This window comes from Bradyrhizobium sp. SEMIA (assembly GCF_014844175.1).
Lineage (GTDB): Bacteria > Pseudomonadota > Alphaproteobacteria > Rhizobiales > Xanthobacteraceae > Bradyrhizobium > Bradyrhizobium arachidis.
Genome location: NZ_CP046601.1, coordinates 3,752,709 through 4,203,375, shown reverse-complemented (window position 1 = coordinate 4,203,375; position 450,667 = coordinate 3,752,709). Strand labels below are relative to the sequence as shown.

General features: G+C 62.1%; 427 protein-coding genes, 3 tRNA genes and 29 pseudogenes (1 of these 459 running past the window's edge). 216 read left to right on the top strand and 243 right to left on the bottom strand.

Annotated features, from left to right (window positions below; genetic code table 11):
- The 8 genes and pseudogenes from FOM02_RS20625 to FOM02_RS20590 all read right to left on the bottom strand — a co-directional run.
- Positions 1 to 333, bottom strand: a pseudogene (locus tag FOM02_RS20625) (acetyl-CoA acetyltransferase) (it extends 836 nt beyond the left edge of the window).
- A gap of 61 nt (positions 334 to 394) precedes the next feature.
- Positions 395 to 1,045, bottom strand: a complete 651-nt coding sequence (eda, locus tag FOM02_RS20620) for a bifunctional 4-hydroxy-2-oxoglutarate aldolase/2-dehydro-3-deoxy-phosphogluconate aldolase (RefSeq protein WP_027557403.1) — start codon at positions 1,043 to 1,045, stop codon at positions 395 to 397.
- An 18-nt stretch (positions 1,046 to 1,063) separates the two neighbouring features.
- Positions 1,064 to 2,029 (bottom strand): sugar kinase, encoded by a 966-nt coding sequence (locus FOM02_RS20615; protein WP_027557402.1) that lies wholly within the window; start codon positions 2,027 to 2,029, stop codon positions 1,064 to 1,066.
- A gap of 29 nt (positions 2,030 to 2,058) precedes the next feature.
- Positions 2,059 to 3,045: a D-erythronate dehydrogenase gene (denD, locus tag FOM02_RS20610; RefSeq protein WP_027557401.1), complete on the bottom strand. Its 987-nt coding sequence runs from the start codon at positions 3,043 to 3,045 to the stop codon at positions 2,059 to 2,061.
- 66 nt (positions 3,046 to 3,111) lie between these two features.
- Entirely contained in the window at positions 3,112 to 4,038 is a 927-nt protein-coding gene (locus FOM02_RS20605) for a carbohydrate ABC transporter permease (protein ID WP_027557400.1), read from the bottom strand.
- Positions 4,031 to 4,948: a carbohydrate ABC transporter permease gene (locus FOM02_RS20600; protein ID WP_181411695.1), complete on the bottom strand. Its 918-nt coding sequence runs from the start codon at positions 4,946 to 4,948 to the stop codon at positions 4,031 to 4,033. The genes FOM02_RS20605 and FOM02_RS20600 overlap by 8 nt, the downstream gene beginning before the upstream one ends.
- A 101-nt stretch (positions 4,949 to 5,049) precedes the next feature.
- Positions 5,050 to 6,369 carry an ABC transporter substrate-binding protein gene (locus tag FOM02_RS20595; protein ID WP_027557398.1) on the bottom strand — a complete coding sequence of 440 codons (1,320 nt, stop codon included), beginning with the start codon at positions 6,367 to 6,369 and terminating at the stop codon, positions 5,050 to 5,052.
- Between the two features lie 54 nt (positions 6,370 to 6,423).
- A complete protein-coding gene (locus tag FOM02_RS20590; protein ID WP_027557397.1) occupies positions 6,424 to 7,491 on the bottom strand; it encodes an ABC transporter ATP-binding protein in 1,068 nt (355 codons plus the stop codon).
- Positions 7,492 to 7,693: 202 nt separating this feature from the next.
- Between FOM02_RS20590 and FOM02_RS20585 the strand changes: the two genes are divergently transcribed.
- The 6 genes from FOM02_RS20585 (at position 7,694) to FOM02_RS20560 (ending at position 13,997) form a co-directional block, all read left to right on the top strand.
- Positions 7,694 to 8,794, top strand: a complete 1,101-nt coding sequence (locus FOM02_RS20585; protein ID WP_027557396.1) for a LacI family DNA-binding transcriptional regulator — start codon at positions 7,694 to 7,696, stop codon at positions 8,792 to 8,794.
- Positions 8,795 to 8,916: 122 nt separating this feature from the next.
- Entirely contained in the window at positions 8,917 to 10,746 is a 1,830-nt protein-coding gene (locus FOM02_RS20580; RefSeq protein WP_027557395.1) for an IlvD/Edd family dehydratase, read from the top strand.
- 157 nt (positions 10,747 to 10,903) lie between these two features.
- Positions 10,904 to 11,635: an SDR family oxidoreductase gene (locus FOM02_RS20575; protein ID WP_027557394.1), complete on the top strand. Its 732-nt coding sequence runs from the start codon at positions 10,904 to 10,906 to the stop codon at positions 11,633 to 11,635.
- A 17-nt stretch (positions 11,636 to 11,652) separates the two neighbouring features.
- Positions 11,653 to 12,399 (top strand): SDR family NAD(P)-dependent oxidoreductase, encoded by a 747-nt coding sequence (locus FOM02_RS20570; protein WP_027557393.1) that lies wholly within the window; start codon positions 11,653 to 11,655, stop codon positions 12,397 to 12,399.
- Between the two features lie 182 nt (positions 12,400 to 12,581).
- The gene (locus FOM02_RS20565) at positions 12,582 to 13,601 is read left to right on the top strand and encodes a serine hydrolase domain-containing protein (RefSeq protein WP_265442104.1); all 1,020 of its coding nucleotides are present in this window, start codon (positions 12,582 to 12,584) and stop codon (positions 13,599 to 13,601) included.
- A 3-nt stretch (positions 13,602 to 13,604) separates the two neighbouring features.
- Positions 13,605 to 13,997, top strand: coding sequence for a GFA family protein (locus tag FOM02_RS20560; protein ID WP_027557391.1), 393 nt, complete (start codon positions 13,605 to 13,607; stop codon positions 13,995 to 13,997).
- 2 nt (positions 13,998 to 13,999) lie between these two features.
- Here the strand turns inward: FOM02_RS20560 and FOM02_RS20555 are convergent, their stop codons facing one another.
- Positions 14,000 to 14,911 carry a DMT family transporter gene (locus FOM02_RS20555; RefSeq protein ID WP_035729861.1) on the bottom strand — a complete coding sequence of 304 codons (912 nt, stop codon included), beginning with the start codon at positions 14,909 to 14,911 and terminating at the stop codon, positions 14,000 to 14,002.
- 90 nt (positions 14,912 to 15,001) lie between these two features.
- Here FOM02_RS20555 and FOM02_RS20550 point away from each other — a divergent pair, with 90 nt between their 5' ends.
- The 3 genes from FOM02_RS20550 to FOM02_RS20540 all read left to right on the top strand — a co-directional run bounded on the left by FOM02_RS20550 (position 15,002) and on the right by FOM02_RS20540 (position 17,101).
- A complete protein-coding gene (locus tag FOM02_RS20550; RefSeq protein WP_265442103.1) occupies positions 15,002 to 15,865 on the top strand; it encodes a LysR substrate-binding domain-containing protein in 864 nt (287 codons plus the stop codon).
- A gap of 71 nt (positions 15,866 to 15,936) precedes the next feature.
- Positions 15,937 to 16,617 (top strand): site-2 protease family protein, encoded by a 681-nt coding sequence (locus tag FOM02_RS20545; protein WP_027557388.1) that lies wholly within the window; start codon positions 15,937 to 15,939, stop codon positions 16,615 to 16,617.
- A 61-nt stretch (positions 16,618 to 16,678) separates the two neighbouring features.
- The gene (locus FOM02_RS20540; protein WP_027557387.1) at positions 16,679 to 17,101 is read left to right on the top strand and encodes a hypothetical protein; all 423 of its coding nucleotides are present in this window, start codon (positions 16,679 to 16,681) and stop codon (positions 17,099 to 17,101) included.
- Between the two features lie 21 nt (positions 17,102 to 17,122).
- Here the strand turns inward: FOM02_RS20540 and FOM02_RS20535 are convergent, their stop codons facing one another.
- The 6 genes and pseudogenes from FOM02_RS20535 to FOM02_RS20510 all read right to left on the bottom strand — a co-directional run bounded on the left by FOM02_RS20535 (position 17,123) and on the right by FOM02_RS20510 (position 22,869).
- Positions 17,123 to 17,911, bottom strand: a complete 789-nt coding sequence (locus FOM02_RS20535) for a cell envelope integrity protein TolA (protein WP_027557386.1) — start codon at positions 17,909 to 17,911, stop codon at positions 17,123 to 17,125.
- A 10-nt stretch (positions 17,912 to 17,921) separates the two neighbouring features.
- Entirely contained in the window at positions 17,922 to 18,383 is a 462-nt protein-coding gene (exbD, locus tag FOM02_RS20530) for a TonB system transport protein ExbD (protein WP_027557385.1), read from the bottom strand.
- 3 nt (positions 18,384 to 18,386) lie between these two features.
- Positions 18,387 to 19,281, bottom strand: a pseudogene (exbB, locus tag FOM02_RS20525) (tonB-system energizer ExbB).
- Positions 19,278 to 19,967, bottom strand: coding sequence for a Fe2+-dependent dioxygenase (locus FOM02_RS20520; protein ID WP_027557383.1), 690 nt, complete (start codon positions 19,965 to 19,967; stop codon positions 19,278 to 19,280). The pseudogene exbB and the gene FOM02_RS20520 overlap by 4 nt, the downstream one beginning before the upstream one ends.
- 2 nt (positions 19,968 to 19,969) lie before the next feature.
- Positions 19,970 to 22,404, bottom strand: a pseudogene (locus FOM02_RS20515) (TonB-dependent receptor).
- A 225-nt stretch (positions 22,405 to 22,629) separates the two neighbouring features.
- Entirely contained in the window at positions 22,630 to 22,869 is a 240-nt protein-coding gene (locus tag FOM02_RS20510) for a hypothetical protein (RefSeq protein ID WP_027557381.1), read from the bottom strand.
- Between the two features lie 376 nt (positions 22,870 to 23,245).
- Between FOM02_RS20510 and FOM02_RS20505 the strand changes: the two genes are divergently transcribed.
- From FOM02_RS20505 to FOM02_RS20495, 3 genes are all read left to right on the top strand, one after another.
- Positions 23,246 to 24,418, top strand: a complete 1,173-nt coding sequence (locus FOM02_RS20505) for an efflux RND transporter periplasmic adaptor subunit (RefSeq protein WP_027557380.1) — start codon at positions 23,246 to 23,248, stop codon at positions 24,416 to 24,418.
- Positions 24,415 to 27,561: an efflux RND transporter permease subunit gene (locus FOM02_RS20500; RefSeq protein ID WP_027557379.1), complete on the top strand. Its 3,147-nt coding sequence runs from the start codon at positions 24,415 to 24,417 to the stop codon at positions 27,559 to 27,561. The genes FOM02_RS20505 and FOM02_RS20500 overlap by 4 nt, the downstream gene beginning before the upstream one ends.
- A 76-nt stretch (positions 27,562 to 27,637) precedes the next feature.
- Positions 27,638 to 28,210: an invasion associated locus B family protein gene (locus FOM02_RS20495; protein WP_027557378.1), complete on the top strand. Its 573-nt coding sequence runs from the start codon at positions 27,638 to 27,640 to the stop codon at positions 28,208 to 28,210.
- 126 nt (positions 28,211 to 28,336) lie between these two features.
- Here FOM02_RS20495 and FOM02_RS20490 read toward each other — a convergent pair whose 3' ends face one another.
- The 6 genes from FOM02_RS20490 to FOM02_RS20465 all read right to left on the bottom strand — a co-directional run bounded on the left by FOM02_RS20490 (position 28,337) and on the right by FOM02_RS20465 (position 32,961).
- Entirely contained in the window at positions 28,337 to 29,056 is a 720-nt protein-coding gene (locus tag FOM02_RS20490) for an ABC transporter ATP-binding protein (RefSeq protein ID WP_027557377.1), read from the bottom strand.
- Positions 29,053 to 29,820 carry an ABC transporter ATP-binding protein gene (locus FOM02_RS20485; RefSeq protein ID WP_027557376.1) on the bottom strand — a complete coding sequence of 256 codons (768 nt, stop codon included), beginning with the start codon at positions 29,818 to 29,820 and terminating at the stop codon, positions 29,053 to 29,055. Before FOM02_RS20485 ends, FOM02_RS20490 begins: the two co-directional genes overlap by 4 nt.
- Positions 29,810 to 30,781, bottom strand: a complete 972-nt coding sequence (locus FOM02_RS20480; RefSeq protein ID WP_231164344.1) for a branched-chain amino acid ABC transporter permease — start codon at positions 30,779 to 30,781, stop codon at positions 29,810 to 29,812. The genes FOM02_RS20485 and FOM02_RS20480 overlap by 11 nt, the downstream gene beginning before the upstream one ends.
- Complete coding sequence (locus FOM02_RS20475) at positions 30,778 to 31,098, bottom strand: ABC transporter permease subunit (protein ID WP_265442102.1); 321 nt, start codon at positions 31,096 to 31,098, stop codon at positions 30,778 to 30,780. The genes FOM02_RS20480 and FOM02_RS20475 overlap by 4 nt, the downstream gene beginning before the upstream one ends.
- Entirely contained in the window at positions 31,020 to 31,640 is a 621-nt protein-coding gene (locus FOM02_RS20470) for a branched-chain amino acid ABC transporter permease (protein WP_265442101.1), read from the bottom strand. The genes FOM02_RS20475 and FOM02_RS20470 overlap by 79 nt, the downstream gene beginning before the upstream one ends.
- 67 nt (positions 31,641 to 31,707) lie before the next feature.
- Entirely contained in the window at positions 31,708 to 32,961 is a 1,254-nt protein-coding gene (locus FOM02_RS20465; RefSeq protein ID WP_027557373.1) for an ABC transporter substrate-binding protein, read from the bottom strand.
- A 430-nt stretch (positions 32,962 to 33,391) separates the two neighbouring features.
- On the opposite strand from FOM02_RS20465, the gene FOM02_RS20460 reads away from it, so the two are divergent.
- The gene (locus FOM02_RS20460) at positions 33,392 to 35,215 is read left to right on the top strand and encodes a caspase family protein (protein WP_051377946.1); all 1,824 of its coding nucleotides are present in this window, start codon (positions 33,392 to 33,394) and stop codon (positions 35,213 to 35,215) included.
- A 98-nt stretch (positions 35,216 to 35,313) separates the two neighbouring features.
- Here the strand turns inward: FOM02_RS20460 and FOM02_RS20455 are convergent, their stop codons facing one another.
- The 10 genes from FOM02_RS20455 to FOM02_RS20410 all read right to left on the bottom strand — a co-directional run bounded on the left by FOM02_RS20455 (position 35,314) and on the right by FOM02_RS20410 (position 43,653).
- Positions 35,314 to 35,670: a DUF1428 domain-containing protein gene (locus tag FOM02_RS20455; RefSeq protein WP_027557372.1), complete on the bottom strand. Its 357-nt coding sequence runs from the start codon at positions 35,668 to 35,670 to the stop codon at positions 35,314 to 35,316.
- Between the two features lie 137 nt (positions 35,671 to 35,807).
- A tRNA-Gln gene (locus tag FOM02_RS20450) sits at positions 35,808 to 35,881 on the bottom strand.
- A 157-nt stretch (positions 35,882 to 36,038) separates the two neighbouring features.
- Positions 36,039 to 36,242 (bottom strand): hypothetical protein, encoded by a 204-nt coding sequence (locus FOM02_RS20445; RefSeq protein WP_027557371.1) that lies wholly within the window; start codon positions 36,240 to 36,242, stop codon positions 36,039 to 36,041.
- A 141-nt stretch (positions 36,243 to 36,383) separates the two neighbouring features.
- A complete protein-coding gene (locus tag FOM02_RS20440; protein WP_027557370.1) occupies positions 36,384 to 36,704 on the bottom strand; it encodes a hypothetical protein in 321 nt (106 codons plus the stop codon).
- Positions 36,705 to 36,957: 253 nt separating this feature from the next.
- On the bottom strand, positions 36,958 to 37,929 hold the full coding sequence (locus FOM02_RS20435) for a Bug family tripartite tricarboxylate transporter substrate binding protein (protein ID WP_027557369.1): 972 nt from the start codon (positions 37,927 to 37,929) through the stop codon (positions 36,958 to 36,960).
- Between the two features lie 57 nt (positions 37,930 to 37,986).
- Positions 37,987 to 39,117: an iron-containing alcohol dehydrogenase gene (locus FOM02_RS20430; RefSeq protein ID WP_027557368.1), complete on the bottom strand. Its 1,131-nt coding sequence runs from the start codon at positions 39,115 to 39,117 to the stop codon at positions 37,987 to 37,989.
- A gap of 16 nt (positions 39,118 to 39,133) precedes the next feature.
- Positions 39,134 to 40,162: a 4-hydroxythreonine-4-phosphate dehydrogenase PdxA gene (gene pdxA, locus FOM02_RS20425; protein WP_027557367.1), complete on the bottom strand. Its 1,029-nt coding sequence runs from the start codon at positions 40,160 to 40,162 to the stop codon at positions 39,134 to 39,136.
- Positions 40,159 to 41,265 (bottom strand): four-carbon acid sugar kinase family protein, encoded by a 1,107-nt coding sequence (locus FOM02_RS20420; RefSeq protein WP_027557366.1) that lies wholly within the window; start codon positions 41,263 to 41,265, stop codon positions 40,159 to 40,161. Before FOM02_RS20420 ends, pdxA begins: the two co-directional genes overlap by 4 nt.
- Complete coding sequence (locus FOM02_RS20415; RefSeq protein ID WP_027557365.1) at positions 41,262 to 42,707, bottom strand: FAD-binding oxidoreductase; 1,446 nt, start codon at positions 42,705 to 42,707, stop codon at positions 41,262 to 41,264. Before FOM02_RS20415 ends, FOM02_RS20420 begins: the two co-directional genes overlap by 4 nt.
- Positions 42,700 to 43,653, bottom strand: a complete 954-nt coding sequence (locus FOM02_RS20410; RefSeq protein ID WP_265442100.1) for a dihydrodipicolinate synthase family protein — start codon at positions 43,651 to 43,653, stop codon at positions 42,700 to 42,702. The genes FOM02_RS20415 and FOM02_RS20410 overlap by 8 nt, the downstream gene beginning before the upstream one ends.
- 106 nt (positions 43,654 to 43,759) lie before the next feature.
- Between FOM02_RS20410 and FOM02_RS20405 the strand changes: the two genes are divergently transcribed.
- Positions 43,760 to 44,326, top strand: a complete 567-nt coding sequence (locus FOM02_RS20405) for an IclR family transcriptional regulator (protein WP_265442099.1) — start codon at positions 43,760 to 43,762, stop codon at positions 44,324 to 44,326.
- Positions 44,209 to 44,610 carry an IclR family transcriptional regulator C-terminal domain-containing protein gene (locus FOM02_RS20400; protein ID WP_322596978.1) on the top strand — a complete coding sequence of 134 codons (402 nt, stop codon included), beginning with the start codon at positions 44,209 to 44,211 and terminating at the stop codon, positions 44,608 to 44,610. The genes FOM02_RS20405 and FOM02_RS20400 overlap by 118 nt, the downstream gene beginning before the upstream one ends.
- Positions 44,611 to 44,619: 9 nt before the next feature.
- Here the strand turns inward: FOM02_RS20400 and rnz are convergent, their stop codons facing one another.
- The 5 genes from rnz to FOM02_RS20375 form a co-directional block, all read right to left on the bottom strand.
- Positions 44,620 to 45,522 carry a ribonuclease Z gene (gene rnz, locus FOM02_RS20395; protein WP_027557362.1) on the bottom strand — a complete coding sequence of 301 codons (903 nt, stop codon included), beginning with the start codon at positions 45,520 to 45,522 and terminating at the stop codon, positions 44,620 to 44,622.
- A 50-nt stretch (positions 45,523 to 45,572) separates the two neighbouring features.
- Complete coding sequence (locus FOM02_RS20390) at positions 45,573 to 46,556, bottom strand: antibiotic biosynthesis monooxygenase (RefSeq protein ID WP_265442097.1); 984 nt, start codon at positions 46,554 to 46,556, stop codon at positions 45,573 to 45,575.
- A gap of 11 nt (positions 46,557 to 46,567) precedes the next feature.
- Positions 46,568 to 47,965, bottom strand: a complete 1,398-nt coding sequence (gene guaD / locus FOM02_RS20385; RefSeq protein WP_027557361.1) for a guanine deaminase — start codon at positions 47,963 to 47,965, stop codon at positions 46,568 to 46,570.
- Between the two features lie 15 nt (positions 47,966 to 47,980).
- Positions 47,981 to 49,198 (bottom strand): multidrug effflux MFS transporter, encoded by a 1,218-nt coding sequence (locus tag FOM02_RS20380; protein ID WP_027557360.1) that lies wholly within the window; start codon positions 49,196 to 49,198, stop codon positions 47,981 to 47,983.
- Between the two features lie 374 nt (positions 49,199 to 49,572).
- Positions 49,573 to 50,346 (bottom strand): alpha/beta fold hydrolase, encoded by a 774-nt coding sequence (locus FOM02_RS20375; protein WP_027557359.1) that lies wholly within the window; start codon positions 50,344 to 50,346, stop codon positions 49,573 to 49,575.
- A 156-nt stretch (positions 50,347 to 50,502) separates the two neighbouring features.
- On the opposite strand from FOM02_RS20375, the gene FOM02_RS20370 reads away from it, so the two are divergent.
- The 4 genes and pseudogenes from FOM02_RS20370 (at position 50,503) to FOM02_RS20355 (ending at position 55,859) form a co-directional block, all read left to right on the top strand.
- Positions 50,503 to 51,153: a GntR family transcriptional regulator gene (locus FOM02_RS20370; RefSeq protein WP_027557358.1), complete on the top strand. Its 651-nt coding sequence runs from the start codon at positions 50,503 to 50,505 to the stop codon at positions 51,151 to 51,153.
- Positions 51,150 to 52,679, top strand: coding sequence for an aldehyde dehydrogenase (locus FOM02_RS20365; RefSeq protein WP_027557357.1), 1,530 nt, complete (start codon positions 51,150 to 51,152; stop codon positions 52,677 to 52,679). Before FOM02_RS20370 ends, FOM02_RS20365 begins: the two co-directional genes overlap by 4 nt.
- Before the next feature lie 75 nt (positions 52,680 to 52,754).
- Positions 52,755 to 54,121, top strand: a pseudogene (locus FOM02_RS20360) (MFS transporter).
- A gap of 261 nt (positions 54,122 to 54,382) precedes the next feature.
- A pseudogene (locus FOM02_RS20355) lies at positions 54,383 to 55,859 on the top strand (amidase).
- 1 nt (position 55,860) lies between these two features.
- Here FOM02_RS20355 and FOM02_RS20350 read toward each other — a convergent pair.
- A complete protein-coding gene (locus FOM02_RS20350) occupies positions 55,861 to 56,466 on the bottom strand; it encodes a TetR/AcrR family transcriptional regulator (RefSeq protein WP_027557354.1) in 606 nt (201 codons plus the stop codon).
- A 200-nt stretch (positions 56,467 to 56,666) separates the two neighbouring features.
- Here FOM02_RS20350 and FOM02_RS20345 point away from each other — a divergent pair, with 200 nt between their 5' ends.
- Together FOM02_RS20345 and FOM02_RS20340 are read left to right on the top strand one after the other, a co-directional pair.
- Positions 56,667 to 57,908: an efflux RND transporter periplasmic adaptor subunit gene (locus tag FOM02_RS20345; protein ID WP_027557353.1), complete on the top strand. Its 1,242-nt coding sequence runs from the start codon at positions 56,667 to 56,669 to the stop codon at positions 57,906 to 57,908.
- 157 nt (positions 57,909 to 58,065) lie between these two features.
- Positions 58,066 to 61,266 carry an efflux RND transporter permease subunit gene (locus FOM02_RS20340; RefSeq protein ID WP_027557352.1) on the top strand — a complete coding sequence of 1,067 codons (3,201 nt, stop codon included), beginning with the start codon at positions 58,066 to 58,068 and terminating at the stop codon, positions 61,264 to 61,266.
- A gap of 52 nt (positions 61,267 to 61,318) precedes the next feature.
- Here the strand turns inward: FOM02_RS20340 and FOM02_RS20335 are convergent, their stop codons facing one another.
- The 15 genes and pseudogenes from FOM02_RS20335 to FOM02_RS20265 form a co-directional block, all read right to left on the bottom strand.
- On the bottom strand, positions 61,319 to 62,047 hold the full coding sequence (locus FOM02_RS20335) for a sulfite exporter TauE/SafE family protein (RefSeq protein ID WP_027557351.1): 729 nt from the start codon (positions 62,045 to 62,047) through the stop codon (positions 61,319 to 61,321).
- A 186-nt stretch (positions 62,048 to 62,233) separates the two neighbouring features.
- Positions 62,234 to 62,530, bottom strand: a complete 297-nt coding sequence (locus FOM02_RS20330) for a hypothetical protein (protein ID WP_231164340.1) — start codon at positions 62,528 to 62,530, stop codon at positions 62,234 to 62,236.
- Between the two features lie 169 nt (positions 62,531 to 62,699).
- Complete coding sequence (locus tag FOM02_RS20325) at positions 62,700 to 63,818, bottom strand: helix-turn-helix transcriptional regulator (RefSeq protein ID WP_092216479.1); 1,119 nt, start codon at positions 63,816 to 63,818, stop codon at positions 62,700 to 62,702.
- 104 nt (positions 63,819 to 63,922) lie between these two features.
- On the bottom strand, positions 63,923 to 65,041 hold the full coding sequence (locus FOM02_RS20320; protein WP_027557348.1) for a helix-turn-helix transcriptional regulator: 1,119 nt from the start codon (positions 65,039 to 65,041) through the stop codon (positions 63,923 to 63,925).
- A 145-nt stretch (positions 65,042 to 65,186) separates the two neighbouring features.
- Complete coding sequence (locus FOM02_RS20315; RefSeq protein ID WP_084334109.1) at positions 65,187 to 68,198, bottom strand: autotransporter outer membrane beta-barrel domain-containing protein; 3,012 nt, start codon at positions 68,196 to 68,198, stop codon at positions 65,187 to 65,189.
- A gap of 206 nt (positions 68,199 to 68,404) precedes the next feature.
- On the bottom strand, positions 68,405 to 68,653 hold the full coding sequence (locus FOM02_RS20310; protein ID WP_027557346.1) for a DUF6894 family protein: 249 nt from the start codon (positions 68,651 to 68,653) through the stop codon (positions 68,405 to 68,407).
- 159 nt (positions 68,654 to 68,812) lie between these two features.
- The gene (locus FOM02_RS20305) at positions 68,813 to 69,787 is read right to left on the bottom strand and encodes a helix-turn-helix transcriptional regulator (RefSeq protein WP_027557345.1); all 975 of its coding nucleotides are present in this window, start codon (positions 69,785 to 69,787) and stop codon (positions 68,813 to 68,815) included.
- A gap of 206 nt (positions 69,788 to 69,993) precedes the next feature.
- Positions 69,994 to 71,142, bottom strand: coding sequence for a LuxR C-terminal-related transcriptional regulator (locus FOM02_RS20300; protein ID WP_027557344.1), 1,149 nt, complete (start codon positions 71,140 to 71,142; stop codon positions 69,994 to 69,996).
- 416 nt (positions 71,143 to 71,558) lie between these two features.
- Positions 71,559 to 72,071 carry a hypothetical protein gene (locus FOM02_RS20295; protein ID WP_027557343.1) on the bottom strand — a complete coding sequence of 171 codons (513 nt, stop codon included), beginning with the start codon at positions 72,069 to 72,071 and terminating at the stop codon, positions 71,559 to 71,561.
- Positions 72,072 to 72,173: 102 nt separating this feature from the next.
- Positions 72,174 to 72,620: a MaoC family dehydratase gene (locus FOM02_RS20290; protein ID WP_027557342.1), complete on the bottom strand. Its 447-nt coding sequence runs from the start codon at positions 72,618 to 72,620 to the stop codon at positions 72,174 to 72,176.
- 468 nt (positions 72,621 to 73,088) lie between these two features.
- Complete coding sequence (locus tag FOM02_RS20285) at positions 73,089 to 73,511, bottom strand: hypothetical protein (RefSeq protein WP_027557341.1); 423 nt, start codon at positions 73,509 to 73,511, stop codon at positions 73,089 to 73,091.
- Positions 73,512 to 73,523: 12 nt separating this feature from the next.
- The gene (locus FOM02_RS20280) at positions 73,524 to 73,745 is read right to left on the bottom strand and encodes a hypothetical protein (RefSeq protein WP_007592399.1); all 222 of its coding nucleotides are present in this window, start codon (positions 73,743 to 73,745) and stop codon (positions 73,524 to 73,526) included.
- Between the two features lie 200 nt (positions 73,746 to 73,945).
- Positions 73,946 to 74,761, bottom strand: a complete 816-nt coding sequence (locus tag FOM02_RS20275) for a lytic murein transglycosylase (RefSeq protein WP_027557340.1) — start codon at positions 74,759 to 74,761, stop codon at positions 73,946 to 73,948.
- A 125-nt stretch (positions 74,762 to 74,886) separates the two neighbouring features.
- On the bottom strand, positions 74,887 to 75,708 hold the full coding sequence (locus tag FOM02_RS20270; RefSeq protein ID WP_265442196.1) for a shikimate dehydrogenase family protein: 822 nt from the start codon (positions 75,706 to 75,708) through the stop codon (positions 74,887 to 74,889).
- A gap of 5 nt (positions 75,709 to 75,713) precedes the next feature.
- A pseudogene (locus FOM02_RS20265) lies at positions 75,714 to 77,545 on the bottom strand (flavin-containing monooxygenase).
- 179 nt (positions 77,546 to 77,724) lie between these two features.
- Between FOM02_RS20265 and FOM02_RS20260 the strand changes: the two are divergent.
- Positions 77,725 to 79,350: a long-chain fatty acid--CoA ligase gene (locus tag FOM02_RS20260; RefSeq protein ID WP_027557337.1), complete on the top strand. Its 1,626-nt coding sequence runs from the start codon at positions 77,725 to 77,727 to the stop codon at positions 79,348 to 79,350.
- Positions 79,351 to 79,405: 55 nt separating this feature from the next.
- Positions 79,406 to 80,617: an acyl-CoA dehydrogenase family protein gene (locus FOM02_RS20255; protein WP_027557336.1), complete on the top strand. Its 1,212-nt coding sequence runs from the start codon at positions 79,406 to 79,408 to the stop codon at positions 80,615 to 80,617.
- Positions 80,618 to 81,280: 663 nt separating this feature from the next.
- Here FOM02_RS20255 and FOM02_RS20250 read toward each other — a convergent pair.
- From FOM02_RS20250 to FOM02_RS20235, 4 genes are read right to left on the bottom strand one after another with little or no spacing between them, the layout of a single operon-like run.
- On the bottom strand, positions 81,281 to 82,147 hold the full coding sequence (locus FOM02_RS20250) for an HlyD family secretion protein (RefSeq protein WP_027557335.1): 867 nt from the start codon (positions 82,145 to 82,147) through the stop codon (positions 81,281 to 81,283).
- Entirely contained in the window at positions 82,144 to 82,350 is a 207-nt protein-coding gene (locus tag FOM02_RS20245; protein ID WP_027557334.1) for a DUF1656 domain-containing protein, read from the bottom strand. Before FOM02_RS20245 ends, FOM02_RS20250 begins: the two co-directional genes overlap by 4 nt.
- Complete coding sequence (locus FOM02_RS20240; protein ID WP_027557333.1) at positions 82,347 to 84,398, bottom strand: FUSC family protein; 2,052 nt, start codon at positions 84,396 to 84,398, stop codon at positions 82,347 to 82,349. The genes FOM02_RS20245 and FOM02_RS20240 overlap by 4 nt, the downstream gene beginning before the upstream one ends.
- A 2-nt stretch (positions 84,399 to 84,400) precedes the next feature.
- The gene (locus FOM02_RS20235; protein ID WP_027557332.1) at positions 84,401 to 84,874 is read right to left on the bottom strand and encodes a MarR family winged helix-turn-helix transcriptional regulator; all 474 of its coding nucleotides are present in this window, start codon (positions 84,872 to 84,874) and stop codon (positions 84,401 to 84,403) included.
- A 90-nt stretch (positions 84,875 to 84,964) separates the two neighbouring features.
- Between FOM02_RS20235 and FOM02_RS20230 the strand changes: the two genes are divergently transcribed.
- The gene (locus FOM02_RS20230; RefSeq protein WP_265442096.1) at positions 84,965 to 86,191 is read left to right on the top strand and encodes an MFS transporter; all 1,227 of its coding nucleotides are present in this window, start codon (positions 84,965 to 84,967) and stop codon (positions 86,189 to 86,191) included.
- Between the two features lie 277 nt (positions 86,192 to 86,468).
- Here the strand turns inward: FOM02_RS20230 and FOM02_RS20225 are convergent, their stop codons facing one another.
- The 5 genes from FOM02_RS20225 to FOM02_RS20205 form a co-directional block, all read right to left on the bottom strand.
- Positions 86,469 to 87,377, bottom strand: a complete 909-nt coding sequence (locus FOM02_RS20225; protein ID WP_027557330.1) for an amino acid ABC transporter substrate-binding protein — start codon at positions 87,375 to 87,377, stop codon at positions 86,469 to 86,471.
- A 143-nt stretch (positions 87,378 to 87,520) separates the two neighbouring features.
- Positions 87,521 to 88,960 carry an amidohydrolase family protein gene (locus FOM02_RS20220; RefSeq protein WP_027557329.1) on the bottom strand — a complete coding sequence of 480 codons (1,440 nt, stop codon included), beginning with the start codon at positions 88,958 to 88,960 and terminating at the stop codon, positions 87,521 to 87,523.
- A gap of 19 nt (positions 88,961 to 88,979) precedes the next feature.
- The gene (locus FOM02_RS20215) at positions 88,980 to 90,005 is read right to left on the bottom strand and encodes an ABC transporter substrate-binding protein (RefSeq protein WP_027557328.1); all 1,026 of its coding nucleotides are present in this window, start codon (positions 90,003 to 90,005) and stop codon (positions 88,980 to 88,982) included.
- 39 nt (positions 90,006 to 90,044) lie between these two features.
- On the bottom strand, positions 90,045 to 90,821 hold the full coding sequence (locus FOM02_RS20210; RefSeq protein WP_027557327.1) for an ABC transporter permease: 777 nt from the start codon (positions 90,819 to 90,821) through the stop codon (positions 90,045 to 90,047).
- Positions 90,821 to 91,678 carry an ABC transporter ATP-binding protein gene (locus tag FOM02_RS20205; protein WP_027557326.1) on the bottom strand — a complete coding sequence of 286 codons (858 nt, stop codon included), beginning with the start codon at positions 91,676 to 91,678 and terminating at the stop codon, positions 90,821 to 90,823. Before FOM02_RS20205 ends, FOM02_RS20210 begins: the two co-directional genes overlap by 1 nt.
- A 200-nt stretch (positions 91,679 to 91,878) precedes the next feature.
- Between FOM02_RS20205 and FOM02_RS20200 the strand changes: the two genes are divergently transcribed.
- Positions 91,879 to 92,637: a GntR family transcriptional regulator gene (locus tag FOM02_RS20200; RefSeq protein WP_027557325.1), complete on the top strand. Its 759-nt coding sequence runs from the start codon at positions 91,879 to 91,881 to the stop codon at positions 92,635 to 92,637.
- Here FOM02_RS20200 and FOM02_RS20195 read toward each other — a convergent pair.
- The gene (locus FOM02_RS20195) at positions 92,634 to 93,050 is read right to left on the bottom strand and encodes a hypothetical protein (RefSeq protein WP_027557324.1); all 417 of its coding nucleotides are present in this window, start codon (positions 93,048 to 93,050) and stop codon (positions 92,634 to 92,636) included. The genes FOM02_RS20200 and FOM02_RS20195 overlap by 4 nt on opposite strands.
- Positions 93,051 to 93,199: 149 nt before the next feature.
- Here FOM02_RS20195 and FOM02_RS20190 point away from each other — a divergent pair, with 149 nt between their 5' ends.
- The 3 genes from FOM02_RS20190 (at position 93,200) to FOM02_RS20180 (ending at position 96,224) form a co-directional block, all read left to right on the top strand.
- A complete protein-coding gene (locus tag FOM02_RS20190; RefSeq protein ID WP_027557323.1) occupies positions 93,200 to 94,441 on the top strand; it encodes an amidohydrolase family protein in 1,242 nt (413 codons plus the stop codon).
- Between the two features lie 81 nt (positions 94,442 to 94,522).
- Complete coding sequence (locus tag FOM02_RS20185) at positions 94,523 to 95,728, top strand: amidohydrolase family protein (protein WP_027557322.1); 1,206 nt, start codon at positions 94,523 to 94,525, stop codon at positions 95,726 to 95,728.
- 157 nt (positions 95,729 to 95,885) lie between these two features.
- The gene (locus FOM02_RS20180; protein WP_035731322.1) at positions 95,886 to 96,224 is read left to right on the top strand and encodes a hypothetical protein; all 339 of its coding nucleotides are present in this window, start codon (positions 95,886 to 95,888) and stop codon (positions 96,222 to 96,224) included.
- Here FOM02_RS20180 and FOM02_RS20175 read toward each other — a convergent pair.
- The 8 genes from FOM02_RS20175 to FOM02_RS20140 all read right to left on the bottom strand — a co-directional run bounded on the left by FOM02_RS20175 (position 96,214) and on the right by FOM02_RS20140 (position 103,408).
- The gene (locus FOM02_RS20175; RefSeq protein ID WP_027557320.1) at positions 96,214 to 97,131 is read right to left on the bottom strand and encodes a DUF1932 domain-containing protein; all 918 of its coding nucleotides are present in this window, start codon (positions 97,129 to 97,131) and stop codon (positions 96,214 to 96,216) included. The two genes, FOM02_RS20180 and FOM02_RS20175, sit on opposite strands and share 11 nt — an antisense overlap.
- Entirely contained in the window at positions 97,128 to 97,997 is an 870-nt protein-coding gene (locus FOM02_RS20170; RefSeq protein ID WP_027557319.1) for an ABC transporter substrate-binding protein, read from the bottom strand. The genes FOM02_RS20175 and FOM02_RS20170 overlap by 4 nt, the downstream gene beginning before the upstream one ends.
- A 26-nt stretch (positions 97,998 to 98,023) precedes the next feature.
- Positions 98,024 to 98,707, bottom strand: coding sequence for a 4-carboxy-4-hydroxy-2-oxoadipate aldolase/oxaloacetate decarboxylase (locus FOM02_RS20165; protein WP_027557318.1), 684 nt, complete (start codon positions 98,705 to 98,707; stop codon positions 98,024 to 98,026).
- Positions 98,704 to 99,417, bottom strand: coding sequence for a PIG-L deacetylase family protein (locus FOM02_RS20160; RefSeq protein ID WP_027557317.1), 714 nt, complete (start codon positions 99,415 to 99,417; stop codon positions 98,704 to 98,706). Before FOM02_RS20160 ends, FOM02_RS20165 begins: the two co-directional genes overlap by 4 nt.
- Positions 99,418 to 99,483: 66 nt before the next feature.
- Positions 99,484 to 100,785, bottom strand: a complete 1,302-nt coding sequence (gene dctA, locus FOM02_RS20155; RefSeq protein ID WP_027557316.1) for a C4-dicarboxylate transporter DctA — start codon at positions 100,783 to 100,785, stop codon at positions 99,484 to 99,486.
- Positions 100,782 to 101,660 (bottom strand): amidohydrolase family protein, encoded by an 879-nt coding sequence (locus FOM02_RS20150; RefSeq protein WP_035729874.1) that lies wholly within the window; start codon positions 101,658 to 101,660, stop codon positions 100,782 to 100,784. The genes dctA and FOM02_RS20150 overlap by 4 nt, the downstream gene beginning before the upstream one ends.
- Before the next feature lie 5 nt (positions 101,661 to 101,665).
- Positions 101,666 to 102,625, bottom strand: coding sequence for an amidohydrolase family protein (locus tag FOM02_RS20145; RefSeq protein WP_027557314.1), 960 nt, complete (start codon positions 102,623 to 102,625; stop codon positions 101,666 to 101,668).
- Positions 102,626 to 102,697: 72 nt separating this feature from the next.
- Positions 102,698 to 103,408, bottom strand: a complete 711-nt coding sequence (locus FOM02_RS20140) for a TetR/AcrR family transcriptional regulator (RefSeq protein WP_027557313.1) — start codon at positions 103,406 to 103,408, stop codon at positions 102,698 to 102,700.
- 114 nt (positions 103,409 to 103,522) lie between these two features.
- Here FOM02_RS20140 and FOM02_RS20135 point away from each other — a divergent pair, with 114 nt between their 5' ends.
- Entirely contained in the window at positions 103,523 to 104,503 is a 981-nt protein-coding gene (locus FOM02_RS20135; RefSeq protein WP_027557312.1) for a tripartite tricarboxylate transporter substrate binding protein, read from the top strand.
- Positions 104,504 to 104,513: 10 nt separating this feature from the next.
- Positions 104,514 to 105,308: an ABC transporter substrate-binding protein gene (locus FOM02_RS20130; RefSeq protein ID WP_027557311.1), complete on the top strand. Its 795-nt coding sequence runs from the start codon at positions 104,514 to 104,516 to the stop codon at positions 105,306 to 105,308.
- A gap of 11 nt (positions 105,309 to 105,319) precedes the next feature.
- On the opposite strand, the gene FOM02_RS20125 is transcribed toward FOM02_RS20130, so the two are convergent.
- Positions 105,320 to 106,465: a mechanosensitive ion channel family protein gene (locus tag FOM02_RS20125; protein ID WP_027557310.1), complete on the bottom strand. Its 1,146-nt coding sequence runs from the start codon at positions 106,463 to 106,465 to the stop codon at positions 105,320 to 105,322.
- Between the two features lie 123 nt (positions 106,466 to 106,588).
- On the opposite strand from FOM02_RS20125, the pseudogene FOM02_RS20120 reads away from it, so the two are divergent.
- A pseudogene (locus FOM02_RS20120) lies at positions 106,589 to 107,838 on the top strand (DUF763 domain-containing protein).
- Positions 107,839 to 107,898: 60 nt separating this feature from the next.
- On the opposite strand, the gene FOM02_RS20115 reads toward FOM02_RS20120, so the two are convergent.
- The 8 genes from FOM02_RS20115 to FOM02_RS20080 all read right to left on the bottom strand — a co-directional run bounded on the left by FOM02_RS20115 (position 107,899) and on the right by FOM02_RS20080 (position 111,705).
- Positions 107,899 to 108,132: a hypothetical protein gene (locus tag FOM02_RS20115; RefSeq protein ID WP_027557308.1), complete on the bottom strand. Its 234-nt coding sequence runs from the start codon at positions 108,130 to 108,132 to the stop codon at positions 107,899 to 107,901.
- Positions 108,133 to 108,173: 41 nt separating this feature from the next.
- Entirely contained in the window at positions 108,174 to 108,329 is a 156-nt protein-coding gene (locus tag FOM02_RS20110; RefSeq protein ID WP_156950868.1) for a hypothetical protein, read from the bottom strand.
- Positions 108,330 to 108,563 (bottom strand): hypothetical protein, encoded by a 234-nt coding sequence (locus FOM02_RS20105; RefSeq protein WP_027557307.1) that lies wholly within the window; start codon positions 108,561 to 108,563, stop codon positions 108,330 to 108,332.
- A gap of 6 nt (positions 108,564 to 108,569) precedes the next feature.
- Positions 108,570 to 108,767: a hypothetical protein gene (locus tag FOM02_RS20100; protein WP_027557306.1), complete on the bottom strand. Its 198-nt coding sequence runs from the start codon at positions 108,765 to 108,767 to the stop codon at positions 108,570 to 108,572.
- A gap of 14 nt (positions 108,768 to 108,781) precedes the next feature.
- Positions 108,782 to 108,967 carry a hypothetical protein gene (locus FOM02_RS20095; RefSeq protein ID WP_027557305.1) on the bottom strand — a complete coding sequence of 62 codons (186 nt, stop codon included), beginning with the start codon at positions 108,965 to 108,967 and terminating at the stop codon, positions 108,782 to 108,784.
- A gap of 162 nt (positions 108,968 to 109,129) precedes the next feature.
- Positions 109,130 to 110,401: a cytochrome P450 gene (locus FOM02_RS20090; protein WP_027557304.1), complete on the bottom strand. Its 1,272-nt coding sequence runs from the start codon at positions 110,399 to 110,401 to the stop codon at positions 109,130 to 109,132.
- A 96-nt stretch (positions 110,402 to 110,497) separates the two neighbouring features.
- Positions 110,498 to 110,824 carry a hypothetical protein gene (locus FOM02_RS20085; protein ID WP_027557303.1) on the bottom strand — a complete coding sequence of 109 codons (327 nt, stop codon included), beginning with the start codon at positions 110,822 to 110,824 and terminating at the stop codon, positions 110,498 to 110,500.
- A gap of 107 nt (positions 110,825 to 110,931) precedes the next feature.
- Positions 110,932 to 111,705: a ferredoxin--NADP reductase gene (locus tag FOM02_RS20080; protein ID WP_027557302.1), complete on the bottom strand. Its 774-nt coding sequence runs from the start codon at positions 111,703 to 111,705 to the stop codon at positions 110,932 to 110,934.
- 256 nt (positions 111,706 to 111,961) lie between these two features.
- Between FOM02_RS20080 and FOM02_RS20075 the strand changes: the two genes are divergently transcribed.
- The 3 genes from FOM02_RS20075 (at position 111,962) to FOM02_RS20065 (ending at position 113,838) form a co-directional block, all read left to right on the top strand.
- Positions 111,962 to 112,225: a helix-turn-helix domain-containing protein gene (locus tag FOM02_RS20075; RefSeq protein ID WP_265442095.1), complete on the top strand. Its 264-nt coding sequence runs from the start codon at positions 111,962 to 111,964 to the stop codon at positions 112,223 to 112,225.
- A 184-nt stretch (positions 112,226 to 112,409) separates the two neighbouring features.
- On the top strand, positions 112,410 to 112,721 hold the full coding sequence (locus FOM02_RS20070; protein ID WP_265442094.1) for a hypothetical protein: 312 nt from the start codon (positions 112,410 to 112,412) through the stop codon (positions 112,719 to 112,721).
- A gap of 7 nt (positions 112,722 to 112,728) precedes the next feature.
- Positions 112,729 to 113,838, top strand: coding sequence for an ImmA/IrrE family metallo-endopeptidase (locus FOM02_RS20065; RefSeq protein WP_265442093.1), 1,110 nt, complete (start codon positions 112,729 to 112,731; stop codon positions 113,836 to 113,838).
- Here FOM02_RS20065 and FOM02_RS20060 read toward each other — a convergent pair.
- Together FOM02_RS20060 and FOM02_RS20055 are read right to left on the bottom strand one after the other, a co-directional pair.
- A complete protein-coding gene (locus tag FOM02_RS20060; protein ID WP_265442092.1) occupies positions 113,835 to 114,770 on the bottom strand; it encodes a hypothetical protein in 936 nt (311 codons plus the stop codon). The two genes, FOM02_RS20065 and FOM02_RS20060, sit on opposite strands and share 4 nt — an antisense overlap.
- Positions 114,751 to 115,806 carry a thymidylate synthase gene (locus FOM02_RS20055; protein WP_265442091.1) on the bottom strand — a complete coding sequence of 352 codons (1,056 nt, stop codon included), beginning with the start codon at positions 115,804 to 115,806 and terminating at the stop codon, positions 114,751 to 114,753. The genes FOM02_RS20060 and FOM02_RS20055 overlap by 20 nt, the downstream gene beginning before the upstream one ends.
- Before the next feature lie 683 nt (positions 115,807 to 116,489).
- Here FOM02_RS20055 and FOM02_RS20050 point away from each other — a divergent pair.
- Complete coding sequence (locus FOM02_RS20050; RefSeq protein ID WP_265442090.1) at positions 116,490 to 117,767, top strand: hypothetical protein; 1,278 nt, start codon at positions 116,490 to 116,492, stop codon at positions 117,765 to 117,767.
- A gap of 75 nt (positions 117,768 to 117,842) precedes the next feature.
- Here FOM02_RS20050 and FOM02_RS20045 read toward each other — a convergent pair whose 3' ends face one another.
- From FOM02_RS20045 to FOM02_RS20030, 4 genes are read right to left on the bottom strand one after another with little or no spacing between them, the layout of a single operon-like run.
- Entirely contained in the window at positions 117,843 to 118,664 is an 822-nt protein-coding gene (locus FOM02_RS20045) for a HesA/MoeB/ThiF family protein (protein WP_265442089.1), read from the bottom strand.
- Positions 118,664 to 119,167 (bottom strand): hypothetical protein, encoded by a 504-nt coding sequence (locus FOM02_RS20040; RefSeq protein WP_265442088.1) that lies wholly within the window; start codon positions 119,165 to 119,167, stop codon positions 118,664 to 118,666. The genes FOM02_RS20045 and FOM02_RS20040 overlap by 1 nt, the downstream gene beginning before the upstream one ends.
- The gene (locus tag FOM02_RS20035; protein WP_265442087.1) at positions 119,164 to 119,493 is read right to left on the bottom strand and encodes a hypothetical protein; all 330 of its coding nucleotides are present in this window, start codon (positions 119,491 to 119,493) and stop codon (positions 119,164 to 119,166) included. The genes FOM02_RS20040 and FOM02_RS20035 overlap by 4 nt, the downstream gene beginning before the upstream one ends.
- Positions 119,490 to 120,164 carry a multiubiquitin domain-containing protein gene (locus FOM02_RS20030; RefSeq protein WP_265442086.1) on the bottom strand — a complete coding sequence of 225 codons (675 nt, stop codon included), beginning with the start codon at positions 120,162 to 120,164 and terminating at the stop codon, positions 119,490 to 119,492. Before FOM02_RS20030 ends, FOM02_RS20035 begins: the two co-directional genes overlap by 4 nt.
- A gap of 125 nt (positions 120,165 to 120,289) precedes the next feature.
- Here FOM02_RS20030 and FOM02_RS20025 point away from each other — a divergent pair, with 125 nt between their 5' ends.
- Both FOM02_RS20025 and FOM02_RS20020 read left to right on the top strand, forming a co-directional pair.
- Complete coding sequence (locus FOM02_RS20025; protein WP_265442085.1) at positions 120,290 to 120,607, top strand: helix-turn-helix domain-containing protein; 318 nt, start codon at positions 120,290 to 120,292, stop codon at positions 120,605 to 120,607.
- On the top strand, positions 120,604 to 121,509 hold the full coding sequence (locus FOM02_RS20020; RefSeq protein ID WP_265442084.1) for an ImmA/IrrE family metallo-endopeptidase: 906 nt from the start codon (positions 120,604 to 120,606) through the stop codon (positions 121,507 to 121,509). The genes FOM02_RS20025 and FOM02_RS20020 overlap by 4 nt, the downstream gene beginning before the upstream one ends.
- Here the strand turns inward: FOM02_RS20020 and FOM02_RS20015 are convergent.
- From FOM02_RS20015 to FOM02_RS19990, 6 genes and pseudogenes are all read right to left on the bottom strand, one after another.
- Positions 121,506 to 121,754 (bottom strand): Wadjet anti-phage system protein JetD domain-containing protein, encoded by a 249-nt coding sequence (locus tag FOM02_RS20015; RefSeq protein ID WP_265442083.1) that lies wholly within the window; start codon positions 121,752 to 121,754, stop codon positions 121,506 to 121,508. The two genes, FOM02_RS20020 and FOM02_RS20015, sit on opposite strands and share 4 nt — an antisense overlap.
- A complete protein-coding gene (locus FOM02_RS20010) occupies positions 121,639 to 122,139 on the bottom strand; it encodes a Wadjet anti-phage system protein JetD domain-containing protein (RefSeq protein WP_265442082.1) in 501 nt (166 codons plus the stop codon). The genes FOM02_RS20015 and FOM02_RS20010 overlap by 116 nt, the downstream gene beginning before the upstream one ends.
- Positions 122,140 to 122,193: 54 nt before the next feature.
- Positions 122,194 to 122,241: pseudogene (locus FOM02_RS20005) on the bottom strand (hypothetical protein); the annotation flags it as partial.
- A 604-nt stretch (positions 122,242 to 122,845) separates the two neighbouring features.
- A complete protein-coding gene (locus tag FOM02_RS20000) occupies positions 122,846 to 125,026 on the bottom strand; it encodes a xanthine dehydrogenase family protein molybdopterin-binding subunit (protein ID WP_265442081.1) in 2,181 nt (726 codons plus the stop codon).
- 2 nt (positions 125,027 to 125,028) lie between these two features.
- Entirely contained in the window at positions 125,029 to 125,490 is a 462-nt protein-coding gene (locus FOM02_RS19995) for a (2Fe-2S)-binding protein (protein ID WP_265442080.1), read from the bottom strand.
- A gap of 348 nt (positions 125,491 to 125,838) precedes the next feature.
- Positions 125,839 to 126,216: an SDR family NAD(P)-dependent oxidoreductase gene (locus FOM02_RS19990; RefSeq protein WP_265442079.1), complete on the bottom strand. Its 378-nt coding sequence runs from the start codon at positions 126,214 to 126,216 to the stop codon at positions 125,839 to 125,841.
- On the opposite strand from FOM02_RS19990, the gene FOM02_RS19985 reads away from it, so the two are divergent.
- Positions 126,161 to 126,529, top strand: a complete 369-nt coding sequence (locus tag FOM02_RS19985) for a 3'-5' exonuclease (RefSeq protein ID WP_265442078.1) — start codon at positions 126,161 to 126,163, stop codon at positions 126,527 to 126,529. The genes FOM02_RS19990 and FOM02_RS19985 overlap by 56 nt on opposite strands.
- A 623-nt stretch (positions 126,530 to 127,152) precedes the next feature.
- On the opposite strand, the gene FOM02_RS19980 is transcribed toward FOM02_RS19985, so the two are convergent.
- Positions 127,153 to 127,305: a hypothetical protein gene (locus tag FOM02_RS19980; RefSeq protein ID WP_265442077.1), complete on the bottom strand. Its 153-nt coding sequence runs from the start codon at positions 127,303 to 127,305 to the stop codon at positions 127,153 to 127,155.
- Between the two features lie 141 nt (positions 127,306 to 127,446).
- Here FOM02_RS19980 and FOM02_RS19975 point away from each other — a divergent pair, with 141 nt between their 5' ends.
- On the top strand, positions 127,447 to 127,905 hold the full coding sequence (locus tag FOM02_RS19975; RefSeq protein WP_265442076.1) for a hypothetical protein: 459 nt from the start codon (positions 127,447 to 127,449) through the stop codon (positions 127,903 to 127,905).
- A 217-nt stretch (positions 127,906 to 128,122) separates the two neighbouring features.
- Here FOM02_RS19975 and FOM02_RS19970 read toward each other — a convergent pair whose 3' ends face one another.
- Positions 128,123 to 128,410, bottom strand: coding sequence for a hypothetical protein (locus FOM02_RS19970; protein ID WP_265442075.1), 288 nt, complete (start codon positions 128,408 to 128,410; stop codon positions 128,123 to 128,125).
- A 631-nt stretch (positions 128,411 to 129,041) separates the two neighbouring features.
- On the opposite strand from FOM02_RS19970, the gene FOM02_RS19965 reads away from it, so the two are divergent.
- The 3 genes from FOM02_RS19965 (at position 129,042) to FOM02_RS19955 (ending at position 131,474) form a co-directional block, all read left to right on the top strand.
- The gene (locus tag FOM02_RS19965) at positions 129,042 to 129,833 is read left to right on the top strand and encodes a hypothetical protein (RefSeq protein WP_265442074.1); all 792 of its coding nucleotides are present in this window, start codon (positions 129,042 to 129,044) and stop codon (positions 129,831 to 129,833) included.
- Between the two features lie 451 nt (positions 129,834 to 130,284).
- Positions 130,285 to 131,016: a DUF3750 domain-containing protein gene (locus FOM02_RS19960; RefSeq protein WP_265442073.1), complete on the top strand. Its 732-nt coding sequence runs from the start codon at positions 130,285 to 130,287 to the stop codon at positions 131,014 to 131,016.
- Between the two features lie 281 nt (positions 131,017 to 131,297).
- The gene (locus FOM02_RS19955; protein WP_265442072.1) at positions 131,298 to 131,474 is read left to right on the top strand and encodes a hypothetical protein; all 177 of its coding nucleotides are present in this window, start codon (positions 131,298 to 131,300) and stop codon (positions 131,472 to 131,474) included.
- A gap of 40 nt (positions 131,475 to 131,514) precedes the next feature.
- Here FOM02_RS19955 and FOM02_RS19950 read toward each other — a convergent pair whose 3' ends face one another.
- Entirely contained in the window at positions 131,515 to 132,441 is a 927-nt protein-coding gene (locus tag FOM02_RS19950; protein WP_265442071.1) for a Ku protein, read from the bottom strand.
- Between the two features lie 41 nt (positions 132,442 to 132,482).
- Here FOM02_RS19950 and FOM02_RS19945 point away from each other — a divergent pair, with 41 nt between their 5' ends.
- The 4 genes from FOM02_RS19945 to FOM02_RS19930 all read left to right on the top strand — a co-directional run bounded on the left by FOM02_RS19945 (position 132,483) and on the right by FOM02_RS19930 (position 134,570).
- Positions 132,483 to 132,986 carry a hypothetical protein gene (locus FOM02_RS19945; RefSeq protein WP_416207776.1) on the top strand — a complete coding sequence of 168 codons (504 nt, stop codon included), beginning with the start codon at positions 132,483 to 132,485 and terminating at the stop codon, positions 132,984 to 132,986.
- 15 nt (positions 132,987 to 133,001) lie between these two features.
- On the top strand, positions 133,002 to 133,451 hold the full coding sequence (locus FOM02_RS19940) for a hypothetical protein (RefSeq protein WP_265442070.1): 450 nt from the start codon (positions 133,002 to 133,004) through the stop codon (positions 133,449 to 133,451).
- 2 nt (positions 133,452 to 133,453) lie between these two features.
- Positions 133,454 to 134,176 (top strand): SOS response-associated peptidase, encoded by a 723-nt coding sequence (locus FOM02_RS19935; protein ID WP_265442069.1) that lies wholly within the window; start codon positions 133,454 to 133,456, stop codon positions 134,174 to 134,176.
- A 124-nt stretch (positions 134,177 to 134,300) separates the two neighbouring features.
- A complete protein-coding gene (locus FOM02_RS19930) occupies positions 134,301 to 134,570 on the top strand; it encodes a hypothetical protein (RefSeq protein ID WP_265442068.1) in 270 nt (89 codons plus the stop codon).
- 201 nt (positions 134,571 to 134,771) lie between these two features.
- Here the strand turns inward: FOM02_RS19930 and FOM02_RS19925 are convergent, their stop codons facing one another.
- The 7 genes from FOM02_RS19925 to FOM02_RS19895 all read right to left on the bottom strand — a co-directional run bounded on the left by FOM02_RS19925 (position 134,772) and on the right by FOM02_RS19895 (position 139,747).
- Positions 134,772 to 135,230, bottom strand: a complete 459-nt coding sequence (locus FOM02_RS19925; protein ID WP_265442067.1) for a DUF3788 domain-containing protein — start codon at positions 135,228 to 135,230, stop codon at positions 134,772 to 134,774.
- A 154-nt stretch (positions 135,231 to 135,384) separates the two neighbouring features.
- Positions 135,385 to 136,014, bottom strand: a complete 630-nt coding sequence (locus FOM02_RS19920) for an FMN-dependent NADH-azoreductase (protein ID WP_265442066.1) — start codon at positions 136,012 to 136,014, stop codon at positions 135,385 to 135,387.
- Between the two features lie 81 nt (positions 136,015 to 136,095).
- Positions 136,096 to 136,641 (bottom strand): carboxymuconolactone decarboxylase family protein, encoded by a 546-nt coding sequence (locus FOM02_RS19915; RefSeq protein ID WP_265442065.1) that lies wholly within the window; start codon positions 136,639 to 136,641, stop codon positions 136,096 to 136,098.
- A 35-nt stretch (positions 136,642 to 136,676) separates the two neighbouring features.
- Positions 136,677 to 137,363 (bottom strand): nitroreductase family protein, encoded by a 687-nt coding sequence (locus FOM02_RS19910; RefSeq protein ID WP_265442064.1) that lies wholly within the window; start codon positions 137,361 to 137,363, stop codon positions 136,677 to 136,679.
- A 92-nt stretch (positions 137,364 to 137,455) separates the two neighbouring features.
- Complete coding sequence (locus tag FOM02_RS19905; protein WP_265442063.1) at positions 137,456 to 138,433, bottom strand: AraC family transcriptional regulator; 978 nt, start codon at positions 138,431 to 138,433, stop codon at positions 137,456 to 137,458.
- 443 nt (positions 138,434 to 138,876) lie between these two features.
- A complete protein-coding gene (gene bfr / locus FOM02_RS19900) occupies positions 138,877 to 139,365 on the bottom strand; it encodes a bacterioferritin (RefSeq protein ID WP_265442062.1) in 489 nt (162 codons plus the stop codon).
- Positions 139,366 to 139,492: 127 nt separating this feature from the next.
- Positions 139,493 to 139,747, bottom strand: a complete 255-nt coding sequence (locus tag FOM02_RS19895) for a (2Fe-2S)-binding protein (RefSeq protein WP_265442061.1) — start codon at positions 139,745 to 139,747, stop codon at positions 139,493 to 139,495.
- A 447-nt stretch (positions 139,748 to 140,194) separates the two neighbouring features.
- Between FOM02_RS19895 and FOM02_RS19890 the strand changes: the two genes are divergently transcribed.
- The 5 genes from FOM02_RS19890 to FOM02_RS19870 all read left to right on the top strand — a co-directional run bounded on the left by FOM02_RS19890 (position 140,195) and on the right by FOM02_RS19870 (position 144,457).
- Positions 140,195 to 140,626 (top strand): hypothetical protein, encoded by a 432-nt coding sequence (locus tag FOM02_RS19890; protein WP_265442060.1) that lies wholly within the window; start codon positions 140,195 to 140,197, stop codon positions 140,624 to 140,626.
- A 116-nt stretch (positions 140,627 to 140,742) separates the two neighbouring features.
- The gene (locus FOM02_RS19885) at positions 140,743 to 141,975 is read left to right on the top strand and encodes an MFS transporter (protein WP_265442059.1); all 1,233 of its coding nucleotides are present in this window, start codon (positions 140,743 to 140,745) and stop codon (positions 141,973 to 141,975) included.
- A gap of 100 nt (positions 141,976 to 142,075) precedes the next feature.
- Complete coding sequence (locus FOM02_RS19880) at positions 142,076 to 142,993, top strand: NADP-dependent oxidoreductase (RefSeq protein WP_265442058.1); 918 nt, start codon at positions 142,076 to 142,078, stop codon at positions 142,991 to 142,993.
- 265 nt (positions 142,994 to 143,258) lie between these two features.
- Positions 143,259 to 143,954, top strand: coding sequence for a glutathione S-transferase N-terminal domain-containing protein (locus tag FOM02_RS19875; protein ID WP_265442057.1), 696 nt, complete (start codon positions 143,259 to 143,261; stop codon positions 143,952 to 143,954).
- Between the two features lie 32 nt (positions 143,955 to 143,986).
- Positions 143,987 to 144,457, top strand: a complete 471-nt coding sequence (locus FOM02_RS19870; protein WP_265442056.1) for a pyridoxamine 5'-phosphate oxidase family protein — start codon at positions 143,987 to 143,989, stop codon at positions 144,455 to 144,457.
- Positions 144,458 to 145,136: 679 nt separating this feature from the next.
- On the opposite strand, the gene FOM02_RS19865 is transcribed toward FOM02_RS19870, so the two are convergent.
- Positions 145,137 to 145,346, bottom strand: a complete 210-nt coding sequence (locus tag FOM02_RS19865) for a hypothetical protein (protein ID WP_128935376.1) — start codon at positions 145,344 to 145,346, stop codon at positions 145,137 to 145,139.
- A 331-nt stretch (positions 145,347 to 145,677) separates the two neighbouring features.
- Complete coding sequence (locus tag FOM02_RS19855; RefSeq protein WP_265442054.1) at positions 145,678 to 146,658, bottom strand: ATP-dependent Clp protease ATP-binding subunit ClpX; 981 nt, start codon at positions 146,656 to 146,658, stop codon at positions 145,678 to 145,680.
- Positions 146,659 to 147,861: 1,203 nt separating this feature from the next.
- On the opposite strand from FOM02_RS19855, the gene FOM02_RS19850 reads away from it, so the two are divergent.
- A complete protein-coding gene (locus FOM02_RS19850) occupies positions 147,862 to 153,759 on the top strand; it encodes an AAA family ATPase (protein ID WP_265442194.1) in 5,898 nt (1,965 codons plus the stop codon).
- Here the strand turns inward: FOM02_RS19850 and FOM02_RS19845 are convergent.
- Positions 153,754 to 154,146 carry a response regulator transcription factor gene (locus FOM02_RS19845; RefSeq protein WP_265442053.1) on the bottom strand — a complete coding sequence of 131 codons (393 nt, stop codon included), beginning with the start codon at positions 154,144 to 154,146 and terminating at the stop codon, positions 153,754 to 153,756. The genes FOM02_RS19850 and FOM02_RS19845 overlap by 6 nt on opposite strands.
- A gap of 220 nt (positions 154,147 to 154,366) precedes the next feature.
- Between FOM02_RS19845 and FOM02_RS19840 the strand changes: the two genes are divergently transcribed.
- The 3 genes from FOM02_RS19840 (at position 154,367) to FOM02_RS19830 (ending at position 157,612) form a co-directional block, all read left to right on the top strand.
- On the top strand, positions 154,367 to 154,993 hold the full coding sequence (locus FOM02_RS19840; protein ID WP_265442052.1) for a response regulator transcription factor: 627 nt from the start codon (positions 154,367 to 154,369) through the stop codon (positions 154,991 to 154,993).
- 591 nt (positions 154,994 to 155,584) lie between these two features.
- Positions 155,585 to 156,583, top strand: coding sequence for a LysR family transcriptional regulator (locus FOM02_RS19835; RefSeq protein WP_265442051.1), 999 nt, complete (start codon positions 155,585 to 155,587; stop codon positions 156,581 to 156,583).
- A 42-nt stretch (positions 156,584 to 156,625) separates the two neighbouring features.
- Positions 156,626 to 157,612 carry a LysR family transcriptional regulator gene (locus tag FOM02_RS19830; RefSeq protein WP_265442050.1) on the top strand — a complete coding sequence of 329 codons (987 nt, stop codon included), beginning with the start codon at positions 156,626 to 156,628 and terminating at the stop codon, positions 157,610 to 157,612.
- Positions 157,613 to 158,034: 422 nt separating this feature from the next.
- On the opposite strand, the gene FOM02_RS19825 is transcribed toward FOM02_RS19830, so the two are convergent.
- The 4 genes from FOM02_RS19825 to FOM02_RS19810 all read right to left on the bottom strand — a co-directional run bounded on the left by FOM02_RS19825 (position 158,035) and on the right by FOM02_RS19810 (position 161,786).
- Positions 158,035 to 158,865, bottom strand: coding sequence for an FTR1 family iron permease (locus tag FOM02_RS19825; protein ID WP_265442049.1), 831 nt, complete (start codon positions 158,863 to 158,865; stop codon positions 158,035 to 158,037).
- Between the two features lie 12 nt (positions 158,866 to 158,877).
- Entirely contained in the window at positions 158,878 to 159,225 is a 348-nt protein-coding gene (locus FOM02_RS19820; protein WP_265442048.1) for a cupredoxin domain-containing protein, read from the bottom strand.
- A gap of 13 nt (positions 159,226 to 159,238) precedes the next feature.
- Complete coding sequence (locus tag FOM02_RS19815) at positions 159,239 to 160,135, bottom strand: hypothetical protein (RefSeq protein WP_265442047.1); 897 nt, start codon at positions 160,133 to 160,135, stop codon at positions 159,239 to 159,241.
- A 616-nt stretch (positions 160,136 to 160,751) separates the two neighbouring features.
- The gene (locus tag FOM02_RS19810) at positions 160,752 to 161,786 is read right to left on the bottom strand and encodes an AraC family transcriptional regulator (RefSeq protein WP_265442046.1); all 1,035 of its coding nucleotides are present in this window, start codon (positions 161,784 to 161,786) and stop codon (positions 160,752 to 160,754) included.
- Positions 161,787 to 162,590: 804 nt separating this feature from the next.
- Between FOM02_RS19810 and FOM02_RS19805 the strand changes: the two genes are divergently transcribed.
- On the top strand, positions 162,591 to 162,968 hold the full coding sequence (locus FOM02_RS19805; protein ID WP_265442045.1) for a c-type cytochrome: 378 nt from the start codon (positions 162,591 to 162,593) through the stop codon (positions 162,966 to 162,968).
- Between the two features lie 152 nt (positions 162,969 to 163,120).
- Positions 163,121 to 163,537, top strand: a pseudogene (locus FOM02_RS19800) (DUF1993 family protein); the annotation flags it as partial.
- A gap of 419 nt (positions 163,538 to 163,956) precedes the next feature.
- Here the strand turns inward: FOM02_RS19800 and FOM02_RS19795 are convergent.
- The 4 genes from FOM02_RS19795 to FOM02_RS19780 form a co-directional block, all read right to left on the bottom strand.
- A complete protein-coding gene (locus FOM02_RS19795; protein ID WP_265442044.1) occupies positions 163,957 to 164,874 on the bottom strand; it encodes an NADP-dependent oxidoreductase in 918 nt (305 codons plus the stop codon).
- A 62-nt stretch (positions 164,875 to 164,936) separates the two neighbouring features.
- The gene (locus FOM02_RS19790) at positions 164,937 to 168,110 is read right to left on the bottom strand and encodes an efflux RND transporter permease subunit (protein ID WP_265442043.1); all 3,174 of its coding nucleotides are present in this window, start codon (positions 168,108 to 168,110) and stop codon (positions 164,937 to 164,939) included.
- A complete protein-coding gene (locus FOM02_RS19785) occupies positions 168,107 to 169,300 on the bottom strand; it encodes an efflux RND transporter periplasmic adaptor subunit (RefSeq protein ID WP_265442042.1) in 1,194 nt (397 codons plus the stop codon). The genes FOM02_RS19790 and FOM02_RS19785 overlap by 4 nt, the downstream gene beginning before the upstream one ends.
- A 74-nt stretch (positions 169,301 to 169,374) precedes the next feature.
- Positions 169,375 to 169,524 (bottom strand): hypothetical protein, encoded by a 150-nt coding sequence (locus FOM02_RS19780; protein WP_265442041.1) that lies wholly within the window; start codon positions 169,522 to 169,524, stop codon positions 169,375 to 169,377.
- Positions 169,525 to 170,058: 534 nt separating this feature from the next.
- Between FOM02_RS19780 and FOM02_RS19775 the strand changes: the two genes are divergently transcribed.
- The 3 genes and pseudogenes from FOM02_RS19775 to FOM02_RS19765 all read left to right on the top strand — a co-directional run.
- On the top strand, positions 170,059 to 171,096 hold the full coding sequence (locus FOM02_RS19775; RefSeq protein ID WP_265442040.1) for a hypothetical protein: 1,038 nt from the start codon (positions 170,059 to 170,061) through the stop codon (positions 171,094 to 171,096).
- A 293-nt stretch (positions 171,097 to 171,389) separates the two neighbouring features.
- The gene (locus FOM02_RS19770) at positions 171,390 to 171,872 is read left to right on the top strand and encodes an antitoxin Xre/MbcA/ParS toxin-binding domain-containing protein (protein WP_265442039.1); all 483 of its coding nucleotides are present in this window, start codon (positions 171,390 to 171,392) and stop codon (positions 171,870 to 171,872) included.
- Positions 171,869 to 172,003, top strand: a pseudogene (locus FOM02_RS19765) (RES domain-containing protein); the annotation flags it as partial. The gene FOM02_RS19770 and the pseudogene FOM02_RS19765, both read left to right, overlap by 4 nt.
- 390 nt (positions 172,004 to 172,393) lie before the next feature.
- Here the strand turns inward: FOM02_RS19765 and FOM02_RS19760 are convergent.
- The gene (locus tag FOM02_RS19760) at positions 172,394 to 172,870 is read right to left on the bottom strand and encodes a redoxin domain-containing protein (RefSeq protein WP_265442192.1); all 477 of its coding nucleotides are present in this window, start codon (positions 172,868 to 172,870) and stop codon (positions 172,394 to 172,396) included.
- Positions 172,871 to 173,640: 770 nt separating this feature from the next.
- Here FOM02_RS19760 and FOM02_RS19755 point away from each other — a divergent pair.
- Positions 173,641 to 174,057 (top strand): cupin domain-containing protein, encoded by a 417-nt coding sequence (locus tag FOM02_RS19755; protein WP_265442038.1) that lies wholly within the window; start codon positions 173,641 to 173,643, stop codon positions 174,055 to 174,057.
- Between the two features lie 500 nt (positions 174,058 to 174,557).
- Here the strand turns inward: FOM02_RS19755 and FOM02_RS19750 are convergent, their stop codons facing one another.
- Complete coding sequence (locus tag FOM02_RS19750) at positions 174,558 to 175,091, bottom strand: cytochrome b (RefSeq protein WP_265442037.1); 534 nt, start codon at positions 175,089 to 175,091, stop codon at positions 174,558 to 174,560.
- Between the two features lie 1,060 nt (positions 175,092 to 176,151).
- On the opposite strand from FOM02_RS19750, the gene FOM02_RS19745 reads away from it, so the two are divergent.
- From FOM02_RS19745 to hemE, 6 genes are all read left to right on the top strand, one after another.
- Positions 176,152 to 177,549 (top strand): cbb3-type cytochrome c oxidase subunit I, encoded by a 1,398-nt coding sequence (locus FOM02_RS19745; protein ID WP_265442036.1) that lies wholly within the window; start codon positions 176,152 to 176,154, stop codon positions 177,547 to 177,549.
- Positions 177,546 to 178,874 carry a c-type cytochrome gene (locus tag FOM02_RS19740; protein ID WP_265442035.1) on the top strand — a complete coding sequence of 443 codons (1,329 nt, stop codon included), beginning with the start codon at positions 177,546 to 177,548 and terminating at the stop codon, positions 178,872 to 178,874. Before FOM02_RS19745 ends, FOM02_RS19740 begins: the two co-directional genes overlap by 4 nt.
- 9 nt (positions 178,875 to 178,883) lie before the next feature.
- On the top strand, positions 178,884 to 179,126 hold the full coding sequence (locus tag FOM02_RS19735; protein WP_265442034.1) for a hypothetical protein: 243 nt from the start codon (positions 178,884 to 178,886) through the stop codon (positions 179,124 to 179,126).
- Positions 179,113 to 179,586 carry a cytochrome C gene (locus FOM02_RS19730; RefSeq protein WP_265442033.1) on the top strand — a complete coding sequence of 158 codons (474 nt, stop codon included), beginning with the start codon at positions 179,113 to 179,115 and terminating at the stop codon, positions 179,584 to 179,586. The genes FOM02_RS19735 and FOM02_RS19730 overlap by 14 nt, the downstream gene beginning before the upstream one ends.
- A gap of 273 nt (positions 179,587 to 179,859) precedes the next feature.
- Complete coding sequence (gene hemC, locus FOM02_RS19725) at positions 179,860 to 180,798, top strand: hydroxymethylbilane synthase (protein WP_265442032.1); 939 nt, start codon at positions 179,860 to 179,862, stop codon at positions 180,796 to 180,798.
- Positions 180,798 to 181,850, top strand: a complete 1,053-nt coding sequence (hemE, locus tag FOM02_RS19720; protein WP_322596977.1) for a uroporphyrinogen decarboxylase — start codon at positions 180,798 to 180,800, stop codon at positions 181,848 to 181,850. The genes hemC and hemE overlap by 1 nt, the downstream gene beginning before the upstream one ends.
- A 441-nt stretch (positions 181,851 to 182,291) precedes the next feature.
- On the opposite strand, the gene FOM02_RS19715 is transcribed toward hemE, so the two are convergent.
- From FOM02_RS19715 to FOM02_RS19705, 3 genes are all read right to left on the bottom strand, one after another.
- Entirely contained in the window at positions 182,292 to 182,525 is a 234-nt protein-coding gene (locus FOM02_RS19715) for a DUF6894 family protein (protein ID WP_265442191.1), read from the bottom strand.
- Positions 182,526 to 182,710: 185 nt separating this feature from the next.
- On the bottom strand, positions 182,711 to 184,576 hold the full coding sequence (gene nhaA, locus FOM02_RS19710) for a Na+/H+ antiporter NhaA (RefSeq protein WP_265442030.1): 1,866 nt from the start codon (positions 184,574 to 184,576) through the stop codon (positions 182,711 to 182,713).
- 30 nt (positions 184,577 to 184,606) lie between these two features.
- Complete coding sequence (locus FOM02_RS19705) at positions 184,607 to 185,638, bottom strand: sensor histidine kinase (RefSeq protein ID WP_265442029.1); 1,032 nt, start codon at positions 185,636 to 185,638, stop codon at positions 184,607 to 184,609.
- Positions 185,639 to 186,949: 1,311 nt separating this feature from the next.
- Between FOM02_RS19705 and FOM02_RS19700 the strand changes: the two genes are divergently transcribed.
- From FOM02_RS19700 to msrA, 3 genes and pseudogenes are all read left to right on the top strand, one after another.
- Positions 186,950 to 187,720: a caspase family protein gene (locus FOM02_RS19700; RefSeq protein ID WP_265442028.1), complete on the top strand. Its 771-nt coding sequence runs from the start codon at positions 186,950 to 186,952 to the stop codon at positions 187,718 to 187,720.
- Positions 187,721 to 187,843 (top strand): annotated as a pseudogene (locus FOM02_RS19695) (bacterioferritin); the annotation flags it as partial.
- Positions 187,844 to 188,305: 462 nt separating this feature from the next.
- Complete coding sequence (msrA, locus tag FOM02_RS19690; protein ID WP_265442027.1) at positions 188,306 to 188,818, top strand: peptide-methionine (S)-S-oxide reductase MsrA; 513 nt, start codon at positions 188,306 to 188,308, stop codon at positions 188,816 to 188,818.
- Between the two features lie 751 nt (positions 188,819 to 189,569).
- Here msrA and FOM02_RS19685 read toward each other — a convergent pair.
- The 3 genes from FOM02_RS19685 to FOM02_RS19675 all read right to left on the bottom strand — a co-directional run bounded on the left by FOM02_RS19685 (position 189,570) and on the right by FOM02_RS19675 (position 191,994).
- The gene (locus FOM02_RS19685) at positions 189,570 to 190,454 is read right to left on the bottom strand and encodes a hypothetical protein (RefSeq protein WP_265442026.1); all 885 of its coding nucleotides are present in this window, start codon (positions 190,452 to 190,454) and stop codon (positions 189,570 to 189,572) included.
- A gap of 284 nt (positions 190,455 to 190,738) precedes the next feature.
- The gene (locus tag FOM02_RS19680; RefSeq protein ID WP_265442025.1) at positions 190,739 to 191,308 is read right to left on the bottom strand and encodes a cytochrome P460 family protein; all 570 of its coding nucleotides are present in this window, start codon (positions 191,306 to 191,308) and stop codon (positions 190,739 to 190,741) included.
- 11 nt (positions 191,309 to 191,319) lie between these two features.
- Positions 191,320 to 191,994 (bottom strand): cytochrome P460 family protein, encoded by a 675-nt coding sequence (locus tag FOM02_RS19675; RefSeq protein WP_265442024.1) that lies wholly within the window; start codon positions 191,992 to 191,994, stop codon positions 191,320 to 191,322.
- Between the two features lie 1,061 nt (positions 191,995 to 193,055).
- Between FOM02_RS19675 and hemA the strand changes: the two genes are divergently transcribed.
- From hemA to ccmB, 3 genes and pseudogenes are all read left to right on the top strand, one after another.
- Positions 193,056 to 194,330: a 5-aminolevulinate synthase gene (gene hemA, locus FOM02_RS19670; RefSeq protein ID WP_416207787.1), complete on the top strand. Its 1,275-nt coding sequence runs from the start codon at positions 193,056 to 193,058 to the stop codon at positions 194,328 to 194,330.
- A gap of 430 nt (positions 194,331 to 194,760) precedes the next feature.
- Positions 194,761 to 195,363 (top strand): annotated as a pseudogene (gene ccmA / locus FOM02_RS19665) (heme ABC exporter ATP-binding protein CcmA); the annotation flags it as partial.
- A 130-nt stretch (positions 195,364 to 195,493) separates the two neighbouring features.
- A complete protein-coding gene (ccmB, locus tag FOM02_RS19660; RefSeq protein WP_212505273.1) occupies positions 195,494 to 196,156 on the top strand; it encodes a heme exporter protein CcmB in 663 nt (220 codons plus the stop codon).
- Between the two features lie 84 nt (positions 196,157 to 196,240).
- Here the strand turns inward: ccmB and FOM02_RS19655 are convergent, their stop codons facing one another.
- The 7 genes from FOM02_RS19655 to FOM02_RS19625 form a co-directional block, all read right to left on the bottom strand.
- The gene (locus FOM02_RS19655) at positions 196,241 to 196,717 is read right to left on the bottom strand and encodes a cytochrome c-type biogenesis protein CcmH (protein ID WP_265442022.1); all 477 of its coding nucleotides are present in this window, start codon (positions 196,715 to 196,717) and stop codon (positions 196,241 to 196,243) included.
- Positions 196,714 to 198,711 carry a heme lyase CcmF/NrfE family subunit gene (locus FOM02_RS19650; RefSeq protein ID WP_265442021.1) on the bottom strand — a complete coding sequence of 666 codons (1,998 nt, stop codon included), beginning with the start codon at positions 198,709 to 198,711 and terminating at the stop codon, positions 196,714 to 196,716. Before FOM02_RS19650 ends, FOM02_RS19655 begins: the two co-directional genes overlap by 4 nt.
- A 41-nt stretch (positions 198,712 to 198,752) precedes the next feature.
- Positions 198,753 to 199,205 carry a cytochrome c maturation protein CcmE gene (gene ccmE / locus FOM02_RS19645; RefSeq protein WP_265442020.1) on the bottom strand — a complete coding sequence of 151 codons (453 nt, stop codon included), beginning with the start codon at positions 199,203 to 199,205 and terminating at the stop codon, positions 198,753 to 198,755.
- 3 nt (positions 199,206 to 199,208) lie between these two features.
- Positions 199,209 to 199,907, bottom strand: a complete 699-nt coding sequence (gene ccmI / locus FOM02_RS19640) for a c-type cytochrome biogenesis protein CcmI (RefSeq protein ID WP_265442019.1) — start codon at positions 199,905 to 199,907, stop codon at positions 199,209 to 199,211.
- A 213-nt stretch (positions 199,908 to 200,120) separates the two neighbouring features.
- A complete protein-coding gene (locus tag FOM02_RS19635) occupies positions 200,121 to 200,744 on the bottom strand; it encodes a DsbE family thiol:disulfide interchange protein (RefSeq protein ID WP_265442018.1) in 624 nt (207 codons plus the stop codon).
- Positions 200,741 to 200,869, bottom strand: coding sequence for a hypothetical protein (locus tag FOM02_RS19630; RefSeq protein ID WP_265442017.1), 129 nt, complete (start codon positions 200,867 to 200,869; stop codon positions 200,741 to 200,743). Before FOM02_RS19630 ends, FOM02_RS19635 begins: the two co-directional genes overlap by 4 nt.
- 28 nt (positions 200,870 to 200,897) lie before the next feature.
- Positions 200,898 to 201,671: a heme ABC transporter permease gene (locus FOM02_RS19625; RefSeq protein WP_265442016.1), complete on the bottom strand. Its 774-nt coding sequence runs from the start codon at positions 201,669 to 201,671 to the stop codon at positions 200,898 to 200,900.
- Between the two features lie 2,250 nt (positions 201,672 to 203,921).
- On the opposite strand from FOM02_RS19625, the gene FOM02_RS19620 reads away from it, so the two are divergent.
- The 3 genes from FOM02_RS19620 to FOM02_RS19610 all read left to right on the top strand — a co-directional run bounded on the left by FOM02_RS19620 (position 203,922) and on the right by FOM02_RS19610 (position 206,708).
- A complete protein-coding gene (locus FOM02_RS19620) occupies positions 203,922 to 204,821 on the top strand; it encodes an AraC family transcriptional regulator (RefSeq protein ID WP_265442015.1) in 900 nt (299 codons plus the stop codon).
- 513 nt (positions 204,822 to 205,334) lie between these two features.
- A complete protein-coding gene (locus FOM02_RS19615) occupies positions 205,335 to 205,991 on the top strand; it encodes a response regulator transcription factor (RefSeq protein WP_265442014.1) in 657 nt (218 codons plus the stop codon).
- Between the two features lie 330 nt (positions 205,992 to 206,321).
- Complete coding sequence (locus FOM02_RS19610; RefSeq protein ID WP_265442013.1) at positions 206,322 to 206,708, top strand: response regulator transcription factor; 387 nt, start codon at positions 206,322 to 206,324, stop codon at positions 206,706 to 206,708.
- A gap of 568 nt (positions 206,709 to 207,276) precedes the next feature.
- Here the strand turns inward: FOM02_RS19610 and FOM02_RS19605 are convergent.
- Positions 207,277 to 207,843, bottom strand: coding sequence for a sulfite oxidase-like oxidoreductase (locus tag FOM02_RS19605; RefSeq protein ID WP_265442012.1), 567 nt, complete (start codon positions 207,841 to 207,843; stop codon positions 207,277 to 207,279).
- A gap of 185 nt (positions 207,844 to 208,028) precedes the next feature.
- On the bottom strand, positions 208,029 to 208,562 hold the full coding sequence (locus FOM02_RS19600) for a PAS domain-containing protein (RefSeq protein ID WP_265442011.1): 534 nt from the start codon (positions 208,560 to 208,562) through the stop codon (positions 208,029 to 208,031).
- A 331-nt stretch (positions 208,563 to 208,893) separates the two neighbouring features.
- Here FOM02_RS19600 and FOM02_RS19595 point away from each other — a divergent pair, with 331 nt between their 5' ends.
- Entirely contained in the window at positions 208,894 to 209,898 is a 1,005-nt protein-coding gene (locus FOM02_RS19595; protein ID WP_265442010.1) for a helix-turn-helix domain-containing protein, read from the top strand.
- A gap of 231 nt (positions 209,899 to 210,129) precedes the next feature.
- Positions 210,130 to 210,537, top strand: a complete 408-nt coding sequence (locus FOM02_RS19590; RefSeq protein WP_265442009.1) for a globin domain-containing protein — start codon at positions 210,130 to 210,132, stop codon at positions 210,535 to 210,537.
- Between the two features lie 111 nt (positions 210,538 to 210,648).
- Here FOM02_RS19590 and FOM02_RS19585 read toward each other — a convergent pair.
- Positions 210,649 to 210,804, bottom strand: a pseudogene (locus FOM02_RS19585) (IS5/IS1182 family transposase); the annotation flags it as partial.
- A 67-nt stretch (positions 210,805 to 210,871) separates the two neighbouring features.
- Positions 210,872 to 211,201 carry a hypothetical protein gene (locus tag FOM02_RS19580; protein WP_265442305.1) on the bottom strand — a complete coding sequence of 110 codons (330 nt, stop codon included), beginning with the start codon at positions 211,199 to 211,201 and terminating at the stop codon, positions 210,872 to 210,874.
- 747 nt (positions 211,202 to 211,948) lie between these two features.
- Between FOM02_RS19580 and FOM02_RS19575 the strand changes: the two genes are divergently transcribed.
- The gene (locus tag FOM02_RS19575) at positions 211,949 to 216,637 is read left to right on the top strand and encodes an AAA family ATPase (protein ID WP_265442008.1); all 4,689 of its coding nucleotides are present in this window, start codon (positions 211,949 to 211,951) and stop codon (positions 216,635 to 216,637) included.
- A gap of 1,052 nt (positions 216,638 to 217,689) precedes the next feature.
- A complete protein-coding gene (locus FOM02_RS19570) occupies positions 217,690 to 218,763 on the top strand; it encodes a LysR family transcriptional regulator (RefSeq protein ID WP_265442007.1) in 1,074 nt (357 codons plus the stop codon).
- 648 nt (positions 218,764 to 219,411) lie between these two features.
- Here the strand turns inward: FOM02_RS19570 and FOM02_RS19565 are convergent.
- Positions 219,412 to 219,681 (bottom strand): hypothetical protein, encoded by a 270-nt coding sequence (locus tag FOM02_RS19565; protein ID WP_265442006.1) that lies wholly within the window; start codon positions 219,679 to 219,681, stop codon positions 219,412 to 219,414.
- Here FOM02_RS19565 and FOM02_RS19560 point away from each other — a divergent pair.
- The 7 genes from FOM02_RS19560 (at position 219,680) to FOM02_RS19535 (ending at position 225,270) form a co-directional block, all read left to right on the top strand.
- A complete protein-coding gene (locus tag FOM02_RS19560; RefSeq protein WP_265442005.1) occupies positions 219,680 to 219,889 on the top strand; it encodes a hypothetical protein in 210 nt (69 codons plus the stop codon). The genes FOM02_RS19565 and FOM02_RS19560 overlap by 2 nt on opposite strands.
- Positions 219,890 to 221,355: 1,466 nt before the next feature.
- A complete protein-coding gene (locus FOM02_RS19555) occupies positions 221,356 to 221,769 on the top strand; it encodes a cupin domain-containing protein (RefSeq protein WP_265442004.1) in 414 nt (137 codons plus the stop codon).
- Positions 221,770 to 221,991: 222 nt separating this feature from the next.
- Positions 221,992 to 222,471: a Rid family hydrolase gene (locus tag FOM02_RS19550; protein WP_265442003.1), complete on the top strand. Its 480-nt coding sequence runs from the start codon at positions 221,992 to 221,994 to the stop codon at positions 222,469 to 222,471.
- Entirely contained in the window at positions 222,471 to 222,845 is a 375-nt protein-coding gene (locus FOM02_RS19545) for a hypothetical protein (protein ID WP_265442002.1), read from the top strand. Before FOM02_RS19550 ends, FOM02_RS19545 begins: the two co-directional genes overlap by 1 nt.
- A gap of 29 nt (positions 222,846 to 222,874) precedes the next feature.
- Positions 222,875 to 223,153, top strand: a complete 279-nt coding sequence (locus FOM02_RS19540; RefSeq protein ID WP_265442001.1) for an isochorismatase family protein — start codon at positions 222,875 to 222,877, stop codon at positions 223,151 to 223,153.
- A 115-nt stretch (positions 223,154 to 223,268) separates the two neighbouring features.
- Positions 223,269 to 223,757 carry a DoxX family protein gene (locus tag FOM02_RS47165; protein ID WP_416207775.1) on the top strand — a complete coding sequence of 163 codons (489 nt, stop codon included), beginning with the start codon at positions 223,269 to 223,271 and terminating at the stop codon, positions 223,755 to 223,757.
- Between the two features lie 1,093 nt (positions 223,758 to 224,850).
- Entirely contained in the window at positions 224,851 to 225,270 is a 420-nt protein-coding gene (locus FOM02_RS19535; protein ID WP_265442000.1) for a hypothetical protein, read from the top strand.
- A 658-nt stretch (positions 225,271 to 225,928) separates the two neighbouring features.
- Here the strand turns inward: FOM02_RS19535 and FOM02_RS19530 are convergent.
- Positions 225,929 to 226,846 carry an NADP-dependent oxidoreductase gene (locus FOM02_RS19530; RefSeq protein ID WP_265441999.1) on the bottom strand — a complete coding sequence of 306 codons (918 nt, stop codon included), beginning with the start codon at positions 226,844 to 226,846 and terminating at the stop codon, positions 225,929 to 225,931.
- A gap of 603 nt (positions 226,847 to 227,449) precedes the next feature.
- Here FOM02_RS19530 and FOM02_RS19525 point away from each other — a divergent pair.
- Positions 227,450 to 228,136, top strand: a complete 687-nt coding sequence (locus FOM02_RS19525; RefSeq protein WP_265441998.1) for an antibiotic biosynthesis monooxygenase family protein — start codon at positions 227,450 to 227,452, stop codon at positions 228,134 to 228,136.
- Between the two features lie 235 nt (positions 228,137 to 228,371).
- Here the strand turns inward: FOM02_RS19525 and FOM02_RS19520 are convergent.
- The 4 genes and pseudogenes from FOM02_RS19520 to FOM02_RS19505 form a co-directional block, all read right to left on the bottom strand.
- Positions 228,372 to 228,910: pseudogene (locus FOM02_RS19520) on the bottom strand (carboxymuconolactone decarboxylase family protein).
- Between the two features lie 20 nt (positions 228,911 to 228,930).
- Positions 228,931 to 229,566, bottom strand: coding sequence for a nitroreductase family protein (locus tag FOM02_RS19515; protein ID WP_265441997.1), 636 nt, complete (start codon positions 229,564 to 229,566; stop codon positions 228,931 to 228,933).
- A 663-nt stretch (positions 229,567 to 230,229) separates the two neighbouring features.
- Positions 230,230 to 230,922, bottom strand: coding sequence for a peroxiredoxin-like family protein (locus FOM02_RS19510; protein WP_265441996.1), 693 nt, complete (start codon positions 230,920 to 230,922; stop codon positions 230,230 to 230,232).
- A gap of 580 nt (positions 230,923 to 231,502) precedes the next feature.
- Positions 231,503 to 231,931: a DUF1003 domain-containing protein gene (locus FOM02_RS19505; protein ID WP_265441995.1), complete on the bottom strand. Its 429-nt coding sequence runs from the start codon at positions 231,929 to 231,931 to the stop codon at positions 231,503 to 231,505.
- Positions 231,932 to 232,190: 259 nt separating this feature from the next.
- Here FOM02_RS19505 and FOM02_RS19500 point away from each other — a divergent pair, with 259 nt between their 5' ends.
- Together FOM02_RS19500 and FOM02_RS19495 are read left to right on the top strand one after the other, a co-directional pair.
- On the top strand, positions 232,191 to 233,816 hold the full coding sequence (locus tag FOM02_RS19500) for a GMC family oxidoreductase (RefSeq protein WP_265441994.1): 1,626 nt from the start codon (positions 232,191 to 232,193) through the stop codon (positions 233,814 to 233,816).
- Between the two features lie 602 nt (positions 233,817 to 234,418).
- Positions 234,419 to 234,820, top strand: coding sequence for a hypothetical protein (locus tag FOM02_RS19495; protein WP_265441993.1), 402 nt, complete (start codon positions 234,419 to 234,421; stop codon positions 234,818 to 234,820).
- 1,114 nt (positions 234,821 to 235,934) lie between these two features.
- On the opposite strand, the gene FOM02_RS19490 is transcribed toward FOM02_RS19495, so the two are convergent.
- Positions 235,935 to 236,675: a Crp/Fnr family transcriptional regulator gene (locus FOM02_RS19490; protein ID WP_265441992.1), complete on the bottom strand. Its 741-nt coding sequence runs from the start codon at positions 236,673 to 236,675 to the stop codon at positions 235,935 to 235,937.
- A 1,237-nt stretch (positions 236,676 to 237,912) separates the two neighbouring features.
- Between FOM02_RS19490 and FOM02_RS19485 the strand changes: the two genes are divergently transcribed.
- The 3 genes from FOM02_RS19485 (at position 237,913) to FOM02_RS19475 (ending at position 241,299) form a co-directional block, all read left to right on the top strand.
- Complete coding sequence (locus tag FOM02_RS19485; protein WP_322596976.1) at positions 237,913 to 238,716, top strand: YiiX/YebB-like N1pC/P60 family cysteine hydrolase; 804 nt, start codon at positions 237,913 to 237,915, stop codon at positions 238,714 to 238,716.
- A 395-nt stretch (positions 238,717 to 239,111) separates the two neighbouring features.
- A complete protein-coding gene (locus FOM02_RS19480) occupies positions 239,112 to 239,567 on the top strand; it encodes a DUF3788 domain-containing protein (RefSeq protein WP_265441991.1) in 456 nt (151 codons plus the stop codon).
- Between the two features lie 844 nt (positions 239,568 to 240,411).
- A complete protein-coding gene (locus FOM02_RS19475) occupies positions 240,412 to 241,299 on the top strand; it encodes a LysR family transcriptional regulator (RefSeq protein ID WP_265441990.1) in 888 nt (295 codons plus the stop codon).
- A gap of 317 nt (positions 241,300 to 241,616) precedes the next feature.
- On the opposite strand, the gene FOM02_RS19470 is transcribed toward FOM02_RS19475, so the two are convergent.
- Positions 241,617 to 241,907: a hypothetical protein gene (locus FOM02_RS19470; RefSeq protein ID WP_265442189.1), complete on the bottom strand. Its 291-nt coding sequence runs from the start codon at positions 241,905 to 241,907 to the stop codon at positions 241,617 to 241,619.
- A 1,596-nt stretch (positions 241,908 to 243,503) separates the two neighbouring features.
- Here FOM02_RS19470 and FOM02_RS19465 point away from each other — a divergent pair.
- Together FOM02_RS19465 and FOM02_RS19460 are read left to right on the top strand one after the other, a co-directional pair.
- Positions 243,504 to 243,808, top strand: a pseudogene (locus tag FOM02_RS19465) (DNA polymerase/3'-5' exonuclease PolX); the annotation flags it as partial.
- Positions 243,809 to 243,988: 180 nt separating this feature from the next.
- Positions 243,989 to 244,411: an MOSC domain-containing protein gene (locus FOM02_RS19460; RefSeq protein WP_322596991.1), complete on the top strand. Its 423-nt coding sequence runs from the start codon at positions 243,989 to 243,991 to the stop codon at positions 244,409 to 244,411.
- Positions 244,412 to 244,530: 119 nt separating this feature from the next.
- Here the strand turns inward: FOM02_RS19460 and FOM02_RS19455 are convergent, their stop codons facing one another.
- Together FOM02_RS19455 and FOM02_RS19450 are read right to left on the bottom strand one after the other, a co-directional pair.
- The gene (locus FOM02_RS19455) at positions 244,531 to 244,947 is read right to left on the bottom strand and encodes a hypothetical protein (protein ID WP_265441989.1); all 417 of its coding nucleotides are present in this window, start codon (positions 244,945 to 244,947) and stop codon (positions 244,531 to 244,533) included.
- A gap of 16 nt (positions 244,948 to 244,963) precedes the next feature.
- Complete coding sequence (locus tag FOM02_RS19450) at positions 244,964 to 245,164, bottom strand: hypothetical protein (RefSeq protein WP_265441988.1); 201 nt, start codon at positions 245,162 to 245,164, stop codon at positions 244,964 to 244,966.
- A gap of 316 nt (positions 245,165 to 245,480) precedes the next feature.
- Here FOM02_RS19450 and ligD point away from each other — a divergent pair, with 316 nt between their 5' ends.
- Entirely contained in the window at positions 245,481 to 246,428 is a 948-nt protein-coding gene (ligD, locus tag FOM02_RS19445) for a non-homologous end-joining DNA ligase (protein WP_265441987.1), read from the top strand.
- A gap of 31 nt (positions 246,429 to 246,459) precedes the next feature.
- Here ligD and FOM02_RS19440 read toward each other — a convergent pair.
- A pseudogene (locus FOM02_RS19440) lies at positions 246,460 to 246,822 on the bottom strand (ribonuclease HII); the annotation flags it as partial.
- A 12-nt stretch (positions 246,823 to 246,834) separates the two neighbouring features.
- On the opposite strand from FOM02_RS19440, the gene FOM02_RS19435 reads away from it, so the two are divergent.
- On the top strand, positions 246,835 to 247,089 hold the full coding sequence (locus FOM02_RS19435) for a helix-turn-helix domain-containing protein (protein ID WP_265441986.1): 255 nt from the start codon (positions 246,835 to 246,837) through the stop codon (positions 247,087 to 247,089).
- Positions 247,090 to 248,058: 969 nt separating this feature from the next.
- Entirely contained in the window at positions 248,059 to 249,588 is a 1,530-nt protein-coding gene (locus tag FOM02_RS19430; protein WP_265441985.1) for an MFS transporter, read from the top strand.
- 248 nt (positions 249,589 to 249,836) lie between these two features.
- Here the strand turns inward: FOM02_RS19430 and metG are convergent, their stop codons facing one another.
- Entirely contained in the window at positions 249,837 to 251,525 is a 1,689-nt protein-coding gene (metG, locus tag FOM02_RS19425) for a methionine--tRNA ligase (RefSeq protein ID WP_265441984.1), read from the bottom strand.
- Between the two features lie 312 nt (positions 251,526 to 251,837).
- Complete coding sequence (locus FOM02_RS19420; protein WP_265441983.1) at positions 251,838 to 252,071, bottom strand: hypothetical protein; 234 nt, start codon at positions 252,069 to 252,071, stop codon at positions 251,838 to 251,840.
- 185 nt (positions 252,072 to 252,256) lie between these two features.
- Here FOM02_RS19420 and FOM02_RS19415 point away from each other — a divergent pair, with 185 nt between their 5' ends.
- The 12 genes from FOM02_RS19415 (at position 252,257) to FOM02_RS19360 (ending at position 259,969) form a co-directional block, all read left to right on the top strand.
- On the top strand, positions 252,257 to 252,511 hold the full coding sequence (locus FOM02_RS19415; RefSeq protein ID WP_265441982.1) for a FitA-like ribbon-helix-helix domain-containing protein: 255 nt from the start codon (positions 252,257 to 252,259) through the stop codon (positions 252,509 to 252,511).
- 502 nt (positions 252,512 to 253,013) lie between these two features.
- A complete protein-coding gene (locus tag FOM02_RS19410) occupies positions 253,014 to 253,190 on the top strand; it encodes a (2Fe-2S)-binding protein (RefSeq protein ID WP_265441981.1) in 177 nt (58 codons plus the stop codon).
- Between the two features lie 189 nt (positions 253,191 to 253,379).
- Positions 253,380 to 253,946: a hypothetical protein gene (locus FOM02_RS19405; protein WP_265441980.1), complete on the top strand. Its 567-nt coding sequence runs from the start codon at positions 253,380 to 253,382 to the stop codon at positions 253,944 to 253,946.
- 1 nt (position 253,947) lies between these two features.
- Positions 253,948 to 254,481 carry a hypothetical protein gene (locus tag FOM02_RS19400; protein ID WP_265441979.1) on the top strand — a complete coding sequence of 178 codons (534 nt, stop codon included), beginning with the start codon at positions 253,948 to 253,950 and terminating at the stop codon, positions 254,479 to 254,481.
- A 1-nt stretch (position 254,482) separates the two neighbouring features.
- Positions 254,483 to 255,016 (top strand): hypothetical protein, encoded by a 534-nt coding sequence (locus FOM02_RS19395; protein ID WP_265441978.1) that lies wholly within the window; start codon positions 254,483 to 254,485, stop codon positions 255,014 to 255,016.
- Positions 255,009 to 255,692 (top strand): hypothetical protein, encoded by a 684-nt coding sequence (locus tag FOM02_RS19390; RefSeq protein WP_265441977.1) that lies wholly within the window; start codon positions 255,009 to 255,011, stop codon positions 255,690 to 255,692. The genes FOM02_RS19395 and FOM02_RS19390 overlap by 8 nt, the downstream gene beginning before the upstream one ends.
- 2 nt (positions 255,693 to 255,694) lie before the next feature.
- Entirely contained in the window at positions 255,695 to 255,889 is a 195-nt protein-coding gene (locus FOM02_RS19385) for a hypothetical protein (protein WP_265441976.1), read from the top strand.
- Positions 255,834 to 256,727, top strand: coding sequence for a metallophosphoesterase (locus FOM02_RS19380; RefSeq protein ID WP_322596975.1), 894 nt, complete (start codon positions 255,834 to 255,836; stop codon positions 256,725 to 256,727). The genes FOM02_RS19385 and FOM02_RS19380 overlap by 56 nt, the downstream gene beginning before the upstream one ends.
- A gap of 139 nt (positions 256,728 to 256,866) precedes the next feature.
- Positions 256,867 to 257,730, top strand: a complete 864-nt coding sequence (locus tag FOM02_RS19375; protein ID WP_265441974.1) for a hypothetical protein — start codon at positions 256,867 to 256,869, stop codon at positions 257,728 to 257,730.
- 15 nt (positions 257,731 to 257,745) lie between these two features.
- Positions 257,746 to 257,994 carry a hypothetical protein gene (locus FOM02_RS19370; RefSeq protein ID WP_194473533.1) on the top strand — a complete coding sequence of 83 codons (249 nt, stop codon included), beginning with the start codon at positions 257,746 to 257,748 and terminating at the stop codon, positions 257,992 to 257,994.
- A gap of 85 nt (positions 257,995 to 258,079) precedes the next feature.
- Positions 258,080 to 259,459, top strand: a complete 1,380-nt coding sequence (locus FOM02_RS19365) for an AAA family ATPase (RefSeq protein ID WP_265441973.1) — start codon at positions 258,080 to 258,082, stop codon at positions 259,457 to 259,459.
- A gap of 180 nt (positions 259,460 to 259,639) precedes the next feature.
- Positions 259,640 to 259,969 carry a DUF6634 family protein gene (locus tag FOM02_RS19360; RefSeq protein WP_265441972.1) on the top strand — a complete coding sequence of 110 codons (330 nt, stop codon included), beginning with the start codon at positions 259,640 to 259,642 and terminating at the stop codon, positions 259,967 to 259,969.
- Between the two features lie 227 nt (positions 259,970 to 260,196).
- Here FOM02_RS19360 and FOM02_RS19355 read toward each other — a convergent pair whose 3' ends face one another.
- On the bottom strand, positions 260,197 to 260,388 hold the full coding sequence (locus FOM02_RS19355) for a hypothetical protein (RefSeq protein ID WP_265441971.1): 192 nt from the start codon (positions 260,386 to 260,388) through the stop codon (positions 260,197 to 260,199).
- A gap of 531 nt (positions 260,389 to 260,919) precedes the next feature.
- On the bottom strand, positions 260,920 to 261,213 hold the full coding sequence (locus FOM02_RS19350; protein WP_265441970.1) for a hypothetical protein: 294 nt from the start codon (positions 261,211 to 261,213) through the stop codon (positions 260,920 to 260,922).
- Positions 261,214 to 261,497: 284 nt separating this feature from the next.
- On the opposite strand from FOM02_RS19350, the gene FOM02_RS19345 reads away from it, so the two are divergent.
- From FOM02_RS19345 to FOM02_RS19310, 9 genes and pseudogenes are all read left to right on the top strand, one after another.
- The gene (locus tag FOM02_RS19345; protein ID WP_265441969.1) at positions 261,498 to 262,070 is read left to right on the top strand and encodes a hypothetical protein; all 573 of its coding nucleotides are present in this window, start codon (positions 261,498 to 261,500) and stop codon (positions 262,068 to 262,070) included.
- An 869-nt stretch (positions 262,071 to 262,939) separates the two neighbouring features.
- Positions 262,940 to 263,272, top strand: a complete 333-nt coding sequence (locus FOM02_RS19340) for a hypothetical protein (RefSeq protein WP_265441968.1) — start codon at positions 262,940 to 262,942, stop codon at positions 263,270 to 263,272.
- Positions 263,273 to 263,416: 144 nt separating this feature from the next.
- Positions 263,417 to 263,791 (top strand): hypothetical protein, encoded by a 375-nt coding sequence (locus FOM02_RS19335; RefSeq protein ID WP_265441967.1) that lies wholly within the window; start codon positions 263,417 to 263,419, stop codon positions 263,789 to 263,791.
- 839 nt (positions 263,792 to 264,630) lie between these two features.
- Positions 264,631 to 265,341 carry a hypothetical protein gene (locus tag FOM02_RS19330; protein ID WP_265441966.1) on the top strand — a complete coding sequence of 237 codons (711 nt, stop codon included), beginning with the start codon at positions 264,631 to 264,633 and terminating at the stop codon, positions 265,339 to 265,341.
- Complete coding sequence (locus tag FOM02_RS19325) at positions 265,338 to 267,557, top strand: integrase catalytic domain-containing protein (protein ID WP_265441965.1); 2,220 nt, start codon at positions 265,338 to 265,340, stop codon at positions 267,555 to 267,557. The genes FOM02_RS19330 and FOM02_RS19325 overlap by 4 nt, the downstream gene beginning before the upstream one ends.
- Positions 267,558 to 267,594: 37 nt before the next feature.
- Entirely contained in the window at positions 267,595 to 268,653 is a 1,059-nt protein-coding gene (locus FOM02_RS19320) for a TniB family NTP-binding protein (RefSeq protein ID WP_265441964.1), read from the top strand.
- Positions 268,643 to 269,023, top strand: a pseudogene (locus FOM02_RS47160) (TniQ family protein); the annotation flags it as partial. The gene FOM02_RS19320 and the pseudogene FOM02_RS47160, both read left to right, overlap by 11 nt.
- A 186-nt stretch (positions 269,024 to 269,209) precedes the next feature.
- Complete coding sequence (locus FOM02_RS19315; RefSeq protein WP_265441963.1) at positions 269,210 to 270,901, top strand: hypothetical protein; 1,692 nt, start codon at positions 269,210 to 269,212, stop codon at positions 270,899 to 270,901.
- 293 nt (positions 270,902 to 271,194) lie between these two features.
- Positions 271,195 to 272,390, top strand: a pseudogene (locus tag FOM02_RS19310) (amidohydrolase family protein).
- A 224-nt stretch (positions 272,391 to 272,614) separates the two neighbouring features.
- Here FOM02_RS19310 and FOM02_RS19305 read toward each other — a convergent pair.
- The 8 genes from FOM02_RS19305 to FOM02_RS19270 all read right to left on the bottom strand — a co-directional run bounded on the left by FOM02_RS19305 (position 272,615) and on the right by FOM02_RS19270 (position 280,882).
- On the bottom strand, positions 272,615 to 273,082 hold the full coding sequence (locus tag FOM02_RS19305; protein WP_027557300.1) for a MarR family winged helix-turn-helix transcriptional regulator: 468 nt from the start codon (positions 273,080 to 273,082) through the stop codon (positions 272,615 to 272,617).
- Between the two features lie 14 nt (positions 273,083 to 273,096).
- On the bottom strand, positions 273,097 to 273,801 hold the full coding sequence (locus tag FOM02_RS19300; protein ID WP_027557299.1) for an ABC transporter ATP-binding protein: 705 nt from the start codon (positions 273,799 to 273,801) through the stop codon (positions 273,097 to 273,099).
- Positions 273,798 to 274,589: an ABC transporter ATP-binding protein gene (locus FOM02_RS19295; protein WP_027557298.1), complete on the bottom strand. Its 792-nt coding sequence runs from the start codon at positions 274,587 to 274,589 to the stop codon at positions 273,798 to 273,800. The genes FOM02_RS19300 and FOM02_RS19295 overlap by 4 nt, the downstream gene beginning before the upstream one ends.
- Entirely contained in the window at positions 274,586 to 276,475 is a 1,890-nt protein-coding gene (locus FOM02_RS19290; protein WP_027557297.1) for an ABC transporter permease, read from the bottom strand. The genes FOM02_RS19295 and FOM02_RS19290 overlap by 4 nt, the downstream gene beginning before the upstream one ends.
- Positions 276,476 to 276,655: 180 nt before the next feature.
- Complete coding sequence (locus FOM02_RS19285; protein ID WP_027557296.1) at positions 276,656 to 277,858, bottom strand: ABC transporter substrate-binding protein; 1,203 nt, start codon at positions 277,856 to 277,858, stop codon at positions 276,656 to 276,658.
- A 72-nt stretch (positions 277,859 to 277,930) separates the two neighbouring features.
- Positions 277,931 to 278,494 (bottom strand): amino acid synthesis family protein, encoded by a 564-nt coding sequence (locus FOM02_RS19280; protein WP_265442187.1) that lies wholly within the window; start codon positions 278,492 to 278,494, stop codon positions 277,931 to 277,933.
- A gap of 37 nt (positions 278,495 to 278,531) precedes the next feature.
- Positions 278,532 to 279,428: a UPF0280 family protein gene (locus FOM02_RS19275; protein WP_027557294.1), complete on the bottom strand. Its 897-nt coding sequence runs from the start codon at positions 279,426 to 279,428 to the stop codon at positions 278,532 to 278,534.
- Positions 279,425 to 280,882 carry a hypothetical protein gene (locus tag FOM02_RS19270; protein ID WP_027557293.1) on the bottom strand — a complete coding sequence of 486 codons (1,458 nt, stop codon included), beginning with the start codon at positions 280,880 to 280,882 and terminating at the stop codon, positions 279,425 to 279,427. The genes FOM02_RS19275 and FOM02_RS19270 overlap by 4 nt, the downstream gene beginning before the upstream one ends.
- Before the next feature lie 239 nt (positions 280,883 to 281,121).
- On the opposite strand from FOM02_RS19270, the gene FOM02_RS19265 reads away from it, so the two are divergent.
- Together FOM02_RS19265 and FOM02_RS19260 are read left to right on the top strand one after the other, a co-directional pair.
- Positions 281,122 to 281,604: a (2Fe-2S)-binding protein gene (locus tag FOM02_RS19265; protein ID WP_027557292.1), complete on the top strand. Its 483-nt coding sequence runs from the start codon at positions 281,122 to 281,124 to the stop codon at positions 281,602 to 281,604.
- The gene (locus FOM02_RS19260; protein WP_027557291.1) at positions 281,604 to 285,122 is read left to right on the top strand and encodes a molybdopterin cofactor-binding domain-containing protein; all 3,519 of its coding nucleotides are present in this window, start codon (positions 281,604 to 281,606) and stop codon (positions 285,120 to 285,122) included. Before FOM02_RS19265 ends, FOM02_RS19260 begins: the two co-directional genes overlap by 1 nt.
- A 253-nt stretch (positions 285,123 to 285,375) precedes the next feature.
- On the opposite strand, the gene FOM02_RS19255 is transcribed toward FOM02_RS19260, so the two are convergent.
- On the bottom strand, positions 285,376 to 286,344 hold the full coding sequence (locus tag FOM02_RS19255; protein ID WP_027557290.1) for a catechol 2,3-dioxygenase: 969 nt from the start codon (positions 286,342 to 286,344) through the stop codon (positions 285,376 to 285,378).
- A 136-nt stretch (positions 286,345 to 286,480) separates the two neighbouring features.
- On the bottom strand, positions 286,481 to 286,969 hold the full coding sequence (locus FOM02_RS19250; protein WP_265441962.1) for a hypothetical protein: 489 nt from the start codon (positions 286,967 to 286,969) through the stop codon (positions 286,481 to 286,483).
- Here FOM02_RS19250 and FOM02_RS19245 point away from each other — a divergent pair.
- The 5 genes and pseudogenes from FOM02_RS19245 to FOM02_RS47155 all read left to right on the top strand — a co-directional run bounded on the left by FOM02_RS19245 (position 286,926) and on the right by FOM02_RS47155 (position 292,280).
- Entirely contained in the window at positions 286,926 to 288,518 is a 1,593-nt protein-coding gene (locus FOM02_RS19245; RefSeq protein ID WP_231164338.1) for an ATP-binding protein, read from the top strand. The two genes, FOM02_RS19250 and FOM02_RS19245, sit on opposite strands and share 44 nt — an antisense overlap.
- Before the next feature lie 188 nt (positions 288,519 to 288,706).
- The gene (locus FOM02_RS19240; protein ID WP_027557288.1) at positions 288,707 to 289,282 is read left to right on the top strand and encodes a peroxidase-related enzyme; all 576 of its coding nucleotides are present in this window, start codon (positions 288,707 to 288,709) and stop codon (positions 289,280 to 289,282) included.
- Positions 289,283 to 289,292: 10 nt separating this feature from the next.
- Positions 289,293 to 289,752, top strand: a pseudogene (locus FOM02_RS19235) (MgtC/SapB family protein).
- A gap of 322 nt (positions 289,753 to 290,074) precedes the next feature.
- Positions 290,075 to 290,743, top strand: a complete 669-nt coding sequence (locus tag FOM02_RS19230; protein ID WP_265441961.1) for an alkaline phosphatase family protein — start codon at positions 290,075 to 290,077, stop codon at positions 290,741 to 290,743.
- Positions 290,744 to 291,404: 661 nt separating this feature from the next.
- Complete coding sequence (locus FOM02_RS47155) at positions 291,405 to 292,280, top strand: alkaline phosphatase family protein (protein ID WP_416207774.1); 876 nt, start codon at positions 291,405 to 291,407, stop codon at positions 292,278 to 292,280.
- Between the two features lie 78 nt (positions 292,281 to 292,358).
- On the opposite strand, the gene FOM02_RS19220 is transcribed toward FOM02_RS47155, so the two are convergent.
- Both FOM02_RS19220 and FOM02_RS19215 read right to left on the bottom strand, forming a co-directional pair.
- Positions 292,359 to 292,526, bottom strand: coding sequence for a hypothetical protein (locus FOM02_RS19220; protein WP_167336516.1), 168 nt, complete (start codon positions 292,524 to 292,526; stop codon positions 292,359 to 292,361).
- 147 nt (positions 292,527 to 292,673) lie between these two features.
- On the bottom strand, positions 292,674 to 292,817 hold the full coding sequence (locus FOM02_RS19215) for a hypothetical protein (protein WP_167336517.1): 144 nt from the start codon (positions 292,815 to 292,817) through the stop codon (positions 292,674 to 292,676).
- A 276-nt stretch (positions 292,818 to 293,093) separates the two neighbouring features.
- Here FOM02_RS19215 and FOM02_RS19210 point away from each other — a divergent pair, with 276 nt between their 5' ends.
- Positions 293,094 to 293,249 (top strand): hypothetical protein, encoded by a 156-nt coding sequence (locus tag FOM02_RS19210; RefSeq protein WP_167336518.1) that lies wholly within the window; start codon positions 293,094 to 293,096, stop codon positions 293,247 to 293,249.
- Between the two features lie 15 nt (positions 293,250 to 293,264).
- Here the strand turns inward: FOM02_RS19210 and FOM02_RS19205 are convergent, their stop codons facing one another.
- Positions 293,265 to 293,894, bottom strand: coding sequence for a ParB-like protein (locus FOM02_RS19205; protein ID WP_027557285.1), 630 nt, complete (start codon positions 293,892 to 293,894; stop codon positions 293,265 to 293,267).
- 319 nt (positions 293,895 to 294,213) lie between these two features.
- Here FOM02_RS19205 and FOM02_RS19200 point away from each other — a divergent pair, with 319 nt between their 5' ends.
- From FOM02_RS19200 to FOM02_RS19175, 6 genes are all read left to right on the top strand, one after another.
- Entirely contained in the window at positions 294,214 to 294,555 is a 342-nt protein-coding gene (locus FOM02_RS19200; RefSeq protein ID WP_027557284.1) for a hypothetical protein, read from the top strand.
- Between the two features lie 220 nt (positions 294,556 to 294,775).
- Complete coding sequence (locus FOM02_RS19195; protein ID WP_007592476.1) at positions 294,776 to 295,063, top strand: acyl carrier protein; 288 nt, start codon at positions 294,776 to 294,778, stop codon at positions 295,061 to 295,063.
- Between the two features lie 10 nt (positions 295,064 to 295,073).
- Entirely contained in the window at positions 295,074 to 295,544 is a 471-nt protein-coding gene (locus tag FOM02_RS19190; protein ID WP_027557283.1) for a 3-hydroxyacyl-ACP dehydratase FabZ family protein, read from the top strand.
- The gene (locus FOM02_RS19185; RefSeq protein WP_027557282.1) at positions 295,541 to 296,746 is read left to right on the top strand and encodes a beta-ketoacyl-ACP synthase; all 1,206 of its coding nucleotides are present in this window, start codon (positions 295,541 to 295,543) and stop codon (positions 296,744 to 296,746) included. The genes FOM02_RS19190 and FOM02_RS19185 overlap by 4 nt, the downstream gene beginning before the upstream one ends.
- Before the next feature lie 52 nt (positions 296,747 to 296,798).
- The gene (locus tag FOM02_RS19180; protein WP_027557281.1) at positions 296,799 to 298,076 is read left to right on the top strand and encodes a beta-ketoacyl-ACP synthase; all 1,278 of its coding nucleotides are present in this window, start codon (positions 296,799 to 296,801) and stop codon (positions 298,074 to 298,076) included.
- Between the two features lie 9 nt (positions 298,077 to 298,085).
- Positions 298,086 to 299,018: a lipid A biosynthesis lauroyl acyltransferase gene (locus FOM02_RS19175; protein WP_027557280.1), complete on the top strand. Its 933-nt coding sequence runs from the start codon at positions 298,086 to 298,088 to the stop codon at positions 299,016 to 299,018.
- A 124-nt stretch (positions 299,019 to 299,142) separates the two neighbouring features.
- Here the strand turns inward: FOM02_RS19175 and FOM02_RS19170 are convergent, their stop codons facing one another.
- On the bottom strand, positions 299,143 to 300,429 hold the full coding sequence (locus tag FOM02_RS19170; protein WP_265441959.1) for a tetratricopeptide repeat protein: 1,287 nt from the start codon (positions 300,427 to 300,429) through the stop codon (positions 299,143 to 299,145).
- Positions 300,317 to 300,739 carry a winged helix-turn-helix domain-containing protein gene (locus FOM02_RS19165; protein WP_265442186.1) on the bottom strand — a complete coding sequence of 141 codons (423 nt, stop codon included), beginning with the start codon at positions 300,737 to 300,739 and terminating at the stop codon, positions 300,317 to 300,319. The genes FOM02_RS19170 and FOM02_RS19165 overlap by 113 nt, the downstream gene beginning before the upstream one ends.
- A gap of 282 nt (positions 300,740 to 301,021) precedes the next feature.
- Between FOM02_RS19165 and FOM02_RS19160 the strand changes: the two genes are divergently transcribed.
- Entirely contained in the window at positions 301,022 to 305,713 is a 4,692-nt protein-coding gene (locus tag FOM02_RS19160; protein WP_159073912.1) for a beta strand repeat-containing protein, read from the top strand.
- A 153-nt stretch (positions 305,714 to 305,866) separates the two neighbouring features.
- On the opposite strand, the gene FOM02_RS19155 is transcribed toward FOM02_RS19160, so the two are convergent.
- The 7 genes from FOM02_RS19155 to FOM02_RS19125 all read right to left on the bottom strand — a co-directional run bounded on the left by FOM02_RS19155 (position 305,867) and on the right by FOM02_RS19125 (position 314,436).
- Positions 305,867 to 306,979: a polyamine ABC transporter substrate-binding protein gene (locus FOM02_RS19155; protein WP_027557278.1), complete on the bottom strand. Its 1,113-nt coding sequence runs from the start codon at positions 306,977 to 306,979 to the stop codon at positions 305,867 to 305,869.
- Positions 306,980 to 306,986: 7 nt separating this feature from the next.
- A complete protein-coding gene (locus tag FOM02_RS19150; RefSeq protein WP_027557277.1) occupies positions 306,987 to 308,165 on the bottom strand; it encodes an aminotransferase in 1,179 nt (392 codons plus the stop codon).
- An 8-nt stretch (positions 308,166 to 308,173) separates the two neighbouring features.
- Positions 308,174 to 308,500 (bottom strand): rhodanese-like domain-containing protein, encoded by a 327-nt coding sequence (locus FOM02_RS19145; protein ID WP_027532212.1) that lies wholly within the window; start codon positions 308,498 to 308,500, stop codon positions 308,174 to 308,176.
- A gap of 171 nt (positions 308,501 to 308,671) precedes the next feature.
- On the bottom strand, positions 308,672 to 310,600 hold the full coding sequence (locus tag FOM02_RS19140; protein WP_027557276.1) for a potassium transporter Kup: 1,929 nt from the start codon (positions 310,598 to 310,600) through the stop codon (positions 308,672 to 308,674).
- A gap of 143 nt (positions 310,601 to 310,743) precedes the next feature.
- Positions 310,744 to 312,642: a potassium transporter Kup gene (locus tag FOM02_RS19135; RefSeq protein ID WP_027557275.1), complete on the bottom strand. Its 1,899-nt coding sequence runs from the start codon at positions 312,640 to 312,642 to the stop codon at positions 310,744 to 310,746.
- Positions 312,643 to 312,810: 168 nt separating this feature from the next.
- Positions 312,811 to 313,641: an OmpA/MotB family protein gene (locus tag FOM02_RS19130; protein ID WP_027557274.1), complete on the bottom strand. Its 831-nt coding sequence runs from the start codon at positions 313,639 to 313,641 to the stop codon at positions 312,811 to 312,813.
- 21 nt (positions 313,642 to 313,662) lie between these two features.
- A complete protein-coding gene (locus tag FOM02_RS19125) occupies positions 313,663 to 314,436 on the bottom strand; it encodes a motility protein A (RefSeq protein ID WP_018645542.1) in 774 nt (257 codons plus the stop codon).
- Positions 314,437 to 314,736: 300 nt separating this feature from the next.
- On the opposite strand from FOM02_RS19125, the pseudogene plsY reads away from it, so the two are divergent.
- Both plsY and FOM02_RS19115 read left to right on the top strand, forming a co-directional pair.
- Positions 314,737 to 315,414: pseudogene (plsY, locus tag FOM02_RS19120) on the top strand (glycerol-3-phosphate 1-O-acyltransferase PlsY).
- A gap of 117 nt (positions 315,415 to 315,531) precedes the next feature.
- Positions 315,532 to 315,825 carry a hypothetical protein gene (locus FOM02_RS19115; protein ID WP_027557273.1) on the top strand — a complete coding sequence of 98 codons (294 nt, stop codon included), beginning with the start codon at positions 315,532 to 315,534 and terminating at the stop codon, positions 315,823 to 315,825.
- Positions 315,826 to 315,842: 17 nt separating this feature from the next.
- Here the strand turns inward: FOM02_RS19115 and FOM02_RS19110 are convergent, their stop codons facing one another.
- The 4 genes and pseudogenes from FOM02_RS19110 to FOM02_RS19095 all read right to left on the bottom strand — a co-directional run.
- Positions 315,843 to 316,562: an RraA family protein gene (locus FOM02_RS19110; protein ID WP_027557272.1), complete on the bottom strand. Its 720-nt coding sequence runs from the start codon at positions 316,560 to 316,562 to the stop codon at positions 315,843 to 315,845.
- A 122-nt stretch (positions 316,563 to 316,684) separates the two neighbouring features.
- Positions 316,685 to 317,566 carry a CDP-alcohol phosphatidyltransferase family protein gene (locus FOM02_RS19105; RefSeq protein ID WP_027557271.1) on the bottom strand — a complete coding sequence of 294 codons (882 nt, stop codon included), beginning with the start codon at positions 317,564 to 317,566 and terminating at the stop codon, positions 316,685 to 316,687.
- A gap of 85 nt (positions 317,567 to 317,651) precedes the next feature.
- Positions 317,652 to 318,350 carry a phosphatidylserine decarboxylase gene (locus tag FOM02_RS19100; protein WP_027557270.1) on the bottom strand — a complete coding sequence of 233 codons (699 nt, stop codon included), beginning with the start codon at positions 318,348 to 318,350 and terminating at the stop codon, positions 317,652 to 317,654.
- 146 nt (positions 318,351 to 318,496) lie between these two features.
- A pseudogene (locus tag FOM02_RS19095) lies at positions 318,497 to 320,416 on the bottom strand (ABCB family ABC transporter ATP-binding protein/permease); the annotation flags it as partial.
- 201 nt (positions 320,417 to 320,617) lie between these two features.
- Between FOM02_RS19095 and FOM02_RS19090 the strand changes: the two are divergent.
- Entirely contained in the window at positions 320,618 to 321,223 is a 606-nt protein-coding gene (locus FOM02_RS19090) for a TIGR00730 family Rossman fold protein (protein WP_027557268.1), read from the top strand.
- A 61-nt stretch (positions 321,224 to 321,284) separates the two neighbouring features.
- Here FOM02_RS19090 and FOM02_RS19085 read toward each other — a convergent pair whose 3' ends face one another.
- The 4 genes from FOM02_RS19085 to cysS all read right to left on the bottom strand — a co-directional run bounded on the left by FOM02_RS19085 (position 321,285) and on the right by cysS (position 325,357).
- A complete protein-coding gene (locus FOM02_RS19085; protein WP_027557267.1) occupies positions 321,285 to 321,662 on the bottom strand; it encodes a VOC family protein in 378 nt (125 codons plus the stop codon).
- Positions 321,663 to 321,775: 113 nt separating this feature from the next.
- On the bottom strand, positions 321,776 to 323,374 hold the full coding sequence (cimA, locus tag FOM02_RS19080; RefSeq protein WP_027557266.1) for a citramalate synthase: 1,599 nt from the start codon (positions 323,372 to 323,374) through the stop codon (positions 321,776 to 321,778).
- Positions 323,371 to 323,862, bottom strand: coding sequence for a GNAT family N-acetyltransferase (locus FOM02_RS19075; protein WP_027557265.1), 492 nt, complete (start codon positions 323,860 to 323,862; stop codon positions 323,371 to 323,373). Before FOM02_RS19075 ends, cimA begins: the two co-directional genes overlap by 4 nt.
- Before the next feature lie 115 nt (positions 323,863 to 323,977).
- Complete coding sequence (gene cysS / locus FOM02_RS19070; protein WP_027557264.1) at positions 323,978 to 325,357, bottom strand: cysteine--tRNA ligase; 1,380 nt, start codon at positions 325,355 to 325,357, stop codon at positions 323,978 to 323,980.
- Between the two features lie 286 nt (positions 325,358 to 325,643).
- Here cysS and FOM02_RS19065 point away from each other — a divergent pair, with 286 nt between their 5' ends.
- Both FOM02_RS19065 and FOM02_RS19060 read left to right on the top strand, forming a co-directional pair.
- Positions 325,644 to 325,949 carry a hypothetical protein gene (locus FOM02_RS19065; protein ID WP_027557263.1) on the top strand — a complete coding sequence of 102 codons (306 nt, stop codon included), beginning with the start codon at positions 325,644 to 325,646 and terminating at the stop codon, positions 325,947 to 325,949.
- Between the two features lie 143 nt (positions 325,950 to 326,092).
- The gene (locus tag FOM02_RS19060; protein WP_027557262.1) at positions 326,093 to 327,298 is read left to right on the top strand and encodes a DUF2865 domain-containing protein; all 1,206 of its coding nucleotides are present in this window, start codon (positions 326,093 to 326,095) and stop codon (positions 327,296 to 327,298) included.
- Positions 327,299 to 327,352: 54 nt separating this feature from the next.
- Here FOM02_RS19060 and FOM02_RS19055 read toward each other — a convergent pair whose 3' ends face one another.
- Positions 327,353 to 328,261 (bottom strand): DUF2189 domain-containing protein, encoded by a 909-nt coding sequence (locus tag FOM02_RS19055; RefSeq protein ID WP_027557261.1) that lies wholly within the window; start codon positions 328,259 to 328,261, stop codon positions 327,353 to 327,355.
- Between the two features lie 530 nt (positions 328,262 to 328,791).
- Between FOM02_RS19055 and FOM02_RS19050 the strand changes: the two genes are divergently transcribed.
- The 5 genes from FOM02_RS19050 to FOM02_RS19030 all read left to right on the top strand — a co-directional run bounded on the left by FOM02_RS19050 (position 328,792) and on the right by FOM02_RS19030 (position 333,316).
- Positions 328,792 to 329,625: a cytochrome c oxidase subunit II gene (locus FOM02_RS19050; RefSeq protein WP_027557260.1), complete on the top strand. Its 834-nt coding sequence runs from the start codon at positions 328,792 to 328,794 to the stop codon at positions 329,623 to 329,625.
- Positions 329,626 to 329,703: 78 nt separating this feature from the next.
- On the top strand, positions 329,704 to 331,482 hold the full coding sequence (locus FOM02_RS19045) for a cbb3-type cytochrome c oxidase subunit I (RefSeq protein WP_027557259.1): 1,779 nt from the start codon (positions 329,704 to 329,706) through the stop codon (positions 331,480 to 331,482).
- Positions 331,479 to 332,177 (top strand): cytochrome c oxidase subunit 3, encoded by a 699-nt coding sequence (locus tag FOM02_RS19040; protein WP_027557258.1) that lies wholly within the window; start codon positions 331,479 to 331,481, stop codon positions 332,175 to 332,177. Before FOM02_RS19045 ends, FOM02_RS19040 begins: the two co-directional genes overlap by 4 nt.
- A gap of 14 nt (positions 332,178 to 332,191) precedes the next feature.
- Entirely contained in the window at positions 332,192 to 332,914 is a 723-nt protein-coding gene (locus FOM02_RS19035; RefSeq protein WP_027557257.1) for a heme-copper oxidase subunit III family protein, read from the top strand.
- Positions 332,915 to 332,923: 9 nt separating this feature from the next.
- Positions 332,924 to 333,316 carry a cytochrome C oxidase subunit IV family protein gene (locus FOM02_RS19030; protein WP_027557256.1) on the top strand — a complete coding sequence of 131 codons (393 nt, stop codon included), beginning with the start codon at positions 332,924 to 332,926 and terminating at the stop codon, positions 333,314 to 333,316.
- Between the two features lie 13 nt (positions 333,317 to 333,329).
- Here the strand turns inward: FOM02_RS19030 and FOM02_RS19025 are convergent.
- The 3 genes and pseudogenes from FOM02_RS19025 to FOM02_RS19015 all read right to left on the bottom strand — a co-directional run bounded on the left by FOM02_RS19025 (position 333,330) and on the right by FOM02_RS19015 (position 336,938).
- Positions 333,330 to 335,086 (bottom strand): annotated as a pseudogene (locus FOM02_RS19025) (NAD+ synthase).
- A gap of 105 nt (positions 335,087 to 335,191) precedes the next feature.
- Entirely contained in the window at positions 335,192 to 335,545 is a 354-nt protein-coding gene (locus FOM02_RS19020) for a diacylglycerol kinase (protein WP_027557254.1), read from the bottom strand.
- A 4-nt stretch (positions 335,546 to 335,549) separates the two neighbouring features.
- Entirely contained in the window at positions 335,550 to 336,938 is a 1,389-nt protein-coding gene (locus FOM02_RS19015) for a class II 3-deoxy-7-phosphoheptulonate synthase (protein ID WP_027557253.1), read from the bottom strand.
- A gap of 181 nt (positions 336,939 to 337,119) precedes the next feature.
- Between FOM02_RS19015 and FOM02_RS19010 the strand changes: the two genes are divergently transcribed.
- Positions 337,120 to 338,016, top strand: coding sequence for an alpha/beta fold hydrolase (locus FOM02_RS19010; RefSeq protein WP_027557252.1), 897 nt, complete (start codon positions 337,120 to 337,122; stop codon positions 338,014 to 338,016).
- Between the two features lie 4 nt (positions 338,017 to 338,020).
- Here FOM02_RS19010 and FOM02_RS19005 read toward each other — a convergent pair whose 3' ends face one another.
- Both FOM02_RS19005 and FOM02_RS19000 read right to left on the bottom strand, forming a co-directional pair.
- Complete coding sequence (locus tag FOM02_RS19005) at positions 338,021 to 339,331, bottom strand: ATP-binding protein (protein WP_035729882.1); 1,311 nt, start codon at positions 339,329 to 339,331, stop codon at positions 338,021 to 338,023.
- The gene (locus FOM02_RS19000) at positions 339,328 to 339,987 is read right to left on the bottom strand and encodes a response regulator transcription factor (protein WP_027557250.1); all 660 of its coding nucleotides are present in this window, start codon (positions 339,985 to 339,987) and stop codon (positions 339,328 to 339,330) included. The genes FOM02_RS19005 and FOM02_RS19000 overlap by 4 nt, the downstream gene beginning before the upstream one ends.
- Before the next feature lie 226 nt (positions 339,988 to 340,213).
- Between FOM02_RS19000 and FOM02_RS18995 the strand changes: the two genes are divergently transcribed.
- The 3 genes from FOM02_RS18995 to FOM02_RS18985 all read left to right on the top strand — a co-directional run bounded on the left by FOM02_RS18995 (position 340,214) and on the right by FOM02_RS18985 (position 342,285).
- Complete coding sequence (locus FOM02_RS18995; RefSeq protein WP_027557249.1) at positions 340,214 to 340,963, top strand: membrane protein; 750 nt, start codon at positions 340,214 to 340,216, stop codon at positions 340,961 to 340,963.
- 120 nt (positions 340,964 to 341,083) lie between these two features.
- The gene (locus FOM02_RS18990) at positions 341,084 to 341,422 is read left to right on the top strand and encodes a hypothetical protein (RefSeq protein ID WP_051378478.1); all 339 of its coding nucleotides are present in this window, start codon (positions 341,084 to 341,086) and stop codon (positions 341,420 to 341,422) included.
- Between the two features lie 74 nt (positions 341,423 to 341,496).
- Positions 341,497 to 342,285 (top strand): membrane protein, encoded by a 789-nt coding sequence (locus FOM02_RS18985; protein WP_027557248.1) that lies wholly within the window; start codon positions 341,497 to 341,499, stop codon positions 342,283 to 342,285.
- On the opposite strand, the gene FOM02_RS18980 is transcribed toward FOM02_RS18985, so the two are convergent.
- The gene (locus FOM02_RS18980) at positions 342,282 to 342,545 is read right to left on the bottom strand and encodes a hypothetical protein (RefSeq protein ID WP_027557247.1); all 264 of its coding nucleotides are present in this window, start codon (positions 342,543 to 342,545) and stop codon (positions 342,282 to 342,284) included. The genes FOM02_RS18985 and FOM02_RS18980 overlap by 4 nt on opposite strands.
- Before the next feature lie 183 nt (positions 342,546 to 342,728).
- Positions 342,729 to 344,213: an aldehyde dehydrogenase family protein gene (locus FOM02_RS18975; protein ID WP_027557246.1), complete on the bottom strand. Its 1,485-nt coding sequence runs from the start codon at positions 344,211 to 344,213 to the stop codon at positions 342,729 to 342,731.
- Between the two features lie 113 nt (positions 344,214 to 344,326).
- Between FOM02_RS18975 and FOM02_RS18970 the strand changes: the two genes are divergently transcribed.
- The 4 genes from FOM02_RS18970 (at position 344,327) to FOM02_RS18955 (ending at position 347,504) form a co-directional block, all read left to right on the top strand.
- Positions 344,327 to 345,409, top strand: a complete 1,083-nt coding sequence (locus tag FOM02_RS18970; RefSeq protein WP_027557245.1) for a substrate-binding domain-containing protein — start codon at positions 344,327 to 344,329, stop codon at positions 345,407 to 345,409.
- A gap of 75 nt (positions 345,410 to 345,484) precedes the next feature.
- Entirely contained in the window at positions 345,485 to 345,859 is a 375-nt protein-coding gene (locus FOM02_RS18965) for a winged helix-turn-helix domain-containing protein (RefSeq protein ID WP_027557244.1), read from the top strand.
- 138 nt (positions 345,860 to 345,997) lie between these two features.
- Positions 345,998 to 346,552: a TetR/AcrR family transcriptional regulator gene (locus FOM02_RS18960; RefSeq protein WP_108914278.1), complete on the top strand. Its 555-nt coding sequence runs from the start codon at positions 345,998 to 346,000 to the stop codon at positions 346,550 to 346,552.
- Positions 346,553 to 346,622: 70 nt separating this feature from the next.
- Positions 346,623 to 347,504 carry a DMT family transporter gene (locus FOM02_RS18955; protein ID WP_027557242.1) on the top strand — a complete coding sequence of 294 codons (882 nt, stop codon included), beginning with the start codon at positions 346,623 to 346,625 and terminating at the stop codon, positions 347,502 to 347,504.
- Here FOM02_RS18955 and FOM02_RS18950 read toward each other — a convergent pair.
- Entirely contained in the window at positions 347,501 to 347,878 is a 378-nt protein-coding gene (locus FOM02_RS18950; protein WP_092216418.1) for a hypothetical protein, read from the bottom strand. The genes FOM02_RS18955 and FOM02_RS18950 overlap by 4 nt on opposite strands.
- A gap of 185 nt (positions 347,879 to 348,063) precedes the next feature.
- Between FOM02_RS18950 and FOM02_RS18945 the strand changes: the two genes are divergently transcribed.
- Together FOM02_RS18945 and FOM02_RS18940 are read left to right on the top strand one after the other, a co-directional pair.
- Positions 348,064 to 349,473, top strand: a complete 1,410-nt coding sequence (locus FOM02_RS18945; protein ID WP_027557240.1) for an aldehyde dehydrogenase family protein — start codon at positions 348,064 to 348,066, stop codon at positions 349,471 to 349,473.
- A gap of 68 nt (positions 349,474 to 349,541) precedes the next feature.
- The gene (locus FOM02_RS18940) at positions 349,542 to 350,102 is read left to right on the top strand and encodes a DUF2478 domain-containing protein (protein WP_027557239.1); all 561 of its coding nucleotides are present in this window, start codon (positions 349,542 to 349,544) and stop codon (positions 350,100 to 350,102) included.
- A gap of 34 nt (positions 350,103 to 350,136) precedes the next feature.
- Here FOM02_RS18940 and FOM02_RS18935 read toward each other — a convergent pair whose 3' ends face one another.
- The 5 genes from FOM02_RS18935 to FOM02_RS18915 all read right to left on the bottom strand — a co-directional run bounded on the left by FOM02_RS18935 (position 350,137) and on the right by FOM02_RS18915 (position 352,981).
- Positions 350,137 to 350,721, bottom strand: a complete 585-nt coding sequence (locus FOM02_RS18935; RefSeq protein WP_027557238.1) for a TIGR00645 family protein — start codon at positions 350,719 to 350,721, stop codon at positions 350,137 to 350,139.
- 34 nt (positions 350,722 to 350,755) lie between these two features.
- Positions 350,756 to 351,394, bottom strand: coding sequence for a YjbE family putative metal transport protein (locus tag FOM02_RS18930; protein WP_027557237.1), 639 nt, complete (start codon positions 351,392 to 351,394; stop codon positions 350,756 to 350,758).
- Positions 351,391 to 351,753, bottom strand: a complete 363-nt coding sequence (locus FOM02_RS18925) for a hypothetical protein (protein WP_027557236.1) — start codon at positions 351,751 to 351,753, stop codon at positions 351,391 to 351,393. The genes FOM02_RS18930 and FOM02_RS18925 overlap by 4 nt, the downstream gene beginning before the upstream one ends.
- Before the next feature lie 2 nt (positions 351,754 to 351,755).
- The gene (locus FOM02_RS18920; RefSeq protein WP_027557235.1) at positions 351,756 to 352,208 is read right to left on the bottom strand and encodes a TerB family tellurite resistance protein; all 453 of its coding nucleotides are present in this window, start codon (positions 352,206 to 352,208) and stop codon (positions 351,756 to 351,758) included.
- 392 nt (positions 352,209 to 352,600) lie between these two features.
- Positions 352,601 to 352,981: a nuclear transport factor 2 family protein gene (locus tag FOM02_RS18915; RefSeq protein WP_027557234.1), complete on the bottom strand. Its 381-nt coding sequence runs from the start codon at positions 352,979 to 352,981 to the stop codon at positions 352,601 to 352,603.
- Positions 352,982 to 353,153: 172 nt separating this feature from the next.
- Here FOM02_RS18915 and FOM02_RS18910 point away from each other — a divergent pair.
- From FOM02_RS18910 to FOM02_RS18870, 9 genes and pseudogenes are all read left to right on the top strand, one after another.
- Positions 353,154 to 354,913, top strand: a pseudogene (locus FOM02_RS18910) (MOSC domain-containing protein).
- 15 nt (positions 354,914 to 354,928) lie between these two features.
- A complete protein-coding gene (locus tag FOM02_RS18905; protein WP_027557232.1) occupies positions 354,929 to 355,525 on the top strand; it encodes a redoxin domain-containing protein in 597 nt (198 codons plus the stop codon).
- Positions 355,526 to 355,564: 39 nt separating this feature from the next.
- Positions 355,565 to 356,974, top strand: a complete 1,410-nt coding sequence (locus FOM02_RS18900; protein WP_265441957.1) for a PLP-dependent aminotransferase family protein — start codon at positions 355,565 to 355,567, stop codon at positions 356,972 to 356,974.
- A 74-nt stretch (positions 356,975 to 357,048) separates the two neighbouring features.
- Positions 357,049 to 357,678, top strand: a complete 630-nt coding sequence (locus tag FOM02_RS18895; RefSeq protein ID WP_027557230.1) for an FMN-binding negative transcriptional regulator — start codon at positions 357,049 to 357,051, stop codon at positions 357,676 to 357,678.
- Positions 357,679 to 357,715: 37 nt separating this feature from the next.
- Positions 357,716 to 358,162 (top strand): DMT family transporter, encoded by a 447-nt coding sequence (locus FOM02_RS18890; RefSeq protein WP_027557229.1) that lies wholly within the window; start codon positions 357,716 to 357,718, stop codon positions 358,160 to 358,162.
- 64 nt (positions 358,163 to 358,226) lie between these two features.
- The gene (locus FOM02_RS18885; RefSeq protein ID WP_027557228.1) at positions 358,227 to 359,051 is read left to right on the top strand and encodes a class II glutamine amidotransferase; all 825 of its coding nucleotides are present in this window, start codon (positions 358,227 to 358,229) and stop codon (positions 359,049 to 359,051) included.
- A 19-nt stretch (positions 359,052 to 359,070) separates the two neighbouring features.
- A complete protein-coding gene (locus FOM02_RS18880) occupies positions 359,071 to 360,297 on the top strand; it encodes a carboxylate-amine ligase (RefSeq protein ID WP_027557227.1) in 1,227 nt (408 codons plus the stop codon).
- Between the two features lie 62 nt (positions 360,298 to 360,359).
- Positions 360,360 to 360,545, top strand: a complete 186-nt coding sequence (locus FOM02_RS18875) for a hypothetical protein (protein WP_027557226.1) — start codon at positions 360,360 to 360,362, stop codon at positions 360,543 to 360,545.
- A gap of 350 nt (positions 360,546 to 360,895) precedes the next feature.
- Positions 360,896 to 362,035: a hypothetical protein gene (locus FOM02_RS18870; RefSeq protein WP_027557225.1), complete on the top strand. Its 1,140-nt coding sequence runs from the start codon at positions 360,896 to 360,898 to the stop codon at positions 362,033 to 362,035.
- Positions 362,036 to 362,082: 47 nt separating this feature from the next.
- Here the strand turns inward: FOM02_RS18870 and gor are convergent, their stop codons facing one another.
- The 3 genes from gor to rpiA are packed head-to-tail and all read right to left on the bottom strand — an operon-like array spanning position 362,083 to position 364,761.
- Positions 362,083 to 363,471: a glutathione-disulfide reductase gene (gene gor, locus FOM02_RS18865; protein WP_027557224.1), complete on the bottom strand. Its 1,389-nt coding sequence runs from the start codon at positions 363,469 to 363,471 to the stop codon at positions 362,083 to 362,085.
- Positions 363,472 to 363,526: 55 nt separating this feature from the next.
- Positions 363,527 to 364,045, bottom strand: a complete 519-nt coding sequence (locus FOM02_RS18860; protein WP_027557223.1) for a DUF2059 domain-containing protein — start codon at positions 364,043 to 364,045, stop codon at positions 363,527 to 363,529.
- A 2-nt stretch (positions 364,046 to 364,047) separates the two neighbouring features.
- Positions 364,048 to 364,761, bottom strand: coding sequence for a ribose-5-phosphate isomerase RpiA (rpiA, locus tag FOM02_RS18855; protein WP_027557222.1), 714 nt, complete (start codon positions 364,759 to 364,761; stop codon positions 364,048 to 364,050).
- 147 nt (positions 364,762 to 364,908) lie between these two features.
- Here rpiA and FOM02_RS18850 point away from each other — a divergent pair, with 147 nt between their 5' ends.
- From FOM02_RS18850 to FOM02_RS18825, 6 genes are all read left to right on the top strand, one after another.
- Positions 364,909 to 365,583, top strand: a complete 675-nt coding sequence (locus FOM02_RS18850) for an HAD-IA family hydrolase (protein ID WP_035729892.1) — start codon at positions 364,909 to 364,911, stop codon at positions 365,581 to 365,583.
- A 155-nt stretch (positions 365,584 to 365,738) separates the two neighbouring features.
- Complete coding sequence (locus FOM02_RS18845; protein WP_265441956.1) at positions 365,739 to 366,212, top strand: hypothetical protein; 474 nt, start codon at positions 365,739 to 365,741, stop codon at positions 366,210 to 366,212.
- A gap of 132 nt (positions 366,213 to 366,344) precedes the next feature.
- Positions 366,345 to 367,379, top strand: coding sequence for a GTP 3',8-cyclase MoaA (moaA, locus tag FOM02_RS18840; RefSeq protein ID WP_027557219.1), 1,035 nt, complete (start codon positions 366,345 to 366,347; stop codon positions 367,377 to 367,379).
- Positions 367,380 to 367,670: 291 nt separating this feature from the next.
- Complete coding sequence (locus FOM02_RS18835; RefSeq protein ID WP_027557218.1) at positions 367,671 to 368,210, top strand: TRAP transporter small permease subunit; 540 nt, start codon at positions 367,671 to 367,673, stop codon at positions 368,208 to 368,210.
- A complete protein-coding gene (locus tag FOM02_RS18830; RefSeq protein ID WP_027557217.1) occupies positions 368,207 to 369,808 on the top strand; it encodes a TRAP transporter large permease in 1,602 nt (533 codons plus the stop codon). The genes FOM02_RS18835 and FOM02_RS18830 overlap by 4 nt, the downstream gene beginning before the upstream one ends.
- A gap of 110 nt (positions 369,809 to 369,918) precedes the next feature.
- A complete protein-coding gene (locus FOM02_RS18825) occupies positions 369,919 to 371,208 on the top strand; it encodes a M20/M25/M40 family metallo-hydrolase (protein WP_035729893.1) in 1,290 nt (429 codons plus the stop codon).
- 3 nt (positions 371,209 to 371,211) lie between these two features.
- On the opposite strand, the gene FOM02_RS18820 is transcribed toward FOM02_RS18825, so the two are convergent.
- From FOM02_RS18820 to FOM02_RS18805, 4 genes and pseudogenes are all read right to left on the bottom strand, one after another.
- The gene (locus FOM02_RS18820) at positions 371,212 to 372,519 is read right to left on the bottom strand and encodes a sensor histidine kinase (RefSeq protein WP_416207786.1); all 1,308 of its coding nucleotides are present in this window, start codon (positions 372,517 to 372,519) and stop codon (positions 371,212 to 371,214) included.
- A gap of 67 nt (positions 372,520 to 372,586) precedes the next feature.
- Positions 372,587 to 373,193 (bottom strand): annotated as a pseudogene (locus FOM02_RS18815) (response regulator transcription factor).
- A gap of 199 nt (positions 373,194 to 373,392) precedes the next feature.
- Entirely contained in the window at positions 373,393 to 374,346 is a 954-nt protein-coding gene (locus tag FOM02_RS18810) for an ABC transporter substrate-binding protein (RefSeq protein WP_027557213.1), read from the bottom strand.
- 170 nt (positions 374,347 to 374,516) lie between these two features.
- Positions 374,517 to 376,244 (bottom strand): adenylate/guanylate cyclase domain-containing protein, encoded by a 1,728-nt coding sequence (locus FOM02_RS18805; protein WP_027557212.1) that lies wholly within the window; start codon positions 376,242 to 376,244, stop codon positions 374,517 to 374,519.
- 297 nt (positions 376,245 to 376,541) lie between these two features.
- Here FOM02_RS18805 and FOM02_RS18800 point away from each other — a divergent pair, with 297 nt between their 5' ends.
- On the top strand, positions 376,542 to 377,399 hold the full coding sequence (locus FOM02_RS18800; RefSeq protein WP_027557211.1) for a hypothetical protein: 858 nt from the start codon (positions 376,542 to 376,544) through the stop codon (positions 377,397 to 377,399).
- Between the two features lie 65 nt (positions 377,400 to 377,464).
- Here the strand turns inward: FOM02_RS18800 and FOM02_RS18795 are convergent, their stop codons facing one another.
- From FOM02_RS18795 to FOM02_RS18765, 7 genes and pseudogenes are all read right to left on the bottom strand, one after another.
- Entirely contained in the window at positions 377,465 to 378,553 is a 1,089-nt protein-coding gene (locus FOM02_RS18795; protein WP_027557210.1) for a TRAP transporter substrate-binding protein, read from the bottom strand.
- Positions 378,554 to 378,873: 320 nt separating this feature from the next.
- Positions 378,874 to 379,212 (bottom strand): hypothetical protein, encoded by a 339-nt coding sequence (locus FOM02_RS18790; protein WP_028146325.1) that lies wholly within the window; start codon positions 379,210 to 379,212, stop codon positions 378,874 to 378,876.
- Positions 379,213 to 379,580: 368 nt separating this feature from the next.
- Positions 379,581 to 380,672, bottom strand: coding sequence for a TRAP transporter substrate-binding protein (locus FOM02_RS18785; protein ID WP_027557209.1), 1,092 nt, complete (start codon positions 380,670 to 380,672; stop codon positions 379,581 to 379,583).
- 204 nt (positions 380,673 to 380,876) lie between these two features.
- Positions 380,877 to 381,470, bottom strand: a pseudogene (locus tag FOM02_RS18780) (Mrp/NBP35 family ATP-binding protein); the annotation flags it as partial.
- Positions 381,471 to 381,962 (bottom strand): class I SAM-dependent methyltransferase, encoded by a 492-nt coding sequence (locus FOM02_RS18775; RefSeq protein ID WP_265441955.1) that lies wholly within the window; start codon positions 381,960 to 381,962, stop codon positions 381,471 to 381,473. It lies immediately after the preceding pseudogene.
- Positions 381,963 to 382,042: 80 nt separating this feature from the next.
- Entirely contained in the window at positions 382,043 to 383,263 is a 1,221-nt protein-coding gene (locus FOM02_RS18770) for a glycosyltransferase family 4 protein (protein ID WP_159073981.1), read from the bottom strand.
- 97 nt (positions 383,264 to 383,360) lie between these two features.
- Positions 383,361 to 384,197, bottom strand: coding sequence for an FkbM family methyltransferase (locus FOM02_RS18765; RefSeq protein ID WP_027564653.1), 837 nt, complete (start codon positions 384,195 to 384,197; stop codon positions 383,361 to 383,363).
- 237 nt (positions 384,198 to 384,434) lie between these two features.
- Here FOM02_RS18765 and FOM02_RS18760 point away from each other — a divergent pair, with 237 nt between their 5' ends.
- The 8 genes from FOM02_RS18760 to FOM02_RS18725 all read left to right on the top strand — a co-directional run bounded on the left by FOM02_RS18760 (position 384,435) and on the right by FOM02_RS18725 (position 397,006).
- A complete protein-coding gene (locus FOM02_RS18760) occupies positions 384,435 to 386,399 on the top strand; it encodes a hypothetical protein (protein WP_035732120.1) in 1,965 nt (654 codons plus the stop codon).
- Between the two features lie 120 nt (positions 386,400 to 386,519).
- Positions 386,520 to 387,926: a hypothetical protein gene (locus FOM02_RS18755; protein ID WP_027564655.1), complete on the top strand. Its 1,407-nt coding sequence runs from the start codon at positions 386,520 to 386,522 to the stop codon at positions 387,924 to 387,926.
- Entirely contained in the window at positions 387,923 to 389,980 is a 2,058-nt protein-coding gene (locus tag FOM02_RS18750) for a glycosyltransferase (protein WP_063617241.1), read from the top strand. Before FOM02_RS18755 ends, FOM02_RS18750 begins: the two co-directional genes overlap by 4 nt.
- A 115-nt stretch (positions 389,981 to 390,095) precedes the next feature.
- Positions 390,096 to 391,499, top strand: coding sequence for a lipopolysaccharide biosynthesis protein (locus FOM02_RS18745; protein WP_231164415.1), 1,404 nt, complete (start codon positions 390,096 to 390,098; stop codon positions 391,497 to 391,499).
- 170 nt (positions 391,500 to 391,669) lie between these two features.
- A complete protein-coding gene (locus tag FOM02_RS18740) occupies positions 391,670 to 392,416 on the top strand; it encodes a glycoside hydrolase family 16 protein (RefSeq protein ID WP_231164133.1) in 747 nt (248 codons plus the stop codon).
- Between the two features lie 61 nt (positions 392,417 to 392,477).
- The gene (locus FOM02_RS18735) at positions 392,478 to 393,620 is read left to right on the top strand and encodes a glycosyltransferase (protein ID WP_028146522.1); all 1,143 of its coding nucleotides are present in this window, start codon (positions 392,478 to 392,480) and stop codon (positions 393,618 to 393,620) included.
- A 295-nt stretch (positions 393,621 to 393,915) separates the two neighbouring features.
- Positions 393,916 to 396,135, top strand: coding sequence for an AAA family ATPase (locus FOM02_RS18730; RefSeq protein ID WP_027564658.1), 2,220 nt, complete (start codon positions 393,916 to 393,918; stop codon positions 396,133 to 396,135).
- A 181-nt stretch (positions 396,136 to 396,316) separates the two neighbouring features.
- Positions 396,317 to 397,006 carry a sugar transferase gene (locus FOM02_RS18725; protein ID WP_084335048.1) on the top strand — a complete coding sequence of 230 codons (690 nt, stop codon included), beginning with the start codon at positions 396,317 to 396,319 and terminating at the stop codon, positions 397,004 to 397,006.
- A gap of 275 nt (positions 397,007 to 397,281) precedes the next feature.
- Here FOM02_RS18725 and FOM02_RS18720 read toward each other — a convergent pair whose 3' ends face one another.
- A complete protein-coding gene (locus FOM02_RS18720; RefSeq protein WP_265441954.1) occupies positions 397,282 to 398,601 on the bottom strand; it encodes an NAD(P)-binding protein in 1,320 nt (439 codons plus the stop codon).
- A gap of 601 nt (positions 398,602 to 399,202) precedes the next feature.
- Here FOM02_RS18720 and FOM02_RS18715 point away from each other — a divergent pair.
- On the top strand, positions 399,203 to 400,249 hold the full coding sequence (locus FOM02_RS18715; protein ID WP_028146521.1) for an acyltransferase family protein: 1,047 nt from the start codon (positions 399,203 to 399,205) through the stop codon (positions 400,247 to 400,249).
- A 509-nt stretch (positions 400,250 to 400,758) separates the two neighbouring features.
- Here FOM02_RS18715 and FOM02_RS18710 read toward each other — a convergent pair.
- The 4 genes and pseudogenes from FOM02_RS18710 to FOM02_RS18695 all read right to left on the bottom strand — a co-directional run.
- Positions 400,759 to 401,579: pseudogene (locus FOM02_RS18710) on the bottom strand (IS3 family transposase); the annotation flags it as partial.
- Between the two features lie 3 nt (positions 401,580 to 401,582).
- Positions 401,583 to 401,774 (bottom strand): annotated as a pseudogene (locus FOM02_RS18705) (hypothetical protein); the annotation flags it as partial.
- A gap of 174 nt (positions 401,775 to 401,948) precedes the next feature.
- A complete protein-coding gene (locus tag FOM02_RS18700; protein WP_027557984.1) occupies positions 401,949 to 402,167 on the bottom strand; it encodes a hypothetical protein in 219 nt (72 codons plus the stop codon).
- A gap of 76 nt (positions 402,168 to 402,243) precedes the next feature.
- Entirely contained in the window at positions 402,244 to 402,480 is a 237-nt protein-coding gene (locus FOM02_RS18695) for a hypothetical protein (RefSeq protein WP_027557983.1), read from the bottom strand.
- Positions 402,481 to 402,746: 266 nt separating this feature from the next.
- Here FOM02_RS18695 and FOM02_RS18690 point away from each other — a divergent pair, with 266 nt between their 5' ends.
- Positions 402,747 to 403,094, top strand: coding sequence for a DUF6481 family protein (locus FOM02_RS18690; protein WP_027557982.1), 348 nt, complete (start codon positions 402,747 to 402,749; stop codon positions 403,092 to 403,094).
- A 126-nt stretch (positions 403,095 to 403,220) separates the two neighbouring features.
- On the opposite strand, the gene FOM02_RS18685 is transcribed toward FOM02_RS18690, so the two are convergent.
- Positions 403,221 to 403,463, bottom strand: coding sequence for a pentapeptide MXKDX repeat protein (locus FOM02_RS18685; RefSeq protein WP_027557981.1), 243 nt, complete (start codon positions 403,461 to 403,463; stop codon positions 403,221 to 403,223).
- A gap of 347 nt (positions 403,464 to 403,810) precedes the next feature.
- On the opposite strand from FOM02_RS18685, the gene dctP reads away from it, so the two are divergent.
- Genes dctP through FOM02_RS18670 form a run of 3 tightly spaced genes read left to right on the top strand, consistent with a single transcriptional unit; the run spans position 403,811 to position 406,739 of the window.
- On the top strand, positions 403,811 to 404,833 hold the full coding sequence (gene dctP, locus FOM02_RS18680; RefSeq protein ID WP_027557980.1) for a TRAP transporter substrate-binding protein DctP: 1,023 nt from the start codon (positions 403,811 to 403,813) through the stop codon (positions 404,831 to 404,833).
- Entirely contained in the window at positions 404,830 to 405,384 is a 555-nt protein-coding gene (locus FOM02_RS18675) for a TRAP transporter small permease (RefSeq protein ID WP_027557979.1), read from the top strand. The genes dctP and FOM02_RS18675 overlap by 4 nt, the downstream gene beginning before the upstream one ends.
- Positions 405,381 to 406,739 (top strand): TRAP transporter large permease, encoded by a 1,359-nt coding sequence (locus FOM02_RS18670; RefSeq protein WP_027557978.1) that lies wholly within the window; start codon positions 405,381 to 405,383, stop codon positions 406,737 to 406,739. Before FOM02_RS18675 ends, FOM02_RS18670 begins: the two co-directional genes overlap by 4 nt.
- Before the next feature lie 131 nt (positions 406,740 to 406,870).
- Here FOM02_RS18670 and FOM02_RS18665 read toward each other — a convergent pair whose 3' ends face one another.
- Positions 406,871 to 407,554 (bottom strand): GntR family transcriptional regulator, encoded by a 684-nt coding sequence (locus FOM02_RS18665; protein WP_028146295.1) that lies wholly within the window; start codon positions 407,552 to 407,554, stop codon positions 406,871 to 406,873.
- Between the two features lie 214 nt (positions 407,555 to 407,768).
- Between FOM02_RS18665 and FOM02_RS18660 the strand changes: the two genes are divergently transcribed.
- The 4 genes from FOM02_RS18660 (at position 407,769) to FOM02_RS18645 (ending at position 411,651) form a co-directional block, all read left to right on the top strand.
- Positions 407,769 to 408,377: a TRAP transporter small permease gene (locus FOM02_RS18660; RefSeq protein ID WP_035731262.1), complete on the top strand. Its 609-nt coding sequence runs from the start codon at positions 407,769 to 407,771 to the stop codon at positions 408,375 to 408,377.
- Complete coding sequence (locus FOM02_RS18655) at positions 408,377 to 409,642, top strand: TRAP transporter large permease (RefSeq protein ID WP_027557976.1); 1,266 nt, start codon at positions 408,377 to 408,379, stop codon at positions 409,640 to 409,642. Before FOM02_RS18660 ends, FOM02_RS18655 begins: the two co-directional genes overlap by 1 nt.
- A gap of 24 nt (positions 409,643 to 409,666) precedes the next feature.
- Positions 409,667 to 410,650, top strand: coding sequence for a TRAP transporter substrate-binding protein (locus tag FOM02_RS18650; RefSeq protein ID WP_027557975.1), 984 nt, complete (start codon positions 409,667 to 409,669; stop codon positions 410,648 to 410,650).
- 74 nt (positions 410,651 to 410,724) lie between these two features.
- The gene (locus FOM02_RS18645) at positions 410,725 to 411,651 is read left to right on the top strand and encodes a dihydrodipicolinate synthase family protein (RefSeq protein WP_027557974.1); all 927 of its coding nucleotides are present in this window, start codon (positions 410,725 to 410,727) and stop codon (positions 411,649 to 411,651) included.
- Positions 411,652 to 411,779: 128 nt separating this feature from the next.
- On the opposite strand, the gene FOM02_RS18640 is transcribed toward FOM02_RS18645, so the two are convergent.
- From FOM02_RS18640 to FOM02_RS18625, 4 genes and pseudogenes are all read right to left on the bottom strand, one after another.
- Positions 411,780 to 412,691 (bottom strand): hydroxymethylglutaryl-CoA lyase, encoded by a 912-nt coding sequence (locus FOM02_RS18640; RefSeq protein ID WP_027557973.1) that lies wholly within the window; start codon positions 412,689 to 412,691, stop codon positions 411,780 to 411,782.
- Position 412,692: 1 nt separating this feature from the next.
- Positions 412,693 to 414,696 (bottom strand): acetyl/propionyl/methylcrotonyl-CoA carboxylase subunit alpha, encoded by a 2,004-nt coding sequence (locus FOM02_RS18635; RefSeq protein WP_027557972.1) that lies wholly within the window; start codon positions 414,694 to 414,696, stop codon positions 412,693 to 412,695.
- Positions 414,697 to 414,700: 4 nt separating this feature from the next.
- Positions 414,701 to 416,306, bottom strand: a pseudogene (locus tag FOM02_RS18630) (carboxyl transferase domain-containing protein).
- Between the two features lie 72 nt (positions 416,307 to 416,378).
- Positions 416,379 to 417,550, bottom strand: a pseudogene (locus tag FOM02_RS18625) (isovaleryl-CoA dehydrogenase).
- A gap of 114 nt (positions 417,551 to 417,664) precedes the next feature.
- Here FOM02_RS18625 and FOM02_RS18620 point away from each other — a divergent pair.
- Positions 417,665 to 418,693 (top strand): AraC family transcriptional regulator, encoded by a 1,029-nt coding sequence (locus FOM02_RS18620; protein ID WP_027557969.1) that lies wholly within the window; start codon positions 417,665 to 417,667, stop codon positions 418,691 to 418,693.
- Positions 418,694 to 418,784: 91 nt separating this feature from the next.
- Here the strand turns inward: FOM02_RS18620 and FOM02_RS18615 are convergent, their stop codons facing one another.
- The 3 genes from FOM02_RS18615 to FOM02_RS18605 all read right to left on the bottom strand — a co-directional run bounded on the left by FOM02_RS18615 (position 418,785) and on the right by FOM02_RS18605 (position 420,473).
- Positions 418,785 to 419,075, bottom strand: coding sequence for a DUF3551 domain-containing protein (locus tag FOM02_RS18615; protein WP_027557968.1), 291 nt, complete (start codon positions 419,073 to 419,075; stop codon positions 418,785 to 418,787).
- A gap of 226 nt (positions 419,076 to 419,301) precedes the next feature.
- Positions 419,302 to 419,793 (bottom strand): Lrp/AsnC family transcriptional regulator, encoded by a 492-nt coding sequence (locus FOM02_RS18610; protein ID WP_027557967.1) that lies wholly within the window; start codon positions 419,791 to 419,793, stop codon positions 419,302 to 419,304.
- Positions 419,794 to 420,167: 374 nt separating this feature from the next.
- Positions 420,168 to 420,473: an ETC complex I subunit gene (locus FOM02_RS18605; protein WP_027557966.1), complete on the bottom strand. Its 306-nt coding sequence runs from the start codon at positions 420,471 to 420,473 to the stop codon at positions 420,168 to 420,170.
- Between the two features lie 259 nt (positions 420,474 to 420,732).
- Between FOM02_RS18605 and FOM02_RS18600 the strand changes: the two genes are divergently transcribed.
- Entirely contained in the window at positions 420,733 to 421,914 is a 1,182-nt protein-coding gene (locus FOM02_RS18600; protein ID WP_027557965.1) for an OpgC domain-containing protein, read from the top strand.
- Positions 421,915 to 421,956: 42 nt separating this feature from the next.
- On the opposite strand, the gene FOM02_RS18595 is transcribed toward FOM02_RS18600, so the two are convergent.
- Positions 421,957 to 422,151, bottom strand: a complete 195-nt coding sequence (locus FOM02_RS18595; RefSeq protein ID WP_027557964.1) for a hypothetical protein — start codon at positions 422,149 to 422,151, stop codon at positions 421,957 to 421,959.
- Between the two features lie 326 nt (positions 422,152 to 422,477).
- On the opposite strand from FOM02_RS18595, the gene FOM02_RS18590 reads away from it, so the two are divergent.
- From FOM02_RS18590 to FOM02_RS18580, 3 genes are all read left to right on the top strand, one after another.
- A complete protein-coding gene (locus FOM02_RS18590) occupies positions 422,478 to 422,636 on the top strand; it encodes a hypothetical protein (RefSeq protein ID WP_167336506.1) in 159 nt (52 codons plus the stop codon).
- Positions 422,637 to 422,714: 78 nt separating this feature from the next.
- The gene (locus FOM02_RS18585; protein WP_265441953.1) at positions 422,715 to 422,840 is read left to right on the top strand and encodes a hypothetical protein; all 126 of its coding nucleotides are present in this window, start codon (positions 422,715 to 422,717) and stop codon (positions 422,838 to 422,840) included.
- Between the two features lie 962 nt (positions 422,841 to 423,802).
- On the top strand, positions 423,803 to 424,150 hold the full coding sequence (locus FOM02_RS18580) for a hypothetical protein (RefSeq protein ID WP_156950862.1): 348 nt from the start codon (positions 423,803 to 423,805) through the stop codon (positions 424,148 to 424,150).
- Positions 424,151 to 424,279: 129 nt separating this feature from the next.
- Here the strand turns inward: FOM02_RS18580 and FOM02_RS18575 are convergent, their stop codons facing one another.
- The 5 genes from FOM02_RS18575 to FOM02_RS18555 form a co-directional block, all read right to left on the bottom strand.
- A complete protein-coding gene (locus tag FOM02_RS18575) occupies positions 424,280 to 425,008 on the bottom strand; it encodes an outer membrane protein (RefSeq protein ID WP_027557963.1) in 729 nt (242 codons plus the stop codon).
- A gap of 175 nt (positions 425,009 to 425,183) precedes the next feature.
- Positions 425,184 to 425,260 (bottom strand) — tRNA-Pro (locus FOM02_RS18570).
- 118 nt (positions 425,261 to 425,378) lie between these two features.
- Positions 425,379 to 425,861, bottom strand: coding sequence for a DUF192 domain-containing protein (locus FOM02_RS18565; protein ID WP_231164020.1), 483 nt, complete (start codon positions 425,859 to 425,861; stop codon positions 425,379 to 425,381).
- Between the two features lie 247 nt (positions 425,862 to 426,108).
- Positions 426,109 to 426,744: a cold-shock protein gene (locus tag FOM02_RS18560; RefSeq protein WP_027557961.1), complete on the bottom strand. Its 636-nt coding sequence runs from the start codon at positions 426,742 to 426,744 to the stop codon at positions 426,109 to 426,111.
- Positions 426,745 to 426,942: 198 nt separating this feature from the next.
- Positions 426,943 to 427,704, bottom strand: a complete 762-nt coding sequence (locus FOM02_RS18555; RefSeq protein ID WP_027557960.1) for an SIR2 family NAD-dependent protein deacylase — start codon at positions 427,702 to 427,704, stop codon at positions 426,943 to 426,945.
- Positions 427,705 to 427,961: 257 nt separating this feature from the next.
- Between FOM02_RS18555 and FOM02_RS18550 the strand changes: the two genes are divergently transcribed.
- Entirely contained in the window at positions 427,962 to 428,126 is a 165-nt protein-coding gene (locus tag FOM02_RS18550) for a hypothetical protein (RefSeq protein ID WP_018457755.1), read from the top strand.
- 67 nt (positions 428,127 to 428,193) lie between these two features.
- On the opposite strand, the gene FOM02_RS18545 is transcribed toward FOM02_RS18550, so the two are convergent.
- Positions 428,194 to 428,517, bottom strand: coding sequence for a hypothetical protein (locus FOM02_RS18545; RefSeq protein WP_265441952.1), 324 nt, complete (start codon positions 428,515 to 428,517; stop codon positions 428,194 to 428,196).
- 283 nt (positions 428,518 to 428,800) lie between these two features.
- Between FOM02_RS18545 and FOM02_RS18540 the strand changes: the two genes are divergently transcribed.
- Positions 428,801 to 429,031, top strand: coding sequence for a hypothetical protein (locus FOM02_RS18540; protein WP_027557958.1), 231 nt, complete (start codon positions 428,801 to 428,803; stop codon positions 429,029 to 429,031).
- A 69-nt stretch (positions 429,032 to 429,100) separates the two neighbouring features.
- The gene (locus FOM02_RS18535) at positions 429,101 to 429,226 is read left to right on the top strand and encodes a hypothetical protein (protein ID WP_035729763.1); all 126 of its coding nucleotides are present in this window, start codon (positions 429,101 to 429,103) and stop codon (positions 429,224 to 429,226) included.
- On the opposite strand, the gene FOM02_RS18530 is transcribed toward FOM02_RS18535, so the two are convergent.
- From FOM02_RS18530 to FOM02_RS18505, 6 genes are all read right to left on the bottom strand, one after another.
- Entirely contained in the window at positions 429,223 to 429,420 is a 198-nt protein-coding gene (locus FOM02_RS18530; protein WP_027557957.1) for a hypothetical protein, read from the bottom strand. The genes FOM02_RS18535 and FOM02_RS18530 overlap by 4 nt on opposite strands.
- Positions 429,421 to 429,571: 151 nt before the next feature.
- Positions 429,572 to 429,937 carry a hypothetical protein gene (locus FOM02_RS18525; protein ID WP_027557956.1) on the bottom strand — a complete coding sequence of 122 codons (366 nt, stop codon included), beginning with the start codon at positions 429,935 to 429,937 and terminating at the stop codon, positions 429,572 to 429,574.
- Positions 429,938 to 430,146: 209 nt separating this feature from the next.
- Positions 430,147 to 430,284, bottom strand: coding sequence for a hypothetical protein (locus tag FOM02_RS18520; protein ID WP_167336507.1), 138 nt, complete (start codon positions 430,282 to 430,284; stop codon positions 430,147 to 430,149).
- Positions 430,285 to 430,631: 347 nt separating this feature from the next.
- Positions 430,632 to 430,769 carry a hypothetical protein gene (locus tag FOM02_RS18515; protein ID WP_167336508.1) on the bottom strand — a complete coding sequence of 46 codons (138 nt, stop codon included), beginning with the start codon at positions 430,767 to 430,769 and terminating at the stop codon, positions 430,632 to 430,634.
- A 329-nt stretch (positions 430,770 to 431,098) separates the two neighbouring features.
- A complete protein-coding gene (locus FOM02_RS18510) occupies positions 431,099 to 431,395 on the bottom strand; it encodes an HU family DNA-binding protein (protein WP_027557955.1) in 297 nt (98 codons plus the stop codon).
- 292 nt (positions 431,396 to 431,687) lie between these two features.
- Positions 431,688 to 431,981, bottom strand: coding sequence for a hypothetical protein (locus tag FOM02_RS18505; RefSeq protein WP_027557954.1), 294 nt, complete (start codon positions 431,979 to 431,981; stop codon positions 431,688 to 431,690).
- 190 nt (positions 431,982 to 432,171) lie between these two features.
- Between FOM02_RS18505 and FOM02_RS18500 the strand changes: the two genes are divergently transcribed.
- Positions 432,172 to 432,474: a hypothetical protein gene (locus FOM02_RS18500; protein WP_027557953.1), complete on the top strand. Its 303-nt coding sequence runs from the start codon at positions 432,172 to 432,174 to the stop codon at positions 432,472 to 432,474.
- Positions 432,475 to 432,542: 68 nt separating this feature from the next.
- On the opposite strand, the gene FOM02_RS18495 is transcribed toward FOM02_RS18500, so the two are convergent.
- Positions 432,543 to 432,878 carry a GYD domain-containing protein gene (locus FOM02_RS18495; RefSeq protein ID WP_027557952.1) on the bottom strand — a complete coding sequence of 112 codons (336 nt, stop codon included), beginning with the start codon at positions 432,876 to 432,878 and terminating at the stop codon, positions 432,543 to 432,545.
- A 392-nt stretch (positions 432,879 to 433,270) separates the two neighbouring features.
- On the opposite strand from FOM02_RS18495, the gene FOM02_RS18490 reads away from it, so the two are divergent.
- Both FOM02_RS18490 and FOM02_RS18485 read left to right on the top strand, forming a co-directional pair.
- Entirely contained in the window at positions 433,271 to 433,543 is a 273-nt protein-coding gene (locus FOM02_RS18490; RefSeq protein ID WP_027557951.1) for a hypothetical protein, read from the top strand.
- Between the two features lie 174 nt (positions 433,544 to 433,717).
- The gene (locus tag FOM02_RS18485; RefSeq protein ID WP_167336509.1) at positions 433,718 to 433,894 is read left to right on the top strand and encodes a hypothetical protein; all 177 of its coding nucleotides are present in this window, start codon (positions 433,718 to 433,720) and stop codon (positions 433,892 to 433,894) included.
- A 133-nt stretch (positions 433,895 to 434,027) separates the two neighbouring features.
- Here FOM02_RS18485 and FOM02_RS18480 read toward each other — a convergent pair whose 3' ends face one another.
- From FOM02_RS18480 to FOM02_RS18460, 5 genes are read right to left on the bottom strand one after another with little or no spacing between them, the layout of a single operon-like run.
- Positions 434,028 to 434,432: a hypothetical protein gene (locus tag FOM02_RS18480; protein ID WP_265441951.1), complete on the bottom strand. Its 405-nt coding sequence runs from the start codon at positions 434,430 to 434,432 to the stop codon at positions 434,028 to 434,030.
- Positions 434,433 to 434,477: 45 nt separating this feature from the next.
- Positions 434,478 to 434,642 carry a hypothetical protein gene (locus tag FOM02_RS18475; protein WP_156950863.1) on the bottom strand — a complete coding sequence of 55 codons (165 nt, stop codon included), beginning with the start codon at positions 434,640 to 434,642 and terminating at the stop codon, positions 434,478 to 434,480.
- 11 nt (positions 434,643 to 434,653) lie between these two features.
- Entirely contained in the window at positions 434,654 to 434,917 is a 264-nt protein-coding gene (locus FOM02_RS18470) for a hypothetical protein (protein WP_027557949.1), read from the bottom strand.
- A gap of 28 nt (positions 434,918 to 434,945) precedes the next feature.
- Complete coding sequence (locus tag FOM02_RS18465; RefSeq protein ID WP_027557948.1) at positions 434,946 to 435,215, bottom strand: hypothetical protein; 270 nt, start codon at positions 435,213 to 435,215, stop codon at positions 434,946 to 434,948.
- Positions 435,215 to 435,415 (bottom strand): hypothetical protein, encoded by a 201-nt coding sequence (locus FOM02_RS18460; RefSeq protein ID WP_027557947.1) that lies wholly within the window; start codon positions 435,413 to 435,415, stop codon positions 435,215 to 435,217. Before FOM02_RS18460 ends, FOM02_RS18465 begins: the two co-directional genes overlap by 1 nt.
- Before the next feature lie 193 nt (positions 435,416 to 435,608).
- On the opposite strand from FOM02_RS18460, the gene FOM02_RS18455 reads away from it, so the two are divergent.
- A complete protein-coding gene (locus tag FOM02_RS18455) occupies positions 435,609 to 436,076 on the top strand; it encodes a cupin domain-containing protein (protein ID WP_028146298.1) in 468 nt (155 codons plus the stop codon).
- Between the two features lie 87 nt (positions 436,077 to 436,163).
- Here FOM02_RS18455 and FOM02_RS18450 read toward each other — a convergent pair whose 3' ends face one another.
- Positions 436,164 to 436,661, bottom strand: coding sequence for a hypothetical protein (locus FOM02_RS18450; RefSeq protein WP_265441950.1), 498 nt, complete (start codon positions 436,659 to 436,661; stop codon positions 436,164 to 436,166).
- Positions 436,662 to 436,920: 259 nt separating this feature from the next.
- Between FOM02_RS18450 and pyrF the strand changes: the two genes are divergently transcribed.
- Positions 436,921 to 437,826 carry an orotidine-5'-phosphate decarboxylase gene (pyrF, locus tag FOM02_RS18445; RefSeq protein ID WP_027557944.1) on the top strand — a complete coding sequence of 302 codons (906 nt, stop codon included), beginning with the start codon at positions 436,921 to 436,923 and terminating at the stop codon, positions 437,824 to 437,826.
- Positions 437,827 to 438,042: 216 nt separating this feature from the next.
- Here the strand turns inward: pyrF and FOM02_RS18440 are convergent, their stop codons facing one another.
- Complete coding sequence (locus FOM02_RS18440) at positions 438,043 to 438,183, bottom strand: hypothetical protein (protein ID WP_156950864.1); 141 nt, start codon at positions 438,181 to 438,183, stop codon at positions 438,043 to 438,045.
- Between the two features lie 546 nt (positions 438,184 to 438,729).
- Between FOM02_RS18440 and FOM02_RS18435 the strand changes: the two genes are divergently transcribed.
- The 7 genes from FOM02_RS18435 (at position 438,730) to FOM02_RS18405 (ending at position 442,844) form a co-directional block, all read left to right on the top strand.
- Positions 438,730 to 438,948, top strand: a complete 219-nt coding sequence (locus FOM02_RS18435; protein WP_027557943.1) for a hypothetical protein — start codon at positions 438,730 to 438,732, stop codon at positions 438,946 to 438,948.
- Between the two features lie 802 nt (positions 438,949 to 439,750).
- On the top strand, positions 439,751 to 440,053 hold the full coding sequence (locus FOM02_RS18430; RefSeq protein WP_027565104.1) for a ribbon-helix-helix domain-containing protein: 303 nt from the start codon (positions 439,751 to 439,753) through the stop codon (positions 440,051 to 440,053).
- Between the two features lie 448 nt (positions 440,054 to 440,501).
- Positions 440,502 to 440,717 (top strand): hypothetical protein, encoded by a 216-nt coding sequence (locus FOM02_RS18425; protein WP_084334564.1) that lies wholly within the window; start codon positions 440,502 to 440,504, stop codon positions 440,715 to 440,717.
- A complete protein-coding gene (locus FOM02_RS18420; RefSeq protein WP_027561322.1) occupies positions 440,714 to 440,953 on the top strand; it encodes a hypothetical protein in 240 nt (79 codons plus the stop codon). The genes FOM02_RS18425 and FOM02_RS18420 overlap by 4 nt, the downstream gene beginning before the upstream one ends.
- A gap of 180 nt (positions 440,954 to 441,133) precedes the next feature.
- Entirely contained in the window at positions 441,134 to 441,364 is a 231-nt protein-coding gene (locus FOM02_RS18415; protein ID WP_036055544.1) for a hypothetical protein, read from the top strand.
- A gap of 96 nt (positions 441,365 to 441,460) precedes the next feature.
- Entirely contained in the window at positions 441,461 to 441,913 is a 453-nt protein-coding gene (locus tag FOM02_RS18410) for a VOC family protein (protein ID WP_027557941.1), read from the top strand.
- A gap of 292 nt (positions 441,914 to 442,205) precedes the next feature.
- Positions 442,206 to 442,844, top strand: coding sequence for a glutathione S-transferase family protein (locus FOM02_RS18405; RefSeq protein WP_027557940.1), 639 nt, complete (start codon positions 442,206 to 442,208; stop codon positions 442,842 to 442,844).
- A gap of 128 nt (positions 442,845 to 442,972) precedes the next feature.
- Here FOM02_RS18405 and FOM02_RS18400 read toward each other — a convergent pair whose 3' ends face one another.
- Genes FOM02_RS18400 through FOM02_RS18390 form a run of 3 tightly spaced genes read right to left on the bottom strand, consistent with a single transcriptional unit; the run spans position 442,973 to position 443,693 of the window.
- Positions 442,973 to 443,140 (bottom strand): hypothetical protein, encoded by a 168-nt coding sequence (locus tag FOM02_RS18400; protein ID WP_035729766.1) that lies wholly within the window; start codon positions 443,138 to 443,140, stop codon positions 442,973 to 442,975.
- 5 nt (positions 443,141 to 443,145) lie between these two features.
- On the bottom strand, positions 443,146 to 443,391 hold the full coding sequence (locus FOM02_RS18395) for a hypothetical protein (protein ID WP_027557939.1): 246 nt from the start codon (positions 443,389 to 443,391) through the stop codon (positions 443,146 to 443,148).
- Between the two features lie 47 nt (positions 443,392 to 443,438).
- On the bottom strand, positions 443,439 to 443,693 hold the full coding sequence (locus FOM02_RS18390; protein WP_027557938.1) for a PilZ domain-containing protein: 255 nt from the start codon (positions 443,691 to 443,693) through the stop codon (positions 443,439 to 443,441).
- Positions 443,694 to 443,916: 223 nt separating this feature from the next.
- Here FOM02_RS18390 and FOM02_RS18385 point away from each other — a divergent pair.
- From FOM02_RS18385 to FOM02_RS18345, 9 genes are all read left to right on the top strand, one after another.
- Positions 443,917 to 443,991, top strand: a tRNA-Glu gene (locus tag FOM02_RS18385).
- A 108-nt stretch (positions 443,992 to 444,099) separates the two neighbouring features.
- A complete protein-coding gene (locus tag FOM02_RS18380; protein ID WP_063617162.1) occupies positions 444,100 to 444,903 on the top strand; it encodes an FkbM family methyltransferase in 804 nt (267 codons plus the stop codon).
- Between the two features lie 141 nt (positions 444,904 to 445,044).
- Positions 445,045 to 445,707 carry a hypothetical protein gene (locus FOM02_RS18375; RefSeq protein ID WP_027557937.1) on the top strand — a complete coding sequence of 221 codons (663 nt, stop codon included), beginning with the start codon at positions 445,045 to 445,047 and terminating at the stop codon, positions 445,705 to 445,707.
- 152 nt (positions 445,708 to 445,859) lie between these two features.
- The gene (locus FOM02_RS18370) at positions 445,860 to 446,486 is read left to right on the top strand and encodes a pilus assembly protein PilZ (RefSeq protein WP_027557936.1); all 627 of its coding nucleotides are present in this window, start codon (positions 445,860 to 445,862) and stop codon (positions 446,484 to 446,486) included.
- A 111-nt stretch (positions 446,487 to 446,597) separates the two neighbouring features.
- The gene (locus FOM02_RS18365) at positions 446,598 to 446,837 is read left to right on the top strand and encodes a hypothetical protein (protein ID WP_265441949.1); all 240 of its coding nucleotides are present in this window, start codon (positions 446,598 to 446,600) and stop codon (positions 446,835 to 446,837) included.
- An 89-nt stretch (positions 446,838 to 446,926) separates the two neighbouring features.
- The gene (locus tag FOM02_RS18360; RefSeq protein ID WP_156950866.1) at positions 446,927 to 447,082 is read left to right on the top strand and encodes a hypothetical protein; all 156 of its coding nucleotides are present in this window, start codon (positions 446,927 to 446,929) and stop codon (positions 447,080 to 447,082) included.
- A 231-nt stretch (positions 447,083 to 447,313) separates the two neighbouring features.
- Complete coding sequence (locus FOM02_RS18355; protein WP_027557934.1) at positions 447,314 to 448,354, top strand: PrsW family glutamic-type intramembrane protease; 1,041 nt, start codon at positions 447,314 to 447,316, stop codon at positions 448,352 to 448,354.
- Positions 448,355 to 448,423: 69 nt separating this feature from the next.
- A complete protein-coding gene (locus FOM02_RS18350) occupies positions 448,424 to 449,002 on the top strand; it encodes an HdeD family acid-resistance protein (RefSeq protein WP_027557933.1) in 579 nt (192 codons plus the stop codon).
- 234 nt (positions 449,003 to 449,236) lie between these two features.
- Positions 449,237 to 450,322 carry a 3-deoxy-7-phosphoheptulonate synthase gene (locus FOM02_RS18345; protein WP_092216284.1) on the top strand — a complete coding sequence of 362 codons (1,086 nt, stop codon included), beginning with the start codon at positions 449,237 to 449,239 and terminating at the stop codon, positions 450,320 to 450,322.
- Positions 450,323 to 450,374: 52 nt separating this feature from the next.
- Here FOM02_RS18345 and FOM02_RS18340 read toward each other — a convergent pair whose 3' ends face one another.
- The gene (locus tag FOM02_RS18340) at positions 450,375 to 450,629 is read right to left on the bottom strand and encodes a hypothetical protein (RefSeq protein ID WP_027557931.1); all 255 of its coding nucleotides are present in this window, start codon (positions 450,627 to 450,629) and stop codon (positions 450,375 to 450,377) included.
- Between the last annotated feature and the right edge of the window lie 38 nt (positions 450,630 to 450,667).

Genomic DNA, 450,667 nt, shown 5'->3' with positions numbered 1-450,667 from the left:
GACGCCGACAACCAGTACGATCTTGGCGGCCCCTGCGGCGATCGCGCGCAGGCCCTGGTGCACGGCGGCGGAGCCGGTGGCGCAGGCGTTCTCGACGCGGGTCGCGGGCTTGAAGCGCAGCTTCGGGTCGGCCTGGAGCACCAGCGAGGCGGTAAAATCCTGCGGCGAGAAGCCGGCGTTGAAATGGCCGAGCACGATCTCGTCGACGTCGGAGGCCGAAATGCCGGCATCGGCCAGCGCCTCATTGGCGACGCGGGTGACGAGGCTTTCGACGGTTTCGGTGTCGAACTTGCCGAACGGCGTATGCGCCCATCCGACGATGCTGGCGGTCATGGTCTCTTCTCCCTGGGGTCTCTTAGCCTGAGCTAAGTCTTAGCCCAGGGATGGCAAGACTTCACGCGGCTTTCAGGGCCTGGAGGGTGCGCTGGCAGATGGCAGTTATGCCGGCCCAGTTCCCCGCCCTGATCTCGGCCGTCGGACACAGCCAGGAACCGCCGACCGCGACCACATTGGGCTCGGCGAGCCAGGTCGCCGCATTGGCCTCGCCGACCCCGCCGGTCGGGCAGAACCGCACGTTCGGGAACGGCCCGCCAAGGGCGCGCAGGCCCTTGATGCCGCCGGCCTGCTCGGCCGGGAAGAATTTTGCCACGTCGAAACCGTGCGACAGCGCCAGCATCAGCTCGGAGGCGGTGGCGATGCCCGGCGCGAACGGCAAGGAGCTATGGGCGGCGGCCGCGAGGAGATCGGGGGTCAGGCCCGGGCTGATGCCGAAGGCGACGCCGAGCTTCTCGACACGGGTGAAGTCGGCTGGATTGAGGATCGTGCCGATGCCGACGACCGCCTCGGGGACCTCGGCCATCATCGCCCGCGCCGCCTCGATCGCAACGGGGGTACGCAGCGTCACCTCCAGCGTGCGGACGCCGCCGGCCACCAGCGCACGCGCCAGCGGCACGGCGTCCTGGATCCGCTCGATGGTGAGGACGGGAATGACGGTCGCGGCCTTGAACAGCGCGACGAGGTGGTTCTGTTGGGCAGCAGTGGGCATCTTGAGGATCTTTTCGTTTCACTTGGTCGCTTGACGCGTGGTCGCCGGCCGGTGCCGCTTCTTCGGCGGCATGGCATAGCCCGGAATGATGGCGCCGGGATAGCAGATCACGAGGCTGGCGAGGCGATGCCCGGCCTGGGCGGCCTCGACCGGCTCGGCGCCGGCCAGCCGGGCGGCGATATAGGCCGCGGCGAAGCTGTCGCCGGCGGCGGTGGTGTCGACGACCGGCTTGGTCATGGGTTCGGCACGGACCTCGTGGGTTCCGCCGGGGAAACGCAGGATGCTCACCGGCTCGGCGAGGCGGAACACCAGCTCGGGCGTCGGGATGCGCGCCATCAGCTGCTCGTGGCTCTCGCCGGGATAGAGCGCGAGCAGATCCTCGGTCGAGGTCAGCACGATGTCGGCGGCCGCAAACGCCGTGGCAAACACCTCGCGCGCGACGTCGCGATCGGGCCAGCCGCGTGCGCGGAAGTTGGTGTCGAACACGAAGCGGGTGCCGAGCAGGCGCGCGCGCTTGATCGCCGCGAACAGGCGCTCGCGACCAGGGGCGTCGTAGATCGAGAGCGTGATCGCGGAGAGATAGACGATATCGTAGCTCATCAGCGAGTTGAGCAGCTCGTCGGTCTCCGGCAGGCTCATCAGCTGGCGCGCGGCCGCACTGTCACGCCAGTGGAAGAACTGGCGCTCGCCCTTGGCATCCGTCTGGATCATGTAGAGGCCGGGCAGCTTGCCCGGCAGCCGCACGACGCGGCGGGTGCCGACGCCCTCCGCATTCCAGGCCGCGATCATCTCGTCGCTGAGCGCATCGTCGCCAAGCGCGGTGAGATAGTCGACCTTGATCTCGAGCCGCGCCAGATACACCGCCGTATTGAGGGTATCGCCGCCGAAGCCGCGCGAATACAGGCCGCCGCCCTGCCCGGCCTGCCCACCTTGAGCCTGCCGGAGCTCGACCATGCATTCACCGATGCAAGCAACGCTCGCCATCGTCATATCCACGCTGTTCATCGGTTAGATCAGGCGACGAAATTACCGCCGAGCTCGTCTTCGATGTGAATGCGGATGATGTCGTCGAAGGACTTTTCTTCGGTGGTGAAGCCGAGCTCGCGCGCACGCTTGGCCTCGAAGTTGCGCGGCCAGCCGCCGACGATGCCGACGATGAACGGATCAAGCTCGTGCTTGATGCGCGCGGCGACCTTGTCGCCGGCGACGCGCCTCAGCGCTGCGATCTGCTCGCCGACCGTGGCCGAGAAGCCGGGCATGGTCAGGTTGCGGCGCGGGCCGACCTTGGCGAGATCCATGGTGCCGGCATGGAGCAGGAAGCCGACGGCGGAGCGCGGCGTGGCGTGCCAGTGGCGGACGTCCTCGGACACCGGAAGGATCGCCTCCTTGCCAGCGAGCGGCTCGCGCAGGATGTTGGAGAAGAAGCCCGATGCCGCCTTGTTGGGCAGGCCGGGCCGGATGCAGATGGTCGGCAGGCGGATGCCGATGCCGTCGAGGAAGCCGCGGCGCGAATAATCGGCAAGGAGCAGCTCGCCGATCGCCTTCTGGGTGCCGTAGCTGAGCAGCGGGGTGTGGAAGAACTCGTCGCCGATGGCGTCCGGGAACGGGGCGCCGAACACCGCGATGGAGGACGTGAACACCACGCGCGGCTTGTAGCCGCCGCCGGCGAGGCGGATGGCGTCGAGCAGCATCCGCGTGCCGTCGAGATTGATGCGATAGCCCTTGTCGAAATCGAGCTCGGCCTCGCCCGAGACGATCGCGGCGAGATGGAAGATCACGTCCGGCCGGCCGGCGATCAGCTCCTCGGCCGCGCCGGGGACGGCGAAATCGCCCGAGACGGTCTCGACGGGGAAGCCGGCCTTCTCCGGCTTCTTCGGCTCAACCACGTCATGCATGGTCATTTTGGTGATGTCGCTCTTGCCGAGCCGGCCGTCGCGCAGCAGCCGTTCACACAATTTACGGCCGACCATGCCGGCGGCGCCCAGAACCAGAATGTGCAAGAGCCTACTCCTTCTTATTGGCCGGAACGCGTCAGGCTAGACGCGCTCTCATGACGGCCCCGCTGGTCATTCCTTCACGGCGCCGGTCATCGCCGAGACATAATGCTCCACGAAGAAGGCGTAAAGGATGACGAGCGGCAGCGAGCCGGCCAGCGCTCCCGCCATCAGCGACCCCCAGCGATAGATGTCGCCGTCCACGAACTCGTTGACGATCGCGACCGGCACCGTCTTGTTGCTGGTCGATTGCAGGAAGGTCAACGCGTAGATGAACTCGTTCCAGCACAGCGTGAAGCAGAAGATGAAGGCCGAGATCAGGCCGGGGATCGCGAGCGGCAGCACGATCTTGATCAGGATCTGCCAGCGGCTCGCCCCGTCGATCAGCGCGCATTCCTCGAGCTCGAACGGGATGGTCTTGAAATAGCCCATCAACAGCCAGGTCGAGAACGGGATCAGGATGGTCGGATAGGTCAGGATCAGCGCCAGCGGCGAATCGAACAGGCCGTACTGGAACACGACGGTGGCGAGCGGAATGAACAGGATCGACGGCGGCACCAGATAGGCGAGGAAGATCAGCCCGCCGACGAGATTGGCACCCTTGTAGCGCAAGCGCACAATGGCGTAGGCCGCGAGTACAGATGCGATGATCGAAAGCACCGTCGCACAGACGGCAACGTACATCGTGTTCCAGAGCCAGTGCGGGTAGTAGCTCTCGAACAGCAACTTGTGGAAGTGCTTGAACGTCGGATTCCAGGTCCAGAACGGATTGTACCTGTCGAGATCAAGCAGTTGATCGTCGGGTTTCACCGACGTCAGCGCCATCCAGTAGAACGGGAACAGCAGGACGATGACGATGATCGCGAGCGGCAGATAGAGCGTCACGATCCGGCGGGGCACCGACTGCAGGTAGCTCATGCCCTCGCTGTGGTCGGCCGTAGGCGCCGAGCCCGACAGCACATTCTTGAGATCGATGGATCTGGTAGGCAGGTCAGTCATTGCTCTCTCCCTGCTGCCATTTCCGGCGCTGCAACCCGAACCAGGACACCATGATCGCGGCAAGCAGGAACGGGATCATCGCACTGGAGATCGCGGCGCCCTCGCCCAGCTGCCCGGCGATGATCGCGCGCTGGTACGACAGGGTCGCCATCAGATGGGTGGCGTTGACCGGGCCGCCGCGGGTCATGGCCCAGATCAGCTGGAAGTCGGTGAAGGTGAACAACACCGAGAAGGTCATCACGACAGCGATGATCGGCGTCAGCAGCGGATAGGTGATGTACCGGAAATTCTGCCAGCGCGTGGCGCCGTCGAGCGTTGCTGCTTCATAGAGCGACGGCGACACCGTCTGCAGGCCTGCAAGCAGCGTGATCGCCACGAAGGGCACGCCGCGCCAGATATTGGCGAAGATCACGCAAATGCGCGCCCAGGTCGTGTCACCAAGGAAGTTGATGTTCTGGTTGATCAAGCCGAGGTGCTTCAACGACCAGGAGATGATCGAGAATTGCGAGTCGAAGATCCACCAGAAGGCGAGCGCCGACAGCACCGTCGGCACGATGAAGGGGATCAGGACCATCGCGCGCAACATCGCCTTGAACGGCATGTTCTCGTTCAGCAGCAGCGCGAGATAAAGCCCGATCGCGAATTTGAGGGCGCTGGCGACGAAGGTGTAGAGCAGCGTGTTGAACACCGACAGCCAGAAGATGGAATCATCCCACAGCCACTCATAGTTCTCCGTCGCGATGAAGTGCCCCACCCTGCCGATGCGGGTGTCCGTGAAGGACAGCCAGATGCCGAGCCCCAGCGGATAGGCCAGGAAGAAGATCAGGAACGCCATGGCCGGCACCATGAACCAGAAGCCGAGCCAGTTGCGATTGTGTTTGAGCTGGGTCCAGGCGCTGTCCTCGCTCATCTGAGGCTTGGCCCGGGGAATTGCGACATCAGCCATGCCCGATATCCCTGATCGAAATGTTGACGAGCGGGCGGCCGGGATGGCCGCCCGCCCCGTGACCGTCAGCGATAGATGCGCTTCAGCTGGCGCTCGGCTTCCGCCATCGCACCCTTGGTATCCTTGGCGCCGGTGCAGTAGTTGGCGAACATGTCGACGACGATGAAGTCGGCGATCGCGGTCGCCGCCTTCTCACCGACCGTGCCGATGCCGGACGCCGGCAGCGTGCGCTTGGAGGCCTGCGAGAACACGTAGTTCTTCGGATCCGCGGTCCAGATCGGCGCCGACTCGTAGGCGTTCAGGGTCTGCGTGAGATAGCCCTGTGCGCCGTCCAGCCACTTCTCGTAGTTCTCCTTCTCCAGCATGAAGGCAACGAAGGCCTTCGCCGCGTTCGGATATTTGGTGAAGTTGAAGGCGAGGATCGGCAGCGCAAGCTGCAGCTCGGTGGGCTTGCCGACCGGGCCGACGGGCCAGAGCGCGTGATAGGTGTCCTCGGCAAGCTCCTTCTTGGACGCATCGGTCTTGGCGGCCACGTAGATCGAGATGCCGTTCGCCGTGCAATAGAGCTCGCCGGCGAGGTACGCCTTATTGTTGGAGGAGTCGTTCCAGGACGGGGTGCCCGGGATGAAGCTGTCGTAGAGCGCCTTGCAATATTCCAGCGCCTTCGCCGTTTCCGGCGAATTGATGATGATCTTGTCGTTCTGGTCGACCGTGTAGGCCCCGTGGCCCCACAGCACCCAGTGCAGCCAGGAATTGCCGTCGCCCGAGGCGTGACCGAGCGCGAAGCCGGCAGGCGTGTTGTTGGCCTTGAGGGCCTTGCACATCTCGAGGAAGCCCGGGAAGTCCTTCGGGAATTCCTTGAAGCCGGCCTTGTCGAGCGCCGACTTGCGGTAGGTCATGTAACCGCCGTTGGTCGCGACGGGAATGCCGAGCCAGTCGTCGCCGAGCTTGCAGGTCTTGGCGGCCGCATCGGTCCAGCCGCCATATTTCTTGCCGAGATAATCGGCGACGTCGTTCATCTTCAGCACTTTGGTGGGGAAGAGCTGCGGCAGCGTGTGCAGACCCCAGGCGAGATCGAGGCCCGAGCCGGTATTGGCCGCAACCGAGGCCTTCGGCTGCACGTCCTCGAAGGACTCGCTGAACACGTTCATCTCGGTGCCGGTCGCGGTCTTGAACGCCGCCACCATCGCGTTGAACGCATCGTCTTCCGCCGGCACGAAGCGCTTCCACCGCATCACGGTCAGCTTGGCGCCCGGCTCCGCCTTCCAGGGCGCGCTCTGCGCCCAGGCCTTGGCGAAGTCGAACAGTGCCGGACCGGTCAGCATGCCGGTCGCGGCCAGAGCCGTTCCGCCTTGAAGCAGAGTCCGGCGGGTAAAGTCTTGCATGTCGTCCTCCCTGTGATTCTTTTTTGTTGTCTTAGTCTTTGTTGTCTTAGTCTTCTACGCGTTGAGGCGTTTGCCTGTCGCGTCGTCGAACAGATGAACCAGCGACGGATCTGGCTTCAGCCGGACCTTGTCGCCCGGGTTGAACTGGTGGCGCTCGCGGAACACCGCGACGACCTGCTCGCCGCCGACCTTGGCGAACACCTGCGTCTCCGAGCCGGTCGGCTCGACGACGATGATCTCGGCCTCGGCGCCGTCATCGGCGATGGTGAAGTGCTCGGGCCGCACGCCGTAGACCGCGGGACGGCCATCGGACGCAGCGGGTGCGTTCTTGAGCGGCAGCTTGACGCCGTTCGGCCCCTCGAAGGTCGCAACGCCGTTGACGCGCACATGGCCCTTCAGGAAGTTCATGGCGGGCGAGCCGATGAAGCCGGCGACGAACTGATTGTCCGGTTTGTCGTAGAGCTCGAGCGGCGTGCCCATCTGCTCGACGATGCCATCGTGCATGACGACGATCTTGTCGGCCATGGTCATGGCCTCGATCTGGTCGTGGGTGACGTAGACGGTGGTCGTCTTCAACCGCTGGTGCAGCTCCTTGATCTCGGTGCGCATGGCGACGCGCAGCTTGGCATCGAGGTTCGACAACGGCTCGTCGAACAGGAACACTTGCGGGTCGCGCACGATGGCGCGGCCCATGGCGACGCGCTGGCGCTGGCCGCCGGAGAGCTGGCGCGGATAGCGGTCGAGCAGCGGCGACAGCGCGAGGATCTCCGCGGCGCGCTTGACGCGCTTGTTGATCTCGTCGGAGCTGGCGTTCCGCAGCTTCAGCGAGAAGCCCATGTTGTCGGCGACCGTCATGTGCGGATAGAGCGCGTAGTTCTGGAACACCATCGCAATGTCCCGCTCCTTGGGCTGGACATTGTTGACGACGCGGTCGCCGATCGAGATCGTGCCGGAGGTGATGTTCTCGAGACCGGCGAGCATGCGAAGCAGCGTCGACTTGCCGCAGCCGGAGGGGCCAACCAGGACAACGAACTGTCCGTCCTCGATCGGGATCGTCACGCCGTGCAGGACTTCAAAATTGCCGAACGATTTCCGCACGTCGCGGATTTGCACAGACGACATCTAGCTCCCTCCTCGAAAGTCCACGACGCCTCTAGCGCCGCGACCGTCTTGTTTTTCAGACTTCGCCAACCCGAAGCCCGAACTTAGCAGGCTATATTGTCGGCAGTTTGTGCGGTTTTGGCAATTTGTCTTTGGTTAGTCGTTGCTGGTAGCGCTGTCAACGATCCTTTGGTTTCGACATTGGCTATGCTAAGAGCAGCAAATGGGTCGAAAACGCACCAAGTCAGGCAAAATCCGGCTGGCCGAAGTCGCCGAGCTTGCCGGCGTCAGCCCGATCACCGCGTCCCGCTTCTTCCGTAATCCGGAGGCGCTGTCGATCGCCAAGCGGACGCGGGTCGAGAGCGCGGCCAAGGAGCTCGGCTACGTGCCGAACCTGGCGGCACGGGCGCTCGCCTCGCAGCGCACCGAAGTGATCGGCGTCCTGATCCCATCGCTCACCAACAACGTGTTCTCGGACGTGCTGCGCGGCATCTATGACGCCTCCGAGGGCAGCCGCTACTCGATCCAGTTGTCCAACACGCGCTACAGCATCCTCCAGGAGGAGAAGCTGCTGCGCCTGTTTCTGGCGCAGAAGCCGGCCGGGCTGATCGTGACCGGCATCGACCAGACTGCGGAATCGCGCGCGATGCTGGAGGCGGCCGACTGCCCGATCGTGCAGATCATGGAGATCGGGCCCAATCCGGTCGACATGATGATCGGCTTTTCGCACTACGATGCAGCCCGCGCGGCGATCGCGCACCTGTTCGCGCAAGGCCACCGCAAGATCGGCTTCGTCGGCGCGCGCATGGATCCCAGGGTGCAGCGGCGGCTGGACGGATATGTCTCGGCCATGAAGGATGCCGGCCTGTTCGAGCAGCGCCTCGTCGTCACCACGGCGACACCGACCTCCGTGACGCTCGGCGGCGCCCTGTTCACCGATCTCCTGGCGCGAGAGCCCGGCCTCGACGCGGTGTTCTGCGCCAATGACGACCTCGCACTCGGCGTGCTGTTCGAATGCCGGCGAAGGGAGATCGCGGTGCCCGAGCAGATCGCGATCGTCGGCTTCAACGACCTCGAATTCATGGCCTCCGCCGTCCCTACGCTCACCAGCGTGCGCACCAACCGCTACGAGATGGGCAGGACCGCCGCCACCATGCTGATCGACGCGATCGACGGGCGGCGGCCGGAGCAGCCGGTGCTCGATCTCGGCTTCAGGGTGATCGAGCGGCAAAGCTCGTCGGCGCGGCGTTCGGACAATCGGCCAGCCACATCTGGCGGGGGCGCGGCGAACAAAATGGTAGCGTTACCAAGCAGCCATGACTAGTATCGGACTTGTGAGGAAACGACCCGCCAACGGGCAGGCCCACCATCGCTCACACCGTTGGGCATCGCACAAGCCGACACCACAAAACGGACGCCAGTGCGTTTGCATTGCAGGAGAAACCAATGACAAAAAAGCCAACCAATGGGCATGCAGGCGCCGGTAACGGCACCCGCCGCCACCTCCGCTCGCAGGAATGGTTCAACAACCCGCATAATCCAGGCATGACCGCGCTCTACATGGAGCGCTACCTGAACTACGGCCTCACCCGCGCCGAGCTGCAGTCCGGCAAGCCGATCATCGGCATCGCCCAGACCGGCAACGACCTCTCCCCCTGCAACCGCCACCACATCGAGCTGGCGCATCGCGTCCGTGAAGGCATCCGCGAGGCCGGCGGCATCGCGATGGAATTCCCGACCCACCCCATTCAGGAGACCGGCAAGCGCCCGACCGCGGCGCTCGACCGCAACCTCGCCTATCTTGGCCTCGTCGAGATCCTCTACGGCTATCCGCTCGATGGCGTGGTGCTGACCACCGGCTGCGACAAGACCACGCCGGCCTGCATGATGGCCGCGGCGACCGTGAACCTGCCCGCCATCGTGTTGTCGGGCGGCCCGATGCTGAACGGCTGGCACGCCGGCGAGCGCACCGGTTCCGGCACCATCGTCTGGAAATCGCGCGAGCGGCTTGCCGCCGGCGAGATCGACTATGAAGAGTTCATGGAGATCGTGGCGTCCTCGGCGCCGTCGGTCGGCCATTGCAACACCATGGGCACCGCCTCGACCATGAACGGCCTCGCCGAAGCACTCGGCTTCTCGCTACCGGGCTGCGCGGCGATCCCCGCCCCCTATCGCGAGCGCGGCCAGATCGCCTACGAAACCGGAAAACGCATCGTCGAGATGGTCTGGGAAGACCTGAAGCCCTCGGACATCCTGACCCGCAAGGCGTTCGAGAACTGCATCGTGATCAATTCGGCGATCGGCGGCTCGACCAATGCGCCGATCCACATCAATGCCCTGGCCCGCCACATCGGCGTCGAGCTGTCGATCGACGACTGGCAGAAGCACGGTCACGACGTGCCGCTGCTGGTCAACATGCAGCCGGCCGGCTTCTATCTCGGCGAGGAATTCCACCGCGCCGGCGGCGTGCCGGCCGTGGTGCGCGAATTGATGAAGCACAAGCGCATCCACGAGGACGCCATCACCGTCAACGGCCGCGGCATCGGCGAGAACTGCAAGGATGCGCCCAAGCCCGACAACGACGTGATCTGGGCCTACGACAAGCCGCTGGTGAAGGACGCCGGCTTCCTGGTGCTGAAGGGCAATCTGTTCGATTCCGCGATCATGAAGACCTCAGTGATCTCCAAGGAATTCCGGGATCGCTATCTCAGCAACCCGAAGGACCCTAGCGCATTCGAGGGCCGCGCCATCGTGTTCGAGGGTCCCGAAGATTATCACGAGCGGATCGACGATGCCTCGCTCGACATCGACGAGCACTGCGTACTGTTCATCCGCGGCACCGGGCCGATCGGCTACCCCGGCGGCGCCGAGGTCGTGAACATGCAGCCGCCGGCGGCACTGATCAAGCGCGGCATCCTGTCCCTGCCCTGCATCGGCGACGGCCGGCAGTCCGGCACCTCGGGCTCGCCCTCGATCCTGAACGCCTCGCCGGAAGCGGCCGCCAATGGCGGCCTCGCGATCCTCAAGACCGGCGACAAGGTGCGCATCGACCTCAACAAGGGCAGCGCCAACATTCTGATCTCGGATGAGGAGCTGAAGAAGCGCCACGCCGAGCTCAAGGCCAATGGCGGCTTCAAGCATCCGCCGAACCAGACGCCGTGGCAGGAGATCTACCGCAACACCGTCGGCCAGCAATCGACCGGCGCCTGCATGGAGCTCGCCACGCGCTATCAGAACGTCGCCGGCACGTTTGGCGTGGCGCGGGATAATCACTGACACTGTCATTCCGAGGCGCGACGAAGTCGCGAACCCGGAATCCATTGACCCACCGACGCTGCGGCCCGATGGATTCTCAGATGCGCAAGTGCGCATCGTAGTTCGCGCCAAGAGGCGCGCCCCGGAATGACGACAGAAAATTCAGAGGAGAGAAAAAATGGCAGACCGCCTCAAGGGAAAGCGCGCCGTCGTCACGGCTGCGGCAGCAGGCATCGGGCGCGCATGCGCGATCGCCTTCGCGCGTGAAGGCGCAACCGTCATCGCCACCGACATCAACGAGGCCGGCATCGCTGGCTTGACCAAGGAAGGCATCGCGGAGGTCGCCAAGCTCGACGTCCGCAACACCGCCGACGTCAACGCCTTTGCAAAACGCATCGGCAAGATCGACATCCTGCTCAACGCGGCCGGCTTCGTGCACCACGGCACCATCCTGGAGTGCTCGGAGGAGGATTTCGACTTCTCGTTCGATCTCAACGTTAAGTCGATGCACCGGACCATCAAGGCCTTCCTGCCCGACATGATCGCGGGCGGCGGCGGCAGCATCGTCAACATCTCGTCCTGCGCGGCCTTGCGGCCGCCGGCGAACCGCTACGTCTACAGCTCGTCGAAGGCGGCGGTGTCGCTGCTGTCGCGCGCGGTCGCACTCGACTTCATCACCAAGGGCATCCGCTGCAACTCGATCTGCCCCGGCACCGTCGAGACCCCCTCGATGCTCGACCGCGCCGCCGCGCAGGGACCGCAGGGCAAGGAGATGTTCATCTCGCGCCAGAAGATGGGCCGGCTCGGCACCGCCGAGGAGATCGCCTCGATGGCGGTCTATCTCGGCAGCGACGAGAGCGCCTTCACCACCGGCGTCGACCTCGTCGTCGACGGCGGCTACATGCTCTGACACCTGGGGCACCCGGCATGAACAAGATCGATCTCAATGGCCGCGTTGCCGCCGTCACCGGCGGCGCGCAGGGCTTTGGCCGCGCCATCACCGAGCGCTTCGTCGCCTCCGGTGCCAAGGTCGCGATCTGGGATTTTGACGCGGCGCTGGCCGAGAAGACCGCGAAGGAGATCGGCGACAACGTCCGCGTCTTCAAGGTCGACGTCACCGATACCGCCGCCGTCGAGCAGGCCCGCGATGCGACGCTGGCCGCCTTCGGCAAGATCGACATCCTCGTCAACAATGCCGGCATCGCCGGCGTCAACAAGCCGGTGTGGGAGACCGATCTCGAGGAATGGCGCAAAGTCCTGCGCATCAACCTCGACGGCCCCTTCATCTGCTGTAAGGCCATCGTGCCCGAAATGCTCAAGCAGAAATACGGGCGGATCGTGAACATCGCCTCGATCGCCGGCAAGGAAGGTAATCCGAACGCCTCGCATTATTCGGCATCCAAGGCCGGCCTGATCGCGCTGACGAAATCGCTCGGCAAGGAGCTCGCCGCGCATGACATTCTGGTGAATGCTGTGACGCCGGCCGCGGCGAAGACCGCGATCTTCGACCAGATGACGCAGCAGCATATCGACTTCATGCTGTCGAAGATCCCGAAAGCGCGCTTCGTGCAGGTGGAAGAGCTCGCCGCGATGGTGAGCTGGCTCGCATCCGAAGATTGTGCCTTCTCCACCGGCGCGGTGTTTGATATTTCGGGTGGACGGGCGACCTACTGAGGCATGGACCTGAGACATGGGCCGCCCGAGGGGGCGGACCATGCAATTTCGGCGACGAGACTTCGTGAAGCTCGCAGCGGGCGCGCTGCCGCTGCTGTCGCACCCAGCGCTCGCGCAGCTCGCGCCCAACCCGCCGAGCATTCGCGAGCATTCGCCCGCCCTCGCCGGCCGAGCGCGGCGCCATGGCGCGGCTCGCGCGCAGCTTCATGGACAAATACGACGTGCCGGCGCTGTCCTTTGCGATCGGCTATGCCGGCACTGTCGTCCACGAGGATGCGTTCGGTCTTGCGGATCGCGAGCGCAACGAGACCGTGACGCCGCGGCATCTGTTCCGGATCGCCAGCGTCAGCAAGATGATCACCTCGGTCACGATCTTCCGCCTGATCGAGGAGAACCGCCTCAAGCTGACCGATCGCGTGTTCGGCCCGGGCGCGCTGCTCGGCACCGATTACGGGCAGCCGCCCTACTCTGCCGGCATCGACCAGATCACGCTCGAGCATCTGTTGACCCACACCGGCGGCGGCTGGAGCAACGACAATCGCGATCCCATGTTCACCCATCCGCGGATGGATCATGCCGAGCTGATCGCCTGGACACTCGCCAACCGGCCGCTAGACCGGCCGCCGGGCCAGCATTACGCCTACTCCAATTTCAGCTATTGCGTGCTGGGGCGCGTCATCGAGAAGCTCACCGGCCAGCTCTATGCCGAGCATGTCCGCGGCGAGGTGCTGGCGCGCTGCGGCGTCACCGACATGACGATAGCGGGCAACACGCGCGACCAGCGCCAGGCCGGCGAAGTCGCCTATTACGGCCAGGGCGAAAGCCCCTACGACATGAAAGTGAGGCGGATGGATTCCCATGGCGGCTGGATCGCGACACCGTCGGATCTCGTCCAGTTCCTGATGCATGTCGACGGCTACACGAGGCCCGCGAACATCCTGCGGCCGCGCACCATCCAGGTCATGACCAGCGCGCCCAGCTACAGCCCGGACTATGCCAAGGGCTTCTGTGTCAACAAATTCGGCAATTGGTGGCACAATGGCAGTCTGCCGGGCACGAGCACGATCGCCGTGCGCACCCATGGCGGCTTCTGCTGGGCCGCCTTCACCAACACCAGACGCGGGAATTCCAACATGGATGGCGATCTTGACGATCTCAACTGGAGCATGGCGCGCCAGGTCGGCGAATGGCGGGTGGCCTGAGCCATGATCCGGGAAGGCGGATGCCTGTGCGGCGCGGTGCGGTTCAAGGCGGAGGGCGAGCCGCTCAACGTCCGCATCTGCCATTGCCGCTTGTGCCAGAAGGCGATGGGCTCGCCGTTCTTCGCCCGCGCGCAGTTCGACCAGCGCGCACTGACGGTCGAGGGCGAGACCGAGCGCTATGCGTCGTCCGAGAACATCGACCGCGTCTTCTGCAAGCGTTGCGGCACGCGCCTGTTCGCCTGGCGGCGCAACGGCACGCTGGCCGGTGTCTCGCTTGCGACCTTCGATGATCGCAACGCCTTCACGCCGACCGAGCACATCTGGGTGAGCGAGAAGCTCGCCTGGCTGAAGCTCGACGACGGTCTGGTGCAATATCAGGGGACCATCCCGACCTGATGTCAGGGCTGGCTTGAAGCAGACGCGTTCGCCGACGGAGCACGTTCGCCCGTCGTGGTCGCGATCCAGATTCCGGCAAACACCGCGACGATACCGGCCGCGAGATTCCACCGCAGCGGTTCGTGCAGCAACCAGGCGCCGACCAGCGAGGCCGTGATCGGGTTGACCGTCACCGAGATGGCGACGCGCGTCGGCGTCGTCCGCTCCAGCGCGAAGGCCCAGAGATAGAAGGTCAGCGCCGCGCCGAACGCTCCGAGATATGAGGCCGCCAACCATTGCGGCGCGCCGAAGCTTGCGACCGGCGCAAAGCTGCCGCGGACATACGAGAGCAGGATGAGGCAGGCCGCGCCCGCCGCCATGCTCATCGTGGTGAAGGCGATCGGGCTGGAGCGGCGGATCAGCGGCTTCGACCAGATGCCGTAGAGCGCCATGCATAGCGCAGCTGACATCATCAGGAGATCGCCGCGCCAGGCGGCCGGCGGGGCCGAGGTCAGGTCGGTGAGCAGCGCAACCGCAACGCCCAGCGTCGCGATCACGACACCGATCGATTTGCGCCAGGTCAGGGCTTCGGCACCGAGTGCGGCCCCGATTACAAGCGACAGCAGCGGAAGCGTCGACAGTGCGAGCGCGCCGCGCGCGGCGGTCGTGAAGATCAGCGAGGCGTTGAACAGGATCGGGAACACGGCGAAGAACAGAATGCCGAGGGCGAAGGCGGCCGCCCAGTCGCCACGCCCCGGCCAGCGATCACCGCGCAGCAGCGTCAGCGGCAGCAGCAGGAGAAAGCCGATGCCGAACCGGAACGAGCCGATCGCGAGCGGGTCGATGCTGCCCACGAGGTAGCGCGTGGCCCCGATCGAGGTGCCCCCAAGGCCGCTCGACAGCACCGCGGCCAGAACGCCAAAAGTCTCGCCCACGCTCCCTCCCCCAACTGCTTTGCGGGCCAGCATATGAGGCGCGCCGAAACAGGGAATGGAATTTCCTTCATGCCAGGATAAGTTTTCATCATGACTGCACCTATTCTCGATCCCGACCTGCTGAAGGCGTTTGTCGCCATTGCCGAGCATCGCTCGTTCACACGCGCTGCCGCGACGCTCCACCGCACGCAATCGGCGGTGAGCGTCCAGATCAAGCGCCTGGAGCTGCGGCTTGGTGCAAGGCTGTTTCAACGCACCAGGGCGGGCGTCTTGCTGACCACAGCAGGCGACGAACTCCTCGTCTATGCGCGGCGGCTTCTCGACCTCAATGCGGAAGCAATCGATGCGCTCCACGCACGCAAGCGCGAAGCCGTGGTCCGCCTCGGCGTGATGGAGGATTACGGCACGATCATCATTCCACCCTTGCTCGCGCGCTTTGCCAAAAACCATCCGGACGTCAGGGTCGAGATCGAGACCGGGCTGACCGCGACCATGCCGGCAAGGCTCGGCGAGGCCTATGACCTCGTCATTGCCATGCACCCGGAAGGACAAGGCGCCGGCGAGCTGCTGCGGCGCGAGCAGGCGGTGTGGGCGGCAGCCGCGTCCTATCCAGTCAGAGCGCGCGATACGCTGCCGGTCGCGCTCTATCCACCAGGCTGCCTGTTTCGGCAATGGGCCGCGGAGGCCCTCGATGCCGCCGGCCGGTCCTGGCGGCTCGCCTTTGTCAGCCGGACGCTGGCGGCGGTGGAAGCGATCGCGGCGCAGGGCCTTGCGATCACGGTCGTGAAAGCCGGCACCATCGCCCTCCTCGCCTGCGCGCTGTCGACGCTGCCGCGCTCGCCGGGAGCGGACATCCGCCTCCACCGCGCGCGCAACCTGTCGCGTGCGGGCGGCCTGCTGGCGGATCATCTACAGCTTGGGATTTCGCAACTGGCGTCCCATATCCTGACCTGACGCGTTGCCTCACCACCGGATTGGCCGGGTTGGCTGCAAGGCCATGAGGTACAAACCGGGACGGACGAGCCGTGAACGTTTCCTTCTATGACATTTCGGTGTGGGTGCTGCCGCTGGTGCTCGCCATCACCTTCCACGAGGCCGCGCACGCCTTCGTCGCGCACCGTCTCGGCGACAACACGGCCGCGCAGCTCGGCCGCGTCAGCTTCAACCCGATCAGGCACATCGACCCGTTCGGCACGCTGATCCTGCCGGCGATGCTGCTGTTTGCGCATTCGCCGTTCCTGTTCGGCTATGCCAAGCCGGTGCCGGTCAATTTCCGCAAGCTCAACCATCCGAGGCTCGACATGGTCTGGGTGGCGCTGGCTGGCCCTGCCACCAACATCCTGCTGGCGCTGGCGGCGGCGCTTGCCCTGCACGCCCTGCCCTTCGCGCCGGCCGGCGCGGCGCAATGGATCTTCGACAACCTCAAGAATGCGCTCCTGATCAACGCGATCCTGGCGGTGTTCAACATGATGCCGATCCCGCCGCTCGACGGCGGCCGCGTCGCGGTCGGGCTGCTGCCGCGACCGCTCGCTTTGCCCCTGGCCCGGCTCGAGCCGTTCGGTATGTTGATCCTGATCGGCCTCTTGATTCTGCTGCCGCTGGCGGGCTCGCAGTTCGGTCTAAATCTTGATGTTATCTCAGCAATACTGCGGACGTTGACCGGTTATGTGATTCAGGCTGTTCTCTTCCTGACCGGCAATGCGTAGTTGACTGGACACCCGAACACCGGCCGAAGGGCCAGAGGCCGACTTGGTCAAAGCTGCCGATATGTTGATCGCGCGTCGCGCGGACACCCGTGCCCGCGCCGATTTTGCCACCTGGAAGATGATGGCCAAGCTCAACGGGGCGTCCGCGCTGCCTCCAGACGCCCAGGAGTTCCTCGCCAGCTACAAGAACCTGCTGGCGCAGATGAGCGAGGGCGAGGCCACCGAGGCCACCATCGGCGCGATCTACAAGGCCTACTATGCCGAGATGGGCGGTGCGGGAACCGCGCCCGACGTCCGCCCCCGCCAAGCCGAGCCGGCCGCGGACAATGTTACCGCTTTCCGGCGCCCGCCGCCGAAACCGAAAAAGGCCAACTTCTTCGGTTCGACTGCGGCCAGCGGAACCCAGAAGCGGCCGTTGCCGGTGGCGCTGATCTTCGTCTGCCTGGTCGTGGTCTATGTCGGGATCCGGCTCTACTGGCGCTGACGGGCCAAGATCCGAGCCAGGCTATTTCGGCTTCTTGAAGTTCACGGGCAGGCTGAAGGCGAACTGATCGTCCGTGAGCTCGGCCGGCGGAACCGGCACCGGATCGGAGCGGCGGACCATCGAGACGGCCTCGTTGTCGAAAGCCGGATCGCCCGAGGACTCCGTGACATCGACCGAGACCACATTGCCGCGCCGGTTCAACACCAGGCTGAGCTTGACCGTCGTCGTCTTGCTCTTGTCCTTGGGATAGCGCTTGTGAAGCTCGAAATAGGCGCTGATCCGCTTGCCCCACTCCGCGGTCAACCTCCGGATGTCCTTGCCGATGCCCTGATGGGGGGCGGCAGCCTTTTCATCCTCGCGCGCGGTCTCGTTCAACGCCTGCTTGGCCGACTCGACCGAGTTCGGCGCCTCCTCGACGGCCTGGGTTTCGACCTTGGCGACCTTCGTGGTGTCCTCGACCGGCTTCTTGGAGTCGTTCTCGGTCACGAGCCTGTCAGGGTCCTCGGCCTCCTGAGGCATCTCCTTCGGGAGATCGGTCTCCTTGACCTCGGCCTTCTGTTCCATCTGCTGCGGCTGAAACTGCGAGGCCTCGCTGTCCGGACCCGGCGGCAGATCCGTCTCCGGCAGCTTCGGCGAGGTCATTTCGACGGCAAATTCCGCGCCGTTGGCCCCGAGGCCATCGTCGCCGTCGTCCGCCCGCAAGTTCGCCAGCGCCAGCGCGGCGCCGCCAAGATGAAGGGCAAGTGCCGCCACCGCGGCCAGAACCCAGAGCCGCCGCGGCGTTTTCACCTCGGTCACAGGATCGGACATCGCGCCGTACTCAAGGTTGGGGCGCCGCTTGCGACGGCCCAGCCGCCGCAGCAGGCGCTTCGAGTGCCACCAGCTTGACACGAGAATAGCCGCCGGCACGCAGGATCTCCATGACGGCCATCAACTCGCCGTAGGGCACGGCGCGGTCGGCCCGCAAGAACACGTATTTGTCCTTGCTCATCTCGGACATCCCGTCGAGGGAGCCGATCAGCTCGGTCCGCTTGACCGGGTTCTCCCCGATCGCCAGCGTCAGATCGGGCTTGATGCTGACATAGGTCGGCTTGTCCGGCTTCTTCTGCGGCATCGCGCTCGAGGTCGGCAAGTCGATCGGCAGATCGACGGTCGAGAGCGGCGCTGCGACCATGAAGATGATCAGCAGCACCAGGATGACGTCGATGAACGGCGTGACGTTGATGTCATGCGTTTCCGCGAAATCGTCGTCGTCATCGTTGTCTGCGAGCGAAACGCCCATGGTTCACTCCGCTGCGCGTGAATGCGCGCTGCCGTGGCTGCGATCGAGGTCGCGCGACAGCAGCCGCGCCGCCGCGCCCGAGGCACGGCTGACGAGCTCGAGATAGCCCTTCGTCATGCGCGAGAAGTGATTGTAGATGATGACGGCGGGAATGGCGGCGACGAGACCGATCGCGGTGGCGAGCAGCGCTTCGGCGATGCCGGGCGCGACGACGGCGAGGTTCGTGGTCTGCGACTTCGAGATGCCGATGAAGCTGTTCATGATGCCCCAGACCGTGCCGAACAGGCCGACGAAGGGCGACGTCGAGCCGATGGTCGCGAGCACGCCCATGCCGACGCGGATCCGCCGTGCCTCCGCGCGCACGATCTCCTGGAAGCTCGAGGCCGCGCGCTCCTTGATGCCGGCATCGCTGGACAGGCCGGCAGACATCCGCGCCTCGCGCAACGCCGCCGCCAGGAAGGACGGCAGGATGCCCCCCTTGGCGCCAAGCGCCATCTGGGCTTCCGCGAGCGAGCGGGCCTCCGCGACCTTCTTCAGCGCCGAACGAAGCTTGCTTGATGCGACCGACAGCTCGATCGACTTGGCGATCAGGACGGTCCAGGTCATCAGCGAGGCGAAGGCGAGCCCGATCATCACCGCCTTCACGATGACGTCCGCCGACATGAACATGACCCAGGGCGACAATTCCTTCATGGCCGGCGCGATGCCCGCTGCCGTCTCAGACTTTACGGCCGCCGGCGCGGTGGCTGCGGGAGCCGCAGGCGCCGGTCGCAGCCGGCTGCGCCGTCGCTTGGGCCGGGGCCGCCGGCGGGGTCTGGGCGGAAACAGGAGATGCGAGCCAGGCGGCCGTCAGGACGACAGCTGCGGCAAGGCTTGCTTGGAAGGACATGGTCTTCATACTTCGGCCCAGTAGCGAATGAGGTTGTGATAGATACCCGTCAATTTGACCGTTTCGGGATCGTCACGCCCGAGCCGATCCACCAGCGCCTGAATCGCGGTGTCGAGGTCATAGATCATGGTACGGGCTTGATCGTCCCGTATCATGCTCTGAAGCCAGAAGAAAGACGCAACCCGCGTTCCCCTCGTCACGGGCGTCACGAGATGAAGGCTGGTCGAGGGATAGAGCACGCAGTCGCCGGCTGGCAACTTGACTTCGTGCGAACCGTAGGTGTCCTCGATCACAAGTTCGCCACCGTCATATTCTTCCGGCTCGGCGAGAAACAGCGTGACCGACAGGTCGGTGCGGATGCGAAGGCCGGTCATCCGGTCGCCGCGGATCGCATTGTCGACATGCAGCCCGAAATGATGGCCGCTGTCCGCCGCATAGCGGTTGAACAGCGGCGGGAAGATCTGGAGCGGGATCGCCGCCGCGATGAAGCGCGGGTTCGAGGTCAGCGCCGAGATGATGCGGTGGCCGAGCTTGCGCGCGACCTCGCTATCGGGGGGCAATTGCTCGTTGCGCTTCACCATGGCCGATTGTGCGCCCGCGGTCGAGCGGCCGTCCTCCCACGCGCTGGCGTCCATGATGCGGCGGAAATCCGCCACATCATCCTTGCTGAGAACGCCAGGCAGGCAGGTCAACATGATCAGAACTTCGCCGTTGTCACGAGGTAGAATGCCCTGCCCGGCGCGACCGCCACGAACGGCACGGCGCTACGATAGAGCGTGTCGTAGTACAGCTTGTTGGTGAGGTTCTGGGCGTAGAACTTCATGGTCCAGTTCTTGTCGATCTTCTTCTCGACGAACGCGTCGAAGCGCCAATAGCTCGGCAGCTCGTTGCCGGTGTTGGCCGCGAACGTGCCGCCATAGACCTTCGAGCGGTACACCGCCTGCCCGCCGAGCTCCCAGCCGCCGTCGAACTTGTACTTGGTCAGCATGCTGAACGACTGGTGGGCGATGTTGGCAAGCTGCAGGCCGATGTTGGAGGCGATGCCGCTCTGCGTGACCTTCGACTGCATCAGCACCAGGCCGCCGAAGATGCTCCAGCGATCCGTGATCTTGCCTTCCGCCTCGATGTCGATGCCCTGGATCCGGTAGGCCGCGCCCGAAGTCAGCAGGTTGTTGACGGTCTCGCGGGCGTTGTCCTTCGTGGTCTGGAACAATGCACCGCTGACCAGCAGGTGGCGATCCACCAGCTCCCACTTGGTGCCGACCTCGACCGCCTTGTTGCGCTCGGGGCCCAGCAAAATGGCCGTGTTCGCCGGAACGCCACCGTAATCGGTGGCGGTCGCGTCGAGCTCCGACCCGAACGGATTGGCCGAGGTCGCGTAGGCCGCGTAGACGCTGCCGATCGACATCGGCTTGTAGACCACGCCGACGTTGTAATTGACGAGATCGTTGTTCTGCTTGAGGTAGGCCGTGTTCGTCGACGAGCTCTGGCTGTAACCGTCATAGCGCACGCCGCCATTGACGATGATCGTGTCCTGCCAGTTCGCGGTGTCCATGACGTAGACGCTGCTGGTGTTGACGCCATAGCGCGTCGGATTGCCCGTCAGCGACGGCGAGCTGAAGCCGGAGAGATAAGTGTACTGGGGAGAATAGACGTTGACGCCCGAGATCGCCCCGCTGCTCGTGAAGGGCGAGCCGGCGAGTTCCGACGAGAGACCCGCGTAACGGTCGATCGAAATGTTCTCATTGGTATATTCGACGCCGAACACCGCCGTGTGCTTGACCCCGCCGGTGTCGAGCTTGAACGTCGCCTCGTTCTGGTTGGCCCACACATCCACCCCCTGGTAGCGGCTCTGTGCGCTCGCCGTCGTGGTCCAGAGCAGCGGATTGAGGCTGGTCGTGATCGGATTCTGCGGCAGCGTGCCGATATAGTTCAGCAGCGAGTGCTCGCCGCGCACCTTGCTGCTCAGCGTGATGGCCTCGTTGACCTTGTACTCGACCGTGCCGGTGCCGAAATCCTGGCGCGCGGTCTGGAAGTCGCGGTTGAGGAAGCCGTACCAGACCCCGCGCGGAATGCCCGCCGAGGTCACCGGCACGTTGCCCTGCTTGTAATAGGGCACGCCGAAATCCGGCAGGCCGCTGAGATCGGTGTGGACGTAGTTCGTCGTGATCTTGATGTCGTTGGTCGGGGTATACTTCGTGGAGAGGAACGTACCCCAGCGATTATCGGTCACGTAGTCGCGTCCGGCAATGTTGGCGTCCTGGAACAGGCCGCCGGTGCGCACCGAGAACGTCGGGTCGACGACCTGGTTGACGTCGATCGTGACGCGCTTGGTCCTGTCGGTACCGAACTCGGTATCCATGCGCTGGAAATTGACGTCGCCCGCCTGCTTGGTGACGATGTTGATGGCGCCGCCGGCGGTGCCGCGGCCGGCATAGGATGATGCAGGACCGCGCAGAATCTCGATCTGCTCGGTGAAGAAGTTCTCGCGGATGGAAACCGCGGGATCGCGGATGCCGTCGATGAAGACGTCGTTGCGCGCGTCGAAGCCGCGGATGAAGAAGCGATCGCCGAACGCGTTGCCGCCCTCTCCCGAGCCCAGTGTCACGCCGGCGGTCGAGCGCCCGATCTCCTTCAGTGTCGTGGCGTTCTTGTCTTCGAGCACTTCCTTGCTGAGCACCGTGATGGTCTTCGGCGTGTTCAGCATCGGTTCGGGAAATTTTCCCGAAGCCTGGACATGGTCGACCTTGTAGGGCGCCGCCGGATCGGCATAGGGATTCCGGTCGACTTCACCGGCCGGGCCCGAGGGCGCGGCAGCCTGCTGCGCCTGCTGGCGCTGCGCGGCACGGCGAAGCGCGTTTGGCGCTGCGCGGCACGGCGAAGCGCGTTGCGCGCGCGGACCTGCTCCGGCGTGGGCTTCGAAGCCGCTGGACGCGGACGCTGAACCGGAGCATCGACGGTGACCGGCGGCAGGTTCGACTGCTGCGCTTCCGCGCCGGTCGACACCGTCGCCGCCGCGATCAGGCTCGCGACCGCCGAGACCTTCTTGCCGGAAATGCCCGCGGACTTCTCATCCGCCGCGTCGAACGCTACGACCGAACGCAGCGATTTCGGTGCGACCACCTGCCCCATTACAACACGCCCCATCTTCTTGTTCGCTCACTCACTTCGACGAGCGATGGGCTGTTGGTATCGGCGGCAAAATAGCGGGTCAATGCGGGCAAGCCGCGAGAACCCTTGAATACGTCAAGATCAAAACGATTCTAAACTGTAGTTTGAAACGGTTCTAAACAGAGATTGGACTCGTTCTAAAACAAGCGCGAAAAGCACGTCGCGATCGGCATCGCGCACACGGCTTCAGTCGCTGCTCGGCGGCTTCATCAGCGAGAACAATTCGTCGACGTTTTTCTGCGCGATCGCGCGGACACGATCGGTGTTGTCCAGCCCGGCGATGTTGACGCCATTGACGACGGCTTTGATCTCGTCGCGGAAGTCGGTGAGGAAGCGCAAGGGATCGCGCTGTTCGTTGGCGACTCGCGCGATCAACCCCGTGATCAAGATCTGACACGCGATCAGCTTGCCGTTCAATTCGTCCATCCTGCGCTCCCTTGTGGCGGCGCCGATATGGACGATGCCGATTTTCCTGACAACCGAAACGGTCTGGACAGAATTTAGAACCGTTCTTGGGTTCGGCTGCGCCGGACTTCCACCCGTCCCATGCTGCTCTCGTCCACACCATGTCCGAGCATTGCACAAAGTTTGCACGCTGATCGTTCGCTCAGGGAAAATGCAGCACTGCACACCGTAGTGCCACGGTGCTGCCTAAGCCGTGCAAAGCTTTCCAATTGTTTAGGATTCTGCACCGATAGTGCTGTTTACACTGGAACTTGGCGTGTATTATACAAGCGCGCTGGAACCCTACGATTGCCCCATAATTCGTTTAAATAGGGCACAAGAGCCGACACGAGACGATATGCAAAAGTCCCGGCCGATCCTCTGGATTCTGATCATCGCGGCCGTGGCCTCCGCGGGTTACTATGGTTGGCAGAAATACGGCTCGCCCGACGCCGGAAAAGCCCAGACAGCGCAGAAAGGTCCGCCGCGCGCGCCCGCCGTTCCCGTCAGCGTCGCGCCGGTCCAGAAGGCCGATTTCCCGGTCTATCTGACCGGTCTCGGCACGGTCCAGGGTTTCAACACCGTCCAGGTCCGCACCCGGGTCGACGGCCAGATCGACAAGCTCGAGTTCAAAGAGGGCCAGATCGTCAAGGAAGGCGACCTTCTGATCTCGATCGATCCCCGTCCCTATCAAGCCGCGCTCGACCAGGCTAAGGCCAAGAAAGCGCAGGACGAGGCTAATCTCGCCAACGCCAATCTCGAGCTCCAGCGCGCCATGAAGCTCGGCGAATTCGCGACCGCGCAGCGCGTCGACACCCAGCGTTCCACCGTCGCCCAACTCACCGCGCAGATCGCCGCCGACGAGGCCGCGATCGCCAACGCCCAGACCCAGCTCGACTACACGCAGGTCAAGTCACCGTTCACCGGCGTCGCGGGCCTGCGCCAGGTCGACATCGGCAACATCGTCAACGCCTCCTCGCAGACCGGCATCGTCATGATCTCGCAGGTCGAGCCGATCTCGGTGATCTTCACCGCGCCGGAGGACCAGCTGCCCTATATCAGCGAGGGCCAGAAGGCCGGCGCGCTCAAGGTGATCGCCTTCACCACCGACGGCAAGAAGACGCTGGCCGAGGGCAAGCTCGCGGTCATCAACAACCAGGTCGACACGAGCAGCGGGACTATTCGGCTCAAGGCGGTGTTCGACAACAAGGACCACGCGCTGTGGCCGGGCCAGTCGGTGTCGACACGCCTTTTGGTCCGCACCCTGAAGGATGCGACCGTGGTCCCGGATGACGCGGTTCAGCACTCCACCAACGGCCTCTACGCCTATACCGTCAACCAGGACAGCAAGGCCGAAGTGCACAAGATCAAGGTCAGCTACGGCATCGACGGACGTTCGGTCGTTGACGAAGGCTTGAGCCCCGGCCAGCAGGTCATCACCGGCGGTCAATTCAAGGTGCAGCCCGGAAGCCTCGTCTCGACGACGGTGGCGAGCTCGGATCCGGCCCAGAACAAGGTACGACAGGAATGACCGAGGGCGGGATTTCGGCACCTTTCATCCGTTATCCCATCGGCACCTCGCTGCTGATGGCCGGCATTCTGTTTGTCGGTCTTGTCGCCTACCCCCTGCTGCCGGTCGCGCCGCTGCCGCAGGTGGACTTCCCGACCATCCAGATCACCGCCAATTTGCCGGGCGGCAGCCCCGAGACCATGGCCTCGTCGGTGGCCCAGCCGCTGGAGCGCCAGTTCGCGCAGATTCCAGGCATCGCCCAGATGACCTCGACGAGTTATCTCGGCACCGCCTCGATCACCATCCAGTTCGACCTCAACCGCAGCATCGACGGCGCCGCCAACGACGTGCAGGGCGCGATCAACGCCGCCAGCGGCCAGCTGCCGAAGAACCTGCCCTCGCCGCCGACCTACCGCAAGGTCAACCCGGCCGACGCGCCGATCCTGCTGCTGTCGGCAACGTCCGAGACGCTGCCCCTGACCAGCGTCAGCGACGCCGTTGACGCCCAGCTCGCCCAGCAGATCAGCCAGCTCTCGGGCGTCGCCCAGGTCTTCATCGGCGGCCAGCAGAAACCCTCGATCCGCATCCAGGTCGATCCGGCAAAGCTGGTGGCCAAGGGCCTGTCGATGGAGGACGTGCGCAGCCAGATCGCGATCACCACGGTCGACAGCCCCAAGGGCAATATCGACGGCGAGAAGCGCGCCTACACGATCTACGCCAACGACCAGCTCACCCAGTCCAAGGACTGGAACGACGTCATCATCGCCTATCGCAACGGCGGTCCATTGCGCATACGCGACATCGGCCAGGCGGTCAGCGGCGCCGAGGACGCCAAGCAGGCGGCCTGGGCCAACGGTAAGCGCGGCGTGTTCCTGGTGATCTTCAAGCAGCCGGGTGCCAACGTCATCGAGACCGTCGACCGGATCAAGGCAACCCTGCCCCGGCTCGTGGCGGCGATCCCGCCCGCGATCAAGATCGAGCTCATCAGCGACCGCACCACCACCATCCGCGCCGCGGTCGAGGACGTGCAATTCACGCTGCTCTTGACCATTGCCCTCGTGGTCATGGTCATCTTCATCTTCCTGCGCAGCTTCTGGGCGACCGTCATTCCCACCATCACGGTTCCACTGGCGCTACTCGGCGCCTGCGCGCTGATGTGGGTGGCCGGCTATTCGCTCGACAATCTGTCGCTGATGGCGCTCACCATCGCGGTCGGATTCGTCGTCGACGACGCCATCGTGATGCTGGAAAACATCACGCGCTACATCGAGGAAGGCGAATCGCCGATGGCGGCGGCCTTCCGCGGTTCCAAGGAAATCGGCTTCACCATCGTGTCGATCAGCATCTCGCTGGTCGCGGTGCTGATCCCGCTGCTCCTGATGGGCGGCATCATCGGCCGCCTGTTCCGTGAATTCGCCGTCGTGCTGGCGATGACGATCTTCGTCTCGATGTTCGTGTCGCTGACGCTGACGCCGATGATGGCCTCGCGCTTCCTGCGCGCCCATGGCGAGGTGACCCACGGCAAGTTCTACCAGTGGAGCGAGCGCGCCTTCGACGCCATGCTGCGCGGCTACGAATATGGGCTCGACCATGCGCTGGCCTGGCGGCGCACCACGCTTCTGATCTTCTTCGCCACGCTCGGTCTCTCGGTCTACCTCTTTGTGCTGATCCCGAAGGGCTTCTTCCCGCAGCAGGACGTCGGCCTGATCACCGCGACCTCGGAAGCCTCGCAGGACATTTCGTTCAAGGAGATGCAGCGGCGCCAGGTCGAGCTCGGCAAGATCGTAATGGAAGACCCCGACGTCGCCACGATCGCGATGAACATCGGCGGTAGCGGCCGCGCCGGCAACAACGGCAACATGTTCATCACCCTGAAGCCGCGCAACGACCGCAAGGCATCGGCTCAGGAGATCATCGCCCGGCTGCGTCCCAAGCTTGAGAAAGTGTCGGGCGCCCGCCTCTATATGCAGGCGGCGCAGGACGTCCGTCTCGGCGGCCGGCCGACGCGTACGCAGTTCGAGTTCACCCTGCAGGACGCCGATCTTGCCGAGCTCAACGACTGGGCGCCGAAGATCCTCGCCAAGATGCAGACGCTGCCGCAGCTGCGCGACGTCGCGACCGACCAGCAGACGCAGGGCACCACGGTCCAGCTCAAGATCAACCGCGACACCGCCTCGCGCTACGGCATCCAGCCGCAGCTGATCGACGACACGCTGTATGACGCGTTCGGGCAGCGGCAGGTGACGCAGTATTTCACCCAGCTCAACACCTACAAGGTGATCCTCGAGATCCTGCCGGAGATGCAGGGCAGCCTCGACAGCCTGAACAAGCTCTATCTGAAATCGCCGCTGACCGGCGACCAGGTGCCGCTGTCGACCTTTGCGACCTGGACCACCGATCCGGTCCGCCCGCTCTCGATCAGCCACCAGGGCCAGTTCCCGGCGATCACGATCAGCTTCAACCTCGCCCAGGGCGTTGCGCTCGGCCAGGCCACCGAGGCCGTGCAGAAGGCGATGGCCGATCTCGGCGCGCCGCCAACACTGAACTCGAGCTTCCAGGGCACCGCGCAGGCGTTCCAGCAATCGCTCGGCACCGTGCCGCTGTTGATCCTCGCCGCGCTCGTCGTGGTCTATCTGATCCTCGGCATCCTCTACGAGAGCTACATCCATCCGATCACGATTCTGTCGACCCTGCCCTCAGCCGGCGTCGGCGCGCTCGCGATCCTGATGGCGGCAGGCTTCGACTTCAGCCTCATCGCCTTGATCGGCATCATCCTCCTGATCGGCATCGTGAAGAAGAACGGCATCATGATGGTCGACTTCGCCATTGCTGCCGAACGCGACGAGCACAAGACGCCGGAGGAATCGATCCGGCAGGCCGCGCTGCTCCGCTTCCGCCCGATCATGATGACGACGATGGCAGCATTGCTCGGCGGCGTGCCCCTGATGCTCGGCCACGGCACCGGCGCCGAGATCCGCCAGCCGCTCGGCTACGCCATGGTCGGCGGCCTGATCGTCAGCCAGGCGCTGACACTGTTCACGACGCCTGTCGTCTATCTCTATCTCGACGAGCTCAACAACTGGTTCTCCCGCTGGGGCCGTTCGGGTGACGGCGAAGGCCACGAGGCGCACGAGCACGGCACCGTCAAGGAAGCCGCCGAGTAGGCTTGCGAGCAGCCTTGCGCCGCGGCTCCCGCGACGCTACAGCGAGGCCCTCGGTTCACGCCAACGCGGTTTCGCCATGCTCATGCAATCCAGACTTGTCGCCCTCGCTGCTGCTGTCCTGTTGTCGACCAGCGCCGCGTACGCCCAGCAAGGCGCCAAGAAGAACGCAGCTCCCGCGCCGGCCGCCGCCGCACAGCCCGCTCCTGCCCCGACGCAGCAACCGGCAGAAAGCTCCCCCGGACAGCCGGGCTGGATCGTCCGCTGCACCAGCGCCAGCCGCGATGCACCGCTCGAATGCGCGATGGAGCAGAACGCGGTGCTAACCAAGACCGGCCAGACCGTCGTCCTCGTCAACATCCGCATCGCACCCGACACCCGCACGCCGATCGCGCTGCTGCAATTGCCGCTCGGCCTCAACCTGCCTGTCGGGGCCAAGCTCCAGGTCGACGAGGGCAAGTCGTTCGACCTCCAGATCCAGACCTGCGAGAACCGCGGCTGCTACGCCTCGACGCCGATCGCGGCCGACCTGCTCGCCGCCCTGCGCTCCGGCAAGCAGCTCAAGGTCTCCTTCCAGAACATGGCCAAGGAGACCATCGCGATCCCGATGCCGCTGAACGATTTCGCGGCGGCCTACGACAAGATCAAATAACGGGATTCGCTAAAGCGCGATGAGATCAGGATGGAGCGTCATCGCGCTTTTGCTTGTTGTTTGCGCATGTTCTTTTCGGAAAACCGCTGCGCACTTTTCCGGATCATGCTTCAGGGCTGAGATCGCTCAATCCACGCCGAGATAGGCCTTCTGCACCTGCGGGTCTTCCGCGAGCGCAGCGGCCGTGCCCGACAGCACGCTCTTGCCGACCTGAAGCACTGTCGCAAAGTCCGAGACCTCCAGCGCGAGCTCGATCGACTGCTCGGCGAGCAGGATGGTGAGGCCCTCGCGATGCAGGCGGCCGAAGGTTTCGTACATGGATTCGACCACCGCCGGCGCGAGGCCGAGCGAGGGCTCGTCCAGCATCAACAGCTTCGGATCACTCATCAGCGCGCGGCCGACCGCAAGCATCTGCCGCTCGCCGCCGGACATGGTGCCGGCGCGCTGGTTGCGGCGCTCTTTCAGGCGCGGGAAGATCTCGTAGACGCGTTCGAGCAGCGCGGCCTGGCGCGACTTGTCGTGCAGCGGCGTTGCGCCGAGCACGAGGTTGTTTTCGACGCTCTGCTGCACGAACAGGCGCCAGCCTTCCGGCGAGAGCGCGAGGCCCTTGCGCACGATCGCAAAAGCCTTCTGGCCGGCGATCTCCTCGCCGCGAAAGCTGATCTTGCCGGAATGCACGGGAATGAGGCCCGCGATCGCGTTCAGCGTCGTGGTCTTGCCACCGCCGTTGGAGCCGAGCAGCGCGACGACGCTCCCCTCCGGCACCTCCAGCGACACGTCGGAGACGCCGATGAGGTCGCCGTAGCGCACTTCGAGGTGCTCGATCTTGAGAAGTGCTCCGCTCATAGGTCCGGCCCGCCCATCAGCTCGACCGGCGTATGGCCTGCGGCGGCCTTGGCCGCGCGGGTGCCGAGATAGGCCGCGATCACCGCCGGGTTCGACGTGACCTCGCGTGGCGAGCCGCGGGCGATCTCCTTGCCCTGATGAAACACCATCACGCGGCTCGCCAGCGACATGATCACTTCCATGATGTGCTCGACGATGACGAGCGTGATGCCGGAGCGGTGGATGTCGCGGACGAGATCGATCGCGAGCTTCACCTCGTTGGCGTTGAGGCCGGCCATGGCCTCGTCGAGCAGCAGCACTTTCGGCTCGGTCGCGAGCGCGCGGGCGATCTCCAGCCGCTTGCGGCCGGGGGTGCCGAGCGAGCGTGCCGGCGCATCCGCAAGACGGCTCATGCCGACGCGCTCCAGCACGGCGCGCGCCTTGGACTCGGCTTCCTTGCGATGCGAGGTGCGGAGGAACGCGCCGATCATGACGTTCTCGAGCACCGTCATGCCCTCGAACGTCTGCGGCACCTGGAAGGTGCGGGCAAGACCGAGGCCGGCGCGCTGCTCCGGCGTGAAGTCGGTGATGTCGCTCCCCGCGAACAGGACGCGGCCGGAGGTGGCCGCGAGGTCGCCGGTGAGGCAGTTGAAGAAGGTGGATTTTCCGGCACCGTTCGGGCCGATCAGGCCGAGAATGTCGCCCTGCTCCAGCGTGACGGAGGCATCGTCCACCGCCTTGAAGCTGCCGAATGCCTTGGTGATTCCGCGCGCCTCAAGGAGCATGGCTCGCTCCCTTCTCAGTCTTCTTGCTCCGTCCCGTGAACAGGCTGAGCAGGCCACCGGGCTGGAAGCGCGCAATCAGCACGATGATCGCGCCATAGACCACGAAGGTGAGGCCGGCACCCTTGCCGCCGAGCCAGCTATTGGAGATCTCCTCCAGCGGCACCAGGATCGCAGCTCCCACCAGCGGACCGAACAACAGCCCTGCCCCGCCCAGCGCCGCCATGATCAGGATCTTCACCGAGATCAGGATGCCGAGCCCGGACTCCGGATCGACGAAGCCGAACATCATCGCATAGAGCGCGCCGGCGACGCTCGTCAGTGCCGCGCTCAGCATGTAGGCGTAAAGCTTGGTGCGGCTGGCAGGCGCGCCGAGTGAGCGCGCGGCGCGTTCGGAATCCTTGATCGCGCGCAGGTAAAATCCCATCCGGCTGTTGGTCATCCACCAGGTGATCAGCAGCGTGATCACGAGGACGGCGAGGAAGAGATAATAATACGGCAGCGACGACAGGAAGGAGAGATCGAAGATGTTGCGCGGCACGGCTGGCCCCGAGAGACCGACGGCCGCGCCCAGCCATTCGGTGTTGGTGACGATCAGCCGCATCGTCTCGGCCACCGCGATCGTCGCCATGCTGAAATAATGGCCTGAGAGCCGCAGCGTCGGCACGCCGACGATCGCGGCGAGCCCGACCGCCAGCACGATGCCGCCGGGAATGCCGAACAGCGGCGACAGGCCGAATTTGGCGTAAGACCCCATCGCGGCATAGGCGCCGCAGCCGAAGAACACGACATGGCCGACCGAGACCTGCCCGGCATAGCCGCCGACGATGTTCCAGGCCGACGCCGCGATGGCATAGAGCAGCACCAGCGCGCCGAGGCGCTGCTGGAACGGCGAGGACAGCAGCAGCGGATAGGCGATCGCGAATGCCGCGACGGCCGAGAGCGAGATCCAGCGCCGGATCACATCTTCCCCATCAGGCCCTGCGGCCGGAACCAGAGGAAGAACAGGAACAGGACATAGACGACGATGTCCTTGTAGACCGCGCCGATCAGATAGCCTGAAAGCGACTCGATGACGCCGATCAGAAGGCCTGCGACGAGCGCTCCAGGCACGCTGCCGAAGCCGCCGAGCGACACCGTGACAAACGCGACGATGCCGAGCGTCTCGCCGACCGTCGGCACGATGTAGAAGAAGTTCGCGATCAGCGCGCCGGCGAGCCCCGTGGCGCCCGCAGCGATCGCCCAGGCGATCGCCTGCATGCTGTCGGGCCGGATGCCCATGAGCTGGGCCGCGGTCTGGTCCTCCGCCACCGCCAGCATCTTCGAACCGAGCGAGTGCGCGTCAGCAAGAGATGCAGGCCGAGCGTCACCAGCAGCGCGACGACACCGGCCAGCAGCCGCGAGGCCTCGATGCGCAGGCCAGCGAATGCATAGGTGCCGCCGACGATGTTCGGCGGCATCGACAGGAAATTGGCGCCGAACCACCAGAACACGGAATAGCGCAGCAGCAGCGCGAGCCCGAAGGTGCCGAGGATCTGGGCCAGCATCGGCCCCTTCATGATGTCGCGGATCAGGCCGAAATAGACCACGACGCCGAGCGTCGCCAGCACCAGCATCGCCAGCGGCGCGCCGACGATGGGCCCTCCCCCCATCAGCGTGTAGACGACATAAGCGACGTACATGCCGAGCATGACGAAGTCGCCATGCGCGAAATTGACGATGTTCATCATGCCCCACACCAGCGTGAGGCCGGAAGAAAACAGGGCGTAGACGGCGCCAAGCAGAAGCCCGCCGACGATCACCTGCACGAGGACGAAGGACATGAGCCGCGTTGCTCTGATCAAATCATTTGGGAAACGGCGGGGCGCGCGGCCCCGCCTTCAAGAACGTTCACCAGCCCTTGTAGGGTAGCATCGGCGGCTTCTCGGCATTGGCCTTCGGCCACACCGCGACATAGTTCTCGCCGTCCTGGAGCTGGATGATGGCGCCGGAGGCGAGTATGTTCTGGCCCTTGTCGTCGAACTTGACGCCCTTGTAGCCGATCATGAGCTGCTCGGGCTTCAGGTCCGTCGCCTTCAGCGCGGCCTGAATCTTGGCAGGCTCGGTCGAGCCGGCGCGGTCGATGGCGTCGGCCAGCACGAAGAAGCCCTGCATCTGCCGCGCCACCGTGTCGTCCATGTCCTCGCCGCTCTTCTTCTTGTACATGTCGGCGATGATGGCCGACGGCGAACCCGAGGGACCAACGACCCAGGACGAGCGGTTGAAGACGCCTTGCGAGATCTTGCCGACCGCCTTGGTGAAGGACGGATCGGAATAGCCGGCATCGTCGGCGAGTAGCACGGCCGGCTTGTAGTCAAGCGACTGCATGGTCTTGGCGAACAGGATCGCGTCCGACGTGTAGCTGATCATAATGACGACGTCGGGCTTCTTGTCCTTGAGCTGGAGCACCTGCCCTTGCAGGTCGGTCGCGTTGACGGGATAGGCGACGTCCAGCGCGATCGGCTGGCCCTTGTCCTTGAAGGCCCCGGTGATCGTGTTCGCGACCGAGGTGCCATACTCGGTGTTGTCGTGAACGATCGCGACGCTCTCGGTCTTGGCCCCCTGCGCCTTGAGGTCGGCGAGGAAGTCGACATAGATCTTGGCGAAGTCGGTCGCGATCGGCGTGGTCCGGAAGAACCATTTGAAGCCGCGCTCGGTGAGATTGGCGGCAACCGACTCCGAATTCAGGAAGGGAACGCCGTATTTCTCGGCGATCGCGCTCGAGGTCAGCGTCACGCCGGACTGATAGGAGCCGAACACGGCCGCGACCTTCTCTTCCGTGATCAGACGCAGCGCCTGGTTCTGGCCGGTTGCCGGGTTGCCCTGGTTGTCGGCGATGATCACCTCGACCTTGGCGCCGCCGAGGCCGGCAAGGCCTGCGTTCTTCGCCAGCGGGAAATTGCCGAGCTCGGGATGGGCGTTGTTGATGATGTCGGTTGCGACATCGAGCGCCGCCTTGGCATGCGCGCCGATCGAGGCAGTGCCGCCGGACATCGGCATGATCACGCCGATCTTGACGACCTTGTCCTGCGCTTGCGCGACGGACGTCAGCGCAAGCGACATCGCGGCTACGCAAAGCAGCCCGGTGACATGCTTCAAATTCATGAAATCAGACCTCCCAAAGGGTTTCCCCGACCAAGGCTTTTTGCAAGCTGTGGCAAAGCGCCCGCTTCCGTTTGTTTATGCCTGGCCGTGGGAGGATGGCATGACGGCCGGGTACCGGCAAGGTGCAACGGGGTGCTACGGTGTTGCCTGCGGAGCAATCCGCATTCTATCTGGCGTCGCTCGATCTGAACTCGACAACCGCCACGTGACGGCGGCAGCCGCCGCGGCAGTTTCGGCGCCGTCGCTGCAGCACAACAAGCACCAGGCACCGTGACGCCGCGTTCGCTGCGGCCCGTTCCGCGACTCGCGGGACGACCTGCGCCTCACCGCGACAAGCTTTCCGGGACAAGTCGTCGCGCCTGTCCATCCGGCGACAGCTTGAGTCCGCCCCTCCGGCAATGTAAAGTTGCATTTTTTTCGGGAGGTTCATTTGAGCACAAGACTTTCATTGCTTTGCGTTCACGGCGTCGGCCATTCCGAGATCGACGCCGAGTTTCGAAAATCATGGTCCGAGGCGATCATACGCGCGGTCCAGTCCGTCGATCAGAGCCTCAACCCGGCCATCGACTTCCTCTCCTATGACGAGCTGTTCGACAAGAACCCGCCGAACCTTGTTACCTACGGCGTCGCGCTGGCAAAGCTGCTGGCGAGCGCGACTGTCCACGGAATCGGAGATCTCGTTGCGGGCACGCGCAGCCTCGAAGATGTCCCGACCCTGATCAGGTGGACCGCGGGCATGGTCGCCCAGTGGTCGGTGGATGAGCAGTTGCAGACCACGCTGCGCAACACCGTTCTCGACAAGCTGAAGAGCGGCAACTACGACGTCGTCCTCGCTCACAGCCTCGGCTCGCTGATCTGCTACGACACGTTCGTGCGCAATCCGAATGCGATCAAGGACAAGGTGTTCGTCACGTTCGGCTCGCAGATCGGCAATCCCGCCGTGCGCGACATCTTCGCCGGCCGCATTAAGGACCTTCCCTGCCAGAAGTGGTACCACCTGTTCAACCAGGAGGATCGCGTCCTCACCTACCCGCTCGAGATCGCCGCGGACAATTTCCAGCAGGTGCTGACGCCGTTCGACGTCCCCAACGACGTCTTGAACCACAACGCGACCTGGTACCTCTCGCGTCCCGAGACCGTCGCCACCGTCTGGCACGACGTGGTCCCGGTGCCGACATCGCGCTCGATCGTCGGCGCCGCGCGCGAGGTCGCGCGCATCGACGCAAGGCCGACCCGCCGCGCCCTCTTGATCGGCATCAACGACTATCCCGATCCCGCCAACCGGCTCGAAGGCTGCGTCAACGACGTGTTCCTGATGAGCTCGGTGCTCCAGGAAAGCGGCTTCAAGGCCGACGAGATCCGCGTCGTGCTCAACGAGCGTGCGACGACGCAAGGCATCTTGGAGCGGCTGCACTGGCTGCTCGACGGCGTGCGCAAGGACGACGAGCGCATGCTGTTCTACTCGGGCCACGGCGCCCAGATGCCCAGATACAGTCCGGCCGGCACGCCGGATCGCGTCGACGAGTGCCTGGTGCCCTACGATTTCGACTGGACGCCCGAGCACGCCATCCTGGACCGCCAGTTCGCCCAGCTCTACTCGCAGCTGCCGTATGACAGCTATTTCGTCGCCATGCTCGATTGCTGCCATTCCGGCGGCATGACGCGCGACGGCGGTCCGCGCATCCGTGGCCTCACGCCGCCCGACGATATCCGTCACCGGGCGCTGCGATGGGAGGCGAGCGAAGGCATGTGGGTGCCGCGCGACTTCAAGCCGCTGAACGAGAGCCTGAGCAAGCGCAGGAACGGCGCCGACTACGTCGGCCGCAACGGCGCGACGCAGCGGCTCGGGCGCGGCATGGCGCTCCGCACCAAACCGGACAAGGACTACAACAAGATAAGAGCCGAGCTCGGACATCACGGCCCTTATCTGCCGATCCTGCTCGAGGCCTGCCAGGAGGAGCAGCTCTCCTACGAATATCGCGACGGCGTGACGTCGTACGGCGCCTATACGTTCTGCATGGCGAAGGTGTTGCGGGAGCAGCGCGGTCGCGGCACGAATCCGTCGTTCCAGGAATTGAGCGAGCTGGTCACGGCAAAGCTCCGCCGCCTCAAATACAGCCAGACCCCCAACCTCGTCGGCGCCAGGGAGCAGCTCAAGGCGAAAATTCCATGGAGCTTGACGGAGCCAGCTCGGAGCGAAAGACGCGCGCCGAGAAAGCGCGCCGTCAAGCGCGGCCGGAAGCGGCGCGGCTGATCTTCCCGCGCCGGCTGGGCGAGGCACTGTCCCAATAGGGACCGCGACGTTTGCCGGGCAACGCCTGCCCGGCGGTCGCCTCAACCGGTCGCCATGCGCTACGGCGAGTGCGCCTGAAGCAGCGTCGTGAAGCCGCCATAGATCATGCGCTTGCCGTCGAACGGCATGTCGCCGCCCTTCAGCCGCGCATCCGCCATCACCTTCTTATTGACGTCATCGCGGGTCTCGCGGTCGCGGTAGATGATCCAGGAGAACACGACCACCTCGTCCTCCTTCGCCATCACCGCGCGCGGAAACGAGGTCAGCTCGCCATAGGGCACGTCGTCGCCGATGCACTCGATATAATCGAGCGCGCCGTGCTCCATCCAGACCGCACAGGCCGTTCGCGCCAGCGCCTTGTAGGCCTCGATCTTGTCCTTGGGCACGGCCAGCACGAAACCATCGACATAGGGCATTTGGGATCTCCTTGGGTTGTGTGTCCCAAGGACGACGGAGCGGGTGACAATCCGACCGGGCCGAGATGAGGCAAACCGTCGCGAGCGTCTCGCGATTGGCAGCGGGGTCAAACAAAAGCTGGGAGCGCGCCCGGAACTGGCTGGGGAACCTGGATTCGAACCAAGACAAACAGAGTCAGAGTCTGTTGTGCTACCGTTACACCATTCCCCAACGGAATAGCCGAACAAATTCAATGGCTTACTGATTTGTCCGACTGCGGCCGGAAGCGCGTTTGGCGCAAATCACGGCTCAGGCGTGGCAGCGTTCTAACCGCTCGCTTCTGGACTGGCAAGCGCTACGGTGCACGGGTCTGTTGACCGGAAACGCCCTAGTCTGGCGCGAGGGTGGCGAGGCCAGCCTCGATGATCGTGATCTCCTCGCTGACCTGCGCGATGGCCTGCTTCGGATCGACGCCGGTGACCGAGACCAGCTGCCGCAGGAGATCCTGCCGGTGCGCCAGGATATCGTGAAGCGCATCGCGGTCGTTCAGCCGCACATAGCCTTCGACGATCAATTCAAGGGAACGGGACATCGTACTCTCAAGACGCGGTTACTGTTTAAGCCCTGAAAATATAGCGATCGCCGCCGTCGATGTGAGCGCCATGTCGCGTCAACCTTGACCGGTAAGGCTAACGGCCCGGGCGCGAAACCGCAGCGCGCCCGGATCGAGGCCCTAATTCGGGCGTCCGATGTTGACGACGATCTCGCCCCTGCCGTGCGCGATCATCACCTGGCCGTACTCGTCCTGCGGCGGACTTTCCTCGTAGCGCAGCGGGATCGTGGTGATCCCCTCCAGCGCTTCGCCGCTCGACTGCTGCGCGCTCACGTCGAGGATCAGGATCTTCGGATTGATGCCCTGCGGCGAGCGCTTGGTCAGCCGGGCCTGCCAACCGTTGGTCGGTACCCGGACGTCGCCGACCATGACCAGCTTGGGCGGCGCACCCGGCGCACGGTCGATCCAGGCCTTGAAGGTGTTTCTCAGCAGGACAGTCATGACGCGTCCCTCCTATGCCAAGTTGCGCGATCCTTCCGTCATGGGCGCAACTTAGCGGGCGAGGCGAAGCGGAACGTGAACCGCCCGTGAATTGGATATGACCTTCTGACACCGCGACGGCCGACCGTGCTCGCGTCTCCCACGGCACATCCGACCGACGGGTCGCGGATCGTCGCTCCCGAACAGGATCAATTCACGCTGACATCACGTTGGAGAGATTGGGATTTTCGCCCCGCCCGATCTCCCTCGTCCCCTACTCCATCTTGATGTTCGCGACCTCGATCACCTTCTTCCACCGTTCGGTCTCGGAGGCGATGTAGGCCTTGAAGGGCTCGGAATCGACCGCGACCGCGGTCGCACCGAGCTCGGCCATCTTCTGCACCGTCTCCGGCTGCTGCATGAAGGCGCGGATCTCGGCCGAGAGCTTTTCGACGATCGGCTTCGGCGTCCCGGCGGGAACGAAGAAGCCATGCCAAGCGACAGCCTCGAAGCCCGGCAGGAATTCGGCGACGGCCGGCACTTGCGGATCGAAATCGGCGCGCTTGGGCGTTGCGGTCGCGAGCATCGCGAGCTGGCCGGTCTTCACCTGCGGCAGCAGCAGCGGCACGTTGTCGAAGGCGAGATCGATCTGGCCGCTGAGCAGGTCCGTCAGCATCTGGCTCGAGCCCTTGTAGGGCACGTGCACCATCTTGGTGCCGGTCATCTGCTGGAACAGCTCGGCGGCGAGATGCTGCGAGGTACCGACGCCGGCCGAGCCGAACGAGACCTTGTCCGGGTTCGCCTTGAGGTAGGCAATCAGCTCCGGCACGGTGCGCGCCTTGATCTTGTTGGGATTGACCACGAGGACGTTGGGCACAACGCTGATCTGCGCGACTGCCACCAGATCCTTGTCCGGCTGGTAGCTGAGCTTGGGTCCGTACAGCGACGGATTGATCGCCAGCGCGGAGGTGCTGGCAAGGCCGAGCGTGATGCCGTCGGGCGCCGATTTCGCCAGCCGCGTCACGCCGAGGATCGAGCCGGCGCCGCCGACATTCTCGACCACGAACGGCTTGCCAAGCTTCACCTGCAAATGGTTGGACACCATGCGCGCAAAGATGTCGGCGGTGCCCCCGGCGGCGAACGGGACGATCACCGTCACCTGCTTGGACGGATAGCCGTCCTGCGCCTTTACCGGTGACGTCGCCAGCAGCACTGCCGACACAAGACCAAGCCACATCGATCGCATCGAAGTTTCCTCTGTTTTCACTGTGTTGTTGATTGGGTGTTGCGCGCCGCGAGCCTGTTAGAACGCGGTCTCATACATGTTCAGGATCGCGTCCCGGCTGAGATCACGCGGGTTGTTGTCGAGCAGGCGGCGGATGGCGTGCGCCTCGTCGGCCATCACACCGAGATCGCTCTTGGGCACGCCGAGCGCGGACAGCCGCATCTCGATGCCGAGATTCTTGCAGAACGCGTAGGTCGCATCGAACGCGAGCTTCGCATCGCGCTGCTGCGGCAGGCCAAGCGCGGCCAGCACGGCGGCTGTCTTCTCCTCCATCGCGGGCATGTTGAAAGCCAGCGTGTGCGGGAAGATCACCGCGCAGGCGAGGCCATGCGCCACGTGATGCCGCGTGCCGAGCGGATAGGCCACGGCATGGCCCGCGGTCGTGTTCACCGGCCCGAGGCAATAGCCGCCATAGAGCGAGGCCAGGGACAGGCCCGCGCGTGCCTCGCGATCGCCGCCATCGGCTACCGCGCGCTCGAGGTAGCGTCCGACCAGCCGCGCGCCTTCGAGCGCGTAAAGGTCGATCGTGGGATGCGCCTTGCGGCTGGTATAGGCCTCGACGCAATGCGCCAGCGCATCGACGCCGGTCGCCGCGGTCACCTCCTTCGGCACGGTCATCGTCAAATCGGGATCGACGATCGCGATATCGGCCAGCATGAAGCGGCTCTGCACCGCCTGCTTGTTCTGGCTGACGGGATCGGTGACGAGCGCGCGGGTGCCGGCTTCACTGCCGGTGCCGGAGGTGGTCGGGATCTGCATCAGCGCGACACTGCGGCCGGCGACCTTCTCCGGCCCGACGATGTCGGCGAAGGCCACATCAGACGTGCACATCACCGCGACGAGCTTGGCGAGATCCATCGCGCTGCCGCCGCCGAAGCCGACGACGAGATCGGGCTTCGCCTCCTTCGCCATCGCCACCGCCTTCTCGAGATTGGGCAGGTCCGGCTCGGGCTTGACGTCGCCGAACACTTTGACGGCGCCGGGCAGCGCCAGCGTATCGACGCGGCGCGCATTGAACGGATCGGAGATCACCAGCGGGCGCTTGGCGCCGATCCGTTCGGCAAAGCGCGCCGCTGCGGTGATCGTGCCGTTGCCGAACTCCAGGATGGTGGGACGGAGGATTTCGATGGGCGTGAAGGCGTTGGTCATCGTGGGCTCGATCTCGTTACTTGGAGGCGCCGGCGGCCAGCCGCTCGGCATAGTCGATGGCCTCGATCAGGCTGTGCTCGTTGGCGATGCCCTTGCCGGCGATGTCGAAGGCGGTGCCGTGATCGACAGAGGTCCGGATGATCGGCAGGCCGAGCGTGATGTTGACGCCGGACAGCTCCTGCCAGCGGCCGGTGGCGGGATCGACCTGGAAGCCGAGCAGCTTGACCGGGATGTGCCCCTGATCGTGATACATCGCGACCGCCGCGTCGAACTGGCCGGCGCGCAGCTTGACGAAGATGGTATCGCCCGGCACCGGGCCGACGACGTCGAGACCATCCGCAACCGCCTTCGCGATCGTCGGTGTCGACACGTCGATATCCTGCCGGCCGAACAGACCACCCTCGCCGGCATGCGGATTGAGCGCGGCAATCGCGATCTTCGGCTTCGCGATGCCGAGCCGGCGCAGCGCGTCATTGGTGAGGTCGATCACCATGCGCAGCCGTTCCGGCGTCAGACGCTTCGGCACGTCTTCCAATGCCACATGGGTCGAGACATGGCTGACGCGCATGTTGCCGTGGGCGAGCAGCATCACCGAGCCGCGCACGCCGGTAAGATGCGCCAGCATCTCGGTATGGCCGGGGAAGTGATAGCCGGCCTTGTTGAGCGCTTCCTTGTTCAGCGGCGCCGTGACGATCGCCGTGGTGCGGCCCGCCTGGGTCAGGCGCACGCCCTGTTCGATCGCCTTGTAGGCGAAGCGGCCACCATCGGCGCTGAGCACGCCCGGCTTGATCGGGTCGCCCTCGGCATCGGCCTGCAGGTAGCAGAGGTTGGGCCAGTCGCGATCGTCCGCGGTGACCTGCGGGATTGCAACATCAGCACCGAGCGCGGCCTTGGCGCCATCGAGCGCCGCACCGCTGCCGATGATCAGGATGCGCAGATCGCCCTTGGCGATGCGATCCTTCAGCCCGACGCAGGCCTTGACGATGATCTCCGGTCCGATCCCGGCCGGATCGCCCATGGTGATGGCAAGATGGCGAGAGGTCATGTCGGACTCCCCATGTTCAGCAGATGATTATCCCGGAGCAGATCGCGCCACAGCTCGCTGGGGCCGAACGCGCCGGATTTCGAGATGATGTCGACGCCGGCCCAGCGCCCGCCTTGCAGCACCGAGCGCGGCAATCCCGGCACGATGCGCCCGGTCACCTCAAGCGCATGCGCGCCAAGGGCAAGGCATACGGCCTTCAAGGTCTCTCCGCCGGCAACGATCAGCGTGCCTGGCGGTTCGAGCGCAGCGATCAGCGTCGTCATTTCGCGCGCGATCCGCTGCGCCGCCTCGGTACGCGTCAAGCCTTCGGCGAGCGCGAACTTGACCAGCGCCACGCCGTCTTCAGTCAGCTTGCGCTGAACCGGCGCCGCGCCCTCACCTTCGGCAAGCGCGATCGTCGCTTCGCCGCACGCGGCGAGCTGCGATCCGGTGGTCGGTTGGTCGGAGCCGAACAGCCCCAGCACCGGCCGCTTCAACTGTCTCGGCGCATTGGCGCGATGGCTGCGGGCGAGCGCGCCGGCCAATCCGCCGCTTCCGCACCACAGCAACGGCCCCGGCATGTTCCGCACCATCTCGACGACGCGGTCGAGATCAAGATCGCTCTCGGCATCGAACACCTGAACGCCACCCAGCGCTAGCGTATCGGGACCACCCTGCCGCGCCTCGATCCCCTCAAGCTTGAGTTGGGTCAGGAGATTGTCGCCGACGCGATGCCACTCGCCCTGCACCGTGCGTGCAAATTGCTGGCCCTCGACGGTGCGGCGCCCCTGATAATCGAAGGCGGGCGCGACGACGCACGAGGCCCAATGGCCGCTGCGCAGGCAGGCGCCAAGCTCGGCGGCCCACACCCCGCGCAGGAGGCTGTCGACCTTCTTGTAGGCAATGGTCGCGCCCTGAAGCAACGGCGCCAGCCGGGCGACGATCTCGACGCTCTCCACCTTCGAGCGCTCACGGGTGCCGCTGTCGATCGCGAGGCTCCCGCCGCCGTGTGCCGCAAGTGCTTCTGGCCACGTGACGTCGAACGGTCCGCACAGGCCGACGAACTCCGCCGCGGTGTCGAGCGCGCCGGTGAGATCGTCGGCAAGCAGGCGGACGCTGGTCATGCTCGCGCGCCTCCCGCAGCAAAAATCTTGCCCGGATTCATCAGGCCATTCGGATCGAGCAGATTCTTGATGTCGCGCATCAGCGCGATGTCGAGGGGATCGGTGACGCGGGCGAGCCGGCCACGATTGGAGATGCCGATGCCATGTTCGGCGCTAATCGCCCCGCCTTGCGCCGCGGTCTCGTCGTCGACGATCTCGTTGATCTCAGCCACCAGCGCCGCCGTGGCGGCCGGATCCTGACAACGCGCCCGGTCGATCAGAGCGATCACATGGATATTGCCGTCACCGATATGGCCGTGCATCACGACGTTTGCATGCGGTACGGCGGCCTTGATCCGGGCTTCGACATTGTTGACGAAAGCCGCCTGGCGCTCCAGTGGCACCACACTGTCATGCGAGACCACATAGCCGCTGCGCTTGTTGCCTTCGGACACGCTGTGCCTGACCGCCCAGATCGCCTTCGCCTGCGCGAGGTTCGAGGCCAGGATGACATCCTCGGCGAGCCCGGCTTCCATCGCCTCCGCGAGCACCGTGGCCAGCGGCTCGTCGAGATCGATACCCGCGAGCGTGTCGGTGAGCTCGACGATCAGATACCACGGCGTCGTCAGCGCGAACGGGATCGTGACATGCGGCACGGTCTCGGCGATCGCCTCGATCTGCGCGCGCGACATGATCTCGAGGCTGCCGAGCCGGTCGCCGATTGCGCCGCGCAGGCGCTGCATGATCTCGAGCGCCTGCTCGACGCCTTGCAATTTCAACAGCGCCAAGGCCGAGCTGCGCTGCGGCGCGAATAGTTTCAGCACCGCCGCCGTGACGATGCCGAGCGTGCCCTCCGCGCCGATGAAGAGCTGTTTGAGCGCGTAGCCCGTGTTGTCCTTGCGCAGCGCGCGCAGCCCGTTGAAGATACGACCATCGGGCAGCACCACCTCCAGCCCGAGCACGAGATCGCGCGTCGGTCCGTAGCGCAGCACGGCCGTACCGCCGGCATTGGTCGAGATATTGCCGCCGATCTGGCAGGAGCCCTCCGCGCCGAGGCTCAGGGGGAAATAGCGATCGACGGCCTTCGCCGCGTTCTGCACTTCGGCGAGGATGCAGCCGGCCTCGACCGTGATCGTATTGGCGAGCGGACTGACGTCCCGCACGGCCCGCATGCGGTCGAGCCGGATCACTACATTGCCGGCGCGATCATCGGGCGTTGCCGCCCCGCACATGCCGGTGTTGCCGCCCTGGGGCACGATCGCGAACTGCCTATCGGCGCAGAACTTGACGACGGAGGCGACCTCGGCGGTCGAGCCAGGCCTCGCCACTGCAACGGCGCGGCCGTGATAGCGTCCGCGCCAGTCCACCACGTAAGGCTCCTGGTCGGCTCCGGACGCGATGACGTGCTTGTCGCCGACGAGTGCGGCAAGCCCCGAAAGCGCATCCTGGAAGGAGTCAGACATCGGATCGCCTCGTCGCCGTGCCCAGGTTAGCCGCCGGCGCGAATGCCGCGGCATTCGCAAGCAGCTCTTTCTCCTGCTCCGCCGGCAGGGACTCCAGCGGCGGCCTCAGGCGCTTCCATCCGGCATGGCCGGTCCGGTCGGCAGCCAACGCCTTCAGCGAGGCCATCTGCGGGAAGCGCGAAACCAGCTCGCGCGCCTTCACGATGCGCACCTGCGCCGCCTTGAGCGCCGGATCGTCATCGCTATCGCCGAAGTGCTTGAAGACATAGGCGAGACTGCGCGCGACGATGTTGGAGGTCGCCGTGATGCAGCCTCCACCGCCTTTGCGCAGCAGCGGGAGCATCAGCGGATCGGCGCCGCCGAGGACCGAGAACCCGGGGAAGCGCTCGACCATCGCAGTCATGTTGGCGAAGTCGCCGGACGAATCCTTGATGCCGGTGAACGTCGCCGGATAGGCCTTGCGCAACCGCTCGATCAGCGCATGCGAGATCGGCTGCGCCGACATCTGCGGATAGTGATAGAGCACGATCTTGAGCCTGGCATCGCCAATGCGTTGCACGATCTCGCTATAGGCGGCATAGACGCCGTCATCGCTGACGTTCTTGTAGTAGAACGGCGGCAGCATCACCACGGTGTCGACGCCGACCGAAAGCGCGTGGCGCGTCAGTACGACGGTGTCGGTGAACGCGGCGACGCCGGTGCCCGGCAGCAGCTGGTTCGGCCTGATGCCGCCCGCGATCGCGGCCTCCAGCAGCGCTGTGCGCTCGGCGATGGAGAAGGAGTTCGCCTCCCCCGTGGTGCCGAGCAGCGCGATGCCGTCGCAGCCTTCATCAAGGAGATAGCGGCAATGTGCGACGAAGCGTGCATGATCGGGCGCAAGCTCGGCGTCGAGCGGCGTCAGCGCGGCAGAGAACACACCATGGGGGTGCAGCGATGATGTCGACAAAACTTCCTCCGATCGCCAAATCGATGTTGTTCGGAATGCGAACATTTGTTATTGGATTGGCCTGTCGTAAAATCAGCCGATGCCCGCGTCAAGGGCGATGGCTGTCATGGCGGGGCATTCAGGCATGGCCAAGGTCGACAAGAAGACCACCGAGCACGCATCGGAAGCGAGCGCAAAAAATCCCAAGAACTACGTCGCCTCCGTCGGCAAGGCGTTTGCCGTGCTCAAGAGTTTCACTAGCGAGGCCTTCGAACTCACCCTGAGTGAGATTGCCGCACGCGCCGATCTCGATCGCGGAACCGCGTTCCGGCTGATCCAGACCCTGGTCGAGCTCGGCTATCTCCAGGCCGTGCCCCAGAGCCGACGGTTCCGCCTCGGCGTCGCCTGTCTCGACCTCGGCTACACTGTGCTGTCGCACGGATCCTTGCGCACCATCGTCGAGCCGCTGCTGCGCGACCTCGTGCCTGAGGTCGGCGATGCCGCCTCGCTCGGCATCCTCGACGCGGCGACGTGGTCTATCTCGCCCGCGTCGGCGCCGGCCTCGACCGCCACAAGATGGACCGGCGGCCGGGCACGCGCATTCCCGCCTACAGCGCCGCGCTCGGCCATGTCATGCTGGCGCACCTGGCCCGCGACGAGCAGATCGCGCGGCTGGAGGCACGGCCCCGCGTAAAACTGTCGGAGCGAACGTTGACCGATCTCGATGCCCTACTCGCCCGGCTCGATCAGGTGAAGAAGAAGGGCCATGCCGTCTCCGACGGCGAGAACGCGTATGGCCTGCGTACGCTGGCAACGCCGATCTTCGACGCGCAAGGTCTCGTGATCGGCGGATTGAGCGTCACCGTCGATGCCATGCGCATGGACATGCCGTCGTTTCGCGACCAGGCCCTGCCGCGACTGATGCAGGCGACGACCAAGGTGCAGGATATCGCGATCAAGTCGGGGCTGTCGAGCTGACCGCGGTCGTTAGATCACGATGTGGTCGAAATCGGCGGCGATCCGGCTGTTCGGGAAGATCCTCGCCGCTTCGGTCAGGATCTCGTCGTCCTCGTAGCGCCCCGACATATGGGTCAGCACGAGCTGGCCGACGTTGTTCGCGGCCGCAAAGGACGCCGCCACCGCCGCGGTGAGATGGCCGTAATCGCGTGCGGTCGACGCGTCGCGATCGAGGAACGTCGCCTCGATCACCAACAAGTCGGCATCTGCAACGTATTGCGACAGTCCCTCGGTAGTCTCGGTGTCGCCGATGACGACAAGCTTCTTGCCGCCGCTCGGAGGCCCCAGCACGTCCTCCGGATCGACGGTTCGGTCATCGATCACAACCGGCCGTCCCGCGGCGAGCCCTCCGCGCATGGGACCGTCGGGAACACCAAGCGCCGCGAGGCGATCGGACAGAAGATGACGGCGTGCGGGGCTTTGGAACGCGAAGCCAAAGCTGTCGGTGTCGCGATGGCGAACCGGAAAACAGTCGATGGTGAAGTCGCCGGCGTCGAGGACCTGTCCTTCGGCCAGCGGCGCGAACTCAACCGGGATCGGTGCCCTGCCCGCGCCCCACAGGCCTGCCAGCATGCGGATGACGAGGTCGAGCGTGCCCGGTCCGGCATGAACCGTCATCACCTCGGCGCTCTGGCGCAAGCCCAATGTCGAGAACAAGCCGGGGATGCCGAGCACGTGGTCGAGATGGCCGTGCGTCAGCAGGATGCGATCGAGCCGCCGGAAGCCTGCACCACTGCGCAGCAGCTGGCGCTGCGTGCCCTCGCCGCAATCGACCAGGATACGTCTGCCAGCGGCTTCCACGAGCAGCGCCGGATGGTTGCGTTCCGCGGAGGGAACGCTGGCGGAGGTGCCGAGAAATGTCAGGGCGAACATGGGCGTCAATTATCCAGCGGTTTGAAGCCGCCTTCAATCGACGGACGGCCTCACCGTCCCCAATGCCACGCAAGCAGCAGCGCGTACAGGCCCATCGAGGCGGCATAGAGCGCGGCGAGCAGCGCATAGCCCGCGATCTGGCGACTGATCGTCGCCTTCGGCGTGATCCACCAGTCCAATGCCTTGAAGGCGGCGGGCACCAGCCACCAGCCGAGCAGCTGGGTGCTGACGAGATTGCCGATGAAGAGCGACAGCCAGACCGGCACGCCATGACTGTCGATCAGAGGTCTGCTGATGAAGTAGCCCCAGAGATACACGACGGGATAGAGCACCAGCAGCACGATGAGATTGCTCTTCCAGATGAAGCCAGGCCCCTGCTCCGGTGCCTCAACCTTGCCGGCCGGAAACCAGAAATTGAAGCCGTAGCTCGCCCGCTTCACGTTCATGCCGGCGTTGAAGCGCTCGCCGTCCTTCAGCAGCGTCTGGCGCAACGGCGAGTCGAGCCAGGTGTTGAGATTGGCATCGCTGTCGAACGACAGGATGATGATCCACTCGTCGTGCAGGCCCGGAATCGGCCGCTCGATCTTGTGGCGCAGGAATCCCCTGAATTCGGCTTCCGCGGCCTGGATGCGCTGCTGCCACTTAAGGAACGCATCCTCGAGCCCGTCGGGCACCTTGAAGGAGATCACGGCGGAGACCGCATTGTCGCGCTGAACGCCGGTGTCGGGCAGGATATGGACATCCTCCGAACCGACGAAGAAGCGCTGCACCTCTCCGATCAGCTTCGCCCGCACCTCGCTCTGGAGCCAGGCGCGTGCCGCGGCCGGGTTTGCGAAACGCAGGATGGTCACCCAATCGACATGCGCCGGCGGCTGCGGCGGCACCACCTCCTGGCTGAGGAAGCCGGGCCAGGTCTTGAGCGCCTCGCCGACCTCGCCGTTCCAGCGCGCGAACGCGGCGAAGCCATCGTCCGCGATACGGCGCTGGATGACGAGAGCGACCGGCTGGCTGGCCGTATCGGGAGATGCGCTCATGGGCAGCGGCTTCAGCTCTTCTTGTAGAGGCGCTTGCCCATCACCCAGGTCTCGTCGACGCAGCGGTCGTCGCCGACCATCATGACGGCGAACAGCATGTTCGCGGCCTCGTCGACCGTGCGCGGACCGGCACCGTCCGCAACCAGCGACTGGTGCCAGGGCTGCGCCAGCTGGCCAGCATTCGGATCGAGCGCGACGAAATCAGCCTCCTTGCCGGGCTCGAAGTTGCCGAGCTTGTCGTCGATATAGAGGCCTTCGGCACCGCCGAGCGTGACCGACCAGAAGCCGCGATAGGGCGAGAGCTTGTTGCGCTCGGCCTCGGCAAGATCCTTGCGCGCCGGATCGATGCTGCCGTCAAGCAGCGTGTTGTTGCACATGCCGACCTTATAGGCGTCGTCGAGCACGGCGATCATCGAGAAGCGATTGCCGCCGCCGACGTCGGTGCCGAACGACATCTTGACGCGATGCTCGGGATCGGTGGCGCGGCCGAGGCGGAACAGGCCGCTGCCGAGGAACAGGTTCGAGCATGGGCAGAACACCACCGCCGCGCCCTTCTTCGACATGCGGCGGAACTCGTTGTTCGAGAGATAGACGCCGTGACCGCCGGAAAATTTCGGACCGACCAGGTCGAATTTCTCGTAGACGCCGAGATAGTCCTGGCAGTCCGGATGCTCAACCAGCACGCCGGTGCATTCGGCCGGGTTCTCGGAGATGTGGGTGTTGACCCAGCAATCCGGATGCTCGTGCTTGAGGCGCTGGCACGCTTTCAGTAGCTCCGGCGAAGCGCCGAAGGCGAAACGGGGCGTGATGGCGTAGAGATTGCGGCCCTTGTTGTGATACTCTGCGATCAGCCGCTTGCTGTCGCGATAGAAGTTCTCGGGCGTGTCGATGAACTCGGCCGGCGCGTTGCGGTCGATGCCGGTGAGGCCCGCGATCACGCGCATGTTGCGTCTGCTGGCTTCCTCGAACAGCTCTTCGGTCGAGACCGGCGATGAGCTGGTGAAGGCCTGGCAGGTGGTGGTGCCGGCGGCTAGCAGTGCGTCGAGAAAACGCTTCACGCCCTCGCGCGCGTAGTTGCGATCCTTGTACTTGATCTCCTCGGGGTAGATCGACTTCTGCAGCCACGGCAGCAGCTGCTCGCCATAGGCGCCTAACACGCGGGTCTGCGGCAGATGGATGTGGCCGTCGATGAAGCCCGGCAGGATGATGCGGTCTTTGATATGGGTGACCTCGACGCCGGGATGCGCGGCGGCGACCTTGTCATAGGGACCGAACGCCTTGATCACGCCGTCCGTGACGATCATGAGGCCGTCCTGATGGAAGCGCGCGGCGGCCTGCTCGTTGCCGATGTGCTTCCAGGGATCGTCGACGAAGTCGAAAAACGTGCCGCGAATACCGACGGTGGTCATGAGGAGGTTCCTTCCTTAAGTCTGTGTGGCGTTGCGCGCCGAGGGCAGCGAGATCGCAAGCAGCGCGCCCGCGATGGCGCAGAGGCCGAGATAGAGCCAGCCGATCGGCGCCTGCGTCGATTCAGGCAGCACCGCCGCGATCGCCATGGCGCCGCTGACGGCGAGATAGCAGAGCGCGCTGATGAGGCCGCCGATCAGGCCGTGGTCGCGCTCGAACAGCCCGAGCGCCATGCCGTACATCATCGGGCACAGCACGCCGCAGCCGCCGAGCACCAGCGCGCCGCCGATCGTGATCGACGTAAAATTAAGGCCCACGGTCATGCCGGTCGCAGCGAGGACTGCGGCGCCGGCAAGGAACAGCGCGAAGGCGCCAAACCCCATGACGCGGGCCGGCATGAAGCGCGCGAAATGCGCGCAGCCGAGCTCGCCGGCCAGATTGACGCCGCCAAGGCCAAGCGCGACGAGGCCGTAGATGGCCGCCGAATAGCCGAGGCCGGTCTGGTAGAAGAACGGCGCAACGACGCCGAACGCGAGCTGCGCGCTTGCAGCGGCCGCAAACACCAGCACGAAAGCGAGGAAGCCCGGACGGACCAGAGCATCGCGAAGAATGCCGGCGGTGCGGCGTGGATCGAACGGCGCGCGGCGATCTGTGGGCAGCGTTTCGGGCAGAAGAAATACGACGATAGTGGCGACGATGGCCGCGGCGACCGCGATGACGACGAAGACGCCGCGCCACGAGGTCAGCTCGACGATGAAGCCGCCGGCGGCTGGCGCAAGCACTGGCGCAAGGCCCCAGGCAGCGCCGAGCAGACCAGAGATCGCGGTGAGCTCACGGCCGCGAAAGCAGTCAGCCGCCACCGCATAGGCGACGACGAGGCAGGTGCAGCCGCCGATGCCTTGCAGGAAGCGCAAGCTCAGCAGCAGCGAGGCGCTGGTGGCGAGCGCGCAGGCGATGCTCATCGCGATCAGTACCGACAGCCCTGCGAGCAGGACGTTACGGCGGCCGAGCGTATCGGAGGCGATACCGACGGGCACCAGCGCCAGGCTCATGCCGAGCATGTAGGCGGTGACGGTGTTCTGCATCGAGGCGGAATCGGTCGCGAGATCGACCACCATCTGCGGCAGGCCGGGCGTGTAGGCATCGAGCGGAATCTGGCTGAACGGCACGACGCACAGCAGGATCGGCACGATCCCACTTCTCGCGCGACCGGCGTCCGAAGCAAGTGCAGTCATGGCTTACGCCCCCTCGATGCCCGCGGGTCCCGTCTTTTCGTGCGCACAATGAGAGGCGACGATGCAGGTTGCGGATATTGACGCGCAGGAAGCTGCCAGAACTGTGTGTAAAAACTCTTAGGAGGTCCGCTTCAATGCGGACAGCAGCGAGGGCTCAAACCAGAAACGCGAAAACAACCCCATGCACAGTACAAATCATTGACGAATTTCGCCCCGAACGGCGCAAGCCGAGCCGGCGCCGACCTTTGACCCGTCGGGCAAAACAGGAGCATCATGCAACGCTCCCGATTTCGAAGTCGCCGCCGGGCCGAACCATTAACCGTTCGGAAGGCATGGGCGTTTCGAGCACCAGCCGGCTTTCTGCAAGGCCCCGGTCAGAGCAGGAAACCCTCGAGATCTGCGAGGAACTGCCGCGGCGCTTGAAGCTGCGGCACGTGGGCGCAGCCTGGAATGACCTTGAGCTCGGCGCGCGGCAATCCGGCGGCGAGCTCACGCGACATTGGTGGCGGCGTCGCCTCGTCGTGCTCACCGACCAGAACGAGCACCGGGACCTTCACCGCGGCAAGCTCGCCGCGGAGATCGAGGCTTGCCAATGCATCGCATGCAGCGCGAAACACATCGGGATCCGTCCGCAGAAACGCTGCGCGACGATCCTGCATCAGCTCAGGATGCTGCTCCTGAAATTCGGGCGCGAACAGGCGCCGCATCGCGACGTCGGTGATGGCTTCCAATCCTTTCTCGCGCGACGCTTTCGCCATATTGCGAAACGCCTCGCGGCCGGGCTCCGAGAACGCCGCGCCGCTGTCGGCGAGAACAAGCTTGCTGGCGATTGCCGGATGCCGGATCGCCATCTGCAGCGCGACGAACCCGCCATAGCCATTGCCGAGCGCGATCGCCGGCGCGCCGCCGGCGGCATCGCGCACGGCCTCCGCCATCCGGTCGGCGACCGCCGCAAGGCCGCCTTCGACTGCCTGTGAGCGGCCAAAGCCCGGCAGCTCCGGCACGATGGTGCGGAAGCGCGTACGAAGCTCCGGCACGATCGCATCAAAGCTCGCGCGGTCCGACAACAGCGAGTGGAAGAGGAACAACGGCGGCCCCTCGCCCGATTGCGCGGCGTTGACGGTCCCGTTGGCAAGAAGCCTGTCCATATCCGGTCTTTCCTTCACTTGGTCGGCAGTTCACGTGCCTTTTCGCGCGCCCTGGAGGCCCTGATTGATAAATCAACTATCAGGGAATTCAAGCAATTAGCCCTTGACGTGAAATATCACGATTGAGATATTAACGCCAACGAGAGAGATCAAATCATGCTTTTGCGCGAAAATATCTACGATCGACTCAGGTCTGATATTTTAGCTTGTCGCCTTGCGCCGGGCGATGAAATGCGCGAGCAGGACCTCGCCGAGCGCTATGACGTGAGCCGGCAACCGGTCCGGGACGCGCTATTGCGGCTGCAGCGCGAGCACCTCGTGACGGTGCAGCCGCGCCAGGGCTACCGGGTCACGCCGATCTCGCTGTCCGATGCCCGCGACCTCCTGCGCTTCCGTCTTGCGCTGGAGCCGGCCTGCGTCGCCGAGGCGATCGAAAGCGCGCCCGACAGCGTCTTGAAGTCGCTCGACGAATTCCGCCGCTTCTCCGGCAATCACGAGGACTTCATCGCCTACAATCGCGGCTTCCACACCGCGCTGGCTCATGCCTCCGGCAATCGCCGCATGGCCACCGCGCTGTGCGACCTGATCGGCCAGGCCGACCGGCTGGTCCGTGTCAGCATCTCCAATCTGAAAGGCCATGACCCGGCGAAGCTCGTTGCCGAGCATGTCGCCCTGATCAACGCCATGCAGCGGCGCGAGACGCGAACCGCCGCGCGCATCATCAAGGCCCATATCGGGGCCACCGAAAAACGCGTTCTGCCGGCGCTCAAGCGTAACGCCGTCATCGTCGAAGAGAGGTCGTCATGAACATCCCGTCAAAACCCGCGTCGATCGACGTCGAAATCCACGGCAATTTCATCGATGGGCGTGAAGTCGAGGCCGGAGCCGGCGCGATGCTGGACGTCCGCAATCCCGCGACCGGCGACGTGATCGCGCGCATTCCCAATTCCACCGCCGAAGACATCGACCGTGCCATGAAAAGCGCGCGCGCCGCATTCGAAGGCAATGCCTGGGGCGGAATGGACACGCGTGCGCGGGCGAGGCTCGTCAACAAGCTCGCCGACGCGTTCGAGGCCAATCTCGACAGCCTGTACCGGCTGGAGACCCTCAACAATGGCCGCCCGGTCAACGAGACCCGCGCCCAGCTCTCCCGCCTGCCGGATTTCTTCCGCTACTTCGCCGGCCTCGCTTTGTCGCGCCGCGACTCCGTGATCCCCGTTGAGGGCGCCTATCTGAACTACACGCTTCGCACGCCGATCGGCATTGTCGCCAATTGCACGCCGTTCAATCATCCGCTGATGATCCTGTGCAAGTCGCTCGCCGTGGTGCTGGCGACCGGCTGCGTCACCGTGGTCAAGCCCTCCGAATACACGCCGCTGACGACCCTGAAGCTCGCGCAGATCTTCACCGAAGCAGGCCTGCCGCCCGGCGTCTTCAACATCGTTCTCGGCCTCGGCCAGAGCGCCGGCAAGATGCTGGCCGAACACGGCGACATCAACAAGCTGGTGCTGACCGGCGGCACCGAGGCCGGCCGCATCGCCGGCAGCGCGGCCGCAAAGGTGTTTGCGCATCAGACCATGGAGCTCGGCGGCAAGACGCCGGTGATGGTGTTCGACGATTTCGACGTCGATCGCGCCGTCAACTACGCCGCGTTTGGCGCCTTCATCGGTGCCGGACAGACCTGCGTCTGCGCCTCGCGCCATATCGTCCAGGCCTCGATCTACGACGAATTCGTCGAGAAGCTGCAGGCCAAGACCCGCACGATCCGCGTCGGCGATCCCTTCGATCCCAGCACCCAGATGGGTCCCGTGATCTCGGCCCGGCAGCGCGACCGCGTGCTCAGCTATGTGGGCTATGGTCACGCCGACGGTGCGCGTCTCGTCACCGGCGGCGTTGCGGCGAAGGTGCCGGGCCACGACAACGGCTATTTCGTCGAGCCGACGGTGTTCGCCGACGTCAAATCCGACATGCGGATCTTCCAGGAGGAAGTGTTCGGCCCGTTCACCTCGGTGACGCCGTTCAAGGACGAGGCCGATGCGCTGCGGCTTGCCAACGACTCGCCGTTTGGCCTGGCCGCTGCGATCCGCACCCGCGACGTCGCCCGCGCCCACCGCGTCGCGGCGTCGGTCAAGGCCGGCATCGTCTGGATCAACGATCATCACCGGCTCGACCCGGCCTCGCCCTGGGGCGGCGTCGACGATTCCGGCATCGGCCGCGAATGCGGCACCGAGAGCTTCAACGACCATTTCAACACCAAGAGCGTGATGGTCGCGACCCACGAGCAGCCGTTCGACTGGTACCGCGACACGGCCAACCAGAAGCGATTGAACTAGCAGAGACCAGGAGCGGCTGACCGCCCAGAGAAGGCGGGCCGCATCAACCAGAACAACAGTCAAGGGAGAGCGTATATGTCGACATCGGTGAACGCAGGCAGCCGTCTGGACCGGCTGCCGATCGGGCCATTCCATCGCCGCATCATGCTGCTGATCGGCATCGGCATGTTTTTCGACGGTTTTGACATCTACATCGCCGGGACCGTGCTCAGCGTGACGCTGAAGACGGGCTTTTCGACCCTCGCCCAGAACGCGGCGTTCATCTCGGCGACCTTCGTCGGCATGATGCTCGGATCGTTCGGCACCGGCTTCCTCGGCGATCGCTACGGCCGCCGCTTCACCTATCAGTTCAATTTGCTCCTCTTCGGCCTGGCCTCCCTCGCCGCCGCGTTCTCGCCGAACATGGCCTTCCTGATCGCCTGCCGCTTCGTGATGGGCGTTGGCTTAGGTGCGGAGAACGTCGTCGGCTATTCGACGATGACGGAATTCGTGCCCGCGCGCACCCGCGGCAAATGGCTCGGCTTCACCACCGTGTGCGTCGTCACCGGACTGCCCGTGGCGTTGCTCGTCGCATCCGTGTTGGTGCCGCAATTCGGCTGGCGTTCGATGTTCGTGCTCGGCGGCGTCGGCGCGCTCGTCGTCTGGTACATGCGCAAGTCGCTGCCGGAATCGCCGCGCTGGCTGGAAGCCGTCGGGCGCACCACTGAGGCGGAAGCGCTGATGCAGGCCATCGAGAAGGAGGCAGCGCAAGGCCAGCCCCTGCCTGCTCCCGCGCCTGTCACGTCAGTCCCCGTCGCCGCCGATCTCGGCACGCTGTTCACCGCACCCCTGCTGTCGCGGATGATCGTCGGCTCGGTCTGCCTGATCACGATCAACACCCTGCTGTACGGCTTCGTGACATGGCTGCCCGTGTTCTTCGTCAAGCAGGGCCTCTCGATCGCGACCTCGTTCGGCTATTCGCTGCTGATGGCGCTCGGCGCGCCGATCGGCTCGGCCATCGGCGCGCTGACCGCGACCGCTGGGGCCGCAAGCCGACCATCATCGGCGCCTCGCTGATCACGGTGGCCTTGGGCATCCTCTACCCCATGATCTCGGACCCGATCCTGCTGCCGGCCGTGGGCTTCGCACTGACCGTGCCGATCTACGTCCTGGTCGCCCTGCTGTTCGGCATCTACATCCCCGAACTGTTTCCGACCGAGGTCCGCCTGCGCGCCTCCGGCATCGTCAACACGCTGGGGCGCGGCGCTACCATCGTCACGCCGTTCCTCGTGGTCTCGCTGTTCGAGACGCGGGGCGTCGCCGGCGTGATGGCGCTGATGATCGGCCTCCTGGTGGTGCAGATCATCACGGTCTGGTCGCTCGGCATCGAGCCCAGGCATCGCAGTCTCGAGGAGCTGAAGGCGGAGGAAACAGCTTCGCCGGTGCTGAAGGAAGCGTCCTGACTTCATCTCTCGGCGTCCTGGTGGCGCTGCACCTCCGCACACGAGGTCGTCATGCCCGGGCTTGTCCCGGGCATCCACGTTCTCCGTGCGCGCATAGCAAGACGTGGATGGCCGGGACAAGCCCGGCCATGACGCTGTGGAGCCGCCGGTGCCCCTTCGCAGCCCCGACCGGCGGGCAGGTCTGGCTCCCGTTGCACCCCTCCTCATTCTGCTCTTAACATTGGATGCTCGATACGCGATGCGATGCAATGGGAGCGCGTGATGACCGCAGATGCCGCTGACCTGAGCTACGGCTCAATCGGTACACTCGTCGGCGCCCTGCACGCCCGCAAGATTTCTGCGTCGGAGCTGCTCGAACACACGATCGCCCGCATCGAGGCGCTGGACGGGCCGATCAACGCGATCATCGTCCGCGATTTCGATCGGGCCAGAGACGCTGCGCGGGCCGCCGATGACGCGCTTGGACGCGGCGAGCGGCTGCCGCTGCTCGGCATCCCCGTAACCCTCAAAGAGCCATTCAACGTCGCCGGCTTGCCGACGACATGGGGCTTTCCGCATTTCAGGGATTTCAAGCCGGCCGAGGACGCCCTCCTCGTCTCGCGGCTGAAGGCGGCGGGCGCCGTCATCATCGGCAAGACCAACATCCCGATCGGCCTCAGGGATTTCCAGAGCTACAACGAGATCTACAGGGCGACCAACAATCCGTGGGACCTCGGCCGCTCGCCGGGGCGGCTCCTCGGGCGGATGCGGGGCGGCGCTGGCCGCAGGGTTCGGTCCGCTCTCGATCGGCTCGGATATCGGCGGTTCGATCCGGGTGCCCTCGCATTTCTGCGGCGTGTTCGGACACAAGCCGAGCCTCGGCCTCGTCCCGTTGCGCGGATACAGCCTGCCACCGGCACCGCCTGTCCCCGGCCAGGGCGATCTCGCCGTCGTCGGGCCGATGGCGCGCGACCGCTTCGGACCTTGCGTTATCGCTCGACGTGATTGCCGGCCCCGACGAGACGCGCGACGGGGTCGGCTACCGCCTCGCGCTGCCCGCCCCGCGGCACACCCAGCTCATGGATTTCAGGATCCTCGTGATCGACACCCATCCGCTGATGCCGACGGGCAACGCCGTGCGCTCAGCCATTGGACGATTGGCCGAGCGGCTCGAACGTTCGGGCGCACGCGTCGCGCGCGCGAGCGCCTCGCTGCCCGATCTCGCCGACTCCGCGCGGCTCTACATGAAGTTGCTCAACGGCGCGCGAAGCCCGCGCCTGACACCATCGCCGAGGCGCAAGAAGCTGCCGCGGCACTCGCGCCCGACGATCGCAGCCTGCAAGCCGAGCGCGCTCGCGGCTGGGGCATGACCCATCGCGATTGGCTGGCGGCGGACGCGGCGCGCCTGCAACTGCAGCAAAAGTGGCATCAGCTCTTCCGCGAGTTCGACGCGGTGATCTATCCGGCCGCCGCCGTACCGGCCTTTCCGCACGATCATTCCGAGCCGTTCGACGCGCGGAAGCTCGACATTGATGGCAAGCTCTACAACTATTCCGATGCGTGCTTCATCTGGGCCGATCCCGCCTCAACCTGCGGACTGCCGGCGACCGCCGTTCCGATCGAGCGCACGCCTTCGGGCCTGCCAATCGGCGTTCAGATCATCGGACCTTACCTGGAGGACCGCACGACGATTGCGCTGGCCGGACTGATCGAGCGCGAGTTCGGCGGCTTCGTGCCGCCGCCGGCGTTGCCGAGATAAATCAGGTTCGGTCGGCCGACTGCGCCTCGACCGCCTGCACCGCGACGCTCGCGACCTGCCGCAGCGCCTCGCGGTCCGCGCCTGAGGACGCCATCACGCCCATGCCGACGGAGACGGCCGAAACGTAGCGCGCGAGCGCGGCCGGATCTGACGTATCCTTGAGATCGCCCTCCGCCTTGGCGCGGACAAAGCGCTCGCGGAGCTGGTCCTCGTTCTGGGCGCGGCGCGCAGCGAGCTCGAAGGGGACGTTCTCGGAGCCGGTGCCGCAGGCAATCCCGCCCTGCACGAGCAGGCAGCCGGGCGGATTGGCGGGATCGGTCTGCTTGTCGGCAATGCCCATCAGCATCCGCTCGGCGACCGCGCGGGCGGTGGGTGCCGCAACCACCTCGTCCATCCAGACGCCGCGCAGTTTTGTGTAGCGGTCGAGCGCGGCCTTAAGCAGGCCTTCCTTGTTGCCGAAGCAGGCATAGAGGCTGGGGGGATTGATGCCCATGGCTTCGGTGAGCTGGGCAATGGTCGCGCCCTCATAGCCATGGCGCCAAAACACTTCCATCGCCTGGTCCAACGCCGTTTCGGCGTCGAATTCGCGGGGGCGTCCCATGCCCATGTGCCTGTCTCCTCGGATTTCACGTTCTGCCGGAGGCTTAACGCCAAATCCTATCTATTTGTTCTAGCTTTCTTTTCTCGGCGTCTTCCAATTGTCGCGGTATACGGCTACAATTTTCTTAGTGAATGGTACATAAGTATCTTGCACTGCGACATCCAGCTCCACATCTGTAGTGAACACTACATATCTGGAGCGCGCAAATGCATCCCTCGCAAAACTCCCCCCGCGCCGGCCGTTTCCGCCGCCTTCTTGGCGGCGTTGCGGTCGTGGGCGCCCTCGCCGTGGCCGGCTCGATCGCGACCGGCCACTACTTTCGCGCCGCGCAGGCGACCGCAACCGCGGCCGCGGCTGAGCAGGCCGTTTCCGTCACCGTCGCCATGATCGAACCAAAGCAGACCGTGCTTTGGGACGATTTCTCCGGCCGGCTCGAGGCCATCCAACGCGTCGAGCTTCGCCCGCGCGTCGCCGGCGCGATCCTGTCGACCAACTTCACCGAAGGCGCGCTGGTGAAGGCCGGCGATGTGCTGTTCAAGATCGATCCGGCGCCCTACGCCGCCGAGGTCGACAAGGCCGCCGCGCAGCTCGAGGCGGCCAAGGCCCGCGTGGTCTTCACCCAGAGCGAGCTCGAGCGCGGCGCGCAGCTGGTTGGCAACGCCGTGGTCACGCGGCGCGATTACGACCAGCGCGACAACGCCAATCGCGAAGCCATCGCCAATGTGAAGGCGGCCGAGGCCACGCTCCAGACTGCAAAGCTCAATCTCGACTACACCGAGGTGCGCGCGCCGGTGGACGGCCGCGTCGGCAAGTTCGAGATCACCGTCGGCAATCTCGTCGCCGCCGGCACCGCTTCGCCGGTGCTGACTTCGCTGGTCTCGGTCAATCCGATCTACGCCTCGTTCGATGCGGACGAAGAGGTGGTGCTGCGGGCGTTGAACTCGATCGCAGACAGCACGGGCCAGCGCGGCAAGCTCGACCAGATCCCGGTGGAGATGGCGACATCAGGCGGTCTTTCGGCGAAAGGTCACATCCAGCTCATCGACAACCAGGTCAACGGCCAGAGCGGCACCATCCGCGTCCGCGCGGTGTTCCCCAACGACGACGGGCGTCTGATCCCCGGCCAGTTCGCGCGCGTGCGCATGGGCCAGCCGAAGCAGCAGACGCTGGTGATGATCGACGAGCGTGCGATCGGCACCGACCAGGACAAGAAGTTCGTGATGGCGGTTGGTAACGACAGCCGCGCGGTCTACCAGCCGGTCACGCTTGGCGGGGCCGTCGATGGACTTCGTATCGTGACGTCGGGCCTGAAGCCCGGTGACCGCATCGTCGTCAACGGCTTGCAGCGCGTGCGTCCCGGCGCCCTACTCAAGACGGAGATCGCGGCGATGGGGGCGCGGGGGCAGCAGGCTTCCAACCACAGCAACCAGGACGTGGTGCAACGCTAGTTACGTCGTTTCGGGGCGCACGCAGCGCGAGCCCGGAATGACGACGTCACGAAACTCCGAGCACATCACCTCTGGATTCCGGGTTCGCGCGTCGCGCGCCCCGGAATGACGGCGGAGCTGTGCGGAGACGACCAAGATATTGCCCAGGGGCAAAGCCATGAATCTCTCAAAGTTCTTCATCGATCGTCCGATTTTCGCCGGCGTGCTGTCGGTGCTGATCTTCCTCGCCGGCCTGATCTCGCTGTTCGCGATGCCGATCTCGGAATACCCCGACGTCGTGCCGCCCTCCGTCGTGGTGCGCGCGACCTATCCGGGCGCCAATCCCAAGGTGATCGCGGAGACTGTCGCGACGCCGATCGAGGAGCAGATCAACGGCGTCGAGAACATGCTGTACATGTCGAGCCAGGCGACCACCGACGGCGCGATGACGCTGACGGTGACGTTCCGCCTTGGCACCGACCCCGACAAGGCGACGCAGCTGGTGCAGAACCGCGTGCAGCAGGCCGAGCCGCGCCTGCCCGCCGTGGTGCGCCAGCTCGGCATCATCACCAAGAAGTCGTCGCCCGACCTCACCATGGTGGTGCATCTGCTGTCGCCGAACGGCCGCTACGACATGACGTATTTGCGCAATTACGCGGTGCTCAACGTCAAGGATCGTCTCGCCCGGATCGACGGCGTCGGCGACGTCCAGCTCTATGGAGCCGGCGACTATTCGATGCGGGTCTGGGTCGATCCGCAGAAGGCGGCCGAGCATGGCCTCACCGCCAGCGATATCGTGAAAGCGATCCAGGCGCAGAACGTCGAGGCCGCCGCCGGCGTCGTCGGCTCCTCCCCCAACGTCAAAGGTATCGACCTGCAACTGTCGGTCAACGCCGAGGGACGTCTCGCCAACGAGGAGCAGTTCGGCGACATCGTGGTCAAGACCGGCTCGCGCGGCGAAGTGGTTCGTCTTCGCGACGTCGCGCGCATCGAGCTTGGCGCCTCCGAATACGGCCTGCGCTCGCTGCTCGACAACAAGCAGGCGGTGGCGATCCCGATCTTCCAGGCGCCTGGCTCCAACGCGCTGCAGATCTCCGACCATGTCCGCGCCACCATGGCCGAGATCAAGAAGAACATGCCGGAGGGCGTGTCCTACCAGATCGTCTACGATCCCACCCAGTTCGTGCGCTCCTCGATCGAGGCCGTGATCCACACGCTGCTGGAAGCGATCGCGCTGGTGGTGCTGGTGGTAATCCTGTTCCTGCAGACCTGGCGCGCCTCGATCATCCCCCTGCTCGCCGTGCCGGTCTCGATCGTCGGCACGTTTGCGGTGATGCACGTGTTCGGCTTCTCGATCAACGCCCTCAGCCTGTTCGGCCTCGTGCTCGCGATCGGCATCGTCGTCGACGACGCCATCGTCGTGGTCGAGAACGTCGAGCGCAACATCGAAGCCGGACTGTCGCCGCGCGATGCCACCTACCAGGCGATGCGCGAGGTCTCCGGCCCGATCATCGCCATCGCGATGGTGCTGATCGCAGTGTTCGTGCCGCTCGCCTTCATCTCCGGCCTGACCGGGCAGTTCTACAAGCAGTTTGCGCTGACGATTGCGATCTCGACCGTGATCTCCGCGGTCAACTCGCTGACCTTGTCGCCGGCGCTGTCGGCGCTGCTGCTCAAGGGCCACAACGAGCCGAAGGACAAGCTCACGATCATCATGGAGAAGAGCCTTGGCTGGTTCTTCCGCGGCTTCAACAAGGCGTTCACGCGCTCGTCGGAGAATTACAGCGGCACCGTCACCAAGGTGATCTCGGGCAAGGCCGCGGTGATGGGCCTCTATGTGCTGCTGGTCGGCCTCACCGCCTTCCTGTTCCAGCAGGTGCCGAGCGGCTTCGTGCCCGGTCAGGACAAGCAATATCTGGTCGGCTTCGCCCGCCTGCCCGACGGCGCCACGCTCGACCGAACCGAAGAGGTGATCCGCAAGATGAGCGACATCGCGCTGACCCAGCCCGGTGTCGAGAGCTCGGTGGCCTTCCCCGGCCTGTCGATCTCCGGCTTCACCAACTCCTCCAACGCCGGCATCGTGTTCTCGACGCTGAAACCGTTCGACGAGCGCAAGGATCCCTCGCTCAGCGGGCCCGCGATCGCGGCCGAGCTGAACAAGAAGTATGCAGGGATCCAGGAAGCCTTCATCGCCATGTTCCCGCCGCCGCCGGTCAACGGCCTCGGCACCATCGGCGGCTTCAAGCTGCAGATCGAGGACCGTGCTGGTCTCGGCTATGAGGCGCTGAACGAGGCGACCAACGCGTTCATGGCGGCGATGCAGAAGGCGCCGGAGATCGCCGGCGTGTTCTCGAGCTTCCAGGTCAACGTGCCCCAGCTGTTCGCCGACATCGACCGCACCAAGGCGCTGCAGCTCGGGGTACCCGTGACGGAAGTGTTCAACACGCTGCAGATTTACCTCGGCTCCTACTACGTCAACGACTTCAACAAGTTTGGCCGCACCTACTCCGTCTATGTCCAGGCCGATGCGCCGTTCCGCGCCCGTGCCGACGACATCAGGCAGCTCAAGGTGCGCTCGTCGTCCGGCGACATGGTGCCGCTGTCCGCACTGCTGAAAGTCCGCCAGAGCGCGGGGCCCGAACGTGCGATCCGCTACAACGGCTTCCTGTCCTCCGACATCAACGCGGCGGCCGCGCCCGGCTTCTCATCGGGCCAGGCCCAGGAGGCGGCGACGCGGATCGCGGCGGAGACGCTGCCGCCCGGCTTTGCCTTCGAATGGACCGACCTGACCTATCAGGAGTTCATCGCCGGCAATTCCGGCATCTGGGTATTCCCGCTGGCGATCCTGCTGGTGTTCCTGGTGCTGGCCGCGCTCTATGAGAGCCTGACCCTGCCGCTCTCGATCATCATGATCGTGCCGATGGGCCTCTTGGCTGCGATGTTCGGCGTCTGGATCTCCAAGGGCGACAACAACGTCTTCACCCAGATCGGGTTGATCGTGCTGGTCGGCCTGTCCGCCAAGAACGCGATCCTGATCGTCGAATTCGCGCGCGAGCTCGAATTCGCCGGCCGCACGCCGATCCGGGCCGCGATCGAGGCGAGCCGCCTGCGGCTTCGTCCGATCCTGATGACGTCGATGGCCTTCATCATGGGCGTCTTGCCGCTGGTGCTCTCGACCGGCGCGGGCTCGGAGATGCGGCGCGCCATGGGCGTTGCGGTGTTCTCCGGCATGATCGGCGTCACCGTGTTCGGCCTGTTCCTGACGCCGGTGTTTTATGTGCTGCTCAGAACCATCACCGGCAACAAGCCGCTGGTGCATCACGGCAGCGACATCAGCGCGGCACCGGTCCAGGGCATGAGCCACGAGGCCGGGCACTAGAGTGGAGCATGATCTTGTCGGAGAACCGCTCCACACTTCTCCGGATCATGCTCTAGATCAGGGAAATCCCTGACACGAGCAACAGAACGAGCACGGTCTTGCGAAAGACCGTCTCGTTGACCCGGTGGAAGGCGATCACGCCGAGCGCGGATCCCGCGAACAGCGCCGGCAGGCTGATCGCGAGATCGACGAAGACCTTCGACGACAGATCCTGGTGCCCGACCAGCAGCGCGATCGCGAACAGCTGCATCGCCGCGATGAAGGGCTGCACCAGGCCGCGCTGCTCACTCTTGGGCATGCCGCGCATGTCGCACCAGATCGTCGGGATCGCACCGGGCATCGCGGTGAGCCCGCCGACCAGCCCTCCCCCGAATCCGATCAGCGCGACCCAGTGGCGGCCGACCGCCTCGCCGGCCGTGACCAGCGTCGGCCGCAGCAGCATGTAGGCGGCATAGAGCGCGACGACGATGCCGAAACCGCGCCGGAGCAGATGCGTGTCCGCGGTCTGCAGCAGCGACACCGCAATGGGAACGCCGATCAATCCCCCGACGATCAGCAGCAGACTGCCCTCCCAGCGGATGCTGCGCCGGAGCGCCCACAGATTGGTCGCCTGCACGCCGATGCTGCACGCCATCATCAGCGGTACGGCTTCGAGCGGCTGAAACACCCGGAGCAGGATCGCGCCGGCGACCGCCGAGAACGCGAAGCCGGAGAGACCCGAGACGAAGGCACCGGCGAAGACGGCAACGCTGAGCAAGATCAGGGTCGTGAGGTCAGGCACAAGCCGTCCTCCGGTCAATCGTAGGGAATCTGCGAGACGGGAACGTCGGCGCTCTCGGAACAAACGGCCTGTTCACGGGGCAACGACACCTGCATGGCGCGGGCGTGAGAGCGTTCCAGCATCGCGAGCCCGATCAACTGGAGCGTGACGAGGGCCGCGGTCAGGGCGATCGCGACGATATTGGCGTTACGCGCGCTCGAACGTGGGGACGCCGGCGGCGTGCTCGCACGCATCAGATCCGTGGGCATCTTCTGAAATTTCCTTTTGATTGTTGACCGGAATGAATTGGTTCAAAGGCAATGTTTCGCGCGCCGGCTCCAGCAGGTGGCGATAGCGCCGCAGCGCACGCCGCGCCTCGATCTCGCGCTGCTCGCGGAATGCCGCGCCGATGCGGGCGACGATGTCGCGGAACCTGCCAACCCAAACCGCTGACGCCGTTCGCATGACAATCCCCCTCGACCAGCGCGACGTGAGCTGCTTCACACCGAGATCGAAGTGTCGAACAACAGCTCGCGTGACATCTCGTAGAAAAGAACGCAGCAAAGCGCGTCACCCGAACGAGTGAGGCGCGATAACTTTCTAATGATGGTCTGGCTTTGAACCTGATGCGAACTGCAGCGACACGCGCTACGCACGGATCATGCTTTGCGCGTCAGCGCACGAGCGGATTGGCGAATCCAGCCGCGAGCTTGACGAGATCGGCCTGACGCGAGACGCCGGTCTTGGCGAAGACGCGATGCAGATGCGTCTTCACGGTCGTCTCGGCGATCCCGAGCGCGGCCGCCGTCTCCGGCACGCCGCCGACCTCGACGATAGACTGCAGCACCTTGAGTTCCGCCGGCGTCAGATCGAAGGTGCGGTCAATCAGGTCGGCAGACGAGCGGCCGTCGAGTTCCGCCTTCCAGACGAACAAGGCACCGATCGCCGTCGTGCGCCCCACAACGCCCTCGCGCAGCAGCGACGGCAGCGCGATCACGTGCGCGACGTAGTATGATCCGTTGTCCGACGTCAGGGGAATCTTCCGATCGGCCGCCGCCGCGACGGCAACCTCCCCGGCGTCGCGGAAGATGTTGCGCAGGGCCAGATTGGCCTCGGACGATCTCGTCACGAGCCGGCCCGAAACGGTGCGCAGGACATCGTCGGCGGCCAGGATCGTCTCGGCAGCCGGATTGCAGTGGACGATATTGCAGGCCGCATCGAGCAGGATCACGCCGGCATTGAGGCGGTCGACGACGTCGGCGAGCGCGGTCGCATGCCGCTGCTTGCGCTCGATCGCGCGGTTGATCAGCAGCGCCCGGCTGGTGTGCGGGACCAGGAACTGCATGCGTGCGCGCTGGGCGGCATCGAGCATGTCCCTGCCCGGGATCACGGTCAGCAGCATCGGACACGGAGACTTCGACTGCTCCAGCACCACGTTGGCGACATCGACGCAGCCCTGCGGGCGCAGCCATTCCTGATAAAACCGCCCGCGGCGGTATTCGTCGAAATTCACGAGGTCGGGGATGTTGCGCACTTCGCCGTATTGTGGAAGCCGCGCAAGCGGATCGTATTGGGCGTAGGTCTCGGCATAGAGCTGGATGTAGTGCGGATCGACCCCGCAGTAATAATGCGTCGCGCCGGATTTGCTGACCGGGTCCTTGGAGATCAGACCGCAGGCCTGGCTGCCGATATATCCATTGAGCATGACCACGACATCGCTCCACAACTCCGGGTTGAGGCCGGCATCATAGATGCTCTCGATCAGCTCGGATTGTTTCGGAAGTCGGGACATCGGAACAGCTAGTGATCACAGATGAAGAAATGTTCGTCATGCCCGGCGGCTCCTGTGAGTCTGCCGCGGCAGCAAAAGGTTCAATTCCGGCAGTGATTTATTGATCAGTTGAGAAGCGGATTGGAAAATCCCGCGGCAAGCTTGACAAGGTCGGCCTGACGCGAAACGCCGGTCTTGGCGAAGACGCGATGCAGATGCGTCTTCGCAGTCGTCTCGGCGATACCGAGCGCGGCCGCCGTCTCCGGGATGCCGCCGACCTCGACGATGGACAGGAACACGCGCAGCTCGGCCGGCGTCAGGCCGAAGGTCCGCGCGATCAGCTCGCCACTGGATTGCGCGCCGAGCGACACCTTGCGCAACATCAGCGCACCGGCAGCGTCGCGGGCCCGGTCGCCGCCGTTGCGCAGCACGGAGGCGAGGGGCAGGATATGCGCGACATAGCGATCCCCGCTTGGCGAAAGCAAAGGGATCGCGTGGCCGCGTGCGATAGCGATCGCGACATCGCTGCGGCTCGCGAAGGCATTGCGCAGCGTCTGATTGGCCTCGGCACTGCCGGTCACGAGCTGGCCGGCAACGGATCGGACGACGTCGTCGGCCGCAAGCAGGGCATGGCCCGCAGAATTCGCATGCACCACGCGGCAGCAGCTATCGAGCAGGAAGATACCGGAGGCCAGATTGTCGAGGACGTCGGCCAGCGCCGTCGCCAATGTCAGCTTCGAATCGATGGCGCGGTTGACCAGCAGCGCGCGGCTGGCGTGCGGCACGATCAGCGCGAGGCGATGTTTCATCGCGGGATCCACCATGCGCCGGCCCGACAGCACCGTCATCATCACCGGGCAGCTCGCACTGGAACTATCGAGCACGACATTGGCCGCGTCGCTGCATCCCTGCGGCTGCATCCATTCCTGGTAAAAGCGCCCGCGCCGGTACTCCTCGAAATTGACGAGATCGGGGATGCTGACGATCCGGCCGTGCGGCGGCAGGACCGTCAGCGGATCGAACTTCGAATGCGTCTCCGAATAGAGGCGGATGTAGTGCGGGTCCGCCCCACAATAATAGTGCGTCACGCCGAACTTGCTCATCGAATCCTTGGAAAACAGCCCGCAGGCCTGGCCGCCGACGAAGTCGCGGATGCCGGCGACGACGTTGGTCCACATCGCGGGATCGAGCCCCGCGTCATAGATGGCCTCGACCAGTTCGGGCAGTTTCCGTGGTCCGTGCATGGCTCAAATTGGCATTGAATGGTCAATGCCCGGGAGCCTAGCACGACCACAGCATGCGGCGTCCTCCGATCGTAGGAGGTGCCGGCCGGGCGGATGGAGCCCGGCCGGCAGGGCGCCGCGTTCAAGCGCCAGGGCTGATGCCGGCTCAGAACGCGACGCGAACGCCCCCTTTCGCCGTGCCGCTGCGGCTCTGGTCGGACATCATCATGCCCTCGACCGCGCCGAACACGGAGACGTTGCGCGTGGTGCGGTAGTCGAAGCCGAAGCCCGCGACGGCGCCGACCGTAGAGCGGCTGCCGGGCGTGACGAAGGATAGGTTCTGCCCGAGCAGCACGGTGTTGATATTGGTGTCGCCGACGCGCTGGAGCGCGATCACCCCGCCATGAACATTGGCCTTGAGCTCGCCGCCGGCAAGGCTCGTCACGCGCGACAGATCCACCTCGCCACGCTCCTCAAAATCCTGAAGCGTGCGGCCACCGACCGACAGCCCTTGTGCCGAGCCGGTCTCGCTATAGCCGTCGAAGCGGCCTGCGACATAGCGCAGCCGCGCCGTCGGCGTCAGCAGATAGCCGTTGCCGATCTCGAGCTTATAGCCATAGGCAACTTCCGGGCTGACGTACCAGCCGCTGTAGCTTGCAGTGGCCGTCTCCATGCCGCCGACCGCGGCATTGTTCAGCACCATGCGGCGCGATTTGTTGTCGGCGTTGCCGCCCTGGATGGTGAAGTCGAAGAACTGCGCGGCCCATTCGAACCGGCTATAGGCGCCGGCGAACACGTAGTTGGTATCGACCGATTGCGAGTTGAGGTCGACCGAGAGGCCGCCCTGCCCGCCGCCGAGGAAGCCGCCGACGAGCCAGTTCGGCTGCACCTTGCGGTCGATGCCGATCGCGCCACCCCACGCCGTCGAAGTCGCGCGCAAGGTCGAGACCGTCTCGTCCTGGATGCGCTGGCCACCGAACGAGGTCGCCCAGACCGTGATCGGCGCCGGATCGGTCCAGAGGCTGTGCGGCGCCTTGGTGAACGGCCCGGCCTGCGCGCTCTCAGGCGCATAGGCCATCGCCATCATGTTGCTCCCGGCCGGCCCGGTGCCACCGTTCAACCTGCCCTGCACTAGCGAGGACACGCCGCCGGTGAAATCCATCAGCGCGCGGTCGGTCTGCGCCAGCGCGGTGGGATCGAGGGTTGCGAGGGCGCCGCCGGCAAAGACCTGCGGGCCATTGAAGCCTCCGCTCCCGACGTTGGTGTTGATGGTACCATTGAAGTTGACGAAGGTCGGGAGCTGGATACTCGTCAGCGACGAGACCCGGCTGCTCAGCGGAATGAAGTTGAGGTTGACGACGTCATGGCCGAAGCCGAAATCGACCACGCCGTTGATCTTCGAGCCCGGCAGCAGCGTCAGCGTGTCGGCCCGGTCGGAGAGCAGAATCGCCTTGCCGGCGGTGCCGGTGATCGTGCCGGAGTTCGTGATGTTCGATCCATCGCTCGACTGAATGCCGATCCCGGCGATGATCGTGCCGGAGTTGTTGACAGTCGCCTGGGTCGTCAGAATCCCGATGCCGTTGGTGGCGGAGGCCTGAAGCAGACCGGTGTTGGTCACGTTGGCGATGTTGGCGTTGACGGCTGTCTCCCTCCCGGTAATCGTGCCGGAATTGTTGACGTTGCCGACGATCGCATTGATACCGCGGTCACCTCCTGTGATGGTTCCCGCGTTGTCGAGATTGATCCTGATACCGGACAAGCCGAAACCATTCGCCGAGATCTGTCCCGTGTTCGTCGCGTTGATGGTCTCGGCAAAGACACCCGACGATCCGCCGGAGATGGCGCCGCTGTTGACCACATTTGCCGTCTTGGCTGCGTGGATGGCGAACTCGGTCCCGGTGATCGTTCCACTGTTGCGAACGGTCGCGTCCGCGGTATGCGCGACGATGGCATCGCCATTGCTGCCGTCGCCAGTGATGGTACCGGCATTGTCGACGACAACGGACGTGTTTCCGAACACCGCCACGTTATGCGCGATCACGGTGCCGCCGGCGAGGTTCGCCAGCTTTACGTTCTCGCCGTCGATGCCGGCCGAACCGCCGGCAATGGTCCCTGAATTGGTGACGGTCGCAAGGTTCGTGGCCGAGATCACGCCCGCCAGCGACGTCGTCGTGCGGATCAGGCCGGCATTGTTGATCGTGACGTTGCCCTTGCCGGTGGCTGGGTCGGCGTTCGCCGTAATGGTGTTAGCGGCCGCGGAAATCGTGCCGGAGGCTGTGTTGGTGAGATTGATATCGCCGGTCCGCGACACGATGGCATTGCCGCTCGACTGGATCAGCCCCGCATTGGCGACCGTCACGGACTGGTCCGCGATCACCGCGTTGGCGCCGTCGATGGTACCAGAGGCGAGATTCGACAGGCTGACGTTCTGGCCGGATATGCCGAACGCGTGACCGGCGATGCTGCCTGCGTTCACCACTGTCGCCAGACCGGAGGCCTGGATGGCGCCTCCGGTCGCCGCGATCTGGGTGATGACGCCGGAGCTGTCGTTGGCCAGGTTCAGGGTAATGCCGGTGACCCCGGCCGCATCTCCAAAGATCGTTCCTGTGTTCGAGATCAGGTTCACTGTGTCGCCGTTGATACCGACCGTGTCGGGCCCGACGCCGGAAATCGTGCCGGAATTCCTCACATTGGCGACAAACGCTTCGACGCCACTGCCGCGTCCGCCCGCCTCGCTCGCGATGGTGCCTGCGTTGGTGAGGTTGAGGGTTGAAGCGGTGATTGCGTGGAAACCGATGATCGTGGCTCCGCTGAGGTTCGAGATGGTCATATCGCCACCTGTAATACCAGCCGAGAACGTTCCCTCGATCTTGCCGGCGTTGACAATGACACCACCGTCGCCGGTCTGGAGGCCAAAGAACTTTCCGTGGACGGTCACCCCCGACCTGATGTCATAGGTATTGTTGTTGTCGCCGCGCGCGCCATAGCCCGTGCCGCCGCCCTGTTGGGTGTCGGTGTCAGTTGCGCACACCACCGTTGCATTGCTGACCGGCGCGGTCGGCATGCAGGCCGCCATGGCGGGCTCGCTGATGAACACGGGCGCGGCCGGCAGCAAAAGCAGCAGCGATCGCCGCGCCAAATGCCATCGCGCAAGACCGTCCCCACCCGTCTCAATCATTTTCAGTCCCTCAGGTCACAGGCACGTTGTCAGCGACCTCCTCTGATCGGATGAGGCCGCTCTTGCGAATTTGGATTCGCTGATCGCCAACGTAGAAAGGGACGCCGGTTTCGACTTGGACGGTGACGACCGGGTTTCGGGCCAGGACGAACTGAAGGCGTTTCGCGCCGCACTGGTGCAGCGTTGCTACACCGTCGCCCGCGTGCTCATGCCTGGTCCCATCCCGCCTTCTCCGCACTCTCCGCCCAGACCGCGGCGCGGTAGATCTCGCGGCCGCCCTTGTCTCTCACGCGGATCCAGGCGTCGCGGTCGCGCAAATCATCGCGCCAGACGAAGAGATGGCTTGCCATCTCGTCGGCCACCACGAAGGTTGCCTCGGCGCATTCGAACACCATGCCGCCCGGGTCGATCTTCACGATATTGCCGACCAGAAGGTCGAAGAAAAAACGATGCATTCATTTACTCCAGCGAGCAGCGCGCGCGTTGCCAGGTCATGCGGCAATTGCCGCACCGGAGCCGCTGCAAAATGGTCATGACGTCGCGATCAAGGATCATGTCGAATCCCTTCTCCTGATTTGAAATCGGCAGGTGGCTGAATATTCAGTTGAGCGCGGTCACGGCACTTCGCCGCTCCTGACGTCGCTCGGCGTCGCGCCATAGGTCCGCCGGAAGCAGCGGTTGAAATAGGAGAGATCGCCGAAGCCGACATCGTAGGCGATCGAGCTCACGGTACGCTCGGCGTATTCGGGCTCGCGCAACATGCGATGGGCGCGCTTGACGCGCTGCTCGGTCAGGAAGGAGGAGAACGTCTTGCCGTCGGCCTCGAACAGGCGCTGGAGATAGCGCGGCGTCACGCCGAGCTCCTGGGCCACCGCCGTCACCGACAGGTCCTGCCGCCAGCAATTGTTGGCGATCGAGACCTTCGCCTTCTGGAGCCTGGCGGCCTTGACGCCGCGCCGTCCGGCGAGCTCCCGCGTCTCACCGCTGGCGCCGAGAACGAGCGCCAGAAGATCGTGCAGATGCCCGACCGCGAGCTGGCGCAGTGCGGGCGTGTCGAACGCCTTCTCCCGCACCAGCGTCATCGCGTAGTCGACCAGCAATCGAAGTCCGGTGGAGCTCTCCGGCATGATGCGCATCACGGCGTCATCGACGTCGACGATCATCGGCGCCAGCACGCGTCGCGGCACACGCAACGAGAAGCAGCTCCCCAGCGACAGCCGCTCGAACGTCGTGACGTCCTCCGCGCTGGTCAGGACGGCCTGTCCGGCGCGAAGCGCCAGATCGTGTCCCCGCTCGGATATTCCGAGAACGCCCGACCTGTTCACGATCAAAGCGAGGCTGTCGTCGCCATCGGCAACCAGCTGCCTGGTGCGGATGACCCGTGCTCCGCACAATCCGCCCATCAGCAACTGGGCCTCCGGCAGGATGTGCGAGGTGAAGCTCGCCGCGGCCGGCTTGCCGTTCCTTGCCTCGACCTCCGCCTTCAACACCCCGCGACAGTAGAAATCGCGAAGCAGCGGGATGCGCTCGTTTTCAGGAATTTCGATTGTTGAAACATTGAGAACCGAAAAATCAATATGGCTGTTCACTGCAATCTCTCCAACGACGAAGCAGGCCCGGCCGCATGCTGTCGCCGTCGCGGCACGTCCTCGCGGCGCTCGCTGCCCTTCGCATTCGCGAGCGCGATATACGAAAGGCCTAGATGATGCGCGTCCTGCAATCGGAGGACCCGAGGGCTTTGCTCATCACAATGGATTGAGATGGCGCCATGTGAGGACCGACGATGTGAAATGGCTCACACGTCGCCGCTCGTGCGACGTCCGAACGGCACGGCAAAGCCCGCGGCGATCTTCACCAGATCAGCCTGCCTGCCGGCGCCGGTCTTCTCGAACAGGCGGCCGAGATGCGTCTTCACCGTCGTCTCGGCGATTCCGAGCCTTGCTGCGATGTCGGGAACGCCTCCGATCTCGATGATAGCCATCAGCACGCGCAATTCGGACGGCGTCAGCCTGAAGGCCGCCGCGATCGCCTCGGTTGCGAGCAAAGGCACCATCGAGGCCGTTTGCACGAAGAGCGCTGTCGCCGCGATATCCCGCGGCTGGTTGCGTTCGCGCTTCAGCGAAAAAGCATGGATCAAGTGATGCTGGCCATCGACCGACGTCACGAGGTCGACCCGGCGACGTCCGCTCGGTTCAGTTCCGCCATTGCTTGCGACGTCGAACAGGCCGCGGAATATTTTGTCGGTCTGGGTGTTGCGCGCGACGATCCGGTCGCCGACCATTGCGAGCAGATTGCCATCGGCGAACAGCTGCCGGCACGCCGCGTTGGCGTGGACGACGCGCCCGTCGGCGTCGAGCAGGCAGATGGCGCTGCTGAGACCGTCGAGGACATCGGCGAGGTCGTCCACGGTGTGCGAGCGCGCCCCTATCCGCCGGCCCATGAGCCTGGAACGCTGGAGATGCGGCGCAAGCAGCCGCATGCGCTCGCGCATGGTGTCGTCGACGGGGCCACGGGACCGATGGCGCAGCACCTGCAAGATCGTGGTGCGCGCGCCCGACGCGTCGAGCGTGACGGCGGCGAGATCGATCGCATCCTGGGGCTCGAGCCATTCCCGGTAGAAGCTGGTCGCCACGAAATCCGAATGAGGCATGATGTCGGTCACGCCGGCGGTCTGCCCGACGGCAAGACCGGGATGGCGATCGAGTAACGGATCGAGTTCCACGTAGCGGTCGCGATAGAGCTGACGGAAGCGAGACTCCGTGCCGAAATGCTGATGGATCTCGATCGAGAGCCCGGCCGCATCCCGCGACAGGATCGTCGCTGCGAACCCTCCGACGAATTCTGCAACCTGCTCCAGCGCGGCGCTGCGCAGCGCAGGATCAATCGCCGCATCGTAGATGTCGCCGACCAGCGACGAGAACCGGCTCGCATGGACGATGGTCATCTGCCGGACGATGCGATCAGCGCACAGCCCCGGCGACGAAGGGGGCTCGCAATTCGGGAACCGGCGGAGCGAACGGGACGGTCAGGCGCCGCCCTCGAGGAGGGAAACAGACTGCAGCGAAATGCTGGAATATCGAACATCGTCCTTGCGTAACGTCAACCGCAGGATGCGGCTTGGACGTTTTCACCAAAGACTAGGATTAATGCGAACAGCGATCGGGCTGTGTGCGATGAGTCACGCGACGCCGCGCGCAGGGTCTCGGGGCAACGATCAGGCCCCGGCGCCGTCTACATCAGCATCAACTCTGTAGGATGGGCAAAGGCGCATAGCGCCGTTCCCACGATCTCGGGCCGAATGCAAAATTGGTGGGCACGCTTGCGCTTTGCCCACCCTACGAGAGCGGCGCCTGACGCAACCTACTTCCGGTTCTCCTCGCAGAATTTCAGCGCGGCGAGCGCCTCGCCGGCCCGCGGGACCTGCATCTCGATGCTGTCGTCGTCATCGTCCTCGAAATCGAGCGTGAGGCGCTTGGCCTTCGAGAGCCGGTCCATGATCGACTGATCGTATTCGAAGATGCCGCGCACGGTGGTCTTGTCCATGACCTCCCACTTCGCCTTCTTCATGATGTCGGCATCGTCGGTGCCGACATCGGCCCGCAGGACCTCGCCGACCTTGTCCCATTCCCAGCCGTCGTAGATCATCACGATCACGATGGCCTTGTCGGAATAGGTGATGACGATGACGTAGTCGCGGTTCTCGTCGTCCTTGTCCTTGTAGCCGCGGCTCGCATTGCAATGCGTATCCTGCGTGCGCTTCTCGATGGTCCAGTCGCCGACCTTGGATTGTTGGCCAAGCACCGGGCTTGTGTTCAAGGCGGCCGCGCTCAGGACCCCTGCGAGCATTCCGGCCGCGAAAAGCAATCGTTTCATGTCAGCCTCCCAGCGTGTTCCCCGCAAGGAGATGACCATCTCTCCCGGCGGCCCGCAAGGGTCTGACGTGGCCGACCAAGGCCGATGGCGAAAGGGGTGGCCTTACGCCCGCCGCGGCACGATCGCGATCGGGGTGAAGGTGTAAACCTCCTCGCCGTTCTGGTTGAACATGGTCCATTTCACCAGCGCAATGCCTTGCGGCTTCGACTTCGAGGGCGTCAGGCTCATGACCTCGCCGACCAGATGCAGGCGGTCGTTTGGCCGCACCGGCATGGTCCAGCGCAGGCCGTCGACCCCTGCGCCGATCAGCGGATGCGGGCCGAAGGGGCGGGTCTGGATGGCAAGGTTCATGGCGATCGCGGCGGTATGCCACCCTGATGCAGCGAGGCCCTTGAACAGGGTCGCCTTGGCGGCCTCGTGGTCGAGGTGCATCGGCTGCGGATCGAACTCGGCCGCAAAGCGCTTGATGTCGGCTTCGGTGACGTGAACTTCCGGCGATTTGAACCGCATTCCGATGGTGAGATCGTCGAACCACTCGACCTGCGCCATGATTTTGCCTCGCAATATGATGTGCCGCCCGCGACAGGCGCGCGGCTGAAGGATTGACCGGAAACGGGACATAGCGGCTCCGCGCCGCACAAGCCAGCCCGGGGGTTCCCCGCGAAACCCCTTTCCAAATGCGACGAAACACGCCTGAAACAGATGGCCGCTTAAGTGGTTGTCAAAATAAATACAGGGACGGCCACCATGCAATTCCTCATCGACCTGATCTATGACTATGCCTGCTGTCAGCACCTCGTCGCCCAGCCGCTGCGGGAGGACGAGCTATGATCGAGCTGATCTCCGCCATCCTCGCCCTTTGCAGCATCGGGGTCTTTGCAGCGCATGCGCTGGATGCCTACCGCACCACGCATTACTGACCGCCGCGCCCTCGCGGCGCTGGAGCTGACGTCGCCAAGACAACAAAACCGCAACAACCTAAAGCGCGATGACGATCTATCCTGATCTCATCGCGCTTTAGAATGGCCGCCGGTAGAAATGCTCCGAATGTGTCGCCGGCGGAAACCGGTTTGCGAGTGCGATCGCGCCCCTCTCGTCCGTCTCGAGCGCGATCTTCTGTGCCAGCATCACGTCGCCCGGCACCAGGAAGCCTGACGGGACGAAGCACCATCCCATCGTCGCGTGCCCGTCGCCGTCGATCTCGTGGACATTGGCGGCGGTGCCGTAATGGATGCGATAGGTCTTGCCGGTATCGCAGCCGGTCACATCGAAGTACCGGTGCTCCTCGAACTGCGCGCGCTGCTCCGGTGACAGCCATTCGGCCAGCAGCCGGCGACCGCGCGCGTCCGGCGTGTTCTCGCCGAAGAAGCGCCGATAGAGTTCGCGCAGCGCATGCAGACGCGCACGCGCCGGCGCGCGAAGCCAAACTGCCGCGATCATGAGCAGCTCAGATCAGCCGCCGACCAGGCGGGGATAGAACAGCGTTTCCTGCGCGGTCGGGTCGAATGATCGGATCCGGGTGACTTCGCCCGGCCCGGTCCGGAGGGCGGCGGTGAAGCCGGCTCCGGTCAGCTCCCGAAAGCGCCGTTCGGCTCGCGCCAGCGCTTCGGCATTGCCAGGATCAAACTCGTGGCGCGTATCGCCAGTCTGGTCCATCACGATCTGGGTTGCCATCGTTGAGTCTCCTCATGCCCAGCCCCGAACCTGATCAAAGCAAACGTCGTGCCGTCAGTTCCTGATGGCAACAACTTTCTCGCGTCGGCGCATCACGCCTTGCTGAGCAAGAGCCCTTTCGCGCGAGGTGGACGCCGGTTCGCGCGCCAAGAAAACGCATCAAAACAGAAATCTAAAGCTCTGTTCGCACGTGGTTTTGCTCAGCGCGAGGCCGCCGCCCCGCCCTCATCGATCTGCCGGCCCATCAGCGCGATCGCCTTCTGATAGACGCCGGCGGCATTCCAGGCCTCGATGGCCGCGAAATTCGGCTCGCCCGGCTGGTAACCGGCTCCCGCCCGCCAGCCATGGGCCCGAAGGAAATTCGCCGTCGAGTTCAGCGCGTTGGCGGCAACGTCGAGATTGCCGGTGCCATAGGCCAGGATGTTCTTGGGCATGAACTGGGTCTGGCCGACCTCGCCATGCATGGAGCCGCGGGTTGCCCCCGACAGCGTGCCGCGGTCGATCAGCTTCAGCGCGGCATAGAGCTGGTCGGTGAAGAATTCGGGACGGCGGCAGTCATAGGCCAGGGTCGCGATCGACGAGAGCATGTTCTGGTTGCCGCGCTGGCTGCCGAAGCCGGTCTCCATGCCCCAGATCGCGATCAAGGGCCCCGGCGGGACGCCATAGCGCTGCTGGATCGAGGCGAACAAGCCGGCCTGCGACTGCTTCAGCTGTCGCCCCCTGGCGACGATGGTGGTGGCGCCGCGCTTGGCGAGGAACTGGTCGAGCGACAGCGAGAAGCTGCGCTGGCCGCGGTCGGCCGCAATGGTGGCGCTGGCGTAATTGGTCTGCATCAGCGCCGAGATTGCGGTCTGGCCGATGCCCTTGCCTTGCGCCTCCGCGCTGAACTCGCGCTTCCAGGCTTCGAACCCCGCCGGCGAGCTGCCGCATTGCGCGGCTTCGGCGGCCGGTGCCAGAGAAAGAAGCAGCGCAGCAGCGCCGATCATGGCCGTCGCAACGGTCCTGGCCTTGGTCATTCTCGTTCCTCTCTCTCATGCGTGCGCGACCGGCTCGCGCGAGGGGCATGATCCTACGTCGGCCCTGATCGCTCAAGCCCCACGGGGCGCGACGGATGGCTTGACACCGAAGTGAACGCCTGGCCCTAGCCGCCCTTGTGAAGCAGGAAATCCACCATGATGCCCTGGTGCTGCTGGTACATGTCGGTGCCGGTCCCGGTCACGCAGCCGATCCGGCGGGCCGCCGCGATGAAGGGCGAGACCTCGGGCTTGGTGATGACGCAGCCACAATAGGAAGCCGGCGCGAGCCGCGCGACATCGGCCGGCAGGGGATCGCCCTCTTTCATCCCCGCCGGTGTCGCATTGGCGACAAAATCGAAGCCCGCGGGATTGCTGGTGCCGACCCGCACCGGCGCCTTGCCGAGGGCATTGAGCCGGCCGATCAGCGCATCGCGGCGTTCGGCCGCGCTGTCGTGAATGGCAAGCTCGCGCACGCCGGCCTCGACCAGCTCGAGTGCGATCGCCGAACCCGCGCCGCCGGCTGGTTTCGTCCGTTCGGTGCTGGAGCAGGAATCGAGCATGCCGCCGCGCTGGACGATCCCCTTCGCCCGTGCCGAGCCGACGAAGCCGAGGCCGTCCACCATGTCGCCATGCCACGCACCGTCGGCGCGGCGACGCATCAGGTTCACGGTGCGCAGGAAATGTGCCCGCTCGGTCGCGCTGGCGCAGGCCTCATAGCAGCCGAATTTGTGCGGGATGGTCACGACGATGCCGTCGAGATTCTTCAGCCGCGTTGCGACCGAGAGGAAGTCGGGCAAATCGCCTGGGGTGACCTGAACCGGCATCAGGATGCCGTCATGCCCGCGTGCGGCGAAGGCGGCGCTCACGCCTTCGGGCGAGCGCACCTGCGCGATGGGATCGCCGACGATGACGTAGAGCCGCGTGGCGCCTGTCGGAGCCGGGATCATGCTGCTCAAGCCGCGACCTCGGATGTCAATTCCAGCCCGTCCAGATTGCCCTCCTTGCGCCATTTCTCGAGCAGCCGCAGGAACGCCACCGGCCCGCGCCAATATTGACTGTTTCGCGCCGCGATCGGATCGAACACGCCCTCGTTGTTGTAATAGCCGGGCGTGCATTCGGCGAGATAAGTCTGGCGCCCGAGCGCGGCCTTGACGACCTCCCCGACCCAGGCGTTCTCGGCCGCCAGCGTCGGCTCCAGCGTGCGCGCTTGCGCTTGCGCGCTTCGGCGATGACATAGGCGATGTGCTGCGACTGCTCGTCGATGATGTGCGGGAAGTTGGCGCTCTGGCCGGCCTGCACCGTGACGATCAGGAAGCAGTTCGGAAAGCCGCGGCTGTAGAAGCCGTGCAAGGTCTTGACGCCGTCGCGCCAGCGCTCGGACAGGCTGATGCCGTCGCGGCCGTAGACCTCGAAGCCCATGCGGCGCGCGTAATCGGTGCCGACCTCGAAACCGCTGGCATAGATCAGGCAATCGAGCTCATAGGCCTTGCCATCGACAACGACGGCATTCTCGGTGATCCGCTCGACGCCCTGCCCTTTGGTGTCGATCAGATGCACATTGGGACGATTAAAAGTGTCGAGATATTCGTCGTGGAAGCACGGCCGCTTGCAGAACGCCTTGTACCAGGGCTTTAGCGCCGCGGCGGCCGCCTCGTCCTTCACGATGGCATCGACGCGCGCGCGGATCTCCTCCATCTTGCGATAGTCGGCCTGCTCGATCACCTTCAGGGCCTCCTCCAGCGAGGTCACCGGCTGCGGCTGGCGGCGCGGCGCCAGCAGGATCTCGCCAAGGAGACCCGTCCAGCCGTCCTGCACCAGGTCTCGCTCGAACGGCTCGCCCGAGATCACGGCGGTGAAATTGTCCATGCGCTCGCGTTGCCAGCCGGGCTTGAGGCTTTGCGCCCAGCTCTGATCCGTCGGCCGGTCGTCGCGCACGCCGATCGCCGATGGCGTGCGCTGGAAGACGTAGAGCTCCTTTGCCGAGCGGCCGAGATGCGGCACGCATTGCACGGCGGTGGCGCCGGTGCCGATGATGCCGACGCGCTTGTCGGCCAGACCGCTCAGGTCTCCCTCGGCGGTGCCGCCGGTATATCCATAATCCCAGCGGCTGGTGTGGAAGCTGTGGCCCCTGAAGGTCTCGATGCCCGGAATGCCCGGCAGCTTCGGGCGGCTCAGCGGGCCGCCGGCCAGAATGACGAAGCGCGCGCGGATGCGGTCGCCGCGATCGGTCTCGACCAGCCAGCGCGCCTCCTGCTCCTGCCATTCCATCCGCGAGATCACGGTCTGAAACAGCGCGCGCTCATAAAGCCCGAAGTGTCGGCCGATGCGGCGGGAGTGCTCGTAGATCTCCGGCGCCCGCGCATATTTGCGCACCGGCATGTAGCCGGTCTCTTCCAATAGCGGCAGATAGATGTAGCTCTCGGTGTCGCAGGCCGCACCGGGATAGCGATTCCAGTACCAAGTGCCGCCGAAATCGGCGGCCTTTTCCACGACGCGAAAATCATCGATGCCGGCCGCACGCAGACGCGCGCCGCACAAGAGACCACCGAAGCCACCGCCGACGATCAGAACTTCGGTTTGTTCGCTGACAGGCGCGCGCGCAAAACCGGGATCGGCCCAGGGATCGTCGAGATAGCGGCCGAACTCGCGTGTCACCTCGACGTACTGCGCCTTGCCTTCGCTGCGCAGACGGCGGTCGCGCTCGTCGCGATAGCGCGCACGAAGTGCGGAAATGTCGACCGTAGACTCGCCGGCTGTACCGGTCTTGTGTCTTTCCGCTGACATTGATCTCCTCCACGGCGGCTGCTGCTTCGCCGGCAGCGCGCATCACTTAGCCCTGAAAAAGTGACGCACGCAATCACGTCCCTCGTTTTTTGCGTGAACGCCGCGTGACGTTCCGCTAACTTTGCAGCACAAATCACAAGCCTATGCCATGCAACGACATGGCACTCCGGAGGGAAACGATGCAGGGATTGATGATGGACATGCCGCTGCTGATCAGCGGCCTGATCCAGTACGCCGCCGACTATCACGGCGAAGCCGAGATCGTCGCGCGCGAGATCGAGGGCGACATCCATCGCTATACCTATGCGGACGCGCATCCGCGCATCAAGCGCATGGCACTGGCGCTCGAGCGGCTCGGCATGAAGCAAGGCGACCGCGTCGGCACGCTGGCCTGGAATACCCACCGGCATTTCGAGATGTTCTATGCCGCGCCGGGGATGGGCTATGTGCTGCACACCGTCAACCCGCGGCTATTTCCCGAGCAGCTCGTCTACATCATCAACCACGCCGAGGACCGGCTGCTGTTCATCGACCGCGCCACGCTGCCGATCGTCGAGGCGATCGCGCCGCAGCTGACGACCATCGAGGCCTATGTGGTGATGTCGTCGCGCGAGCGCATGCCGGAGACGAAGCTCGCCAACGTGCATTGCTACGAGGAGCTGCTGGGACAAGAGAACGAGGCCGGCTTCGCCTGGCCGGAGTTCGACGAAAAATCCGCCTCCACCATCTGTTACACATCAGGGACGACGGGCAATCCGAAGGGCGTGATCTATTCGCACCGCGCCGCGATCCTGCAGACCATGACCTGCTGCAGTCTCGACTTTTTGCCGGGCCATGTCGAAGGCGTGCGCGAAGTCATGATGCCGATGGCGCCGCTGTTCCACGGCAATGGCTGGAACATGCCGTTCACTGCGCCTTACACGGGCTCCAAGCTGGTGCTGCCCGGCCGCAACTACGAGCCCGACAAGCTCTATGAATTGCTCGAAGGCGAGAAGGTCACGCTGTCCGCAGGCGTGCCGAGCTTCTGGCTGATCCTGCTCGACTGGCTCGGCCGCACCGGCAGCAAATTCTCCACCTTGCGCGCGACGCTGTCGTCGGGCTCGGCGCCGCCGCGCGCGATGGTCGAGAAGCTCAAGCGCGAGTACAACGTCGACTACATCCAGGCCTGGGGCATGACCGAGGCGCTGGGTTGCTCGATGCCGGGCTTGCGCCCAGGCTCGGAGCATCTCGGCGACAAGGAGAAGTTCGACCGCCGCCAGGTCTCGGGCCGCGCCTGCTTCGGCACGTCCTTGCGCATCGTTGACGATGCCGGCAATGAGCTGCCCCGCGACGGCAAGACCGTCGGCCATTTGCGCGCACGCGGTCCCTGGGTCGCCTCCGGCTACATGAAGCTCGACGAAGGGCTCGACCGCGACGGTTGGCTGATCACGGGCGACATGGCCGTGATCGACCCACAGGGCCACGTCACGCTGACGGACCGCTCCAAGGACGTGATCAAGTCCGGCGGCGAGTGGATCTCCTCGATCCAGCTCGAGGACATCGCCCTGTCGCATCCCGACGTGCTGCAAGCGGCCGTGGTCGCGATCGCACATGAGAAATGGCAGGAGCGCCCCCTGCTCCTCGTCGTCCGCAAGAAGGGCGCGACCGTCGACGGCAAGATGCTGCTCGACCACATGCGCCCGAAGATCGCGAGCTGGTGGCTGCCCGACGCCGTCGAATTCCTGGACGAATTCCCGATGACGGGCACCGGCAAGGTGCTGAAATCGGCGCTGCGCGAGAAGTTCAAAGAGTATCAGGTCGCCTGACGCGACCTACAATTGCGCAGCACGCTGCGCCGTCCGTCGATCAAGGAGACCTAAAATGCTCTACCCGATGTCGCCCAAAGTCGTCGAGCTCAAGCGCAAGCTCGAAAGCTTCATGGACCGCCACATCTACCCGAATGAGGAGCGGTTCTATCGCGAGGCCGAAGAGCTTGGGCCGTGGAAGGTCTATCCCGTCGTCGAGGAGCTGAAGCCGCTGGCGCGTGCGGAAGGCCTCTGGAATCTGTTCCTGCCGGAATCGCGCCACGGCGCGGGTCTGACCAATCTCGAATATGCCCCGCTCTGCGAAGTCATGGGCCGCTCGCATCTCGCGCCCGAAGTGTTCAACTGCTCGGCGCCCGACACCGGCAACATGGAGGTGCTGGAGCGCTACGGCAGCGAGAAGGACAAGGAGCGCTGGCTGAAGCCATTGCTATCAGGCGAAATCCGCTCCTGCTTCGCCATGACCGAGCCAGCGGTCGCCTCGTCCGATGCGACCAACATCGAGAGCTCGATCGTGCGCGACGGCGACCATTACGTCATCAACGGCCGCAAATGGTACACCACCAATGCGACCGACCCGCGCTGCAAGATCTGCATCTTCATGGGCAAGACCGATCCTGACAATCCGGATCGCCACAAGCAGCAATCCATGATCCTGGTGCCGATGGACACGCCTGGCATCGAGGTGAAACGGCCCCTGCCCGTGTTCGGCTTCTACGGCGTGCCCGATCGGGCCTCCGAGGTCGTCTTCACCAATGTCCGCGTGCCGAAGGAGAACATGCTGCTCGGCGAAGGCCGCGGCTTCGAGATCGCGCAGGGTCGGCTCGGCCCCGGCCGCATCCATCACTGCATGCGCCTGATCGGCCTTGCCGAACGCACGCTGGAGAAGATGTGCCGCCGCGTGCGCAGTCGTGTGGCCTTCGGCAAGCCGGTCTCCGAGCAGACCGTGACGCAGGAGCGTATCGCCGAAGCCCGCATCATGATCGAGCAGGCCCGGCTGCTGACGCTCAACGCCGCCTACGCCATGGACACCGTCGGCAACAAGGTGGCCAAGAGCGAGATCGCGATGATCAAGGTCGCGGTGCCTAACATGGCCTGTCAGATCATCGACTGGGCGATCCAGGCCCATGGCGGCGGCGGCACGTCGAACGATTTCGGCCTGACGCAAGCCTATGCGACCGCGCGCCTGCTGCGGCTTGCGGATGGGCCGGACGAGGTGCACCGGAACCAGATCGCAAGGTTCGAGCTGAAGAAATATTCGAACGCGTAAGCCGACGCTGGCGCGTCGATACCAGAGAATGCGCTAGAGGATCGTCGTCTAGTCGAATCTTGGCGGCTCCTGGATGGGCGAAGATACGTTCTGATTCGAAATCGCTTCGAGCATCGCTCCGAAAATGATGATCGGCAGATAGAACGCGAGCATGATTGTATTCCTCCTGCTGTGACAACTTGGGCCCGTAAGGCCAGGTTCCTCAAATTTGACGCTCGCCCGCCTCGGAACATTGTCGGTGCTTACCAAGCTACCGACGAACCCGAGTCGCAGGCCGGATCAAGAGCGCATCGCGTCAATCGCATGGGCGATCAGAACGACTGCGCTTGCGGCAATGAGAAACACAAACAACCAGCTCACGTCCGCCTCCGATCCCGGAAGTGAACGCGTTCATCCGTGCACAGTCAAAAACCATCGGTCTGGAACCGCTATTCTGCAGCTCGCTGATGCTTCGCCGCAACAATTGCATCTGCTATCGGCGCTATCGGCAGAACGCCAAAAGGAGCAACGTGCCGACGACACAGGCTGCTAGGATTAAAAACCAAACGCCCATGCAGTCTCCCCGACTCAACACACGCGAGTCAGGATTAGCCTTACGATTTGGGATTGAAATGCTTGTTGCCGGTTTTCCCCAGGGCCAAGCGCGATCATCTGCGCGCGCCGTTAGTCCAATACCTCCACCGTCGCCGAGCGGCCAGCTACCAGCGACAAGGCCTCAGGCACCGGATCGAGCGCAATCCGCACCGGGACGCGCTGGGCCAGCCGCACCCAGCTGAAGGTGGGATTGACGTTTGCGAGCAGGCTCGCGCCCTCCGCGCGGTCGCGGTCTTCGATACCGGCTGCGATGCTCTCGACGTGGCCGGTCAGCGTGGCCTTCTCGCCCATCAGGCGGACCTGCACCTTGTCGCCGACGCGGATGCGCGCGAGTTTTGTCTCTTCGAAATAACCTTCGACATGCAGCGTGTCGGTGTCGACCAGGGCCATCACACCCTTCCCGGCCGTGACGTAGGCGCCGGGGCGCAGGTCCATGTTGGTGATGACGCCGTTCACGGAGGCGTGGACCTCGCTGCGGTCGAGGTTGAGCTGCGCCACCGCACGGTCGGCGACAGCCTGATCGAACGCCGCCTTGGCCTGGAGCTGGGTGGCGAGCACCTGCTCCTGCTTCTGCTGCGAAACGGCGTCGGTCGTCAGGGTGCTGTAGCGCTTCAAATCGGCGTTGGCCTGGTCGAGCGTGGCCTGATGACCGGCGACCGACGCATCGGCCTGCCGCAGCGCCAGCGCGAAGCGCTCGCGGTCGATCCGGAACAGCACGTCGCCGCGACGCACCTTCTGGTTGTCCTTGACCAGCACCTCGGTCACGAAGCCGGAGACGTCAGGGGCAACCTGCACTACGTCGGCGCGGACGCGGCCGTCGCGGGTCCAGGGCGACTCCATATAGTAGACCCAGAGCTCGCGGCCGACGGCGAGCGCGGCGACGAGGACGATGACGGTGAGCGCGAGGCGACCAAGCCCGGCAAGATTTCCTTTCATGACAGATACTCCGAGAGATAGACGACGCCGCCGAGAAGGCAGACGAAAATCGCGAAATCGAACAGCGCGCGGTGCCACACCAGCCGGTACAGGTCGAAGCGCTGCATGAGGCGGCGCTGCACGGCACTCAGCACATAGGCGACGATGATCCACAGCAGCAACGCCGGCACCAGCACGCCGTAGATGTCGATCACATATCTCATGCCGCAACACTCTCGCCTGCGCGCGGCCGATAGGCCGGCGCGTCCGGAAACAGCCCGCGGCGGATGCCGACGAGGCCGATCAAGGCGTCCTCGCGGGCGCTGTCGTTGGGATCCTTGACGGCCTGGGCCAGTGCCAGATCGACATGCCGCAGCAACTTTGCAGGCATCCCCCCGCCGGCATAGCTGCGGCAGGCGGCAGCAAGCTGGTCGAGCATGTCGTCGATGACCGAGACGGTCGATATCGCGAGACCATAGCGGGCGCGACGAAGATCGATGATGTTCAGCCCGATGCGGAGCTGAACCAGGCTGTCGGTGTCGCGGCGATCGCTCTCGGAGAGGAAGGCGATGCGCTGCACCAGCAAGCCAAGACGGTGCAGCATCAGACCGGCGAATTCGGCGCGGTCGCGCTTGCCGCGGCGCTCGGCGGCAATTGCAATCGTCTTCCAGCTCGACAGCACCAGGCGGTTGGCGATCCACTCCGCGCCGACCCCGCGCGCAATCCGCGTCACGATCTCGGCGATGACGACGCCAATGAAGAAGGCGACGGCCGAGTTGGCGTAGGAGGCGAAATCCGCGCTGTAGGTAGACTGGATCGCAAGCAGGGTCGCGGTGTTGGCCGCGAGCGCCATGCCAGTTCCCGCGGTGGCGGGACGTCCGATCAGGAAGCCGTAGAGCAGGAACGTCGGCGCCAACGCGACGATCAGGACCTCGAGATGGGAGATCGCCGACACCAGTGCGAACAGATAGATCGCGACGACGACGATGGCGACCAGCGACCACAGGCCAAAGCTGCGGATGAAGCGAGCGGGCTCGTCCTGCGCGGCAAAGAACGAGCAGGCGACCGCCGCCATCATCGGCGCCGATGCGCCGTCGGGCCAGCCGGTGCCGATCCAGAACGCGCAGCAGATCAGGATCGCCGTGGCAGCACCTGCCGCCGACCACAGCGCGAGGCCGCGGTCCCTGTGGCGCACGGGCGCAGCGCCCGCCTCCGAATGAAAGGCGAGATCGAGCGTCGAAACATTGCGGCCATCGGCAATCGCCCCGGTCAGCGCGCGGCAATCGAGCGAGAGGTCGACCAGCTCGCGCAGCCGCAACAACAGGCTGGTGGTGATGATCCGCTCCCAGGAGGCGCTGTCATCAAGCACCGCCTGCCGCTCCGCGATCATGGCGCGGATGCGTTCCGCCGGCTGGCGCGCGCCGACGTCGCTCATGATCCATTGCGCGAGATCCTCCAGCAGGCGCTTCAGCTCGGGCTGCCGGCGCAACGCCTCCTCGCCCAGCGCCGCCAGCCGATCCTCCAGCGAGGCGATCACCGGCAGCAGCATCAGCATGCGCAGCCGGATTTCACCAAGGCCGGTCACGGCATTGCGATCGGTCAGCCGGTCATAGGCGAGATGCGTGGAGAGCGTGTCGATCTCGACGATGTCGGTCGCGAGCTTGAGACGCTTGCCCCGGCGCGTTTCGCTCGTTCCCTGCCGCAGCAGCACCGCCTGGCTCAGGCGTTGCGCATCCGACAGCCAGGTGTCGACCCGATGGGCGACGGCCGGCGCGACGCTGCGCGGGAAGACGATGGTGGAGACGAGGCTGGCGCAGATGATGCCGAGCGAAATCTCCTCGACCCGCGCCACGGCGATGTCGAAGATGGCGCCGGGCTCGGAGACCGAGGGAAAGCCGATCAAGGCGACCGTGTATCCGGCCAGCATGAAGACGTAGCTGCGCGGCGTGCCGTCGAGCAGAGACAAATAGAGGCAGAGCCCAACCCAGAGCGCGATCGCGAGGCACAGCAGTTCCGGCGCATCGATCAGGTTCGGCACCAGCGCCACCGTCATGGTCGCGCCGACCAGCGTGCCGATCACGCGGAAGAAGGCCTTCGAGCTGGTCGCACCCGCGAGCGGCTGCGAGGTGATGTAGACCGTCGCCATCGCCCAATAGGGCCGCGGCAGATCCATGGCCAGCGCAATGACGAGCGCCAGCATCGACGCCGCAAACGTCTTCAAAGCAAAAATCAGGTCCGCGTGGCGGACCAGGAACGGCTCATCTGCGCGCATGACTACTTCGCCTCTGGGCCTGTCTTGACGTCTTGCAGACGGCTGGCCCGCTGTTCGATGCGCTGAAGAGTTTCGAAGGTTATCGCAAGTTCCTCGAGCTCGATATCCCTCAGCAGGCTCGCCCGCACCCGGCGCAGCACGCGGTTGGTCTCCTCGACCTTGGCCGCGCCCGCTTTCGTCAGGTGGAGCGTTTTGGCACGGCGGTCGGTCGGATCCTCCCGGCGCTCGACCAGCCCTTCGGCCTGAAGCAGATCGATCAGGCGCACCAGCGACGGCCCCTCGATGCCGAGTTCGTCGGCGAGCACGCCCTGGCGAACATTCTCGCCCTGGCGCGACAGCACCAGCAGCGGGATCGCAGTCGCATAGGACAAGCCGTGCTCGGACAGCGCCAGGTCCGACTCGCGCCGCCACATCCGGCCGAGACGGGTGATGAGCCGGCCGATCTCGGCATGGATGAAGCCTTGCGAGGGTGCCATGCAAATTGGATAGGACACGAACTATTAGTTTGCAACTATATACCCCGCATTGCGGCGGCGATCACGCAGAAGCGAACGAGGACAGGCGCCATGGGACCGGGTTCCCCGGCACATGCAGCGGAGACGATGGCCGGACATAGCGCGCTGACGCTGGTCCCGACCTTCGTCGTCGTAGCGGTGGATGCCACCGGCATGGGCATCATCCTGCCGCTGCTGCCGTTCTATTCGCAGCGGCTCGGCGCCACGCCCTTCGTGCTCGGCGCGCTGATCTCGGTCTATGCGGTGTGCCAGCTCATTGCAGGGCCCGCAGTCGGCATGCTCTCGGACCGCTACGGCCGGCGGAAGGTGCTGGTGGTGAGCCAGATCGGGACACTGATCGGATTTGTCCTGCTCGCGCTCGCCGGCAATTTGACGCTGGTGTTTTTGGCCCGCATCATCGACGGCCTGACATCAGGCAACATCTCGGTCGCGCACGCCTATGCCGCCGAGCACAGCGCGCCGGCGACGCGCAAGCAGGCGCTCGGCATGACCAGCGGCGCGATTGGGACCGGGCTGCTGCTCGGCCCTGCGCTGTCGAGCTTCCTAGTGCATTACGGCCAGACCGCGCCGGTGTGGGCCGCGGCCGCGCTCTCGCTGGTCAGCATTTTTGCGACCATCGCCCTGCTCCCGCCGGATCATCCGGCGTCCGAGCCGCTCTACCAACACCGTGTGCCCGAGCCGACACTGACCCGCAGCCTGCTCGGCATGCGCTACGCCTGGCGGCTGCTTGGCCTTCTCATCGTGTTCTTCTTCGTCAACTCGATGTTCCTGTCGCAGATCGGCCTGTTCCTGTCGGCGCGGTTCTCCTGGGACGGACATGCCTTCGGCGCGCGCGAGCTTGGATGGATCTTTGCCTATGCCGGCTTCATCAACATGGTGGTCCAGGGCCTCTTGATCACCCGCGCCAACATCATCGCCTCCGATCGCTCGATCGTTATGGCGGCGTTCGCCTGCATGGGCCTCGGCTTTGCAGGCCTTGGGGCCGAGAACAATGTCGGCCTGCTCGCGGTCAACCTGACGCTGATCATCGTCGGCACCATGTTCGCGCGCAGCACGCTGACGGCGGAATTGTCGCGGTCGACCGCGATCAACCGCCAGGGCATGATCATGGGTCTCAACCAGTCGCTGATGTCAGGCGCAAACATCAGCGCCCCGCTGGTCAGCGGCGCGCTGATCGGTCACCGCCTGTTCGTGCCGTGGGCGCTGACGATGGCGGCCATTCTCCAGCAGCTCGCGAGACGCGATGACAAACGCTACTCCCGGCGGCCCCTCCGCTGACGATGGCGGCGATCGCGGCGATCGGCGCGGCGCTGGCCGGCCAGCTGCTCGACACGCCGCGGACGCGGTAGGAACGTGGCAAAAGTCTTTCCCGCTGCGCATCCTTCGAGACGCCCGCCTTCGGCGGGCCCTCAGGATGAGGGCGGAGTGCGCGGCAGCAATCTCGACAAACCTAGCTGCCGCTCAGCCTCATCCCGAGGAGACCGCTGAAAGCGGTCGTCTCGAAGGACGAGGCGCTTGCTCGGACAGCGCCAGATCGGACCCGATAGCCCTCGCCTCACTTCACCACATACACGTCCGGATCGGCGCTTGAGCTCGGCGTCTTGAAAGCCTGGCGCAGGGCCGGCGACATCGGGACGTTGTAGTTGATGCCGTTCGGCGGCGTCGGCGATTCCAACCAGCGCTTGTAGAGCACTTCGATCTCCGGGCTGGCGTAGAGCTCGGCCGTGGCGCGATCGGCCAGCGCCTTGAACGGCGCATCCTCTCGCCGCAACATGATGCCGAAGGGCTCGGCCTTCGCAAACGTCTCCTCGCTGATCATGAACAGGGCCGGCTCCTTCGAGCGCGCAATGGCGACCGCGAGCTGGACGTCGTCGAGCGCGTAGGCCTGGGCACGGTCGGTTTCCAGCAGCAGGAACGCCTCAGCCTGGTCCACGGCCGGCATGATCTTGATGCCAAGATTGCGCTCGGTGTTGACCTTGGCAAGCTGGTTCAGGTTGACCGAGCCGGCCACGGCCGTGACCGCCTTGCCCTTGAGGTCGTCGATGGTGTTGATCTTGGCGGCCTTCTTGGCGGCGAACCGCGTTGCGCTCAGAAAATGCGTGTTGGTGAAGGCGACCTGCTTCTGGCGGTCGGCATTGTTGGTGGTTGCCGAGCAATGCAGGTCAAGCGTCCCGTTGACCATCAGCGGAATGCGGTTCGACGACGTCACGGCGACATAGTCGACGGCAATGTCGGGCATGGCGAGCTGCTTCTTCACCGCATCGACGATCTTGAGGCAGATGTCCATGGCAAACCCGACCGGCTTCTGGTTGCCGTCGAGATAGCTGAACGGAACCGAAGCCTCCTGATAGCCCAGCGTGATCTTCTTGGTCTCCTTGATCTTCTGGAGCGTGCCGGTGAGGTCCTCGGCTGAGGCTGCGCCTGCAAGGCATGTCAGGGCGAGGACAAGGGTGGGAAGACGCATCGGGGGCTCCTCAAGGGGGTCATCGGGCGCGTCAGTGCGCAGCCGCGCGTGTGATAACCCAGAGCCGGACCGATCACCAGACAAGGATCCGCCTATCAGCTATCGCGGTTTTATATCGGCCCGGCCGCGCGGAACGCCCTGCCCTAGTCGCAGGTGAGCTGCTGCTCGAACCAGCCGGATAGTCGCTCCGAAAGCGGCGGCCATATCCGCTGGAAATTCGTGTAGCGGCCGACATTGGCGCGGTACATCGCCCGCAACTCGTGCTCGATCGCGGGCAAGTCTACACCCGTGCAGACGCCGTCCCTCACGATCGTCTGGCCGCCGACGACGACCTCGTTGACCAGCGATGCATTGCCGCGTGCAAACAGCAGCGCCATGGGATCGACGGGCATGATCTGGTCGCGATCGAGCCGGTCGAGATCGATCACGACATAGTCGGCGGGGTTACCGGCGACGAGCTCTCCGCTCCCGGGTGCGCCGGTGGCGCGGCGACCATTGCGGATGGCGAGCGCAAACATCTCGGCCGGCGTCCAGGTCGGCTTGAAGCCGAGGCCGCCATGGACCAGCTGCACCAGCCGCATCTCGCGCAGGACGTCGTCGTCCTCGTCCAGCGCCAGCCCGTCGACGCCGACCGCGATGGAGCAGCCGCATCCGTGCGCGGCGGCGATCGGAGCGAGCCCCGAGCGCAAATGCATGTTCGAGCTGAAATTGGTGACGATGCGCGCGCCTGACGCCGCGATCATCTCTAGTTCGTCTGGCCGCGCGTGGATGCAATGCGCCAGCGTCAACCGCTCGGAGAGGAAGCCGATGTCACGCAGCCAGCGCACCATATCGGGAAAATTCTGATCGGCCCAGGCGCGCTGATAGACGGTCTCCAGCAGATGCATATGGATGCGGCGGCCGGTCAGTGCCGAACTCTGCGCCACCGCCTCCAGCAGCGGCTTCGAGCACCATTGCACGCCGGCGGGACCGAGCTGCACGTCCACCATCGGGCCGGCGATGGCGGCGGCAATCGCATCAGTCAGCTCGATATAGGCCTTCGGCGACATCGGCGCGCGGACGAAGAGGTCTTCGATGGTCTTGCGATCGTCGCCGGGAAGAGACGAGAGCACCGGCCCGGCATCACCGTACACGATCGGATTTTGGTCGCGCACTGCGATCGCAAAGGCCATGCGGATGCCGACGTCCGATGCCGCTCTCGCAACGGCGCTGGCTTCATCGAGCAAAGGCATTGTCCCGCTCGGGCGCGTATAATGCACCATCATGGCGGCGCAGCCGGCCTTGGCCGAGCGCGCCAGCGCAGACGCCGCGGTCAGATAGGGATCGACCGGCGTGCCGAGCACAGTCCGCAGGATCCAGCTTTCCAGGGGCATGCCGACCGCGCCGAAGGACGATGCGGTCGCCCGGGCATGGTCATGGGCGTTGACGAAGGCCGGAATGACGAAGGAGCGAGGGCCGCTGGCAGGCTCCGCTCCTTCCGAGATGCCGGTGATGAGGCCGCCGTCGTGCCGCAGCACGACATTGTCGCTGATAGCCTGGCCGGAGCCACGGAACAGGCTGGTTGCCGAGATCTCCGTGGCCATGACCGTCTCTCCGAAATATTCAGTTGGCAGTATACACCAACTCCCGCTCCGCGCGCGGCGGCAGGAATTCGCGGGAGAACACTTCCGCCGGCGTCGGCGCGCGGGCGAGCTGATAGCCCTCGACCACGATGCCGATGGCGCGCGTCATGCGGTCGTCCTTGATGTCGCCGATGCCGATCTCCTTCATCTCCGGCGAGACGATCAGCTTGTCGAAGGAATATTGCAGCCGGCGCTTCTCGACGGCGACGTCGATCAGATTGTCGTAATTGAGCGCCGCCTTCATGCCGGCATTCTGGTCCTTGGCCACCGCGATCGCGCCCTTGTTGATGGCGCGCACAAGGCCGGCCACCGCCTTCGGGTTGGACGCGATCAGCTTCTTGGAGACCATGACGCCGTTGGAATAGAGATCGAGGCCGTACTCACCGAACGAGAACCATTTGAAGTCCTTGTCGGGGTCCTGGCGGTTGAGCACGAGGTTGAAGTAGCTGGTGATGTTGAACACCAGCGCCGCGTCGATGTCGCCCTTGATCAGCATCGGCTCTTGCAGGTTGGGAGCCATGTTGGAGATCTTGATCTTCTCGCCGTCGAGCCCGTTCTTGCGCGTGAACACCGGCAGCAGCCGCGTCGTCGGCGTACCCTGCGCGCCGCCGAGCGTGTGGCCCTCGAAGTCCTTGATAGTGTTGATGCCGCTGGTCTTCTTGGCGACGATCGCGAATGGCGGCTGGTTCCACATCATGTAGACCATGACCGGCGCTTCCTGCGGCTTGGTCGAGGCGTTCTGGATGATGGCGTTGACGTCGCCGAACCCGGCGTCATAGGCGCCGGACATCACGCGCGTGACGGTCGCGCCGGAGCCCTCGCCCTGGTCGATGACGACGTTGAGGCCTTCCTCTTTGAAGAAGCCGTTGTCCTTGGCGTAGAAGAACGCGGCGTCGCTGCCTTGCGTCTTCCAGCCCAGCGTGAACTTGATCGTGGTGTCCTCAGCGGCGGCGACGCCTGTAGACAGGACCAACCCCAACAGCGCGACAGTTGCTTTTCTCAACATCGAGACCTCCTCAGCTTCGTTGCGTGACGGTTCAGGATTTCAGGTGGCGATGACGTCGTTCTTGCGCGTGGCCCAGCCGGTGACCTGCCCTTCGATCAGCGAGAACACCACGTAGAGCGCGACGCCGAGGCCGGCGAGCACGAACAGGCCGGCAAACACCAGCGGCACGTTGAAATTCGAGGACGCGGTCATCATGACGTTGCCGATGCCGCGGTTGGAGGCGACGGTCTCCGACAGCACCGCACCGACGAAGGCGTAGGAGATCGCGACCTTCAATGAGGCGAAGAAGAACGGCATGGTCCTGGGGAGGCCGACATTCCAGAGGATGTCGAGCTTGCTGGCGCCGAGCGCTTTCAAGACGTCCTCGAGCTCGGGCTCGGTGGTCGCCAGGCCCGTGGCGATATTGACGACGATGGGGAAGAAGCAGATCGACAGCGCGGTCAGCACCGCCGGCACGGTGCCGGAGCCGAACCACAGCACGAAGATCGGCACCACCGCGACCTTGGGGATCGAGGAGAAGCCGATCAGCAACGGATAGCAGGTGTCATAGGCCGTCTTGGACACGCCGATGATGGCGCCAAGGGCGACACCGAGCGCGACGCCAAGGACGAAGCCGAACATCGTGGTGGCAAGCGTCTGCACGATGTGCGGCCAGAGCACCGGAAAGCGCTGCACCAGCGTCACCAACACCTGCGAGGGCCGTGGCAGCACCAGATCCGACATGCCCGTCATCAGGCAGAACAATTCCCAGGCGACGAAGAACAGCACGATCAGCCCCGCCGACCACGCCTTCTGCCTGACATCGATCCCGAACATCAGCCTGCCCCCTGCGCAGCCGCGCTGCGCGCATCCTCGATGAAGGCGCGCAGCTTCTGGTTCAGCGCGACGAAATCCGGCTCGAACGTCATGGCGACGGTCCGCGGCCGCGCGAATTCGACGCGGCTGTCGTCGAGGATGCGGCCGGGGCGCGCGCTCATCACGCAGATGCGGCTGGCAAGGAAGCCGGCCTCGCGCAGATCGTGCGTCACCAGCAGCACGGTCGGCTTGTGCGTCATCCAGAGGTTCTGCAGGATCGCCCATAGCTCCTCGCGCGTGAACTGGTCCAGCGCACCGAAGGGCTCGTCGAGCAGCAGCATGCGCGGCTCGTGGATCAGCGCGCGGCAAAGATTGGCGCGCTGGAGCATGCCGCCGGAGAGCTGCCAGGGATAACGGTTGCCGAAGCCCTTGAGGCCGACCTGCTCCAATAGCGCGTTGGCCTTGTCGCGAAACTCGGTCTTGCGCAGCCTGCGGAAGTTGGAGCGAAACGGCTCGACGATCTTGAGCGGCAGCATGATGTTCCGCTCGATCGTCATCCACGGCAGCATGGTCGGGTTCTGGAAGGCCATGCCGACGCGCATCGCGCGCGCCGCGACCTCGCGGCCGCCAACAATGACGACGCCGCTGGTCGGCTGCACCAGGCCGCTGACCAGGCGCAAAATGGTCGATTTGCCGCATCCGGACGGACCGACCAGTGCGACAAACTCGCCGTCGGCGATCCGCAGGCTGGTCTTTGACAGAGCGGGCACGGCGCGGTCGCCGCGCCCGAAGGTCACGGTGGCCTCGGACAGCTCGATGGCGGTGGCGGCTGCAGCTTCGGGAACGGGCTGGCCGTCAAACTGGGCGTTGGGTTGCATGCGCATCACAGCCAAAGTGCATGCAAGCTGGGTGCCAATCGGCCGCCTCCGTAAAATCAATGATTTGACCAATCGAACCGCCGATCGGCCGGATTCGATTTGGGCAATCCGGGCGCCAAACTGCATGCAATTGGTGCGCTGGATTGGCGCAGGCCTGTGCTAAAGAGGAGCTTTCGACCCTTCCCCTCAAGGATTCGCCGATGGCGGCGCGCCCCACCAGCAAGACTTCCGAATCGTCCGACAAGGTCAGCGTGATCTGCCGCGCACTCAGGCGCGCAATCATCGAGCAGGCGCTCGAGCCCGGCGCCAAGCTGCCGGAGGATTCGCTCGGCGAGCGTTTCGGCGTCAGCCGCACCATTGCCCGCCATGCACTGGGGCAGCTCGCCGCCGAAGGTCTGGTCGAGCTGCGCCGCAACCGCATCGCGGTGGTGGCAACGCCAAGCTGGCAGGAGGCGCGCGATGCCTTCGATATCCGCATCGAGCTCGAGCGCCTTGTCGTGCGCCAGCTCGCGGGCAAGCTGACCAAGGCCCAGATCGCCGAGCTGAACGCCCATGTCGATGCCGAGGACCGCGCGCGCGGCGGCACGGATGCGGTCTCGATCCGGCTCGCCACTGAATTCCACATCCTGCTCGCGCAGATGACGAACAGCCCGATCCTGGTGCGCTATGTCAGCGAGGTCGCCTATCGCTGCTGCCTGACGCTGTCGCTCTACAGCCGGCCGCATTCGACCGAATGCGCCATCAACGAGCACCGCGCCATCATCTCGGCGCTCGCCAAGGGCGACGAGGCCAAGGTGATGGACTTGATGCATCATCACCTGGATTCCGTGGCCAATCGCGCGCTGGTCGCCCCCACCCCGCAACGCGGCCGCGATCTCCTCGACATCCTCGCGCCTTATGCCGACGAGGTGACGAGCGACCGCGTCGTCAAGCTGCAGAAGATTGCGAGAAGAAGCTAGGCCTCGATCCCGCGCTGAACCAGGATGCGCTCGGCGCTGTCGTTCCAGACGTCCATCTTGACGATCTGCCCGCCCCTCACGACGAAGCGATCGACATAGCGGTTGCCCTCGAACGGCGTGCCGTCCATCCACTCGCCATAGAGCGTGCCGACGCTGTAGACGACAGTCTCATCAGCGCCCGGGCAGACGTCGAACCGGTCCATCTTCTTCTTGACCCAGCGATAGCGCTTTGCGTTGAAGCCGGTCGGCCCGCGCGGATGATCGAACTCGCGCCCGCCGGTGAACGTGATCACCGTGCCCGGCTTCATATAGGCCGCAGCGGCATCGGGATCGGGTATCATCGAGGCCGTCAGATACGCCTCCACGATCTCGGCGTCAGTCATCGGGCGTTCGGCTTTGACGGGGGCGGACATGGCGGGTTTCTCCGGAGTGCCGGCATTCTACAATTCAGGCCTCAAAGTGCATGCACATTTTTTGGACAATTTGATGCCTCGATTGCACACAATCTGGAGCTGCCCGCTCCTCCAGCTTCCGCTAGGCTATCACAGCTGAATCCGCCGCCATGACCACCCAAGCCGCCTTCGACCTGATCTTCCGCAACGCGCTGTTGCGATCATCCGCCGCACCCGTCGATATCGGCGTGAAGGACGGCCGCATTGCCGCGATCGAGCCCCGGCTCGCCTGCGACGCCGTCGCAATCGACCTCGGCGGGCACCTGGCCCTGCCCGGCTTCGTCGACACCCACATCCATCTCGACAAGGCCTGCCTGCTTGGCCGCTGCGGGCACGATCACGGCAGCGTCTCGGAAGCCATCCGCGCCGTGGCCGGCATGAAGAAGGATTTTACCGTCGAGGACGTCTATGCGCGTGGCGCCCGCGTGCTCGAACGCGCCATCGTGCACGGCACGACCCGCATGCGCACGCATGTCGAGATCGACCCGCGCATCGGCCTCCGCGGCTTCGAGGCGGTCAAGGCGCTGAAGCGCGACTATGCCTGGGCGATCGACCTGGAGCTCTGCGTCTTCCCGCAGGAAGGCCTGACCAACGATCCCGGGGCCGAAGAGCTGCTGGTCCAGGCGCTGCGCGATGGCGGCGAAGCGATCGGCGGCTGCCCCTATATGGACACCGACCCGAACGCCCATCTCGCGCGCATCTTCGATCTTGCGCAGGATTTCGACGTCGACGTCGACCTCCATCTCGACTTCGACCTCGATCCCTCGTGGTGGCATCTCGACGAGGTCTGCCGGCAGACCGAGCGGCGCAACTATGGGGGACGCGTCGCGATCGGGCACGCCACAAAACTGTCGGCCTTGCCGCCGGAGCGGCTGAAGGCCGCCACCGCGCAACTGGCGAAAGCGGGCGTCGCCGTCACCGTACTGCCGGCGACCGACCTCTACCTCATGGGCCGCGAAGCCACCCACAACGCGCCGCGCGGGCTGACGCTGGCCCACAAGCTCGCCGGCGACGGCGTGCTGTGCTCGGTCGCGACCAACAACGTGCTCAATCCCTTCACGCCGTTCGGCGATGCCTCGCTGCTGCGGATGGCGAATTTCTACGCCAATGTCGCGCACGCCGCGGTCAGCGATTTCGACACCTGCCTCGATCTCGTGACCGACCTGCCGGCGCGGCTAATGAATCTCGGCGATTACGGCATCAAGGTCGGCAATCCCGCCGATCTCGTCGTGCTCGACACGCAAGACAGCCGCTTCGCCATCGCCGAGCTGCCGGATGTCGTGATGGGGTTCAAGCGCGGCCGGCAGACGTTTGAACGGCAACGGCCGACGCTGTTCCGCCCCGGACGCTGAACGGCCATCGCCTTCCCGCATCTTGCGCCGTCCGCGGCGCTTGCGCGACTATCGCTACAATCAATCAACGGAGGAACCAAAATGGCCTTCGAAAAGATCTTCCTGAACGCGCGCTTCGACGGCGGATCTCGCCATCACATCGCGGTCAAGGACGGCCGTATCGCTGCGATAACGCCCGTCGATGAGAGTCCCGCCGCGAACGAGGCCATCGACCTCAACAACGCCCTCGTCGTTCCCGGCTTCGTCGAAGGCCACATCCATCTCGATACCAGCTTCTACGGCGATGCCTGGCGGCCCCACAAGCCGTGCACCAACGGTTTCGACGTGCATGAGCGCGTCGCCTTCCAGGCCGAGAACATGGCTGAGGCTGCGCCGATGGATGTGCGGGCGCGCAACCAGCTCGATCTCTGCATCGGACACGGCACCACGCAGATGCGCAGCCATGTCATGGTGGACGGTTCCGTCGGCCTCAAATCGCTCGAGACCATCTTGCGCGTGCGCGAGGAGTACCGCGACTTGATCGATATCCAGCTCGTCGCCTTTCCCCAGAGCGGCATTTTGGCGAGCCCGGGCACGCCGCAATTGCTGGACGAGGCCATCGGTCTCGGTGCTGATCTCGTCGGCGGGCTCGATCCCGCGAGTTTCGACCGCGACGTCGAGAAGCATCTCGACGTGGTGTTCGGCGTCGCGGGCAAGCATGGCGTAGATGTCGACATTCACCTGCACGACATGGGCACGCTCGGTGCCTTCGAGATCGAGCAGATCGCGGCGCGCACGCGCGCGCTCGGAATGGAAGGCCATGTTGCGGTCAGCCATGCCTATGGGCTCGGCGACATCTCAGCCGACCACCTCAAGAAGATGGCCGAGTTGCTCGCGCGCTCGGGCGTCGCGATCATGACGAACGCGCCGGGCGCGCGGCCGTTTCCACCGATCCTTGCCTTGCGCAATGCCGGCGTCACCGTCTTCAGCGGCAACGACAACATCCGGGATTCCTGGTGGCCCTATGGCGACGGCGACATGCTGCGCCGGGCGACCACGCTCGGCTATCGCTCCGGCTTCAATATCGACGAGGAGCTGCGCACCGCGTTCGATGTCATCACCGAAGCTGGTGCAAAGGCTCTCCGGCTTGCAGGCTATGGCCTGCGCGTCGGCGCCAAGGCCGATTTCGTCACGCTCAACGCCGGACACGTTCCCGAGGCCGTCGTCGCGGTGCCGCAAGGCCGCGCTGTTTACAAGGCAGGTATGCTCGTCGCGTCGAACGGTAAGATGGTCGGGAGACATCGATGATCGCTGGACCATTCGGGCCCGATTCACCGCCAATTCGCCCCGAAATCCCGGTCCCGCAAAATCCCGGACCGTAGCTGCCCGCGTTGCGAGGTCGGCCGCAGTGATCATACTGGGAGATGCGCACTGACCAACTGCGCTCTCCGGGGAAGTCATGGATTTGTTCAGCGCATTCGGCGGCATCGATTATCAGTCGATCCGGGCCAGCACGCCCGCCGAAGCGGCCATCAAGCGATTGAACGGCATCGGCGAAGTGCTGTCGGGCCTCGATATCTCGGCGATCCAGACCGAGAGCGACATGGCTCACGCGCTCTGGGCGCTCGATACGGCCGACAAATGCATTCGCATGATCCTGACCGAGTTCCGCGCCGAGCGCAGCACTGACGTCGTCCGCAAGGCCAAGAGCCTGATCGGCTTGATCGAGCAAGCGCGCGACGAAATTTCCGGCTATGGCGACGGCGGCAAGCCCCCGAGCCGAACGCGCGCGGTCAGCGCTTGATCTTGGCGAGGATGCGGTCTGCCTCGGTGCGCCAATCGGCGCTGCGGGCGAACTCCTTCGTTCCCTTCTTGCCGAACAGACCTTCATCGGCGAGATCGGCAATCCAGGCCTGACGCTCAGCCGTGCCCTGCGCCGACCACGGCGTCAGCCCCGCCTCGCGCACGGTTTCGGCGACCTCGCGCGCTTCCTCGGCCCGGCGGCGGCCGTGCTCGATCACGCGCTGGAAGAAATAGGCGCCCTGCTTCTCCCAATCGATGGCGGGAAAGGTTTCCCTAAGCGAGGCCAGCACCGCGTCCTCGACGCCATAGGCCCGCGCGGTGGTGAAGCTTTCGATGACCATGGCCTCGAGGCCCTTGATCATGATGCTGCGGCACATCTTGACGGCCGAGGACACGCCAAGCTTGTCGCTCGCGACCTTCGCGGCAAAGCCGATCGCGTTCAGGAGCGGCTCCAGCTCCTTCGCGCCGGGACCACCGAGCAACAGCGGCACCTTGATCCGGTACGGCGGCACCGAGGTCATCACGGCGCCCTCGACATAGCGTCCCGCGGCAGCGTCGATCAGCGCAGCGGCGCGCTGCGTGGCGCCGGGCGAGGCCGAATTGAAATCGAGAAACCACGTGCCCTGGTTGATCGCGGCCGCGCAGGCCTTTGCGACCGGAACGGCCTGGCTCGCGGTGACGGCGGAGATGATGAAATCGGATTTTGCAGTCAGCTCGGCGTGAGACGCCGCGAGCGTCACCCCGTGCTTCGCCGCATGCTCCGTCAGCGGCGCGCCGTGCTCGGTCCCGAGCTTGATGTCATAGGCTGCGACCTTGATGTCCTGCTGGCGCAAATCCTCGGCAAGGATGCGGCCGACCTCGCCATAGCCGACCAGCCCGATCTGCCACCGTTTCGGATCCGCCATCAGTTCAATCCTCGTGTCGTCTCGTCGAACAGTTCCTCGACCGCATAGCGGCGCGGGATCAGCGCCTGCTGGAATGCGTAGTCGACGATCAGCTCCAACGGTTTTCGGTTCGCCTCGATCCCGAACGGAACGAGGTCCGGTGTCGCCGCAGTGCCCATCTGCTGCTTGTTGCGCTTGAGCAGATCATAGACGCCCGCGACCACGTCGGGACGCGATTTCGCGAGCGGCTCGGTCACGACCACGAGATGATTGACCGGCACGACGCCGCGCCGCGCGTACCATTTGGCCGCTTCCGCGGAAGGATCGGGGAAGAGCGGCTTCAGCTTGGGATCGTTGGAGGTCTCGCCGAGGACGGCATCGAGCTCGCCGTCGATGAGCATCTGAAGGACCTTCTTGTCCTTCGGCGCACGCTCGGTGGTGTCGATATATTCGGCGACGTGCGGGTTCTCGAAGGTGACCCATTTGATCTTGTCGAGATTGACGCCGTAGTCGTTGGCGAGGATGCCCCTGATCCAGGCGCCGGTCGTGGTCGTAAACGAGCGGATGCCGACCCGCTTGCCTTCGAGATCGGACGGTCCGAGTGTTCCCTTCGCCGGATTGTAGAGCGCATAGGAATGCTGGAAGCGCCCCATCATGGTCGCCGGCAGCAGCACCAGCGGCTTGCCGTGCGCCTTCGCCATCAGAAAAGTGACGATCGCCATCTCGCAGACGTCGAACGCCTGCTCGCGCACCATCGGCTTGAACGCCGTATTGGTGGGTGTGTATTCAACGAAATCGAGGTCGAAGAGGTCGGAGCGGAGCTCGCCGCTCTTCACCGCTTTGACATGGGGATGACTGCCGAGCACGGCCTTCAGCTTGAGACGATCCATCCGCCCGCTCCGCTTCTCTTATCCGCTCAGACGTCCTCGGGATGGTCCACATAGACAAGGCCCGCCTTCGCCAAGGCCTCGCGCATGCTGTACATGTCGAGCCCCAGCTCACCCGAGGCGAGCCGCTTGCGCTTGCCGCCCTCGTCGGCGTTGCGCTTCTTCGCCTTCTCCGCGACCTCGGCGGCGTAACGCTTCGGCACCACGACGACACCGTCGTCATCGGCGACGATAATGTCGCCGGGATCGACGTTGACGCCGGCGCAGACCACGGGAACGTTGACCGAGCCGAGCGTCGCCTTGACCGTGCCCTTGGCCGAAACCGCACGCGACCACACCGGAAAGTTCATCTCGTGCAGCGCTTTGACGTCACGACAGCCAGCATCGATGACCAGCCCCTGCACGCCGCGCGCCTGGAGCGAGGTCGCCAGCAGCTCGCCGAACATGCCGTCGGTATTGTCGGTGGTGCAGCCGACGACGAGGATGTCGCCCTTCTTGCACTGCTCGACCGCGACATGGATCATCCAATTGTCGCCGGGCTGCGCCAGCACGGTGACAGCTGGACCGGCAATCGAGGCGCCCGCCCAGACGGGGCGCAGATACGGCTTCATCAGGCCGATGCGACCATAGGCCTCGTGCACAGTCGAGACGCCGTATTCCGCCATGCCGGCGGGATCGGCCCGCTCAATGTTGCGAACGACGACGGGCTTCATGCCAGCTCCTCCGCAACGGTCGGGAACAGGCGCTGATAGGCCTCGCCATAGGTCATGGGCACGCCGGTGTTGCGGCTGCCCTGGATGCCGCGGTTGAGCGCGACGCGCTCGTAATAGCCCCAGAGGTGCTTCTGCGCGGCCAGGATCTGGAACGCTTCGTACTTCTGCGTCCAGACCTCGTCGATCTTGAGTAGCAAGTCCGGCTTGTAGTTGCACTGCTCGGGCTGGTGCGGCTCGAACAGGAACACCGGCGGCGCGGAATATTTGTACTGCGCGCCGGGCTTGTGACCCATGGCCTGCGCGACCACGCGCGTCTCCTGGGCGAAATGCGCCGCGTTCGGATGGTCGAAATTATAGGGGTCTTCCAGTGCATGGGTCAGCACGAAGCTCGGATTGAGCTCGCGGTAGATGTCGACCATGCGGTCGAAATGCGCTTCCGTCAGCTTGAGCGGATAGTCGCCGCAATCGAAGAACTCGATCTCGGCCCCTAACAGCTTAGCGGCCCGCTCTGCCTCGTCCTTGCGGCCGGCCTTGACCGATTCCAGCGTCGCGCCCTTCTCCTTCCAGGCGAACTGACTCTCGCCGCGCTCGCCGAAGGACATGCAGACGATCTTCATGCGATAGCCCTTCTTCGCATGCAGCGCGATGGCGCCGCCGGCACGCCAAACGAAATCGCCGGGATGGGCGGTAACGACAAGACCTGTTTTCATGGGACAAACTCCCCTCTTCGTTCGTAAGCAGCATAGGCCGCCTGCCGCATGCAGGAAGCCAATTCATCAGGCCGCGACGGCCGCCGGTTCCTCGCCGTCGAGCACGCGCTTCAACCGCTCGCCGTCGAGCGCGCCTTCCCATTTGGCAATCGCGATGGTCGCAACCGCGTTCCCGATCAGATTGGTCGGCGTCAGTCCCTGCGACATCAGGCGGTGGATGCCGAGCACCAGCGCCACGCTCGTCACCGGGATGGAGCCTGTGGCCGAGAGCGTCGCCGCCAGCACGACGAAGGCGGCGCCTGCGATCCCCGCCGCGCCCTTGGAGGTCACGAGCAGGATCAGCAAGAGCTCGATCTGCTCGGCGAGTCCGAACGGCGTGTTGGTCGCCTGCGCGAGGAACACCGAGGCGGCGGCAAGATAGAGACAGGTGCCATCGAGATTGAAGGAATAGCCGGTCGGGATCACGAGCCCCACCACGCTCTTCTCGCAGCCGGCCTTCTCCAGCTTGGTCAGCATTCGCGGCAGCACCGTCTCGGACGACGTCGTGGCGATGCAGATCAGCAGCTCCTCCCAGATGTAGCGGATCAGCTTGAGCAGCGAGAAGCCGCACAAACGCGCGACGGGGCCGAGCGCCACGAAGATGAAGACCACGCAGGTCAGATAAAAACCGCCGAGCAGCTTGCCGAGCGAGGCCAGCGAGCCCACGCCGAACTTGCCGACGGTAAAGGCAATCGCGCCGAACGCGCCGATTGGCGCCGCCCACATCACGAAGCCGACCACCGCGAACACCATCTTGGCGGCGATGTCGATCAGGCTCACCAGCGGCGCGGCACGCTCGCCAAGCTGCACCAGCGCGAAGCCGCACAGCACGGAGATAAATAGCACCTGGAGGATGTTGCCTTCCGCGAAGGCACCGATGAACGTCGCGGGCACGATGTTGAGGAGAAACGGCACGAAGCCGATGGCGCCGGTCTGCTTGACGTAAGGCTCGATCGCGCTGGCATTGATGCTGGCGGGATCGATGTTCATGCCGACGCCGGGCCGGAGCAGGTTAACCGCGACGAGACCGATGATCAGCGCGATCGTCGTCATGATCTCGAAATAGATGATCGCCTTCACCGCGACGCGCCCGACGCGCGCCATGTCGGCCATATGGGCAATGCCGTGCACGACGGTGCAGAAGATGATCGGCGCGATCAGCATCCGGATCGCTTTGATGAAGGCATCCCCCAGCGGTTGCATCTTGGCGCCCGCCTCGGGGCTAACGATCCCAAGCGCGATGCCGGCCGCCATGGCGATGAGCACCTGGATCCAGAGCTCCTTCCACCAGGCGCGGCCGCGCGGCTTGTCGATCGCCATAGCGGTCATCGGTCGAACTCGAACAGGCGCGCGGGATTGTCGACGAGAATCTTCTGCTGGAACTCCGGCTCCGGCGCGAACAACGGAATCAGGTCGACGAGATCGCCGTCGTTCGGCATCACCTTGACGTTGGGATGCGGCCAGTCGGTGCCCCAGATGACGCGGTCGGGCGCGGTCTCGACGATCTTGCGCGCGAACGGCACCGCGTCGGTGAAGGGCGGGCCGGCCGAGGAGACACGTTCAGAGCCGCAGATCTTGACCCAGCACTTCTCGTCGCGCTGCATCAGCTCGATCAATATCTTGAAGGGAAGCTGATCAAGCCCCTCGGAGGCCTTCACCCGGCCCATATGGTCGATGGTGTAGCTCAGCGGCAGCCTCGTCAGCATGTCGGCATATTCAGGCAGGTCGATCGCATCGAAATGCAGATCGATGTGCCAGCCAAGCGGCGCGACCATCGCGATGATACGGTTGAACACGCGCTTGTCGGGGACGCCGCCGAGATGGCGGACGAAATTGAAGCGGCAGCCGCGGAAGCCGCCCTCGTGCAGCACCTGGAGCCCGCGCTCGGTGATCGTGTCGTCGATATTGGCGACCGCGCGATACGCGCCATTGCTTTGTGCGATCGCATCCAGCGCCACCGTGTTGTCGGTGCCGTGCACGCTGGCATTGACGATGACGGCGCGCTCGACGCCGAGCTTGGCGTGCAGCGCGCGAAAATCCTCAAGCGGCGCGTCCGGCGGCGTGTAGGAGCGATCTGGCGCGTAAGGATATTTCGAGCCCGGCCCGAAGATGTGGCAATGCGCATCGCACGACAGCTTCGGCAGCTTGAATTTTGGCGTGCGCGTGTTCGGATCGGGTGGCGGAATGGTGGGTGTGTACATCATCGTCGTCAGGTGAACTTGAATAGCCGAGCGGGGTTGTCGACCAGCAGCTTTTGCCGGACTTTCTCATCAAGCGCGTAGAGGGGAATGAGGTCGACGAGATCGCCGTCATTCGGCATGACCTTGACGTTCGGATGCGGCCAGTCGGTGCCCCAGATGACGCGATCGGGCGCATTTTCGATCAGCGCCTTCGCGAACGGCACAGCGTCGTGGAACGGCTTGCCGGCCGCGGATGCGCGCTCCAGGCCCGTGATCTTGACCCAGCACTTCTCGTCCTTCTTCTGGAGGTCGAGCAGCGCGGTGAAGCCGGGATCATCCAACCCCTTCCCCGCCTGCACCGTGCCCATGTGATCGATCACGTAAGGCGTCGGCAGCGCGGTGAGGATCGGCGCGAACTCGGGAATCGTGCCCGGCTCGAAATACACGTCGATATGCCAGCCGAGCTCCGCGACGCGATGCACGATGCGCTGGAACTTGTTCATGTCGCCGACGCCGCCGAGGCGCTTGAGGAAGGCGAAGCGGCAGCCGCAGATGCCGCCCTTGTCGAGCGCCGCCAGCTCCTTCTCGGTCATCTCGTCATTGACGTTGGCGATGCCCTTGTAGGCGCCCTCGCTCTGGGCGATGGCATCGGTGACGACGCGATTGTCGGTGCCATGCACGGTGGCATTGACGATGACACAGCGCTCGACGCCGATCTTCTCATGGAGGCTGCGGAACATCTCCAGCGGCGCATCGGCCGTGTTGTAGGGCCGCTTTTCCGCGAACGGATAACGCGAGGCCGGCCCGAAGATGTGGGTATGGCTGTCGCAGGACTTTGGCGGCAGCTTGAAGGAGGGCGTTTTGGGATTTGGGTCCGGCGGCGCGATGGTCGGCATCGCCTTCGGCTCGGTGCCTTGCGCGTTCACCTCCCCCGCAAGCGCCGCGCCGGCCAATCCGGTCAAGAGATGCAAGCACTCCCGCCTGTTCATATCCTAAAGCACCCAGTCACATGGACCGCTTGCGAGCGGAAACGCTGGATGCGCTCCCCTCAGCGGTCTCTTTCAAGTCTTGCTGCTTGCGACACTCCGCCGCCGTGCCGGCGCAGCCTGATCAAGCGCCGGTGCCTGGAACGCAGCGACGGTGGCTTGCACCAGTTGCTCGATCGCGCCCGCGGCATCGCTGCCGTCGGCCTCGCCGCGCGACAGGCGCGAGACGCGATCCGGCGTCACCAGCGAATAATAGAGTGCACCGAGCAGGAAGTGGCTGCGCCAGACGATGTCGGTGCGCGGAATGTGCGGCAGGCTCTCGTGGATCGCATCGATGAAGGCGTGGCTGGTGTCGTCGAAGGTCTGCGCGATGATCTTTCGCGCGACCTCGTTGCCTTCCGCCGACATCACGGCGCGCAGCCGCGTGAAGCGCGCGCCCCCGCCGGCGAGATCGCTGCCGGAGGTAAAGGCCGGCACCACATAGGCCCGCACGATCGCCTCGAGCCGATCCTGGAGATCGCGCACGCGTTTTGCGGCGGCGAGCAGCTCGGAACGGCGCAAATTCATCGCCCCGCAATGGCGCCGGTAGATTTCCAGCAGCAGGCCGTCCTTGGTCTTGAAATGATAGGTGACGCTGCCGGGATTGGCCCCGGCGGCCTGTGCGATGTCGCGCACCGAGACGGCGTTGAAGCCGTTGGTGGCGAACAGCTCCTCGGCCGCGGCGAGAATCGCCTCGCGCATGTTCGGCTTGCGGGCCGTTTCCTTGCTGGTGGGCTTGCGTACCATGTGATTTGTACTATCGTACAAAAGATCAGGTCTCGTCAACAAAAACCATGGGCAGGGTCCGGACGGCTCGGAGACCGCCGCCAGGCGCGCAAACGCCCTTAAGGAGTGCTGGGAATGCTGGGTTTGAACAAGACAATCGGCCGACTCGCGGTCGGTGCAGGCTTGCTGCTGGCTGCGAACGCCGCGCAGGCCGCCGACACTTATCCGAGCAAGCCGGTCCACATTCTCGTGCCCTATGCGGCCGGCGGTGCGGTCGACGTGCTCGCGCGCACGCTGGCCCAGGCGCTGGCGAAGACTTGGGGCCAGCAGCCTGTGATCGACAACCGTCCCGGCGCCGGCGGCATCGTCGCCTCGCAGGCGCTGACGCAGGCCGCGCCGGACGGCTACACGCTGATCCTGGTCGCCAGCGGCCATCCGCTCAACCAGTTTATCTATCCAAGCGTGCCCTACGACACGTTCAAGGATTTCACCGCGATCACCGAGGTCGCCTCCTCGCCGCTCGCGATCGTGGTGGCGAAGGACAGCCCCTACAAGACGCTCGGCGATCTCCTTGCCGCCGCCAAGAAGGAGCCGGACAAGCTCTCCTACGGCATGTCCGGCAACGGCACCTCCGCGCATCTCGCCGGCGAGCTGCTCAAACACATGTCCGGCACCAAGATCGTCGCGATCCCCTACAAGGGCGGCGCGCCGGCGCTGACCGCCGTGATCGCCGGCGAGATCCCCCTCAGCATCAACCCGCTTGCGGAAGCGATCGGCCAGCTCGAAGGCGGCCCGGTGCGCGCGCTCGCGGTGACCTCGGCCGAGCGCTCCAAGGCGCTGCCGAACGTCCCGACCGTCGCCGAGTCCGGTGTCCCCGGCTACGACGTCTCGGTCTGGTGGGGCGTGCTTGGACCGGCAAAGATGCCGCCGGAAATCGTGGCAAAGCTCGAGACCGATCTGAAGGCGGCGCTGCAGGATCCGAATGTGCTGTCGACGCTCGGCAAGATCGGTGCGGCCCCGGTCGGCTCCTCCGCCAAGGACTTTGACGCCTACATGCATGCGGAGGCGACCAAGTGGGAGCCGGTGCTGAAGGCCGCCGACATCCGCGCGCAGTGAGGTCTTCCGCATGAGGACCTCTTCTGTGCTATTTACGCGCACCGTCCTGCTCGCGGCGGCGATCATCGGTTTCATCGGCGCGCCCGCGCGCGCCGATGGCGAAGCAAAGCTGCTGGCGCCGAGCGGCACCTTGCGCGTCGGCATCTATCCGGGCAGCCCGACCTCGATGATCACAGATGCGAGCGGCAAGCCGCACGGCCTCGCCTATGATCTCGGCGGCGAGCTGGCCAAACGGCTCGGCGTCGGCGTCGACTATGTTCGGTTTCAGCGCGTCGCCGACATCGTGACCGCGATCCATGACGGCCAGGTTGATTTCACCGTGACCAACGCCACGCCGGCTCGCGCCAATGAGGTCAGCTTCAGCCAGCCGGTACTCTCGATCGAGCTCGGCTATCTCGTTCCCGCGAACTCGCCGATCAGAGAGATCAAGGATATCGACAAGCCAGGCGTGAAGATCGGCGTGACCAAGGGCTCGACCTCCGAGCGCACCCTGCCCGCCAGGTTCAAGAACGCGACCATCGTTCCCGCCGAGAGCGTCAAGGTCGCCATCGGCATGTTTGGCCGAGCCGAGATCGATCTCTACGCCACCAACAAGCCGACGCTGTTCGAAATGTCCGACCAGATGCCGGGCGCAAAGATCCTCGACGGCAATTGGGGCGCCGAGCATATGGCGATCGCGATCCCCAAAGGACGCGAGGCCGCGCTTCCCCTGCTCAATAGCTTCGTCGCGGAAGAGCAGTCATCCGGCGCGCTGGATACGATCCAGCAGCAGGCGGGCCTGCGCGGCACGATCAAGGTTCAATAACGGCCGCGCTTTCAATTGTGGGCGCTCGCCCGCATCTTCTCCGGCGCGGCGGGGCGCTGGAGCAATTCGATATCGTCGCCACCGCCCTGTGGGATCAGGATCGCGCGCTCGCGCGGCAGGGCTTCCGGCATCTCGTCGCGGATGAAGGCGATCAGCTTCTCCCGCATCTCGCAGCGCAGGTCCCAGGATTGCGGTGCGTTCCGTGCGCTGACCAGCGCGCGAAGCTCGATGGTGCGCGAATCTGCGTCGATCACCTGGAGATTGACCACCGCGCCGTCCCACAGCTTGGATTCCTTTACCGCACCCTCCAGCCAGCGCCGGATCCGCGGCACGTCGGCGCGATAATCGACATGGAGCGCGATCACGCCGATCAGGGACGCCGTGTCGCGGGTCCAGTTCTGGAACGGCTTTTCGATGAAATAGGACAACGGCACCACCATGCGCCGCCAGTCCCACAGCCGGATCACCACATAAGTGGCGGCGATATCCTCGACCCAGCCCCACTCGTTCTCGATGATCACCGCATCCTCGATGCGGATCGGCTGCGTGATCGCGATCTGCAAGCCTGCGATCAGGTTGCTGAGCAGCGGCCGCGCGGCGAGACCGACGATGATACCGGCGGCGCCGGCGGAGGCGAACAGGCTGACGCCGTACTGCCTGACCGAATCGAACGTCATCAGCGCGGTCGACACCGTGATGATGACGATGATGATGTCGGTGACGCGCTTGAACACCCGCACCTGAGTGACGTGCTTGCGTGCGACGAAATTCTCGGTGACGTCACGAAAGTTCTGCAGATAGCGCGCCGCGCTCATGTCGACGATCCGGATCGAGATCCAGCCGATCAGCGCGATGAAGGCGACCACGAACAGGCTGGTCAGCGGCATGCGGAACGCGTCGCTGAGTGGCGCGAGCGGCAGAACCAATGCGACGGCGGCGAGGCAAAGGGCCAGTTGGGCGGGCCCCGACGTGCGCTCGATGAACACGCTGATGAGAGGCAGGCGAGTTCCGAAGGCGCGGTTGAGCAGCCAGGCCGCGAATCGGTGGAACGACAGCGCAAGCAGGATGGCCCCGGCAACCAGGCCGAGACCGATGATCCATGAGGGAATCCACCCGAACATCTTATCGATGTCGGCCATGAGAGCCTGCCAATTCATTCACGTCCCCGGATTTGCATTCGCTGCTCGCCAACGCGTTCCGCCCGGCTTCGCTCCCCTGCCTCACGCAACGCAGCATTCTCCTGGTGCAACCGTGCCGAATTGCGCTAATTTGAGGCATACATGACCAGACGCACCGGCAGCGCCAATCTTCCTCTTCACACCGGGCGGGTTCCGCCGTGGCTGGCGAGCCGCATGGCCTCGCTCGGGGCGATCGTCACGCAGGCGATCGTGCTCCATTACGGGCGCGATGCATTCCTGCAGCGTCTATCGCATCCGTTCTGGTTCCAGTCTTTCGGCGCCGTGATGGGGATGGATTGGCACTCCTCGGGCATCACGACCTCGGTGATCGGCGCGCTGAAGCGCGGCCTCGGACCGCTCCAGGACGAGCTTGGCATCTATGTCTGCGGCGCCGCGGCCAGCATTCGCGCAAGACACCGGACGAGCTGTTGCAGCTCGGCGATCGCGTCGGCTTCGACGGCGTGAGCCTCACCCGCGCCAGCCGCCTCGTGGCGAAAGTCGACAGCGCCGCGGTGCAGGACGGGTTTGACCTTTATCTGCACGGCTTCTTCGTCACGACCGACGGCAAATGGACGGTGGTGCAGCAGGGCATGAACGGCGACAAGCGCCAGGCCCGCCGCTATCACTGGCATTCCGAGGCGCTGAAGAGTTTTGTCGACGCGCCGCACAGCGCGATCGACGGGCCGCAGCAGGGCGAGATCGTCAACCTCACCGACCATCGCGCCGATATCTCGCGCACCGCGCAGCTCGAGCTGCTGAACGATCTCGGTCCGGATCGCATCCTCACCGAATTCGAGCGGCTCACTGGAACGGCGCCGGAGCCGGCACAGGCCATGCTGCCGCACCTGATCATGACTGATCATCACGATGTCAGGCCCAAGGACGTGTTCGCGCGGCGCCTGCATGGAACCCTCGCCGCCGCGGCCGAGCGCGGCCCGGTCGATTTCCCGGAGCTATTGCTAACACCCGGCGTCGGCGCGCGCACGGTGCGCTCGCTGGCGATGGTCGCCGAGGTCGTGCATGGCGCGCCCTATCGTTTCAGGGATCCCGCGCGCTTCTCGCTCGCCCATGGCGGCAAGGACCGGCATCCCTACCCCGTCCCGATCAAGGTCTATGACGAGACCATCCGTGTGCTGAAGGGCGCGATCCAGAACGCAAAGCTCGGGCGCGAGGAAGAGATGCAGGCGATCAAGCGCCTCGACGAGCAGGCGCGGCGGCTCGAGCGCACCGCGCGCGGGCCGTCGGTCGAAGCCTACATTGCCGGCGAGCGCGCGGCTTCGCCCGATCTCGACGGCCGCTCCGTGTTCGGCTGGGAGCGTGATCTTGCCGCCACAAAAAATCGGACCGGCTGAGGGCCGGTCCGCGAGGTCGTCGGTCGCGGAGGACACGACCGAAGTTGATCTTCTCAGGTCTCAGTCTTCATCATCGCTTCCGAGCCGGTTGGCAGAGTGATCCTGATATTGCTCGGTCTGGATCGACTTGCTGTCCATGCCGCGGATGTCGGAATGCTGCTTCTTGTCTCGGTTGGACAGCACCATGTTGTCGCCGATCTTCTCCTTGGGCACTTCGGCGAAGGCGCCGGTGCCGTCGCTCTTGCCGTGCATGCCGGACCTGAAATGCGTCTTGCTGCCATGTCCACTTGGCATTGATCTCTCCTCTTGCAGTGATCCGTCCGGCTCCTGGCGGATCATTTTCGCGGCTTCTGACCACCCTCGTTGGGGCCAGTGCCGCGCTCGCTGTCATCAGCGGCGCGCAATGCCTGATCCAGCTCGCGCGCATCGGGCGTGTCAGGCTTGCGCTCGAGAATGCGCATCTGCTGCTCGTGGGTTTTCTTGCCTTGCATCTACGGTCTCCGGCCTCTGCGGGGCGCGCCGCTGTGCGCGACGTCCTTGTCGATACCGCCTGCGAACGTCACGTCATTTTCGCGGTCGCCCTCGATCGTGTTCTCGCCGAGCGCATCCACGATATCGTCGGGCGATGCGCTCGCCATGTTTGCGCCCTTGGATCCGCCGATCAGCGGATTGTCGCGAAGATCCTTGCTCGTCGGTGCGTATAGTTTCGCGTGCTTGCTGCTCATGCCCGATTAGCCTCCGCCCTTGTCCGCGGGGTCGTGCCGGTGATGGGAATCGCGCTCGCCTCCGCCGCCGGACACGCGGCTGTGGCTGCGCTGCGGATCGTCAGGCGCGGGCTTCTTGACCTCCAGCGGCGCCTTCGCATTTTCATGCGAGGCGCCGGGTCCGCCCTGACGAATGCTGTTCGGTGTCTTGGTGGATGTCGACATCAGTGTCGCCCTCCTCAGCGGTCCTGCTGGTAGCCCTGATTGGTCGTGTTCTGCTTGATGTTGCCTTGCTGGCCCTGCTGGTCAGGATTTTGCGCGCGCTGCTGGCCATGCGCCGCCTGATCCGCGGCCGCCTGCTTGCTGTCGCCAGTTCCCTTCGTGCTTTGATTGGCTGGTGGAACGGGTGGCATCTTGCCAGTCATGGTGTGCCTCCGAGAGATGGGAAACCCTTGCGGCGGGTGGCACGGAACTCGTGCCGGACTTTCGTCGCCGCGAGGTCTCAGGACAACGATGGCCACCACACCCCGTTCCTGACGGATCGCACCACGCGAAGATTTCGAAAGAAGATTTCGAGAGAAGAAGCGTCAGCTCGCTTGAGCCAGGGAACGATCAACTGTCGCGGATGCCGCAGCCGTCACCTGTGTTCCCTCGGACTCGGCTGTGACCGGAAGTTTCGCAATCATGCGAATGCCGGGCCGCTTGCGCCAACGAATCGGCGATGGATCGACGGCAAGACCGAGCCGCGGCCAGCGCGTGAACAAGGCCTCGAGCGCGCAACTCGCCTCGATCCGCGCGAGCTGATGTCCGAGACAGAAATGAATTCCCGTGCCGAAGGACATATGGCGGTTCGGCTTGCGTTCGAGATCGAGCCGTTCCGGCTGGTCGTGCACTGCAGGGTCCATGTTCGCGGCGGCGAGCATGACCATGACGCGATCGCCCTTCTTCAGGCGCACGCCGTCAAGCTCGATGTCCCGCCGCACATAGCGCGGTTTTGAAAATTGCACGGGCGAGACGAAACGCAAGAACTCCTCGACGGCGAGGGCCGCGCGGGCCCAGTCCTGTTCCAGCCAATCACGCAAGCCGGGATTTCTCAGCAGCTCGTAGACCGAGCCGCTGATGAGATGCGTCGTTGTCTCCGAGCCCGCCGCCAGCAGCAGGAACACCATCGCCACCATTTCGTCCGGCGTGATCTGGCCGCCCTCGCGTTCGACCTGGACCAGCTCGGCAATCAGCCCCTCGCCGCCCTGCTCGCGCGCGATCTGCAACTGCTCCGCCAGATACGCGCGCATGTTGCGGAAGGCGAACAACAGGCGGACGAAGCTGACGACATTCGTCAGCGAGGACATCGCATTGGCCCAGGCGATGAATCTCGGGCGATCGGCCATGGGCAGGCCGAGCAGCTCCGAAATCACCGACAGTGGCAGGATGCGCGCATAGCGCTCGACGAGATCGGCCGGGCTTCCGGCCGCGAAAAGCTTTGACGCGAGATCGTCGGCAATGGCACGGATGCGCGGCTCCATCGCCACGATGGCGCGGCGGCGGAACGCCTCGTCGACGATGCTGCGCAGCCGCGTATGATCAGGCTCGTCCATCGTCAGCATGTTGTTGGCGATGGTGGTGACGAGTTTTGGCATCCACCAGCGGATGCCCGCGACGCCGCCGCCTTCCTTGCGCAGCGTGAAGGTCGCGCCGTCCTTCAGCACTTGGGCGGTTGCATCGTGCGTGGTCGTGATCCAGACGTCGCCGACCAGGGGAAAGCGCGTCGCGACCACGGGGCCCTGCCCGCGCAACGCGGCGATCGCCCTGGGCGGATCGCGAAAGAAGGCCTCGCTGGTGAAATCGAGGCGCGGTGTCATGGGATCACCGGGTTGGTTGGTGGCGCCTCAACCAGATGGGATGCGGGGCGGCCGGCGCAAGAGCCGGAAACCGCCTCGCGGGCGGGCGCGAGATGCCTATCCGCGCCCGGACGAGCGCTGGCCGGTCTTGCGCTGCTGCTGGTTGGTATAGGCGTCCCAATGGCTCCAGCTGCCGTTGCTGAGGCTTTGCAGATCGGTGCCGAGCGGACGGCGCGTGCGCTTGTCGTGATCGGCGATGACGCGCTCGGACTGCCCGATCTTGCGCTTGAGTTCCGCGATCGCCTTCTGGGTCTGCCCGTTCCGCTTCGAGGACGCGATCTCGCCCATCGTGAAGCGCGCGGTCTCGAGCGCCTTCAACTCGGCGCGGTTCTTCTTCAACTGGACCCGGTGCCAGGCGATGTTGCTGTCGCTGTCTGCAACCATGTGGGAACTCCGCTGATTCGTTCCCACAAGTGTATCAAGCGCCGAATCGACGGGGCAACGCCCGCGCCGCGGCGAAAATGCGGTCTTATTGAGCAGGAATTCCGAGTTTAGCGCTCTGCAAACGCCTTTTCGACCACGAACTGGGCCGGCTCGCCGTGATTGCCTTCGACGAAGCCGCGCTCGCCGAGCAGCACGCGGGTGTCCGCCACCAGCGCCGGACTGCCGCAGATCATGACGCGGTCGTGGGCGGCTTCCAGCCCCGGCAGGCCGATATCGCTGAACAGCTTGCCTGACGTGATGAGGTCGGTGATGCGGCCGCGGTTGCGGAAGGGATCGCGGGTCACGGTCGGGTAGTAGATCAGCTGCTCGCGGATGTACTCGCCGATCAGTTCATCCTTCGGCAGCGTCTCGGTGATCATCTCGCCATAGGCGAGCTCCTTCACGTGGCGGCAGCCGTGCAGCAGCACGACCTTCTCGAACCGCTCATAGGTCTCGGGGTCCTTGATCACGCTCAGGAACGGCGCGAGGCCCGTGCCGGTGCCGATGAGGTAGAGGTTGCGGCCCTCTTCCAGATTGTCGATGACGAGCGTGCCGGTGGCCTTGCGGCTGACGATGATCTCGTCGCCTTCCTTGAGGTGCTGGAGCCGCGAGGTCAGCGGTCCGTCCGGCACCTTGATCGAGAAGAATTCGAGGGTGTCCTCGTAATTGGCGCTGGCGACGCTGTAGGCCCGCAGCAACGGCTTCTCGCCGACCTTGAGCCCGATCATGGTGAATTCGCCGTTGCGGAAGCGGAAGGTCGGGCTGCGGGTGGTCTTGAAGGAGAACAGCGTGTCGGTCCAGTGGTGGACGCTCAGAACGCTTTCCTGATTGAAATTGCTCATCTCACCTTCCCTGTCGCGTCAATTGCGGTTTCCGAGGCGGGCAGCTATGCGTCGTTTGTACACGATCATTCGTATACTAATGAATAATCCTGCTTGATCCCGGGGTCAAGCCTGCCCAAGATGTGCTTTCCCGCAATTTGCGAGTTTCAACCACATTTACTGGAATCATTGTTGGACGTCGGGAACTCATTTCCTGTCTCTATCGTACGCGCAGGACAGACGGTGAACGCGGCCCCATAGGACACCAGCCCACCCCATGAAAGTGTCGCGCACCCGAAATGCTGGTCAGGCTAGTAGCGACTCGTTGGAATGTCCTGTAGCTCAATGGTTAAGACTAGCTGCCGGGCTCTCCCAAGAAGAGCTCGCTGAGCGCGCAAACATTCACCGAACGTACGTCAGTCAGATTGAACGAGGTTTGAAATCGCCAACTCTTGTGATGGTCTTTCGGCTGGCGAAGGCACTGGGGACCATCCCTAGTAAGATCTTGAAGCAGCTCGAAAGTGATCTCGGTATGTCCTAGCAATACCCCGAGGCACGAACGATCGCGCGGGGCGATCGGAGTTGATATAGTGCCGATGTGCTAATACTACTTCTAGTTCAAGAATTTATTTGATTCGCCAAAGCCACGGCGGCAACTGGGGCTTCTTGCTCCCGACAATCGGTGCCATCGCAACACAACTTAATAGCCGCCGGGTAAGTCTACCGTGGAACTGAGCTACCTTACGAGCCGCATCCGCGAGGTCGCGATGGATCACGGAATAGCCACCGCAGCGCTTGGCCACGATCTAGCGCAAAGCCTTCGAAGTATCATTGCAGACATGCGTGAGGCCATGTACTTAGGCGAGCTAGCTGACTTGCCGGAAATCATGATGGAAGGCGAAACTGTTAAGCTGAGGTTTCTTCTCGGACCAGGCACATGGCTCGTCGTGGAGCCCATCGGCGTCAAAGCAATGACCATCGAGAGCTGGCGGCAATCCCACCGCGTCAAACTTCTTCAGATTACAGGCAGGGGTTGATCTCGAGATGAAGACAGATCCCAACTGGGCCTCACCACCAGGCGAAACGATCCGAAGATTGCTTGCAGCCCGTGAAGTCTCCTCCGAGGAGTTGGCTGATAGAATAGGCCTCCGGAGTGACCAGTTTGAAACCTTGATCTCGGGACAATCGAGGATCACGCTGGCAATCGCTGAAGCGCTTGCGGAAACTCTCGGCTCCTCTCCCCGTTTTTGGCTTGCGCGTGATAAGAGCTATGTCCGAGAACTTGCACGGCTGGGCGCTACTAAGCCTGCCGATGAAGAGTCTTGGGTAGCGACCATGCCGACCAAGAGCATGAAGCGATACGGCTGGTTGCCGCAAGCGGCTCGCGGACAAACGCTGCGCTCACAGTTGCTGACGTTCTTTGGCTGCGCAAGCATTCAAGAATGGGGCGTTCGATATTCAAGCGGCGTTGGCGAGGTCGCTTTCAGAACGTCATTGGCTTTCCCGGCTGACGGTATGGCAACCTTGGTTTGGTTGCGCGCTGGCGAAAAACAGGCCGAGTTGCTGGGGCTTCGTAAATACAACTCGCAGGGCTTCAAGAAACTTCTACCTGCATTGCGAAGGCTGTCCGCATTCAAGCATCCGAAGAGCTACCTCGCCCGCCTCCAGTCAGCCTGTAGCGAGGTCGGTGTAGCGGTTACCAGTTCACGCGCACCCGATGGCTGCCGCGCCAGCGGAGCGTCTTGGTTTAACCGAAACGGGAACCCAGTTATCCATCTTAGCTTTCGGCACCTGTCAGAAGATCACTTTTGGTTCACGTTCTTCCACGAAGCTGGGCATGTTGTACTACACGGACAGAGCCACATTGATGGTGAAGGCGCCAGCATCATAGCGGCCGATCCATCAGATCAGGAGGCCGAGGCAAACGCCTTTGCCCAAGATATACTGTTACCGCTTGGGGTTCGCGAGCGCTTGACAGCCGACCGACCTTCCCGTTCGGCCATACTTGCTGCAGCGAGGGAATCGCAAGTGACGCCGGGCATTGTCGTTGGACAATTAGAGAATGCTGGAGTTCTACTCCACGGCAAGATGTCGTTCCTGAAACGGCGATATCACTGGGAGGCGGATCCGTACATACCAACAGTCCGCAGTTAACCCCGAAAATACTCGTACCTGCCGGGACTTTTTTGCCAATTGCACAAGCTGTCTTCGATCACCTGCTTTCCGACATTTAGATAATCGTCAAGTGCGTCCGCCCTTGCTTGGAGCGCTCTCGCGGATACAGAGTGCTTTCCATCTTTATAGAATAGCAATTTCGCTCCAGCGAGCGGTCCCGTGGCATCTACAAGGTAAGTGCTACCAGCCTCGATGGGGGCTATATGAAGCTTGCTGAGCATAGTAAGAAAATCGAATCTACCCAGACGCCCAAAGCCAGACACGACTTTTAGCGACTTATAGAGAACATCAAAAACCTCAGTCGGATTCTGTCCATGCGTTTCGTGCGTCGCTCTAATGAGCTGCGGAAACCCACCTCTCACGAACTGCCAATCGCAGAACGAGCGAAACGTGCGATCGATAGCTTCTGGCGCCTTGCTTTGATATTGCCTGTGGTTTGAATATCGGCCTGAACGTTTCATGTCCGACAATGCGTCTCGTTGACTTACGAGCATTGCAAGAAATTCGTTGGGCGCTCGACGGTAAGCTTTCGCGGTCCAAATCGGCCCCGCCCCAAACGAGCCGAAAACATTCGCCGCCAGCTTCCAACCATCGTCTTTGTGCTTTCCAAACTGTGTACCGACGAATGTCAACCAAACAGCCTCATCCGCCTCCCCTCGCCTCATCAGTAGCGAGGCTCCCTTGAGTGGATCGAATGCAGCGTGGTGCGGATCCAATCTGCGGGCCGACACATCGCGATCTCTGATCAAATGCACATAGGCGATCCGCCGAAGGCTAGAAATGATCTGCCTTACAAGCGTTTCTCGCCAAACGGGATCCACTAAGCCCGGAAGGTGGCCATTTTCATTTTCGTACTTGGTAAGAGACGCCGCGATGCGGTCGGTTTCACTCTTATGCATCCCGGCTGTCATCGACTTCCCCAAACAAATCGCCAACTTGCTTCTTGGATCCAGATTTCTTTGCGATTCGATCCAAAATATACAGCCGATATGTCGGGGAGACGATATCGGCTAGCAGTTCCTCCAATTTGTTAGGCGGCTGCCCCGTCTTGTCGATCGCGTAAGCGTTAATGAGCCTGATGAGATCAGCCCAATAGGGATCCAATTCAGTTTCAATCTTGAGATCGTGTTGGCCGCTACGTATCTTCTCCTCTGCGTCAAGGACTCGTCGGATCGCTGCCCACGGGTTGCCTATGGGCATGGCAGGCATTGAAACGATCTCGTGTAGGCCCTCGTCTAAGTACTGTTGAGCTCGAGTCTTTGAATCAAGCTTCTCGCTATCATCATAGAGATGCAAGCTGGCTACGGAATGCAGATAGCTTCCGAGCCCGACTCCAAGCTCGCGAGCGGCGATCTCTTGAAGCATAGTGAAAGAGAAAATGTCATGCGGAAGGCCGAGAAACGCATCGTTTGAACGCATGTGTACATGCAGTGAAACGTTGTTGTTCCTTATGACAAATTGGAGCGTGCATGTGCAAGGAACGTCGTTGGTTGCGCGAGACGCATCTTCGTTGGAGAAGATTTGTATGACGGCATTCCGCGTTCCATTTCGTTTCTTCAGGGAGCCAATCATACGCTCCCATTGATCATGGGGAGCATTTCCCTCGCCACGGCCGGCGCTGAAGATGCGCGGGCCATAAGCTCCATTAAGCGTACGATTGTCGTCAGAGAATTCATGATAGTCGCGAATGTAGTGCTGAATGAAGCCAAGGGAGTTGCTGGCCGCGAGATACCACATCAACTCTCCAAGTGGGCTAAACACTCGAGCGCGTCCCATTGATCTACCTAAGCGGGCTCGTGGATTGGTCAGCTCAAGCAACGCGCCGAACACTTCGGTGCTGTTGCCCTTGCGCGACGAAACCTTGAAATTTCCAGGGTTGCGCGAAAGCAAGCGCCTAAAGACCGCCCGCATGAGATCGTCAATGCTATCTGCTTTAACGTGAAACACGCCCCGCGAATCCCACCCGAATGCGCCAACCTACACGATGATGTAAGACCCAACCGCATACTCCAACTCAACCTGTTAGATATCCCCTGCGTTTGTCGCAACGCTCGCGGCTACAGCTTTGCGGTGGGATTCCATGGCGCTTAAGCCGATTGGAGAACGGGAGCGAACGGGAATGAAAATGCACAAATGCAAATGAACGGGCACGATTTGCATATTCAAGCGAAAATTCAAACTTGCAAGTTATTGATTTTATTACACTTTTTAAACATGCCTACCAGACCGCTCATAACGGTCTGGTTGCAGGTTCGAGTCGTGCCGGGCCCACCAGTCTGCTGTTGGACGCCATCAAAGTTTGGACTCGTGCCAACCAGGCTGGACTCAGCGCCACGTATGTCTGGACCGGCGGAGCCAAAACCCTCCCTCGCGAGCAGCTTCGATGGTTAGAACTTGCTGCGCATAACGGTCTGGTTGCAGGTTTGAGTCCTGCCGGGCCCACCATTCGGCAGCATCTAAGAGGCCACTTTTAGAACGACTCGATTTGGCCTTTTAGAGCGACTCGATTTCGTTTTAAGAACGACTCGATTTCAGATCCCACTGAGTCGACTGCCGAATTTTCCCTCGTTTTTTTCCGCGATTTTTTAACTCGAAAAAACCGAGGGGGGTGCCTTCAGGAAATCTGCCTCATGAAACCAGATGGTCGACGTGGCACCACAGCCGGCGATCCTGGCTGGTCGAATTGCGTCTTCTGCGGCACGGCGGTCGGCAAGTCTGCCCGTTCCCGCGAGCACATCATCCCGATGTGGCTCCTGCGCGCCACGGGAGACCCCAATCGCAAAATCAAGATCGAGAGCGACCCCGTAACCGGCGCCGACATCGTGAGACCAGCGTCCACGTTTCACTTCCCCGCCTGTGAACCTTGCAATGAAAAGTACGGGAAGACGCTCGAAAGGCGGGCCAAGAAGGCGATCGAATCCCTCATGGCGGGCAAATCGATCGAGGTGTCTGAGTGCTATTGGCTGCTGGATTGGCTCGACAAAGTGCGCGTAGGTCTTTGGCTCGGATACAACATGCTGCACAAGGAAGAGTTCGCGCCGAAGTTTCGGATCGACCAGCGGATCGGGATAAAAGATCGGATCGCAATTATCAGCGTGGATCCGGATGACACCACGAAGGGCTTTGGGCTCAGCGGCTTGGACAATCAGATTTTCCGGACAAGCCAGGCCGGCATGTTCTTCAAAATCAACAATATCCGGATCTTATCGCTGTCGTTCGACGGCCTGATTTCCCGTTTCGCCGGAATGCCGTTCCCGAAGGAGATGCTCGTCACGGGCGACGATCCTGACCGCCACATCGCGGTAATGGGTCGGACCGATTATCAGATCAGACAAGACTGGGAGGAATTCCAGATCCCTGGCGCGACCTTGATTGCTCAGACCAGCTTCTGGTTGGGAAGCTGCGTCGATGACGATAGCTTCGCCATGTGGATCAATCAAAGCACGATCCCACGATTTAGGAGAATTCCAAAGCTGCGCACGCCGGCCGATCTCAACCAGTTTATACAGACCCAGTTGATCTCCAACGCTACCGGCGAGTTTCGTTACCATCGAAGCGGCAGGCAGCGGTTGCGTTTCGGCAAGGCCAAACAGAACAGCGATTGGGCCTTCGTCAGAACGCTCTACGTTTTGTTCTGGCAGCATGTTTTAGCGCTCAATCCGAAGAAGCAGATCGAGACCGACGGTCGTCGCCACAGTACAATCTTGCTCGCCATGCTCTGGATTGAAAAATCGGTGCAGATGGCCCTGCGCTTCCGGGAGATCGGCATATCGGACGACAAGTCATTTGGACCTGTCGTGGAGGAACTTCAAAAGGTTTATAGGGCTTGGGAGGAGCTACGCGCCAACACGCTCGGCGACTGGGCGCGCGACGCGTCCGCGAACCCGGTTGTCGCCGCTCTCGAATGAGAAGCGGTCGCGCTTCGCTGGCTGCTCTGAAACCACGAAGCAATTGGTTACACCGACGGACCTTACTTGCGGACCTCAGCTGTGCTGTCCGTAGACCGAGCGGATGTCGAAGCCGGGATCGCCACTCTCCTCTTCCCGATAGTGGGGACACGGCCGAGAAAGCACGTGAGCCAATCGCTGGCTCGGCGAAACAGTGCCGGTGTTGCCGTCGTATTCGAGATAGGCAGTGGCAACCGAAGCGCGATGCCACGGCGTGAGGAGGTGCATAAACAGTCCAACGGCCGTGGAAGCCAAGACTCCGTTCGGCCAAACGACTTGCGGATTTCCTCCTGCAGCGCCGTAGCGGCGACCTTCCTGCTCGAGCCGCCGCTCCGTTACGATGTGAAAGCAACGCAAGCACGGCTTTCCTGGTGAGGAGAGCACAACCTGCCCGGCGATCAGATGGTCGTTCGCAGTGCCGTGCACATCCATACCCATGTCGAGGTACGGGATAAGATGGCGGCGACAAAAGGAGTCCAGTTCATCTTTTGCACGGACCGAATCCAAGCCGCCCACGATGATGTCGCACAGCTTGAAAGCGGCACTCGCGGCCTGCCACACGTCGCCGACCGTATATACGTCGGCATCCGGCCGCACGCCCTGAATCACCCGACGAGCGATGTCGACCTTGCGCGCGCCGTTCTTGACGTCTTCTCGCGTGCCCCCAACGAGGCGGTTCAGATTGGTATCTTCGATGATGTCGGGATCGGCGAGCACAAAGGACCGAACACCGACGTGCGCGAGTTGCTGCGCGACGTGCGACCCGCCACCCCCTAGGCCAGCGATACCGATCCGAGCCTGCTGCAGGATCCGATCGCTGTCCGCCCCCAGGAAGCTCTGTCGATCAAGCCAGTTCATCAGCGCTCTCCGAATTTCACGAGCGGGGCGCCGACGGCGGTGAAGCTGGATGCATAGGTCCCATGATCGCTTTCATCCAGCCAGACCTTCGCCGTCGCGGAGTCGTTACTCAACACGATCATGCCGTGCGGCATGCGCGGGATCGCGTGAAAAAAGCCGGGTACAAACTCCGCGCCGCTCCGAAGATCGATACCGCTGAATTCAGGGCGTCCGCGACCGCCGTGCGCATGAACGTGCAGCAAGGCGGACCGCGACTGATAGGCAAACTGCAGCCCCTTGCGCATTGCGCTTCCGCCAATTCTGGCGCCGACGAGCGGATCTCGCTCGTAATCGTCGTCGGCGACCGGCTGATAAGCGATCGCGAACAGCAGCAGCGCTCCCTCCGCCATGCACGCACCAGCCTTCAGAAAGCCCACCCGCTCATGAGCGAACGCATGGCGCCTCTGAAGATCAGCGCGAATGGATGCCAGCAGCTCCCAGGCGATCTTGACATGTATCTTCATCGGAAAGCCCGCAGGTGGTTCGCGAGGATCTCGATCCAGGGCAAGTGCGCCGGCACGCCTTGCCATGAGCACGCGAACCACTGTCGGCCGCAGATGCTGAACGAATTCCAGTTCTGGGCACCGGGAACCTGCGCCGACAGGAACAGTCGAGTGGCGTAGCCATCGCGCGCCTGCGGCCAGAGGAGGACGTCGCGGGTCTGGGTGCCACCCTGGGCCTTGAACTGCAGCTTAGGCATGAAGACGGCAGGATGACCGCCGTCGGTCCAGATCTCGGCTGCGGGGCAGAGATCCCGCAGCTTCAGAAGTTCGGCTGCCTGGTCGGTCATGACGACTGACCACAGGGCGGATGCGAAACGAAGTGCATGCCCTCCTTGATCTCGACAGACTTGGTCGGCTCGATCTCTTCGAACTCGCCGTTGGGCTTCACGAGATCAAGCTGATACTGCGACGGGACGCCGAAGATCGCCGCGAGCTGAGCTCCGGTATACTTTCCCGGCTTCAGTTCGAAAGGCTTGTCCTTGTAGAAGACGGTGATCAAGCGCTTGGCCGTGCGCAAGTGCTCCGTTCCGGCGGCGGCGAGGTCCACGCTGGAGCTCTCTTCCAACACGAGGTCCTCTTGGTCGCGACGATCCAAGAAGATCACCTTGCTGGCGGGCACTTCGGCGATGTCGCGCAATTCGGGCTCGGTGATCGCCGTGCTGCCCCACGCATAGCCGATCTCATCAACCGTGAAGTTGAAGGTACGGTCTGTCAGGAAGGAGCGAAATTCGCGCGCCTCGGTGTTGTCCAGGTCAACATCTTCGTCCAGCCCGATGATGCGGGTGCCCGGCCGCAACAACTCGATGAGAACGTAGTCATCCGCCGGAGCGAGCCTAGCCTTCTGCAGGATCTTGCGCGCATCCTGGACCTCGTCCGAGGTTTCGAACCGGTGCCCGTCGATGGTGTAGAAATAGTGATGTTTGCCGGCGTGATCCGGCGGGGTCTCGTGAACTTCCATGGTCGTTTTCTCCTTGCACAAGCGCCGCTCTTGCGGCACTGTATGGTTATATCGAACGCATCGGCCGATGTCAAGATATAGTAAACGCGTCGTTCGATATAACAATATAAATTGAAGGAGTTGGGATGCCGCTCGGCGACCGGATCAAAGAACTAAGAATACGAAAAAACAAGTCGCTTCAGGAGGTTGCTGACGCTATAGGCGCCAGCAAAGCCCACATCTGGGAGCTCGAGAGCAACAGGAGCAAGAACCCTTCGCTTGATCTCCTTAAGAAGCTTGCGAGGTATTTTGATACCACGGTTGCTTTTCTAATCGACGAGCAAGGCACTCAGAGCCAGGCGGAAATGTTCTTTCGGAGGAACAGCGACAAGCTCGGCACTCTCGAGGAAGAGCAGTTCAAGGTGCTTGAGGACCTCCTGAACGTGATCGCCAAGAAAAAATGACATCCGATGTTCCCGAAATCACGATCGATTTGATGGAGCTTGCCGATCTCGGCCAGCCACTGAAGCTGGCCTTCGAGCTGCATCGACAAATCCGCGCACAGCTTGGCGCGGTCCCTTTGCGCGTTCCTCTGGAGCAAATCGCCACGGCGCTCGGCATAGTCGGCATCCGTGAATACGACACCGATAACTTCGAAGGCACGCTTGTCATATCAGATGGCGTCGGCGCGGTCGGGCTCCGCAAGGGAATGCCGTCTGGGCGGCGAAACTTCACGCTCGGGCATGAAATCGGCCATTTCGCAATCCCCTCGCACAGGATGGTGAAGGCTAAGTTCGAATGTTCGACGAGTGACCTGCGCCGCGCCAGACCCAAGGATAAGTGGGAGGCGGTGCCACACGAAGAGCGGATCGAGATCGAAGCGAACGAGTTTTCCGCGGCCTTGGTGGTTCCGATGCCGGAATATCGCGCGGAGCGTCGCAAGCTGAGCAAGGCGTGCGACCTTGAACAAGTGCGCGTGCTGGCGCGGAAGTTCGACGTCTCCCTCGAAGTGATGGCCAAGGTCTACGTGACCAGCGCCGACGAACTCGCTGCCATCGTGATATCCAAAGATCGGAAGGTGCAGAGGGTCATACCGGCACCGAATTTCCCCTATCTCGGCCTTCGCGCCGGCGCTCCAATTCCTGAGCTCTCCCTCACCCACCGTTGGCCACGTCCGACCACAATCGGCACCGTTTCGGAAATGAGGGATGTGCCCACTCACGCATGGCTAGAGAAGCGTGGCCGCGTCGAAGCACTTTACGAGCAAGTTTTCGCGCAGAAGAACGGTTACGCCACGACTCTGTTGACGGTCGATATGAACGAAGATGACGCTGAAGACGATGACCGTCACTGGAACAGGCGTTAGAGCGTAAGCTCGAGAGCAACGGGATCCAATGCCTCCTGCTCGAGGTGGCGCACGTCCGACCCAAACGCCAACCACTCCGCCAGTTCGCGGATCGCACTGTCGGACCTTGCAATCGACATCAAGCTCGGATCAGCATATGCCGGCTGACCAGATTTTTCGGCCAATTCCCTCGTCATCAGGTGTGGTCGCGGCCCGCGGGGCAGGCTCTCTTCCAGGTACCTGAAGATGCGTACCCCGCCCGGCATCCACGTCACCCCAGTGGAGGAACGGGACCTCGGCCGGCACGACCGCCAGGACCTTGGCCAGAAGCTCGATGATGCCCGCCGTAGGAAAGCCGCCGGTGTACACGACCAGGCTGCCATCCTCGATCTCGCGAACCTGTCGATTGAAGCTCGCGTAGTTCTCGATGGTCAGGATGGCCGTGGGCGGCTCTAAGATGGCCAATTGCGAGAGCATCTCGGGATGGATCGAAGCGAACGGCTTTGCGCTACCGTCGACAAGGCGCCCCCTTGCCCCTTCCACGGCCACCGGCCCCTTCAGATGGACAGGGTGGCTGAAACGCTCCAACCCGATGTGAGCCCAGACCACGTCGGCTGCAGCGCCGGGCTGTCCGATCCGGACGCCGAGCACGGCGGCGAGCCGCGAGGCATGCCGCTCGAAGGCCTTCGTGTCGTTCGTCGCCTTTTGGGAAAACGTCCGCGCGTCCAGCCCGCGCGCTTCCTGCCGGGAGATGGACGCCAGCAGCGTGAAGAACTCCTTGGCGGCGTCGGCCTGGCTGTTATCCGGCGTAGGGTCCGAACGCCGATCGGCGCCCTAAATGTTTGATTGACTTCGCATCTATGGGGTCAATGTTCGGAGCCGATTCACACTTGTCACCCAATAGCTCCCCTCCGTCTGACTGACTGTCCCTCTTTCCCATTATCCCCGCCCACCCATTCACCGTTCTACCTCCTGAGGCAGGACGTAGTTCGCTGACGCCGCACCAGGTGGCACTCTGCTGATGGCGATGCGTCACCGGCGAGCCTCTCGCGCTCGCGGCCATTACGCGTTTTGATCATGGAACGGGTGCAAGCCGTTGTGCGTGCAGACGTAGCGCTGCCGACCCTCTGCGACATCGTCGGGGACGGCGGTCATCGGCTTCCCGCAGTTCGGGCACGCCTTCCGGCTCGCATAGAGCACAGCCATCGGATTTTCCCCTGCCCGACCAGCTTAGTTCCGTACGTGTCGCAAGCTCAAGCATATCGCGGAAAATTGTCCGCGATCGCCGAGTGTCTTGACGTCGCCCCTAGATACTGAGGTCTACGTTCCCTCGCGCCAGGCCGCCGTCTCTTCGACCTCACGTTTGCTTCAATAGCGCGGGATCGATCGGCATCTTGCGGAGCCGCTTGCCCGTCGCCGCATAGACCGCATTGGCAATCGCCGGGACAATCGCCGAGGTCCCCGTCTCGCCCATCCCGCCCGGCGGCTCCGTGCTCCTGGCGATATGAACCTCGATCGCCGGCGCCTCGTTCATGCGCAGCATCTGATACGTATCGAAGTTGGTCTGTTCGACACGGCCGCCTTTGAGCGTGATCTCGCCATAGAGCGCCGCCGTGGCGCCAAAGATGATTCCGCTCTGGATCTGCGCTTGCACCGTGTCGGGGTTGACGACGGTGCCGCAATCCATCGCACAGACCACGCGGCGAACCCGGACCGCGCCCTCGTTCGATACCTCGACCTCGGCAACCTGCGCCATGTAGCTCCCGAACACAAACTGCAGTGAGACGCCACGGCCCCTTCCCTTGGGCAAGGCCTGTCCCCAGCCAGCCTTCTCCGCGGCAAGGTCAAGCACCGCCTTCGCACGCGGCGACCTATCGAGCAGCGCGCGGCGATAGGCGACCGCATCCTGTTTCGCTGCGGCAGCCAACTCGTCGATAAAGCTCTCGGTCACGAACACATTGTGCGACGGGCCGACGCTGCGCCAGAATCCGGTTGTGATCCCTGGCGGCTCCACGCGCGCATATTCGACGTGGAAGTTCGGCAGATTATAGACCAGATCAATCGCGCCTTCCGTCGAGTCGGGATCAAGGCCGTCCTTGAATCCCGGTGGCAGCCACCGCGCAATCACGGATGAGCCCGCAAAGCGGTGGTTCCAGGCGACTGGCCTGCCCTGCTCGTCGAGGCCTGCGGAGACGCGGTCGAACCAGTAAGGGCGGTAAGCATCGTGCTGGATGTCCTCCTCGCGGGTCCACACGACCTTCACCGGGCCATCGACCTGCTTGGCGATCTCGACGGCGCGGACTGCACCGTCGGCCTCCAGCCGCCGGCCAAAGCCGCCCCCGATCAGGTGATTATGGACGATGACCTTCTCTGGCGGCAGGCCTGCGGCCTTCGCGGCCATCGCCCGAACACGCGCAATGGCCTGGCTGCCGATCCAGATTTCGCATTCATCCTTGCGAAAATGAACCGTGCAATTCATCGGCTCCATCGTGGCGTGCGCCAGGAGCGGCACCTGATAGATCGCCTCGACCTTGGCGGCCGCACCTGCGATGGCCTTGTCAGCGTCACCGATGGACTGCGCCACTATGCCTGCCTTCGTCGTGACACTTTCGAGTTCGCGCGCAATGTCACTGGTCGAGAGGTTGACGTGTGGACCGCCATCCCACTCGATCTTGAGCGCCGCCAAGCCCTTGTTCGCAGCGCCCATATGATCAGCTATGACCGCAACGGCGTCGTCGAGCTGGACGATCTGGCGGACGCCGTTGATGGCCTTGGCCGCAGCATCATCCACGCGCTTCACCCGCCCGCCAAACACGGGCGATTGGGCCAGCGTCGCGATCTTCACCCCGGGCGGCCGAACGTCAATCCCGTAAACCGCGGAGCCATTGATCTTGGCGGGCGTATCGAGCCGCTTCGCCGGCGTGCCGATCAGCCTGAAATCCGCCGGTTTCTTCAGCGTCACAGTCTCAGGCACCGGCAGGCGCGCCGCATCGTCAGCAAGCGCGCCATAGCCGAGGCTGCGTCCCGACGCCTGATGGTGCACCTCGCCGTTTTCCGCCCGGCAGGAGCCCGGATCGACATTCCAGCGCTTTGCCGCGGCCGCGATGAGCATTGTCCTCGCGGTCGCGCCGGCCTTGCGTAGAGGCTGCCAGGCGCCTCGCATCGCATTCGAGTTGCCGGTCGCCTGCACACCGAGCAGCGGGTTCATGTAAAGTCTTTCATTCGGCGGGGCATGCTCCAGGCGCACCTGGTTCAGGTCGACCTCGAGCTCCTCGGCAATCAGCATCGGGATCGAGGTGTAAGTGCCCTGCCCCATCTCTACATAGGGCATGGTCAAGGCAATCTGCCCGTCGCCGCCGATCCGGATAAACGCATTCGGCTCGAAACCGTCGGAGCTCGCCGCCTTGCTCTCGCGACTTACGAACGGCAAGCTCAGGCTGAGCAGCAAGCCGCCGCTCATTGCGGCGCTCGCGCGAAGAAAGCCGCGCCGCGACAGATCACCTTGGGTTGGGTCAGAATCAATGTGTGCGAGCGTCATGATCAGCCTCCCGATTGCGCGGCTTGCTTGATCGCTTCGCGAATACGAACGTAGGTACCACAGCGGCAGATATTGCCCGACATCGCATCATCGATATCGGAATCCGTCGGATGCGGATTGCTCGCAAGCAATGCAGACGCCGACATGATCTGGCCGGACTGGCAGTAACCGCATTGCGGTACTTCGCCATCGAGCCAGGCAGCCTGGATTTTCTGACCCGCCGGAGTCTTGCCGACCGCCTCAATGGTGGTGACCTTCGAGTCGCCGATGCTATCGATCGACGTGATACACGAACGGACGGCTTCGCCGTTGATATGCACCGTGCACGCGCCGCATAGCGCCATGCCGCAGCCGAATTTCGTGCCGGTCATACCGAGCACGTCCCGCAACACCCAGAGAAGCGGTGTATCTCCGTCGACGTCGACGGAATGACGATCTCCGTTGATCGTGACCTCGAAAGCCATGACGACCTCCTTTAGACGATTCTGACTATTCTGATCCGAGTGCGAGGCGGCGGTCGGGGCGCGCCCCGTTCGACTCGCTGAGCGCGATCGACGCTCGCAGTCGCTAGCAGCAGGTCTTGCTGTCCAACTATCAAACGCCGGGCGCGAACGCGCCAGTTCCTATCGCCGAAAAACCGCAAGATCGCCCCGTAGCCTCGCACCTTCGCTGACTTCATCGCGGAGACCTGCGGCTGGGCACCGCGACAGATTACTCCCTTCCTCGACACAATGAAACGTCTCCTCTGGGTTCTTTTCGAATTGACCGGCTACCGCACCACTCTTGCGGATCGCCTTGCAGCTACGCTGCGCCTACCAGTTCTCTCCAAATGGCCGCAGCTCGACGTTGAATGACCACGCGCTGCGATCCTGGTGAACGACATGCCAGATCTCGTCCGCGATCGCCCGCGGCTTGATGAAGAAGTGGTCCGGCCGCTCCGGGTAGCGCTTCCTCGTCCATTCCAGGTCGATCACGGCGTCGACCACGACATAGGCGACGTGCACGCCCTGCGGCCCGAGTTCGCGTGCGATCGCCTCGGCCAGGATCCGCTGCGCCGCCTTGGTCGGCGCAAAGCCAGCGAATCCGGGCTTGCCCCGCAATGCTGATGTATTGCCTGTGGCAACGACGGCGCCCTTGCTGGAGCCAATCATCGCAGGGGCAAAGCGCCTGGCCAGGTACAACAGCCCCATCGTGTTGACCTGGAAGTTGCGGTTGAGAATTTCCGGATCGATCTCCCGAAATGTGCCGAATGCGCCGCAAGACGGCGTCGCCCTGGCGACCTACTTCAAGGCCAAGGGGCTGCAATGGCACACCGTCATCCTGACCAGCTGCAACGAGGGGCTCATTCCCCACAAGCGCGCACCCGTCGAGGATGAAAGGCGCCTCTTCTACGTGGCGCTGACGAGAGCCTCTTCGAACCTGGTCGTCAGTTATCTGAAGACGTCCTGCAAAACCCGCGTGGCGGCCAGTACATTCCTCACGCAGGCCGGCCTGCATGGCTAGTTCCTACAGCCGCCGCTGTCGAAGTTGCAACCGCTGGATTTCCATGCGGCAGATGCCCCACGAACAGTGGGTGTCATTTGAGAACAATGAGCCGCATAAGTGTAAGGTCGTGATGTCGCTGAACCCGCGCGTCCTGCGCCGCCAAAGCCTGAGCCGATCGTGCGCCCATCTCCGCCGCGCCCGCGTCCGAAGGAACCGCCCGTCTCTTCCTGCCAATCCGCAACCTCGGCCGCAGCCCCAACCGCAGCCCGCGGGCGGTAGCTCGCCTCAAAGGCCAACCATCACGTTGCCGGCGCCGGAAGTTGTTGCACGATCGCAGTTACGGTTCACAGATCTCCTTGGGATGGGCGCCTATGGCATCTTTACGGTCTATCTCATGATCGGCGTGCTACACTCGATTGCCTTTTCGCTCTTCGTCAGTCGCGTAACCTGCGCCACCACCACCAAGACGATCATCTCGACCTTCTGTAACACGGGCATCGGGATTTCGCACCTGGTCGCGATAATCGGCTGGCCATGGTATTGGCTATAGACCCGCTTCTCGTTAGTCGGGGCCCATGTGCGCAGCGCTCGCTGGCTTGAGGCGCTCCTAACTGCCGGCGTTCTGGTTGAGGACCTGATTCTTACGTCGATACCGCGGCAACCCGCGTCATCACGGCGCGCAGAACGTCATCCCTCGTTGGACAGCGGTAGGCCGCGAACCGGGATTGGGATGTTGCTGTGAGGCTGATGCGCTCGTTGGCCATTTCCGCCAAAGGGAAGAGGAAGTTGTCCATGACTACCCTGCTTGTTTGCTCGTCAAATCTCATGACTAGGATAATCGAGAGCTTCAACGGCCGACTGCGGGTGGGCTGACCCGCAGATACACCGTCAGTAAAACTCATCTCTCAACTCTGGAGCATAGAAAGGAAATCAAGATGAAGCTCGAAACCATGCCTCTCGCGACGCCCCTCTCGGACAAGGTGACGCTCCCGAACGAAGCTTGGGTTATCGACTCCGCATTACTCAACTTCGCGGACAGGCCCTTCGTGATGCTTGTCGCCGACGTCGCGACGCGTCGTCCGCTGAGCGCCACATTGGACCACGCCGTTATCGAAGATCTGATCGCTACGCTGCAGCGCCTTGTTGCGGAATTGGGGAGCCCGGAACAGGTTTGGATGGACCGTGGGATGTGGCACCACTCCCCCCTCCTCCGCGATTGGGCCGAGCAGCATGGCATCTCGCTTATCAATTCGCCCATGCAGACCAAGTCCATAGCTGAACGAATGCTCCGCGACCTTGACACCTTCCTCCGCGGCAAGCGCCCCTCCACCGCCACGGCGCTCGGCGACAACATCGAGCGCTGGCGTCAGTCCTACGGTCGCCGCGGCGACTAGGTCGGCCAATGTGGCGTTGAGACCGGACCACGTCGTCTTGGAGCTCGGCACGACTCTAAACGGCCGAGCAAACATGACCGGACCAGAACGAGGCGGCCGAGGAGGTCGATCACCACCCTGCTCCCGGCCAGCCGGTGCAGCCGGTCCAATTACCGGTTGGAGATCGTCGATGGTCGCAGTGCAATGCGGCTTGATCTGCCGCAGCGCACGGAGCAGATCAAAATTCAAGGTCGACGTCTTTCGCGACCTCGCCTTTGCGACGGATGAGTCTCGTGCCGAAGTCGTCTTCGAGCGCCACCTCCGCCAGCGCGTACTCGATAAGCTCGGTGTCGGACGATATGCCGGATTTTTTCTTCGCAGCTGCCACCAGATCTTGGCAAACGCGGCCGCCGATCCGACGATTTTCGCCACCGAGCAGACCAAGTTTCCGTGCCGTTTCCAAGATCGCACGCCGTCTGACGTTCGGCCGTACCGGTATGTTTGGACTGTCGCGGGTCGACTTCAAATTGATAGATCTCCTGCTTGGAAAATAGAGATTTGGCCAACGGGTTCAACGTCATTATGGCCCAGAAGGCGTCAATCTTTCCCGGCTTGATGAAAAATGCCGAACCCGCGGGGTCAAGGACGAGTTTGCGGGATCACCTCAAAGGACTCCGATGGAGACACGATCACAGCTATCCAGCTCGCCTCCTTATGCGAAGGATTTTTCGTCCTACCTTGGGATGCTGCATCGTTTGTCGACTTGGCTTGGATCCGAGTCATTCTCGGTGGATCCGGGTCTGCACCTTACTTGGCAAGCACGGGCGCGGCCCGCACGGAACAGGGTCGAACTCCAGGCCTGCTGCGCTCTGGTTCGGCTATTGCCGCCGAAAACATCGGCTTTCCGGAATATCGTGTTGAGGCGTCGATCCGTCCACAGCAGGCAAATATCGGAATATCGTTGCTCGGGCTATGTAGACGGAACGACGCGCCGGCTTCGAGCACCAAGGCCCTCACAAAGAGAAGCTGTCATTCAGGCCAACGACCGCTGACGTATAGCGCAAGCTACCTTGCCCACTAGACTTGGATATTGAGATTTGCGCTTGAAGCGCCCACGTTTAAGGCGACGGGGTACCGGTCCACCTTGGAGAAGGCCTTTGGCGAATTTTGGTGAAAATGATTGGCTTTGGTCCCAAATGTTCGAACCGGGGAATCGGATCAAGTTCGAACGGCCAGTGGATGAGAAGTCCCGGCAATGGTGGACCGAAAAGTTCTACGAGCCGTTCGGGCTGACCCCGGAGGGCATGGCCGATCTAATCACCAAGAGTGCGCCCGGCGAAAAGCTGGCCCTTTATCATTACATCGATGGACAGCGCGAGGCGTTTTCACTTCGTGTCGACGGCGACTTCCCGGGTACGCAAGAGTTCTGGTACGCCCGCCGCGAACTTGACCTGAGGGGCTCGGCCTTTAACGCGGAGGGCATGACCGTTTCGGACGCGAAGCACGGAGGTGGTTACGGTCGAGCCCTCATGCGCGACCTAATTGACGCGGGCAAGTTGATCGGCATCGAAAGGATCAAACTGCGCGCGGAACGGATTGGGCGCTACGTCTGGGTCAAGATGGGCTTCCTGCCAACCGACGACTCTTGGCGGCAAATGCGTAAAGACGCCCTGGAATTTATCGTTAAACATCAGTCCCGCCTGGAGCCAACCCTTAACATTAGGGAGTTGATGACCCGAATAGTCACGGGCGGACCCGAGATGGTCCGCGTACTGGCCTCAATTGAGATTGAGGTCCCTAGTGAGCAGATTCCATCGCGGTTTGAAGCGGCGCCTATACCGTTCGGAAAGGCTTTCTTCCTGGAGGCTGCTCCCGATTGGACCGGTTCCCTTGACCTTAAGAACGCTGAAGCCATGAAGATCGTAGAAAGCTATCGCAAAGGCAGGTAGGCTGGGGACTATGAGCAAACTTGTCTCGGGCAAGACCAGATATCCTAGCCATAGCTTGGGGGTGTTCGCCCAAGATCCGCACCTGGAGGTCGGTGCCAGCGGCCCAGTTTGGGCTGAGGCGGTTCGAGATGCTTGGATTGGATCCGGCGGCTCTAAAGAGACGTTCCAAGAGATGTTTCCGAATCTTGCCGAACAGGCAAAGAAGCACCCCGCGCCAGTCTGAAGTGGATCATCCTCTCGATTTCGAGGCCTGGACCGGCGGCTGGCAAGGTCGAATTCGTTTCAACCTTGCACCCGAACCGATCGGGTAATCCAACACGAAAATCCGGATAGCCAAAACATCGTCGTCGACCGCGCCCCAAGCGGCGGACCCGCCTCCCTATGGCGACCGCACCGGCGCGAACTATATGCCAGTGTACGTCCAACTGTGCATTCCCCATTGAAGAAGCCCTTGCTGATCTTTCTATTCCTCGTCTTCGCGCCGATCGCAGCATCCGCAGCGAGCTATTTTTGGCTGGGCGACGGCCGCGGGAACTGGCAGACAGCCGACCGCTCGAGCGCGGGACTTTTGTCTTCAGCTGCGGCGCGTCCCGAAGCGGTTATCCGGGTCTTCGCCGCACGAACTGTCCGCTGGCGCAGCATCTTCGCAGTCCACACCTGGATTGTTGTGAAGGAAAAGGACGCGACGTCCTACACCCGGTATGACTACACGGCATGGGGTGAGCCGATCCGGACCAACGGCTTTGCGCCAGATGGCCGATGGTTTGGCGCGGCGCCCGAAACGATCGTGGCTGTCGATGGTGAGCGCGCGGAAGCGCTCATCCCCAAAATCCGCTACGTAATCGAAAACTACAAGTTCCGTTCCTACGGCGATTACAGCGCTTGGCCAGGTCCCAACTCGAACACTTTCGTCCAGGCCGCTCTGGATTCCGTACCAGAGCTGCGGGCAGTCTTGCCGCCAACCGCGATCGGTAAGGACTTCCCATATGACGGCCGTTGGTTCGGGATCACTCCATCGGGAACTGGCATTTTCGCCACGCTCGCGGGTTATGTCGGTCTCACCGTTGGCTGGGTCGAAGGTGTCGAACTCAACTTCTTCGGCGCAGTGCTCGGATTCGATCTGCGGCGCCCGGCGCTTAAGCTCCCTGGCCTCGGCCGCTTCGGGGTTGCTGCCGGGCTTTGACCGCTCCCCCCTGTTTCGAACAGAGCAAGGGCGATTCAAGCAGACAAGCGCGTTGTCGGGTTTGTTGAGCCATCCCTGAAGGAAGCGCTCGACACCTTAGTCGGCTGCGCGACGACGACCATTTCTCTCCACGCTTTGCGCCGCCCTACCCATCGCTTATCTGCAACCGCCGATTGACAGTGGGAACGACGACACTTCGCACATGCAGCATTGAATATGTTTGAGCTGAACCAATTGGGCGAATATGGTCGCCGTCCCTTGGGTAAAGAGTGGGACGAGCAATGAGCGGTTTCCAAGCCAAGTTGGAGCGTTTTGAAAACCTCGCTGCGGAGTGCGAGATGATCGCTGGTCGATCGGAAGGAAGCAATCGCGAGCTATACCAGCGGGCGGGCCAACATTATCGCGAGCTCGCCGATGACGTGCGCGCCCTAATCGCATCGTTCGATCTCGCCGCCTAGGCCTTCTGCAACGCCACTGACCAAGATAGGGCGCCTGGCGTCAAGCCGACTTACGCTGTGACCTACTCGCCGGCTTCTTTGCTGCCGTCTCTTTCGCGGGCTTCTTTCCGGCGATCGGCATCAACATTTCCTTCTGCCCAGTAGCAGCCTTGCGCGGCTTCTTGGTGCGCTTACCGGCCTTCGTTGGTGCGGCCTCTCGACCCACGCTCTGTCGTAGCGCCTCCATCAGATCGACTACATTCTCGCCTTTCGGCCGCTCCTTCGGCTGGATTACCTTGCCGGCACGTTTTTGGTTGATCAGTTCGACCAGGGCGCTCTCGTAGTGGTCCTCGAACTTTTCAGGGTCGAATGTGCCTGCCTTCTGGTTCACGATGTGCTTCGCGAGATCGAGCATGTCCTTGGTGACTCTGACATCCTGTATCTCGTCAAAATATTCCTGTTCGCTGCGGACCTCGTACGGGTAACGCAGCAGCGTTCCGACGAGCCCCTTGTCCATGGCCTCGAGAGCAATGATGTGCTCGCGATTGGTCAAGACCACGCGGCCGATAGCGACTCTGTTCATTTCACGGATGGTCTCGCGGATCACTGCGAACGCATCGTGGCCAACCTTGCCGTCGGGACGCAAGTAATAAGGCCGGATCAAATAGCGCGGATCGATGTCGGTCTTATCGACGAACTCGTCGATCTCAATCGTGCGCGTGGACTCCAGCGCGAGGTCTTCCAGCTCTTCCCTGGTGACCTCGATAAACTGGCCCTTCTCCAGCTCGTAGCCCTTCACGATGTCTTCGTTGGGCACCTCATCGCCAGTGTCCGCATCGACCTTGAGGTACTTGATGCGGTGGCCCGTCTGCCGATTGAGCTGATTGAAGGAGATCTTCTCGGACTCGGAGGTCGCCGGGTACAGCGCCACGGGGCATGTCACGAGGGACAGACGCAGGAAGCCTTTCCAGTTGGCGCGGGGGGCCATTTACGCAGAACTCCATTAGGGACGGCTGGGATTCAAGACGATTGAACGCCGCCAGTTCCGACATCATTGACGTCAAAAAATTCAGCCGGCCTTCTTTGGTCGGACTCGACTTTTGTTCTCTTTATGTTCTAAGTCGGGCTATGACCGATCGACCTGCGAGTTGGCGCATGCCCACCCCAAAGCAGATGGAAAAGCTAGCCGCATCAATGGGTAAAGCGGTCGCACAGCACCGTTCGCTGGGGCCGCAAGACGAGATGCCGGACGAGTATTGGCGCGCCCTCCTCGACGATGCCCATGTCGAAACAGCGGATGCGGGGCGTTCGAGCCCTGCCCTGCGCCTTTGCGAGATCCCGCAGCATGTCCTGCGGGTTTCCTGCCGACGGTGCGAGCGCATCGTCGAGATCCAGAAGGTGGACGCGATCCGTCTCTATGGGCAGCAGGCCGGATGGAAGGAGGTCGCGCAGCGATTGCTGGACAACACCTGTCAGAACCGAACCGGCCGCCACGAGGAGGACGGTTGCTGGCCGGCCTTCGGGCCGGTTTGACCGCACATCGCGCGAATGGCTCCGAAGCATCATCCGACGCCGCTATCCGGTGGCGACCGCAAAGCCCTTGGTAAAGAGCTCGGCAAGGCACGCGCGATGACCACCATTCTGGCTGCGAAATCCGCTGCGGCTCGCGCCGAGGGTGAAGCTTTGATCAAGCAGGCCGACTGCCTCCTGTGCGAGAGCTGGAACGAGCGCATGTGGGCAAACGGCGAGCCGATCGATCCCTCGCCGACCATCGATCAAGCGATCAACGGTGGCTATCCGTGGCTGGAAATCCAGTGCTCGCGCTGCAAGACGCGACGTGATGTGGATCTGGCTGTATTGCCGCACGCCTCAACCACCTTTGTCCACGACCTGTCTGGAAGGCTCCGCTGCAACAAATGTGCTAAGGCGGGACGCCGCCCTGCCGCGACGTTGCTCCAGCTCGCGCACCATCCCCGCCCTCCTTCTCCCGAGACGTGACGATGTGCAACCTCTACTCGATCACCACGAACCAGGCCGCCATCAGCGCGCTGTTCCGCGTGGTCAACCGGTACGTCGGCAATTTGGCGCCGATGCCCGGCGTGTTTCCCGACTACAAGGCGCCCATCATTCGGAATGGCCCTGAGGGCCGGGAGCTGGCGACTGCCCGCTGGGGCATGCCGTCGTCGTCGAAAGCATTGATGGACGCGACCAAGAAGCGGGCCGAGAAGCTGCAAGCAAAAGGCAAGACCGTCGATTTCAAGGAATTGCTCAGAATGGAGCCCGACGGCGGCACAACCAACATCCGCAACGTGAAGAGCAAGCACTGGACGCGATGGCTGGGGGTCGAGAACCGCTGCGTGGCCCCGTTCAATTCGTTCAGCGAGTTCAACAAGGCCGAGGGCGGTGACATTTGGTTTGCGCTCGACGAGAGCCGCCCCCTCGCCTGCTTCGCGGGCATCTGGACCAACTGGACGTCGGTCAGGAAGGTCAAGGAAGGCGAGACCACCAACGACCTCTACGCGTTCCTGACGACGGAGGCGAATGCCGAGGTGTCCGCCATCCACCCGAAGGCGATGCCGGTGATCCTGACTACCCCTGAAGAGGTCGAGATCTGGATGGCGGCTCCCGCGGACGAAGCCTTGAAGCTGCAACGGCCGCTTCCGGACGGCACACTGCAAATCGTCGCACGCGGCGTGAAGGAAGACCCAGCGCCGGCGACTTAGTCCACAGAGTGCCGCGGAACACGTGGACAAGCCCCAGCCCTGCCGTTTGTGAATCCCTGACCCGTGCTAACCGCCCGGAACGAGGAGGAGGACGGAAGGATTCGTCCTGGCAGGAGCGCTCACAATGCTGATGACCAAGGAACGACGACCTGCAATCCGGACGCTACGAGGTTGGGCGATTTCGGTGCTGCAGGACGCTGGCGCTATTCGCGAATGTGAGGAGCATGGTTGGATGCAGGATCGCGCCGACCCGCACGCGCACGACCGAGCCATCGATATTGCGACCCACAATCCTCCGGCGGGGCTCTCGCCCGGCGACGCGGTGGCCGAAATCCGGGACGTGCTAGCCTCGATCGGCGATACCTGCCCAGAGTGTCAATCCATCGACTGCTGAAGCCCCGAGGGCCTTCGCATCTAACTACGGCCGGCTCCGTCCGATCACCGCTCCGCTATCGACACTCAAAGTGTCCATCCGAGCTAGGCCGCGGACAAGGGCTCCCAGGCTTCACGCCCGTTTTGTAGAACAGACGGACCGTCTCGCTGTCAGCGACCGCAACTGTCGCGCCGGTAAGTAGACTCACCGAGAGACTCCTGTTCAACCGCACGACTTTTGCGGGCGCTTCATAGTCAGAAGGTTCGTCACATTATGCAGATCATCTGCCGATGCGACGGCAATCGTTAGCCATTTTCCGTCGATGTATGTTTTCGCGTCATCGTAGAGTTTGATCAATTGCGGATGCCAAACATAGCGCCGCTCCTCAAACTTTTCTCGCTCTGCTCTACCCAGGACCACCACAACTGAAACTCGCCGGAATTCCGGCACCAGGTGGCAGAACGCCTTGGTCTTCTTGTAACGCAGGGACCAACCGCGGTTCTTTCCACCGTAGAGCCAATCCGGCGCGAAAACTTCTGGGTAGGATTCATCGATCCAGGTCCGCAGCTTGGCCCAGTATTCGAAGCCATCTGCTCCGATCCAGTCGCGAACGGTTTTTTCATCGGGCGATGCTGATTTGTCGGTGATCCTGTCGCCGATTTGCGCAAGCGTACTAATCATCGGAAGACCTCGTGTTGATAGTCCTGCGGAGGCCGGAGGGTTAAACGGCCGCTTGTCAAGGCTTGTCATGGGCCTCAGAATGCCGCCGGTGCGACTTTGTCCAGAGCAGAAGAGCATTGCGATAGGGTCTGCCGATCCTCGAGAGCACCGCTGATCAAGCAGCGACGTCTCGAAGCTCTCGCACGACTGTCAAGTCGATACCGTCAATTACCTTCTCGCTCGCTAGCGGAGCTTGGCCCTCTTCAATAAACGCGGTGGCCTGCAGCGGAAGGAATTGCAGCGTCTTTAGCCCAATAGAGTTCAGTGCCAGCGTCAGATAGGGCGTGAGAAAATCAGGCTGATTTCCTCGCTCTCCGGTAAAGACGCCGCCGGAAGCGACGCCGATAAAAACCGGACGATCCGGAAGCATTCCCACCTTCCCGGCGGGAGTTGACTCCATCGTGCGGCCGACGCGTAGGACCTGGTCGATCCACGCTTTGAGAACCGAAGGGATAGTGAAGTTGTGCATTGGCGTTCCAATGACAATCACATCAGCCGCCTCGACTTCCCGAATGAGCGTTTCGGCAAGGTCCAAAGCGCCCTTCAGCGGTGCCGCCAGTGTGGCCGGCGATGACAGCGTATCCGCGTAGTCAGCCGTGGCGTGAGGCAGAGGATCAGCTCCAAGATCGCGCCTCCTGATGCTCGCATCCGGCGCAACCTGAAGAAGCTTTTTGACAATCGCCGCCGAAAGCTCACGGCTATGCGATTTCGGGCGAGGACTGCTATCAATATGGAGGATATTCATGCGAGGGATCCAAATGGCTAGGAAGCTCTTGCATCAACCGCCTCCATAGCTCCTTGGAGGCGGTTGATACCACTGGCAGGGTCAGATCGAGCCGGCCGGTGCGACTGCGGGGAAGTCCTTCTCGGGATTGAACACGTTGTTGAAGAAGTTCGTCAGCGAGTACATGGCCACGAGCGCGACGATCTCCATGATATTCGCATCCGTGTAGCCAGCATCGCGGACGGCTTGCAGATCGGCGTCTGTGACATGGCCTCGGCTCTCGATGATCTTGCGTGCAAACTGGACGGCGGCATCCCGCTTCGGGTCGGTTGCGCGACCCTTTCGGGCGAGGATGACGTCCTCGGCCGGCAGCTTGGCCATGTGCTTCGCCGTGAAGCTGTGCACCGTCAGGCAGTAGTTGCAGCTGTTCACTTCGGAGACCGCAAGGCCGATGCTGTCGCGGGTCTTGACGTCGAGCGCCTTGCTCAAGGAGCCGAGCAGAGCGGCCCATGCGTGGAACGCGATCGGGCTTTGCGCGAATGTCGCAAGCATGTTTGGCGTGAACCCGATGTTCTTGGTGAACATATCGAGGGTCGGTTTCGATTCAGCCGGCACATGTTCCGGCTTCAGAGCGGTAGCTCTGGCCATGATATTTCTCCTTGGATGATTGATTTCAGGGATGGTTAGGCGAAGTGCAGCACGTCGGCCACGGGCAGACGCGGCTTCTGCGGCCAGTTGCCGGGCCGCTCCGGCCCGACGGTCAACAGCATGACCGGGATTTCGTGTTCGGCCAGGCCGAACTCTTTGTGCACGGCTTCTGAATCGAAACCGATCATCGGTGTCGACCCCAGGCCTAGCGAGCGGGCCGCATAGATAATAGCTGCGGCGCCGAAGCTCGCGGAGCGCACGGCCTCGTCGCGCTGGCGCTGCGGATGATTGTCGTACAGGCCGCGGGCAGGCCCCTCCCATTCCGGCACCAGATGTGCCGGCATGATCCCGGCTTCCACGACTGGAGCCAGGCGCTCAGGGACCGTGCTGGCATCGGCCAATTGGCCGACGATGATGAAGGTCACGGCTGCTTCGGTGATTGCGGGCTGATTCCAGGCAATCGGAAGCAGCCGTGCCTTTGCTTCGGATGAGCGCACGGCGATGAAGCGCCAGTTCTGCAGATGGAAGGATGTCGGCGCTGACGTGCCGATCCGCACGAGGTCGCGGATCTGATCGTCGCTGAGGACGGCCGTCGAGTCGTAATACTTCGCAGCACTGCGGCTCAGAATAGTTTCGATCACGGCGTTTGTCGGCAGCGGCTGCCCAAGCGAACGGCAGGGCTCCGGATCGGCAGCGGCAACAGTTGTAGCGGCTTGGTTCATTGGGTTGCTCCGTTATCAAGTGACGGAGCCCAATTTACCGTTGGGCATGATCGTTTCGAGCCTCTATTGGCTCAAATTGGTGCTCAAAAGGATCATTCTGGCGAGGGGTCGGACTCATCGCCGTTGTGCGCCAGTCGGCGCCATTCCCCCGGTGTCATCCCGATCCTTTCCGCAAACACACGCCGGAATGCCGAAACCGATTGATACCCGACCATCTCAGCCACAGCTTCCGTGCTGATCCTTGGCTTCTTGAGCTCGTTGGCCGCCATGCTCATGCGAAGATCGGTCAACAGGTCGAGGGCGGAGCGGCCTAACTTGTCCTGAAATTGGCGCATGAATGTTGCGCGTGACATGCCGCATAGATCGGCGAGGTCGGGAAGCTTCCAGGGTCGCGCCGGATCAGCGAACATCGCCGCAATGGCCGCTGCTAATCTCGGATTGCCAGCAAGGGCCAATAAGCCTTCGGTGGATTTGCCGGCTTCGCTCGCGGCGCGGAGAACCAGAGTGAACAAGACCGAAGAAAGCGCGTTCAGAATGGCGCGTCCTCCCGCTCTATCCTCAGCGGACTCCATTCGCATTAGGCTGACCAGTCCGGAAAGTTGACTCGATGCCGAAGCGATGTCCTCTTCCCCGTGATTTTTCAGAGCCCGCACGACCAGATTTGCTGGCAGGTAGTTGCGGACTAATCGATCATGGGGTGGCACGACGAAAAATCGTCCGCACAGCAGATCTAGTTGCTCACCCCGTCCATTGTTCTCGCTCAACATCCATCCTGCGGAGCCCCTGCTTTCGTGCGTGTTGATTGGCGTTTTGCCGCTGCCGTCGTGCAACACATGCGCCGAACCGTGAGGGAGCAGCACGATATCCCCGCTCCCAAGCTCCTGCACCGTTCTCAATTCAGGGTCCTCGAAAATCGCCCGGCCCTTGACTATGACATGGTAGGGGATCTCGTTCGCCGCCGCCCTAGGCCAGATAACACGCCATGGCGCGCCGTAGGCGCAGCGAACCTCAAGGTGGCCGGTAACAGTGATGATTTGCAGGAGATAACTCAACCAGTCGACTTGAGACATAAGACCTCGAGAACCTGAATTGCCCGCGCACCATATCGTATTGCGCCGAGCGCGCCTCTGATTACTACGGTCCGGAGATCAGCTCGTGTTTCCAACGATATGTGTCCCTGATCTCTTCCTGGCTCCCGAGGCGGATCAGCAAAGAAGACATGAGCGGGAGAAAGAAGCCGTGAAATTGAAGCGGTCAATTCTGACGAGAGGACGGACAGAATACCCAGGGCTGTTCGTCGCACGAACCCAGTCGGCAATCATGGAAAACGCGTCATTTAGCCGGTGCCGAAACCACGGCCCTCCATGAACCGGCATCCGCGGCGCTGGAACGTCGTGGTCGCAAAGCGCACTGTACGGTTGCCTACGATCGAGCACAACTGAAGCGTGAGCGGCACAAATCACTACAGCTGCTCGTCGCCACACCTCCTCGATTGCCGTGACGGCGCAACAATTCAGTGCTCTTCGGTCTTGAGCCCACCGACATGCTTCTGGGTGTAGAGTTCGAGGCCGATGCGGCCGATTAGATCGAGCTGGGTTTCGAGGAAGTCGATGTGATGTTCCTCATCGCTCATCAGCGTCTCGAACAGGTCGCGCGTGACGTAGTCCTTTACGCTGTGGCAATAGGTCGCCGCTTCCTCATAGAGGGCACGCGCGCTCATCTCCGCGGCGAGATCGCACTCGATAATCTCCTTGACGTTCTGGCCGATGCGCAGGGGATCGAGCACCTGCATGTTTGGGAAACCATCGAAGAAGATGATGCGGTCGGTGAGCTTGTCAGCGTGCTCCATCTCCTCGATCGACTCCTTGCGCCAGACCTTAGCCATCTCTAGGAGACCCCAATTATTCAGGAAGCGGTAGTGCAGCCAGTACTGATTAATTGCCGTGAGCTCGTGACGCAGTGCCTTGTTGAGATACTCGATGACTTTCGGGTCGCCCTGCATGATGAACTCCAAGACTTGAGCCCGTTCTTGACCCTCGTAAGTTTAGAACGATTCCGACGAAGAACAAGCAGACAGGCATTCTCTGGGCAGGAAATCGAGAGGCGCCTGTCCAGCAAATCACGGGAACCTAGGTTACTGTGGACGCGAGTTTGGCCTCATTCATCCTTGGTCCAACGTGCGGGCGGCCAGCCTGACAGGCTAGTGCACGCTCCCTGTACGCCTCGTCGATAATCGTCCTCATGGTGTGCGCGCAGCGGCCGCATTCGGCGCTGCAACCGAAGTGCCCATAGATCTGCTTGGCATTGCGTAGCGCGTCGTCAGCCGTGTTCACCGCGTGGCGAACATCCCGGTCGCTGAGGACATTACAGGAGCAGATGATCATGAAACGCGAAGAAAGACCCTCAGTGATAGGGCGTCATCGATAGGAGACGGAGCCAGTACGTGTCGGAGGCTCCAAACAAGGAGAAGATGGTTGCGTGTCGACCGCCATGGGAAGTCAGCCTTACCTTTGACTTTGGAGGTCAGCAAAAAATCTGCTTGGTCAATCGGGGGCGACCGGTAGCTACAGATCGGACGGAGGACACAGAAGCGCCGCTCCACGCCGGCCGAAGATCAACGCTTTCGGTTAACGTAGATGACACAGCCGCGGCTAAGCAACTTGTCTTGATCTAATAACGGGATTGAGGACCGTCGCCGCACAATTCCCCCCGCTATGGAAACCATAAGTACTGGCTATTGGAAACTTTCGAGCCGCGCTGCGACCTTGACAGCCACTCAGTCGAATAACGACCAGGACAAGCGTTTCAGCCAACACGAGCAGGAGGCCCTGATGTCCGGATCCAATCCGCTCGCTTCCAAACCCGAAGACATTCTCACGTCGCGGCTCGAGCGTTTTCACTCCGACAAGGTCAGCGCGATGATGCCAGTGTATGACTCAAAGCCCGTTCTCATCACGAGCGCCGGACGAACTACTACCACCGAAATCGCCGCCCGACGCGAGTGCGATCTCAAGTACGCTTTGCCGCTCAAGGCCAGCGCGCGTCATGTGTACGTTGCCGGCGATTTCGCCCTGATCGTGCTGGATCGGTCAATTGATGGCAAAGGTCTAAGTCGCAAATACGTCGGAGGTTCAGCGAGCGGCGTCGTACGCCGCGCGGATCGACGATGGCAGTACCTGATCGACAATAGCCAAAGGACGGCTGTGGCAGCTCTCAGCGATGGAGCCACTCGTCAGCTTGGCACCAATATCACCGCCACCTAGTGAAGCAAACCAACCGGAGAGCTCGGACCTGCGCGCCCGAATTCTTTGGAAGACGACCGATTCGCTACTCGATGCAAAACTTGACACCAGTGATCAACCAGTCTCACCGGAGCGGAATGCTCCCGCTTGCATTTTTATCAGCGGTAGTTTCCTTGGTGGTCTCATTCGCCGCTGCGGCCGCTCCGATCCCCCTTTACAACACCTACCGGACAGAAGACGGGTTCACTAACGCCGGTATTTCGATGGCCGTCGTCGCGTACGCCGTCGGCACCATAACCGCACTGTTGGTACTGGGACGGCTGTCCAATCATCTGGGCCGCCGGGTCACTGCGATCACTAGCCTCGGTCTTCTCCTGCTGGGGTGTCTGCTGTTGCTGAATGTGCACGGCATCGACACTCTGCTGGCCGGTCGGCTCCTCGTGGGCCTCGGCACCGGGTTGGCTGGCAGCAGTCTGACCTCCTACATCGTCGATGCGGCACCCAGCAGACCGGAATGGTTGGCGTCCGTTGTCACCAGCCAAGGACCGATGCTCGGCGTCGCCATCGGCGCCATAGCATCCGGCGCGCTTGTTGAGTTCGGCCCCTGGCCGCGCGAACTCATCTATCTCGTCTGCGTTTGCTTCCTACTACTGTCTGTTGCACTCGTCGCAATCAGTCCGGAAACAGCAACTCCGACTCCGGGCGCTTGGCGATCGCTGTTACCCCAGGTCAGCGTACCGGCGCGGGTCAGGCATCTGCTCCCTGTCGCGGCGGCGGTGTTTCTGGCCACTTGGGCCAGCGGGGGCTTCTACCAAGCGTTCATGCCTGCGCTTGTACAAGATGAACTCCACACCCGCAGCCCGTTGATCCTCGGGCTAGTGTTCGCTGCCTATATGACCCCCAGCGTTCTCGGCGCTCCCATTGGTGGCTGGTTCACATCCGCGGTAGCCCAACGCGTCGGTATGATCACCTTCGTGGCCGGAATGATCGGCATCAGCACTGCAATCTTAGCCGGCACACTGGTGTTGTTCATCACCGCGACCATGGTTGCCGGTGCCGGCCAGGGTATCGCCATCAGCGCCGCCACACGCGGCTTGCTGCACGGCAGCACGCTCGCCGAACGGGCACCAATCTTCAGCGCGATCTACCTTCTCTGCTACAGCGGCGCCGCCTTCCCGAGCCTCATCTCCGGGCAACTTTCCAACCTGTTCTCGCTTCCGCAGATCACGCTCGGATACGGCGGACTTGCCGCCGTGGCCACCCTATTTACCCTTCTCGGTGCACGCAATCCGCACACCGACAGGTCCGGGAAGAGCACGTCCGACGGCTCGACTGCTAGCGGTTCACCAGTAGAGGGAACAGTGTCATGAGAATCGTCGCTGTCCTGGGCGCCGCTTTATCCGGATTGAAGCGCAGATTATCGCCGCAACATATCCAGCAATGAGACAAATGACAGAGGAGATCATTCCCATGAAAGCGATCGTTGTGACGGACCAGGCTGCGGGAACGGCCGGGATGAAGCTGGTGGAGCGACCCGAGCCGCAGGCAGCGATAAATGACGTCGTCGTTCAGGTCCATGCGTCTGGGTTCACCTCGGGCGAGCTGACGTGGCCTTCGACCTGGACCGATCGCCTCGACCGTGACCGGTCGCCGACGATTCCCGGCCAGGAGCTGGCAGGTATTGTCACCGCTCTCGGCTATGGCACGACCGGACTGTCGGTAGGACAACGGGTGTTCGGTCTCTCGGACTCGTATCGCGGCGGTACCCTGGCCGAGTATGTGGCAGTGGAGGCACGCAATCTCGCACCGCTGCCAGGCGACGTCGAGTTCTCGGTGGGGGCGGCCGTGGCGATGCCGGGCCTGACTGCTTGGCAGGGACTGTTCGTGCACGGTCGCCTTCAGGCGGGGCAGAGCGTTCTCGTGCACGGCGCGGCCGGCGCGGTCGGCTCGATGGTCACGCAGCTCGCACGAGAGGCCGGTGCCTACGTCATCGGCACGGGACGTGCCGCCGACCGTCAGAAAGCGCTCGACTTCGGCGCGCAGGAGTTCGTCGATCTCGAGAACGACGATCTCGAAGGCGTCGGCGGAGTCCATCTGGTTTTCGACGTCATCGGGGGCGAGATCGGTAAGCGGTCCGCCGGCCTGGTTCGAACCGGAGGAACGTTGGTAACCATCGCCGGGCCGACCGAAGCGCGGCCCGCCGACGGCTTGGCGATCGACTTTGTTCTGGTGTCCGATCGCGCGCAACTGGGTGAGATCGTCCAGCGGGTACGGGACGGACGACTGCGTACAAACATCGGCAACATCGCGCCCCTTGACGAGGCTGTCGCCGCTTTCAATCCGACGCGGCGGATCAGCGGGAAAACGATCATCCGAGTTCGTCCGTGAGGAAGCAGCGAAGGCGAGCGTGTTCTCCCCTCCCACATGGATTGTCGGCGCTTTCCCCGCGGGCCTGTGCGTGGGGCAGGCAGTGCCCATCCATCCCGTCGTCTCTCAGCTGATTTCCAAGGTCGTGCCCGGGTACCCATGCCATACCGCGGCCGTATCGTTGCCCGCTTTTCTGGATGCACCAGCGGGCAAGCTCGGCTCGCATCCTGGCGGAGGATTCGCCTTTGCCCCGGCACGGCGGCCCCGCTTATCTAGGAGGAAGAAAGTGACCGTCGATCATCCAATTTTTGCGCGCTGGCCGGCGCAGTATCCCGATCGGCTGCAACTCTTTTCCACTTCCACGCCCAACGGAGTGAAGGTCGGCATCATGCTTGAGGAAACGAGCCTTCCTTACGAGCCGCACCGGATCGAAATCATGGCGAACGAAACCCACGACCCGGCCTTTCTCGCGCTCAACCCCAACGGAAAGATTCCCGCCATCTACGACCCTGATGGGCCTAGCGGAACACCGCTCGCGCTGTTCGAATCGGGCGCGATTCTCCTCTACCTTGCCGACAAGACCGGACAATTCATCTCGGGCGATCCAAACACCCGCTATGAAACGATCCAATGGGTGATGTGGCAGATGGGCGGAGTCGGGCCGATGTTCGGCCAGGTCGGGTTCTTCAACAAATTCGCTGGTAAGGCCTATGAAGACAAGCGCCCGCGCGACCGCTACGCGACCGAATCAGCGCGGCTGCTCGGTGTCCTGGACCAACGGCTCGCGGGCCGGGACTGGGTGATGGGGGCCGACTACAGCATCGCCGACATTTCGCTGCTCGGCTGGGTGCGCAATTTGATCGGCTTCTACGAAGCACGCGATCTCGTCGGCTTCAATCGCTTTCTTCATGTGCAGGCGTGGCTCACCCGTGGCCTCACGCGGCCGGCGGTGCAACGCGGGCTACAAGTGACAGCTGGCTAGAAGGGCTCGCCAAGAACAAGGAGATGGTATCTATGATTGAAATCACTGCCGACATGGAGGCAATCATCAAACAGGCGATATTGTCATTTGTGGCGACAGTCAACGAGGATGGAACGCCAAATCTTTCCCCGAAGGCGTCTTTGACGGTGAGAAACGGCGTTCTTTACTTCGCCGACATCGCCTCGCCTCGGACGATATTGAACTTGAAGCGCAGTCCCGCTGTCGAAATTAACGTAGTCGACATCTTCCAGAGGCGCGGCTACCGATTCAAGGGCCGTGCGTTGATACTGCCGCCAGAAGATGGCGAGTCCTTGATGATCGCCAACTGGGTTCGAGCGACGAATGGCCTAGAGTATCCTGTCGATCACGTTGTCAAAATCGAAACCACTTCAATCAGCCCGTTGCTATCTCCAGCCCATGTCTTCGCCCGCCCTCCTCGAAGTCAGGACGAAATCAGGAGCACCTACTATCAAAAGTATGGTGTGAAGCCGGTCGGGACATAAGTGCCGGCTCCGAAATAAAGACCGGTCGATATTCAGAGGTAGAAAGCCCGCAAAGATCCGAACCATTATCTCGACGCCCGCCTACCGCAGCCTTATCGATGGCCGCCCCATCGACGCCGATGATAGCGAGTCGTGACCCTTCCCGAAGAACCTCGAGGCGGCGATAGTCAATATTCGTGGCAAGCCGCCGATCGCTGCGGAAGTCAATTATGCGCTCAACGCAGCCTCCGCGTCCGACACCCCGCGCGCAGCCCGGCTTCATCTACGCTGATGTGATTTCGGGCGCGAGCCTGCTGGCTCTTTATTGCCTCGACACCAATGACAAGGCCCTTATCGCGCTCATCAAATACCCCCCTTAAGATTCATTAAGGAGAGAAGGCGCCCGAAGTGGGCATCAACATCGTCACTGGAGATAGCCAAAGAAGCCAAAGCCGCGGCCGGCGCACACGTGGCGATCGACGTCTCTCGCTGATGGGACCGCTCAGCTGCCGCCTACGGCGAATACTTCACTCCGACCAGAAAACTGATCATGACCGCCTTGGTCGCTCTCGGCCGCGCTTATCTCATTCCCGTCCTGGCGGGTTTCCTCAGCCCCGCCTGGACCCAGGCAAATTTACTCGTCGCTGATCGCGCGCAGACTCGCCAAACCTATTTTGGGAACAAAATCGGCCCGGGAACCCTAAGCGCCCCTGCCATCCTTTTTACCGAGTACGCATCGCCATGCTGCGAGCCGCTCGGTCGGATGCTGATTCATCCAGTCCGCGAGCTGCGGTGCGCCCATTAGGCAGGACTGCATCGAGATGTCAGCGAAGTTCGAGGTAGTGACGGTCTGCTCGTGGCAATTTGCTGGAGATGACAAACTGCAAAGTACGGCGATGATCGCGATCATGACACGCCCCCATCGCCGCGATCGATTTCTGCGCCCGCGGGCATATAGATTGCGGATGTATCGTCTCGCCGCTCGGGGGCGGGATCAGTTGGCGGAAAGACGCGATCGTAGAGGGCTCGGGCATCTCGAATAAGCCGAGCACGCTCCTGCTCGGACCTTGGAACAAATCGCCTAACCTCTCCCATTTCTCACTCCTCTCATACTAAGCTGATTTTCACTCTAGTGACGTCGTCCTTGACATCGCGTTCGAACCCCGCGGGCAGCAACGAGCGACAAGACAACTAGTGACGACGTCGGATATGTAAGACAGCGGTCGTTTAGCTCGGTCGAGTTAGTACGCCATGGCACTGCGTTTCACCGCGCGGTCGGAACGATCCGCGTAGACGTAGAGCGGGCGCGCCGTGCCCTCCACAACTTCGCGGGAAATCACGACTTCTTCCACACCTTCCAGACTCGGCAGGTCGAACATGGTCTCGAGCAGGATCGCTTCGAGGATCGAACGCAGGCCACGCGCGCCGGTCTTGCGCTCGATCGCCTTGCGGGCGACCGCGCCAAGCGCCTCGTCGGCGAAGGTCAGCTCGATGTTCTCCATCTCGAACAGCCGCTGGTACTGTTTCACCAGCGCGTTCTTCGGCTCGGTCAGGATCTTCTTCAGCGAGGTCTCGTCCAGATCCTCCAGCGTCGCCACGACGGGCAGACGGCCGACGAATTCCGGGATGAGGCCGTACTTCAGCAGGTCCTCAGGCTCGACGTGACGGAAGATTTCGCCGGTGCGGCGGTCTTCCGGCGCCATCACCTGGGCCGCGAAACCGATCGAGGTGGACCGCCCGCGCGCCGAGATGATCTTCTCGAGGCCGGCGAACGCGCCGCCGCAGATGAACAGGATGTTGGTGGTATCCACCTGCAGGAACTCCTGCTGGGGATGCTTGCGGCCGCCCTGCGGCGGGACCGAAGCCACCGTGCCTTCCATGATCTGCAGCGTCTTGCCCGAGCCGGTCGGACCGATCAGCAGGATGTTCGACTTCGCGAGTTCGACGTCGTTGTGCTTGGTCTGGTGGTTGAGGCGCTTGCAGTGGTTGTGCACCGCGACCGACAGGACCTTCTTCGCATGGCTCTGGCCAATGACGTAATCGTCCAGGACCTTGCAGATTTCCTTCGGCGTCGGAATGCCGTCGCGCGACTTGACCAGCGAGGACTTGTTCTCCTCGCGGATGATGTCCATGCAGAGCTCGACGCACTCGTCGCAGATGAAGACCGTGGGACCCGCGATCAGTTTGCGGAGTGTAGTCTCGGCGAGTGACTGAATTGCCATGGCGGCCTCAAACCACATCGACGCGGTGGCAAGCGGGAAAATGATCATCTGCGGCCCCTCGCGGATTGTCGTGGGTCAGATAACAGGCAGGTTCAGCCGCCGCATTTCGGCACTCCAAGACTCTTGAAAATATTCTTCACGGAATCGAGCGTAGCTAACACCCGCGCGCCGTCGGCACCATCAGCAACGGCTTGCCGCAGCATTATGGACTCATAGAATGAGGTCACGCCAACGCGGCACGTTTTCTCTGTCTCGGTCGTATTAGCGGCTTTGCTGTGGACAGCCGTGACCGTAGGAGCAGCGTTGATATCCCTGTCTAAGGTGGACCCCGCCGCAAGCCCCGAATTAGCAAACGCACTGATTAGAGCAGAGGCGACGAGAATTATCGTTCTTCGCATGATCAGACTCCAGAATGGCAGGTCTCGTGAGAGAATTAGTTTCTGGCAGACGATGAGGCATTCAAGTCTCCTTTGATCGGAGTGAATTTCTAGTGCGCCAAAACTAATGGGATTGCCCCGAGCGTCTCAATTGAGCACGGGTTGAGTTGGGACACCCAAAAGGGAGCAGGACGATGATCCAAAAGCTTAGGGCGCTCGAAAAAAACTAGCGTTCGTCCGCTCCGACCTTACGATTGCACCCGTCTCGCGAATTTGCTCCGCAATCCGGCTCGCATTCTTCTCACTCCGGGAGCACCCCGGACTGTCGGCGAGCACAACAATAGCGGCCGGCCGGCTCTTGGTCGGGGCTGCTGGAAGACGTATCTCATTGGAGCCGCGTATCAGCGCCAGTCCTCACCCCTACAGGAGGCGCGGGAGACGGTTAGTTGCAGATCCTCGTTCAGTGCGGTTGACGGTCCCGTCGCATATCGCCTTGCAGTTGCCATTCCGCCGGAGCGGTTGTCTTCCTAGCCGCGAGAGTGCGGCCCGCGTTCCAGCAACATTGGCTTTATGGAACTCTCGGTTCCAAATAGCCTCCTTCCCCGCGACGTTTTTGGCGCCTGACTCTGCGCTATGCGGACGCCGCAGTGGCGTGAAAGGCCGGACAAATCCCTCTTTGTTGCTAAAATGAAGAAGGACCGGCGTTCCCTTTACTTGGCAAGACCAACGGCGGATGGCATTTCACGGGCGACGGAGTACGATTTCTCTATGCCTAGAGACGCCCCGCATGTGGAGCGCGAACAGCTTGATCAGTGTACTCAAGCCGATGCCCCCGCTGGGGTCTGAAGATGGTGAGGCAGTGAACGTCATCCGCTTGGACGGTAGCTCTCAGGTGTTGTGGGAGGACGGCGAGCGCGTGTTCAGCCGGGGCTGGCGACTAGACGAGAATGGCAACCGGACCGCCGTCCTGCTTGTTACCTCTGCCGCCGACCACCCGTCCCCGTCAACACTCGATCGCCTGGCGCACGAATACGAGTTGAAAGATGAACTCGAGGGGGCATGGGCGGCGCAGCCGCTCGCCCTCATGCGCGGCGCCGGCCGGACTGTGCTGGTGCTCGATGATGTAGGTGGCGAGCCGCTCGGCCATTTGATGGTTAAGCCCTTAGAGGTAGAACGGTTCTTACGCTTGGCAATCGCTGTTATCTCTGCTCTGGGCAAGCTTCATCAGCGCGGGCTCGTTCACAAAGACATCAAGCCGGCCAACCTCCTGCTCAACGAAGCTACCCGGGAGGTGCGGCTAACCGGGTTCGGCATCGCCTCGCGGTTTGCGCGGGAACGTCAGTCGCCTTCTCCTCCCGAGACGATCGCGGGTACGCTCGCCTACATGGCGCCGGAGCAGACCGGACGGATGAATCGATCGATCGACTCTCGCAGCGATCTCTACGCCCTCGGCGTCACGCTTTACCAGATGCTCACCGGGGTTCTGCCCTTAACAGCCACCGATCCCATGGAGTGGGTCCACTGCCATATCGCCAGAAAGCCGGTTCCACCGAGGGAGCGGTTAAAGAGTGTCCCGATTCCTGTCTCGGCGATCATCATGAAGCTTCTCGCCAAGACGCCCGAGGATCGTTACCAGACCGCCGGCGGAGCCGAACGAGATCTGCGACGCTGTTTGGCGGAATGGGAAGCGCACCACCGCTGCGATGAATTCCCGCTCGGCCTGCAGGACACGCCGAACCAGCTGCTGATACCCGAGAAGCTGTATGGACGAGATCGTGAGATCGCGGCGTTACTTTCCTTCTTCAATCGGATCACAAAGACAGGCATGCCGGAGTTGGTGCTGGTCTCAGGATACTCGGGCATAGGCAAATCCTCAGTCGTTGATGAACTCCACAAGGTGCTGGTGCCGCCGCGCGGCCTTTTCGCATCTGGCAAATTCGAGCAGTACAAGCGAGACGTCCCCTACGCGACACTGGTGCAGGCTTTTCAAGGTCTCGTCCGGCCTCTCCTCAGCAAAAGCGACACCGAGTTGGCGAGCTGGCGCCAGGACCTTCTAGAGGCGCTGGGTTCGAACGGGCGGCTCATGATCGACCTCATACCCGAGCTCAAATTAGTCATAGGAGACCAACCGCCGGTTCCTGAGCTGCCGCCAAAACAGTCACAAAGTCGTTTTCAGCTCGTGTTTCGACGCTTCATTGGCGCATTTGCGCGGCCCGATCATTTACTGACGCTCTTCCTCGACGACCTGCAGTGGCTCGATGCGGCAACCCTGGATCTTCTTGAGGACCTGCTGACGCGTTCGGACTTGCGGCACCTCATGCTGATTGGTGCCTATCGCGATAACGAAGTTGCCGCGACCCATCCGCTAACGAGAAAGCTCCACGACATCAAGGTGGCCGGCGGAAAAGTCGTGGAGATCAAGCTGGCGCCGCTCAGCCTAGAGGATGTCGAGGAGTTGGTTGCGGACGCTCTTCGCTGCGAATTGGAGCGCGCTGCGCCGATTGCGAAGCTGGTGCACTTGAAGACGGGTGGCAATCCGTTCTTCGCCGTCCAATTCCTGATTTCGCTCGTCGAGGAAGGGTTACTCACATTCGACCACGAAGGCGCGCGCTGGTCCTGGGATATCCACCGCATTTACGCCAAGGGCTACACCGATAACGTCGTCGATCTTATGGTTGGGAAGCTCACGCGCCTGCCGACTGATACGCAGAATTCGTTGAAGCAGCTCGCTTGTCTTGGAAGCACTGCCAAAAGCCAAGCACTTTCGATAGTCCTCGGGATGTCGGAGGAGCGGATCGATGCGTGTCTGTGGCCGGCCCGCCATCAGGAACTGGTCGAGCTTGTGGCAGGCACTTACAGGTTTGTCCACGATCGCGTCCAGGAGGCTGCTTATGAGCTGATCCCCAAGGGACTGCGCGGCGAGGAGCACCTTCGAATCGGAAGACTGCTTGCGGCAAACACGCCCTCCGAAACGCCGGAAGCAATCTTTGATATCGTCAATCAGCTCAATCGCGGGTCAAGCTTAATGACCTCGATGCAGGAGCGCGAGCGGCTTGCCGCACTCAATCTGCTCGCGGGCGAGCGCGCCAAAGCCTCTACTGCGTACGCCTCGGCGCTCAATTATCTGCTCTCCGGAGCTGCACTGCTGCCGGGCGACGCTTGGGAGCACAAGCGCGACCTAATCTTTGAGCTGGAACTGCATCGGGCCGAATGTGAGTTCCTCACTGGCGCACTAGTGGAAGCCGAGCGGCGATTGGCGGTGCTGTCGGCCCGTGCCGAAACGACGCTCGAACGAGCGCGCGTCACTTGCCTGCAGGTGGATCTTTACACGACCCTGGATCAAGGCAGCCGCGCGATCACAGTTGGTCTCGACTATCTCCGCCACCTAGGCATCGACTGGTCGCCGCACCCGACGGAGAACGAGGCCCGGCAGGAGTACGAGCGGATCTGGTCCCAACTTGGCTCACGCACGATAGAAACCCTCATTGATCTACCATTGATGAGCAATGCTACATCACTCGCGACCCTCGATGTCCTGACGAAGCTGGGGCCGCCTGCACACTATACGGATGCGAAACTACGTTCGATGGTGATCTGTCGAGCGGTCAATCTCAGCCTCGAGGGCGGCAATTGTGACGGCTCGTGCTATGCCTATGCAGTGCTTGGCAGGCTTGCCGGACCGGAATTTGGCGATTACGAGACGGGACTTCGATTCGGCCGTCTCGGTTATGAACTGGTCGAACAGCGCGGGCTAAAGCGCTTTCAAGCCAGGACCTATTTGAATTTTGGATATTTACTCATGTTCTGGACGAAACATGTCCAGGAAGGTCGTAATGTGCTCAAGCGTGCGTTTGAGACCGCAAACCAAATTGGTGATCTCACTTTTGCGGCGTACTACTACACCCACCTGAACACGTACCTTCTCAAGTCGGGCGATCCTCTCGATAAGGTGCAAGTCGACGTCGAGCGTGGACTTGCTTTCGCTCGGAACATACAGTTCGGCTTTGCGGTCGACTCCATCGCCGGCCAACTTGGGTTAATTCGGACCCTTCGCGGCTTAACGCCGACCTTCGGTTGTTTCGACGATGGACAGTTTGACGAACTGCTACTGGAGTCGCGCTTCTGCAGAAACCGAGACTTGGCATTGGCCGCGGGCTCGTATTGGACCCGCAAGCTGCAGGCACGCTTCTTTGCTGGCGACTATTCAAGTGCCCTCGAGGCGTCATTGCACGCGCAACAGCTGCAGCCGACATCGGCGTCTTTTTTCGAATGCGCGGAATATCACTTTTACAGCGCGCTCTCCAGGGCAGCATCCTGCGCGTCCGCGGCGGCTAGCCAATGGCGAGAGCATGTCAGCGCACTGGCCGCGCACCACCGACAGCTCGAGGTCTGGGCGACGGCCTGCCCGGAAAACTTCGAGGACCGCGCTGCGTTGGTTGGTGCGGAGATTGCCCGGATTGAAGGCCGTCAGTTCGATGCCATGAACCTTTACGAAAAAGCGATCCGTTCTGCGCTGACAAACGCCTTTGTTCATAACGAAGCGCTCGCAAACGAGTTGGCGGCGCGCTTTTACACCGCCTGCGGCTTTGAGCAAATCGCGCACCTATACCTGCGAAACGCCAGGGATTGCTACCTGCGTTGGGGCGCGAATGGCAAGGTGCGCCAACTCGATGCGATGTATCCGCGCCTTAGAATGGAAGAGCCCGCCCCGGCTCCGACGAGCACAATCGCCGCGTCTGTCGAGCAACTCGACCTCGCAACAGTGATCAAGGTATCGCAAGCCATATCGGGCGAGATAGTGCTGGAGAAACTGCTCGAAATGCTTATGCACACGGCGCTTGAACAGGCTGGCGCCGAACGAGGCTTGTTGACTTTTTTGCGCGGGGCCGAGCAGCGGATCGCCGCCAAAGCTATGACCGACGGAAATTTTGTGACCGTGCATCTGTGCGACGAGGACGTGGCTTCGACAGTGCTGCCGCAGTCGGTGCTCCAATATGTTCTGCGAACGCGGCAAAGCGTTATTCTAGACGATGCGTCATCTCACCATTTATTTTATGCTGATCCCTACATCGTTGAAAGTCATCTCCGCTCCATTCTCTGTTTGCCGCTGATTAACCAGGGAAAGCTGGCTGGCATTCTCTACCTGGAGAATAATCTGACTCCCGGTGCGTTTACGCCCGATCGAGTCGCTTTGTTGACCGTGCTCGCGTCGCAGGCGGCGATCTCGCTCGAAAATTCGCGACTCTATTACGACCTGGCGGATCGGGAAGAGAAGATTCGACGTTTGGTCGACGCAAACATCATCGGCATCTTCATCGCCGACCGCGAGGGTCGGATTCTCGAGGCCAATGACGCGTTTCTACGTCTTATAAGATATAGCCGTGACGACTTGGTTTCAGGTCGGGTACGCTGGACCGAGTTGACTCCGCCTGAATGGGGCGAGCGGGACGCACTCACCCAAGCTGAACTAAACTCGACGGGCATCGCGCAGCCATTCGAGAAGGAGTATGTTCGGAAAGACGGCAGCCGCATTCCAGTGCTTGTTGGCGCCGCGCTGTTTAAGGACGGAGGCGATCGCCTTGCGTTCGTTCTGGATCTGACAGAGCGGAAGCGCGTCGAGGAAGCGCTTAGCCAAGCACAAAGACTAAGCCGAACCGGCAATTGGATCTATGACGCGACAACGATGCGATACCTCTATTGGTCAGACGAGAGCTACAGGATCTGGGGGTTTGATCCCACACAGGGGCTCCCAAGTCGACAAAGTATGTGGGAACGCATTCACCCAGGGGACCGCGACAGAGTGTGGGCAGCGGTTCAGGAGGCTGTGCTGCAGAAGAGAGATTTTATTTCCGAGTTCAGGCTTCTTCTACCTGATGATACAATCAAATGGGTTGAAGGAACCAGTTATCACGTGTTTTCTCCGAGCGGCACGCTGGCTGAGGTTATTACAACAACAGTCGACGTGACGGAACGAAGGCGGGCGCAGGACGAGCGTGAAAAGCTGCGCCAGCTCGAGTTGGATTTCGCCCACATGAATCGCGTGAGCCTGATGGGAGAATTGGCGGCCTCGCTCTCTCACGAAATTCTGCATCCGATTGCAACCGCTCGCAACAACGCTCGTGCCGGAATGCGCTTTTTGGAAATGAATCCGCCAAATCTAGGTGAAGTCAGGGAAGCGCTAAGTTGCGTTGTCCGGGATGCGGACCGCGCCAGAGACATCGTCGGACGCATGCGTGATCACATCAAAAAGGCACCACCACGAAAAGAACGCTTTGACCTGAACGCGGCGATCAACGAAGTGCTCCTATTGGCACAAAGCGTGACTCAAAGGAATGAAGTTTCAGTTCAAACGCATCTTGCTGACGGATCTCTCCCGATTCGGGGGGATCGTATTCAGCTGCAACAAGTCCTGCTGAATTTGATTATCAACGCGACTGAAGCAATGAGCTCTATCGAAGGTGAAGCAAGAGAGCTGTTCATCAGCACTCAGAAACATGAAATAGGCACCGTGGTAGCCGTACGCGATGTTGGCCCAGGTATTGATACGCAGCATCTTGACCGAGTTTTCGACGCCTTTTTCACTACTAAGTCCACCGGAACAGGAATGGGATTGTCGATCTGCCGCTCGATTATCCATGCTCATGGGGGCAAGTTGTGGGCGGAAGCTAACAAACCTCGCGGCGCGGTGTTTCAGTTCACGCTGCCTGCGGACAACGGCTCATGAATTGTCTCCAGTCGACGTCCCCGGCTGCAGCGCCCAATGCAGGCATTGCTCAAGATGGTGGTCGTCCACCGGCTTAGCGAGGTAGCAAGCAACACCGTCCTTTAGAGCCCGGTCCCTAATGACCTCATCGGGGTAGGCGGTAACAAGGATTGTTGGGATCGCGTAGCCGCTATCGACCAAATGTTTGTGCAGCTGAACTCCACTCATTCCAGGCATGTGAACGTCCGCGATCAAGCAGCCTGTTAGCGGCAAAGCGCCTGACGCCAGGAAATCCGCTGCTGACGGAAACGACTCGACAGTGTAGCCCATTGAAGTCACGAGCTTTTGCATCGACTCACGATAGAGCTGATCGTCGTCGACGACTGCTATCAGCGTTTCGTTCAACATTGCCGGTTCCAGGCACTTTCCGCGCTCCAACCACACTGGCGGCACATGCAATTGTAGTGTCGGAGACATTCCCCGACAATGCAATAACCCCGCCCCTAAGCCATGGCTTAGGTTTCTGGCTATCCGTTTAGACAAAAGATGCCTGTTCAGGCCGCCTACTTGAGCTTAGAATGATACCAGAACAAGAGAGAGACTGCGGGCCCCGCACAGGAAGCCGAGAATGGGTGAGGCAAATCCCAGCGTCTTGGTTATTGATGACGATCTCGAGTTTCGCGACTCTGTCGTGCGGCTGTTGCGGACGGTCGGCTTACCGGCCCTACAATTTTCATCTGTTCCCGACTTTCTCAAAGCCGATCCGCCGGACGGCCCGACTTGCCTAGTGCTTGACGTGAGAATGCCGGGGCGAAGCGGTCTTGAGCTTCAGCGCGACCTCGCCGCCGCGAACAGGCAAGTGCCGATCATCTTCATCACAGCGCACGCTGACGTGCCGATGACCGTCCAAGCGATGAAGGGCGGCGCAATAGAGTTCCTTACAAAGCCATTCCGTGATCAAGACCTGCTTGACGCGGTTGAGGCCGGCCTCACTCGCGATCGTGCTCGTCGGGAGAGTGAGAGGACATTGGCTGCGCTCAGGGAGCGGTTCGACACGCTCAGCTCCCGCGAGCGTGACATCATGCTATATGTCGTAGCCGGTCGCCTTAACAAGCAGATCGCCAACGAGATCGGAATCGCCGAATCCACGGTGAAGGTGCATCGTACCAATCTGATGCGGAAGATGAAGGCGCGTTCGCTTCCGGAGCTCAGCCGGATGGCCGATACCCTCAATGTGAGCCGACCGCAGCAGTAGAGCCCCTCAACTCAAGCCGTGTTCGCGAGGTTACGCCACTTACCGCGCGGACTCGATCCGGCTATTTCCCTACACCGGCAATCCGTTCTCTAGGGTGTCCCCCGGCTGCAGGAGGGCGTGCTTCGCCGGTTTGCATCTAAGCGATGGTTCAGCAAAGCCAACTCCAAGCCGGCTGCCCAATACCTCCTGCGGAGTCGACCGCCTCGTCTCAAGCAGCCAAGTTGCACGTCATAGCCGCTCTTTTCGAGATACCGCAATGTACCGAGCACGCGAGGTTATGATGAGCGCATTCATCAGACGCTTGCCGCATGCCGAACGAGAACTCGGCGCAAATCATTGCGCCCGACATTTGGATTCGTACAAGTCGTACTTCCCGCTAACGAAGATCTCTTTTGGACCGTTTCGCTTTGTATTGGTTCAGCTTCCGCCGCCGGAAGGCGGGCCCTTGTCTGCCCTGTCGCTTCCGACGAGCGCGAGGTGCTCGGGACCGTCGCCGTCAGCGCTGCGGGATCGGTGGCTGCTGCGCTCCATTCGATCCACCGTTTGTGCTGGGACCGACCTCCGTGTAATCCGCCTAGAGCGCGTCGAGCGATGAACGATCGCCTCTCAAGACTCCGATTGTTTGCCCGCGCCGCGCGGACCAGCAGCTTTTCCAGCGCTGGTCGCGAGCTCGGTCTGTCGCAGCCGACCGCATCCCGGCTGATCGCCGCGCTTGAGGAGGAGATCGGCGCCACGCTGTTCAGCCGCACCACGCGAGCGGTGGCGCTGACCGGGGTCGGTGCCACATACCTGGTGCGCATCGGGTCGATCTTGGCGGCGCTTGACGAGGCAGATCGCGAGGCGCGCGGAACGGGAGAACTGCGGGGCACACTGCGCGTCGGCACGTCGTCAAGTTTCGTTCTCAGAGAAATCATCCCGCGACTTTCCGGCTTTTTAAGGCAACACACGGCGCCGAAGATCGAGCTAGTGACGAACGACCGGCACCAAGACCTCGTGACTGAGGGCATCGACGTGGCGTTCCGGCTCGGAGCCCTGCCCGACTCGAGCGCGATGGCTCGCAAAATCATGCACCTTCCGAAGGTGCTAGTGGCCTCCCTGGACTACCTACGAGAGCGCGGAGCGCCCATTACGCCCTCAGACCTTACTCACCACTCGGTGATCATGGGTCCGGCGCACTCATCGTCGACTGTCTGCTTGCGCAAAGATGGCCGTGTCACCTCAGTGCGCGTTGCAAGCCAGCTCGCGATCACGATCAGCGAAGGAGCCACAGCAAGCGCCATCGCTGGATTGGGGATCGCCGCGTCGAGCGAAATCAGTGTGCGGGCAGAGCTCGCGACCGGGCGGCTCGTGCGGGTCCTGCCTGAGTGGGATTTTGGCTCGATGGAAGTCAATGCCCTCTTTATCGGCGGAAAGACCACAAAGCCTGCCGCACGGGCATTTGCCGATTTCCTGGCCAGGGAGCTCCGCCCACCTCGCGGCTCATCTCAGGGGCTCCAGAAAGCGTGTCCGGGCGTCCAAACCAATAGACCAGGCTGTTCTAACGTGTGCATGCAAATGGCATCTGTATGCCGTGATTTTGGCGGCCCGTGACGTCGTCAAGTGCATAGACAGGAGAAACTCATCGGAGAATCCATGGAGCTTCATCAAGTTCGCTATTTCCTCGCGGTCGCATCCACGCTCAACTTCACGCGCGCGGCCGAGCAATGCAATGTTACGCAGCCCGCTTTGACTAAGGGGATTCAGAAGCTGGAGCAGGAACTCGGGGGCCAGTTGATTTACCGTGAGCGCCAGCTGACACAACTCACCGATCTCGGGAAGGAAGTTCTTCCGATGCTGGCGCGCACGCTGGCCTCGGCAGAGACGGCGCGTCGCAGAGCTAAGGAATTCCAACGCAAGGAGATCGCACCACTCAAGATTGGCCTCGCCCCCTCCATCTCGGCTTCGCTCGTCCTTGACCTGATAGCTGAGATCGCAAAGATCGTCCCAGGGCTTACTGTTGAGCTGCGCGAAGGCGCCGCGGAAAAGCTGATCGACCTGCTGCTCGAGGGAGAGATCAACGCCGCAATCGTCGGGGACGTTCAGGACATACCCCCTCGCATCGACGACTGGTTGCTCTTTGAAGAGCGCTACGTCGCGGTTCTAGCGCAGACACACCAACTCGCAAATCGCCACTCGATCGGGATTGACGACCTCCGCGAGACCGTCTTGCTGGAGCGCGTAGGATGCGACGTCGCTCCGAAGATCCAAAGGTCGTATTTCCCCAAGGAACCTCCCCATCTGGGCCACTGCAGCGGTCACGACTTGCACCTTCAGTACATGGCCGCAGCTGGCTTCGGCGTGATACTCGCGCCCGAGCACATGCCACGCCTTCCGACGCTAAAGACCATTCCCCTCGAGGGGGACCCGATTTCGCGGGAGGTGCGGCTGCTGGCTGTGCAGGGGCGCCGCTACTCGCCGGCACAGGACGCTTTCATCAAGGTCGCGCGGCTTCGAGACTGGTCGATCGAAGTCCGCCAGAGAGACGTCCCGCCCGGAAGGCTCCCGGAGATGGCAACCTCTCCTGCGCTGACACGTACGTCGACAACGAACCGATTCCAGCGCATCGATCCCATCGCTTGAGGCCTCACCCGTTCCAAGCAAGCCCTATGAGATGCAGCCCGGATCCGAGCCGGTGAGTGCTTTCAGTGCCGCCGCATTCTCGACCGGATTTGCCGTACAACCGTTGGCATCAACTCGTCGAAGGTCACGATACCGGCAGACTTTCTTATGCGGATGCGGGAGATACCTCGCGAGCAGCCCGGCGAAAGAATTACTCGCCCGAGCTTCTCCGATGCGGCTGCTTTGCGCATTGCACCGCTAAGATCGTTGCCTTGTTAGCGCCGAGCCATAGCTCTATTTGCCGCGAGTTAGACGAAGGCGAGGTAATTCGCGCTGGGTTTGTCGCCGGCGGGATAATCGGTCACTCGCTCGGAGGGTGCGAGCGGAAGCGGTGGATCGTGAGCCGGGATTGTTCGCTAACAGACTGATCCAATCGCCCCGCTCTATTCCGCAGCAACGGCGTGCTTGGCGCGCACCTCCGCGGTCAGCCACATCAGCCATTTTGTTGTCACGATGACGGTAAGATAGACCAAGAGCTGCATCTGCGTCGGCTGATCGGTATAGCCGATCAGCGTGTGCAAGGCGCGTCCGGGAATGCTGGTCTCGGGCAAAAGCCAGCCTGAGTTCCAGACGACTGTGTCGAGCGAGGTTAGCCAGTTGGCGCGCTCCAGAAAAGCAACGGCCTGTGCCGCCATACCCGCCGCGAGGAGGGTGATGAGAACTGTCGTCGTTGCAAACAGCGGGCGCGGCGGAATCCGGACCAGGCCCAAATATGTCAAAAGGCAAACTGCAGCGCCGAGCAAGAGGCCAAGGCAGCCGCCAACGATCAAAGCCAGGGCCGAACCGCCGTCGGAGGCGACGACGCCGTAGAGAAACAGCGCGACCTCGCTGCCTTCGCGCAGCACGGCAACGCCGACCACGACCGCCAGAGCCAATAGAGGCTTGCTGCCTTCGGCCACCGCTTGGCCAACCGCGCGCATTTCGACGGCAATCTCCCGCCCGTGGCGCGCCATCCAGACATTGTGCCAAGTCAGCATTAAAACGGCGACCCCGAGAATAGCGGCGTTGAACAGCTCCTGTCCCATGCCTTCGAACAGCTGCGATAGCCCACCGGCAGATGCCGCGACGAAACACGCCCCGGCCACGCCCGCCAGCAAGCCGCCGGCAACCCAGCGATTGCGGCGCGCGACCCCGCGGGTAACCGCGAGCACAATTCCGACGATCAGGCCTGCCTCGAAGACCTCGCGGAAGACGATGACGAGCGCGGCGAGCACGAGACAGACGCCCTATTCGACGACGAGCGCGCCGCGCGCTTTTTCGTTGAAGTCATCATAGAACTCATAACGCCCGGCCTTGAGAGCGCGGACGTTGATCACACCCTGGCTCTTGGCGGTCACTACCTTTTCCACCCTGAGGGAGGTGCTTTCGAACTCCATCGCCTTCCCGTCGAGATTCCTGATCCGGAAGACAACCGGCTTGTCTGCCGGCGCACGTACCTCGTGCGGCTGAAACTGCCCGTTAGAGTAGCTGATCTGAATTTCCGTTGCTTGCTCGGCCGACGCCGTCGACAGCGGCAAAATCGCCGTGCAGAGCACTGCGAGAGCGAGTTTTCTGGTCGTGGTCAAAACGGGCATCTGTAGGCTTTCCTCAGAACTCGACGGCGAATTTGAGTTTGGCGCGGTTGCGCTGGAACTCAGCAAGATTGAGTGAAAATGGGGCTCCAACTTCGCGACCCCATATCTGCGTGTTCCAGGCCGCTGTCATGAACATCTTCGGCGTGAACCGGACATAGAGCGTCGGGCCGAGCATCACGGTGTCGCCGGTAAAGGCCGAGAGCGCGAAGTCGTCATAATGGCGCAGATACCAAACTTCGCCTCCGATCACGACATTGGACATGATGCGGAACGACAGCGCCGCGGAGGCGCCGAGTTTAGTTTCCCGAATGGTCTCATCCAGCAATGTGTGGGTATATTCGGGCTCGTATAGTAGGTTGAACCCGGCAAACAGTCGGTTTCTAACGAGTTCGAGGTCGGCATTGAGTGTCGTCTCGAATTCATAGTTGTGAACCCGCTCGCCGCTTGTCTCATCGATGAGCCGCACCGTGGGCTCGAAAGCCAGCGTCGCAGACAGCGGATTGTTCGACGTCCGTTCGAGGGCGAGGTAGCGGAATTCACCAAACCCGCCGCTGAACGCCACTTGGCGACGATCGTCGAGGTCGGCTACGTTTCGGATGTCGTGGGTTGATCCGAGCGCCCCAAACTCGATTTGCACAAATTGAGACGGGGTGAATTCGAACTCATACTTGGTCTCGGTCGCTGTGTAGCGTCCATCGCGCTTGCCAAATCGGCCGATCGTGTCGGTCGTGAATTCCTTTTCGCCTTCGATGCCGATACCTGAACCGGTCGTGAAGCCGAAAATGTATTTCGTTTCGATATCTCGCCAAGTATCCGAGTCGTCGGCGCGGGCGAGGCCGCCCAGGCAGAGAAATGCGAATACACCGGAGACGACGGCGTAACGCCACCCAAAGGCATTTCCCGCTGGCATCGATTGCCTCTCCGTCATTGATGGAGCTTGACGCCTGTAATCGATGAACGCCCGACCTGCAAAAAGACTCCTTCTAAACTAGAGCGATTCTAAATTGTAAGTTTGAACGTGTATGCGCCGGCGCTTCGAGCATGCCAGCCTTTTGTCCCGGCAGACTGCGTCGCACGATGTCGCGCCCGCCGCGGCCTGCACCGTGAACCAATGCAATCAATTTGAGGGAGCTGCCTCCGGGCTGCTCGTTGCTTCCACTTGTAGCCTTTAGCGACGTCGGAAGCGGACATCCGGCGGCCGGCCGCTTAATGAGCACCCAGCCCAGTCCGACAGCATCGGCGTGTTTTTGCAATCGCGACGCCCCCCGCGCGGAACTTACCGCGCGGGAAAGCTAAGCCACCGGACGCACTGGCATCCCCATTACGGCTGTGGCCGTCAGACCACTGCTCAGGTCTTGTATCTTCCTACACGGCCCCGCACCCTCCTGGGTTGTCGCCAGACGCCAGGACCCCGTTCGCTCACGCCGGACCCAAGAGGAAACTGAGTAGATCGAGCTTGGATGTCACCACCAGCGGAACTTATATCGCCGGCGGCCGTGCCAACGCTCTTGCAGAACGAACGATCCTCACGCGGCGTCGGATTGCTCGATCGCATCTTCGGCTGGAGCAGCCCTTGATGACTGCTCGCTCTGCGCATTGGAGCGGTATTCTGACGGGTCGCTCCCGTAGTATCTACGAAAGCTGCGCGTAAAGCTGCTCCGACTCTGGTAGCCGACGTTTAGGGCGACCTGGTCGATCGAAAGCGCGTTGGCCGCGAGCAGATCAGCAGCGTGGCGCATCCTAAGGCGGCGCAACAGTGACATGGGTGCCTCTCCGAAGGCAGCGGAGAATCGCGCCATGAAAGCTGAGCGGCTCAGACCGACGGCGTGCGACAGACTTTGAACGGTGTGCGGAAGGGAGGGACGCGAGGCCATCTCAGCGAAAGCTCGTGCGATTGGCGGGTCACTTAACATAGCGAAGCGCTCAACCCAGGCTTTCGTCGAGACCAGGCAACGTCGAAGCAGGGCGAGCAATACGACCTTCAGTAGCGCTGCCGACATTGGCCCCACACCGACATCCTGGGCCGCGAGCTCGGCTAACGCGCAAGCGATCACCTGGTCGAGCTGGTCATGTACGTCGAATGTCTCAACAATCGGCGCTGCGAGGGATGCGAACAAGTCAAGCGCTGGGCCGTAGGTCGCTCGAAAAGTGCCGCACGCAAGTACGAGTGTCGGTTGGTCATCTCCGACAGTGTGCCGGCACGAGGAGCCGGGCACGAAAAGGCCTACGCTGCCCTTGCCGACATTTCGCAGTGCGGTCGGGCGCTCCGTGGCGACGATCCTCATTGCGCGTCCGGGCGGAACGATTACCAATGTATGCGGCGTGAGACGGATAGGGCTCTCCCCGTCCATCAGGATGAAACCGACGCCTCGAAGGCAGTAGTGGATGGTGCACGCGTCCACGCGGGCAACGGCCAGGTGGGCACCTGACGCAAGCAAGCATTGCGATAGCCTAACAAAAGTAATGTCCAATGTGGTCATCAACTTGTCGAGGTCTTTTCGCGATATACGCCAGAACGGCTCACCTGCCACGCCCAAAAACCTTTTGTTGCTCAGGTTCATATGAACTCAGCTCCGGACGGCTGGACAACGCCATCTCACGCGAGCAGCCAGCCTCAAAATCGAGCGCACGGTCCTTCCGCGCTCTGACTTGATCTGGGATTTCGATTGGTTCGGTCTCGTTGAGTTCGACTGAACACGCTGAGGAAATAGCCAGTTGCGGCTCACAGAGTAGTGGTTGCAGCCGAATTAGATATATTCAGCCACGACATGAATAATTCCGGGCTGGGCGCCTGAACTATCATAAATTCGCGCGAACGCGCGCCAACGCGCGTCAACAGGAACACCAGCCCAATTGCAGCGGTTCGAGACCAACCAACCTCGGATGTACAGTGTCGAGCAAGCAGGTAGTCCTGTCACTCTCGACTGCTTTAGTCTGCCCTATGCGAGTAACCGTAAGACCGCAAACTGCCCTTTTCATGTCTTGATATGACGACCGACACCTCGACAACAGCACTTCTTCAGCCGCTGATCAGAACAACGCCAGAGGCAGACGCGCACAGCGCTCTGACGATACCCGTACCTATCGAATGCATATCCAAAAGGAATTTTCAATTTCCTCCACTGTATCCGATCTTAGGCCTCGAGGGCCCGGCCACCGGATGCCAACGACCTAAACCGACTGCAGGCATCGCGCCAATTCGCGCGGCGCGCGCGCAAAGGAGTCCCGATGAAATTACCAACTATCGGCTCGCCGTTCCCCCGCATCAAGGCAGCTAGGACTTCTCATGCTTTAACTCGACGATGATTCAACTTTCGTTGCGCGGCTGCGCCAACTTTGAGCTAAGTAAAAAAAGGATGTTCGCAATGAACAACGCAGGAAAGGTTGGAGCGTTTTTCGCGACGCTCCTGTTTGCGGGAGCAGCTGCCGATCCGGGCTACGCGCAGAACGCTGAGCACGGAAAAATCGTCTTCCAAGCCTGCGCTACGTGCCACACTACCGATCAGACCAACCGTGTCGGACCCGGCCTGGGAGGACTCATCGGCAGGAAGGCAGGCACCGCCCCCGGATTCCACTACAGTGACGCGATGAAGAAGTCCGATATTGTTTGGGATACCAAGATTCTCGATGCGTATCTTGAAGCGCCGCAGAAAGTGGTTCCCGGAAACAAGATGCCCTACGCGGGGATGACGAACCCAGCCGATCGGGCCGACCTCGTCGGCTATCTGGCAACATTGAAATAGGAGCTGGAAGACTAAAAGGAGCGTCAAGAGGTCGAAATGTCGTTCTCTGTCTATGACATCACAGTTCCTGTCATGGTACATGGACTGAACGTAATGGATAAATATCTCGACGACGCTGAGGCGCTCGAACGGTTCAAAGGCTTGAGGCCGGGGCGATTCTTGGCGAGAGGCTGGCGCCAGACATGATCACCTTCGGAGAACAGTTCTCAGTGATTTGCAACAAGGTCGAGGCACACATTGCAAAATTAATGCGAGAGGCTCCGCCGAGTCCACGCGACATCGCGATGTCGTATCCGGCGTTGAACAGTAGACTAATCGAAACTCGCAGCTTCCTGAAAACTGTGCAGCCAGACGAGATTGCCGGTGCGCAGTCCCACATATACGAACTTACGCCGCCTATCGTTCGTGGATGGTTCGGCGGCGACGACTACAGCCGGCACCTAGTACTACCGGACTTCTTTTTCCATATCTCAGTTGCTCACGCGATCCTCCGGAAGCTCGGAGCGAAAATCGGAAAGCGCGACTACCTCGGCAATCTTGCTCAGCAGAGTGGAGGTGATTACTCGTGAGAGGCGGGCGCGACGCGCGGCACGATCGACGCCCTTCAAAACAGGGAGGCGAGTTTGACGGATGCCGTAGGTACCAACGCTGCGAGAGGTCATCCGAATAGACGCCGCCTGTCGCGATCACCGAGCCTTCCATGTGCGTCTTTTTCGACCAATTAGATCCCGCTGGCGCTGTTACTCAGTCTTATATCTCGCTCGTCGGGTTCGGATCGTCATCGCTGCGCGTTGTGACGCCCTCTGGATTATTGGCGCGGACTAACAAGGTACATCGCGCAGCATCCACAAAACGGCGGAGTACCGCCTTCGACGTCGACCTCACAGGGTGTGCCGCCCGATCTTTAACTTGAAAGCGACGGATGCCTCTCGATGGCGCAGGACGCTGCCGGTTGGCTGGCCCGGCATGCATCGACGATTACGAGGTGCTACGAACGAACGCGGATGATGGTCTTCCCCTTGCGTCGTCCGGTCGAGTTAAAAGCGGCGATGGCCTCGTCCACGGACGAGACGGCTCCGATGTTCGTGCGCAGTCGTCCGTCCCGCACCCGCTGGACGATCTCACCCAATTGGGAACGATCAGATTCGACGACGAAATCGATCGCAAAACCGTCAGCCGGCCGTGTCTCGATCGAGCCGGCGATGCTTACCAACGTTCCTCCGGCTCGAATTAGTGCCGCGGACCGTTTCGCAATATCGCCGCCAAGTACATCGAAAACCAGATCGACTGGGCCAACGTCTTCCAACGCGTCGCCCCCAAGATCGACGAACTCTTGCGCGCCGAACTCGAACGCCGCCGTCCGGTCGGCGGCGCGTCCAGTGCCGATGACGTAGGCGCCGGCCTGCCGTGCGAGCTGGACTACCATCGAACCCACTACACCAGCCGCACCGTGCGCGAGGACGCTCTGCCCCGCCTTAAGGCGACCGTGCTGGAACAGTCCCTGCCATGCGGTCAAGCCAGGCATTGGCAGGCTCGCGCCCACCGCAAAATCGACATCGCCTGGCAACGGCGCGAGGTTGCGGGCCTCGACAGCTACATACTCAGCTAGGGTGCCGTCGCGATACCAGTCGGTGAGACCAAACACTCGTTGCCCGACCGACAGCCCTGTCGTGCCGTAGCCGAGCGCCGTAACTACTCCAGCCAGCTCGTGCCCAGGTACAGAAGGTGTTCGATTTCGATCGAGGCGATCAGTCCAAGTTGGAGGCCAGGTCAGCTCATCCCAAGTAAAGCCCGACGCATGGACCTCAACCACGACGTCGTTTATTGCTGCCTCCGGCCGCTCCCGCTCCACGAGCTTCATCCCGGCCGTTCCGGCAGCCTGGTTGGTCACAATGATCGCCTTCATGGGAATTTCCTCTTCGTCATTCTCTGTGTAGTGGTGTCGTCTTCCGGGTTCATCGCACAACCTCACTCCGCCGCGGTTGCTATCGACTGCGTCGGCTTGCCCTCGTTCTTGCCTTCTGCGAGGTTGCGCACCACCATGTAGAAAATCGGCGTGAAGATCAGGCCGAACAATGTAACGCCCAGCATGCCGAAGAAGACGGCGACGCCGACCGCCTCACGCATTTCCGATCCCGACCCGGTGGAGAGGATGAGCGGCAGCACGCCAAGGATGAAAGCGAACGAGGTCATCAGGATTGGCCGCAGTCTCAACCGGCAGGCCTCGATAACGGCCTCCAGGCGCGGTTTTCCCCTAAACTCGATGTCCCGCGCAAACTCGACGATCAGGATCGCGTTCTTGGCCGCAAGCCCCACCAGCACCACGAAGCCGATCTGCGTCAGGATGTTAATATCCAGGCCCATGATGCGCACGCCGATCGTGGCAGCAAACAGGCACATCGGCACGATCAGGATCACTGCCAGTGGCAGCGTCCAGCTGCCGTACTGTGCCGCGAGGACCAGATAGACGAACAGCACGCAGATCGGAAACACATACAGTCCAGCATTGCCACCCGTCACCTGTTGGTAGGACAGATCGGTCCACTCAAAAGAAAAGCCGCTCGGTAATGTTTTGTCGGCGAGTTGCTTGATTGTGTTGAGTGCCGTCCTCGAGCTCACGCCCGGTGCCGGCTCGCCCTGCAGTTCGGATGCTGAGTAGAGATTGTAGCGCGCGACACGATCGGGCCCGGAGACATCCTTGAAGTCCACTACGCTGCCGAGCATAACCATGTCACCGGCGGCGTTTCTGGTGCGCAGCCGCGCCAAATCGGAGGCCTCCCTTCGGAATGGCAGATCGGCCTGCGCGGTGACGTGATAGGTGCGCCCAAACAGGTTGAAATCGTTGACATACGTCGAACCGAAGTAGGTCTGAATGGTGTCGTTAATGCTGGCGATGGGAACACCGAGTTTCTGCGCCTTCACGCGATCGATATCGACGAATAGCTGCGGCGTATTCGCCGTAAACGGCGAGAACACCGACGTTAGGTTTGGCGACTTTCGTGCGGCAGCCACGAGTTCGTCCGTCGCAGCTCCCAGCAACTCGGGACCGCGCCCCTGTCGATCCTGGATGCGAATGGCGAAGCCCCCGCCGGTGCCGATGCCTGGCACCGCAGGCGGTGGAATAACGATGACGAAGGCACCCTGGATCGCCGACAGCCGCTTTCGCAGGTTCGCAGTGATCACGCTGGCAGTCAGACCTTTCCTAACCCGCGCCTCGGGATCGTCGAACACGGGGAACAGTGCCGCGGCGTTGCCCGCCTGCGTGCGCGTCGCCCCCGAGAAGCCAGCAAACGCCGCGACACGGACGATACCTGGCGTATCAAGCGCAATCCGCTCGATTTCGCGCACCACCGCAGTGGTCCGCACAAGGGAAGCAGCGCCTGGCAATTGCACCGAGATGATCAGGTAACCGCGATCCTGCGCGGGAATGAAACCCTGCGAGGTGGTGGCGAGCAGCCAGCCGGCGCTGCCGATCAGCGCGACATAGATTGCAAGCATCACCACGGTATGGCGGATCACGAAGTAGGCGGCGGCCGCATAACCGTGCGCCAGGCGATCGAAGATGCGGTTGAAAAGCACGGTGAAGCTATCCCAGCCACGCGCAATGATGTTCCAGCGCGCCGGCCGACATTTCTCCTCGTGCGGAGTAAGGATCTTCGACGCCAGTGCTGGCGACAGCGTCAGCGAGCAGAAGCACGAAATCGCGGTCGCGACCGCGATCGTGACGGCGAATTGCTGGAAGAACCGCCCGGAGATGCCGCCGAGGAACGCGGTCGGCACGAACACCGCGCAGAGCACGAGCGCGATCGACACCAGCGCGCCGCCAACCTCCTCCATCGTCTTGAGCGCCGCCTCGCGCCGGCTCATACCGAGCTGAAGATGTCGCTCGACATTCTCCACAACCACGATGGCGTCGTCGACTACGATGCCGACCGCAAGCACGAGGCCGAACAACGTGAGGTTATTGATGCCGAAGCCGAGCGCGGCCATCGCTGCAAAAGTGCCGACCAGCGACACCGGAATTGCAACAATTGGGATGATCGAAGGCCGCCAACCTTGAAGGAACACCAGCACCACGATCACCACGAGCGCCATCGCCTCGTAGATCGTCTTGATCAGCTCATGGATCGATTGGGCGATGAACTCGGTGGGGTTGTAGCCTATATTATAGTCGAGCCCCTTTGGGAAGCTCGTCTTGAGCTGCACCATCGTGTCGGAGATATGCTTCGCAGTGGCGAGCGCATTCGATCCGGGCCGTTGCGTCACCACCATCGCGACGGCAGACTTACGCAGTATGAAGCTGTTGGTGGTATAGGCCAGCGCGCCAAGCTCGATCCGCGCGACGTCGCGCAGCCGCACGGTACGGCCGTCGGAACCAGCCTTCACCACGATGTCCTCAAATTGCCTGATATCCTTGAGGCGGCCAGTGAAGACGAGGTTCGGCTGGAATGCGCGATCAGCAATCGGCGGCTCCGCGATCTGGCCGCCGGCGATCTGCAGGTTCTGAGCGCGGACCGCAGCAATGACGTCGCTCGATGTCATGCCAAGACTGGCGATCTTGTCGGGATCGAGCCATAGTCGCATCGAGTAGTCGCGCGCGCCAAACATCTGGATGTCGCCGACGCCGTCGAGCCGTAGCAGCTGGTCGCGCACCTGCAACAGTGTGTAATTTGAGATGTAGAGCTGGTCGAAGCTATCGTCTGGCGACAGCATGAACACGACCATCAGGATGTCGGGCGAGTTCTTGCGGGTGACTACTCCGTTGCGCTGCACCTCCTCCGGCAGTCGCGGCTGCGCGATTGCGACGCGGTTCTGCACCAGGACTTGGGCCTTGTCGAGATCGGTGCCAAGCTTGAAGGTCACGGTTATCGTGAGCTGGCCGTTGGAGGTCGCCTGGCTGTACAAGTACAGCATGTCCTCGACACCATTGATCTCCTGCTCAATGGGAGCTGCGACCGTGTCGGATACAGTCTGTGCCGAAGCGCCGGGGTATTGCGTGGTGACCGTAACCGTAGGCGGCACTACCTGCGGATATTCAGAGACGGGGAGCGTCTGGTACGCGATCGCGCCCACAATCAAGAGCACGATCGATAGCACCATCGCCAAAATGGGCTGATTGACGGAAAGACGTCCGAGATTCATGACTTACCGCCGCTGATCTCGACGCTGCGCGGGCTCACTTTAGCGCCAACGCGGGCTCGCTGAAGGCCCTCGATGATGACACGGTCCTCCGGCTTCAGGCCCGTGCGAATCACGCGCAGTCCCTGATCCAACGGGCCAAGTTCGACCGCATGCGCTTCCACAGTGTTGTCGTCCCTGACCACGAACACGATCTTGCGCGACTGATCGGTCGCGATCGCTACATCTGGCAAAAGAAGCGCCTCATACGGCGAGGAGCCAATCAGCCGGACGCGGCCGAACTGGCCGGGCAGGATGGATAGATCGTGGTTCGGGATGATCGCGCGGCTGCGCAGCGTGCCGGTGGAGACATCGAGCCGGTTGTCGATGAAATCCATATGGCCTTCATGCGATGGTTTGGCTTCGCCGGTCAGCGCCACCAGCACTGGATTAGGCGTATCGCGTGAGCTCGGCCGCTTACCCTCGAACCACAGCTTGCTGTTCTTGAGATAGGTCGCCTCGTCAACGTCGAAATAGATGTACATTGGGTCCATTGACACGATAATGGTAAGTAGCGTCGAGCCGCCATTGTCGTTCCCCTGCACGAGGTTACCGACGCTCACGAAATGACGGCTGACGCGGCCGGTGATCGGCGCCACCACGTGCGTGAACTCGACGTTAAGCTGGGCGGCCTTTAGCGCGCCTTCGGCGATAGTCTCGGCGGCGTGAGCTGCCTCCAACGCCTCACGACGCTGGTCGACAACTTGCTCGGAGACAGCACTGGTCTTTACGAGGGTGAGCCCGCGCTCAAGCTCGCGCTTGGCCAGCTCTGTCTTGGCGCGCGCATCGGCAAGCTGACCATCGGCCTGGGTCGCCACCGCCTCGAACGGGCGAGGATCGATGACGTAGAGCAGATCGCCAGCGTGCACCATGTCGCCGTCTTTGAACTCGACACTGGTCACAAAGCCGCCGACGCGGGCGCGGACTTGCACCTCCTGGATCGCCTCGAACCGACCAGTGAACTCGTCCCAGTCGGTGACGGTCCGTTTGACCGGTTGTGCCACCGTCACCGACGGCGGAGGCGCGGCTGCTTGCGACTGCGCGTCCTCGTTGCACCCCGCCAACATGAGCGCAAACAGCATACAGATCGATGCGCCGACGCATCGGCGAGAGCGACGGAGCCGAGGTCGGATGAACCGGATCGCCATAGCCATTCCGTCAGCCGCACTCACTCCTGGCTCTCTCAAACGAACTAGAACGCTGGACTGGCTGAGACGGGTCGACACTGTCATCTTGCGGCAATGTGACGTTTGCGGTCATTTTCGACCGATCCAAAGACAGTTGCTGCAGGAACGGCAACAATATTTGCGTGGTCGATAACTTGATTGATCGCATCGCCGTGAGACGCGACAGCCTCAATTGCGCCGCTGCGTTGCATGAGTCTCCAATAGCAACGTGTTCCGCGTATCGGTTCAACGTTGAAAGTTGCGGTACGAGAGGGTGACCTTGCAGCGCGGTGAAGGGAAATTACAATCCGCCATGGACTTGATAAACGATTGTTATCGCTGCTTTCCGAGTGGCAGGATTCTGTAGTCCGGGATGCACGACCACATCGCACATTGGGCCCGTATCCTGTCAGCAGAGAGCTCTGAGCCACGCTGAGTCACCGAATCCGCAATGAACGCCGTCATGACCCCCACAACGTCGACGCTACTTAGGTCGCGAGCCCGGAGAGACGCTCTATCCGTAATCTGCGTGAGCGAAACGCACGAAGAACTCTAATGTCAGCCATTCATGATGCGCATGAATAACTCAAATACATTTTGACCGGCTAGCGGGTTTGGCGTCTTGCGTGCTAACCGCGCCGTTCTATCTAGGCATTACTTGCCTTCTGCGGACGCTTTGAACTACCTGCCTTCCTCGGAAGTCGTCTCGTACTCGGTTTCTCGGCCGTGACTCTGTAGGGTTAATGATGGACGCAAGTGTTGGCGAGCAAAACCGCGGGACGCATCTCGAGAAGCGATACAGCTATCTCGCTCTTGCACCGGCGGCGGCGGCCATTTGTTATCCATTTCTGCTCGATGCGTTCCATGCCATCGTCGGTACGCAAGTAGTAAGCCTGCCACCTTTCGCAGTCGCCAGCGCGACCTTTGTTTTGGTCGTTGCGTTGGTGGTGCCGTTTCTCGGGATCGCCCTTGCTTGTCGACCAACGTCCGGTCCCGGTTCAAGACGCCTCGCCTATGCGAGCGTAGTGTCGCCAACGCTCTATGTGTTTCTCGGCGTTGTGCAAGCCCTAATCAAGAGCCCTATTCCCGATGAGGTCATTTGGTGCGCAATCTGGCTCGCAATCGCGAAATGGTCGCAGTCTGCCCAACATCCAGTTAAATCAGCTGAGCCTGTGGTCGGAGGTTGGCGGAGTGTCCACGGAGTAACAGCCCTGGTCCTCAGCCTATATGTGGTGTTTCATCTCGCCAACCATCTGTTCGGCTTGATAGGTCCTGACGCCCACGCCGCAGTAATGAAGATCGGACGCATAGTTTATCGCTCTACCGTAGGTGAACCGTTGTTGGTTGCAACGATGCTTTTCCAGATCGGCACCGGCGTCCTTCTGGCGTGGCGCTGGAGCGCTTCGGCGCATAACTTCCAGAGGACCTATCAGGTAGCTTCGGGAGCCTACCTTTCAGTCTTTATTCTCGGCCACATGAATTCAGTCTTCGTCTACGCTCGAAGCTTTCTCGGCATACCCACGGATTGGAATTTCGCAATCGGAGCTCCGACCGGGCTCATTCATGACGCTTGGAACATCCGTCTACTGCCTCACTACGCGCTCGGCGTCTTCTTTGTCCTGAGCCATCTCGCTTCAGGATTAAGGGTGGTGCTGATCGCACACGGTGTTGATCAACGTGTTGCCGGTCGTCTTTGGGGTACCTGCCTCGCTATAAGCGCGGTCGTAGCGTCAGCAATCATCGCGGGAATGTCTGGAGTCAGGATCGGTGCATTCGCCTCGTGAGTTTCGTCAGCTCTGGCATACGTCTTTTGGACAAAGCATTGATTTGATCTCCTGTCGATGCTTCCAAGCGAACCATTCCTAGTGTGGCGCCGCCAAACGATGACTACGATCCGGCGACCGCTGATGAGGCAGAGGCCACTGAAGACGAGCTGGCGGCGGAGCGCGCCGTGGCCAAGGCGACGACGGTGCGCGGATTTCCGCGCCAGCGCGGCGAACGCCAGACATTGGAGGGCTATGCTTGATTAATTGCGACATGTGGCACATGCTAGGCGACACGTGACGCGAGGGCTGCCATGACTGCCGCAGCCGAGAAGCCGGCTCCAAAGGGGCCAGACAATGATCTGCAGAAGGTGGCCGATTTGCTCGGCGGGCCGCGCATCCTGTCGCGCCGGATTACAAGCGCCCTCGACGCCCACGAACTGCTGCTGGACGGACTGCCAGGCTCTGCGTTGACCTACTTCGTCAGTCACCTCATCTTCATTCAAACGGACTCGCTGGAAAAAGCCTTCGGAATGAGCCTTCGCACCTTTCAGCGACGCAAGGATGCTCCGGACAAGCCGCTCAGCCAGGAGCAAAGTGGGCGGACCTGGAAGTTTGCCGAAATCCTGGCCAAGGCCACGGACGTGTTCGGTTCGCAGGAAGAAGCAGAGCAGTGGCTCGAGCGTCCGGCCATCGGTCTTGACCAGCGTCGCCCGATCGACCTGCTTGCGACCCCGGCGGGCGTCGAGCTCGTTGAACAGTACCTCACACGCCTTGCATACGGCGTCTATGCATGACGCCTTCTGTAGAACGATTGGGAGGCGGCAAGCTCATCGCTTGGCGCCTCGATCAGGCGTGCTTTGCGTCGACCTGGGATAGTGGCGAAGGCGCATTCCAGGTCGGCGGCCGGTGGAACAGCAAAGGCCTCTCGATTTCGAGTCCTGGCCGGCGGCTATACCGTGCGTAGATTTCTGCTGACAAGGTCGAATTCGTTTCAACACCGCGCCCGCACCGATCGCGCCTCTGAAGCCGAAGGCAATTCAACACGAAAATCCGGACAACCTAATCTTATCGACAGTTCTCCCAAGTTCGGTTGGCCAGCGCCATCGCTTCCTTCACTCGCGTGACTGTGAAGACATTCGGACCGTGCTCAGCTGAAGACCGAAGCGCCGACGCAGTGCAGCCTATAAGCCATCCATCGACCCCCGAGACCGGCAGCCTAATCTCCGGCTGCTAACAACCTCGTGTCAGCAGCTTTGTTGGTCGAGACGAATGATGGTGCCCTAGGGGCCTACACCGGATGGATACCCCTCGCCTTTCAATTCTTTGCTAAAGATTTGAGGTGGCGGACAAAACTGAGCACCTCGTCGGGCATCAGACGGCCGATCGCGCGGGTCGAATAGACGGCCGTCACCACCCGACCTTCGGGGTTCAGGACGAAACCGGTCGCCTGGAGACAGACGGGATCGTCATTGACGAAGGCGCCGGTCACAGCAGAAACTGCTCGCGCGTCAGCACCGTACGCGACCGGGAAACCAATTTCGTGCTTTTCGACGAGCATCTCCGACTTTTCCTGCTCGTCTACCGATACCGAGACGACCTTGATGCCTTCACCGGCGAATCTGTCCGCCGCTCGCGCGAAAGCAGCGAGTTGAGCGTTGCAGTACGGGCACCAGGAGCCACGGTGGAATATAACCACGCCGAACCGACCTGCCAGATCGGCAGGCAAGTTGATTTTGCCGCCCCCGACGCGAGCAAAGGTTAGAGAGGGAAAAACGTCGCCGTTCTGTAGCATCACTATCGTTCTCACTTTTTGAACCGCTTGGCGCTCAAACGGCCCGCAGCTTCGTCAAGAACCGCCCGCGCATCCAAGGATCAAATCAACTCGCTGATCCGTCTCCGGAAAGCGCGCCACTTTGATGAGGTTCGTTGCCTGGCAGATCGAGCCTTCTAAATTCTCAGTGCCCACACTGCCTGTCGGCGCGGGATCGAATTCTACAACGTTGGCTTGGAGAATGATCCCAGAACGTCGGCGGCGCAAAATCGCTTATCGTCATAAAGTCAATAAACGATAGTTATTGCCGCTAGCCGCAACCCGAGCTAGATGCGACTGGCCTGTCTTGCAGAAACTCGCCGCGCCGGCAGTCGATCACCGTCCCATCCTGCGATAAACGGCCGCCTATCCACTCCGGCACTGACATCGCAGCACTTCACTGATGTCATGTGTGGCGTCGACATGACACCCCTAAGCTCCTGGTGCCTGCGGCACGTGGGCCCTCGCGCCGATAGATCAGAAAACGAGCCGCCTCTCCGCACACCGCGGACCCTCTCATCAGCAAAATGGTCGCATCGGAATGGAAACCATAACAGTCAGACATTTCCCCGTGAGATGACGTCGTCTTAACATCGTTCGAGCCAAACGCTCCACCGCGAGTTTCAGATATCATATAAAATATGCGGTCTCGCGACGGCGTCTTCCCGCGCGTTACGGCGGATAGGATAGTGATCTCCTATCTAGAATCACCATCCTTTTCCGACTTGGCGCGCAAAACAAGGACAACGCTTATGAAGATCCGCACCATCGGCGTCATCAGCGCCGCTCTAGTGTTTTCAGTGACCGGCCCTATCCGCGCCCATGATAGCCAGGCGCAAACCGTCACGAAGAACTTCGAGGCGGCTATTCCCAATATTCCTGGCAAGTCGCTGATCGCTGTGGAAGTCGATTACGCGCCAGGTGCGGCCTCTCCGCCCCACACCCATGCGAAATCCGCTTTTATTTATGCCTATGTGATCTCAGGCGCGATCGAGTCGAAGGTAAATGATAGCGGGACGCGCATCTATCGGGCTGGCGAGAGCTGGTCTGAATCTCCAGGTGCGCTCCACTCGATCAGCCGTAACGCCAGCAAGACCGAGCCGGCGAAGCTGCTCGCTGTGTTCGTCCTTGACACCAATGACAGCCTGCTCACCACGCCTAGCAACTGACGCTTCTGACGCAGTGAGACAACGACGGCCCTCAAGTAGCCAACAATAGACGAGTAAGAATGCGTTCACTCCGTTCACGCGGCTTGCATCGCATTGAACGATCTCAGCCACACTCGCTTGCACATTCAGGACAAGCCAACTGCCCACCCGGTCGAGGCTGTTCGCGGTAGCAATGGTAACCCCAGCGCAGGTCTTAACGTGCGGCGATTGCGTAAACTGCTTGCGCGACATCAGGACGAACCTCAATGCCGCTATACCTATTTGACTAATCCGCCATTCGGCGACTCAAAGTGCAGCGGCCAGCAACGGCGGTCTGAGGGCGACCTCGGCTTCCTGCAAGAGGGCACGGACTTTGACGACATCTGCCGTATTCTTATCAGTGCACCGTCTCAAGGAACTCCCGTCGGTTGAGCGGCGGCCTATGAGACTGAGTGATTCTTCACACACACATCGCCAATTTCAGAGGGAACACAGCTCTCCTCGGCACTCGGACCCGTTAATCATGCGCCGGGCATCATCGACTGAAGCACTTCATCGCGCAGATAAAAGTAGTGGAAGAGAGCCGCGGCTGTGTGCACGCCAGCAAGCCAGAGGATAGTGTTACCTAGCGTGGTATGTATTTCCATGATCAGATGACCCAGACCATGCGCCTTCGTAATCTGCGGAGCGATGTCGATTCCGGGAAGTGTGACGGGAATCCCCTCAAGCCAAGTACCAAGCACGGCCGTTGTTGGAAGCGCGATGAGGAACGCATAAAGCGCGAAGTGGACGAGCTGCGCGATTAGGGTCATCAATCGTGACATCCGCTGCTTCGCTGGCGCGCCGTCGATCAGGCGCCATATCAACCGCAACACGACGACACTGAAGACAAGAACCCCGAGCGTCTCGTGAATCCTCCGGAGCCCGTCCGCGGAGGCGGAATAGAGCGAGTAGCCATCGCCACTGCTCAGCACATAAGCGATAAGAACCAGCATGGCTGTCAGCCAATGGAATAATTGGGCACCGGCGCCGTATCGAGAAGAAGTGCTGCGCAAAGCGATTACCTCACTTTAAAGGCGCTGCGGCATTTGATTAACAGTTGGGGCGCGTTGCGAGAGAAGTGAGCAACTTTGGTTCATGACATGTCGCAAAAGCCGCTTCGGCTCGCCGATGCATTTGCCCACTCCGTCCGATGGATCACCTCTGCCTCTGAGCGGCGTCGCCTTGCAGGTGATATAGACGAGTTGGTCAGGAAGGGCCTACCTCGCCGCACAGATCGAGTTGCTTGCGCATCGAGGCGTTTCGTTGGCTTCCTGGCGCACATTGCCCGCGGCCGCGAATGCGGCCGTGACGTCGAGGACATAAAGCCTCTCTCTTCGATAGCGGCGCCCAGCGCTGGACCGAAACCTGCTGAACTCTTGACGACAATGACGCCGGTCGCCCGGATCTGTCGTTCCATCATCGAAAGCCCGGCGAGCCGACCGAATTCATCGAGAAGCAAGCGCAATCAGAGTGCCATTTTCTTGTGGCCTGAGCTAGCCAGAGACATGGATCGCATCACCGAGCTCAAACTACCGCCTTTCATAGCGCCCTTCGTTGCCTTCCACGCTGGTCACGTCTCCGTTGGCGGCATTTGAACCACGATCGTTGAAGAATGCCCCCTGCAACTGCGGCGCGTGAAATCACCTTTAGCCATAGATTCGATAGGCGATCGTTATTGCCGCCTCTGCAGTGTGGCGACGCCATACCGTGGGATGCCTGCAGGCGCATATCCAAGGGACCTGCGCTCGCGCCTTTGGACAATTCGACTTGGCTCGTTTCATGGCGTCGCTCGCTTACCCGCGTCGCCACCAAGTCGATAAACGCTGGACAACCTGGATCTCTGGAGAGAGCGGGTGGCATTCTTCGCTACGAAGCCGTTGGTCGGCGATAACGGTCGTCTATCGACTCTATGTCGAGAGGTGATTTCCTTTGGCCGCACAGCTCAGCCACAAAGAAGAGAAACTTGATGCGCCGGGTTCTCTCGATAAAGCCGGCCCGGTTGCAACGCCACTAGCATCACGCTTTTGGCGCCTCTCACGCCAACGCTCAACAACGTCGTCGAGGAGTCGGATGATGTCAGATAGCGCTGCAGCCATTCCACTTCGCGCGCTTCCTCCGGATGACCGCGTTTTGGCGCGGGTACTCGCGGCTTACGTGGCGTCGGCAACAATCTGGCTTGTATTCGCCACGGCCGTGGGGCTCCTCGTCAGCTACAAATTCGCTTACCCGGATTTCGCGACCACGCCGGGGTTGTCGTTCGGTCGGCTGCGCGCGATACACACCAGCGGAACATTTTATGCCTGGGCGAGCCAGGCGCTGATTGGGCTTGCGCTGTTCGTCGCTGCGCGCAGTTCTGGCGCAAGGCTCTACAGCGAGCGCCTTGCATGGATCAGTCTGGCGCTCCTTAATCTCGCCGCCGTACTGGGCACGGTCACGCTCGATCTCGGGCTCACCTACGGCCAGGAGTATCGGGAATGGCTGTGGTGGATTCGCGCAATCCTTGGACTCGGCTTGATCACCGCGGTCTGGAATATGATCGCCACTGTCGAGCGCCGGGATGGTGAGCATATCTATATTTCTAATTGGTATACTATCGGGGGCACGCTGTGGACGATTGTTATGGTCGTGGTGTCGATGTTGCCCTGGTATCAGTACGGCCTGGGTCAGGTCGCGGTACAGGCATTCTTCATGCATAACGCCGTCGGACTATGGTTCACGCCTTTATCGCTCGGTGTGTCGTACTATGCGCTGCCGAAGCTCCTGAATCGGCCGATCTATTCATATTCTCTCGGCGTCTTTGCATTCTGGACCAATCTCATCTTTTATCCGATCATCGGCGCTCATCATTTTGAATTCAGTCCACTACCATGGTGGCTGCAGACTACGGCCATCGTCTTCAGTGTGGCCATGCTCGTTCCAGTATTGAGTGGCTCAGCAAACTTTCTTCTCACCTTCCGGGGGACTCACGAATGGATATATCGCTCGCCAGCGGTTTTCATCCTAGTCGGCGTCTACGGCTATTTACTGGGTTCGACGCAAGGCACATTCGAGGCGTTTCGCTCGCTGCAGCAGCTTTGGCATCTGACTAATTACACGGTAGGGCACTCGCACCTCACGATGTATGGCTTCGTCACCTTCGCGATCTGGGGCGGCATCTATGCACTGTTGCCGCGCGCAACCGGGAAGTATCCCTACAATCTAGCGATGGGCATTCATTTTTGGCTGTCTGCCGTCGGTGTCGTCATCTATGTTGCGGCGCTGTCGGCCGCCGGCACCATTCAGGGGCTCGATTGGTTCCGAGGACTCACCTTCATCCAGTCGGTCGAAGATGCCGCGCCATACTGGATGTGGCGCTCCGTGGGCGGCTCCCTGATGTTCGCCGGTCATTTAGTCTTCGCTTTCAACGTCTGGACGATGACCTACGGTAGGTCCTGCGCCGAACTCGCCACAGCCAAGACGGTGTCAGCATGAACAGGACATTGGCCATTTCTGGCGGTTCAACGCTGATCTACACTGGATTAGCCGTTCTTATGGGCGTGCTGCCAGGGATCTGGCTGTCGAAGGTGCCGCCGACGCCGGGCCTTAAGCCACTAACCCCGATTGAGGCGCGGGGTCGAGACGTCTATGTCTCCGAAGGCTGCTTCTATTGCCATACCCAGCAAGTACGCCCGCTCTCCGGTGATAAGCCGTTTGGCCGCCCGTCTGCGCCGGGCGATTACGCCTACCAGACTACGGAATTGCTAGGTTCGGAGCGCACTGGTCCAGACTTGAGCAATATCGGCGCGCGGCAATCGAGTAGCATATGGCAGTACATCCATCTCTATCAACCGCGTGCAGTTGTACCACAATCGATCATGCCGGCCTTCCCCTGGCTGTTTAGGATTGTGGGCAGACTGCCACCAGGAGAGAAAGCGGTGCCGTTGCCGCCCCAGTTCTCGTCAGGCGATATCGTCATCCCCAGCGACGACGGCAAGGCGCTAGTTGCCTATCTGTTATCACTGAAGCAGCCCCCACTCGCTCCGGCACAGGCCCGCGCCGCGACTAAGAGCTCTTCGACTGGATCCCTGGGGTTTGACGCCACGAAGGGCGCTGCATTGTTCGCCGACAACTGCGCATCCTGCCATGGCGCGGAAGGCATGGGTGTGCCGGGAACGTTTCCGCCGCTTGCTGGAGATGCGGTGGTGAACGACGCCAATCCCACTGCACACATTGGCGCCGTGCTGCACGGACTTAGCGGGCGCGTGATCAACGGTCAGAGCTATGAAGCGCAAATGCCGGGGTTTGCCGATCAACTGTCTGATCAGCAGATTGCTGACATCATCGATCACGAACGATCCTCATGGGGCAATCGTGGTGCCTTAATCAGTGCGGCTGATGTCGTCGCGGCCCGTGCCAATGAACCATTGCAGAAGCAAGCAGCGACGCCGAAAGAGGCCTCACCGGTAGCGGCCCCGGCATCGACGTTCGATGCTGCGGAAGGATCGAAGCTCTTCGCCGGCAACTGCGGCGTCTGCCACGGTGCGGAGGGCAAAGGCGTTCCTGGCACATTTCCGCCACTTGCGGGCGATCCGGTCGTTAATGCCACTGATCCTGCCGAACACATCGTCACCATGCTGCGCGGCCTCAGCGGCAAGGTAATCGACGGCCAGAAGTACGAAGTGGAGATGCCGCCGTTCGCTGACCGACTCTCTGATCAGCAGATCGCCGATATCATCAATCACGAGCGCACGTCCTGGGGTAACCACGGGGCGTTGGTGACACCTGCCGAGGTCACGAAGCTCCGCAGCAAAAAATAGGAGGTGACGATGACCGATACGATTACCGCCTGGATTCTCTCGGCGCTTGGCTACCTCTGCACCTCGCCTGCGACCGCTGGTGGTGCTGGCGGTCCGAATCTCGCCGGACCACTGCTCGGCAACGTGCTAGTGGCGGGCGGAGCCGGGCTCGTGACAGTCAGTTGCATCGTGGCGGCCGTGTCGATGCTTATCGCCCCGGGCGAACGAGACCCCGATCATCCCAAATATCGCGTCCTGCATGCCGACCGTTAAAGGAATGCAGCACGTGCCCGATCCGCGCATCCGAATCTATCTCGACGAAGCGGCCGATCCAGTGACCGATCAGCGGCCGCCGGCGCAGATATCGCTCGACACAAAGAGCCTCGCCGACGGCGAGCACGCCCTGCGCATCGAAGCCCAGGACGCCACCGGCCAGGTCGGCATCCGACGCCTCCAATTCCAGGTTCGCAACGGCCCCGGGATCACAGTTAGCGGGCTTGGTGATGGGGCCCTCGTTCACGGTACGCTCCGCTTCATAGTCAACGCGTTTGGAGCCGAAGAGCCATTTGAGCCGCACCGGGCGGAATCGCCCTCGCCAATCCCTGTTTGGGTGTGGGTGCTGAGCCTCCTCATCGTTGCTTGGACCGCCTGGTATGTTGCAACGCTTTGGAACGTTCCGACGGACTACGCCAAAACGCCAACCTACTCCACGTCCATGAATCCCTTCAAATAGCGCGCCCGAGGCAACTAATGCCACGCATCATAGTCAACAAACACGGCTTCCCCGGCGTCAGGAAGCGCTCGGACTATGCTAGGCGGCGAAAGCCGTACTACGCCCGCATCAGCACTGGTTGCGAAACCTTCATTTATAGCAAGAATTTCGCGACAGCCGAAGAGGCCGCTTCGGAATATCAACGAATGAAGGCTGAAAAATCATCGCCATATCGTCCAGGGACCACCGGTCAGCATCCTACGACGAGCTACCCAACAAGTAAGAGGTTTGATCATGGAAATTCGCCTCGGCACCAGGCGAAGTGACCTGGCCCGCTGGCAAGCCAGTCACGTCGCCAATCTTATTCGCGGCGTCGAGCCGGCCGCTGAGGTAAGGATTGTTTTCACAAGTTCGGTTGGCGATAGAGATCGAAGGTCGTCCTTTCATCAGTTTGGGGGCGTCGGAGCATTCACGAAGGAGGGCGAAGACAGGCTTATGCGAAAGGAAGTTGACCTGGTCGTTCATTCTCTCAAGGATCTTCCGACTAGATTGCGGCAAGGCTTGGTATTAGCGGCTGTTCCCAAGAGAGAGGATGCTCGTGACGCCATTTGTGGCGTTACACTAGATCAGCTACGACCGGGGCTACGCGTCGGCACCGGATCAATTCGCCGCAAAGCGCAACTTCTCGCTCTATGCAGTGGTCTCGATGTTCGACCCATCCGCGGGAACGTTTCTCCAAGGCTTCGTAAGGCAAAGATCCGGGACGGAATAGACGCTACTCTATTGGCAGCGGCAGGACTGTCCCGGCTAGGGTTGCTACATGAGGCCTCACAGGTTCTAGACGCGAATGTCTTTCCGTATGCAGCCGGCCAAGGCGCTCTCGCGGCCGAAGCTCGCGAAGAAGATACGGAACTCATAGCATTGCTTCAAAAGATAGAAGATCGGAAATCGCGCACTGAAGTAGATGCAGAGCGCGCCCTGATGAGAAGCCTCGATGCGGGTTGCAGCCTACCCATCGGCGTTTCCGCCACGTGGGTCGCCGGGACACTAACGCTTCGAGGACAAGTGACTCATCCAGATGGTCAATCGAAGATTGCTGATGAATGCGTTGGTCCGGCCGATCAAGCCGAGGCAATCGGCAGACGTCTCGGGCACAAGCTTCTTCAGCAAGGTGCAGGCGAGATACTGAAGGCCGTGCATCGTATGATGGAAGTACAGGGAGTGCTTCCATAGTGGTTTACGAGCCAAGAAAGTTGCTTCTGCGTGCGCTTGCCGGCGAGCGTACGGAACGACCGCCAATCTGGCTAATGAGGCAAGCTGGCCGGTACCTGCCAGAGTATCTTGTAACGCGGGCCGCAGCCGGCGGAATGCTGGAGCTGTGCAACTCGCCGGACCACGCGGTAGAAGTCACGCTTCAGCCGATCCGGCGATTTGGATTCGATGCGGCCATTCTATTCGCGGACCTTCCGCAGATCGCCGCAGCGCTTGGCCAAGTGCTCGAATACAAGGAGGGCGATGGGCCGGTTCTGTCGCCCCCGATCCGTACGGCTGCGGATGTGGCGCGCCTTAGTCGTACTTGGTTGCACCAGAAATTGGCGCCGATCTATGAGACGGTGCGACGACTCACCGTCGCCCTCCCTCCAAACGTGGCCTTGATTGGCTACGCGGGGGCGCCCTGGACAGTGGCTACTTACATGGTTGAGGGTCGCGGCGGCGGTGCCACCGACCATGCCACTATCAAGCGATGGGCGTTGAGCGACCCAGAGGAGTTTCAGCCGCTGATCGACCTGTTGACCGAAGCCATCACTCAGTTCCTGGGACGACAGATCGAGTCGGGCGCAGAAGCTATCCAGCTATTTGAGAGCTCGGCGGGCATCCTCCCTGAACCTTTCTTCCAGCGCTGGTGCGTGCAGCCCGTAGCCGCGATCGTCAGCGCCCTTCGCGCCAAATATCCCGACACCCCGATCATTGCCTTTCCGCGCGGCGCCGGTCTGCTTTACGTTGGCTACGCCGAAGCGACCGGGGTCAATTGTGTAGGCCTGGACAGCACCGTCCCGCTCGCTTGGGCTGCCGACAGAATACAGGGCGCCCTTGGGTGCTGCGTGCAGGGCAGCCTGGACAACCAACTACTGGTGGCGGGAGGCGCAGCGATGTACGCAGAAACCGACCGCATCCTGGCGGCCTTGGGCCGGGGACCGTTCATTTTCAATCTCGGTCATGGCATTCTGAAGACCACACGCCCCGAGCATGTCCAATCCCTGGTGCGTCACATAAAGTCGCAATAGCTCGATGGCAGAGGTTGAGCTACCTGGATCCTAATCGAAATCAAATCAGTGCCGTATCGCTGCAACAATGCTCGCGCAAGCACATCGTACTTGGCCCATAATGTCCGCATCTATCAAGCGCGACGAGCAAATAACTGAACGCGATTCCCGGCGTTGGGCCACGCTTGCAACAGCTTGTGGTCGCCGGCATTGCTGATGCCAAGGCCTTCGTAGCTTTCGTCGCATCACATCGCCGAGTGAGTACGCCGCCTAAACCTCAAAGCTGGCGACCGCGTTTGTTGCCCAGCGCGCGCGAGAACTCCTCATTTTGTGTCGGCAGGTTAAATCAAATCTTGATCTAGCTGCGCTGACGCTGAAGTTAACCTTGTCAGGTTCCAGCTGCTTGCATTTCAAGTGGGACCTACGGGCCTTGGTCCGAGGGTCGCCCGGAACACGGGGACCTTAATTCGGCTCGCCGAGCACGAACGTGAAGGGCACAACGAAGAGTTCATCGCCCTGATCATCACTGACATGCAAAATCCAGTCACGCCAATCCTCGAGGCTGCGCTCTCTAGTGAGAGATTGTACGATACGGTTCGCATGATCCCGCGCATCAGCAATATCTTCCACCACTGCGCCGCGGCGATCGACGAAAACCTTCTTGGTGTTCGAACAGTGGAAATATACGTGCGTCATTTCGGCTCCTTCAAACGCGACGGTTTGCCAAGATACTTCAGCGTTGCTGGTTTCCTTGATGATGGGATGCCAGGAGATTTCGGTTAGGTGCACCCCAGGTTTCACGCGTGGTTGTGCATCGGGGGACTGCCTGGTGCCACTGGTGGGCAGGAAGAACCATCTCCCTTCCATTGTCCGGCTTGCTATTATGATTTCATGCCGAGGCTCCGCGACGCGTCTCCGATAAGCTCCCGGTGCGAAGCTCCCCAGAGCAGGACAGTCCCAACGGCGGCAGAGAGAATCGAGGCGGCGAACACAGCAATTTTTGCGGCCGAGAAGTCAGTGGCGTTTGGAAATGCCTGACCGGCGATGAAGAGCGACATCGTGAAGCCAATCCCAGCGAGGGCTCCTGCCCCGCCCAACTGCCGCCACGAGTACTCGTCCGGCTTGACGGCTAGGCCTGTGCGCACAGCCGCGGCGGCCGCGAGGAAGACGCCGAGCGGCTTTCCTAAAGCGAGACCAGCGACGATCGCGGCCATGAGCCGGCCATGGCCGACGAAGACGCCTGGGTTGATCATCATTCCCGCATTCGCCAATGCGAAGATTGGGAGGATAGCGTAGCTCGATCGCGCGCCGGCATGTCGCAGCAGCCGATCGGCGGGCGACTCAAGTCTCTCGTAGATTGCCTCGAGCGCGTGCAGAGCCGAAGTAGAGGGGCCGTTCCTAAGAACTTCACCCTCGCGCCGAGCCTCGGACGCGATGATGGTGCTCGCCTGCGTCATCAGGGCTTCTAAGTTGGCGGGCGGTCGCGTCGGAATAAACAACGCAAGTATCACCCCGGCCAACGTAGGGTGCAGGCCGCCAGCGTATACGGACGCCCAAAGCGCAACGCCCAACAGGATGTAGGGCGACAGAAAGTAGACTCCAGATCGGCTCAGCAGCACCAGCGCAACTACAACTGTGGCGGCCGCAGCAAGGTAAGCCAGATGGATCTCACCAGAGTAAAACAGAGCGACGACGACGATCGCGCCGATGTCGTCAACGATGGCCGCCGCAGTGAGGAAGATACGCAGCTCCACGGGGACGCGGGAGCCCATCACCGCAATCAAAGCAACCGCGAACGCGGTGTCGGTCGCCATCGGGACACCCCATCCGCGCGACCACGGCCCCGCTGGGATGATCAGCGCATACAGAAGCGCCGGTCCGACCATGCCGCCGAGCGCGGCCACGATCGGAAGCGCGGCCGAACGACGGCTTGCGAGATGGCCCACCGTCATCTCGCGCTTGACTTCCAATCCAACGACCAGGAAGAACACTGTTAACAGCCCGTCATTGACCCAATCGAAGATGGGCTTCCGAAAGGTTATGTTGCCCAAGCTCACGCCGAACTCGCGGCGCCAGAGCGCCTCGAAGTGCGGCCCGATGGGCGAGTTCGTCAAGATGATCGCCGCCACGGCCGCGAGGACGAGCAGAATGCCGGCTGACGGGCCCCAACTCGCAAAGTCCAAGGCAGCCGTACGAACGCGGTGACCGAGCGTGCCAAGCATCGCATCGACGAAAGAACTCTCGTCCCACGGCCCGTCGTAGCGCCGACGGTTGATGTAGAAACTTGGCGTGAATCTCACTCCGCTCGCGCGCGCGCTTGCGATGTCCGACTCCACTCTCGACCTCGCCCGCCGTACGGCTTCGCTCTCGCCAAGCGAGAGGTCCGCGTTCACTCCGAGGTCTGCGGCCACCGCGAAGAGATCGTCTTCCGTGAGCTGCGCCGATCTCGTCATAAGCTTGATGTGCGCGGACCAGAACGCTTCGGGCGTCCGAGCGAGCTCAACGATCTGTGCAGCCCAGAATGAAAGACTGTTGTTCGCGAGCGGCTTGTGACGGAACACATAGCAGATGCGGTCGCCGAGTTGATCGCGCGCCTGCGCGATGCGATCGTTGGCAGCCCTGCAGTGCGGACACGCGTAGCTGCCGTACTCGACCAGCGAGATCTCGGCGTCGGGAGGGCCGAGCACATGTTCCGTATCGTGATCGACCGGTCGATCAAGTCGGCCTGACGGAAATATGAGCTTCATCGCTGCGCGGTCCCGAGTGTTCGCGCCTGGCTACGACCTTGGCGCGGCCGTCGCGGTGTTGAAGATTTGGAATACGCCACCACCGGTTGACGGCGTGTATGAAGTCCTTGTTTCGACGACGCTGCAGGAGAGCCCAGTAGGCTGCACGCGCGGCAGGAAGAGGCGCACCACCGTTCCGGCACCGGGCTCGCTCTCTATCCAGACCGCGCCACCTTGTCTCTCAGCGAAGTGCCGGACCTGGGGGAGTCCGAGTCCGGTCCCGCTACCTTTGAGCTTTGTCGTGAAGTATGGGTTGAAGGCCTGCGAAAGGACATTCTCGGGCATGCCCTCTCCACGGTCGGCGACGACAATCGCGACAAACTCTCCCGCAGTTACGGTGGAAGCCTCGATGTTCCGCGCCACGATAGTAATCACGCCGCCGGTTGGCATTGCATCGGCCGAGTTTCGGCAGAGATTGAGCAAGGCGAAGTACAGCTCTTCCGCGTCGGCATTGAAGGTCCATAACGCAGGGACGATTTCCGTGCGGACGGAAACGTCTGGACGCAGCACCCCGTCAAGCGTTCCCGCTATCAATGCGAGCTGACTGCCTGTTATACCATTGGACTTGGGGCGCGGCCTCGCTGCGTCAAGGAGCTGCCGGCTAAGCGACGCGCTTCGTGTGATCGCATGCTGCATTTTATCAACGATGGCCCTCCGGTACGCAGCATCGCTCTGACGCTCGATTTCCCGCAAACCGCTCCCGATGACGGTGAGAAGGTTATTGATGTCGTGAACGAACTGCCTCACGTCCGCTATCGTCTCCGCCATTGTCCCCCCGACCGCGCCTCGCGCCTCGCACGGCGGATCGGTATGGCGCAAAATCCCCGATAGCTCGCCGTCGGACCCGACGACTTGGATTTCCACACATCTAAACGAGCGGCCGCCACCATCATCGTGCACGCAGCTCATCCTTCTGACCGCACGCTCCACTCCAACCGCAGCACCGTTCCCGTCCACGAGCACGACCACGTCCTCTAACGGCGGGCCCTCGACGCGGCCGGGGATTGTCTCGCCGATATGCATTTCGGGATCTCCTGGCATCGGATCGTTCGAGGTAACGTCGGCAACTCCGGCCGCCGCCGCGGACGGGCGACGATGCATCAACATTGGGCCAACGACGGTCGAAACCAAAATCACCTCTCGCCATAAAGTCGATAGCCGACTGTTATCGGAATAGCTCAGAAGTGTGCGGCGTGCTGCGGGCGCCAGCTGCACCTAGTCGCCTCGGTCCAGTAGAACTCTTCGCGACCAAGAACGGGTGTTCACGCGACGATCCTTTGCCCTGGTTCCAAGCCTCAGCAATAGCAATGGTGCCGTGGGCGTCCCGTTAGCCAAAAAGCGCCCGCCCGTTCCGCTGCGGTCGGAAGCGCGATTGCCAGTGCGGCAGAGCATTTGCGGCGAGCTGCCCTTACTTTGCGGCTCCCCACTCGCACGGATATCCGGACGCCGATGACATCGGGCGAAGCAGCAGTCCGACCGCGTTCAGGCACCAATGCCAATGCGCGCGACAAACTTCCTCGACTAGCGGCACCATCGCGCTGCGCTCCCTTGGGCCCTAGCGGTCCGCCAATAATGGCCGTCTATCGACTTCATGGCGAGAGGTGATTTCACTGGCCCGCGCTGCAATGTCATTCTCTCGCAGAGTTCCACTCTTATAGGATGTGCCATGAACGCTCGACTTCGCATTTGCGCGTCTGCGCTCGCACTTGTGATTCCGATCGCAATTGCCGCGTCGTCCAAATCATCAGCCGCCCCAATTGTTAGCACGTCCATCGAGGCGGCCATACCACCGTTGACGACAGATGTGCGCTTAAGGGTGCGGCCTGGTCATCCTCTTGAACCGGCAGCATACGGTCGCTCGGCCTACGATGGCTCTTGGGACCTCGTCTTCGTGACGCAACGAGGAACCTGCGATTCCAGCTACAGTTTTACTGTCGATGTGACCAACGGCATTGTTACGCATCCAAATCTCGTGAAGTTTCGGGGTTACGTCGCAAGGTCGGGCGCAGTTCGCGCCTCCGTGGCAGTCCACGACAAATATGCCGCGGGTACTGGCAAACTGTTCGCGACCACCGGTCGAGGGACCTGGAGCGGCCACTCAGGATCAGCGCGCTGCTCAGGCTACTGGTCGGCACAACGTAATTGAAGACGCAATGTCGCCACGCACCCTACTCGACTCTGGCCGGAACGCTATTGCCGCTATGCCATCTTACCGAAGGGTGAGCCGGAAACCATAATGGAATGAGATCTCCCAAACTAGCTAGCGTTGCCGTCCTGCTTAGCTTGCTCTCAGCTGCTTCCGACGGGGCAATGCGGCCGCAGACGCCTCGTTCCATGAGCGAGTCCATCCAGCCGGGCGACGTCGCGCCCCTTGATGCTGGTCGACTGGCGTTGGTGATTGGCAATTCAGCCTATCCCGATGCGGACTTTCCTCTTCCTCAAATAACACGCGATGCGGAAGCCTTGACAAATGCTCTTCGCGAGGACGGCTTTTTGGTCGATGCACTTGAGAATACGACGCGTCTCGGAATGACCCGCGCAATCGATCATCTAAAAAAACGACTGCGTTCGAACTCAACTGTGTTGGTTTATTTCGGAGGTTACGGCATCCAATCTGACGGACAGAATTACCTAATCCCCATCGATGCAACGATTTGGAGTGAAGAGGACGTTCGTCGACAAGGTGTAAGCATCGACCACCTCCTTTCGCAACTACGAAATTCCGGAGCACGCGTTAGGCTCGCAGTGATTGAGGCCTCACGCCGCAATCCGTACGAGCGACGCTTTAGGACTTATTCACATGGGCTGGCCCCCATTCTACCGGCCGAGAACGCACTTGTCCTGAGCTCAGCCGGGTCTGGTGAAGTAGTCGAAGATCCTGGAGGACTGCATAGCCAGCTGATTAGCGCTCTGCTTGTGCAGATGGAAACCTCAAGGGAGATCAAGGAAGTCTTCGATAATACTCGAAACGCGGTGGTGGCTGCTACTCGGGGCCAACAGATTCCAGTTGTGTTATCTACGCTGACGGAGAGTTTCCATCTTTCGCCGGCGCAGATCGGCGCTCCCGCGTACTCCGTCGGCTCTGCGGTTAGTGGTCATCGGTGACGGCGCCTCTTCGAGAACCTGACGATGGACGAGGAGAACCTTATCGCTTCCCTCGAGACGCAGCTTGATTTGATCAAGCGCGTTGGTCTCGCACTTTATACCCAAGCTCTGGACGGGGGAGTACTAAGCTTTGGCATCATACCGCAGGTGCTCGTACACGCTCTCGCCGCACGACGTCGTCGACAGCGCCGTTCCAAACTCAGTTATATTCCAGCAATGTCGGACCGGTCCCCTGAAGCAGGAGCCTCAGCTCGGCAGACTGCCTCCCCAGCGCCGATCCTAGCGGCATAGTCTCGATAGCCGAAGGTGATTGGACGATCCGGGACCGGGCGTCTATCTTTCTACAACAAGAAAGTACTGCCAGTTGCCTGCGCTGCTGAGCACCTGCGTCGTGCTCCCCGCGAGGGCCGGCGCTGGCGCTGCATTTGCCGCTATCGATGCAGCGTCACGGAGAACGTTACCAGCTACATCGAGCGACAGCGGGTTGAGATACTGAATTGACTCCGCCTTCGTTCGCTCCGTCCGCCGCGGCTAAGTGGACGCGACCGCAACAGCAAGGCTCTTTGCAAAGAAGGAGACCTTACCATGGCAGGGACTACAGAACGCTCAATACTGGCAGGGGGTTGCTTCTGGGGAATGCAGCAACTGCTAAGACGATTGCCTGGTGTCATCTCAACGCCTGCGGGCTGCTCGGGCGGCGACGTCAAGAACGCCACGTACCGCGATCACGGGACGCACGCCGAAGCACTCGAGATCATGTTCGACCCGCGTCAGACGACCTTCCGAGAGTTGCTCGAGTTCTTCTTCCAGATCCACGACCCAACGACCCTGGACCGGCAAGGAAACGACCGAGTTACAAGCTACAGGTCGGCGATTTTCTACACGAGCGACGAACAGCTTCGCGTAGCCCAAGAAACCATCTCCGACGTTGAAGCCTCGGGGCTGTGGCCAGGCAAGATCGTGACGGAGCTTTCGCCCGCTGGCGAATTTTGGGAGGCCGAGCCTGAGCACCAGGATTACCTGGAACGCCATCCGAACGGCTATACCTGCCATTTCGCCCGCCCCCAGTGGAAGTTGCCACACAGGACCACTGTCTGAGCAATCGCGCTTTCGGCGGCGTACGCAACGTACGTGCGTTGCGAAGGCGCGTCCCGAATTCATCTCGTGATGACTAGCAATGGCCTGGGGGGCCTGGTCGCCAGGCGGCGCTCGCGCGAGCTTGAGTGGTTGTACGGCGAGGTCCGAAAAACGAGCAAGAGGCTGGACCACGCTCTTTCCCCGGCGCGAACGTGCATGCAGCCGATGTGAGAAATGCGAGCCCCCGCGGACCCCGCTTACTTGAGCGATCCTGAAGGGCTACAGACTTTTCGATGAGCCGTGCACCTTCCTATCCGGTCCTTCTTTTAGGCATTCTCAGGCCCGGCCTATTCCACGATCGGCATCACGACGGACAAGATACGGTTAGAACAGGGTCGCCCCGGATCGACAGGCCGCGTCGGGGGCCTCCGGCGCGATACGGACCTCGCTTGCGGCATGTAGCGCTAAAACGACTCTTACACCATCACCCCGCGGTCCTCCGTTATTTGGGAGGCCAGAGCGGCCGCGCTAGCCGCGTCGCCGTCCGACTGCCGACCGACCCGCAGCGTCCGTTGGTATCGAGCTGCTAGCGCTTATGCCTGGACTGAGATCGACAGCCCCCGTCTTTCGGTCGCGCCTCCAGGCGCGAGGCCCGCCAGAGCATCGACCCTGCGGTATGGCGCGGGGCCTTAGCGCGAAGTAAAGCCCCAGTAGGCGAAGAGACATTGCGCTCCCCGGCTCCGCAGGGACCCGCAATTATGCAGTCGGGGGGCTATTCATTGGTAAAGCCCACAACCGGACAATTCACTAGATTGCCCGTCGTCTTCACCGGCCCTCCCGCAGGGCTCACCAGTAAGCCCGCCGCGCTTTTGGCTTCAAGATCGTCGCCGTCAGTGATCAGTTTCCTTTGATCCTTTACGATAGCTTCCTTGGTCCACTCGGCTAGCCGCACGTCCCACATCGGAGAGTATCCGGCGCTGATCTCCGTGAAATGCGCGAGAATGTCGAGCGAAGGCCCCTCTCCCTTGATAGCACTGTTGAGTCCCTGGCGATTCGGATCTTTCGCACCCATGCTGCCGTTCACAATCGTATAGATCACCTCAATCGCGCCGCTCTGTAGAATGTCGCTTTCCGCAGGCGCAAAGGTGGACGACTCAAGGGTCGCCGATTCCTCGGAATTTGCGTCAAAACTAAGATAACGCAGGTGTTTTCCGTTCGCGAATCCAAACCGAAGTTTCAAGTCGACAGTGCCCTTATCAGGACAAATACTTGATACGGAGTCCGTCACGAGGGAGTAATCAGGGCTGCCGTTGCAGAATGAAATTTTATCTGGCGCGACATCGAACGCGATGATCGGCGCATTGAAAACAATATTCATACGATTAGCTACCCGCACCAGTGGGCTGTAGTGCGCATCCCCAATAGAACCGGCTCGGGCTGTCTTAGGAGGAAAAAACGTGGGCGCGTCCCCACCGACCAACTTCTGCGAAGGCGAGAAATCGACCCGCCCCGATTCAAACGTGAAGTTACCCGCGTCGTCCATTTCAGCAACCCGTGTGCTCTTCAGGTCCTTGGCATCAGCGAGACTCGGCGCCCACGTAAGCCCCATCTCATTCGAAGTAGCGTAATCGCTTACGTCGGTAAGCACGAACCACACGGTCTCTCCCGAGACAAGACGGCCTCGATGAAGCGGTAGCGTCACCACCTCTCGTACCAGGTCCACCTTGCCCGACGTAAGAAATTGCTTTGTAATCTTTTTGCCAGTAGCTGGATCGGCCGCTTTACTTGCGTGGGGTGTCGAAAACGACACCCCAAATATCATCATCGATCCGCAAATGCATCTGACGAGCTTCCCGCTTGGCTTCATGCGTCTGCCTTCTCTGCATCCAATTTCGTTTTACGTACGTGACATTGAAGCGTAGTTCGCCGCAAACGGCCTTGTCATTTTTTGAGTCCGGGATAGCCTTGAACATAGATCCAGTCAGTCGCCTTCGCAGGGATGTGGCAACCTAGACAATCTGAGCGGAAGTTCGTTGAGGTCGTTTTCACCGGGTCACCCGCGTCAAACCAGGACCAGCCCCAACCATTGCCCCACAACTTATTATCGGGGTGGCTGTCCTTGCTGTCCTTCACCATCATGAACCATCCTTTGAGGCTTTCCTGATGGCTAACGGTCCCAGTCGTCATATCCGAAGTGGCCGCGGCGTACACCTCCTTCACCAGGATCGAACCCTCGGGAAACTTGCCAGTCGCCCGATAGGCCGCCGCAGTGCCGGGCGACGCGTAGACCACGTGCATCTCCTTAGCGCCTTTGTCACCTGCAACAGACCAGCTCCCAAGGAATTCGTACGCCGTTCGGTAGTCCTTCGGGATATGCATGTTGCCTGCCCCGTCGACGAGTTGCTCCTGCGCAGGCGCGGCCTGGCTCGGTACGAGCTGCGATACGAGGCACCCGACGGTCACGGCGATGAATGAAGCGGACGCAACGGCCGCACTTCCGAGAAATTTCATCACGGTTCTCCCTACTTCTTGATAGACGGATTCTCGTTGGGCGGCATTTTCTTGGAGTGATTCTGGCCGGGCGGTAGCGGCACCTGGTCCAGCAACGCATAGAACTGCGTCCATACGTCATCGCGCTTCGCGCTTGCGATGTGGCAGTAACCGCATTCCTCGACGGGCCGGACTTTCGCAGAGGCCGCCTTTGGTTCAAAATGGTTGAAGTTGAAATAGCCCCAGCCGTCGCTTGCCTTATATCTTTCGGTGTCCTTGACAGTCACATCCGCACCGTTGAAGGCACCCGGGAAGAACCCTTTACCCGATGGCTCAGTTCTCGAACCGTCCGGATTGGTGGCGGGCTGCAAGAGCTGCAGTTCCTTCACAAAGATCGTTCCTTCAGGAAAGACTCCCGTTTTTTTGTAGATCTCGTAAGAGCCAGGCTCGATATATACGTTGTGAAATTCCGGGAAATTTGCCTGGGGCGGGTTTAAGAAATTGGGTGTTGTTGGGGATCCAACGTAAACCCATTCGTGAAAATTCTTCGGCAGAATAAGGTCGCCGTCTTTCGTGTATTCAGGAAGATAGCGGCCAGTGGCGTGCCAATCGTCGGGTGGCGGAAGCTGTGGTTGCTGTGCGAAGACTGCGGTTGCCAGAGCGCCAACGCTGAGGACGGCGGAAAGTGCCAGTACAGTGCGTCTCATAATCTCTCTCCTTCGACCAGCTCGATATTGCCGATGAGGCAATGACTGCATTCTTGCGCAGGTGGTCTCATTAACTACGCGCAGATCAAACTATGCGTGGATGCCAAAGTGCGAAAGCAACAAAGGGGCATGAAATCGATGCCCAATGGAAATGACGCGCTCTATGTTGATGTTTGATCATGAAAACTTTCTACTCCCTCGCAACGCTGCGCTATGAGTAGGGATAGGTGGCCACTTCCAGTCTTTGCTGACCAGCTAGATTCTTTGCCCCGCCGCAGATTTCGCCATTGAGTCTCCCAAGTTCTTGTCGTTCCAAATCTCGCCCGCGATCCCACGGAAACGGCCGATGAAGTTTCCCGGTCGACAACAGCAATGTCGAACGTCGCTTTCCGAGCGAACATGCATCATGTGTCGATTCACCTGCTCGATCGCGGTTTGGAGCTCTTCGGTTCTGTAACGAGCCTCGATCGGTATCAATCCTTTTTCCGTTCGCCGGCGGCTTGCCTTGCCAAACGCTTGTCATGTCGTCGCAGCCTATGGGCTAGTGTGTGTGTCCATCGTGGTGGCGAAAGCAATTCGCTCCGAGAAGGCATATTGTCGTGACGGGCGACTTTTCACCGCGCCGGCGTTGAAGAGGGCTCCTACGGCAAACATTCGGTTCATGACACTACCAGTTGCCGGGCGAGCCACGCCTCGGCCTTGTTCATCGCCGACCGGCCGCCGATCCGGATCACCCAGCTCTTCACTGGTGAACAGCCCTCAAGCGGCATTGTCTGTATGATCTGGGCGGCGTGTGCGCCATACAAATGGACGGGCTTGGCCTACGTCTGAGCTACTTCAGGCTGCGGCGCCTGATCATAACCGGAGGATTTGAAAATCATAACTGAGACGAGCGCGAAGTGCTCTGCGTGATGGGCTATGGTCGACCTATGCTCAAGCGACGGTTAGGGAGGGTTGACATGGAAGACCTGGACGTATCGGCTGGGCGTCAAGCCAAGCATCCGGCGCACGGAGGCTCCGATAATAAACATTCGTGTACGGACACACATTCGTGCGCGGGCATGGTGTGCGTGAAAAGAGCGTTGACGAGGCCCGACGCGGCCGTCGCTAGGGCCGAAGTCAATTGTGCGGCCGAAACGTACGAACGTCATTTCCACGACTCTCTTGAGCGCCTGCGTGGGGAACAACGCTATCGTGTCTTCGCTAACATCGAACGCGTCTCCGGCCGCTTCCCAGCTGCGAAATGGCGCCGCCCTGACGGATCCGTTACTGAAATAACGGTTTGGTGCTCGAATGACTATCTCGGCATGGGACAACATCCGGAAGTCGTGAGCGCGCTCACTGCAACGGCACACCGCTGCGGTGCGGGTGCAGGGGGAACCCGCAACATCGCCGGAAATAATTCGCCCTTGGTTGATCTAGAAGGCGAGCTTGCTGATCTGCACGGCAAGGAGGCGAGTCTCGTCTTCACCTCCGGATACGTTTCGAACCAAGCCAGCATCTCCACGATCGGTAAGCTGATCCCAGACTGCGTAATCCTTTCTGATGCATTCAACCACAATTCGATTATCGAAGGCATCCGTCAATCGGGTTGCGAAAAACGGATCTTCCGCCACAACGATCTTGGTCACCTCGAGGCCTTGCTGCGTGAGGCAGGAAGCCGCCCCAAGCTTGTCGTGTTCGAATCCGTGTACTCGATGGACGGCGATGTGGCGCCGATCGACGCAATCTGCGACCTCGCGGAGCGGTATAGCGCGATGACCTATCTCGATGAGGTTCACGCCGTCGGCCTCTACGGCGCCCACGGCGGCGGAATCAGCGAGCGCGACGGCGTGATGCACCGCTTAACGATAATCGAGGGTACTCTCGCCAAGGGATTCGGCTGCATCGGCGGCTATATCTCGGCGTCGCGATCGATTTGCGACGCGGTGCGCAGCTTCGCGCCCGGATTCATCTTCACCACCGCGCTCCCTCCACCGATTGCAGCCGCAGCGCGTGCATCCGTTCGCTACCTGAAACACTCGTCTGCCGAGCGCGAAGCACACCAACGACAGGCCGCTGCAACGAAACGGGCGCTCCACGCCGCTGGGCTTCCGGTTCTTCCAACCGAAACGCACATCGTGCCTGTGATTGTCGGCGATGCGGAGTTGTGCAAGGCGGCAGCCGATCGACTTCTGGAGCGCCACGCCATCTATATCCAGCCGATAAACTATCCAACGGTTCCCCGTGGGACGGAGCGTCTGCGCATCACGCCGTCGCCATATCATGGGGATAACCACATCGCGGAACTGGCAGCTGCGCTCACTGAGACCTGGGACGCCCTTTCTCTTTCCTGAGAGCCGTGATCGGTAGCGCTCCTTTCGCGACCGCCTACCCGGCTTCATCGCCGGGGCGTCGGCTTACCGGCGGCGCAGAGTACGCTGGGAAGGCGGCGCGCGTCCCAGGTCGTGCAGCTCACGCAGCAAGTTGTAACAATGGAACATCCAACGAAAGTCATTCGACTGCGTACCCGCCCTTTACGGGCGATCGCGTGGCACATTTTGCCGTCGACTTCCACAATCGGGCTCGCATCCGTTCAAAGGGCAGCCCCCGAAGAGCTGAACCTCCTCATTCTCGTGGGCAGCTCTCCCCAACTTCGCCGCTCGAACACGTTTGTCCAGAGTCGTCGATCATTTCGATAAGCCTCCAAACGAGGGTTGGTTGAAAACGATCAGAGCGAAACAAGGACAACGAGACCTGAAAATGGATAACACACAGAGGTCCCATCTGCTGATCGAAGATCTATCCGTGGCGCGCGGCGAGCGCATCCTGCTCAGCGGGATATCTTTGCGACTAGGCTCGGGCCAGATCGCCGAAGTGACGGGTCCCAACGGAGTGGGCAAATCTACACTCTTGCGGGCAATCGCCGGTTTTTTTCCACTCAGATCTGGGCGCATGTCATGGGTGGAATCCGAAGCCGCGGATTCGGCGCCCCTGGCAGAACGCCTCCACTACGTGGGCCATCTCGACGGGCTGAAATCGGCGTTGACCGCCCGCGAAAACCTCGAGATCGGCCTGGGATTCTTGGGGCGAGACCGGCGAACGCCGTTACAGGCGCTGGACCGCGTGGAGTTGGCTCATGTTCTCGATCTGCCAGTCGGTTATCTCTCCGCGGGGCAGCGTCGTCGCGTCGCATTGGCCCGGCTCTTGATCGTCGATCGCCCTCTATGGCTGCTCGACGAACCGCTAACTGCGCTCGACGGGCACGCGCGCGCCTTACTGAAGGCTATCGTCGCGAGCCATCTCGGAGGCGGAGGATTGGCGCTGGCTGCGACCCACGAACCTCTTGGTCTGCCAGGAACAATCCAAGTCAGGCTTGGAACCAGGTGATGGCCATTTCGCTAAAGTGCGGTCGCAGCCCACGTAGCTGTCTGTCTCGAGGTCGGGAAAGAAGAGATCAAGCTGATCCTCCGATTTCACTTGAGCGGTGTCAATCCAATAGCGATACCGGACGGGAATCATGACCCGTATTCTCCTCGTCGTTTTTGTTCGCGACCTCATGCTAGCCCGCCGCATCGGTGGCGGCGGGATTCTCGGTCTGGTCTTTTTCCTCAGTCTCGTCACGGTCGTACCATTCGCAATCGGGCCTGACCTCCGTTTGCTGTCGCGGATCGGCCCGGCAATACTATGGATAGCGGCACTTCTCGCGAGTCTATTGGGCCTCGACCGTCTGTTTCAGGCGGATCAAGAGGACGGTTCGCTAGACCAAATGTTCCTGTCGCCGGCGCCCCTAGAACTCATTGTTCTTGTGAAGTGCATGGCTCACTGGTTTGTGACAGGGCTGCCGCTCGTTATGCTCTCGCCTCTATTTGGCCTGATGTTGGATTTGGATGGCCCGGCCCTCCGATCGGTAGCAGCAACGTTGTTGGTTGGTACGCCGACGTTCACCTTTCTAGGGGCGATCGGGGCGGCCCTTACAGTCACCCTGCGGCGCGGCGGTCTGTTGCTATCGATCCTCGTCGTGCCACTAGCCGTACCGGTGCTGATCTTCGGTGTCTCCGCGGCGCAAAGTGCCACAATTCCCTTTTTGACACCGTTCCTGGTCCTCTGCGCGCTCGGACTCGCGTCCATCGCGCTCGCTCCGATAGCTGCGGCCGCAGCTCTTCGTAGCGCGGGAGAATAATGAGGCATGCAACGATTGAGTTTTCTTTCGGGGCACCCTATGTGGAACGACTTCGGCCTTGCCGAACTTGACCCCAGGAGGGGCCTATAGCGGGGTATCGGAGTCAAACACAGCGGCAAGCTGATCCCGCTCGGCTTGGCTCAATGGTGCCGCTGGCGTGGACTGCTGGCGGCGCAATCCGAATAGCAGAGCGATGGCGCCCGCTCCGAGCACCAAAGCCGGCATTCCCCAAAGGAGAGCGGTTTCCAAGTCGAGTGGCGGTTTCAGCAGGATAAAGTTTCCGTAACGCTTAACCAGAAAAGCGCGGACCTGCTCATCACTCTCTCCGAGCTTAAGGCGCTCGCGCACCAGCAGGCGAAGGTCTCGAGCGAGCTCCGCCTTGGAATCGTCGATAGACTCATTCTGACAGACCAGACAACGCAGTCCGGCGGAAATAGAGCGCGCGCGTGCCTCGAGTTTCGGGTTTGTCAGGATTTCATCCGGCTGAACCGCCCTCGCCAAGCTAGGGGCGACGCTTGCGAGTACGATCGAAAGCAGAAGAATGCGACGAAGCCACGTCATTCGGCGGGCTCCGGCGCTGCGGGGCTGTCGGCGACGCGGAGGCGAGCCGCGCGGCGCGCGAAGCCAATTCGGAGGCGTCTGTCGGACAAGGACACAATCCCTCCGAACGCCATAATGACCGCACCGATCCAGATGCTCGTCACGAGCGGCTTCCAGAACAGGCGCGCATCAACCGTACCATCCGCGTGGCGGTCCCCAAGCGAAATGTAGATCTGCCCAAAATTCAGCGTTACGATACCTGCCTCGGTGACGGTTGTCTGTCGTGTGGGAAAGCTGCGCTTGGCTGGCTCGACGGCTGTCACGTATGCGCCGCCTTTGCTGATAACCGTATGACCGACGAGCTCCGTGTAGTTCGGGCCCTGCCGCGATTGAAAATTCTCTATGGTGGCTTGATAAGGGCCGAGATCGATCCTCTGACCTAACTTGACGGTCGCGATCCGCTCCACACCCCAACCCGTCGCCGCCAAGCCCATGAGTGTCAAGCCAAGGCCGGCGTGAGCGATCGCCCCACCCCACGCGGAGCGCGGCAGCCCGATCGCGCGGGCTAGCGTAACCCGGCCGCCTTGCCCTCGTGCCCAGATACGCGACGCCACATCGGTGAACGAACCGACGATGAGGTAGACGGCGAGGCCGAGACCGGCTGCGGCGAAGACGGAGCCGCCCCGGATGACGGCAACGAGCACAATTGAGACTACAAGACCACCCAAGGCTGCGACCGTTACCCGTTGCGCTGCGCCGAGCAGGTCGCCGCGCTTCCAGGCGATCGACTGACCGAGCGGCATCAGCAGAACGATAGGCGCCACGAGCGGGCCAAGCGTTAAATTGAAAAACGGCGCGCCGACCGAGATCTTGTCTCCAGTCAGCGCCTCAAGCGCGAGCGGATAGAGCGTGCCGGTCAGAACCGTAACGCAGCAGGTGGTCAGCAGCAGGTTGTTGACTGCCAGCGCGCTCTCGCGTGAAACGGGTGCGAACACGCTACGCTCGCTCAGGGAGGGCGCGCGCCACGCGTAGAGCGCGAGTGGCCCGCCGATGAATACAGTCAGTATGACCAGGATGAAGACGCCGCGAGCCGGGTCACTGGCGAACGAGTGGACGGAGGTCAGTACCCCGGAGCGCACGAGGAACGTACCCAGCAACGACAGCGAGAACGTAAGTATTGCCAGGAACAGTGTCCAAATCTTGAGGGCTTCACGCTTCTCCATAACAGCAGCCGAATGGAGGAGCGCGGTGCCCGCTAGCCAGGGCATCAGTGACGCGTTTTCGACCGGATCCCAGAACCAGAATCCGCCCCAGCCTAGGGTGTAATAGGCCCAGTACGACCCCATGGCGATGCCAAGCGTCAAAAATATCCAGGCAATCAGTATCCAGGGCCGAACGTAGCGGGCCCAAGCGGCGTCTAGCCGGCCATTGATCAGCGCGGCTACCGCGAAGGAGAACACGATCGAAGAACCGACATAGCCGACGTAAAGGAGCGGCGGGTGTATGGCAAGGCCCGGGTCTTGAAGCAGCGGATTAAGGTCCAGGCCCTCAAACGGCGCCGGAAATCGTCGCAAGAAAGGATCGGAGGTGAACAGAATGAAGCAAAGGAAGGCAAGCGAGATCCAGCCTTGGACCGCCAGCGTATTTGCGCGCAGTTCGTTCGCCATGGCGCGTTCGAAAATCGCTACAGCCGCTCCAAACGCTGCGAGAATCAGAACCCAAAGCAGCATGGATCCTTCGTGATTGCCCCAGACGCCCGCGATTTTGTATATAAGCGGTTTGGTGGTGAGTGAGTTCTCGGCGACCGTCACGAGACTGAAGTCAGACGCCACATGGGCGTAAGTCAGTGCTGCGAAGGCATAACCTAAGAGCAGGAACTGGGTCATTGCGGCAGGGACCGCGATTGAAGTAAGCGCCGAATCACCAGTACGGGTTCCCCAGAGCGGCAGAACTGATTGAAGCAGCGCGACGGCGAGAGCCAAAGCGAGCGCGTAATGTCCAGTTTCGATGATCATCTTGTCGGTCCCATCAGCTGGGATGTTTCGTGGGCGCGGCGCTATTGCGCTCGCGCAGATCTTTCGTTGCGCCAAGTGCCTTCTTGCTTGAGCTTGTCAGCTACCTCCTTGGGCATATATCGCTCGTCGTGTTTTGCTAGCACGGTGTCGGCATGAAAAAGGCTCGGTCCTTCCACGGTGCCCTCAGCGACGATGCCCTGTCCTTCACGGAAGAGATCCGGCAGCAATCCGGTGTAGCTGACTTTGACCTCGTGCTTTAGGTCTGTCACCGCGAAGATGACAGTCGACGAACCCTCATGAGTAAGTGAACCACGTTTCACTAGGCCGCCGATGCGCAGCCGGGTGCCTGGCGGCGGCGCGTTTGCGGTCAGTTCGCTCGGCCCATAAAAGAAGACGATACTGTCACGCAACGCGAACAGGATGAGCCCTATCGCGATCGCCAAAGTGACCCCAGCTGCGCTGATGATAGCGAGGCGCCTGCCCTTTCGCGTCAAGATCTACTCCTCTAAACGAAGCTGTCGGACGAGTTCATCCACGCGGGCCGACGCTTGCGCATCGCCTGCTAGCTGAGCACGTGCGCTTGCGACAGCCGCCTCGGCCTTTTTGCGCTCACCCAATGCCACGTAAGACCTAATAAGTTGCAGCCATCCTTGAAGGTGATGGCCGTCCTTCGAGAGCTTCTCGGCGAGCTCCGCTACCATTCCCCGGATCGCGTTGCTCCGTTGCTCTGGAGGAAGCCCTTCAATGTCAGCTCGCGCTTGGCCAACGTGGATGTCACGAACCGCGGCAGCGAGGCTAAAATCTGCATTGGACGGCCTCGATGCGATCGGCATGTCGGGCTGGCCGGGAGCGCCGACCTTGAGGTACGACGCGAGCGCGACGAGCGGCAGGACTAAGACGATCGCCAAAGCCGCTGCGGCGCGTCGCTGACCTCCGCGGCGCGACGTATGCGACCAGCTCTCGGGCGCCGAGTTGAGTGACGCGAGTAGCCGGCGCTCGATCTCGGCGCGAGTCGTCACAGAATCCTCAGGTGCTAGCATTCCGCTGCGCACGTCCTCATCCGCTTCGGTTAGAAGATCACGATAGAACGTCACATCGGGATCGCGAGCGCGAAAGGCCTCGCGCCGCTCAGAGAGCGGCCGGGCCAGCGCCAGCACAACTGACGACGTCATCATTGCAAAAATGGCCCACAGCACGTCTTCAAAGACCTCCGTTCGTCCTCGCTATCGCACAGCGCACCACCCGCCGACATGCGCCGCCATTGAGGCTCGGGACACCTGACTGTGCCGCTTTCATTGCCCACTCGGAATTCCCGAACAATGTAGCGGACGGCGCACTACAATGCTGAGGCAAGAAACGCTCCTTCTTGCATTCACCCCCGGAAGGATGGAGAGCGTGCAATGCAGTCGTCATGGACGCTCAGCCTCGGCAATCGCGGCCATCAAACCAGGCCGACTTGCGTCCGAGATGCCACCAACCAGTTTGTACGCAATTGTGCCATCGCCCTTGATCACATAGGTCTCGGGAACGCCATAGACACCGAAATCGATCCCCGTTCGGCCCGAGCGATCAGTGCCGACCTGTGCGAACGGGTTGCCATGAGCGGCAAGATAGGCCAGCGCACTTTTGGGATCGTCTTTGTAGACAATCCCGGAGAGTTTCACGCCCCGTCGCTGCAGCGTGGGGTCGCTTGCCAACGACATCAGGGCCCCTTCCTCTTCCCGACATTCAACACACCATGATGCGAACACGTTCAAGATTGTCACGTGCCCTCGCCGCAAATCTGCGCTCGACAAGCCAGGTGGACCGGATGTTGAAAGCCCTTCGAGCGGCATAAGCGCAAATTGCGGTACTGACCTGCCGATCAGAGCAGAGGGCACGAGCGAGGGGTCACCGTCCCCGAGCCGCACTAGAAGCAATGTCGCAATTCCGCAGAAGACCAATAAAGGGATCACCACCCACAAGCGGGCCAGTGCGCGTCGGCGCGTCGACGCGCTCAATGATAGGTGAGTTGAGGCCTGGATGTTGCTCATGCGCGACCGCGCCGATCCGAGTGATCGAGAAGGCGAGCCAAGGTACGGCGCTGCAGACCATAGTCGATAAGAATCGCCACGATCATTCCCGCCAGGACGGTGCCCGTCACCAGAAATGCCGCCATTATGAATCCGTCATGCCGCAACATAGGTTCAGGAACCTAATTCGGCAGTCAGCATGCGAGCCAGCGCCGTTTCGCCACTAGCCGCCCGCGTGATCGCAAGCCGCCGGGCTCGGCGTCGCATGATCTCGTTGCGAACCGACATAACGTGGAGCGTCACGAACAAGAGCGTGTATGCGAGCGCCATAACAATCAGCGGCCAGAGCATCGAGCCAGCAATCGCCGAGCCCTCCATCCGGAACACCGACGCCGGCTGGTGAAGCGTGTTCCACCAATCAACCGAGAACTTCACAATCGGAATATCGATAAGACCCACCAGGGTCATAATCGAAACTGCTCGTGCCGCCCTGCTGGGTTCCTCGATTGTCTGCCAGAGCGCGATGAGACCGAGATAAATGAGAAGCAGAACCAGCATGGAGGTGAGCCGTGCGTCCCAGACCCAATAAGTGCCCCACATTGGTTTGCCCCATAGCGAGCCCGTGACGAGGCAAATGAAAGTGAAAGCTGCGCCGAGGGGCGCTGCCGCCTTTTGAGCCGCATCGGCGAGTGGATGACGCCATACCAAGGATCCGAACGCAGACATCGCCATGAATGTATAGGCAAGCATTGCGGTCCAGGCGGCGGGGACATGGATGTACATAATTCGCGCAGTCTCACCTTGCTGGTAGTCGGGGGGCGCGTCGAACGTTCCAAATAGACCAATCGCGAAGGCGACTGCTGTCGAACCCCAAAGCAAAGGCAGCAGCTTTGTGGCGAAGCGCACGAAATTGCCTGGGTTGCTGTAAGCGCTAAAGCTCAGCTTCAACTTTCGATCTCCTCGAAGCCAACCAGCAGGCGGGGAATCGTTCGCTTCGTAACGCGGCTCGCGTAGGGATCCGCTCTCGTTTCGCCTGCAAGGCCGATGAGTATTGCATCACACGAGGCACGGGTTCGCAAATTACCCTCGGTTATCATTTCGATGCCTGAAAATCGGAGATTAGACATTTCTATCGAGAGATCCGCTTAGTCCATCACGCGGATTTTGCACGAAGTGGATTTAGCCACGCTCTGAGCCTCGGTGTTGTGTAGTCACTTAGCTGACAAGGAGGAGGTGGACAGCGGGTGGGATACGCGATTACCTGGAGAAACGGCCTCGCGTCTGACGCATGCCTATCGTGATAACGATTGAAGCATGCAATAGCTATTCGCACTCCTCGCTCGCGGCGCTCGACTCGGAGGGGCAGTTATCGCCAGGCGGATAGTCGAGTGCGGTAAAGCCTCGCGGCTTCTGTCTGCAGAAGCGGTTCGTCGTGTGGAGCGAGCGCCTTAAGCTTTCGTATAGGACCCTTGCTCAATTTGGATGACTGGTCTGTACTGGCGTTCAATTGAGCCGCCGATCGCGATCATCGTATGTATGAAGCCGCGATGGTCCCCCCCGCCATCGCTGCCCATCTTGGGCTCCTCCCTAGACTTGGGCCGCTTGTGGCAACGCAGGCGGCCCTCCTTTGCGTACGCCCATTCCGATTAGACCGGCGTTTTATTCAACCAATACCTCTGTACTGTCGCTTGATACCTGCGCCCAATGGCGTCAATCACGCGCTCCGTGCTAGCTATTGATACGGAATGAAACGCAACGGAACCGGCCCGCGAGCAGGCAGTTGCAGGATAAGGTCGGCGGCGTAGCGCCCGACCGACCTTCCCCTGACCGAAACGTGCGTCGCCGATCCCGCAAGCCCTTAGTTCGACGGTTCGCTGCGGAGAGCCGGCCATGAAAAACATCGTGCATCTCCTAATCTGGTTTTGGCGAGGGAGCCCGGCGGCGCCCAACACACAACTTGGGCCTATGGCCGAAAATCGGGATCAATCCAGCATGGCCGACTTTGTCCGCATCCTGCAGGCCTACGATCATAACCAGTACGGCGGGAGTTAGGGATATCGAAATCGGCTTACCAAGTCTCATGGGCCCAGTAGAAAACGCGCGGTCGCGGGGCCGCCATCATCGGTACCTTTCTAAATGGCCATCGCGGTCAAGTGCACCGGTAGACAATCGGCCACGCTTCTTCGAAGCCACCCTTCCTGATCAAACTCGTGAGAGCGATCTCTCGCCAACCATAAGTGGTCGATATAGTTCTGACCGCGAGAAGATTAGGCGCGCATCTCGGTTGCACTCGACACAAAGTCGCAACCTAGGGCGGACGCGATGATCTACTACCTCCGAGCGATTAATGGTGTGTCTGACGAAATTGTTCGCCGACGACATATTGGCCTCCGGGTACAGAGCACGGAATTATTGACTTGCTTCGGGCCGGACTAGTCGGCGGGACTAAGTAGAGCTGCACTAAAATGGGGTCCAGGCCCCAACAATAGGCGCCGGAACAACAGTCGTAGCAGGCAAGGACCCGCCGCCCCGCCTTTCTGGTATTGTGTTTCTTCGTAGCATGCGCGCGACGTTGAGGGACATCTAACAGAATCGGGGGCGCGCACGATGGTTCAGAAATCCGAGTTGGTGATCAAGGCCCCGCACGAACTAAGTCGAAGCTTGGATATGCGAAAGTAGCAGTCCGGCTCCGCGAAGGTTTATCCCGGTTTCGCCCTTCCTATCAGACGCGCAAATGCGAGTGCAATTGAGGGCGAGGCTGTCGCACGGCAAGCTCACCTCGAGCCATTCGCCGCGCATTTCGGGCGAAGAAAACCGGCGCTCGACCTGCTCCCCACGCACGGTCACCGCCACCGTGACAAACGAACGGATGAACAAGGCCTGAATAGGAACCCGGAGGTCGAACCCATGCGTCTAGCCGATAGAAGGCAGTTGACAGCACGAACCCAATTTAAGCGAACAGGAGAAGTGATCTCAGAAGGCCACCTACTACTTCCGACGCCCAAACGGGGAGTCAAACTCCACCAAGTCCGTTTACGCAGCGACTCGGAGACGCTACGCGATTCCTCGCGGGACCATGACGATCGGCAACAGGTTCCAAATTCGCAAGTGTTGCTCCCGATAACCCGGTCCCGAAACATTGAAGACGACCATGCCTCCTCCGCTTTTGATACAACCCGCCGATTGGACAGTCACCTCGTGGCGGACGCGATCCATCCTGTCGTTGAAATCTCTCCCTCCCACGACGTGGCACGCCTCAAGGTAAACGGGCACGGAATGGCGGCCGAATCCGTGCGATTCACCGGACGAGGCAAAATCCAAAACCATTTCCGGGCTCCAATGCATATGCTCGTGATGTACGAGAAGGGAGAGCGCCGGGACGGAGAGACATTCGTGGAGGGGCTGCCGCGATCTGCGCTCCGAAAACTCGAGCGGAAACTGACATTCGTACCGGCGGGCCGCGAATTTTTTGACTGGCACGAGCTGCGCGGGTCCCAGATGCGGCTCATGTACTTCTACTTCGAGCCGGACAAGCTTTCGGGCCTTTCTAATCCAGGTCTCGCTGGATCCTCGGTAGCTCCACGTCTGCTATTCGAGGACGACACACTCTGCCACACCGCACTCAAGCTGAAGACGCTCGTGGATGGCCCTGCAGCAGACCCACTCTACTTCAGCAGTCTCGGTACTCTGCTCATACACGAACTCGTACGCTTCACTTTCGGGCTGCCCAGCATTAAACCTCAACTCCAAGGGGGCCTTGCCCCGTGGCAGCAACGGCTTGTCACCGCCTACATTCGCGAGCATGTCAATGAGCGAATACCTATCCGCATATTGGCACAGCTGGTGCGTCTCAGTCCGCATCATTTCTGCCGGGTATTCAAGCAATCTCTCGGAATGCCACCACATCGCTATCAGACCAACCAGCGTGTTGAGCACGCTAAGTTACTGCTGGCGGGCCGGTCGGCTTCGATGACGGAGATCGGGCGGGCGTTAGGTTTTAACAGTCGTAACGCGTTCGCGACGGCGTTCCGGAAGGCAACAGGAATCGCACCCGCCGATTACCGCCGAAGCTTGGATTCTCGTATGACAGAAGAATGACCGGAGACTTCGCGACCACTTTCACTAATCGGGAGGTGAAGGAATCTCGGCGCAACATTGCGATGAGAACGATCGGGCTTTCGCGGCCCGTTAGCAGCTGAGGAGATGCCTCCAGGAGGGGCAGCCTAGGCGCAGCCGTTGCCGCAACCGTAGCTTCGAGCGCCTAAATCCCACTAAATCCTAGACCGCCAAATCCGTTAACAAGCGCCGAGTCGGAGATCTGGGCCTGCGATGCTCCCATAGCCGCCAGCAGTTGTGAGGTCGATCTTGTCATTCTGTGGCTGCGCGCCGGAAGAATCTTGGCGAAAACGAATCACAAAGCACAGACGTCGTCGTTCCGGCCCTACTTCTCGGGCGCTCCGCAAATCTTGGGCGCTGGCGATCATTAACCAGGCGAACTTCTCGCGGCTAATAATGCGGCGTTCCACCCTGGAACTCGCGTGCGCGTCATGCGTTGAATGACCTTCGCGAAGGGTGACACACGATTTGTTCGCGTGCAGGAGAGAAGCACCAGTGGCGCAGCATTCTATTCGAACGCTTGCGGTAGCGGAGGAGACAACTATTGTCGTTGTGGACGACGACAAGGACTTCCGCGATTCACTCGGAGCTCTCTTCAGCTCAGTCGGGTTCAAGGTCAAGCTGTTTGGGTCGGCCGCGGAACTGCTCGAAACCGGCTTGTTCCCCGACGTGGTGAGCTGCCTCGTACTTGATGTCAGATTGCCGGGTTTGGGCGGCCTCGATTTGCAAACGGAGCTGTCGAAAAAGAGCGCTTCGATTCCTATCATCTTCATGACTGGCCACGGCGACATTCCGATGTCGGTCAAGGCCATGAAGGCAGGGGCTGTGGACTTTCTGACCAAGCCGTTCCGAGAGCAAGACATGCTGGATGCGGTGACGATCGCGCTGGATCGGGATCGAACGCGGCGGAAGACTGAGCAGCGGCTCACGGACCTTAGGTCGCGTTACGAACGATTGAGCCCGCGCGAACGAGAAGTATTGGCTCTCGTGACCACTGGTTTAAGAAACAAGCAGATCGCTTTCGAACTAGACGTCGCTGAGATCACCGTAAAGGCGCACCGTGCCCATGTGATGCAAAAGATGGGTACTCAATCGCTGGCCGAGCTTGTCAAAATGGCGGAGACGCTCGGCATAAAGTCGCCAGGGTCCTGATCGCTTTGCGATGGCATATGTTTCCATCGGCGAGGACCTTGTTGGCTGCGCAACTCAATCGATGTTCCCGATCTCACGAAGGCCCTGCACGACCCCGGGGTCAGACTTCAGGCCAGCCAGAACCGGCTTGGACTATCAGAAGCTCTGCATCAGTTATTCCAAAGTATAGCATCGATTGTTCCGAAGTGTGGTGTTTCCCGTCCACCGTATAATCGCCGATCCAGAGCCTTGTCGTTATGTTACGCTGACTGCATAGTCACCGTGCGCTCCTGGAGATGGACACAGACGAGAGATGCGGCGCACCGCATCCCCAACAATCAGGGTGGGGATATGTCTAACGAGGTTCGCATTTCGATCATCGATGATGATGACCAATCTCGCGCGGCATTGACGGGCCTCATGCAGGCGATGGGGTTTGAGATTGAGGCCTTCCCCTCCGCAGCGGATTTTTTGGCGTCTCCCAACTTCTGCCATGCCTCCTGTTTGATCGTTGATGTCCATATGCCGCAAATGACGGGGATCGAGCTGCACAGCTTCTTGACCCGATCTGGCTATGACCTTCCAACGATTCTGATTACAGCTTACCCGGATGACAGCGCGCGAGTTCAGGCTCTGCGTCACGGCGTCGTTTGCTACCTGGCCAAACCAATCGACGACGAGGATTTGCTCGGATGCGTCCAATCTGCTCTGCAGCGCACGAAACCAGATAAAATTTGAACGACCGCTAAATGGGTTGCCGGCGCTCGACGAGAAGTTCGGTTATGCTGTGGTTAGCGTTCGGCCCGGTTATCGTGAAGTATGGACTAAGAAATCGCTGCCTTTACTCGTCCGTACGAGCTTCGCAAGGAGCTCCGAATTTCAACAAGTGATCAAGAGCCCAAAACGGCAATGGCTAGGACAATAAGCGAAAGGCCCGATTTCTCATTGGGTTTTCGCGATCAGTTCACCTGAGGAAGAGACATATCTGAACAGTTTGCGCAGAGGTACGGTCCACGGGCTAGTCATAAGCTCGACCGACTAGAGGCGTCAGGCGGACCGCTATTGGGCTATCATTTCCGATTGAACGATGCCCCTCTTCCATGGCGTCTATTAACGTCATCGGAAATGGGCGGAAAAAAGCGGCGCGAATGATCAAGCAAACCATCTTGGCCACCACACTATGCGCGCGGAGCCGCTGCTCAACACCTCAAATAATTTCTACGGGTGGGACGAAAGCCGAGCCGCACGTGCTCAATTCAGAATAGTTCACGCCCGCAGGTGAAGGTCTAACATTGGGTTCGGATACTCAGCTCGAAGATCGTTGCTCTTTGAACGGGTCACCATAGATGTGATAGCCATTAAATTCCCATAGACCCGGCGACTCGCGATCCAAGAACTGGATCCCGCGCACCCACTTCACGCTCTTATACGCATAGAGGTTTGGCACCACGAGCCGCAGCGGGTACCCGTGCTCGGCCGTAAGGGGTTCGCCGTCATGCCGCAGGGCTAAAATTGTAGTCGGGCTCAGAAAATCCGCGATTGGTAGGTTTGCCGTGTACTTGTTCTCGCCATGGACCATCACATGCCGCGCTTCTGGCCGCAACTTCACTCGCTTCATCAATTCTGTGACGAGCAATCCTCCCCAATTGTTGTCGAAGCGGCTCCAGCCATTGACGCAGTGCATGTCCGCAGATAGCTCTGTCTGCGGCAGATTAGAAAACTCTTCCCACGAAAGCCGCAGCTGCACTTCTACTAGCCCGAATACGCGAAAATCCCACGACCCAGGACGAAAGAGCGGCACCGAGCCCACATGTATCACCGGCGACTTCAGCGTCAGCGACTGTCCGGGGGGAAGCCGCCCGGCGGCAAGCATCTCGCGCTCCCGTTCGCCTCGATGCTTCGATCCCACACTCACCTCCACCACGAGCTATAGTGCGTCTGGTCGGCTCACGTAATTTGCGCAACGGCGAGCCGGGTTGCGGCAGACACGCCAAATATTGGGTCTCCGAGCCGCAACCCGTCAAATTGCCGGTGAATCTCTAAGCGGCGAAGCGATCTTCACTGCTCGTCTTCATCAGCTCTGACATCAGAACCACTTGCAGACTTGGGCTCAAGGCCAGGAACAGTCTTGCTGGTGTTGTGACGGAAAATATTAACTGCTCCGATCACTTCGTCCTCGTTGTCACGAATAGGAAAGACATTCACGAGAGCTAGAAGACGATAACCGTCGGGCTGCTCGCAAATCACATCGGCGTTTCGAACAGTGCCGCCGTTATTGATCACCACGGAAGGTGGAGCATGTTCGTGCGGCATCACTTCTCCTGAGGGATAACGCAGAAGGTGTGACCCACAAAACTTCTCCGAAGTTCCCAGAGACGGCGTGCGTCCCCAACCTGCAATCGCAGCTTTGTTGCACTTGACAACGGTCGCATCCTTTTCGAGGACGTATATTCCTACTGGGATGGAATCCATTGCCGCCTGGTCTGCAAGAATTCCTTTTGCGACGAGGTGCCCATCGACGATTTCTCCTCGGAAGTCGATTTTGTCGAAGTCACCCTGCAAAATCATCGTGCTTGTTGCGTTGGTTGCCATTTTCAACCTCCTTTGCGTACCCACATTGTTCATAAGACCTATTCGGCCTTACACTCGAATTTGAGTAAGCATAGTCTCGCAGATCATTACCGTCGTCTCACCGTGCGCCGCACGATGTCTCATTTTGCGCCGATCGCCATTCGGTTGTTATTCAGTTAAGGCCACGGAGAGGCGGGTGCGGTGATCAGCTCGCCCGCTGAAACGAGACGCAAAGGAACTCTCCACGTCCGCCTCAAAAAGTGGCAGCCCCCAAAGTGTGGCACGCTCGCTTTGCCCATGTGACCGGTCTAAGGTTAGTTTCCAAGGCATTTGGTCGGCCCACGGGATGGTCATGCAAGTCCATTTTTCCACGGACCATATTGCGCCGCACGACCGCGTAAGGTTCTGGTGCGACTATTTCGCGAAGCAGGCCCATAGCATCACGCCGGGCGAGGTTCCGGATCCCGCTGCCTTTCGCGCGGAAGCGAGTGGATCGATTGTAGGCGAATTTGCGCTGCTGGAGATAAGTTCGGGACTTGAGAGGGTCCAACGGACGGCGGCCGACGTTGCCAGGGACAAGATCGAAGCGTTTTTCGTCCGCCGATTTCGCGCGCCGGTCATCTGGAGGGCCGCGGCACGCAGCACGCCAGTCGACCTGATTCATGAGCCCGGTGATTTCTGCATAAGCTCGACCGAATGGCAATTCGACGCGGAATGGAAAGGCCCAGCGTCGTTCGACATGCTGATCATCCCGCGGGCTGCACTCTCGCCGATTATAAGCGGGGGCCGACTGGAACGCCCGTATCGGTTGGCCGGTGCCTCGCCGCTCGGCTCGCTGCTCGGCGCAGCTATTGATGCGGCGAAGGCGCAAGCCCCGCTGCTCTCGAACGAACACTGTGAAGCCGTGCTGCGCAATCTCTGCGGTCTCGTGGCACTGAGCTGTAACATCTCCAACGAAGGCATCAGTCGGGAACGAGATTCGCTACAATCGGCGCGGCTCGCGGCCGCCAAGCGTTACATCGACCTGCATCTCGCCGATCCTTCCCTGACCCCCGCCAGCGCCGCGGCCGCACTCGGCATCTCGGCGCGCCAGTTGCATCGGCTGTTCGAGGCAAACAATGTCAGTTTCGCCCGATACGTTTCGCGCGAGCGACTGCTCCGGTGCCGCGACGCCGTCGCCGACGCGACGGGAACCGGCCGATCGGTGATCGATATAGCTTTTGGCTGGGGGTTCAACAGTATGGCGACGTTTTATCGCGCGTTCGCAAGCGAGTTCGGTAGCCCGCCCACCATGCTGCGTGCTGCATCGCAAGGACGAGCGAATGGCCAGCGCACGACAGGGAAGGACACATCGTGAATGTTCGGGGCGATCTCCCGCTTGGCGCTAAATGAGGCGTTGCTTGGCGCTAAACGAGACGACCTCGCAACTGCTTCCGTGTGAATGATGTCGTGACCCACGGAAATCGCGCGCCAATGAGATGCGTCAGGTTGCACGACGCTTTTATGCGCCTGGGGTGTCGCATCCGATTGCTATCATGTGTCGCGCGCAGCCGAGTGAGCCGCGCCCGCACGCAAAGGAAATGACATCGTGGATGCTGTGCAGCAGGAGCTTGTTCAGACCACCTTCGCCCGGCTGGCGGCGATGCCTGAGGTCGCCGGGGCGTTGTTCTACGAGCGGCTATTCGCCACTAATCCGAATTTCCGGCCGCTATTCAGAAACAACATGCGTATTCAGGGCGTCAAGCTAATGTCCATGCTCGCTATGGTCGTCTACAATCTACCCGCGCTGGATCAACTTTCGCCTGCGATCCGTGACCTTGCCGTCCGCCATGTCGAGTACGGGGTTAAGCTCGCCGACTACGACGCGGTGCGGGAAGCCTTGCTCTGGACCCTCGAACAGGCGCTTGGAGAGGATCTCACGCCCGCCGTTCGTGAGGCGTGGACGGTCTGCTACGATGAGCTCGCGGGTGAAATGAAGGCGGCGGCCGGCGTCTGATTTACGATCTCCCGCCTGGCACTAAGCGACTTTTTCTTCTCTGGAGGCAGTGATCCCGATATGTCCGTTCTGGGTCTTGGTTGTGTGCAAACGGATAGGATCGGCGCGCGGCCGTTGTCGGCCGACGTTTATGACCTCGCGCGCAACAATCAGTTGGTGTCGCGGTGTCCACCGCGACCTGGACATTATAGCCGACGACACCCGATCCGCGTCCGCTGGTGGCCATTGAACGGGCATCCGATCGGTCAGCGATATCTGTTGATCCGGCGTGTTGCGCATCGTACGCATACGACGAGACCGCCTGATGACGCATGCGCGCGAGAGCCGAGTAGCGCTATGATAGCGCTGCGTGAAGGTTAGGCAGCTTGCTGATCGGTGGGTTCGTCGGCTTGGCGCGGGAGCTTCCATTCCCAGGGCAGCAGTTCGTGCAGACGCGAAGCGGGAAGATCGGCGATCCGGGCGAGGACGTCGAGCCCGAGCCGACGACGAGGTTGAACACGCCGGCCGGAATGCCGGAGCGGGTGATGATTTCAAGCAGTTCGGCTGCGGAAGCCAACACCGAACGGAACAAGCTGCTGAGCGCCCCGCGAGTGAGCGGATCATCATCGATCACAAATACGATCTGGCCTTCTGAGTCTAGAATGCTAAGCACGCCCTCTTTCATATGCGAGTTCCCGTTTCACAATTGGGAGCTCATGCGAACAGAAAGCCATCGCGGTTCACACCGCGCATCGGCCAAGCATTGCAGAATATAGCACTATCGATACACCTGCGACACAACTGGACACGCCAGTTAGATGACGGGCTCAATTTCACGGGCGAACCTGCTTGGAGAGATGCCAGATAAATCATGGTGCGATAAGATGGCTCAGGTCTACTTACATTACGTCGAGAAATATTCTTTGCGGCACCGCCATCGCCGATTTGGAGGATGCGCATGACCATGCCGCGCGCGTCGTGCGCTCGCCCGTTTTGGCGAATTACCGAAGGGATTGGCGCAGCGCGCCCTGCAGGGAGATGATGTCTGCGTCGAGACCTTTGTCGCGGCGCTCCCCAACGCCGTCCAGAGAACAATGATCCTAAGAAGATAACTCCCAGAGCACTAGGGGCCGTCGCCATCCTGGTTGGCTCTCGCTAGAAAGTTTCACTTCGTTAGAAAGATTGAACCAAGTCTACGCTCGGCCATTGGTACTTCGTTCCTGTGAGCATCCTATCCAAATGAATACTCTGAAGTGGTGATGCTGTGGCAACAAGAATGTCACCTATCCCGCGGCTCTCGGGGTACGTGCTGGTGCCTCTGCGAGAAAGCGCGGACTTTACCCTTTACCGCGGCCGAAAGCACGACGATCCCTCGCCGGTCCTAGCGATCGCACTCTTCGAACAGCCGTCGCCTCAGAGTATCAGGCGGCTCATGCACGAATACTCGCTCAGAGCCGAACTTGATCCCGCGTGGGCTGCCAAGCCTCTGGCCATTACTCGCCACGAAGGGAGGACGATCCTCTTACTCAAGGACCCTGGCGGTCAGCCGCTGGATCGGATTCTTGAGCGTGACCAGGGGCAACCGCTCGACCTAACTCGTTTCCTTAGCACCGCCATTGGGTTGGCAAGGACACTCGGTCAAGTCCATCAGCAGGGCCTCTTACATAAGGATATCAAGCCTGCGAATGTCCTCGTCGACGACACCGGCAACGCGTGGCTCACGGGATTCGGGATTGCGTCCCAACTTCCGCGCGAGCGCCAGTCGCCCGAACCTCCTGAGCTCATAGCGGGAACGCTCGCCTACATGGCACCCGAGCAGACGGGACGAATGAATCGTTCGATCGACTCTCGGAGCGATCTTTACTCGCTTGGAGTGACGTTTTACCAAATGCTGACCGGGAGCCTGCCATTCACGGCCTCCGATCCGATGGAATGGGTGCACTGCCACATCGCCCAACAACCAGCCGCACCCAGCGAGCGAGTCGGAGCCGTGCCGGCCTCGGTGTCTGCGATCACGATGAAGTTGCTCTCCAAGACGGCGGAGGAACGGTATCAGACAGCGGCGGGGGTTGAGAGCGATCTTCAGCGCTGCTTGACACAATGGCAGTCCCGGCGACGGATCGATGACTTCACTCCTGGCGCTCGAGACGTCCCCGATCGTCTCAGGGTCCCCGAAAAGCTGTATGGGAGAGACCGGGAGGTTGACTGTCTGCTCACTGCCTTCGACCGCATCGTTGGCGGTGGCCGGGCGGAACTTGTGCTGGTCTCTGGCCACTCTGGCATCGGCAAATCCGCGGTCGTCAACGAGCTTCACAAATCGCTCGTACCACCACGAGGCTTGTTTGCCTCAGGCAAATCCGAACGCGACAAGCGCGACATTCCGCATGCCGCCTTGGCCCAGGCGTTTCAGAGCCTGGTCCAGAGGCTCCTCAGCCAAAGTGAGGAAGACCTGCGCAAATGGCAGGACACACTTCGTGAGGCGCTGGATGCGAACGGACTTCTCCTTGTCGATCTCGTTCCGGAATTAAGGCATGTCATTGGCGAGCAACCGACAGTGCCTGAATTGCCGCCGCAGGAGGCGCAAAAACGTTTTCAAACTGTATTTCGACTCTTCATCAGCGTGTTTGCGCGGGCTGAACATCCCCTCGCCCTGTTCCTAGATGACATGCAATGGCTGGATGTCGCAACACTTGACCTCCTCCAAGATCTGTTGACGCACAGCGATTTGCGGCACTTGCTGATTATTGGTGCGTATCGGGACAACGAGGTCAATGCCACCCACCCTTTAGTACGGAAGCTAGACGCGATCCGTCAGGCCGGAGCGGCGGTGCAGGACATCGCTCTCACGCCACTCAGTCGCGGCGATCTAGGTAGACTGCTTGCAGACACCCTTCAGTGCCGACTGGCGCGTGCCGCCCCGCTGGCGGAATTGATTCACGAGAAGACCACTGGAAATCCGTACTTCGCGATCCAGTTCATTTCTACTCTGGTCGATGAACGCCTCCTGACATTTGATTACAGCGCGCGGCGGTGGGTATGGGATCTGCGCCGCATCCGCGGCAAAGGGTTCACGGATAATGTCGCAGAGCTAATGATCGATAAGTTGAAGCGCCTTCCGCCCGCAACGCAGAAGGTACTCCAGCAGCTAGCCTGCATGGGCAACACCGCAGATTTCGAAATGCTCCGGATAGGCTATCAAGGCTCGCTTGAGAGCATGCACGACCGTCTCTTGGAGGCTGTGCGATTGGGCCTGATTTTCCGTACGGATAATTCCTATAGATTCACGCACGACCGCGTCCAGGAAGCAGCCTATTCGCTTATACCGATGGACCTGCGTGGCGAGGCTCACCTTCGGATGGGAATGCTCCTCGCCAGGCACACGCCCGCTGAAAAACGTGAGGAAGTGATATTTGAGATCGTCAATCAACTCAATCGGGGCTCTCATCTCATCACCTTTGTAGAGGATCGGGAACGCGTCGCAGAACTTAATTTGATCGCCGGCCGGCGTGCGAAACTCTCGACAGCATACGACTCCGCACTCAAATATCTCAGAGCCGGCAGAGCCCTTCTTCCAGATGAGACTTGGGAACGAAATCACCGGCTGATTCACTCAATCGAGTATCTGACAGCCGAGTGCGAGCTGCTGGCCGTTACAGTTGGGCTCGCAGCCGGGGATCCGCTCGAGGAAGTGCAAAAGGAGTGCGAGAACGGCTTGGCATTTGCTAGGCGGGTGCGTTTTGGCCTTGTCGTAGAGCGCTGCGGAGCTCAACTCGGTCTGATCCTTACCTTGCGCGGGCTAACTGCACAGTTCGGGCGTCTGGATCATGAGGGATACAGCGAAGTGGATACCGAACGCCGCTTGGCTAGCAGTCCCGATCTGCTGCTCGCTGAGTTCCATTACTGGACGCGAAAGCTGCAGGCGCATTTTTTGGCCGGAGACCTAGCGGCGGCGGTCGACGCCTCGCTGCACGCGGAACCTCTGCTGTGGACGTCGGCGGCGACTTTCGAGTTAGCAGAGTATCGATTCTATGGCGCGTTGGCGAATGCGGCGGCCTGGGTTCACGCCACACAGGAGCAGAGATCGTTGCATTTCGATTCTGTGCTGGACCATCACCGGCAGCTCCAAGCGTGGGCGGAGGTCGACCCCGACACCTTTGAAGACCGCGCTGCCTTGGTCGGCGCCGAAATCGCCCGCATTGAAGGCCGGGTGCTGAACGCTCAGGAGCTGTACGACCAGGCCATCCGCGAGGCTCACAAATATGGGTTCGTACACAACCAGGCAATTGCCAACGAGATTGCTGCGCGATTCTACGCGGAGCGTGGCCACGAGGAGATTGCGGTCACCTATCTGCGGGCGGCGCGGGCCTGCTATCTCCGCTGGGGAGCCGACGGGAAAGTTCGCCAACTCGAGGAGCTTCATCCACATCTCAAAGTGGACAAGTCAATTTCGGGTTCCACGGCGACGATGGTGACACCCAACGAGCAGCTTGATTTGGCTACCGTAATCAGAGTCTCGGAAGCGGTGTCGGGAGAAATTGTTTTCGAGAAACTAATCAACACGCTCATGAGTCTCGCAATCGAACATGCGGGTGCCGATAGAGGTGTCTTAATTCTGCCGCGAGGCGGCAAATTTGAAATTGAAGCAGAGGCCACAACCAGCAACGGCACCGTGAACGTTGTCCTGAAACAGGCACGCGTCACGTCCGCGGATCTGCCGACGTCTGTGTTTCATTACGCCCTTCGGACTAAAGAAAGCGTTCTCCTGCACGATGCTTCCGGTCAGAGCTCGTTTTCCACGGATCTTTATATTCGCGACCGCTGCTCACGTTCGGTACTCTGTCTCCCGATACTGAAGCAGACCAGGTTAGTCGGGCTGCTGTACCTGGAGAACAACCTCGCGACTGGCGCGTTTACTCCTGCTCGAATGGTGGTCCTCACACTACTTGCTTCCCAAGCGGCTATCTCAATTGAGAACGCCGGCCTGTACCGCGAGCTAGCAGAGCGGGAGGCCAGGATCCGACGGCTGGTGGACGCCAACATCATCGGCATTTTCGTCTGGGATTTTGAGGGGCGGATCATCGATGCGAATGACGCCTTTCTCCGCATTGTCGGATATGACCGCAACGATCTCGTCTCTGGTCGACTGGGTTGGCGGGATCTGACGCCCACCGAATGGCGTGATGCCGACGACCGACGAGCGGCGGAACTGGACGCGACCGGAACCGCACAACCCTATGAAAAGGAGTACCTCCAGAAGAGCGGCGGCCGGGTGCCAGTGCTGGTCGGGGCAGCGACGCTCGGTGAACGACACGAAGATGGCGTTGCCTTCGTGATCGACTTAACCGATCGCAAGCGGGCAGAGGAGGAAATGCGCGAGAGCGAGCGACGTTACAGTGAGATGCAGATGGAGCTTGTGCACGCGAATCGAGTCGCGACAATGGGCCACCTGTCCGCTTCGATAGCCCATGAAGTTAACCAGCCAATAGGGGCGACACTCAACAATGCCTCCGCCGCTTTGCGCTGGCTGAGCAAAGAACCAGCGGACCTAGAGAACGCTCGGCAGGCCCTCAACCGGATCCTTGCAAATGGCAATCGCCTCAGCGAAGTGGTCGGCCGCATGCGCGCTCTCTTCAAAAAGGCACCTCTCCGAAACGAAGACGTGGACATCAACGCAGCAATCCTCGAGGTCATCGCCCTGACCCGTGGTGAAGCCATGAAGAATGGCATTTCGGTGCAGTCACACCTCGTGGAAGGCTTGCCGCTCGTTCAAGGGGATCGGGTGCAGGTGCAACAAGTGATCATGAACCTAATCATGAACGCCGTCGAAGCCATGAGCTCGGTCCGTGAGGGGATGCGAGAACTAGTGATCGCCACTAGCAAAAGCGAGCCTGATGCCGTGCTTGTGGAAGTCCGGGATTCGGGTCCGGGTCTGAATTCTCTGGACCTCGAGCGCGTCTTCGAGGCGTTCAATACGACCAAGCCCAGTGGCTTGGGGATGGGTCTATCGATCTGCCGCACCATCGTCGAAGCGCACGGCGGACGTCTGTGGGCCGCCACCGCCGATCCTCGGGGGGCAATTTTTCGATTTACGTTGCCCTCACAGTCAAACCGAGCGGCGTGAACCGGCAACAAGAAGCGGATCTCGTTCGTGTGATCTCGTGCTCGATTTCAAGCGCTCCCCGTCGCCCCGCGACAGAGTCGCACCAACTATCAACCTCCCGCTGAACAAGCTCGATGCAATTCCGGGTCCTGACTTTACACTGGAAAGCCTCCTTTGCATTCAAGTTCAGAATCACGCCGGCCTCGACTAACCGACCTGACTTCCAGACCACCGCGGATTGTTCGAGCAATTGGGTTGAACCGGTGATGGCGACTATTGCGGTAGTGGTCACGCCAGGACGCGAGCGCCATGAAATAGAACCCAACAAACCCGCAAGAATGATTACGCTGTAGCAAGAACTGCGCTTAACGCCGCTATCAAGCCGCTCTATCTATTGCTGGCAAGACCACCCGAACACCGCAACGCTACGGACAACCATGATGCGCAACATGTTAACTGCGCGAACCGCATCGTCCGCGGTCTCGTTGGTGACCATCCAGAACGCAAAGTGCTATGACGACCTTGTGCGCCTACTGCGCTTTTAGTCCACAGGAGCCAACGCTCGGGCCGCCAAAACTAACGCTGGAGGATGAAATGCGCGACTGCGGAATTTCCACTGCGAAAACGACGTTTGATCCTGCTCTATCCAGTGTTACCAAGCGCCCCGCTGCTTGGCATCGCTCAAACTCCTCTTGCCAGGAGGGGCACTGTAAAAATCACAAACGTCAACGGCCGCTGGCGCGCCCGCGATTCCACATACAAACGCTGGCATCAACTGACTAAACATTCAATGGATATAAAGAGGCGAAATCTAAGTCACCATCGAAACATCGAGAGTGGATCGAGGCAATGCAAAGTCTGTACGATCGAACGCGTTTTTCGGACCCCCGGATTAGCCTGATGTCAAAGTCCGCGACGCTAGCCGGAAGCAGCGTCAGCGAGAAAGCTTTTCCCAATATTCAGGTCGATAATTCCAGGCCGGTGCACATCATCTGTTTTGTAGGAAGCTCCGCGACAGCCCCTTTGACCATCGCCCCTCCCTACCGTGGCAACGAACTGGAATGGTTCGGACCATGGCAACTCTTTCGGGTGTGAGCATGCATCTGCAATTTCATCAGGTCCGATACTTCTTGGCCCTCGCGAGGACGCTCAATTTTACGCAGGCAGCCAAGCAATGTAATGTAACCCAGCCGGCACTGACAAAGGCGGTCCACAAGCTGGAGGAGGAGCTCGGCGGTGCGTTGATTCACCGTGAACGTCGTTTCACCCAGCTCACGGAGCTGGGCAAAATAATTCTGCCCACGCTGGAGAGGGTATTTGTTGCCGCAGAGGCGGTAAGGCATCAGGCGCGAAGCTATCAAAAGAAGGCAATCGCCCGGCTCAAGATTGGGCTGGCGCCGTCAGTTTCCGCAGCACTGATTACGGAATTGCTCCTGGAACTCGCCAGGACTATCCCTGAACTGCGATTCGATTTACGCGAAGCCAATGGCGACGAGCTCGTTGCGTTGCTTCTGGATGGCGAAATTAATGCGGCGCTCGTCGGCGAGGCTGTGGAGCTACCTGAGAGGATCGACCATTGGTCGCTCTTCCAAGAACGGTACATGCTTGTCTTGTCTCGAGAACATGCGATGACGAGGAAAACCGCTATCCCCATCCAAGACTTGCGCGACGTGGTATTTCTCGAAAGGCTCGGATGTGACGTCGTCGGCAGATTCATGCGGGAGTGTTTTGTCGACCATCCAGGCCCTAAGGTTGTGCACACCAGTGATCAGGAACGGCATCTTCAGCAAATGGCATCCGCCGGTTTTGGAGCCATCTTGGCCCCAGAGCACGCTCCTAGGCTGCCATCGCTCGCTGCTATTCCGATTGAGGGCGACCCAGTTCGGCGTGAGGTGCATCTCTTGGCTGTGGCGGGGAGGCAATATTCGCCGGCACTTGACGCGTTTATCAAGATTGTGCGTACTCGCGACTGGACGAGTGCGCTGGAAAAACTCCGAAACGCATCTGCCCCTGCCTCAAACAACGACAACATTCGTAACGCTGGCTCACAACATGGAGATTCCTTATTTGAGCCACGAATCCGGACAACTCGGAGCGAAGATCTGGAAGCGCGTCTATCCTGGCAACCGCACTCAGTAGAGCGCTGACTACTCGCGAGATGCGCGGTGTGGCCTTGGCGGTCGAGATCACGATCTTCGGTCCACTCCTCAGAATGGATCCGCTTCTAGTAGTGCGATCCTCCGGGCAAGCCCGCTCGAGAGCAGACACATCCCGACTCCATCGATTTCATGCTCCCGCCTGAGCAAATCCGCGGCACGAAATGAAGATCATAGCCGCTTTTCTCGAAGGGCGCCCTAGCCGCCCAGGGCTCGACTACACAAAAAGCGCTCCTGAACCAAGCTCGCATGCGCATCAGTCGCATTAAGTCGATGCGGCTTGCGGTACGACGTGGCGAAGCTGGCGTCGTTCGACTCTGCTTTCTTCTTGGTGGATAGCTTTCTAGCTAACTGCTGCAAATCAAGCACAGAGCCCTGCTTCGTACATCTCCAGCTCATAGACGGTCGTCCCAGCTGCGTTGCCGCAGTCCGCATGTCGGAACGATGTGGCATTTCTCACATGGACTCTGGATGCGTGGCCGCGAATTTGCTCGTCTTTTTGAAAGAGAGGTTCTTGCCGACCTCGGGCCAGTCACACTCTAATCGGAGTGGCGAGGTCGGTAGAAGTGTCTTCGGAAGAAACAGCTCCTCATGGACGAGTGGGTTGCCACGGAAATTCACGACTGTCTCCTGATGCACCTAGTGGAGATAGGAGAGCGACAATGAAGTGGCTTGTTGCAGATTTTCAAGAACTTCTAGCCTTGATGCGTAGCCCTCAACAGCAGCACAAAGCGCTACAACAACACCAGAACTTTCCGCAGATACAGCTGATGGCCAATCCCCGACTTTGGACATTGCGCAGCCTGGCAATAATGATTGTCTATCGACTTGATTGCGAGAGGTGATTTTCATCGCCGAGGTTGCAAAGTTATTCTCGTTGGGTGTTCCAAAAGGAAAAGGAGTTACCATGAAGACTCAAATCCGCGGCCTCGCGGCTGCGCTTGCAATTGCTGTTCCTATCGCAGTCGTCGCCACGGCTGAATCGTCGGCCGCGCCGATCAATGGCACCTCGATCAAGGCAGCCGTACCTAGCGGGACGACAGACGTGCGCTACCGGGTACGGCGGAGCCATCCCTACCCTCAGCACTGGAGCTACCCCGCCTATTATTCGGGCTAGGGCTATCCGGCCGATGGTTCCTATTGGGGCTATCCGACCGATGAATCATACGATGCAGCCTACGATTACGGACATTACAGGTCAGGTTGCTTGCCTGGACCGCGTGTCGGCGCATTTGCAACAGCACCCTGGACTGACACACCGACGTGTGCGCCGTATTGATAAGATCTCCGACGCAGGATCTGGACGAATATGCAAGGAGGTTGATGCGGCCTCCAGGCAACCCGCGATCGGATCACCGCGCTCGAAATCCAATGTATTGATATGTTTACATTGGAGCCTTCCGAACTAATAGCGTCCCAACTCCTCTGGGACTGGTAGTGCCTAGGGCGAATGGTGACAACAAAGCTTGGCAGCGCGCGGCCCCTCAAGCCGCCGCTAGCCGCGACGTCTTTGAGATGTTAGCGTTCTTCAGCTCTCCGCGCCTCGCCCGCTGGGGCGTCAGCAGTAATGCTCCGAGGGGTCGGATTATTTCCGGTTAACCCTCAGAGATCGAAATCGCTTCTATGATGGAGGCGGACACCCCCGCCTGAGCCCGCCGACTTGCGGCGTCCGCATGTTGCCGGACTTTGTTCGTTGCCACGCCACGGGCCGCTTGCGCAGGCATCAGGTGATCGAAGGAGCAGCACGCCCTTTGTTCGGTGAATAACAGCCCAGAAATTCTTCGCCGGCGACCGACGAATTGCTTCCTGAAGGTGGGCCATAGCAAGAGTGACTGGAGCCGCCTGGACCAACTCCTCGATTGCCGCCACGACGTGCTGAACATTCTCGCTAAGGTAGTCCTCCGCCAGCGGCCGGTTCAGTTTCGGAGATGGTCGCGATACGCCCACTTTGCGCACGCGTGCCTCTACCATGTGCTGAGGCATTGATTATCCATCTTTTGCTTCACGCAAAGCATCAGATTGCGTGGTTTGCCGCCAGCACGCTGAGCATGATCTCGATGCTATCGTCATTTTGTTAACAGGAGTTGGACGGCTCTAGGCTGCGGCAATGTCTGCCTCGTGTCATGACCGCCGTTCGGAAGGAAGGCCGGTTGCTTCCGGCCTACCCCGATAACCTGACCTAAACTTCAGCATCGCGATCGGCCGGAACGGGCCAGACCCTTCCCTCTGGAGTTGCGTGTCTCTATCCGTCGATCGCATGCGTCATCGCCGTGCACTACGACCCCGGCGGAATCTGAGGGCAATGAAGAGAACTCGGACTGAAGATACGGTGAATTGGCCAGGGCAACCGCAGCAGGCAACGCCGCGCGATGCAATCGCCGCCCGAATTGAGGTCCATGATAAATGGTTATCGGATAGATAGTCACACGGCATTTCCCTTTCTCGGGCGGCGGCGGCATCCTCCACCCAATTCGCAGCATGCAATGAAGGCCGCTGTGCTGTGGCACGCGGCATCGGGCGGTTCGGTCGGGGTGGGCCATGAGGCAAGCTCGACAATCGACAGTCAACAACAGGAGGTTAGAAATGCCAGTCCAGAAGCCAGTTCTCACGGCGCTCAAGGGCGGTCAGACGGTGACCTTGAGCAAAGGCTCAACCATTGAGTTGAAAGTGGAGAGCGGCGAATCCGGAGGCGACTATGGCGCTGTCCTGTGGAATGTGCGAGCCGGCGAGGAGCCGCCGCTGCACACTCACTCGCGCGAGGACGAGCTAGTCTTCGTGGTTCAGGGGCAGCTCATCGCGCGGGTTGGCGATACCCGCGTCGAGGTCGGGCCGGGCGCCTACGCGGCTCTTCCCCGCGGAGTGCCGCATACCATCGAGGTGGTCGGCGACCAGGCGACCCTGCTCGTCAGCTTCGTGCCGGGTGGGTTGGAGCGCTTCTTGGTCCCAAAGGACGGCAAGGAGCCCAACCCGGCCGATTTCGGCATAGCGCTTGCCTAGAGCTTGATCAGGAAAAGCGTGCAGCGATTTTGATGCGGCTGGTGGCATTCCTCGCGACGGCATCACGCGACACGGCGGCAATAACGATCGTCTATCGACTCTATGGCGAGAGGTAATTTCCCTCGCCGGGCGTTGCAAGGTCACGCTCCAAAGCATCGTCGCACCGACATTCAGTGCCGCCACCGAGACGCGATGCGAGATTGAGACGCCAGGAGGCACGATATGCAAAGCAAGGACGTAAAGGCGGCCTTGAATGGCAAAGAAGCCACCTATTTCGGTGTGCCATGGGAAGATGCCTACGGATACGCGCAGGCGATTAAGGTTGGCGACACGATCTATGTCTCCGGCCAGCTCAGCCACGACGAAAGGGGGAACCTGATCGCGCCTGCTTCTCTCGATGAATCCGGCAAGCCGGCGGAGTTCTCAATGATGGAACAGCAGATGCGGGTGACCTACGCCAATGCGGTGAAGCTCTTGGCGCGCTTCGGGGCAACGCTGGTCAACGTCGTCGAGGAGACGCTCTATGTCCTCGATGTCGACGCCGCATTCGCCGTCGCGGGCAAGGTGCGCAAGGAGGCCTACGGCTCAGAACGACCTCAGTGCGCCAGCAACCTGATCGGTGTGGCGAGACTAGCCTTTCCTCAACAGCTCATCGAAATCACCTTCAAGGCTATACTGCCGGTAGATGCGAAGCGGCGCTGATGAATCCCCGATTTGAAGCTAATGAAATCCTGACCCAAGGACCTAAAACCGACAGAGCAGTGTCCGATATCTTGATCGAGCCGAAGGATTGCGCCTTGGTGCTGGCCGATCAGCAAGCCGGACTTGCTTTCGGCGTGGGATCGATCGATCGCCAAATGTTTCTGAACAACGTGATCGCTCTAGCACGCACTGCCACTGTTTTCGGCATACAGATCGTGGTGTCCACGTCCGCCACCAAGGTCTACAGCGGCCCCCTGTTGCCCGCAATTCGGGCCGCGATTCCCGAAGTAGTGGCGATCGATCGCCGCAACATGAACAAGCAGAGGACGACGCTGCGCGCGGCGCGATCGTGTCGACTGGACGACGGAAGCTGATCTTCTCGGGACTGTTGACGGAGGCGTGCGTGACCTTTCCTGTGCTCTCCGCTCTCGCCGCTGGGTATGAGGTACATGTCGTCGGCGACGCTTGCGGCGGGCTCACTCCGGTCAGTCACGATCCGGCGCTGCGACGCATGGAAGTTGCGGGAGCGAAGCCCACGTTGTGGATCCAGGTGCTTCTGGAGCTTCAACGCGACTGGACCCGGCATGCGACCTACGATGGAGCGCGAGCGATCGTCGAGGCTCATGGCGGCGGCTACGGTATCGGCCTGGTCTATGCGCGCGATATGATCAAGCCCGCGTAAGAAACGCGCCGATCACCCATCGGAGTTATTCCCTCGCTACGTGCCCGGGCGCAGGTCGAACTGGACGTCGTAAGTCTGCTCGGCGAGAGCGCCAACAATTCGTCGCCATCTGGAATTGTCACATATCCAGCTCGTCGGACAATCTCACAACTTACTTGCCTCCGCTCGCACGCGTACGAGCCATTTCATCTGGAACGGCAACGGTCCAAGCCTCTTCGCGCAGTATTTCGCGAGCGTGCACGTGCCGCTACCCAACGCGGCATTTTGGATCGCGGCCATTATCCATCTTGTCGGGGGCCTGGCAGTGCCAGTGGGTTTCAAGACTCGGTGGGCAGCTGCTCTACTCGCCCTTTTAAGTGTTGCCACTGCCCTTGGCGTGCATCTCCCGAGCGGAGACCAAGAACACACAATCAATTTCTACAAGAATTTGGTGATGACGGGTGGGTTCCTCTGCGTGATAGCCTTCGGCGCTGGTACGTCAGCATCGGCGGCAAGGCCGGGTAGTGTATTCACGCTCTTTGGCCGTCATGTCGGAGATGGGTCAAGATGCGGCGTGATTGCTTACGGATTGGCGCGGCGGCTCTACCCCGAGAAGCCGACCTGACGTTGAGGGACCATCGGCGGAATGGGACAATACGCGACATCGGCTGCAAGAACTCACGCAACGACGGGGTGCTGTCCTGGATTGTAACGGGAAACAGGTCGAAGTTGGGCCAAGGCAAGCGCTATGCATTCCACATGGCGCGGTTCATCGGTTGACAATAACACGGGTCAAGACGTGAAGGCGCTCTGTGCGATTACGCCGGCAGCTATAGGTCCGCAATATTTCCGCGAACGTGCCGAGGTGATCGACAACGCAGCCGGTGGTGGGCCAGACAGCGGAGATCATGCGTCGCCATGGTCTCACGCCGGCTCCTCCGCAGTCGTAACGGCGCCTACGGAGCCCCATTGGGACCGCTAACGAGGTGTCCGGCCGGCGGCCGCAGCCAGTGCATCGAATACATCGACAATAGTCGATCAAATCGTCGCGTCGCCAAGCCTCTTCAGCGACGCGGACTCATCCATGCGGGTCCAACATCGATTAGGATTGCGGTCCGACCGTGCGACCGGGAGACGCGACGCGGAACGCGCGTGTTTCAGGCAGGAATTGCGTGCCATCGATCGCGTTGAGCGATCGTTCGCCACTGTAGTGGGGGCAAGCTTTTTGCGCTGCTCGTTGGCATCTTCCTCTCGACGAAACTCTAGATCGAAGAGCACGCCTCCAAGTGATTGGCCGCGACGAGAAAGATAGCGCATTCACACTACTTTGGCGCGCTGTGAATGCGAGGTAAGAACAGGATTTTCTCAGACTCGATCGGGTGGAAGACTCGCTGCCGCCCGTGCGCGGCTGGCACCGATCCTGAGGTACAAATCGGGAGCATTCAAATGGAGGAGAATTCTGCGCTAACCACTTTTCTAAACTCTCGTATCGGCCGCTTGAATTAAACGCCTTAGACGCGGCCGCTCCAGAGAATGAAAACGATAACGATCCTGCATTTCTAACGGCGCACAGACAAGAATATCGTCCCCAACACCTCATCGATATTTGGTGGCAGCACGAGTCGCCTATCAATCACAGCGCGGTTGATCTCGTGCGCCGCCCTACTCTCGATGTCCCAAGAACTCAATCGAGCTGCCCAGCATGCAGGAGTTGCGCTATGTCCTTTCGCCACATCACAAGATCTATCCACACCTATCTCATCGACTATCCTTCAGCCAGCGTCTTGATGGTCGCGCCCTTCCGGTTGAACTTTGGCAAGAACAGTCCTATCGCACTCTGGCTCTGGGCGGTGACCCGCGTTACGACGCTTCTGCCTCACGCTTTCTCGGACCACGCGACGGGGCTCGTCCGGGTCATCCGTTACTGGCTGCATCCTTGGATGGACAGCGCATTCAGCGCGATTTCCATTGCTACCTCGTCTGCCGTCCATTTTGGTGGGGTCGACATCTGTTGCTACCCGGTTCTCGCCGCTGCGGTCTTGCTGACAACCCCAGCCCTCAGAGCAATCGAAACGGGCACTGCCGTGGTAGCCAATCTCGGCACTCGGGCTATCATGTGGCGACCGCTTCAATTTTAGCGCAGCATTCCGTCGCAGAAAACGATATGTCGCGCCGACCCTGAATGAATCGATCGTATCCAGCCAGAATGCGATTGAGAAGATTTCCATAGCCACTTACCTTTTCAATCAAACAAGACAAGCGCATGGGTAGGCGCAGATGGCCAGCGCCTCCATTCTGCGCGGCGCCGCCTTGCCCAGCGCGGAGCTCTTCCCTTGGTTGACACGCTACTTGCGACGCGCGGACGGCCGGGCGGCTGGCCGTCAAACCAGGTACACGTAGTTGATAGCGAACCGCGGACGACCGGATTGAGCAAGCCCCATGGACTCCGTCCGGACCAACCGGCGTGACCGCCTCGACTCTAGCCGGCATTCCAGCGAGATCCTGTCGCGGTTGACAGGGTGAGCACCAGGTTTAGCCCGTTGGGTTACAATCACTCCTTTCCGGAACGCGATGTAGTCTTCAAGGGTCGCGTAGTAACGCGCTGTATCGTCGTTAGGTTCACCATCGACAATGAGCTACGAGTAATTCGCGGGACCCTCTATGAGCTCGAGCCAATGAACTCCGGGCAAGATCCGTTCGGCCGAGCCGAGAGAACTGATCCGCTAAAGCGCGGTGAAATGAAGGCAACGGATCGATCTAGGCGAGGGACCGCCTGCATCGGCGCGCGCCTGCCGCTCACGGACAAACGCGGATGACCTTCTTCCCGTTGACCCGCTTAGCCTGGTTGAAGGCGGCAACAGCGTCATGGAGCGGCGCGACGATACCGATGTTCGGCCGAAGTCGTCCGTCTCGCACCCGCTGGACGATCTCACTAAGTTGGACGCGATCGGGCTCGACGACAAAGTCGATCGCTATGAAGTTGGCGGGCTGTATCTCGATGGGCCCGACGATCGACACCAGCGTTCCTCCGGCTCTCACCAGGCGCGCGGACTGTTTCCCAATAACGCCACCAATGAGATCGAACACCAAATCGACGTCGCCGACGTCTTCCAAGGCGTCGTTCTCGAGGTCGACGAACTCTTGCGCACCAAAGTCGAGCGCCTTCTGACGGTCTGCGGCCCGTCCGGTGCCGATGACGTAGGCGCCGGCCTCACCTGCGAGCTGGGTCACCATCGATCCGACTGCGCCGGCAGCCCCATGCGCGAGGATGCTCTGGCCTGCCCGTAAGCGGCCGTGGTCGAACAATCCCTGCCATGCGGTTAGGCCCGAGATGGGTAAGCTCGCACCCACTGTGAAGTCGACGTCGCCCGGCAGCGGCGCGAGATTGCGCGCCTCGACCGCCACATACTCCGCCAGGGTGCCGTCGCGATACCAGTCCGCGAGGCCGAACACTCGCTGTCCGACCGACAGCCCTGTCGTGCCATAGCCGAGGGCGGTGACCACTCCGGCCAACTCGTGCCCAGGAACCGACGGTGTCCGGTCACGGTCGAGGCGATCGGTCCAGGTCGAGGGCCACGCCAGCTCGGTCCCGACGAATCCCGACGCATGAACCCGAACGACGACATCGTTTATCGCTGCCTGCGGCTCGGGCCGCTCCACCAGCTTCATTCCGACCGTTCCCGCAGCCTGGCTGGGCACTGCAATAGCTTTCATCGTCCACCTCTTGAGCGTGGTCTGTCGTGATGTTCGTATTCTTCGCGGGCTACCAAAATACGATTCAAGACTCGTTCGTCTAATGACCTATGGCTATGGAATCGATGCCATCGACGCGGCGCCAAAAGATGCAAAGGTGTGGTATAGACACAGATATCTGCTTCTTACGACGAGACCGAATCGTGAGTGGGTGGAACATGATCATTTCTATGCAGCATTGGGGTCGCTCAGCCGCGCACCCGTTGGCTGCGGAAACTGGCGGCGCGCCGTGGAAGTCTGCCATAGAGCGGCTGGAGGCGTGCGGCGTCGATTGTTGCGAGCGCCATGCCGGCGCAGCTCCTCCTGTTCAAGAAGTCGCCCGCGCGGAACTCTCGACAAGTGGGATGAGATGTTCACGGGCCCATCCTCTAGGCGCGCCTGTAACCCACGCATCATCGAAATCATGGCTTTACGAGTCAGCTCTTCGTCGACAGGGCGACCAGGATGGGCGCGGTCATAAAGCTGTGGTCGAGGGCGTACAGTTCGCGGCGACTAAAATTGCAGACACACTCGGGCGGCATATCGAGATCGGCTAAGTCGCGGCACTCAAGAACGAGATACTACATGTTTTCAGTGATCTTTGAGACGCTCCCAAATCGAGAGAAGTGGGATGACTACCTCGACAAGGCCCGGTTACTTCGCCCAGAGTTGGAGCGGGTCGATGGCTTCGTCGATAATACGCGCTACAAAAGTCTGACCCGAGAGGGCTGGATCCTTTCGCTTTCGAGCTGGCGGGACGAGAAGTCACTCGTACGCTGGCGTATCCGCTCGCCTCATCATGAGGTCCAGCAGAAGGGCCGCGACGAAATCATCGCTGACTACCACCTCCGCGTCGGCCAGATCACCGCTGATAATCGAGTGCCGCCGGGGTACGCCCTCGCGGACCAGAGGCTCGAGGAGACCGAATTCGGCGACGGGACGACGGTCACGCTGATTAATGCGACTCGCCCGACGGAGTGGAAGCAGACGAACAACCCCTACGAATGTGCCGAGTGGCTCGGCCTAAATCCGTGGGCCGCCGACTGTATCTCCTGGGACATCTTCGAGGCCCTGCTCACGCCCGGCGACCTGATTTTGCTCATATCTTGGAAGGACGCGGCTGCAGCGCTGGCTTACGAGGACACTTCCGTGTTGGACGACAAGGCTAGGGTCCGGAGAGTGCGGATTGTGCGTGACTACGGGAAGTACGACCGGCGTGAGGCGCCCCAGTATTTCGCAGATGCCAACGGCCGTGAAACCGTCCACGCGTGACACTGCGAGCGCGAGCGGGCTGAACCGCGACGAACGATCTCCTTCGGCTAATACCGCGTGCCAAGTCGGGGAGATTTGAATTCATACACACTAAGGAGATTTGGTCTCAAACCACAGTTTCAGCTTCGGGCGCCGCAGTTGCCCCCCGTTGTAAGCTCACTTGCTGTTCGCGAGTTTCCCTCTGCCCCCCACGTCACCCACAGCCTCTCGAGATGGTCAATGCGACTGATAGAGTTCAGAGGGAGCCGGCGAGCGGAACAACGGGAAAGTCCCTGTCGGGATCAAACACATTATTGAAAAAGTTCGTCAGAGAATACATGGCCACCAGCGCGATGATCTCCATGACGTTCGCATCCGTATAGCCGGCATCGCGGACGGCCTTCAGATCGGCTTCCCTGACTTTGCCCCGGCTCTCAATGACCTTGCGCGCAAACTGGACGGCGGCGTCCCGCTTCGGTTCAATGGCATGCCCCTTCCGAGCGAGAATAATTTCATCCGCCGACAGCTTGGCCATTTGTTCGGCCGTAAAACTATGAACATTTAGACAGTAGTTGCAGCCATTCACTTCGTAAACGGCTAGGCCAATGCTGTCACGGGTCTTCACGTCGAGCACCTTGCTCAACGACCCGAGCAGGGCGGCCCAAGCATTGAGCGCAATCGGGCTCTGCGCGAAGGTCGCCATCATGTTTGGCGTGAAGCCGATCGCCCTGGTGAAGGCATCAGTTTGCAATCAGCAGGCACGTCTTCTGGCTTTAAGGCTGCAGTTCTTGGCATCGTAGTCCCCAGAATAACTTTCAAACGAGTTCCAGCACATCGGCCACCGGACGGCGCGGCTTCTGCGGCCAATTTCCCGGACGCTCCGACCCTACAGACAAGAGCATGACGGGTACTTCCTCCTTGCTTAGTCCGAACTCGCGGTGCACCGCCTCAGCATCAAAACCGATCATCGGCGTCGAGCCTAGGCCCAGCGAACGGGCCGCATAGATCATCGCAGCCGCGCCGAAGGTGCCGGTGCGTATTGCTTCGTCGCGCTGGCGCTGTGGGTACTCCATGTAGAGATCGCGCGCAGGGATCTCCCATTCCGGCACCATCTCTTCAGGCATGATGCCTGCTTTTACCACAGGTGCTAGACGCTCTGGTATTACGGTCGAATCGGCCAGCTGGCCGCAGACGATAAAGGTAACGGCCGCTTCGGTGATTGCAGGCTGACTCCAAGCTATCGGACTCAGTCGCGCCTTGGCTTCCGTCGTGCGCACGGCGATGAATCGCCAATTCTGCAGGTGGAAGGATGTCGGCGCGGTGGTGCCGACCCGCACTAGATCGCGGATTTGGTCGTCGCTCAACGTGGCGGCAGGGTCATAGTACTTGGCCGCGCTTCGGCTCAGGATACATTCGATCACGGCGTTGGTCATGGCGATTCCATTGGTCATGGTACTTCCAGTCATGGTGGTTGCTATACGTGCTTGCATTATTGCGGTGACGAGCCCGTTCAACACTCATACCGGAGGCCATGGGCGGCCCCGGGTTGCTCCCGGCGGATCCGATAAGACCCGCTAGGTGGATCTGGCCGGCGCCAGCCACCGGCCCCCTCGCCTGGTCCGCGCAACTACTGTCTTCATCGTCCCCACGCCGGCGCGCGGTGGGCCATCATCTTCCGCATTCATTTGCATCGAACAACACTATTCTGGCAGCGGTAGCTCAGCCAATGACCTTTGGTTATGAAATCGATGCCATCGACGTGGCGCGCAACACTCAGTCGGATGGTGCAAACATGTGCTTCTCGCGACGAAACCGACTCTCTTATTGGACGGAGAGTCTTGAGAGGCGGCTAGCAGAGACGCCTAATACGGAAGGGATATCCGGGCGTAACGCGAACACTTCCCAAACAAGCAAGATGACCGACGGGAAAGAGAGAACCGCGTCTTGGGCTTTCGATCTAGCCTGTCAGGCACAAAATACTTCGATGCAGATCTCTAACGAACGCATAAGCATGCAATTCCTGATCTCTATCTCGCTTGCGCTTGTCAGAAACAAGATTACCTGATCGTCCAATTCGCGGGATCAGTATTGATGAATTGTTTTTCGGGCGGACATCATTCGTCAGATCCGCGGGTCTGCTCGGCCCGAGACCCTACAAGTCGGCGAACCTGGTTGAGAACGTCAGATGGTTCTCGGCGGATCGTGAAGTCAGGCTCGACGAAGGCGTCCCTGATAACACCGCCTTGATCTATCACGAAAGTCGCCGGAATTGGCAGCATCCACTCAGTCGATCCATGACGGTCCGCGAAATCGTAACCTTGGCCCGCGTAGTGCGCTTTGGTTTGTTCAGGGACACGAAACAGGACGCCGTAGGATATTGCCACCGCGTAGTCGACATCCGCAAGCATCGTCAGGTCCAGGTTCAACTGCTGTTTGAGCTGCCTCGGAAGGTCACGCGTCTCGGGGGACAGCACAACAAGCTTCGCTTTTAAGCTATCAAACTCGGGTTTGACCTCCTGAAGAGCGCGAAGCTCTGCGTTGCAGAATGGGCACCATCCGCCCCGGTAGAAGCTCACTACAAGCGGCCCCTCACGACGAAATTGTTCCGACGAATGAAGCCGCCCATCCGCATCGGGCAGGAGAAACTCTGGTGCCAATTCGCCAACCCGCAAAGCGCGCGAGGCGACATCGGTCTCTCGCAGCCAATTGACCAGATTGGTGTACGCTTCTCGGTCCGTCTGGCTAAGCCCCGCCAAAAGCTCGGAACGTACCTGTTTCAGGGTCTTAGTTAAATGGTCTGACATCATTGCGATGTTGCCACTGGCGGTCCACCAGTGAAAGCCACATCAGGCATTCCGGGACGAACGGACACCCCTTCTGGATTCCAGAGCTCTGTTGCAGGTCGAATTCTCCCTCCAACTTGAGAGTGCGCTCAAACGAATCTATTTCGCCTTCGGCGCCGTGACGAAAGCTAACGCCCACTACCACCCGCTTCAGTGGAAGCTTCTTGCGTCTCGTCTGAACACAAATAGTCATCGCGGTGCACGCAGCGAAAGAAACGCTGAGAAGATCGTAAGGATTGGGCCCCGGGCGATATATGGCCGATGCCATCCGGCCCCCGATGCGAAATTGAGATGCGTCGATACGGCCAACTAGCGCGCCATGATCAGCGGGTCATCGGCGACGATGACTTCGCGGACCTTGGGCGTCTCGCTTTGTGATGCCATAGAGTGTCCTCCATTAGAGTTAGCGCGCTAAGCCAAAGCGGCAGTCAGCCATCACATCGTTCTGTCTTGATGGCCGCCTGCCCGATCCCTGGGCATTGGCGCTCGATCGAACGCGATATTAACAGAGGGGCTCGGTCCCGTACGACCAACTCGGCGATCATTACCCATCGATGGTCCGGGGCGCGCTCTGGTTAGGTAGCAGATATCTCTTGTCCATCGGTTCGACCAAGTCCACTCGATGAAATTTCTTCGTTTGCAGAAGTAGATCAGTCAGACATTTGACCGCGTCGGTCAGGCCGAGGACCTCCCGAGCTCGAAGTTCATCTATCGTTTCGTGCAAGAGCTCCATTTCCAGTTCGGCTTTCACGTTAATCCGATAATCGTTTTCTGCCGCTCTTCCATCGATATCTTGTTGCCTATTCTGGCTCATCACGATGATTGGGGCGGCATAGCTAGCTTGAACCGAAAGAACGAGACTTAAGAGCTTGAATGGAAGCGGAACCCCGCTTCTCGCCGCGCCGACAGGATTGAACGAAACACAAGCGATGAGGACACTAGTCTGGACAATGATAAACCTCCAGGAGCCCATGATGCCTGCCTCCTTGTCCGCCACACTTAGGCCGGTTAGGGCTTGCGCGACGCCTCACCTCCCTCCTAGCTACGGCATCATGAGGACGAGGCGGCAATAACGATCGTCTATTAATTTCATGTCAAGAGATCATTTCCCTCGCTCGCGACGCGAAGTCACTGTCTGACCCGCATGGTGCGATCACTCAGGGTCATTCGATGGCGCTCCGCGGTAGACGGCGTCGAACGATGCAGATTGGCGCAAGAGAGAAAAGTCGCTGATGTCTCAACAAGCCTACGATATTGTCATTGTCGGTGCGGGGGCGGCGGGATGTGTGGTCGCGAGTTATCTCGCCGAACACACCGATGCTTCGATCGCGCTGATCGAAGCGGGCGACACGGATCGCGATCCCTTCATCCACATTCCTGCCGGCTTCGCCAAGATACTGGCCCGAGACCGGCATGTCTGGAAATATGAGACGGTTCCCCAGCACGGCACCAAGCGAGCATATCGTTCAGGCAAGGTGCTCGGCGGCGGCTCCTCGATCAACGCGATGGCCTACGTTCGTGGTCAGATACGCGACTACGCGGCGTGGCAGGACGCGGTCGGCGACACCGGCAAATGGTCGTATGAAGACTTGCTTCCCGTCTTCATGGCGCAGGAAAACAACGACACCTTCCACGACAAATATCACGGCATCGATGGTGGTCTGGCGGTTCAGTTCCCCAAGGGCATCAACGAGCTGAACCAATATTGCCTCAAGGCCTTCCAGGAGTACGGGATTCCCTACAATCCCGACTATAACGGCAAGAGCCAGATCGGCGTCTCACCGGTGCAGTCTACGGTCGGAGATCAGCGGCGGTGCAGCGCGGTCGATGCCTATCTGCGTCCGCACCTCACCTCGGGCCGCGTGACCCTTCTCACCGGCAAGACCGTCATTCGCATCCTCGTCAAGAACAAGCGGGCCATTGGCGTCGAGCTCATGGACAAGGGCCTGGAGAGGATCGCGGCCCGCGAGGTTGTGCTGTCGGCCGGCAGCGTCCATAGCCCGAAGATCCTCATGCACTCGGGCGTCGGGCCCGCCGAGCAGCTTCGCGAGCACGGCATCGCTTTGATCGTCGATTCTCCGGAGGTGGGCGAAAATCTCCAGGACCACCCGATGGTACCGGTCCGTGCCTATGTGAAGGGCGACCTCGGCTATCAGGCTGCCGCGCACGGCCTCGGTAGCGTGAAGGCGGGCCTGCGCTATTTCGTGACTAAGGATGGCCCGGCGTCGGGCAACGGCATCGAGACGGTTTCCCACTGGAATCCGTCCGACTTCACCGCCGAGCCCACGATCCAATGCTATCACGCTCCTATCATCGCGAACCAGGAACTCAGCCCGACGGGCGACCGCTCCGGCATCACCTTCGAACTTGTAGTGCTTCAGCCCAAGAGCCGTGGCTGGGTGCGGTTGGCCGACAGCGATCCGACGTCGATGCCCCTCATCAATCCGAACTTCATCGGCGAGGAGGAAGACTTGAGGGCCGTGGTGGAATCGGTGCACGCGATCCGCAGGGTTATGGCGCAGGAGTCGTTGGCGCCGGTTATTGAGGAAGAGATGGAGCCGGGGCCGCGCATCCAGTCGGAAGCCGAGATCGGCGAATGGGCGAAGCGCGCTGTGACGACGATGTGGCACCCGGTCGGCACGTGCCGGATGGGCCAAGATGCGCGAGCGGTGGTTGACGCGAGGCTCAGGGTCCGCGGGGTCGACGGCCTCCGGGTGATCGACGCCTCAATCATGCCGAACATCACCAGCGGTAATACCAACGCACCGACCCAAGCGCTCGCGCGCCACGCCACGGCGATGCTGGTCGAGGATCTGAAGCAGACCGAGGGAGCTCTGGCGCAAGCCTACGTGGCCTGACGATCGAAGGCCGAACCGACCATGTCGCGTCAACGTCAAAGGGCCGGCATCATTGTCCTCGATATGCTTCATCCTTGCGGCGGCTTCCGCCGGACTGAACTATCATCCGGCTGGCCATCGCGCGTTGGATGGGAATGAAGGGTGGTCCATTGCGCGGTGAAGGGCTGAATAAATCACAGTTGCCAAAGACCGCCACCGGGAGGAGCTCTTATCGTTCAGCTCGGGCATTCGATCGCAAGCTGTTCGGACTACTGGACGCCGGAAATGACCACTGACATCGCAATAGCCCTGAGGCAGGCTGCCGAATACCTGAAGGCCTCCGGCCAAGCTGAGGTTAGCCGCGGCGTCGCGTCGGGCGATTGAAGTTCACTCCGCCGCACATTAACCGCTAGTGGCAGCCGGCGAGTGGAATGGAAACGATAACGACCAGGCATTTCTAATGGTTGGCATGCCGGCCTACCCTCACTGTGCCTCTAACCGGGCCGACCCGCGACGGATGTACGGAGTGCGCCAGCATGTGCGGCGTAGTCGTTCTTCCTGGGTGGATAAACTCTACGCGTCGTAAGGACCCGCTCGAGCAACAAAGCATGTAGGAGTCACAAATGTCGTTCCGCTTCATCACCAAGTCTATCCACGCCTACCTCATTGATTATCCTGTCGCGATCGTCTTGATCGCAGCGCCGTTCGTGCTGAAGCTCGGACAGAGCGGACCGGTCGCGATGTGGCTTTCAGTTGTTGTCGGTGTCGCGGCGCTACTCTTGGCCGCCCTGACCGATCATCCCACCGGGCTCGTCCGCATCATTCCTTACTGGCTGCACCTTTGGGTCGACCGCGCCGTCGGCGTTGTGTTTGTCGTCGCACCGTTCGCCTTCAAATTCTCCGGGTTCGACGCTTCGTACTACTGGATCCTCGCCGCCGCCGTCCTGCTCACGACGTCCGTCTTTAACGCGCCTGAGGAGTCGGTGGCGATCCGTTCAGGATTGCAGAGGCACACCGCCGGTTGAAGGTGGCCACGGGTCGTCCACCTCACGGGTCCGCTGGTGCAGCACGGGCCGCAAGTGATAGCAGTCTAAAGAAGGCCTGCCTCTCGCTCCCAATGATGAACCGAACCTGAACCACTTTGAGCTCCCGGCGGACTGGCTGAGGGCTGGTGAACGGCACTAACGCCACGGGCGTTCCCTCCCTTGACTGCCCGGGGCTCAAAGCAAGCTCCGGGCTTTTTTCCCCGCATAAAGGCATTCCGCATGAGTGTAAAAACGGGCCTATCCTGGCAGCAGCGTTGATGCCAGATGTCGCCTTTGTTGGAGGCGGTATGCAGAGCGAAATCTATCGGCCCCTCCGATCACTTTAGTCATCGACACAATCGACCCCGCATGCGTTGGAAGTCACGGCGAGGCGTTGGCCTGTGCGCACCGCGTCCCTTGGCCCGAATCAGCGCGACTGATAGCTCGACATCCTGGTTAGTAGCAGTTAAATCGCGCACCCTAACGGAAAAGGAATGCCCGTACGGAACCCTCGGTGGCTCAGTCGCAGCCGCTTCGCATTACCGAAGGCACATTAGCTCGATTTATAGTTTCGGCTTCGGGTTACACCTACCGCTCCCATCGCGGCGATAAGGCCGGCCTGGGTTATCCGAAATCTCCCCCACCCACTCAGAACTATCCATCTGTGATCGCCGGCAAATCCAATTCCGCGCTCGGATTCGTAATCGCTGAGACCTGCCTTTGTGAGCCAAGACTGCGCCATAGCGTCCGCGATGTCGATCTCCGGTCCGCACCCATGCTCAATGAGAACCCGCATCACTCGCAACGCTTCTTGTTCTTCCATTCCCGTGCTCCAAATTCCCGTGCGGTCAGGTACCGCCGTCTCGTGCGCCTGCCTTGCCACCTGACAGCGTAGTCCTGCAGAACCGCACACAAATGTGCCTATCGTCTACCAGCCCCGACGAATGTTGGACAAACTGAAGGATGCCTAGACTCGTCTCCTATTCGCATGCGAAGTGAACGACGGATCCTCAAGGCCAATTGTGCGCATTCGCTTGAAGAGCAGATCGATGAGTCGGTGGGCCAACTGCAACAACCTTGGGACTAGCCATTTTTGGCTTGGCATCGCAGATATCTATCGGCTCCCATGCACGAGCAATTCGCTGTTCGGAGTACCAATATTCAGCAGTTGTCGCTCGTACTCCCGCTCGATCAAGCTCCAGCAATGGCAGGAGATCTGCGCCAGCCGAAATGCGTCACGGACGACGAGGCAGCCACGCATCATTTCGATAAGCCCATCCTTCCTGAGTTGACGAAGGCAATCCGTAACGCCTGCACGGCGCACTCCGAGAAGCTGAGCAAGCACTTGGTGTGTGAGAGGGATCTCGTCAGATCCCAGGGCGTTGCGGGCGAGCAGGAGCCATCGCGCCAGGCGCTGCTGGAGTTGATGGGCCGTATTACATGCCCCTGATTGGGCGGTTTGAATAAGCACGGACGCGATATAGGCGTGCACCACGCTGCGGAAAGTCGGCAGACGAGCAATCGCCTCCTGAAAGCGATCCACCGTCAGTCGATTAGCCGCGCCGGCCACTTGCACTATTCGACGGTGCATCGGCTGCGCTTTTGCCGTCAACGCGAGATGTATTCCCGCAAGTCCTTCCGAGCCGATAAGCCACACCTCAACGAACTCTTGCGGTCCCACCTTGGCACCGACCGACACAAGACCACTCTCGACGAAATAGACGTGTTGCATGCGAACGCCGTAGCGATGAAGAACTTGCCACTTCGTAAGCGGCACCTCTTCCGAGCGCAACAGAACGTGCTTGAGTTCATCCGGTGGGAGCAGACGTAGTAATCTGTTGCGAACTTCATACATCAGATTCAACGTCCTAATACTTCCTGAGCAATCGGGCTGTCCAACTGTACGTTTTCGTACCAAGAAACTGTGCCGGAGAGCGACGTAACGCTCGTGGGTCAGCTCGTATTTAGCAACGTCGGGGACTTGGCACGTGCCGCTACAAGACCTGAGTGTGCGAGGATAGCGCACGACAAGTCGACCTGAGCAGCTGCGTCATGATCAAGATGGTGAAGGTCGATGCATTGGCGCGCGCAACATCAATTGGTCCACGGCGGCAACGGAGTCTCTGCAGTTGGCGCCAGTTGAATGGCTGGCTATGGCACTTGCGGATCGCGGCGGCAATAACGATCGTTTATCGATTCTATGTCGGGACGTGATTTCCCTCGGCAGCGCTCGAAGGTAATTATCGTAAGTGGCGGACCGCCTCCGCTAAACTGTCTGCTGCACTGATCAATGCCAGATCGATCAAGGTAGCGATACCGGCCGTGACAACGGACGTGCGCTATTGGGCGCAGCGGGGTCATCCGATGGTTAGTACTGAGGTTATCAACCGCGCTATTGCGACGGCGCCCGGACCGATACGCCGACGTGTCCGCCGTACCGATAAATTTCCCCTGCCTTCTCCTGAGGAGAGATGCTCAAATGAACAGGACTGCAGAGCCCCTGCCGGCCGATCGACGGGATGTTGCATGGGCAATTTAGCGAACTGGCTTTATCTAATCGGATCGCTGTGCTTTGTTCTTGGCACAGTGATCAACATGCTTCCGGTTTGAGGAAGGCGAACTTCTGTTTGAACGCTTTTAGCATTCCGCGGTCATGCGCACTGGTTCTTGAGTCATTCTCGACGGAGCCAGACGGTCCTGTCTGCCAATGGTTATCCACTATCCTGAAGCGACTTGACCCTTGCACGTACGTGAACCGACGCAAAAGTCCACACTCGAAATTTGCCGCCGTGCAAAGCCGATAGAGGCGTCGAGTGTCGTCATTGGTCACCTCGCCTCCACCCCCGCGATCTCGAACGTACGCCCGCTCAAGAGCAGCGTCATCTTGTAAACGGACCGATAGCAGCCGCCGGGCAAGGTGCTGCTTTGCCATCACTGGGAACGGCCGGCTGATCAATACTTTGGTATAGTCGCCTCAGACAAATGCGGTGCGCAGATCGACCTCAGTGCAATGGTCCGGTCCGTCTTTCCTGAGTAGGCTTTGATGAGGAAGGAACAGTCGTCTGGAACGGCCAAAAAGCAGGGAAAGAGTGATGAGCTGGATGTTCGACAACGTCGAACGTTTGATCGCCCGGCTGCAGAAGCCGGCCAATCGGTGTGAGCCCCTCGCCTCGGACAATGCAACGATCGCCCTACGCCACACTCTCCAGCCCGGTGACGTCCTGCTGATCGAGGGCAAAGGTCGTATTTCCAGCAGCATCAAGTATATCACTCAGTCGACATGGTCGCATTCGGCGTTGTACGTTGGACCGATAGCGGGCGTCACAAATGGCGACGAGCCGCACGTCCTGATTGAAGCCAATATCGACGAAGGCGTCGTGTCGGCCCCTCTGTCGAAGTATTTGCATTGCCAAACCCGCATCTGCCGGCCAGTCGGCCTGAGCGATTCGGATCGCGAACAGGTCTGCCGCTACGCATTCGAACGCATAGGTCTCGGCTACGACTTCAAAAACGTCATCGACCTCATGCGCTATCTATTCCCTTGCCCATTCACGAAACGTTGGCGTCGACGAACCATCGCGCTCGGCTCCGGCGATGCGCGTCGGATCATCTGTTCGTCTCTGATTGCGCAGGCATTCGACGCGGTGCGTTACCCGATCCTGCCCAAGATCACGCACATCGAGAATAAGTCCGAGCGGCGCGACGTTGCCGAGATCCGGCATTCGTCTCTCTATGCACCGCGCGACTTCGATCTATCTCCCTACTTCATGGTGGTGAAGCCCACGCTACCCGACGACTTCAACTATAAAAACATTCGCTGGGCCGATCTCCAAATTGATGCCGCACAGCCGCCACTTTTGCCGGAGACCGAACGCGCGATCGCGGCAGTGGTATAGCCTGACATTCCGTAATGCGAGGACAGACTACTAAATTTGAAATCGGTTGGCTCGATCAACACCCTGCAGCGAGCATCTGCAACGCCTACTCACGAGCCCCGTCGTCGAACGAGCCGAGAAGTTGCTTGCGCGATACCGAGTACTTGAGCCGATGACGCTACGCCTTTTCAAAGACCGTACCGAAAGTCCAAACTACGTGTCCACGAATCCGCAGAACTTATTTTTTCTTTGACGAACGATTCGCTTGCACCTCAATTACGGGCCGAGGGCGGAAGAAATATCCTTGGTAGCATCAATCAGAGACGCAAGAATTTGCGCCAAATCTTGGCGCGAGATCGAGGTGCAGCCCGCCAAGTCTTCCGAACCTTGCGAGATGTGATGTAAAGGAAAGCGGCATGGAGCAGTCTCCCCGGATCGGCGACAGGATCAGTGAAAAATTTGAGCCGCCGGATGACGACACTGTCCGGGACTGGGTAGGTCCGAAGGCGTTTGTGCATTGGGTCGAGCTGCGAAATTGGATCGGAGCATGCTACCCCGGTGTTTTCGCGCCGGATTGGCTATATGCCGGCAAGAAACGGGGTTGGTTCCTGCGCTACAAGAGGTCCAGGGCATTCTGCACCTTTCTGCCAGAATACAGGCGGTTTACCGTCCTGGTGGTCTTGGGGAGAGCAGAGCGAGAGAAGTTTGAGCAGCGGCGCTATGGCTGGCGCTCGCATCTGGTCAACCTCTACGACCAAGCCAAAACGTACCCAGATGGGAAATGGCTGACGGCTGCTATCTCCTCCGCAGCTGATCGACACGATGTGACGGAGCTTTTGACTATGAAGCGCCCTCCACCATCACGCGTTTGACGTCAACGGCAAATTACCAAATCGGAAACAACAAGGGGCGTCACGGAAGTTGTTTCAACTGATCCGGCGACTCTCAGTTTCTATACTCGAGGCCGTTTATGAAGCCCCGATCGCCTTCATTCGGCTGCATACGACATTCGCCTCGCACAGCAGGCAGTGCCGCGAAGCGTCAGGCAGGAGCAGCCCTGCGATTAGCCGTCGTTTCACTCAGGCAACCGTCGAATCCCGCGAGGTCAGGCATTGTTTATCGTCGAACAGCTTGTCGGCGCGCTTCCTGTTGTCCAGAGATATAAGCGAGAGTGCCTTGCTTTGGAATAAGGCGGAACTCGGAAGCGAGAAGTTCAGATCCAAGCATCGGTGCTCTCTCCCGAAGCCTCTGCGCAGGAATTTTGCTGAATGCCGTTTGTGGATTTGGAAGATGATGTCTATGCCGCATTCTTCCTAAGCGCGCGTAGATCGACCCAAGAAGATCGAACATGCGACTGGTCAGTGGGACATGCGTCGTCGACTTGTCCGACAGCGGAAGCTCTTTTCCAGCATGAACTAGAAAGGCAGGAATTTAGCTGAATGCGCACGCTTCCCGCGCCTAGCGAGCAATTTTTCCCTGTCATATCAAGCAAAACTTTTCGAGCCCAGCTCCTTATCTGTGAGCTGACATCCTTTTCGCTCTAAGGATTGGGGCGGCTTCAGCCGTTTCGCCCAACGTACCTGCCCCTGATCGCCCTCGTCGCCTATACACCGGGTGGCGTGAAGATCACAGTTGCGGGCTCGCCACTCATTCGATTTTCGCATAAGTTGTATCCGGAACCCAGCTCGAACATGCCAAAACCTGCGCAGAGACGAGATGACCGATCGCCTCCTTGCTCTAACACTCTTCGTCCGTGTCGCACATACCGGTAGCTTCTCACGGGCCGGCAAGGATCTCGGACTTTCGCAACCTTCGGCGTCTCGACACATCGCGTCGCTCGAACGCGAGGTAGGTGCTGCCCTCTTCGCGAGATCAACAAGGGCCGTTGTGCTCACCGAAGCCGGGGCGGACTATCTCGCGAAGGTCGAGCCCGCACTTGCCATTCTGGAAGAAGCGACCCAAGCCGTTCACGGCAAGGGCGTGCTTCGCGGCGTGCTCCGGATAGGCTTGTCCCCTAGCATGGCAATTCGGGAGGTCATACCGCGACTTCCCGCCTTCATTGCGAAGCACCCTGCACTGCGGATCGATTTGGCGATGGACGACGGTCGCCAAGACCTCATCAGGAGCGCGATCGACGTCGCGATCCGGTCCGGAAAGTTGGAGGATTCTTCCGCGACTCTAAGACGGGTAGGATCAAATCCTCTGCTCATCGCCGCCTCGCCGGCCTACCTGAAACGGGCTGGGTACCCGAAAACGCCGAACGATTTGTCCGGACATCCCGTGTTGATTGGTGTCCCAGGTTCGAATGGCGTCTGTTGCTTCGAGAAGAACGGAAGAACCGTTTCGATAAAGGTGGAAGCTCCTCTCTCGGGGAACATCAACGAAGCGGCCGTGGCTGGCGGCGTCGCCGGAATCGGGATCGTGGCCTGCAGCCTCTGGGGCTGTCGCGCCGAGCTCAAGTCGGGCGCCCTAGTGCAGATCCTCAAGGATTGGAACATGGGTGCCGCCGAGGTCAACGCCATATTCCCGGCCGGACGCGGAGCGAAACTCGCGGCCCGCGCGTTCGTTGAACATTTCGCGAAGAACCTCAAGACTAATCCGTGAGTCCTGCCGAGCGTCGGCCAATCGTCGTTTCGCATGGCATGAAATCGTAGAATGTGTCCAGCATCCGACGAGAGGATGTGGCGCATACGTTCGACTACTTCAAAAGTCACCTAAATGCCTTGCGCAGCTCAGCGGCGCGGTTTGCGTCGGGCCAACGAGCGCGCGCGGAAATGATGCGCTCGGGCTCCCAGGACATCGTCCGTCTGGACAGCCGCCTCCAACTCATGCCGGTGCCGCCACTTGAACTTCAGCCGCAGATCACGTGCCACCCCGCCGCTGGGAGCTGCGATGCCGCAGAGCGGCGCGCGTGCAATCAGTCATCTAGCGCAGTCGCCGGCGGCCGGGCCCGCGCGGTCGCACGGTGACGAACGCAGCGCGTCCCGGTCCTCGCCCCTAGGGGAACGCCAGGCCGAAAGCAGCCGGATCGGGCTTCTCGCCGTCCCGGGGGACCAAGAAGCGCTCCAGCCCACCCGGCACGAAGCTGACAGGGTCGCCTGGTCGCCGACCACCTTGATCGTATGCGGCACACCGCGGGGAAGAGCCGCGTAGGCGTCCGGTCCCACCTCGACGCGGGCATCGCCGACCCGCGCGATTAGCTGCCCCTGCACCACGTAGACCAGCTCGTCCTCGCGCGAGTGGGAGTGCAGCGGTGGCTCCTCCCCAACCGTCTCGCCACCGTGTGGCGGCGTGAGAACCGGCTGCTGGACTGACGTTTGTAGCTCCTGATCGTATTGAACATGACGAGAGTGGGTCGCAACGCCCACGAGTGAAATCACCTTTCGTCATAGGGTCGATAGAAGATCGTTATTGCCGGTTGCGCATGCCAACGCGCGTCGACGTCCTTGACTCTGACGCAGCTCCTACGATGGATTTGCCGGCGCGACTTCGCAGACCTGATGCCGAACCAAGTAAGAGAGCGAAAGACATCGCGATTTTGCAAATTGGGCAGGACGCCTACAGAAACATTTCGACAATCCGAACTCAGATCTGATGGCGGTGACTAAGCTGTGTGAGCCCGAAGTGACAATTAGGATCTTTGGATACGTGGACCCCGTCTCCGTTTCCCGCTTGGGGTCGGCAGGCATCTGTCGCGCCTTCAGCGAAGCGTCCCATCCGCATCGCTCTGGCTGGACTGCCTAGAGGATTGGGTAAGCGAGGACAACGTGTTCCACCTGATCGATGCGTTCGTTGGAAACGCGCGGCCTGGAACGATTGTCGACCGAGGTTTCGTCCGTTTTGCGCACGCAAAGACCAATGCGGCACTCGTTTCTGGGTCGCGCGTCCTCCGCCAAACATAGGCGAGCATCGAAAGGCTTCGATGCTCGCCTGTTTGCCGCAAGTGGTCGGCATTGAGGGGCGCCCTAAACCTTCGTATCGGTCCCCGGCACCATTTGGATGACGCGACGACTTAACGTTCAATTGAGTTGCTGATCTCAATCGCCCTAGCATGCATGCGTTGGAAAAGCGCATGGCCTCATGAAGTGCGATCGTGAAAAAAGGATGATCGACTAACAGCTGCGATAAAGCCAAGAGGAGATTACAATGCCCAACTGCTCCGAAAGTCCTAGATCCGGCAGTGCCGCGCGATGCGCGGTTTGTGATGGCAAGTTTGGTCTCGTCCGGCACTACTCGTGGCGGACACCTCTTTGTTCCAAGAAGTGTGTCGATCGCTTCAGAGCTCGCAGGGAAAGTGACGGCAATTGGGTGGGCTGGCTCCAGATCACCCTCAACCAGCTGCCAGAGAACCGCACGAGGGTCTCGTGATGGTCCAGATGTCACAGCGAGGCAAGGCATATTTAGAGACAGCATGGACTTGGCTCCGCGCAGCCCAAACCATGACCGACTCAGCGATCGCGGGTCACCTTAAGGACCTTGCCGACCATTACGAAGGGCGATCTGAGAACGCTTCGCATGCTGATGCGGCCAAACATTCGTTCGATAACCTGAGCGCATGACCGGGTGCGCAGGTTCAAACATGTTCCTCGACTTCTGTACCTTTGAAAGTTGAACTTGCGCTCCGGCAAAAGAGCTAGAGGCATCAAAGTCGAGCGGGTTCGCGGCAACTCGTTGGCTATCGGTCCAAGCCTCGTCGGTCGATATGCATGGATGTCCCTCAACGCGTCCGCGACGTCACAGTAAGTCTATGCGCATTGGAACTAGTAATGGCAGGCCAAGTCGACCATCATGCAGTGATGCACCTGCCCCCAGGCTACGAAATGGACGTCGAGAAGGTGCTGCGGGCCTGCGCCAAGTATGACGTTGTCGTAGAGATCAACGCGCACCCATGGCGGCTCGACCTCGATTGGCGGTGGCACCAGGCGGCGCTCGCGTTCGGCTGCATGATACCATCAATCCGGACGCGCACTCGGAGCTGGACCACATGCACTGGGGCGTCGAGATGGCCCGCAAGGGCGGCATCCCCACTGACCGGATCCTGAACGCGATGACGTTGCCGGAAATCACGCGCTGCCTTCGGCAGAAGCGGCGCTCGCTCGCCCGAGTTGCCTGATGTCGCACGCGCACGACCTCTCGCTCGAGGGAAGGTAATTGCGGTCGGCGCGGATCGCGGCCACCACTTCAACAAGCCGTCACGGGTTCAGGTCGCTCTTGTGGAAGGCCATGGCGTCGAAGGCGACGCCCACGCCCGCCCTTCGTACGGCATCGATATCTTGCCCGGCGCCACCCTCGGCTGCCCAATCTCCGACAGGTCCACCTGATCCCGTCCGAACTCTTCGCAGCGCTCCTGGAAGCTGGCTTCCCGATCGGCGCCCGCGACCTCGGCGAGAACATCAGCACCGTCGGCCTGGACCTCGAGCGGATGCCGCTCGGCACTCTCATCGAGCTGGGACGCACCGCGATTGTAGAGCTGGCCGGCCTCCGGACGCCCTGCGTGCTCGTTGACCGCTTCCGGGCTGGCGTTAAACGGCACGTGCTCTCGTCGGAGAAAACGGGCCCTTCATTCAGATGTGGAGTGCTGGGCATAGTTCGGTTCGGTGGACCGGTTGCCCCCGGCGACACGGTACGGGCTCGGCTCCAGTCCTCCTCGTTCCGGGCCTTACCTGCCCTTGCACAACTCGGCGGGCTGATGGCCGAATCGAAGCGCGGTCGGTAGATCGGCTTGGCATGGCCGCGAACAAGGTAACGGCGGTACGCTTGGGGCTGGGGAGGCAATCGACGGTCCGCGACTATCAAGCCGCCCAGCTCCGCTGGCGCCTATTTTCTTCGACGAATCTAGGAGGCGTTTGCCCTCGCTCGTTCGCGAGCTTCGCGGCGGCGTTCTCGGCGCTCGCGCCGCCGCTTGGCACGATCGGCGGGCTGTCGCAGCGCCGGAACTGGCGACAGGGAGGTCGCAAAGGAATCCTGAACTGAATGCTCCTGGGTCGTCTCGGGCGCAGCTGGACGGGCTTCCATGATCTCAAGCGCTTCCCGTCCATTGCCCGTGATCTTCCATCCCCCGCTTATGCGTTCGACCAGCCCCTGTGACCAGATGTCGAGATCTGGGACCCTGGCCGCGAGGCGCCTGGTTCGATCCGCCCAGTCGCGGCCACTCGTCGCCAGAATGGCCATGTCACGCTTGAGGTCGTCCATCACGGCAAACCCATCCGGATATGCCGCCAGGATCTTCAGGACCGTGACCTGAAAGTTCACGTCCGCCCCGCTTTAGTCAGCGCCACATCGTGGGCGCGTGTGAGAGGGCCTTGCGGCCGACCTGCCTGAGGTCTTCGGGAGAGAGCTCGCCATTGGTGGCGGCCTCCAGGATCTTCGAGGCCACATGCGTACGCGCCCCGATCTCACGCTGTGAAAGACTCTCGCATACTTCGTCGAAGACCGCACGCAAAAGCGCGGTGGTTGCCCTATCGAACATGAGATGCCCCCAATAAGGGAAAGTCGCATCCTAGCCGAGTTTTCCCGGTCTGAGGATTCAGACATGTTAAGCTTCGCAGAAAATGCGTTCGACCTAGGAAAGACGACCCGGCGCAAACGCCACAAGGTGGCGACTCCCGCGTTGCAGCGGAGTATCAAGGCAAGCGCGGGGGCGACGTGGCAGGCACGTTTTCATCTGCCGCGGCCTGGGAATTTTGGGACCGGTCGTCATCCCAGAATTTTGCGCCAAAGCCTTCAGACGGAACTCACGATCCATCCTACTCGTTTCTCCCCCTCTTTTGTCTCGTCGTCCGGCCATGGCCCGAAAATCAACCCTGCCCGATCGCCTGCAGCCCATGCTGGCCACGCTGACCGATTCGCCGTTCGACGATCCCAATTGGATATTCGAGGACAAATTCGATGGTTTCCGCATGGTCTCGGAAATCCGGGGCGGTCGCGTCGCGCTCTACAGCCGCAACGGGAAAATCATCAGCCACTCCTATGTCGAGGTCGCGAAAGCACTTGAGGGCGTGAAGGCGGACGCCGTGCTCGATGGCGAGCTCGTCGCGATCGGCAAGGACGGCGTATCCCATTTCCAGTTGCTTCAAAACGCCCTGCGCCATGAGGCTAAACTTTTGTACTGCGCATTCGACCTCATGTTCGCAGACGGTGAGGACCTGCGTGCGCTGCCGCTCCTCGAGCGCAAGAAGCGACTCAAGGCCATCCTGCCGCGCCACAAGCTGATCGCATTCAGCAAGCACCGGAAAGGCAGCGGCACAAAGTTTTTCGCAGAAGCCGAGTTGAGACATCTCGAAGGCATCATGGCAAAGCGAGCCGATAGTCCGTACGCGTCGGGACGCCGGACTGCCGACTGGCTGAAGGTTAAGACCGGACAGCGGCAGGAGGTAGTGATCGCCGGCTTCACGGGGCCGAGGCGAACCCGGCCCTTCTTCGGCGCCCTCGTGCTGGCGGTACGCGAAGATGATGCATGGCGGTACATCGGCCACGTCGGAACCGGCTTCAGCCACCAAGTTCTCGAAGAGCTTCACGGCAAGCTCATGAAGCTCAAAACCGCCAAGTCGCCGTTCCCTGCCAAGGTGAAGGATGAGCAGGTCACGACCTGGGTGCGCCCCACGTTGGTCGCGGAAGTAAAGTTCGCGGAGTGGACAAGCAAGGGCGAGCTTCGCCAGCCGGTCTATCTCGGCCTGCGGTACGACAAAAACGCCAAGGACGTCGTTCGCGAAAAGAACTGGTCGCGAAAATAATGCCGCCAAGACGAAGCATACGACCTGGAGTTCAGCCGGCGGTGCGCTCGGATGAAGGCCACGTCGGCAGGGGCGGCAACCCGAGAGCTTTGCGTACTGGTCCGAACGACCTCCGGTGAGCTGCGCATGCACCAAGCCTGGCGAGCAAATGAGCCGGCACCGGGCAGCCCTTGTGATCCGCGAAGCCGTAGCCGGGATGTCGCGCATCGAGCGTCCGCATGACCCTGTCGCGCTCGACTTTTGCGAGGATGGAGGCGGCGGCGATGCTGGCGGACTTGGCGTCGCCCTTAATGATGGCCTGCTGAGGAATCTCAATTTCCCTCAGCAGCTTCGCATCGATCAACAAGTGCTGCGGCATCATCCCTAAACCCCCGACAGCACGGCATCGAGCTTTTTCGAATCGTCGATGCTCGCGAAGAACTCGCGAAGGAGATCAAGGAAAAGGCACTTGGCGCGGGCCGATCATAATTTGAGAAGCCCACTCCATTTGAGCCGCGCGATCAGCACGATCGCCTTCGATCTTGGGTTCAATGACCTGTCGTACTTCAGCAGGGCGTTTCGCTGGCGCTACAGCGCGACACCATCTGAGATTAGGAATGGCGTGGCGCCCGCGGCGCATCAGTTTCGCACCAGAGCACCAAAGACCACGTCCATTTCGTAGAGCCTTCTCTTTGCCAGCTTTGGGTCAAAATGCGAAAGAACTCAGGTTGAGCAAATCTGGTCCGCTCTGCCGCCATGAGCGGACCTCCGTCAGGCACGGCGCAACTTCGCAGATGGGCCAAGGCACAAAGTCGCTGCGCTCCAGCCCGCTGCGCGGGGCAAGAGCCGAGAGGCCGGTAGCCGGTTGAGAGGACAGCGATAGCGGGGTGGCAAGGTCAACACGATCAACAAGCGTACTGCTGGCGTGCAACACATGATCGCGCGGCTCGTATCCTCAGCGGCCAGCCACATGGTCGGCCGCACCGATAACGCAATGACAAAAATTGCCTTGACGAAAGCGCCAACCCGTTTGCTTGAATGTGTCGTCTATATTCTGCTCGCAAGAAATTGATTCACGCCATGTCGCTCAACATCGATCGACCGATTAATCGCGCAGTAGTTGTCGGATGTGCTATTTCTGACACGCGCAACTATTTGAAATTACACAGGTCGAGAACATTAAAAGTACTCTTGTGCAACACTCATGCCGAAACGCGGAAGTTGTGGAAGCGTTCTGCCGGGTTGCCGCCTCTCGAAGCAATACCCGTCGATCAATTCACCAGCCGTCCGTTGCTGCACTTCACATGCCCGCCGAGATGCCCACTACACTCTCTTCGGTTCTCGAATGACGTCGCCTCGTGCTCGCGTCGCGCTTACCATCGAGAGCGGCGCCGACATGCAATCTCATAGCGCCCGCTGCTTAGCCGGTGCCCAACTTCCCGCGACTTCGTGCCTTGGCGCTTTTTGGACGCCGGCTCCCTGAGCGTGCGGAGTGTCCCGTTATTGCCGGCGTCCAAAAACCAGCACAGGAGCCGACCTCGGCCTGAACGAGCAACGACCGACCTCGGCGAAATGGGCGAAACCGGCGGTTGCCAACGGTACCCTCGAGGCGCACGCTGACCGCGACAGCCACGCTTCTCGAGCGCCCCAAATGATTGGTTTCACACAACCTCCCTGCGAGGCTAACATTATCCGGGCGACACCAGCCTTTGACGCGACACCGTCGCAAAGACGCAAGCGGCTGACGCTGGCGGCGACCATATTCGGGTCGAGCATGGCATTGGTCGATGGGTCGGTCGTAAATATCGCCCTGCCGACGATTCAGCACGTCTTGCATGCAAGCGTGGCCGCGACCCAATGGATCGTTAGTGCTTACCTGCTGCTGCTAAGCGCTACGGTGCTGGTTGGAGGGGCGGCTGCCGATCTTTACGGCCGTCGACGCATCTTTGTTTTCGGCATTACGATATTCACCTTGGCCTCCATTACGTGCGGCCTGTCCCCCAACATCACGGTGCTAGTCGCAAGCCGCGCAATCCAAGGGATTGGCGCCGCGTTCCTCATCCCGGCGAGCCTCGCGATGTTGGGAGCGACATTTGACGAGCACGAGCGCAATCATGCGATCGGAGTATGGGCTGGTGTCGGCGCGCTGACCGCCGCCGTCGGCCCGGTATTGGGCGGCTGGCTCGTCGATCAGGTGTCGTGGCGCGCGATTTTTCTGCTCAATGTGCCGCTGGCGGCCGTCGCAGCGGGACTTGCGAGCTTCGCAGGCGAAAGCCGAAATGACAACGCAAAATCGTTGGACTGGGCCGGAGCGGCCACGGTCGCCGCCGGTCTCGCCGCGATCACCTGGGGGCTTAACGCCATTCCGGCCTCGGGATTTTCTGACAGAACCGTAGTCGGCGCGCTCGGATCGGGATTTCTATTGCTCTTGTTATTTCTCGCAATGGAAGCCCGGCTCGGCGCACGAGCAATGATGCCGATATCGCTGTACGGTTCGCGCAGTTTTGCCGCAGCCAACGCATTGACGCTGTTGCTTTATTTTGCGCTAGGCGGTGCGCTGTATTATCTGCCGTTTGGCTTGATCCGGCTCGGCGGCTACTCCGCGACACAGGCCGGTGCTGCACTGCTTCCATTTGCTCTCATCATGGGTTTCGGCGCGCAATTCGCCGGCATGCTTTCCGACCGTTTCGGGCCGCAGCAGTCGCTCACCATCGGACCCGTCATCGCAGGCTGCGGTCTGGCGCTGCTGGCTTTTGCCGATTTCCGACAATCCTACTGGGCCGGAGCGTTTCCGGCGATCTGCGTATTTGGCATCGGTATGACCATCACGGTCCCGCCGCTGACATCGATGGTAATGTCGTCGGTGGGTGACGCCCACGCAGGACTCGCTTCGGGCGTCAACAACGCGGTCGCCCGGGTGGCAGGTCTCTTGGCAGTCGCGGCGCTTGGCGCCGTTTTGTTTGCCAGTTTTTCGTATCATCTTGCCGGTGCGCCGCGGGCACAAGCCAACGAAACGCTGAATGCAATACTGGCGGGACAAGCCGGCATCACCGAAGCCGCAACGGCGGCGTTCGAACGCGCGCTACGCATAGTGTTACAAGTGGCGGCGCTCTGCTCCTTGCTGGGCGGCATTCTTCTTCGGTTTTGGATCCGACCGATTGGATCGCAAGCGGCGCGTTGAAAGCGAACACCAAGGCAGATCCGAGTCGGGCGGCGCCTACCGTCGATGGGACGAGCAGCCCCGCCGGTGTGGATCGGCGCGGCTTTTGACCCCAATCGGCACCCAACATTTGACCCCGCCTGATATGCGGTAAGCGTCTAGATCCATTTCGAATTGCGGCAGTAAGCCGGGGTCAATGCTGGAAGCCGAAAGGGGGTCAATGTTCGAAGCCGCGACACACTCAGCCGTCCATTATCCCTGCGTTTCCCCTAAGGAGCGCCACGAACTTCCCGCGATCCGGTGAACCTCTGGCTCTGTGTCTCAGCCCATTCTGATCCAAGTTTTGCGAATAGCGGTCCCGGATGTTCGATCCGGCGTCCGGCCGGTATTCGGTCCAGATACTCCGCCGAGGGGAATGCCGGCACTTCGTCGAGGTCGCCAATCGCCGTAAGCACCCTCTCCGCCGCCCCTGGAATGATCGGCCACGCTGCCCGGGCACAGATGCCGATCAGGTTCACGGCGGTCCGGACCACGCCGGCCGCGCTACTTGGATTTGTCTTGATGAGCGTCCACGGCGCCTTCTCGACCAGATGGACATTGGCCGCCTTCCAGATCGCCCGCACCGCGTCGGCCGTTCCGCGCAACGCCAGAGCCTTGTGACGATCCCGCAAATTATTCAGCAGGCCGGACAACTTCGCCGGCAGGTCGGGATCGGTCGGCCCATCCGGCACAACGCCGTCGTAGCGCGCGGCGACGAAGCTTAGAATGCGCTGGACCAAGTTGCCGAAGGTGTCCGCGAGGTCGTGGTCGACGTCAGCCGCGAACCGGGCGAAGGAAAAATCGGCATCGGAGCTTTCCGGCGCGTTCGCGATCAGCCACCAGCGCCACCGATCGGCCGGCAGCAGCTCAAGAGCCTGATCGAGGAAGACACCGCGGCGGGCGCTGGTGGAGAACTTGCCGCCTTCGTAGGTGAGCCAGTTCACCCCCTTGATGACGTCAACCGTCTTCCACGGCTCGCCCGACCCCAGCAGCGTGCAGGGGAAACTCACGGCATGGAACGGCACGTTGTCCTTGCCGAGAAACTGCAGGTAACGCACGTCGTTGGCCTCCAGCCACCACCGCCGCCAGTCGCGGCGCTCCGGATCGAGGTCCGACCATTCCTGGGTCGCGGCGATGTATTCGATCGGCGCGTCGAACCAGACGTAGAAGACCTTCCCCTCGAACCCAGGTTTTGGCACCGGCACGCCCCAGGAAAGGTCCCTCGTGATACAGCGGTCCCGGATGCCTTCGTCGAGCCATTTGTTGGCGATCGAGATGACCAAGGGTGGCCAGTCCCGCCGCGAGGCTAGCCACCGGCGCAGTTCACCCTCGAGGGCGCTCTGCCTCAGGAACAGGTGGCGGGTCTCCCGTACCTCGAGATTGCGGGAGCCGGAGATGGCCGAGTGCGGAGAGATCAGATCCTTGGGTTCGAGCTGGCGCGTGCAGGCTTCGCACTGGTCGCCACGCGCCAGTCTGGAGCCGCAATGCGGACAGGTGCCGATCACGTAGCGGTCTGGGAGGAAGCGGTCGTCCGCCACGCTGAACACCTGTTCCAACGTGCGCTCCTCGATGAAGCCGTTCCGTTCGAGGCACGCGAAGAAGTGCTGCGTAAGGGTGTGGTTGCGCGGGCCGGACGATCTTCCGAAATGATCGAACGACAAGCCGAGCCGCCGGTACGTGTCGGCCTGAACGGCGTGCTGGCGCTCGCAGAACGAGGCGACGTCGCTTCCCGCCTCGGCCGCTGCGAGTTCGGCGGGCGTGCCGTGTTCGTCGGTGGCGCAGATGAAGAGGACATCCGAGCCCGTCTGCCGCCTGAACCTGGCGTGCACGTCAGCGGGAAGCAGCGAGCCCGCGAGGTTGCCGAGATGTTTGACGCCGTTGATGTAGGGCAACGCGCTAGTGATGAGATACTTCGTCATGACGCACTCCGTCGGAAAGAGAGAATGCGGACCAAAAAAAGAAAGCCCTCCGCAGGATGGGAGGGCTCGGGTCCGCTTCGTCCGAACGGCGCACGTGCGCCTTCAATCCCTCCAACAGATCTCCTGCGGGACGGGCATTCGCATTTCGAACTTGGCGGCGACGAACGTCATCTGGCTAGTCCATTGCTATGTGCTTGATTTAGCCTCAAACTCGGGACGGGACAAGGGCCTCGCATAGATGCACGAGCGGCAGAGAGTCAGCTTACGGAAGGTCTCTAAAAATGGGCTATCCGAATTGTCGCGTTGGAGGGCTTACGAGCCTGAGCCTTTTGCCCGTGTAGAGTTTCCGCGGAGAATCCACGCCTCTTCGGTATCGTCTCCAGCGATCTCATCGAGATCCCTAACAATCTCGTGCATTCTCTCCACATCTCTCAGCTGCATTTGGAGCAGCTCGTTTATGTAAATGTCGACGTGTTTTCCTTCACGCGATGCCGCAGTGGCCGCGCGCGCGTACAGGTCGGCGTCGATTTGAACCGGCTTTGGCATAGCTAGATCCTCGATCACACAAAGCGGGAGAAGGCGGCTGCACCAACTTAGAGAATACCACGCGATAATCCGAGTTGCACGATCGCTGGATCACCACGATCTCAACACGATAATCCGGATAGCCTAAAAATGGTACCGAACGTTCTAATTTGATAGCACGCAGTCAGTCTCCGGAAGATGCCATCATGGCAGCAGTCACCATCCGCAACCTCTCCGACGAGGCGCACCGCGCCCTGAAAGTCCGCGCGGCGCAGCACAATCGCAGCCCGGAAGCGGAAATGCGCGCCATTCTGGAGGCTGTCCTGTGTCCCGAGGGTCGGCTGCGGCTCGGCATCGCCCTTTCGGAGATGAGCCGGAAGTTCGGCCTTACCAATGCTGATGTCGAGACACTTGAACAGCTCCGCGAAGCGCGTCCCGCTGAGCTGATGCCCTTCGAATGACCCTGCTCGATACCAATGTGGTCGCCGAGGCGATGAAGCCCGCCCCCATCGGTCAGTGAACGACTGAACGCCCAGACGGCCGAGAGGCCATTTCCCTTCAGCGTCACAAGTTTCAGCATCGGGCTGTTCGTCCTGACCTATATCGGAATGGCTGTCAGCCTCTATCCGATGATCGTGCCCTACCAACTGACGCTGTGGGAGGCGGCCTCCTCGCCGCACCCAGGCATTCCTGCTGGTCGGAACGCTATTCCTGCTGCCCGTTATCTTGACCTATTCGAGCTGGTCGTATTGGGTGTTCCGCGGAAAGGTCAAGGCCGAAGCGGGGTATCACTGATCGCCTCTCGTCAATGTTGGCGAGGTCAAGTGATGACGACGACGAAACATGCAAAACGCTTCGCGTCGTCATCGAGTTATTCCTTGAGCCGAACTGCCCCGACGTGGACGCCGCATCCCGCAACCTGGATGCTCCCACGATCCAGAATGCCAGAAAAGCGCAGCTAGAATGATCATCTGCTCCTGCAATGCCATCAGCGATCATGATGTTAGAGGCGCCGTCGAGTCTGCCGATATCGAATTGTGTTCGACCGCGCAGGTCTACAATTGTCTCGGTCACCTGGTGTACTGCGGGCTCTGCTCCCGCTCGGTCAGAAGAATCCTGCAAGAACCGGAAGCGGCATAACGTTGGACGCCGGTTAGGGGTCAAAAGCCACGCCGAGCCACACTCGCGCTCCACGACGGACTCCGCGTCATGGAGGTTCCGTGTCCTCGTGAAATCGGAATCACGTAGATAGCTAGCTATCTTGCTATTGACACCGTCCTTTGTTCTTGCTTTGTTCTCATTGATTGGCGTTTGTCTTGAGGTCGTGTGATGCCGGGCGTCGTGCAAGATTGGAGGGTTGAACTGGTGGAAACCTACCCGGATCTCTTCCACCCGGTCGGCGATCCGGCAACAGCACAAGGCTGGCCCGAAGTTGGCGATGGCTGGCGCGACCTGCTGGAGCGGGCCTGCGTCCGGATCCGGGCGGCGGTCCAGGCCGACGGCGGGGCCTTTCAGGCCACCCAGATCAAGGAGAAGTACGGCACCCTGAGATTCTATTGGCAAGGCGCCCTGTCTCCGGACGCTTACGTCAAGGTCGAGGAAGTCATCGACCTGGCGGAAGCGCGCAGCGCCTGCACCTGCGAGATCTGCGGCGAGTCCGGCCGGCTGCACGACTCGGGTTGGCTGGTGACGCGCTGCGCGACGTGCGCCGGCGAGCGGCGGCTCGTCGAGATCCGGCTGGGATTCGAGAATGTCCGGATCGAGGAACGCTACATCGCCGATCGGCGCATCGTCCGGTGCCGCCGCTACGACAGGGATTTCGACTCCTTCGTCGACGTGGATCTGCGCTCTCTTGACCCCGAGCATCTGCGCTTTCTTGGCATCGAGGAGGGCTGAGATGACGCACGCTCGCGATATGCGCATCGACCTTCTCGGAGCCCATCCCAGGCTCTTCGATCCTCCCGAGGGGGATCCAGAACGGGCAAGCGGCTATCCCTGGTGCGAGCAGGGCTGGCGGGACCTGCTGGCGCGTATGTGCGGACGCATCGAGGCCGCGCTGCGCGAGGGCGAGACCATCCACTTCTCCCAGGTCAAGGAGAAGTTCGCCGGGTTGAGGGTGTATTGGCGCGGCGACGTCTCGCCCGAGACGGCAGCCCAGATCAATGAAGCGGTCGCGCTGGCACAGGCGCGCGCAGCCTGCACCTGCGAGGAATGCGGCGGGGTGGGCCAGCTCTATGTGCACGCCGGGAGGTACCAGACTCTTTGTGAGGCACATGCGAAGGGCACAGTGATTCCAGCCGAGCCCGGTCGACTCGACGTACACATCGTAAGAGCTGCCAATCCGAGCGGCCACGCATCACGCCGTTACGACAGGGAGAACGATGTTTTTGCTGACGTCGACCCCGGCGATCTGGGCATCGAGGAGGAGTGAGATGGCAATGGATTGGGGGCGTGACCTGATGCTGTGGCACCCGCGCCTGTTCCTCACGATGACGGAGGAGCCCAGCCGTTCGTTCGGCTACCCGCATTGCGGACGCGGGTGGCAGGACATCCTCGTGCGCCTCTGCCGCCGCGTCGAAATCGCGCTGCATGATCGTGAGACCTTCGAATTCGTTCGTATCAAGCAGAAGCTCGGCATCCTGAAGATCGACTGGGACGCCGAGGCTTCCGAGGACACCGAGGCCAAGATCGGTCACGCCATCGACCTCGCGGTCGCCCGCTCCGCCTGCACATGCGAGATCTGCGGCGCCGAGGGCCGGCTCTACAGCCAGCATGATTGGCTCGCGACCCGCTGCGCCGAGCACGCGTCTGGCGATCCCGTCCCGGCACACTATGGCTCTGACAGGATCCATCGGCTCCGCCGGTGGCGTGGCCAGGCCGGTGTGTACTACGCGCGCTACGACCGTGAGACCGACATGCTGACCGAGGTGCCGCCCCCGCAGAAGCAGGAGGACCGGGATGGCTGAATTTCGCTGCCGCACCTGCGGACAAGCTGGCACCTGGGTCTACGACCCTCAGCGGTCCACCTGTCCGCTGTGCGACTCGATCGACGTGCAGTTCGTCATTCCCAAGGATGAAGTGCCCGCGGACGATCCACTGCACAACGCGGCCAATCATTGGCAGGTCGCTCTTATGGGGGCGCATCCGCGGCTGTTCGAGACCATGACGGACGAACCACATCTTCGGGAAGGCTGGCGCGACACGATGGAGCGCCTGTGCGTCCGCATCGAGCGCGCCTTGCGGGAGGGCGAGACCTTCCAGTTCGTCCGGATCGTCCAGCGGTTCGGAATTCTGAGGGCCGAATGGGAGGGCCAGCTGTTGGAGGAGACCTGGGCGCGCATCGAGGAGGCCCTCGCGCCCGCCGAGGCCCGCAGTAGCTGCACGTGCGAGCTCTGCGGCGCCGAGGGTGAGAAGTACCACACAGATAGGATCATCAAGGTTCGCTGCGAGGCGCACGCAGAAGGCCGCCCCCTCGTGGAGGCCCGTGCCAACGGACGCCTCCACCCTGTACGCGTGGTGGTGCCGTCGACGCCGCGTGTGGTCACGGTGCGCCGCTACGACCGGGATGCCGACGCCTTCGTCGACCCGCCGGAGGACATCGAAGCGGCACCGCCTAGCGGCCCTGATCCGGAGGATGATTAGCGATGGCCAGATTTCGCTGCGCCGCATGCCGCCGAGAGGGCGAGTGCGAGTACGACGGGAATAATCATCGGTGCCCCCTGTGCGGTTCGCCGGACGTCGTGTTCGCGCTCGCGATCGAAGAGCTGCCGGACGCGGTCTTGGATGCGATCAATTCGGCCGAACCGCTCGACGATCACCCCGACGAGGAGGATCGCTGAGATGCGACTCTGGGCCATGTCCGACCTCCACCTGGAGCTCACCAGCGGCTGGAACCCGCCGGCGCCGGAGGAGCGTCCGGATTTCGACGTCATGATCGTGGCCGGCGACCTGATCCCGCGCGCCGAACGCGGCGTGAAGTGGCTGCTCGAGCGCGTGCCCGACCGCCCCGTCATCTACGTCATGGGCAATCACGAAGCCTACGGGACCGATATCCAGCGGACACTCGAGAAAGCCAAGACCGCGGCTGCCGGCACGAACGTGCACGTGCTGGAGAACGAGACCGTTCGGATCGATAACGTCACGTTCGCGGGCGCAACGCTCTGGACTGACTTCGCTCTCAAAGGTGACGCGCATCGCGCGATGATGATCGCCGGCGCCCGGATGAACGACTACAAGAAGATCCGTATTGCGGCTTACCGGCGGCGTTTCCTGCCGCATCACGCCCTTACCCGACACTTGAAATCCCGAGCGTTTCTGAAGGCCGAAATGCGCAAGCCGCGCGACGACGGAAAGCTGGTCGTCGTCACCCATCACGCGCCCGTGCCCGTGCCAGTGCCCGAGATGTCGCATGAAAGCCGAAGATTGGGTACCGATCATGGACTCGACGCCGCCTACCGCAGCGATCTCAGGTCACTGATGTCGCCGGTCCCAGACGATGGCCGCGGCGCGCTGTGGCCGCCGGACCTCTGGATCTACGGACATACCCACGAGTCCGAGGACACCGTGATCTTTTCGACGCGCGTGGTGTCGAACGCCAAGGGCTACGGCCCTTGGCCACCGCAGCAGCGCGCCTGGGACAACCCGCACTTCGATCCGAATTTAGTAATCGAAATCTAAGCGACGCTAGCCATGACGGACAGACGAGCGCTCAAACATCGACACGAATTGCCCTACCCGCTTCGGTTCGTCCCATCCACCACTAACTCGGGCTAGGCCGCAGAGTTTGTCGGTGCTGTCGGCGGCGATAGGAGTCCAGATGAGTACAGATGCGTTAGACGGCGACGATCGCGCCCCAATGGGACTGGTGACTGACCACGCGGAGTGGAAGCCAGTCCTTGACGCTTTAGAGTCTGAGGGCATTCCCGCATCCGCGGCGAGGATCCAGCAGGAGCACAGGTGGGATCAGCAAGCGGTCCGTTATTTCATGGGGCCTCACGTCAAGATCGAGATACGGGATGCGTGCACTTGGGCCATGAACGAGTCTGAGCGTATCGGGCTGGAAGCGAAGCTTCGCACGGCCGCGCCGCCAGAGTGGAACGGGCCTGACCTCGTCATACACTGGTGCCGGCCGGTGGCCAGCGAGTGGGCAACGGCCTGGCTCGGTGCGATCGATAAGCTCTGGCGGGACTGGCGTCGCCGTCGCATCGCGGATGACGCGTTTGAGGATGCTCGAGAGGCTCTATCCAGCCTCCATCGCCGGGTGTGGGACGAAGCTGAGGACCACGGCCCCCTCCTGCCGCAGCTTGGTGGGATCCTGGCCGAGGCGCGCCGTCATCCGCCAGCGGTGAGGCAGTTTCTACCATTGCTGGTGAGTCAAGTCGACGTCGCAGAGGTGATGGACCTCATGCGCCGCATCGTGAGGAGATCCGCGCGCCCGGAGGTCATCTTCCCAGCGACCGGTTGGAAGCATCTGAGTCACGGCCTGGGTGAGTTTATCGTGGATGGCTGGTCGATTCAGGCGTTTAAGCGCAATTTTGGGATGAAGTATGTGCAGAAGGCTCGCTCGCCTGATGGGCGGACAGGCGACTACGAAGCGTTTGCAGCCCGCGAAGGCAACCCGTTCAGCCTCCTTGAAGACCATGAGCAGGACGCCATCTGCGAAATCCTCGAAAACCCTTAGGTATGGAGGCATGGAATGTCCGAGGTCACCTACTATGTCGTTCTGCCTTTTGTCATTACGGACGATGGCATTGCACCTGGCGAAGCTGTCCAGTGCTTCAATCCGAACTCAGCCGTGGTGCGCGCCGAGGCGTTCTCACACAAGCCCGGCTACGTCGGCGCAGTTGCGTTCAGCCGAACGGGTGATCCCGCGAGAGGGCACTTCCGGGACGCCAAGATCATACGCAGCTTCGGCAGTGTTCCGAACGATCTGACTGCGTTCTGATGCGATTCGAGGCGGTTGCGTTACGCTTCGCTCTCGGTTGCGGTCCTATCTCCTCAACCGGCCTGCGCCAAACGAGGAACTGAGCATGTCTCAGACAAAAAGCGTTCGGATGCCCCTGCCAGTCGAACTCCTGTGGCAGAAAGGCTGGTCCCCCGCCGCCCTGCTCCTCTGGTCGCGTATTAGCGGAATTAAAGTTCTATCGCGCGATCTGGTTGCCGCCGATTTCTGGTCGGGAGAGAAAGAGCGGTGCAAGATCGCCTGCCAGACGCTCGCCGATCTCTTGTTCGCGGCAGATCGCGGCGAAGAGGCCCTCGCGGCGCTGATGCTCGCTGCCGACCCAGTCAAACCCCAAACGTTTGAGATCGTGCTGCCGCAGCTTGGCTACGCTGTCGAGCATCTCTGGGATTGGCCAGATGCCAGCATCACCAGAAATCACGCCTTGCAGCGCCTCGCCATTTGGTGGAGCGCAGCAAGAGGCGATTTTCGAGATGATGAGCATAGCATCTTCTTCATTACTCGGCTCGAGACACTGGATCAGGACACGCCGTCCAGCAACCTCGCCCTCACGGGTGAGCAGAATCGACCGAAGCATCGATACGAGCCCAAAGATTTCAGTCTTGTCGTCATACAGAAGGACAAGGCAAGCTCACTTAGCAAGGATCAGTCCGGGTTCAAGGAGCTTCTTGATGTGCGATTGCCGCTGGTCGTCGCGCGCGATCTCGATAGCGTGCGGACGACGCTGATGACGGAATACCCGCACGCCACCACTGCCATCGATCTTGTGCTGCGCGACCTGCGGGAAGGCGAGCCAGTGCGGCTAAAGGCAGTCCTGCTAACTGGGCCTGCTGGGGTCGGCAAGTCGCGTCTGGTGCGCCGGCTCGGTGATCTGCTCGGGATTGGCGTCTACCGCTATGACGGCTCCGGCGCTTCCGACAACATGTTCGGCGGTTGCCCCAAAGCGTGGAGCAGTAGTATTCCGTCAGCACCGGCGCGCGCCATCAATCAGATGCGCATTGCCAATCCCATTGTGATGATCGATGAAGCAGATAAATCGGGCACCTCGACGCACAACGGACGACTTTGGGACGCTCTGTTGCCATTTCTCGAGCGCGAGACTGCGGCGAGGCACCGGGATGTCTCGCTCGACGCCGAGCTCAACTTGTCCTTCATCTCGTACATCGCTACCGCAAACTCGGTCGAGTCCCTCCCCGCTCCCTTGAAGGACCGCTTCCGCATCATCAAGGTACCAGCTCCTCGGGTCTGTGATTTGCCCCTCCTGGCAGCCAACGTGCTGCAGGAGATCGCCGTCGAAAATGGGGAGCACGGATTCGTGTGGCCCCTAGCTCATGACGAACTCGAAGTGATAGCCCACGCCTGGGAAAAGGCTGGATTCAGCATTCGCAAGTTGCAGAAGATCTTGGAAGCCACGATCGAGGCGCGAAATGCCAGCGCAGTCAGGCACTGAATATCCCTCTGCAGGAGGTGCCCAGACCGGAACAGGGATCAAAAGCTGGCGAAGACGACAGATCAGCGTGGCTGGATGGCAATGGAGAATGGCAAGAACTGCCCGTCGTTGTCAATCCGCTGACGTTCCAAGCTCGCCCGAAAGCATGAGCAATGCCTAGATGAATTTGGAATCCTGCACATGTCAACCGACGACATCGACCCAACCGGACAGCTAAAGCTCGACTTCGAGTCATATCTGAAGGGTGAGGAGCCGTCGCCGTCCGAACTCGCCTGTGCCCCACTGCTTGAGAGCTGGCGCGCGACCCTAATGCCCAAGCTCGAACACGGTACGCCGGCCGTCTTCGTGTTAGTGGGATATGTAAGCGGCCATCCTCTGTTTACTAGCGCCCGGACCATTCACACGTCGCAGTTGATCTGGCTCGACCGTCACCGCAAGTGGGCTCGCACTTGGAATCGGCTCTACCGGCTCGGAGACCCAGCAGAGGACGCGCCAGTTGTGGGGACTTAGCGGGGCATAACGATCATGGTCAAATTCACACACGTAAATGGCCGCTCAGATTGATAGCTGGGAAGGACTATTGAGCTAGCTAGATTTGGTACCACGTCGGCCAACCCTTCAAGTCCGCAAAATTCAGCCCAAATGGACCTAGCAGGGTATTGGGATGTGGCCCGAAATCTGCTGGATTTCATGTGCAGTCGAGCACCTCGTGTTTAAACGCTGGCCCGTACTTTTCGCTACCGTTTCCGCTTCTCCCTCGACAGCCACTCTTTGATCGCTTCTTCGGCCAACTCGTATGCCGGCTGCTCTCGCTCAAGCGCCGCTCGCTTGAGCGACATGATCAATTCAGGCGATAAATAGATCAACAGCTGCCGGCGGCCGTCCTCTCTCTTACGAGAGCTAGATGCCTTCTTGATCGGCTTTTGCACTCCTACCCTCTCCCGCAGATAGCCGGCTATCGGCCCCGGAGATTTCCACTAACACTTTGGCACAAAAGGGAAAAGCCCAAATCGGCACTTTGCCCGCAGAGGTCCACAGGCTCGTGTTCTCCCTTTCAGAACCCAAACTCAGGCCCCATCGACACTAGTTACGGCGCAGTCCGCATCAAACTTCGCTTTAGCTATCCAGCTATCTAGCTATCTGTTGACTCGATGCTTGGTAACGTGGTTATTTCCGATCGAACGTTGCGAGATCTCAAACGTACATGACGGTTGCGAAGAGGAGCGGCAATCGTGGTTCAGAAGACGGAGCTATCGTCAGCTTCCGGTCGGCCTCTTGCTCGCCGTAGAGCGCGTCAGACCGTAGATGCAGTGAGCAAAGTTCGTCGTGCAAGCTCTAACACGAGGCGTTCTCGAAACACCCCCGAACTTGTCCAAAGCTGCCCTTCTAAGTTTGCCGATCTGGCAATTCAGCTCCTGCTTGATCCGGCGATTTTCAGACTCCGATACATTAGATCGATCTCATATCAGCGCCGCCAAGTGCCTGTCGAAATGCTGGTTGCTGAACTCGGAAGTGGCCGCGTTGCGTTCGATATTGTGGACGAGCGCCCCTCTAGAGACATCGATGATGAAGGCCTTCTCCTCCTGGCTCTTGCGCACCATAAGATTCGGCTTATTGAAATTGATTGGGCTGGGATCGACGAGGAACCGCGCGCGGAAAACTGTCGACGCATCTGGAGTCACAGAAACTACGAGGTGGCACCCTCCCTGAAAATTGGTGTAATTCGCGCCCTGGCGAAAGCGCCCCGTCGACACCTAACGATCCGCTCTCTAAGCAATTCGATCCGCGTTCGAAATCCAATGAACTTGGTCTGCGCGTTGATCAGTCAAGGCGTTCTTGCCATCGATTTGACCGCGCCTCTTACGCTTGAGTCAATCGTGGGTCCCCGATCGGCTCGTCCGCACCCGCTTCCTCTTTCGGCCGCTGGGCTGGCCCGGTTCGAGATGAATGTAATGAGTAATGCTGCGCAAGTTTTGTACCCTGAAATCCGATCATTCAATGATCAACGGCACAGGAAAAGCCAGGCGGAGTAGCAACGATGTGCAGTCAAAACCTTCAGTACGGCCGTCGCATTTCAAATGTAGCGGAAGACTGGCGCTGGCAAGTTATCGCGGCTTATCCGAAACTGTTCGTGCGAAGCTATCGCGGCGCTCCTTATTCGCCCGGCTTTCCTTCCTGTGCGGATGGTTGGCGCGACATAGTGATCAAGTTGGCCCAGCGGGTCTCATCTGCCGCCGATGATTATCCAGTTCATTTCAAACAGATTGTGGAACGACATGGTCGCCTAGACGTCTGCTGGACAGCCACAGCTGAGCTCCCGAGCCAGGTCGAACAGGCAATTGAGGAAGCGATCGAATTGGCCATCGCCCGCTCCGCCCGCAGCTGTGCTGTTTGCGGCAGCGAGGGATATCTCGTCAGCTGCGGGGGTCCCCTCTTTACGGCATGTTCTGAGCACGCCAAGGGGGCCCTCGTGCCCGCGCCGCGCGGAACCGAGAATCTCCACATCGTCCGAACGAACTTAGGCAAGGACCTTGCGTGCCGCCGCTACGATTGGCTCAACGACAGCTTCGTGACAATCGAGCTCGATGCGTTGAACGGTACCAATACTTAGCCAAACAACGCACTTCCACAGCTGGATGTGGAAAGTGAGATCGCCGCTGAGCAACGGCGCACGCGCTGAATCCTTCATTCCTGCGCATTCGCATTTTCATTGTGCAACGCAAACGCAAGGATTAACGGTCGCAGAAATCGCTGCCCGGGCCTTCTCCCACTTGTCAAGGGTGAAAAATCTTTTAACGCCGCGTCCGCACATCCTCAGCGTGCACCTCGTCTCGGACCAAGCCTCCAGGGATCCGTCACCGAGTCCTTGGGAGAGATTCGTTACCCGTCACCTCTGACGCAACACCGAGGACGACGGCACCCAAAAGCTCGCAAAAATGAAATACGCTCGGTAGTTGAATCCTTGAAAGTCTCCTTCAGATCAGCAAACCAGGTCACACCCCATCATTCAAGGACTCGCTTATGCGTCACCTACCGGGACGCTACTGAAAATATTTTTTACACTACCCTTAGTTGCTCGCTCTGGTTGTTTTCTTGTTTTGACCTTTTCGGCCGAAATCGTATTGTGGCTTAATCGGCAACAACCGAATGGAGCAGAGCGAAGCGCCGTCGAAACGTTACATGCGAATGAAAGGCGGCCCTGTTTTCGCCAGGACCGCCCGTTCGCAGGGATACATAGAGGAAGAACCTCTAATTGGCCCAACGACACACCCATAGCGTACAAGAACGCTCTTGGAGCACAAGGCCATTCGGCTGAGGTTGTCCTCCTAGTCCCCACTTTCCACCCCCTGCCGACGCCGGAACCGTTCTGGCGAACGGCGGAGCGTTCCTAGTGAGAAGGACTTCAGTCATGGAGCAACTGCACGGAGATATTCAGCCCGATTATTCGCGAACACCGGGTACCGACCTGGAGGCGACCAGATGACAGACAATTCGCGCTTGTCCAAAATCATCGCAGACCTAGAGCGGGCGCTAGCCCACCTAAAGGAGCTTGAATTGAGTGGCGACGTGCTGGTTCTCATTCACGCAGGTCACGCGCTCACTATCGATATGGCCGCTGATGTACGCGAATGCGGCAGCGAATGGATGAGACAGCTATGCGAGCGGACCGAACTGATGAAACGGCCGATAGGGACCAAGTTCGGACGGGACTGGATCATCGACGCAAACCGATTACTTGATTGGATAGAGCAGAACGAGGGCACTCCTGCCTGTGCCGAGGCAAAAGCTCGACTAAGAAAGTATCGGTTGTGAGTGTCTTGTCGTAGCTGCGCGTGATCATAAGCCACGAGCTGGGCACCCGGTGTGCCCAACTTAACAGTCGAGAAAGCCCGCCCATCTGTCAAATCGCGGGTGCTGCACCGCCCTCCCCACAATTAAGCAAACGAGGCTTCGCCAATGAAAGTTTCGATCGCTCGTCTGGAAAGAGCACTGCAATTGCGGGACGCCGCAGTACGCGTCTTAAACCAGATTGGTTACGATGTCATCGCAGGCCCAGAAAGGGGCTATTGCCATTACACAAAACAAGCAAAGCTCAATGATTTGACGATCTTATATAGCCGGCGCAGACACTTGATCGATATCTGGCAGGGCGAAAAAGTCTTCAGCATCACCTGGATCGCGGCTGGAGGACCCAACGTGCGTGCATTTCGCTCCGGTAACTGGGAGCTATGCCTACTTAACACTGACGCTGAACTGACCTGGACGTCAGTGAAATGCTCCCCAGAACTGAAGAGATGGTTGCGTGTGGGTAGCCTGACAGAAGACGATTGATTGTTCGCAAAGGTGAACCAATCCGCCTACGACTTTCCCAAGCGCTAACGTAGCGAGAGTATCACCTATAACTTTGCTTGCAGCAGCTCCCAAAGCGGCAGGCAGTCCGCGCCGCATTGCCCGCGCCAACTTTCTCACCCACCCCTTCCGTGTCCTTTAAGGGCCACGAAGCTCTATTGGCTTCGATGAACTTGGCTGGGCGAGCTATCGCTCTCGACCAGATAGAGAGAGGGCACACCACCCATACCCGCATGCGACCAGAGCCGATCCCGTGACGATTGATCAAGTCCTGCATCGTACGGCAGTGACCGGCACTCGTCTCCCCCACAACAAACATTTCGATGCTTCCGTGTCATCTAGCCTCCCGGGAGGGTCGATTGGTCTTGCCGAAAGCGAACTTTACCTCGGCATTGAACGGTCCATCTCACGCGCACGACCATCAGACGGACGAAAGACTTGGGCGTGCCCAATCAAATCCTGCTCAGACTTGGGCTAGCGCAACGCTAAAGGCTCTGCCAACCCGTTTGGACCGTCGTACACTAACCCATGCGAGCGGCCTTGAGCCGCTTCTCGAAGCTGATCGCAACGATCCAAAAAAGGAGCGCGCAAATGAAGGCAACTCGCAGGAGCAAACGCTCCCCGACAAAACGGTCGTTTATCTTCGATTGCGCAAACTCTGGCATTGGGACAACGAGCTCGGAACAACAATACCTGAATTTCATCATCGACGTCTTCGACCGCACAATCGTCCATAGTTGGATCTCCTTCAGGGCTCCCGATGCGCACCAACTGCAAGAGGAATTGAAGCGGTTCATTTCACGCGATGTAAGATAGATCCTATGTGGACGCCAACTCGCGGCTACCCAAGCGCCAGCACCAAGTTGAAATTGCGACGCTGCGTTGAGCGCGACCCGATCAAAGCGAACCGCAGCGGCTACGTCGGTCGCCTTCCTTCTTACCGAGACGCTGAACCCGCGCTGCTCGTTTTCGAGTCTCTCCTTGAGCGTGATCTTTTGGTGCTTCTAGAGTCCGATCCCCGCACTACTCAGATCTGGCCACAACCGCTAACTCTGACAGTGCACTTCTTGGGGCATGTGTATTATCCGGTACCGGATTTCTTCTCGAACTATGCAACGGGCGAACGAAGGTTATGGGAAGTCCGACCTGCCGCGGTCGTACTCACCGACGACGCCGTCATACAAGCAGAGATCGATGGATGGTATGACGCGGTCGCGGACGAAGCTTACCGCCGCGGGTTTGAATTTCATCTCATGACAGAACGTAACATTCGGATAGAGCCCAGACTATCCAATTCCCGTCACATATTGCGCGGCGCCGGCGACCTCGTGGACCATAAGGCTCTCTCTGCCGTCAGGGGCGCTCTGCCCGGTCTTCCGGACCCAGTAACGATTGGCACTGTGCGCGACGCGGCGGGCCGAAAGGTCAATGCATTCTGGGCCATCATGCGCATGATCTACCGCGGCGAGATCAAGGCCGACATGAGCCAGCCCTTCGGTGATCAAACGTCTCTCACACGAGGTCACCCATGACTGCTACAACTGAAGAGCTTAGCGGCGATGGTGAGGTTCGTCTCAAGACTGGTGAGATCGTTCTCATTAACGGTCGGCGCCTCATAACGGGAAATCTCATTGGAGGCGTTCGAACATTTACGGATGCAAATGATCCGAGACAGGACGTCTCGTACACCCAGTCAGCAATCAATGCGATGACCAAGGACAGGCGACTCCTCATCGAGGGTCGCTGCCACGATTTGCCGGACCACGTGCGCGACGCTCTGACACGAGCGCTGAAATCGTACAATGATGAGGAACTTGCGTACATGGATCGCGCACTCATCTACTGCAAAGACATCGACAAGATAGGCACGCGTCTTCGATTGACTAAGAAAGGGTTGAGCCCAACTATTGCCAAGACGGCCGAGCGGATCAAGGACAAAACACCATGGCAATGGAACACAGTTCGCAAGCTCTATTCCCGATGGATCACTTCGGGCCGCGATCCCCGCAGCCTCCTACCTGGCTGGAGCGACCGTGGAAATCGCAAGAGGCGTAAAGACAACTGGGTTCACGAATTTGCGAAGGATTTTCTTAATCGCAACTGGCTCGTGAACACTGCGCCAAAGATCTCGTGGCTGAAACCTCGTTTTCTCAAAGCACTGGCTGCGAAAGCTACCGACCTCGGAGTTGCAACGCCCGAGATCGGGAAGAACTTTCTTTATCGCAAAGCAGGAGAATATGAGGAGTACACAAAGCTCTATCACCGCCATTCTGCACGCGACGCGGATAGCGCAATTCGCGATGTTGGCATGGGACCTCAAGGGGACTTTGCTGGCGAAGTTTATGAAATAGATCACACGCCGCTCGATATCATGGTGCGCGATGATAAGTCGGGCCTGGTCTTGCCGAAACCATTTCTCACGGTTGTTCTCGATCGATTCTCACGACTGATCGTCGGCTTTTGTATCTCATTTCATCCGCCGTCCTGGCTTACCACAATGCTCGCTCTCAAAATGGCACTTGGGAACAAAGAGATCTATCTGGCGCAATTCAGCGGAATCAATGGGCCTTGGCCGGACACGGGTGCACCTCTTGGCTTTGTGTGCGATCGCGGCAAGGAGTTCGAGTCATCTTCCATGGACGCCGCGATTCTCCGGACCGGCGCTCACATCCTCGATCTTCCGCGCCGAAGGCCGGATCTGAAAGGAAAAGTCGAGGCGTTCTTGGACGGGCTGCAGGAAGGCACGATCCACAATCTTGATGGCACCACGTTTCGCAATATTGATGAGCGCGGAGAATATCTCCCCTCCAAGAATGCCATATTTTCGGTTCATGGTATCCGATGGATCGTTACAAAATTCATAGTCGATTTTTATAACCAGCGTCCACACGCCGGTATGATGAACGAGATCCCCCTGGAGCGATGGAACGAAAGTGTGGAAAAGTACGGTCGTCGCCCGAGCGTCGACGAGCAACTCCTGACTGCGTTTCTAGGCGAGTCAGCGCAATCTCAGGCCGACCGGCGCGGCATCCGCATAGAACGCTTGTTCTACAATTCACGGAAGCTCGCGAATATTCGCAACAAATGCGCCAAGCTTGGCGCCGTTACTAATCCCGACGAACCGGTCAATGTTATGCTCTGGAGGTCGCGAGATCTTCTAAATCTCGGTACGATCAAGGTGTTGGATCCAATCTCGAACAGCTGGATTTCAGTAGAGTGCACGTGGCCCACCTACGCTGAGGGCAGAACGCAGCGCCAGCACCGAATAACCCTGGATCAACTTAATGCCAAAGGAAAACGGATTAACGAGGAAAATCTGCTGGCGGCAATGAACGCAATCCATGACGAGATCGACGACATCAAGGCGGGCGTCAAGCGTTCGGGTCAAATGAAAGACATTGCCCGGTTTGAAGACACTGGCCCAAGACCACAAGATACGATCGAGCCGTCGCAGCACGACCCCACGGCTTCAATCCATCCGATCTCGGAGGGACTTGGTGCGCGCACAACACGCGTGCTCCGGTCTAAAGCGGCAACCCCGAAATACGGACCTGACGCGCGCGCGGAAACCCCTTCGTCGAGGGACGCTCCGAAAACTGGCGGTCCTTCGGACTCAGAACCGACCCAAGCAAAACCGAATACGCTGCCCGACGGCGCCGAGACCGAAACGGCCAACTCCGGCCCAGAGCCAAACACCATCGCTCGTGAAGCTCGGACTAAGGCATTTCAAAAAATCGAGGATCTTTAGCGCTGCGACGCTCGTGGCATCGATATAGGAGCATGAGATGAATTTCGACACCATGACCTCCGAAGAACGCAAGACCTGTTTGGATAACATTACGGTGACGCACCCGAAGTTTGTCGAAGCGTTTCTATTTATCAAGCGCCATCACGGTAACTACCGGCCGACAAAGAAGGGAAACTGCAAATTTCTCATTGGCATCACTGGCGCAGGCAAATCCTTCCCACTCGAGAAGTATGCCGCTCGGTTTCCGAAAGAAACGGAAGTTGGAAAAGACATTCGTCGAGTTGTGTACGTTTCGTTACCACCGCGATCAGGCATGAAAGCAGTTGCAGTCGCCATCTTGCTAGAACTGGGCATACTCGCGAAGGAGAGTTGGAGCTATCCCAAGCTTCTAAAGCTGGCCATATTTCATCTGAAGGAGCAGAAGGTTGAATTGCTAATCCTTGATGAATTCCAAAGTTGCGTCGAAGGCTTGACGAACCTTCGTGCATGGGAGGGAGCCGACCTAGTCAAGGAGATACTGGATAAGGCGCGATGCCAAGTACTATGTGCTGGCCTCGAAGACGCCAGCGACGCCCGAGACGTAAATCCGCAATTGGGACGCCGCAACAGGGCTATGTTGCGTCTTACGCCGTACTCCTGGACAAACAAAGAGGATCGACTCTATTTCGCGGCGGCCATGAAAGAGGTCGACCCTCTGCTGCCCTTCAAAAAGCGCGCGGGGCTCGACAAGGGCGAGCTCCTCCATGGAATTCATGTCGGTTCTGGTGGTCATTTCGGACTAGCAATGGATATCCTCAAAGGTACTTCGGAGGATGCTATCGATGATGGCGAAAGCCTCATGATTACGATGCCGCACCTCTATCGGTTTTATCGAGGGTGGAAGGATGTTGAGGATGACCTCAACCCGTTCAAGGGCGATCCTGACATAGTCCGCGCGCGAGTGGAGGAGGACCGGCACGCAAGCTCAGGCAGGAGCAAAGATGCTCCGCCCGCTGTCTCCTCTCGCCGAAGCAGCCAAGCAAGTCGGAAAAAGAAGCCCGGCCGTATTCCTAGGTCAAGGATGAAATTTGGCCGGCAGCGCAGCGATGCCGCGTAAATTGCCACTCTGGCTGACTCAATTTCCCCCTGGAGAGCCCGCGCATGGTGTTCTCCTGAGAATTGCTGAATTGAACGGCCTCGCCCCGGTTGAAGCGATCGAACTGATCGGTGGAGAGCCGAGTTGGATCTATTCAGCCCGAACAACCGATGCCATCTTGCGGGAAGTCGGCGCGGAGTGCAGCGATCTTGTTCAGAAATCGACACCTAGGTTTGAGGGTAATCGGTATGTTCACGTGAATGGAGAGCGACTTTCAAGTAAATTGCACTGGATCCGTGGTGTTAGGCGACGATGCCCCCTATGCCTCAGCAAGTCGCCTCATCACCGTGTTTGGTGGGATTCGTCGGCGATCACTGCATGCACAATTCACGCCGTCGAGTTAGAAGATAGATGCTTGACCGTTGGCTGCGATTGTCAGATCAGATGGACTTCAGGCTCAATTGGCCGGTGCGAAAACAATCATGATCTCACAGGCTCTTGCCGCAGCGTACCGGCATCCGAGCTATCCGCCGAAGCTTATATTGCCGGGCGTCTTGGCTTGCCACGATATGATCCAGTGCCGTTTCTGGACGGCGCGTATCTGGATGACGCCATAGAATTGATGGACAAAGTCGGGCGCGCTGCCATTGGTGGCAATCTGCCTTCAATGCCCACGCTCTCCAGTCTGGGTGTAACTAGGCGCGCGGCCATATTATCGGGCTTCGCGATTCTCAAATGCGGAGAGATTGGCTTCGAGGAATTTATCGGTTCGATCACGCGGAACATGGATCAATCAATAAGCCGTAGCCTAACGCCACTATACGGCTGGCTTCACCGATGGCTCCGCCGAGGTCCCCGCTCCTCGATACACAACAAGCTGCTAGGGCTGATGGCTCGTTACGCTACGGGCCACGTACCTACCGCGGCCCCCGACGATCCATTTGTATCACTCGGCTATGCGGCAAAGCAGCTAAAGATTCATCCCACGCGACTGCGCCGAATTCTAAGGGCGCTGGGCCTCATTAGAGCCGAACGGCGACACGGTCTATTACTTGGCATTCGGCGGGAGCACGTTGAAAGAGTCAGGTCAATCCTGCAAGATGCAAGTTCTCTTAAAGAAGCCGCCATCCGTATCGGAGAAAGTCAGAACGCACTAATCCGAGTGGTACACGGCGGCCTGTTGCCGATAGCGTTCCGGGCCGGAACGGAGGGGCATGGCGCTCATATCCTGAAGAAGGCAGATGTCGATAAGTTAATAGCCCGTCTCAACCAGGGAGTTCCACAGGTCGCGGTCCCCCCCGCTGACTTGATGTCGTTGGCAAGGGTGGCCCGCGCTACATCTATGCAGCACGCTGAGATCATTCGTCTAGTGCTTGCGACAAAATTGAGACCGGCAGCCAGACTGGTCGGAGCACCGCCGATATCCGGGCTCTATTTTCACTACAGAGAGGTTCGCTCCGCTTACCTCGCCGAGACACGTACAGCGCTCACCTCCGAGTCCGCTGCCAAGGAGGTTGGAGTAAGTTCAGAAGGATTTCGCGACCTGCTTCAGGGCGAATACATCAAAGGCGAAAGTCGGGTAGAATCAAAACGGCGCTTTGTCGCAATTAGCCGTTCCGAGCTAGATCGTTTTAAATTGAAGTATGCCGCCGCCTCGGAATTTTCAGAAATCTTGGCGACGAATGCGACACGTGCTTGCACCCGCCTCGTGCAGCTCGGCCTACAACCCGCAATCACGCGAGATAAATGTCGAAAGTACTTTTTTTATCGCAAAGATGTCGAAGCACTTCTCTCTCGGTTGAGCACGATTCCTACAAGCGAAGAGATTCGCGCTTCGTTTTGGCTTGGCCTTCACAAGAAATGCCAATGCGCAAAATCTCGGCTTTGCATTCCTGCGAGGAATGGAGGGCCGGTGCGCATTGAATTGGCCTCTGGCATTCCCAATGTAAGATTGGCGATATTATTCTCGTTTACCACTTCAAAGATTCGCGTTGGCTTTTGCTTCAGCAAGGGCACTCAACAAGGGTTGCGAGTCGTTTTAAAAAGCCAGATCCATCGCATATCGCGTGATGTCGGAATACAATTTGTTCCGCGAACGAAGGACCAGAACCTGATCATTTTGGCTGACTGTCCCCGAGGAAAACTCTTCGATCGAACCACTTGGCCCGAAATTTACGACTGGATATTGGAAATATGTCCGAAGCTGCTAAAAGCTATGCATTCGCGGTTGAAGGGCTCGTCGATCGGCACGAAACAACCAATTGGGTAATTTAAGCATATCAAGAGCAGCCTAGCGTGATCGAGCTGGCTGCGCCGCAATCAGACAATCTCCCGTTCAACCAATCAAACGCTTCAATCAGGCAGCGCGACCGCACCCGATTCGCTTTACTTGGGAACGGCGGGTGAAAAATGCGGTGGTAATTCGCTTTACACGGGAATGCAGTTCGTAAATTGTGGGGGGCAGCGCAGAAACTCCTGGGGTTTTTGTTGATTCATTTTTCGTGATATTTGGGAAAGCACACAAGATCGCGAGCGTTGCAGTTAGGAATAAGGAGCCCTTCCATGGCGCATGACGCACTCCAGGCCACCGGACCCTCGAAGCTCGTGATCCGCAATATCGGCCTGATCCTGTCCGGCGCCCTGGAAAAGCCGATCCTGGACGGCGACACCATCGTCGCCGAGAACGGCAAGATCACCGCGATCGGCCGCTTCAAGGACCTCAATACGGAAGGCGCGACCACCATCGTCGATGCCAACGGCACGACGGTGACCCCCGGCCTGATCGACAGCCACGTCCACCCCGTCGCAGGCGACTGGACGCCGCGCCAGAACCAGATCAACTGGATCGACAGCTCGCTCCACGGCGGCATCACCACCATGATCTCGGCGGGTGAAGTGCACATGCCCGGCCGCCCTCGTGACGTCGTCGGCCTCAAGGCGATGGCGATCTTCGCCCAGCGCGCGTTCTGGACCTTGCGTCCGGGCGGCGTGAAGGTGCACGCCGGTGCGCCCGTGATCGAATGCGAGATGGTCGAGGAAGATTTCAAGGAAATGGCCGCCGCCGGCGTCAAGCTGCTCGGCGAGGTCGGCCTCGGCGGCGTGAAAGACGGCCCCACAGCGCGGAAAATGGTCGGCTGGGCGCGCAAATACGGCATCCAGAGCACGATCCACACCGGCGGTCCGTCGATCCCCGGCTCCGGCCTGATCGACAAGGACGTGGTGCTGGAGGCCGACACCGACGTGGTCGGTCACATCAATGGCGGCCACACTGCCCTGCCCGACGACCAGATCCGCTGCATCTGCGAGGGTTGCAAGCGCGGGCTCGAGATCGTTCACAACGGCAACGAGCGCTCGGCGCTCTACACGCTGCGCATTGCGCGCGAAATGAACGAGCTGCATCGCGTTATCCTCGGCACCGACGGGCCGGCCGGCTCCGGCGTGCAGCCGCTCGGCATTTTGCGCATGGTCTCGATGCTGTCGTCGATCGGCGAGTTGCCGGCCGAAATCGCATTCTGTCTCGCCACTGGCAATACCGCGCGGATGCGCGCGCTCGATTGCGGTCTCATCGAGGTCGGCCGCGCCGCCGATTTCGTCATCATGGACAAGGCGCAGCACTCGCCCGGCAAGAACATCCTGGAGAGCGTCCAGCTCGGCGACCTCCCCGGCATCGGCATGACCATCATCGACGGCATCGTGCGCACCCAGCGCAGCCGCAACACCCCGCCGCCGGCCGGGTGCCGGAGGTGGTGGCGAAGTGACGGCACTTGCCGTCATTCCGGGGCGCGCGTCAGCGCGAACCCGGAATCTCGCGCGACAATCTCTGGATTCCGGGTTCACGCGCGATGCGCGTGCCCCGGAATGACGAGCACCTCACCTCGGTATCGTAGGGTGGGCAAAGCGAAGCGTGCCCACCACAGCGCCTGTGAAGTGAGAGATCGCGGGCACGGCGCTTTGTGCCTTTGCCCACCCTACGGCACCTACTTCACCGCAGCTTGTTCAACAGCCCCATCAGCGTTTCGCGCTCTTTCGCATCGAGCGGCGCCAACGTCTCGCGCGTGATCGCGAGTGCGTTCGGCGCAAGCTTCTCCGCCAGCTGCTGGCCGGCGCGCGTGAGACTCACCAAGAGCCGCCGGCCATCCTCGGGGTCCTGGCTCGTTTCGGTGAGGCCGCGCGCGGTCAGGCGGTCGATCACGCCCTTGATGGTCGCGACGTCCATTGCCGTCAGCCGACCGAGCTGGTTCTGCGAACACGCCCCGGTCTCGGCAAGCTTCGACAACGCCGCCCATTGCGTCGGCGTCAGGTTGGTGCCGATGTCGCGGGAGAAGATCGCGCTGTGGCGCTGCCAGACCTGGCGCAGGATGAAGCCGACCTGCTCGTCGAGCACGTAAGGCGACTTGGAAGGCGATTTGGCCGGCTTGACGCCCTTCTTCACCGCGACGCTTCTCGCCATCCCTTCCCCACCCCTCACAACGACAGATGCGCGTCGCGGATATCCGGACGCGCGTCGAGCTCGGCCATGGTGCCGCCGAAGCAGATGCGGCCGCGCTCGATGATATAGGCGCGATCGGAGATCAACCGCGCGAAATGCAAATTCTGCTCGGAGACGACGATGCTGACGCCCTCCTTCTTCATGGTCAGGATGGCATCGACCATCTGCTCCACGATCTTCGGCGACAGGCCTTCCGAGGGCTCGTCCAGCAGCACCAGCGACGGATTGCCCATCAGCGTGCGCGCGATGGTCAGCATCTGCTGCTCGCCACCGCTCATGCGGCCGCCCGGACGGTCCTTCATTTCGCCGAGATTGGGAAACAGCGCGAACAGCTTTTCGCGCGTCCAGTGCGGGGCGTTTGGCCGCTTCGGCTGACGGCCGACTTCGAGATTCTCCTCCACCGTCAAATCAGTGAAGATGCGCCGCTCCTCCGGCACATAGCCGAGCCCCTCGCGCACGATCTCATGCGTCGGCTTCGCCGAGACGTCCTTGCCCTCGAACATGATGCGGCCTGAGCGCTGCGCCACGAGGCCGACGATCGAGCGGAACGTCGTCGACTTGCCGGCGCCGTTGCGCCCGAGCAGCGCCACCACCTCGCCCTCGCCGACCTCGAAACCGATATCGAACAGGATGTGCGCCGGGCCGTAATGGCTGTTGAGGTCCTGCACCGAGAGCTTCATGCCGAGGTCCCCTCGCGATGGCGGGCATCGTAGACGAGGCCCTCGCCGAGATAGACCGCCTGCACCTGCGGATTCCCGCGCACCTCGGCCGGCGAGCCCTCGGCGATCAGCGTGCCGCGATTGAGCACGATGATGCGGTCGGCATGCTCGAACACGACGTCCATGTCGTGCTCGGTGAAGAGCACGCCGATGGATTTCTCCCTCGCGATTTGCGCGGTGAGCCGCATCAAATCGACGCGCTCGCGCGGCGCCATGCCCGCAGTCGGCTCATCCATCAAGAGGAGCTTCGGCTGGTTTGCAAGCGCCACCGCAAGCTCGAGGCGCTTGAGGTCGCCATAGGCGAGCTCGCCGCAGGGCCGATCGGCATAGCCCCCCATGCCGACCAGCTCCAGCAGCCGGCCGGCCTCGCCGCGATCGAAATGCGGCGCGGAGCCAAAGAGATTGAACAGCTGCTTCCCGTGCGAGATCAGCGCGACCTGCACGTTCTCGCGCACGGTCATGGTGGCGAAGGTCGCGGTGATCTGGAAGGTCCGCCCGACACCCATGCGCCAGATCTCGCGCGGCTTCTTGCCTGTGGTCTCCTCGCCGAGCAGACGAACATGGCCGCTATCGGGCTTGTTCTGGCCGTTGAGCATGTCGAAGCAGGTGCTCTTGCCCGCGCCGTTCGGCCCGATCAGCGCAAGGATCTCGCCGGCGCGCAGTGAGAACGAGACGCCACGCACTGCGTGGATGCCGCCATAGGATTTGGTCAGGCCTTCGACCACAAGAAGTGTGGGTGCAACGCTCATTCGGCGGACTCGATCGGCTTGGCCAACAAGGGTGATCCCGGCGGCGATGACTTCCGGCGGCGCTGCGCCAGCATCTCCAGCATGCCGACGATGCCCTTGGGGAAGACGACGACGATCAGCACGATGAAGCCGCCGAGCACGAGTTTCGACAGATCGGTCTGGCTCACCAGCCAGATGTTCAATGCCTTGTAGACGATGGCGCCGATCACCGCGCCCGACACGGTCTCGACGCCGCCGAGCAGCACCATGACGAGTGCGTCGACGGAGAGCGAGATGCCGAGATTATCAGGGAAGACGCTGCCCTTGAGGTAGGCGAACAGCGCTCCGCCAATGCCGGCGGTGGTGCCCGCGATCACGAAGGCGGTCCACTGGATGCGCTTGGCGTTGATGCCGACGGCTTCGCTGCGCAGCAGCGAGTCGCGCGTGGCACGCAGCGCGTAGCCGAACGGCGAGAACACCATGATCCGCAACGCGACGGTGACGAGCGCGGCAACACCGAGCGCCAGCCAGTAGAAGTGCGACGGGCTCGCCGCCCACTTCTCGGGCCACACGCCGAGAATGCCGTTGTCGCCGCCTGTTACGTTCACCCACTGGAACGCGATCGACCAGACGATCTGCGCGAAGGCGAGCGTCAGCATTGCGAAATAGACGCCTGAGAGCTGCACGGCGAAGAAGCCGAACACGGCGGCGCCCATGCAGCCGAGCAGCGGTCCGAGCAAGAGGCACACGATCATCGGCAGCCCCGCCATCTTGGCGAGGAAGGCGACGCCGTAGGCGCCGAGGCCGAAATAGGCGGCGTGGCCGAACGACGCGAGACCGCCGACCGACATCAGGAAATGCAAGGAGACGGCGAAGATCACGAAGATCGCAATCTCGGAGCCAACCGTGAGGAGATAATTGCCGGCAAACAGCGGCAGCATCGCCGCGATCACGAGCGCGGCAAGCGCAGCCAGCCGCTCGTTCGAGGTCAGCGGCCGCCAGGGATTGACGGTGAGACCCGGTGTCTTGCGCGCGGCCGCCTCCGGCTTGCCGAACAGGCCCCAGGGGCGGACGATCAGCACCACCGCCATCACCAGGAAGACTAGGATGATGGAGATTTTCGGGAAGATCAGGATGCCGAAGGCATTGAGCTCGGACACCAGCACCGCCGCGACGAACGCGCCGACGATGCTGCCGAGGCCGCCGATCACGACCACGACGAAGACCTCGACGATGATGCGCAGGTCCATGGCGTGATGTACCGCATCGCGCGGGATCTGGAGCGCACCGCCGAGGGCGGCGAGGAAGACGCCGACCGCGAAGACGCTCGTGAACAGCCATTTCTGATTGACGCCGAGCGCTGCGACCATGTCGCGGTCCTGCGTCGCGGCGCGCACCAGCACGCCCCATCGCGTGCGCTGGAACAACAGCCAGAGAATGCCGAGCACGACCGGGCCGAGCACGATCAGGAACAGGTCGTAGCTCGGGATGTTCTGGCCGAAGAAATCGATCGCGCCCTTGAAGCCCGGCGCGCGGCGGCCGACGAGATCGTCGGGACCCCAGATCAGCACGACGAGATCCTCGACCATCAGGGTCAGGCCGAAGGTCGCGAGCAGCTGGAACAATTCTGGCGCATGATAGATGCGGCGGAGCAAGACCATCTCGACCAGCACGCCGATCAGCGCCACCGCAAGCGCGGCCAGCACGATGCTGCCCCAGAAGCCGAACGCGCCGGACAGCCGCTCCGTCAGCGTGAAGGCGATATAGGCGCCGATCATGTAGAAGGCGCCATGCGCGAAATTCACGATCCGCGTCACGCCAAAGATGATCGACAGGCCCGAGGCCACCAGGAACAGCGACGCTGCGCTGGCAAGACCTGTCAGAAACTGTACGACGTAAAAGGCCATCGGCGGTCCGGGTTAGGTGTTTGGTTCACCTCTCCCCGCTTGCGGGGAGAGGTCGAATTTGCGCAACGCGCAAATTCGGGTGAGGGGGAGTCTCCGCGGGGCTCACTATCACCTCCCTCGCGGAGGCTCCCCCTCACCCCGACCCTCTCCCCGCAAGCGGAGAGAGGGAGAAGGAAGAAACTAATCCTTCGGCCGCAGCTTCTCGACTTCGGCGTCGCTCGGCAGATAATCCGAACCCTTCTTGTAGGACGAATCCACCATCACGCCCTTGCCGTCCTTCAGCGCGGTCTTGCCGACATAGGCCCCGAGCGTCGACTGATGGTCGATTTTGCGGAAGGTGATCTCGCCGAACGGCGATGGCATGGAGAGCCCCTCCGCAGCGGCAATCAGCTTCTCCGGATCGGTCGAGCCGGCCTTCGCCAGGATCGCCGCCGCCGCCTTGATGGTCTGGTAGCCGACGATCGAGCCGAGGCGCGGATAGTCGTTGTACTTGGCCTGATAGGCCTTCAGGAACGCGTCGTGCTCGGGCGTCTTGATCGAGTACCAGGGATAGCCGGTGACGATCCAGCCCTCCGGCGTCTCGTCCTTGAGCGGGTCGAGATATTCGGGCTCGCCGGTCAGGAACGACACGACCTCGCGCCCCTTGAACAGGCCGCGGGTGTTGCCTTCACGCACGAGCTTGACGAGGTCGGCGCCGAAGGTGACGTTGAGGATCGCTTCGGGATTGGCGGCGGCAACCGCCTGCACCACGGGACCTGCGTCGATCTTGCCCTGCGGCGGCCACTGCTCGTCGACCCACTGGATGTCAGGGCGCTTCTCCGACATCAGCTTCTTGAACACCGACACCGCCGACTGGCCGTATTCATAGTTCGGCGCGATCGTCGCCCAGCGCTTGGCCGGCAGCTTGGCTGCGGCTTCCACCAGCATCGCGGCCTGCATGTAGTTGGAGGGACGCAGGCGGAAGGTGTACTTGTTGCCCTTCGCCCAGGTAACGGCGTCCGTCAGCGGCTCGGCCGCGAGGAAGAACACCTTCTTCTGGTTGGCGAAGTCGCTGACCGCGAGGCCGATGTTCGACAGGAACGTGCCCGTCAGCATCGCCACGCCTTCGCTGGAGACGAGCTCGTTGGCCGCGGTCTGCGCATCCGCCGGCTTGCCGCCGTCGTCCTTGGAGATGACGACGAGCTTCTTGCCGTTGATGCCGCCGGCCGCGTTGATCTCTTCCACCGCGAGCTGCCAGCCCTTGCGATAGGGCTCGGTGAACGCCGGCAGCAGCGAATAGCTGTTGATCTCGCCGATCTTGATGTCCTGCGCCATGGCCGAATGGGCCATGCCGCCGGCCAGAAGCGCGAAGGCCACGCCGACGAAGTAATTTCTTGCTCGCATCCCAACCTCCAGTTTTGAACTTTTACGCCTTGAACATGTCCCGAGAGCTGTGCCCGCCCCCGGATCATGCCCTCATCTCAAACCGTCTTCGCCCTTCACTTCCGCGACCGTCAGCCCGCCCACGCGCGGGAGCGGACGGCCGCTGTCTGTGACGGCGACCGCGACCATGATCTCGTTGGCGCGCGGCGCGTCGTTGATCTGCACTTCCATGCCGTCAAAGTGGCTGCGCACGAAGGCCGCGTCCTTGTGCCCGAGCGGAATGTCGAGCGTCGTGCCGGGACCGCTGCGCTTTTTCGACGACGGAATCAGCGCCGCCCCCTTGCTCAAAACTTTCCGCACCGGCGCGCCCATCTTCGGATGAAGGATCGCGGCGGCGTGCTCGAGCTCGCCGTTCTCGCCGACAGCCGCGGCCTTGCCGTAGCTCTGCGCCTTCGCGCCATCGATACCCAGCGCAGCCACCGCGCGCTTCGACAAGAGTTCGCCGAGCTCCTCGCCGATCGCGATCAGCGGCGAGAGATCCTCGACATATTTTCCGGCAAAGGGATTTTCGATCACGGCGATCGCGGCCGCACGCCGCGTCGGCGGCGAGACCTGGCGGCCCATCTCCATCTGCGTCTCTTCGACGACGGTGACGATCTTGCGGACTGATCGCGCTCATGTTTCGCTTCCCTGTTCAGGCACTGACCGCGTTCTCCAGCACAAGCGGGCGTGGTCGTTGCTCTTCTATATCCTTGGTTCCGATGACAAGCATATCACCACAAAGCCTGAGCATGGCACCCTCAATCAGTCCGCGATCGAATAATTGCCGTGCACATTCCGCGCCAGATTCCAGCGCAGCGGATATTTCCTTCTGCGACAATTCACCGACGTTGCGGGTGACGAGACGAGCGCCGAGATCGCTGTCGGGCTGAAGCTCGTTCGCAGGCGTGCGGATGATGGCGGGATGCCCGGGCAGATCAACGGCATTGGCAACGATCGTCGCCGCCGCATCAGCCCGCGACGCCGTCGCCGCCAGCACCGTCACCGCATCGGCAATGCCGAGCGAGAAGCTGCGGCCGTGGCGTCCGCTGGTTGCGATGCCCCGCACGGGATCGTCGGCATCGACCCTCATGGCTCGCATCACGCCGTCGCGATCGGGCCGGTCCATCAGGCCAACAGAAAAATGTTCGCCCCTGCTCAAGTGAAGCGCGATGTCGCCGCCATTGTTGACATAGGCCTGATCAAGCGTCGCCGCGGCCAGCATCGCGCCGAGAATTTCCTCCGCCACGCTGCCGGCAACGGCAGCCATCGGCGTGATGAAACAATCGGCGGCATAGGGCGCGACGGCGGCGTGCATGCGACGGGCCACCACGCCCTTCAGCGAGGTCCGCGCCCCAGCAGCCGCCCGCAGCTCCGGCAGCTCCGCGCAGAGTTCGTCGAGCAGTCCGGTGAACCTTCGCGCCGCAGCCTCATAGGCTGCGCGCACGGCGTCCGCGCGCCCCCTCGCCTCAACGATCAGATCAATCGGTCCATCCTGCAAATGCAGCCGCCGGCCATCAGACAGCAATGCGATTTGCGGGAGCCGTGTCATGCCCGCGGTCCCGGGATCGGATTCTGCCAGGGCAGCTGACGGACGTCCTCACCGTTCTGCACCTCGGCGAGCGGCTTGACGTAATCCATGTGACCGCCGAGCGCAGCATAGTCGGTCAGCTTCATCGTGAACTCGATCGGCGCAACCAGCGCCGGCGTCGGAACATAGCCGAACGCGCCCGCCGGCATCTGCGTGACGTCGACCATGTAGGTGATGCCGCCGCCGGGCCAGACATAGACCGGCGCACCGCCGCTGGTGACGCGCGTCAGTGCATCCTTCACCGAGCGCGTCAGCCGCACCGGATTGTCGGTGACGCCGGCGCGCAGCGAGCCACCAGCGCCCGCCATGAACAACACCGTGCACAGCGCCGGCTCGCAATTCTCCTGGATGCGCTCGACCGAGAATTTCAGGTCGGCCGGCATCTCGGTCTCGACCGGGCTCAGGGCCTCGTCGAGCACGTAATAGGACGAATGCTCGCCGGTCGTGGAGACCATCAGCATGGTCAACCCGGCCTTCGCCTCCTTCTTGTCGAAGGGCCCGAGAATCGACAGCGGGTCGGAGATGTTGGTACCGCCCCAACCGGTGCCGGGATCGGCGACCTGGAAATAGCGGCCGGGTGTCGAGCGGCGTCCCTTCATCTTGATGCCGGTGTCGGCGATGTCGAGCAGTTTTCCGGCCTGGTGCTCCGAGAGCACACCGGTGATGTGGTCATCGACCACGACGACTTCATCGACCTTGCCATGCCACTGCTTGGCGAACATGCCGATCGTCGCCGAGCCGCAGCCGACGCGCATGCGCTCTTCCTTGACGCCGTTGACGATCGGCGGCTGGCCGGCCTGCACCACCACGGTGGCACCGCCGTCGATGGTCAGCTCCACCGCCTTGCAATTGGCGAGGTCCATCAGCGTGTCGCAGGTGACGCGGCCCTCCTTCTTGGAGCCGCCGGTCAGATGATGCACGCCGCCGAGCGACAGCATCTGCGAGCCGTATTCGCTGGTGGTGACGTGGCCGACCGCCTCACCCTGTGCGCGTACGGTCGCGGACTCCGGCCCGAGATAGCGGTCGGTGTCGATCTTCACCTTGATGCCGCAATAGGAGAAAATGCCCTCGGTGACCACGGTCACCATGTCGACGCCATCGACCTCCGCGGAGACGATGAACGGCGCCGGCTTGTAATCGGGATAGGTCGTGCCGGCGCCGATTGCGGTGACGAAGGTGGAAGGCTCGTGGACGATCTTGCCGTCCCAGTCTTCGGTGCGGCTGAACGGCACCAGCTTGCCGCCGTGCTCGACGGTGCGCTCCAGGATCACATGCGGATCGACGCGAACGAGCTTGCCGTCATGGTTGGCATAGCGGTCGCAGGCGCCCGCCGCGCCCGGCTTGATGTAGCACATCACCGGACAGGCATCGCAGCGGATCTTGTCGGTGGCAGCGCTCGTCGTTTCCATCACCATGTCAGAGCCAGCGGAGACTTGGTTATCATTCGTATACGAACGATGTTGCGCGCGGTCCCCCGGGGCTGTCAAGCACCGGTGCAGCGCAAAAGATGCCGCTGCCGCATAAAAGCTCATTTGCCTAGTCGCGCTGTCCACAAACAAGGCAACCGCGCTGCAGTGCGGCATGCACGGCTTGCACGTTTGTGTACAAACGGTATCGTCGCGACGTCGATTTTCATGCGGGCTTGGAAACGAGGATGACGCAGACACCGATCCGCCTCACGGTGAACGGAGGGATCCACGAGGTCACGGCGGCGCGCGATACGCCGCTGCTCTACGTGCTGCGCAACGATCTCGCGCTCAACGGTCCGAAATACGGTTGCGGCCTCGGTGAATGCGGCACCTGTACTGTCCTGATCGACGGCGCCGCCGCGCGCTCCTGCGTGATTCCGCTCAGTGGCTGCGCCGGCCGCGACATCGTGACGCTCGAAGGGCTCGGCACCCGCGACAAGCCTGACGTGGTGCAGCAGGCCTTCATCGACGAGCAGGCCGCGCAATGCGGCTACTGCCTCAACGGCATGATCATGACGACCAAGGCTCTGCTCGCGATCAATCCGCGGCCGACCGAGCAGGAGGCGCTCGCCGCGCTGCGCTACAATCTCTGCCGCTGCGGCACCCATGTCGAAATCCTGCGCGCGGTGATGCGCGCCTCCGGCCAGCTCACCGAGGCCGCGGATTGATGGCCTCCCCTGTCTCGAGCGCAGCTGAGCGGCCATCGGGTTCGCTCGTCGTCGTCCGCACCGTGGACGAGGTCACATCCGAGACGTTCGTGCGCATCACCGCGGACGGTTCGGTCACGGCCTATAACGGCCATGTCGATCTCGGCACCGGCATCCGCACCGCGCTCGGCCAGATCGTCGCCGAAGAGTTAGATGTGTCCTTAGCGCGCGTCGTCGTCGTGCTCGGTGATACCGCCGTGGTGCCGAACCAGGGCGCGACCATTGCCAGCGAAACCATCCAGATCACCGCCGTGCCCTTGCGCAAGGCCGCAGCCCAGGCGCGGCAGTTCCTGATCGCGCGCGCGGCCGAGCGGCTGGAGCTGTCGGCGGCTGAGCTGACGATCGAGGACGGTCTCGTCCGCGGGCATAATCGCAGCGTCAGCTATGGGGAGTTGATCGGCGGCGAAGAAATCCGGCTCGAGCTTGCCGACGACGTTGAGGTCAAGCCTGTCGGCGATTACGCCATCGTCGGCCGATCCGTCCCGCGTATCGACCTGCCCGCCAAGGCAACGGGCGAATTGACCTTCGTGCACGATATTCGCCTGCCAGGCATGCTGCACGGCCGCGTGGTGCGTCCGCCCTATGCCGGCGTCGATGCCGGGCCGTTCGTCGGCACCAGCCTGATCGCCGTCGATGAATCGTCCGTCCGCGACATTCCCGGCCTAGTCGCGGTGGTGCGCATCGGCGATTTCGTCGGCGTCGTCGCCGAGCGCGAGGAGAATGCGATCCGCGCGGCCGAGCAGCTCAGGGTGAGCTGGAAGCCGACGCCTGCCCTCGCCGACCTCGCCGATGTCGAGACCGCGCTGCGCGCCAATCCGTCGACGCCGCGCACGCTGATCGACAAGGGCAACGTCGATGCTGCCATTGCCGGCGCGGCCAAGCCGATGCAGCGCACCTATGTGTGGCCGTATCAGATGCATGCCTCGATCGGCCCCTCCTGCGCCGTCGCCGATGTCCAGGACGGCAACATCCGCGTCTGGTCGGGCACGCAGAACCCGCACGTCCTTCGCGCCGATCTCGCGCTGCTGATCGAACGTCCCGAAAGCGAGATCGAGGTCATCCGCTTGGAGGCCGCCGGCTGCTACGGCCGCAATTGCGCCGACGATGTCACCGCCGACGCCTTGCTGCTCTCGCGCGCCGTCGGCCGGCCCGTCCGCGTGCAGCTCACACGCGAGCAAGAGCACACCTGGGAGCCCAAGGGCACCGCGCAACTGATCGACGTCAATGGCGGCCTCGATGCCGACGGCGGCATCGCCGGTTACGATCTCGCGACGCGCTATCCCTCGAATGCCGCACCGACGCTCGCACTGCTGCTGACGGGACGCATCTCGGCGGAGCCCGTCGTGCTGCAGATGGGCGACCGCACGGCGATCCCGCCCTACGATTACGAAAATATGCGCGTCGTCGCCCACGACATGCCGCCGATCGTGCGCGCCTCCTGGTTTCGCGGCGTCTCGGCGCTGCCGAACACCTTTGCGCATGAATCCTATATCGACGAGGCCGCGACCGAGGCCGGCGTCGATCCCATCGAATACCGCCTGCGCTATCTGAAGGACCCGCGCGCGGTCGATCTCGTCAATGCGGTCGCCGAGCGCGCGGGCTGGACGCCGCGCCCGGCGCGCGAGAAGAAGGACGGCGAGATCGTGCACGGGCGCGGCTTTGCCTATGCGCTCTACGTCCACAGCAAGTTTCCGGGCTATGGCGCGGCATGGTCGGCCTGGATCGCCGACGTCGCGGTGAACAAGACCACCGGCGATGTCAGCGTCACGCGCGTCGTCGCGGGGCAGGATTCCGGGCTGATGATCAATCCGGACGGCGTGCGCCACCAGATCCACGGCAACGTCATCCAGTCCACCAGCCGCGCGCTGATGGAGGAGGTCTCATTCGAGCGCGGCGCGGTGGCGGCGCGCGAATGGGGCGCTTATCCGATCATCCCCTTCCCCGATGTGCCCAAGATCGACGTGTTGATGCTGCCGCGGCCGGACCAGCCGCCGCTCGGCGTCGGTGAGTCCGCATCGGTGCCGAGCGCAGCCGCGATTGCGAACGCGATCTTCGATGCCACCGGCGTGCGCTTTCGCGAGCCGCCATTCACGCCGGAGCGCATCCTTAGGGGTCTGCATGGCGAGACATCGCCCGTGCCGCAGGCCCTGCCCGCGCCGGCTGCGCCAAAACCGTCGCGCATCTGGGAAAATCCGTTCGCGAAGGGTGCCGGCATCTTTGCGACGATTGCGGCCGTCTGCACCGCGGCGATCGGTATCGGCGCCGCACTCCTGCCAGGCCGCGCCATCGCGCCGATCGCACGGCCCGATGCATCGGTCTATTCCGCAGCGACCATCGCGCGCGGCCAGCAGCTTGCCGCGCTCGGCAATTGCGCGGAGTGCCACACCAACCTTGGCGGCGTGCTTAACGCCGGCGGCCGTGCGCTGGAAACACCGTTCGGCACGATCTATTCGACCAACATCACACCCGACGTCGAGACCGGCATCGGCGCCTGGTCCTTTCCAGCCTTCGAGCGCGCGATGCGCGATGGCTTGCATCGCGACGGACGGCAGCTCTATCCCGCCTTCCCCTACACGCATTTTGCGAGGACCAGCGACGCCGACATGCAGGCGCTGTACGCCTATCTGATGGCGCAGCCGGCTGTGCGCACGACAGCGCCGGCGAACACGCTCGCCTTCCCGTTCAACCTCCGCCCACTGCTCGCCGGATGGAACGCGCTGTTCCATCAAGCAAACGAGTTCAAGCCCGATCCCGCCAAATCGGAAGTCTGGAATCGCGGCGCCTATCTGGTCGAGAGCCTCGGCCATTGCAGCGGCTGCCATTCGCCGCGCAACGCGCTCGGCGCCGAGCAGCGTGGCGCCTATCTCGCCGGCGGCTTCGCCGAGGGCTGGGAGGCGCCGCCGCTGACCTCGCTCTCGCACGCGCCGATCCCCTGGAGCGAGGACGAGCTGTTCGCGTACCTGCGCACCGGCCATTCGCGCCATCACGGCGTCGCCGCCGGCCCGATGGCGCCCGTTGTCAGGGACCTCAAGGCGCTGCCCGATCAGGACATCCGCGCGATGGCGGTCTATCTCAACTCGTTCAACGACACCGCGACTGACGCGCCCGCGCTCGCCGCAAAGCTCGAGAGCGCGACGCAGGTCACCGTCACCTCGTCCACCGGCGCACGACTTTACCAAGGCGCGTGCGCCGTCTGCCATGAGGTCGGCGGCCTGCCGCTGTTCGGAAGCCGCCCCTCCCTCGCGCTCAACAGCAACCTGCACAGCGCGAAGCCCGACAATCTCTTGCAGGTGATCCTGCACGGCATCGCTGATCCCGTGTCGAGTGATCTCGGCTACATGCCAGCGTTCAGGAACAGCATGAGCGACGCGCAGGTCGAGGAGCTCGTCAGCTTCTTGCGCAAGCAGTTCGCGCCCGACAAGCCGGCGTGGACGGGCGTGCGGGAGACGATCGCGCGCGTCCGGGCGTCGGTGCACTAGCGCCTGACTGGGATCAGCCCCGATGCCGCCTCAGCGGAGGTGTGTTCCCTCCCCCCTCGGGGAGGGCTAGGGAGAGGGGTGGCCCAGGAAAAGGCGCCAGTTGTTGACGATGCACCAAGTGCGGGTGCGCGACGGACAGAGTCCCCGTGTGGTACCCCCCTCCCTGCCCCTCCCCCACAAGGGGGGGAGGGAACGGATAGAGCGCCGCTGTCGGTCCGACTAAATCCGACATCAATCCGGTACGTTCAAATGCTCACCCGTGCTTCTTCATCTCCACCGGCGGCGTGCCGTGGGTGTGGAAGGACTCGATCGTCTTCAAGCCCCAGGCCTGGCCCTTCTTGCGCTCCTCCTCGGTCCACACGATCGGCTTCCAGTCGGGTGCGAGGATGAGGCGCGCGCCGGCATTGGCGACCTCGACGCGGTTACCGCCGGGCTCGTAGACATAGAGAAAGAAGGTCTGCTGGATCGCGTGCTTGTGCGGGCCGGTCTCGATGTGCACGCCGTTTTCCAGGAAAATGTCGGCGGCGCGAAGGATCTCCTCGCGGCTGTCAAGCGCGTAGGTGACGTGGTGGAAGCGGCCGGGCGTGCCGGAATGGTCGAGCGAATAGGCGAAGTCGTAGCTCTTGTTCGACATCGTCAGCCACATCGCCGCTTCCCGCCCGTCGTTGAGCACGATCTGCTCGGTCAGGCGGCAGCCGAGATAGTTCTCGAAGAACTCGCGGTTGGCCTTGATGTCGACGGCGAGGCAGTTGAGATGATCGAGCCGGCGGACATTGACGCCGCGTGCGGGAAAGCGCTGCGCCTGGTTCTTCAGCGCGGGCTTCAGCTCCGGCGGCGCCTGATACCATTCGGTCTCGTAATAGAGCTCGACGATGTGGCCGTCGGGGTCGCGGCAGCGGAAGGTCGGCCCCTGCCCCATGTCGCCGTCGATCCAGCCGATGTCGAAGCCGGAGCCCTTCAGCGCGGCGACGCGGCGCTCCAGCGCCTGCTGGCTGCGCGCGCGCAGCGCCATGTGCTCCATGCCTGAGGTCTTCGACGCCGTGAGCTTGAGCGAATAGCGCTCGTAATCGTCCCAGCCGCGCAAGTAGACCGACTCGCCCTTCTGGCCGCTGACGGTCATGCCCATGACGTCGACGAAGAATTTGAGGCTCTCATCGGGCTTCGGCGTCAGCAGCTCCATGTGGCCGAGATGGGCGAGATCGAGGATCGGTTCGGGCTGCATGATGTCCTCCAGAGCGTGGCTTGCGATCCGCTGCAACAGATCGCGCATTCGGGCGCAGAGCTGCAACGCGCTCACGCCCGGGCGGCGCCGAGGCCGCGGGGTTCATTTGTACTAATGTACAAATGATTAGGTCCCGTCAACAAATCAAACCGCGAAGGTCCCGATCGACGGCCGCCTGTCCCCGATGACAACCATCCGTCAAGCCACGGACGGACTCGTCGAATGGTAAAATCTTCCTTAAGCGCCTTCGGCCGCGCCGGCCCAGAAAAGCAGCAGTTTTCGGCCGTTTCTGCTCCAAAGTATGCATTGGGAACAAAGCGAGCGGCGGAATTGTCGCGGATTTAACGAAGCGGGCGCGCCTGCCGTTTAACCGTTTGTCCAGCGACGGCCCCGCATAGTCGGAGAAACATTCTGTCTTCTCGGGTTCATCCATCGTGACATCCTTTGGACGCGTGATTTCGGTTCGCGGATCGCTCGCCCGGGTCGGGCTTTTGGCGGCAAACCAATTGTCGATCTCGGAAGTTCGGGCGACCGTCGGCCGCTTCGTCAGCATTCGTTGCGCCAGCTCGGTCATCGTCGCCATGATCACCGAGGTGTCCTGCGAGAATTTGTCGAGCGCCGACAATTACATCGCCATCGCCTCGGTCGACCTGCTCGGCGAGATCCTCAACGCCGCCGACAAGGCGAAATTCCAGCGCGGCGTCACCAATTATCCGACCATCGGCGATGCGGTCGACCTGATCACCAGCCAGGAGCTGCGCACGATCTACGCGCCGACCGGCTCGGACCAGATCAATGTCGGCTTCCTCCAGCAGGACCGCTCCGTCGTTGCCTATGTCGACGTCGAGGAAATGCTGTCCAAGCATTTTGCGGTGCTGGGATCGACCGGCGTCGGTAAATCGACCGGCGTGTCGCTGCTGCTCAACGAAATCCTGAAGGCGCGGCCGAACCTGCGCATCTTCCTGCTCGACGTCCACAACGAATATGGCCGCTGCTTCGGCGACCGCGCGCTGGTGCTGAACCCGCGGAACCTGAAGCTGCCGTTCTGGCTGTTCAATTTCGAGGAAATCGTCGACGTGCTGTTCGGCGGTCGCGCCGGCGTGCCCGAAGAGCTCGACATCCTCGCCGAGGTGATCCCGCTCGCCAAAGGCGTTTACACCCAGTACCAGAACGCCGATCGCATCGGCCTCAAGCGCATCGATCCCAAGCAGATCGGCTACACCGTCGATACGCCGGTGCCGTATCGTCTCGTCGACCTGCTGTCGCTGATCGACGAGCGCATGGGCAAGCTCGAGAACCGCTCCTCGCGCATCATCTATCACAAGCTGATCTCGCGCATCGAAGCCGTGCGCAACGATCCGCGCTACGCCTTCATGTTCGACAACGCCAATGTCGGCGGCGACACCATGGCCGAAGTGATCAGCCATCTGTTCCGCCTGCCGGCCAACGGCAAGCCGATGACGGTGATGCAGCTCGCCGGCTTCCCGGCCGAGGTCATCGATTCCGTCGTGTCCGTGCTCTGCCGCATGGCCTTCGACTTCGGCCTGTGGAGCGACGGCGTCTCGCCGCTACTGTTCGTCTGCGAAGAGGCGCACCGCTACGCCTCCGCCGACCGCAACGTCGGCTTCGGCCCGACCCGCAAGGCCGTGTCGCGCATCGCCAAGGAAGGCCGTAAATACGGCGTCTATCTCGGCCTCATCACGCAGCGCCCCGCAGAGCTCGACGCCACCATCATCTCCCAGTGCAACACGCTGTTCACGATGCGTCTTGCCAACGACCGCGACCAGGCGCTGCTACGTGCCGCGGTGTCGGACGCGGCCGCGAACCTGCTGTCCTTCGTGCCCTCGCTCGGCACCCGCGAGGTGCTGGCGTTCGGCGAAGGTGTCGCGCTGCCGACCCGCCTGCGTTTCAAGGAGGTGCCGCCGCACCAATTGCCGCGCGGCGAAGCGACCATCTCGAGCGTGCCCTCCATGACCTCCGGTCACGACATGCATTTCGTCAGCGCCGTGCTCGAGCGCTGGCGCGGCGCCACCTCGCAGCGCGACGTGCCGAACGATCCGGTGTTCGCGGCCCCGCCCGCCAAGACGATGTCCAGCCTCGAAGCCCCGATGCTGCAACCGTCGATGGGCCTCGACCCCGATCGCTTCTCGCTGCTGAAGAAGCCGCTGCGGTAAGCCACAAATCACCGCACCCGTAGGGTGGGCAAAGGCGCGCCAGCGCCGTGCCCACCTCGTGTCAGCGCACGCGGACAAGAGTGGTGGGCACGCTTCGCTTTGCCCACCCTACGGCAGCGGTGCCGGCGACGTTGAGCACCGCCCCCGCATCGACTATGTTTCCCGGTCCCCAGCCGGAAAACATGCCAATGACAAAACCACAACGCTTCCCCGCTCCCGCCCTCGACACGCTGCCCGAGGACATCCGCACGCGCCTGCTCGCGGTGCAGGAGAAGAGCGGCTTCGTGCCGAACGTGTTCCTGACGCTGGCCTACCGACCGGACGAGTTCCGCGCCTTCTTCGCCTATCACGACGCGCTGATGGAGAAGGACAGCGGGCTGACCAAGGCCGAGCGCGAGATGATCGTGGTCGCGACCTCCGCGGCCAACCAGTGCCAGTATTGCGTGATCGCGCATGGCGCGATCCTGCGCATCCGCGCCAAGAACCCTTTGATTGCCGACCAGGTCGCGGTGAACTACCGCAAGGCCGACATCACGCCCCGCCAGAAGGCGATGCTGGATTTCGCGATGAAGGTGTCCGCCGACGCGCAGCGCGTCTCCGAGGACGATTTCGCGGCGCTTCAACCCCACGGCTTCAGCGACGACGACATCTGGGACATCGCCGCGATCTCCGCCTTCTTCGCGCTCTCGAACCGCCTTGCCAACTTCACCGGCATGCGCCCGAACGAGGAGTTCTACCTGATGGGACGGCTGCCGAAGACGTGACCGACAAGACATGACCGAGCTGGACTGGCCCGAGATCCTGCTGCGCCTTGGCGTTGCGACGCTCGCCGGCGCGCAATCGGGCTTGACCGGGACCTGCACGACAAGCCGATCGGGCTGAAAACGCTCGGCATCGTCGGGCTCTCCACCGCAACCGTCGTGCTGCTCGCCGTGCAGTTCGCCGAGCCCGGCAAGATCACCGACGCGGCCAGCCGCGTGATCCAGGGCATCCTCACCGGCATCGGCTTTCTCGGCGCCGGCGTCATTGTGCGCGAGGCCATCGCTTCCGCGTCCATGGATTGACCAGCGCAGCCTGCGCCTTCCTCGCCGCCTGCCTCGGCATCGCCTGCGGCGCCGGCGAATGGAAGATCGTCCTGGTCGCGCTGGTGATCGCGATCGTGCTGCTCACGGTCGGCCGGCCCGTCGAGCGCTGGCTGCACCGCCTGCTCGGCGGCAATGACACTCAAACATAGGACGGAAGCGACGCGATAAGTCTGATGCGCACGCAGATGCGGCTCGCGAGAGTGCCGGGTTCCATTTCATCGTTTGCGTCCAAGCACGATTATGTTCGAAATCGCCATCATCGCGCTTTAGACCGTTGTTCGAGCGTGGTCTTTTCGAACTGCGATTGCCTCATCTTCCGCATCATGCGCAAACCATCGCGCGCCGACATCCTGTTGGCGTAATCGCTTCGACGTACACGTGTCACATGCGCGTCGTCGGCCACACTCGATAATCGCTTCCCGTTGCAGACAACATCCGCGCAGATTGCGCAGCCAGCCTGGGGGCGATCACATGAACAAGAAGATTCTCCTTTCCATGATTGCCGCGATGTCGCTCGCCACATCGCTGGCCGGTGTTGCGACGCCTGTGCGTGCGGGTGACGACGACCGCGACTTCGACAACTTCCGCAATCGCGATCACGGTGGCGGCCATCACGGCCACAAGTCGAAGCAGGTCGTGCTGATCTCGCTCGACGGCGCCAAGCCGAATTTCATCCAGCAATTCATCGAGGAAGGCGTGTTGCCGCGGGACGGCGCCCTGGCGCGGCTGAGCCGCCATGGCGCGGTCGCGCTGCAGAACGTGACGGCCTCGCCGTCGCTCACGGCGGTGTCGCATATCGAGATCGCCACCGGCTCGAACGCGGTTCACAACGACATCCCCTCGAATACGTTCCAGGCCGCCGTCGCGCCGATCTCCTCGAGCATCAGCGGCTTCGCAGCGCCGATCGGCGGCTATCAGGAGAGCCCGCTCGGGCCTTCGCCGCACCCGACGGCCGAACCGCTGTGGGTGCAGCTCCGCCAGCAGGGCAAGAAAGTCGCCACCGCGACCTGGCCCGGCGGCGATGGCGCCGACATCTTCATCAACGGCACCGTGGTGCAATCGGCGCAGCGACCCGCGTCGTCAACTACACCGTGCCGTTCGGCGCGTTCGGCGGCCTCTCCGCCCAGGGCTTCTCGTTGACCCAATCCGACTTCGCACCCGATGCGGGCGTCGTCGCAGGCCTCCAGGCGGCCGGCCATTTCTCCTTCAGCCCGGTGCTGGTGACGACCAACCCGATCGAGTCGTTCTCGTGCTCCTCGGCGCAGACCTCGACCTGCTCCAGCAACGCGGCGACGTTCGACGTCAAATATTCGATCCGCGTCGCGGCGATCGACACCACCAACGACAACAAGGTGAACTACGACACCCTGGTGTTCTTCGACAGCACGCAGGGCATCAAGCGAGGACCGTTCCACGCCCCCTCGACGGGACCTGCCTATGCCAAGTTCGGCGACGAGAACGCGCCGTTCTTCTTCGAGGGCAGCGGCGCCAAGGTCGGTGCCGCCTATTACGTCTCGCAGCTTTCGCCCGACCTTTCGGTCGTTCGCTTCGCCCGCTACGGCGCCAACTACATCCCGCGCAACACGCCGGTGCTGGCCGATGTCGACGACATCAACAACAACGTCGGCTTCTGGCGTCCGCAGGCCGATTTCCGCATTCCGGAGCGGCTGAGCCCCGGCTTCACCAATTTCCCCGACGTGAGATCGAGGCGATGTTCGAGGACATGGTCAAGACCTTCGTGCGCTACCAGGCCGAGATCGGCGAGCGTGCGATCCAGAATCATCCCGACGCCGACCTCGTCATGGTCTATATCGAGCAACCCGACGGCTCCGAGCATCAGTTCCTGCTCACTGATCCGCGCCAGGGCACCAACCCGAAGGACCCGAACTCGATCGGCGCGGGCCAGGATCCGGCCAAGGTCAAGCGCTACGCCTCCTATATCCGCTTCGCCTATCAGGTCGCCGACAAGGCGGTGAAGAAGATCGCCGATGCGGCGGGCCCCGACAGCAACGTCATCGTGGTCTCCGACCACGGCTTCGCCCCGTTCCACACCTCGGTCAGCATGACCAACATCCTGAAGAACGCCGGCATCGACACCACCAAGCTGGCGATCCGCACCTCGGGTCCGGCGGTCAACATCTACGTCAACCTCCAGAACCGCGAACAGGGCGGCACCATCGATCTTGCGACCTACAAGGCGCTGGTTGCGCAGATCACCGATGCGGTGAAGAACGCGGTCGATCCCAATCCGAAGTTCAACTACTCGCTCGACAGCGGACGTCTGTTCAACGTGGTCGAGACCCGGCCGCTGCAATGCAACGCCGGGACCGGGCTGTGCACCAGCAAGACCATCGGCCAGGATTTCGGCGATGTGTTCGCGCTGATGGCGCCGGGCTACAATTTCGACGGCATCCAGAGCCCCGGCGTCGCCCGCCTCGGCGACCCCGCGTTCAATGCGGCGACCACCACGGTGTCGATGCCGAACTTCTACGGTGCCCACGGCCATGATCCGGAGCTGCCGGTGATGAGCGCGACCTTCATCGCCGCAGGTCCCGATATCCGCAAGACCACGATCCGGCGCATGCGCAATCTCGACGTGGCGCCGACCATCATGCAGATCCTCGGCGTCAGGCCGCACCAGGTCGACGGCGAGGTGCTGCGCGAGATCCTGCGCTAAAGCAGGTCGCATAACCTTCGAGCCCAGCCGATGGGCGCTGACCGGCGCTCATCGGCATTTTTCTTGGCGCCGTGCCGCTCACGTCTTCCGCCGCAGGCTCCAGAGCGTTCCGGCGCCCAGGATGGCGGTCACGAGCAGGATGGCGACGAAAGTCTGCATGATGGTGAAGTTGAGCGCATCGCGCGCCACGAACAGCGCGGTGATGGCGCCGGCCGCGACAAAGAGGATGCGAAAGATCAAGCTCATGGCCGTGCCTCCAGATCGGCATGACCTGGAGCCCGCGCCCTGGACATCGGGGCGCAGCACGCCGTAGTCGATCATGCGGGGCGGACTCTAGCTGGCCGCCACGACGCGGATTTGCGGCAGATCAAGCCTGCCCCGAAGCGTATGCCGCTATTGCTTCGCCATCAGATCCAGCGCCGGCGCGAAGCGCTCGGCAAACGTCAACGACTTGGCGTGGTTGACCGCGGCGAACGATGCCGAGATTCCTGCTGAAGCAACCGCGAGCAAGGCAACTACCAAAACCAGACGGCGCATGTCCGCCTCCTGTGTGAGCTCGACTACCCCACACAGATGGGACCGCTCTGTTTCAGGACGGTTTCATGGGCGCAGAAAATGATTTCGCTCAAGCGGCTGTGATCAGAGCCGTCTTATCGGGCCGCGTGCGCTAACCAACTAATAAGTGTTGCTGCTGTCTTGCGGCGAGCGCGGACCGGGTCGGGAATTTCGCACCCACGATCGCGATCGTGAAGGACAGGGCGACCGCAACAGCCAGCTTTTGCTGGAATGCGGAGTTATCGAGGAATTACGCAGATGAAAGTCGTCATCCGGAAGCTCAACGGCCTGTGGCACCTCATCGTCGGATCGAGCCAGATCCGAACGCCCTTCCTGGATACCCAGGACCGCGCGCTAGTCGTCACTTACGCCCGACGCGCCTATCCCGGCGCCAAGATTTTTCAGCGCGACTGATGCGGGCGCTGGCGCCTAATCATCGTCCGCCGGCCCGCACCAGCCGGGCAGATAGATCGCGTCCTTGCTCTTGGCCGATGACAATGCCTTTTCCAGTGCCTTGTCGAAATTGGCGTCCACCGCCTTGCGCGTCAGCTTCCGACGCAGAAAGTCGGCCCACAGAAATTCGGAGAACGGCGTAGTGTCCTTGGCGAAGCCGCCCATGCGGCGGAGCTCACCGGCAAGGCTGCGGAACGGATCGTCCTTGAGATCGGCGACCGATTTCGGCAGATCGCGGAACGGGCGCCGCTCGCCTTTGGCGTCGTAGGGATAGACCCAGCGCTTGTTGTCCATCACGCCCCAGAACGCCTCGCGCTCGACCATCCGGAGATCACCGACGACGGTGACAAGCACCTCCTTCACGCCCTCGTCATGCAGCGCGCGGCCGAGATGATGATGGTCGATCACGTAGTAGCGCAGATCAGGCCCGTAGACGACGGGGATCATGTGAGTGCCGAGCAGCTCGGACTGCTTCTTGCTGCCGTGCTCGCGCCAGCGCTTGCGCTTCTCCTTGACCTCTCGCATGCCGACCGTCATCTGCGTCGGCCGCAGCGACAGGATCGGCACCGGATGCACTCTCGGCTCGCGCGCGTTGGTGGTGGTCATGATCGAAGATCCTTCGCATTGTTTCGCAACCGGTGGTCCCGGTTCCCGGATTATGACACGGGCCCGACAGCGGCAAAATGCATTCGGTTCCGGCAGCGGGATCACAAGCCGATGTATACGGCGACAGCGCCGTGGCCGTTGCTGCAGCGCAACGCGCGTCTTCCTGACTCAGAGATGACAACCGGCTCCGCGCTCGCCAGCAGCGCCCCGAGGCCAACAGTGCGAACCCACAATGCATGTGCGCGTTGAGAAGATTTTCTGCAACGCTTTGACCACGTGTGCTATCTAAAAATCGCTGCTTCGGAGTTGATCCTCACACATGAAGACCCAGCGGCCCATAAGCTCTGATGACGAGCACCGGGTGCTCCAGTTCAGGCCGCGCAATTCGCCCTCCCCGACGGTCCACCGGGGCAACGGTACCGTGCAGCCGCTCCGCGTTGCGCCAGAACCGCTCGACCTGTCGCGCTACGAGCAGCCCCGCACCGAGCCGGACGATTTCCGCCACCGCATGCTTGCCAACATCGCCGCCCTCGCCTTCACCGTCGCGCTGACCGCGATCGGGATCTGGCTCGCGGTGAGCATCGCCGACCTCAGGCGGACCCAGGATTGCGTGCTGATGGGCCGCCGCGACTGCGTCAAGATCACGACACCGCACATTTAGGCCCATGCCGCGGCCGGCCCCGGCCGAAAGGCTCCGGGAAGCATCCCCAGCCCTGTCGGAGCGGCCTGTCCGGCTCCATTGAACTCAGGGCGGCGCTCCGATATACGGGCTTTCGACCCGGCCAGAGGGGGGTTTGAGGGCGTCATCTGGGGCGCGATGCCCGCCCACCGTGCCACTCTGGAAATCTGACAAATATCCGCAATATATCAAAGGCTTAGTGATGTCTTCCACATTCGATCAGGTCGCCACGATCATCGCTGAAACCTGCGACATCCCGCGCGACACGATCACGCCGGATAGCCATGCCATCGACGATCTCGGCATCGACAGCCTCGATTTCCTCGACATCGCGTTTGCGATCGACAAGCAGTTCGGCATCAAGCTGCCGCTGGAAAAGTGGACCCAGGAGGTCAACGACGGCAAGGCGACCACCGAGCAGTATTTCGTGCTGAAGAATCTGTGCGCCCGCATCGACGAACTGGTTGCGGCCAAGGGCGCGAGCGCCTAAGCGCGCGGTCATGCAACTCGAATACTTCCACATGATCGATCGGATCGTCGACCTCAAGGTCGACGAGAAGACGATCGTCGTCGAGGCCCAGGTCCCCAAGGAGAGCACCATCTTCGAGGGGCACTTCCCGGGCTATCCCCTGATGCCCGGCGTGCTGCTGATCGAATCGATGGCGCAGGCCTCGGGCTGGCTTCAGCTCGGCGTGTTCAAGTTCGAGCGCATGCCGATCCTGGCTGCGGTGAAGGAAGCCAAGGTCCGCGGCTCGGTGTTCCCCGGCGACCTCATGAGCATCGAGGCGAGCCTCACCCATGAGGGCTCGGGCTATGCCATGACCGAGGCCAAGATCCGGGTCGGCGGCAAGCTGCGCGCCAACTCAGCGCTCACCTTCACGCTGATCCCCTTCCCCAATGCGGATATGCGCGGCTACATGACCAAAGTCGCCGAACGCGTCGGCTTTCCGCAACAGGCCGTATCGCCATGACTGACACTGCTTCGAAGCCCGGCCAGACGGAAGTCTGGATCACCGGCATTGGGCTTGCCACCTCGCTCGGCGAGGGCCTCGACGCCAATTGGGCCGCGCTTGAAGAGAAGCGCATCAATGTCGACGAGAAGGGCTTTGCGCCAAACGTCGTGCATCCCTTGATGCCCGTCTCCTTCGACAGCCAAATCCCGAAGAAGGGCGACCAGCGCCAGATGGAAGCCTGGCAGCGCATCGGCACCTACGCTGCCGGCCTTGCACTCGACTCCGCGGGAATCAAGGGCAACAAGGACATCCTGGCGAAGATCGACATGGTGGTCGCCGCCGGCGGCGGCGAGCGCGATCTCAACGTCGACAGCGGCGTGCTCACGGCCGAGGCCAAGGGGGCGAACGCGCCCGGCTTCCTCAATGAGCGGCTGATGAGCGACCTCAGGCCGACGCTGTTCCTGGCGCAGCTCTCGAACCTGCTCGCCGGCAACATCGCCATCGTGCACGGCTTGGGCGGCACCTCGCGCACCTTCATGGGCGAAGAGGTCGCGGGCGCAGATGCGGCCCGCATTGCGCTTGCGCGCATCGCCTCGGGCGAGAGCGACATTGCGCTGGTCGGCGGCTCGCATAATGGCGAGCGCAAGGACCTGATGGTCCTCTACGAATTCGGCGACTTCAACTTGAAGGACAAGTTCGCTCCGGTGTGGGCGCGCAAGGACCACCCCGGATTCGCGCTCGGCTCGGCCGGCGCCTTCCTGGTGCTGGAGTCGAAGGCGCATGCGGAAGCGCGCGGCGCCAAGCCGTTTGCAAAGCTGTCGAGCGTCGTTGCCGACCTCGCCCGGCGCAAGCAGCCCGGCGACATGGCCGCGACCTTGGAGAAGCTTTGGGAAAAGCTGCCGAAGCGCGAGGGCAAGGGCGCGATCATCTCGGGCGCGACCGGCACCGAGCCCGCGACCAGCGAGGAGCGCAGCTTCCTGAAGAATCATACCGACTTCCCGGTGCGCTCGACCGGCACGATGTTCGGTCACACCATGGAAACGCAGTTCCCGCTCGGCATCGCGCTCGCCGCGCTGTCGATCTCGCGCGGCGCACTGTTCCCGCCGAACGATTTGACCGGGACCGAGATTGAAATGCAGGGGGCGCCCACCCAGATTGTTGTGGTGGGAGCCGGACACTGGCGCGGCGAAGGCATGGCGCTGGTCGAGGCGGTGAGCTGAAGCGCGTCCGCGCTTTGGCTGGATGACGCTCTAGCTCTATCGGGGGATCGACATGACTGCACCACGCGACAAACTCGGGCGTCCCGTCGTCGTCGTCACCGGCATGGGCATCATGACCTCGCTCGGCAACGGCAAGGCCGACAATTGGGCCAAGCTCGTGGCCGGCGAATCCGGCATCCGCACCATCACGCGCTTTCCGATCGAGGGCCTGAAGACCACGATGGCCGGCACCGTCGATTTCGTCAGCGTCGATCCGTTCTCCTCCACCGCCCTGTCCGAGCGGATGGCCGAGATCGTGACGGAGGAAGCGCTCGAGCAGGCCGGCATCGGCGCCAAGGCCGATTTCCCGGGTCCCCTCTTCCTCGCCGTTGCGCCGGTCGAGGTCGAATGGCCGCAGCGCCGCGAGCTCGGCCGCGCCGTCGGCGCGCTCGACATCAACTATGACGATTTGCTGCGCATCTCCGGCGGCGGCAAATACACCGCCTATCATCACCGCTTCATGTTCGGCTCGGTCGCAGCCCACCTCGCCGAGACCTTCGGCACCAAGGGCTCGCCGATCTCGCTGTCGACGGCTTGCGCCTCGGGTGCGACCTCGATCCAGCTCGGCGTCGAGGCGATCCGCCGCGGCGAGACCGACGCTGCACTGTGCGTCGCGACCGACGGCACCGTGAATCCGGAGGCGCTGGTGCGCTTCTCGCTGCTCTCGGCCCTGTCGACCCAGAACGATCCGCCGCAGGCGGCCTCCCGCCCCTTCTCCAAGAACCGCGACGGCTTTGTCATGGCCGAAGGCGCCGGCGCGCTCGTGCTGGAAAGCTATGAAGCGGCAACTGCGCGCGGCGCAAAGATCCTCGGCGTGATCGCCGGCTGCGGCGAGCTCACCGATTCCTTCCATCGCACCCGCTCCTCGCCCGATGGCAAGCCGATCATCGGCTGCATGAACAAGACGCTGGCCGATGCCGGCATGACGCCGGACCAGATCGACCACATCAACGCGCACGGCACCGCGACGCCCGAGAACGACAAGATGGAGTTCAACACGACATCGGCCGTGTTCGGCGATCTCGCGCAGAAGATTCCGGTCACCTCCAACAAGTCGATGGTCGGCCACACCATCTCGGCCGCAGGTGCAGTGGAGGCGATCTTCTCGCTGCTCACGCTCGAGCATCAGCGCATCCCGCCGACAATCAACTATGACAATCCGGATCCCACGATCCTGTTCGACGTTGTCGGCAACAAGGCGCGCGATGCCCGCGTCACCGCGGTGATGTCGAACTCGTTCGGCTTCGGCGGCCAGAACGCCTCGCTGATCCTGACGCGCGAACCGGCCTGACCCGGACGCATGGCGCTGATTTCTCTCGGCACGAAGATCCGCGCACGCAATGCTGCCAAATCGATCAGCGGAAGCCTGATCGGCGCTGCCACCGTCGGCATGTTGCGCACCACGCGCTATTTCGACCCGGTCAAGACCTCGGACTTTTTCGCGCGCGTCACCAAGACGATCGGCCCGCGTCTGCGCGAGCATCGCATCGGCCGCGCCAACCTCACCGCGGCGTTTCCCGAGAAATCGCCGGAGGAGATCGAGCAGATCCTGATGGGCGTGTGGGACAATCTCGGCCGCGTCGGCGCCGAATTCGCCCATATGGACCACGTCTGGGACTACGACCGCGAGCATCCGGAGAAAAGCCGGATCGAAATCCCGGCGCGCAGCATCGAGTTGTTCGACCAGATCCGCGACGACGGCAAGCCGGCGCTGATCTTCGCCGCGCATCTGGCCAACTGGGAGTTGCCGGCGCTCGCCGGCGTCGCGCACGGGCTGGACGCCGCGATCCTCTATCGCCGCCCGAACATCGCCTCCGCCGACCGCATCATCCAGGAGATGCGCCAGGTCAACATGGGCACGCTGATCCCGGCGGGCCGCGACGCACCTTTGCGGCTGGGTCAGGCGCTGAAAGAGGGCAAGCACGTCGCGATGCTGATCGACCAGTATCTGACCGGCGGCGTCGAGGTCACCTTCTTCGGCCGCAAGACGCGCGCCAATCCGACGCTGGCCCGCCTGCTCCGCCAGGTCGAATGCCCCATCCACGGCGTCCGCATCATCCGCCTGCCCGGCGGCCGCTTCACCGGCGAGCTGACCGAGGAAATCCCGCCGGTGCGCGATGCCGACGGCAAGATCGACATCCAGGGCACGATGCAGGCAGTCACCAGCGTGGTGGAGAGCTGGGTGCGCGAGCATCCTGAGCAGTGGCTGTGGCTGCACAGAAGGTGGCGGTAGGCGCCCCATTGTTGTCATTCCGGGGCGATGCGAAAGCATCAAACTACGGTGCGCAATTGCGCACCTGAGAATCTCGAGATTCCGGGTCTGGTGCTTACGCACCATCCCGGAATGACGCAGAACTTCACTGCTCCGGCAGTCCAGCATCCACCTCGGCCTGCACGACGCGCTCCCAGGCTGCGATGCAGATCGGACTTGCGTTCTTCATCGGCGGCCAGACGCTTTGTCTGTTCGTGCCGGGCCGCAAGCGCAGCCCCTCCGCGATCGCGGCCTTCGCCTCCTCGGCCCGGCCCGTTCTCTGATAGGCGGCAGCGAGCAGGAAATGCGAGCGGCCCGTCCCCGGCGTGATGGCGATCGAACGCTGCAGCCACGGCAGCGCCTCCTCGTAGCGGCCCATCAAGGCATGCGCCGTGCCTACGCCGAGCAGCCAGGTCCAGCGCGAGGCCGGCGGCGTGTCGTAGCGATCGGCTTGCTGGAACGTCGCGAGCGCATCCTCGAAGCGGCCGAGATAGATCTGGCCCAATCCGATCAGATAGAGCGCAGACCCGTTCCACGGATCGAAGCTCAAGGCCTTGGCGCAGGTGACAAGGCTTTCGACGAAATGGTTGGTCGCGCTGAGGAAGCGGCAAGTGGCCTCGAGCACCGGAATCGAATTCGGCTTCGACCGCAATGCCTGCTCGAGCGTCGCATTGGCCCTCCCCTCGACCGCAGCAGCCTCCTCCGGGCCGAACCAGACCATCTGGATGCCGCGCATCTGCAGCGAGGCGAGCGCGACCGCGATGTCGAGATTGTCAGGATCGTCAGCGAGCGCCTTTTGCAGCATGGCCTGCGCCGCGCCGAAACGCTCGCGCGTGGTCTGGTTGATCGAGGCGAGCGCCTGCTCGACGGCCACCTTGTCGCCGCCGACCGAGGATTTGCGGCTCGCAGATGACGATCCGCTCGGCTCCAGAATCTCGTTGAGACGGCGCGCGAGCACATGACCGACGCCGGCAACGAGCCGCGACTGCGCGAGTTGCGCGTCCGCATCGTCCGCGGCGACCGAAGCTGCAACGACCGACTGAACCTCGCCGGTCGCGGCCTTGACGATACGCGCGCGCAGCGTCCAGGATCGATCGCCATGCTGCAACTCACCCTGCAGCTCGTAATCGGATGATGCGGCGGATGCAGCAGTGCCGTCGCCGCTCCTGGCCGCCATGCGTGGCGCAACCACGCTGATGTTCTGGATCTTGGCAAAGCCATCCGTCAGACGACCGGTGACCTCTGCCGCCATCGCCGCGCCACGCGGGTCGTTGCCGTCATCAGCGATCGGCATCACCGCGAGCCGCGGCGGCGTTCGCCTGAACAGAAGGTCCGGCTTCAGCACGGGCGCGGCAACCGCAAGCCCCATGACGATCACAAAGAGCGCGGCCACGGCGGCGACCGTGGCCTGCCGGCTCAAGCCGAACATCGCGCGCCGCGACCTCACGGGCGGCACAGCAACCTCGGCCGGCGGCAGGGGCGCGACCTCGTCGCCCCGCAGCCTCAACTTCCGCCGCCAGCAGGTAGCCGCCGCCGGAGGCGAGCTTGATCAACTGCCGCCGGTCGTCGCCGAGCGCGTTCCGAAGCTCTCGGATGCATTGGAACAGGCTGTCCTCGCCGACATGGACATTCGGCCAGACCGCCTCCATCAGCTCCTGCTTGCTGAGCACCCGGCCGCCGCTGGTGGCAAAGAGCCGAAGCATCTCGAACGTCTTGGGCCGGAGCTTGATCGGCGTGCCATCGGCACCGCGCAGCTCCGCGCGCTGCAGGTCCAGCTCGAAGCCGGCGAAACGAAGCAAGTGATCCCCCAAAACGTCTCTCAAGGTGGCCCATATAGCGGAAGTCTGCCGAAAATGCCCGGAAATCGGGTCTGAAGCGCAAATATCAGAAACTTTCAGAAACTGGCCAACCCCTTATCAGGACACCAATCCCCACCCGATGCGATGAATCCGGTCGAGGACTCGGACCGCGTGTTGGGGGAAGTGGTGAGGACGGGGAAAGATTATTTTAAAGCGACCCGCCACCTGCGGGCCGCCCTGCTGACGTCGTCGGCGCTGGCCCTGGCCTGGGCGCTACCGTCCGCGCCCTCGCGCGCCGCCGCGAATGGCACCTGGCTCACCTCGCCCGGCAGCAACGATTACGGCAACGGCGCCAACTGGGACGGCGGCTTCGTGCCTGTCGGCACGGCCTCGTTCGGCACCTCCAATACCACCAGCCTGGCGATCTCGAGCGCCAGCGTCGGCGGCTGGACGTTCAATGCCGGCGCCGCGAACTACGTTTTTGACGTCAGCGGCCAGTTGAACCTCACGGGCGCCGGAATCACGGTCAATGGCGGCAGCGTCACGATCAACTACAACGTCAGCTTTTCGACGTCCACGTTCACCGGTTCAAGCACCGCGGGCGACGCCACCCTCAACGTCAACAGCGACCTTGCGTTCTACGGCAACAGCACGGCCGGCAATGCCACGATCAACAACAACAGTCAGATCGAGTTTTTCACGACCGGCCCCCTCACAGCCGGCTCGATCGCGGGCAGCGGGGTATTCGACCTTGGCGGCAACCAGCTGACGGTTGGCTCCAACAATCTGTCGACCGTCGTAACCGGCCAAATAGTCGACGGGTCGCTGGTCAAGATCGGCACGGGCACGCTCACGCTGTCGGCTTCCAACACGTTCGGAGGCGGCGTTACGCTCAGCGCGGGGACGCTGGGGCTTGCCAACAACAATGCACTCGGCACTGGCGCGCTGACGATATACGGCGGGACCGTAGCCTATGCCGATGGCATCGCCATCGGCAATGCGATTGACCTTCGCGGCAGCGCAACGCTCGATGTCACGACCGGCAGCGCGACCCAGGCAGGCGCCATCGGCCAAACCGGCGGCGCGTTCGGAATCGTGAAGACGGGCACCGGCACGCTGATCCTGAGCGGCGCCAACACTTACACCGGTGGCACCACGGTCAACGGCGGCCTGTTGCAACTCGGCAGTGCCGGCGGCGTCGGCTCCATTGTGGGGACCGTCAACGTTGGCGCCAACGGCAGGTTCAGCGTCGTCAACGCCGACACCAGCGGCATCACTGACATCTCCAACGCCGGTCTCACGGTGTTCCAGAACGCAAACAGCGCCGGCTCCGCGACCATCTCAAATAGCAGCACCCTCTATTTTTCCGACACGAGCACGGCCGGCAACGCCTCCATCACCAACAGCTCCTTCGGCGGGCTCGGATTCGCTGGATTCGCCACAGCGGGCAATGCGAGCATCACCAACAACGGGGGCATATCTTTTGTCGGCAACAGCACGGCCGGCAGCGCGACTATCACCAACGGCAGCGGCGGCCTGCTCTCTCTCTTCGACAACGCCACGGCCGGCAGCGCAACCATCACCAATAACTACAATATGTTTTTCTACGCCAATAGCACGGCCGGCAACGCCACGATCACGAACAATGCCTCCCTGAATTTCAACGACCATAGCACTGCTGGCGGCGCGACAATCACCAACAGCGCCACAGGCAACGTCTACTTCAACAATTCGAGTTCGGCGGGCAGCGCGACGATCACCAGCGACAACAACTACCTGTATTTCAACGATACCAGCACTGCGGGCAGCGCAAACATCACCAACAGCGCCAACAGCAGAGCCATTTTCCAAGGAAACGCCACGGCCAGCAACGCAACCATCACCAACGGCGCCTACCTTTATTTCTACGGCAGCAGCACGGCCGGCAACGCTGCTATCACCAACAACAATTGGCTGTCTTTCAACGACACCAGCACGGCAGGTAGCGCTACTCTCACCAACAATCGCTGGCTGTATTTCTACAACGACAGCACGGCTGGCAGCGCGACCATCACCACGTCCAATTTGCTGGTTTTCCGTGACAATTCCACGGCCGGCAACGCCTCCATCACCAACAGCAACACCATTAATTTCGTCGTCAGCAGCACCGCCGGCAGCGCGACGATTACCAACAATGCCGGCGGCACGACCTCCTTCCAGGACAACTCGACCGCCGGCAATGCGCAACTGATCAACAACGCGGCCAATGCCGTCTTCGATTTCTCGGGCAGCACCGGCCCGAACGGCGACCACAAGCTCAGCGCCGGCTCGATCACCGGCAACGGCACCTTCTCGCTCGGTGCCAACGAGCTCACGGTCGGCAGCAACAATCTGTCGACCGCCGTCAGCGGCGTGATCGCCGATGGCGGCGCGAGCGGCGATACCGGCGGTTCGCTGGTGAAGACGGGTACCGGCACGCTGACGCTGTCGGGCGCCAACACCTATACCGGCGGCACCACCTTCGCCGGCGGAACGGTCAGCGTCTCCTCGGACGCCAATCTCGGCGACCTCGCGGGCAGCCTGACCTTCAACGGCGGCGCCTTGCAGGTCACTGGCACGGCATTCACCGCCACCACGCGCACCATCAACTGGGGCGCAGCAGGCGGCACGTTCGACATTGCGAACGCCGCCAACAATTTCACCGTCAGCCAGACTCTCAGCGGCGGCGCGCTGACGAAGTCCGGCGCCGGCACGCTGACCTTGACCGGCGCGGACACATTTTCCAGCGTGACGGTATCCGCCGGCACGCTGGTGTTCCTCAACAACTCTGCCGGTAGCGCTGATATCGCCAACAACGCGCAGTTGACGTTCTACGGCAACTCCACAGCCGGCAGCGCGACCATCCACAACAGCGGCAATGTGCTGTTCGACGGCAACTCCACGGCCGGCAACGCGCAGCTCGTCAACACCACCTCCAGCGCCGTCATCGACTTCAACACCCCCGGCCCGGGCAGCGACGGCAAAATCAGTGCCGGCTCGATCGCCGGCGACGGCCACTTCAACCTCAACGGCGAGGAATTGACGGTTGGCGGCAACAACCTGTCGACCACCGTCACCGGCGTCCTCACCGGCGACGCACACAACACCGGAACATCGCTGATCAAGGTCGGCACCGGCACGCTGACGCTTTCGGGCATCAACACCTACACCGGCGCAACGATCGTGAACGGCGGCACGCTGGCGGTGAACGGCTCGATCGCGTCCTCCAGCGGCGTCACCGTGAACAGCGGCGGCACGCTCGGCGGTGCTGGCACCGTCGGTAACACGACGATCGCGAGCGGCGGCACGCTGGCGCCGGGCAATTCCGTGGGCACCCTCACCGTCAGCGGCAGCCTCACCTTCAGTGCCGGCAGCTTCTACCGGGTCGAGGTCTCCACGGCTGCCGTGGACCGGACCAATGTCTCGGGCACCGCGACGCTCACCGGCGCCACCGTGCAGGCGGTAGCGATTCCCGGCAGCTTCCGGAGCCAGACCTACACCATCCTCAATGCGACCGGCGGCTTTGGCGGAACGCAGTTCGCCGGGCTAAGCGTGAGCGGCAGCTTCAGCCCCACGCGCAATCCGCATCTCACCTACGACCTCAACAACGTCTACCTCGTGCTCGATCCCGGCACGATCGCGCTGCCGGCGGGCACCGGCGCCAACCAGAGCAACGTGGCCGGCGCCATCAACGGAGCCGTCGCAAGCGGCGGGACGCCGCCGGCCGGCTTCGATGCGCTGCTCAACATGGGCCAGCCGCAGCTCAACGGCGCGCTCGGCCAGGTCTCGGGACAGCCAGGCGCCGCCGGCACTCAGGCCTCGTTCAACGCCATGCAGCAGTTCGTCGGCATGCTCGATCCGCTTGGCGGCGGCGCGGATGGCGAGCGCGGCGCAAGCGCTGGCGATGGCGGGACGCTGGGCTACGCTTCGACCGCACCGAACGACGCAAGAGTACGCGAGGCCTACGCCGCGGTGACGCCGCGCGATGCAAGCGGCGATGTCATCGACCGCCGCTGGGGCGTCTGGGCCTCTGCTTACGGCGGCGCCAGCACGTTGAACGGCAACGCCGCGGCTGGTTCGACCACCACAAGCAGCCGCATCTACGGTACCGTCGTGGGCGCTGACTATCGCGTCTCCCCGAACACGCTGCTTGGCTTCGCCCTCGGCGGCGCTGGCTATAATTTTACGCTGTCGGACAGTCTCGGCGGCGGCCGCGCCGATCTGTTCCAGGCCGGCGTCTACGGGCGCCACACATTCGGGCCGGCCTACCTCTCGGCAGCGCTGGCCTATGGCTGGCAGGACGTCACCACCGACCGCACCGTGACGGTCTCAGGCACCGACAAGCTGACTGCGAATTTCAAGGCCAGCACCTTCTCCGGCCGCTTGGAAGCCGGCTGGCGCTTCGCACCGATTCCCGCCTCGACTTTCGGCGTGACGCCCTACGCAGCGGTGCAAGTCACCACCTTCCACCTCCCCGGCTACGGCGAGACCGCGATCGTCGGCAGCAACCAGTTCGCGCTCTCCTACACCGCGCAGGACACCACCAATGTCCGCACCGAGCTCGGCGCTCGCACCGACCAGCGCTTCCTGGTCAGCGACGGCGTGCTGACCTTGCGCGGCCGCCTCGCCTGGGCGCACGACACCAACACCAACCGGCTCGTCAGCGCCGCCTTCCAGACGCTCCCCGGCGCGGCGTTCACCGTCAACGGAGCGCAGCCTGCCGCGGACTCCGCACTCGTTGGCGGCCGCGCGGAGATGAAATGGAAGAGCGGTCTCTCGCTCGCAGGCACGGTCGAGGGTGAGTTCTCCCAGAGCACGCAGACTTACACGGGCAAGGGAACGGTGCGTTATGAGTGGTGAGCGGCGCTGCGCGCGGTGTTGCGCCCGCGTGTCGATTAGGCCAGCCCGGATCGTGACTTAGGCGCCGTCACCGACGGTGACCCGCAGATGGCGCTTCTACTGTGCAAGGGGTTGTTTTGCGGATTTGGTTTGCCGGGCTGGTTCCCGAGCCGACTACCGCCCCGTCTTCACCTTGGTCCAGAGCCGGTTGATGATGCGCTGCGTTGCCGGCTCGCGCGCCGTGATGACGAACAGTTTTGAAAGCGTCGCCTCGTCCGGATAGATGTTCTTGTCGTTCAGGATCTTTGGATCGACCAGCTTCTGGCTGGCGAGGTTGCCGCTCGCGTAGGACAGGAAGTCCGAGTTCTTGGCGGCGACGTCGGGGCGATAGAGATAGTTGATCAGCTCGTAGGCCTCCTTGACGTTCTTGGCATCCGCGGGGATCGCGAGATTGTCGAAGAACATCTGCGCGCCCTCCTTCGGAATGGCGTAGCCGATCTCGATGCCGCTCTTGGCTTCCGCCGCGCGGGCGCGGGCCTGCATGATGTCGCCGGACCAGCCGACCACGAAGCAGATCTCGCCAGTGGCCAGCGCGCTCAAATATTCCGACGAGTGAAACTTGCGCACGGACGGCCGAACCTTGGCGACGACATCAGCGGCCTTCTCGAGGTCCGCCTGCTTGGTCGAGTTCGGATCGAGCCCGAGATAGTTCAGCGCCGCCGGAAAAATGTCGTCGGCGGAGTCGAGCATGTGGACGCCGCAGTCTTTGAACTTGGCGAGGTTCTCCGGCTTGAAGACGATGTCCCAGCTGTCGATCTTGGCGTCGGGTCCGAGGATCTGCTTCACCTTGGCGACGTTGTAGCCGATGCCCGTCGTGCCCCACATGTAGTTCGCGGCAAAATCGTTGCCGGGGTCGTAGGTCGCGAGATGCTTGGTCACCATCGGCCAGGCATTGCCAAGGTTCGGCAGCTTCGACTTGTCGAGCTTCTGAAAGATGTTGGCCTTGATCTGGCGCTGCAGGAAATAGGCTGTGGGCACCACGACGTCATAGCCGGACTTGCCGGCCATCAGGCGCGTCTCCAGCGTCTCGTTGGCATCGAAGGTGTCGTAGACCACCTTGATGCCGGTCTCCTTGGTGAAGGCCTCAAGGACATCCGGCGCCATGTAGTTGGACCAGTTGTAGAAGTTGACGACGCGTTCCTCGGCTCCCGCTGGAGCGGAGAGCAACGTCAGCGCGGCGGCGATTGCAAGACCGAGGCGAAACCGCGAGCGGCTGACGTTCGTCATCTCAAATCTACCTCTTGCGTCCACGTACCGCGTCCGACAACCGCTCCAGCGCAGTGTCGAGGGTCTCGTCCTTCTTGGCAAAGCAGAAGCGCACCACCGAGGTCACCGGGTCCTGCTCGTAGAAGGCCGACACCGGGATCGCCGCGACCTTGTAATCCCTAACGATGCGCCAGCAGAACTCGGTGTCGCTCTCGTTCAGCCCGAGCGGCGACAGGTCGACGGTGAGGAAGTAGGTGCCTTGCGACTTCAGCACCGGGAAGCCGAGGCTTTCGAGGCCCTTGGTGAGACGGTCTCTGCTCCGCGTCAGGTCCTTGCGCATCGACAGGAAGTAGTCGTCGGACTTGCCGAGACCGTAGGCAACGGCGGCCTGCAGGTTCGGCGCGGTGGTGAAGGTCAGGAACTGGTGCACCTTGGCGGCGACGCGCAAGAGCGGCGGCGCGGCGCAGACGAAGCCGATCTTCCAGCCGGTCAGCGAAAAGATCTTGCCGGCCGAGCCGACCTTGATGGTGCGGTCACGCATGCCGGGGATGGTGATCAGCGGGATGTGCTTGTGCTCGTCGAAGGTGACGTGCTCCCAGACCTCGTCGCAGATCGCGATGACGTCGAACTCCTGGCAGTAGCGCGCCAGGAGCTCGAGGTCCTCGCGCGGATAGACCACAGCGGAGGGATTCAAGGGGTTGTTGAACAGCACCGCCTTGGTCTTTGAATTGAAGACACTTTTCAGCATGTCCTCATTCAGCCGCCAGTGCGGCGGCTCGAGCCGGACGAGGCGCGGAATGCCGCCGGCCTGGCGGATGATCGGCAAGTAGGAATCATAGACCGGCTGGAAGCAGACCACCTCGTCGCCGGGCTGGACCACTGCGAGGATCGCCGACGTCAAAGCCTCGGTGCCGCCGGAGGTCACCATCACCTCGCTCATCGGATCGAGCTTGAGGCCGTGCCAGTGGCCGTAATGGGTCGCGATCGCCTGGCGCAGCTCAGGCAGGCCCATCATCGACGGATACTGGTTGTAGCCGTTCAGCGAGGCGTCGGCCGCGGCGCGGCGGATGTCCTCGGGGCCCGGATCATCAGGAAAGCCCTGGCCGAGATTGATGGCGGCATTGTCGCGCGCGGCCTGCGACATCGCCTCGAAGATGGTGACAGGAAGGTCGGCGAAGACCTTGTTCAGGGACGAGCTCTTGGACATCGGGCCGATCAGCCACCGACCTTGCTGGGAAGACCCGCCGCCTTCCAACCGAGCATGCCGCCGGCCAGATGCTTGTCGTAAGGCAGGCCCGCCGCCTGCGCCGCCAGCGAGGCCGTCACCGAGCGCTTGCCGGAGCGGCAGGCGAATACGACCTCCTTGCCTTGCGGATCGGGGATGGCCTTGGGATCGAAGGTCGAGAGCGGCACCACGACGCCATAGGGGTAGGCCTCGGCCTCGACCTCGTTCGGCTCGCGCACGTCGACGAGGAGATAGCGGCCTTCCGCGACACCCTTGGAGACCTCCTCCGGAGTCAGATCCTGTACTTGATTTGCCACATCATCCTCCAACGTCGCGGGGTCCTTGCCGGGGCGATCCCGGCGGGCGGCAACCTCGCCTCTCGGCAGACGAAAATCAAGCGCTACAAAGGCTTGAGCTGCCTTGCGCAAGTTAAAGCTAAATCGCAGCGACTTGAAGTGTGCTTTGAATCCTAGGCCGGGATGCCCGGCCTAGATCGTCACCTGCGTTCCGACCTCGACCACGCGGCCGCTCGGGATCTGGAAATAGTCGGTGGCATCGTTGGCCGAGCGGCTCAGCGAGATGAACAGCCGGTCCTGCCAGCGCGGCATGCCGGAATGGGCGGCGGGCTTGAGCGCCCGGCGCGACAGGAAGAACGAGGTCGACATGATGTCGAACTGCCAGCCGAGCTTCCGGGCGATGGCGAGGGCCTTCGGCACGTTGGGCGATTCCATGAAGCCGAACTTCAGCGTCACCTTGGAGAAGGTTGGCGAGATCTGCTCCAGCTTGACGCGCTCGGCCGGATCGATGCGCGGGGTCTGCGCGGTCTCGATGGTGAGAATGACGTTCTTCTCGTGCAGCACCTTGTAGTGCTTCAGACTATGCATCAGCGCGGTCGGCGCGCTGAGCGGGTCCGAGGTCAGGAACACGGCGGTGCCGGGCACACGCTGCGGCGGCCGCTTCTCCAGCATGGCGACGAGGTCGGCGAGCGGGAACTCGAGCTTGCGCGACTTCTCGAACAGCAGCCGGCTGCCGCGCCGCCATGTGTACATCAGCAGGATCATCAGCGAGCCGAGCGCCAGCGGCACCCAGCCGCCCTCGAACACCTTGAGCAGATTGGCGGCAAGGAAGGTGAAGTCGAGGCACAGGAACGGGACGATCAGCGCCGCGGCGGCGACCGGCGACCAGCGCCAGGCCTTCCAGACCACGACGAAGCCCATCATTCCCGTGACAACCATCGTGCCGGTCACGGCGATGCCGTAGGCGGAGGCCAGCGCGCTGGAGGAGCGGAACAGCAGCACCATCAGGATCACGGCGACCAGCAGCAGCTGGTTGATGCGCGGGATGAAGATCTGGCCGGAATGGGCCTCGGACGTATGGCGAATTTCGAACCGCGGCAGCAGACCGAGCTGGATCGCCTGGCGCGTCAGCGAATAGGCGCCGGTGATGACGGCCTGGCTCGCGATCACGGTCGCCATGGTGGCCAGCACGACCATGCTGCCGCGCAGCCAGCCTTGCGGGAACAGCTGGAAGAACGGGCTCACGATCGCCCCAGGGTCATCCAGGATGAGCGCGCCCTGCCCCAGATAGTTCAGCGCGAGCGACGGCAGCACGATGAACAGCCAGGCGGTCTGGATCGGCCGCTTGCCGAAATGGCCGAGGTCGGCATAGAGCGCCTCGGCGCCGGTCACCGCCAGGAACACCGCGCCCAGCGTCACGAAGCCGATGATGCCGTGGTGGAGCATGAACGACACCGCATAGAGCGGGTTCAACGCGAACAGAATTTGCGGCTGCCGGATGACCGGCCCGATCGCCGCGACCGCAATCACGGCAAACCAGACGCACATCACCGGGCCGAAGAACGCGGCGACACGGGCTGTGCCGCGCGACTGCACGGCGAACAGGCAGACCAGGATCACAACCGTGAGCGGAACGATATAGGGCTCGAAGGTCAGCGTGACGTCCTTCATGCCTTCGATCGCCGACAGCACCGACACAGCCGGGGTGATCACGGCATCGCCGTAGAACAGCGCGCCGGAGATGATGCCGAGCAGGACGATGGTGGCCCCGCCGGTGCCGACCGCGCGCTGGGCCAGCGCCATCAGCGCCAGCGTGCCGCCCTCGCCATTGTTGTCGGCGCGCAGCAGGATCACGACGTATTTGAGCGTCACCACGACGATCAGCGCCCACAGGATCAAGGACACCACGCCGAGCACGGCCGCCGTCGTCGGCGCGCCCTCCGCGCCCGAGGCGGCCAGCACAGCCTCGCGGAACGCGTAGAGCGGGCTGGTGCCGATGTCGCCATAGACGACGCCGATGCTGCCAAGCGTCAGCGCGCCGAAACCGGCGGTGGTGTGGGCCTCGCCATGCCCATTGGCCGCCGCCGTTTCCGGGGCGGAAATCGCTACGTCGCTTGTCATGGGAGAGCCCGATGGCCTCTAAAAATGCTTCACTGCACAACGGCGGAAGAGCGCGCGGCTTATAGTCCTGCGCTGCCGGCATAGCCTAGCCCGATTCTGGGCCCTCGCCATGCGAATTTCGCATGGGTTCAGCAGTTGCGTTTTCAAATAGTCACTTGGGTTCCGACTTCAACCACCCGCCCGGTGGGAATCTGGAAATAGTCGGTGGCGTCGTTGGCGGACCGGCTCAGGGCGATGAACAGATGGTCCTGCCACAGCGGCATGCCCGACTGGGCCGACGCCTTCAGCGACCTCCGCGACACGAAGAACGACGTCGACATGATGTCGAACTGCCAGCCCTGCTTGCGTGCGATCGCAAGCGCCTTGGGCACGTTCGGCTGCTCCATGAAGCCGAAGCGCAGGCGGACCTTCGAGAACTTGTCGCTGATCTTCTCCATCCGGAACCGTTCGGAGAGATCGACCCGCGGCGTATGCGCGGTCTCGATGGTCAGGATCACGTTGTGCTCGTGCAGCACCTTGTTGTGCTTGAGATTGTGCAGCAGCGCGGTCGGCACGAAGGCGGGATCGCTGGTGAGGAACACCGCGGTGCCCTTGACGATGTGCGGCGGCCTCTTCTCCAGGCTCCGGATCAGGTCGTCCAGCGGCACCTCGATCCGGCGCGTCTTCTGGATCAGGATTCCCGAGCCCTTCCGCCATGTCCAGATCGTGCCCGCCATGGCCGCACCGAACAGCAGCGGCACCCAGGCGCCTTCGAGCAGCTTGAGCAGATTGGCGCTGAAGAAGGTCATGTCGACCATGACGAAGGGCAGGATCACGACCGCGGCGGTCGCGGCGCGCCAATTCCACAGCTTCCAGATCACGACGAAGCCCATGATGCCGTCGGCCACCATGGTGGTGGAGACTGCGATGCCATAGGCCGAAGCCAGATTGCTGGGCGTGTGGAACAGCAGGACCAGCAGCATCACGCCGATCAGCAGCAGCCGGTTCACCCGCGGCAGATAGATCTGACCGGCATGGGTCTCGGAGGTGTAGCGCACCTCGAAGCGCGGCAGGAGGCCGAGCTGCACCGCCTGATAGACCAGCGAATAGGCGCCGGTGATCACCGCCTGGCTCGCGATCACGGTGGCCGCGGTCGCAAGGCCAACCAGCGGCAGCACGAGGCTCTCGGGCACCATACGATAGAAGGAATGTTCGATCGCGCTGGGATCAGACAGCACCAGGGCGCCTTGTCCGAAATAGTTGATCAACAGCGAGGGCAGCACGAAGAACATCCAGGCCGACTGGATCGGCTTGCGGCCAAAATGGCCGAGATCGGCGTAGAGCGCCTCGCCGCCGGTGACCGCCAGGAACACGGCGCCGAGCGTCACGAGACCAATCGTGCCGTGCGACAACAGGAATTGCAGCGCGTAATAGGGATTGATCGCCGCCAGCACCGTCGGATCGTCGGCGATGTGGACGGCGCCCATTACCGCAAGGCAGGTGAACCAGATCACCATCACCGGCCCGAACGCCGAGGCCACCAGCGCGGTGCCCTTGCTCTGCACCGCGAACAGCAGCGCCAGGATTAGGACCGTGAGCGGCACGACATAGTGCTCGAACGCAGGCGTTGCGAGCTTCAGTCCGTCGACCGCCGACAGCACCGAGATCGCCGGCGTGATCATGGAATCGCCGATGAACATGGAGGCGCCGACCACGCCCAGCGCTAGCAGGAACCAGCTTCGCCGCCCCAGCGCGCGCTGGCCGAGCGCCATCAGCGAGAGCGTGCCGCCCTCCCCGTTATTGTCGGCGCGCAAGAGCAGCAGGACGTATTTGGCGGTGACGACGATGAACAGCGCCCACAGGATCAGCGAGAGCACGCCAAGCACGATGACCCGCGAGACCGGCTCGCCACCGGCGGCGCCCCGTACCGCCTCGTGGAATGCGTAGAGCGGCGACGTGCCGATATCGCCGAAGACGACGCCAATGCTCCCGAGCGTGAGCGCCCAAAAGCCTGTTTTGACCGGCCCTTCCTGGGCCTCGGTCGATGTAATGCTCGCCGCCATGAGGGTGGAAAACGCTTCTTCCCTTGAATTGATCCGGCGCCTTTTGACGCTTCCTGCGCGCGTGTCAATTGGCACAACATAGCAGGCGCAGCGGCAGATGCTGTGACGGCGCAGCCACGCCGTCGCCTGCGCGACGAGATGCCTCAGGTAGAATGGTAGCGCAAGGGGTTACGGCTTCAGATTCGGCGGCAGCGGCGGATCTTCGCGCATCAGGGTGATGGTTACCCGTCGGTTGGCCGCGAGCGAGGGATCGTCCGGAAACAGCGGCTGGGTGTCCGCCTTGCCGGAGACGGCGAAGATGTGGGACGGCGGCAGGCCCTCGCGTTCGAGTATCTGGCGCACGGCGTTGGCGCGGTCGGCCGAGAGGTCGAAGGCGCCGTAGTCGCTGCGAGTCGGCACGAATCCGGCCGCAGTGTGGCCGGCGATGGAGACGCGCAGCGGCGTCGCCTTGAGCGGGATCGCGAGCTTCTCGATCAGACGGCGGGTGCGGTCGTACGGCACCTTGGAGCCGTCGGCGAACATCGAGCGGCCATCCTGGTCGACGATCTCGAGGTTAAGACCCTGCTTGGTTTCCTCAAACATGATGTGCTTGGACATCTCGGTTAGTTCCGGCATGTCCTGCAAGGCCTGGCGCAGCGAGGCCGCGGCGAGCGCGAAATTGCGATCGACCTTGATCTTCGCGCCGGAGGTCTTGTCGCGATCCTCCTGGTCCGGGGTCGGCGTGTTGGAGGCATCCTCGGGCTGGATGTGGTCGACGTTCTTCAGCCGCGGGCGCGTCGGCAGGCCGTCGGATTCGACGATGCCCGCATAGCGCGCTTCGCTCTGCACGCCGAAGGCGTCGCGCATCGAGCCGGCGACGATCTTCAGCTTGTTGGCGTCCTGCGTCGAGAACGCGACGAGCATCACGAAGAAGCTCATCATCAGGCCCATCAGGTCGGCGAAGGTCACGAACCAGCCGTGACCACCGCCGTGAGCATCGCCGCGCTTCTTCTTGGCCATCTCGCAAGATCCCGGCGGGCGTTACGCCGGCACCGGCTCGCCCTCGGCGTGACGATGCTTCTCCGGCAGATAGGCCAGCAGCATTTCGCGCACGAGCGTCGGGCTCTTGGAGTCGCGGATCATCAGGATGCCGTCGATGATCAGGGTGCGGTTGGTCTCTTCGTCCAGCAGCTTGCCGTGCAGCTTGTCGGCGATCGGCAGACAGAACAGGTTGGCGACCAGCGCGCCGTAGAGCGTCGCGAGCAGCGCGGTCGCCATGAACGGGCCGAGCTTGGAGGGGTCGGTCATGTTGGCGAACATCTGCACCATGCCGATCAGGGTGCCGATCATGCCGAAGGCCGGGGCGCAGTCGCCGATGGCGCGGTAGATCTTGCTGCCCTCGTCGAGGTGCATCAGGAAGTTGTCGCGGTCGCGCTCGAGATTGTCGCGGATGAAGTCGAGGTCGTAGCCGTCGGCGACGTAGCGGATGCCCTTGGCCAGGAACGGCTCGTCGGTCTCGACCTTTTCGAGGCCGACCGGGCCCTGCTTGCGGGCGATCTCGGCGATACGAGCGAGCTCGTCGACGAGGTCGTGCGCCGACAGCCGGCTCATGGTGAAGGCGAACTTGGCGCCGAGCGGAAGGCCGTGCAGGAGCGCCGAGAGCGGAAAGCGGATCATGGTGGCGGAGATCGAGCCGCCGAAGATGATGATCATCGCATGTTCGGAGATGAACATGTGGAGGTCGCCGCCCATGAAGATCATCGCCGTGATGACGATGATGCCGGCCGTGAGCCCAACGCCCGTCATGATATCCATGGGAGACTCCAACGCGTCCGCAACAACGGCCGTCCTGGCCGATGGCGCGGCCCAACCCCGAACCGCATCGGAAACCCTAGAGCGCCGCCCTTAAAGCCGCGTAAAGGTTAAGTTGAACGGGACCGCCGGACCGGCGCAGCACGCTGAGGGACGCCGGCTTTGCCGGCTGCCGACAGGAATCTCAACGTTTCACTAACCATGATTGCGGCAGCAGGCGATAATGTCTCCGGCGTCGAGGCATGGGCTCGATAGCGCGCAGCCGTGACCGATTGCCTTATACAAAGCGTCGAGGTGAATCTGATGGGTTTCTGGATAGCGGGTGCGATTGGGTCGGCGATCGCTTACCTCTTCGGTTCTCTGCCTACGGGCTACCTGGCGGGGAAGCTGCTTCGAGGCATAGACATCCGTGAGCACGGCTCCAGATCCACCGGCGCGACAAACGTGTTGCGCACTCTCGGGAAATGGCCCGCGCTGGTCGTGCTTTTGGTCGATGTGCTGAAGGGCGCCGCGGCGATCGTCTTCGCCCGCTGGTTCTATCGTTGGCTCTCGACATCGCCAACTGTCACGCCGACCGTGCTCGATCTGGAAACCTGGATCGCCTGGGCCGTGTGCCTTGCTGGACTTGCCGCGCTGTTGGGGCACAGCCTTTCGATCTGGCTCAACTTCACAGGCGGCAAATCCGCTGCGACCGGGCTCGGCGCCCTGCTGGCAATGTCCTGGCCAGTCGGCTTGGGGGCTGCAATCGCCTTTGGCGTTGTGTTGGCTGCTTCTCGCATTGTGTCGCTGAGTTCGATCGTGGCCGCGCTGACTGCGATCGCCCTCGTCTGCGGCCTGGAGTAACCGCTACCCTATCGGTTACTCGTGATTGCAGGCGGCATCTACGTGATCGTCCGCCACCGCGCCAACATTCAACGGCTGCTCGCAGGGACAGAGCCGCGGTTCGGACAATTCAGTCCAGAAATCAGGTCGGGATCGTAAGGAACTGCCGAGACGTCAGCTGCTTCCAGGCGGCTGCGGCCCTGCGCCACATCCGCCGCGAGAGACAATGAAGTATCCTATGGCCCTGCGGCCTGCTCCATCGCGGGAGCCATCGCAATGTTGACGCTGTTCAGTCTTCTCACCGCGCTCCCCGCGGTGCTGGCGTTTCATCTGCTCGCGCCGGAGCTCGTACTTCCGGCCTTCAGCGCGCTGCTCTTCGTCGAGGCCGCCTTCGCCGTGGTTGCGGCGCGCTTGCTTCACAGTTCCGACAGCACGGATGAGATCACGCTGTGGGATCTCGCGGGCGGCTTCACCCTGATCGGATGCGCCGCCGCGGTGTTCGGCGAGCCGGATCAGGCCGCCCTGTTTCTGACAGAGCAGCAGGGCCTACGGCCGGCGTCGCAGCCGTAGGCCGTTTCATCGCCCGCTCAGTGAATCTCCGCCGAGCGCTTCAGCGCGGCCTTGAGCTTCTCCAGCGAGAAGTCGGGGCTGCGCGCGATCTCCAGGATCGGCGTCTCGCGGCGACCGCAAAGCTCGGCGGCCTCCGGCAGCTTTGCGGCGACATCGAGCGGGATCACGATGGCGCCGTGCTGGTCGGCGTGGATGAGGTCGTCGGACTTCACCGTCATGCCGGCGACGCGCACTTCGCCACCAAAGCTCTCCGCATGCACCCATGCATGCGACGGGCCGATCGAGCCGGCCAATGCCTGGAAGCCAGGGGCCCATTGCGGAATGTCGCGGATCGAGCCGTCGGTGATGACGCCGAGGCAACCGAGCGCCTTGTGCACATTGCTCTGCACCTCGCCCCAGAACGCGCCGTAGCCGACATCGGGACCGTCGATGTCCTGGATCACCGAGATGCGCGGGCCAAAGCCGGTGCCGACATATTCGTAATATTCGATGCGGCGCTTCGACTGCTCTTCAGGAGGCAACGACGATTTCAGCACCGAGCGGATCGCGACCGTGCGGGCGTAGCCGACGATCGGCGGCAGGTCGGGGAACGGGCAGACCAGTTGCTTGGTGGTGTAGCCGATCAGGCGGCGTTCGGGCGCCACGATCTCCATGGCATTGCAGATCGTCGGCGTGTCATAGCGGCCCAGCGCTTCGAGGACGGAAGCGGGCAGCGGCCCGGTCGCGGTATCAGTCACGGCGTTCTCTCCCAGATTGGCGGCCGCTGTTGGCGCGGTGCCGCCGGCACAGGGCGATATAGCCGAGATCGGGTCTCAACCCAATCGGGACGTCCTCATGGCAGATATCCGCGTGGGCCCGCTCAGTGCAGCCGGCCGGGACGATCGTCGTCGTGCGGCGGGTCGGACAGATTTGCCAGCGTCGGCGCCGACGGCGGCGACGGCACCTCGCCGCCGGCAGGCGCAGCGGCCTCCGTTGCCCGCGCCTGGTCGCGATAGGATTTGTAGCCGAGCGGCAGGCAGAGCAGATACAGCACCGTCCCGATCGAGAGCACGTGCCAGGGATAGGCGATCAGGATCGCGATGAAGACGATCACCGCGACGAACGCCGGCAGCACCAGCTCGGGCGGCACGCGCATGCGCTTGGTCTTGCCCGAGAACACCGGCAGGCGCGACACCATCAGGAAGGCGATCAGCAGCGTATAGGCCGCCGTCACCGCGACGGGCCAGCGGCCGAGATCGAGGAACGCGACATAGATCGGCAGCAGCACCGTGATGGCGCCGGCCGGCGCCGGCACGCCGGTGAAGAAATTGGCAGCAAACGCCGGCTTGTTCGGATCGTCCATGGTGGCGTTGAAGCGCGCAAGCCGCAGGCCGCCGGAGATCGCGAACACCATCGCGGCGATCCAGCCGGCATTGCCGAGCTCGTGCAGCTGCCAGAAATACAGCATCAGGCCGGGCGCGACGCCGAAATTGACGAAGTCGGCGAGGCTGTCGAGCTCGGCGCCGAATTTCGACTGGCCCTTGATCAGGCGCGCAACGCGGCCGTCGATGCCGTCGAGCGCGGCCGCGAACACGATGGCGTAGACCGCGAGCGACATCCGTCCTTCGATCGACAGGCGGATCGCGGTGAGACCGGCGCAGATCGCCAGCAGCGTGATGACGTTGGGCACCAGCATCCGCACCGGGATCGGGCGGAACCGCCGGCGGCGTACATCGGGATCTCTCAAATCATAGGGCGTCATGGCTGTCCTCACCTCAAGGCGAGATATAGCAAGCCGCGTCCCCCTCCGCCATTGCGGCCGAAGGCCCCCAGGGACAGGCTTTTGGTTAATTGGCGCGGAAAGCGCGGCTCGGGTCGTCGCCGGCAAGATCCGCCAGGATGGTCTCGCCGGCGATCGCAGTCTGGCCTTCCGATACCAGCGCCTTGGTGCCAACAGGCAGATAGACGTCAAGCCGCGAGCCGAAGCGGATCAGGCCAAAACGCTCGCCGGCGCCGATCGCCTGCCCCTCCTTGACGAAGCAGACGATGCGCTTGGCGACCAGCCCTGCGATCTGGATCACGCCGATCCGCGCCGTCGGCGTCGAGATCACCAGCGAGTTACGCTCATTGTCCTCGCTCGCCTTGTCGAGCTCGGCATTGATGAACAGGCCCGGCCGGTACGCAATGCGGTCCACCCTGCCCGCGATCGGGCTGCGGTTCACGTGGCAATTGAACACGCTCATGAACACCGAGATGCGCGGCAGCGGCCGGTCGCCGAGCCCGAGCTCGGCCGGCGGCAGCGCCATGGTGATCATCGAGACGCGGCCGTCGGCCGGCGACACCACGAGCCCCTCGCGCACCGGCGTCACACGGACGGGATCGCGGAAGAACAGCGCACACCACACGGTCAGGATCGTGCCGATCCAGCCCAGCGGCGACCACAGCCAGAACAGGATCAGGCTTGCCAGCGCAAAGCCGCCGATGAAGGGATAGCCCTCCTTGTGGATCGGCGGGATCTGACGCTGGATCGAATCGAGAATGGACATCGGTATCTGCCGCTCGAGGTTAATGGCACGGGTCGTTGCGCGGGCTTGTTTAGGCCAGAGTTGGGACCGGAGACAAGGTCACTCCGCGGCCGCCGGCGCCGCGAGGGCGTCTTCGACCGGCGGCGGCTCCCGGTTGGGCGCCTCGCGACCGGCGGCGGCTCCCGGTTGGGCGCCTCGCTGCTGTCGGCCATCTGGGCCAGTTTCTCGCGCGCCGCCTCGGCCTCGCGCTGCCTGTTCCACATGCTGGCATAGAGGCCGCCGTGCGCCAGCAGTTTGGCGTGGGTGCCGCGCTCGGCGATGCGGCCCTGGTCCAGCACGATGATCTCGTCGGCCCCGACGATGGTCGAGAGCCGGTGTGCGATCACCAGCGAGGTGCGATTCCTGGCGACGCGGTCGAGCGCGCCCTGGATCTCGTGCTCGGTATGGGTGTCGAGCGCCGAGGTCGCCTCGTCCAGCACCAGGATCGGCGGCGCCTTCAAGACGGTGCGCGCGATCGCGACGCGCTGCTTCTCGCCGCCGGACAGTTTCAGGCCGCGCTCGCCGACCTGCGTCTCGTAGCCCATCGGTGCCATGCGGATGAAATGGTCGATCTGCGCGAGGCGCGCCGCCTCCTCGACGTCGGCATCGCTGGCGCCCCAGCGGCCGTAGCGGATGTTGTAGCGGATGGTGTCGTTGAACAGCACGGTGTCCTGCGGCACCATGCCGATCGAGGCGCGAAGGCTGGCCTGCGTGACCTCGCGAATGTCCTGGCCGTCGATCAGGATCTTGCCGCCGGAGACGTCGTAGAGGCGGAACAAGAGACGCGAGATCGTCGACTTGCCCGCACCGGACGGACCGACGATCGCAACCGTCTTGCCGGCCGGCACCTCGAAGCTGATGCCTTTCAGGATCGGCCGCGTCGGCTCATAGGCAAAGCGCACGTCCTCGAAGCGGACCGTGCCGGCGGACACGGTCAGCGGCGGCGCACCGGGGACGTCCTTGATCTCGGCCTCGCGGCCGAGCACGCCGAACATCTTCTCGATGTCGATGATCGCCTGCTTGATCTCGCGATAGACCATGCCCATGAAATTCAGGGGCTGGTAGAGCTGGATCATCATGGCGTTGACCAGCACGAAATCGCCGACCGTGTTGGTGCCGTTGCGCACGCCGATCGCGCACATCAGCATGGTCGCGGTTAGCCCGAGCGTGAAGATCACGGCCTGGCCGGTGTTGAGCACGGCCAGCGAAGTGTAAGTGTGGACGCTCGCCTCCTCGTAGCGCGCGACCGACTTGTCGTAGCGCTGCGCCTCGCGGGTCTCGGCGCTGAAATACTTCACGGTCTCGTAGTTGAGCAGCGAGTCGATCGCCTTGGTGTTCGCCTCGGTGTCGGAATCGTTCATCTTGCGGCGGATGCCGATCCGCCACTCGGTCGCGATGTAGGTGTAGTACATATAGACCGTGACCGTGATCAGGGTTGCGACCACGTAGCGCCAGTCGAACTGCCAGAGCAGCACCGCCATCAGCAGCGAGACCTCGACGATGGTCGGGATCAGCTGCAGGATCACCATGCGCACGATGACCTCGATGCCCTCGCGGCCGCGCTCGAGCACGCGCGTCAGGCCGCCGGTCTTGCGCTCGAGGTGAAAGCGCAGCGACAGCTCGTGCATGTGGACGAAGGTGATGGTGGCGAGCTTGCGCACCGCATGCATGGCGACGCGGGCGAAGATGCCGTCGCGCCATTGCGTCAGCACCGCCATCAGGATGCGCATCGCGCCATAGCTCGCGGTGAGCAGCAGCGGCGAGGCGATCACCCAGAGGTGCCAATTGTCGGCCGCCACCGGCGCGGTGTTGGCGCCGGTCAGCGCGTCGGTCGCCCATTTGAAGCTGAACGGGACCGCCAGCGTGATCAGCTTGGCCACGAGCAGCAGCACCATCGACCAGACCACGCGCATCTTCAGGTCGAAGCGGTCGCCCGGCCAGATATAGGGCCACAGATGCGCCAGCGTGCCCATCAAGGTGGCCCCGGCCGGCGCTCCGCCGGCAGGTTCAGGAACGTCGGCGCCGTCGAACGATTGAGGTTGGTCCATCAAGAAGCCTGAAAGCCCGCCGGATGCGGACGTCGCTGCGATTAACGGTTTTCGCCCGTCATATAGAGCCTTCCCGATGCCAGCGCACCCCGCCAGATGGCGAATCTTCGATTGTTTGTCGCCATTTACCGGTAGATTCCCGGTCAGGTCGAATCACCGATTGGGCTTGACGCCCCTTCGCTGCAATGCATCATGACACCAATGAGCACCATTAAAACCGTCTGTGTCTATTGTGGCTCCGGCCCCGGAACCAATCCCCGCTTCACCGAAGGCGCCAAGGCGTTCGGCAAGGCCCTCGCCGAGAACAACATCCGCCTCGTCTATGGCGGCGGCTCGCTCGGCCTGATGGGCTCGGTCGCGACCTCCGTGCTCGATCACGGCGGCACGGTCACCGGCATCATCCCCGAATTCCTCCGCAAGCGCGAGAACGCGCTGACGCGCGTGCAGGAGATGATCGTCACCCCCGACATGCACGAGCGCAAGCGGCTGATGTTCGAGCGCTCCGACGCTTTCGTGGCGCTGCCGGGTGGCGTCGGCACGCTGGAAGAGCTGGTCGAGCAGCTGACCTGGAAGCAGCTCGGCCGTCACGCCAAGCCGGTGCTGCTCGCCAATATCGACAATTTCTGGGAGCCGCTGTTCTCGCTGCTGTCGCATATGCGCCAGACCGAGTTCATCCGCGCCGGCCTTTCGGTCGACATCCTCAAGGCCGATCGCGTCGAGGAGATCTTGCCGAAGCTGAAGGCGGCCGCAGCCCAGATCGCCGAGGCGGAAAAGCAGCTCGCCCCGGAAGTCGCGCGCAGGCTGTAAGAGCGCTTGGTTTGAGCATGATCTTTCCGGAAAACCGCTACACACTTTTCCGGATCATGCTCTACTCGCTCGGAAACGTCACCGCCTCGATCCGGTTACCATCGGGATCGAGAACGAAGGCTGCGTAATAGCGCACACGGTCGTGTGGCCGCAGGCCCGGCGCGCCGTCGGAGACACCACCGGCGAACACCGCGGCGGCATGAAACGCATCGATCTCGGCCGTGGTCTTTGCCCGCAGGCAGATGTGCACCCCGCTCTCCGGCCCAACGCGCTGCATACCCTCGCGAAGATTGATCCAGAACTCCGGATAGGCCTTGCCGAAGCCGACCGTCCGCGGCCGCGTCACGAGACGCGTAAGGCCGAGCGTTGCGAGTGTGGCCTCGTAGAACTTTGCGGAGCGATCGAGATCGCTGACGCCGACGGAGATGTGGTCGATCATGTGACGCGCTCCCCTGCCTCCCTCTGTCATTCCGCGATGCAAAGCATCGAACCCGGAATCTCGAGATTCCGGGTTCGCCTCTTCGAGGCGCCCCGGAATGACGGCACACAGTCTTACGTCGGCGCGCCCGATTTCACGAGCTTGTAGATCACCGAATCCATCAGCGCCTGGAACGAGGCGTCGATGATGTTCGGGGACACCCCGACCGTGGTCCAGCGGTCGCCGTTCTCGTCCTCGCTCTCGATCAGCACGCGCGTGACCGCCTCGGAGCCGCCGTTGAGGATACGCACGCGGTAGTCGATCAGCTTCAGGCCATCGATGTATTTCTGGTACTTGCCAAGATCCTTGCGCAGCGCGACGTCGAGCGCGTTGACGGGACCGTTGCCTTCGGCCGCCGAGATCAGGCGCTCGCCGGCGACGTCAACCTTGACCACCGCCAAGGCGACGGTGACGCGCTCGCCGTGCGAATTGTAGCGCTGCTCGACATTGACGTCGAACTGCTCGACCTCGAAATAATGCGGCACCTTCCCGAGCGTGCGGCGCGCCAGGAGCTCGAACGAGGCATTGGCGGATTCATAGGCGTAGCCCTGTGCCTCGCGCTCCTTCAATTCCTCGACGAGCCGCGTCAGCTTCGGATCGCTCTTCTCATAGGGAATGCCGGCACGATCGAGCTCGGCGATGACGTTGGAGCGGCCGGCCTGGTCCGACACCAGCACCTTGCGGTGGTTGCCGACCGTCTCGGGCAGGACGTGCTCGTAGGTCTGCGGATCCTTCAGCACGGCGGAAGCGTGGATGCCGGTCTTGGTGACGAAGGCGCTCTCGCCGACGTAAGCCGCATGCCGGTTCGGCACGCGATTGAGCATGTCGTCGAGCGTGCGCGAGACTTTGACGAGCGTCGTCAGCTTCTCTGCGGTGACGCCGACCTCGAAGACGTCGGCAAACTCCTTCTTCAGTTTCAGCGTCGGGATCAGCGAGCAGAGATTGGCGTTGCCGCAGCGCTCGCCGAGGCCATTGAGCGTGCCCTGGATCTGCCGCGCGCCGGCGCGCACCGCGGCGAGCGAATTCGCCACCGCCTGCTCGGTGTCGTTATGGGCGTGGATGCCGACATGGTCGCCGGGGATGTGTTTTGTCACCTCGGTGACGATGGCCTCGACCTCGTTCGGCATGGTGCCGCCATTGGTGTCGCACAGCACCACCCAGCGCGCGCCGGCCTCATAAGCGGCCTTGGCGCAGGCAAGCGCGAAGCTGGAATCCTCCTTGTAGCCGTCGAAGAAATGCTCGCAGTCGAGCATGACTTCGCGGCCCGCGGCCTTCGCCGCCGCGACGCTGTCGCGGATCGAGGCGAGGTTCTCCTCTTTCGTCGTCTCCAGCGCGACGCGCACCTGGTAGGCCGATGACTTTGCCACGAAGCAGATCGCGTCGGCCTTGGCCTCGAGCAGCCCGGCAACGCCGGGATCGTTGGAGACCGAGCGCCCTGCCCGCCGCGTCATGCCGAAGGCGGTGAAGCGCGCATGATTGAGCTTTGGCCTCGCCGCAAAGAATTCGCTGTCGAGCGGATTGGCGCCGGGATAGCCGCCCTCGACATAGTCGATGCCGAGATCATCCAGCATCGCCGCGATGATCTGCTTGTCGGTCAGCGTGAAATCGACGCCGTTGGTCTGCGCGCCGTCGCGCAGCGTGGTGTCGAACAGATAGAGGCGCTCTTTGCTCATTGCGGCGCTCCGAGCGTCTTCTTCATGGTGGTGTTGGCGAGCCACTCGTCATTGATGGTGACGCTGTTGCGCCGCTGGGCGGTGTAGCCGCGCTTGGCGAAGAAGTTTTGGGCGGTGTCGCTGGCATCGACGGTCAGAGCCGTTGCGCCGCGGCTGCCGGCGAGCTTCTCCAGCGCGTCGACCAGCATGGTCGCGATGCCCTGCCCGGCGACGGCCGGATGCACATAGAGCATGCGGATATGATCGGTGCCGCGCAGCGAGACGAAGCCGACGGGCGAGCCTTCCAGTGTCGCGATCAGGGTCAGGTCGGAGGCGAGGTGCTTGCCGAACTCCTCGTCCTCCGCAGCCTCCATCCAGGCCTGCTGCTGCGCCTCGCTATAGTCGTCGCCGGTCAGCTCCTCGATGCTGGCGGTGAAGATCGCGGCGAGCACCGGTACGTCATCCGGCAGGAACGGCCGCAGGCCGGGCTTTGGCAAACTCTGTCCCATCGTCCTCACCACATCCCATAGAGTTTCAGCGCGATCGCCACGGCGGCGCCGAGCAGCAGGATTTTCAGCGCGATGTAATACAGCCAGTGCCGCGGGAACGGCGTGTCGGGCCGTTTCATCGCGCGATCTCCCAGGTCGTTCCGTCCTTGGAGTCCTTGATCGCAACGCCCATCGCCGCCAGCAGATCGCGGATGCGGTCGGACTCCTTGAAGTCCTTCCGACCACGCGCCGCCGTCCGCTCCGCGATCAGCCGCTCGACCTCCGCGGCATCGACGCCGCTTGCCTGCTGCTTGCGCCCTTCCCATTGCGCAGCGCTCTCGGAAAGGAACCCAAGCAGGCGCAACGAACCCGACAATGCATCGGCATCGCCACGCAAGCCGTGCAGCGCTGCAATCGCGAGCGGCGTGTTGAGATCGTCAAGCAGCGGCTCGACCACGGATGCCGCGGGCTTACCGGGTGCAACGTCGGCCGCGACGCGATACCAGTCATCGAGCGTCCTGGCGCTCTCTTCCAGCGACTTCATGGTCCAGTCGATCGGCGAGCGGTAATGCGTCTTCAGCATGTTCAGACGCAGCACCTCGCCCGGCCAGTCCTGGAGCAGCTCGTGGATGGTGATGAAGTTGCCGAGACTCTTCGACATCTTCTCGCTCTCAACCTGCAGGAAGCCGTTGTGCATCCAGTAGTTCGCCATGCGCTCCTGGTGGAAGGCGCAGCAGGTCTGCGCGACCTCGTTCTCGTGATGTGGAAACACGAGATCGATGCCGCCGCCGTGGATGTCGAAGTGCTCGCCGAGATGCTTCCACGCCATCGCGGAGCACTCGATGTGCCAGCCGGGACGACCCTCGGCCTTGATGCCGGCCGGCGACGGCCATGACGGCTCGCCCGGCTTGGACGGCTTCCACAGCACGAAGTCGGTATTGCCCTTCTTGTAGGGCGCAACGTCGACACGGGCGCCGGCGACCATCTCGTCCAGCGAGCGGTTGGACAACGCGCCGTAGCGCGGCAAGCCGGAATTGGCCGCGTTCATTGCTTGCGGCGAGAACAACACATGGTCCTCGGCGGCATAGGCGAAGCCGCCCTTGATCAGCCGTTCGATGATCTCGCGCATCTCGACGATGTGCTCGGTTGCGCGCGGCTCGACGCTCGGCCTGAGCGCACCGAGCGCGTCAACATCGGCGTGAAACTGCTTGCCGGTCTGCTCGGTCACTTTCCGGATTGCCTCGTTCAGCGGCAGGCCGGGAAAATCGCGCGCGGCGCGGTCGTTGATCTTGTCGTCGACGTCGGTGATGTTGCGGACGTATTTGACGTGCGCCTCGCCATAGAGATGGCGCAGCAGCCGAAACAGCACGTCGAACACGATCACCGGCCGCGCATTGCCGATATGGGCGAAGTCGTAGACGGTCGGTCCGCACACATACATGCGGACGTCCTTCGCATCGAGCGGCACGAACGTGCGCTTTTCCCGGCTCAGCGTATCGTAGAGGCGTAATTCCATATGGATACCCGTCGGCTGTTGGCCGGGCGTCCAGTGCTCTCAATGTGTTTGAGAAAAGACGGCTCCAGCCAGCGAATCGCTAGCTCGTAATCTCGCAAATGATGCAAATGGCGAGGAGACCGTTCATGCCGGAACATATGGGCCATGAGGCGGCCCTGCGTCAAGGGAGCCGCGAAAATGCCGCTTTATTTCCGCAAAGCGCGGCCTCGCCGCCTTCATGGTTCGTCATCCTTAACCTTTTGAGACTATTCAGAAGCTGGCGGTTCCCCAAAGCCCCGGTATTTCCATGCGATCGATATTTGCGCTCATTTCCTGTGCCTCCATCCTTGCGGCATCCGGCGCTTTGGCCGAGACCCGTGTCTTCATCATCGCCAACCAGGCGGACGGCTACGGCATCGACCAGTGCCTGGCCAAGGGCGACAAATGCGGCGCACAGGTCGCGCGGACCTATTGCCAGTCACGGGATTTTGCCCAGGCATCGAGCTATCGGCGGGTTGATCCTGACGAAATTACCGGGTCTGTCCCCAAAACCGGCGCAAACTGCTCCCATGGCCATTGCGACGAATATGTCGCAATCACCTGCCAGCGCTGAATTCGCTCGGAGCTGGCGTACCTTAGGCCCGATCTTTGGCCCCTGAAACGACGTGACGATGCCGCAGGAAGCGGCTATGGGAGGGCGCGCTTCGGCCCTCCAAACTCACTTGGAATGTCACATTGGGCCGTGACCTCGCTAGAATGGCGGATATGCCTGAATTTCTCTCTCTCTCCCGTGCCCGCTCCCTCCTTGCCTGCACCGTGCTCCTCGGCACCGTCATGCTCGCCAACGGCGCTTTCGCGCAGGCCGGCCCGCCCCCAGGGCCGCCGCCGCAGCCGGGCCAGAACGGGCTCGGGCCGAACCCGATGTGCTCACGGCTGGAAGGCCAGCTCGCCGCGCTCGATCGCGGCGGCGGCGGTGGCGACCCCGCGCGCGAAGACCAGATCCGCCGCTATCAGGAATCCCAGAGCCGCCAGCAGGCCGAGCTCGACCGCGTCACCATGCAGGCCAAGCGCATGGGCTGCGATTCCTCCGGCTTCTTCTCGCTGTTCAACGGCCAGTCGGCGCAATGCGGCCCGGTCAACACCCAGATCCAGCAGATGCGCGCCAATCTGGACCAGATCACCGGCAATCTCGAGCGCCTGCGCGGCGGCGGCCCCGGCGGCTTCAGCCCGGAGCGCGACAATCAGCGCCGCTCGGTGCTGGCGGCGCTCGCACAGAACAATTGCGGCCCGCAATATGCCAACGCCGCGCAATCGCAAGGCGGCGGCAACTTCCTGAGCAATCTGTTCGGCGGCAACAACAACCCCAACAATCCTCAAGGCGTGCCGCCGGCCGATCTCGGCCCGCAGTCGGGCACCTATCGCACCGTGTGCGTGCGCACCTGCGACGGCGCCTATTTCCCGATCTCGTTCGCGACCGTACCGGCGCGCTTCGCCGACGACGAGAAGACCTGCAAGGCGCTGTGCCCGGCCGCGGAAGCCGTGCTCTACACCCATCGCAATCCCGGCGAGGACATGAACTCGGCGGTCTCCACCGCCGGCCAGCCCTACACGGCGCTGCCGACCGCGTTCAAATTCCGCAGCGAGTTCAACCCGTCCTGCTCCTGCAAGGCCGCCGGCCAGACCTGGGCCGACGCGCTGAAATCGGCCGACGACAAGGCCGCCGCCGAGCAGCAGGGTGACATCATCGTCACCGAGGAGAGCGCCAAGAAGATGCAGCAGCAGCGGCTCAGCAAGGGCACGCCGCAGCCTGCCAATGGCAAGAAGGGCGCGGCGCCCGCGCCGACGACGGCCACCGCACCTGCGGCAACGCCGCCGGCGGACAGCGGCGCGGCGACGACGTCCTCAGAGAACAAGCCGATCCGCTCGGTCGGGCCGACCTTCCTGCCGCAACAGCAGAAGTAAGCCCTAATCCGTCATGTCCTGTGAAGGCGGTCGCCAGGCGCGGCCGCTTCGCGGTTACTGCTCACCCTCGCGGCTCCACGGGAAGAGATTGGCCGGAAAATCCGCTGCGTAGCGCTTTCCCTTCGGGGGCGGCGGCAGCTCGTCCGGTGGATTTGGATTCGGCTCGACCACCCGCCGATAGAGATGCCAGGTGGCGTGACCGAGCACCGGCAGGACGACAGCGAGACCGACGAAGAACGGCAGCGAGCCGATCACGAGCAGTGCCGCGACGATGAGGCCCCATCCGGCCATCGCAACCGGATTCTCCGCCACCGCTCGGAGCGACGTGCGGATCGCGTCGATCGCAGTCGCATGCCGGTCGAGCATCAACGGAAACGACACGACGCTGACGCACAAGGCCACAACCGCAAACAGGAAGCCGACACCGCAACCGACGACGATGAGCGACCAGCCTTCCGGCGTCGTCAGCACGCGCGTTGCGAAGTCGGGAATGCTTGCGGCCGCCGCGTGACCGAAGATCGTGACATAGATTGCGTTCGCGACACCGATCCAGGCCCCGAACAGGACCAGCAGGAGCACGCCGAGTTCGACCATTGCGCCGAACGACGGTGCGCGCAGCACCTTGATCGCATCCCATGCATCGACCTGCTCGCCGCGCTCGCGACGCCGGCTGAGTTCGTAGAGACCGATCGCGGCAAAAGGGCCGATCAAGGCAAAGCCGGCAGCCAGCGGAAACAGGAGCGGCAGCACCGAATAGCCGAGAACCATCCTGAACAGGACGAGGCCGAGAACGGGATAAATCACGCACACGACGATCGCGTGGCTCGGCATCGCCTGGAAATCCTCCCAACCCAGGCGCAGCGCCTCGGTCAGGTCGGACAAGCTGATCTTGCGAATGGGATCGGAGGCCGCTTCGCCGAAGACGTGCCGCCTGATGACGTCGTGGGAGTACAGAGTGGCCATGAACGGACCCTCCCGTGCTGAAAATCGCGGTTTTCGATCACGCGCGCTTTCCAGCCACGCGCATCCGCCTGTCGAGCAGGAAACGCGGTGGGCCGAGTACGACAAGTCAGGTTCAGCGAAAAGAGCCTGGCCGGACGGAACCCGTCGCGACCTGCCCCGCAAGCTTAGCGCGCGCGGGGCACGGCTGCGCTCACGGTTAGGTGAATATGCACCTGATTTGTGCGTTGCATCGCCCGGAACGCCGCCACCCAACATGCACCTGATGCTTTGTCGACTGCCCGGGTGATGGCAACCACGCCATGTCGGAGCACCCGCATTGCTCTATTGACGCCGGATTGGGCTGGTATCATTTTAGACGCAGACGCCCTTAGAGTTTGGTCGCGAGCGTTCTGTTGATTTCGCGACCGGTAGAAGGGGCGAGGCAAGAGGCCGGCGATGGCATAGATGCCAGCCAAGAAAGGCCAGCCATCGCGACATGAGCTCCGCCCTGGATTCGTATCCGTAGCCTTCGATGGCAAGGATGGATCAGGATGGCTGTCGCACTGATACTGCTTCTGGTCGCGATCGGCTCGGTGCTGTTTCACCTCTACAGCCCGTGGTGGTGGACGCCGATCGCCACGAACTGGGCCTATATCGACCACACCATCAACATCACGTTCTGGATCACCGGCTTCGTTTTCGTCGCGGTCATCGCCTTCATGGCCTATTGCATCTTTCGCTTTCACCACAAAGACGGAAGACGGGCTGACTACAATCCGGAAAACAAAAGGCTCGAATGGTGGCTGAGCGTCGGGACCGGCGTCGGAGTCGCGGCCATGCTGGCGCCTGGCCTCGTGGTCTGGCACCAGTTCGTGACGGTGCCTGCGGATGCCACCGAGGTGGAGGTCATGGGCCAGCAATGGCAATGGAGCTTCCGCCTTCCAGGCAAGGATGGGCGGTTGGGCACATCCGATGTCCGCAACATCGCGTCCGACAATCCGATGGGACTCAATCGTGACGACCCGCACGCGCAGGACGACGTCGTGATCGAGAACGGCGACCTGCACCTTCAAATGGGAAAGCCGGTCAAGGTCCTCCTCCGCTCGGTTGATGTCCTGCACGATTTCTACGTGCCCGAATTCCGCGCCAAGATGGACATGGTTCCGGGCATGGTGACCTTTTTCTGGATAACGCCGATCCGAACCGGAACGTTCGACGTTCTGTGCGCGGAGCTTTGTGGCGCTGCTCATTATCAGATGCGGGCCAAGGTCATCGTCGACGAAGAGCGCGAATATCACGCTTGGCTGGAGCAACAAAAGACGTTTGCCGAATTGTCGCCGGCAAAAGCTGTGGTGAAGGCGACATACCAATCCGGTGGCAAGTAGCGAGCTGCCGCTGCGAAGACGGATCGGGTGCACGAGGCCAACGCCTCACCCCCGATGGAAACGACCGAGGAGGTTTCTATGGTCGATATTCCATATGAAGGGATCGCAGGCATCCCGCCTGCCGAAGTACCTGATGTCGAGCTCTATCATCCAAGGAGCTGGTGGACACGGTATGTCTTCTCGCAGGACGCCAAGGTGATCGCCATTCAGTATTCGCTGACGGCCACGGCCATCGGGCTGGTGGCCCTGGTGCTGTCGTGGCTGATGCGACTGCAACTGGGATTCCCCGGCACCTTCTCTTTCATCGATGCCAACCAGTACCTCCAGTTCATCACCATGCACGGCATGATCATGGTGATCTATCTGCTCACCGCATTGTTCCTGGGCGGCTTCGGCAACTACCTGATCCCGCTGATGGTCGGCGCCCGGGACATGGTCTTCCCTTATGTGAACATGCTGAGCTACTGGGTCTACCTGCTCGCAGTCCTGGTGCTGGCCTCGACATTCTTCGTGCCCGGCGGCCCCACCGGCGCCGGCTGGACGCTATACCCGCCGCAAGCAATCCTCTCCGGAACGCCCGGGCAGGATTGGGGCATCATTCTCATGATGTCGTCCCTGATCCTGTTCATCATCGGCTTCACCATGGGCGGGCTCAATTACGTGGTCACGGTGCTCCAGGCGCGCACCCGCGGCATGACGTTGATGCGCCTGCCGCTGACGGTGTGGGGCATTTTCACGGCGACCGTCATGGCGCTCTTGGCATTCCCTGCCCTCTTCGTTGCCTCGGTCATGCTGCTGCTCGACCGTCTCCTGGGAACCAGCTTCTTCATGCCCTCCCTCGTCGAGATGGGACAGCTTTCGAAATATGGCGGCGGCAGTCCGCTGCTCTTCCAGCACCTGTTCTGGTTCTTCGGCCACCCCGAGGTCTACATCGTCGCCCTGCCCGCCTTCGGCATCGTCTCCGATCTGATCAGCACGCATGCCCGCAAGAACATCTTTGGTTACCGCATGATGGTCTGGGCGATCGTGGCCATCGGCGCGCTCAGCTTCATCGTATGGGCGCACCACATGTATGTGAGCGGCATGTTCCCGCAATTCGGGTACTTCTTCGCCACCACGACGCTCATCATCGCCATCCCCACCGCGATCAAGGTCTACAACTGGGTGCTGACCTTGTGGCGCGGCGACATTCATCTCAGGGTGCCGATGCTGTTCGCACTCGGCTTCATCATCACCTTCGTGAATGGCGGCCTCACCGGCCTCTTCCTCGGCAACGTCGTCGTCGACGTGCCCCTCTCGGATACCATGTTCGTGGTCGCGCATTTCCACATGGTGATGGGCGTGGCGCCAATCATGGTCGTGCTCGGCGCGATCTATCATTGGTACCCCAAGGTCACGGGGCGGATGCTGAACGACGTCCTCGGCAAGTTTCACTTCTGGGTCACCTTCCTCGGCGCCTACCTGATCTTCTTCCCCATGCACTATCTCGGACTGCTCGGGGTTCCGCGCCGGTATTTCGAACTCGGGGACACGGCGTTCATCCCGTCCTCGGCCCATTCACTGAATGCCTTCATCTCCGTGGTGGCCTTGACCGTCGGCTTCAGCCAGATGGTGTTCCTGTTCAATCTTGCCTGGAGCCTGTTCAAAGGTGAGGCCTCAGGCGGCAATCCGTGGCGGGCGACGACGCTGGAGTGGCAGACGCCGGAGACGCCCCCTGGACACGGCAACTGGGGCAAGGAGCTCCCGGTCGTGTACCGCTGGGCCTATGACTACAGTGTGCCCGGCGCCGCGGAGGACTTCATTCCGCAGAACCAGCCGCCACGCGCGACGCAGCTCGTTCAGGGAGCTGCTTCGTGAGCGCCATCATCCTGTTCCTGACTGTGCTTGCGATGATCGCCGGATGGTGGCTGTCGCAGCAGCGGCTGACGGCCAAGCCCTGGCTGGAGGAAGGCCCCGCCGGTGACTTCCCCGGCGGCGATAGCATGTCCTGGCCGGCAGCGAAGGTCGGACTTGGCGTGTTTCTCGCCGTCGCGAGCGCATTATTCGTCCTCTTCATCAGCGCCTACTCGATGCGCATGAGTGTGGTGGACTGGCGGCCGCTGCCGGTCCCGCGGCTGCTGTGGGTCAACACCGGCATCCTGCTCCTGAGCAGTGCCGCGCTGCAATGGTCGTACGTGGCTGCCGGGCGACACGATACCGAGAACGTCAAGATCGGACTGCTCGCTGGCGGAGCATCTGCCGTGATCTTCCTCGCCGGACAGCTCCTGGCCTGGCAACGGCTCGGGGCAGCCGGATATTTCGTGGCGTCCAATCCGGCGAATTCCTTCTTCTACCTGTTGACCGCGGTGCATGGGTTGCATCTGACGGGTGGCCTGGTCGCCCTCGGGCGAACGTCGGCCAAGGTGTGGCGTGGCGCCCCCGACACGCGCTTGAGCGTGGAACTGTGCGCCATCTACTGGCATTTCCTGCTGCTGGTCTGGCTTGTCCTGCTCGGTCTCCTCACGGGCTGGACCGACGATTTCGTCAACATCTGTCGCCAATTGCTGAGCTAGGGAGGCGAGACCAGATGGCCGAGACCGTACTGACACATTCAGGCCAATCGCCCGCGCGGCTTGAAGGCTGGCGCGGCATCGCCGCCGACTGGGCGTCCGATCAACGCGCCTTCAAGAACGTGTCCTGGGGCAAGGCCATGATGTGGATCTTCCTCCTCAGCGACACCTTCATCTTCAGTTGCTTCCTGCTCTCCTACATGACGGCGCGCATGTCGACGACCGTGCCGTGGCCGAATCCAAGCGAAGTCTTCGCCCTCAACTTCGCCGGCAAGCAGATTCCGCTGATCCTGATCGCGATCATGACCTTCATCCTCATCAGCAGCAGCGGCACGATGGCGATGGCTGTCAATTTCGGCTACCGCCGCGATCGCGTCAGAACCGCGGCCTTGATGCTGGTCACGGCGGCCTTCGGCGCGACCTTCGTCGGAATGCAGGCGTTCGAATGGACCAAGCTGATCATGGAGGGCGTCCGGCCCTGGGGCAATCCATGGGGTGCACCACAGTTTGGTGCAAGCTTCTTCATGATCACCGGCTTCCACGGCACCCACGTGACGATCGGCGTGATCTTCCTGATCGCGATCGCGCGGAAGGTCTTGCGCGGCGACTTCGACGTCGAGCGGCGCGGCTTCTTCACGAGCCGCAAGGGCTATTACGAAATCGTCGAGATCATGGGCCTGTACTGGCACTTCGTCGATCTCGTGTGGGTGTTCATCTTTGCATTGTTCTATCTTTGGTGAGGTCGGCGCATGACAAACGCGACGGTACACATGGAAGGCCAGCTCCACGCTCCGGCGCACGGCGCAGTCGCAACAGCAGCCGTGCACGCCAAGGGGCAACAGCACCCGATCAAGCTCTACCTCGTGGTCTGGGGCTGGCTGTTCGTCCTCAGCACGTGCTCCTACCTCGTCGACTACTTTGGCCTGCAGGGCTATCTGAGGTGGTCGCTGATCCTGCTGTTCATGATGTTGAAGGCCGGCCTGATCGTCGCCGTCTTCATGCACATGGCCTGGGAGCGACTAGCCCTCGCCTATGCCATCCTGCTGCCGCCGATCGCGGTGCTGGTGTTTGTGTCGATCATGGTGCTCGAATCCGAATACACCCACTTGCTGCGGGTGCTGTTCTTCGCAACCCCGTCGTAGCGCCCGCTGAAGTTCAGCCCTCGAACGCGTCGATCGACGCCTTGTTGCCGCGCGAGACCAGCGTTTCGTCGGGCGCGGGCAGCTTCTCGCCCTTGTCGCGGAAGCGGTTGGTGATGGGATAGCGGCGGTCGCGGCCGAGATTCCTCGCCGTCACTTTCACGCCGGGCGCGCCTGGCGGCGCTTGTATTCGGCGACGTTGAGCAGATGGTCGATGCGGGCAACCGTGTCGCGGTCGAAGCCGGCGGCGATGATCGCCTCGAGCGGCTCCTCGCGCTCGATGAGGCGCTCCAGGATCGCATCGAGCACGTCATAAGGCGGCAGGGAGTCCTGGTCGGTCTGGTTCTCGCGCAGCTCCGCCGTCGGCGGACGCGTGATGATATCAGGCGGGATCACCTCACCTGCGGGCCCGAGCGCGTCCTCAGGCTTCCAGCCGTTGCGCAAGCTCGCCAGGCGAAACGCCTGCGTCTTGTAGATGTCCTTGATCGGATTGAAGCCGCCATTCATGTCGCCATAGAGCGTGGCGTAGCCGACCGACATTTCCGACTTGTTGCCCGTCGTCACCACCATCAGCCCGGTCTTGTTGGAGATCGCCATCAGCAGCGTGCCGCGGGTGCGGGCCTGCAGATTTTCCTCGGTGATATCGGGCGGCAGGTTCTTGAAGATGCCCGACAGGATCGTCTCGAACCCGGTCACGGCTTCCGCGATCGGCAAAACCTCGTAGCGGATGCCGAGATGGCCAGCGAGCTCGCCGGCGTCCGCGATCGAATGTGCGGCCGTGTAGCGATAGGGCAGCATCACGCCATGCACCTGATCGGCGCCGAGCGCATCGACGGCGATCGCCGCGCACAGCGCGGAATCGATGCCGCCGGAGATGCCGAGGAGCACACCGGGAAAGCCGTTCTTGGCGACATAGTCGCGAAGGCCGAGCACGCAGGCGGCGTAGTCGGCGCGGTCGCCCTCGACCTGCGCCGCGATGGGACCGGTACAGCGCCAATCGTCCCCGTTACGCGTGAAGCGCAGCGTGGCGATGCTCTCCTCGAACGCCGGCAGTTGCGCCGCGAGCGAGAGATCGCCGTTGAGCACGAAGGACGCGCCGTCGAACACCAGCTCATCCTGGCCGCCAACCTGGTTGAGATAGACCAGCGGCAGGCCGCTCTCGGTCACGCGCGCCACCGCGACCGACAAGCGCACATCGTTCTTGTCGCGAGCGTAAGGCGAGCCGTTCGGCACCAGGATGATCTCGGCGCCGGTCTCCGCCAGCGTCTCGACCACGTTCTCGTAGTCCTCGGACTCCTCCAGCCAGATGTCCTCGCAGATCGGCACGCCGATGCGCACGCCGCGCACGGTCACGGGGCCCGCGGCAGGCCCGCGCGAAAACAGCCGCTTCTCGTCGAAAACGCCGTAATTCGGCAGGTTGCATTTGAAGCGAAGCGCGGCGATGCGGCCGCCGTCGAGCAGCGCGCAGGCATTATGAAGCCTGCCGTCCTCGACCCAGGGCGTGCCGACCAGCATCGCCGGTCCGCCGTCGGCGGTCTCGCGCGCCAGCGCTTCGATCGCGGCGCGGCAGGCGGCCTGGAAGGCCGGCTTCTGCACCAGATCTTCCGGCGGATAGCCGGCGATGAACAATTCGGGAAACAGCACGAGATCGGCGCCGTCCGCGGCCGCCTGCGCGCGCGCGGCCCGTGCCTTGGCGGCGTTGCCCTCGATATCGCCCAGGACCGGATTGAGCTGGGCGAGCGTGACCGCGAATGCGTTGAGACGTTCGGTCATGGCCACAGCGCTCCGATCTCGTGGCTAGAGCGTGATCCGGAAAAGTGTGAGGCGGCTTTTCGAAAGGATCATGCTCAAACAAAAAACTAAAGCGCAATGCGCGCTTTAGAGGAACCCCAGACGCTCGACGATGGCGATGATCCAGAACGCGCCGGCCATCAGCAGCGCGACGCCGACCGCGGCCGAGCCCATGTCCTTGACCCGCCCGATCTGCTTGTCGTGATCCATGGTGAGGCGGTCGGCGAGCTTCTCGATCGCGGTGTTGAGCAGCTCGACCACCAGCACGAACGCGACCGAGCAGACCAGTTCGACCGCGCGCATCGCGGTCGCGGCGACGAGCCAGGCCAGCGGCAGCGACAACAGGAGCGCAAAAATCTCCTCGCGGACGGCCTGCTCCGAGCGGAACGCAAAGGCCAGACCGTTGCGTGAATTGATCGTGGCCTTCCAGATCCGCAGCAAAGTCTTAGAGCCCCGCTGCGGCCGGCATCGGCTTGACCTTGCCGGCGCGTTCCTGCTTGAGCAGCTCGGCGACCAGGAAAGCCATGTCGATGGATTGCTCGGCGTTGAGGCGGGGATCGCAGACCGTGTGATAGCGGTCGTTGAGATCCTCGTCCGTGATCGCGCGGGCGCCGCCGAGGCATTCGGTGACGTCCTTGCCGGTCATCTCCAGATGCACGCCGCCGGCATGGGTGCCTTCGGCGGCATGGATCGCGAAGAACGACTTCACCTCGGACAGGATGCGGTCGAACGGCCGCGTCTTGTAGCCGGTGGTGGAGGTGATGGTGTTGCCGTGCATGGGATCGCACGACCAGACCACCACCCTGCCCTCGCGCTGGACGGCGCGGATCATGTTCGGCAGGTGCTCGCCGATCTTGTCGGAGCCGAAGCGGTCGATCAGCGTCAGCCGGCCCGGCTCGTTGTCGGGGTTGAGCACGTCGATCAGCTTGAGCAGTTCGTCGGGCTTGAGCGAGGGGCCGCACTTCAGGCCAATCGGGTTCTTGATGCCGCGGAAATATTCGATATGGCCGTGATCGAGCTGGCGGGTGCGGTCGCCGATCCAGATCATGTGGCCCGAGGTCGCGTACCAGTCGCCGGTGGTGGAATCGACCCGGGTCATGGCCTGCTCGTAGCCGAGCAGCAGCGCCTCGTGGCTGGTGTAGAAATCGGTGGCGCGCAGCTCCGGATGGCTCTCGAGGTCAAGGCCGCAGGCGCGCATGAAGTTGAGCGCATCGGAAATGCGGTCGGCCAACTCCTTGTAGCGGCGGGACTGCGGCGAATCCTTCAGGAAGCCAAGCATCCATTCATGCACGCTGCCGAGATTGGCGTAGCCGCCGGTCGCGAACGCGCGCAGCAGGTTCAGCGTCGCGGCCGACTGGCGATAGGCCATCAGCTGGCGCTGCGGGTCCGGCACGCGCGCTTCCTTGGTGAAGGCGATGTCGTTGACGATGTCGCCGCGATAGCTCGGCAGCTCGACGCCGTTCAGCTTCTCGGTCGGCGACGACCGCGGCTTGGCGAACTGGCCGGCGATACGGCCGACCTTCACCACGGGGACGGCGCCGGCATAGGTCAGCACCACCGCCATCTGCAAGAGCACGCGGAAGAAGTCGCGGATGTTGTTGGCGCCGTGCTCGGCAAAGCTCTCGGCGCAGTCGCCGCCCTGGAGCAGGAAGGCCTCGCCGGCCGCAACGCGGCCCAAGGCCTTCTTCAGGTTACGCGCCTCGCCGGCGAACACCAGCGGCGGAAAGGTCGCAAGCTGCGCCTCGACGTCGGCCAGGGCCTTGGCGTCGGGATATTCGGGCACCTGTAGCACCGGCTTGCTGCGCCAGGACTCGGGCGTCCACCGCTCGGACATCGCAATCTCTCCGTGAAGCAAAAAAGTGCAACCTGATCTATGGGTTGCGAGGGCCGCCTTATACACAGGCTGGCACGACATCGCCAGTTGTAAATCCATTTCGCATTGCAAACCCTTGCGGGCAAAGCCGAATTCGCATTTGCTAGGGAACGCGACGAAACCGGCAAGACACCTCCCGCCCATGGACGCGGCACTGGACGACGTTTTCATCGACGAGATCAGCTTCCCGGCGACCGACGGGTATGCGCTGGCCGGCACCCTGTTCCTGCCGCGCGGCGCCAAGCGCCACGCCGTCCTGATCAATTCGGCCACCGCCGTGCCGCGCAAGATCTATCGCGGCTTTGCCTCCTATCTCGCCCATCGCGGCTGCGCGGTACTGACTTACGACTACCGCGGCATCGGCGGCTCCCGCCTGCCGGCGATGGTCGGCTACAACCAGCCGAAATCGCTGGTCGGCTTCAAGGCCTCGATGTCGGATTGGGCGGCGCTCGACGTCACCGCCGCGGTGCGCTGGATGCGCGAGCGCTATCACACCATGCCGCTCGCCTATGTCGGCCACTCCTTCGGCGGCCAGGCGCTTGGGCTGATCGCGAACAACAGCGAGATTTCGCGCGCGGCCTTCGTGGCCTCGCAGGCCGCGACCTGGCGGCTGATGACCTCGCCGGAGAAATACCGCGTCTTCGCCTTCATGAATTTCGTCGGCGTGCCGCTGGCCCACGCGTTCGGCTATGCGCCGGGCTGGGCCGGCGTCGGCGAGGACCTGCCCAAGGGCGTCTTCCTGCAATGGGCCGAATGGGTCTCGAGCCCGCGCTATCTGTTCGATTCAAAGCTGCCGGCGTTGGAGAATTTTGCGAAATTCAAGGGCGAGCTGCGCGCGCTCTGCTTCTCCGACGATCCCTGGGCGACGCGGCCCGCGGTCGAGCTGCTCACAGGCGGATTCACCGCGATCAAGCCGGAAGTGTTGACCGTAAAACCGTCAGACGTCGGCGCCAAGGGCATCGGCCATTTCGGCTTCTTCCGCCCCGACCACCGCGACACGCTGTGGCGCGGGGTGGCGGAATGGATCCAGGGCGAGTGAGGCTTCAGGCGTCCGCTCCAGGCAGCTTGACCAGGACCCGCAAACCGCTTCGGCCGCCCTCGGCAAGGTTCACGGCTTCAATTGTCCCCTCCAGGCGGTCGACGATTCGCTTGACGATCGAGAGGCCAAGGCCCGCGCCATCCCCTGCCGGGCGCTGTCCGCGGAAGAACGGATCGAAGATGCGGCCGAGTTCCGCGGAAGCAACGCCAGGCCCGCTATCCTCGATCTGGAGGAGTGCAGCATCGCCGTCGCGATAGACACATGTATCGATCCGTCCACCCTGCGGGGTGAAACGGAGCGCGTTGTCGAGCAGGTTACGGACCACCGCCGCAAGTATCACCGCTTCACCGCGGACCAATGCAGGTTCGAGGCGCGCAAAACCAAGATCGACGCCGCGGCCGGTCGCCTCGGGCAGAAGGTCGGCGACGACCTCCTTCGCGACATCGTCCAGCTTCACGACGGGCATTGCCCTGGTGTCATCCTGACCCGCATCCTGTCTCGCGAGGGCAAGCAACTGGTCGAGCAGATGCCTGGTCCTGCCAATACCCTGCCGGAGGGCCACGACACGACCGCGCGCATTCGCCGGCAGATCGACCGCGTCGAGATTCTCCGCCTGTAAGCTCAGCGCCGTGATCGGCGTGCGCAGTTCGTGCGCGGCGTCGGCAACGAAGCGCCGCTGCTGATCCATCAGCAGACCCACCCGCTGCAACAGCCCGTTGATCGAGGCGATGAAGGGATGCAGCTCGCTCGGCATCTGCCCGGCCGGCAGCAGCGTCATGTCATCGGCGCGCCGTCCGTCGAGATCATCGGCAAGGCGCACCATCGGCCGCAGCGAGCGCGCGACGACGATGGCCGTGACCAGCAGCAGGCAGGGGATGAGTGCCGCAATCGGCAATACGGTGCGGAACGCCATGTCGCTCGCGATCTCGTCACGCACGGACGTGCGCTGCGCCACCGCGAACCTTGTTCCGTCAGGCCGCGTCCGCAGCAGCACGCGGATCGGCTGCCCCTTTCGCGTCGCCAGCGCGAGGCCGTCCTTCACGCTCCACAGCCTCGCCTCATCGCCGGAAGCCTGCGGCGTTGCGGCCTGGTCGATCAGCCAGACCTCGGCATCCTCGTCCACCCCGTGCAGCTCGCGACCGCCGGTAAGGCTGCCCGCCTGCACGAGGCTCGCGATCTGGATCAGGACGGAATCCTGCATTTCGATGGCCTCGTTGAAGGCCCAATGATGAGCGAACAGGCCGCCGATGAGTCCCGTCAGCAGGATGATCGCGGTAAGGCCGGCAAAGAGACGGCCCCGCAGGGATTTGATCATGGCCGGTCCACCATCCAGCCGACACCACGCACGTTGCGGATAGCGTCGGCCCCAAGCTTCCTGCGCACCGCATGGATCAGGAACTCGATCGCGTTGCTCGCAACCTCCTCGTTCCAGCCGTAGATTTGCCGCTCCAGCTCGCCGCGTGACAGGATCGCGCCGGGCCGCGACAGCAGCGCCTGCAGCAGCGCGAATTCGCGCGCGGTGAGCACCGCGGATTTCGTCAGAAACGACGCCTCGCGACTCGCGGGATCGAGGCTGAGCTTGCCATTGCCGAGCTGCGCCGGCGAACCGCTGGCCTCGCGGCGCGTGACCGCACGCATCCGCGCCAGCAATTCGCGGATCTCGAACGGCTTGATGATGTAATCGTCCGCGCCGAGATCTAGACCCTCGATCCTGTCGTCGATGGCATCGCGCGCCGTCACGATGATGATCGGGAGCTTGCGACCGTCAGAGCGCAGCCGGCGCAGGATGTCGCGGCCATCGACGTTCGGCAGGCCGAGATCGAGCAGCAGCACTTCGTAGGATTCGTTCTTCGCGGCAAGCAGCGCGGTCTCGCCGTCCCTGACCCAGTCGACCGCGTAGGCAGCATCCTTCAGCGCCTGTTCGACGGCGGCGCCAACCATTCTGTCGTCCTCGATCAGCAGAACCCGCAAACTCGATCCTCGAATTGCCGCCGAACCATCCGGCCTCAAATCATGGCCAGCCCGACTTAGCGCAGAGTTAGCGAGCGCCAGCCGGCCCAAATTGCGGCGAAGGCCGCCCGATCAGGAAATTTCCCGTCCCTAAGTCGGGCCTAAGTCCCCGGCGCCACGGTCAGACATCGCTTCGGCTTCGGGAGATTTGGGCGTGTCGCAATATTCAGGGTTTGGCGCAAGACGGATGCTGAACAAGGTTCCGGAGGTCACCGCGATCTTCTGGATCATCAAGATCCTGTCGACCACGGTCGGCGAGACCGGCGCCGACTATCTCGCGGTCCATGTCGGCCTCGGCGCCGGCCTGACCGCAATCTGCATGACCGGCCTGCTGGTGGCCGCCCTGCTGCTGCAACTGAGCCGCCGTCTTTATGTACCCTGGATCTACTGGCTCACCGTCGTCCTCGTCAGCATCGTCGGCACCCAGCTCACGGACCTGCTGACCGACAAGCTCGATATCAGCCTTTACATCAGCACCGCGGCGTTCGCCGTTGCGCTCGCGGCGACTTTCGCGGTCTGGTACCGCGCCGAGCGCACCCTGTCGATCCACAGCATCGTCACCACGCGGCGCGAGCTGTTCTACTGGACGGCGATCCTGTTCACCTTCGCACTCGGCACCGCCGCCGGCGATCTCGCGACGGAAGCGCTCGGGCTTGGCTTCCAGCTCGGCGTCGTCGCCTTCGGCGCGCTGATCGTGGCAGCGGCACTGGCCTACGCCGTCGGCGCCAATTCCGTCCTCACCTTCTGGCTCGCCTACATCCTGACGCGCCCGCTCGGCGCCTCGCTCGGCGATCTGCTGTCGCAGGCGCGCGAATATGGCGGCATTGGCCTCGGCACGATCCAGACCAGCATCGTCTTCCTGACCGTGATCGTCGGCCTCGTCGCCTGGGTGACGTTCGAAGGCGACGGCGCGCGCCGCGTCGATCCCGCGCAGTAATCCCAATCACGACTTCAAAACTGCCTGCACAGAAGCAGGAGCCAACTGGAGAACGACATGATGAAGCTTATTCCCGCCGTCGCCGTCTGCCTGCTCACAACTTTCACCGGCGAGCCAAACATGCACGCGAGCCAGCACTTCACCTTCGTGCCGCTCGTGGAGGCCGCGACCGCCAAGCTCGGCGATCTCACGCCGTTCCGGACCATCGTGGTCGACGTCGCAGCACTGATCGACAAGGGCGACCTGCCCGGCGCCAAGACGCGCATCAAGGACCTCGAGACCAAATGGGACGAAGCCGAAGCTGGACTGAAACCGCGCGCGGCTGCCGACTGGCACACGGTCGACAAGGCGATCGATCGCGCGCTGGAGGCGCTGCGCGCGGGATCGCCGGATGCCGCGAAATGCAAGCAGGCAATCACAGAGCTGCTCGCGGTGATGGATGGCGTCGCCAAGGCCTGATGCCGCTTCCGACCCATCAATCGGACGCGTCAGCCGCGGGCGGAATCCCCGGCTGACGCAACAAGGAGGATAGCATGCAGGATTCTTGGAAGAGCGGTGCCGCCAACGAGAGCAAGGTCCCCGCAGTCACGCTCGGCTTCTGGATCATCAAGATCGCGGCCACGACGCTGGGCGAGACTGGCGGCGACACCGTCACGATGACGTTGAACTGGGGCTATCTCGCAGGAACCTGCCTGTTCCTGGCGGTCATGATCGGTCTGGTTGCAGCACAAATCCGCGCAGATAAATTCCACCCGGCCCTGTATTGGGCCACCATCGTCGCCTCGACCACCTTCGGCACGACCATGGCCGACTTCGCCGACCGCTCGCTCGGCATCGGATACACGGGCGGATCGACGCTGCTCCTCACCTGCCTCATGCTGGTGCTTGGCGTATGGTATCGCGCCGAGGGAACGATCTCGGTCAACAGCGTCAGCACGCCGAGGGTCGAGGCCTTCTATTGGGGCGCGATCACTTTTTCGCAGACGCTCGGCACCGCGCTCGGCGACTGGATCGCCGACACCGGCGACATGGGCTATCGCGGCGGCGCGCTGATCTTTGCGGCCGGGCTTGCAGTCATCGCAGCGCTCTATGTCTGGACCCGCGTCTCGCGCGTGACGCTGTTCTGGGCCGCCTTCATCCTGACGCGACCGCTGGGCGCCACGGTCGGCGATTTCCTGGACAAGCCGCTCGATCATGGCGGCTTGGCGCTGAGCCGGCCGATGGCCTCGGCTGTGATCGCTGCCTTCATGCTGGTCTGCCTGCTGCTGATCCCGCAACGCGCGGGACAGCATCCCGGAGATCATGCAGCCGAGCGCGCCTAGCGGATGATCGTCGTCAGCGACGAGTAACGCTTGGCCGGTTTTGCCTCGCTCGGCGCAAACTGCGCGAACGCTTCGCTGACACGCACCGCCGGCGGCGTGTCGCTCGCGAAGCGAAACTCCTTCGGCTTCGGCGCGTAGAAGCTGGCGCTGTAATAGTTGTCGTCGAAGCGCGTCTCGCCGACGCCGAACAATGCGTCGCAGACGAACAGGAGCGCGTAGACTCCCGCGACCGCCGCGACGATCTCCTTGAAAATTGACATGACAATGCCCCAGCCTTTTGCGGTGAGGATGCACGCCGGTTCCAAAGCCGAGGTTTAAGGCAGAGGCCTTCTTGCCCGCAGGGTTTGCCGCCGCTGACGGGATTGCAGACAATTTTATCGATCTCAAAAACGAGCCCGCCTGACCGGATCAGGCGGGCTCAGGATTGGCCGATCGGGAGGTCTTCAGACGGCCAGATTCATCCAGACAGCCTTGGGCTCGGTGAAATTGTCGATCGCGGCGGTGCCGTGCTCGCGGCCGAGGCCGGAGTCGCGCTCGCCGCCCCAGGGCAGGCGCACGTCGGTATAGCCATAGGTATTCATCCAGACCGTGCCCGCCCGCGCCCGCTTGGCGAAGCGTTGGAGCCTGCCGATGTCGCGGCTCCAGACGCCGGCGGCGAGGCTGTAGGCCGTGCCGTTAGCGATCCGTAAAGCATCGGCCTCGTCGGTGAACTTGATGACGCTGACGACGGGGCCGAAGATCTCCTCCTGCGAGATCCGCATCTCGTGCGCGACATCGGCGAACACGGTGGGGCTGATGAAATAGCCGCGCTCGCCAACCTTCTCGCCGCCGGTGACGAGCCTCGCGCCTTCCTTGCGGCCGATGTCGACATAGTCGAGGATCGACTTCATCTGCTTCTCGGAGATCACGGGACCAAGCGCCGTCTTGCCGTCGAGCGGATCGCCGATCTTGATCGACTTCGCGCGCGCCGCGAGCCGCTCGACGACCTCGTCATAGGCCCTCTCCTGCACCAGCACGCGGGAGCCGGCCGAGCAGACCTGGCCGGCATTGAAGAAGATGCCGGAGGCCGCGGCCTTGGAGGCTGCTTCCAGATCAGCGTCGTCGAAGATGACATTGGCCGACTTGCCGCCGAGCTCGAGCGAGACGCGCTTGAAGTTGCTCGCCGCGCCTTTCATGATTCCGCGGCCCACGCCAGGCGAGCCGGTGAAGGTGACCTTGTCGACATCAGGGTGATTGACCAGCGCGTCGCCGACGACGCGGCCGGGACCCGTGACGACGTTGAAGACGCCCGCCGGCAGGCCGGCTTCGAGCGCGAGCTCGGCGATGCGCAGCGCCGACAGCGAAGTCAGCTCGGCCGGCTTCATCACCACGGTGCAGCCGCAGGCCAGCGCGGGGGCGAGCTTCCACATTCCGATCATCAGCGGGAAATTCCACGGCACGATCGCCGCGACCACGCCGACCGGCTCGCGCATGGTGTAGGTCAGGGCATCGTCGCGCACCGGCACGACATCGCCGCTGATCTTGTCGGCCCAGCCGGCGTAATAGATCAGCGTGTCGACCGCGGCCGGAAAGTCCTGGCGCATCGTCGCGGAGATCGGCTTGCCGGCATCAATCGACTCCAGCTCGATGATCTCTTCGGCGTTGCGCTTGAGCAGGTCCGCCCAGCGCAGCAGGATCTGACCACGCTCGGAGGCGCGCATCGTCCGCCACGGGCCTTCGAAGGCGCGGCGGGCAGCCGCGACTGCATGCTCGACATCGGCCTCGCCGCCCTCGGCGATGATGGCGATCACCTGCCCGGTGGCGGGATTGAGGGATTTGAAGCTACGGCCGGAGGCGGCGGGAACGCGGCGGCCGTCGATGAGCAGATGCTGCGGCCGCGCCATGAACTCGGTGGCCGGCGAATGCGCAAAGTCATATGCAACAGACATCATATTTCCTCCTGATCTGGTATACCAGACTAGGCGCGTGCTTGCGGTAGTAAATATGATATCTTCTGCAAATGGACGCCCCACATATGAAGCGCAGTTCATAAGGATGTCAGATGCTTCAGATCGAGATCGAGGCCGTCTGGCGGTTTCGCCGCGAGGGCAGCCCGCGCACCGCCGTCGTCATGCTCGGCGTGCTCAACGAGATCCGGAAGACCGGAAAGATCACGAGTGCGGCGAGCGACGCGCACCTGTCCTACCGGCATGTCTGGAATCTGATCGAGCAATGGTCGGAGTTCTTCGGCACGCCCTTGGTCGAGACCCAGCGCGGCAAAGGCTCGAAACTCACGCCGTTCGGTGAGCGGCTGGTGTGGGCCGGCGAGCGCATGCAGGCGCGGCTTGGCCCGCAGCTCGACAACCTCGCGCAGGAGCTCGCCAGCGAGATCAAGCCGTTCCTCGAGCAGCGCCCCTCCGTGATCCGCGTGCATGCGAGCCACGGCTTTGCGGTGGCAAAGCTGCGCGAATTCCTCGACCGCGAGCCCGGCATCGGCGTCGATCTGCGCTATGTCAGCAACCAGCATTCGCTGGTCTCGCTGGCGCAAGGCGCGTGCGACCTCTCCGGCCTGCATCTGCCGCACGGCGCGCTCCGCGCCCAAGGGATCAAGGCGGCGCGCGAATGGCTCGATCCGCGCGAGGACCGCATCATCAGTTTTGTGACGCGTGAGATGGGCCTGATGGTCGCGCGCGGCAATCCGCTGCGGATCGCCTCGCTTCACGACCTGACCAAACCAAATGTCCGCTTCGTCAACCGCGACCACGATTCCGGCACGCGCCTGTTGTTCGACCAGTTGCTCGCCGCAAACGGCATCGACGAGAGCAGGATCAACGGCGCGCAGCAGATCGAGTTCACCCACGCCGCGGTTGCCGCCTATGTCGCGAGCGGCATGGCGGACGCGAGCTTCGGCGTCGAGGCCGCCGCGCGGCATTTCGGCCTCGATTTCATCCGCATCCTCACCGAGGATTATTTCTTCGTCTGCAAGCGCGCCTTCCTCGATACCGCGCCGATGCAGCGCATCCTCGAAATCATCCGCAGCGCCGATTTCCGCGCCGCCATCGCCACCCTGCCCGGCTACGTGCCGTCCGATACCGGCAACGTCACCGGCGTGAAGGCGTTTCTGGAGATGCACGCCGTGCGGTGATACGGCCTGCCGCGCTCGCCTTGTCGGCGGCGGGCAAGAGTGGCAATCTGCGCTGCAATCATCAGAGACCCCGTCATGCCGCGCGCAAGCGCCAAATCGCTTCCTCAACTGAGCCTTCGCATCGACCTCGACGGCCAGGATCGGATCGGGCCCGGCAAGATCGAGCTATTGGAGCAGATCCGCGAGCAGGGCTCGATCTCGGCGGCCGGCCGGGCCATGGACATGTCCTACAAACGCGCATGGGATCTCGTCGACGAGATCAACCGCATCTGCGGCCATGCCGTGGTCGAGCCTCAGGCCGGCGGCAAGAACGGCGGCGGCGCGATGCTGACACCCTTCGGCGAAAAGCTCGTCGCGCGCTACCGCAAGATCGAGCGCGACGCCGCGCGCGCCGTCCACAAGGAGCTGGAAGCGCTCCGGAGCGACATCAGCCGTCCGCGCAAGTCCTGAACGCGGTTTCCGACAGGAACCGGCCGTCCGTAGCCTCGGGCGGCCACTTGCGATTTAACGACCGATCGGTCTATATATCGGCAAATGAACACCCAAGCGCGATCGCAGCCGTCCCGTGGCCGCCCCCGAAGCTTCGACATGGACGCCGCCGTCGAACGCGCGATGGAGGTGTTCTGGTCGCGCGGCTATCACGCCACGGCGCTGCCGGACCTGCTTCGTGCGACGAAGCTCTCGCGCGGCAGCCTTTACGCCGCTTTCGGTGACAAGCACTCGCTCTTCCTGCGCGCGCTCGATCGCTACATCGCCGACGCCGTGACGCGGATGGATGTTGAGCTCGCCGGAGAACCGGTCGACGGTCTCAGGGCCTATCTCGCCGGCTATGTTGACCGCACCAGCGGCGCGAAGGGGCGCCGCGGATGCCTGCTGGTGGCGACGGCTATGGAGCTGGCCGGCGAGGATGCCGAAGTCGGCCGTCGCGTTGCGGGCTTCTTCAAGGCGATGGAGACAAGGGTCGCGGAGGCACTGTCCCGCGCGAAGACGGCCCACAGGCTCGCCGATGGTGTCGAGCCCTCGAGCGCCGCCAAGATTCTCGTCTGTTTCGTCGAGGGACTGCGCGTGGTCGGCAAGACGGCGCCTGCCCGCGCAACGTCGCAAGCCACCGCCGACGCGCTCCTCGACCGTTTCATCAGGTAACGACCTCATGGACGCCTTCGCCCGTGGCGCGCTCATATTTGGACTAAACGGTCTTGAAAGGAAGATTGCCATGACTGCCATCCAGATTGTCTGCGCGATCTTCGTTCCCCTGCTCTGGGGTTATCAGTTCGTCGTCATCAAGGTGGGCGTGACGCAGTTTCCGCCGCTCTTCTTCCTCGCGCTGCGCTTCCTGGTCATCGCGGTGCTGCTCGTCCCGTTCGTCGCGCGGCCGACGCGCCGACAACTCGGCCCCGTCGCGGCGATCTCGCTCTTCCTCGGCGGACTAAACTTCGGGCTCTTCTATGTCGGCCTCGGGCTTGGCTCGGGAAGCCTGTCGGCTGTCGCCTATCAACTCGCCACGCCCTTCACCGTCTTGCTGGCCTGGCCGCTTCTCGGCGAGAGGCCGTCCCCCACCACGTCCGCCGGAGTGGCGCTTGCCTTCATTGGCGTCGTCGTGCTGGGAGCGGGGCCATCGGCAAACGCGCTTCCGCTGCTGCTTGTAGTCGGAGCGGCCTTCTCCTTTGCGGTGTCCAACGTCCTGACCAAACGCCACGGCCCCTTCGATCCGTTCATGCTGATGGGCTGGTCGTCGTTGCTCACGGTGCCGCAGGTCGTGTTGATGTCGCTGCTGCTTGAACATGGGCAGCTGGCGAGCCTCGTCACGGCGGATGAACGCGGCTGGCTGGCCCTCGCCTACACGATCGTCATCGGAGGAGTTGCCGGCTTTGGCCTCTGGTTCTGGCTGATCGCGCGCTGCTCCATGAGCCGCGTCGCCCCCTTCGGCCTGCTGCTCCCGGTGTTCGCCTTGATGTCGAGCGTGGCGTTCCTCGGCGAGCGTCTGACCCCGAAGTTGATTGCAGGTGCGCTGCTCGCAATCTCCGGCGTGGCAATTACGCAAATCAGACCGGGCACGCAGTCTGCTCTGCGGCGCGGGACCGAGTCCGTGACCTAGTTCGGTCGCACCGACATTTCCGGCATCGGCTGGGTCAGGGCTTCGCCGAGCAGGCTCTGCTCGTCCCTGGGGATCGAGAAGCGGACCTTGAAACCGTCCTCGGTCTGGAGCGTGATGATGCGCTGGGTCGTATCGGTCGACTGCTCGATCGCCCAGGAGGCCAGCGGATAGGCGTAGCGCAGGCTCTGGTCGCCGTAGCGGGCCTTCAGCGCCGCCTCCAGCAGTCCCGGCAGGGTCATGATCAGCGCGCCGACCTGGTTGAGCGAGACGCTGACGGCTGCGGGATTGCCCGTCACGTCCTCGAAGCCCAGCGAGATCGCGCCGCCGTCAGCCGCCACCGCGCAGGTCGTGAGCTGCCTCACCTTGATTTCCATCGCCAGTCCCGAAAAGCGCACTTCGCTATATCCATCACGATATATCGATAAGTCCACCCGCGTCCAGCCCGCTTTTTCTGGAATTGATCGAGCCCGCTGCCATGGCCGGTCAGGCGCAAGCGTGATATATAGTTCGATATAACGAGGCCCCGAACGGCCCGTTTCTGCAAGGGAGCGCAAAGCCAATGAGTGACTTCAATCTTCTCATCGACGGCAAGATGGTGCCCGGCGACATGACCATGCCGGTTCTCAATCCCGCGACCGAAGAGGTGCTGGCCGAGTGCCCGCGCGCCTCCAAGTCCCAGTTGGACGCGGCCGTGGCCGCCGCGAAGGCCGCCTACCCCGCCTGGGCCGCGACGCCGATGGAAGATCGCCGCAAGGTCGTGATCGGGATGGCCGATGTGATCGAGGCCAATTCGGGCGAGCTCGCGCGCCTGCTCACCTCAGAACAAGGCAAGCCGCTGGCGGATGCCACCGGCGAAGTGCTCGGCATGGCCGCCTTCTTCCGCTATCTCGGCTCGCTCGAACTACCGATGAAGGTGATCGAGAATTCCGGCGACCGCAAGGTCGAGGCCTATCGCCGTCCGCTCGGCGTCGTCGGCGCCATCATCCCCTGGAACTATCCGCTGCTGATCCTCGCCTTCAAGCTTCCCTCCGCGCTGCTCGCCGGCAACACGCTGGTGGTCAAGCCGGCGCCGACCACGCCGCTGGCGACGCTGCGCTTTGCCGCGCTGATCAAGGATGTGGTGCCGAAGGGCGTGCTCAACTTCATCACCGACGCCAATGATCTCGGCGGCGAGATGACCAAGCACCCAGATATCCGCAAAATCTCCTTCACCGGGTCCACCGCGACGGGGCAGAAGGTGATGGCGAGCGCGGCACAGACACTCAAGCGCATCACGCTCGAGCTCGGCGGCAACGATGCCGGCATCGTGCTCGACGACGTCGACCCGAAGAAGGTCGCGCCCGGCATTTTTGAAGGCGCGTTCCAGAATTCCGGGCAAGTCTGCCTCGCCATCAAGCGGCTCTATGTGCACGAATCCGTCTATGACGAGCTTTGCAACGAACTGGTCGCGATCGCCAAGAACACGGTGGTCGACGACGGCTCCAAGCAGGGCACCAAGCTCGGGCCTCTCCAGAACAAGATGCAGTACGAGAAGGTGAAGGCGTTCCTCGAGGACGCGCACAAGAACGGCAAGGTGGTGGCTGGCGGTGCCGCGATGAACCGCCCCGGCTATTTCATCGAGCCGACCATCGTGCGCGACATCAAGGAGGGCTCGAAGCTGGTCGACGAGGAGCAGTTCGGCCCGGTGCTGCCGCTGATCAAATATTCCGACAAGGACGACGTGATCCGCCGCGCCAATGCCACCACCTACGGCCTCGGCGCCTCGGTCTGGTCGTCCGACATCAAGCGCGCGCATGAGGTGGCGACCCAGCTCGAGTCCGGCACGGTCTGGATCAACAAGCATCTCGACATGGCCCCGCACATCCCGTTCGGCGGCGCCAAGCAGTCGGGCATTGGCACCGAATTCGCCGAGGAAGGCCTCGCCGAATTCACCCAGCTCCAGATCATCAACGGCCCGCCGGCGGCTTAAGCTGAAAATCGGGCCGCGGCGGAACCGCCGCGGCCCCTCTTAATTCGTACTGGAAACGGAGGCCGACCATGTTCGATGCGCAATGCGACCTCGGCGCCCTCGTCTACGAGAAGCATCAGGATCCCGACGCCGTCCTGCGCAACTTCGCCGCGGATTTGAGAGCGCATGGCCGCCGCGTCGTCGGCATGGTGCAGGCCGGACAATGCGCGGACTCCAGTCTCTCGGCGGTGCTGCTCCACAGCGGCGAGAAACTCTTGCTCGCCCAGGATTTCGATCCGGCCGCGCAAGGCTGCCGTCTTGATCTTGCGCGCCTTCAGAACGCCGGCGAACGTATCGCCGATGCCCTCGCCCACGGCGCCGACCTCGTCATCATCAATCGCTTCGGCAAGCGCGAGCGCGACGGCAAGGGCCTGGCCTATCTGATCGAGCGCGCGCTCAATGCCGACATTCCCGTGCTGATCGCGGTCGGCAGGGACCATTTCGCCGACTGGATCAAGTTTGCCGGCGGCATGAGCGTCAGGCTCGGCTGCGACCGCGATGCGCTGGAGGCGTGGTGGCAGGGCGTCACGGCCGTAGGTGCGCAGCCGGACGGCGGATCACGTCCGACCGTCTGCGAGATTCTCAAATAGACACCTGTCCGCCGACGTCCTGATCGCCCGGCGCTCAGCCGTGCCGCGCCTCCTTGCGGTGCCCGTTCTCGCTGAGACGGTCGACCCAGGCGATGCCGATCGCGGAGATGATGAAGGTCAGGTGGATCAAGACCTGCCACATCACGCCTCCTTCCGTGAAATTGCTGCGCGTGGTGCCGAGATTGCCGGCCTCGATGAAGGTCCGCAGCAGCGAGATCGAGGAGATGCCGATGATGGCCATCGCAAGCTTGATCTTGAGCACGCTGGCATTGACGTGGCTCAGCCATTCCGGCTCGTCGGGATGGCCGTTCAGGTTCAGGCGCGAGACGAAGGTCTCATAGCCGCCGACGATCACCATCACCAGCAGGTTCGAGATCATGACGACGTCGATCAGCCCGAGCACGACCAGCATGATCTGCTGCTCGCTGGCGTCGAACGAATGCACGACGAGGTGCCAGAGCTCCTTCAGGAACAGCAGCACGTAGACGCCCTGCGCGATGATGAGGCCGACATAGAGCGGCACCTGCAGCCAGCGCGAGCCGAAGATGAGCTGGGCGAACGGGCCGATTTTCGGCTGCGGCACGACGTGCGCCGAAGGTGCTTTGCGTTCGGACGTCATATATCACTCCGGATTGCGGACAAGAAGGTTTGCCTTAGAGACTCGCAATGACCGGCGCAAGCTCGAGCGAGCCGCGATAGATCATCTCGAAGGCGACGTAAACGATGATGGCGAGGCCGACATAGGCGATCCAGCGCTGCTTCTGCAGCACGCGGCCGAGCAAATCGGCGGCAACGCCCATCAGCGCGACCGACAGCAGCAGGCCGAAGGCGAGGATGTAGGGGTGCTCGCGCGCGGCGCCGGCAACGGCGAGCACGTTATCGAGTGACATCGAGACGTCTGCCGCGACGATCTGCAACGCCGCCTGCCCGAAGGTTTTGCGCGGCACATCTGCGGTGCCACCGTTACCGCCGTGGCTGAACGCGAGCTGGTTCGCATGCGCGGCCTGCTCGCGAATCTCGCGCCACATTTTCCAGCACACCCACAAGAGCAGCACGCCGCCGGCAAGCAGGAGGCCGATCACCTGGAGCAGCTGGGTCGCGACGCCGGCAAAGACGATCCGCAGCGCGGTGGCGGCGACGATGCCGACGATGATGGCGCGCCGGCGCTGCGCGGCCGGGAGGCCGGCGGCGGCAAGGCCAATGACGACGGCATTGTCGCCGGCGAGCACGAGGTCGATCAGGACGACTTGAAACAGCGCGGTCAGCGCTTCGGGAGTGATGAATTCAGTCATGATTGATCATTTTTCGATGCGGAGGGATCGAGCCATTGCGGCTTCTTCCGCTCGACCCAATCCAGGACCTTTGCGCGCGAGGAGCGCAGCGCAGGCACGTCTTCGGCAAGCAGCGCCAGGCCGAGCGGCAGCATCCAGACGCCGAGTATCGGCAGGAACGACAGCACGCCGCCGACGATGAGCAGCGCGCCCGAGGGAATCCTGACCCAGCGGCTGGACGGCTTGAGCAGATAGGTGACGGTGTCGCTCATGCGCGGCGGCAGGCGATGGACGAGCTTGTCGAGGCGCGGGTCACCGCCGGCCATCTGGCCGGTGGTGCCCTCGTTTACAGTCGTCGACTCGTCCGAAGCTGCGCTCATGCTCACTCCTGTTTGGCGGCGCTCCCCGCGCCGACCGGTTTTGCGCGCGGCAGCACCAGGGTCAGCAGGCGCAATAGCTTGATCGCCTGCACCTCGTGCGGATGCACGTCCTCGTCGGCGGCCGCAACGCGCTCCGACAGCTCCATCAGATGGGACGACAGCGGCATGTTCGAAACCGGCCGCAACGTGTCGATCACCACATTGGCAAAGTCCGGCTCCTCCAATCGTTCCGCCAGCTCGTCGAACATCGAAAACAGCCGCTCGTCATCGATATGCGGCGCCAAGCCGCGGTCCCGGATGAAGCGGATCACCTCGTCGCGCTCGACCGGCGAGACCCGCCGGTCAGCCACGGCGACCAGCGCGCCCGCAATGACCAGCGCCACCGCGGCCTGCTCGTTCAGGCTGGACGGCTCGGTGATCTCGATTTCGATGGGATTTGAAGTGGCGTCAGACATCGTTGCTCCTCAATCTTGCGAAATGGCCGCACGGAGCTGCGATGGGGACGATGAGTCGGAAGGAACTCGAGAAGGCCCGACGATCGGCCGATCCATCGCATTCGCGCGGGACAGGTCATCCGACATCGCGAGGTTTACCGACATTCGTCGGCGTCCTCGCCAGAGGGGCCCGGATTCTTGTTCGGTTCAGACATAAAGATGGGAGGGCCGGAATCAAGCCGCCAACGCTGCGACCAGCCGCCGCATCGGGTTCCGTGTTTACGTCCCCGCTGTCATCGCCCGCGAAGGCGGGCGATCCAGTACTCCGAGACGTCAGTGGTTCGTCGAGAACCTGCGGCGTACTGGATTCCCCGCCTTCGCGGGGAATGACAGCGGAGCGTCGAGCTCGCAGCCTACGCCACAATCTCAACCAGATGCGCGCGCGATGGCGACGGATCGAACCGGTCGCCGAAATACTGCGTCTCGTGCGCCACCAATCCCTCGCGGAATTCCATGATGCTGACGACGTAGGACGGCACGCCGTCATAGCTCAGGACGAACTCGCTCACCCAGAGATCGCCACCGCCGATGATCCGCCGGACCGTGAAGCGCTTCTTGTTCGGCTGCACGAACCGGCTTTCCTGAATCTTCCTGCGACCATGGATGCGCTCGCCGGACTGCGGATAGTCGAGCACGGCGTCCTCGCGATAGATGTCGTGCTCGGCCTCGAAATCGTTCGCGTCGGACGCAGCCCAATGACGCTGCAGCGCCGCCAGCTTCGCCTGATCGTCCATCGCGACCTCCCATCCTTGCGGTTTCCAGCCTCAGATTGGCGCACAGTCGGGCGGCAACAAGGCTCCCTCGCAACGTCTAACAACGACTAACGCGCCAAAAATCCGACTTGGATGCAGATTGACATTGCCGCGATCTGGAACTCGCCGGGTCGCGTCACGCCGGGAAATGCCCATGGCACGTTTGCTCTCCGTCAATGTCGGCCTGCCGCGCGACATCGCTTGGCAAGGCAGGACCGTTCATACCGGCATCTGGAAAGCGCCCGTCAGCGGCCCGCGCAGGGTGCGGCGGCTCAACATCGACGGTGACGGCCAGGGCGATACGGCCGGTCACGGCGGCGAACAGCGTGCCGTGTTCGTCTACCAGGACGATTCCTATCGCTATTGGCAGAAACATCTGGGCCGATCGAACCTCGTCCACGGTCAATTCGGCGAGAATTTTACCGTCGAGGGCCTCGCCGACACGGAGGTCTGCATCGGAGACCGTTACAAGATCGGCTCTGCCCTGTTCGAGGTGACGCAGCCGCGCGTCACCTGCTACCGGCTCGGCATTCGCATGGAGGAGCCGGACATGGCCGCGCTGCTCGTCAAGCACGGCCGCCCCGGTTTCTATTTCCGTGTAATCGAGGAAGGCGATGTCGAGGCCGGTGACGAGATCACGCAGGTCATTGATGGCCCCGAGCGCATGAGCGTGTTCGAGACCAATGCGCTGCTTTACCTGCCCCCGCACCCGCGCGAACGTCTCGAACGCGCGCTGAAAATTCCGGCGCTGAGCCGCGGCTGGCGTCATTCGTTCGAGGCGCTGCTCGACCAGCAGCGCACCGAGCATGCGGCAGCGGGGAACGCCGGACTTGGCCCGGCCGCAAGCCCGCCTCCGGCCTGGCGCGGCTTCCGGCCGTTTCGCGTCTCGCGCAAGATCGCCGAGAGCGGCAACGTGACGTCGCTGGTCCTCGATCCCCAGGACGGGCATGCCGTGGCGGCCGCCCTGCCCGGCCAATTCGTGATCGTGCGGCTCGGGCCTTCCGCCACGGCCGCGATGACGCGCAGCTATTCGCTGTCGAGCCGCGCCGATGCCGCGTCCTATCGCATCAGCATCAAGCGGGAGGCGCACGGAGCGGCCAGCAAATATATCGCCGATGAGCTCCAGATCGGCGACCTCGTGCAGCTCGGCGCGCCGCGCGGCAGCTTCACGCTGCGGCAGGATGCGCGGCCCATTGTCTTGCTGAGTGCCGGCATCGGCGTGACGCCCGTGCTCGCAATGCTTCACGCACTTGCCGCGGAAGGAAGACGCGAGAGGTCTGGTGGCTGCACGGCACCCGCAACGGCCGCGAGCATGCGTTCGCCGCCGAGGTGCGCAGACTGCTGGCCGGACTGCCGCATCATCACAGCCATGTCTGCTACAGCGCGCCTGATCCTGACGATCGCGCCGAGGTGGATTACGACACGGCCGGACGTCTGGATGCGCCTCTGCTCGAGCGGCTCGACGTGCCGCGCGACGGCGACTTCTATCTGTGCGGCCCGGCCGCCTTCATGAGCGATCTGACCGCTGGCCTCGCCGCATTGGGCATCGCACCCGATCACATCCACACCGAATTGTTCGGCTCCAAACCGTCGCTGACACCAGGCATCGCGGCTGCGCCGAAGAGACCCGCGCATGCCCCGGCCGGGGTACCAGGCCCGGGGCCGATGGTGTCGTTCGCGCGAAGCGGCCTCAATGTCTGCTGGGGTCCATCCTACGCCAGCCTGCTCGAGTTCGCCGAAGCCTGCGACGTCCCCGTGCGCTGGTCGTGCCGGACCGGCGTATGCCACAATTGCGAGAGCGGGCTCGTGGCCGGGACAGTGAGCTATGCGCCCGATCCGCTCGACCCGCCGGCCGAAGGCAATGTCCTGATCTGCTGCGCGCGGCCGCAAGGCGACATCGTGATCGATCTGTAGAGATGGGAGAGTTTGATGCGGACTGACATGGTGCCGGGAGCGACCTTCCCGGATTACGAGCTCAGCGACCACAGCGGCAAGCACCGCAAGCTCTCCGAGCTGCAGGGCGGCGATCCCATGATCGTCGTTCTCGGCCGCGGCGGCTTCTGTCCGAAGGATCGCCGCCAGACCGAAGGCCTGTTGCAGCTTCATCGCGAAATGGAGGTCGGCTATTGCCGGCTGGTCACGATCACCACCGACAACATCACCGAGACCAACGAATACCGAAGCGGCGCGGGTGCGCACTGGCCTTTTCTGTCCGATCCCAGGCGGATCGTTCAGAAGGACCTCGACATCGCCGAATACACCGATCCCGTCCACAACCCGATGATTCCGCATGTCATCGTGCTGGAGCCCCGCTTGCGCATTCACAAGATCTACAACGGCTACTGGTTCTTCGGACGTCCGACGGTCGAAGAGCTTCGCCAGGACCTGCGCGCTGTCACCATGACGTGCCGCCCGGATTGGGACATCACCGTGCCCGGGTTCAGGGCCCTCTGGGACCAGGGCCGCAAGGAACATTTTTACCCCTACGGCAAGCCTTTCGTCGCAACTCTCGGCGACCAGGGTTAGAAACACATTCCGACCTTGTCCATTCGGCCTGGAATGTGAATGACCCGGATGCAAACCAATCCCGGCGCGCGTGCCGGCCACATCGGCGCGCGCCAGATCTACGAGGCGCTGCGCGATCAGATCATGGCACGGGTGTATGGCACCGACGGCCAGTTGCCGTCCTCGCGCGCGCTGGCCGGCGAGATGGGCGTGGCGCGCTCGACCGTCACCGTCGCCTACGAGCAGCTTGCGGCCGAAGGCTTCATCGAGACGCGCCATGGCGCCCGGCCCCGCGTCGCTCGCGCCGTCGTCGCGCGCTTCGGCGAGCGGCTGCGGCAGGACCCGCCGCGATGGATCGAGCCGCCGCGCGGCCTCGTTGCCAACTTCCGCTACGGCGAGCTCTCGCCATCGGACTTCCCGGTGCTGGCCTGGAAGAAGGCCGTGACCGCGGCGATGGCGCGCCGGCCCGAGCGGCTCGCCTATGACGACCCCTGCGGATCGCTGCGGCTGCGCACCGCGCTGCAGGGTTATCTGTGGCGATCGCGCAGCGTCCGCTGCGAGGTCGAGCAGATCGTCGTCGTCAACGGTTCGCAGCAGGGTCTCGACATCTGCGCCCGCCTGCTGCTCGATGCCGGCGACCGTTTCGTGATGGAGGATCCCGGCTACCAGATGGCGCGCCACACCTTTGCGGCGACGGGCGCCGAGACGGTGCCGATCCCGGTCGACGCGGATGGGCTCGAGACCGGGCGGCTCGACGGCGTCGAAGCCCGCCTCGCCTATGTGACGCCGTCGCATCAATATCCGCTCGGCGGCGTCATGCCGATCGGGCGCCGGCATCAACTGCTCGCCTGGGCGCGGAAGAACGACGCCTATGTGATCGAGGACGATTACGACAGCGAATATCGCTACGACACCAAGCCGATCCCGCCGTTGCATGCGCTGGAAGGCAGCGGCAGCGTGATCTATCTCGGCACCGTCTCCAAGACGCTCTCCCCCACTTTACGGATCGGCTATCTCGTGGTGCCCTCGGGGCTACGATCGCTGTTCGCCGCCGCCAAGCAGGTCATGGACCGGCACACGCCGCTGATCGAGCAGGAGGCGCTTGCCGCGATGCTGGAGAGCGGCGCCTACGACAGCCATGTCAGGCGCGTGCGCCGGCGTAATGCCGAGCGCCAGCAGGCGCTGCTCGGCGCGCTGCGCCGCCGGTTCGGCGATCGCGTCCGCATCGACGGCACGGCTGCCGGCCTGCACGTGGTGGCCTGGTTCGATGACCTGCAGCAGAAGCGCGAGGATGCGTTGATCCAGGCCGCCCGCGCCAGGGGCGTCGGGATCTATCCCGTCTCCGCGCTGCGCGTCGGCCCGCGCCGGTCGAAGACGGTCGGCCTCGTCATGGGCTATTCGGCGCTGGAGATCGCGCAGATCGAACGCGGCTGCAAGCTGCTGGCGCAGGCCGTCGCCGAACTGGACTGACGAAATCATTGGAAACTGGCAGTTTCTCACAGGCCAGATGGCCGCTATCTCCGTCACCAGAACGGAGACACGCCATGTACATTCCCCCCGCCTTTCGCGACGACGACATCGAGAGCATCCGGGCGACCATTCGCAGTGCCCGCCTCGCCAGCCTCGTGACGGCCACGAGCGAGGGGCCGGTCGCAACGCCGCTGCCGCTGTTCCTCGACGAGAGCGAGGGCGAGCACGGCGTGCTGTACGGGCATGTGGCGAAGGCCAATCCGCACTGGCAGCTCGCCCCGATCGGCCACGCGCTGGCGATCTTTGGTGGGCCCGAAGCCTATGTGACGCCGTCCTGGTATGCGACCAAGCAGGAGACCGGAAAGGTCGTGCCGACCTGGAATTACGTCGCCGTGCACGCCTATGGCCCGGTCGAATTCTTCCAGGAGCCCGAGCGCCTGCTCGACGCGGTGACGCGGCTGACCAACCGGCATGAAGGCGCGCGCGCCAAGCCGTGGGCGGTCAGCGATGCCCCCGCCGATTTCATCGCCGCGCAATTGCGCGGGATCGTCGGCGTGCGCATCCCCGTGGTGCGGTTCGAAGGCAAGCGCAAGATGAGCCAGAACCGCCCCGAAGCCGACCGCGTCGGCGTTGCCCAGGGGCTTTCGGCGAGCGACAACCCGCACGACCGCGAGGTCGCGCCGCTGATCCCGATTCCGGCGTGAGGCGCAACGGCGGGCTGAACAAGGAGACCAACCGGCCATGCTGAAACTGGCGCTTCCGATTGTGCTCGCCGTGGCGGCGGGGATCAGCCTCGTCGTGCAACAGGCGCTCAATGCGAACCTGCGCACCGCGCTCAATTCGGCGGCGTGGTCGGGCTTCATGAGCTACTTCCTCGGCGTGCTCTGCATGGCGGCGCTGGCGATGCTGATGCGCGATCCCGTCCCCTCAGTGGCGACCGCGGCCCGCATACCCTGGTTCGCATGGAGCGGCGGCCTGTTCGGCGCCATCTTCATCGGCCTTGCAATCTTCCTCGTGCCGCGGCTCGGCGCCGCGACGTTCTTTGCGCTGCTGATCGCCGGCCAGATGCTGGGATCGATCGCGTTCGACCATTTCGGCGTGCTCGGCGTACCCGTGCATCCCGTGAGCGCCGTCCGCATCGCCGGCGCCGCGCTGCTGGTCGCCGGCGTGGTCCTGATCCGCATGTAGGTGGAACCATCGTGCCATCAGGCCTGTTGGTGGACCTCAGGACACGTCCGCGACAGGAACACCCATGTGCCGCTGGATCGCATACCGGGGCGAGACCACCTCGTTCGAGCCTTATGTCACCGAGCCCGAGCACTCGCTGGTGGCGCAGAGCATCCGCTCGCTCCAGTCGACGGCAGGATCGAACGGCGACGGCTTTGGCCTCGGCTGGTATGGCGAGCATCCGGAGCCCGGGCTTTATCGGGAGACGCGGCCGGCCTGGTCGGACGAGAATTTGCGCTATCTCTGCCGCCACCTCCGCTCGCATCTGTTCTTCGCCCATGTGCGCGCCGCCACCGGCACGGCGGTGACGCGGCAGAATTGCCATCCCTTCGCCTGCGGCCACTGGATGTTCATGCATAACGGCTTCGTCGGCAGCTGGAACAGGCTGCGGCGCAAGGTCGAGGCGCTGATTCCCGACGCCTATTATCCGTCGCGCCTCGGCACGACCGATTCGGAAGCCGTGTTCCTTGCCATGATGGGCGCAGGTCTCGAGAACGATCCGCTTCGAGCGACGCGGGCCGTGCTGCAAGCGCTCGTCGACCTCGTCAATGAAGGCACGCTGCGCGAACGGCTGCGCTTCACCAGCGCCATCGCCAACGGCCGGGATCTCTACGCCTTCCGGATCGCGGTCAATGACGCCGCCAACACGCTCTACTTCCGCGAGGATGGCGGCCAGGTCATCGTCGTGTCCGAGCCGTTCGACAAGGAGACGGACTGGACGGAGGTGCCGCCCAACCACGCCCTGATTGCGCGCGCATCCGAAAGTGCGAAAATTGTTCCGTTCGACCTTGCAATTTCCAATGGGTCCGCGGAACCGGCTCCGGTCAGGCGGATTATAGCCCGCAGATAGGACTTCTGCCGGGCGGGATATGACAATTGCTTCGGACGTCTTGAAACTGCTGCGGCTGGATCCCTCCGACGGCGGGCAGCACCTCGTCATTCGCTCGGCCGGTGCGCGCGGCAAGGCGGCGGACTATTCGTTCGGCATCGAGGAGGAATATTTCCTCGCCGACCGCCGCACCCTGGAGGTCGCAATCCAGACTCCCAACGAGCTGTTCGAATCCGCGAACTGGTCGACCGGCGGCCAGGCGATGCGGGAGATGCTGCAGTCCCAGCTCGAGGTCGCCACCAACGTTCACGTCGACGTCAACGACGCGCGAGAAGAGCTGAGGTTCCTGCGCCGCGAGGTCGCGACCGTCGCCGCGCAGTATGGCTTCGTGATCATGGCCTGCGGCACGCATCCGACCGCAATCTGGCGGATGTCGCAGCCGACCCCCAAGCCTCGCTACGAGGAGATGATCGAGGATCTGCGCAGCATCGGCCACCGCAACATGATGTGCGGCATGCATGTGCATGTGCAGCTGCCCGATCCGGAGAAGCGCATGGCGGTGATGCGGGCCATGCTGCCGCATCTGCCGTTGTTCATCGCGCTCTCCGCCTCCTCTCCGTTCTGGAATTCCCACAAGACGGGCCTGAAGGGCTACCGGCTCGCCGCCTATTCCGAGCTGCCGCGCACCGGCCTGCCCGAATTGTTCGAGAGCCGGCAGGACTACGACGAATATGTCGGCGCCCTGCGGCGCTCCGGCGTGATCCCCGACGAGAGCCACATCTGGTGGGCGATGCGCCCGTCGATGAAGCATCCGACCCTCGAGCTTCGCGCGCCTGATACCTGCACCTTCATCGATGACGCCGTTGCCATCGCTTCGCTCTACCGCTGCCTGACGCGCCACCTCTATCTGCGGCCCCATCTGTCGAAGCAGGTCACCGTGGTCGAACGCGCCATTGCCGTCGAGAACAAATGGCGCGCCCAGCGCTACGGCACCGACTGCATCTTCGCCTCCAGGGACGGGCCGGTCACGATCTCGGAGCTGCTCTCGCGCGTGATCGACGACACGGCCGAGGACGCCGCCGCGCTGAATTGCGTCGCCGAGGTCGAGCACTGCCGAACCATCGTGGAGCGCGGCAGCTCGGCGGAGTTCCAGCTTCGCGTCTACCGCGACAACGCCGACGACATCGCAGCCGTGTCACGTTGGATCGCTACATCTACGATCTCCGGCACGAGTGCGCCGATGGATCGCAGCCCCGCGCCGTCATAGCGCCCGCGCAAGCTTCGGCAGCCAAGGTGCCGCCCTCGAATTCGACGATCGTGGAGAAAAACATGAACCGCATCACATCGTGCGCCGGCTGCGGCCATGCCCTTGTCCCGATGCTGACGGCCAAGGGCCGCGCGGAGCTGAGCTGTCTCTGGTGCGAAGGCATCGACGCGCGTGCGCTGGAGATGGCGAAGTGGGCGGACAGCCCCTCCGGCAAGCCCGAGCGGTCCGCCCGTACCTCGTTCGAATGAGCCGTTTCCGCCGCCGGGCCGCCGGCGTTCGATGATCCCAGCGGCTTTGGCGGCTGCATGCCCTTTGCAGGGCATGCCGACAAATTAGACAAGGCGCGTCTCTTCTCCGGGCTTGCGCGTCTCGTGAACAGAGCGAGGCAAGCCGGTGAAACGGCTGATCTAACCTCAGGTGCAACCTCGGCTTTTCTTGCCGCCGCGCGGGTCGGAGCGCCCATGCGCGGGTGACGCGCGCCGACTGGCCCAGAATTCGCAAGACGGCATCAGGCCTCAGTCCCTGCTCCTCTCACCACGTGGAGCAGCAAGATGCGCGCGCCAGCTCCGGGATCGATGGCCCAGAATCGGAGAATGCCATGAACGTGCATGCCGCGGGCGATCTCAAATTCACCGGCCTCACCCGCCCGGATGGCTCACCCCTTCGCTTGAACGATCAGGATTTCGTCGCGATCGACCGCGACAGGAATGCGAAATTCGAGGCGACCTACCGGCCGCAGGCACTCTACAACCGCGCCAACGAGGGATTTCACGCCAACAACGAGACCTTCCTGCTGCACGAGGTCGCGACGAATCTGCCGATCTATCGCCCCGACACCGGCCCGACCGATTTCCATCTGCATCTGCCGCCGGGCGGCTTCCAGCTGGTGCTGGTCACCTCGGGCGCGTTCACCTTCGACTATGACGGCCGCTTCTACAATGTCGGTCCGGGCGCGGTGATGCTGCAAAGCGCGATCGTGCATCGCCAGCTGTTCTACACCTGGTCGGGCCTGTCGACCGAAGAAAACCTGAAGACGCCGCAGACGGTGGTGCCCGATCCGATCTCGATGGGCTATTCCGGCAAATTCCTCGAAGCCTTCGTGACCGACCCGACAACCTTCCCGAACCCGACCATCGTCGGTCCCGATCAGATCAACGAAGCCGAGACGCCGCGCGTGGCCTGGAGCCATCCGCTGCACAACCGTCCGGCCGATGCGGGCTTCTGGCTGCAGGATCCCCTCGCGCTGGATGCGCTGTTCAGGCCGCTCACCGACGGCTCCGTCAAATCGCCGATGCCGGTTTACGTGCGCGATATCGGTATCGAGATTCCCAGCGGCCATCTCGTCACCGGCCACATCATCGCCACCGACCCGAGCGGCCAATCGCTGCTGCCGAAGAGCACGTCGACGCCCGCGGACCCGACATGTTTCGCCAAGGGCGAGGTCGCGATCTATCGCGTCATTCGCGGCACAGCGGAGTTCAGGAAGAAGTCCGGCGAGAGCTTCGAGCTCTCCGCCGGTGACGTGGTCACGGCGGGCAAGGAGTCCATCAGCCTCACCGGCCTCAGTGAAAACACCCAGGTCCTCCGCCTCGGCCTGCTCAAGGGCATGAACGAGTTGCGCAGCTGGACGCCGACGCAGCGCGACGAAATCGACGGCCTCGCCGGTCAGATCATCACGCAGAAGGACGTGCGTCCCCTGCGCACCGAAGGCAGGCCGGTCGGGTACTTGTACGGTTGAGCCTACTCCGCCAGGGCTAGCAGGCTCCGGCTATCAGGCGGCAGACCCTACTCCGCCGCCTGCCGCACATGACGCGCGGTCGGCGTGCGCATCGTGACCAGCTCTTCGGCCGCGGTCGGATGCAGCGCGATGGTCGCATCGAAATCGGCTTTCGTCGCCTTCATCTTCACCGCGATCGCGACCACCTGGGTCACCTCGGCGGCGCAATCGCCGACGATGTGGCAGCCGAGCACGCGGTCGGTCGAACCATCGACGACCAGCTTCATCAGCACACGCGTGTCGCGGCCCGACATCGTCGCCTTGATCGGGCGGAACGTCGTCTTGTAGATGTCGACATGGCTGAACTGCGCCCGCGCCTCGGTTTCGGTCAGACCAACCGTGCCGACCTCCGGCTGCGAGAATACCGCCGTCGGGATATTGGCGTGGTCGACCTGCACCTCGCGCTTGCCGAACACTGTGTCGGCGAAGGCATGGCCCTCGCGGATCGCGACCGGCGTCAGGTTGAAGCGATGGGTGACGTCTCCGATCGCATAGATGCTGTCGACCGAGCTCTTGGAGAAATGGTCCACCGCGATGCCGCCATTCCCAGGATTGATGGCGACGCCGGCGTTCTCGAGGCCGAGATTGGCGACGTTGGGGTGGCGGCCGATCGCGAACATCACCTGGTCGGAGGCAAGGCTCGACCCGTTCGACAGATGGGTGGTGAACTCCTCGCCGTGGCGATCGACCTTGTTCACCGTGCAGCCGGTGAGGATGGTGATGCCCTGCTTCTCCATCTCGCTGCGGACGTGGGTGCGAACATCCTCGTCGAAGCCGCGCAAAATGTTGTCGCCGCGATAGATCACGGTGACGTCGGAGCCGTATCCGGCGAAGATGCCGGCGAACTCCAGCGCGATATAGCCGCCGCCCTGGATCACGATCCGCCGCGGCAGCTTCTTCAGATGAAACGCCTCGTTGGAGGAGATCACGTGCTCGATGCCGGGGATCGCCGCACCATGGTTCGGCGCGCCGCCGGTGGCGATCAGGATGTACTTTGCGGTGATCTTCTTGTCGTCGGTGAGCAGACGGACGGTGTGCTTGTCCTCGATCACCGCACGGCTCTTGACGACCTGCGCGCCCGACTTCTCGACATTGGTCGTGTAGGCCGCTTCCAGCCGCGCGATCTCCTTGTCCTTGTTGGCGATCAGCGTCGGCCAGTCGAAGGTCGCGGGCGGAACGGTCCAGCCGAAGCCAGCGGCGTCCTCGAGTTCATGACGGAAATGCGAGCCGATCACGAACAGCTTCTTCGGCACGCAGCCGCGGATCACGCAGGTGCCGCCCATGCGGTACTCTTCCGCGATCATCACGCGGGCACCAAAGCCGGCCGCGATGCGGGCGGCACGCACGCCGCCCGAGCCGCCACCGATGACGAAGAGGTCGACGTCGAATTCAGCCATTGTCCACTCCGACCTCTTTCAAAGCATGATGCGGATTCTGATCAGATAGTATCGATCAGATTTCCTTGCCACGCTTGCGCATCTCGGCGCGGAAGGCACCCATCACGGTCTCCGAGAAGTTCTGGGCCCAGGAGTTCATGAAGGCCATGCTGAGACCGATGGCGCGCGGTTCGGCCTCGATCAGCTTCTTGCCCAGCGGCGACTTGTAGAAGGTGACGAGGTCCTTCAGCTCCTGCTCGGTGAACTCGCTGGCGTAGATCTGGGCCATGCCCTCACCGATCTCGTTCTGGCGGCCCTGGAGCTGCTGGGCCACGATCGGGGCGACCTCGTTGAGGTCCTTCTGGTAGTTGAGGTTCTGCTGGGTCAGCGCGATCTTGGTCTTCTCGACGAGGCCGGGCACGGCACCCTGATACATCGCCGTGGCGTTCTTGATCTGCAAGATCTCCTTGGCCGCAGCGATCGCCGCCGGCGAGGCCTTCGGCGGCGGGCTCTGCTGCGCGAGAGCCGGGGCGGCCGAAAGCGCCAATCCCATAGCGAGGGTCGCGGCCGGCAAGAACTTCAAAACACTCTTCATTCCTAGTCTCCTTTCGGCTTTCGCCGTTCAATCACGCGAATTCCCTCGCCACCCGCCAAAACGGCCGAGCTGGCCAAGCCGATGAACAACCCGTGCTCGACCACGCCGGGGATCGCGCTCAACGCCTTGGCGAGGCTGGGCGGATCCACAATACGTCCGAGCTGGGCATCGACGATCCAGTGGCCGCCATCGGTGACGAAAACGTGGCCATCTTTGGCCTTGCGGACCGCCATTTGCCCGGAAACGCCACACGCCGCAAATGCCTTCTCGATCGCCCGGCGCGTCGCGCCAAGGCCGAACGGGATGACCTCGATCGGCAGCGGAAACTTGCCGAGCGTCGGCACCCATTTGCTGTCGTCGGCAATCACGATCATGCGATCCGAGGCGGCCGCCACGATCTTCTCGCGCAGCAGCGCGCCGCCGCCGCCCTTGATCAGATTGAAGTCGGGGTCGATCTCGTCGGCGCCGTCGACGGTCATGTCGAGATGGTCGATCTCATCGAGCGTGGTCAGCTTCACGCCGCAGCGGATCGCATCGAGGCGGGTCGCCTCGGAGGTCGGCACGCCGATCACCTTGAGCCCGGCGGCGACGCGCTCGCCGAGCAGCTCGACGAAATGCTTCGCGGTCGAGCCGGTGCCGAGCCCGAGCTGCATGCCCTCACGCACCTCCTCGAGCGCGCGCGCCGCAGCCTGCCGCTTCAACTGGTCCATGTCCAAAATGCGCCCGCCTCTCGATAAGGGTGTTTGCGGCGGCCTATGTAGCCTCGTTTTTCCCGCCGGAACAGGCCTCTGGGCCGATCTTATAAGGTGAACTTATGGCGTCGGCCCTTGCGCCGATCCGGCCGGCCCGATAGCGCTTGGACCATGAGCTCCCCCTACACCCTCGTCTTCGATCTCGACGGCACGCTTGTGGATACGGCGCCCGACCTGATCACCGCGCTGAATTACGTGCTCGACCGCGAAGGGCTGCCGCCCGTGCCGATGGCCTCGGCCCGCAACATGATCGGTGCCGGGGCGCGCAAGCTGATCGAACGGGGGCTGGAGGCCGAGGGCCGCAGCGTCACGCCCGCGGATATGGACCGCATGACCGCGGATTTCATCGACTACTACGCCGACCACATCGCGGTCGAATCCCGGCCCTTCGAGGGGCTCGAGGCTGCGCTCGACCAGTTTGCCGCCCAGGGCCACCGCCTCGCGGTCTGCACCAACAAGCTGGAATGGCTGTCCAAGCGGCTGCTGGACCAGCTCGACCTGACCCGCCGCTTTGCGGCGATCTGCGGCGCCGACACCTTTGGCGTCCAGAAGCCGGATCCGACCATTTTCCGCGAGACCGTGGCCCGCGCCGGCGGAGCGGTGAAGTCCAGCATCATGGTCGGCGACGCCGGAACAGATGTCGGCGTCGCGCGGCGGGCCGGGGTGCCCGTGATCGGGGTCAGCTTCGGCTATACGGACGTGCCGATCGCCGACCTGAAGCCTGACCGCCTGATCCATCACATGCGCGACCTGCCGGCCGCCGCGCACAGCCTGATGACGGCCTAGCAACCCGCAATCAACTGATATCGTTCGGCTATTCCACGGAACCCTGCATTAACCATCTATTAACTATGCGCGGCCCGCCGGTTGCTTGCCCAAAGCGACGCACCTAAGGTCCGGCCGGGGTATGTGGCGGTTCGTCGCACTAGAAGTGGATGGTCATGCGTCGTGTCATCGCGATTGCGTTAGCGGGAGCGAGCCTTGGCGGCTGCTCCTCGATGTCTTGGGACATGTTCAAATCGGCCCCGCCGACCGTCCAGGTCCGGCTTGAGTCCAATCCGCCGGGCGCCGACGCGAGCACCTCGCTCGGCCCGGGCTGCAAGACCCCCTGCTCCGTCTCGGTTCCCGCGCCCGACGCGCCGTTCACGGTCGCCTTCGCGCTGCCGAAATACCAGCCGGCCAGCGTACCGGTGAACGTGATCAAGAATCCCGGCGATTTCACTACGCCCGCTTCGGTCACGACGGATCCGAATCCGGTGTTCGCGGAGCTTCAGCCCGCGGTGCCGACCAAGCCGGTGAAGAAGAAGCCGCACCGGCCGAGGGCCAAGCCGGCCGCAGCCGCCGCGCAGCCACCGGCCGAGGCCACGCCGGTCGCGGCCTCGCCGTTCCCCGATCCGGGCGCGGGCAAGCGCTGATCCGGGCCGTGATCCAGACGGTGATCTACGTATACCACCCGATTGTCCTAGCCGCGTCCGATGCTTAGATTGCTTCCAAGGCACCGCTGAAGCAAAGGTGCCGCCCGTCGCCGTAAGTGACAAGGCATTGGTATGAACGGACCTTCCGCTAGCCCCCGCGCTGCGCTGTCGAGCGCAATGACCGATCCGTTCGGGCGGACCATCTCTTATCTGCGCGTATCCGTCACCGACCGCTGCGACCTGCGCTGCTTCTACTGCATGTCGGAAGACATGACGTTCCTGCCCAAGGCCGATTTGCTGACGCTCGAGGAGCTCGACCGGCTGTGCTCGGCCTTTATCGCCAAGGGCGTGAGGAAGCTGCGGCTCACCGGCGGCGAGCCGCTTGTCCGCCGCAACGTGATGACGCTGGTCCGCTCGCTGTCGCGGCACCTTAAGACCGGCGCCCTGAACGAGCTGACGCTGACCACCAACGGCACCCAGCTTGCGAAACATGCGCAGGAGCTGGCCGATTGCGGCGTCCGTCGCATCAACGTCTCGCTCGACACGCTCGATCCCAAGAAATTCCGCGAGATCACCCGCTGGGGCGAGATCGACAAGGTGATGGAGGGCATCGAGGCCGCGCGCGCCGCGGGCCTCGCCGTGAAGATCAACGCGGTGGCGCTGAAGAACCTCAACGAGGACGAGCTGCCCGAGCTGATGCGCTGGGCCCACGGCAAGGGCATGGGCCTGACGCTGATCGAGGTCATGCCGATGGGCGAGATCGGCTCGGGCCGCATCGACCAGTATCTGCCGCTGTCGCTGGTGCGCGCCCGCCTCGCCCAGCAATTCACGCTGACCGACCTCGCCGAAAGCACCGGCGGCCCGGCGCGCTATGTCAGCGTCGCCGAGACCGGCGGCAAGCTCGGCTTCATCACGCCGATGACGCATAACTTCTGCGAATCCTGCAACCGGGTCCGCATCACCTGCACCGGCACGCTGCACACCTGCCTCGGCCACGAGGACGCCTCCGACCTGCGCAAACCTCTGCGTGCATCGGACGACGACATGCTGCTTGCGGATGCGATCGACCGCGCCATCGGGCTGAAGCCCAAGGGCCACGATTTCATCATCGACCGCCGCCACGACCGCCCCAGCGTCTCCCGGCACATGAGCGTCACCGGCGGCTAGGACTCAAAGCCCCGTCCCGTTAAGCTTTTGAGCGCGCGTCAATTTGTCCATTTTCCGATTGACGGCGCCTGAAGCCGCTGGTTTGGTGCGACCGCCTTTGCTTGCCCGGCAACAATAAGCCGGCCCGCCCGTTGGCGGTCGCGGTCAAGACGGCAAGGCACGAGGGGAGGACTGACGCCGCAATCGCTTTCGGAAAATCATCCGTGCGGCCGCGTGCTTTTTGCACGCAGGCCCAGCGATGCGTGCTGAAGCCTCCCGTGAAGTGTTAGGCCGCGACGGAGAAAAAGTAAGATGCGTCCATTGCTGGCGGTGAGCAACGCCATCGACGCCCTCAATGAAAAGATTGGGTACGTCTGTAACCTGCTCGTGCTCCTGGCCTGTCTGGTGAGCGCGGCCAACGCCATGATCCGCTACGCGTTCAGCTACTCGTCGAACGGCTGGCTGGAGCTGCAATGGTATATGTTTGCCATTCTGGTGATGTTCGGCTCGTCCTACACCTTCAAGCGCAACGAGCATGTGCGTGTCGAGATTTTCTATCTGACCCTCTCCGAGCGCGGCCAGCTCTGGCTCGACATGGTCGGCACGCTGTTCTTCCTGATCCCCTCCTGCCTCCTGCTCGCCTATCTGTCCTGGCCTTTCTTCATGCAGGCCTATGACGTCGGCGAGATGTCGGGCAATGCCGGCGGCCTGATCCGCTGGCCGATCAAGTTCGTGATTCCCGCCGGCTTCGTGATGCTGGCGCTGCAGGGTGTTTCCGAAGTCATCAAGCGTATCGCGGCTCTCCAGGGCTATGTGACGATCGACGCCAAGTACGAGAGGCCGACCCAATGATTACGCTGGAGATGATGCCGCCGTTGATGTTCGGTGGCCTGGTTCTGGCGATGCTGATCGGCTTCCCCGTGGCGTTCACGCTTGCCGCGGTCGGTCTCTCCTTCGGCTTCCTCGCCATCCATCTCGGGTTCTTCGACCTCAACTTCCTCCAGGCGATTCCGGGCCGCGTGTTCGGCAGCGTGCTCTCCAACGAGCTGCTTCTCGCGATCCCGTTCTTCACCTTCATGGGCGCCATATTGGAAAGATGTGGCCTCGCCGAGGACATGCTGGATTCGATGGGCCAGCTGTTCGGCCCGGTCCGCGGCGGCCTCGGCTATTCCGTCATCATCGTCGGCTTCATCCTCGGCGCCATCACCGGCACGGTGGCGGCGCAGGTCATCGCCATGGCGCTGATCTCGATGCCGGTGATGATCCGCTACGGCTACAACATGCGCTACATCACCGGCGTGCTGGCGGCCTCCGGCACCATCACGCAGCTGGTGCCGCCCTCGCTGGTTCTGATCGTGCTCGCCGACCAGCTCGGCAAGTCGGTCGGCGACATGTATCTCGGCGCCTGGGGCCCCTCGGTGTTCCAGATCATGCTGTTCGCCGGCTACACCTTCGTCCTCGGCCTGATCAAGCCGAGCCACGTGCCGCCGGTGCCGCTGGAAGCGCGCACGCTGACCGGCTGGGCGCTGTGGAAGAAGTGCCTGATGGGCATCATCCCCTCGGCCGTGCTGATCTTCGTCGTGCTCGGCACCATGATGATGGGCCTTGCGACCCCGACGGAAGCCGGCGCCATGGGCGCGGTCGGCGCCATCGTGCTCGCCGCGATCCACCACAAGGACTTTTCCTCGACCGATCGCAAGATCCTCGTCGTCGGCATCATCGCCGCCGGCATCGGCACCATCGTCGCGATGCTGTTCACCGAGAATTTGATCTTCAAGCTCGCCTTTGCCGTGACTTATCTCGCGGTGGCCTGGATCTGCTTCTCGGCCGCACGCATCCCGGACCTGCGCGACCTCATCAAGCAGGGCTACGAATCCACCATGCGCCTCACCTGCATGGTCACCTTCATCCTGATCGGCTCGACCTGCTTCTCTGTGGTGTTCCTCGGCGTCTCCGGCGGCGTCTGGCTCGAGCATCTGCTGACCTCGCTGCCCGGCGGCGTCTGGGGCTTTTTGATCTTCATCAACCTCTTCATCTTCTTCCTGGCGTTCTTCCTCGACTTCTTCGAGATCGCCTTCATCATCCTGCCGATGATCGCGCCGATCGCGCAGAAGATCCTCGGCCCCGTCGTCGGCGACGGGCCGGCGCTGATCTGGTTCGGCGTCATGCTGTGCGTGAACATGCAGACCTCGTTCCTGCATCCGCCGTTCGGCTTTGCCCTGTTCTACCTGCGCGGCGTCGCGCCGAAGGAAGTGAAGAGCTCCGACATCTATTGGGGCGCGATGCCCTGGATCGGCCTGCAGATGATCATGGTGCTGATCGTGATCGCCTTCCCGGTCGTGGTGACGGGCCTCCTCGACAAGCCGCTCAACGTCGATCTCGACAAGGTCAAGATCGAGGTTCCGCAGATCGACCTGCCTCCGTTGGATCTCGGCCCGCCGCAGAAGTAGCGGTCGCGCTCCTCGTCGTCATGCTCCGCCCCTGGCGGAGCATGACGCGCGTGACACGTGCGGGAAACACGGGCATACCGGGCTATCCTCCAACTCATGGACAGCCGCTTATGCTCCGATCGCACCCTGCTCCATCGTTCATCGTTTCCTTGTTTGCTTCGCTCTGGCTGGCCTCCGCAGCGACCGTCGCGTACGCCGAGCCGGTGGCCGACGTCCATGCGCTGGCGCAGAAGGAGCAGCAGCCGCTGCTCGACACACTGCGCGATCTCGTCAACATCGAAACCGGCAGCAGGGACATCGAGGGCCTGAACGTGATCGCAGGACGCGTCGCCGACCAGCTCAAGCAGCTCGGCGGAACGGTGGAGATCCTGCAACCGACCGACATCTATCGCCTCGATGACACGCCCGAAAAGATCGGCCCGGCCGTGCACGCCGTCTTCAAGGGGACCGGTACCAGGAAGATCATGCTGATCGCCCACATGGACACGGTGTACCTGAGGGGCATGCTGAAGGACCAGCCGTTCCGCGTCGACGGCGACAAGGCCTTCGGCCTCGGCATTGCCGACGACAAGCAGGGCGTCGCGCTCATTCTCCACACCGTGGCGATGCTGCAGAAGCTGAATTTCAAGGACTACGGCACGCTCACGGTGCTCACCAATGGCGACGAGGAGATCTCCTCGCCCGGCTGGCGCGGCACCATCACCAAATTCGCTTCCGATCAGGACGTGGTGTTCTCGTTCGAGGGCGGGGGCACCGACGGCACGCTGCGGCTCGCCACCAGCGGCATCGGCTCGGCCTATCTCACGGTGACCGGCCGATCCTCGCATGCGGGCGCAAGGCCCGAGGGCGGCATCAACGCGCTGTACGAGCTCTCGCACCAGGTACTGCAGATGAAGGACCTGTCCAAACCCGAGCAGGGCCTGAAGCTGAACTGGACCGTTTCCAAGGCCGGCACCAACCGCAACGTCATCCCTGCCGAAGCCACCGCGCAAGCCGACGCACGCGCGCTGAAGGTGTCGGATTTCGACGAGCTGGAGAAGGCGCTCCACGAGAAGATCAAGAATCACCTGCTGCCGGATTCCAAGGTCGAGCTGAAATTCGAGGTGCGCCGTCCGCCGCTCGAGGCCAACGACGCCTCGCGCCGCGTGGCGGCCCACGGCAAGACCATCTATGAGGAGATCGGATTCCCGCTGAAGGTCGACGAGAAGGCAACCGGCGGCGGCACGGATGCGGCCTTTGCCGCGCTCAAGACCAAGGGCGCCGTGGTCGAAGGCATGGGCCTGTCGGGTTTCGGCGCGCACTCCAATGATGCCGAATATGTGAAGATCGACAGCATCGTGCCACGTCTTTACCTGACCACGCGCATGATCATGGACCTGTCGACCGGCAAGCTGAAATAGCTGTCAGCTCCGGCCGAGGGCGGAGGCACCCTCCTCCGCCAGCCTGAACCGCAGCGTGAACTCGGCACCCCCGCCGGGAAGATTGTCCACCGCAACCGTGGCGTCGTGATCGTCGGCGACGCCGCGCACGATCGAAAGGCCGAGGCCAGCGCCGTCGCTGCGCTGGCGATCCCTACGCCAGAAGCGCTGGAAGATCAGCTCACGCTCGCCATCGGCAACGCCCGGGCCGCAATCGCGCACGCGCACCGAGCCGTCGTCGCCGACCTCGACGTCCACGGCGGTGTCCTTCGCCGTGAACTTGATGGCGTTTTCGGCGAGGTTGAAGATCGCGCGCTGGAGCATCTCGGCATTGCCGTGGATCAGCACCGGCGCGTCGGCGCCCTTGAGCGCGATGTCCTTGTGCTGGGCGATCGCAAGCGGCGCGATCGCGCCCACCACCTCGGCACAGACGGCGCGTAAGTCAGCGGTCTCGCCGGGATCGAGCACCAATGTATCGAGCTCGGCGATCTCCAGGAGCTGGGCGACGATCCGGCTCATGCCCTCGATGTCGTCATGCAGCGCCTGCCGTGCGGCACCATCACCAAGTGTCTCGATCCGCGTCCGCAGGATCGTCAGCGGTGTGCGCAATTGATGCGCGGCGTCGGCGGTGAACTGCCGCTGCACCCGAAAGCCGTCCTCGAGGCGGTCGAGCGCCTGGTTGACGGCGGTGACGAGCGGCAGGATCTCGCGCGGGATTTGCTCCGTCGGCAGGCGGATATGGGTGCGCGCCGGGCCGATATTGCTGGCCTCCTCCGACGCCTTCCACAGCGGCGCGATGGCGCGGCGGAAGATGACGATGTCGATGCCGAGCAGGATCAGCAGCACCGGAATGGTGATCCAGCCCACCCGCCGGAAGAAGTTCGAGATGATGTCGTCGATGATGACGTCGCGGTGCGCGAGGTCCTCCGCGACGCGGATGCGCACCACCTTGCCGTCGATGATGCGCGTGACGCTGGCGCCGGAAATCGTCTCCGACGGCGGCGGCGCAGACACGGCCGCACCGGTCTTGCGGCGGGACGAGAACAGCAGATGGCCGTCGGCATCGCGGATGTCGTAGAGATAGCGGCCGTAGGCTTCCGAATAGAGGCCCCGCAGACTGTCCGGCAGGTTGAACGTCAAGAGGCCGTCCGGCTGCGCGACGATGCGCTCGGCGAGCACTTCGGCCTGGGCGCGCATCGCATCGCGGTGCAACTGGTCGACCTCGGAATTGAGCAGCCAGAACAGCACCAGCGGCAGGAAAATCGCGACCACCGCGACCGCCACGATGTGCATGAACACGATGCGCCAGATCAGCGATTTGAAGGTCGGCGATCGGCCATAGGCCGGCGCGGCGGCCACGCTATTTCTCCTCGGCCAAGAGATAGCCGACGCCGCGGATGGTGTGGATCACGACCCGGGCGCCGTGCTCGGCAAGCTGCTTGCGCAGCCGCGACACGTAGACCTCGACCGCATTGGAGGCGACCTCGCCTTCGAGACCGAAGATGTGGTCCTCGACGTTCTTCTTCGGCACCACCCGCCCCTGCCGGCGCAGCAGGATCTCCAGCACCGAGGTCTCGCGCGCGGAGATGATCCGCGGCTGATCGTCGACGAAGATCTGGCGGCTCTCGGTGTCGTAAACAAGGTTGGCGAGACTGAGCGAGCGGCCGAGCAGCTGGCCGGGCCGGCGCAGGATCGCCTCCAGCCGCGCCACCAGCTCCTCCATCGCGAACGGCTTTGCCAGATAATCGTCGGCGCCGCTGCGCAGGCCGCTGACGCGGTCCTGCAGGCCGCCGCGCGCCGTCGGGCAGGCCGAGGTCGAGGATCATCGCGGCATAGCTGACGCTGCTGACCGCCTCGCGCGCCTCGGCCGCGCTGCCCACGATGTCGCTCTCATAGCCGGCCGCCGCCAGCCCGCTGGCCACGAGCCGCGACAGCTCGGCATTATCCTCGACGATCAGAAGGCGCATCGTAATCCCGGCATCACCGCACGGCTCGCGCCGTATCCCTGCTCTCTTCCACCATTCCGGACGCCCCTGCCAGCGAAAAAGTGCCCGGCTGGTCGGTCGGCCAGCCCTGTCAGGCTGGTGTAAGCCGATCCGGGCGCGTAGCCGCGGATCGCAGCTCTGGAGGAATGGCACTGTCCGCCCATGCGCCCCCGTCCGTGGTTTACTCGATCACCTCGTCTGCGCCGGCAACGATTGCGGATGAGAACGCATGACCGAGCAGTTTGGCTGCCTTCAAGTTGATAACGAGCTCTACCTTCGTGACGAGCTGGACGGGAAGATCAGAAGGCTTCTCGCCCAACAGGACCCGTCCGGCATAGATACCCGCGCGCCGGTGCGACTGCATGAAATCTCCCCCATAGCTCATCAAACCTCCGGCGGTGGGAAAGTCCCGGGTCTGTGTGATTGCGGGCACGCGATATTTCATTGCCAGAGCAGCGAGCCGCGAACTGCGAAATGCAAAATAGGGGTCGGAGGTAAACACAAGTCCACTTGCCCCGTCCCTGGCCGCCGCAGCGAACACAGATTCAAATTCATCCTCCTTGCTTGCGTTCAATATCTCCAGTTGAACACGCATCGTTTCCGCCGCCGCACGAAGCTTCTGCAGTTGCGATTCTGCGGTCGGACTTGTCGGGTTGACGACGATCATCAATTTGGTCGCCGTAGGCAACAGGTCGCGCATCAACTCAAGCCGCTTTGGCGACACGTCGACACTCAGGCTCGAAACTCCCGTGATGTTCCCGCCCGGCCGCGACAAGCTATCCACCACGTGCAGCTGAACGGGATCGCCGCCCATCTCAAAAACGATTGTCTTGGTCGGGCTCGCAGCTTTCGCGGCAAGTGCCACGGGAGCGCCCCCGGGCGCCACGAGGACATCCACATTTCGGGCGACCAGTTCGGCGGCCAACGCAGGTAATCGGGAATATTGTCCGTTGGCCCACTGAAAGTCGATTTTCACATTGCGGTCCTCGACAAAGCCCGCTTCCGCCAATCCCTGTCGGAAAGCCTCAAGTCGACTGGCAAAGAGCTCGGGCGACTCCGGACAAAGATAGCCAATGACGGGCATGGAGGACTTCTGCGCATACGCGTCGGCCGTCCACGTCGCGGCGCCCGCCATCAAAAGCAGAAAGTCCCGCCGCCTGGCGCATCTTCGCGGCGTTACCGCTCCAGAGTTGGCGCATCTCATGGCTACGAACCCGTTGCCGTCAGCCGATTGTCGAAGCATAGCCCCGGATGCTCGAACAGTCTTCAACTTGATCGTGCCGGGCATCCGGAGGCCGGCCCCGGCTAGGGAGCATCGAAGGATATTCCGAAGACCGGAATCGCTTCGTCAAATCCCTTGATATTGCGATACCCGAGGTCCTCGACGGACCGCCGACCCTTGACGTCAGCGGCGACTTTGGCGTCGACCAGAATTTCCTTGTCTGCGGCAGATGCGCACAGTCGGGCCGCCAGATTCACAACGCTGCCAATGGCGGTGTAGTCGAGCCGGTCCTTGTAGCCGATCCGGCCGACGGTCGCCGGCCCGCTGGCAAGGCCGATTCCGAAACCAACATGGTAGCCGCGCGATCGCCAACCCGCGATAAGGACTTGCACGGTCCTCTGCATGTCGACGGCGAGATCGATGGCTCTCAATGCCGGCTCTTCGATCGGGACAGGTGCGTTCACCAGCACCATCAGCCCGTCTCCGGAGAAATTGATCAGCGTTGCCTCGAATTTCGCGATGACCCTGCCGAGGTCTTCATAGTACTCCGACAATACGCTCATGACGTCCTCAGGCGCAGCTCCCGCTGAAAAAGCCGTGAACCCCCTCAAATCGCAGAAGACAACGACGACCTCCGTGCGGCGACCATCCAGCACGCTGTCATCGCCGGCTCGATCGACGAGATCGGCGACCTGGGGAGCGAGGAATCGCCTGAGCCTGGCGATGCGCTCCTGGTGCTGCTGCGCCAGCGCCAGCTCGGAAGCCATCTTGTTGAAACTGTTTGCAAGACGCTGGAACTCGTCCCCGGTGTGGATCAGGATCCGGTGGTCAAAGGACCCGGCACCAATCCTCTCCGTGCCCTCCTCGAGCAGCTTGATCGGCTCTGTCATCCGGTCGGCCAATGCATAGGCAAAAATGCCTGCGAGCATCGTGCTGACTGCGAGCAGCATTGCCGTCCGCCACAGGGCGGCGTAGATCGGCGCGTAAGCTTCGGATAGTGGCTGCGCGACCACGACTGTCCAATCGGTGCCCTGCACGGCAGCCGCGCTGGCGGCAACGAATTGTCCTTGTGCATCCTGGCTCGTTGCGAAGCCCGCCTTCGACCCTATCGCGTCCCGCACAGCCCGAAATGGCTTGGAGGTTGCTTCTTCCGCACCGCGGAGGACGAGGCTGATGTCGGGATGGGCAATAAGGCGACCCGATCGGTCCAGGACGAAAGCGAAGCCGGTCCTTCCGACCTGGATCGCCGAGATCACGTCCCAGATCAGCTTGAGGTTGACTTCGGCTATGACTGCGCCAACGGCCGGCCGACTGCCGACAATCGCAACCGTCAGGTACGGTTCGGAGCCGCGGTTGTAGCTGACGTCGCTGAACCAGATCTGAGTTGCCCGGGCCCCGACCAGGGCAGGATCAGCTGATCGGTCCGTCCGGCTCTCAATCCGATTGAGGCCGATCCGCGAGATGTAGAGACGCTCCAGACCGCTGGCGTCGAGGAGTGTAAGACTGGCAATGGCAGGCGCTTGTCGAAGGAGGCGCAGCGCGTCGGTCCGCCGGCGTTCGTCAGGCTCGTCGGTCCACGGAAGCTGCACCAGCCAGCCGAGCTGCGTTGTGATGCCGTGGATGAAATCGTGTATTTCGGCGGCCGCGGACGCGGACTGGAGGCCGAGCCACTGGTCCAGCCTCGCACGCTGATCGCGATAGCCGAACCACGCTTCAATAACGCCGTTGAAGGCGAGTGGGACCGCGACCGCCACGAAAAGCGCGAGCAAATATTTATGAAAAAGGCCGCGAAACCGATCTTGAGGAATCATGATCCGGTCACCCGTACAATCGCACAGATAATATGGACCCAGACTAACACGTCGCTTTGCGGTCAGGCGGAGTTCATTTGACCCGAGCGTACGGTTGCACCCTTCGCGCCTGCAAGGCGGACTGGTCACGCGGTCAGGCGACAAGCGACCCGGCAGGGGCAGCCCGGCGTCATCGCCACTGTTGATCTAGGTCAAACATCAGCCACCCTCCGGCGTCACCCTCCCAGCGTTCTCCTCTCCCTCCCGATCCTGAAGAAGGCCTACTCAAGGTTCGTCGACGAAAGTGGGAGCTCGCTCATGATAACGATTCCAGAACTGACGTCCCAGGCGCTCGGTGCGTTCCTGATCTCGGAGACAAGCGGCCGCTTCGGCTCGTCTCACGCCAGCTTGCCGGAACTGCTCCCCTACGCAGCAAAGCTGGCCCTGGAATGCATTGGTAATAGCGACGCACTCTACCACAATGTCGAGCACACCTTGTTGGTCACGCTGGTGGGGCACGACATTCTGATCGGGCGCTCGCTTCTGAGGCCGACGACGGCTAGCGATTATGCTCACTTCATTCTGGCGTGCCTGATCCACGACATCGGCTACGTCAGGGGAATAGTCCACGGAGACCAGGACGGAGCCTACGTTGTCGATGGTACCGGTCGAACGGTCGAGTTACCGATCGGCTCCTCCGATGCAGCGCTTGCGCCCTATCATGTCGACCGCTCAAAATTGTTTGCCGTGGAGCGTCTTGACGCAGTCGACCAGATTGACGCCGCTCGCGTCGCTCAGGCCATCGAGTACACTCGTGTTCCCTATGCAGACGCACCAACGAGCGAACTCAGGGATGATCTGGACGAGGAGGAAGGTTTGTTGCTTCGCGCCGCCGATCTGATCGGTCAGCTCGGCGATCCCAACTACATGAAGAAATCAAATGCGCTCTTCTACGAATTCGAGGAGATCGGACTCAACAAATCGCTGGGATACGCCACGCCTGCGGATGTGGTGTACAAATATCCTCAATTCTACTGGACCAAGGCCTCACCGCAGATCCAAACCGCCATCCGCTATTTGAACGTAACCGCGAGCGGAAGACAATGGATCAGCAATCTGTATGGCAATGTCCTGCGCGCTGAGCGCGAGGTCGGACTATCTGGTCCGCAGCTATAGATCGGGACGCTGCGAACGCCCCGGAGCCTTCGCCCCGGGGCGCTGCGTTCGGCAGACAGTGGCGCTCAGCTCTGCGAGCGTCGCGCCATGAAGATGTCGTAGCCGACCTCCGCGACCTGGAACCAGGCGTAGCCATCGCTGGAGAATTTTGCCAGGGAGTCGTGCACCTTCTTGAAGTTGGCGTTGGTCGCGCCGACCTCGGCATGCAGCTCCTTGGCCGCCTTGTAGCAGGCGTCCATGATCGCCGGCGAGAAGGCGTGCAGCTTGGTGCCGCTGGCGAGCAGCTTCTTCATGGCGAGCGGATTGGCGGTGTCGTAGCGCGCCATCATGTAGTTGTTGGCGGTGTGGCCCGCCTGCTCCAGCACGCTCTGGTAATATTTCGGCAGCGCGTTCCATTTGTCGAGATTGACGAAAGCGAGCAGCATCGGCCCGCCTTCCCACCAGCCGGGATAGTAGTAATGCGGCGCGATCTTGTAGAAGCCGAGCTTCTCGTCGTCATAGGGGCCGACCCATTCGGCGGCGTCGATCGTGCCCTTCTCCAGCGCCGGATAGATGTCGCCGCCGGCGAGCTGCTGCGGCACCACGCCGAGCTTCTGGAGCACGCGGCCGGCAAAGCCGCCGATGCGGAATTTCATGCCGCTGAGATCCCCGGGCGTGTTGACCTCTTTCCTGAACCAGCCGCCCATCTGGCAGCCGGTGTTGCCCGCGAGCAGCGAGATGACGTTGTAGCTCTTGTAGAACTCGTTGAGCACCTCGCGCCCGCCGCCCTGCATGTACCAGGCCTGGTTGATGCGCATGTTGGGGCCGAACGGCACCGATGAGCCGAAGGTGAAGGTCGGGTCCTTGCCGAAATAATAGTAGGAGGCGGTGTGGCCGATCTCGCAGGTGGCGTTCTGCACGGCGTCGAGCACCTGGAGGCCCGGCACGATCTCGCCGGCCGCGAAGATCTGGATCTGGAATTTGTTGTCGGTCGCCTCGGCGACCATCTTGCACATCATCTCGGCGCCGCCATAGAGCGTATCGAGCGATTTCGGCCAGCTCGTCGGCATGCGCCATTTGATTTCCGGCATCGACTGCGCGATCGCGGGCGCCGCGAGCGTGGCGGCACCGGCCGCACCAAGTCCTGTGACCTTGATGAAGTCTCTTCTCTTCATGATTTCCTGCCCTGATGGATCTGATTGTGGGCCTTCTTGCCGAGGCTTGGAGACCAGCATGGCGTAACGACCGGCGAAATGCCATCGTGATCGCACTGCGGCAAAGAAAAAGGCCGGCCTGCGATGGGGCCGGGCTGCTCTGGCAATCACGATCACGCCGCGGCTTCGGATGACCAGCCGGCGTACGAAGCCGCTTGCGGACTCGGCGGCCGAGCCCAGACGACAACGATAGAGGTCCCCTGGGCCGGAATGATGGGTTTCGCTTCGCTCTACCCATCCTACGGTCTGAGCGCGCACGATGAGGTTCGCTTCTGCGCTACCTATCGTTCTCTCTCAAAAGCGGCCCTCAGTTCGGCGAGTTGCTCGGCGGTTGCTCCCAACTCCGCGTCGGCGCGATCCGTCGGAACGTCCATGTAAGCGATCGGAGAATCGAACTGGCTCGCCGTGAAGTCGTACCTCTTGCCGCCGATCCGATTGTAGAAATGGTCGCCAGCGGGCAGCGGCGTCTTCAGCAGGTCGCCGCCGAAGAGCCCGTGGACCAGCAGCGAAGTGACGTTGCATTGCCCCGCCGCCGGATTGTCCGCCGTCCATTTGCTGGCCGTCGACAGCGACCATGCCTTGCGCAGCGCGCGCTGGATGTCATCGGGATCGAAGCTCATCGTCGCTCCTAAGGATCGGTGACGGCCGATTTCGGATTTTACGATTATCGCTTTATGCCACTGTTTTGCCCGACGTGTCAAACCGCCGCGCCGGCTGGCTGAGGCCCAACGCCCTGCGCCCGTCATTGCGGCCACGGTCGCAAAAATCGGCGCGTCGGCACCGGCTGCTCCGTGATCGCACGTGTACCGCTGAATTGCCCCGTTCGGTCAAGCTGTTGGCAGCATCGACGAGCGAGCCCGCCCTCATCTCGTCTCTACTGTGCATGGGGTTGTTTTCGCTATTTTGTTTTGAGCCCCCTCCGCACCAACGAAAAACCCGGCCTCGCGAACGAGGCCGGGCTCTGTCGTCTTGCGACGTGCTCGAACGATCAGCCGCGGGTGCGCGAGCGGATCATGAAGCTGTCATAGGTGTATTCGGCGACCTGCCACCACAGATATTCGTCTGAGCGGTAGGCCTGCATGGCGTCGATCGACTTCTTGAAGTCGGGGTTCTTGGCCGAGATCTCCGCCCACAGCTCGTTGGTCGCCTTGAGGCAGGCCTCGAGCACTTCGTTGGTGAAGGGACGAAGCTGCGTGCCGCCGGCGACCAGACGCTTCAGCGCCCCCGGGTTCTGCATGTCGTAGCGCGCGGCCATCCAGCTGTTGGCATTGGCCATCGCGTTGGTGAGGATCGCCTGGTAGTTTTTCGGCAGCGAATTCCACTTGTCGAGGTTGGTGAAGGCGTGGACGGTCGGACCGCCTTCCCAGAAGCCCGGGTAGTAGTAGTACTTGGCGACCTTGGCGAAGCCGAGCTTCTCGTCATCGTAGGGGCCGACCCACTCGGCCGCGTCGATGGTGCCCTTCTCCAGCGCCGGGTAGATGTCGCCGCCGGCGAGCTGCTGCGGCACCACGCCGACCTTCTGGAGCACCTGGCCGGCGATGCCGCCGATGCGCATCTTCAGGCCCGAGAGATCGGCAACGGTCTTGATCTCCTTGCGGAACCAGCCGCCCATCTGGGTGCCGGTGTTGCCGCAGGGCTGGCCGATCACGTTCGACTTCTTGAAGAACTCGTTGCCGAGCTGCTCGCCGCCGCCCTGGTACCACCAGGAGTTCTGCTGGCGCGCATTGAGGCCGAACGGCACCGAGGCGTAGATCGCCCAGGTCGGGTCCTTGCCGACGTAGTAGTAGGACACGGTGTGGCACATCTCGACCGTGCCGTTCGAGGTCGCATCGAGCGCCTGCAGGCCGGGGACGATTTCACCGGCCGCGAACACCTGGATCTGGAATTTGTTGTCAGTCATCTCGGCGACGTACTTCGCCACCTGCTCGCCGCCGCCATAGATGGTGTCGAGCGACTTCGGGAAGCTCGAGGTCATGCGCCACTTGATCTCGGGCGAGGATTGCGCGATCGCCGGCGAGGCTACCGCGGCGGTCGCCGCCGCGCCTGCTGCCGACACTTTCAGGAAATCACGACGCTTCATCTTCAGGTCTCTCCTTGCTGGGGCGTTTCCCCTCAACTTCTCTTTGTGCCGCCGCTCATTCCGGCGACGCGTTCAGGCCGCGTCGAACCGAAGGGGCTTGACTGCCGTGGGCGTTTAACACGGACGGGGCGCTTTCGGAACGCGACAATGGCATGACGGGGCTCTACGAAAGTCGCATGTCCCCAACGGATTGGCCTGGCGTCCTCAGGCTGCGGCGATCACGCCCTTGAGCTGGTCCCGGACCTGTCCGGCAATGGCGCGGTAGATCGCCGCATGGGGCCCGTCCGGCTCGCTGTCGACCACGGGATTGCCGGCGTCCGAGGTGGCCCGAATCGCCATGTGCAACGGGATCTCGCCCAAGAACGGTACTCCGAGCTTCTCGGCTTCGTGGCGGGCGCCGCCATGGCCGAAGATGTCGGATTTGGTGCCGCAATGCGGGCACTGGAAATAGCTCATGTTCTCGACGATGCCGAGCACGGGCACGTTGACCTTCTTGAACATCGCAAGGCCCCTGCGCGCGTCGATGAGGGACAGGTCCTGCGGGGTCGAGACGATCACGGCGCCCTTCAGCGGAACGTTCTGCGCCAGCGTGAGCTGGGCATCGCCGGTGCCCGGCGGCATGTCGACGACGAGCACGTCGAGCTGGCCCCATGCGACGTCGCGCAGCATCTGCGTCACCGCCGACATCACCATCGGCCCGCGCCAGATCATCGCGGTCTCTTCCTCCACGAGGAAGCCGATCGACATGATGGCGAGGCCGAAGCGGCGGAGCGGAATCATCTTGCGCTCGGCGTTCAGCTAGAAATAATGAATGTGGCCCACGTTTCTTCTGAGTTCAGCAATCGGCCACGCTCGCAGAATGGATTGCGCGGATAAATCCAAAGGGATGTGAAAGACCTTGAACGTGCCAAAAGGTCGCAATCGCTTGATGAACGAAATGTAGTCTTCCACATGCTCTATAACATCAATGATAAGCACAACGTCGAATTGCAAGTTGGCTTCGTCCAGCAGGTCCTTTAGGTAAAACTGCGTGTGATGCGTCGCTTTCGGTGCTGCCCGCCGGTATGCATCAGGTGAGACTTCGTAGCCTGACAAGCGCGCTGTAGGGAACGTTCTTTCTAGATTCAACAGAATCTCACCGGTCCCGCACCCGATTTCGCATATATGGTCGTGCGGCAGGTTGTTTCTTCTCATTATGCGTTCGATTTGACCGGCCTTCCAAGGCGCATCTTCCTCGTGCCACGTAGGGTTGTTTTTGCCATAACTGTCCCCTTCGTATAGCTCTTTCATTGTGAAGATCCCTTCTTGCTTAAACTGTCGCGCATCAAGTTCGGCAGATGAAGCAGGGCCGCATCTTAAAAGACAAAAGCTTAATCAACGCGAAGCCGATATCGATCGACCGAGCTGCGCAAACTGTCCGCCAGCTGAGTATACAGTACATTGGCGTCGTAGTGCGTTCGTACGGTCTCGATAGCGGCCCGACCAAGGAATTGACGATTTTTCCAGGCGTCAAGGATGGCTGCTGCCAATGCCTTCACGTCGCCAACAGGGAACAGAAGACCATCGACACCAGGCGTCACAAGCTGCTCGAATGCTCTGATCCGGCTGAGAACCACCGCCGCGCCACAAGCCATCGCTTCTAGCACTGCGAGAGCGACCGCCTCGTTAGCCGAGGGCATCGCATAAACTCCGCAATTGCGAAGAAACTCGCGCACGTCAGATCGACCGAGAAACCCGCGAAATCGAACTCTGTCGGACAATCCGAGACCTACAACAAGCCTATCCAAAACGTCTCTATCCGGCCCTGTGCCCACGATATCCAAGGTCCATTCGTCTGGCAGTTCGGCTAAAGCCCGAATGAGATCGCTGGTTCGCTTTTGCCTGTTCGTCAACCGTGCAATTGTCAGGATAGTCTTCCCCCGCGTTGCGGCGGTGTCGGGAAAGAATTGGGCGACGTCACACCCGTTCGGCTGCAGTCGGGATCGACCACCATAATGCCGAACGACGTCACATTCGCGTTCGGTCTGGCTATAGCAAAGCGCCGCACTCGAAAAGGCCCCGCGCTTGAAGAGCTTTACAACACGGTCCGGCAGCCCGCCGTGATCTGCACCGACTACCGGCACATCGACTCGACCTACCAGATGATCGAACCTTCCACTCCAGTACTCTTGAACGTACAGAAGATCGATCTCGTCCTCTCTCAAGGCTTGGTTAAGGGATTGCATAAAGGCGATCGTGTTCAGCCGTTCCTCGGCATAAAGAGACCAACGCGTCCGGCGGATCAGCCGCTTCACCCATATGCGCTCGATCAGATTGTACCAATCGTCAAGCGGCAAAAACCGGACGGCAATGCCGAGATCCGTGTCATATCTCCCGGCCTCGCGGAGTGACGGAATGTAGAGCAACGGAGTGATGCCATTTTGCTTCAAACCGCGCGCGTAGTACCATGCCCAGTCGTTTCGGTAGCTCGCGAGATAGCTCGATCGCGTCTGATGCAGGACCCAACCGAAAAACCCTTCGAACGAGCTGCAGCTGAGCAGCATTGCAACGTTGATGGAATTTCCCTCACCCATGGGTTCAAGCGCCGACATGGCGAATACACCGCACATGCGTCGCTTGCGCCTGGTTCATCGCAATACGCCCCAGCTCATCGACTGCCGCGCATTGCCGAACAAGGCGAACAAGCGATCAACGGGAGGCCATTGTTCGCGATCCATTTCGGTCGCTCCCCGCACTCGAGCGTACGTACCAGCCATCCCATTGAGAAAACTCTTTGAAAACCCGTGTGTATCCATGCCTTGTCAAAATCGCATCAATTGCCGCCTCGGTCTTCCTGTTCTGCTCGACCGAGATAAGCTCTATTGCGTACCGCGAGAAGTCGAAGGCACGCAGAATGTCGTATTCGCTGCCTTCGGTATCGATGGACATGTAGTCGATCTTCGCAGGCGCGTCGTGATCGACAAGCAGCTGATTGAGGGTCACAGTCTCGACTTGTATTTCCTGGCCCGCCGATCGCACCTCTGCAAAATGATCGCCACCAGCGAACTCGGCGACGCCGCTCAGCTCCGGATCAACAGAGTCCGTTATCAAGAAGCGTACCTTCGTACCCGAGCTTGAGCTGACACAGCGTCGATCGATGCTCGAACTGCGATTTTGCCTAAGCGCCGAATGCCAGAGCGGATTGGGCTCAGCTACAATGCCTTTCCAGCCGTATTTTTTCTCCAATAGCCAGGTGTTACTATTCAAAATTCCATTGGTCGCTCCAAACTCGACAAAAAAGCCTCCGCGCCTCTCGCCAAGCTCATACCCTACCCAGAGGTCCTGGAGTATCTGTGATCGGGATTGATGGCGGTTCAAGAAGCAATACGCCAAAAACCGAACCTCTTCCATTCGGCTAAAGCGCTCGATCTCAACACGTTGCAGGCGGATTGCATTGAACATCATCCTACGGAGCGAAGGACTTTTCGCCGCCCGACTAGCCAGCGACGCAAGCGCCGAAAGACCGCGCTTTGCAAAAACTGTCATCGTCTTGCTCTTAAAATAATTTGCCCAAACAACTCGTCTTCACATCGACCAAGGACATTAGCGCAACTCTCATCAACGCCACTCAGCGTGGTCGATCTTGAATTGGCACGCAAAATGCTACAAGGGATCAGTTCATATGGGCAACAGCTAATTTTGGAACTTTGTAGTGCAGATCATAACTGCAGGCATTCGGTGTTTTAAAGCGGGGTAGTCGTCACCAGTTTGGAGTTTTCGATTATGAGTCCACAGGAACTTGCTGCGTCCATCAGCTCTTCCGGTGCGATCGATCTGATTTCGACTGATGTTTTCGATACGCTTCTCTTGCGAACAACGAGATCCGCTCGCTCACGCATTAGGCAAGGTGAGCATTTGTTCAGCAGATCTCTTGCCGCGCGCGGGTGGCAGATTGAGCCATCGTTGCTGATGACCGCGCGAGCTGCAGCGGAGCGGCTGGCATTTAGGGCCCTCGAAGTCGGCAGATCCGGCGAGGTGCGATTGACGGACGTCATCGGACGGCAACTCAAACTGTTGGGCCTTCCAACCTCAGAGATCCCGGCGAGATTGGCGATCGAGCTGGACGTCGAAAAACGGTCGCTTATCCTAAACCGCCATTTGGCCAACGCTCTGCTCGCGCACCGTCATGCAGGTCGCCGTATCGTTGCCGTCAGCGACACCATGCTGTCGTCTGAAGATGTGCGCGAACTAATTCGTCACTTTTACGTCAGGGATCTCATCGATCAGATCTACACCAGCGCCGATTGTGCACGTACGAAGCGGCAGGGCGATCTATTTCCTCATGTTGCGGAAACAGAAGGCGTCTCGCTGGGCCGCATCCTGCATATCGGCGACGACGTCCGCGCCGATGTCAGGAACGCGTCAGCACACGGCATCACCGCCGTTCATACACCTCGCCCGATTTGGCTTGGCCATCTTCGCAAGGCAAACGGCGCCTTGGCCATGATGAGGGTCGCTCTCTCTTCCAAGACCCGATTTGCAAGACGGCCGCCGGCGACGCTGGAAAACGCCTATGCCTTTGGACATTTCGTCCTTGGGCCGATCGTTACGCAATTTTGCTTGCGCATTTGGCTTTATGCCGCCGAAGTTGAGGCGCACGACAGATCTGCGTTGTTGTTTTGTGCCAGAGGGGGCGTCGGAATTAGGGAAGCCTTCGAGCGGGTGCTCGCAAGACTTTCGCTTCCCTTGGGAATGCGGCGGGACAATATCATGGTTTCGCGACTGGTCGCCGCGCGAGCCGCAATTCTAACGCGCAGTTCTTCAGCGGTTGAGGAAATTTCCCGTGAATTCCGCAGTCGCTCGTTTTCGGACGTAGCGAGCGCGCTTGGCGGACGCCGGTACAGCCTTCCAGACCAGTGGAATAGGCCATTTGCCGCGAGTGACTTTCTCAAAATGCTTTTTGACAATTCCGCCAAAGAGGTGTTGTCCGACATACGGCAGCAGAATGCACTGTTCGAGCGCCACTTTTCAACGCTTCGTAACGATTCCTCACGGATACTACTTTGTGACACAGGCCTTTACGGCAGCACTCAGCGCCTGTTGGCGAGCGCATTTCCCGCACTTAATATCGAAACTATTCAATTCGCGCGGGCGAACTACAAAGAACATGGCGAGGAGCATTTCCAAAAGGTCGCTGGCCTAGTGGTAGAGCGGAATTGCTATAGCCCTCTCGACGTTCACTCATGCGTCCTGCGGTATTGGCATCTCATCGAGAGCCTGTTTGAGCCGGCAATTCCGTCAGTTCGCTTGTTCATGGAAGGCGCAGGGGACGAAGTTGCGGCCAACTGCGGGGACGTCCGGTACGGGTTCATTGATCCGAGCCACAGAAACGATCTCCTCTCGGGAGCACTGAGTTACATCGATGAGCTTTCGATCGAAGGCGCAGCCAAAGCATCGATCGATGCCGAGTTGGCTTGGGTTTGCCTGAAGAAGGCCATCACGCGCCCCACCGCGGGGGTGTTGCGTTGCCTCGACCTTCCTGGCCGATCGGTGGACTTTGGCCGGCCGGATGTCCTGAACGTGTTTGGCCCGCGTCAAGCTCAACCTACGTTTAGCAGATTGGCATCGCTCCGAGATGAACTTTGGCGCGAAGGTGCGATTGCGCGGGAATTCCCCGTACTGAAGCATGCTCTCCTCCCTGTGCTCGATTCCATGCACTCAGTGCGAGCCGTGATAGCGCGCCAATAGTAAAGGCTGCCACCCAACTGGGGAACGATCCCGCGAGTCTGCAGCATCGATTTGGCCAAAACAGTATCTGGTGACGAAGGACGTCATGGGAGCTTCCGGTACAATCAAGGTTAGCGCGCAATGAGTGTGGAACCGATCGGAGTGCTAACTGTCCTGCTCGGTTTGCTTTGCCTGCCTCTCGGCCAGCGCGTCACATTCAGCGTGCTCATCTGCACAACTCTGTTCGGAGCTGCGGCCGCTATTCTGGTCGGCGGTGCGAACATCCAACCAGGCCATCTGTTTCTGGCCTTTGTGTTTGCAATGGCGCTTGCCAGCCGGCGCGAGACCGCGGCGGCAGTCAGAGCCGTTAGCTTCGGCCAGCCCGGCTTTTGGCTGTTGTGCTTGGTCGTTTACGGCATTGGCTCGGCCTTCCTGCTTCCGCGGCTGCTGGCTGGCGGAACGCAGATCGTTCCATTGGGAGCGTCGGAATATGCCAACACCGGGACAACTGTCCCTCTTGGCCCGGTATCGAGCAATTTCACGCAGTCCATTTACATGATAGCCAATCTCACCTGTTTTGGAATGACAGTTGCGATCGGTTCGAGCCACGGCGGCTTTCGGACCATTGTCACCGCGCTATTATGCTATTCTGCGGGCAATGTTCTGCTGGCGATGCTGGACGTCGCCACATACGCGACCGGGACGCAGGCACTTCTCAGTTTCATGCGCAATGCTCAGTACGCCATGCACTTCGACGATGAGGTGAATGGCGCAAAGCGCATCGTCGGTTCCTACCCGGAAGCATCCGCCTTTGCCCGCGCAACACTGGGTGCCGTCGCGTTCACAGGTACGCTCTTTCTTTTCGGCAGGAACGCCACGTTGACCGGCCTTTTGGCTGCCGCCTCGCTCGCTCTCGTCATTCTATCTACGTCTTCTACCGGGCTGGCGGGCGCTCCGTTGGTGCTCTTGATCCTATATATCTCAATGCTGCGGCGTACTGGCTTTGACTCCGCTCGCCCTTTCAGTTCAGCAGCAGCACTATGCGCCCCTGTCCTTCTGATCACATTGATTCTTGCTGTACTTCTCGATGAGAGAGCCTCGGAAATCGTGCAGCGCTACGCGGACACGGTCATCCTCAACAAGTCGTCTTCGACTTCGGCCATCGAGCGCAGCTCCTGGAACACCTATGCGATGCAGAACTTTTTTGATTCTCTTGGATTGGGTGTCGGGTTGGGGACCGTACGCACCTCGAGCCTTCCGATCGCACTCCTCTCAAACGTCGGAATCCCCGGGACGATGTTCTACTGGCTTTTCGTAATGTCGGCGCTGTTCGGGCAACGGAATGCCCCCCATACGTTTGAGGCGGATGCCTGCATTGCAGCCCGGACCGGCTGCCTGGCGCTTATGATAGGAGACACTTTAGCCGCTCCCACGGTAGAGCAAGGCCTACTGTTTTACGCTCTCGCCGGACTTGCGTGCTCCGCCCCTCGTGACCAGCTTGCACCCATCCTGCTCGCGCCCTCCCCTGCATCAGGAGCGAACGTATGAGCTCGTCTGCCAACTTCGGCATAAATGGTCGGTTCTTGACTCAACCGCTGACGGGTGTTCAGCGGTACGCCCATAATGTCAGTGCCGCCATGAATAGATCACTCGCGGCGCGGGGCAAAGAAGCCGCGATCATTGCTCCAGCTGATGCCGCCGATCCGGGATTCCAGTCTATCCCCCTCGTAACCGCCGGGCCGTTTGCTGGGCATCTCTGGGAGCAGATAGTGCTTCCGACGCGATGGCCGGACCGGCTCCTCAATCTTTGCAACACCGCGCCAGTGATCAAGTCCGATCAGGTGCTATGTATTCACGACGCGAACGTCTTTGTAGCGCCGGAGAGCTATCGCTCGCTGTTCCGCACGACGTACCGAACCCTGCAACCGTTGCTGGCCAAGCGTGCTGCCAGGATTGCGACTGTCTCGGCCGCCTCGGCCCGCCAAATTGCTTGTCACCTTCCTGTGCGCGCCGCCGACATTGCGGTCCTTCCAAACGGCCACGAACACGCACTGACTTGGGAGCCAAGTCGCGCCCACATCGCCCCCTCAGCCGTGCCCAATGGACGTTTTGTATTGGCGCTGGGATCGCGCGCTTCTCACAAGAATCTGCAGCTCGTTCTCAAAATTGCACCGGAACTTGCGACGATGAATCTCAGCGTGATTGTTGCAGGGGGAGGCGCGGATATTTACACCCCCGAGAGCCTGACCGGCGCGCAAGGGCTAAAACTGCTTGGCTATGTTACGGATGACGATCTCGCGTACCTGATGGAGCGAGCGTTGTGCTTGCTCTTTCCGTCGTGGACCGAGGGGTTTGGGCTTCCCATCATTGAAGCGATGGCCCGTGGGTGTCCGGTCATTTCGTCCAACCGCGCTAGCATGCCTGAAGTGTGTGGTGACGCGGCCCTGCTTGCCGCGCCCGACGATCCTGCCGAATGGGTTCGACAGGTTCGACAGCTCGCAAGTTCGACGGAGCAAAGAACTGAACTTGTCGGAAAGGGACGCGACCGGCTCCGACATTTCTCATGGGAGAGTACCGCCTCCGGCTATCTCGAACTCATGCACGAACCCAGACGCGCCTCGAGCACACCTACAGTGAAAGCCCAGCCCCTACCGAGCATAGCCGTCGCAGTCGCAACGCGAGGCCGCCCTGAAATCGTCACCGCCACCCTCACGCACCTGCTCCGGAATCAGACCCTGCAGCCCAAGTCCGTTGTCGTCTCCGGCGTCCTGCCGGAGGACGCCGGCGAAGCGGCGGATCTACCGGGCGTTCGAGTTGTCCTCGGTCCTCCTGGATTGCCGGCTCAGCGAAATACCGCCCTCGCCGCCCTGGGTAATGCGGCCGAGGTCGTGGCTTTCTTTGATGATGATTTTGTTGCGGATCCGGACTGGTTAGCGGCCGCCGCCATGATTTTTCGCGACGAGCCAGATGTCATCGGGCTTACGGGCCATCTCCTTGCCGATGGCATTCACGGGCCGGGATTAAGCTTTGACGAAGCGCTGAGCATCCTTGCAGAAAAAAGCGGCCCGCAAGGCTCGATACGGATCGAACCATTTAGCCCATATGGCTGCAATATGGCTTTTCGTGCTTCGGCGATCGGCAATACGAGGTTTGACGAGCGCCTTGTGCTCTACGGTTGGCAGGAAGACAGGGACTTTAGTGCGGCGCTCGTGAAGCGGGGAGGACGCCTGATCAAATCAGCGCGTGCGCGCGGTGTTCATATGGGTGTCAAGGGCGGGCGGGTTGCGGGAGACAAGCTTGGCTATTCCCAGGTGGTCAATCCAATTTACTTGGTGTGTAAAGGTACAATGACCACTCGTCAGGCTGCGAGCCATATCTTTGGGAATGTCGCCAGCAATCTTGCACACTCCGCGAAGCCCGAACCCTTCATCGATCGGCGGGGCCGGTTGCGAGGAAATATTCGTGGCCTCTCTGATGTACTGCGAGGATGCATCGAGCCAGAACGTGCGGCAAAGATCATGGGCGCAGGCGACAAAATGACGTCAGCCACGCAAGTACCTCTCTCAGCGAAAGTCAATAGCGATGGGACTGCAGATTCGTAGTGCGGTTCAGTCCGCAACCTTCCGTAAGGCGGCTTCGTTTGCGATAAGCGCGCAACGTCCGCAACATGCCACGTTGTTGAAAGACTAGGCGGCACTCGTGCTGACTCGCAAGACCATGTTGGGGGCTGCGTGGACGGTCTCGTCCAGGTTGTCTGGCCGACTAATCGACTTCTTTACTCTTCTTGTGCTCGCTCGGCTTCTGACACCTGGTGATTTCGGACTTACGGCTCTCGCAGCTACGTTGATTACGATCGCGGATATGGTGCTCGAGGTACCAACGCTCCAAGCCCTTACACGATTGCCCCGTGTGACGAGAGGTCACCTGGATACAGCATTTACGTTGAGCGCGATCAGGGGCATTGCACTGAGCTCGGTGCTGTTGCTCGCCGCATGGCCGTTTGCACACATCTACAACGACCCCCGACTAATCGCTCTAATTCTAGCAAGCGGGATCGGACCATTAGCGCGCAGCTTCTACAGCCCGGGCATGGTTGAATACGTCCGCAGCATGAGCTTCAAGCAAGTGTTCCTTGCTGAGACCGCCGGCAAGCTCATCGCTACTGCAACCGCATTCGCCTTGGTGTCACTCGGAGCCGGCTATTGGGCAATTGTGGCCGGTGGCATATCTGCGGCCATTGGCGCAACATCGGTGTCGTACCTGTTGGCCCCCTATAGACCGCGCCTGTCGCTCTCCGAACTTCGGGAATTCTCGGCTTTTCTCGGCTGGCTCAGCGGAGCGCAGATCCTAATTGCCTTGAGCTGGCAATTTGATCGCATCCTCCTCGGGTTCTCTTTAAGCAAAGCCGCACTCGGTCAATACACGATCGCCAGCGACCTCTCAGTCATGCCCACGCAAAGCCTGATTGGCCCGGCCATGCAACCTCTCATGGCGGCATTGGCTCAAATCAATCCAAGCACGGACCGACTGCGCAATGCGTATTCGAAGGCATCCCGCTTCACCATGCTCCTTGCGGCGCCAACCTGCATCGGTATGTCTCTGACATCTGATCTGATTGCCGAAGTCTTGTTGGGTCCGCAATGGCACGATGCCGGCCTCTATCTGCGGTGGCTTGCTCTCTCGACCGTCCTTAGTGCCTTCTATCAGCCTCTCCATTCTCTGGCGCTCGCGACCAACCAGACCAGTTTGGTTTTTCGGCTGACCTTCGTTGAACTGTGTTCAAAGGTCATTCTAATGTCTCTCGGTCTGTATTTTTACTCGCTGATCGGGGTCATCGCCGCGCGCGGCCTAGTCTCCTTCATCTTGTTTGTTCTCTCACTCCTTGCCGCCCGGCAACTTGTCGGTACTAGTGCTGCTTCGGAACTAGCCAAACTATGGCAGGTGGCCGCCGCATGCGCAGTCATGACCGTATTCGTTATCGTTTTGAGACATACGCTCACCGAGACACGCATTCCTGCTCTGCTGGAGCTGGGCGCAGTCTCGTTGTTTGGCGGCGCAGTCTATGTCGCTTCGCTGTACGGCTGTGGAATTCGACTCACAAACAGTTTGAAGGCCGTGTGATTCATGACCGGAATGAGCGCAGTTGCTGGTGAGATCCGTGGCTATCATCAATCGGAGCCTGTCCTATGAATGGCCGTATGTTTGCAGGCGGAGGCGCACTCCTCGCCCTGAGTGTTTCGCTCTGTTGTGTATTCGCAGCCGGGTCGCCGCAGTCATGCGAACTCCGCCCCGTGTTGCTCGAAGAGTTCGACGAGCTCCGTGCGTCGGCCAGCCGCATCGGCCCCGCACGATGGACGGCGCATACGCCGTGGGCTGGCGATTTTGGCGATGCTGCATTCGCAAATCCCGGACCAAACGGGCCGTTCAAAGTTGAAAATGGACTTCTTTCCATCACCGCTTCGAAGGATCAAAACGGCCGGTGGACGTCAGGACTCCTGGCTGCAGCCGATGCATCTGGCGCAGGGACCGGAACACGCTACGGCTATTTCGAAGCGCGGATGAAGATGCCTCCCGGCGACGGCAACTGGCCGGCATTCTGGCTTGCTGCCCTGAAGCCGGCGGCGATCACAGACGGCAATGTCGAGATCGACGTCATCGAATACTACGGCCAATTTTCATCTGCCTATCAGGCCGCGACGCACATCTGGTACAAGGATCGGCAGAAGATACGCGGCGAGGCTCAGAAGATCGACATCCCTGCCGATACTCTCATAAACGAGTTCCACACCTTCGGCGTCGATATTTCGCCGAAGGCTATTGTGTTCTTCCTAGATCGTAAGCCCGTATGGACGCAGCCAACTCCTCCCGAACTCGACGGCCCGCTCTATCCTCTTGTGAATCTTGCGCTCGGTGGAGGGTGGCCGATCGACCGCACCCCCAATCCATCCACGCTTCTCATCGACTACGTTCACGTATTCGCACGCGATGCAGGCCCTCCCGAGGGCTGCCCTCGGGGTCCCGCCGTGCTGCCTCCCTGAGTCCCGCGCGTCGTCTCCAATGGGAACGAACCGACTTATCTTGCTTGGTGAAATGATGCCATTGAAAGTCGCCATCATCCACTATTGGCTCGTTGGAATGCGCGGCGGCGAGAAGGTCGTTGAAGCGCTATGCGAAATGTATCCAGGCGCAGACATCTACACACACGTCTATGTCCCGGAGATGGTCTCTGAGACTATTCGCAAGCATCGCGTCGTTCCGACATTTATAAACAGGCTTCCTCGCGCGCGGCACTTGTACAAGGCCTACCTTCCTTTGATGCCGATGGCGCTCGAGCAGCTTGATCTGCGGGCGTATGACTTGATCATCAGCAGCGAGTCGGGGCCTGCGAAGGGCGTCATGGCCGCGCCCGGCGCATTACACGTCTGCTATTGTCACACACCCATGCGCTACATCTGGAACATGTTTCACGACTATCGGCAGAGCGCAGGCTTGCTCACCCGTTTGGCGATGCCGCCACTTGCGCACTATTTGAGGCTTTGGGACGTCTCCTCAGCCGTCCGAGTTGACAGCTTCGTTGCAAATTCCGCAACGGTTGCGGCGCGCATCCGCCGCTACTATGGCAACGATGCCACCATCATCCACCCGCCCGTTGACACCAAGGCATTCTCGCCGGTGCCATACTCCGAGGTGGCGGACTACTACTTGATGGCCGGCGAGCTCGTCTCCTATAAACGGCCCGACCTTGCGGTACGCGCCTTCAATGAATTGAAGCTGAACCTGGTCGTAATAGGCGGCGGCGAAATGCTTGCTGAAGTCCGCCGCCTTGCCGGACCGACAGTCTCAGTACTCGGACCGCAGCCGTTTGCGATCCTTAAACACCGGTACGCGCGCTGCCGCGCATTGATTTTTCCCGGTGAGGAGGATTTCGGAATGGTTCCCGTCGAAGCCATGGCGAGCGGCCGTCCCGTTGTTGCGTTTGGACGCGGAGGCGCGACGGAAACTATCGCAAGAGATCTGACCGGCGTTTTCTTCGATGAGCAAACCGTCGATGCGATCGCGGATGCCGTTAGTCGACTTTCTGCCATGGAATTCGACTCCGACGCCATCACTGCTCACGCCGAGCATTTCAACCAAGAGCAATTCGTCCGGAAGATGCGAGCCCATATCGATACCCTCCTCTCGCAGCGCGATCCACAAAACCTGCGGTATCAATCCTCGTTTCGCCAGTGGGCCGCCACCTGAGGGACAGCCGCACCATCGTAAACGTCATCGGCCTGTGTGGACCCGCCTTAGACTGCAACCGCGTTTTGCTAGGACTCATTGGGCGGCATGGGTTCTCGGCAACCGGCGCCGCGTTGATCAAGCAGCAGGCAACGCTGCACTTTCTTTGTGCTCCGAACGCGCGAGTTGATCAGCAATACTGGCTTGTACAGAGCTGCCCCCAGATGGGCTTGTATTCGGCCTTATTTCAGGACGCAGATCTCATTTGAAGACGTGATCTAGAAGACTGATTTGATTAAGTGAGGGCAGCAGCGCGATGAACATTGCCGGCGACCTTCGGCCCCTCGTTGGCTTGGCAGACAGTGGCTTGGATGCCCAGACGAAGTCGTTGCTCCAATTGCGGGACTTCCTTCGTCGCGAGTGGCGTCTCATCGCTTTCGTGACAATTTTTTCATCGGCGCTTGGAGCCACTTATGTCGGATTCGCCCCGCGCAAATTCACTGCGCAGACGGACATGTTCGTAGACACCAAAGGTATCACGGCGCCCCAGTCTGAAACCTCACAGGAGACCCGTGGTGTCGACGACTCGATCGTCGAAAGCGAGATTGAAACCACAAAATCGGAAAAGGTCGGCAAGTCCGTCATACGCCGGTTGCATCTCACCGAGGACCCCGAATTTGTTGGACCTGCCCACGGCCTCCTCGGCCGCGCTGCCGGACTATTTGGACTGGCTACGAAGTCTGATGAGCGTCTCTCCCCTGCCGAGCTGGAGCGTCGAGCACTTGCAAACCTCAATGACAATCTACGTGTTACGAGATTGGGCCGCAGTTATGTCGAACAGATAGCCTATACTTCCTTGGACCCTGACAAGGCTGCGCGAATTGCAAACGCATTCGCCGATGCTTACATCGAATACCGGCTGCAGGCCAAGTATGAGGCCACGCGCCGCGCGAGCGCTTGGCTGGAAGAACGGATCAGCGAACTTCGCCAGCAGGCAAGCAACGCTTACAAGGCGGTTCAAGATTTCAAGGCCGAGAATGGCATCATCATCGGAGTAGAAGGGAAGCTCGCGAGCGAGGTTGAGCTCGACCAACTGGGCGTGGCGCTCGCAAAAGCCCGCGCCGATACAAGCCAAGCGCGGGCAAAGCTGGATCGGATACAGCTCATACTTGAACAGCGCCCGGAGAAAGAAAACTTCGCCATTCCCGATCCGGTTGTTACGGACGCTCTTAACAGCCAAGTCATCACCAAGCTTCGGCAGAAATTCCTTGAGAATCAAAATCGGCAAGCTGAATGGAGTGTCCGGTACGGACCCGATCACGAGGCAGTGAAGAATCTGCGTTCGGAAATGGCAGCGCTGCAACGTTCGATTTGGGACGAAATTTCGCGTATCGCGGAGAGCTATAAAAGCGAGCTGCAGATCGCCAAGTCCCAGGAAGACGCCATCGATAAGCGAATGCTCGAGATCTTCCAACAGTCTGGATCAACACGGCAGGCGCAGGTCAGGCTCCGCGAACTGGAGACTGGAGCAAATACCTATCGCGGAATTTACGAAGCTTTCTTGTCACGGTTTACGCAGTCGGTTCAACAGCAATCATTCCCGTCAACGGAGGCTCGCGTAGTTACCGAGGCCTCGGCTCCGAGTAAGCCGAGCTCGCCAAAGGTAGGAATCACTTTGGCTTTCGCCATGATGTGCGGATTGGGGCTTGGCGCGCTGAGCGCAATAGCCCGCGAGCAGTTCATGCATCGTCGGGTGCATACGCGTGATCAGCTTGAAACGCTGTTGGGGACGAGCTGCCTCGCCGCTTTTCCTCAATTATCCAGACTCAAAGCTAGATTACGCGGAAGGTCCTCAGCGTTTCGCCAAATCAACGAGGCGCCTCCTTTCTCAGCTACCGCTGAGGCGCTACGCTATATCAAAGTTGCGATTGACCTTTATCCCGGCGAGGCCAAGGTCATTGGCATCACCTCGGCGCTCCCCGGCGAGGGCAAAACAACGGTCGCGGCTGCGGTTGCAGCTTTCCTGGCAAAGACCGGGGCGCGCACGCTCGTCATTGACTCCGACTTGCGCAGTCCCGCTCTGTCCCAAACGCTCGGTTATATCGATGAACGCGGGTTGCAGAAGATGGCTGCTGAGGGTTTGGCAGTGGCCGACGTCGTCATCCCTGATCCCAACTTCAGATTCGATGTCATACCGTCCCCCGCTACTGCGAGGCCCTCGAACAGCTCCGACGTTCTCAGTGCGCCTTCGATCAGGAAAGAACTGGAAAGGGCCCGCCAAGACTACGACTATATCCTATGCGATCTGCCGCCGATCCTACCGATCGTTGACGTAAAGGCCGTCGCGGGGCTGTTCGACGCGTTTATCATGGTGGTGGAATGGGGCAACTCGACCGATGAGGTTCTCAAAGCCGTTCGTTCATCTCCACTGCTTTCGGAGCGACTAATTGGAGCGGTCCTGAACAAGACTGATGAGACCTTTATGCGTCGCTTTGAGGGATATTCCGATCGGCGCTACGCCTACTACACGAAATAGCTCACAGCGCCGAAAACGTTGATCACAACCTCAAGCTAAAAAAGACGCTGCTGCTGCTAAAACTTTAACCTTGCGTTAACCGATCGGCAGCCGCAAGCTTCGCACTGCAAAACACGAGGAAGAAAATCTCGAGCTGTCTATTTTCAAGAGTAACATAAGTTCTGCTTGATGGAGTACCGCAATGGCCGATTTGGTCGATACTCGCGGCAAGCTGTCTTTTATCGTCGAGACGCCTCATCCGGCGCAAACGGTGAAGTGCCCCACAGGTTCAGCAACGAAGAGAGTGCTGGACGTTCTGATAGCAATTTTCGGTGTGCTGCTGTTATCTCCCCTATTCTTAATCTGCTACACGGCCACAGTACTTTCTTCGCCAGGGCCAGCACTTTTCCGCCACCGGCGGGTCGGTTTCAATGGCGAGACTTTCGCTTGCTTGAAATTTCGCACTATGGTCCCGGACGCGGCCGAACGACTGCAGCGATTATTGGACTCTGATGCTGCCGCCGCTGCTGAATGGAACGCCGCTCGCAAACTGCGTTGCGATCCCCGGGTAACGGCCATCGGCTCTTTGATGCGGAAATCCAGCCTCGACGAATTACCCCAATTGCTTAACGTTTTACGCGGCGATATGAGCATCGTCGGACCGCGGCCAGTAACCGAAGAAGAACTGGTTCGCTATGGGCACAATGTCGATGCCTATCTTGCATGCCGGCCAGGTATTACTGGACTCTGGCAAGTGAGCGGTCGTAGTACCACCACGTATGGCAGGCGTGTGGCGTGTGACACCTATTACGCCCGAAACTGGTCCATAGTACTCGACACCAAGATCATGCTCGCAACAATACCGGCCGTGTTCGAGGATGGAGCTTACTGACTCACCGCTTCGAACGGTATTCGATGGGAACTGGATGAGGATCGGAGAACAGAGTTGAGCGCAGATCCTCCAACCTCTATAGATCCAGCGATCTTCGAAGCCGTTTGCGCTAAATGCGAAACTCTGGCCGTCACATTTCAACGCGCCGAGGGTGCGCTCGACAGCACGCCGGTCTTTTGCAGCAACTGCGGTCGTTTGCGCGGCTTAATGGGAAGCATCAGAAAAATGGCGCATGAATCTGCGGCTCCCCACTCTTCTGGCCTTCTGAACCAGCCCTAGCTGGAGCTCTCAGGAGATCGACGCCGAAGTGCGGCTTCCGCCTTCAAGGTCGAATCCCGAGCCGTTGGTTGATAGTCAAAGCTGCCTTGGCGTCCGATGGACTCAATTCCGAGTTTAGCGAGGACAGCCATCGCGTGCTTAGCGTTCTCATCAGCGTTCTCAGTGTAAATCGGATATGCATTAGAAAGCAGGTGAGAGCCCTCCAGGCGAAGGTCACCCAAAAACAGTCGATTGGCTTTTGTATGCTCTCTGAAATCGCGGTCAGCCGCGCCAGCGTCCCGAGCAACATGCTCAGCATTGAGTTCTACTGAGAAAAATTCGCGCCCGCCGCACTTGCCGTAGAAATCGGAGTGCATCGTGAGGCGTTTCCACGCGCCCTTGCTCGAAAAGTTATACAAGATCGATTGCTTGAATCCGCGTTGACCCGAGTAGCTGTAAAAGAGGCTCAGTAATGTAACGTTTAGCTCTCGTTGCGCCTCTAGACCGCATAGGGCCTGAACCTGAAATAGAGGGATGGTCGACACCAGACGCTCCCCGACTATCCGGCGGTCGCCCACGGCTATCGAAAACCTTCCATCATGGCTCTCAAGGCGGCCCATCTTCACGCCCAAGAGAAAGCGTGCGCCCTGAGCCTCGAGCCGCTCCCTTGCCTTGTGATAGAGGTATGAAAACCCCTCCCGCGGTCGAGCGAGTTGTTGATTGGCCGGCGACGAGGGGGCAGGCGAAACGCAGCGCCGAAGGAGGTTGCGGAGACGTGCGTGCTCCTGGATCCAGAGCATCCTCTTCTCCGCAAACTTGGCGTCTACTTTGTCGGCTGGAAAACCATAAAACCGATCCAAATAGTAGCCGAGTCCTGAGCGCATCAACATCCGCGCGCCAATCCAGAAGGTCGCAAAGTCTTCTGCACTGCGAATGTGGCGACGAGACAGACGAGCCACGATAATGGAGCCTAAAATCAGAATCCATTCGATCGGACCAGCTCGCAACAGATCATCCGCGATGGACAGCGGGTAGTGAGTCACAAATCCTTGTGGCGTCAGACGGCCCCACGATGGACTAATCGGGATATAGAGCGGCAGCAGTTCCGGAAAGTGCACCAACAGAGGAGAGTCGTCCTGGAAGATGTAGCTGCCCACATCGAAGGTATAGTCTCCGACTTTGCAGTCGATGTGATTGCCGCCGAGCCAAGAATATTCATCGATGACGAGCACGCTCCGCGCGCCTTGCCGCTGTGAAATTGAGGCAGCAACCAGGCCGCTAATTCCAGCTCCCAGAACGACCGCGTCAAACCGCTCACAGTCAATGCTATCAGCCATCAGAGCGACATGTTCAAAAAAGTCATCCCTTAAATCAAGGTAGTGAACCGCACCTCGAGAAAAACAACCAGCATAGTCGATGTAATTCCCAAAAGACGCGGCAGAGAACTGACAGCCATCGAACGACGAGTAAAACTAGTTTCGCCGTCAGCGTAGGTTGGACCGTTCAAGGCAACTCGGACTTCTCCGTTCATGAAAGTCTGGAGGCCTCTGCCAATCAGCAAGCCTACCAATCCGACTGTTTCGTGGGCGGCCGATTCGACAAGCTCCGAGTACATCAATTCCGACAGCTAGAATAGCTCCGCAAGATGCCGACGGAAATCCCTACCGATGCGCAATCATTATGCGGTCCGGCGAAAGAAGAAGGCTATTCGTTATGGGTGGCGGCGGGGTGACTGGACCACCGCCAAGGAGTGGCTCAATTTTGTGCATTGAGCGCCTATGATATCGCCTAGCCTCTTCGAGAGAGCGAATGCATTCTATCCGCATTTGAAAGATGCGGTCTCGACGCCGACGTTGGCCATCACGCCGCGTCGATCTAATCGCTTGATGCGGGTAATTTTTCACGGGTACGTAGTCGGCCAGAATATCGAGGTATTGATTGACAGAAGAGAGGTTTGAAGTGCTAGACGCGCTTCGGGGCTTCGCCGCCATTGGCGTCCTGCTCTTTCACCTTTCGATTGTCGGTGCACCGCAGTTGGCACCTCATGGCTATCTGGCGGTGGATTTCTTCTTCATGTTAAGCGGGTTTGTGCTTTCGCACTCCTATGCGAAGCGTCTTCAGTCTCGCAGGCTAACCGTCGCCAAATTCCTTCAAATTCGCTTGAAGAGGTTATTGCCGCTTAGCCTGTTAGGGCTCTTGTTGGGAACTGGGTATTTCTTGCTTCGATTGGCGATGCAGAAATATTCGCAATACGCACTTTCTGACATTCTCGCTGGGACAGCCTTCAATGCGGCTTTGCTGCCAAAGCCCTGGGTAAGTCAGGCTCCTACAGATACGACATTTCCCACCAACACTCCGATGTGGTCATTGTCATTTGAAATCGCCGTAAACGTACTTTGGGCGGCGCTGATATCCCGGGTCGATACAAGGTGCGCCTGGGCAATCGCTGCTGTCACGGGCGGACTGCTTACCCTGATGATCTTCAAAAACGGCACCGCCGATCTCGGCGCCACATGGACGACGTTTTTCGGAGGTGCCGTACGCACCCTGTTCGGCTTCTTTGTCGGCGTCCTGGTCTGGTATTATCGGCCCAGACCATTCCTATCAACATTCCTGCTCTTGCCGATGATCCTTCTGCTTGCGACGGTCTTTTGCTTTCCGATCAGTAGTTCTGTGCTCGATGCTGTTTCGATCGTCCTTATCTTTCCACTTCTTATGTGTCTGTCCGTCGCGTGCCATCTCCGGCGAAAGCAGCGTCTCCTGAGCGAGCTAGGCCGCCTTTCTTATCCACTCTACGTCATTCACGTTCCAATTCTCATGTCGGCGGTCGGATTGCTCAAGGCCACTCATCTTGAGCAGACGGCTTCTTGTTACCTCTTCGCGCTAGTCCCAATTTGCATTCTGGTGGCGATCGGTTTGGACAAGTATTACGATCGCCCGATCGCCTCGGTTCTTGGAAAACAACGAATCCGATCCGCAATGTAGCTTCAGAGCTGCCACGCCTGCGGTCGCAGGTGCCTCCGATGAAAATCCGTCGCTTCAAAATGACGCGTTTGAAAAATCATATACTCAAACGGTTTTGCCGGCTAAGTCAGTGAAAATGGTGGGTGCACCAGGGCTCTAAGCTGGGCCCCCCTGATTAAGAGCCGATTGGTCCCATCCCAAGAGGTCGCATTTTGGAACGAATACAGCGTAGGTAGCTGCGCGAGTGCACGGAAGCTGCGCTTCCCGACCAATCCGCCTGCTTCAAAAGGTCTGTTCACGTTGACCTGCGCAGGATTTCCCTTGATCTCCTGGTGCACACGTCGCGCACACGCCGCCCTTTAACTGATTGAAAAACTTGAACTCTCGCTCTAATCCATCATGCGCAAGTTTGAGCTAACAGCACCAGTTAGCTCGAAGCCAATGAAGAGTGGTCCGTTTTGCCGCAACAAGAGGACTCCCCCGCACAGGCCGCTGTAGTATGAGCTGCTGCCGGTTTGATGGACACCAGGTTAAGCTAATCCCACCTTACGCTCGAACTCAACCGGGCTGAGATAGCCGATGGTCGAGTGCCTGCGGATCGTGTTGTAAAATCGTTCGATGTAGTCGAACACATCGGCTCGTGCCTCGTCTCTGGTCCTGTAGGTTTTGCCTTCCGTCCGTTCGGTCTTGAGCGACGAGAAGAAGCTCTCCATCGCCGCGTTGTCCCAGACATTACCGGAACGGCTCATGCTGCAGATAATGCCGTGGTCGGCCGTCAAACGCTGGAACTGCTCGCTGGTGTACTGGCTGCCTTGGTCGGAGTGGTGCAACAGTGCTTCCGGCTTGCCGCGTCGCCAGACGGCCATCAGCAGGGCATCGGTCACCAACTGAGCTGTCATGGCGGCGCTCATCGACCAACCCACTACCCGGCGTGAGAACAGGTCGATCACTGCTGCGACGTAGAGCCAGCCCTCGGCCGTCCAGAGATACGTAAAGTCGGCGATCCACTTCTGGTTCGGCCGCTCAGTAATGAACTGCCGGTCAAGGAGGTTCGCCGGCACGGCCTCGAGCTGTCGATCGCCGCTGTCCTTCGGCAAGCGCCGGCTTCGCGGCCGCGCCCGCAAGCCTTGCAGGCGCATCAGTCGTTCGATTTGATGGAGGCCACAGTCCGCCCCATCGGCAAGCAGATCACGCCACACCCAGCGCGCACCATAGGTGCGGTCGCTCGCCATGAAGCTTGCCTTCACCTTGCCGCCGAGCTCTTCGTCGCTGCGGGATTTGGCGCTGGGCGAACGATCAGCCAGGCATGGAAGCCCGACCGCGACACCCCCAGCGCATCGCATAGCCATGCCGGGGCGGCCTGCTGCGGCGGCGGCCCCTTGCGCATGTTCTGGTTGTTCGGGGGTGGCGCACCTGCGCCGGGCGCCGCCTGCGGCTGGGCTTGCGGCCTCGGCGGCAACGCGTCCTGGGCCTGCGCCGAAAGCGCGACAAGGGACATGGCCGAAACCACGGGAATGATGATCTTCATGCGGCTGGACGCACTCATGCGTGCTAGACCCCCTACTCTCTCGGTTGCCGTGGTCCCTGGCGCGATAGACGATTCGGCTCGCGCCGGGCTGATGCCGGCCGACATAACTGATCTGCTTTGTCGGCTAAGTCCCGTTACAAATGTTTAAGATCACGGCAATTTTTCGGCCCTGCGGTCGTGCTTGGACCGCTTCTAGCGAGCCGGCTCGATCACATTGCAATTGGTTCGCCCCGACATCAGGCAATCCTGCATCTTGCTGGTCGAGGTCAGATCGCGGGCGAGCCACCAGCCGATGCCGAGGATCAGAAGCGCGATGATCAGGCCGGCGATGGCGCCGCGGCGATTGTCACCGGATGGGGAGCGTGGCGGGGTTCTGGGCTTCTCGCCCGGTTCGGGCTTGGACTCGGACATGGTGACCTGATTGCACGGGCGAGCCGGCTTTATCACCTCTGCGGCGTGGCGTCACATCCCGGCATGCCCTTGCTGTTCAACCGCGGGTCTGGCGGATCGCATCCTTGCGTGAGGTCTCGACAGCCGGGATCGCCTGGTGCGCGCGGGGCGCACAGGTCGTAAGCACGAAGGCCGTCTGGCTGCACTCCCAGCCGGCGCCCAGGACGGCGTTCTCGATCGGCTGCGGACGGGCGAACAGCAACGCCCCGCCCGCCAGCGCCGCCACCACGAAGGCGAGCGCAAGCGCCTTGAGGGTCAGCCGGAAGATGGTCATGCCCGTGCTCCGTCTCGTATTGGGGCGCACGCTAGGCGCGGCGTCGGGTGCCCGCTATGAGGGACATCACAATTCGGCAGTTTTTCCGGGTTACGAGAGATCGTCGGGGCTGGCGATTTTTCGTTGACCTGATCGGCTGCGATTATGGGTGGCTTCGCGACGCGCGCCGATGTACACGCTTCTGCGTCGCGTGGCGCCTGCTATGCCCAGCCGACGTACCAACAGCAGTGATGTAGGATTGAAAGCGAGGAAGACAAGGCTCGTCGATGAGTGGATTCAGGGAACCCGGCTTCGCGGACCGGCAAAAGGCGGCGCAGGACGCCCGCAAAAATCTTTTGAACAAATTCAAGTCGCAGCCGGGCCCCGACGATCCGGCGGTGGCCGCGCGTCGCGCCGAGCGCGAAGCGCTCTCGGCCAAGCGTGCCGAGGCCAAGGCTGCGCGCGAGGCGGAAAAGGCCGAGCAGAAGCGCGTCGAGGAAGAAGCCAAGGCCGCTGAAGCCGCGCGGATCGCCCGCGAGGCCGAAGAGGCGGTCGCGCGGCAGGCTGCGCTCGAGGCCGAGCAGAAGGCCAAGCGCGACGCCCGCTACGCCGCCCGCAAGGCCAAGCGCAAGTAACGTTCAAAAGTCACGTCCAATTGAAGTTGGGCTGCGACGTGATTTCGGGGCGGTCCAAATGACCGCCCCCAGATTTTCCGAAGCGCGCGCCTGCCGTTTGCATGCGCCCGCGACGGCGGCGGACGATCAGTTCTTCTTCATCATCCCGTCGTCTTTCTTCATCCCGTCCTTGGACATGTGGTCCTTCTTCATGCCGTCGTCCTTGGACATGGTATCCTTCTTCATGCCGTCCTTGGACATCGTGTCCTTCTTCATCATGCCGTCGTCCTTGCCCATTTTGTCCTGGGCAAAGGCGGCCGGCGACAGCGCAAGGCCGAGCGAGAGAGCGGCAGCCGAGATGCCGAGCGCGATGCGGGTGCGAATGGTCATGGGTCATCTTCCTTCGAGGTGATGTTGGCCAGCGACGGATGCCGCTACCTCATGCTCGACGGATGACGGGCCGCACCTGTTACGTGCGGCGGAATTTTTTTTCGCCAATGCGAAACCTGACCGCGGGACCACCGGTTTGACACAATTTTGCCTGCGTGACCCCCGCTAGTGCCGCCCGCGACCGAAGGGTGAGTGTGCGGCGCAGCAATGCCCCCCGCGACTTGCCGCCGCATTCGGTCTCGAACTATCAGATTAGAGAATATCGGGTACAAGACCGGCTAGGATGGGCCTGAAGCCGGGCCTCTTAAGACCCGATCACGTCAAGAACCGTCCAAGGGGATAAATCTATGTTCACGCGTCGTCACCTGCTCGCGACTGCCGTCGCAGCACCCGCCATTCTCCGCTTCGGCACCGGCACCGCGCATGCCGCGACCACGCTGAAGATCTCGCACCAATTCCCGGGCGGCACCGTCGACAAGGGCGATTTCCGCGACCGGCTCTGCCGCATGTTCGCCGCCGAGGTCAGCAAGCGCAGCAAGGGCGACATCGCCGCCGAGATCTATCCGAACTCCTCGCTGATCAAGACCAACGCGCAGTTCTCCGCGATGCGCAAGGGCGCGCTCGACATCAGCCTCTATCCGATGCCCTATGCCGGCGGCGAGCTGCCGGAGACCAATATCGGCCTGATGCCGGGCCTTGTGACCACCTACGACCAGGGCATGCGCTGGAAGAAGGAGCCGGTCGGCAAGGCGCTGACCGATTTTCTTGCCGACAAGGGCATCATCCTGCTCACCTGGGTCTGGCAGGCCGGCGGCGTCGCCAGCCGCTCCAAGCCGATCGTCGCCCCTGAAGACGCCAAGGGCATGAAGGTGCGCGGCGGCTCGCGCGAGATGGACATGGTGCTCCAGACCGCGGGCGCCTCGGTGCTGTCGGTGCCGTCGAACGAAATCTACGCGGCGATGCAGACCGGCGCCTGCGATGCCGGCATCACCTCCTCGACCAGCCTGATCTCGTTCCGCCTCGAGGAAGTCGCGAAGTCGCTGACCTCGGGCGCGGGCGCCTCCTACTGGTTCATGCTCGAGCCGCTGATGATGTCGAAGGCGATCTTCGACAAGCTGCCGAAGAACCATCAGGACGTCCTGCTCGCGGTCGGCTCCGAGCTCGAAACCTTCGGCCGCAAGGGCGCGCAGGACGACGACGTCGAGGTCGCCAAGGTCTACGAGAAGGCCGGAGCCAAGGTCTCGGCGCTCGACGCCGCGACTGTCGGCAAGTGGCGCGACATCGCCCGCGACACCGCGTGGAAGGATTACGGCGCCAAGACCGCGACGGCGGCGAAACTCTTGAAGCTCGCCTCCGACGTCTCGGCATGAGCCACGGTCCGCTTCCGGATCGTGATGACCAGGCGACCGCTGCCGCAGGGACTGGCCCTGCGGCGGCGATTGATCGCGGTCTCGCCATCCTCAACAGCATCATCGTCGTGCTCGCCGCGATCGCGCTGGTCGCCGCCTGCGCCATCCTGAGCTACAGCGTGCTCAGCCGCGCGCTGTTCAAGGCCGCCAATTACTGGCAGGACGAGGCCGCAGTCTTCCTGCTGGTCGGCGCGACCTTCATGACGGCAGCCTATGTGCAGCAGAACCGCGGTCACATCGGCATCGAGGCCTTTGTCGGCCTGCTGTCGCCGCTCGCCAACAGGATCCGTCTTTGGCTGGTCGATGCCGCGACGTTCCTGTTCTGCGCCTTCTTCACCTGGAAGTCCTGGACGCTGGCCCATGAAGCCTATGTCGACGGCCAGGTCTCGAACTCGATGTGGTCGCCGCCGCTCGCCATTCCCTATTCGCTGATGGCGCTCGGCATGAGCCTGCTCTGCGTCCAGATCCTCGTGCAGCTTGCGCTGCCTTTCGCGGGAGCGAGGCGTTCATGAGCGTTTTCAGTATCGGTGTTGCCTACGGGATAGCAACGCTGCTCGTGATGTTTTCAGGCATGCCCATCGCGTTCGCCCTCGGCGCGGTCGCGGTGGTGTTCATGGGCATCTACATGCCCGCCGCCTCGCTCGATACGGTGACGCAGAACGTCTACGAGGAAATGGCCTCGATCACGCTCCTGTCGATCCCGCTGTTCATCCTGAAGGGCGCGGCGATCGGCAAGTCGCGCGCGGGCCAGGACCTCTATTCGGCGCTGCATGCCTGGCTGCACCGCGTGCCCGGCGGCCTCGGTGTCGCCAACGTCTTCGCCTGCGCCCTGTTCGCGGCAATGGCGGGCTCGAGCCCAGCGACCTGTTCGGCGATCGGTTCGGCCGGCATCCCGGAGATGCGCAAGCGCGGCTATTCCGGCGGTTTTGCCGCCGGCATCATCGCCGCCGGCGGCACGCTCGGCATCCTGCTGCCGCCCTCGATCACCATGATCCTGTTCGCGGTCGCGGCCGAGAAGTCGCTCGGGCGGCTGTTCCTCGCCGGCATCGGTCCGGGTCTGCTGCTGGTCTCCCTGTTCGGCGCCTACGCCGTGATCCGTTTCCGCCAGGAATATGCCGCCGCCGCGGCGATCTACGAGAAAGGCGGCCCGGAGGCTCCGATCCTGCAGCGCGACGAGTACACGCTCGCCGAACGCTTCAGCGTGCTGCCGCGCGTGATCCCGTTCGTGCTGCTGCTGACCGGCGTCATGATCGCGCTCTATGGCGGCTTCGCCACGCCGTCGGAGACGGCAGGCCTCGGCGGCCTGCTGGCACTGGCGCTGATCGCGGCGATCTACAGCGTCTGGCGGCCGGGCGACCTCGCCCCGATCATGAGATCGACGATCCGGGAATCGACCATGCTGATGATGATCATCGGCATGTCGCTGCTCTATTCCTACGTGATGAGCTATCTGCACATCTCGCAATCGGTCGCCGAATCCATCGTCGCGATGCACCTGCCGCGCTGGGAGCTGCTGTTCGCGATCCTCGTCATGGTCGTCGTGCTCGGCTTCTTCCTGCCGCCGGTCTCGATCATCCTGATGACAGCGCCGATCATCCTGCCGCCGCTCCGCGCTGCGAACTTCGACATCATCTGGTTCGGCGTCGTCATGACCATCGTGATGGAGATGGGGCTGATCCATCCGCCGGTCGGGCTCAACATCTTCGTCATCCGCAACGTCGCGCCCGACATCCCCTTGAGCGAGGTGATCTGGGGCACCCTGCCCTTCGTGCTCTTGATGATGCTCGCGGTGCTGCTGCTGTGCTTCGTGCCGGAGATCTCGACCTGGCTGCCGGATCTCGTGATGGGGCCGGACGGGAGCAGGTAGCGGCACTCACGACTGCCGTAGGGTGGGCAAAGGCGCGTAGCGCCGTGCCCACCACTTCTGAATGGTGGGCACGCTGCGCTTTGCCCACCCTACGAGTTATGCGCTCCGCACAGCCGCAAGGCTAACCCACCCTACGATTTTTCCTTCCGCCGCGACTTCGGTGCGTGCGCCACCACCTGCAAGAGATCCTTGCGCACGGCCTCGATGTGCCGCTCCAGGAAGCGGCACGCCTCCTCGACCTTGTGCGCGCGGCACAGCGCGATCAGATGAGCGTGCTCCTTTTCTGCCGTGCCCATTGCCTTGGTGTTGGAGAGCTGCAGCCGCGTGTAGCGGTCGCTGGTCTGGAGCAGCGACAGCACGATCGCGCGGGTGCGCGGCTGCGGGGCGTGAACGTAGAGCGCCATGTGGAAATCGGCGTTGAGCTGGCCCCATTCGCTGACATTGCGCGCCTTGATCGCCTTCTCGAACTGCTTGTGGATGTCGTCGAGGCCCTCGAAATCCTCCGCGCTGAAACGCGGCGCCGATTGCGCCAGCAACCGTGGCTCCAGGATACAGCGCAGATCGAACACGTCGTTGATCTCGTCCAGTGACAGCTCCGAGACGATCGCGCCCTTCTGCGGCACGATCCGCACCAGCCCTTCGGCCTCGAGCTGGAACAGTGCCTCGCGCACGGGGATGCGGCTGACGCCATAGGCCTCGCCAAGCGCATCCTGCCGCAGCTGCGATCCGGCCGGATAGGTGCCGTCGAGGATCGCCTGCCTGAGCTGGTCGACGATCGCAGCCGACAGGGTGCGATGCTTCAGAGGCTGTTTCATCTGATCGTCTGTTGTCCTTCCCGACTCGCTCGGCCGAAGCGGTCCCTGTCTTGCATGTTGAGGTGCCCTGCAAAAGCCAGCTGCCCAGCAAAAGCGCGCCCTGCCGCGGAAATGACCGCAATCTCCGTTTGACAGCCAAAATGTATAAATTATACATTTGGCAGTCGCACGACAAATCTTCGGGGGTTGGGGCCTCTTCATGATCGAGCAGACGATGCCGGCCACGCGCGCGCTCAGCGTCCGACGTACGATCGTCCGGATGTCGAGCGCCCTGCTCGCCTTCGAGCGTCTGGCGCTGATGGGGCTGATGTACCTGCTCACCGGTCTGATCCTGGTGAACGTCATCACCCGCTACGCGCGTTTCCCGATCTACTGGATCGATGAATCCGCTGTTTATTGCGTAGTCTGGCTGACCTTCGTCGGGGCCTCCGCGATGACGCGGCTGCGGCTCGACTTCGCGGTGACGATGCTGACGGAGCGGCTTTCGCCGCAGCACCAGAAGATCGCCAAGGTAATCTCGACCGGCCTCGTCGTCGTGTTCGGCATCGCCTTGAGCGTCACCTGCGTGCTCTGGATGGACCCGGTCGGGCTCGCGCGCGCTGGATTCGACGGGCGCAAGCTCGCGGCCGAAACCTTCAACTTCCTCTACACCGAGCACACCCAGACGCTGAACTGGCCGACCTGGGTGCTCTATCTGACGCTGCCGATCTTCGCGGTCTCGATGACCGTGCACGGCCTCGCCAACCTCCTGGAAGATCTCGAGCTGGTGCCGCGCACGCCACCGAAAGGCTTCCAGCTCTCCGAGCTCGACGGGGTCAACTGATGGTCACGTCTGCCGCCTTCGTCGCGATCATGCTGGTCGGCGTGCCGATCGGGCTCTGCCTGTGCCTTGCCGGCCTCGTCTATATCGCGGCGTCAGGCAATCCCGTGCTGTTTCAGTCCTATCCGCTCCAGCTGTTCGGCGGCGTCGACAGCTACGGCCTGATCGCCATCCCGCTCTTCATCCTGATCGGCGAGATCATGAACGGCGGCGGCATCACGCGGCGCATCGTCGACATGGCGATGGCATTCGTCGGCTCGCTCAAGGGCGGGCTCGCCTACGTCAACATCCTCGCCAACATGTTCATCTCCTCGATCCTGGGATCGGCGACCGCGCAGGTCGCGATCATGGCCCAGATCATGGTGCCGGAGATGGAGAAGAAGGGCTACGACAAGACATTTGCAGCGGGCCTCACCGCCTATGGTGGCATGCTCGGCCCGATCATTCCGCCCTCGGTGATGTTCGTCGTCTACAGCGTGCTGGCGCAGGTCTCCGTCAGCGACATGCTGATCGCCGGCATCGTGCCGGGCGTCATCCTCACCGTGATGTTCTGTCTCGTCATCGCGCTGATGGGCTACATGTACAACTATCCCCGCGCCGACTATCAGACGCCGCGCCAGCGCCTGATGACGATCCTGCGCACCTCGCCGACGCTGCTGATCCCGATCGTCATCGTCGGCACGATTTTGAGCGGCCTCGCCAATGCCACGGAATCCGCCGCCGTCGGCGCCGTTGCCGCGGCACTTGTTGGCAAGTACTGGACCAAGGAATTCGAGTTCTCGCAGCTGCCGCAGATGATGCTGCGCAGCGGCATCTATTCGGCGATCGTACTGTTCCTGGTCGCCGCCGCGGCAGTGTTCTCCTGGGTCCTGATCTTCGGCAAGGTGCCGCAGGAAACCGCCGGCTGGATCCAGTCGGCCGCGAAGGACCCGATCAGCTTCATGCTGATCTGCAACGTCATCCTGCTGATCATCGGCACTGTCATCGACGGCATTCCCGGCCTGATCATGACGGTGCCGATCCTGCTGCCGGTCGCAACTGACGTCTATCACATCGATCCCCGGCAGTTCGGCGTCGTTGTGGTGATCAATCTCGTGCTGGGTCTCTTGTCGCCGCCGGTCGGGCTCTGCTTCTTCGTCGCGGCCGCCGTCACCGGCGCCAAGCCCGGCAAGATGTTCATGGTGACGCTGCCGTTCTTCGTCATCTCCTGCGTCCTCCTCGTGCTGCTCTCGCTCTACCCCTCGCTCTCGCTGATCCTCGTCAAATAGGCCCGTACAATAGGAAGCCCGACCATGCCGCTTTCACGCCGCCGCTTTCTCGCCGCCAGTGCCGCCGCATCGGTGTTCGCGCCCTCGCTCGCGCTCGCCCAGGCCAAGGAATTTCGCCTCGGCCTGATCACGCCCAACGGCCATTCCTGGAACAAGGCCGCGCTCAAATTCGGCGACGAGCTGAAGGCCGCCACCAATGGCCGCCTGACCGTGACCGTGTTCCACTCCGGCCAGCTCGGCAACGAGCCGGCGATGATGCAGCAATTGCAGTCCGGCGCGCTCGACATGGGCTTCATCCAGGCCGCCGAGCTCGGCTCGCGCGTGCCGCACATCGCCGCGATCAACGCGCCCTACATCGTCCGCTCGACGCCGGCGGTGGCGAAATTCGTGCGGCATCCGGCGGCCGTCAAACTATTCGAGGTGCTGCCGCAGGAGACCGGCACAATCGGCCTCGGCTGGGGCATCACCGGCATGCGCGCGGTGTTCTCGTCCAAGGACCTCAATTCGCTCGCCGATATCAAGGGCATGAAGCTGCGCATCAACCCGACCCCGGTCTACCGCGACTTCTATTCCTCGCTCGGCGCAGCCCCGACGCCGATCCCCACCCCGCAGGTGTTCGACGCCATGGCCAACGGCCAGGTCGACGGCCTCGAGGCCGACCTCGAATTCTCCTGGAACCAGCGCTTCGACAAGGTGTCGAAGGTGATCCTGCAGATGAACGCCGTCTTCATGCCGATGGCAGCGGTGATCTCGGGCCGGGTCTGGCAGTCGCTCTCCGCCGCCGACCGCGAGCTGATCGCCAAGACGATCAAGACGACGCTGGATGCGCAGATCGATGAGCTCGCCGGCAACGAGCCGGCGCTGATCGAGAACTTCAAGAACGCGCCGATCCCGATCCGCCAGGTCCCGGCCGGCGACACCGAGGCTGTCATCGCCGAGTTCGACAAGATCTGGCTGCCCAAGGCACCCGTTCTCGCCGAGCTGCGCAAGGTCGGCGCCACGCTCTGATCCCATCCGCCATCCTTTTCGCCACAGCCGGCGGCCCCAGCCCTCCGCCGGCCTACTCGCCTGGAGTTAAAACCATGAGCCGCCGCGTTTCCTGGGAAGGCGTCTTCCCGGCCGTCACCACGCAATTCCACGACGATCTCTCGCTCGACATCGATGCGACCGCCAAGGTGATGGACGGACTGATCCGCGACGGCGTCTCCGGCCTGATCGTCTGCGGCTCGGTCGGCGAGAATACCTCGCTGGAGCGCAAGGAGAAGGTTGCGATCATGGAGACGGCGAAGTCCGTCGCCGCCGGCCGCGTGCCCGTGCTGTGCGGCATCGCCGAATTCACCACGGCGTTCGCGGTCGAGACCGCCAAGGAAGCCGCGCGTGTCGGCATCGACGGCGTGATGGTGATGCCGGCGCTGGTCTACTCGTCCAAGCCGCATGAGACCGCCGCGCATTTCCGGGCCGTCGCCAGCGCCACCGACCTGCCGGTGATGCTCTACAACAACCCGCCGATCTACAAGAACGACGTCACCCCCGATATCCTGGCCTCGCTTGCCGACGTCGAGACCGTGGTCTGCTTCAAGGATTCCTCGGGTGACACGCGCCGTTTCATCGACACCAGGAACATGGTCGGCGACCGCTTCGTGCTGTTCGCAGGCCTCGACGACGTCATCGTCGAGAGCGTCGCCATGGGCGCCGTCGGCTGGGTCTCCGGCATGTCGAACGCCTTCCCGCGCGAGGGCGAGACGCTGTTCCGCCTCGCCAGGGCCGGCCGCTTGGCCGAGGCCATGCCGCTCTACGAATGGTTCATGCCACTCTTGCACCTCGATGCCCGCCCCGACCTCGTCCAGTGCATCAAGCTGTGCGAGCACATCATGGGCCGCGGCACCGCCCTGACCCGCCCGCCGCGCCTGGCACTGCTGCCGCAGGAGAAGGCCGAGGTCGAGGCCATGATGGTCAAGGCGCTCAAGAACCGGCCGCGCCTGCCGGATGTCGGGCTGAAGGCGGCTTAGGCGAAGATTTCGTAGGGTGGGCAAAACGACAGCGTGCCCACCATCTGCGAGTGATTGAGGAAGATGGTGGGCACGGCGCTGCGCGCCCTTTGCCCACCCTACGGCACCTGTGCGCGCCGCAAGCGGCCTTACGACGCCGCCCGCTTCTTCTTCGCGTTCAGCGCGGATGCCACGCGGCTGACCGGCGGCTTGCCCAGCACACCGCTCATCTCATTGGTGGCCGCGAGCAACCTCTCCATGTCGACACCCGTCCTGATGCCCATGCCTTCGAGCATGTAGACGACATCCTCGGTCGCGACATTGCCGGTCGCGCCGGGGGCGTAGGGACAGCCGCCGAGGCCGCCGGCGGCGGCGTCGATGACGCGGACGCCCTCCTCCAGACCGGCGTAGAGATTGGCGAGCGCCTGACCGTAGGTGTCGTGAAAATGCATCGCGAGTTTCGCGGGCGGGATGTTGGCGCTGACCGCGCGCAGCATCTCTTTCGCCTTGGCGGGCGTGCCAACGCCGATGGTGTCGCCGAGCGAGATCTCGTAGCAGCCGAGGTCCCACAGCGCCTTGGCGAGATCGGCGACCGCCTTCGGCTTGATCTCGCCGTCGAACGGACAGCCGAGCACGCAGGAGATATAGCCGCGCACGGGCACACCATCGGCCTTGGCGCGCGCCAGTACCGGCTTGAAGCGCTCGATGGACTCCGCGACCGTGCAATTGATGTTGGCGCGCGAAAAGCCTTCGGACGCTGCCGCGAATACGGAGACGACCTTGGCGCCGGCAGCGCGGGCGGCGTCATAGCCCTTCTCGTTCGGCACCAGCACGTGGAATTCGGCGCCCTTGACGTGGGCGACGCCGCGCAGCACGGCATCGGAGCTCGCCATCTGCGGGATCGCCTTGGGCGAGACGAACGCGCCGACCTCGACCGTATCGAGGCCGGCCGCAACCAGCGCCTCGATGAAGGCGATGCGGGCCTCGACGCTGACCGGCGTCTTCTCGTTCTGGAGGCCGTCACGCGGCCCCATTTCGATGATGCGGACGGGATCGCTCATGTCATTCCCCTGAAGGTTCGACCACGGCAAGCTCGACGCCCTCCTGCACGATGTCGCCGACCTTGCATTTGATCGACTTCAGCACGCCGGCATAGGGCGCCCGCAGCGTCTGCTCCATCTTCATCACTTCGAGCGTCAGGATCGGCGCGCCCTTGTCGAGTTTTGCTCCCTCTTCGGCCAGCACGGCAACGACCGTGCCCGGCAAGGGCGCGGCGATCTTGTCCTCACCGACATGCTCCTCGCTCTCGCCACCGAACGGATCGACCCAGTGCAAATCGAAGCGGCCGTTGCGCGTGCGCAAGTAAAGCTCGTGGCCGTCGATCACGGCGGCGACGGAGGATTTGACGCCGTCCAGCGTCAGGTCGAAGCCGCCATCCTTCGGCGCGATCGCAAACGCCAGCTCGCGCTCGCCGATCACCAGCGTCGACGGCCCGCTGCCATAGTTCAGCGCGATCTTCTGCTCCGGACCATGTCCCACGCGGAAGGCAAAGCTGCGCTGGCGCCGGCCAACCGGCTGCCAGCCAAAGGTCTGCCAAGGAGACCCCGCCTCGGCCCGCGCAGCCTGCCGCTCCCCGTTGACGACCGCGGCGATCGCGGCGCAGAGCTCGAGTTCGCCCGGCGCCGGCGCTGCGGTCGTCAGCACCGCCAGCTCGCGCTCGATGAAGCCGGTGTCGATCGCATTGGTTCGCACCTTCGGATGCGTCATCAGTGCCGACAGGAACGGGATATTGGTGACGATGCCGCGGACGTCGGACTCCTCCAGCCCGCGGTTCAACCGCTCGATCGCAACATCCCGCGTCGGCGCCCACGCGATCATCTTGGCAAGCATGGCGTCATAATACGGCGAGACCGTATCGCCCTCGCGATAGCCGGCATCGATGCGCAGGCCGCCGGTCTCGTCAGGCAGGCGCCACGTGGAAATCCGCCCGACCGAGGGCATGAAGTTCTTGGTCGGATTTTCCGCGTAGACGCGCGCCTCGACGGCATGGCCGTTGAGCTTGATCTCGTCCTGCTTGAGCGGCAGCGCTTCGCCGAAAGCGACACGCAGCTGCCACTCGACAAGGTCGATGCCCGTGATCAGCTCGGTCACGGGATGCTCGACCTGGAGGCGCGTGTTCATCTCGATGAAGAACACGTCCTTGCCGTCGGAGACGAACTCGATGGTGCCGGCGCCGACATAGTTCACCGCGCCCGCCGCCTTTCGCGCAGCCGCACAGACCGTTTCGCGCTGGGCGGCATTGAGCGTCGGCGACGGCGCCTCCTCGATCACCTTCTGGTGCCGGCGCTGCAGCGTGCATTCACGCTCGAACAGCGAGAGCAGATTGCCCTGGCTGTCGCCGATGATCTGCACCTCGATATGCCGGGGATTGTCGACATATTTCTCGATCAGCATGCGGTCGTCGCCGAACGCGGCCAGGGCCTCGCGCTTGGCGCTGACGATCGCGGGGCCAAGCTCGGCCGCCGAGCGCACGATGCGCATGCCGCGCCCGCCGCCGCCGGCTGAAGCCTTCACGAGAACCGGGAAGCCGACCTTCTCGGCCGCCTTCGCCAGGGTCGCATCATCCTGCGCATCGCCATGATAGCCGGGCACCAGCGGCACGCCCGCCTTCTCCATCAGCGCTTTCGAGCCGGACTTCGAGCCCATCGCCGTCATCATCTCGGCGGTCGGGCCGACGAAGACAAGGCCCGCGTCGTAGCAGGCCTGCGCGAACTCGGCATTCTCCGACAGGAAGCCGTAGCCGGGATGCACGGCCTCGGCGCCGGTCTTCTTCGCGGCCTCGATCAGCCGCTCGACATTGAGATAGCTGTCGCGGGCACGTGCCGGCCCGAGCAGCACGGCCTCATCCGCGAGCGCGACATGCATGGCGTCGCGGTCGGCCTCGGAATAGACCGCGACCGTGCGCAGGCCCATGGCGCGCGCGGTACGGATGACGCGGCAGGCGATCTCGCCGCGGTTGGCGATCAGGAGGGTGCGAAAACGCCGGTAGAGTTTTGTACGGTCCATCGCATCACATCCTGAACAGGCCGAACTTCGTTGGCTCGATCGGCGCATTCGACGCCGCCGAGAGGCCAAGGCCGAGCACGAGGCGCGTGTCGGCGGGGTCGATCACGCCGTCGTCCCAGAGCCGCGCGGTCGCGTAATACGGGATGCCCCTGGTGCTCATATTGCGCGCGGATGGGCTCGCGGAATTTGTCTTCCGCTTCCTTCGACCAGCTATCGCCCTTGGCCTCGATATTGTCGCGGCGGACTTGGCTCAGCACCATCGAGGCCTGCTCGCCGCCCATCACCGAGATGCGCGCATTCGGCCACATCCAAAGGAAGCGCGGCGAGTAGGCGCGGCCGCACATGCCATAATTGCCGGCACCGTAGGAGCCGCCGATCACCACGGTGAATTTCGGCACCGAGGCGGTCGCAACCGCCGTCACGAGCTTGGCGCCGTCGCGCGCGATGCCCCCGGCCTCGTATTTCTTGCCGACCATGAAGCCGGTGATGTTCTGCAGGAACACCAGGGGAATGCCGCGCTGGCAGCACAGCTCGATGAAATGCGCGCCCTTCAGCGAGCTTTCGCTGAACAAGATGCCGTTGTTGGCGATGATGCCGACGGGGAAACCCCAGATATGGGCGAAACCGCACACCAGCGTCGTGCCGTAGAGTTTTTTGAATTCGTCGAACTCCGAGCCGTCGACCACACGCGCGATGATGTCGCGCACGTCGAACGGTTTTCTGCCATCGACCGGAACCACGCCGTAGATCTCCTCCGCGCCGAACAGCGGATCGCGCGGCTTATGCATGTTGAGGTTCGGCCGCGTGGACGGCTTCAGCGTGCCGACGATGCGTCGGGCAATGCCGATCGCGTGGGCATCGTTCTGGGCGTAGTGGTCGGTCACGCCCGACTGGCGCGAATGCACGTCGGCGCCGCCGAGCTCTTCCGCACTGACGACCTCGCCTGTCGCGGCCTTCACCAGCGGCGGACCGCCGAGGAAGATGGTGCCTTGATTCCGCACGATGATGCTCTCGTCCGACATCGCCGGCACATAGGCGCCGCCGGCGGTGCAGGAGCCCATCACGATCGCGATTTGTGGAATGCCCTGTGAGGACATCTGCGCCTGGTTGTAGAAGATCCGCCCGAAATGGCGCTCGTCCGGAAAGATCTCGTCCTGCATCGGCAGGAAGGCGCCGCCGGAATCGACCATGTAGACGCAAGGCAAATCGTTCTGCCGCGCGATGTCCTGCGCGCGCAGATGCTTTTTCACGGTCATGGGGTAGTAGGTGCCGCCCTTGATGGTGGCGTCATTGGCGACAACAACGCATTCGCGGCCCGAGATGCGCCCGACGCCGGTGACGACGCTCGCCGAGTGCACGTCGCCGCCATAGAGGCCGTAGGCCGCGAGCGGCGACAGCTCCAGGAACGAGGTGCCGGGATCGACCAGCAGGTCGACCCGCTCGCGCGCCAGCATCTTGCCGCGCGCGGTGTGGCGGTTGCGCGAGGCCTCGCCGCCACCGCCGGCGACCTGGCTCAGCTTTTCGCGCAAGTCGGCGACGAGGGCGCGCATGGCATCGGAGTTGCGCGCAAAATCGGACGAAGACGTATCGATGCTGGAATGGAGCGGCATGTGGTCCCGCGTTCTGGTGTGACGTGTGAGAGGCCGCGGGCAAGGCGCCGCGGCCGTTCCATTGTGGAGGGGTCAGGCGGTCTCGGACATCAATTCGCGGCCGATCAGCATGCGCCGCACTTCCGACGTCCCCGCGCCGATCTCGTACAGCTTGGCATCGCGCCAGAGCCGTCCGACCGGAAACTCGGATGTATAGCCGACGCCGCCGAGCGCCTGGATCGCTTCACCGGCCATCCACGTCGCCTTCTCCGCGGAATAGAGGATCGCGGCCGCCGCATCCTTGCGCAGCGTGCGCGCGTGGCCACCGCGGTCGCAGGCCTTTCCCACGGCATAGACATAGCACGCGTCGCCTGCCAGGTCGAATACATATCGGCGAGCTTGCCCTGCATCAGCTGGAAATCGCCGATCGGCTGGCCGAACTGCTTGCGCTCGTGCATGTAGGGCACCACCGCGTCCATGCAGGCCGCCATGATGCCGAGCGGGCCTCCGGACAGCACGGCGCGCTCGTAGTCGAGACCCGACATCAGCACCTTGACGCCCTCGCCGACTGCGCCGAGCACGTTCTCCTCGGGCACCTCGCACTCGTCGAAGAACAAGGGATAGGTGTTGGAGCCGCGCATGCCGAGCTTGTCGAGATGCTGGCCGTGGGTGAAACCCTTGAAACCTTTCTCGATCAGGAACGCGGTCATGCCACGCGGACCGGCCTCCGGATCGGTCTTGGCGTAGACCACCAGCACGTCGGCATCGCCGCCATTGGTGATCCACATCTTGGAGCCGTTGAGCACATAGCGGTCGCCGCGCTTGTCGGCGCGCAGCTTCATCGAGACCACGTCGGAGCCGGCGCCGGGCTCGGACATTGCCAGCGCGCCGACATATTCGCCGGAGATCAGCTTCGGTAGATAGCGCTGCCGCTGCGCGTCGGTGCCGTTGCGGCGGATCTGGTTGACGCAGAGGTTGGAGTGCGCGCCGTAGGACAGGCCCACGGCCGCGGAGCCTCGCGAAATCTCCTCCATGGCGACGATGTGGGCGAGATAGCCCATGTTCGAGCCGCCATATTGCTCCGGCGCGGTCATGCCGAGCAGACCGAGGTCGCCGAAGCGCTTCCAGAGGTCGGCCGGGAACAAATTGGCCTTCTCGACCTCGGCGGCGCGCGGGGCGACCTCCGCTTCCACGAAGGCGCGCACGGTGTCGCGCAGCATGCCGATGTCTTCACCCAGATCGAAGTCGATGCTCGGGATGTTCAAGGCGATTCCTCCGTCTTCTTGTCGGCCCGAATTGTCGGCCCGAACCTACCCCCGCCCGGGTGCCGCTTCGGTCGAAAAGGTTGCATTTTCCGCCAAGTTTGGCGAGGATTTTTCATGCCCTTTCAAGCTGCGACAGTATTGCCCCGCCGCGCCATGACCCCCGCCGCCTTCGTCCGCGGTGTGGTCGCCGCCTATGGCCGCTACGGGCGGGATCCGGCGGACGCGCTGGCCAAGGGGCAGGTCACCGAAGACCTGGTCGGGTCCAGCGACGGGCGGATAACCGCCGCCCAGTTCGAGGCGCTGGCGGGCCATGCCATGCGCGAGCTCGACGACGAGGCGCTCGGCTGGTTCTCGCGCCGGTTGCCCTGGGGCACCTATGGCATGCTGTGCCGCGCCTCGATCACGGCGCCCAATCTCGAGGTCGCGCTCAAGCGCTGGTGCCGGCATCACCGCCTGCTCACCGAGGACGTGCTGTTCGAGCTCTCGGTCGGTGATGAGACCGCGACCATCGCCATTCGCGAACAGCGCGATCTCGGCGCTTTCCGCGAATTCTGCCTCGTCACCCTGCTCCGCTACGTGCTCGGCTTCTCCTGCTGGGCGGTGGACTCCAGGATCGCGCTGCGCGCCGCCGAGTTTCCTTACGCCGAGCCCGGCCATGTCTCGGTCTATCCGACCATCTTCTGCCGGACCTTGAGCTTCGATGCGGATGGCGCCCGCATCGTCTTCGACAAGCACTATCTGTCGCTGCCGCTGACGCGCAGCGCCGCCGATCTCGACAGCATGCTCAAGGGCGCGCTGCGGCTGACCGTGCTGCCCTACCGGCGCGACCGCCTGCTGGTCGAGCGCGTCCGCCGCGTGCTGCGCCATGCGCGCGGCCGCAGTCTCGGCGCCGAGGATGTCGCGAGCGAGCTTGCGCTTTCAACGCGCACTATGCACCGCCGCCTGCGCGAGGAAGCAACCTCGCTGCGTGATCTCAAGGAGGAAGCAAAGTTCGAGCTGGCAAAACAGGAACTGATGCGCGGCCGCACCCCGATCAAGCGGATCGCGGAGATCGCCGGCTTCCGCAACGAGAAGAGTTTTTCCCGCGCGTTCCGCAGCTGGACCGGCGCCTCGCCGCGCGAGTTTCGCGGAAGGTATCGATGAGGCGCGCCATCATCGGCCTGTCATAAATTGACGGCCTCCGAGATCGCTCCCGGAGGCCGCAATGTCCTGGATCGGGTCTCGATGTCAGGCGTTAATTCTGCGCACCCTGGCGAGCCTTGGGCTGCTTCGTCTGCTTCGGCTGGAAGGCGAGCGCGTCGTTGCCGGTCTTCGACGAGCCACCGGCCTGCGAGCACGAGCCGCCGATGCCGCCGGCCGCCTGACGGCAGGCTTCCATCGTCGGATAGCCGCAGCCATGCGCGGCCTGGGCGCCGTTGGTGATGCAATAGTCGTCTGCCTTCGCAGCCGGCGCGGTCATCATCAAGAACGCAGATGCAAACAGCGTCGCGGCGGACGCGACGAACGTCTTCGAGGTCGGAGTCATGCTGTCTTTTCCTGCTTAAAGGGTCCCACAAAAGCGCCCCCGGCATGCGACACAGGCCGAGGTTCACACCTTGCATCTAGGCCGCACGCGGGAGCCGGCAATCGTGCCCCGGCGCATTGCAGGGCTTCGTAAATCACATGTCACAGTTAGGTGAGTTACTAAACTATATGACAGACTCGCAGTCTCGGCTTTTATGAAATGGCTCGCCGTAAAAGTGTGAAGTCCCCTAGCCCGCCGAGGCGACCGCCAACTCCTGCACCGGCAGCGGCACGTCCTTGGCGACGCCCAGCACCGGGAAGCTGCGGACGTTCCTCACGTCGGGCATCGCGGCAAAGTGAAGAAGCTGCTGACGCATGCTCTCCACGCTCGGTGCGACGCATTTCAGGAGATAGTCCGTGTCACCGGAGATCCGCCAGCACTGCTGGATGCGCGGGATCGCAGCGATCGAGCTCTCGAACGCCTCCAACACCGGCTGGGCCTGGCTGCCAAGCTGGATCGAGACGAACGACACCACCTCGTAGCCGAGCAGCCGCTCGTCGATGACCGCGCGCACCGCCCGGATCACGCCGCGGCTGAACAGCGATTTCAGCCGCCGCAGGCAGTTCGGCGCGGACACGCCGACGCGCAGCGCCAGCTCGTTATTGCGCACCCGCCCGTCCTGCTGGAGCTCGGAGAGTATTTTGAGATCGACGCCGTCGAGCTGGTCACGCCCGGCCATACCCTACCCTCGTCATGGTCGTATCATGAGGGCAGCGAAGCACGGGGCGGACTGGATGCCAACCACCTTGGGTTTCTAGGGGGCTTGAGAGCGTGGCGGAAATCTCGCCTGCGGCCCATCCTTCGAGACGCCCGTCTCCGGCGGGCCCTCAAGATGAGGTCGCGTTTCGCGGAAAGATATCAGACCCTCATGGTGAGGAGCCCGCCAAAGCGGAGCGCCTCCGGACGATGCTCTGCATCGCCGGGCGAAACATGCAGGCCGAGTTCACCCTCCCCGAAAACGTGGATGCCCGGGCCTTCGCCTCGCCGAAGGGGCTTCGGCCCCGCAGGCGGGGCAAGCCCGGGCATGACGGCGTCTCAGACGAGAATGGCGCTCTAATGCGTCCAGGGCTCGCCGCGGCGGAACGAGAAATTGTCGGCATAGGCGACCGGGCGGCGGATCGAATCCTGGGGCTCGATCACCTGGTAGGCGATGCCTTTGCGCTCGCAATAAGCGACCGCCTCTTCCTTGGTTTCGAAGCGTAGCGTGATCTGCTGCTTCATGTCGCCGGACGAGGTCCATCCCATCAGCGGCTCGACCGAGCGCGGCTGCTCCGGCTCGTAATCCAGCTGCCATTCCTTGGTCTTGGACCGGCCGGATTGCATCGCGTTCTTGGCGGGCTTGAAAATGCGTGCGGTCATGGTCGGTCCGGGCCTCTTGGTCTTTATCGTTCGATTTCGATGCGTCACGGTAGCAGTTGGTGGAAACCGCGGGCATAGTATAGAGACACCTTTTGGGAACTGTTCGGTGATTCCAGTCCCTTGGGTGCCCTTCACCGACGGGTATAGTCATTATGCTGCACCGTGACAATTGCGTACCCGCCGCCCGCCCCGGGATCCCGGCCGGTGCCCCCGCCTCGCCGACCTCAGCGTATCCGTCCCCTACGAAAGCTCCCGTCGCATGACCTTCCTGAACGTCAGCGCAACGCTCCCCGAGAAAGGCCGCGACCTCAGGCTCGACCTGTTTCGCGGCGTCGCGAACTGGGCGATCTTTCTCGACCACATCCCGGACAACGTCGTGAACTGGATCACGACGCGCAATTACGGTTTCTCCGACGCCGCGGACCTGTTCGTCTTCATCTCGGGCTACACCGCCTCCTTCGTCTATGCGCGGATGATGCTCGAGCGCGGGTTCATCGTCGGCGCCACGCGCCTGACCAAGCGGGTCTGGCAGCTCTACGTCGCCCACATCATCCTGTTCGTGATCTACATCGCCTCGATCAGCTATCTCGCGCTGCGCTTCGGCGATTCCGAGATGATCAACGAGTTCAACGTCGCCGGCCTCGTCGACAACGCCACCGAGACGCTGCGCCAGGGCCTGTTCCTGCGCTTCAAGCCGCTCAATCTCGACGTGCTGCCGCTCTACATCGTGCTGATGGGGCTGTTTCCGCCGGTGTTGTGGTTCATGCTGCGCAAGCCCGACCTGACGATGGGATTCTCCATCGCCCTGTGGCTGGCCGCGCGTCACTTCGGCTGGAATCTGAACGCCTATCCGGCCGGCCAGTGGTACTTCAACCCCTATTGCTGGCAGGTGCTGTTCGTGTTCGGCGCCTGGTGCGCCATGGGCGGGGCACGGCGCTCGGGCGCGCTGATCAACTCGCAGATCACGCTGTGGCTCTGCCTCGCCTATCTCGCCTTCGCGCTGGTCATGACCATGGCCGGTCGCTTCCCGAGCTTCGGTGGCATGTTTCCGGAATGGCTGTTCTCGGCCTTCAACCCTAACGACAAGACCAACCTCGCGCCCTATCGCTTCATCCACTTCGTCGTGATCGTGATCCTGGTGATCCGCTTCTTGCCGAAGGACTGGCCGGGGCTCGAATGGAAGATCTTCGACCCGGTCATCGTCTGCGGCCAGCAGTCGCTCGCCGTGTTCTGCGTCGGCGTGTTCCTGTCCTTCGTCGGCCATTTCGAGCTGTCGATGAGCTCGGGCTCGCTGTTCGCACAGCTCTTCGTCAGCATCGCCGGCATCGCCATCATGACGACGGTGGCCTATTACATTTCCTGGTCGAAGAAGCAGGACAAGCCGCTGAAGCCGCCGCCGCCCGCCAAGCCTGCGGCCGCCTCGCCGGCAAAGGCTGCCTGAGCCCGCCGCAGCGATGCTGTGCCTGATGGCGGCGATGCCGCCTCAGGCCGCCTCTTCGCCGTCGAACTCGGTGAACTTCTTGTAGATCCAGTCGCGGCCGTCGTGGCGGCGCCACACCTTGCCGTACACGAGCTGCCCGTTGATCGAGCGGCGCGGCACGATCACGGTCCAGAGGTGCCAGACCTCGGTCCAGTTCGACTGCGAACCGACGGTTCGGACGTTGCGATCGAAAGACATGACGCAGAACTCACACGATACGAGCGTAGCGACGAACTGTGATCTTGTGTGAGCACCAATTGGAGGTACCCCGTCGCGAGCCGGGACCGATTTGATAGTGATTACCAGGGCATCCGCAACAATCGCTCCGCCTTAACCTAACTGGTCAACCTTACTTGTCGTGCGCAGCTGTTCCGGACTGGTTGAAAGCGGACGCCGATTTTTCTAGAATGCGTGCACCATTTGAGAATGAGCGCGCCGTTTTGGACGCGTGACGATTTTGAGCCGACGTCGAAATTTGAGCGCGCTGGAATTCTGAAAAGTATTGACGGGCGGGGACGACCACAATGAATTTGCAATGTGCATGTCTGCGTGTGGCGGTGCACTCGACGCCGTCTGCTCCGCTGATCAGGATATTCGTCGAGGTGCCGCTGAAGGCCGCCAACGACAACCACCTGGTATGGCCATTGCTGCCGTTTCCGCTCGGCTGGTACGCCTCGAACTGATCGCTAAGGCGTCATCGCGCTTTGGGTCGTTGGTCGAGCATGATCTCTTTCGGGAAACCGCAGCGAAGGGTCGTTGCAATGACAGGCCGCGGCGGCGCTCTCGATTTTCTGGCGCCGTGCCGAGGGCCCAAAAGCGGCGACGTCGAGGTGCAATACTTTGACCTCAACGAGCTTGAAGTGGAGCTCGAGCTCAAGATCGGCTAGCTGTTCACTCCCTCAGGACGCTCGTTCGCTGCTCTCAGGGCAGCAGAGAAAAAGAGGCCGCCAGGCGGCGGCCTCAATTGGTCTTAGCGGCAGGGTTTCCCTGACATCTGAGCCGCACGGCTGTGACAGCCGTCATGCATTCTCGGCTTTGCCTTCGGAGCGTTCGAGGACTTGGTCGCCGGTGGCTGTGATTGCGCGAATGCCGCTAGCGGTGACGCGAAGAGAGCAAATGCTAAAGCGACTTTCAAAATGGACTTCATGTTATGACCCCACTGGGTTCGAGATAAACAGGCGCATCCTAGCGTTCATTTAGGAGTGTGTCAGCGCCGGGTTGTCCACTCCCTCAGGGGTGCCCGTTCGCTCCCCCTCAGGCGACTACGGAGCGCTGAACGGTTAGTTGTAACGCTTTAGAGGACGAGAGTGCCGCTCTCTGGGGCCACATCCGCTAGCGTGGCCGCACTTGTCGCAAGAGAAGTTGCACACGCCTAACTGTTGCCAAGAGCCGTCACCACCGCACCAAAAGCGCAACGCCGCGCAAGCGGAGTATCATCGCTTGGCGGCGTCCGTTTAGGCATTGGGCGCTGAAATCCCCAACACACATATGTCTATGGCGACGACCAAAGGTTCGATGAATCTGTGGTAATTCGCCGCCGCGCGCCTCATCGCAATCCCCTGAAATATCGTGCAGAAGTCGCCACGCGCGACAAACAAGCGCTCATGCTTCAGAACACACTGGACAGCGAATCGCGCAGGCGTTTCGGGATGCGATGGGCAGCATACCCGTATCAATGATTAAGCCGGTTCAGACGCCGCTGCTGGCGCTCGATGCGCTCTGGGCATTCCCTCCGAGCGAGCCTTGCGCGTTATAGGTCTGCCCCGCCTGGCTGCCTTGGCTAGCCTGGCTGCCCTGACTGTTTTGCGTGCCCCCGGACTTCTCGACCTCGGTCGATCCGTCGGAATAGGTGATCGTCGTGGTGGTGACGCCGTCGATGGTGATGGAGACTTCGCTGACGACGGTCTTGGCCGAACCGCCGCCGCCCGAGCCGGAGCTGCCGCCCGCCGATTGCGAGGACGACGTCGCCGAGGTCGACGGCGTTGCGGATGTCGACGATGTTGCCGACGTCGATGACGCCGCTGAGGATGACGTCGTGGCCGCCGACTGGGACGTCGAAGCCGCCGCCGCGGTTGAAGCAATCGCGCTGATCGACATGAAAACCTCTTCCCAAGTAAAGTGCTGGCGCAGCGCCGGTTGCGCGCCTTGCTCCCTCCTTCAACGCGGAAGCTGCGCCGGGCAGGCGCCGTCGACCTGAGAAATTAGATTGCTGGGCATTTCCAGCATTACCATGCAGGGCTGGATTTATTCCCTCGCCTCGATCATGCGGCGCCGCGTCGATCGGCCGCTTGTTCTGAGCCCGAGCAGCCGAACGCTCCCGATCACGTCAGTAGTGATAGTTCAAACCGACCGTCGCGGCATGGATCGTGTCCTTGAGGTGGGCCACGGTGATGCTTTCGGACGGGCTGATCAGCTGTATCGGGCTCTTCGTGCCGAAGTCGTAGTAACTATATTCGACATTGGCCGACCAACTTGACGCGAACGCCCATTCCACACCGGCGCCCAAGGTCCAACCGGTCCGCATGACCGACGCGCTGGGATCGACCGCGAAGCCGGTGGCCGGACTGGTATACGCATCATCGATCTTCTCATGCGTCCAGGCGACGCCGCCGCGCGCATAGATCAGCCAGCCCAAGCCATAGGCATAGCCGAGCCGTGCTGTGGCCGAGGCGAGAAAATCGTTCTTGAGGCCGAACCGCGATGGCACGGCGAGGTTGCCGAGCGCGGGAAATCTGACACTGCTCCCATGCTGGCTCGAAAGGCTCGACCATGCGGCGCGGCCTTCAGCGCCGACGACCCAGTTGGATGCGAATTGATGGTCGCAGCCGGCTTGCCCTCCACCGACAAAGCCGGCGGCGCCAAAGTCGACCGTTCCCCCGGCGCTGTTGATCGTGCGATCGTCGCTGGCGACGCCGCCAAGATGACCGCCGATGTAGCACCCGGTCCAGTTGAAGACGACGGAAGCCATCGGAGGTGCTTGCAGCGCAAAATCGGCGGCAGACGCGGCCGTGACCGAGAAAGCGGCGAGCGCCGCGCCAGCGAGAGCTTTCAACATGTCCCGACATTCCTCATTGCCCGTGCGGAGGTTCTAGCGGGCCGAGCTGTCGCGGAGGTTGCGTGATGCCCGCATCTCCCGTGCGGGCGGAGCAGGCCGCGTTCCGCCGGCAATACCCAAACGGGCCCGGTTGGTTGGGATCTCGAGGGAAATGAAGGAGGTTCAACCTCGGGACTGGTCGGGGCAGCTGGATTCGAACCAACGACCTGCAGTACCCAAAACTGCCGCGCTACCAGGCTGCGCTATACCCCGAATGTCCGGTGAGCCCCGTCGATACACGCTTCCCAAAGCGCCAGCAAGCTCACAAACGCCGCCAGCAAGCTTACAAACCGGCGCCAGCAAGGCTGGCAAGGCCCCCGGCCGGGCGGTGCTATTTGCTGCCGAACAGCGGGTGACCGACGCGATCGCCGGGGCGGATGCCGTATTTCTGCGCCGTTCCCGCCACCACCTCAAGCACGGCCCGGGCGGGCCCTCCCGACGAGATGATCTTGGTCGACAGCGGCTCGGTATTCTCGGCGATGCGCAGGATGCGGCCGTCGGCGCGGATGAAGATCATGTCGAGCGAGACATAAGTGTTCTTCATCCACATCGACACTTCCTGCTCGGGATTGAAGTCGAACAGCATGCCTTTGCCGTCGGCCAGTTCCTTGCGGTACATCAGGCCGGTCTGCTTCTCCTCCTCGGTGGTCGCCATCTCGACCGAGAACACCTGCACGCCGTTCTTGGTGACGATCTCGAGCGGCTGGAAGCTGGCGGCATTGGCGGCGGCAAGGCCGGCGATGACGAGGATGGCGGCAAGGCTGGCGACAAGGCTTTTGGCAAATCCCATGGCGAGACGCATGGGAAAAGTCATGGCAAAAGTCATGAAATGGCACTCGGAGCGGGTGGGACTGGAACAGTCCTTACGCGGCGATCATGACAAAAGCCAGAGGCGCGCCGGCCTGCCGACGCGCCTCTTGTCACGATTCCGGGAATGGAAGGGCTAAAGCATGATCCGGACCCGGAGGGCCGCGTTAGCGCAAAGTGCGGCGCGGTGTTCCGGAAAGATCATGCTCAAACAACAACCTAAAGCGCGATGACGATTCATCCCTCATCGCGCTTTAGTGCGACTGCAATCCCGGCGAGCCGGTCTCGGGATGGATCTCGGCCGCCATCATGCCCTTGGAGCCGGGCCCGAAGCGGACCAGGACATATTGGCCGGGCCGAAGCTCGGTCATGCCGAAGCGGCGCAGCGTCTCCATGTGCACGAAGATGTCGGGCGTGCCCTCACCGCAGGTCAGGAAGCCGAAGCCGCGTAGCCGGTTGAACCATTTGACCTGGGCCCGCTCCAGCCCGCTGGTCGGGGTGACCGTGACATGGGTGCGCGGCGGCAGCATCTGCGCCGGATGGATCGCGGTCGATTCGTCCATCGAGACGACGCGGAAGGCCTGGTAGCCCTTGGCGCGCTGCACACATTCGACGACAATGCGGGCGCCCTCATAGGCGGTCTGGAAGCCGTCGCGCCTGAGCACGGTGACGTGCAGGAGCACGTCGGGCCAGCCGTTGTCGGGAACGATGAAGCCGTAGCCCTTTGAGGCGTCGAACCATTTGATGACGCCATGAACCTCGACGAGGTTGGCGCTGCCCTCACCAAGTCCGGTGAAGGGACTGAGCGCGCTGTCGCGACCGGCGCCGCCGTGTTCGCCTACCGCTGGAACTCCGACCTTCTTGGACTCAAATCCGTCCGACGACCCCATAACCCCGGACCCCACACTGCCATGCAACCCGCCACATTGGCGGCTCTCGAATCACGCGTCTTAAGAGAATGTTCTCAATTCGACGCGACGCGAATCTTTCGACTCAAAAGATAACACTCCCGGTTGCGAGGCATAGATAAAAAAGAGATTCGCCGGAACCTATGAACAGCTTGCACAGCCGCGAATCAAATTGATGCCTCAATTTGCGACAAAGGGCCCGAGGGTTTCGCCGATGTCGTGATGGATCACGAGGTCGGCGATGTCGTCCTGCTCGGTCGGCTCGCGATTGATGATCACCAGACGCGCGCCGGCGTTCTTCGCCATCATCGGAAAGCCCGCCGCAGGCCACACCACGAGCGAGGAACCGATCGCGATGAAGAGGTCGCAGGCCTGTGACAGCTCGGTTGCCCGCTGCATTTCGTCCTCGGGCATCATCTGGCCGAACGAAATCGTGGCGGTTTTCACCGGCTCGTCGCACGCCGTGCAATTGGGTGCGGCGCCATCGCCGTCGAAGCGGCGCTTCACCCAGTCGAGCGGATAGGCCTGCCCGCATCCGATGCAACGCGCATAGGTAGTATTTCCGTGAAGTTCAATCACGTGCTCGGGCGCGAAGCCCGAGGCCTGGTGCAGATTGTCGATGTTCTGGGTGATCACGCCGGGGATCTTGCCGGCGCGGTAGAGCGAGGCGAGCGCGCGATGGCCGCGGCCGGGCTTTGCCGCCGCGAACACCTCCTCCATTGCGAAGCGGCGGCGCCAGGATTCGTCGCGCGCTGACTGGCTTGCGACGAACTCACCGAACTCGATCGGACGGTAACGCGTCCAGAGCCCGCCCGGCGAGCGGAAGTCGGGAATGCCGCATTCGGTCGAGATGCCGGCGCCGGTGAACGGCACGATGGTTTTGGCTTCGGCGATCATGTCGCCGAGTCGCTCGACGCCGCTGCGAAGATCCGATGCAATCATGAGCGGTCTCCCGAATCCGTTTTGGCTTAGTTGCAACAGGCGCAAGCGACAAGATCGCTGACGCTCTTATGAAGCGCGAACCCGATGCGCTCGGCAATTTCTTCCGCCCTTCGCATATCACAATCCTGCAATGCCTCCTCCCCATTGACGCCCCAATCAGAAGCGCCAATGCATGTGTTTACGCGACTCAGGATGATGCGGCGGCAGTGCTTGAGTCCAGCAGTGCACTCATACTCAGGTGTAGAGGGGATTTGACAATGACCGAGGACGAGCAACGCAAAATCCGCGAACGTGAAGAGATCGCCGCCCGTGTCGCCGCCTTCCGTGCCACGCAGGAAAAATTCAAACGCGAGCGTGAGGAGTATTTCGTCTCGACGCTCGACAATGCCCGCAAGGCGGAACGGCCCTCGCTCTGGCCGTAAGCACGCCTGATCACCGCGCATGCAAAAAGCCCGGAGCATGGCTCCGGGCTTTTCGTTTGGTCAGAGGCTACCAGTGACGGTAGTAGTGGTGGTGCCGGTAGTACGGTCCACCGTAATAGGCATACGGGCCAGGGCCGTAATCATAATAGGCCGGTCCGCCGTAATAGCCGTAGCCCGGTCCATAATAGCCGTACGGATGGGACGCGGCGACCGCGCCCGCGGTGATCGCGCCGGCGGCGAGGCCAAATGCGAGGCCCGGTCCGATACCGCGACGCCAAATGCGACGGCCGGTCCGAGTACCGCGACCGCGCGCCTCGGCCGGCGCAGGCGCCGCGATAGCCGTCACGCCGACGGCCGCGACGGTGGCCAGAACTGCCAGTGTCTTCTTCATGATCTCCTCCTTCGCGTACTGCGACAACAACGACGAGCGCCTGCGATGGTTGCGCGCGGAGGCGGAACCGGCGGCCGCAAAAAATCTCTGCTTCGCGGGAACGAAAGCGCGGCGGGCGGATTGAAACTGCAAGTGCGGAAGCCTCCGCCATCCGGGTTGAGGCGACAGCACGAAGAACCCCGTCTGCATCCTCCGCGGTGCAGGCGGGGTTTTCAGTTTGATGGGAGCGAATGGCAGCAGACGCAAGCTTCTGCCAGCGGGACGGACGATCAAGGAGGAGAGATTGCCGATATCGACTTTGCTGGCTCGCATCCGCAGGCTCGTTCCCAGAACCGGCGATCAGCATTACGACGAGATCGTCCGCAGCTTCGGCGTCGGCACGCTGCGCCCGCCGCCGACGCCGATGAGCGACGGTGAGCTCGCGCGCGCCATCGCCGAGTTCCTGAAGGAGCAGCCCTCGAGCGAGTCCGTCGCGACCCTCGGCCGGCGGCTCGACCCCTCCTCCCCGCTCTGACGCAACTATTCCGGGAACATGCGCCAGCGGCGCACGTTGGGCTAGGTTCAAGAGAAGAAGGGGCCAGTCATGCCCGCATGGCTCGAAATCCTGCTCAACCTGACCGGCTATGCCGGCTTCGTGGCGCTCGCGACGACGGGCGTCGGGTGCTCCGACGAATCCGCCGAGGATCACATCATCGGCGGCGAGCGCTAGTTGGCGTGCGGCGCCTGGCCGGCGGTGCGCACCAGGCGATCGGCCTTGACCGCGACGCGCGTGTCCTCGGCTTGCGGCCGCAGCGAGAAGCTGATCACCACGAAAGCGAGGCAAAACAGCGAGCCGACGATTGCGACGCGCCGGTAGGTGTGGCGGTCGCCTTGATAAAAGGACGGTTTTGAAAAAGGCGTCATGTCAAAAGCTGCTTCTTGGCAAAGTCGTTCTTGTCCTTGCAAGAATACCTACTCTAGGCAGCGGCGCGCGCAACGCGATTGGGCTTTTAACCTAACCAAATAGGGTTAGCCCCTTTGGCGCAAGCTTTCGTTAGGAGTTCGCGCGCGCGGCTCAGATGTCGGCGAGACGCTTCAGCGTCGCGCGAAAGCTCAGGCTGCGATGGCCCGCGACCAGCACGGTGCCGAACACCTCGGCCTCGTCGTCGCGATACGTTCCGGAGAAGCCGCTCGTGGCCTCCTGCCCGCCGAACAGCGGCCGCACAAAGGCATCGGCGTATGGCGTATGCTGGTTGGTGGCGAGCTCGCCCTTCCAGGTCCCGCTGTTCGAACCACGCTCGCCCACCCTGTACGACCCACGCGACCAGAAGTGAGGCCCGCCGCCCAGCAGCACGCCGTCACGCAGGATCAGGACGCCGCTGTCGCGGCCCTTCACGCCGTCGAGCATGTCGATGTGGATGGAATAAAGTCCGTTCTTCATGGCCGGCGCCCACGCATCAGACGATAGCGCCGGACATGGCGAGCGTCGAGACGGAAAGCGGAGGCGGCTCACGATGCAGCGGCCGGTTTTGTTCCAGCTTCGCTTACATTTCGTTCTCGAAGAACGAATCGGAATCGAAGAAATCGGCGCGGAGCAGGTCTTAACAATTCGTTTGTAGGCAAACGAGCGTACAATCTCGACCCGAGCGATCACCTCGCCTCTTCGAGCCTTGATCGCGGCGGCACCTGCGGCACCGACGGCATGCGTTTGCGCAACCGCGGATGCCGGTCGTACCAAAACAGCTTTGCGATCTCGACGAACATCTCGACAAACCAGCACGCATCCATCTCGCTCTCCCTCGCGCATGTTTCTACGCGGGGCATGAGGACAGGACCGTGCGAAGCATCACGCTGCTTCGTTCTGAGACACGCGCGCCGGCAGGCACGAGATGTTCTGCATCCGACTCCATTTCGTTCGCAAAGAACGAATCGGAGTCGAGAAAATCAGCGCGGAGCGAATGCTAACGATCGGTGAAAGCGCGCGCTGTCACGTCGTCGGCGACAGCAATCTCTCGACAGGACTTACAAGACGACCGCGTCATCGCGATCGCCGATCGCGCCTCATCGACGGGCCCGTCAGGCACGTAACCGAAACGAGATCGCGCCTGACGGATGTCGATCTACACTGAGGCTGATCACGCGGCCCGCTTGCCTTTGCCCTTCTCGGAAAAGCATTCCAGGATCTGGATGCGGAGCTCTTCTGCCGCGGGGCCCTCGACCTTCCGCAGCTCGTTCCAGAGCCTGATCACTTCGCGCTGTTTTTCCACGGTCATGAGTCACCTCCAAAGAAGATGACTCATCTAGAACAAAATGAGAACAAAAAGTCCAGTCCCCGACACGCGATTTATGGGGACGGCGCATTGAACCTTTTGGCGGTCACGCAGACCCATGAAAGCTGGGGATTTCAGCGCCCAGTCAAATACGGCAGCGCCGCCTGACGAAGATATTCCGTCACCGCGGCGCTGTTGCGCTTTGGGTTTTCAACCTTAAGTTAGAGGTACGGCTGACGGCCAGGCGCTGAAATCCCATCGCCGTCGGCGAGAAGGCCCCGTGCGAAAGCGCGGGGTTTTTCTTCTGCGGTGTTAGGCGAAGGATGGCTGGATCAGACCGCGTCCTTGGCGACCTTCAGCGGCGAGGCCTTCACCGACTTGCTGGCCGGCTTGGCGGCAAACTGCATCGGCTCCTTGGTGAAGGGATTGATGCCCATCCGCGCTTCGGTGGCGGGCTTGTTCACGACCGACATCTTGACGAAGCCGGGAATGACGAACTCGCCGGACTCGTTGAGCTCCTTGTAGCCGACCGTCGCCATGAACTCGATCACCGACTTCACGTCGTTCTTCGAGATCTGCGTGCCTTCCGCAATTGCATCAATCAATTGGGTCTTCGTCATCTTCGCCATGTCTGAATTCCTTTATCTGCGCGCGAGCAACTCTGCTGAGGACGCGGTCGAACCCGCGGCGCGCGCTTCTGATTCATGCCGTTGGTCATGAAGTGACGCGGCTTAGACCCCATCGAGGCCCAAAACGCAAGCCGGGCCTCCCGGGATGAGGCCTCGCTTTGCGGCAAAATCTAGGCTTTCAGGAGGATGTCAAATGCGCGAGCACGTCAAAAGCGGCCGCATCGCGCCATGACGGCCGCGCACGATCCTGCCTGAAAGGCCGCATCTGCGAAGATCGCGCCGTCAGAGCCCACTACTCTCGTTCGTCGTAGCGGTCGCAGCGTGCATCGCCTCGCTTGACGTCGCTCGCGAGCTCGTCGAGCGGCGGGGTACATCGAAGCAGCGAATATTTGTCGTTGTAAGGTGCGGGCTGACGCCGACACACACTCGCGCCGATCGGGACCTGGATGGCCTGGGTCCCGACGGTGTAGAAGCAATTGTCCGTTTTTGGATCAGGCTTTTTATCATCAGGCGCTTTCGCAGCGTCCTGCGCCAATGCCGGCGTCAGACCGAGCGCCAGGAACGCAACCACGACAACTTTTCGCACGGCCGCCCTCCGCTATTTGCCAGTCGAAAGCATAGCCCAAGATGTATGGGCGAGATATTCAATTCGCACGCTGCCCCCGCGACGCGTCACCTCATCGTGAAACCTGTGACTCGAATAAAATTGTTCAGACTTCAGTAACCTAACGCCTCCAAGCTCCGCGTCAGTATCGTTGCGTTGGAGTACCCCCAAAGTGCTGGATTTTCACGAGCTGCGTGAACTCGCGGCTGACGTTCGCATTTTCGTCGACGTCGCCGAAGACAAGGCCGAAGCGCTCAGAGCGGTCATCGCCGCCTATGACGTGGTGCTGGCGATCTTCCCCACCCGGGAGGGCATGGGCCTGCACGTCATCAAGGGCAAGGAGATCCTCGACAGGATCGCGACATCGCGGACCACCGCGATGTACAGCCACACGGCCATTGCGGTCCCCGACCTCGAGCACGCCGAAGTGCTGAAGCAGCTGACCGCTCCCGCCGAGCAGCGGATTGCTGCCTAACCTTCGCAAGGCCGCCGCTCGATGCAATGAACGGCGGTCTCGCATTTGCTAGCGGTAAGCTCGAAAGATCAGCCGCCCGGCGGCTTGTAGGAAGAGCGCAGCTTGGCGGCGTTCTGCCGCACCTGCTTGATCTCGTCTTGTGTGAACAGCCGCATCAGCTTGACGTTCTGCAGCGTGCCCGCCGTGACGGTCAGGCCGGAGATGGCCGGTGCCGCACTCGGATCAGGCACATCGAAAATCACGAGAACGCCGGGACCGTCGGCGGCGACGCTGTACATCGAGACCAGCTTGCCGCCGGCCGCTTCGATCAGCTTGGCTGCCGCCTCCTGACGATTGGTCGTCGGGTTTTCCAGAATGGCATTGAGAGCGCGTTGCGTGTATTGCCCCGTAAGACAGAAATGCATGGCTGTCGTCCTTCTGAAATTATGAGAATGCACATCGTGACGAGTTGATCGTCACGACGGTGGGGTCTGAAAATGATGAAGTCATTGCCCGCCGTGGGCACAAACGCCGTCAGGTACTGACGCGGTTTCGGCACACCGCGTTGGCGGCTCACGCGGAAGCTACATCAGGGTGCGGGCGTGTAAAAGCCGGTTTCGCTCATCGGCCGGTTGCAACGCGGCACCATCGCACCTTCGCATATGTCAACGACGAGGTTCGCAAGACGCCGGTTCTGCAGACGCGCACTCAAATGGTTTCAGAAACTCACCGGCATTTTCTTTCGTGTCGAACGTATCGTTGAGGAACGCGGCTTCCCCGCTCCCGTTGGCCCATGCAAACCAACCAGGAGCTTGAGATGAAGAAGATGATGATCGCCGCTGCTGCGCTCGGTCTGATGTGCGGCTCCGCACTTGCCCAGACCCAGACCGGCCCCGCTGCGCAATCCGACAACATGCAAAAGCCGGGCATGAACAAGATGGACCGCGGTTCGACCAGCACCGGCACGACCGGCATGAGCCGCGACGATATGCGCAGCGGCAGAATGGTGCGGCCTGACGCATCCGGCCAGGGCGGCTCTGGCCCCGGCAGCGATCAGGGCGGCACGAAGACTCGCAGCAACATGAAGTAAGCCGGGTTCCCTGTACGGCTTGCTTCGCGGCCGCGCCGCTTCCCACAAGGTGGCGCGGCCATTCTATTGGCCTGTCGCCGATCGAGTTCCTCGCAAGCGCATTGCTGCAATGAACTGTTCGCGGGAACGCTGAGTTCTCGCGCGAATTGACTCCTCATAGATGAGGAGATCGCGATGAGCGTTGAAGGAAAAGCGAAGGAAGCGGCCGGTTACGTCAAGGAAGAGCTGCACGAGCACGGCAAGTCCCCCGAGAGCCAGAAGAAGGCGCAGGAGGGGCGTGACCTCAGGAATGAAGGCCGCGTCGAGGACGGAAAGCCGCCGAAGACGACGAAGCCCGGCACCGGTCACTAAAGCATGATCCGGAAAAGTGCGAAGCGGTTTTCCGGAAAGATCATGCGTAAATGATCCGGAAAAGTGCGAAGCGGTTTTCCGGAAAGATCATGCGTAAACAACAACCCAAAGCGCGATGACGTTCATCCAAATCTCATCGCGCTTTAGACTGACTTTCGAAAGCCGCCCATGGCAATCCCGGGGGCGGTTTTTCTTTGTCAAACCTTCTCGTCGCTCGCAGCGGGATCCATGATCCCAGCACGACAAGGATCGCAGTGGCTGCGACCAGGACATACTTCACCGGATGCTCCGACGAGTCGATCGAGCCTTCGATCGGAAGGTAGGGAAGCATCGGGTCGATGGCAAACGAGATGAAGATCAGCGCAGCCAGGCCCCCGATGACCGAGGCGATGATGCTGACGATCCAGTTCACCACACCGCGCGGGCCCGACCTCGCCTCGTGAGCCGCCACGGCCCACACGATCAGGACCAGGATCGCCAAGACGGTCGTCATGGCGCCGACGCTGGACGCCGGCCCGAAGCGCCACGCCAGCAGCATGGCCGCAATCGCGTGCAGGATGATCGACGTCACGGCGCTCCCTCTTCAGTGACCGAGCAAATAGGCGGTGAAGCCGATCGCGATGAAGCCGAGGCCGATGATGGCGGTTGCGATTTCGACGGCGTTTTCCAGACCGAAGAATTTGACGACGGCGCTCACTGCAGCAGACAGGAGCATTTCCAGGATCGCGCTGATCAGGCTTTGGATCATTCTGAGCGCCGCTACATCCCGCCGCGCCTGTCGCTGGTCGCCAAGTGGCAACCGAGCGCCACCAGGGCCAGCATGAAGTTCGAGCCGAGCAGGATTTGGAGCGCCAGGTCCGTCCCCGCGCTCACATACCGGACCGAGTGCCGGTGCGCGTAACGTTCGGGATGGGCGGCATCGGGCTGCTGAGGAGAGCTCGCCAAAAGCACCAGCCACGCGACGGTCCCGCAAATCCCCGCGACCGTCGCAATCCTGCCGAGCCTTTCAAGCCAGCGCTTCATGCCGCCCTCGTCATGGCCTCAATCTCCGCTACGCCTTTGCCGGGATCAGCAGCTTGAGAACACTCAGAATGGCGAAAGCACCGAGACCATAGCAGAGCGCATTCACGAGCCAGGAAATGGCGATGCCTGCAGAGGCGGAGCCTCCGACCGCTCCCCAGAACAAATAGGCTGCGGAGACGCCGGGCCACTCCAGCGACAGCAACGCGTAATCGGTGGGCTGCTCGAGAGCAAGGAGCGTCGCCGAGATCAGCGCCCCGACCGCCAATGCGATGATGAGATTCGTCTTCGCCGAGGGCATCACAATCCCAATAGCCCGGTGACAACAGGAATGAGGAAATAAGCGGCGATCCCGAGAAGGACTCCCACGACGACGCGTGCCGTGCGGCCCTGAATTTTCGTCTCGAGCCAGGCACCAACAGCCAGTACGGCCTGTCTCAGCCAGTCACCAATGAGGCTTCTGGCGAGATCAAACAGGAGTTCTGCAACGAGCGCGGCCATGGCGTTTGGTCGCCACCACCTCCGGCGGGGTTCAACCGGCCCGCCATCGTCGGCGAGACATCAGCAAGACCTCTGGACGCGATTGCAGACGATCACGCATGTGCGCTGTGCGCTTGCCTTGACGGCCGGACAGGCTAGCATCCCCTGCAACCACAAGGCGTCAATCCAACCGACGCCGATCAAGGGGGACCCCATGACGACACGCCGCGCCTTGCGCCTTCTGCTGCTGCCGCTCGCCCTCGCCGGCACGCTGAGCATCGGCTCCGCCGCCGAGCTCAATCCCGCCGCCGTCACCTATAAACTGCCGGACAAGATCCCCTGGGGCCCGGTCGACGCCCGCGGCGCGCAGACGGCGGTGGTGGTCGGCGACCCCAGCAAGGCGGGCTTCTACATGGTCTACAACAAATGGACCAAGGGCAATCACTTCAGCCGCCCGCACTTCCATCCCAACGACCGCTACATCGTGGTGCTGCAAGGCACCTGGTGGGTCGGCTCAGGTCCGAAATTCGACCCCGACCACGGCACCGTGCCGATGCCATCAGGCAGCTTCGTCACCCACACCGGCAAGCAGGTGCATTGGGACGGCGCCAAGGACGAGGACGCCGTGCTGCTGATCATGGGCGAAGGCCCGGCGACCGCGACTGGGGCGGAGGAGAAGTAGAGGGAGGGCGAGCAAAGCGCCCGTTACGCCGCGTCAAGAAGTATTCGTTGATGACGGGAATATCGAGTTCGTGAATAGCGAGCTGACCTAGCTTCTCGCCCCGGGCAACGCACCCAAAACCGAAGTATCCACCATCACAAACTTCTCGAACAAATAAGTCCCACAGGTTACGAGGACACTCGCCGCCATAACTATTGACGGCCAGAACGAATTCTCGCCGCCGTGAACGGTGAGATAGATAAACATTCCGAGCGTTGCGATAAAGCCGCTCAGCGCACATGCGATTGTGCCGATAACCGTTATTCGCTTCAACTCGTAATCTCTCTTAGCAGCCTCGCGACGAAACTGAATTTCCCCGAACTCTGAATTGAAACGATCAACGAGCTTTTCGAAAACCTGCATCACTTGTGTGATGTTTCCAGCGTCGTCCACCTCTACGAACCTTGTTGCCATCTGGTCGAACTTGTCACTTACCCAGACCTCCCAAATTGTAACGCCCATAAGTTTGTTGGGGCCGCAGTTCTGTTCAATGGTATCGTGCGTGTTTGACGCCCTAACCGCCGCATTTATGACTTCTGGATCCATATTGCCCCCCAAAAGTCACGATGCTACCAGAGGGCGAGTGAAGGGCCAATAGGCAACGCACCCAACGAAATGGCTTCGTCCATGGCAACCACGCCGATCGCCCCTGCTAGAAACCGCCCGTACACTCGCGCCGCGTGGCGGTACCACGCTTCCGGGCACAAGCGGACATCAATCAGCCGACTTCCCGTCGAATCGGTCTAATTGCCCCTGTGCGGAAGAGGCAGCGTTTTTTGTACAGATGACGCCCGGAGAGCTAGCGATGACCACGATCTCTTGGATCGACCTCGTCGAGAAGAATGCCACCGAGTTCGGCGAGCTGGTCGCGGGCATCGATCCACACCTGCCTGAGCTTCCTGCCTTTTTCGATCATAGGCGAGACGGCTCGTGGATCGGAGACTACGTCACATACATGCTTGAGCTACTCAAGGGGCAGGTCGGCTTTGTCAAATTTCAGTCCGCATATTTTGAGGCCTGCGGACTGAGGGGCCTGACGGCACTATCGGCCGGCATCGGGCAGGCAAAGGCCAACGGGATGGCAGTCATTCTCGATGCCAAGCGAGGTGACATCGGATCGACCGCAACGGCCTACGCCCGGGCCTATCTTACTCCGACCTCAGCCGGTGGCAGCGGCGACTTTGAAGTCGATTGCCTGACCGTCGCTCCATTCATGGGCCCGGATACGCTGGAGCCTTTCGTCGATTGCGCGCGGAGCTACGGTAAGGGTCTGTTTGTTCTCTGCAGAACATCAAATCCGGGCGCTGGTTGGCTTCAAGACAAGGTGGCGGGCAACAGGCTGGTCTCCGAGCATGTTGCAGACTTGATTGCCAATATTGAGCCTCCGCAGCAGGGAGCGCAACGCCTGAGCGCGATTGGCGCGGTTATTGGTGCGACGGCTGTTCATGAGGGCAAACGGTTGCGGCAGCTCATGCCACAATCGATCATCCTTGCACCGGGATTGGGCGCGCAGGGCGCGGATGCCGCCACGATCGGCGCCTTGCGCGGACGATTCGATGGCGATCTCCTCCTCCCGGTTTCGCGTGGTCTTTCGGCCGTCGTAGATCGCGATCTTGATGCAGACGCGTATCGCAATCTCGTGTTGGAAAGAACCGCAACATTCAAGCTCCTATCTACACGACGAAGCGACCTTGCCCGAACGAGTGCGTGACCTTCTTCCGTTCCAGCCGTCAAGCGCCCTGGCGTTTTCACACAGCCAAGACCCGTTTCAGACGTTCTGCATTCAGGCGCCTTCGCCTGCGCGCTCAGCGTGGTCGTCGCGGCCACGAATTAATGCGCTCTATCGCGATCTGCTCGCGGCGAATTGTAAAGCCGCAGGCGACGGATGATCCAGCGCACTGTCGCCGTAATTCCAGGGGTTACTCAACTATCGATCGCTCGTCACGAAGCTAGCGATCATGCCGCCTAATCCCAACACCAAGACAAACAAGGTCACGTACCAATATTCGTACATGTAGTAGACGGCCAGGAGCGCTCCAGCAGCCGCGACTTGCATCAAGTTGTCCATTCGTCTCTTCCGGCAATTACGGTGACAACGCACTCAATTTAGTCGTTATCTCCACCGAGCAGGCTCCGCGGTTTCGCTCCGAACAAGGTGCACCGCATCAATTAAGTGCACTGTCATCGTAATTACAGGTCTCGCCATTCGGGGCGCGATACTTCAAGGCTCGATCCGGCTTGCGCTTGGCTTCGCCCGGCTTAAACCCCAGCGCTTTTATCACGGCCTCCAGTTTCGAGGCGACGAGCTTCCTTGGCCGGTAGGCCCCAAACCGCAATCTGAATGCATATGATGTACGGTTGCCAAGGAGGCTGATGATATGAGACTCCCCGCCCGGGGCGCTTGCACACTTTCCTTGAACAAGATTTGTGCGGCGCCTTTTTATTTTTCGAATTACGGTGACAGTGCACTGAACCGGCTCGCCAACAATCTGGGCTTCTCGCAAGGCCAATTGGGTGCACCCGCGATCGCAAACAGAAGCAACCCCATATTGACCACCCGCTCGGGAACACCCACGCCCGTGCGGGCGTTTCCCCTGATCGGAAAGGCACTCCCATGCTTCGATCAATCCTCGCGATCTCTCTCCTGCTGTACGCGACCTCCGCCTTCGCCCAGCAGCAGCAACGACGCCCCCGCCCTGCGCAGGGCGGGCACTGCTGCGCCGTGGCGACGCAGCCCAGCAACAATCCGTTCAGCAATCCGATCGGGCAAGGCGTGCCGCCGGCTGCCTCGGCTCAACCCTATTGGAACGGGCAGCCGCAGCGACGGCGCTAAAGCATGATCCGGAAAAGTGCGTAGCGGTTTTCCGAAAAGATCATGCGCAAACAACAAGCTAAAGCGCGATGCATATCGAGAAGATCAACGCGCTCAATTCTCTTCACCATGAAGGCCACCGGCGCCGAATTTTGCGCCGGCATGGTATGCGGTTGAACGCGGCTGGCTCGAACTGCACGAGAGCGGGAACTTACGTGCCGCTAAACAAGACAGCTGATCAGATGTAATCGAAAACGGCCTCGCGCATCCCCTGGCTGGCACCTAATGCTGAGGCCGGCGCGTGCGAATCAGAACGCGCGCACTGCCAGATTCTCCCAAACTAAAGCGGCCGGGACACTAACAAACGTTGGTTGAAGTCTCTTTGCCGCATCAGTCGAAGGCAATGCCTGGATGGCGTTCTTTTCGCAAGACGATGTGACATGATCGCCTGAAAATCAGGACACTCAGATTGCCATATTTTCCCGATATGTAACGCCTTGGTGAACGAAGCCGTTTTGACGGGGTCTCGAAACGCTCCGGAAACAAACCGCGCTCACTCTGAAGTTTGGAATTAAGAGGGGAGTCCAAAATGATTACTCCCAAAGTGATTGCATCCGCGATTAGTGCCGGAATTCTGTTTTCGATCTTTTCGGGAGAGTTCGGCGCAGATCTCGTTCTGGCCGTGGTCGCGTGCCTGACATAAGGCTCCCGGCCTGCGGCGGAAAGGACCTTGGCTCGTCGCCCGCTAGCGCGCAGGCTCCACGCAAAATGATGATCGTCACAAGGGCAGCGAGCGCAAAGCCATCGAGCGCCAGGAACAGCCATGAAATCGCACGTCGCGAAACGATCCATCATCGTCGGCGGCCATAAGACCAGCATCAGCCTGGAAGAGGCATTCTGGACGGCTGTGAAAGAGATTTCCCACCAGCGCGACATGTCGCTGTCGGATCTAGCCAGCGAGATCGAGCGCAACCTGCAGCATGGCAATCTGTCGTCTGCCATACGCGTCTACGTCCTTGGCTACTTCAAGAACCGCGCGGCTGACGCGATCACCCAGAAGGACCATGGGATACCGACAGCCGCAAAGTCGGCCTCGGGCTGTGGCCCAACTACCAAGGAAACGTGAGGTCGCGGAGCGCCCGCCGAAGTCGGGCAGCAGATCGGCCCCGGTCTGGAGGCTTCGACCCGGGGGTCACAGGGGCTGGGGCCGATCGTCCATTATCACCGGCAGGAAGTCCAATCTTGCATCGATGGCGACAGCTCGCATTAGACCAGGTTGAAAAGGCAGAGGCCGCCAACAGAGGCGGCCTTTGGGGGAACAGATGCTTCAGGCTGACTTAGCAAACGAGATTGGACGTTGGTGGCGATATCATGGGTCCTGATGGTGCTGGTTGGGGCCGCCTGGGTCTATTGGATCGTGCATTGACGGCTTCGGTCGGGTTCGCGGCGACCCTCGAACTTGATCCGGTTCATCGTTCTTGACATCAATTTCCGGCTGCCTATTTTCGCACCGGGAACACCAATCCCGATTTTAGAAAATCAAGGACCACACGCGACCGTCTGGAGAGACGACGATGCTCGACGTACAATCGGCCCGCATGCGCGCATATAGAAACACCGTTTATCGCTACCGTCGACTGCTCAAGACGAACCTGTCGGATCTGGAGTGTCAATTTATTGAGCGGCGGCTCGCAGAAGAGCTCTCGAAAATGGATGAGCTTGTCGCCTCGGGCTTCCCGATCAACGTCCCACCAAAGAGCTCGCCGAGTGATACGGAGGTCCGAGCATGACCTCTCCCACCGCACCGTCAAGTGATGCGCCGCCGGCTGAAGTCATAAAGGCCTATTTCGAGGCAATGACGGCCGCTTTTCAGGTTCTCGTTCTGACTCTGCAGTCAAATGGTTCTCTCAAGCAGGGCGAATATCAGGAAGCGCTGCGCGTCTACATGGAAGTCTTCAAGCACAAGCCTAATTGCGCGATCACATTGGCGCTCCTGAATGATCTTCGACAGGGAATGCTGAATTAGCAAGCGTGTGCTCGTATGTCCAAAGCAATGGAAGTGCGTAGCGGTTTTCCGAAAAGATCATGCGCAAACAACAAGCTAAAGCGCGATGACGATTCATCCTGATCTCATCGCGCTTTAGCGCCTCGACCAAACGCACCAAACTAAATCGGACAGCGTGGGCTGAACGTGTTAACGGCAGGGATGAAAATATCCCTCACGATGCTACTCGTCGTCTGGTCGGCGGCCGTCACGGCGCAGACCGCGGCTCCTCCGCAAAGCGACCTGTCCGTTCGCGACCAGATCAAGGCCGCGCGCGCAAAGGACAAGGCCGACGAGGAAGCCGACCAGACCAAACGCGCCTGGGACCGCAACGGCGATGGGCGGCGGCCGTGGGAGACGTCGGTTGCGCCCGAGCGGAAGCCGAAGCCCTGAGAGCGGCCCCCTGCCCTTTGTCGCATTTTGCTGCTAATTGATGCTCCCGCCGGTCCGGCCCAAAGCAAAACCCTCCAACGTCAGGGAGCAACAACCATGCGATACCTCCACACCATGCTGCGCGTGCGCAATCTCGATGTCGCGCTGAAGTTCTACCAGGATGCGCTGGGGCTGAAGGAGGTGCGGCGGATCGAGAACGACAAGGGCCGCTTCACGCTGGTGTTCCTGTGCTCGGCAGACGATCTCGACGCGCTGAACAACCAGCCCAAGACGCGCGGCGCGCCGCTGGTCGAGCTCACCTACAATTGGGACGAGGAGACTTACGGCGAGGACCGCTTCTTCGGCCATCTCGCCTATGAGGTCGATGATATCTACGCGACCTGCGAGAAGCTGCAGAAGGCCGGCGTCACCATCAACCGTCCGCCGCGCGACGGCAACATGGCCTTCGTCCGCTCGCCCGACCTGCACTCGATCGAGCTCTTGCAGAAGGGCGAGCCGAAGCCGCCGCAGGAACCCTGGGCCTCGATGCCCAACACCGGCCATTGGTAACGCACCTCGCCCAGGAACAAGCCCTCGCCCCCGGGATTGTCCCTCCGACAAAGCAATCGGAGGAGAACGCGATGGGACGAGGAATCCTGCTGTGGCTGCTGGGCGTGCCGATCCCGGTGATCATTCTGTTGTGGCTGTTCTTCGGCCATTAGAGCGCGATGCGAATTTGCCGACGAAAGCTCCGCCCATGGCGGAGCTTTTTGCATGAGGGGCGCGCCGCAATCGCCGTCCTCCGCCATCCGAAATTCCGCTATCACCCGCACAAATCGACCACGCCGCGAGAGGAAGCCTGATGCCCGACCAACAATTGACGATCTGGGGCCGCGCCAATTCGGTCAACGTGCAGAAGGTGCTGTGGGGCCTCGCCGAGCTCGGCCTGCCCTTCGAGCGCATCGACGCCGGCATGGCGTTCGGCAAGACCCGCGAGGCCGACTATCTCGCGATGAATCCCAATGCGCGGATCCCGACGCTGGTCGAGGGTGACTTCGTGCTGTGGGAGTCCAACTCCATCCTGCGCTATCTCTGTCTCGCGCATGGGCGCGGCACGCCGCTCTACCCCGAGGCACCGAAGAGCCGCGCCAGCGTCGACCGCTGGCTCGACTGGACGCTGTCGACCGTGCAGCCGGTCGATCGCCCGGTGTTCTGGGGTATCGTGCGCACGCCGCCCGCCGAGCGCGACATGATCCAGGTGCAGCGGGATGCCGATGCCGCCGCCGAGGTCTGGGTGATCGCCGACCGCCACCTCGCCACGCGCCGCTTCATGGAGGGCGACCAGTTCACCATCGCCGATATCGCGATCGGCTGCTATGCGCGGCGCTGGCTCGGCGTCGAGGGCATCACCCGCCCGGCCCAGCCGCACCTGACGCGCTGGCTCGCCGAGCTCGGCAAGCGCAGCGGATTTGCGCAATTCGTCGCACCGCCAATGTCGTGACCCGGCGGCGCGGCTTAAAGCCTGCCGAGGCCGCGCTGAATCGGCATTGCCGCGCACGCGGAACGGCGTCGCGCTGATGCTTGACGGCTACTGTGCATGGGGTTGTTTTCGCCGGTTTTGTTTGGCGTCTAGCGCCAGCCGCGCTCGACCAGCACCACGCAGATGATCAGCGCCAGCGTCACCACGGCGGTGGCAAGCTTCGCCGGCCAGCTCAGGCCGCGTCCGACCCACCACAAGAGCGCGCAGTACATCACGAACGGGAAGATGATCTCGGGCCGCAGCAGATCCGGCACCATGCCGCTTACCGCCGGACCGTGGTCTCGACGCTGACCGCGCCGCCGATCTTCACGCAGGTCCCGGTCGCCTCGACCATATGGAAGCCACGGCCATAGGAGGCGCACGAGCCCGCCTTCGCGGTCCCGCCGTTGCTCTTCAGAGGCAAGGTCTTGCCAGCCTGCGGCGGCTCGGCGGTCGGCAGGCGCAAGCCCTCCGCCGCGGCTGCGGACGAGATTAGGGCCGAGATCAGGACGAGGAGCGGCGTGCGCATGGCGCCGTTCTAGCCCGGACCGGCGCCGCGCGCCATCCGGGCGGGGGTCAGAGGAACCGGACGCCGGCCGACTTGCCGCGGCGCCAGACCACCTGGCAGCTCCGCCCGGTGCGCGCATCACGTGCGAACGCCATCCGGATCACGCCCGGAAGCTGGCTCGCATCGTCGTCCATCGTGATCTTCGCGCCCGACTCCGAGATGTCCTGGACCAGGCAGTGCCGCGCGGCGAATCCGCCGTCGAGCGTGATCCAGGCATGCTGCGACAGCAGCTTGCGGGCTGAGCGCTTCTTCGGCTGAGGCATCGGCTTTGAGATCTCCCATTCCAGCGCTATCTCAGGGAACCCTAAGAAACCGTTGAAATCGGCCCCGAATGATCCCGGGACCGCGCTATCCACCGCCCCCGAGATCCCGTTCCCGAACGGCTTGCCCGGAGGCGCAAAGGCCACTATACGTTCGCCCGCTGCACGCCGCCGGGCCTGACTCGGGCGGCCAGCGGCCGTGCCGCGAAAAGCGGCGGGGCACTTTGCTCCCTTCGTCTATCGGTTAGGACGCCACCCTTTCACGGTGGAGAGAGCGGTTCGATTCCGCTAGGGAGCGCCACCGGGCCACCGCCCGGGACATCCGATTGCTGCATCGCATCCCAAAATAGCACTTTGAGCGCGACGATCGCGAAGCGTAGCCTCGCTTCGCTTTCAGAGGTTGCGCGCAATGAATTTTGAAGACGTGCATTTCCTGGTCCGATGCCTGCGCTACCGCTGGCGCACCGAGAAGCTTCCCCTGAAGACCCTGATGCTCCTCGACCTCAAGGGAGCGACCGTCATCGATATCGGCGCCAACAAGGGCATCTACAGCTTCTGGCTGGCGCGCGCGGTCGGTCCGTCCGGCAAGGTCTTGGCGTTCGAGCCTCAGCCCGAGATGATCCGCTATATCCAGCGGCGCAAGCAGTGCTTTGGCCTTGCCAATGTCGAGACCATCGAAGCCGCCTTGTCCGATAGCTGCGGCACCGCGCAGCTGACGCGCCAGCGCGTCGGCGACGGCAGCGCCTCCTTGTGCATGGCGCGCGACAGATCAGGCAATGAGACGGTCGCGGTCCCTCTCGCCATTCTCGACGATCTCGCGCTGGCAAATCCGCGCTTCATCAAATGCGATGTCGAAGGCCATGAGCTCAGCGTCTTCACCGGCGCAAGGCGGCTGATCGAGCGCTGTCGCCCCGTGGTGCAGTTCGAAAGCGTGTCGGCGGACGCCGGCCAGCTGTTCGCGTTTTTCGAAGAGCTCGGCTATCTCGGCACGATGTTCCTGGGCAACGAGTATTGTCCGTACACCATGGGCTGGCAGGTCCCCCACCCGAAATTCGGCCTCGGCGGACACCGCGACTTCCTGTTCTTCCCCGAGAGCGCGATCGGATCCACCATCCCGCTGCCGCTATACGAGCGGATCAGGACCTCCGCGGCGGCGTCGGCAGTTGCGGGCTGCCCGGCCTCCTCCATGCCTCGCGCGCGGCCTGCCGGCTAAAGCATGATCCGGAAAAGTGCGAAGCGGTTTTCCGAAGAGATCATGCTCAAACAATAACCTAATGTGATTTCGGCCCGTACCGCATGAACCTGCCTACGGCTCGCGAACGACCAATGCCGGAACCGCGAGACGATGCAGGTCATGGAGTTCCCCAAAACCACGCCGGAAGACCAGTCCGGCCCCGCCCCGACAAAGTCGGTACCACGCTGGATGCACCGCGCGAGACCATACGCGCCGGAGCGGCGCGCCAGGATGCTGGAGCACATGGCCCGCGCCAGATCGTTTCCGCAGCGCCAGGCCGCCACTGCGCCGGAACGGTCAGCCAAGAGCGGTCAGGACCTCCTTCACGATCTCCTCGGCCATATCGTCCTGTCCGGCTTGCTCGCGCTCATCTTCATGTCGCGCGTTCCCCTCTATATCGGCGCCTTTCTGTTCCTCACCGACGGTGAGCGCATCGAGGGCCTACTCGCAAAGCTCGGCATCCGGCTCGAGCCGGACACGATCGGCCCTGACATCATCAAGGGCTCGGCATCCTGGTTCGGTTGGTTCGCATTGCTTGCCGTCCTGAAGGGCTCGGCTCCGGCATGGCTCGTGCCGTGGATGCCACCATCCGAGTCATGGTCGTTCATCGCCGGCATCGCCCTTGCGCTCGCGACGGTCGAAGCCTGTGGAGCGTCCGCGATGCGGCGCGCCTCGCAATGCTTCGGATGGGGAAGCTGGCCGGATAGCCTGACCTGGGCAACGATCAAATTCGTGATCGTCATCGCCGTCCTCGCGCTGCTGGTGCTGCTCGGATCGCTTTGAGCGATGACGCGGTTGTGAATTCACCCACAGCCTCGGCGACCCCGCGCATTTACCGGAAATTTACCCCTGCTCGCGAGTGCCGGTATCATTTGCTTAGAATCTGATTGCTACCGTGAATCTACGGAAGCCCTCCCAAATCCCGATCATCGCTCATGTCCGTCGCAGAGTTCCTCAGGCAGCGTGCAGTGGAAGTTGCCGTGAGCGGCAGCTATTCGCTGTCGCGCTGGTATGATTGCGAGGGCAAGCTGCGCACCTTCGCCTGCCGCACCAAGCGCGTCTCGCCGTTCCGCATGATCGTGGACGTGCCGGTCGTCGGCAAGATCGGCGAGCGCGTGACCTCCTATTTCCAGGATTTCGGCGAATTCCAGTGCACCATCAGCGCGACGCTGAAGTCGGGCTTCCTGATGGAGCTCGACATGCCGCGGGCGCGGCGCGCCTGGATGTCGGAAAAGCTGACCTGGCTGGAGAAGAAGCAGAAGGACGCCAGCATTCAGGAGCTGCGGAATGACGCGCGCTTCGTCCCGCAGGTCTCGCACACCTTCCTGACGCTCGCCGACGGCAGCATCCACCCCTGCTTCATCATCGACGTCTCCACGGCCGGCGTTGCGATATCCTGCGAGTACGACCCGCCGGTCGGAACCGCGCTGGCGGTCGGCGCCTGCGTCGGGCGCGTGATCCGCAAATTCGACCACGGCTTTGCGGTCAAGTTCGCCGAGAAGCAGCAGCGGGACGACCTCGTCCGGCTGATCGTCCGTTCGCCCTTGCAGCAATCGGCCTGAGCGCCGGTTTACGGCTACGGCTGCCCTAGAGCGGCCCCAATGCGGGATCAGCTTTTTGGGGGTCTGCGCCTTGGGCGGACGACATTTGCGGACTTGCGATCGGGGGACCGGATGGCAGTCAACCAGATCACCTGGGACAGGGTCGGCCGGGTCACCGAGCCGGGCCGCTACATGTACACCTTCGGCTGGCTCACCATCACCGCCGGCGATCTCGCGATCTGGCAGCAATATCCGCAGGCCGCGTTCACGCTGCTCGCGCAACCGTCCGAGCCGCCCGAGGCGGTTGGCGAGGAATTCCATCTCGGCGCCTTCGACATAGCGCCCGAGGCGCCGCCGTTCACCACGCATTGAGCGCGGGGAACGTCGGTCGCCGCGGATTAGCGCATCTGCAAGCGCACGCGGACGGCAGCGGGAACGCGTGGCACGGGCGTTGCTTTATTATGGTCATGATCCAGATCCCCGCCGTCGACCAGGCCTTCCTGCTGCTGCTCATCGTCTCCTGCCTCGGCACGTGCCTCGTGCGCGCCTTCTGGGAGCTGGAGCAGGTGCGGGCCCGCCGGATTACGTCGCCCTCCCGCAAGCGCGACGAAGCGTGAATGGGCCGGCCTGCCGGGCCGCCCGTCCTCCGAAAGAGGACCAACCTCTTGCCGTAGATGACGAACAGGCTCTGTCATGCAATTGATTACGCTTGCATTCTAAACCTTCGCCGTAGACACGGATGAACGTAAGCTGCAGCTGTCGTTAAGCGAGGCGACAGCAAACGCATGACACATGGTCGCATCGGTGGACATAGCTAAGCGGATCAAGGGAACCTATTTTCGGCGCCGATGTACCTGATTGAAGCGTTACCCACCGTCATCGGAACGGCCGCCATTGCCCCGGCGCTGCTGATGCTATGGCTCGTCATTGCCGCCGAGGAGCGGCCGGGACCGCCGGCCCAGGTCTGGACCGCGTTCCTGCTTGGCGCGGCCAGCATTTCGCTGCTCGGCGTTGCCCGCGCGCCCTTCGCCAAGATGGTCGCGGCGCCCGACAATCCCTGGGCGGCGCTGGCCATGCATTCGGTGTTCGGCGTGGCGTTGCCCGAGGAGGCCGTCAAGGTCATCGCCATCGTGCTGGTATCCTCGACCAAGCGGCGGACCTTTGCCAATCCGATGGACACGGTGGTCTATGGTGCCGCGGTCGGTCTCGGCTTCGCCGCCTACGAGAACCTCGCTTACCTCGTGCAGCACGCCGAGATGTGGCGCTCGCTCGCAGCCTTGCGCAGTGTCCTGACCGTGCCGTTCCACGGCGCGCTCGGCATCATCGCCGGCGCCTATCTCACCATCGCCCGCGCCGGCACGGCGCTGGGCGCGAACCGCCATCATCGCGACTGGGCCCGCCTCTCCAGCCGCCTCTTGATCTTCGCCGGGCCCCTGGCGCTGCATTCGGCTTTCGACTTTCCGCTGCTCACGCTCCAGCGCATGCCCGACCTTGATCCCACCTTGCGGATGTGGCTGGGCGGCGCGAGCCTTCTGATCGGCTTCAGCTCGATCGCCTTTGCCATCCGCCTCGTCCGCCGTGTTGCACGCCATCACGCGCCCCGAACCGACATCGCGCGGGAGCGGCTCAGCCAGTTGCGGCGGATGTGGGCGCTGCTGCTCGCCGGCGGCGGCGTGGGCTTCCTTGGCCTCGCCTTCGTGCTGACCTCGATCCACCACTGGCTGATCAATCCCGAGCGCAATCTGACGCTGGCGCTGATCCCGATCGGCTTCGTCTCGATCCTGCTCGGCCTTGCGCTTCTGGTTGTCACAACGGCGATCTACATTCTCGGCCGCAACCGCATCCGCACCAGCGGCGAGGGCTTTTCGTCAGCGCACGGCGGCGGGTAAGCCGCGGGATGGCAAGCATGGTGTGCGCATCCTAGATTGTGCGCACAGCTTTCAGTCTGGAGCCTGCCGATGACATCGCCCGAAGACCTTTCACGGCTGCAATCCGCCATGAGCCGGACGGTGAAGGCGCATTGGAAGGCCTTCCTGTTCGAAGGCATCTTGCTCGCCGTCCTCGGCATCGCCGCGCTGATCGTCCCGCCGCTCGCGAGCCTTGCGATCGCGATTGTCCTCGGCTGGATGTTCCTGGTCAGCGGCATCGGCGGGCTGATCGTGACCTATTGGGCGCGCAGCTCGCCGGGCTTCTGGTGGTCGCTGATCTCGGCCGCACTCGCCGTGCTCGCCGGCATGCTGCTCTTGGCGCGCCCGATGCAGGCGGTGCTGACGCTGACCATCGTGCTCGGCGCCTATTTCCTCGCCGAAGGCGTCGCCACCATCATGTACGCGTTGGAGCACCGCCGCGAACCCGGCGGCCGCTGGTCGTGGCTGCTGATCTCCGGCCTCGTCGACATCGCGATCTCGTTCATGGTGATCACGGGACTGCCGAGCTCGGCGGAATGGGCCATCGGCATCCTTGTCGGTATCAATTTGCTGTTCGGCGGCGCCACCCTGATCGGCATGGCGCTGGCGGCACGCAAGAGCAACACCTGAGACGCCTCGTTGCGCCAGCGCCGTTTTGGGGGGTGACAACCCGCCGGTGGCGCGCTATATGCCGATCCATGATCACCGTCGCCACCAGCTATTTTTGGTACTTTAGCTACGACAGCTCGCTGGCGGCAGGAGGATCGCGCTCAATCTGAATATTGAAGCAAACGTCCGAACAAGCCGCCAGACCTGGCGGCTTTTTTATTGGCCGGCAGGTTCTAGAACAGACAGGAGCCTGCCGTGCTGAGCACGACTGACGATCTTCGTATCCGCGAACTGAAAGAGCTGAGCACGCCGGAAGAGGTGATGCGGGAAGTCCCGCGCACGCTCACCGCAACGCGTGTGGTGATGGCGGCGCGCAACGCCATCCATGCCATCCTCACCGGCCAGGACGACCGCCTGCTGGTCGTGGTCGGCCCCTGCTCCGTCCACGATCCCAAGGCCGCGCTCGAATATGCCGAGCGGCTTGCAGCCTTGCGCGAGGATCTCGCCGACCAGCTCGAGATCGTGATGCGGGTCTATTTCGAGAAGCCGCGCACCACCGTCGGCTGGAAGGGCCTGATCAACGACCCTGACCTCGACGGCAGCTTCGACATCAACAAGGGCCTGCGGCTGGCGCGCAACGTGCTGTCGGCGGTCAACAATCTCGGCCTGCCCGCCGGCGCCGAATTCCTCGACATGACGACGCCGCAATACATCGCGGACCTCGTGTCCTGGGCCGCGATCGGCGCACGCACCACCGAGAGCCAGATCCACCGCGAGCTGGCCTCGGGGCTGTCCTGCCCGGTCGGCTTCAAGAACGGCACCGACGGCAATGTGCGCATCGCGGCGGACGCCGTGAAGTCGGCCTCGCATCCGCATCATTTCATGGCGGTGACGAAGCTCGGCCGCTCGGCGATCGCCTCGACCGCAGGCAACGAGGACTGCCACATCATCCTGCGCGGCGGAGCTAAGCCGAACTATGACGCCGCAAGCGTCGCGGCCGCCTGCAACGAACTGGCGAAATCCGGCGTCGCGCCGCTGGTAATGGTGGATGCGAGCCACGCCAATTCGAGCAAGAAGCCGGAGAACCAGCCGCTGGTGATGGCCGACATTGCCGGCCAGATTTCCGGCGGCGAAAACCGTATCATGGGCGTGATGATCGAGAGCAATCTCGTCGCCGGCCGTCAGGACGTGGTGCCGGGCAAGCCGCTCACCTACGGCCAGAGCATCACCGATGGCTGCATCGACTGGGAGACCACGGCAACCGTGCTCGAGCAGCTCGCCGACGCGGTCGAGATCCGCCGCAACACCCAGCGCGCGGGCCTGCACGAACGGACGGCGTAAGGGCCAAAGCAAATGCGGGCGGGGCGAGCTGTCGCGCCCCGCCTGCAACGGCTCAGCAGCCGCGGCAGATGCTCTTGATCTTCTTGTCGAGCGCTGCGTCTTCCTTGTTCACGGGATTGTTCGGATCGCTCAGATTCTTCTCGCTCGGCACGTCGCTCGCGCGCGGCTGCCTGTGACCGACCGGCGCGGGCAGTACGCCGGATCCTGCCGATTGTCCCGACGTCCCGGTACCCTTGCTCCCGGTCTGCGCAAAGCCTGCGCTGCCGAACGCCACCAGGAGCGACATTGCCACGACGATCTTTCTCATTTCCGCCTCCAATCCTAAAGTCCCGCGCGGCTCGCATC

Bases quoted from the DNA above. Each gene is read 5' to 3' on its own strand.
- FOM02_RS19705 (WP_265442029.1), bottom strand. From the start codon at position 185,638: ATGCATATCGGCGAGACAATCCCCGGCCGCGTCGAGGGCCCGCCGTTA.
- FOM02_RS18765 (WP_027564653.1), bottom strand. From the start codon at position 384,197: ATGACAGTTTTTGCAAAGCGCGGTCTTTCGGCGCTTGCGTCGCTGGCT.
- FOM02_RS20535 (WP_027557386.1), bottom strand. From the start codon at position 17,911: ATGTCCGATCCTGTGACCGAGGTGAAAACGCCGCGGCGGCTCTGGGTT.
- FOM02_RS19485 (WP_322596976.1), top strand. From the start codon at position 237,913: ATGAGCTGGATGTTCGACAACGTCGAACGTTTGATCGCCCGGCTGCAG.
- FOM02_RS20115 (WP_027557308.1), bottom strand. From the start codon at position 108,132: ATGCCAAGTGGACATGGCAGCAAGACGCATTTCAGGTCCGGCATGCAC.
- dctA (WP_027557316.1), bottom strand. From the start codon at position 100,785: ATGACCGCTATGGCGATCGACAAGCCGCGCGGCCGCGCCTGGTGGAAG.
- FOM02_RS20575 (WP_027557394.1), top strand. From the start codon at position 10,904: ATGGCAGACCGCCTCAAGGGAAAGCGCGCCGTCGTCACGGCTGCGGCA.
- FOM02_RS19015 (WP_027557253.1), bottom strand. From the start codon at position 336,938: ATGTCCGAGCGGTGGACGCCCGAGTCCTGGCGCAGCAAGCCGGTGCTA.
- FOM02_RS19735 (WP_265442034.1), top strand. From the start codon at position 178,884: ATGACCGATACGATTACCGCCTGGATTCTCTCGGCGCTTGGCTACCTC.
- FOM02_RS19300 (WP_027557299.1), bottom strand. From the start codon at position 273,801: ATGAAGCTCTCGGTGCAGGACCTCAACAGCCATTACGGCCCGGCGCAC.
- FOM02_RS19505 (WP_265441995.1), bottom strand. From the start codon at position 231,931: ATGGGCTCCTGGAGGTTTATCATTGTCCAGACTAGTGTCCTCATCGCT.
- FOM02_RS20210 (WP_027557327.1), bottom strand. From the start codon at position 90,821: ATGTTCGGGATCGATGTCAGGCAGAAGGCGTGGTCGGCGGGGCTGATC.
- FOM02_RS18770 (WP_159073981.1), bottom strand. From the start codon at position 383,263: ATGTCGGCGCTTGAACCCATGGGTGAGGGAAATTCCATCAACGTTGCA.
- FOM02_RS18365 (WP_265441949.1), top strand. From the start codon at position 446,598: ATGGCAGTCAACCAGATCACCTGGGACAGGGTCGGCCGGGTCACCGAG.
- FOM02_RS20160 (WP_027557317.1), bottom strand. From the start codon at position 99,417: ATGAAAACAGGTCTTGTCGTTACCGCCCATCCCGGCGATTTCGTTTGG.
- FOM02_RS19240 (WP_027557288.1), top strand. From the start codon at position 288,707: ATGACAAAACCACAACGCTTCCCCGCTCCCGCCCTCGACACGCTGCCC.
- FOM02_RS18560 (WP_027557961.1), bottom strand. From the start codon at position 426,744: ATGGGGTCGTCGGACGGATTTGAGTCCAAGAAGGTCGGAGTTCCAGCG.
- FOM02_RS20340 (WP_027557352.1), top strand. From the start codon at position 58,066: ATGAATCTCTCAAAGTTCTTCATCGATCGTCCGATTTTCGCCGGCGTG.
- FOM02_RS19845 (WP_265442053.1), bottom strand. From the start codon at position 154,146: ATGTTGAACGAAACGCTGATAGCAGTCGTCGACGACGATCAGCTCTAT.
- FOM02_RS19150 (WP_027557277.1), bottom strand. From the start codon at position 308,165: ATGTCCAAGAGCTCGTCCCTGAACAAGGTCTTCGCCGACCTTCCTGTC.
- FOM02_RS18695 (WP_027557983.1), bottom strand. From the start codon at position 402,480: ATGACCATCTTCCGGCTGACCCTCAAGGCGCTTGCGCTCGCCTTCGTG.
- FOM02_RS18885 (WP_027557228.1), top strand. From the start codon at position 358,227: ATGTGCCGCTGGATCGCATACCGGGGCGAGACCACCTCGTTCGAGCCT.
- cysS (WP_027557264.1), bottom strand. From the start codon at position 325,357: ATGGAATTACGCCTCTACGATACGCTGAGCCGGGAAAAGCGCACGTTC.
- FOM02_RS18880 (WP_027557227.1), top strand. From the start codon at position 359,071: ATGACAATTGCTTCGGACGTCTTGAAACTGCTGCGGCTGGATCCCTCC.
- FOM02_RS20560 (WP_027557391.1), top strand. From the start codon at position 13,605: ATGATCCGGGAAGGCGGATGCCTGTGCGGCGCGGTGCGGTTCAAGGCG.
- FOM02_RS19915 (WP_265442065.1), bottom strand. From the start codon at position 136,641: ATGGCCAGAGCTACCGCTCTGAAGCCGGAACATGTGCCGGCTGAATCG.
- FOM02_RS18530 (WP_027557957.1), bottom strand. From the start codon at position 429,420: ATGACGCCTTTTTCAAAACCGTCCTTTTATCAAGGCGACCGCCACACC.
- FOM02_RS20255 (WP_027557336.1), top strand. From the start codon at position 79,406: ATGCTCTACCCGATGTCGCCCAAAGTCGTCGAGCTCAAGCGCAAGCTC.
- FOM02_RS19375 (WP_265441974.1), top strand. From the start codon at position 256,867: ATGAGTACAGATGCGTTAGACGGCGACGATCGCGCCCCAATGGGACTG.
- FOM02_RS19745 (WP_265442036.1), top strand. From the start codon at position 176,152: ATGTCAGATAGCGCTGCAGCCATTCCACTTCGCGCGCTTCCTCCGGAT.
- FOM02_RS18655 (WP_027557976.1), top strand. From the start codon at position 408,377: ATGGTCACGTCTGCCGCCTTCGTCGCGATCATGCTGGTCGGCGTGCCG.
- FOM02_RS19320 (WP_265441964.1), top strand. From the start codon at position 267,595: ATGAATTTCGACACCATGACCTCCGAAGAACGCAAGACCTGTTTGGAT.
- FOM02_RS20235 (WP_027557332.1), bottom strand. From the start codon at position 84,874: ATGGCACCCTCGCAAGGCTTCATCCATGCCGAGATCGGCCGGCTCATC.
- FOM02_RS19090 (WP_027557268.1), top strand. From the start codon at position 320,618: ATGAGCACCATTAAAACCGTCTGTGTCTATTGTGGCTCCGGCCCCGGA.
- FOM02_RS18805 (WP_027557212.1), bottom strand. From the start codon at position 376,244: ATGATTCCTCAAGATCGGTTTCGCGGCCTTTTTCATAAATATTTGCTC.
- FOM02_RS19830 (WP_265442050.1), top strand. From the start codon at position 156,626: ATGGAGCTTCATCAAGTTCGCTATTTCCTCGCGGTCGCATCCACGCTC.
- FOM02_RS18620 (WP_027557969.1), top strand. From the start codon at position 417,665: ATGCCCTTTCAAGCTGCGACAGTATTGCCCCGCCGCGCCATGACCCCC.
- FOM02_RS19185 (WP_027557282.1), top strand. From the start codon at position 295,541: ATGACTGACACTGCTTCGAAGCCCGGCCAGACGGAAGTCTGGATCACC.
- FOM02_RS18425 (WP_084334564.1), top strand. From the start codon at position 440,502: ATGCTCGACGTACAATCGGCCCGCATGCGCGCATATAGAAACACCGTT.
- FOM02_RS19500 (WP_265441994.1), top strand. From the start codon at position 232,191: ATGTCTCAACAAGCCTACGATATTGTCATTGTCGGTGCGGGGGCGGCG.
- FOM02_RS19305 (WP_027557300.1), bottom strand. From the start codon at position 273,082: ATGGCGAGAAGCGTCGCGGTGAAGAAGGGCGTCAAGCCGGCCAAATCG.
- FOM02_RS18830 (WP_027557217.1), top strand. From the start codon at position 368,207: ATGATTACGCTGGAGATGATGCCGCCGTTGATGTTCGGTGGCCTGGTT.
- FOM02_RS20025 (WP_265442085.1), top strand. From the start codon at position 120,290: ATGCCGCTCGGCGACCGGATCAAAGAACTAAGAATACGAAAAAACAAG.
- FOM02_RS20110 (WP_156950868.1), bottom strand. From the start codon at position 108,329: ATGCAAGGCAAGAAAACCCACGAGCAGCAGATGCGCATTCTCGAGCGC.
- FOM02_RS20415 (WP_027557365.1), bottom strand. From the start codon at position 42,707: ATGTCTGACTCCTTCCAGGATGCGCTTTCGGGGCTTGCCGCACTCGTC.
- FOM02_RS19045 (WP_027557259.1), top strand. From the start codon at position 329,704: ATGGTCGATATTCCATATGAAGGGATCGCAGGCATCCCGCCTGCCGAA.
- FOM02_RS18875 (WP_027557226.1), top strand. From the start codon at position 360,360: ATGAACCGCATCACATCGTGCGCCGGCTGCGGCCATGCCCTTGTCCCG.
- FOM02_RS19910 (WP_265442064.1), bottom strand. From the start codon at position 137,363: ATGAACCAAGCCGCTACAACTGTTGCCGCTGCCGATCCGGAGCCCTGC.
- FOM02_RS18410 (WP_027557941.1), top strand. From the start codon at position 441,461: ATGCGATACCTCCACACCATGCTGCGCGTGCGCAATCTCGATGTCGCG.
- FOM02_RS18520 (WP_167336507.1), bottom strand. From the start codon at position 430,284: ATGGATGCGTGCTGGTTTGTCGAGATGTTCGTCGAGATCGCAAAGCTG.
- FOM02_RS19010 (WP_027557252.1), top strand. From the start codon at position 337,120: ATGGACGCGGCACTGGACGACGTTTTCATCGACGAGATCAGCTTCCCG.
- FOM02_RS19950 (WP_265442071.1), bottom strand. From the start codon at position 132,441: ATGGCCCCCCGCGCCAACTGGAAAGGCTTCCTGCGTCTGTCCCTCGTG.
- FOM02_RS20490 (WP_027557377.1), bottom strand. From the start codon at position 29,056: ATGAGCGGAGCACTTCTCAAGATCGAGCACCTCGAAGTGCGCTACGGC.
- FOM02_RS20295 (WP_027557343.1), bottom strand. From the start codon at position 72,071: ATGAAACGATTGCTTTTCGCGGCCGGAATGCTCGCAGGGGTCCTGAGC.
- FOM02_RS18920 (WP_027557235.1), bottom strand. From the start codon at position 352,208: ATGTCTGACGCCACTTCAAATCCCATCGAAATCGAGATCACCGAGCCG.
- FOM02_RS19980 (WP_265442077.1), bottom strand. From the start codon at position 127,305: ATGGACAACTTCCTCTTCCCTTTGGCGGAAATGGCCAACGAGCGCATC.
- FOM02_RS20205 (WP_027557326.1), bottom strand. From the start codon at position 91,678: ATGCAACCCAACGCCCAGTTTGACGGCCAGCCCGTTCCCGAAGCTGCA.
- FOM02_RS19560 (WP_265442005.1), top strand. From the start codon at position 219,680: ATGAAGACTCAAATCCGCGGCCTCGCGGCTGCGCTTGCAATTGCTGTT.
- FOM02_RS19835 (WP_265442051.1), top strand. From the start codon at position 155,585: ATGAACGATCGCCTCTCAAGACTCCGATTGTTTGCCCGCGCCGCGCGG.
- FOM02_RS20100 (WP_027557306.1), bottom strand. From the start codon at position 108,767: ATGTCGACATCCACCAAGACACCGAACAGCATTCGTCAGGGCGGACCC.
- FOM02_RS20030 (WP_265442086.1), bottom strand. From the start codon at position 120,164: ATGGAAGTTCACGAGACCCCGCCGGATCACGCCGGCAAACATCACTAT.
- FOM02_RS20225 (WP_027557330.1), bottom strand. From the start codon at position 87,377: ATGCGTCTTCCCACCCTTGTCCTCGCCCTGACATGCCTTGCAGGCGCA.
- moaA (WP_027557219.1), top strand. From the start codon at position 366,345: ATGAACGGACCTTCCGCTAGCCCCCGCGCTGCGCTGTCGAGCGCAATG.
- FOM02_RS20375 (WP_027557359.1), bottom strand. From the start codon at position 50,346: ATGGACAGGCTTCTTGCCAACGGGACCGTCAACGCCGCGCAATCGGGC.
- FOM02_RS18685 (WP_027557981.1), bottom strand. From the start codon at position 403,463: ATGACCATTCGCACCCGCATCGCGCTCGGCATCTCGGCTGCCGCTCTC.
- FOM02_RS19920 (WP_265442066.1), bottom strand. From the start codon at position 136,014: ATGAATATCCTCCATATTGATAGCAGTCCTCGCCCGAAATCGCATAGC.
- FOM02_RS19865 (WP_128935376.1), bottom strand. From the start codon at position 145,346: ATGATCGCGATCATCGCCGTACTTTGCAGTTTGTCATCTCCAGCAAAT.
- FOM02_RS19815 (WP_265442047.1), bottom strand. From the start codon at position 160,135: ATGCCAGCGGGAAATGCCTTTGGGTGGCGTTACGCCGTCGTCTCCGGT.
- FOM02_RS18940 (WP_027557239.1), top strand. From the start codon at position 349,542: ATGTTCGATGCGCAATGCGACCTCGGCGCCCTCGTCTACGAGAAGCAT.
- FOM02_RS18350 (WP_027557933.1), top strand. From the start codon at position 448,424: ATGACATCGCCCGAAGACCTTTCACGGCTGCAATCCGCCATGAGCCGG.
- FOM02_RS20250 (WP_027557335.1), bottom strand. From the start codon at position 82,147: ATGAAAGGAAATCTTGCCGGGCTTGGTCGCCTCGCGCTCACCGTCATC.
- FOM02_RS18595 (WP_027557964.1), bottom strand. From the start codon at position 422,151: ATGTCTTTCGATCGCAACGTCCGAACCGTCGGTTCGCAGTCGAACTGG.
- FOM02_RS19795 (WP_265442044.1), bottom strand. From the start codon at position 164,874: ATGAAGGCGATCATTGTGACCAACCAGGCTGCCGGAACGGCCGGGATG.
- FOM02_RS18980 (WP_027557247.1), bottom strand. From the start codon at position 342,545: ATGTCAATTTTCAAGGAGATCGTCGCGGCGGTCGCGGGAGTCTACGCG.
- FOM02_RS18790 (WP_028146325.1), bottom strand. From the start codon at position 379,212: ATGAGCTTCGATCCCGATGACATCCAGCGCGCGCTGCGCAAGGCATGG.
- FOM02_RS20400 (WP_322596978.1), top strand. From the start codon at position 44,209: ATGGACCGGCGGCCGGGCACGCGCATTCCCGCCTACAGCGCCGCGCTC.
- nhaA (WP_265442030.1), bottom strand. From the start codon at position 184,576: ATGAAGCTCATATTTCCGTCAGGCCGACTTGATCGACCGGTCGATCAC.
- FOM02_RS20325 (WP_092216479.1), bottom strand. From the start codon at position 63,818: ATGTCCCGACTTCCGAAACAATCCGAGCTGATCGAGAGCATCTATGAT.
- FOM02_RS19340 (WP_265441968.1), top strand. From the start codon at position 262,940: ATGACAGACAATTCGCGCTTGTCCAAAATCATCGCAGACCTAGAGCGG.
- FOM02_RS18670 (WP_027557978.1), top strand. From the start codon at position 405,381: ATGAGCGTTTTCAGTATCGGTGTTGCCTACGGGATAGCAACGCTGCTC.
- FOM02_RS19515 (WP_265441997.1), bottom strand. From the start codon at position 229,566: ATGACCAATGGAATCGCCATGACCAACGCCGTGATCGAATGTATCCTG.
- FOM02_RS18930 (WP_027557237.1), bottom strand. From the start codon at position 351,394: ATGACTGAATTCATCACTCCCGAAGCGCTGACCGCGCTGTTTCAAGTC.
- FOM02_RS20220 (WP_027557329.1), bottom strand. From the start codon at position 88,960: ATGGCCACGGAGATCTCGGCAACCAGCCTGTTCCGTGGCTCCGGCCAG.
- FOM02_RS20280 (WP_007592399.1), bottom strand. From the start codon at position 73,745: ATGGCAACCCAGATCGTGATGGACCAGACTGGCGATACGCGCCACGAG.
- FOM02_RS20455 (WP_027557372.1), bottom strand. From the start codon at position 35,670: ATGCCCTATGTCGATGGTTTCGTGCTGGCCGTGCCCAAGGACAAGATC.
- FOM02_RS19895 (WP_265442061.1), bottom strand. From the start codon at position 139,747: ATGATCATCTGCTCCTGTAATGTCCTCAGCGACCGGGATGTTCGCCAC.
- FOM02_RS18470 (WP_027557949.1), bottom strand. From the start codon at position 434,917: ATGAAGCGCTGGCTTGAAAGGCTCGGCAGGATTGCGACGGTCGCGGGG.
- FOM02_RS20430 (WP_027557368.1), bottom strand. From the start codon at position 39,117: ATGACCAACGCCTTCACGCCCATCGAAATCCTCCGTCCCACCATCCTG.
- FOM02_RS18835 (WP_027557218.1), top strand. From the start codon at position 367,671: ATGCGTCCATTGCTGGCGGTGAGCAACGCCATCGACGCCCTCAATGAA.
- FOM02_RS20170 (WP_027557319.1), bottom strand. From the start codon at position 97,997: ATGGATCGTCTCAAGCTGAAGGCCGTGCTCGGCAGTCATCCCCATGTC.
- FOM02_RS18650 (WP_027557975.1), top strand. From the start codon at position 409,667: ATGCCGCTTTCACGCCGCCGCTTTCTCGCCGCCAGTGCCGCCGCATCG.
- FOM02_RS19260 (WP_027557291.1), top strand. From the start codon at position 281,604: ATGGCCTCCCCTGTCTCGAGCGCAGCTGAGCGGCCATCGGGTTCGCTC.
- FOM02_RS20300 (WP_027557344.1), bottom strand. From the start codon at position 71,142: ATGACCATCGTCCATGCGAGCCGGTTCTCGTCGCTGGTCGGCGACATC.
- FOM02_RS19780 (WP_265442041.1), bottom strand. From the start codon at position 169,524: ATGCAACGCAGCGGCGCAATTGAGGCTGTCGCGTCTCACGGCGATGCG.
- FOM02_RS19190 (WP_027557283.1), top strand. From the start codon at position 295,074: ATGCAACTCGAATACTTCCACATGATCGATCGGATCGTCGACCTCAAG.
- FOM02_RS20075 (WP_265442095.1), top strand. From the start codon at position 111,962: ATGAAAGTGTCGCGCACCCGAAATGCTGGTCAGGCTAGTAGCGACTCG.
- FOM02_RS18400 (WP_035729766.1), bottom strand. From the start codon at position 443,140: ATGGTGCCGGATCTGCTGCGGCCCGAGATCATCTTCCCGTTCGTGATG.
- FOM02_RS19105 (WP_027557271.1), bottom strand. From the start codon at position 317,566: ATGACGCCCTATGATTTGAGAGATCCCGATGTACGCCGCCGGCGGTTC.
- FOM02_RS18720 (WP_265441954.1), bottom strand. From the start codon at position 398,601: ATGGCTGATAGCATTGACTGTGAGCGGTTTGACGCGGTCGTTCTGGGA.
- FOM02_RS20365 (WP_027557357.1), top strand. From the start codon at position 51,150: ATGAACATCCCGTCAAAACCCGCGTCGATCGACGTCGAAATCCACGGC.
- FOM02_RS20320 (WP_027557348.1), bottom strand. From the start codon at position 65,041: ATGCACGGACCACGGAAACTGCCCGAACTGGTCGAGGCCATCTATGAC.
- FOM02_RS18960 (WP_108914278.1), top strand. From the start codon at position 345,998: ATGGACGCCGCCGTCGAACGCGCGATGGAGGTGTTCTGGTCGCGCGGC.
- FOM02_RS19550 (WP_265442003.1), top strand. From the start codon at position 221,992: ATGCAAAGCAAGGACGTAAAGGCGGCCTTGAATGGCAAAGAAGCCACC.
- FOM02_RS18725 (WP_084335048.1), top strand. From the start codon at position 396,317: ATGGCCGATTTGGTCGATACTCGCGGCAAGCTGTCTTTTATCGTCGAG.
- FOM02_RS19165 (WP_265442186.1), bottom strand. From the start codon at position 300,739: ATGCTTCGGCTCTTTGCCACCAGCGGCGGCCGGGTGCTCAGCAAGCAG.
- FOM02_RS19775 (WP_265442040.1), top strand. From the start codon at position 170,059: ATGGACGCAAGTGTTGGCGAGCAAAACCGCGGGACGCATCTCGAGAAG.
- FOM02_RS18490 (WP_027557951.1), top strand. From the start codon at position 433,271: ATGAAGAAGATGATGATCGCCGCTGCTGCGCTCGGTCTGATGTGCGGC.
- FOM02_RS18440 (WP_156950864.1), bottom strand. From the start codon at position 438,183: ATGGACAACTTGATGCAAGTCGCGGCTGCTGGAGCGCTCCTGGCCGTC.
- FOM02_RS19210 (WP_167336518.1), top strand. From the start codon at position 293,094: ATGAAAGTCGTCATCCGGAAGCTCAACGGCCTGTGGCACCTCATCGTC.
- FOM02_RS18455 (WP_028146298.1), top strand. From the start codon at position 435,609: ATGACGACACGCCGCGCCTTGCGCCTTCTGCTGCTGCCGCTCGCCCTC.
- FOM02_RS20440 (WP_027557370.1), bottom strand. From the start codon at position 36,704: ATGACTGTCCTGCTGAGAAACACCTTCAAGGCCTGGATCGACCGTGCG.
- FOM02_RS19475 (WP_265441990.1), top strand. From the start codon at position 240,412: ATGACCGATCGCCTCCTTGCTCTAACACTCTTCGTCCGTGTCGCACAT.
- FOM02_RS18890 (WP_027557229.1), top strand. From the start codon at position 357,716: ATGCTGAAACTGGCGCTTCCGATTGTGCTCGCCGTGGCGGCGGGGATC.
- FOM02_RS18590 (WP_167336506.1), top strand. From the start codon at position 422,478: ATGAATTTGCAATGTGCATGTCTGCGTGTGGCGGTGCACTCGACGCCG.
- FOM02_RS18450 (WP_265441950.1), bottom strand. From the start codon at position 436,661: ATGGATCCAGAAGTCATAAATGCGGCGGTTAGGGCGTCAAACACGCAC.
- FOM02_RS19855 (WP_265442054.1), bottom strand. From the start codon at position 146,658: ATGGCAATTCAGTCACTCGCCGAGACTACACTCCGCAAACTGATCGCG.
- FOM02_RS20520 (WP_027557383.1), bottom strand. From the start codon at position 19,967: ATGTTGACCTGCCTGCCTGGCGTTCTCAGCAAGGATGATGTGGCGGAT.
- FOM02_RS19410 (WP_265441981.1), top strand. From the start codon at position 253,014: ATGATCATCTGCTCCTGCAATGCCATCAGCGATCATGATGTTAGAGGC.
- FOM02_RS20585 (WP_027557396.1), top strand. From the start codon at position 7,694: ATGGGTCGAAAACGCACCAAGTCAGGCAAAATCCGGCTGGCCGAAGTC.
- FOM02_RS19050 (WP_027557260.1), top strand. From the start codon at position 328,792: ATGGCTGTCGCACTGATACTGCTTCTGGTCGCGATCGGCTCGGTGCTG.
- FOM02_RS19435 (WP_265441986.1), top strand. From the start codon at position 246,835: ATGCTCGCGAAGAACTCGCGAAGGAGATCAAGGAAAAGGCACTTGGCG.
- pdxA (WP_027557367.1), bottom strand. From the start codon at position 40,162: ATGACCTCTCGCCATCTTGCCATCACCATGGGCGATCCGGCCGGGATC.
- FOM02_RS19060 (WP_027557262.1), top strand. From the start codon at position 326,093: ATGGCGGATATGCCTGAATTTCTCTCTCTCTCCCGTGCCCGCTCCCTC.
- FOM02_RS18665 (WP_028146295.1), bottom strand. From the start codon at position 407,554: ATGAAACAGCCTCTGAAGCATCGCACCCTGTCGGCTGCGATCGTCGAC.
- FOM02_RS19995 (WP_265442080.1), bottom strand. From the start codon at position 125,490: ATGGCTTTCGAGGTCACGATCAACGGAGATCGTCATTCCGTCGACGTC.
- FOM02_RS20570 (WP_027557393.1), top strand. From the start codon at position 11,653: ATGAACAAGATCGATCTCAATGGCCGCGTTGCCGCCGTCACCGGCGGC.
- FOM02_RS18760 (WP_035732120.1), top strand. From the start codon at position 384,435: ATGAGTCCACAGGAACTTGCTGCGTCCATCAGCTCTTCCGGTGCGATC.
- FOM02_RS19925 (WP_265442067.1), bottom strand. From the start codon at position 135,230: ATGATTAGTACGCTTGCGCAAATCGGCGACAGGATCACCGACAAATCA.
- FOM02_RS19275 (WP_027557294.1), bottom strand. From the start codon at position 279,428: ATGACACGGCTCCCGCAAATCGCATTGCTGTCTGATGGCCGGCGGCTG.
- FOM02_RS18950 (WP_092216418.1), bottom strand. From the start codon at position 347,878: ATGGAAATCAAGGTGAGGCAGCTCACGACCTGCGCGGTGGCGGCTGAC.
- FOM02_RS18460 (WP_027557947.1), bottom strand. From the start codon at position 435,415: ATGGCCGCGCTCGTTGCAGAACTCCTGTTTGATCTCGCCAGAAGCCTC.
- FOM02_RS19135 (WP_027557275.1), bottom strand. From the start codon at position 312,642: ATGGCGGCGAGCATTACATCGACCGAGGCCCAGGAAGGGCCGGTCAAA.
- rnz (WP_027557362.1), bottom strand. From the start codon at position 45,522: ATGTTCGCCCTGACATTTCTCGGCACCTCCGCCAGCGTTCCCTCCGCG.
- FOM02_RS18985 (WP_027557248.1), top strand. From the start codon at position 341,497: ATGCAGGATTCTTGGAAGAGCGGTGCCGCCAACGAGAGCAAGGTCCCC.
- FOM02_RS19635 (WP_265442018.1), bottom strand. From the start codon at position 200,744: ATGAGCAACATCCAGGCCTCAACTCACCTATCATTGAGCGCGTCGACG.
- FOM02_RS18405 (WP_027557940.1), top strand. From the start codon at position 442,206: ATGCCCGACCAACAATTGACGATCTGGGGCCGCGCCAATTCGGTCAAC.
- FOM02_RS20595 (WP_027557398.1), bottom strand. From the start codon at position 6,369: ATGCAAGACTTTACCCGCCGGACTCTGCTTCAAGGCGGAACGGCTCTG.
- FOM02_RS19525 (WP_265441998.1), top strand. From the start codon at position 227,450: ATGTTTTCAGTGATCTTTGAGACGCTCCCAAATCGAGAGAAGTGGGAT.
- FOM02_RS20090 (WP_027557304.1), bottom strand. From the start codon at position 110,401: ATGACACCGCGCCTCGATTTCACCAGCGAGGCCTTCTTTCGCGATCCG.
- FOM02_RS20125 (WP_027557310.1), bottom strand. From the start codon at position 106,465: ATGAATTGGCAGGCTCTCATGGCCGACATCGATAAGATGTTCGGGTGG.
- FOM02_RS20475 (WP_265442102.1), bottom strand. From the start codon at position 31,098: ATGGGCATCCGGCCCGACAGCATGCAGGCGATCGCCTGGGCGATCGCT.
- FOM02_RS20465 (WP_027557373.1), bottom strand. From the start codon at position 32,961: ATGAATTTGAAGCATGTCACCGGGCTGCTTTGCGTAGCCGCGATGTCG.
- FOM02_RS18475 (WP_156950863.1), bottom strand. From the start codon at position 434,642: ATGATCCAAAGCCTGATCAGCGCGATCCTGGAAATGCTCCTGTCTGCT.
- FOM02_RS19345 (WP_265441969.1), top strand. From the start codon at position 261,498: ATGTGCAGTCAAAACCTTCAGTACGGCCGTCGCATTTCAAATGTAGCG.
- FOM02_RS19890 (WP_265442060.1), top strand. From the start codon at position 140,195: ATGTCCGGATCCAATCCGCTCGCTTCCAAACCCGAAGACATTCTCACG.
- FOM02_RS20080 (WP_027557302.1), bottom strand. From the start codon at position 111,705: ATGAGCAATTTCAATCAGGAAAGCGTTCTGAGCGTCCACCACTGGACC.
- FOM02_RS18430 (WP_027565104.1), top strand. From the start codon at position 439,751: ATGAAATCGCACGTCGCGAAACGATCCATCATCGTCGGCGGCCATAAG.
- FOM02_RS19820 (WP_265442048.1), bottom strand. From the start codon at position 159,225: ATGCCCGTTTTGACCACGACCAGAAAACTCGCTCTCGCAGTGCTCTGC.
- FOM02_RS18965 (WP_027557244.1), top strand. From the start codon at position 345,485: ATGCCGCGCGCAAGCGCCAAATCGCTTCCTCAACTGAGCCTTCGCATC.
- FOM02_RS19270 (WP_027557293.1), bottom strand. From the start codon at position 280,882: ATGGTGATGGAAACGACGAGCGCTGCCACCGACAAGATCCGCTGCGAT.
- FOM02_RS19365 (WP_265441973.1), top strand. From the start codon at position 258,080: ATGTCTCAGACAAAAAGCGTTCGGATGCCCCTGCCAGTCGAACTCCTG.
- FOM02_RS19605 (WP_265442012.1), bottom strand. From the start codon at position 207,843: ATGCTTGCCGCCGGGCGGCTTCCCCCCGGACAGTCGCTGACGCTGAAG.
- FOM02_RS19610 (WP_265442013.1), top strand. From the start codon at position 206,322: ATGTCTAACGAGGTTCGCATTTCGATCATCGATGATGATGACCAATCT.
- FOM02_RS18860 (WP_027557223.1), bottom strand. From the start codon at position 364,045: ATGAAGAGTGTTTTGAAGTTCTTGCCGGCCGCGACCCTCGCTATGGGA.
- FOM02_RS19955 (WP_265442072.1), top strand. From the start codon at position 131,298: ATGAGCGGTTTCCAAGCCAAGTTGGAGCGTTTTGAAAACCTCGCTGCG.
- FOM02_RS20435 (WP_027557369.1), bottom strand. From the start codon at position 37,929: ATGCGATCGATGTGGCTTGGTCTTGTGTCGGCAGTGCTGCTGGCGACG.
- FOM02_RS18465 (WP_027557948.1), bottom strand. From the start codon at position 435,215: ATGCCCTCGGCGAAGACGAATCTCATCATCGCATTGGCGGTCGGGGCG.
- eda (WP_027557403.1), bottom strand. From the start codon at position 1,045: ATGCCCACTGCTGCCCAACAGAACCACCTCGTCGCGCTGTTCAAGGCC.
- FOM02_RS19530 (WP_265441999.1), bottom strand. From the start codon at position 226,846: ATGAAAGCTATTGCAGTGCCCAGCCAGGCTGCGGGAACGGTCGGAATG.
- FOM02_RS18435 (WP_027557943.1), top strand. From the start codon at position 438,730: ATGCTTCGATCAATCCTCGCGATCTCTCTCCTGCTGTACGCGACCTCC.
- FOM02_RS20285 (WP_027557341.1), bottom strand. From the start codon at position 73,511: ATGATCGCGGCAGTTTGGCTTCGCGCGCCGGCGCGTGCGCGTCTGCAT.
- FOM02_RS20540 (WP_027557387.1), top strand. From the start codon at position 16,679: ATGTTGATCGCGCGTCGCGCGGACACCCGTGCCCGCGCCGATTTTGCC.
- FOM02_RS18870 (WP_027557225.1), top strand. From the start codon at position 360,896: ATGAACGTGCATGCCGCGGGCGATCTCAAATTCACCGGCCTCACCCGC.
- FOM02_RS19450 (WP_265441988.1), bottom strand. From the start codon at position 245,164: ATGTTCGATAGGGCAACCACCGCGCTTTTGCGTGCGGTCTTCGACGAA.
- FOM02_RS18825 (WP_035729893.1), top strand. From the start codon at position 369,919: ATGCTCCGATCGCACCCTGCTCCATCGTTCATCGTTTCCTTGTTTGCT.
- metG (WP_265441984.1), bottom strand. From the start codon at position 251,525: ATGACGAAGTATCTCATCACTAGCGCGTTGCCCTACATCAACGGCGTC.
- FOM02_RS18935 (WP_027557238.1), bottom strand. From the start codon at position 350,721: ATGACGTCCGAACGCAAAGCACCTTCGGCGCACGTCGTGCCGCAGCCG.
- FOM02_RS18755 (WP_027564655.1), top strand. From the start codon at position 386,520: ATGAGTGTGGAACCGATCGGAGTGCTAACTGTCCTGCTCGGTTTGCTT.
- ccmB (WP_212505273.1), top strand. From the start codon at position 195,494: ATGACCCGTATTCTCCTCGTCGTTTTTGTTCGCGACCTCATGCTAGCC.
- FOM02_RS20140 (WP_027557313.1), bottom strand. From the start codon at position 103,408: ATGGTACGCAAGCCCACCAGCAAGGAAACGGCCCGCAAGCCGAACATG.
- FOM02_RS19330 (WP_265441966.1), top strand. From the start codon at position 264,631: ATGTGGACGCCAACTCGCGGCTACCCAAGCGCCAGCACCAAGTTGAAA.
- FOM02_RS19675 (WP_265442024.1), bottom strand. From the start codon at position 191,994: ATGAGACGCACTGTACTGGCACTTTCCGCCGTCCTCAGCGTTGGCGCT.
- FOM02_RS19905 (WP_265442063.1), bottom strand. From the start codon at position 138,433: ATGTCTCAAGTCGACTGGTTGAGTTATCTCCTGCAAATCATCACTGTT.
- FOM02_RS20495 (WP_027557378.1), top strand. From the start codon at position 27,638: ATGCTCATGCAATCCAGACTTGTCGCCCTCGCTGCTGCTGTCCTGTTG.
- FOM02_RS19770 (WP_265442039.1), top strand. From the start codon at position 171,390: ATGACTGCCGCAGCCGAGAAGCCGGCTCCAAAGGGGCCAGACAATGAT.
- FOM02_RS18390 (WP_027557938.1), bottom strand. From the start codon at position 443,693: ATGCCTCAGCCGAAGAAGCGCTCAGCCCGCAAGCTGCTGTCGCAGCAT.
- FOM02_RS18905 (WP_027557232.1), top strand. From the start codon at position 354,929: ATGCGGACTGACATGGTGCCGGGAGCGACCTTCCCGGATTACGAGCTC.
- FOM02_RS18375 (WP_027557937.1), top strand. From the start codon at position 445,045: ATGGAGTTCCCCAAAACCACGCCGGAAGACCAGTCCGGCCCCGCCCCG.
- FOM02_RS19480 (WP_265441991.1), top strand. From the start codon at position 239,112: ATGGAGCAGTCTCCCCGGATCGGCGACAGGATCAGTGAAAAATTTGAG.
- FOM02_RS19490 (WP_265441992.1), bottom strand. From the start codon at position 236,675: ATGTATGAAGTTCGCAACAGATTACTACGTCTGCTCCCACCGGATGAA.
- FOM02_RS19130 (WP_027557274.1), bottom strand. From the start codon at position 313,641: ATGGCCAAGAAGAAGCGCGGCGATGCTCACGGCGGTGGTCACGGCTGG.
- FOM02_RS19940 (WP_265442070.1), top strand. From the start codon at position 133,002: ATGGCTCCGAAGCATCATCCGACGCCGCTATCCGGTGGCGACCGCAAA.
- FOM02_RS19935 (WP_265442069.1), top strand. From the start codon at position 133,454: ATGTGCAACCTCTACTCGATCACCACGAACCAGGCCGCCATCAGCGCG.
- FOM02_RS18925 (WP_027557236.1), bottom strand. From the start codon at position 351,753: ATGAGCGCAGCTTCGGACGAGTCGACGACTGTAAACGAGGGCACCACC.
- FOM02_RS18750 (WP_063617241.1), top strand. From the start codon at position 387,923: ATGAGCTCGTCTGCCAACTTCGGCATAAATGGTCGGTTCTTGACTCAA.
- FOM02_RS20390 (WP_265442097.1), bottom strand. From the start codon at position 46,556: ATGAGCGCATCTCCCGATACGGCCAGCCAGCCGGTCGCTCTCGTCATC.
- FOM02_RS20615 (WP_027557402.1), bottom strand. From the start codon at position 2,029: ATGGCGAGCGTTGCTTGCATCGGTGAATGCATGGTCGAGCTCCGGCAG.
- bfr (WP_265442062.1), bottom strand. From the start codon at position 139,365: ATGCAGGGCGACCCGAAAGTCATCGAGTATCTCAACAAGGCACTGCGT.
- FOM02_RS20200 (WP_027557325.1), top strand. From the start codon at position 91,879: ATGGCGGCGCGCCCCACCAGCAAGACTTCCGAATCGTCCGACAAGGTC.
- FOM02_RS20580 (WP_027557395.1), top strand. From the start codon at position 8,917: ATGACAAAAAAGCCAACCAATGGGCATGCAGGCGCCGGTAACGGCACC.
- FOM02_RS19155 (WP_027557278.1), bottom strand. From the start codon at position 306,979: ATGACGAACGTCAGCCGCTCGCGGTTTCGCCTCGGTCTTGCAATCGCC.
- FOM02_RS19205 (WP_027557285.1), bottom strand. From the start codon at position 293,894: ATGACCACCACCAACGCGCGCGAGCCGAGAGTGCATCCGGTGCCGATC.
- FOM02_RS18895 (WP_027557230.1), top strand. From the start codon at position 357,049: ATGTACATTCCCCCCGCCTTTCGCGACGACGACATCGAGAGCATCCGG.
- FOM02_RS20050 (WP_265442090.1), top strand. From the start codon at position 116,490: ATGAAACCAGATGGTCGACGTGGCACCACAGCCGGCGATCCTGGCTGG.
- FOM02_RS20195 (WP_027557324.1), bottom strand. From the start codon at position 93,050: ATGTCCGCCCCCGTCAAAGCCGAACGCCCGATGACTGACGCCGAGATC.
- FOM02_RS18820 (WP_416207786.1), bottom strand. From the start codon at position 372,519: ATGCACATCGTGGCGGTCGCGGTGGTCGCGATTTTCCTGCCGCTGGTG.
- FOM02_RS19495 (WP_265441993.1), top strand. From the start codon at position 234,419: ATGTCGTTCCGCTTCATCACCAAGTCTATCCACGCCTACCTCATTGAT.
- FOM02_RS19565 (WP_265442006.1), bottom strand. From the start codon at position 219,681: ATGGTAACTCCTTTTCCTTTTGGAACACCCAACGAGAATAACTTTGCA.
- FOM02_RS20370 (WP_027557358.1), top strand. From the start codon at position 50,503: ATGCTTTTGCGCGAAAATATCTACGATCGACTCAGGTCTGATATTTTA.
- FOM02_RS18955 (WP_027557242.1), top strand. From the start codon at position 346,623: ATGACTGCCATCCAGATTGTCTGCGCGATCTTCGTTCCCCTGCTCTGG.
- FOM02_RS18785 (WP_027557209.1), bottom strand. From the start codon at position 380,672: ATGAAGCGTCGTGATTTCCTGAAAGTGTCGGCAGCAGGCGCGGCGGCG.
- FOM02_RS18600 (WP_027557965.1), top strand. From the start codon at position 420,733: ATGACCTTCCTGAACGTCAGCGCAACGCTCCCCGAGAAAGGCCGCGAC.
- FOM02_RS20590 (WP_027557397.1), bottom strand. From the start codon at position 7,491: ATGTCGTCTGTGCAAATCCGCGACGTGCGGAAATCGTTCGGCAATTTT.
- FOM02_RS19785 (WP_265442042.1), bottom strand. From the start codon at position 169,300: ATGGCTATGGCGATCCGGTTCATCCGACCTCGGCTCCGTCGCTCTCGC.
- FOM02_RS18845 (WP_265441956.1), top strand. From the start codon at position 365,739: ATGCGTCGTGTCATCGCGATTGCGTTAGCGGGAGCGAGCCTTGGCGGC.
- FOM02_RS19390 (WP_265441977.1), top strand. From the start codon at position 255,009: ATGGCTGAATTTCGCTGCCGCACCTGCGGACAAGCTGGCACCTGGGTC.
- FOM02_RS20190 (WP_027557323.1), top strand. From the start codon at position 93,200: ATGACCACCCAAGCCGCCTTCGACCTGATCTTCCGCAACGCGCTGTTG.
- FOM02_RS20505 (WP_027557380.1), top strand. From the start codon at position 23,246: ATGCAAAAGTCCCGGCCGATCCTCTGGATTCTGATCATCGCGGCCGTG.
- FOM02_RS18645 (WP_027557974.1), top strand. From the start codon at position 410,725: ATGAGCCGCCGCGTTTCCTGGGAAGGCGTCTTCCCGGCCGTCACCACG.
- FOM02_RS19325 (WP_265441965.1), top strand. From the start codon at position 265,338: ATGACTGCTACAACTGAAGAGCTTAGCGGCGATGGTGAGGTTCGTCTC.
- FOM02_RS20500 (WP_027557379.1), top strand. From the start codon at position 24,415: ATGACCGAGGGCGGGATTTCGGCACCTTTCATCCGTTATCCCATCGGC.
- FOM02_RS20085 (WP_027557303.1), bottom strand. From the start codon at position 110,824: ATGGTTGCAGACAGCGACAGCAACATCGCCTGGCACCGGGTCCAGTTG.
- FOM02_RS19535 (WP_265442000.1), top strand. From the start codon at position 224,851: ATGTCCTTTCGCCACATCACAAGATCTATCCACACCTATCTCATCGAC.
- FOM02_RS18395 (WP_027557939.1), bottom strand. From the start codon at position 443,391: ATGCGCACGCCGCTCCTCGTCCTGATCTCGGCCCTAATCTCGTCCGCA.
- FOM02_RS19255 (WP_027557290.1), bottom strand. From the start codon at position 286,344: ATGCAGCCCGAACCGATCCTCGATCTCGCCCATCTCGGCCACATGGAG.
- FOM02_RS18550 (WP_018457755.1), top strand. From the start codon at position 427,962: ATGACCGAGGACGAGCAACGCAAAATCCGCGAACGTGAAGAGATCGCC.
- FOM02_RS19290 (WP_027557297.1), bottom strand. From the start codon at position 276,475: ATGGCCTTTTACGTCGTACAGTTTCTGACAGGTCTTGCCAGCGCAGCG.
- FOM02_RS19545 (WP_265442002.1), top strand. From the start codon at position 222,471: ATGAATCCCCGATTTGAAGCTAATGAAATCCTGACCCAAGGACCTAAA.
- FOM02_RS20185 (WP_027557322.1), top strand. From the start codon at position 94,523: ATGGCCTTCGAAAAGATCTTCCTGAACGCGCGCTTCGACGGCGGATCT.
- FOM02_RS19880 (WP_265442058.1), top strand. From the start codon at position 142,076: ATGAAAGCGATCGTTGTGACGGACCAGGCTGCGGGAACGGCCGGGATG.
- FOM02_RS18690 (WP_027557982.1), top strand. From the start codon at position 402,747: ATGAGTGGATTCAGGGAACCCGGCTTCGCGGACCGGCAAAAGGCGGCG.
- FOM02_RS18575 (WP_027557963.1), bottom strand. From the start codon at position 425,008: ATGTTGAAAGCTCTCGCTGGCGCGGCGCTCGCCGCTTTCTCGGTCACG.
- FOM02_RS20380 (WP_027557360.1), bottom strand. From the start codon at position 49,198: ATGACTGCACTTGCTTCGGACGCCGGTCGCGCGAGAAGTGGGATCGTG.
- FOM02_RS19570 (WP_265442007.1), top strand. From the start codon at position 217,690: ATGGCAACTCTTTCGGGTGTGAGCATGCATCTGCAATTTCATCAGGTC.
- FOM02_RS18730 (WP_027564658.1), top strand. From the start codon at position 393,916: ATGAACATTGCCGGCGACCTTCGGCCCCTCGTTGGCTTGGCAGACAGT.
- FOM02_RS18745 (WP_231164415.1), top strand. From the start codon at position 390,096: ATGTTGGGGGCTGCGTGGACGGTCTCGTCCAGGTTGTCTGGCCGACTA.
- FOM02_RS19850 (WP_265442194.1), top strand. From the start codon at position 147,862: ATGCCCCCGCTGGGGTCTGAAGATGGTGAGGCAGTGAACGTCATCCGC.
- FOM02_RS19730 (WP_265442033.1), top strand. From the start codon at position 179,113: ATGCCGACCGTTAAAGGAATGCAGCACGTGCCCGATCCGCGCATCCGA.
- FOM02_RS19175 (WP_027557280.1), top strand. From the start codon at position 298,086: ATGGCGCTGATTTCTCTCGGCACGAAGATCCGCGCACGCAATGCTGCC.
- FOM02_RS20600 (WP_181411695.1), bottom strand. From the start codon at position 4,948: ATGAGCGAGGACAGCGCCTGGACCCAGCTCAAACACAATCGCAACTGG.
- FOM02_RS18360 (WP_156950866.1), top strand. From the start codon at position 446,927: ATGGTCATGATCCAGATCCCCGCCGTCGACCAGGCCTTCCTGCTGCTG.
- FOM02_RS18480 (WP_265441951.1), bottom strand. From the start codon at position 434,432: ATGCTGCTGGCGTGGCGCTTCGGGCCGGCGTCCAGCGTCGGCGCCATG.
- FOM02_RS19655 (WP_265442022.1), bottom strand. From the start codon at position 196,717: ATGACGTGGCTTCGTCGCATTCTTCTGCTTTCGATCGTACTCGCAAGC.
- FOM02_RS18415 (WP_036055544.1), top strand. From the start codon at position 441,134: ATGAAAATATCCCTCACGATGCTACTCGTCGTCTGGTCGGCGGCCGTC.
- FOM02_RS18810 (WP_027557213.1), bottom strand. From the start codon at position 374,346: ATGGCGGGCGCCGCGACGTGGACGGCCGACGCGTATGCGCAGAAGTCC.
- FOM02_RS20035 (WP_265442087.1), bottom strand. From the start codon at position 119,493: ATGACCGACCAGGCAGCCGAACTTCTGAAGCTGCGGGATCTCTGCCCC.
- FOM02_RS19395 (WP_265441978.1), top strand. From the start codon at position 254,483: ATGGCAATGGATTGGGGGCGTGACCTGATGCTGTGGCACCCGCGCCTG.
- FOM02_RS20000 (WP_265442081.1), bottom strand. From the start codon at position 125,026: ATGACGCTCGCACACATTGATTCTGACCCAACCCAAGGTGATCTGTCG.
- FOM02_RS18510 (WP_027557955.1), bottom strand. From the start codon at position 431,395: ATGGCGAAGATGACGAAGACCCAATTGATTGATGCAATTGCGGAAGGC.
- FOM02_RS19580 (WP_265442305.1), bottom strand. From the start codon at position 211,201: ATGAAAGAGGGCGTGCTTAGCATTCTAGACTCAGAAGGCCAGATCGTA.
- dctP (WP_027557980.1), top strand. From the start codon at position 403,811: ATGTTCACGCGTCGTCACCTGCTCGCGACTGCCGTCGCAGCACCCGCC.
- FOM02_RS20260 (WP_027557337.1), top strand. From the start codon at position 77,725: ATGCAGGGATTGATGATGGACATGCCGCTGCTGATCAGCGGCCTGATC.
- pyrF (WP_027557944.1), top strand. From the start codon at position 436,921: ATGACCACGATCTCTTGGATCGACCTCGTCGAGAAGAATGCCACCGAG.
- FOM02_RS19650 (WP_265442021.1), bottom strand. From the start codon at position 198,711: ATGATCATCGAAACTGGACATTACGCGCTCGCTTTGGCTCTCGCCGTC.
- FOM02_RS19805 (WP_265442045.1), top strand. From the start codon at position 162,591: ATGAACAACGCAGGAAAGGTTGGAGCGTTTTTCGCGACGCTCCTGTTT.
- FOM02_RS20015 (WP_265442083.1), bottom strand. From the start codon at position 121,754: ATGCCGGGCGGGGTACGCATCTTCAGGTACCTGGAAGAGAGCCTGCCC.
- FOM02_RS18635 (WP_027557972.1), bottom strand. From the start codon at position 414,696: ATGGACCGTACAAAACTCTACCGGCGTTTTCGCACCCTCCTGATCGCC.
- FOM02_RS19810 (WP_265442046.1), bottom strand. From the start codon at position 161,786: ATGAACCTGAGCAACAAAAGGTTTTTGGGCGTGGCAGGTGAGCCGTTC.
- FOM02_RS20275 (WP_027557340.1), bottom strand. From the start codon at position 74,761: ATGACCAAGGCCAGGACCGTTGCGACGGCCATGATCGGCGCTGCTGCG.
- FOM02_RS19230 (WP_265441961.1), top strand. From the start codon at position 290,075: ATGAACAAGAAGATTCTCCTTTCCATGATTGCCGCGATGTCGCTCGCC.
- FOM02_RS19630 (WP_265442017.1), bottom strand. From the start codon at position 200,869: ATGGCGGCATTTCTGGTGACGGGCACCGTCCTGGCGGGAATGATCGTG.
- FOM02_RS19075 (WP_027557265.1), bottom strand. From the start codon at position 323,862: ATGGGACAGAGTTTGCCAAAGCCCGGCCTGCGGCCGTTCCTGCCGGAT.
- FOM02_RS19380 (WP_322596975.1), top strand. From the start codon at position 255,834: ATGCGATCAATTCGGCCGAACCGCTCGACGATCACCCCGACGAGGAGG.
- FOM02_RS20485 (WP_027557376.1), bottom strand. From the start codon at position 29,820: ATGCTCCTTGAGGCGCGCGGAATCACCAAGGCATTCGGCAGCTTCAAG.
- FOM02_RS18995 (WP_027557249.1), top strand. From the start codon at position 340,214: ATGCTGAACAAGGTTCCGGAGGTCACCGCGATCTTCTGGATCATCAAG.
- FOM02_RS19030 (WP_027557256.1), top strand. From the start codon at position 332,924: ATGACAAACGCGACGGTACACATGGAAGGCCAGCTCCACGCTCCGGCG.
- FOM02_RS19840 (WP_265442052.1), top strand. From the start codon at position 154,367: ATGGGTGAGGCAAATCCCAGCGTCTTGGTTATTGATGACGATCTCGAG.
- FOM02_RS19385 (WP_265441976.1), top strand. From the start codon at position 255,695: ATGGCCAGATTTCGCTGCGCCGCATGCCGCCGAGAGGGCGAGTGCGAG.
- FOM02_RS19680 (WP_265442025.1), bottom strand. From the start codon at position 191,308: ATGAAATTTCTCGGAAGTGCGGCCGTTGCGTCCGCTTCATTCATCGCC.
- FOM02_RS18850 (WP_035729892.1), top strand. From the start codon at position 364,909: ATGAGCTCCCCCTACACCCTCGTCTTCGATCTCGACGGCACGCTTGTG.
- FOM02_RS18615 (WP_027557968.1), bottom strand. From the start codon at position 419,075: ATGACTCCGACCTCGAAGACGTTCGTCGCGTCCGCCGCGACGCTGTTT.
- FOM02_RS20310 (WP_027557346.1), bottom strand. From the start codon at position 68,653: ATGCATCGTTTTTTCTTCGACCTTCTGGTCGGCAATATCGTGAAGATC.
- hemC (WP_265442032.1), top strand. From the start codon at position 179,860: ATGGAAATTCGCCTCGGCACCAGGCGAAGTGACCTGGCCCGCTGGCAA.
- FOM02_RS18800 (WP_027557211.1), top strand. From the start codon at position 376,542: ATGATAACGATTCCAGAACTGACGTCCCAGGCGCTCGGTGCGTTCCTG.
- FOM02_RS19555 (WP_265442004.1), top strand. From the start codon at position 221,356: ATGCCAGTCCAGAAGCCAGTTCTCACGGCGCTCAAGGGCGGTCAGACG.
- FOM02_RS20150 (WP_035729874.1), bottom strand. From the start codon at position 101,660: ATGATGTACACACCCACCATTCCGCCACCCGATCCGAACACGCGCACG.
- FOM02_RS19760 (WP_265442192.1), bottom strand. From the start codon at position 172,870: ATGCTACAGAACGGCGACGTTTTTCCCTCTCTAACCTTTGCTCGCGTC.
- FOM02_RS18990 (WP_051378478.1), top strand. From the start codon at position 341,084: ATGCACGCGAGCCAGCACTTCACCTTCGTGCCGCTCGTGGAGGCCGCG.
- FOM02_RS19360 (WP_265441972.1), top strand. From the start codon at position 259,640: ATGTCAACCGACGACATCGACCCAACCGGACAGCTAAAGCTCGACTTC.
- FOM02_RS20215 (WP_027557328.1), bottom strand. From the start codon at position 90,005: ATGTTGAGAAAAGCAACTGTCGCGCTGTTGGGGTTGGTCCTGTCTACA.
- FOM02_RS20135 (WP_027557312.1), top strand. From the start codon at position 103,523: ATGCTGGGTTTGAACAAGACAATCGGCCGACTCGCGGTCGGTGCAGGC.
- FOM02_RS20445 (WP_027557371.1), bottom strand. From the start codon at position 36,242: ATGTCCCGTTCCCTTGAATTGATCGTCGAAGGCTATGTGCGGCTGAAC.
- FOM02_RS18565 (WP_231164020.1), bottom strand. From the start codon at position 425,861: ATGACTTTTCCCATGCGTCTCGCCATGGGATTTGCCAAAAGCCTTGTC.
- guaD (WP_027557361.1), bottom strand. From the start codon at position 47,965: ATGACCACCGTCGGTATTCGCGGCACGTTTTTCGACTTCGTCGACGAT.
- FOM02_RS20145 (WP_027557314.1), bottom strand. From the start codon at position 102,625: ATGAACAGGCGGGAGTGCTTGCATCTCTTGACCGGATTGGCCGGCGCG.
- FOM02_RS18525 (WP_027557956.1), bottom strand. From the start codon at position 429,937: ATGAAGAACGGACTTTATTCCATCCACATCGACATGCTCGACGGCGTG.
- FOM02_RS19140 (WP_027557276.1), bottom strand. From the start codon at position 310,600: ATGACAAGCGACGTAGCGATTTCCGCCCCGGAAACGGCGGCGGCCAAT.
- FOM02_RS18535 (WP_035729763.1), top strand. From the start codon at position 429,101: ATGCCCGCATGGCTCGAAATCCTGCTCAACCTGACCGGCTATGCCGGC.
- FOM02_RS20060 (WP_265442092.1), bottom strand. From the start codon at position 114,770: ATGACAGCCGGGATGCATAAGAGTGAAACCGACCGCATCGCGGCGTCT.
- FOM02_RS19215 (WP_167336517.1), bottom strand. From the start codon at position 292,817: ATGCGCCGTCTGGTTTTGGTAGTTGCCTTGCTCGCGGTTGCTTCAGCA.
- FOM02_RS20510 (WP_027557381.1), bottom strand. From the start codon at position 22,869: ATGGACGAATTGAACGGCAAGCTGATCGCGTGTCAGATCTTGATCACG.
- FOM02_RS18975 (WP_027557246.1), bottom strand. From the start codon at position 344,213: ATGTCTGTTGCATATGACTTTGCGCATTCGCCGGCCACCGAGTTCATG.
- FOM02_RS19975 (WP_265442076.1), top strand. From the start codon at position 127,447: ATGAAGCTCGAAACCATGCCTCTCGCGACGCCCCTCTCGGACAAGGTG.
- FOM02_RS19180 (WP_027557281.1), top strand. From the start codon at position 296,799: ATGACTGCACCACGCGACAAACTCGGGCGTCCCGTCGTCGTCGTCACC.
- FOM02_RS18545 (WP_265441952.1), bottom strand. From the start codon at position 428,517: ATGAAGAAGACACTGGCAGTTCTGGCCACCGTCGCGGCCGTCGGCGTG.
- FOM02_RS18370 (WP_027557936.1), top strand. From the start codon at position 445,860: ATGTCCGTCGCAGAGTTCCTCAGGCAGCGTGCAGTGGAAGTTGCCGTG.
- FOM02_RS18945 (WP_027557240.1), top strand. From the start codon at position 348,064: ATGAGTGACTTCAATCTTCTCATCGACGGCAAGATGGTGCCCGGCGAC.
- FOM02_RS19420 (WP_265441983.1), bottom strand. From the start codon at position 252,071: ATGCCAAAGCCGGTTCAAATCGACGCCGACCTGTACGCGCGCGCGGCC.
- FOM02_RS19415 (WP_265441982.1), top strand. From the start codon at position 252,257: ATGGCAGCAGTCACCATCCGCAACCTCTCCGACGAGGCGCACCGCGCC.
- FOM02_RS20165 (WP_027557318.1), bottom strand. From the start codon at position 98,707: ATGAAGCCCGTCGTCGTTCGCAACATTGAGCGGGCCGATCCCGCCGGC.
- FOM02_RS47155 (WP_416207774.1), top strand. From the start codon at position 291,405: ATGGTCTATATCGAGCAACCCGACGGCTCCGAGCATCAGTTCCTGCTC.
- FOM02_RS19035 (WP_027557257.1), top strand. From the start codon at position 332,192: ATGGCCGAGACCGTACTGACACATTCAGGCCAATCGCCCGCGCGGCTT.
- FOM02_RS19065 (WP_027557263.1), top strand. From the start codon at position 325,644: ATGCGATCGATATTTGCGCTCATTTCCTGTGCCTCCATCCTTGCGGCA.
- cimA (WP_027557266.1), bottom strand. From the start codon at position 323,374: ATGAGCAAAGAGCGCCTCTATCTGTTCGACACCACGCTGCGCGACGGC.
- FOM02_RS20270 (WP_265442196.1), bottom strand. From the start codon at position 75,708: ATGATCCCGGCTCCGACAGGCGCCACGCGGCTCTACGTCATCGTCGGC.
- FOM02_RS18675 (WP_027557979.1), top strand. From the start codon at position 404,830: ATGAGCCACGGTCCGCTTCCGGATCGTGATGACCAGGCGACCGCTGCC.
- FOM02_RS18420 (WP_027561322.1), top strand. From the start codon at position 440,714: ATGACCTCTCCCACCGCACCGTCAAGTGATGCGCCGCCGGCTGAAGTC.
- FOM02_RS19930 (WP_265442068.1), top strand. From the start codon at position 134,301: ATGCTGATGACCAAGGAACGACGACCTGCAATCCGGACGCTACGAGGT.
- FOM02_RS18355 (WP_027557934.1), top strand. From the start codon at position 447,314: ATGTACCTGATTGAAGCGTTACCCACCGTCATCGGAACGGCCGCCATT.
- FOM02_RS18700 (WP_027557984.1), bottom strand. From the start codon at position 402,167: ATGTCCGAGTCCAAGCCCGAACCGGGCGAGAAGCCCAGAACCCCGCCA.
- FOM02_RS19370 (WP_194473533.1), top strand. From the start codon at position 257,746: ATGTCCGAGGTCACCTACTATGTCGTTCTGCCTTTTGTCATTACGGAC.
- FOM02_RS18795 (WP_027557210.1), bottom strand. From the start codon at position 378,553: ATGAAGAGAAGAGACTTCATCAAGGTCACAGGACTTGGTGCGGCCGGT.
- FOM02_RS18495 (WP_027557952.1), bottom strand. From the start codon at position 432,878: ATGCATTTCTGTCTTACGGGGCAATACACGCAACGCGCTCTCAATGCC.
- FOM02_RS18775 (WP_265441955.1), bottom strand. From the start codon at position 381,962: ATGAAAGAGCTATACGAAGGGGACAGTTATGGCAAAAACAACCCTACG.
- FOM02_RS19870 (WP_265442056.1), top strand. From the start codon at position 143,987: ATGATTGAAATCACTGCCGACATGGAGGCAATCATCAAACAGGCGATA.
- exbD (WP_027557385.1), bottom strand. From the start codon at position 18,383: ATGGGCGTTTCGCTCGCAGACAACGATGACGACGACGATTTCGCGGAA.
- FOM02_RS18970 (WP_027557245.1), top strand. From the start codon at position 344,327: ATGCTTCAGATCGAGATCGAGGCCGTCTGGCGGTTTCGCCGCGAGGGC.
- FOM02_RS19600 (WP_265442011.1), bottom strand. From the start codon at position 208,562: ATGGCAACCAACGCAACAAGCACGATGATTTTGCAGGGTGACTTCGAC.
- FOM02_RS20405 (WP_265442099.1), top strand. From the start codon at position 43,760: ATGGCGGGGCATTCAGGCATGGCCAAGGTCGACAAGAAGACCACCGAG.
- FOM02_RS18900 (WP_265441957.1), top strand. From the start codon at position 355,565: ATGACCCGGATGCAAACCAATCCCGGCGCGCGTGCCGGCCACATCGGC.
- FOM02_RS20315 (WP_084334109.1), bottom strand. From the start codon at position 68,198: ATGATTGAGACGGGTGGGGACGGTCTTGCGCGATGGCATTTGGCGCGG.
- FOM02_RS20230 (WP_265442096.1), top strand. From the start codon at position 84,965: ATGGGACCGGGTTCCCCGGCACATGCAGCGGAGACGATGGCCGGACAT.
- hemA (WP_416207787.1), top strand. From the start codon at position 193,056: ATGGTGTGCGTGAAAAGAGCGTTGACGAGGCCCGACGCGGCCGTCGCT.
- FOM02_RS20130 (WP_027557311.1), top strand. From the start codon at position 104,514: ATGAGGACCTCTTCTGTGCTATTTACGCGCACCGTCCTGCTCGCGGCG.
- msrA (WP_265442027.1), top strand. From the start codon at position 188,306: ATGGCAGGGACTACAGAACGCTCAATACTGGCAGGGGGTTGCTTCTGG.
- FOM02_RS19700 (WP_265442028.1), top strand. From the start codon at position 186,950: ATGAGCGAGTCCATCCAGCCGGGCGACGTCGCGCCCCTTGATGCTGGT.
- FOM02_RS18610 (WP_027557967.1), bottom strand. From the start codon at position 419,793: ATGGCCGGGCGTGACCAGCTCGACGGCGTCGATCTCAAAATACTCTCC.
- FOM02_RS19195 (WP_007592476.1), top strand. From the start codon at position 294,776: ATGTCTTCCACATTCGATCAGGTCGCCACGATCATCGCTGAAACCTGC.
- FOM02_RS19595 (WP_265442010.1), top strand. From the start codon at position 208,894: ATGCAAGTCCATTTTTCCACGGACCATATTGCGCCGCACGACCGCGTA.
- FOM02_RS19755 (WP_265442038.1), top strand. From the start codon at position 173,641: ATGAAGATCCGCACCATCGGCGTCATCAGCGCCGCTCTAGTGTTTTCA.
- FOM02_RS19790 (WP_265442043.1), bottom strand. From the start codon at position 168,110: ATGAATCTCGGACGTCTTTCCGTCAATCAGCCCATTTTGGCGATGGTG.
- FOM02_RS20565 (WP_265442104.1), top strand. From the start codon at position 12,582: ATGGCGCGGCTCGCGCGCAGCTTCATGGACAAATACGACGTGCCGGCG.
- FOM02_RS19115 (WP_027557273.1), top strand. From the start codon at position 315,532: ATGTTGACGCTGTTCAGTCTTCTCACCGCGCTCCCCGCGGTGCTGGCG.
- FOM02_RS20240 (WP_027557333.1), bottom strand. From the start codon at position 84,398: ATGCGCGCAGATGAGCCGTTCCTGGTCCGCCACGCGGACCTGATTTTT.
- FOM02_RS19265 (WP_027557292.1), top strand. From the start codon at position 281,122: ATGACGCAGACACCGATCCGCCTCACGGTGAACGGAGGGATCCACGAG.
- FOM02_RS18485 (WP_167336509.1), top strand. From the start codon at position 433,718: ATGAGCGTTGAAGGAAAAGCGAAGGAAGCGGCCGGTTACGTCAAGGAA.
- FOM02_RS19335 (WP_265441967.1), top strand. From the start codon at position 263,417: ATGAAAGTTTCGATCGCTCGTCTGGAAAGAGCACTGCAATTGCGGGAC.
- FOM02_RS18340 (WP_027557931.1), bottom strand. From the start codon at position 450,629: ATGAGAAAGATCGTCGTGGCAATGTCGCTCCTGGTGGCGTTCGGCAGC.
- FOM02_RS19405 (WP_265441980.1), top strand. From the start codon at position 253,380: ATGCCGGGCGTCGTGCAAGATTGGAGGGTTGAACTGGTGGAAACCTAC.
- FOM02_RS19100 (WP_027557270.1), bottom strand. From the start codon at position 318,350: ATGTCCATTCTCGATTCGATCCAGCGTCAGATCCCGCCGATCCACAAG.
- gor (WP_027557224.1), bottom strand. From the start codon at position 363,471: ATGGCTGAATTCGACGTCGACCTCTTCGTCATCGGTGGCGGCTCGGGC.
- FOM02_RS18380 (WP_063617162.1), top strand. From the start codon at position 444,100: ATGAATTTTGAAGACGTGCATTTCCTGGTCCGATGCCTGCGCTACCGC.
- FOM02_RS19885 (WP_265442059.1), top strand. From the start codon at position 140,743: ATGCTCCCGCTTGCATTTTTATCAGCGGTAGTTTCCTTGGTGGTCTCA.
- FOM02_RS19220 (WP_167336516.1), bottom strand. From the start codon at position 292,526: ATGAGCTTGATCTTTCGCATCCTCTTTGTCGCGGCCGGCGCCATCACC.
- FOM02_RS19285 (WP_027557296.1), bottom strand. From the start codon at position 277,858: ATGCGAGCAAGAAATTACTTCGTCGGCGTGGCCTTCGCGCTTCTGGCC.
- FOM02_RS19125 (WP_018645542.1), bottom strand. From the start codon at position 314,436: ATGGATATCATGACGGGCGTTGGGCTCACGGCCGGCATCATCGTCATC.
- FOM02_RS19085 (WP_027557267.1), bottom strand. From the start codon at position 321,662: ATGATCGACCACATCTCCGTCGGCGTCAGCGATCTCGATCGCTCCGCA.
- FOM02_RS20095 (WP_027557305.1), bottom strand. From the start codon at position 108,967: ATGACTGGCAAGATGCCACCCGTTCCACCAGCCAATCAAAGCACGAAG.
- FOM02_RS20245 (WP_027557334.1), bottom strand. From the start codon at position 82,350: ATGAGATATGTGATCGACATCTACGGCGTGCTGGTGCCGGCGTTGCTG.
- FOM02_RS18555 (WP_027557960.1), bottom strand. From the start codon at position 427,704: ATGATTGCATCGGATCTTCGCAGCGGCGTCGAGCGACTCGGCGACATG.
- FOM02_RS18640 (WP_027557973.1), bottom strand. From the start codon at position 412,691: ATGAGCGATCCCGTCCGCATCATCGAAATGGGGCCGCGTGACGGCCTC.
- FOM02_RS19715 (WP_265442191.1), bottom strand. From the start codon at position 182,525: ATGACGCACGTATATTTCCACTGTTCGAACACCAAGAAGGTTTTCGTC.
- FOM02_RS18605 (WP_027557966.1), bottom strand. From the start codon at position 420,473: ATGACCGCACGCATTTTCAAGCCCGCCAAGAACGCGATGCAATCCGGC.
- FOM02_RS19575 (WP_265442008.1), top strand. From the start codon at position 211,949: ATGCACGAATACTCGCTCAGAGCCGAACTTGATCCCGCGTGGGCTGCC.
- FOM02_RS19740 (WP_265442035.1), top strand. From the start codon at position 177,546: ATGAACAGGACATTGGCCATTTCTGGCGGTTCAACGCTGATCTACACT.
- FOM02_RS18585 (WP_265441953.1), top strand. From the start codon at position 422,715: ATGACAGGCCGCGGCGGCGCTCTCGATTTTCTGGCGCCGTGCCGAGGG.
- FOM02_RS20045 (WP_265442089.1), bottom strand. From the start codon at position 118,664: ATGAACTGGCTTGATCGACAGAGCTTCCTGGGGGCGGACAGCGATCGG.
- FOM02_RS19005 (WP_035729882.1), bottom strand. From the start codon at position 339,331: ATGATCAAATCCCTGCGGGGCCGTCTCTTTGCCGGCCTTACCGCGATC.
- FOM02_RS18915 (WP_027557234.1), bottom strand. From the start codon at position 352,981: ATGGACGATCAGGCGAAGCTGGCGGCGCTGCAGCGTCATTGGGCTGCG.
- FOM02_RS19430 (WP_265441985.1), top strand. From the start codon at position 248,059: ATGATTGGTTTCACACAACCTCCCTGCGAGGCTAACATTATCCGGGCG.
- FOM02_RS20420 (WP_027557366.1), bottom strand. From the start codon at position 41,265: ATGACCAGCGTCCGCCTGCTTGCCGACGATCTCACCGGCGCGCTCGAC.
- FOM02_RS20550 (WP_265442103.1), top strand. From the start codon at position 15,002: ATGACTGCACCTATTCTCGATCCCGACCTGCTGAAGGCGTTTGTCGCC.
- FOM02_RS19200 (WP_027557284.1), top strand. From the start codon at position 294,214: ATGAAGACCCAGCGGCCCATAAGCTCTGATGACGAGCACCGGGTGCTC.
- FOM02_RS19510 (WP_265441996.1), bottom strand. From the start codon at position 230,922: ATGATGTCAGACCATTTAACTAAGACCCTGAAACAGGTACGTTCCGAG.
- FOM02_RS19055 (WP_027557261.1), bottom strand. From the start codon at position 328,261: ATGGCCACTCTGTACTCCCACGACGTCATCAGGCGGCACGTCTTCGGC.
- FOM02_RS20350 (WP_027557354.1), bottom strand. From the start codon at position 56,466: ATGGGCATGGGACGCCCCCGCGAATTCGACGCCGAAACGGCGTTGGAC.
- FOM02_RS20345 (WP_027557353.1), top strand. From the start codon at position 56,667: ATGCATCCCTCGCAAAACTCCCCCCGCGCCGGCCGTTTCCGCCGCCTT.
- FOM02_RS20040 (WP_265442088.1), bottom strand. From the start codon at position 119,167: ATGAAGATACATGTCAAGATCGCCTGGGAGCTGCTGGCATCCATTCGC.
- FOM02_RS18660 (WP_035731262.1), top strand. From the start codon at position 407,769: ATGCCGGCCACGCGCGCGCTCAGCGTCCGACGTACGATCGTCCGGATG.
- FOM02_RS19295 (WP_027557298.1), bottom strand. From the start codon at position 274,589: ATGAGCGTTGCACCCACACTTCTTGTGGTCGAAGGCCTGACCAAATCC.
- FOM02_RS20605 (WP_027557400.1), bottom strand. From the start codon at position 4,038: ATGACTGACCTGCCTACCAGATCCATCGATCTCAAGAATGTGCTGTCG.
- FOM02_RS18515 (WP_167336508.1), bottom strand. From the start codon at position 430,769: ATGACCGTGGAAAAACAGCGCGAAGTGATCAGGCTCTGGAACGAGCTG.
- FOM02_RS19990 (WP_265442079.1), bottom strand. From the start codon at position 126,216: ATGGGGCTGTTGTACCTGGCCAGGCGCTTTGCCCCTGCGATGATTGGC.
- FOM02_RS20290 (WP_027557342.1), bottom strand. From the start codon at position 72,620: ATGGCGCAGGTCGAGTGGTTCGACGATCTCACCATCGGAATGCGGTTC.
- FOM02_RS20470 (WP_265442101.1), bottom strand. From the start codon at position 31,640: ATGTCCTTCGTCCTCGTGCAGGTGATCGTCGGCGGGCTTCTGCTTGGC.
- FOM02_RS20065 (WP_265442093.1), top strand. From the start codon at position 112,729: ATGAAGACAGATCCCAACTGGGCCTCACCACCAGGCGAAACGATCCGA.
- FOM02_RS20105 (WP_027557307.1), bottom strand. From the start codon at position 108,563: ATGAGCAGCAAGCACGCGAAACTATACGCACCGACGAGCAAGGATCTT.
- FOM02_RS19400 (WP_265441979.1), top strand. From the start codon at position 253,948: ATGACGCACGCTCGCGATATGCGCATCGACCTTCTCGGAGCCCATCCC.
- FOM02_RS19245 (WP_231164338.1), top strand. From the start codon at position 286,926: ATGATCACCGAGGTGTCCTGCGAGAATTTGTCGAGCGCCGACAATTAC.
- FOM02_RS20020 (WP_265442084.1), top strand. From the start codon at position 120,604: ATGACATCCGATGTTCCCGAAATCACGATCGATTTGATGGAGCTTGCC.
- ligD (WP_265441987.1), top strand. From the start codon at position 245,481: ATGGCCCGAAAATCAACCCTGCCCGATCGCCTGCAGCCCATGCTGGCC.